This window comes from Leptotrichia wadei (genome assembly GCF_007990445.1).
Classification (GTDB): Bacteria; Fusobacteriota; Fusobacteriia; order Fusobacteriales; family Leptotrichiaceae; genus Leptotrichia; species Leptotrichia wadei_A.
The window spans coordinates 288,358-749,730 of record NZ_AP019841.1 but is presented as its reverse complement, the minus strand read 5'-3'; the positions used below and the strand labels follow the sequence as shown (position 1 = coordinate 749,730).

The following is a 461,373-nucleotide window of genomic DNA, read 5'->3' as shown; positions in this document are numbered from 1 at the left end:
TATTTTGCTGAATATTGACCAAATACGTATTCGAGCGATTCTATAGCGCTTTTATTAGGAATAGGATACGAATAAATATAATAAACTATATCTTGTATCCGCAAAATCTCATTATTTTCCTCCCTTCCCCTTAAAGTATCAAATCCATGCTGCCTTATCACATTCCCAATCTTGTCATTATCCTTTGTCGCTTCATCATACATCTTCAAAATGACATTTATATCTTCCTTATTTTCTTCCAAAACTTTTTTCCCTGTCTTAGTTTCCAAATATTTTACATAATCCTTATTATAAATATTCTCATCTTGAAATTTAGCTTGCAGCCTTTTCAAAATCGCCTCATCAGGATTTACAAATGCCAATTCAGGAGCTTTCCCATTTTCAGCTCTATCCCTTTTATACTCTTCACTATCCCAGACTTCCTCAAACTTCTGACCATTAAATGAAAATACACCTTCCTTATTGCTTTCATCGTTGCCAGTCTTATTAGTATTTGATGTTGAAGCCCCTTTTTGTGTTTGCAAAGAGTTACTTGAAACATTAGATTTAGGTTTTGACTGAACTGCAGCCTGTTTATTTATATTTTTATTATCAGTTTGTGTATGATTTTTTTCTACAACTTTGTGATCCACTTCACAATTATCTTTAAATCCAATAATTGCTGATAAATCATGCCCTGCTAAATTTACAGCATAAAGCAACGATGGCATTGCATTTCCATCTACTGGTATTCCCCAGACACCTTTAAAATTATTTCCTAAAGCATTAGACATTGCACCTTGACCACATAAATGTGAAGCTGCCAGCATTCCAGACGATGTAAGCAAAAAACTTTTCCCCCTCAAGTCTTCTGCTTTGTATCCTTGATTTCTCTTTTTCATTATTATTGTTTTTACTTTATTTTCAGAAGCTCTAACTTTTCCTGGCGCTATATAAACTGCATTTTTAGGAACAGATACATTTTTGCAAATTTTATCCTTATGTTTTTTCAAGGTTGCCCATCTCATTTTCACCGAACGCATTATTACTTCATCTTGTGCCGCTGGATTATTTAAAAAACTTTGTTTTCCTTTTAATTTCCATTTTGTGGCACCTTCACCAATAAATCTAGCATTTGTCCAAGTTGAACCCTTCGGAAGCCATCCCATGTCCATCAAAACATCCGTTCCAATCTGATATTTTCCAATATAATATTTTTGATCTGCTAAATTGTATTTTCCGCCACTTTCTAATTTAGCCAACTTTTCAAAAAACTCAACTGCACTATCTCCAATATCTACCCCGTTAAATTTTCTATTTACCACAATTAACTCCCTCCTTTAAATTTTGAAATTTTTACAAAATTATTTATTTTATCTTAACTGACTCTTATGTATATACCCCTTCATATAATATCCTCCATCTTTATTATAAAAATACACATATTTCCAATCTTTCTCATCTGAAATTTCTTCAACTTCAACATTATTCGCTAATTTATGAATTATTGAACTGTCCAGGTCATTGCTTTCTCTTACATTGACAGTATTTTCCTTTGAAGATGTTACAAAAACTTTACCCGTTCCCTTAGACGATGTTAATCCAAAATCCCTAAATTCTTCTCGCCACATCTGTCCACTTTTCATATCAGTTATTGCATAATTTGTTCCCCCGCTTGCTGCAACTACCGATAAAAACAGATTATTTCCATCAATACTTTCCAATTGAGAATCTAAATTTACGATATCTTTTGCAATTACTTTTCCATTTTTCACAAAGACAGTTTCACTATTTGACTGCCCCGCATAGGCAAAAGGATAAGTAAGAGTGTATATTGAATAAACATTATTTGTAAAAAAAGCTGCTCTCTCCACTTTATCATCAGCTTCTTCAGAGTTTTTATCATACTCATCAACTATTTTATAAACTTCCTTAGGCAATTTATTCAATGCAACTTCTTTTGTGGAAAGTTCCCTTACGATTTTCACGGTTTCAAAACCGTTTATTTTATCTTCAAACTCTGAAAAATTTGGATATTTTACTTCATTTTCACGTTTTTTAGCAAGTTCTGGATATCTTTGCTCAATAAATATTTTTTCAGGAATCATAAAATTACGATAATTTTCATAAACATAGTCTACAATTTCTTTTGGAACTTCCCGTAATTCCAATCTTTTCAGTTTTTTCAAATTAGAAATCTCATCAACTCCATTTTTCAATGGATTAAAACTGACATCCAGATGTTCCAGTTTTGCCAATTTGCCAATTCCGCTAAGATTGCTTATTTTATTATTATGAAGCCATAATTCCTTTAAATTGGGTAAATTTAGCAGCGGTTTTATATCTTTTACCTGATTAAAATTTATTTTTAAAACTTCCAGATTTTTTAAATTTTCCAGCGGTTTCACATCCTTTATCTGATTCCATCGCAAATCCAGCTCCTTCACATTTTTGTAATCCGCTATGCATTTTATCTCCTCCAATCCCAAATTTTTCAATTCAATTTTTTCAGCATTAACATTAAATTTTCTTAATTCTGTGCAACTTTTGTAATCCAAAGATTTTACTTCTGCCATTTCTGATTTTTTTTCTGATTTTTTACGGACTTCTCTTAACTCCTGCCCATTACTATTATTGCACGAAATAAATAACAGTAAAATCAACATACTGAATACCCTTACCATACTTCTACCTCCAACTTTTATTTATCAATTTATTAATTTAATATAAAAGAATTTATGTGTTTAAATTATATTGTTTATTAATTTTATTTTAATTAATATAATGATACCTTATATTTTTTACTTTGTCAACATCAAAATAAATTTTTAAAAAAAATTTATTTATTTTTAGGAAAAACTCTTGTAATTGGATAAAAAAAGTGATATTATAAATTAAAGTAAGAGTTTAAAACTTCAGGGCAGGGCGAGATTCCCGACCGGTGGTAAAGTCCACGAGTTGTTTTTATTTATAAAAATGACACGAACTGGTGCAATTCCAGTACCGATAGTTATAGTCTAGATGGTAGAAGTGAGTAATTAATTTTTAATATAAATTTATTAGATAGTTTTATTGTACACAGTTTCAATATTTACATAAAGTATAAAGTTATAATAATTATAAATTAAAATTGCCTACCTTTAATTATAAAGCCCTGAATCAAGTATTCGAGGCTTTTTTATTAATAATAGAATTGTTTGGAAATTATATTTTCATTCTAAATTTAAAATAAAAAATAAATTATCGAATATAGAAATATCTAATAAAAAAAACAGAGAGGATGATATAAAATGAGAACTTTTGAAGGAAAATTTGATGGAAGAAATGTAAAAATAGGAATTGTAGCTGGGAGATTTAATGAATTTATTACTTCAAAATTAGTTGGAGGCGCTTTAGATGTATTAAAAAGAAATGATGTTTCTGAAGAAAATATTGATATTGCCTGGGTTCCAGGGGCATTTGAGATACCTTTAATTACAAAAAAATTGGCAAATACAGGAAAATATGATGCAATAATTGCTCTAGGAGCTGTAATAAAAGGTTCAACACCACATTTTGACTATGTTTGTGCAGAAGTTTCAAAAGGAGTGGCTCAAATTTCGTTGCAAACTGACTTGCCTGTAATTTTTGGAGTTTTAACTACAAATAACATTGAGGAAGCTATTGAAAGAGCAGGGACAAAGGCTGGAAACAAAGGATCAGATGCGGCATTTTCTGCAATTGAAATGATTAATTTAATTAAAGAAATTGAAAAATAAAAAACATTAGATTATCAAACACATCTAATAATTTTATTTATAAAAAGGAAAATTAAAATTATGTCTACAAATAAAAATAATGAAATTGATGAAAAATATATGCAAACGGCAATCGAATTGGCAAAAAAAGGAGCTGGAGCGGTAAATCCTAATCCAATGGTCGGAGCGGTTGTTGTTCAAGATGGAAAAGTTATTGGAACTGGCTATCATAAATATTTTGGAGGGCCTCATGCTGAAGTTTACGCTTTGGAAGAAGCTGCTCAAAATTCAAACGATTTGTCAAATGCAACGATTTATGTCACATTGGAACCGTGTTCGCATTATGGAAAAACACCGCCTTGTTCTGAAAAAATTGTGAAAATGGGACTAAAAAGATGTGTTATTGGCTCATCTGACCCAAATCCGAAAGTGGCTGGAAAAGGTGTGCAAATATTAAGAAATGCTGGGATTGAAGTGCGTGAAAATGTTTTGAAAAGTGAATGCGATAAAATTAATCAAGTATTTTTTAAATATATTATGACAAAAATTCCGTATTTGTTTTTAAAATGTGCGATAACTTTAGATGGGAAAATTGCTACAAAGACAGGAAATTCCAAATGGATTACAAATGAAACTGCTCGTGAAAAAGTTCAGTTTTATCGAAATAAATTTATGGGAATTATGGTTGGAATAAATACGGTTTTAGCTGACAATCCAAGTCTTACTGCAAGAGTTGGAAACGGTATAAATCCATATAGAATCATTATTGACCCACATTTTAAAACTGGAAAGAATCACAATATTATTAAAGAAAATAGCGATGAAAAGACAATAATTGTCACATCAAAAAATAATGAAAATTCTGAAAAGCAGCTGGATTTTTCTAAAAATAATAAAGTTAAATTTGTATTTTTAAATGGCACAAAATTTAGCTTTAAAGAAATTCTTCGTAAAATTGGAGAAATTGGAATTGATTCAATTTTGCTGGAAGGTGGACAATCACTTATTTCACAGGCATTTGAAGAAAATGTAATTGACGCTGGAGAAATTTTTATTGCCAATAAAATTTTGGGCGATGAAAAAGGAAAGTCTTTTATTGCGGGATTTGATAGGGAAAAAATGGATGAAGCTGTAATTTTGAAAAATGTGAAATATAATGTTTATGGCGAAAATGTGGGAATAGAATTTTTGCAAAAAAATTATAATTAATTTAAATAAAAAATTAAAAATCAGGAGAAAGTCATGTTTACTGGTTTAGTTGAAGAAACTGGAAAAATTATTAATCTTGCAAAAAAAAATGCAAGTATTGAAATTACAATAAGAGGAAAAAAGGTTGTAGAAAAGGCACAAATTGGGGATAGTATCGCTGTAAACGGAGTTTGCTTGACTGTTACAAAATTAAAGGGAAGTGACTTTACGGCAGATGTGATGTTTGAAACTATTGAGAGAAGTGGCTTGAAACGGGCTAAAGCGGGGGATATTGTCAATCTTGAAAAGTCGCTTACGCTTGCAACTTTTTTAGGCGGACATCTTGTTATGGGAGATGTTGACTGCGAGGCTAAAATTTTGTCAATTACGGATAAGGGAATTGCGAAAGTTTATGAGTTTCAGCTGGATGAAAATCATAGAAATAATATGAAATATATCGTTGAAAAAGGGCGTATAACCATTGATGGGGCGAGTCTTACGGTAATTGATGTAAATGATGAAAATGGAATTTTCTCGGTTTCACTTATTCCGCACACGATTGAAAATATTACGATTGGAATGAAGAAAACTGGGGATTTTGTGAATATTGAAACAGATTTATTTGGAAAATATGTAGAAAAAATATTGAAATTTGATAATTTTGATAATTTAAAAAATAAAGAAAAAAAATCAAAATTGACAATGGAATTTTTACAAAAAAATGGATTTTAATAAAAAAAGGAAAAAAAGAAAGAAAAGAAAGAAAAGAAAGAAGTGGTTTAAATGGCAGAAAATAAAGCAAAATTTGATACTGTCGAAGCTGCGATTGAAGACTTGAAAAAAGGTATTCCAGTTGTGGTTGTTGACGATGAAGATAGGGAAAATGAAGGGGATTTGATAATTCCAGCACAGGTTGCAACTTACGAATGGATGAACTTTATTATAAATGAAGCAAGAGGACTTATGTGTGTTCCTGTTTCCCACGAAGTAGCTAAAAGACTTATGTTGGATCCAATGACTCATCACAATACCGATCATCACGGGACAGCTTTTACAATTTCAGTAGATGCGGCTGAAGGGACAACAACTGGAATTTCAGTAGCTGACAGATTAAAAACTGTTTTGGATTTGGCAAATCCGAATAAAAAGCCAGAAGATTTTTTAAGACCTGGACACATGTTTCCTTTGATTGCTAAGGAAAATGGGGTTTTGGAGAGAAGAGGACATACGGAAGCAGCAGTTGACCTGGCTAGACTTGCTGGATTTGAGCCAGTTGCAGTTATTATGGAAATGTTGAATCATGATGGAACAATGGCTAGAAGAGACGATTTGTTCACATTTTGTCAAAAACATAATTTGAAAATTATTACAGTTGATGATTTGATTGTTTATATAAAAAAAAACGAAAAATTAGTTAAAAATGAAGCAACTGTTGATATTCCGACACAATTTGGAAATTTTACTTTTGCAGGTTATAGTGATAAAATCGAACATAAGGAATATATCGCAGTTATGAAGGGCGAAATAAAAAATAAAGAAAATGTCACAGTCAGACTTCACTCTGAATGTCTGACAGGCGATGTCTTCGGTTCAAAACGATGCGATTGCCAAGAACAGCTTCATAGAGCTTTGCACGAGCTGGAAGAAAGCGGGGAAGGGCTTCTGATTTATTTACGTCAGGAAGGGCGTGGAATTGGAATTCTGAATAAACTAAAGGCTTACAAATTTCAAGACGAAGGATATGATACTGTGGAAGCCAATCATAAACTAGGATTTTCAGATGACTTGAGGGATTATGCCGTAGCTGCACAGATTATAAAGGATTTAGGAATTAAATCTATTATTTTAAAAACTAATAATCCCAAAAAAATCGAAGGATTGGAAAAATATGGAATTAAAATTGCTGGACGCAAGGAAATTGAAATTGCCGCCAACGATGTGGATAAAAATTATTTAAAGGTAAAAAAGGAAAAAATGGGACATTTATTAAAACAGGATTTATAAAAATTTTAAATTTATATTATCCAAAAAGAAAACTTAACTTTAGAATCAACTTAATAAAATTCAAAAATCAGGAAATTATATAAAATATCAAATCTGAATAATTTTCTGATTTTTTATTTCAAAACTTCTATTGACTTTATTAAAAAATATGTTATAACAATATTAATAAATAAAAATAAACTTTCAGGAGATGATTTTTTATGGTAAAAATTATTAATTCACCCTCAAAATATATTCAAGGAAAAAATGAAATTACTAATTTAGCAACTTATTACAAATTACGTGGTAATAGTGGCGCATATCTGCTAGTAGACAAATTTATTTTTGATAATTTTAAAGATAAAATTGTTGAAAGTTTTAAAAACGAAGGTATAAATTATCATATTGAAGTTTTTGGCGGAGAATGTTCAAAAATTGAAATTAACCGAAATATTGATATTTTAAAAGAAAAAAAATGTGATGCAGTATTTGGAATTGGTGGAGGAAAAACTCTTGATGCAGCAAAAGCAATATCATATTATGAAAATATTCCTGTATTTATCGTACCTACAATTGCTTCAACTGATGCACCATGCAGCGCATTGTCAGTAATTTATACTCCAAGCGGAGAGTTTGAAGAATATTTATTCTTAAAGGCAAATCCTGACATGGTAATAATGGATACAAATATAATCGTAAATGCGCCTGTAAGACTTCTTGTGGCTGGAATTGGTGATGCACTTGCCACTTATTATGAAGCTAAAGCCTGTGTCGATGCAAATGCCACTTCAATTGCTGGCGGAGGAATTACAAAAGCCGCTATTGCAATCGCAGAACTATGTAAAGATACATTGTTTGAAGATGGTTTAAAAGCTAAAATTTCAGTAGAAAATAAAGTAATCACAAAGGCTTTGGAAAACATAATTGAAGCAAATACTTATTTAAGTGGAATTGGATTTGAAAGTGGAGGACTTGCTGCAGCTCATGCTATTCACAATGGACTTACAATTTTGGAAGAAGGACACCACATGTATCATGGAGAAAAAGTAGCATTTGGAACAATTACACAGCTAGTTTTAGAAAACAGATGTTTATGTGAAATCAAAAAAGTTATTGACTTCTGCAAAATTTTAGGACTTCCAACAACATTGGCTGAACTAGGAATGGGAAATGTTTCAAAAGAAAGATTATATGAAGTGGCAAAAGCAAGTACAGCCGAAGGTGAAACAATCCATAATATGCCATTTAAAGTTACTGCAGATGATGTTTTTGCAGCAATATTAGTAGCGGATGAACTTGGTAAAAACTAATTTTTAATAATTTGATCTAAAGTTTTAGATAATTTGGAGTACTCATAGCGTACTCCTTATTTTTTTTATTAACTTTTCTTCATCGGAAATAAATCTATAGTAAAATCACCTTAAAACTGGACTCAAAAGTTATGACTATTTTACTCAAATCCTAAATTTATATAATTTTTAGTAGTTTAATTTTAAATAGGGTTTCACTGTAACAGAAAATACTAACTTTATTATTTTAATGTATCAATATAATTAATAAATAAAAAAACTTGGATTTCATAAATTTATTATTACTTTCCAAGTTTTATATTATTGTTTAACCAACATTTATTCAGCTTCAGTGTATTCTTTAGCCACTTCTTCAACTTTATATTCTTCTACAATTTTATTTATTAAATTGTTTCTTTCTTCAATTGCTCTATTATTTAACAAACTATTAGCAATTTGCTGATAAGCGCTGTTTGGAGTCACATTTCCAAGTTTTGCTTTTTCTTTTTCATAAATTTCAGCAACTTCTTCTTGAGTAACTTTCACATTTTTTCTAACTTCTAAATCTAAGTAATAGTTGATATATACGTTATCTCTTATAACTTCCAAATCTTTTTTGTTTTGTTCTTGATCTTCAAATTTTTCATCAGCCATTTTTTTAGAAATTATTTTACCAACAAGTAAAGTTTTTAATACTTCAGAATCACCTTTTGAAAATAAAATTTCCTTTTTAGAAATTTCTAATTTATCTTCCATTTCTTCTACTAATTTGTTCAATTCTTCTGCTTCTAAGACAGCAACTTGCTGATTTAACAAGTCTCTTTGGATAATTTCCCTAGCTTGAGAAAAAGGAATATTTTGTGCATCAAAGTTTGCCTTATTATCTGTATATAATTTTGTAACATCATTTTCATTTACAGATATTTTATCTTCAATAAGTTTTGCAATAAAGAATTTATGTTTTTCATTTGTGAATAAATATTCAAATTCTTCTTTTTCTTCATCAGAAAATTTATATTCTTTTACTACTTTTAATATAGCTTTACTAGTTAAAACTCTTTTTATCCCTTCGTTATCCAATCCTTCTCTTTCTTCATCAGTTAAAGTTAATTTAATATCTTCAGCTTTTTTCTTTGCCATTTTTTCTCCTTTAATTTTAATAAATTTTACTTTAGTATTTTCAACTTTTACTATTTTACACTATTTTTTAAAAAATTTCAAGGAATATTTTTAGATTTAATTTGATTTTAATTAGAAATTATAAGTAATAGCATATTATTTACTTAACATTCTACTCAAAAATTCCTTAGTTCTTTCATGTTTTGGATTTCCAAAAATATTTTCAGGCTTGTCATCTTCCACAATTACACCTTGATCCATAAACACGACTCTACTTGAAACATCATGTGCAAAATCCATTTCATGTGTCACGACAATCATTGTAAGTCCGCTTTTTGCCAAATCCTTCATTACCTTTAAAACTTCCCCAACCATTTCAGGATCTAAAGCACTCGTAGGCTCATCAAATAACAGAACTTCAGGCTGCATTGCCAGCGCTCTTGCTATTGCCACCCTTTGCTTTTGTCCACCTGAAATTTGATTTGGCTTTGCATGAATAAAACGTTCCATTCCCACTTTTGCCAAAAATTCCTTTGCAATTTTTTCAGCTTCTTCCCGTGATTTTTTCAAAACTTTCATTTGTCCAATTACACAGTTTTCCAAAACGCTTAAATTATTAAATAAGTTAAACTGCTGAAACACCATTCCTACTTTTTCACGCAATGTTACAAGCGATATATCTCCTGCCATCGCATCTTTTCCATGGATTAAAACTTGTCCGCTTGTAGGCTTTTCAAGTAAGTTTATACATCGTAAAAGAGTAGACTTTCCACTTCCAGATGAACCAATTATACTTACAACTTCCTTTTCGTGAACATCAAAATTTACATCCTTTAATACTGTTCTTTTTCCAAAATCTTTTCTAATATTTTTTATTTCAATAACTTTTTTCCCCATTATTTTTCCTCCCCATTAACATCATCTAAAAATTCAAAGTTTTGAGGTCCATCAATTCTCTTTTCAATTTGTTTTAAAATTAATGATAACGTAAATGTCAAGAAGAAATAAATTACACTTGTTATAATAAATACTTCATAATAACGTGAATAAGTTCCTGCAACAGAATTTGAAATGAAGAATAACTCTGTAACACTTATTACATTTAACACAGATGTATCTTTTATATTGACAATAAGTTCATTTCCTATCATTGGCAAAATATTTCTAAACATTTGCGGAAAAATAATACTTTTCATTAATTGAAAATTTGTCATTCCAATCGCCTTTGCCGCTTCAAACTGTCCTGTATCAATCGAGTCAATTCCACCACGGATAATTTCACTCATATATGCTCCCGTATTTATTGATACAATAAATAAAGCCGCTATCAATGGAGATAAATTTAAATTAAATACTTGAGAAAGTCCATAATAAATTACCATTGACTGAACTATCATCGGAGTTCCTCTAAATACTGCAATGTAAACTGAAAAAAGCCAGTTTAGGGCTTTTAATCCACCTTTTTTATATTTTTTAGCCTGCCCATCAATTTCTGCTTCTGAATATCTAAATAATGCAACTACTAATCCAATGAAAAATCCTACAATTGTACCAGTAACTGAAATAAATAGTGTTACAACTGTACCTTTTAAAAATGTCTTCCAGTTATTTTGAATAAAAAATGCAACCCATCCAAAAAATGAACGAGATGTTTCATTTGGCTGATTTTGTATGGCTTTTTCCATAATTTGCTGTCGCACTTTAGGAGTCAAGTCTTCATCTAGAATTTTATTAACTTTCTCTTCCAGTTCTGTATTTCCCAGTTTCATTCCAACTGCAACATTTACTTCTTCAGTATCGTATTTAAATCCATCTTTTTTATCGAATGAAATGAACTTTAAATTGGGATTTGAAAATTGAGCTGCCATCGCTCCTGGCCGTTCAGATATATAACCATCTATTTTCCCAGAATTTAGGGCTACTATCATCGCAGGAAAACTTTCCATCGCAGTTTGCTTTTTCACACCCTTTATTTGATCAATAACATCATAATGAAGTGTATTTAACTGCCCTGTAATCTTTGCTCCCGCAAAATCATTAATTGTTTTAGCGTTAGCATATTTTCCATTTTTTTTCACAACAACTACTAAATCTGATTCATAATATGGTTTTGAAAATTTTAAACTTTGCCGTCTTTCAGGCGTTGCCGACATTCCTGCTATAACCAAATCAACTTTTCCAGAAGTCAAAGCAGGCCCAAGCAATGCATCCCATTTTGTTTTTACAACTACTAATTTTTTATTTAACTTTTTAGCAATAACTTTGGCTATTTCAACATCATATCCGCCACAATAACCTCCATCTACTTTCACTGCACCATTTTTACTATCGTTTTGAAACCAGTTGAAAGGAGCATATCCACACTCCATTCCAACCTTTATATCATCACTATATCCTGCTATGAAAGTTGCCATAAAAACTAGTAATACTAATATTTTATTTTTTATCGTACTAACTTTCATTTTCTATTATAGTGCTCCTTCTTTTATTAAAGTTTCAGCAATTTGAATTGTATTTGTAGCTGCACCTTTTCTGATGTTGTCTGCCACAACCCATAAATTTAGAGCATTATCAGCTGAAAAGTCTTTTCTAATTCTTCCAACATAAACTTCATCAGTATCTTGTGCATTTATAGGCATTGGATAAACATTATTCTTACCATCGTTTTGCACAATAACTCCTTCTTTTTCTTCAAATGCACGAATTACATCTTCCAATTCAAAAGGTTTTTCCAATTCCACATTTACAGATACTGCATGTCCAAATCTAATTGGAACTCTTACACAAGTTGCAGTTACTTTTAAATCTGGCAAGTTTAATATTTTTCTAGTTTCATTAATCATTTTTTCTTCTTCTTTTGTATATCCATTATCTAAAAATACATCAATATGAGGCAATGCATTAAATGCAATTTGATGTGGATACCCTTTTGATGGTTCTCCTTTTAAATTAGCTTCTAAGTCGTTAAGTCCCTTTTGCCCAGAACCTGCAACAGCCTGATAAGTAGAATAAATTACTCTTTTCAATCCGTATTTTTCTTGCAATACCTTTAATACAGGCATTACTTGAATTGTAGAGCAATTTGGATTTGCAATAATTCCAGGATGATTTTTCAATGCTTCTGGATTAGCTTCAGGAACTACCAATGGAATATTTTTATCCATTCTCCAAGCACTGCTGTTATCTATAACAACTGCACCTTTAGCTTTAAATTTTGGAGCATATTCAAGTGATACCCCTCCTCCAGCTGAAAATAAAGCTACATCAATATCATTAGCTATAGTTTCATCCTTTAATTCCATAACAGTATATTCTGTACCATTAAATTCAATCTTTTTACCTGCTGAATTAGCTGAAGCATAAAGATACAATTTTTCCACTGGAAAATTTCTTTCCTTTAATACTTTTAAAAATGTTCTTCCAACAAGTCCTGTAGCTCCTATAATCGCCACTTTGTAATTTTTCATTATTTGTCCTCCTAAAATTTTTTTCAATTAAGGTTTTACCCTCTAATATTCAATTTCAAATGTTATGGGTATATTATACTCTAAAACTTTTAAAATTACAAGTTTCAATCGGGATTTTCTAAGCCATTCTAACTCTTACGCCATATTTAAAATATTTATTCCAGTAAGTATTCTCCAATGTTGAAATCACAACTCCTTTAGATGAAGATGCATTAATAAAAAGAGAATCCCCCAAATAAACTGCCGTATGGTTGTTTGTATCTTCCGGCTTAAAAAATACAATATCTCCTGGTTTTAAATTTTCCCTAGGAATATGAGCCCCTACTTTAATTTGCTGTACTGTCTGTCTTGGTAGCTCGTATCCATATACTTCCCGATAAACTCTACGTGTCAGTGCTGAACAGTCCATTCCGCTTGGTGAATCTCCTCCAAGTTCATATTTTGTACCTTTCCAATGACTATATGACTTTAATAGGTCATTTTGCAATTTTACAGTCTTTTTCTGGCTAACTGTGCCATGCTTTAATATTTCCTGCTGCTTTCTCTTTAGTTCAGATAATTTTTGCAGCACTAACTGGGAATTTGGCATTGAACGATCGACCAGACTATTTTCATCAAATAATTTTGTAATCTTAATATTATCTATATCTTCATTTAACTGATTCTTTTCAGATGCTCTTGAAACTTCAGATTCATCATTACTGCTGCTATGATGACTATGATTTTTCTCTATTCTATTGGCATGCGAATCCTTTATATCCTCCTGCCTATTATCTCTTTCTCTTGCTATTTCAACAACAATATCATCATCTTTATCATTCCCGTCACTATTAGATAAAAGATCATTGTTATTTTTCCCTGCTTTAGAGCTATTTTCGCTATTTGTCTGCAATCCTGTACATCCCACTGTCAGCAGCATGCAAGCCATTGTCAAAGTTGATTTTTTTGCCATTTTACTTTTTTCTCCCTTCATTTTAAAATATTAATTTTTAATTTAATTTTTTTATCATTTAACAAAGAATTTTTATTTCTTTGCCTACTCCTTTATTGAAAATAAAATACTTCTGAATCTCATTTCTTTTAATTTAATTTAATTTAAACATCCCTATTTTTATGATTTCTTATTTTTACAATTTCCCCTTTAAAAATAAATAATTTAATTCTAAAATTAGATTGTTCTCATTACAAATCTGAAGATAATATTAAATTTACAGGTCCATCATTTTCAGAGATAGTTCTCATATATTGCCCAAATTCCCCTGTTTCAAATCTAATATTCGTATCCTTCAATTTTTGTAAAAAAAGGTTATAGATCTCTTGAGCTTCGTTAGCTTTTGCAGAATCTGTGTAGCTTGGTCTTCTTCCTTTTTTGGTATTTCCATAAATTGTAAAATTGCTTACAATTAATAATTCTCCTTTTATATCTTTTACCGACAAATTTAATTTCCCATTTTCATCATCAAAAATTCTAAGATTAATTAATTTGTCAATACAAAAGTCAATATCCTTCTCACAATCTCCATTGGCAACTCCAACATAAGCAACTATTCCCTTTTGAATTTCTCCTTTAAATTCATTATTTACAAATATTTTTGCAAAATTCACTCTTTGAATTATTATTTTCATTTTTTCCCTTATTCTCTAATTTTAATAATATCTTTTTTCTACTTCAATAGTAGTATCAAATCCATGTCCTGGATAAACTTTAATATCTGGATTCAAAGCAAACAATTTTTTCAACGATTTTCCCATTTGGATCGGATCACTCGTTGGTAAATCCACTCTTCCATAAGTCCCAGCAAACAATGTATCTCCAGAAAATAATACTTTATTTTTTTTATCATAATAGCAAATATCCCCTCTGCTATGCCCTGGAGTTTCAATTATTTCAAAGTAAACTTCCACATCATCAGCATTTCCAGAAATTTTCCCATTTTCACCAATTTTATCATTTTCCTTTAAAGTTATAATTTGGACATCTTCCTTATTTAGTTCAAAATCCCCTTCTCTCCAAGCAAAAAGCGACAATTCAGGATTAAATAAAAATTCATACCCGCCTTCACTCACATAAACAGGTACTTTTTTATATTCTAACATAGATGGTATTCCCAAAATATGATCCCAATGCCCATGCGTCAAAAGAACTCCCAGTAAATTCAACTCATTTTTCTCAATATAATCAACAACTTCTGTCATTTTCTCTTGTCCAGGATCCATAACATAGCAGTTTTTCCCATAAGAAATAATGTAACAGTTACTTTGAACTGCATTGTCGTTCAAAAATCTTTTTAATTCCATTTTTCCTCCTTTTATTTATATAACTATTTATTATTTTTATTTTGATACATGCACATCCATTTGTGGATATGGTATTTCAATTCCTGCCTTATCAAATTCAGTTTTTATTTTTTCATTCAACTTCATCTTTAAATTCAAATAATTTTCTGAACGTGTGTAAACATAAACATAAAATATTATCGCAGACTCTGCCAGCTGACCAACTCCTATAATAGATGGCTTTGAAGCCAGAATCATTTTTTCATCATCATTGATAACTTTTGAAATACTTGATGTATCTTCTGTATTTTTATCATTTTCATAAATTTCCTCTTCAGATTTTTGGGTTGCCTCATCTTCAGCTTCCTTCATTTTTTTTCTAGAAAAAATTGTTGCAAATAAATTAATTTTACTTTTTTCACGTTTTTCTAAAATTGTATTTTGAAGTTTTATAAGCAAATTATTTTTAATCTGTGTTTCCTCGACTTCATTCATTGTTTCCTCTTTAACAATTCTCTCTAAAACACTTTTTACCTCCTGAATATTGCTATTATATGAAACTCCAACTTCCAAATCAAGTCTACGTTCTCCATTTTGCTTAATATTTCTTATTTCAGTATTAGTAACTATTCCATTTGGAATTATTACAACCTCATTTTGCGGATTTAACATTTTTGTATAAAATAATTCTATTTTCTTTACAGTCCCAATATAATTATTGTATTCTATCGTATCTCCAACACTGAACGGCTTAAACGTAAGAATTATAAGCCCTCCGCAAAAATTTCCCAAAGTTTCCTTAAAGGCGATCCCTAAAACGATCCCAGCCGCTCCTAAAAATGTCGTAATCGAAGTTGTATTAATCCCAAGGATTCCTACTGAAGAATAAATTAGGATAAAATAATATAAAATCGAATAAATTGAAAGCAAAAATGAAGCCACACTTTTATCGACATTTGATTTATCAAGTATAATTTTCAATATTTTTTCAATTCTATTCTTAAATATTTTCCCAATTTTTACGATTAAATAAATTATAAATAATTTAAAAAGATTAGTTTTTAAAAATCTAATTATAGTATCCAGCTCTAAAAATTTTTCCAATCCTTTCACTATTTATTTTCCTCCTCTCAATTAAAATTTTTTGTTTTTAAAATTTATGATTACTTATTTAAACAGAAAGTTATATAAATAACTATGCAAAAAAAGTGATAAGTATATTTCGCCTATCACTAATTTGCACCAATTTTATCTTTTTGAAAAATAACCTAAAAACTCAAATTTTCTTATGCTTTCAGGCAAATATTCAGAAGCTTCCACTTCTTTTCTCTCTCCATCTGGCATTGTTCTATAAATGGCAGTTTTTGATAATTTTTCAATTATTTCTTTTTCTGTCTTTGGTTCTGATAAAATATCTGCAACTATTACATCAACATCATTTAAGTCATTAATAATTTCATTTCTCGAATTTGCTATTCCTACTACTCCAGCACCTTCTCCAATAATCAAAGTTCTTATGTAATTTCTGAATTTTTCAGGAATATAAACTTTATTTTCTTCATAAGGAACTATCTCATTTTCAGAACAGTAAAATTTGATTTTACCATTAATCATGCTGTTCAAAATAAATTTTCTCAAATTAGAAAGCACTTCATTTTTCTTTTCCTCATTTTTATCTTTAGCAATATTTTTTTCCCAATATGTTATGGCATCCTTAACAACAAAACTTTTATTCGGTGTTTCTGCCAGATGAAGCATAATTTCCTTAACATTATCTTCATTCAACGTTTTCAGTTCTTCCTTCGTATATCTCAATGATAACAGGAATGAATCCAATACTTCATTAGGAAAGCTTTCGCTAAAATTAAGTTTTTTAGCTTGACTATTTTTACAAACTAGCGATCTTCTAAATTTAGTGTCAAGTATATAATCAAGACATTGTTCCTTTATTACATGATCTCCTTGTGACAACTGCTGCAACTTATCCACAGTATCCTTATTATAAGTGCTGATAATGGATAATCTCAAGGCAACATCTGATATATATTCTAAATTTCCCTTTTTTATTAAGTCTACAAATTCATTTAAATATAACGGATTATTAAGATCTTCACAATATTCGTGAGCCACATAATAATCTTGCATACCTACAACTTCTTCTATCTGCTTAATAAAATCTCCTTTTTTCTTAGAAATATCCTCGTATATTTTCATTTGTTCTGCAACAATTGAAATAAAAGCTTTTCCACGCTGATTTTTATCCCCTAATGAAATTTCTGGGAAATATTTATTTGCATAAATCATCATTTCACGTATTTTATCAGGTTCCTTCCATCCTGGATAAGTATTATATGAAATATAGGCAATTCCTTCCTCAGTCAAATTTTCATTGCAAATTTTAATAATTTTATCCTGCACTTCTTTTGGAACCCAAGAAAATACACCATGAACAATAATATAATCAAATTTTCCAAAATCTTCATTTATATCCAAAATATTTTTTTCAATTAATTTTATATTTTTTAAACCTATTTTTTTAATAACTTCATTTCCTTTTTTAACTTGTTCAGCCGTCAAATCAATTCCAACAAATTCAGCTTCAGGATTATAAAGTGCCTGTGTAATAATATTCCCTCCAAATGATGATCCTAATTCCAGCACTTTAGCCTTTCTTGAATCTTTCGGAGTCAGTCCATATAATCTTCCATGTGCCTCCAGTAATGCCGGTATAGTATAATTAAATGGATTTGACTTGTAAAGCAGTTCACTGTATGTATTTTTATTTTCCATAACCTTTTATAAAAATTTGGATTTATTTTTCCAAATTTTCTTATCTTCTCACTCCTTTCAATACTTTAATCTTATGCTATTTAATTTTTTCAATTTCTATATATTTAATATTCATATTATGTTTACTCAAAAACATTTGTTCAAATTCAGTTTTAATATTTTCACTTGCCTTTTCTGAATTATGCAAATCATTTGTATGGTAAATAATTTCATAATTATCAAGTTTCTTTACCAATTCCAAAACATCTTCATAATATTGATCATGATCAGTTTTAAAAAATAATTTCCCATTTGTTCTTAAAATAATATCTAATTTAGAAAACAGAGCATTGCTTATAACTCTTTTTTTCTCCTCACCTTCCCAAGGATCAGGAAAATTAATATACACTCCTGAAATTTCATCTTTTCCCAAAAAATCCAGTATTGTTTCCGCTCTTTTTCTTACAAATAAAATATTATCTAAGTTTCTTTTTTTAGATTTTTTTGCTCCCAAGACAAGTCTTTTAAATCGTAATTCCAATGCGATATAATTTCTATCTTTAAATTTCTCTGCATTTTGAACCGTAAAATTTCCGCTTCCACAACCTATTTCCAAATAAATGTCATTTTTATTTCCAAAAAATTCATTCCATTTTCCACGATATTCATCAACACTTTCATTATTATACATCAAATGCTCAGGAAATTCAAGCATTTCATACATATATTTATTATAATTTTTTTTAGGCTTTTCAAAGAAATATTTCCAAATTTCTTTTTCATTTATAATTCTGCTTTTTTCCGCATTTGCTACTTTAAATTCATCATTAACTTTCTTTATTTTAGCCCTTCTTTCCTGCTCGGCTTCAGTAATTTCAATTTTCTGCCCATTTTTCCCAATAATTTCAATCTTATCCTTATTTTTATTTTCCATTTTTTATTTGTTTTCCTTTTCTTTTTTTTAATTATTTTCAAAAATTTTAATATAAAATTTCATCCAGTATTTTATTTATTTCATTATTTTTCTCAAAAAACTCCCTCGTATCAACATTTTCAAATTTTTTCAAATACTCGACAATCTCATCTTCATTTTCCACAATTTCAATAAATCCAAGTTCTTTAGCATCCTTCACAATTTCTTCAATATTTTGAAAATACTTCCCAATAATTGGCTTTTTCCCATAATAAAGCGGCTCTAAAATCGAATGTCCGCCAATATCTACAAGTGTTCCGCCAACAAATGCAAAATCCGACATCTGATAAAAATCAGTCAAAATTCCCATTTTATCAACTATAACTATTTTTTTATATTTCCCAGTTTCACTATTTTTTTTATTCTTTTCAATTTTGGTAAACAAAGAATAATCATTTCTCGAAAATTTTTCCAAAATCATCTTTTCAATTTCATAAACCCGTTTCAAATGCCGTGGCACAATAATCAGCTGATATTCATTATTTATATTTATTTTTTCAAAAACATCCAGCCAAATTTTTTCCTCATCTGGACGTGTACTTCCACATACAATTGCTTTTTTATTTCTATCTACAACTGTATCATAGTATTCTTTTTTTTGATCTTCTGAAATTTTATTATATTTAATTGAATATTTCAAATTTTTATAAACCTTAATTTTATCCCTTTTAATTCCAAGTTTTTCATATCTTTCCCTGTCAGAAACACTCTGCACCATTATTTTTTTTGCACGATTTACAGTTTTTTTGACGATCCAGCCAAATTTTAGATATGACTTTAATTTTTTTTCAGTAAGTCTCCCATTGACAATAAATAATTCTCCATTTTTAGCGGCAAAATAATATAAATTCGGCCAAATTTCGGTTTCTATAATCAATGTTTTTTTTATTTTATATTTTTTATAAATTTTACGAATTGCAAGAAAATCATCAAGTGGAAAATAAAATATTTTTACATTCCTATTTTCAGAATATTCTTTACTAACTGCCTCAAATCCAGTATTTGTCATAACAGAAAGAATAACCTTCTCTTTTTTTCCAGTCTTTTTTCCCTCTAATATTTCTGAAATAAGTTCCTTTGTCAAATTAAATTCTCCAACTGATGAAAAGTGAATAAAAATTGCCTCCTCACCACTATTTAAAAAATCATCATTCTCTATTTTCTGAAATAATCGTGATTTAAAAAATTTTAGTAATTTGCCATTAAATATTGCTAAAATCATTATTACAAAATACAGTAAATTTCTTAATAAATTATATAAAATCATATTCCACCTATCTTTTAACTTTCTTCTACTTATCTTTAAGCAAAAAGACTATCTCCCAATGATTTTCCATTTAGAAATAGCCTTTTATCAGTTTACCCGAAACTCTCACGACTGCAGTCATAAGTATTCTTGTGCTAATTTAAAGATTATTTTCCTTCAGCTACGTTATCAGCTAATTTTTTACCAACTTTAAATTTAACAACTTTTTTTGCAGGTATTTGAATTTCTTCTTTAGTTTGTGGATTAATTCCAGTTCTTGCCGCTCTTTCTTTCACTTCAAATGTTCCCCATCCAACAAATTGAACTGAATCTCCATTTAATAATACTTCTTCCACAGTATCTAAAAATTGGTTTACCAATTCTTCTGCTCTTTTTTTAGTTTCTCCTGTAGCTTTTGCATAAGCATCTACAAATTCTTTTTTTGACATATTAATCAAACCTCCGCTTTATTTTTTAATTATTAAATTACTAGATTATTATACACTATTTTCAGTATTTGTCTAGTATTTTTTCAAATTTTTTTGATTTTTTCCCTTTTTTATTATATTCTCTATATTTTATAATTCAAAAAAAATAAAATCTAAAATAATTATTAGTATTTTTAAAAAAATTTATAAGTCTAAACTAATTTAAAATTCTGTCAAAAAAAGTAAAAGATCTCTAAACTTCTAATAAAAAATCTTAATTCCTTAATAAAAATTTCGTAATAAATTTTCTAAAATAATATTATACTAAACCCCATTTAAAAATAGAAGTTATATTTTATACTATTTACTAACAGTAGAATTTATAGCCATCCCATTGTTTAAATGTAAATAACGTTAAATATTTGAATTTACCATTCTCAAAATCTCATTTTTCACTTCTTCAATACTTTTAGAAGTAGTATCAACTTCAACTGCATCCTTTGCCTTTTTTAATGGACTTTCCTTCCGTGTCGAGTCAATCTTGTCTCTTTTCAAAATATTCTCATAAATTTCTTCAATCTCAACATTTTCACCTTTTTCAATAAGTTCCCTATAACGTCTTTTAGCCCTTTCCTTAGCATCAGCAACCAAAAAAATTTTCAAATCCGCATTTGGAAAAACAACCGTTCCAATATCACGTCCATCCAAAATGACATTTTTAGATTCTGAAAATTTTCTCTGCAAATCTACCATTTTTTCCCGAACCTCACGAATTGCCGCAACATCTGATACATTCTCTGAAACAACAGGCTTTCTAATCTCTTCACTTACATCAACATCATCAAGATAAAATCCATTCTCTCTAATATCAATATTAAGATTATCAAGCAGTTTTTTTATTTTCTCCAATTCATTCAATCCATCATTCCCCAATATTCCCTCATTTAAAGCCTTTAACGTAACAAGCCTGTACATAGCTCCAGTATCAAGATAAACAAGCCCCATATCCTTTGCAACCAGCTTTGCAATAGTGCTTTTACCGCTTCCTGCTGGACCATCAATAGCGATTATCATAATTTTCCTACTTTCTTATTTCACATACTATTTATTTGCTAAATATATTCAATTTTTTTTATTTTATCAAGGAATCAAAATTCCTTATTTATAATATTGCAACTTAAATCCATATAACTAAACAAATTTATTCTGTTCTCTATATAATGAAAATTTTTTTACCAAACTTAAATATCAAAATTATTTTATTAATCTAAATAGCACTTAGTTATTCTTTAAAAACAGTTAATTTTCATATTTAAAAACAAGTGACACCCAATTATTTTTCTCTTTCCTGTCAATCTGCTTCAAATTATAATTTTTAGCCTTCTTTAAAAATGCCTCTTCCTTTTCATTCAAAATTCCAGAAAAAATAACTGTTGCATCCTTTTCCAAAATCTTTTCTATATCTTCAAGCAGTTTTTCCAAAACATCCACCAGAATATTCGAGACAACCAAATCATATTTTTCATTTACATCATCCACAAGATTTCCAATTATTACTTGAAAATTCTCGTTTATTCCATTTTTAGAAAAATTTTCCAGCACAACATCATTTACTTTCTCATCAATGTCAATTCCAACAACCTTTTCTACACCTAATTTCTTCCCAATCAGCATCAAAATCCCGGAACCACATCCAATATCAAGCAGTTTTTTCTTATTTTGGGCATATTTTTCCAAAAATTCCACACAAAGCGAAGTTGTTTCATGTGTTCCAGTCCCAAAGGCAAGTCCAGGGTCAATTTCAACTACAATTTCGTTATCAGATGGCTCATATTCATCCCAGCTAGGCTTTATCACAATATTGTCAGTTATATTTACAGTATGGAAATACTTTTTCCATTCATCTTGCCAGTCTTCATCGTTACATTTGGCTGTAAAAATTTCATACATAAATTCATTTTCATTTTCCGTAAATTCTTTTAAATTATTAAAAATAATATTTAACTTTGTATTTGCAAATCTATTATCCACAACATATCCAATAATGCTCCAAACATCATTTTTACTAGAAAAATTTGCATTATAGTCAAGTTCATTTTCTGAAAAGTAATCAATTACTTCAACTTGATTAATTCCAATTTCATTAAACATATTTACTAATTTTGCTTTAGTTTCTTCTAAATTATCTGAAAAATAATCTACTCTTACTTTTATCCACTTCATTCTTAAATTTTCCCCTATTTTTTATATTTCATCATATCCCATGTTTACACGTTTTATAGAAACTGCTTTTCCTGTCTTTTCATTTACTTCCAGTTCAATTCCATTAATTCTTAAATTTTCTTCGCATACAGAATATCTTGTCGGCATTCCATCTTTAAATCTTTGAATACTTTCCCTCCTATTCATTCCCAAAATACCGTCATGTCCTCCAGTCATTCCAATATCTGAAATATAAGCTGTTCCTCCAGGCAATATTCTTTCATCAGCCGTTTGAGTATGCGTATGAGTTCCATAAACTGCCGATACTCTTCCAGTTAAATTCCATCCCATAGCCTGCTTTTCTGAAGTAGCTTCTCCGTGAAAATCAAGTATAATAATATCTGTTTCTTCCTTTATTTTAGGCAAAACCTCCTCAACTGCCAAAAACGGACAAGCAATTGGCGGCATGAACACTTTGCATTGTGCATTTATAACTGCCACTTTTACCCCATTTTTCTCTACAATTGTGTATCCGTTTCCAGGTGCTTCCTTTGTAAAATTAATAGGTCTAATCAAATTTTTCTGCTCATTAATATAAGAATAAATTTCTCTCTTATCCCAGCTATGATTTCCCAAAGTTATGACATTTACGCCTCTTTCAAACATTTCCTTCGCAATTTTCACATTTATTCCAAATCCGCCAGCAGAATTTTCTCCATTTACAATAATAAAATCATAATTTTGCCGTCTTTTTTCCAAATATTTAAACAGCGTATTTCTGCCAGGTCTTCCAACAACATCCCCAATTATTAAAAATTTCATCTAAAATCATTCCTTTACATCTTCATTTTTTTGATTCCTTGCCAAATAACAAATTTACATAGCTATCAAGCAGTTTCAATATTTACACTAATCTAAACCAAAAAAGATTTTTAAGATTAGTTTAAAAATAATTTTACTTTATAATATTTATTATACTACATATCCTTATTTTTTTATAGTTTTTCTTAATTTATTTTTCCATAAATTTTGCTCTCTATTAATTTAAACAACTTAATTTACGGCAATAAGCAATCTTATGAAAATAAATAAAAAATATTTGTTAAATAGTTATAACAAAAAAGAGCCTCCAAAATAAAATTATCTCTTTTTAGTTTACATAAAATTTAAACACACTCTAAAAAGATATTTTTAATGGATTAGCTCTATTTTTAATCTATATTTATTATTTCTTTATTGTTATTTTGCATATTCCACAGCTCTGGTTTCCCTAATAACTGTAACTTTTATTTGCCCTGGATACTGCATTTTTTCTTCAATTTCTTTAGCTACATCTCTAGCTAATATTGTAGCCTTGTCATCATCAATATTATCTGGATGAACAATTAACCTTAGTTCTCTTCCCGCTTGAATTGCATACGAACTTTCAATTCCTTCATGGCTGTTGGCAATTTCTTCCAGTTGTTCCAAACGTTTTAAGTAATTTGATAATGTTTCACGTCTTGCTCCTGGTCTTGAAGCCGAAATCGAATCTGCAGCCTGCACTATTACTGCTTCAATACTTAACTGCTCAACTTCATTATGATGTGCTTCCACCGCATTTATCACAATTTCATTTTCTTTAGAAAATTTTCTCAAAAACTCTCCACCATTTAAAGCATGTGAACCTTCCTGTTCATGTGAAAAAGCCTTCCCTATATCGTGCAGTAATGCCGCTCTTTTGGCTATATCCACATTTGCTCCAATTTCTGCCGCTAATGTCGCTGCTATATGTGCAACTTCAATTGAATGCTGCAAAATATTTTGCCCAAAAGATGTTCTGAATTTTAAACGTCCAAATACTTTTAGGACTTCACGTGGCAATGTTGGAATTCCAACTTCAAGAATTGCCTGTTCTGCTGCGTCCATTATGCTTTCATCCACTTCATGCTGTGCCTTTGCCACAACTTCTTCTATTTTTGTCGGATGAATACGTCCATCTGAAATTAATTTTTCAAGTGCAATTTTAGCCACTTCTCTTCTCACGCCGTCAAACGAAGATAATACAACCGCTTCAGGAGTATCGTCAATTATCAGGTCAACTCCAGTCGCCGCTTCAATAGCTCTTATATTTCTTCCTTCACGTCCAATAATTCTACCTTTCATTTCTTCACTTGGCAGCTGAATAACTGAAATTGTTGAATCTACAACATAATCAGCAGAAGCTTTTCCAATTGCAGTAGAAATAATTCTCTTGGCAATTCTGTCCTTCTCCCTGTCTAAATTATACTCATAATCCCTAATTAACACAGCCTTATCGTGATCCAGCTCATTTTCCAGTCTAGTCAAAATGATTTTTCTGGCATCCTCCTGTGTCAATTCTGAAATTCTTTCCAGTTCCTTTTCCTCACTTGCAATCATTTCTTCCAGTTCTTTTTCTCTTCGGAATAATTTTTCACGATGTTTATCGCTTTTAGCTTCCTTTTCTTCCAAACGTTCCATTTTTGTTTCCAACGTTTCCTCTTTTTTGGCAATTCTTTCTTCCTTAATGGCAAGCTCTGATTTCATTTTTTTTATTTCATCGTCTGCTATTTTTTTCTCATTTAACAATTCTTCTTTGACTTTTAATGTTTCTTCTTTCCTAAACGATTCAATTTCTCTTTCAACTTCTTTTTTTGATGTCTCAAGTCTTCTTTTAGCATCAACGATTTTTAGTTCCAGTTCATTCAAATCTCCATATTTCTTTTTAAAAATTGAACTTCCAAAAAAATAAGCTATAAAAAAAGTTAAAAAAGAAAAAATAACAATCAACAAAATTGCTATTGATATGCTCATTTTTCTCCCTTCCTATTTTTTTTCAGCTACATTTGAAATCTTCCACACATTGTCATCTGTCTTTTTCCAAGTTAATTTGTAATAATTGCTCGCTGTGGCAAAATTAATTACCATCACACTATTTGCCTTATTTTTTGATACGACATTCACATCGGAAAAAACAAATGTCAATCCTGAAAGATCGTATTCTTGTATTTTTTTTACAATAATATTATTTTTAAATGTAGGTAAAAAAACTTCTTTTAATTTATCATATTCATTTAAGCTGGCAGCATTTTTTAAACCTTCAGTAACTTTTCCTATCTCTGCACTGATTTCACTTGCCTCAACTTGAGATATGCTATTTACTGCAGGACTTAAAGTTGTACAGCTTGTTAGAATTAACAAAATAAATAGACATAAATATTTTTTCATATTTTCCTCCAAAAACTTCGTCATTTAATTTTATCATAATTTTTTCACATATTCAAGTTAGAAAGATAAATTTTTACTTTTTTCCTCGACTTATTTTCTTCTTATCTATTTCTTTCTTAATTTATTTTTTTTCTTATTTCTCCATCTATTATGCTGCCACATATACTGCTCAGGGTACTCCCTTATAATTTCTTCAAATTCATTATAAATTTTCTGCATATTAAACTGCATTGTTTCCTTCAATTTCTTTTGCTTTTCAATTTGAATAAGTTTTTTATTTACAACCCGCACAACATCGCCATCAAATATCGCATAAGCCAAAACTATCGGTATTTTATGCTTCATCGAAAGCAGTACAGGCCCTGCAACCCCTGTCGTTTCACGTCCAAAAAACGTTACATTCACATCTTTCCCATAATGATCCGAAGCAAGTGCAATAATAGATTTTTCGTTTATCGCCGCACTAAGCGCCTCATTATTATGCAAAGGCAATGAATTCAATCCCCCTTCTTCACGCCATTTTGTCATCAGATCATTAATTTTTTTATTTTTCTGATTTCTAAAAACTGCATAAAATTTTCTAATATCACGCATTTTACTCCCCGCTTCAAATCCTCCCAAATGAAGCGACACAATTAAAACCGCCTTTTCATTATTTTCACAAGCCTTCTTCATTAATTCTTCATTTTCTACAACAGTATTCCCATCTTTCGTAATTTCCTCCAGAAAAATCGAAGTCATTATCATTTTTCCCATTGTCTTATATGATTCTTTTGCAATTTTCACAACTTCCTTTTCATCTTTTTCAGGAAAAGCATTTTTTATATTATTTATCGTAAGTAACCGTCTTTTTTTTATAAGATGGTATGCAAGAATTCCAAAACCTTCAAAAATTTTATATCTAATTTTAAGAGAAAAAAATGACAGTACCTTTTTTAGAAAAATCACAAAAATTCCAGCTATTTTTTCGCTTACTTTATATTTCATCTATTTATCTTAACTCCTTTAAAATTTTTAAAAAAAGAGCATACATAAATACGCTCTTTCATCTTAATTACTATTTTCTGATTCCTAATTTTTCGATTAATGATCTATAATCATCAACGTTTCTATTTTTAATATAGTTTAATAATCTTCTTCTTTTACCAACCATTTTCAATAATCCTACTCTTGAGTGAACATCTTTAGGATGTGTTTTCAAGTGAGCAGTCAAATGACTGATTCTGTCTGTAAGAAGTGCAACTTGAACTTCTGCAGATCCTGTATCTTGAGCATTTTTTCCGAATGCTTCAATAATTTCTTTTTTTGGTTTTAATGCCATTTTATTTCCTCCTAATATTTATTATTTAAACCAAGAATATAGCGGCAAACTTATATTCATAGTATAAATTCAAGTGTAATTCTATCATATATTTTTAGATTTGTAAAGATTTTTATTTTAAATTATTTTTGCAAAATCTCTGTCACCAAAACTTCCTATTTTAAACAAAATAAACTAAAATAAAATTATTTCCCGAAAGAAGCTGTCAATGAATCAAAATCAACTGGCAATTCAAGTTTTTCCTCAACTTTTCCGTTATTTATCTTTAAGTTAAATGGAAATCCATCAACTGCAAATCCACGAGTAACTGTACCATTTTCATCATAATAAGCAGGGAAAGTGTATTCGTTATCCTTTACATAAGTTTGTGTTTTTCCAAGATTAGTATTATTATTTGTAAATACTACAATCACATTTACCTTGTCTTTATTTGCATTATAAAATTTTTGAACTTCAGGAAGTTCTTCCCTGCAGTGCGGACACCATTCAGCCGCTACAATAAACAAAGTCTTTTTCCCATTTTTCATAATTTTACCAAGATCAGCACTTTTTCCGTTAAGATCCTTCAATTCAAAGTTAGGAACTTTTCCTTTTCCATCCACATCAACACTAAATTCCTTAGTTCCACACGATACTACAAATAATAAGAGCATCGACATCATTAAAATTATCTTTTTCATTTTAAAGTTTTCTCCTTTTCATAAATTTTATTATTATAATAATTTAGTAATTATACATCATATCTATTAGAATTTTCCATGAAAATATTTATTTTTGTACATAAAAATTTTAGTATTGCTGACAAACATTATTGTTCAGTTATATAAGCGCTAAAGACATCTCCAATATCGTATCCATTTTCTTTAGCAACTTTGAAATAAAATTTTGCCTTATCTTTATTTTTTTTGGTATAATAATAAACTCCTAAATTGTAAAATGCAGTTGTATTCAGCTTTGCAGCCGCTTCCAGATTCAAAATTCTAACCATTTTATCATTTTCAGGATAATACAGGCTCAAATCTACCATCGAATAGTCATCTCCGCTATTTGCAAGTCTTTCAAGTATTTTTTTAGCTTCCTTGTTTCGTTTTGCTGGCTCATTGTCATTGCTGTCTGCAGGATTTTTTTCTTTTTCCTCATCTTCAAGAATATAGGCAAGTTTGTATCCAGCTGAAACCGAACCTAGCATATATGCCCTGTTATAAATATTTTTAGCCTTTTTCATTTCTTTCTGAGTTTCATACAGACGTCCAAGATAATTCATTGCATCAATATCATCTTTATCTGCAGCCTTTTGATAAAACTCTTCAGCTTTTGAATAATCCTTCAAGTTTTCATAGATAAATCCTTTATATCCCAAAATAAGAACTTCATCAGAATTTGTATCATCTAATATTTTCAATGCCAAATTATAGTTCTTTTGATCCTTTACAAGCCGTGAAGCCAGCTCAAATGCCGCCAAATAATATTTATTCTGTGCAAATATCTGATTATAAATTTGCACCGCTTCTTCTTCCTTGTCATCATTTTCCAGTAATTTTGCTTTTGCATAAAGTGCAGGAGAATAATTTTCAGACAGAAAATCCTTTAAAATATCGTAAGCCTTTTCTGGATTTGAAACTTTTTCCAAAACCAAAGTTCCAAGCTCTTTTTTTTCCTCCATTGTAATTGTTCCATCATTTAATTTCTGATTAAGCTCTTCTATCCGTTTATAAAATTTCATTAATTTCTTATTATATTCGTAAGAATAAAGCGAATAAATTTCTCCGGCATCTCTGCCCTTCTTCAAGTATTCCTGTGCCTTTGTAAACTGCAGCTTGTTTTCATATATATTTCCAATCACGTAATATGCCTTTACATTCCCCTGCTTTGCTGAACTTTCCAAAAGATCTAGAATTTGAAGTTCATCTCCATTAGTTTGCTGTAACAAAAGAGCCTGATAGTATTCGGCAAGTCCTTTACTTTTTTTCATATATTTATTAAAAAACATGCTTCCATTTTCAGCAAGATAGGTATAGGCAAGTCCATAAACATCTTCATTCCCGGCCTTTGCCGATTCATTGATATTTTTCATTATATATTCATAGTCTTTCTTTTCCAAAATGCCAATAAGCCCTCTTTCAAGCGCATCATAACCAGCATTATTCTTTGAGCAAGATACTAAAAATAATAACACAAATAATATATATATACATTTTTTCATATTTTTATCACATTTCCTATTCGTTAAAAAATTACCCCCGCTTTTTTTCTCTTTTACTCAACACATATATTCGATAACCTGAGTTTTTTTATCTATATAAGGAATCAAGACCCTTTGCTTCAGAATATTCATTTTATTAAATTCTAGTTTATACAGTTATCGAAACAGTTTAATAAAAAGGTAACAAATTACCCTATTAAATATAAATTCATAATAAACTCTGCCTAAAATAAATCATAATTTAAAATTATTTATTTTACAGTTGTTCCAACCTTTACTTCATCATTTATAATTATTAGTTTAGTTTTTTTCTTTTCTGTCGTTGTTAAAAGCATTCCTTGTGAAAGTTCCCCTTTTAATTCAACTGGTTTTAAATTTAGCACAGCCTGCACTTTTTTACCAGTTAATTCCTGCTCATTTGGATACCATTTTGCAATTCCTGAAATAATCTGCCTTTTTTCTTTTCCTGTATTTACAATGAATTTTAACAATTTATCAGCATTTTCAACTTTTTGCACTTTTTCAATCTGAACAACTTTTATTTCAATTTTATTAAAGTCATCTATCGTAATTGGATTTTCAATTTTTAAATTCTCATTGTATTCTTTTTCAGGCTCCTCTTCCAGTTCAATTCTAGGAAATAACGGAACTGCTGCGCCTAATTTATTCCCAACAGGATAGCTTTTCCATTCTCTCACATCATCCAGAAGCAATTTAGTAACATCCTTGTCCAGTCCTAGCTGATCTATCATTTTTTGTCCAGTTTCAGGCATAAATGGCGAAATTACTACAGCAATCTTATAAAGTGAATCCACTAAATTATACATAACTGTCGACAATCTGTCCTTTTGATTTTCATCTTTTGAAAGTTTCCAAGGTTCACATTCATCAATATATTTGTTCATTCTTGAAATAAATTTCCAAATATCCTTTAATCCTTCAGAAAATTGATAATTATTTATATGCTTATCCAAGTCCGCCAATGTATTTTCCCAAAATTCCTTAATTTCAGCATCAAAACTTTCTTCAGTTTCATTTAATACAACTTCCGAATTAAAATATTTCTTTTGCATTCCAATTGTTCTATTAAGCAAATTTCCCAAATCATTTGCAAGGTCTGCATTTATTCTCTGAATCATCGCCTTTTTAGAATAATCTGCATCCTGTCCAAAAGTCGCCTCCCTCATCAAATAATATCTAAAGGCGTCAAGTCCATATTTTTCCACTTCTTCTTCAGGATTAACGACATTTCCAAGCGACTTAGACATCTTTTCACCTTCAACAGTCCACCATCCATGCGCTGCAACCGTATCAGGCAATTTTATTCCAGCTGACATAAGCATAGCAGGCCAAATAATAGCGTGAAATCTCAAAATATCCTTTCCAACAACGTGATTTACCGTACCATTTGTCCAGACATTTGCAAATTCTTCAGGATCTTTAGCAAATCCCGCTCCAGTCAAATAATTTGTCAAGGCATCAAACCAGACATAAATTACGTGTCCTTCTTCCAGCTCCAAAGGTATTCCCCAATCAAAAGTCGTTCTTGAAATTGATAAATCCTGCAATCCTTGTTTTATAAATGCAACCACTTCATTTTTTTTACCTTCCGGCTTGATAAATTCAGGATTTTCCTCAATATATTTTAATAATGCATCTTCATATTTTGACAATCTGAAAAAGTATGAAATTTCCTTTACGTCAATAACTTCTTTTCCCATATATTTCCCATCAACTAACTGATTTTCAGGAACAAATGTTTCTTCTGAAACACAATATTTACCCCAGTATTCACCTTTATAAATATCGCCATTTTCATTAACTCTTTTCACAATTTCCCTAACGCTGTTAATATGTCTTTCTTGAGTGGTTCTCATAAAATCAGTGTTTGAAATATTTAATTTTTCCCATAAAGTTGTAAAATTTAATGACATTTTGTTAACCCATTGTTGAGGTGTATATCCGTTTTTTTCTGCTGCTTCTTGAATTTTTTGCCCGTGCTCATCCACTCCAGTCAAAAACTTAACGTCATATCCTGTTAATCTTTTATATCTCGCTACCATATCACAAATTATTGTTGTGTAAGCTGTTCCCACGTGCGGTGCCGCATTAGGATAATAAATTGGTGTTGTTATATAAAATGATTTTGACATATTTTAATTCCTCCTTATAATTTATATAAATATTTATATTTCTTTATCTTCCAAAACTTTCTTCGTTAAATTCAATCTTTTTATTTTCGTTATATTTTTTGTTATAAATCTCAAATGCCTTGTATCCAGCTTCATGTATTCTCTTTTTTACCAATTCTATTGATTCCTCCATAGAACTTTCCCGAGTCAAGTAAAACGGCTCTGCAACATAATGAACACACCTTGAAAATGGCATTGGTATTTCAAGTTTATCCCACATATTCTTAAAAATCCACTTCTTACTGCAATAGGAACTGACTGGCACAATTGGCATTCCTGTCTTTTTCGCTATAAAGATTGCACCAGACTTCGGCTCAAAAACAGGTCCTCCCGGGCCATCTATTGCAATACCAAGAGTATATTTATTTTTAGCATATTTCATAGCTTCTTTTAAACTTTTTATATTATCTTTGTTTGAAGATCCTCGAATTAGCTTATTTCCTTCCCTTTTAAGCAATTCTGCCAATATCTCCCCATCCTTTGAGGCGCTTACGATGGAAGCTTTTTTTTTAATAATTCGTGTAGCATTACAAACTGTAAAAATTTTTCTATGCCAAAAAACAATGATATTTGGATCATTCATTTCCACTCCATCTGCGAAAAAATATTCTTTTCTTGTCATAAAACTAAGCATTCTGTATACAAAATGAAGGAATGCTCCTAAAAATTTGTATTTATTCATTTTTTCTCCTATTTATTTCATCATTTTTTAGATTTACATCTGAAAATATTTTACTACTTCTAATATTTTATTTTTTATGATTTCATTCGTTTCATTTTTTCTATAATCTTCATCAAGTCTTGTACAAAGCATAGTTGCATATCCAAATAAAAAATACCATAATTTATCTACGACATCTCTAGCTTCTTCCATTTCCAATGAAGGAAAACTTTCATGCAAGTTTTCTTTTGTCAAAAGTTCATTAAGCGTCATTTCATAAAGTTTTTCAAATCTTTCAGTAGTATCAAGGAAAATTGTTCTAAACAATTCTTTTTCCTCTCTAGCGAAAATTACAAATCCAATAGCTCCACTTAAAATTTTTCTTTCTGAATAATTCCCATAAAGATATTTTTTTAATTTTTCCTTGCATACATTTATAATTTCTTCCTTTAATTCATCTATCGTCCTAAAATTAAAATAAATCGGCGCCGTGGAACATTTTAAATAATTTGCAATTTTTCTGACACTCACATTTTGAAAGCCTTCTTTTTTCATCAATTCGTATCCAGCCTCAACCACTATTTCCTTTGTAAATTTAAGCCTAGGCATTGTCTTCTCCTCTTTAGATATTTATTTTATTTTTTCATAAATGCAAAATTTCCAGCCATCATAATTTTCTTCTGTCAAAGTCACCCATTTTCCCCAATCTATTTCTGGAAAATAAGCATCCGCCTCACTATCGGAAAAATCAATATGGCTCATATAAATTCTTTTTATAATCCCAAGTTCAAGCGACTTTTTATAAATCTCGCCTCCCCCAATAATAAAAACTTCCTCTGGCAAATCTTTATATTTTTCAGCAACCTTCTGAAAATCATCAAAAAATTCCAGCTTTGTAGTTTCGTTTTCATATTTTTTTCTGTCTTTATTTATTTTTTTTTCTGTTTCTAAAAAATTTCTCGATAAAACAATATTCACACGATTAGGCAAAGGCCTACCTATGCTCTCATAGGTATTTCTCCCCATAATAACCGTTTTCCCAGTAGTTATCCTTTTAAAATTCTTCAAATCTTCAGGAATATGCCACAAAAGCTGATTATTTTTCCCAATTTCATTATTTTTCCCAACAGCAACTATTAAACTGAACATCATAGCTCCTTTTTTTATTTTTATTTTCTTAAATTATTAAACCGCAACTTCAAATTTAATAGCCGGATAGCTTTCATAATCTTCCAGCATAATATCTTCAAATGTCAATTCATTAAATGGCTTATCCGCAATCTTGATTTTGGCAAGTTTTAGCGGTTTTCTTGTCAGCTGCTCCTTCAATCCTTCGATATGATTTTCATAAATATGAGCATCTATTATTGTATGAGCAAATTCTCCAGCTTCATAGCCGCACTCTTTTGCAATCATCATTGTAAGTAACGAATAGCAAGCCAGATTAAATGGTATCCCAAGTGCAATATCTCCACTTCTCTGAGTCAAATGGCAATTCAATTTATTTCCTAAAACATTGAATGCAAAAGTATAATGACACGGCGGTAATTTACTAATTGTCGCATTTCCTGGATTCCAGGCCAAAACTATCATTCTTCTCCCATTTTTATGATTAGGATTTGTTTTTAACTCCTTCAAAGTATCAATAATATACTGAATTTGATCGAATACTAACTGTCCATTTTCTTCTCTTGTTGTCCAGGGATTATTTTCATCTGCAAAAACTTCCCCATCCAAAGCAATTTCTGGAACAGGATATCTTCTCCAGAATCTTCCATAAGCCGTTTCCAGCCTTCCTTCCTCATCCGCCCAGGCATCCCATATCTTTGTCTTTTTACGTAAATTCTTAATATGCTCTTCCCCAGACAAATACCAGAACAGTTCATGCAGCATCGAATTAAAATACATTTTTTTAGTTGTCAGAAGTGGATATCCTTCACTCAAGTCAACCTTATACGAATAGGCAAAAGTTGAAATCGTATCAACTCCTGTTCTATTTTCCTTTTTTACTCCATTGTCAAGCACATGCTTGACCATATCCAAATATTGTTTCATTTTCCCTCCACTTTTCCCAAAAACTTTTAATTTTTAAATATAAATACTCCTGCTACGCTATTTAACTTTACTAATATTCAAAATTATTTTGTCTTAAAGCCTCAAACAGCACAATTGCCACCGCATTTGACAAATTCAGTGATCTCCCAAGCGGCAGCATTGGAATCGTAATATTATTTTCCTTATATTTATTCAATATTTCTTCAGGAATTCCACGAGATTCAGGCCCAAACATTATATAGTCATCATGATTAAATTTTACATCTGTATATCTTTGATCCGTTTTTGTCGTTGCAAAATAAATTTTTGCATTTTCGTTATTTTCAATATTTTCCTTCCAAAAGTGTTCCAAGTTTTCCCATACAAAAAGCTGTACGTTTTTCCAGTAATCTAGCCCTGCACGTCTTATTTTCTTGTCATCCAGTTCAAAACCTAGAGGTTTTATTAAATGCAGCCTTGTATTTGTTAAAACACAGGTTCTTCCGATATTTCCTGTGTTTACATGTATTTCTGGATTTAATAGAACTATGTTCATTTTTATCTACCATTCTTTCTATCTAAATTTTTAATATATAATCTTATTTTATTAATTTTTTGTAATCTTCCAGTTTTATTCGATTGGAAGTAATTTTACTCAATTTTTTTGTAATATTATCTCCCCTGTCAAACCCGCCAAATCCTATTTTAGAATTTATGTGAGTAATTGCGATGGCAAGGGCATCTGCAGCATCATCAGGCTTTGGAATCTCATCTAACTTTAATATTAACTTTACCATTTCCTGAATTTGCTTTTTATCAGCTCTTCCATAACTTGCAATTCCCATTTTTACTTGAAGCGGAGTGTAACTGTATAAATTCAGCTTATTTTTTTGCCCTGCTAAAGTTATTACTCCACGAGCCTGTCCTACTTTTATTACTGTTTTTTGATTCTTAAAGAAAAATAAGTCTTCAATAGCCATATCTGCTGGCTTCCATAGCTTTATAATGTTTTCCAGCCCATCATAAATTTTTTCCAGCCTGATTGGCATATCTTCATCCTTATCTGTAAAAATACAGCCATAGTCAAGCGGATTATACTTGCCATTTTCATAATCTACAATAGCATATCCCACTATCGCTGTTCCAGGATCTATCCCTAAAATTCTCATATTTTCTTTTATTTTTCCTCTACTTCCTTATTTTTTTATTATATCACACCTAAAGACTGTATGCAAGGTATCCGTATATGCTATCCAAAATATTTTTCTATATAATTTTGAATATAGTCAATATAACTTTCCAAGTCAATATCCTCATAATTTTCAAATTCGCTTACGCTTGTTTCAACATTCCTCACTTTATACAAGTTGTCGTTAATATCTCCAAAACCATATTTTTCATAATATTTTTCATCTTTACGGATAACAGCCTTATATAATCCTGTTCTTGAAAAATATAGCCGATATTTCCTAAATTTATCCAGCACTTCACTGCTTTCAAATTTCATTTTTCCATTTTCATCACAGGCATAAATATCTTCATAAACAGAAGCATACATAAAAAATATGTCAGGATTTTCTGAAAAAACTTCTCTTACCGCCGTTCCTATTTCCTTTTTTTCCCAAAAATATAATTTTAAAATTTCTGAAATCCATCTATGATTTCTTGGCATAATTAGCTTGCTGTAATGATATTCATTAATTCCTCTGACTTTGTCACCTATTTTATATAAAATTGAACATTTATTTTTCAAAAATTTATCAATATCTTCTATTGAGAAAATATCCTGATACTGATGATTTATTTTATTTCTTATTTTACTTAAAAGTTCATCGGTTACATTTGTTATAAAAATATCATTTTCTGATGCCCCAACCATTTCAATGCCTTCCCTTGCAAAGACTCTTTTTATTCTTTTCACAATACTTATTCTGTATCTGTTTAAAACATCCTTTACAAATGATGACTTTAAAAGCAGATCCCTTGGTATTTTGTTTACTATGCTTCTATCTTTTTCAAGAAAAATTTTGTTTTCAAGAAGCCATTTATACAGATGATCTTTTTTTATTGACAATTTATACACTTTTTTCTGAAGATAATTATCATAATCATCCATTTTTATTCTTTTTGAATAATTTATTTTAGCCTGGCTGGTGTTATCAGAATTTTGTTTAAGAAGCATAGTCACAAGTTTGTCATTACTATAATTTAAGTATTTTATCTTTCCCTTAAGTTTCATATTGTTGCTGTAATTGCCATTTGTAAGTATATTTAACAGATTTTCCTTTTCATCCCAGTTACTTTCTTCTGAAATTATAAAATTATACATTTTTTCAGTTGCTAAAACATCCTGAAGGCAGTAGTCAATTACCTTGTCAACAGTTTTATCATATATATTTTTTTTAATTACATAATTAAAGTTGGCAAAATCCTGCTCTTCAATATTATCTCCACAATTAAACTCAAACCCTTTTACCCCAAGATTCAAGTTATATTCATAAGCCAGATCATACGAATTAAATTCGTGATTCTCGCTTTTATATCCATTTTTTGGAATATTTCTTATTATTTTTATTTCGCTGTTTAATTTATTCCTATTTACATTTGAATTTCTGTATTTTAAAAGATCATTAATCACAATGTCATCAAAACTATGCCCCGCATAGGAAATTAGCACATTTTTTGAAATGACTCCATACAGAAGTTTCTTTTGACGGTTAAAATTATCCGAATCAATAATTAATATTTTATCATCATTCAACTTTTTTAACACAATACAAAAGTAATTTGGAAAAACTTCGATATCAAATACATATTTATTTGACTTCTTCATATATTATTATCACCACTTTTCAATTCTGAAAGTTACAAAAAGTATTTATCTCTCTTTAAATAAATTCTATCTCCCTTAATATTTACAATTTTCACAATTCCACGAAATTCCCGTTCATTTGTGTCTCTATTTCTCACATAAATCTTAAATTTCTGATTTTCCTTGATTTTTTTTCTCATATTAACTTCTTTACTTATATTTTCAAATTTTTTAAATGTGTCGATAACTGTCATTCCATTTTTCAATTTTCCATATTTCTCATTGGAAACATTTATCCCAAAATAGTCAAGCACATATTCTATTTCTACAAAACACACTATTTCCCGAATCTTTTCAGCCCTAATCACAGCATCACTTTTTGTAGCCCAAAACGATTCATTTTCCCTTTTAGCCTCCACCAATTCCTTCAATTTATCAATTTCAGCTTCAGCCTTTTCCAAATCAATCGCATCTTCAATTTCAAATCTTCCAATTTTAGTTCTCACAAGCCTTGTCATCGTAGCAAAAACTCCCAATTTTTCCCCAATATCGTAAACTAGAGAACGGATATAAGTTCCACTGCTGACTTTTGCATAAAATGAAATTTTGATATTTTCATTGACTTTTGAATTTTTATCTGGCCTAGAGATTTTGATTTTTCTAATTTCTGAAATTTCCACATTTCTTTCAGCTCTTTCAACTTCTACACCTTTTCTAGCTAAATCATAAAGTTTTTTCCCATCTACCTTTATTGCAGAATACATTGGCGGAATCTGCTTTATTTTTCCTTTAAAACTATTTACAGCTTTTATTATTTGGGCATTGCCTATATTTATTTCAGCCTCATATCTTTCAATAACCGTCCCTTCCAGATCATAAGTATCAGTTTTGTATCCAAGTTCCATTTCAACATAATATTCCTTTTCCTTTTTCATCAGGTCATCAGAAAATTTTGTAGCATCATTAACCATAACAATCATAAGCCCTTCAGCCATTGGATCCAGCGTCCCTGCATGCCCGACTTTTTTAGCCTTTATTTTTCTTTTCAGCTCATTAATTGCCGCAAACGAGCTTATCCCTTTACTTTTATTCAATAGAATAAGTCCATCTTTCGTGAAATTTTTTTCCATTCGTCTTCCTTCCCACAATTATTATAATTTTTTTACATTATTGGTGAAATTAACTTGAATACAGAATTTCTCAGCCGTTTTCTAAAAGTCACCTTCTTCAATCTTGCCTCATCAAATCTTTCACACACTTCCAAATCTTTCAAAAACTGTGTCTTTAAATCTTTACTAATTTCTACACTATAAAATACCGAATTTACTTCATAATTTATTTCAAAACTTCTCATATCAAAGTTACACGTTCCCATCGTAGATATTTTTTCATCCACTATTATATTTTTACTGTGCAAAAATCCTGCCTTATATCTAAAAATCTCAATTCCAGCCTCTATCAATTCTGCAAAATAAGTTTCTGCAATCCAATATGGCATCTTTTTATCAGGTACTCCTGTAATCATTATTTTTATTTTTACTCCCGAAAGGGCTGCCATTTTCAGCTGGGAAACCAAATCTGTATCAGGCACAAAATAAGGGCTTTGAATCAAAACTTCATTTTTTGCAGTTGCAATCATTTTAGAATACAAATATTTTAAAGTCGTCCACTCTGTGTCAGGCCCGCTTGAAGAAACCTGCATTAAATATTCCAGCTTTTCCTGTTTGTCAATCGGCTTCTGCTCTTCCAATTCGTGAACCGCTTCCCCCTTTACATCTTCACCAAAACTGTATTTACCTCCACTATTTAGCCAATCTGTTACAAAAATCGCAAGATACTGCCCTATTATTTCCCCAGTAATTCTAATATTCGTATCCCTCCAGCTTTCAAATCGCTTTCCGCCGTCTATATATTCCTGACCCACATTCATTCCGCCAGTATGAACTATTTTATTGTCAATTAAGGCTATTTTACGATGATTTCTATAATTCATCTTGGAAATAAAAAATTTTACATCCAAAAACCATCTTATTTCAATTCCGGCATTTCTAAGCTCCCTTTTATACTTTTTCGGTAATTTCCATGTCCCTACCCCATCAAAAAGCAGTTTTATCTTGACACCTTCCTTTGCCTTTTTTATAAGTGCATTTTTTATTCTTTCTCCTAATTCATCAGCCTTCCATATAAAATATTCCATATAAATCGTATTTTTCGCATTTCCAATATCCTCCAAAATAGAGTCAAAAGCCTCTTTACCGCCGTAAAACAGCTTATAGGAATCATTATTAGTCAAAAAGGTCCCTTCAGCCCTGTAAAGCATTTTCACAATTTCCCTTTGCTGAGCAGGAAGTCCAATATTTGTTATCATCGTATCAATTTGACCTTGAATTTTTTTCTTTATTTCAGATTCAGACATTTTATCAGCATTTCCATCTATATTTTTTAGCCGATTATAATAAAAAAAGTCCCGTGACCTGAAAATATCCGATACATCCCGCTGCATAAAGTTAAAAAGTCTTGAAAACAGTTTTTTTTCTTCACCCTTCATTCTCTTTGAAATTATCTTATTCTTTCTCCAGTTAATTCCAAACAGGAGATACAATATTGCCCCACCAAGCGGAAATGTAAAAATTGTAAAAATCCAAGAGAGCATCGCATTTGGTGATCTATCAGACAGCAGTATTGATACAGCTAAAATAATAATTATCAAATAATGTATTCTCTCAAACGGAATTACCCAAGTTGAAATGATTATAGCCAATTCGTGCATTATAATTTCCTCTCTTAATTATTGAATTTATTTTTCTACTTATACTCTATAATTTTATCACTTTTAACAAAGATTTTCAATCATTCTATTTCAATGAATAAAAAAATTTAATACTAAATAATGTTAAACTTTATTTAAAAATGGAAATTATATTATTCGATAACTAAAAATCTTGATCTCTTGCAAAGAAATTCATAACCAGCCTGCTGTTTTAATGGAAAATAGTATAATATTGAATTTTATAAAAAAGCAAAATAAAAAAGTACAACCAACAAATTCAATGATTTCACTCACTAAATCCGCCAGCTGCACTTTCTAAAACTCAGTTAAAATTAAAATTCCTTTATTCTACTTTTTATTTTAAGAGTTATCTTTTTGTACAAGATTTTTCAATACCATTAGGTCCTCTATAAATGGCATCTTTTCCACCTTTAAAAAATTCAATATTTCCATTTTTAGAAACATATCTTGATCCACTACCTGATACTGCAATATTTAAGTTATAAACTTTTCCTGCTTTAGTTGTTAATCTTGCAGTTTTTGTTGTTGGATAAGCAACTGTTATTTTTTCAGAACCGCAAGTATATGATTCTGAAGCAACTTTTTTAGCTACTGTTTTTTTAGCAACTGCTTTTTTTCTAGTCTTAGTTGCAGCAGCAAAGCTCATTCCTCCAATTAATGTCATTACAGATAATACTAACATAGATTTTTTTAATAATTTCATCTTTACCATCTCTTTTCTTCAAAATTTTGTAAATTTATTTAAATTTACTGTAATATAATATACCACTTTAAACTGTTAAAATCCTTATAAATTTCCATTAATTTATAATAGAATTATGGTAAAATTACATTATTTTAATAATTTTCAGGAAATAAAACTCTTTCTACGCCTTCAATTATAATATGTAAAATCATCATGTGAACTTCCTGAATCCTGTCTGATGTTTTACCAGGAATTATAAATTCATAATCACATTCTCCCTTTAATTTCCCACCATCTTTTCCAAGCAATGCCACAGTTTTAAGATTTTTTTTCTTTGCCATTTTTACAGCCTCAATCACATTTTTAGAATTTCCCGAAGTCGATATTCCAAAGAAAAAATCCCCTTCCTGCCCAAATGCCTCTACACCTTTTGCAAAGATAAAATCAAATCCATAGTCATTCCCAACACAAGTAATATGTGAAGAATCACTTATACTTATTGATGGCAGCGCTCTTCTGTCCTTTCTAAATCTTCCTGTAAATTCTTCTGCAAAGTGCATCGCATCACAGTTGCTTCCACCATTTCCAGCAATTAGCGACTTTTTCCCATTTTTATAAGCCAATGCCAATTCCTGTGAAATTTTTTCTGTTTTTTCAATATTTTCGTCATTTTCTACAAATGCCTTTACAGTTTCAAAAGCAGTCAAATACGAATTTCTAATATTTTCCTTTAACATAATTTCCCTCCATATAAAAAATATTTATTTAATAGATATGTTCGATAACCTAAACTTTTTTATCTATAACAAGGGGTCAAGACCCCTTGCTTCAAGATATTTATTTTATTAAATTCTAAGTTTGTATAGTTATCGAACAGGTCTAATATAAATTATTATTTATTTTTTATCGAAAATAAAGCAGGCGTAATTTTATAATTTTTTACAAATTTTAAAAACTTTGAAATTCCCGGCTTTTCTCCATTTTCACGAATATAGGCAATTTGAAATTTATCTTCTGATTTTTCAAAATTATGAATAACTTTCAAAGCGCCCTTTTCAATTTCCTCATAAACACTATAATATGGCAAAACAGCAAAACCAAGCCCACTTTTTATAAAATTTTTCATAGTTTCAATACTTCCGTTTATTACAATACGGTTTTCCAAATTAAATCCAATTATTTTTTCAAATAAGTCAAGATATTTACTTGTCAAAAGCGTATCCCGCTTTAACAGCTGCATTCCCTTCAATTCCCTGTAATCTGATATTTCTCTTCCAGCCACAACAACAAATGGGTATTCTTCCGTTTCAATCACTTTTATTTCCTTATCCTCAATAAAATATTCCTCCATTAGGGCAATATCAACTGTTCCTTCCTTTAAATGCCTCACAAGTGATTCCCGATTCTTAATATACAAATCAAATTCAATTTCGGGGTTATTTTTCTTAAATTCCACCATGATCCTCGGCAATACAGGCTCACCAATATTATGAGTCGCCCCTATGCAAATCTTCCCCTTGCCATAATGCGAGATTTTCTCCATTTCCTTTTCTACCCGTAAAATCTTATCAAAAACATCCTTTGACATTCGATAAAGTTCTTTTCCTGCAAAAGTTAGCCTAAAATTTTTAGAATTTCTTTCAATAAGCTGGATTCCCAATTTTGTTTCCAGTTTTTTTATTTGTATTGACACCGCAGATTGACTTATAAATAAATTTTTTGCAGCTTTAGTAAAACTTTTTTCCTTGCATGCCTCAAAGAAAATTTTTAAATGATGTACATCCACACTTATTTCTCTCCAATCATATATTTTTTATATCATACTCAAACCTTAAAATCAAACTTGCTAAAATCACATAATTTCATCAGTTATAATTTTTAAGTTAGTTTTAAAATTATTTTATCATATTATAACATTTTTATATTGTATATGTAAATAGTGAACATTTTTACTTATAAAGTTTAGAACTCCCGTTATTTTTTCAATAAATAAAATAAAAAAATTCTGTAAAACAATTGACTAACAGAAAAATATATGATTAAATCTATATATATTTTTACAACTTGGAGGAAAACTATGAAAAAACCTATTATTGGAATCTCAAGTAATATACTTGGACTGGAAAAAGGGCTATTTGCTGGATATAAACGATCTTATGTGGATGTTTCCTATATTAATGCCGTGATAAATGCTGGTGGAGTGCCACATATTCTACCTTTGAATGAGCACGAAGACATCATTGAGGAATTTGTAAAAAGTGTGGATGGAATAATTTTAACTGGAGGAAATGATGTTTTTCCGCTTCTTTATGGGGAAGAACCAAAAGAAAAGCTGGGAGAAATATTTCCTGAGCGTGATAAATTTGACTCACTTCTTATCCGTTATGCAATTACCTATGAGAAGCCAATCTTCGGAATTTGCCGTGGAATGCAGATAATTAATGTTGAATGTGGCGGATCACTTTATCAGGATCTTTCCTATGATGAAAATGTTAAAATAAAGCATTTCCAGAAGGCTAGGGCTCATACTCCAACCCATTCTATTTCCGTAGCGACAAACTGCTTTTTAAGCGACATTTATCCTGAAGGGATTGGATTTATAAATAGTTACCATCATCAAACGATAAATCAGCTGGCACCTGGATTTTCTGTAATAGCAAAAAGTACAGATGATGTAATCGAGGCAATTGAAAATATTTCAAATGAAACTTTTATCATTGGAGTTCAATGGCATCCAGAAATGATGGCTATTAATGATGAACTGGCACAAAAACTATTTAAAAAATTTGTAAATGAAGTAAGTTTAAGAAAAAAAGATTAATTTACGATTTTTTTATAAAATTAAGAAAAGACTGCTTTACAAAATTGTTTTTATAAAACAGTCCTTTTTTTATTATCATATTAATTTAAATTAAATATATGATTTTAAATTCTATTATTCAGGCTAATAATATTAGTTTTTATTTTTTCTCAAATATTCATGAATAGCCTTAGCAGCATTTCTACCTTCACTAATTGCCCAGACAACAAGCGATTGCCCTCGTCTTACATCTCCTGCGGCAAAATATTTTGGAGCAGAAGTTTTAAAGTCGATGACATTTGCACTTACATTTCCACGCCCATCTAATTCAACTTTTGAGTTTTCCAAAAGTCCTTCAAAATATGGATGTAAAAATCCGATTGCTAAAAAGACAAAGTCAACTTTTATTATTTCTTCAGAACCTTCAACTTCTCTAAATCCAAGTCTTCCATCTTCATTTACAAAACTTTCAACTTTTGCAATTTTTACTCCACAAAGATTTCCATTTTCATCTTTAATAAATTTTTTTGTTGTAACATTCCATTCTCTTGGGTCATTTCCATAAACTTCAGTTGCTTCCTTGTGAGAAGTCGAAGTTTTTAGATACATTGGAAATTGTGGCCAAGGGTTTTTTGATGTACGAGTTTCAGACGGTCTGTTTAAAATTTCAATTTGTTTTACACTTGCAGCACCCTGTCTTACAGAAGTCCCAACACAGTCAGAACCAGTATCTCCACCACCAATTACAAGCACATGTTTACCTTTTACATTGATTTCTTCGTCATATAAAGGAACATTGCTAACTTTTCTATTTTGTTGAGTTAAGAATTCCATAGCCAAATGAACACCTTTAGCTTCTCTTCCTTTTATTTTTAAATCTCTACCTTGTTTAGAACCACAAGCCATAACAATAATATCATATTTGCTTTCTAATTCTTCAGTAGAAATATCTTTTCCAGCTTCAACATTGTAAATAAATTTAACACCTTCATCTTCCATTAATTTAACTCTTCTATCGATGATTTTTTTATCCAATTTGAAATCAGGAATTCCTAAAGCAAGAAGTCCACCTGGTTTTTCATCTCTTTCATAAACTGTTACATTATAACCGTATCTATTTAAAGTTTGAGCAGCAGCAAGTCCAGATGGTCCACTTCCAATTACTGCAATTTTTTTATCAAATCTTTTTTTAGGAGTTTTTGGTTTTACCCATCCATTTTCCCAACCTTTTTCAATAAGAGCAAGTTCAATATTTTTAGTAGTTACAGGTTTATCATTTTTTCCTAAAGTACAGCTTCCTTCACAGAGTGCTGGACAAATTCGCCCAGTAAATTCAGGAAATGGATTTGTTGACAAAAGCAAGTCCAAAGCCTTTTTCCATTCACCGTTATAAACTAAATCTTGCCATTCAGGACAGTGGTTGTCGACAGGACAGGCCCAGTGGCAAAAAGGTACTCCGCAGTCCATACATCTAGCCGCTTGTGTTTTTATATATTCATCGTTTAAAGGGACATCAATTTCATTAAAATCTTTAATTCTGTCAGAAATTTCCCTAATTTTTTTTTCTTCTCTTTCAATTTCTAAAAATCCACCTAGTTTTCCCATTTCTAAGCCTCACCTCTCTCAAATATTTCTTTAAATTCAGGTGCAATAACAACTTTAAAGTTTTGTTTTTCAGTTTTCCAATTGTTTAAAATTTCTTTTGCAACGACACTTCCTGTATAATTAAAGTGTTTTTCCACATAAGTTTTTATCTCATTTTCATAAACTTCGTTAAGTTCATCAAATTCAACCATTTCTTTATTCAAGTTTTGCTCAAAAGTATTGTTTTTATCATAAACATAAGCAATTCCACCACTCATACCAGCAGCGAAGTTTTTACCAGTTTCTCCTAAAATAACAGCACGTCCACCAGTCATGTATTCACAACCGTGATCTCCAACACCTTCTACAACAGCAACCGCTCCAGAGTTTCTAACACAGAATCTTTCTCCAGCAACTCCATTTAAATAAGCTTCTCCTCTGATTGCACCGTATAAAATGGCATTTCCTCCAATTATATTTTCATCTGCTTCGTATTTAGAAACTTCAGGTTTTTTAATAATAATTTTTGCACCGAATAATCCTTTTCCAATATAATCGTTTGATTGTCCAGTCAAATTATATGTAATTCCTTTTGCTCCAAACACACCAAAACTTTGTCCACCGATTCCTTCCAAGTTTAGTGTAATTGTATCATCTTCAAGTTTATATCCACCAAATGTTCTAGCAACTTCTCCACTTAACATCGCTCCAAAACTTCTATCAAAGTTTTCAATTTTTTCATTAATTACAGTTTTTTGAACATTATTTTTATCGCTTTCAAAAGTTGCTTTAGCAAGTTTAATTAATTTTCTATCGATGATATTTTCCATTTTGAAGTCTTGATTTTGAGTTTTTACATTTGGACTGTCGCTATTCTTGTTAGTGTAAAGAATTTTTCCTAAGTCTACATTTTTAACTTTTTCTAATTTTGAAGTTTTAGAAACTTCCAAGAATTCATCAGCTTTTCCAATTAATTCATCAAGTTTTGTAACTCCAAGTTCAGCCATAATTTCTCTTGCTTCTTGTGAGATAAATCTAAAGTATCTAATAATATTTTCATATTGTCCAGTAAATTTCTTACGAAGTTCTTCAGATTGAGTTGCAACTCCAACTGGACACATATTTGTATGACATTTTCTCATCATAATACATCCTAAAATTACAAGCGGCATTGTCGCAAATCCAAATTCTTCAGCTCCTAAAATCGCTCCAATTACTAAATCTCTACCTGTTTTTAATTTTCCATCAACTTGAAGAGTAACTCTACTTCTCAATTTGTGTTCTTTTAAAATTTGGTGAGCTTCAGAAAGTCCTAATTCCCAAGGCAATCCAGCATGTTTAATTGAAGATAGTGGTGATGCTCCAGTTCCTCCGTCATGTCCAGAAATTAAGATCATTTCAGATTTTGCTTTAGCAACTCCAGAAGCAACGACTCCAACTCCAGCTTCAGATACTAATTTAACACTAATTCTAGCTTTTTCATTTACATTTTTTAAATCAAAAATTAGCTGTGCCAAATCTTCGATTGAGTAAATATCGTGGTGTGGTGGTGGAGAAATTAAGCTAATTCCAGGCGTTGTATGACGAGTAGCACCAATTTCCTTATTAACTTTAAATCCAGGTAATTGTCCACCTTCTCCAGGTTTTGCCCCTTGAGCCATCTTAATTTGTAACTCATCGGCATTTACCAAATAATCAGTTGTAACTCCAAATCTTCCAGATGCAATTTGTTTTGTGGCACTTCTTCTGTTGTCTAAAAATCTTTCAGGATTTTCTCCACCTTCTCCAGAATTAGAACGACCACCAATCGTATTTAGTGCTCTTGCAATCGCTTCGTGAGCTTCTTTTGAAATTGAACCGAATGACATAGCTCCAGTAACAAATCTTCTCATAATTGCTTCAACAGGCTCAACTTCATCAATTGAAACAGGTTTTCTGTCAGAATGGAATTTTAGCATTCCTCTTATTGTAAGCAAATGCTGACTTTGGTCATTTACAATTTTCGCAAATTCCTTATAAGTGTTGTAATCATCTCTATTTGCGGCATCTTGAACTTTTGCAATCGCATCAGGAGTTAAGATTCTATTTGTTCCTTCCTTCATCCAAGAATATTCTCCATCCACATAAAGTGTTTCAGCACCAAGATTAATTGAATCAATTGCATCGTCAAAGTTATTTAGCACTTCATCTTCCAACGTTTTAATTGTAAGCCCTTCGATTCTTGAAACAGTTCCTGTGAAATATTTTTTAACTAATTCAGTTGATAATCCAACAGCTTCAAAAATTTGTGCTCCTCTGTAACTGTCAACAGTTGAAATTCCCATTTTTGACATAGTTTTCAAAATTGATTTTTTCTGAGCTTTCAAATAGTTGTATTGCAAATCTTTTATTTCAGATTCATCAGCATTCAAGTAAAGTTTATTTTTTACCATATATTCGATTGAATCAAGTGCCAAGTAAGGGTTAATTGCAGTTGCACCGTATCCGATCAGCAATGCAAAATGCATAATTTCTCTAGCTTCCCCAGTTTCCACTAAAATATCAATTTCATTTCTTTTTTTATTTCTAATTAAATAGTGATGAAGTCCAGCAACAGCAAGCAAAGCTGGAATTGCCACATTTTCAGTATCAGCATTTCTGTCAGATAAAATAATAGATTTTACTCCGCTATCAATTGCATCTTCAGCAAGCTTAAATATTTTATCCAGTCTTTCTTCCAAGTTTTCAGTTGGTTTGAAAGTTATATCTAAAATAGCAGGTTTTTTCCCATTTCTTTCATAATTTTTCAAAAATTCCATAGTCTTGTTGTCCATAATTGGAGAATCCAAAACTACAGTTTCTCCAGCTTCAGGAATTTCTTCTAAAATATTTGCTTTTCTATAAAGCTGTGTTCTAAGCGACATAACAAAATTTTCTCTAATTGGGTCAATTGGAGGATTTGTTACTTGTGCAAACAATTGTTTAAAGTAGCTGTAAAGCAATTTTGGCTTTTCGGCAAAAATAGCAAGTGCTGCGTCATTTCCCATTGAACCAAGAGGTTCTTGTCCAGTTATAGCCATTCTTGAAATCAAGATGTGTAAATCTTCTCTTGAATAACTAAATAATTTTAATTTGTTGTAAATGTCATCTAAATCGCTAGTTCTATTGTAATCAAAATTAGCTTCTTTCATTAAATCGTTTACATTTTTCTTATCTTTAATTAATTTTTTGAAGTCAGTTCCGTTCAAGACTTTTTCAGTAACTTCATCATCGTTATACAATTTTTTCTTTTCTAGATCAATTACAAAAACTTTTCCAGGTTTAACTCTTCCACTTTGAACAATATTTTCAGGTTTTATTGGCAAAGTTCCAACTTCAGAACCGACAAGCATCTGATTATCATCAGTCAAAATATATCTAAGCGGTCTAAGTCCATTTCTATCAAGTTTTGCAACCAAATATCTGGAATCAGTCATAATCATAGCCGCAGGTCCATCCCAAGCTTCCATTAATCCTGAATAATAGTCATAAAATGCTTTTAAATCTTCAGATTTAGTATGATCCTTTTCCCAAGCTGCAGGAACTAAAATTGAAATCGCTTCCATCAAAGTTTTTCCAGAAAATACAAGTAGTTCAATAACTGCATCAAGATTAGCCGAATCTGACCATTCTTCATCATTTATTGGGAATAATTCTTTAATATCTTCGTAATTAGGCGAAGCTAGTGCAATTTCTCTGGCTTTCATCCAGTTTACATTTCCTTTTACAGTATTAATTTCCCCATTGTGTGCCAAAAATCTGAATGGGTGAGCAAGTTTCCAAGATGGGAAAGTGTTCGTACTAAATCTTTGGTGAACTAGGCAATAAGAACTTACAAGTTTGTCTGATTGCAAGTCGATATAGAAGTTCTCGATTTGATCAGGTTTTACTAAACCTTTATAAACTATTGATTTTGAAGATAATTTTGTTATGTAAAATTTATCTTCAGTGTCGCAGTTTGCTTTTTTTACGGCATTTTCAATTTTTCTTCTCAAAATATAAAGATTTTTTTCAAAATCTTCTTTTGATGAATTTACTCTTTTTATGAAAAGTTGCCAGACAGATGGCATTGTAGATTGTGCTTGAACTCCAACGGCATCTTTTTTTATAGGAACTTCTCTCCAAGTTAGGATTTCATCTTTTGAATTTTTTACAGTTTCTTCGACAATTTCCTTTATTTTTTCAAATTCTTCTTTTACAGTTGGGAAAAATATGTTAGCAACTCCATAATCTCCAAATTCTGGAAGATTTGGAACTATTTCTGCAAAAAATTTGTGTGGCACTTCAAATAAAAGTCCAGCTCCATCTCCAGTTTCACTGTCATATCCTTCAGCTCCACGGTGTTCCAATCCAGCTAAAATTCTTATTCCATCTTTTACAACTTGATTAGTTTTTTTATTGTCAATATTTGCGATAAATCCCATACCGCAGTTGTCTTTTTCAAAATACGGCTCATAAAGTGAATTTTTAGAAAGCTCATATTTTTGTGATTTTACATTTTGAATGTTATTATCCAAAGTCTGTACCTCCAATGTTTTAGATTTTCTCATAAAATATTTTATTATATTAAGTAATTTAATAATTGAATATCAATATATTAATATACTAGTTAAAAAATATATATTAACATAAGAATAAGAAATATTAAGTAATATTAATAAAATATTTTAACCTTATTATATACTATGAACCAATTATACATTTCACAAAATCATTTTGCAAACATAAAAAAAAATTTGATAACCAAAATATCCGTTTAAAAAAAATGGATAAAAACACGATAAACACTAAACTTAAAAAGATTTTTTAAAATATAATATTATCAAAATTTTTATTTGACTTATAATTTTACACATTGTATAATAAGCCTATGAAAAGTTTTGGAAGAGTTTTGAAAAAGTGTAGTTTATTACCACATTTTCAATCTTTAAAAAATGTAAAATTTAGAAAATTAGAAAAGAGGTAAATTTATGGAAAATGCTATGAAAAGTTTTGGAGAAAATGTCTTTAGAGACAGCAACCTTAAAAAAAGAGTTTCTAAAGAAGTTTTCAAAGAATTTAAAGCATCGCAATTAGGAAAAACAGAATTATCAAAAGAAGCAGCAGAAGTAATTGCAAATGCAATAAAAGACTGGGCAACTAAAAGAGGAGCAACTCACTACTGCCACTGGTTTCAACCGCTAACAGATTTAACAGCTGAAAAACACGATTCATTCTTGGAACCAACTGAAAGTGAAGAATTAATTTACAAATTTTCAGGAAGCAATTTGATAAAAGGTGAGCCTGATGCTTCATCATTTCCAAATGGAGGACTTCGTAGCACATTTGAAGCAAGAGGATACACAATTTGGGATACAAGTTCATATCCATTTATAAGAAAAAATAAAAATGGAGTTACATTATATATTCCAACTGCATTTATTTCATTTACAGGAGAAGCATTGGATAAAAAAGTTCCTTTACTTAGAACAATGAAATATATAAGCGAACAATCGCTAAGAGTATTAAGAGCATTGGGAAATACAACTTCAAAACATGTATTTAACACACTTGGAGTTGAACAGGAATATTTCTTGGTTAAAAAAGAATTGTTTGAAGCAAGAGATGATTTACTTCTTACAGGAAGAACATTATTTGGAGCTCCAGCACCAAAAGGTCAAGAATTGAACGACCACTACTTTGGAAAAATTAAAGATAAAGTTATTAACTTTATGAGTGATGTCGATGTTGAATTATGGAAATTAGGAATTCCATCAAAAACTAGACATAATGAAGTTGCACCAAACCAATTTGAAGTTGCACCATTATTCTCAGTTGCAAACTTGGCTTCAGACCAAAATCAAATTATAATGGAAACAATTGAAAAAACTGCACTAAAACACGGATTAGTTGCATTACTTCATGAAAAACCTTTTGATGGGGTAAACGGTTCAGGAAAACATAACAACTGGTCACTTGGAACTGATGATGGAGATAACTTATTCAGTCCAGGAAAAGACCCTAAAACAAATACAAACTTCTTAATCTTTACATCTGCAGTAATTGAAGCTGTTGACAGATATTATCCAATGTTGAGATATTCAACTGCAACTGCTACAAATGACCACAGATTAGGAGGACACGAAGCACCACCAGCAATTATCTCAATCTTCCTAGGTGAAGAATTGACAACAATTTTAGACAATATTGCCAACAAAAAAGATGCACCTGTGTCAGAAGCTTCAGAAGTAAACTTGTCAGTTGATGTACTTCCAACATTCAGCATGGATGCAGGAGATAGAAACAGAACTTCACCTTTCGCATTCACAGGAAACAAATTTGAATTTAGAATGCCAGGTTCAAGTTCAACTCCAGCAACAACAGCAGCAGTAATCAATGCAGCAGTTGGAAAAGTATTATCTGAATATGCTGACAAATTGGAAAAAGCGACTGAAAAAACTTTACCAAAAGTAATAAATGAAATCATCGCAAATGCTTACAAAAAACACCACAGAATTATTTTCAACGGTAATGGATACAGCGAAGAATGGGTTAAAGAAGCAAAAAGAAGAGGACTTACAAACGAAGTTTCTGCAAACACAGCACTTAGAAAAATGGTTGAGCCAGAAATTTTGGAATTAGTAGATGGAATTGGAATGCTGTCAGAACAAGAATCATTAGCAAGATACAATGCTTATGCTGAAAGATATGTAAAACAAATTAGCATTGAATCAAGAACATTAATTGATATCGTAAACAAAAACATCTTGCCATCAGCTCTAAAATTTGCAAACTTATTGGCAGACCACATTGAAAAAAATTCAAAATACGGAAAAGCCTTCATAAAAGAACAGGAAGAATTGCTAAAAGATGTTTTATCAAATGTGACAGCATTGAGAAAAGAAACAAAATCACTTGAAAAAGAAATTGCAAGAGTTTCAAACGAAGAAGATTTACCTAAACAAACTGATTTAGCAAAAGAAAAGTTAGTATCAGGACTTGAAGCATTGAGAGTTCCTTGCGATAATTTGGAAAAAATTATTGATAAAGACTTATGGAAATTCCCAACATATACTGATTTATTATTTAAATTATAATGAGATAAATATAACTATAAAACTCAAAGCGGTTTAAAAAATTAGACTATTTCGTATTGAAATAGTCTTTTTTTACATACAAAAAAAACTGGGGAAAAAACCCAGTTTCATAATTATTTTTTATTCTTTTTTCTTTTTTATCTTTCATTAACAAAGAATTTCTTCCACTTTTTTACTCAGCTCTTCTACATATTTATCCACAGTTTCCTGACTTTCAGCCTCAACCATTACTCTTATTAAAGATTCTGTTCCAGAAGCTCTTACAAGGATTCTTCCCTTTCCAGCGATTTCTTTCTCTTTTGCCTTGATAAAGTCAATTAATTCCTTATTTGTTTCCCAAGTTGCCTTTTTCTCCTTTGCAACTGTAATATTTTTAGAATCTTGTGGCCATAATTTAATATCTTTTACAAGTTCATGCAAAGTTTTTCCGCTTTCTAAAATAGCCGCAACTAGCTGAATTGATGACAATACTCCGTCTCCAGTTGTATTGTAGTCAAGCATTAAAATATGCCCAGACTGTTCTCCACCAATGTTTAATCCATATTCCTTCATTTTTTCAAGAACATATCTATCTCCAACATTTGCACGAATTAATCCAATTCCCTTTTCATCCAGATATTTTTCAAATCCCATATTACTTAGAACTGTAGTTACAACTTTATTATCGTTTAAAAGTCCTCTGCTTTGCATATATTCTGCGATAATTGCAATAATCAGATCTCCGTTTATAATTGCTCCTGTATTGTCAACAGCGATTAATCTGTCGGCATCTCCATCGTAGGCAAGTCCCAAATCAGCCTTGTAAACTTTAACTACTTCCTGAAGCAGTTCTGGATGTGTTGATCCACAATTTACATTGATGTTTTTTCCATTTGGAATATTATTAATTACAATAACATCTGCACCTAGATTTTGAAATACTTTTGAAGCCACTCTATATGCCGCACCGTTTGCAGTGTCAATTACAATTCTTAATTTTGAAAAATTAGTTTTTACTGTAGAAGTTAAATAATCTAAATAGATTTTCATATCATCTTCCACATATTTAAATGTTCCAAGGTCATCTCCTGCAACTTGATGTTTTTCAAGAAGTTCATCCTTTTTACCCATCAACTCTTCCAATTTTTCCTCAACTGCATCAGGCAATTTATAACCATTTTGACTAAATATTTTTATTCCATTGTCCTTTACAGGATTGTGTGAAGCTGAAATCATAATTCCCGCATCAGCCTTTAATTTTCTAGTCAAGTAACAAACTCCAGGAGTAGGCAGCACTCCAACAAAGTCAATATTTACACCCATAGAATTTAATCCCGCTGTAAGTGCTGAACGAATCATATACCCTGAAATTCTTGTATCTGTTCCAAGAATAACTTTTGGCTTTCCAGCTTTTTTTCTATGTTTTTTTAAATAATACCCAAGAGCAAGCCCCAAACTTGTAACTAAATCAATTGTCAAGTCCTTATTAGCTTCTCCTCTCATTCCATCAGTTCCAAAATATTTTCTAGCCATTATTTTCCCTCTCTATTTTTTATTTTCTATTTTTAAATTTAAAAATAAATTTGCTAATTTTTATCTAGTAAAATTTATTACTGAACAAATAAATTATAATTTTATTTTTTCTTACTTTTCTTATTTTTCTTTTTTAAAAATCCAAAAACACTTTTTTTCTTTTCGATTTTTTCTTTATTTATATTTTTATTAATTTCTTTCTGTGAATTTACAACCGCATCTCCAATAGGTAAAACAATTGAAATTTCTGTTCCTTCATTCATTTTAGAATCAACTTCGATTTTTCCATTATGAATTTCTACGATTCGTTTAACTATCGCAAGTCCAAGTCCAGTTCCACCCGTCGCCTTTGTTCTCGACAAATCCACTCTGTAAAATCTGTCAAAAATTCTCTTTGCATCCTCATCAGAAATTCCAACTCCCTCATCTCGAATTGAAATTCGCCCAAATCCATCTTTTATAAAAGATTTTATATAAATATTTGTATTTGGCTCTGAATATTTTGCAGCATTTTCAATTAAGGCTCTAATTGCCTGCTGCAGTAATGTTTCATCACCTTTAATTTTATAGTCTTCCCCCATTTCCAGATGGAATTTATGAGTTTTTGTAGAAACTACTGTATCAGAATGAATTTGATGTACCATTTCATTTGCATCAATATCTACAAATTTTGTATTAATTTTTGTAATTTCACCTTTAGCCAAAAACAGCAATTTCTGTATTAAATTACGCATATTATCAGTTTCACTGATTATTGAATCAATTGACTCTACAAATATATCAATATCTGTAGTTCCACGCTTACGTATAATTTCCGCATAACCTTTTATTATAGCAAGCGGTGTCCGCAATTCATGCGAAGCATCTGATACAAATTTTTTCTGATTTTCAAATGACGTTTCCAGCCTGTCTAACATCTCATTTATAATAAGTGTCAGATTTTGCAATTCATCTTCCTCTTTTGGTATTTCTATTCTCTTGCTCAAGTCATCTGTTGAAATGCTTTTAGCAGTTTTTATTACATTATTAATTGGTTTTAAGATTCTTCGGCTCATTATTTTTGAAACAATGATTGTTATGACAACTCCAATTATTGTAAATAAAATAACAAGATATTCCAGTCTTTTATAAATTTTATTTTCATTTGTAACATTTTTCAAAGTATAAATATTAAATTTATAATTTTTTATTACACGGCTAACTTTAAATACAAAATATTTATTTTTTTCAATATTTATTGTCTTTCCACTTGAAACATTATCTTTCAAATTATAACTTTCAAGCAGCTCAACCATGCTTTCATTAGTCATCGAAGCCTCTTCAGTATCTGTATCTCCAATTGTATTAATCGGTATTACTGAATCCTTGTTTTGCTTTATTTCCAAAACATACAAATAATTGTCTTCTCCTGGATTAAACGGCTTTACGTGAATTACCTTCTTTCCTTCCACAACTTCAGGATTGAAATCAAGCGTAAGCACATTTGTCTTATCTGAAAAAATTCCAACCTTGTCCAAAAAACTGTTTATTTCCTTCAATTTGTCACTAGCCGAAACTTCCAGCACTTTATTTGACTGCTTTTGCAACGAATAAACTAAAATAATATTGGAAACTAATATTAATACCAAAAATAGAAGAGCGTAATTTGCCGAAATACGATCTTCTAATTTCAAATTTTTCATTTTTTACTCCTTATTTAAAAATAAATCCAATTCCTCTTACAGTTTGGATGAATTTTCTTTCATAAGGCTTGTCAATTTTATCTCTTAAATATTTAATATACAAATCAAGGATATTATCGTTTCCAATATAGTCAAATCCCCAAACTTCTTCTAAAATTTTATCTCTAGATAAAACAATTCCTTTATTTAATACTAAAAAGTCAAGCAATTCAAATTCTCTTTTTGAAAGTTGAATAAGAGTTTTTCCATAATCTCTAAATACTTCATAAGTAGAATAGTTTATTGTTAAATCTTCAAATTCAAATATTCCCTTGTGAACAACAGATTTTTTAGTTCTTCTAAGAAGCGCTTTTATTCTAGCAAGCAATTCTTCATTTGAAAATGGTTTTGTCATATAGTCATCTGCCCCATAATCAAATCCAACTACCTTATCACTAATTTCATCCTTAGCTGTAAGCATAATAATAGGTACTTGCGAAGTTTCCCTTATTCTTTTGCAAACTTCCATTCCACTCATTTTAGGAAGCATTACATCCAGAAGGATAATGTCATACGAACCATATTTAGCCATATTAAGCCCTTCTTTACCATCGTATGCAAAAAACACGTCAAATCCTTCAAATTTTAATTCAATTTCAAGAAGTCTTGAAATTTTAGGATCATCTTCAATTACTAATATTTTCTCTCTCATAGTTATCTCCACTTCTGTTCTAATATTTTTTCTCACTTTATTATCTTCTACCTTTTAAAATATCCATTTATTATAAAAACTAATTTTAAAATTTCGATACAAAGTAAAGGTTTATAATCTTACAAGTCATTATAACTCATTTTTTTTGATTTGTATAGTATTTTATCTTTTTTTTTCAACAATTTTCAATAAACAAAAGATTTATTTAAGATTAAAAATCAACGCTTTTTATCCATATTGCTTTTTTTATGTTAAAATTATAATTAATTTTTTATTTAATATAATTAAAACTCTGATGTATCCATATCGCTATCCGATTGCCCTTCAGGCAATTTTATTCTAATAAGATCCATTGGCCCCATTTCCACATCTGTTTCAATAATAGCGATTGTATTTGGGTTTACATATTCTTGATACTCTTCATTTTTTGTATTGAAAAAGTTTTCCACTTTAAATTTAATTGCATCTCCAATTGGACGAACCAATTCCAAAGTTTCAGTTGCATAAACTTTATTTCTTATTTGAATTTTGTATTTATTTGTATCAACTTTTTCAAGCACATTTGCAACAAGTCTATAAGTCTGGCTATAAGAAAGTCCAGTTTCATAATTTTGATCCTTTTCAGAAGTAGGCCCCAAATAAAACCCATTTGAATATTGTCTATGACTGATCGTTTTAAGTTCAGCCAGCCAATCAGGGTCATATTTATAATTTCCAGAATAATAATTGTCTAATGCTCTCTTATATTGTTTTACAACAGTCGAGTTATAATAAATGCTCTTCATTCTTCCTTCAATTTTTAACGAATCCACTCCAGTTTCAATTATTTTATCAATAAACTCTATCGAACACAAGTCCTTAGCATTAAACATATATGTTCCTTCTTCATTTTCCACAATATCATGAGCTCCAGTTTCCTCATGCCCCTCTGCAATAACCTTATAGTTCCAACGGCAATCCTGTGCACAAATTCCACGGTTCGCATCACGATTTGTAAAATAGTTGCTCAATAAGCATCTTCCAGAATATGCCATGCACATTGCCCCGTGAATAAACACTTCTATTTCCACATCAGGCACTTTTTCACGTATAGTCTTAATTTCTTTAAGTGACATTTCCCTAGCCAGAATAACTCTTTTTGCTCCCATATCCTTCCAAGTTTTTACACTCATCCAGTTTGTATTGTTCGCCTGCGTACTTACATGAATCTTCATATTTGGAGCATGCTCCCTAACCATCTGAAAAACTCCCAGATCAGCGACAATCACTGCATCCACGCCAAATTCATCCAGTTTTTTTATGAATCTCGGCATATATTCAATTTCCGTATTATGTGCAAAGATATTTAAAGTTACATATATTTTTTTCCCTAAACTATGAACATAATCCACAGCTTCCTTTAATTCCTTATTTTTAAAATTTGAAGACATTCCCCTTAAATTAAATGCGCTTCCTCCAACAAAACACGCATCAGCTCCAAAATGAAAGGCTGTCTTTAACTTTTCCATATTTCCAGCTGGTGCTAATAATTCTACTCTTTTTTTTGTTTCCATTCTCTAATTTTTTCTCCTTAATTCTTTTCTTCTCATATCCATTTGTAAAAATATAAAAATTTCAATAACCGCAATATTTTTAAATTTTTAGTTTTATTGTTTAATTCCTTGACAAAAGATATTGACCCTTTGTAATCATAATAAATACTGCTGTTATCTAATCTTTATCACCTTTATTTTTTATAATTGCCTATCTTTTCTATTTAGTTAGATTTCTTAATTTTTTTATTTAACATGGGTTCAAGACCCTCTGCTTCAGAACATTTGTTTTATTAAATTTTAAATAAATACAGTTTTCAAGCAAATCTGATTTATTCTGCAGACGGTGCAAATTCATCATCCACAACATTTACAAATTGCTGATAATTAGGAAAAAATCCCAATTCTATCGTACCAGTCGGTCCACTTCTGTGCTTTCCGATTATCAGTTCAACTTTTTCCATTTCCTGTTTTTCTCCAGTTTTTGGCAAGTCCTGTGATTTTTTAACATATTTATCTGGAACATCCACATTATTCACTTCTGTAGCAGTATCTTTGTTATAATAGCTTTCACGATATAGAAACATTACCATATCCGCATCCTGCTCAATTGCTCCCGATTCCCGCAAATCTGATAAAATTGGTCTTTTGTCAACTCTCTGCTCCACTCCACGGGATAACTGTGAAAGTGTCACAATTGGTATATTCAGCTCTTTTGCAAGTATTTTTAGTGAACGTGAAATTTCAGATATTTCCTGCTCACGACTCTTTCTTGAATTTGCTGAAGGGCTTATTAACTGCAAATAGTCAATTAGCCTGAACCTCCCACGACTAAAGTCGCAGGGTTCTAAAATCTTTAAAAATATTCAAAAATTTTCTAAAAAGTTTGATAGCTTTACACTATCCTTATTCTTTTAGGTGTGTTCAGCTCACCTCTATTGTATAGGACACTTAAGTCCACAACTTTACTTTTCCTTAATATGTTTAATGCTCCATTACAATCTGCATTTATGAGTTTACCTTTGCTTGTTTGATATAGTCCTCTTTTTATTCTTTTTCCACTGAATACATATTCTTGCGGATTTTCTTTATCATATATTGGAATTTCATCTCCATCAAAGAAACTTGCTTTTGATGTATAACTCTCTTCTTGTAGCTTAAATTCTATTCCATATAGCTTACATAGATATATTAATTTATCTCTTAATTTTCCATATGGTATGTTTACAAAGTTTTGATTATTTATACTTCCAATATTTGAATTCCTTTGAAAATCTTCATTATATCCTAGAACTATTTTTCCTATATCATTATTAAGACAATAATTTATAATTATTCTTGCTGCTTTTGAAAGGTAATCTTCTATACGATTATTTCTCTTTCTAGCTATTCTCTTTTGCCTTAATGTTATATGCTCTATCTTTTGCTTATCTTTTATGCTTTGTAATTTTGCATTTGTCTTATTATAGTATTGATTAATAGATTTTAATTTCCTACCATCTATTATGAATGATGCTCCATTATTAGTTACACAAGTACAAAGATTGTCTATACCTAAATCAATTCCTAGTCCATTTTCTTTATTTAATTCCCTTTGAACTTCTTCTACCTCATAAGTATATTGAATTTCAAAGTACCTAGAATGTTGTTTAGGTATTATTCTAATCTCTTTTATCTTCTTGCCTTTTAATACTGGTGGTAGTTTTATTGCGATTTCCTTATGTGTCTTTCTAAATGAATTTGAATAAGGAACTATCAGAATATCATCTTTTAATCTTACAAAACCTATAACAAGAGTTGTAAAACCATCTTTAGCAAGATATTTAGGTAATTTTATTTTTTTATTATCATATTGACCATTTTTAGCAAGTTTCAAAAGTCCAAAAAATGATTTAAAACTTCCGTCTACTTCTTTTAGAATTTGTTGAGCCATATTAGAATTTAATTTTTTATAGTTCTCACTATTTTTAAGCATTTTATAGTTTTCGTTATAACTTAAATACTTTTTATTTTTAAAATAGTATTGTCTAATATTATATATAGCTTCATTAGTTAAGTTCTTGGCTATATGAGATAAATGTTTTAAATTCCTAAACTCTTTTTTACTAAGATGTTTTACCTGTTGTTTTAATGTTAAATACATATATAATCACCTCCTTTTCATCAGAGATATTATACCATGTATTCTACATTTTATCTGTTTATTTTTAAATATTTTTAAAGTTTTTAAAACCCCACAACAGTGGGAAGCGTCGTTCACATAAATACGCTACCATTTATGCAGTTCTCTTATGAACTTCTTGTTATCTCTAACAAGCACAGACTATATCTTATCCATATCCTATTTCAAGGACTTAGGCGAAACCACTTCCAATACCAATCGCTTGTATTGTACTCCCCTCACGAGGGATAGTCGTTGAACTTTCCTTTTCAGGCTTAGCTGCTGATTGTCTATTATCATAATGTTTAGGATTTAACCTTGCACCATCTAGTATATTTTTTCTGCTTTCGCCACCATCACACTTATACCATATTCTCACTTAAGCATTATGTTGTGGTTATACTAGCTTTAAGAGTTCCTAGCAATTCAGTTTCTTTGTTGCACGGTTTTGCTCCGTGTCTACATACAAGTTTCCCTATATGCTTACTAAAATTTTCGTGCAATTCACCTCACGACTAAAGTTGCGAGTGTTCTTGCACTATTTAATAAAATCCAGCTTCCCTTCAGCCTTTAACCGTCTTGCATTAGCCTTTATTTCCAGCATTGTTACACTTGCAGAATCTGAAATATAAATTGGCATCTCAGAAAGCCGCCCAAGCCCATCTCCCAAAGTTACAAGCTCTTCCGAAGTCAAAGTTCCATCCTTTATTCCCTTTAACCTAACTCTCGACTCACTTGCCACAAGCCTGTCAAACAGCTGCTCATTTCCCATTTCTAAACTGTATATAAGCACTCCTTTACCTTGCCTTGCAACATTTATTGCGAGATTCAATGCAAATGCAGTTTTTCCCATTGCAGGACGTGCCGCAAGAATTATTAAGTCAGACCCGTGAAACCCGCTTGTTATACTGTCATATCTGCTAAATCCTGAAGAAATGCCAGTTATTTTTCCTTTAGCTTCCGAACCATCATCTAGCCGTTTTACTTTAGATTGAACCAATTCAGATAATTTTACAATTTCTTTTTTCTGCTTAGATTCTGCAATTTTAAAAATCATGCTTTCTGATTTATCAAGCATCGCATCTGTTTCCTCATACCCACGTGTAGCCATTCTTACAATTTTTTCCCCAATGGCTATTAATTGGCGCTGAACAGACTTATCCTTTATAATTTGGGCATAATTAACAGCATTTGCAGCAGTTGGCACAACTTCAGTCAAATCATAAATAACTTCTTCATCTCCAACTTCATCCATTAATTCCTTTTTTTTCAAAGCCTCAATTATCAAAAGCACATCAATTATTTTTCCAGAATTATAGGCATTAATCATTTCAGAAAAAATCAATTTATAATTACTTTTGTAAAAATCTTCAGCTGTTATAATATCAACAACATCTCCCATAACATTAGGATTTATAAAGACAGACCCAAGAAGTGCCTCTTCAGCCTCTATGCTATATGGCTCGCTATTTTTCCCATCTTCGTCATATAACCCCATTTTTCAATTTTCTCACTTTCCAGTTTTAAATTTTATGCAAAAATTCTGCTATTTAGCCTCAACTCTAACTTTTAAGTTAGCCTTTACTTCCGAATGAAGTTTCAATTCCACATTATGCACTCCAATTTCCTTCACTTTAGAATCTGCAGAAACTTTCTTCTTATCAATATCAATATTTAACTGATCCTTTACAGCCTGCACAATTTCCTTTGCGTTAATTGAACCAAACACCTTATTATTTTCCCCAGCCTTCACTTTTAGCACAATTTCCTTTGTCGCCAAGACTTCCTTCAATTCTTTAGCATTTTTCACATCCCTATCATGATGTTTTTGGATTTTTTCATTTCTTGCCTTTAATTTATTAATATTTTCAGGCGTTGCAAGTATCGCTTTATTTTGATTTAATAAAAAGTTATTTGCATATCCATCCTTTACTTCCACAATTTCATCTTTTTTCCCTACACCTTTTATATTTTCCTTCAAAATTACTTTAATTTTCATATCTACCATACCTTTCTTTTTTATTAATAAACCAATTGTCAATAAATTTATTTAATATATTTATTTTTTTTCTAAAATTTCCCCATCAAAAAACTTCACTGCATCCTTCAAAAACTTATCTTCTCCATTTTTAGCATCATCGCTTTCAAAAAAAGTTTTTATTTCAATATCCGAATTACAGATTTGATTAATAACTTTTTCAACCTTCACTTTCTTTTCAGGTATCATAAGCTGTTCGCTATGAAATTTATGATTACTTGGAAACCTTATAAAAAGCAATCCTTCTTCCACCCTGTCCGGCTTGCTTTTCACCGATAATGCTCCTAGCATTACACTTTCTCTCTTTATTTCAGATAAAATTTTTCTCCAGTTTTTAGAAAAAATTGAAATATCATAATTTTTTGCAGCTTTTTCTATCTTTTCTAAATTTTCTACTTTTTTTACTTCTTCTGTTTCAGCTATTTTTTCTGTAACATCTGAATTTATAATTTTGGAATTTTCTGAAATTTGACTCATAACTTTTTCATAAATGTGATCCGAAACATCTTTAATATAATTTTTGTCAACAACCGCTTTATTTGAAGCAAAATCATCAGTTTCCAAAATTTTATTTTTATTTGAATTTTTCTTCTGATTTTTATAAAGTTCATAAACAAGCACATATCCAAGCAGCCTTTTATCCTCTTCATACTTAAATTCATTCAAAGTAAAAAAAATCGCACTTATTGTATCCAGCAAAAAATCCACCGATAAATCCGTCTGCTTTTTAAACTGCTCCTTCAAATAATAGGAAAAATCCTTTAAAAAAGTTTCAATTACAAGCCCATCTTCCCAAATCTTGTCAATAAAATCAACAAGTCTTTCCTTGTCACTTTTTTTTATTAAATTCAGGAATTCCTCCAAAATCACATCAGGCACTACTCCCAGAGCCTTCTGAGTTTTTTCAAGATTAATTTCCTCATTATTAAAATTTGACACAACCTGCTCAAAAATAGAAAAACTATCCCTTGCACTTCCTTCAGACTTACGATAAATCAAATCCAGACTCGCATCATCAATTTTAATGTTCTCCTTTTGTGCCACATTTTGAAGCAGTTTTTTTATATCCTTCTTATCAATTGGCAAAAAGTCATACCGCTGACATCTGGAGATAACCGTATCTGGAATCTTATCAATTTCTGTTGTTGCAAGAATAAATATAACATGTGCCGGCGGTTCTTCCAGTGTTTTTAAAAGCGCATTAAATGCCTCCTTTGTAAGCATATGAACTTCATCAATTATATATATTTTTTTTCTTCCCTTGACAGGCTGATAATTTATCTTTTCCTTTAATTCACGAATCTCATCAATCCCACGATTAGAAGCTGCATCAATTTCAATCATATCCATTGAAATCCCAGAAGAAATTTCACGGCAATTCTCACATTTCCCACAAGGATTATCCGTCACATCTTCACTATTCAAGCAATTCACACCTTTAGCAATAAGCCTAGCAATAGTAGTTTTCCCAACACCACGTGGCCCTGTAAATAAATACGCATGTGACAGCTTGTTCTCCCTAAGGGAATTTTTAATAGCCCTCAACACAAATTCCTGCCCCGCAATTTCATCAAAATTCTGCGGCCGATACTTTCTATATAACGTAATATTCAATATTCTCTCCCTTTTTTATAAATACATTGACTAAAATTCCAATTACCAGACATCATTAATAATCAGCATAACAAAACATAAGTTTGAATACATTTGATATTATAACATTTTTACTATAATTTGTGAACTGCTGTAAAACTTTTTTCAACATACAAAAAAATACACCTAAATAATATGCTTTGGTGTACTTTTATTATATTCTATAATTGATATGCAAATCTAAAAAATTTTACTTTAAATTTAATTAATAATAAAAAATAATAATAATTAATGCAAAAACAAAATATTTATTAATTTTTCAATATAAGGAATTTTAAATTCCTTTTCCAAAATTGATGAAACAGCTGCGACAATTTGCATTATAACCAATACGACAAAAATTACAAAATACAGAATATTTCCAACAATTATAACAAAATTCAGCACTCCTGAAACAATTAACAAAACTGATATAGCCAAAGTCTGTTTTGCATACGATCTCACAAAACTATTTTTATCCTCCAAAATCAAAGCAAAAATCGGAACTATCAGCCCTCCAATTATTGTAAAAAAACTCAAATTTACAAGAAAAGCGGCAGCATTAGCCCTCAGCCCTGCAATTGACTTCTGTTCACTAATTCTATTATTATCCATAAACTCCTCCCAATATATTTTCTATTTTTATTACTATTAAATTACTTCCAGATTTATTTTTTTTAGTATATCATATATAATTATTTATTTCAAATTTTTTATTTTTAAGGACAGAGTAAAAAATATAGGGGCAGCCAAAATAACATAATAAAAATTTTGGGCTGTCTTTTTTAAATCATTCTGCTTTGTGATATTTCCTTCAGAACTTCCCTTATCAGACTTTCTCCTCCTCTTAAATATGGAATATTTGTCCCTTTTCCTGCTTCGCTAATAATATCTGGCAAACAACTTGTTTCTATTACTTTTTCCATTGAGCCCACTCTTGTCCCATTAAAATACAGTTTGTGAGCCTTGTCCCTGTCCTTGCCGTAGTTTGCAAAGAAAGTGTGGTATATTGCTCTTCTCTTTATCTTTTTTCTTGAAAAGGCTTTTGGTCTGCTTGAAAGGAATCTTGAGCATTCATGGGATACAAGAGGTTCTGTCCTTGACCCTATGTAATCTTTTTCTGTATAGATTCTTCTTATCTTTTCATACTGGTTAAGCAGCATCTTCATTTGATCTTTTCTTCTCTGGCTTATATTTTCTTTTCCTTAAAAGTTTCATAAAAGTTTTCAAGTTCTGTAAAATTATCTTTCTCAAGCCATTTGTAAAGGTTTTTTGATATTTCCTTATCCCTTTTGGAAATCTCGCCTATGGCTTTTACCAGATGAAACTTGTCATAAATATGTACCGGCTTGTAAATTCTAAGCTCTCCTACGAAGCTGTCTATCCATTTTCCGCCATCAGAGTTCACAATCAGTTTTTTCTTATCCATACTGTATCTTTTTTCAAGATAGTTAAGCACATACTCCGACACTTCCTCAAGCGATACAGATGTAGGGAACATTACTGTATGCTTGTCAATGAGCTTGTTCCTGTCCTTGCAGACTTTCTCAATTCCACGATGTATAGCAACCATCCTCATATATGTATTTCTGCTTCTTCTGCATTTCATATGGTCTTCATCAATTTCCATATACACTGGCGAATCATCATCCTTTTCAAACCTTCCAATATCAAGTTTTGGCATTTCAAAAGAATTGACAAGATTATACACGGTAGCTTTTGAAACAGCATAAGTCTTTGCAACAAATGAAGCTGCAGTATGCTGATATTCAAAAAGTATGGTAAAAATCAGCTCCTCAGAAAGCCGTCTGTACCGTTTAAGTCCAATTTTTCATCAATGTAGTAGTAAACGCCTGTTTTCTTATCTACATATTTTCGACGTTCAAAAGTTACATATCCAAAAGCAGTAGTGACAGTTCTTTTGACAAACCCTTTACTTTTAAATCTATTCTTTCTTTCATTGGAATAAAAAAGTTGTCATCAACTTTTTTAACATAAACTCTAAACAGTATTTCAAAAGCCTTTATGATAAATAGTTTAAATTGTTGCTCAAACGAAAGTTTGAAGGAAAAAATATTTTTAAAAAAAGTCTTTACAATTGAATAAAAATCTGATATTCTAATCATAGAGGAAACCACCTTTCAATAGGATTGAGGGATTATATTGTAACTGGTTTCCTCTTTTTTGTTAATTAAAAATTTGATTAAATTTATTTGCCCCTATATTTTTTACTCTGTCTATTTTTAATGAAAAAAAAGGTCTATTAAAAGAACTCTTACTTTATTCTCCCAAAGTCGCCACCATCACAGCCTTTATCGTATGCATACGATTTTCCGCTTCATCAAACACAACAGAATTTTTACTTCTGAAAACTTCGTCAGTAACTTCCATTTCTTTCAAACCATATTCTTTTTCAATATTTTTCGCAACTTTCGTATTTAAATCATGAAATGCTGGTAAACAGTGCATAAATAAGTAATCGTTTGCACAATGCTTTACTAAATCAGCATTTACTTGGTATGGAAGCAATTTATCGATTCTTTCTTTCCAAATTTCTTTTGGTTCTCCCATCGACACCCAAACATCAGTATAAACGACATCGGCATCTTTCACTCCTTCGATTTTATCTTCTGTCAACAAAATTTTTCCACCAGTTTTTTCGGCAATTTTTTTAGCTTCTTCAACTAATTTTTCTTCAGGAAAATATTCTTTCGGACAAACAATTCTAAAATCCATTCCAAATTTGGCAGCACCGATCATTAAGGAATTTGCCATATTATTTTTTCCATCGCCTAAAAATGCAAATTTTATTCCTTTCAATTTACCTTTTTTCTCTGTAATTGTCAAAAAATCCGCTAAAATCTGTGTCGGATGAAACTCAGTTGTAAGTCCATTCCAAACAGGCACTCCCGAATGTTCAGCCAAAGTTTCGACCAATTCTTGACCGTATCCTCGATATTCGATTCCATCATAAAATCTTCCCAAAACTTTCGCAGTATCTTCCATAGACTCCTTATCACCAATTTGTGATGCAGAAGGCCCAATGTAAGTGACATTTGCCCCTTGGTCATAAGCTCCCACTTCAAACGCACATCTCGTTCTAGTAGAAGTTTTCTCAAAAATCAAAGCAATATTTTTTCCAACCATCGTTTTCTTCTCAGTCCCATTTTTCTTATCTATTTTCAATTTTTTCGCCAAATCTAGTAAATACTGCAATTCCTCCGTCGTAAAATCTAATAATTTTAAAAATGATTTTCCTTTTAACATAATTTCTCCTTAATTTTTATTTTTTATCATATTGTAGCAAGAGATTCTGTCCCTTGCTATTATTTAATTTTTCCAATTTTTATTTGTAACTCGATATTAATTTTTTATTCTATAATATTCTTTCAATATTTCTTTCTCAATTTCCTTCAATTTTTGTCCATTCTCAACAATTTTTTTATTCTCACCAATATACCGAATTAATTTTTCATTTTCATCAAAATAATATCGTTGTTCAAAAAATTTTGACTTTCTTTTATCAAAAACTTCTCCATTTTTTAGCTTATTTTCTTTATACCATTTAGAATCCACATAATATGGCACATTATATTTTTCAGCTTTATCAAAAATAAAATAAACTTTTCCATTTTTTAAATAATATTCTGTCAAACTATTCCAACTTTCTCCAAAATGTTCAACCACAATTTTTTTAACAATTCCATTTTGCGAAAAATATTTCACAACGCCACCATCTGTACTTTGCTCTGAATCTTCAACTTCCTTAATAACATAATTTTTCACAGCATTAGTACTTGCAAAATCTTTCCTAATCTGAGCAATTTTTCCTTCAATATTCGACGCACCAAAATTCATCAAACTTACCAAAAGAAAAAGTATCACAATTTTTCTAAAGGTTTTCATAAAAATCTCCCTTTAACTCTCAATTTTTTCGTTCTTTCAGTATAATTTTACCTTAATAATTTTTAATTTACAATTATAATTTGCAATTACTAAAAAGAAATTTTTTCAAAAACTTTTTCCAAAATTGAAACAGCTTTGTTAATTTCATCGTTTATTACGTTAAATGGTGGAAAAAATCTCACAACATTATTTCCAGCTCCAACTAGTAACAATCCATTTTCTAGTGCTTTTAAAACAACGTCTTTTGCCAAAACTTTTTTCTCATCAAATTTTATTCCCAAAAGAAGTCCTTTTCCACGAATTTCTTCGATAAAATCAAATTTTCCCTTTAATTTTTCCAATTTTTCCACAGAATACTGACCTTTTTCCACAACATTTTTTTCAATTAATTTGTTGTCAATTAATTCATGTAAAACAGCATTTGCAACGGCACAAACCAAAGGATTTCCTCCGTAAGTTGAACCGTGGTCGCCAGGAACTAGCACGTCATTTGCTTTTCCTTTTGTCAAACAAGCTCCGATTGGAACTCCGCCACCAAGTGATTTTGCAATTGTAACTATATCTGGAACTAAATCAAAATTTTCATAGGCAAATAATTTTCCAGTTCTTCCCATTCCGCATTGAATTTCGTCAAAAATCACAAGTGTATTATATTTTTCACTCAATTCTTTTATAGCTTCCATAAATTCAGAAGTAGCACTTTCAAGTCCGCTTTCTCCCTGAATTGGCTCCAAAATAATAGCAGCAGTTTTTTCACTTACTTTTACTTTTAAATCTTCGACATCGTTAAAATTACATTCTGTAACATTTTTCATCAATGGCTCAAACGGTTTTTGATATTTTGGCTGACCAGTGACTGCCAACGCTCCAGTACTTCTTCCATGAAAGGAATTTTTCATATAAATTATTTCTGTTTTATCAGCAATTTTATTTCCATTTTCATCGTATGACAAATTATTCCCATATTTTCGAGCAATTTTTAAAGCTAACTCAATCGCTTCAGTTCCACTGTTTGTAAAAAAAACGCTTTCCATTTTACTATTTTCCGTAAGTTTATTAGCCAAATCCAATTGTGGTTGACTGTAATACAAATTAGAAATATGCACCAATTTCTGACTTTGCTCCGTTAAAGCCTTTGTAATCACAGGACTTGCGTGTCCCAAGCAATTTACTGAAATTCCCGACACAAAATCTAAATATTCATTTCCTTCATTATCGTAAATATATGTTCCTTTTCCTTTTTCAAAAATTTTATTATAACGGCTATATACATTTAATAACATTAAATCACTTCTTTCTTAATTTTTTTAGAAAATATTCGACAATCTTCTAGTTTTTAATTTCAAAATTTTTATAAAATATTTTTACTTTTAAGATATTTTCTTTTTTCAAATAATTTTAATCCTCTAAATTTGCATCTTTCTTAATTAATGTTCCAGCCCCTTCGACTGTAAACAACTCAAGAATTACAGAATGTTCCAATTTACCATTTAGAATAACAACATTTTCCACACCATTTTCAATTGCATTCAAGCAAGTCGTAACTTTTGGCAACATTCCGCCGCTAATAATTCCTCGCTCGATTAAATCGTTCACTTTTTCCACATCGATTTCATCAATAAGCGTCTGTTTATTGTTATAGTCAAGCAAAATTCCATCAACATCTGTCAAAAATATCAGTCTGTCAGCCTGTAATTTTCCAGCAATTGCACCTGCCACATAATCTGCATTAATATTGTATGTCTGACCATTTTTGTCAACTCCAATTGAAGAAATCACAGGAATCGTATCATTCGACTCCAATAATTTTATAACTTCCGTATTAATTTCCTTAATCTCTCCGACAAATCCAATATCAACCTTTTCTCCATCAACTTCAACAAACTTCTTCTCAACAAAAACCATATTTCCATCTTTTCCACTAAGACCAACAGCTTTTCCGCCATATTTATTGATGTCTGACACAATTCCTTTATTAACTTTTCCAGAAAGAACCATTTCCACGATTTCCATCGTTTCTTCATCAGTCACACGATTTCCTGCAATAAATTTGCTTTCTTTTCCAATTTTTTGAAGCATCTCGTTTATTTCAGGCCCTCCACCATGCACAATCACAGGATTTATTCCAACATATTTCATAAGAACCACATCTTGAATGAACTGTTCCCGAGCAACAGGATTAACCATCGCACTTCCGCCATATTTAATAACAATCGTTTTATTATGATATTTTTTTATAAAAGGCAACGCCTTTACTAAAATTTTCGCTTTATCTAAATTTGAAATCATATTTTCCCTTTCTTTTATTAAAATTTTTCTTATTTTTTTAGTTTTTTAAAAATTTAATTTTATAAATAATTCTTTTAAAAAATTATCTTGAAAAATTTACTAACAAAAAATTCTTAAAATCATAAATTTATTTTAAAAATTATTAAGTATGATACTCCGCATTAATTTTCACATAATCATAACTCAAGTCACATCCCCAAGCAGTCGCTTCAAACTCTCCATCATTTAATTCAATAATTATTTCAACGGTTTCAGCCTTTAAAATTTTCTCAGCTTTTGGAATATCAAAATCCTGTGCCATCCCATTTTTCGCAACTTGAACCATATCATTTCCAGCTTTTAAGAAAATATTAACTTTATCAATCATCAAATCAGCTTCTGAATATCCAACCGCACACAAAATTCTTCCCCAATTTGGGTCGCCACCAAAAACTGCCGCTTTAAAAAGACTTGAAGTGATAACTGATTTTGAAACTTTTTTTGCATCTTTTAGCGTTTTAGCTCCATTTGTTGTAACTTGAATCAATTTTGTTGCACCTTCTCCATCTTTCGCAATTAATTTAGCCAATTCTTCATTCACTTTATATAACGCCTTTTTAAACTCTTCATATCCAGCTGAATTTTCATCAACAATTTTTTCATTCCCTGCAAGTCCATTCGCCAAAACGCAAGCCATATCGTTTGTGCTTGTATCTCCGTCAACTGAAATCATATTGAAAGTGTTGTCAGCAATTTCAGAAAACATTTTTTGCAACAAAGATTTTTCAATATTTACATCAGTTACAGTAAATGAAAGCATTGTCGCCATATTTGGATGAATCATTCCAGAACCTTTACATATTCCAGCTACTTTTACCTTTTTCCCAGTAATCTCAATTTCTAAGCAAATCTGCTTAACAAAGGTGTCAGTAGTCATAATCGCAGTAGCCGCATCAATTCCGCCATCTTCTGACAAATTTTCCACTACTTGATTAATTCCGTTTTCAATTTTTTCCATATCAAGTTGAACTCCGATAATTCCAGTGGACTGAACTAAAACTTCCTCAGCACTCAATCCTAATTTATTTGCAACGATCTCGGTCATTTTTTTCGCATTCGCAAGTCCAGTATCCCCCGTACAAGAATTTGCATTTCCACTATTTACAATAATCGCTTGTGTATTATTATTTTTTACATGCTCAATATCCAAAATAATTGGTGCAGCCTTTGCCAAATTTTTTGTAAAAACCGCAGCTGAAACCGCCTTTTCCTCACTATAAATCAAAGCCATATCTTTTTTTCCACTTTTTTTCAATTTTGCTGATATTCCAGTCACTTTAATTCCTTTAACATCAGTAATTGTTCCATTTTCTATTATTTTCATATAACTTTTGTATGATAAATAATTTTTAATAATTTTATAAAAATTATGAATCACACGCTCCTTTCTTTTTTATCTGTAAAATTCTATTAATAAAATCTTATTAACAAAATATTTTTATAAATACATCGATAAAAATTCTAATCCTTCATTTTCATCAAATCCAAATAAAATGTTCATACTCTGAACCGCCTGTCCACCAGCACCTTTTATCAAATTATCAATCGCCGACACGACAACGATGTTCCCAAATTCCTTGTCATATCGAACCCCAATTTCACAAATATTACTATTTTTCACATTTTTTATCTCTGGCAAATTTTCAGTAACTCTCACAAAATACTCATTTTTATAAAATTCATTATAAATTTCATAAATTTTTTCTTCTGTCAAACTTTCCTTAAATTCATCCTTCACATCCAAATAAATTGTCGAAAGAATCCCTCTATTTATCGGCAATAAATGCGGAGTAAATACTAAATTAATATTCCCATTCGATAATTTATCCATTTCTTGCTTTATTTCAGGTGTGTGTCTATGTTTCAAAATATTATAAGCCTTAAAATTCTCATTAACTTCAGCATAAATTAAATCCAATTTAGCACTTCTTCCAGCCCCTGAAACTCCCGATTTTGAATCAACAATAATTTTTTTCGTATCAACAAGCCCATTTTTTAGTAACGGTGCCACGCCTAAAATAGCAGAAGTGGGATAACATCCAGGTGAAGCCACGACCTTCGTATTTTTAATTTCTTCTTTGTGAATTTCTGGAAGTCCATAAACTGCATTTTTATTGATTTCTGGATAATTATGTTTCACTTTGTACCATTTTTCATAAATTTCTGAATCATCCAATCTAAAATCCGCTCCCAAATCAAAGACTTTCACATCATTTTCAAGTGCCTTTTTTGTTATTTTTTCAGATAATCCATGTGGCAATGCCAAAAATAATGCATCAATATTTTTAAAATTTTCTTCAGCTTCTTCCAAAGAAATTAATTCTTTCTTAAAATATTTTTTATAATTTTCATACACATTTCCCATATCTTCCCCAGTATTTGAATGTGATGAAATAAATTCAAGTTCCACTTCCTTATGATTATTTAATATCCAAACCAACTGCTGTCCAGCATATCCTGTTGCTCCAATAATACCAGCTTTTATCATATAAAATCATCTCCTTAAAATATCTTTTAAAAATAAAAGAGCCTTCCTAAAAGGCTCTAAATAAATTATATTTGTATACAAAAACAAAGAGCCAACAACCCAAAAGTCATTGGCAAAAATTATTTTTATTAAAATAGAAATTCATTATAAAAATGATTATATACCTAAGACAAGGGCTTATAATTAAATTGTGCAGCTATTCTATTATCCCTTATCCTTCTTATCATTTTCATAATACTTCCTCCTGATTATTTTTTATTTATCTTTTGATAAATTTATTATAGCAAAAAAATTATAAAAAATCAATATGTTAAATATATAAGTTTTTTATAGTTTCATTAATAAAATTAATGATTTGATTTTTATGAATGATTATGAACAATATCAAAGTCAATTAATATTGGCAGATGATCTGAAAGTTGAGTTTGTATCACTTCATAACTATTAACTTTTATTTCCTTTGAGCAAAGTATAAAATCAAGCTCCCGCTTCGGATTCCAGCTCGGAAAAGTTGGATCCTTTCTTGTATTTATATTTTTCAAGTCAGAAGCCTGTAAAAACATCTCAATTTCCTCCTCACCCCAAAAGACATTAAAATCACCAGCTACAATAACTGGCTTTTTGCAATTTTTTACAAGATCATAAAGCTGTACAATCTGCTTTTGCCGTGTTTTTCCACCTAGTGCCAAATGTACAAGAAACACAATCACATCCTCTGTTTCCACTTCAATAATCAATTTTTTCATTCCAATATCCAAATAATGAAATTCCTCCCTTAAAATTGGATTTTTGGAAAGTAAGGCATTTCCCTGTTTTCTAACCATTGGAAATTTCATATACTGTGAATCTTCCTCATATTTATACTGATAAACATTATTATTTCTCGTAATTCTCCCAAGAAGCGTAGCCTGATTTCTGCTATACATCCGAAATGATCCAAGATCTACTTCCACAAGCCCCACAAGATCAGGCTTATACCTATTAATAAATTTCCCAATCCGATAAATATGCTTTACAGAATGTCCCAAATATCCCCGTATATGCTTAAATGGCTGATTCAAATACTTTCCAGTTCCATATCGAATATTATACAAAAGAAATTTCATCTTCTCTCACTTCTCTTTCCTGCCTCTTCATAAAATTCTATGTTTCAGCTGTTTTAACATCAAATAAAATATATTCAACAACTTAATATTTTCATTTTTTACAAGAAACCTTAATTTCTCAAACAATAAATCTAATCATATTTACAGTTGCCAAACAGGTCAAGCAAAACTTATTTTTTTACTATCCCAACTCCATCTCCAAACGGCAGCAGCACAAAATTATATTCTTCATTTAACTTTTCTATAAATTCTTTTAACCTTTTTACAATAGTCTTATATCTTTTTGGAATTTCTTCTTTTTTTACTGCTACAAGTCCACGAAACATCAGATTATCAATAAAAATAATTCCATTTTCATTGAGAAGTTCATAACTCATCTCAAAAAACTTCAAATATTGCCCCTTCGATGCATCAATAAAAATAAAATCATATTTTATACCCTTATCAAGCCTTGGAATTTCCTTCAAAGCATCACCCAAAATCATTCTATTCTTCTCAAACAATCCCAATTTCTTAAAATTTTCCACAGCTTTTCCATAACGTTTTTCATCAATTTCCATCGTTGTCAAAAAACCGCCATTTTCATTAGCAACCCGTGCCAAAAATAGCCCAGAATATCCTGTTGCCGTTCCAATTTCCAAAATATTCCCAGCCTTCATATTTTTAGCCGTAAAAATCATATAATTCAGCACTTCATCTGTAATAATCGGCACATTTTCCGCCAGACTTTCATCCTTCACATTTTGTATAATTTCATTTTGAATTTTAAACAAATTTTGTGCATATTTTGATGATTCTATAAAATTTTCTATCCTGAACCTCCCACGACTAAAGTCGCAGGGTTCTAAAATCTTTAAAAACATTTAAAAATTTTCTAAGAAGTTTGATAGCTTTACACTACCCTTATTCTTTTAGGCGTGTTCAGCTCACCTCTATTGTATAGGACGCTTAAATCCACAACTTTACTTTTTCTTAATATGTTTAATGCTCCGTTACAATCTGCATTTATGAGTTTACCTGTGCTTGTTTGATATAGTCCTCTTTTTATTCTTTTTCCACTAAATATATATTCTTGCAAATTTTCTTCATCATATATTGGAATTTCATCTCCATCAAAGAAACTTGCTTTTGATGTATAACTTTCTTCTTGCAGCTTAAATTCTATTCCATATAGTTTACATAGATATATTAGTTTATCTCTTAATTTTCAATATGGTATATTTACAAAGTTTTGATTATTTATATTTCCTATATTTGAATTTCTTTGAAAATCTTCATTATATCCTAAAACTAGTTTTCCTATATCGTTATCAAGACAATAATTTATTATCATTCTTGCTGCTTTCGAAAGATAATCTTCTATACGATTATTTCTCTTTCTAGCTATTCTCTTTTGCCTTAATGTTGTTCGAGAAGTGTTTTGCTTATCTTTTATACTTTGTAATTTTGCATTCATCTTATTATAGTATTGATTAATAGATTTCAATTTTCTACCATCTATTATGAATGAAGCTCCATTATTAGTTACACAAGTACAAAGATTATCTATACCTAAATCAATTCCTAGTGCATTTTCTTTATTTAATTCCCTTTGAACTTCTTCTACCTCATAAATATATTGAATTTCAAAGTACCTAGAATGTTGTTTTGGTATTATTCTAATCTCTTTTATCTTCTTGACTTTTAATACTGGTGGCAGCTTAATTTTAACTTCCTGATGAGTTTTCTTAAACGAATTTGAATAAGGAACTATCAGCATATTATCTTTTAATCTAACAAAACCTATAACAAGAGTTGTAAAACCATCTTTATCAAGATAATTAGGTAATTTTATTTTACCCTTATATTGTCCATTCTTAGCAAGTTTTAAAAGTCCAAAAAATGATTTGAAACTTCCGTCTACTTCTTTCAGAATTTGTTGAGCCATATTAGAATTTAACTTCTTGTAGTTCTCACTATTTTTAAGCATTTTATAGTTTTCATTATAACTTAAATACTTTTTATTTTTAAAATAGTATTGCCTAATATTGTATATAGCCTGATTCTTTAAATTCTTAGCTATATGGCACAAATATTTTAAATTCCTAAACTCTTTTTTACTAAGATGTTTTACCTGTTGTTTTAATGTTAAATACATAGATATCACCTCCCTTTCATCAGAGATATTATACCATGTATTCTACATTTTATCTGTCAAAAAAAGTAATATTTTTAAATATTTTTAAAGTTTTTAAAACCCCACAACAGTGGGAAGCGTCGTTCACATAAGTACGCTACTACTTATGCAGTTCTCATGGCATATATACTCCTTAATAAATTAAGGAGATTAGCCTTGAACCTCTTGTTATCTCTAACAAGCACAGACTATATCTTATCCATATCCTATTTCAAGGACTTAGGCGAAACCACTTCCAATACCAATCGCTTGTATTGTACTCCCCTCACGAGGGATAGTCGTTGAACTTTCCTTTTCAGGCTTAGCTGCTGATTGTCTATTATCATAATGTTTAGAATTTAACCTTGCATCATCTAGTATATTTTTTCTGCTTTCGCTACCTTCACACTTATACCATATTTGAACGAAGGTATTATGTTGTGGTTATACTAGCTTTAAGAGTTCCCAGCAATTCAGTTTCTTTGTTGCACGGTTTTGCTCCGTGTCTACATACAAGTTTCCCTATATGCTTACTAAAATTTTCGTGCAATTTATCTCACGACTAAAGTTGCGAGTGTTTTTGCACTATTTAATAAATTATCCTTTTTCTTTTAATTTTAGTCGTTTTTTTATTTTTATTATCACTACTATTTTAAAATTTTAAAAATTAAATTTTTCAATTTTAATATTTACAGCATTTCTCCCATTTTAAAAATAGGTAGCATAACTGAAAATACAATCATTCCAATAATTACTCCAATAAAAATAATCGAAATCGGTTCAAACATTTTCAAAAGCCATTTTATCTTTTCACTAACTTTTTCATAATAAATTTCATTCAAATTAAAAAATGATATTTTCATTTCTCCAGTTTTCTCTCCAATTGTCAGAAAACTTACATATTCATTATCAAAAAAAGTTGTATTTTTAAACGATTTTTGAATACTTTCACCCTTTTCTATCTTCAAAATAATTTTTTTCAATTCCTCATTTAAAACATAACTTTTAGAATTTGTACACATTTTTAAAGATTGAATTAATGGAACATTGGCATCTGTAAGTGAATACATATTTCTTGTAAAATTTAATATACAAATATTTTTATACATTTTTCCAATAATTTTTATTCTTAAAATTTTTTTCTCAAAAATTTTCTCATTTTGTTTTTTCCATTTTTTAAAACCAAAAAATAAAAAAACTATGGCAATCAAAAAAATAATCCCATATTTATCAGCTATTTTACTGAAATTTATAACAATTTGTGTAACTTTCGGCAATTCCTGCCCAATATCTGAATAAATCAAGACAAATTTAGGCACAACAAATTTTAACAGTATAAATACAATAACCAATGCTGTAATTATAACTGTTACTGGATAAATGCTCAAGCTTTTTATATCCTTTTTTATTTTCTGATTAAATTCATACTTTTCATACAAATTCTTAAAAACTATTTCCAAGTTTCCTGTCTCTTCCCCAATTTTAACCATTTCCATAAATTCCCTATTTGCAGTAATCTTAGAAAAAGCCCTGTGAAGCGAAACTCCCTTTTCAATTTGCTGTTTTGTACGAATTATCCTGATTTTCAAATCTCCATCATAATTCTGTGCAACAATCCCAAGTGTATCAATTAGTGAAATCTTTCCATTCAACAGATAATACACACTTTTAGTAAAGGACAGCAAGTCTTTTTCACTTATTTTGCTTTCCTTATTCTTTATAATATTCTTCATTTTAATTAATCCCCCCTCTGATTAATTATAATTCAATTATTATTTTTTGCTGTTTTCCAATGCAACTTTTCCTAATGCAATCGAACCAACGAATCCCGCTTCATCTCCAAGCCCTGGATAAACAATAAAATCATCAATTTTTTCCAAAATTTCTTCTTTTTGAACATAGCTGTTTAAAAATTCTGAAACATATTTTCTAATTAATGGGAACAGCTGTTTTTGTTTCATAACTCCTCCACCCATAATTACCTTTTGTGGTGATAAAATCAGAATATAATTTACCACAGCCTGAGCCAAATAATATGCCTCCATATCCCAAACTTCATCTCTATCAGCAAGTTCAAAACCCTTTTTACCCCATCTGTCTTCTATCGCAGGACCTGCTGCCATTCCTTCCATACAGTCTTTATGGAAAGGACATCTTCCTTCAAATTTATCATCCTTATGTCTTTTCAAAAATATATGTCCCATTTCAGGATGAGTCAATCCTTGAAGCATTTTCCCATCAACAACCGCTCCAGCTCCAATTCCAGTTCCTACTGTAATATACATAACATTTTTAAGATTTTCTCCAGCACCCCACCAGCTTTCTGCAAGAGCCGCACCATTTACATCTGTATCAAATTCCATCGGAACATCATAATATTTTTTCAATTCTCCGATCAAATTATAATCACTCCAGTAAGGTTTTGGAGTTTTTGTAATATACCCATAAGTTTTAGAACCTTTTACAGGATCAATTGGTCCAAAACTTCCAACTCCCATTACATCAAATTCCTTATCTTTAAAATATTCAATGACTTGAGCCATAGTTTCTTCAGGTGTTGTAGTTGGAATGCTTACTCTGTCAATAATTTTCCCATCTTCAGTCCCCAATCCACATATAAATTTTGTTCCTCCAGCTTCAACTGCTGCAATAACTGCCATAATTTCACTTCCTTTTCTCTTTTTTATATTTTTTATCTATTTGTATTTTTTATTTTAATAATAATAAACAATTTTTATATTTTTTTCAAAATATTGTCATTGTCCTTGTAAAATTCCAATATTTCATCTTGTGTTGCAGTAGCTGTTCCTATTTTTGCCACTACAATTCCAGATGCCATATTTGCAATTACCCCAGCCTCATATAAATCCGCTCCAGCACATATTGAAAGTAAGAATGTCGATATAAAGGTATCTCCAGCTCCTGTTACATCATAAACTTCTCGTGCTACAGTTGGTATTCTCTTATGTTTAGTCTTAAATAACGAAACTCCCTCTTCACTTCGAGTAAGCACAACGCTGTCTAATTTAAGTTCATCTTTTAACTGTGCCATTTTTTCAGCAATTTGCTCTTCACTTGTAAACTTTTTCATTCCAAAATAATCTAAAATTTCTTTTCTATTTGGAGTCATTGAAGTTGCTCCAACATAATTTTTAAAATTTTGCGGTTTTGGATCAACCATTATCCTTTTATTATGTTTTTTAGCTATTTCAATTACTTTTTTAGATAAATGCTTCGTAAGCAATCCTTTATTATAATCTGAAAGCAATACCGCATCAATATTTTCGATATTTTTTTCAAAATTTTCCAAAAGCTGATTTTGAATTTCTTCTGAAATATCAGTATCTTTTTCCCAATCTAATCTAAGCAACTGCTGTCCTTGAGATAAAACTCTACTTTTAATGATTGTTGGACGTGTTCCATCCTTCACAATTCCATCAGAATTTACATCTTTATTCTCAAGCTCCTTAACAAACTTTTCTCCGTTCGCATCATTTCCAATAACTCCATAAACAAAAACTTTCCCTTCAAGCGAAGTTAAATTATTTGCCACATTCGAAGCTCCTCCTAATACAAATCTTTCCTTTTCTATATTTACAATCGGAACAGGCGCTTCTGGTGAAATTCTATTTACTTTTCCAATCAAATACTCATCTAGCATCATATCGCCAATAACAGCTATTTTAACACTGCTAAACTTTTTTATTATCTCTTCAATCCTTTGAATTGAAATCATCTTTTTCCTTTCCCTAACTAAAATTTTTTATTTTAAAATTATTTTTAATTCTGACCTTTACTTAATATTATACTACATTTTTTTGAAATTTCCAGTATAATTTGTAAATTTTTTATAGGGATTAAAAAAATCTAAAAAATTATTTTATCCATTAAGTTTTATCCTGTATAATTGCTTCAATTTCAATATAAATATCCCTTACTTCCCTATTATTTCTGCGATATTTAAACAATGGACCAATTATAGGAATTTTTGACAAAAATGGAACTCTTCTTATCGTTTCCTTGCTTACATCCTGCTTTAATCCTCCAATAAAAGTTGAACTGCCATTATTCAGTGTAATCGTTGTCTTAGTCTGATTTTTCTGCTTAGCGCCAGAAGAAGCATTATAACTCGAAGTCAATCTAAAATTGCTTATTTCCGTATCAATTTTAAGCAAAATTTTCTTCACTCCATTAATTCTCCTAATTTCAGGATTTATTTTAAAAACAATCCCTGCTTCAGAAAAAATCGGCTCTACATATTCAGTATCATTCTTCGTAGTTTTCTTTTCTCCAACAAGGACTTCTTCTGTAACCTTCAATTCTCCCTCTTCGTTTTCCATAATCATAAGTGTTGGCATAGCCTCAATCCTTATATCCCCATTTTCCTTCAGTAAATTAAAATCTATTCCTAAAAATTTCCCGCCTTTAGAAAAAATTGATGCCATCGAAACCTCTCCATTCAAAAATTTTGCCACCAAATTATCTTTATTCGCACCCGCATTATCACTATTTATGCTCCAATCAATTCCAAGCCTTTCAAATAAATTAGAACTTGTATCAATTATAGTTCCTTTTATTATAACCTGCTCCTTTTCCTTATCTAGCGACTTTATAATCTTTTTCATCTCCTCAATTTTATTCTCATCCCCACTAAAAATAACCTTATTGTCAATTCCAATCACTTCAAATCCAAAGAATCCATTAAGCGCCTCAGTAATATCTTTCCCGTTTCTATATTCTAAATCAACTTCCCCAGTTTTCTTTTTTATTTCCTTTACAGTCTGCTGTACCTGATTTTGGCTTTGATTCTGACTATTCCCTTTATTTTTATCTTCTTCCTTTTTATTAACAGAATTATTATTTTTATGCCCATCCTGACTATTTTTACTACCTTGCTTACTATTATTTTTGGCTTTATTCCCATCATTTATCTTTTTTTTATTATCAGTCTGCACTTTCTTTGGAACTTCATAAATAAATATTTTTTTAGCATTTTCCACATCGCTTTTATTAACATAGTCAGCCACTTTTGCCCCAAAAATATTATTTCCTGAAAAATAAAAAAACAGAATTAAAGCGGTCATAAACTTAAATTTCTTCTTTTCCATCAAAATTGCAATCCCCCCTTTTTTCAATTTTGATCCCTTTATTCTTTATAATTTTTTAACAATAAATCGTTCCTTTTCATTAATTCAACTTCTACATTTTTTGCAAAAGATTGCCATTAAATATTAATTTTACTTCTATCTTCAACTTTCTCTATAAATCCCAGCGAGATTTTGAACCCATCACTAGTAAGTTCCATAAACATTTTAGATGTATCAATATATTTTCTGCTTTTATTCACAAAATAAACAAATTTCCCGAAATCATTCAAACTTCCATATACTGTAAAATGAATATATTTAAGCCTATATCCATTTCTTTCCCATACATTCTCAGACTTTGAAATTTCCTTCATTTTCAGTCCGCTATCATGTGAAAATACATAAATCATCTTCTTAAATTCCGATTCATTTTTTATGGATAAAAACGATAATTTCTCTGTAATTGCCATTATCTCGTTATATTCTCCCATAATTTTACTTCTTTCGGCATTTTTGCTTTCCACCACATTCACAATTTTACTTTCCAGATTCCTTTTATTTTCAATTAAAATTTTTCTATTATTCAAAATTTCCTTATACTTCCCATACTTTTTATTAATACTTACCAGCATAAAAACAATTCCAACTACAAATATTATCATCTTAAAATTTAATTTTATCATTTTTCTCTTCCTATTATTTTTTAATTTTGAAATGGCTCAATCACATATTCAAAAACCGTTGCCGTGTCATTATCCTTCAAATATCCCAATTCAGAATTTGGATACCTTCTTAAAATATTATTCTCAAGTCTCTCAAAATTGTTAAAATTTTCCATTTCTCCCTGCACAATCCATTTTGCCTTTTCATAATTAATTTTCGTATAATCAATCCCATTTTTGCTATTTTCAACTAAAAATTTTATTACTGAATAATACTCCCGCCTTTTTATCCCGCCATCAATCTCACGAAGAGTCGCAAGTTCCTTTGAATAATCAGGAATTTCCTCAGCCTTTCTTTTCAAGTAATCCTTCTCCAGCGACTTTATCTCCTTCTGGATAACTTCATTTTCCACAGTTTTTTTCTGAAGCGGAATCGAATTATAAATCAAGAAGTATGCAAATATAAGAATTCCAGCAATAACAACATCCAAAACTTTTATATTTTTTACACTTTCCTTATCAAAAATAGCCATTCTCTTTATAAAATCAAGACTATTTGAAAGTTCTTCTCCTGCAAATATAACTTTTACATCATTTTCTTCATCTCCAACAACTACCATATCTCCAAAATCAAAATTTTCAACATCGTCCACATCTTCAATTTTCAGTTCAATTTTTTCAACCTCAACAATTTTCTCATCCTCAATTAAAATCCTAAGACTATTTTCTTCTCCCAACTGCAAAATTTCAATCTTACTATTTTCATTTTCTAAAGATTCCTCATTTACATCAATTTCCTCTATCTCGCCAAAATTTCTATTGCCATCCGTATTTTCAATAATTTCTATTTCTTGTGTTTCATCAGCATCTTCATTTCCAAAAATTTCCATTTTTTGAATCTCTTCAGTATTTTCATGAACATCCTGAAAATTTTCTTCATTTTCAAAAGAAACTTTTTCATTCTCAAAATCATTATTCTGACTTACTTCAAAATTTCCATCCTTATAATAATTATAAACAGCCTCAAAATCCACTTTCAATTCTGAAATTACTGCAGAATACTTTTTCAAGCAGTTTTTTATCCTAACAATTTCCCTTTTATCCAAATAAATATCTAAAAACTGATTTTCCAAATGATTTATAACCATTTTCCTTTTTACAAAATTAATTTTTTTCTTTAAAATTTCCGAAATACTTTCTAATTTTACAGTTTTTTTTCCTGAATCTTCAATATAATTTTCCCTTTTACCAGTTTCTTCCACATTTCCATCAAAATTATCAAACAAAAAATACGAATAATGCAAAATTACAGCTAGTTTTACATTTTTTTCAACGTTATTTTCCTCAAAAAACGACTCCAAAGCCATTTCCAATTCCTGATTTTCAAAAAAATATATTTCATCATTAAAAAATATATAAATTTTATTTTTATTTCTTATATATATTTTTATTTTTTCTTCCATCACTCCCCCTTTACTAGTTTAATCATTTATAAAAATTCTGATTCCAGAACTCTCATCTCCACTTCCAGCGGGCTCACTCTCTTAAACCCAACTTTTTCACAAAATAAAATCTCTTCGCCTAAAATTTTCCTTCCAAAAATAACTTTCAGCTCACTATAAACCTTATTTTCCTCAAGCGGCAACAAATATTCATTATCATTTTCATCACTTATAGACTTAATCCTGTAATTTCCAATACTTTCAATATCTTTTCCCAAAAATATCAAGTTTTTCAATTCAATATTTTGTCCATCTTTTTTCAAAACACTATCAAAATACCGCTCCTTCTTCTCCAGCAAAATTGAATTTCCATCAAAATTAATCCCACTCTCCAAAATTCTTTCCACATTCTGATTTTCCTTCTGAACTAAAAACTTTTTCTCTACCCTGCTTTCCTTACGACTTTTCAAAAATACCATATCCTTCTTCTGCTGCACATAATAGACAAAATTAATTGAAAATGCCGAAATTATTGATAAAATTACCAAAACATAAACTAAACTTGCCCCTTTATTTCTTTTTTTATTTAAGTTTAATTTTCCCCTATCTAATTTTCTATTTCTCATCCCGTTAAAATATCTATTTTTCATTATCCAAAACCTCAATTTATACTAAATTTTTACAACTCTGACATCTTCTTTATTATTTTCCTTTAATCGAATAATCAGCAATTTTCCCACCTTTTCAAACTTTGCTTCATCAAATTTCCCTACTTCCACCTTACTTCCAAACTTTCCATTATTTTCAGCATCTGAAACAAAAAGTTTTCCTTTATCATATTCAATCTTATAAAAAATTTCATTCAATTTAAAAATTATGAAATTTTCCCTGACAAAAATATTATTATTTTCTCCTTCATAAGAAAACTTCTGAATATCTCTATTTCTTATATCCAAAACAATTTTATCCATCGAAAAATACATTTTCTCATACATTTTCTGGCTGTCCTTCTTAGCCTTTTCCATAATAACCATCCGCTTCAGAAATACAGAAATCACAAATACAAGCACAGAAAATATAAACATGCTTATTAATATTTCCACCAGCAAATAGCCATTTTTTTTATTTTTTATTTTCCCAATCATTATCCTCCTTATATTTTATAATTGACTATTTTTATCAAAATCAGGAAAGTAATAATCCTTTATTTTATCAACATTTATTTCAAAAATATATTCCCTTTCCCCAGTTTCATTTACAAAATACCCATCTGTCCTCTTTATTTCCACATTTATCTTATCCTCTTGAATTTTTCCCTTTTTATCCTTCCTTTGTTCAAAATTTTTTAAAATCTGATACTTTTTTTCAACTGCAAATCTATTATAAAAATCATCTACTTTTGAAATCTCATATTTTCCGCTAAAATTCAATATTTCCTCATATTTTTTCCCCTTTATTATTTCAATCATATTTTCTATGCTTACATTTTTTTTATTCAAATCATCCACCTTCACATCTGTCTGAAACGTTTTCAAAAATAAATTTGAAACTGGAATAATTGCAACTGTAACAAAAAACATTGAAATAAGACTCTCAATTAACGTTTCTCCCTTATTTTTCTTCATATTTTCACCAGCTTTTACTTATTAAAAATTCTAAAAATAATATAACTTATAACAATAAATGGTGCAAATGGAATATACTCATACTTTTTCCATTTTTTCAAAAATAAAAATAAAAAAGCAATAATCCCTGAAAAAATATACAAAATCATATAAAAATTTAACACTTTTTCTATTTCAAAATATCCCAGAAGCCCCCCAATCCCCATCATCAGCTTTACATCTCCAAAGCCGATTAACATTTTTCCAAAATAATCCTCTAAAATATAAAGTACAATCATCGGCATTGAATAGGCACAAATTCCCAAATAATACTTTTCCAAATTGTCATTTTGAACTGCTGTTATTAGTCCTAAAATAAGTAAAATAACGGCACTTTCTTCAGGAATTATTCTTTTTTTTACATCAACCCAAATTATTCTGCAAAAAATACAATATTTTACAACTTCAATTACGCTATTTACTATTTCCCAATTCATCACTTCCTAATTTCTTCCCCCGCAAATGCCTTACTTCCCGCAGCAACCTTAGCAAAAACCTCTCCATCCTGATAAACTACATTTCCTTCAATATTTCCAATTTTAAATTTTCCATTGCTATCCAGCCCAATCCCAAGTTTATTTAGATTTCCATGCTCTGTCAAAATATCCTGCAAGTTTTTAGGTGAATCTCCTCCATGATCAATACTCCAAGAAGTTGTCGTATTATTAAGCTCTGCAACCGCCCCGATCACCTTGCTTCTATTAGCTTTATTCAAATACTTCCCAACCTGTGGCACTGCAATCGCCGATATTATCGTAATGATCGCCACTACTAAAATCACTTCCACAAGTGTAAACCCTTTTTCTCTTTCCTTTAATTTTCTACTTGCCTCCCTTCTTTTCATCTTTTCAATTTTACTTTTTTCCTTTTTTATAACTTCACTCATAATTAATCTCCTTTTAATTAATTTTTATTTAATAAATTTATACTATATTTTTTAATAAAAGTCAATATTAAAATTAAAATATTTTTTAAATAAATCTTTTTTTTATAAATTTTAGTTTTTTTATATAAAAAATATGAACTTAATTTCCTTATAAATAAAAAAAACTGAACTCAGAAATTCACTTCTAAGCCAGTCTTTTTCATACTTTTTGTATTTTTAAGATTTTCATTTTTTTATATTTACAAAACAAAGTTTTTCTAAAAGAAAAAGTATTTATTAGTCAACTAAATTTGATAAATTTTCAACATTTTCAATATTAATAACTTCAATTTCTTTATTAATTTTCTTAATCAATCCTGCCAATACTTTTCCAGGTCCGATTTCATAAATTTTTGTAACTCCATTTTCAGCCAGTTTATTTATTGTGTCAACCCATTTTACTGGGCCAAATGTTTGGTTGTATAATTCGTTCTTAATATCTTCAGCTGAAGTTAAAATATTTGCTGTAGTATTTGCAATAATTGGAGTTGTTGGATCGTTCCAAGTATAATTTTCAAATTCCTTTTTCAAAATTTCGGCAACAGGTTTCATTAATGATGAATGGAAAGGCCCTGAAACCGCTAGCAGCAATGCTCTTCTTGCACCTTTTTCCTTAAATAAGTCGAGATTTTTTTCAATTACTTCTTTTTCTCCAGCGATAACAGTCTGCTTTGGTTCGTTATAATTTACTGCTTCCACAGTTCCATCAATTTCATTACAGATATTTTCAACATCTGTTGCACTAAGTCCCAATATTGCAGCCATTCCACCACTAATATTAGCATTGCTCATGATTTCCCCTCTTTTTGAAATTAATTTTAATGTATCAATTTCATTCAAAACTCCAGCAGCATATAATGAACTGTATTCTCCTAAACTGTGTCCAGCTACAAAATCTGCATTTATTCCCTTTTCCTTTAATAATTTCGTTAAGACAACTGAAAATAGCGCAATTGCAGGCTGTGCATATTTTGTATTTTTTATTTCTTCATCTGTCCCTTCAAAAATAACCTTTTTCACATCTTCATTATTTTCAAAAATCTTATCAATTATTTTTTTATCTTCATCATTTACTTCATCATATAACTTTTTACCCATTCCAGCATACTGTGTCCCTTGTCCTGGAAATACAAAAGCAATTTTTGCCATATAGACTCTCCTCTTAATTTTCTAGTTTTTAATACTCAAAATTTTTAATTGAAAAAACTATTTTTTTTCTTCTTCTGCTTCAACTACTTCTTCCTTTGATTCTTTAGCATTTTTATTACTGAACTTAGTCAGCTGATTCTTGTCAACAAGTTCTTTTACACCAAATCCAATAACAACTAATCCTAAAATCAATGGAACCATAAATAGCGGCAAATTTTCCCATACATAGTTAGTGATGTACAAATATACACCTACACAAAGAAAAATCCATCCATGTTTCTTCTTTTTAACCAAGAAATAAGCCCCCACAAGAATCATTACTACCTGATAATTTACAATGTACTTCATAATATCTTCGGGTATAAACTTAAATAAACTTAAAACTACAATTACTAATCCCCAAAATATTTTTGAATTCATAACTTTTCCTCCTTAATATTTAAAAATTTTTATTTTTTACATTCAGAAATTTCTATTTAAGTTACCATTTATAATTTCAGAATAATAAATTACTCGAATTTTATTACTTTATTTTTATAAAAATTTAAAATTTTTTTAACTTATAATATTTTATTATATTTCTAAATTTATAAAGTAAACCTAATAAATCTAGTTTTAAATATTCTCTATTACATTATACTCTGAAATTTTTAAAATTACAAGTTTTAACAATTTTTTTTAATCATATATTTATAAATTATTATTTTGAAATTTCAACCATAATCGAACCATAAGTCAGTCCTCCACCAAATCCAGTAGCAACAAACTTATTTCCTTTTTTAAGTTTTCCTTCCTTTATCGCCTCATCAAGAGCTATCGGAATTGATCCCGCCGAAGTATTTCCATATTTATTCAAATTTACAAAAAACTTATCTAGCGGCTGCTTAAATCGTTTTGCAATCGACTCAATAATTCTAATATTTGCTTGATGCGGAATAAATAAATCAACATCATCTGCAGTAATTTTAGCCTGTTCCAGCACATTTTCAACTGTTTCTGGAAATACTCTTACTGCAAATTTAAATATCTCTCTTCCATTCATTTTCAAGTAAATATCCTTGTTTTCAATTTTTTCCTTTGATACAGGCTCTTTAGTTCCACCAGCAGGCACTAAAAGTTCACTTGCTCCAGAACCGTCAGCCACAAGATGGCTTGCCAAATATCCTCCATTTTCCACTTCTCCAAGCACAACAGCTCCTGCACCATCTCCAAACAGGATGCAAGTTCCCCTGTCTGTCCAGTCAACTACTCTTGACATTGTTTCTGCCCCAATAACAAGCACTTTTTTATAAAGTCCAGCCGCAATAAAGCTATGTCCAGCTGAATAGGCATAAACAAATCCTGTACAAGCTGCACCTAAATCAAATGCCGCCGCATTTATTCCCAATTTATCCTGAACTAATGCCGCAGTTGATGGTGTCCCATAATCTGGAGTCATTGTTGCAACAATAACTAAGTCAATCTCATTTTTATCTATTCCCGCATCTTCAATTGCCTTTTCAGCAGCTCTAAATGCCAAATCAGATGTAGCTTCATTTTCATCTGCAATTCTTCTTTCCTTGATACCAGTTCTAACTGTTATCCATTCATCATTTGTATCCACAATCCTTGCCAAATCATCATTTGTCATTATCTTTTCAGGCACATAAGATCCTGTTCCTAAAATCCCAACTTTCATATCTCACCTCAGATTTATTTTTATTTTTCCCATTTATATTTTTCAAATTTAAAATTATTCTACTAAAGTCTATCACAAAAAACTTAAAAATACAACTGCAAAACGAAAAAATTATCAAATTAAAAAATCAAAAAAAAAAGCAAGACATAAATCCTGCTTTGAAAAACTATTCAGCTTCCGTAGCTTCATTAGCTATTACTTGTCTACCTCTGTAAACTCCTGTTTCCAAGTTTAATCTGTGTGGTCTTCTAATTGATCCGTCAGCTTCTACAATAATATTTGGAGCTTTAATTGAATCATGTGATCTTCTCATATTTCTTTTTGCTTTAGAAGTTCTTTTCTTAGGTACTGCCATTATTTATCGACTCCTTTCAAATTTTATATTATTAATACTTCAATCTAACATTGTAAAAAGAATTATAAAACTTATAATTTTTTACACTTATACAAACTATTATAATAAATCTAAAGCTATTTGTCAAGGCTTTAATCTATTTTTTCCATTTATTCACAAGATTTTTTATTATTTTTCTAACTTTTATTGAATTTCTATTATTTTACTTTTTTCAAAAATTTATTTTTGATTTTCTTTAGATATTGCATTAACTTTCTCTTGCTTATTTTTTTCAATAATAATTTCATATTTTTTCTCAGTATTAAACTCAAGATTTTTTATTTTTTCAGCGATTTCATCTGTCATTGTTTCATTTCCAATAACTAAAACAACAAAGTTTTCATTATTATTTGTATCTATCAGTTTCCCAATTTTAACTCCACTAATGCTATTTGAAAAATTTTTATACAAAACGTTTTCAACAGTTTTTAAATCACTTTCCAAAATTGCCTGATCTTCATTTTTACTTGGTAATGCAACGCTTTCTGTATTTTCTTTTGTTTTTTCTTCATTTAAATATTTTGATAAGTCCTGTGCTGTCAAATATTTTTCATTTGATAACTGCTGTATTTTTAATTTGTAGTTTTTCAATTTATATTTTTCCAGTTTTTTTTCTAATTTTTCAATATCCTGTTTTTTAAAAGCCTCTCCTACAATTTTTAAAGTAACAGTTTTATCTTTTTTATTAATAGAATTATCAAAAACATAATGATTATTTAATTCCTTTGAAATAAATTTTTTTAATGAATTTTCAGTTGCTATATCCTGAACCAAAGTTGCCGCTGTATATATACTTGGAACAATTAAAATTAAACTTCCTATATAAAATATTATTTGCTTTTTTATTGAAATTTTATGTCCTGCTTCAAAAATATTTCCAGAATATATTATCAAACCAACTAATGTTGCCATCATTATAAAAAATACATTTATTATAAATAAATATCCTGCTCCAAGAAAAACTTTGGGATTCCCATGAGCAATTCCAAATCCTACTACACATAAAGGCGGCATTAATGCAGTTGCAATTGCTACTCCAGGAACAACATTTCCGCCATCTTCCTCCGTTTTTCCAATTACTCCTGCAATTCCACCAAAAATTGCAATTAATACATCCCATAAAGTTGGAGAAGTTCGAGCTAATATTTGCGGAGTTGCTTCATTTATAGGGCTTACTAAAAAATAAAAAGTGGAACTTATCACACTTATTAATATAAAAATTCCCAGCCTAAAAAGCGACATATAGACTCTTTTTAAATTTCCATTTGACAGCCCCAATCCTATTGATTGAATTGGCGACATTAATGGTGAAATCAGCATAGCTCCAATAATTACAGCAACAGAATTTGTATTTAAACCTATCGAAGCAATAATCATTGCACAAATAAGAATAAACATCGTTTCCTTTGTAAAATCAGAATCTTCAATAATATTTCGTTTTAAAATTTTATATTTCTCATGTTTTATTTTTTCTATCATTTTACTATATCTCCTTTATATTTTTATATTATAGTCATTTGTAAAAGTCTAAAAATACGATAAGTACAGTTTTTTTATTCCAACAAACTTAATCATCTTCATACATAGGTTCAATATGAATCAAAAGCCTTTTTATATTTTTATATTTATGTTTAACTTTTTTGGAAATTTTATTTGTAATATCATGCGCTTCTTCAATTGTTTTATTTTTATCCATCCTCACATCAGCAAATATATAAATATCTTTTCCAGAAGTAGTCATTCTAAAGTCATGTGCATTTTCAATTTCTTTAAACTGCAATATTTCAGAACGTATTTTTTCGATTAATTCATCATCTTGTGAATCCAGCAATATTAATGAATTTTCCTTTATTAGCTCATAACCGCTTTTTATAATATAGATTGACACGATAAATCCTACAATTGTGTCAAATACAGGATGAATCCTTGATAAAAACAGTCCGGCTAAAACAGAAACAGAAATTACAATATCTGAATTATAATCTGTAAGCAACGAATTTATTAATGAATTATTATATTTTTTTACCCTTTTTTTCATAAAAGACAATTGAAATATTTTTATTAATATCGCTAAAATTGTTACAATTATTGGAATAACTGTAATCTTCAAATTACTTTCACTGCTAAGAGATGTCAATTTTGAAAAATTATCCTTTATCAGCTCAAAAGCTGTTATCATTATAAATGTCCCAATTATCACACTAAAAACTGACTCTATCTTTCCATGCCCAAAAGGATGCTCTTTATCTTCAGGATTGCTTCCAACTTTTAATCCTACAATAACTAAAATATTTGTAATCAAATCTGAAAATGAATTTAACCCGTCTGAAAGTAGCGACATGCTGAAAAAAATCTTTCCAGCTGCAATTTTTAAAAAAGCTAAAATAATATTTACACAAATTGCAAATTTTGAAATAAAAAGCATATTTTCTTCCTGCTTTTTTCCTTCTCTTAAATTATTCAAGATATATCCGTCTTGTGTTCTTATAAACCGCTGTTTTTCAAGAAAATTATTCATTTTTTTATGATTAGTTACGATTAGTGAATCAAAATTTCTATTTGTAAGCCAATTAATCATATGTTTCAAAAAAAACGTCCCATATCCATTATTTCTCAATTTCGGTAAAATAAATATTTTTTTCAGTTCCGCAATATTACCTAAACTAAGAACTGCATAACCGTATAAATCTTCATTATTGCATAAAAAAAATATATCTTCCTTTTTCTTATTAAAAGAAAATTTTGGATCTGCCTCCAATATGTCTATTAAAATATTACCAATATTCCCTTTTTTATCCCACTCGACTACTTTCATTGAAACCTCCGTCTGTAGTTAAAAAAAAATAAAAAGTCATACGTCAAACTCTCGAAAACGTTCTACCATCCGTTTCTTAAGTCAAAAGCTCAAAAACAGCTACCCCATAAACCTAAAGAAATTAACTTAGTGCTGCTTCGTTCCCGACCTGACACGTTTCGCTAACTCTCTACAATATGGGACTATTTTCTCAACACTCTTGAAATAAGACGTTGACACTAAAACTTCCCTCAAATTTGACATCACCTCTACTAAAGCGGGTTGTAGATACAGGGCACCGCTAACTCCCCGGCTAGTATGACTTAACTAGTATATCACTTTTTCTCAGAATTGTCAACATTATAAGAAATTATTTTTTTTATTTTATTAAATAAATTATTTCTCAAAACTCAAAAGCTCCATCAATTCCTTCTCATCCATCTCAAAAATTTCTTTTGAATCCTTATTATTTCCGCTATCTTTCCCTAAGATATTTTCACTCAAAGCCCGCTTATTCTCCTGAATTTTTATTATTTTTTCCTCAATTGTTCCTTCAGTTATAAGCTTAATAACTTGAACACTCTTTTTCTGACCAATTCTGTGGGCTCTATCGCTTGCCTGATTTTCCACAGCAAAATTCCACCACGGATCATAGTGGATTACGACATCTGCTCCAGTTAGATTTAATCCTGTTCCTCCAGCCTTCAGGGAAATTAAAACAACTTGCCCTTCACCTGAATTGAATTTTTTAGAAATTTCCATTCGTTCTTTGGACTTTACACTTCCATCAATGTAAAAATATTCTACGTTTTCCTCTTCCAATTCCTCCTTTATTTCCTCCAATGTTCCTAAAAATTGTGAAAAAATAATCATTCTATGACCATTTTCTAAAATATCTGGTATCATTTCCCTCAATAATTCAATTTTAGCAACTTCGCCAGTATAATTCTCATCAAATAATTGTGGAGAATTGCAAATTTGCCGTAATTTTGTCAAAATTGCCAAAACTTTTAGATTGTTATTTTCCTCCTTGTCAAATCCCCTAAGCTCCTTCTTCGCCCTTTTAACATAAGCCATATACAGCTTTTTCTGCTCTTTGCTCAATTCTACAATCATATTATTTTCAACTTTTTCAGGCAATTCTGTCAGCACTTCACTTTTTGTTCTTCGCAGAATAAATGGAGAAACGATATTTTTCAAATTAAATATTTTTTTTGAATCTGGATTATTTAATGAATTTTTATATTTTTTTCTAAATTTTGTTATGTTATCAAGATAACCAGGCAAAATAAAGTCAAAAATCGACCAAAGTTCCATAATGCTGTTTTCAATTGGAGTCCCTGTCAAAGCAAAGTTTACAGTGCTTTTTAACTTACTTGTCGCTTTTTTTACAAGAGAAGATACATTTTTTATATTTTGCGCTTCATCCAATATTGCCACATCAAATTTCTTATCGTTATAATTTTTCACATCATTTCTAAAAGTTTGATAAGTCGTTATCAAAATCCCTCTTTCTGTTTTTTCAATCAATTCTTTCCTTGTTTCAGCATTTCCTTCTACAAGAATCGGCTTTATATCCGAAAATTTATAAAACTCCTCCTTCCAGTTATGTAAAAGCGAAGTCGGAACAATAATTATTCCAAGCAAATCCTCATTTTCCAGCTGAATTTCCGAAATAAGTGAAATCGCCTGCAAAGTTTTCCCAAGTCCCATATCATCCGCCAAAATTCCGCCAAATCCAATATCATACATATTTTTAAGCCAATTAAACCCAATTTGCTGATATGGAAATAATTTTACCTTTATGTTTGATGGCTCTTTATTTTCACGTTTTTTTATTTTCTGAAAAAGCTGCTTAAATTCCTCAATTTCATTCAATTCCTTGTTAATACTGCTAGAAACCTGTGCCAGCTGCAATGCCTTTATTTTAGAAATTTTATTTTCACCAATTCTCAAATCATTCATTGCATCAACGATTCCAACCATTTCTTCAGTGCTCCTATTGGCAATTTTCACAAGTTCACCGCTTGACAATGTCACAAATTTCTCTTCATTTCTTACCGATTCCAGAACTGTTTCAACATCTCTTTCATCAATTCCCTCAATATTGAAATTTACACTAAAAAGTTCATTTCCAATAGCTCTTATATTAACATCCACACCAATTTTACGAACTTTTTTTATTTTATCACTCACATTAATATTCACCTTTTCTGAATATTTTCCATCAATAATATCAGCCATTGCTAAAAATTCATTTCTATCAATCACTAGTACAATGTCATCCGACTTTAACTGCTTTGCCCTAAATCCAACATACATTCTATACTCTAACTCAATAATCTGAGCATCAGCATATTTTTGAAAATCTTCAGAAATTTCCCTTTGAAGTTTTTTATTTTTTTTAGGAATAAAATAGCCATCATCTGTCCTAATACTTTCCTCAAGGCAGGAAATCGTTACTTGAAGTTTATTTTTCCCATTGCCTTCCTCTACAAAAATATTTACCGTTCCATAATTTTCCGTAACCTTAGCAATTGGAATTTCATATTTTGATAGCACTTCCTTTATTTCATCAAACAGCTTTCCTGATATTTCATTCAGATATTCTGTCCCTTTTCTAGTTCCATCTGTAAGAGTATTCATTATTTCCCACTCTGCATCACTCATTTTATGAAATTTTTCAATATTTGACACACCATTTTTTAAAGTAAAATAACGACTTGTTGGTGATAAAACTGTAAAATTTCTTATAATTATTTTTTTATTTCCATTCTCATCTTTTTGAAATGCAAATATTGGCTCGTATTCTCCAGTCACATAAATTGTCTTGCTGCCAGATCTTATTGTCTTTTTATTTTCTATGGCTGAAAATATCTGTTCTGCCAGCATTGGATTCATTATTTCACCTTGTGGCTTTCCATAATAATAATAATTATTATTATTAAAGTTCATTCCAAACTCATTTTTTTTCTTAAAATAGTTGCTGAGGTTTTTTATCACTTTTTTATCTATTTCATTAAAATAATGCAAATCTGGATTATAAATATTTTTTTGAGTAATTTCATAAAACTGCTCATTTTCTACTGAATAAACAAAAGATTCTAAATCCTTTATATAATTTAAACTTTTTTCTCCCGCCTTTACTCTCAACGTTGATACTGTAGATGATAATTGCTCTATTTCAAGTGCCAGCTTATACTCGTTTTTTTCTGAATATGAAATCTTAGTTTTATCAATTCTTTTTTTTAATTTTTCCAGTTTTTCCCTAAACTCTTTAATTTCTTTTCCTTCAATCTTCTCATAAGTATTTTCTTCTTTTTTTCCTAAAATTTTTTCATCTTCTCTAAGAATTTCATCATACACTTCATCTTCTGCAATTTTTATACGATTACTGCTACTTTTATCTTCTTTTTCTCTTTTAAATTCCCTATTTTCCTTAAAATAAATATTTCCAGCCTTAACTTCAGCATCCGCAGCCATCCCAGTCGCAATAATATGTTTGCAAGGCTTTTTTGTCTCTTTAAAGTTAGGACAGTCACAACTATATATAATTCTGTTATCTGGCTTTCCATCTTCATAAAAATAAGTTATATTAACATTGTAGGCATTTCTATAATTTCCATCAACTTGTGATTCCACCACTATTTTATCATCTTTTTTCATAAACAACATTAATTTTACTTTTTGCTTATTAAAATACTCAACTCCCCTATTCACAATAGACAAAGCAGTTAATTTTCTCAATCTGTCAAATATTCCTTCCAACTTTTACTTTCCTTTCAAAAAATATTCTCAATTCACACTAAATATTATCTTACCAAAGAATTTTCATTTTTTCAACAAAAAAAACGGCAAAACTGAAACTTTGCCGTAATGTGAACTACTCCCGCTTTTAGAAGCGGGAGCTTCTTGGGAAGTATCTGCTTTTGCTAGCCAAATATATTTACCAAGCTCTTCGGGTAGTTCCTACCCTGTCTTTTTTTATTTTTCTAATATTTCAACATCAATTTCCCAATGTTTTTTATATTCAGTGCTGCATTATAATCTCTATTAATCTCAATCCCACAGCACTCACATTTATAGCTTCTTTCTGATAACTTCAGTTCCTCTTTAACATTTCCACATTTACTGCAAGTTTTCGACGACGGAAACCACTTATCTATTTTTAAAAATTGTTTTCCTAAAAACATCAATTTGTACTCAAGCATCCTCAAAAACATTCCCCATCCATTATCTCCTACACTTTTCCCAAAATTTAATGCCTGGCTCATCCCTTTCATATTCAAATCCTCAACAACCACAGCATTATACACTTCAGACAATTTTTTCGATAATTTATGTAAAAAATCTCTTCGACAATTCTTGATAAACTCATGTAATTTCGATATTTTTACTTTTTGTCTATACCAATTTTTAGAAAATTTCACTTTTCTCGATAATGATTTCTGTAATTTTTTCAATTCTTCTTCCAACATCCTAAAATATTTTGGATAATCAGCCCTTTGGTTTTCAGAACTGATAAATAGTTCAGACATTGAAAAATCAAGTCCAATTACTTTATCATTACTTGGGTTTTTTTGAATTTCTTTTTCAAATTCTGTCAAGATAGAAACATAATAATTTCCATTACTATTTATTAGTGTTACCGACTTTATTCTATAATCCTTTGGTATTTCTCTATGATATTTTAATTTTATTCTTTTCAATTTTGGCAAAACCAAATACTTGTTTTCCTCAATTCGTATCGAATTGTTCACACAATTTGTCGTGTAACTTTTAACATTAGACTTGTTCGGAAACTTCTAAAATTTAATAAAATGAATATTCTGAAACAAGGGGTCAAGACCCCTTGTGGAAATAAAAAATTTAGGTTGTCGAACAGGTCTATTATTCTTTTTAGATTTGAACTTTGGAAACTTCGCTCTTTTCTGAAAAAATTCGTAAATGATCGTCTTACATTCAATTGAGCATTTGAAAGTGCCAGGCTGTCCACTTCTTTCAAAAATTGGTTTTCACTTTTCAAACTAGCAGGTGTAATTATTTTATTTTTCCCAGTTTCTTTATAAAATTTATTTGCAGTGTACAAAATCGTATTGTAAACAAAACGAACACATCCAAAAGTCTTATTTATCAACAGTTCTTGATCTTTATTTGGATAAATTCTGTATTTGAATGCTAAGTTATATTTCATAAAATTACACCTCCTTTTGATTTTGAATATTATTTTTAATTATTTCTCTTCGATATTTTATACAAAAATTGTATCATAGGCATATCCTTTTTTCAATTTTTTTTACAAAAAAAGCAATTCATCTCCCACTTATAGAAAGCCTACGACTTCTTGCTATCTTTTTGTTAAAATATTTATTAAGTTTGAACAAATAGTTTTCCATCTTTTATAAACATATTTTTTACTTTAACTTTTTTGTCATCATCATAAGTATAAACTTCATTAGTTTCCAAATAATTTGAAATAAGCGCTTTTAATGATTTTGCCATAACCGAATCATCTATTTTATTACCCTTTTCATCAGTAACTTTAGTAACATCCAAATCCACTAAATATACCTTATTTGTTTTTGGATCAAATTTCACTTGACTATTCAAAAATACTTTCCCCTTCGCTTTTCCCGCCAAAAGTGAAACATCATAATCAGCTGTAAAGTAAAGTCTATCTCCCGCAAAACTCATCACAGGACTTTTAAGTCCAACTTTCCCCAGCAGAAAATTCTTTTCAATTGGAAATTTCTTGTTCAATTCCTTTGTAATCATAGAATCTGGCACTCTTAATGTCTTATTTGCCAAAAGATCGCAAGAAATTATTCCGAATACCGTTATAATCATAACTAATGCCATTTTAAAAAATAAATTTCTTTTTTTCATAACCAATTCCATTCTCCTTTTCTTTTTTATAATCTAGTCTTAAAAATAGTATTTTTAAACTTTTATGACTAAAACTATTCTAGTTAATCATACAAAATATTATTTATTATTTCATATTTTTCAAATTAGTTTTACCTTTTAACTCCAAAATTTTATTTTATTCACTGACTATTTGATAAAATTTACTCTTATCACTTGCTACAAAATTCCATCAAGAATCTTTTTTCAAATACTTCTTTAAAAATTTCCCAGTCCAAGACCCTTCATTCTCTGCAATTTCTTCAGGCGTCCCTTCTGCAATAATCTGTCCACCTTTATAACCACCTTCAGGCCCTATATCAAGAATGTGATCCGCAACTTTAATTACATCTAAATTATGCTCAATTACTAAGACTGTATTCCCTTTATCAACCAATCTGTTTAACACTTCTAATAATTTTCTGATATCTTCAAAGTGAAGTCCTGTCGTAGGTTCGTCCAAAATGTAAATAGTTTTTCCTCTTGACATTTTTGATAATTCAGTTGCAAGTTTTATACGTTGAGCTTCTCCACCTGAAAGAGTTGTCGCAGGTTGTCCTAATTGAATGTAATTCATTCCTACATCCATCAATGTTTGCAGTTTTCTCTCAAGTGACGGAATATTTTTGAAAAATTCGTATGCTTCTTCAACTGTCATTTCTAGCACATCTGCGATACTTTTTCCTTTGTACTGAACTTCTAATGTTTCTCGATTGTATCGTTTTCCTTTACAAACTTCACATTCCACATAGACATCTGGCAAGAAATTCATTTCAATTTTGTTAATTCCAGCACCGCTACACGCTTCACATCGTCCACCTTTTACATTAAATGAAAATCTTCCTTTCGTATATCCACGCACTTTCGCATCATTTGTCTGTGCAAATAAATCACGAATATCATCAAAAATTTTCGTATATGTCGCAGTATTTGATCTCGGTGTTCTCCCAATCGGCGACTGGTCAATATCAATCACTTTTTCCAAGTTTTCAAGCCCATCTATTCCACCATTTTCAAGCGGATATAATTTCCCTTTATTTAGCCTGTTGTGAAGCTCTGGAAACAATGTCTGATTAATCAATGTCGACTTACCACTTCCCGAAACACCCGTTACAACCGTCAAAACTTCAAGTGGAATATGTGCCGTTACATTTTTCAAATTATTTCCTTTTGCATTTTTCAAAACAATTTCTTTAGTCGCTTTTCTTCTTTTTTCAGGCACTTCAATTTTAATTTTTCCGTTCAAATATTGTGCTGTCAATGATTTTTTGTTTCTCATAACTTGTTTTGGCGTTCCTTGTGCTACAACCTTTCCTCCATTAATTCCAGCACCTGGACCTATGTCAATTAAATAATCCGCTTCTCTCATCGTATCCTCATCATGCTCTACAACTATCAAGCTATTCCCAATATCACGCAAATCCTTCAAAGTCGCAAGTAACTTGTCATTATCCCTTTGATGAAGTCCAATACTCGGCTCATCAAGCACATAAATCACACCAGTAAGCCTACTTCCAATTTGAGTCGCAAGTCTAATTCTTTGAGATTCCCCACCAGACAGCGTTTTCGTCATTCTAGCAAGACTCAAGTAATCAAGCCCAACATTTATCATAAATTTTAGCCGTTCTTTTATTTCCTTCAAAATTTCAGCTGCAATCTGCATTTGTTTTTCCGTAAGCTGAATTTTTTCATAAAAATCAAGTGCATCAACAACGCTCACTTCAGTCAGGTCAATAATACTCTTATCATTCACCGTTATCGCCAATACAACATCTTTAAGCCTTTTCCCGTGACAAGTTTTACAAGTTCTCTCTGTCATATATTTTGCTTCCATCTCTTCTCTTGCTGATTCAGAAGCAGTTTCCTTGTATCTTCGTTCAATTCCATGCACAATCCCTTCAAATCCTCGTTTTCCATTATAGCTAAAACTGTCTCCGCTCCAAGAAAAGTTAAATTGCTTATCACTTCCATAAAAAATCACATCTTTTTCTTTTCGAGTCAATTTAGAAACCTTTTTATCCAAGTCGATTTTATGTGCCTTTGCCATCGCTATGAATAAATCCCAGTTCCATCCCTTTTTAGTCGTCGCTCCTGGAAAAATTATCCCACCTTCATTAATTGACAAATTCTCATCAACAATCAATTTATTCTCATCAACTTCCAATCTCGAACCAAGCCCATTACAAACTTCACAAGCCCCATAAGGTGCGTTAAATGAAAAAAGTCTTGGCACAACATCTGGAAACACAACATCTGGATGGTCTGGACAAGAAAAATTCTCACTAAATTTGTTATCTTCTCCATTAATATTCACAATTATTTTCCCATCAGAAAGCTCACTCGCAGTTTCAATTGCTTCTGTCAATCGACTCAAAAACTCCTTATTATCCGCCTTAAACACAACTCTATCAACAACAACCTCGATATGATGCCTTTTATTCTTATCCAAAACAATTTCATCACTCAAGTCAAGAATATCGCCATTCACTCGAACTCTTTGAAACCCTCTTTTCTGCAAATTCAAAAACAAATTTTTATGAGTCCCCTTTTTATCAATCACAACTGGTGACAAAATTATCATTTTATCCTTTTCTTTTCTAGAACTCATCAAATTATCGACAATTTCCTGAATTGACTGTTTTTCCACTTTTCTATGACAAATCGGACAATGCGCTTCCCCAATATGTGCCCACAAAAGCCGCATATAGTCATAAATTTCAGTAGTTGTACCAACAGTCGAACGAGGATTTTTCGACACACTTTTCTGTTCAATCGAAATCGCAGGAGAAAGCCCTTCAATACTATCTAATTCCGGTTTCTTCATCTGCCCAATAAACATTCTCGCATAAGCCGACAAGCTTTCTACATACCTTCTTTGCCCCTCTGAATAAATCGTATCAAACGCAAGTGAAGACTTCCCACTCCCAGAAACCCCAGTAATTACAACCAGTTCATTCTTTGGAATCTCAATATCAATATTTTGTAAATTATGCTCTCTAGCTCCAGTAATCTTTATTTTGTTGTCTTTCATTTTCTTCAATGTTCCTCTCTAATTTTTCTCCTCAATTAACTTAAATCCCTCTAAATCAGCTTTTTTAAATTCTTCAATCAATTTTTTTCCATATATCCAAACCTTTTGTTGCCAAGGATGTCCTAAATATCCAAAATTAAAATTAACATCGATAAAAAAATAATAATCCCCATTTGGAAAATATGTTGGAAAATATGCAGTATACCCGCCACCCCAGTAGCGTTCATCTTTAACTTCTATAATTTTAGGCTCATCTTTAATACGAGGATTATATCTAAAGCAAGAATGATGCCAATCCAATGCATACAATTCCTCATTTTCCTTAGTACATTTCAAAAAAATTTCCGTTATTTTATCACGAATTTCTTTTTTAAATCCCCAATCTACAAATCCTTCAATTTTCTCTAGATTTTCATAATGATAACTAATATCATAAACCATATATGGTTCTTTAAATTCAAATGCTATTTCTTTTTTATCAACACTAGGATTAAAATTAAATCTACCATAAACTATATCCCAAACTTTATCATATTCTTCATCATCTAATATTACCATTTTTTCATACTCCCGTCCATAAAAATTTTTACATAAAAAAAGGTAATGAAGCCTCTTTTATCTTATAATAATTTATAAAAGTTAATTTTTTTGTTGCTTCTTCCTCATCTTTGAAAATCATTCCTCTTTTTTTTAACAACTCTATCTGTTCTTTAATACTCAAATATTCCTTTTCCATAAATATCTCCAAATAATTTAAAAGCCCTACAAGAATCAATTAATGATTTGTAGGGGACTTGATATGTCTAATTATACTTCCTTTTTTTACCTTTGTCAAATGAAAGATTAGTAAACTAGACAATTATATGAATAAAATTTAAAAAAACAATAATTTCTTCTTCAACCTATGTATCTCTCATTTTTTTCTATAGTTCTTTCACGATAGGAACCCAGAGCTCCATTTTATATGTTTCACTGTACATATCCCCTTCTGAGTAGACTTCAAAATCAGGTTTTCCTGAATGCCTGTATCCCTGTTCAGGAAAAAACACTTCAAAAAGATACTTCCAGCCCGCATGAATTGAATCAGGTATTTTTCCTGTAAGTTCCACAACTGCATATTCAGCCGCAGCCACTTCCACAATTTCAAGACCCATTTCCTCTGCCTTTTCTATATCCCTTACATCATAACATGCCATATAGTTGATTTTTTTCGTATTTTTCATATCATGACATATTCCATAGCTTTGACCGTTTCCAAGATTTTCCAGTTTCTCTGGGGAATATTTTGAAAACAGCTCCTTCCAAACTTCCGGACAGGATGACGGCTCTATATTCTTAGCATTTATTCCTGCAACTTTAAATGCTTCCTTTTTCTGAATGGTAATATTCATATTATTTCCTCCTTTGACTGTTAACATGAGCCTTACTCGTGAAACTGCACGGAAAGGCTTTCCTTTTCTTACTTCTGAAGGAGTATACCCATGAAAATTCTTAAAAGCCAGTCCAAATGAATCAGGTGAATCATAGCCGTATTCAAATGCAATTTCTATTATTTTCTCATCTGTTTCACGAATCTTCTTTGCAGCTTCAGTCAGCTTCCTTGCCCTTATATACTCGGATAAAGTTGTTTCAGTCAGAATTGAAAATATCCTGCGGAACATAGCATATGAGTACCCTGACAGTTCTAAAATCCTCTTTTCATCAATTTTATCTTTCATGACACTTTCAATATAATCAATGGTTTTATTAAATCCTTCAATCATTCTCATTTACTTTTTCTCCTTTCAATTCTATTATAACAGTTCCGAAGTCTTATTTCCCTATAAAGGCTGTACAAAATTTATAGGTTTTATTCAATCTTTAATATTTTACCATATTTTTTGTGATATAATTATAAAAAAGAACAGGAGCTGAGAAAAATGAAAATATACAGTTATGAAACTCTTGATTCAACTAATGAATTTATGAAAAATAATGTTTCAAAATTTGAAGAATATGATGTAGTTACAGCTGAAAATCAGACTCTCGGTAAGGCAAGACGGGGAAATACATGGGTTTCACAAAAGGGAATGGCTCTTTTTACGTTTCTCGTGAAAAAAGATGAAAATAGCGGCATTGACGATTCTGAATATTTAAAATTGCCTTTAATTACAGGACTTTCCGTCATAAAGGGGCTTAGAAAAATAGAAAATCTTGACTATATGTTTAAATGGACTAATGATGTTTATCTTTATGGAAAAAAAATAACAGGTATTCTCGTGGAAAGAGTTGAAAATAACTTTTTTGTCGGAATTGGAATAAATATAAATAATTCACTGCCTGCCGAACTTTCAGAAACAGCAGCTTCCATTTCTGAAATAACTGGAAAACACTATGATATTAAAGAAATTATTACTTCAATTATTGAAGAGTTTAAAATTCTATTTGAAACATTTCTAAATGGAAAATGGGAGGAAATCCTTCTTGAAATTAATGAACTTAGCTACCTGAAAGAGAAAAAGGTTCATCTCAAAATAAACAGGGCTTATTTTTCAGGAATCGTAAAAAATATAAATCATAATGGAGAACTTGAAATACTCATTGATGACAAAATACATACTTTTTCTGTGGGAGAAGTTTTTGAAGAAAAAATGAGAGTTATCAGATAATTGCTAAAATTAGAGATATAAAAGGGGCTGTCTCAAAATGGTTAAAATTTTGAGTTCAGCTTCTATTTTTTTGTATAATATATTTATGACCAACAAATATATCATACAAAATAAACTGAAGTATATCTTCAGTAATAACAACATTTTACTAAATTCTATTGATTTGTGCAAGAAAAATAATATTGAGAAAAAACATCTTAAATACATTATACAATCTATCGATAAGTTCCTCGCTTGCAGGGATATGTCTAAGGGTTTCATTAAATTTAAATGCCCTCTCTGTCCCATTATCCACAAGTTCCCTCTTACTTGTAAGTCCAAACTTTGTCCTTCATGCGGTTTCAAATATGCCAGAATCTGGTCCCAGAATACTATGAAACACATCCTGAACATTGAACATCGCCATGTACTCTTTACTATACCTAAAGAATGCAGACAATTTTTCTTCTATGACAGAAAACTCCTCTCAAAGCTTTCTGAGGCCGTTAACGAAATCTTTAAGTTCTGCTTCCATAACATCAGTAAGAAAAATCTGAGAAAAAATAAAATCTCAAAATTTTCCAAAAAATATTTCACTGACTCCGACATCGTACACTATGGGCTGATTTCTATTATACATACCTTCGGAAGGGATCTTAAATGGAATCCGCACATCCATGCCATTGTTTCCCTGGGTGGATTCACTAAAAATTTTGACTTCAGGAAAATGAGACATTTTAATGTGGATACTATTGCCGGTCAATGGAAGTACCATGTCCTCAAAATTATTCAGAATGGAGAATATCATGACAGTAAAATTAAGAAGAAGGCCTTGGACACTGTTTCCAAACTTTACAAAGAAAACAAAAGATTCTTCTTTAATGTCGGTGACGGTGACATCAACAGTACAGAGGGTATTATCAGATATCTCGGAAGATATCTCGCACGTTCACCTGTTGCCGAATACAAGATTACCGAAATTGATGATGGTAAAGTTACCTTCTTTTTCAATGATTTGGCTAGCAATAAAAAGAAAACTTACATTACTATGCCTGCTGAAAAATTTATCTCACAGATTCTCATTCATCTGCCTCCTAAAAACTTTAAAATGGTAAACAGGTACGGTTTCTATTCAAGACATATTTCTGATGAACTTAAAAAGGCTATGGAGCCTTTTAGGAAAAATATTTCCGTATCAAAATATTCATTTTATCAGAGGCAGATGTACATAACTTTTGGAATGAATCCTTTTTACTGTCCAGAATGCAAAGTTAAGATGATTGTATGGGAATTCTACCATTATCTATATCCTCCACTTAAAAAGTATTATTAATATTTTTTCAATCCAACCTGGTTGGATATTTTGTAATACAATTTTTTTAATAACTATAAATAGAGGAGGCGATTGCCTCCTCTAAAAGTCATTCAATAGATTCATAAGTATCTCTTTTTGATTATTAAAAATAAATTTACTTTACTTATAAACAAAAAAGCCTGTTCCATAAATTATTCAACAATCTATGAAACAGATTTTTTCAATTATTATTTTAATCTAAATATTTTTTATATTCATTTGTTAATTCCAATATTCTTTGTTGTATTAAATTAATCCGTTCTCTTGTTACAGATTTTTCTCTAACGCATAGGTTATACCAATTTCTATACATTCCATAATTCGTCATTTCTTCATCTGAATATTTTATCCACATTTCTTGAGAATTAATTAACTTTTGCTTTAATTTGGAATAACGCTTTCTATTTTTATCAAATTTCTGAATTAGTTTATTATATATTTCATCCATTTTTCTTTGTTCATTTTCTAGTATTTTTAAATGTTCGTTATCATTTTCTCCACACGCACTAAAAAATTTGACTGTTTTTATTTCTAAATCCTTTGAAAAAGAAACTAAAGAAAATACCACAAATATAAAAATTATTTTTCTCATAATTTCTCCTTATCGAGTTTTATTTTTCATACGGAAGTCCAGACGCTTTCGGCGCTTTCGATTTTCCTACAAATCCAACTAATGCCAACAATGTCAAAATATACGGTATCATTGTCAAAAATTGCTGAGATATTGGAAGTCCTATTGTTTTGGAAACATCGGCAAATGCTTGTCCGAAAGCGAATAACAGGCTTGCTAAGATTGCTCCTAGCGGATTCCATTTTCCAAAGATCATTGCAGCCATTGCGATATATCCACGTCCTGCTGACATGTTATTTGAAAAGGCTGGGAGTAGGACTGCTGTAAGGTAAGCTCCTCCTAGTCCTCCCAATGCTCCTGATATAAGTACGCTTATATATCTTGTTTTGTAAACGCTTATTCCTACCGTGTCGGCTGCTAGCGGATGTTCTCCAACTGAACGGATTCTTAAACCTAAAACTGTTTTATATAAGAAGAAATACATTGCGATTGCGATTCCGTAGATTACGATTATCATTAATGGACGGTTTGCCAATGACTTTGCTAATGGAGTATTTCCAGCTGTTTTATAAATGGCTTTTATTAGGTATGATGTTGTTGCTGCTGCGAATAGATTAATTGCAACTCCGCTTATAATTTGATTTCCTTTCAGGTTAATACTGATTACTGCGTGAATTAGTGAAATTAAGATTCCTACTATTACTCCAAAAATTATCCCCAAATATGGATTTCCTGTGGCAATATTGACAACTGCCGTTGCAAACGCTGAACTTAGCATAATTCCTTCTAGTCCAATATTAATGACTCCACTTTTTTCAGAAATACACGCTCCTACGGCTGTTATAAGAATTGGAGGTGCTATTACTATTGTTTGCTGTATTAAATCGAATATTTGCTTTATAATCATTTTAATTTTCCTTTCTGACTTAATATTTTTTATTTGATAACCAATTTACACTGCTTTCTTTTTATTAAGCACAAATTTAAATAAATTTTCTGATGCTACAAAAATGATGATTAATGCTTGTATAATAAATACAATTTCCTTATCAATCTGATATCTTTGCTGCAACATTTGTCCCCCAACTTCAAGTGCCGCATAAAATATTGCCGCAACTAATATTCCAAATGGATTATTTTTTCCAAGAAGTGCTACCGCAAGTCCTGTAAATCCGTAATCTCCCATTATAAGTTCAGTGTATGAATATTCTGAAGCTCCTCCTAAAACACGTTCAGCTCCACCAAGTCCAGCACAAGCTCCAGCGATTCCCATCGCTAAAAACATGATATATTTTGGATTAATTCCCGCATTTTCAGCAACTGTATCACTTTGTCCGACTGCTTTTATTTCATATCCTTTTTTGAAATATTTAAAAAAGAAAAATATCCCTATTGTCAAAAGAATTGCGATTATAAAACCAAAATTTAAGTTTTGTCTTGTAATATTTGCAAAAAGTAACGGTAATCTTGCCCCTTCAAAAACACGGGGAGATTGTGTATTTTGTGAAGTTGGATCCTTTAAAGGCCCATTTAATAGGAAATTTTGTAATTCTAGCATAATATAATTTAACATAATTGTACTGATTACTTCACTTACTCCAAATTTTGCCCGCAAAAATCCTGCTATTCCAGCCCACAAAAATCCAGCAATTACAGCCACAATTATTACAACAAGCACATTTCCAAAAACATAATTTTTAAATGTAATTGCCCAAAAAGTTGCCGCTAATCCTCCAGCAATCATCTGTCCTTGCATTCCTATATTAAATAATCCCGCTTTAAAGGCTACCATTGTTGCAAGTGCAGAAAATATTAACGGAGTTGCGATAAATAATGTATTTGCAAGTCCACTAAATAATGGAGATCTTGGATAAGGCTGATAAAAAGCCGCCCGCATCATATCAATGTAGGCTGTAAACGGATTTACACCCTTTGTCATCATTATTACTCCACCAATAATTAATGCGATTAATACTGCAATTATAGATGGTAGAAAATCCTTTATCTTATTTTTAATCATCTATTTTCCCTCCTGCCATTAATATTCCTAATTTTTCTGTTGTTGCATCTTTTCTATCCAAAATTCCTACAATTTCTCCTGAATACATCACTGCAATTCTATCACTTAATGCCATTATTTCCGATAACTCAGCCGAAACAAGCATTATAGCCTTTTTCTCAGTTTTTTCATTTAAAATTGTATTATGAATCATCTCAATCGCACCAATATCGACTCCCCTTGTAGGCTGTGCCGCAATAATAAATTTATTTTCACGTTCCAGCTCCCTTGCTACTACGACTTTCTGCTGATTTCCACCAGACAGCCCGCCAAACTTGATTTTCCCATCTGTTGGCCTAATATCATATTTTTCTATATATTCATTAGTTTTTTTCTCAATTTCACTATAATCCAGCAATGCTCCCTTAGAATACTGATCCTGAAGTCCCAAGGCCATATTTTCTTCCACTGTAAAATCATCAATAGTTGCCCTTTTGTGTCTGTCTTCAGGTATGTGGGAAAGCCCCTTTTCCTTAATAAGTTTTGGCGTCTTGTTTTCCAGCTCATCATTATCTATAAAATATGTTCCGCTATCAACTTTTGCAAGTCCTGCCAAAGCCTCAATAAGTTCAGTCTGTCCATTTCCCTGTACTCCAGCTATTCCCAGCACTTCACCTTCACGGATTTCAAACGAAACACCCTTAACTTTCTCAATTCCTCCTCTTTTCACAGTCAAATTCTCAACTTTCACAACCACATTTCCCAATTTCACATCAGGTCTCTTAACTTCAAACAGCACAACACGCCCAACCATAAGATTGGCAATCTTTTCCTTCGTAGCTTCCTTAGTTTTCAATTCTCCAACATCGCTTCCACGTCGAATAACCGTAATATTGTCAGATAAATCAAGCACTTCCTGCAATTTATGCGAAATAAAAATAATTGTTTTCCCTTCCTTTATAAGATTTCTCATAATCTCATAAAGCTCCTTCACTTCCTGCGGAGTCAGCACTGCACTTGGCTCATCAAATACCAGAAGTTCCGCCCCTTTAAACAACACTTTCAAAATCTCAATTCTTTGATGAATCCCGACAGATAAATCTGACACTTTCGCATCTGGATCAATATTCAGACCATACTTTTCAGAAACTTCCCTGACCTGCTTTCTAGCAGTATTCAAGTCAAAAAATATTCCACCTTTTTTAGGCTCAAATCCTAAAACCATATTTTCAGCAACTGTCAACGTGTCAACCAGCATAAAATGCTGATAAACCATTCCAATTCCTAAATTTGCCGCAGTTGTAGGACTGTCAATGTCAATTTTCTCCCCCTTGTAAAAAATCTCACCAGAAGTCGGAGAATATAGCCCGTTCAAAATCTTCATAAGCGTGGATTTCCCAGCCCCATTTTCCCCAACAATTGCATGAATCTCCCCCTTTTTAACCTTCAGCGTAATATCATCATTTGCAACAATCTTCCCGCCTAAAAATTCCTTCCGTATATTTTTCATCTCCAAAATATATTCGCTCATCTTTCCTCCTGCTTCTTAAATTAATTTTATTTAAATTTCAAATCATTCATTTAAAAAATTTTTTATTTATATTTTTAGTTATTATTTTCGTGAATAATTTAGGATTTTACATTGAACAAATTTACTATTTACATCAAAACTGAACCTCCCACAACTAAAGCCTCAGGATTCTTGCACTATTTAATAAAATTTTAAAAAAAGTCTGATACATAATAATTTGAACTTGTTTTTAATAAATCAAGAACAGCTATCGGCTTTCTAACTACATTTATCTTATAATCATTGTAGTAGTATTTTGGTTTTTTCCCTCCTACAAACACTACTGTATTATTTTCATTATAAGTATACCCATGATATTCGCTATTTTCAAGCAGTAATGGCGTTCTTTTTAATTTTAACTGATTTTTTGCAAGTTTTTCGATAATTTCACTTGGAAAACCTGTTAAATAAACATTTCTTTGAAGTTCTGGCAATATTGCCTGATCTTCTAATTTGTCAGAAATTAAAATATCCTTATCAAATTTGTATACTGAATCATCTTTAAATTTATTTAATCCTGAGTTTTCATAGGTTTCCTTTATAAAAAATTCAACGTTTGATTTCTCAAAGTTTTCTACAACTTCTTTGCGGTTATTTTTTAATTCTTCAATTAAAAATTCCTTATCCAATTCTGAATAAACATTTGATGGATTAAAATCAGTTTTATTCAAAAGTTCATAGAGAACATAAATTTGTCTATTCAAATATTCCTGATCTGTTCCTACATATTCGGTTAAATTAACTCCATTAGACATTGCAGTTATTTGCTGTCTATAATATTCATCCAGTGAAGATGCTGGCAATTCCAGTATTTTTTCCTCTTCTGATAACTGATCAACTTTTATATCCTGCATTTCCTGATAAAATCTTTCTTCCAAAAGCAATGAATACTTTTTCCCCTTTCTTATATCCTTCAAAAAAGCATTAAATTCGTTATAAAATCTATTTTTTCCAAATAGATCTGTCGGATACGTAATTTCAAATAATTTAATTTCGTAACGTCCTGGAATAACCTTTCGCATTTTTTCCTTCCCATCAATCATTACTTTTACCTGATTAAATCGCGGCTTTTCCTCTTCCCTCCATTTTATCTCCTTTTTTATTTTATCAAAAAGAGCAAAACTCGTCATACTGCATCCAAGCAACATTAATATTATTAATTTTTTCAAGTTTTTCCTCCTAATACCTTTATAAATTTTTCTTTATAGAAATAGCAATATTTTCTGGCACAATTTCCATCAGTTCCTCTAATGTTGCATTTCGTATATTTTTTATCAATCCAAATTTTTTTATCAATTCCTTTTTCCTTTTCGGTCCAATTCCAGAAATGTCATCCAACGCACTTTTGACATTTCTCTTACTTCTCAATTTTCTATGATGTGTAATTCCAAATCTATGGGCTTCATCCCGCAATCTTTGCAAAATCTTTAACGTTTCATCTGTTTTTTCAAATAAATACGGCTCACTTTCATAACTTTTAAAAATTTCCTCTTCCCTTTTGGCAATTCCAATCACATCAGTATGCTCCATTTTTCCAAGTTTTTCCAGTACATCCACAGCCACTCCAAGCTGCCCTTTTCCACCATCAATTAAAATCAGATTGGGCATTTTCTCATTTTCTATTTTAGAATATCTTCGTGTCAATGCTTCCCTCATCATCAAAAAATCATCTGGCGTATCTTTTACAGTAATTTTAAAATGCCTATATTCCTTAGGCGTCGTTTCCCCATCAATAGCCACAGTCATTGCCGCAACCGCATCTTTCCCTTGAATATTTGAAATATCAAAGCAGTCAATTCTGTAAGGAAAACTTTTTAACCGTAATTCTTTTTTTAAATTATGAAGCCCTTCCTGAACCATACGCCGTTTTCTGTAATATTTATCAACTTCTTCCCGTAAGTTCAAATATCCCATTTCCAAAAGCTGCAATCTTCGGCTATTAATCTTTGGAAAATGAAGTTTTACTTCCTTATGTTTTTCAATTTTTGCCCATTCCTTTATCAAAAATTCGCTTTGCACAAATCGTTCATCACAAATAATATGCTTTGGAATATTCCTTTTTTCATAATATGAAGTAATCAGCCGCTCAAAAAGGCTTTCTTCCTGGCTTCTTTCCATTGAAATTATTATATGATTTTTATTAATAACTTTCCCTTCCCGAATGTTCAGCACACATAAAAACACATTTTCTCTTTTTTCCTCAAATACAAACACATCCTCGTCAATTTCCTTGCTATATTCGATAATTTGTGTTTCCAGCATTCTTTTTAACACAGCCAATTTTTCACGCTCGTTAATCGCACGCTCAAATTCCATTTCATCACTAAACTGTTTCATCCTATTTTCCAGCATTTCAAGAACTTTATCAGAATGTCCCTTCAAAAAGTTTTTGAAATTGCTTACATTCGTACTGTATTCATCTTCAATATCTTTGTATTTACAAGGTGCGGGGCAAGTTTTCATATAATACTTCAAGCACGGCTTTGTAATTTTATCCATATTTCGGTTGCAATCTCGAACTGGAAATATCTTAATAAGCGATTTCATTGCAAAAAATATTCCCATTGGATAAGGCCCAAAATATTCGGCATTCTCATTTAATTTTTTCGTACTTCTCACAATTTCCACCTTTGGAAATTTTTCCTTTGTAAACTTTATATATGGATAAGTCTTTTCATCCTTTAACAAAATATTATATTTTGGCTTATTCTTTTTTATCAGGTTATTTTCCAGAATAAGCGCCTCAACTTCCGATTTACAGATAAAAAACTCAATATCCCTAATATTTTTCACCAATTCCAGCGTTTTCTGATTATGCGAATTTATATTTGTAAAATAAGACTTCACCCTATTTTGAAGATTTTTTGCTTTTCCCACATAAATAATCTTCCCTCGCTCATTTTTCATCAGGTAAACTCCTGGATTTGTGGGAATATCCTTATATTTAACTGGCGATTTTATTTCTTTTTCTATTTTTTCTGTCTTTATTTCTTCTCCCATTTTTGTATCTTTTTATTCTTTCCTTTAAATTGTATAAATGTAAGTAAAACTAAATTTCCTTTTTATCTCCCACTTCCCTATGAAATTTTCCAATATGATAATCCATCTTTTTTGAAAGGTCATCGTAAAGTTTATTCACAAATGTGGCTGAACGATGCTGTCCGCCTGAACATCCAATTCCTATACGTAAATGTGATTTTCCTTCCTTTTCATATTTTGGAATTAAGTACAAAAGCATATCTAAAAGCATTTTATAAAATTCCTGACTTTCTGGAAGTCCCATTACATAATCCTGCACTTCCTTATGATTTCCAGTTTTTCTTTTTAAATTCTCAATGTAATAGGGATTTGGCAAAAATCTCAAATCGAACATCAGGTGAAGATCCAGCGGAATTCCATACTTAAATCCAAAGGAAGTTAAATTGACGCTTATTTTTTTTCTTTGTCCTGAAAATTCCTTTTCCAAAACTTCCTGCAATTTTTTTACTGTCAATGTGCTTGTATCAATTACCAAATCAGCTTTTACCATAAAATCCTTTATAATTTTACGTTCCGCCTTTATATTAGCAAGTAAAGTGTCATACATATTCAACGGGTGCTTTCTTCTGGAAAGCTCATATCTGCTAAGCAAAACATCTGTTCTTGCATCCAGATAAATCATAGTATGAGATATTTCCTCTTTGTCCAATATTTCCAGCTGTTTTGTCAACTGTTCAATAAATTCCTGATTTCTAACGTCTATTGCTATTGCCACCTGGTTTCTTTTTCCACTGCTAATAAATATTTCATTCAAATACTGAAACAAATTAATAGGAAAATTATCAATACAAAAATATTCCCTATCCTCAAAAAATTTCATCGCCTCAGATTTCCCAGCTCCACTCATTCCAGTTATTATAACTAATTCTTTTTTCATCTTATCCATAAAAAATTCCTCTTTAAAAAATAAATTTACTTCTCTAATTTCCCTTGAAATTATTATAGCATATCTCCAGATAAATATAAATAATTTTTGATAGACAAAATTTTTATATTTTTTTCATCATAAGCCTGTTTCGACAATTTATTTTTTTTATTTTATAAGTTAAAAATTTATTCTGCAGGACCAAATTAAAAATTTAAATATTGACAATTTTAAAAATTTATATTAAAATAAATTGTAATGATTACAAAATTAAATAAATTTGTATAAATAAAAATAAAATTTGGAGGTATAAAAAATGGATTTTAGCTTAAATCTTGGGGCTTTAGATGAAGGGAAACTGGCAAAAATTGATGAAAATAAACTTTATGATGTAACTGTAGTGGGTTCTGGACCTGCAGCTGTCTCAGCGGCAATCTATGCAGCTAGAAAAGGGCTTAATGTGGCGATGATTGGTGTGAAAATCGGAGGACAAGTTCTTGATACAAATGAAATTGAAAATATTATTGGAACTATTTCGACTACTGGAGCTAAATTTGCCCAAACTTTGGAAAAACATCTGAAGGAATACGAAGTTGCATTTAAAGAAGGACATTTGGTAAAAGAAATAAAGGAAGATGGAAAAGATAAAATTTTAGTAACTGATGATGGAAAAAGTTATAAATCGAAAACTGTTATTATAGCAACTGGAGCAAAACCAAGAAGTCTTAATATTCCAGGAGAAGCCGAATATGTTGGGAAAGGGGTACATTACTGCTCAACTTGTGACGGGCCTTTCTACAAAGGACTGGATGTTGCTGTAATTGGTGGTGGAAATTCAGGTGTTGAAGCGGCTCTTGACCTATCTGGAATTGCAAAATCAGTTACATTAATCGAATTTATGCCTGAATTAAAGGCTGATAAAGTTTTACAGGAAAAATTGGCTGAGCAATCAAACATAAAAGTAATTTTAAATTCTGCAACTACTAAAGTAAACGGAAATGAATTTGTAGAAAATATCATCTACAAAAACAGAGAAACTGAAGAAGAAAAAACATTAAATGTGGAAGGAATGTTTGTAGAAGTGGGATTATCACCTAGAAGTGAAGTCGTAAAAGATTTAGTTGAAACAAACAAAATTGGAGAAATCGTAATCAACCCTGAAAACAACTCAACTTCCGCAGCTGGAATCTTCGCAGCAGGAGATGTTACAAATATCAAGCAAAAACAAATAATCATTGCAATGGGAGAAGGAGCAAAGGCGGCGCTTAGCGCATTTGACTATTTAATTACAAAATATTAATTTTATTGCATTTACTTTAATTAGCTACTAACAAGGGGTCAAGACCTCTTGCTAAAAAAATTTATAATAAATTCATAGTTTAGTATATGGTGAGGCTGTCTCATAATTCAAAAATAATTTTACTAACATAAATATTATATATTTTAAAAATCAATAGATATTATTTTTATTGATTCCATAAATATAGATTTATGATTTAGGAATTTTATTTATTTTGTGAAACAGCCCCATTTTTTTATCGTATTTATAAAAGATATAAAAAGTTGACATCTACCTTATAATTGAGTAAAATACTATTAATTTAAGAATTTTTTATTTGAAATAGGAAATTTTGAATTTTTGCTAAATAAATACTGTTTAATGCTATTTCCCATTTAAACAGCAAATAGCTATGAATTTCTTTGCAAGGGGTAAAGATCTCTTGCTTAAATTTTTTAAACAGGATTTAAATTCTAAAAAGGAGGAAAATAGTGAAAACCTTAATAAGATTAATACAGTTTGTATTAAGTGAAATTGCTGAATTATGCAGTTTAATTTCATTGACAATAATGGCTATAGGATTTTACACGATATTGCCAATTTTAGTATTTTTTGCTCTTCTTGCTTTTATTTTTGCTGGAAACTGGAGCTGGCTCTTAGGTGTTCTTATTTACGTTCTAATTGCTTGTGCAGTTTTTCTGATTTTTAAAGCCATTCCAGAATTTTTGAATTTTATTTTAGGAATTCTTCTGAATGAAAGAGGAGAAAATAAAAAAATTTACAAAAAATATGAGCAATGGTTTGAAAGCGCAAGGGATCAAGAATACGAAAGAAGAAGAAAAGCTCAGGAAGAATATCAGAAGCAGCAGGACAGGGAAAAACAGTACTGGAAAGAAAAATCCCAAGAATACTCATACTATAGACATCAACAGGAATACTCAAGGGAGCAGTATGAAAGGAAAAATAACGGCTATTCAAATTTTGATTACCAAAGCACAAATGATGGAGGAATTATCCAGAAATTTGAAGAATATCTAGATATTTTGAAAATTGATAAAAATGGAGAAATAAATGAAGACATAATAAAAAAGGCATATAAAAAGGAAATAATTAAAGTGCATCCAGATAGAAATTCAGATCCAGATGCTAATGCTAAAACTCAAAAATTAAATGATATAAAGGAATTTTTAGATAACCAGCTGGAATATTATCTAATGCAAAGGAGAAAAGGACAATGATTATAAAAAATTACAAATATATAAAATTAGCTTATACAGCAAGAGTTCTAATTTTTTTAGCCTGTATATTAACACTAATTCTTTTAAAACTCGGAATATTTGTTATTGGTATCTGTTTTGTAATTTCATCTTTTATAGTTTTTGGCACTGATGCCTGTGAAAATATAGTTAGCAAGGAACTTAACCGAAGAATGTCAAAACTTCCAGTTCCAAAAAACCACATTTTCAAATGGAAGAGAAGCAGCAATATCGGTTACGCTTTTACAGATTCATCCAAAGGAACAATCTGGATTTGCAGCACGCAGACAAAATTTGAACTACATATATATCTTATATCAGAATTTGACATAACAGAATCTTTTGGAAAAATTCAATTTAGAAAGCATCCAGATACACTCAAAGAAAATGAACTTAGAGAATTTACAATATTTAACAGCCTTTAAATTTTGAAATTCACAATTATCCACTATTTAAATGGAAAACAGCATGACCCTTGCTAAAAAATTTATTTTCAAAAAAAAGAAGTTATCTAAATTCAAAGTAACTTCTTCTTTTTTATTCAATACTAAATCCAGAAATTATATTTTATTTATTTCCTGACAAGGAGCCTCGACCTCTTGCATAGTAGAAATTATAACAACTCTATTATTTTAATGGGAAATAGTATAAACTAGTTCATAAGCCCAAAAGTTAAGATTTTGAAAAATTCTTCATTTTCATCGCTCATTTCCCAATCTTTTCCATTTTTTACATACTTAACATCCAAAGTTTTTTCTGTATATTTCAAATCCTTGCTATTAAATTTTTCATTAAAAAATTCTTTTCCAAGTTCTGATATTTGATTTTGCAGTTCTTCGTTATTTTTTGGCATAGCCTTTGAAAGTTTTTCAGACATTCTATTTTGAAGTTCTGACATATAAGGTGTTAAATCAGGAGATTTTACAGTAACATTAATTGTAGCTGTATCCCCTTTTGCCTCAACTTTGTTAATTTTGTAGGTTATTTTTTTCATTCCTTCGCCATACATTTTACTAAATTGATCTAAAATAACCGTTACATCTCCACTTGCCTTGCCAAATTTTGATAAATTTCCCGACTGTATTACTTTCATTTGTCTCTCAAATTCCTTTTGCGCCGGATGAGTTCCACAACTTACTACAAATAGAAGCATGCTTAATAAAATTAATATTTTAGCCTTCATAAAATTATTTTCCTTCCTAAAAGTTTATTATATTATACCATAAATATATAAAGATATTTCCAGTATTTCATTAGATTTACATTACTTATAAACTGCTCTCATTTATCTTTTGTTAAAGTTTTAAGAACATCGCTGCAAAATTAAAATAAATTACAAGTGTCACAGCATCTGAAATTGTTGTTATCAAAGGGGTTGCCATAACTGCTGGATCGGCCTTCACAATTTTTGCTCCAAGCGGAAGCAGTGCTCCAACCAGTTTTGATACAATTACTGTAAATACAAGCGTCAATGAAACGACAAAAGCAATTACAAAATTAGTTTTTTCAAGCGTTATAAGTCTTATAAAATTTAACAGCGCCAAAACTATTGAAACCATTATTCCAATTGAAAATTCTTTTTTTATTACTTTAAAGGCATCTTTTGGAGAAATTTCCCCAAGTGCAAGTGAACGGATTACAACCGTTGAAGATTGTGAACCAACATTTCCTCCGCTTGACATAAGCATTGGAATAAATGCCGTTAAAATTATTGACTTTGCCAGAACTTTTTCATAACCTTGTATTATATTTCCAGAAATTGTGTCGGAAATCATAAGAACTGCAAGCCACCCAATTCTTTGCTTTGCCATCGTAAAGATGCTTGTTTTTAAATAGGAATCATCGGTAGGTGAAGTAATTCCAGCCATTTTGTGAAAATCTTCCGTAACTTCCTGATCCACAACATCCAAAACATCATCCACCGTAATTATTCCCAAAAGCCTATTTTCATGGTCAACAACTGGCATAACGATAAAATCGTACTTTTTAAATAAATCTGCAACTTTTTCCTGATCATCATGTGTATTTACACTTACAAAATTTGTATTCATAATATCTTCAATTACAGCACTGTCCTTTTTAGAAATCAATTCCTTTAGTGAAAGCACGCCTTCCAATTTTCCGTTTTTGTCCGTAACATAGCAAGTATAAATATTTTCCTTGTCTTTCCCAGTTTTTTTCAGCTGTCCTATCGCCTCTTGAACTGTCATATTTTTCTGAAAATCCACATATTCAGTCGTCATAATGCTTCCAGCTGAATTATCTGGATATTTTAGAAGCTGGTTTATCAAATGTCTATCTTTTCTATCCGTATTTTTCAAGATTTTTTTTACAATATCCGACGGCATTTCCTCGATAATGTCAACAATATCGTCAAAATACAGTTCATCAAATATTTCCCGTGTTTCAACATCAGTTGAAGCGTGAATAATCATTTCCTGATGTTCACTATCCAAATATGAAAACACATCCGCCGCTTTATCTTTTTTTAAAAGTCTAAAAATCATTATTACAAGCTCTGGCAGTTTAAATAAATTTATCACATCAGAAATTTCAACTGCATTTAATTTATCTAATTCTTTTTTTATTTCAAAATATTTTTTTTCTTTCAAAAGATCTTCAATTATTCTTTTTATTTTTTTCATTTTTTTCTCACCTCATTTTTCTTATATTAGTTGCCATATAACTTCGATTAGACAATCAATTTTTATATTCTTAAATTTTATAAAAATATTTACTTTATAACATTACTTAAAAACATAGTTGCAAATCTAAAGTAAATAGTAAGAGTAAGCGCATCTAAAATCGTTGTTATTAAAGGCCCTGCCATTATTGCCGGATCCATTTTAAAAGTTTTAGCGATAACTGGTAAAAAAGCACCTATTATTTTAGAAATTATAACTACAAAAATTAAAGTTACTGAAACTGTCATTGCAACATTTAAAGGTGTTTTTGTCAAAGTTATAATTCTTAAAAAATTTATTGCCGCCAAAACAACAGCTACTATAAATGAAATAAGAAATTCTTTTTTTAATATTTTAAAAGTATCTTTTGTATCAACTTCCCCCAATGCCAAAGCACGGACTACAATTGTCGAAGACTGTGCGCCTGCATTTCCTCCAGTGTCCATCAGCATTGGAATAAATGAAGAAAGTATAACTACAGACTGCAGCACATCTTCATATTTGCTTATAATTCTTCCAGTAAATGTAGCAGAAATCATAAGCACAATAAGCCAGCTAATTCTTTGTCTTGCCATTGTAAAGGCGCTTGTTTTTAAATAAGACTCCTCCACAGGCGAAATCCCAGCCATTCTATGAAAATCCTCTGTCGCTTCCTGTTCCACAACATCCATTACATCATCAATCGTAATGATTCCTAAAAGTCTATTTTCATCATCAGTCACAGGAAGTACGATAAGATTATATTTTTTTATTATTTCCGCAACCTTTTCCTGATCATCATTTACATGAACACTTATTACATTTTTATTCATAAGATTTTGAATTGGCTCATCATCCTCGCTCGTAATAAGCTCTTTTAGGGAAATTACTCCTTCCAGCCTCCTACCTTCATCAATCACATAGCAGGTATAGACATTTGCCATATCTTCCATAACATCCCTAATTTTAAAAATTGCAGAAGAAGCTGTCATATCCTTTTTTAAGTCCATATATTCAGTTGTCATGATACTTCCAGCTGAATTATCTGGATATTTTAACAAAAGATTTATTGTGTGTCTGTCTTTTGCATCGGTATTCTTTAATATTTTTTTTACTACATTTGACGGCATTTCTTCGATAATATCGACAATATCGTCAAAATACAGCTCATCAAATATATTTTTAGTTTCCACATCTGTCATTGTCTTAATAATCATTTCCTGATGTTCGCTGTCCAGATATGAAAATACATCGGCTGCCCTATTTTTGGAAAGTAGCCGAAAAATCATTATTAGTTCAGAAGACTCAAACTGATTCAGCAGTTCTGAAACTTCCACAATGTTTAAATCATTTAAATATTTTCTAATTTCAAAATATTTTTTTTCATCTATAAGTTTTTGAATAATGTTGTTTTCCATCATTATCTCCTTTCTTTTTTGCATTCTCAAATTTTTTAAATTTTTATGCAAATAAAAATCAGGAGAATAACAGCAACGAAGATACTCCCTTTATCCGTATTTGCATAAATTTGTAAATTTTAATTTATTCAGATTTTTAAATCTCTCTTCCGGGACTTCCTCGTTCAAAACATCCACCTCCACAAAACAATAAATTAGCATAAATTCCAAATATTTATATCCGTTATTTTTACTATATCTAAAATCAAAACAAAAATTAAGATAAATAACTAATAAAACTTATGCTCACAGAAATTCTACCAAACAAACTACCTATTGTCAATAAATTTTAAAAAATTTGAAAAATCTTTTTAATAACATTTTATTAAAATAAATTTTTTATCTAAATAATAAGCAAGACAAACTATTTTATTGAAAAATAATTTGACTTTTTAAATTTTTTAGGGTATAAATATATCATATGATTAAATATTCATATAACTAAATTTAAAAATTTAGGAACTTAGAAATAAAAATAAGTAAAAAGGAAGGGAAATTAAATGAAAGCAGTAGTAGTTAATAAAGAAGGAACTGGAGTAGAAGTTGTAGAAAAAGAATTAAGAGGACTAAAAGCCGGAGAAGCATTAGTTGATGTGGAATATTGCGGTGTTTGCCATACTGACCTGCATGTGGCTCATGGTGACTTTGGGAAAGTTCCGGGAAGAGTTTTAGGGCATGAAGGAATTGGGATTGTAAGAGAAGTTGCTGAAGGTGTGACATCATTAAAACCTGGAGATAGAGTTAGTATTGCCTGGTTCTTTGAAGGATGTGGAAGATGTGAATACTGTATTAATGGACAGGAAACATTATGTAGAGATGTAATAAATGCTGGATATTCTGCAGATGGTGGAATGGCTGAACAATGTATCGTTACGGCTGATTATGCGGTAAAAGTGCCTGAAGGACTGGATCCGGTTCAAGCCAGCAGCATCACTTGTGCAGGAGTTACAACTTATAAAGCTATAAAAGTTGGAAAACCTCAACCAGGACAATGGGTAGTAATTTACGGTGTAGGAGGATTAGGAAACTTGGCAGTTCAATATGCTAAAAAAGTGTTTAACACTCACGTAATTGCTGTTGATATTAATGATGATAAATTGGCACTTGCTAAAGAAGTTGGAGCAGATTATGTTATAAATGGTAAAAAAGAAGATCCAGTTGCAAAAATTAAAGAATTAAGCGGAATTGGAGCTCATATTGCTGTAGTTACTGCTGTATCAAAAGTTGCATTTAACCAAGCTGTTGATTCAGTAAGAGCTGCAGGAAAAGTTGTAGCTGTTGGATTACCATCAGAAACTATGGACTTGCCAATCGTAAAAACTGTATTGGACGGTATTGAAGTAATTGGATCGCTTGTTGGAACAAGAGAAGACTTGAGAGAAGCATTCCAATTTGGAGCTGAAGGATTGGTTGTGCCAGTAGTTCAAACTAGAACTATTGAAGAAGCTCCTGAAATCTTTAAGGAAATGGAAGAAGGAACAATTCAAGGACGTATGGTAATTGATATGCATTCTCATTCTTGCTGTTGCGGACATAAACATTAATTTACTTAAACTTAATTTATAATTTTAACTTATTTATATAAATAAAAAAATGTAATTAACTCAAATTGTTAGTTACATTTTTTCTTATTTTTTACTTTTTAATTTTTATCATTTTAATAAGATACTAATTTATCATTTATCAAAACTCTTGGATTTTTTGAACTAAACAAAGGATAGCCTCTATCATTTAATTTTGCATCATAAACTGCTATTTTTTGAACATTAATTTCATTTTTTAAAATATATTTTGCCAATTTATTGTCTATATAAATTTTCCTTTTAGAAACTTCCTTTTTATATTCATTTTCCGTCTTTTCATAACACTTTTCCACTCCTGAACTAATTTCATATACAGGAAAATCAGCATATCCATAAAAAGTCCTAAATCCTATTATTGATAAAAAATCTTTTGGATTTATTGTACATTCATAATAAAAAATTTTACTTGATGAATTTTCAAATTTTCTATAGTCACTTTGAGAATTTTCTCTTTCATCTTTCATTTTTTCAACTAGTCTATATTCTCTATTATCCTTTGGATTATAAATTTTACCATCTACAATATTTTTATCCTCTGAACTTGAATTTGAATAATTATCACCACCTATAAGAGCATCTCTTAATTTTGACCAAAAATCTGCTTTCATTGTTGATGTTACCATTATAAATGACAATAGGATCAATGTTAAAACTCTTTTCTTTTTCATAAAAATCATCTCCTAAAACTTATTTTTAATTTTTGAACTAAACTTTTATTTGAAAATATTTTACCAATGATAATTGAACATATATAATTTAAAATTCATAAAAAATTTGTAAATTTATTATTTAAAAAAGTCTATCAAAAATTAACTCTCATACCAGCTGTAAACACATTATTTTTAGCCTTTTTATCAATTTTTCCATCATAATTCAAATACCAGGCAAATTTTGAACTAACTTCATTTAAAACTCCAGCTCCTACCCATGTTTGGTTCTTTGAAAGTCCTATTCCCTTTACTTTAAATTTTGCATCTGGTAGTCCTGAATATGATGCTTTAAAATTCAAATCTTCATTATTAAATGCCCTTTGATGTGTTATATATCCTTGTAATGTAGTTTTTGAACCATTTTCAAAATTAAATTTCTGACTAACTCTAACTCCAGCAAGTCCACTTGTTTGTTTGTAAGTCTTTTTATCCGCCTTTAATCCAAATTGGCTATTTTCCTCATGAAATGCTCCTCTTTGAACTGTATCGTGCGAGATTCCAGCAAATGGTGTCAATACAAAATCACCTTTTTTCACATCATACCCTGTTTCTAAATATCCTGAAATTACTTTATCATTATGCTCAATTTTTCCTCGTGAAATATCATTTTCAGATAAAATAATATCCCTTTTAACTTCACTATTTACAAATCCAAGTCCAACTCTTCCTTGCAAATACATCAGATTATCTTTATTTCCAACTCTTCCATACACTGAAATTCCAAAATTATCCGCATCTGATTTTCCACCATGTCTATCAAATTTCACATTCCCTTTTGAATAAGCTAAAGCCGTTCCTAAAATCAAATTTTCTCCAAATTGCTTATCAATTCCAACCTGTCCTCCATAAACTTTAGTTTTTCCTTCAGCATACCCATTTTGTTTTAATTTCCCATTAGCTCCAATGGAAGAAATCCATAATCCAAATTTATCACTAGCATTATCAAGCGTTCCGAGCATTACAAGTCTATTTGATAAATCCTTATTTATTGTTTGCGATTGTTGAAATGTTAAAGCTTGAGCTGAAGCATAAATTTGTCCTGATAAACTATCTAATATACTTGAACTCAAAGATAGGGAATTTTTTTGAAGTTTTGCCGCACCTAAAGCAAAATTAGAAACATTTGCATTTCCTTCAGCTATTTTTTTATCTAATTCTTTAAAGGAAACCTCTACATTTTTAGCAGTATTCTTCTGCATTTCATCGCTATTTTTCAAACTATTTACATAATCTTCCACATTTTTTCTACTAATTGTAGCTTCAATTGAATTTCCTTTATTTTCCACTTTTCCATTAATCAATCCATCAGTTTCCACTTTTGCAAATTGTCCTTCTATTCCTTTTTCAGCTTCAATAACTGCCGATGTTGTTGGCATTGCAGTAACGTATCCATTACTCAAAAGTTTTACTGTGCTTCCCAAAGTTTGATTTCTTTCTCTTCCATCAATTTTTATTGTTCCTTTTACTATTAATTTTGATCCAATTTCTGCTTCTGTCACTGAACCATATTTCGCTGTATAATTTCCAGTTATAATCGCTCCTGTTCCAATATTCTTTAATGTTCCTTTATTTACAACATCAACTGCCTTATTAACAGTTATCTCCTCCGTATGATAATTTTTAGAAATTTCTCCTATCACAGTTTCAGGATTTGTAATCAATGTTCCATTTGTTTCTATTTCAATATTTTTGGGAGTAAATTTTTTCTTAACATCGAGTATTCCATCTTTTATTATTGTTTCATATTCAGAAGTATTGTCTCCTTTCAAAACTAGTGTTCCACCATCTACTTTTATTTTATAAAAAGAATTTTTTCCTTCTAAAACTAATGTCCCTTTTCCGTTTTTTTCTAAATCTGTATACGAGCCATAAATATTATTTCTAAAAACCCAAGTTTTTGTATCTGGAACATGAAACTTGCTTAACCTGTAATTCAAGTTTCTTGGTCCATTTAAAGCAGTAGTAGCATTTAAAAGTCCATATCCAAATACATCATCCACTCCTGCTGCTCCGATATCAGTAGCTGTTGAAAGAATTATGTCTCTAATCATATCCATTTTCATTCCAGGAAATTTTTCACGTACCTGATCTACCGCTTTTGCAACATTTTCCGCTGCTTTTGCTGATGTTCCATCTTCACTTACCGCAGTTATAGTCCATTTACTAGCTACCCCTGCATTTGACAATGGCTCTAAATCCTTCCATTCCAATCCTGCAGTTCCAGATTTATTCACAAGTGCAACTACATTTACCCAAGATTTTTCCAAAGTTTTTTCAAAATAAGGAAGTCCTCCTTCAAGTGATGGATTTTTATTTCCTCTGATATCCCCCGCTGGCCAAATATCTGAACCTCCCACAACTAAAGTTGCAGGGTTCTAAAATCTTTAAAATTATTTAAAAATTTTCTAAGAAGTTTGATAGCTTTACACTACCCTTATTCTTTTAGGTGTGTTCAGCTCACCTCTATTGTATAGGATACTTAAATCCACAACTTTACTTTTCCTTAATATGTTTAATGCTCCATTACAATCTGCATTTATAAGTTTTCCTGTGCTTGTTTGATATAGTCCTCTTTTTATCCTTTTTCCACTGAATATATATTCTTTTTGATTTTCTTTATCATATATTGGAATCTCATCTCCATCAAAGAAACTTGCTTTTGATGTATAACTCTCTTCTTGTAGTTTGAATTCTATTCCATATAGTTTACATAGATATATTAATTTATCTCTTAATTTTCCATATGGTATGTTTACAAAGTTTTGATTATTTATACTTCCAATATTTGATTTTCTTTGAAAATCTTCATTATATCCTAGAACTATTTTTCCTATATCATTATTAAGACAATAATTTATAATTATTCTTGCTGCTTTTGAAAGGTAATCTTCTATACGATTATTTCTCTTTCTAGCTATTCTCTTTTGCCTTAATGTTATATGCTCAATCTTTTGCTTATCTTTTATGCTTTGTAATTTTGCATTTGTCTTATTATAGTATTGATTTATTGATTTTAATTTTCTACCATCTATTATGAATGAAACTCCAGTATTTGTAACACAAGTACAAAGATTATCTATACCTAAATCAATTCCTAGTACATTTTCTTTATCTAATTCCCTTTGAACTTCTTTTACTTCGTAAGTATATTGAATTTCAAAGTACCTAGAATGTTGTTTTTGTATTATTCTAATCTCTTTTATCTTCTTGCCTTTTAATACTGGTGGTAGTTTTATTGTGATTTCCTTATGTGTCTTTCTAAATGCATTTGAATAAGGAACTATCAGAATATCATCTTTTAATCTAACAAAACCTATAACAAGAGTAGTAAATCCATCTTTAGCAAGATATTTAGGTAATTTTATATCTTTAAAATTATATTGACCATTCCTAGCAAGTTTTAAAAGTCCAAAAAATGATTTAAAACTTCCGTCTACTTCTTTTAAAATTTGTTGAGCCATATTAGAATTTAATTTTTTATAATTATCACTATTTTTAAGCATTTTATAGTTTTCGTTATAACTTAAATACTTTTTCTTATTAAAATAATACTGTCTAATATTATATATAGCTTCATTAGTTAAGTTCTTGGCTATATGAGATAAACATTTTAAATTCCTAAACTCATTTTTACTAAGATGTTTTACTTGTTGTTTTAGAGTTAAATACATATATAATCACCTCCTTTTCATCAGAGATATTATACCATGTATTCTACATTTTATCTGTCAAAAAAGTAATATTTTTTATTTATTTTTAAATATTTTTAAAGTTTTTAAAACCCCACAACAGTGGGAAGCGTCGTTCACATAAATACGCTACCATTTATGTAGTTCTCTTATGAACTTCTTGTTATCTCTAACAAGCACAGACTATATCTTATCCATATCCTATTTCAAGGACTTAGGCGAAACCACTTCCAATACCAATCGCTTGTATTGTACTCCCCTCACGAGGGATAGTCGTTGAACTTTCCTTTTCAGGCTTAGCTGCTGATTGTCTATTATCATAATGTTTAGGATTTAACCTTGCATCATCTAGTATATTTTTTCTGCTTTCGCCACCATCACACTTATACCATGTTTTCACTTAGATATTATGTTGTGGTTATACCAGCTTTAAGAGTTCCCAGCAGTTCAGTTTCTTTGTTGCACGGTTTTGCTCCGTGTCTACATACAAGTTTCCCTATATGCTTACTAAAATTTTCGTGCAATTCATTTTACGACTAAAGTCGTGAGTGTTCTTGCACTATTTAATAAATTATCTCCACCTGAAGCTGAATTTACCCTTGCAATATACTCGTCCATTAAATCTCCGCCAATTGCTGCTCGATAACTATTTGAAGCAGTTAAATCTGAACTAAAATCTGTAACTTGCTGTGTAGTTCCTGTACTGTGCAAAAATATTTTTTCATTCATTGGAGTCCCTGAAGATGTCTGGTAATCTTGTTTTTTTATTGGTGTTCCAGCTATATTTGGAATTTTAACTATATCACTTGTTGCCGTTGTAAGTATTATACCATTTGGATATTGTGATGAATATCCTCCATTTCGGATCACAATTTCACCGTTATAATAAACATCTGAGGCACTTGGCCCTTTTGGATTTGGATCTGCTGGCTTTGGTGTTGGTGTTGGTGTTTTTTCTGTATCCTTATTACCACCACTGCTTCCACAACTTATTAAAGATAAAAGCAAGGCATAAATAAATATCTTTTTGATTTTACTTTTCATATATACCACTCCCATTATAATCTGATTTGAATCTTGACTTGATTTAATTTAATTATAATATATTAACATTAAAGAAAAATGAGAAAATAAATTTAATAGTCTAAATTATTTGACTTTTTAAATTTCAAATGTTATAAATATATAGTGGCAAATAATATAGTAGAACCATATTAGATTTGTTTTGAAATTATATTAGAATTATAATAAAATAAATATTATGAAGCAAGAAATCTTGAATCTTTGATAAAATAAAAAAATTCGAGTTATTAAGCATATCTATTAAATGGTTTGAAAAATAGTTTTAAAATATATTTAAATTTAGGAGGAGAAAAAGATGATTTACACATTGACATTGAATCCAGCATTGGATTATGACATGTATCTGAAGGATGATTTAAAAGCAGAACATTTGAATCTTGCCCACGAAGTAAATTATAGAGCTGGTGGAAAAGGGATTAATGTTTCTAAAGTATTGAAAAATCTGGATGTGGAATCTACAGCAATTGGATTTGTTGCTGGATTTGTTGGAGATTTTATTGTTAAAGATTTAAAAAAAGATAACATAAAATCTGAATTTGTGGAACTTGAAGGAAATACTAGAATTAATGTAAAGGTTAATGGGAATGACAAGGAAACTGAACTTACCGGAGTTTCACCAGAAATTACAGCAGAAAAATTGCAGGAACTAACTAACAAAATTTCTGATTTAAAAGATGGAGATATACTTGTTTTATCTGGAAGCATCCCATCTTCAATCAGCAGCAAAATTTATAAGCAATTATCTGAAAATGTAAAAGCAAATGTTGAAATTGTGCTTGATACAAGAGGAAATTTATTGCAAGACAATATTCACAATAATCTTTTTGTTAAGCCGAATATTCATGAACTAAGAGAAATGTTTAACGAAAAACTGGAAACAAAGGCTGAAATCGTAGAAAAATGTAAATTCTTTTTAGACAGAGGAGTTAAAAATGTCATTTTATCTAGAGGCGGCGAAGGCGCATTGCTTGTAAACAAGGACTTTGTGCTGGAAGCATCTGTTCCAAAAGGGCAATTAATCAACTCAATTGGTGCTGGAGATTCTATGGTTGCAGGATTTACTGCAGGATTTGTAAAGGGGCTTTCTCCAGAAGATTCATTTAGATTAGCAGTCGCTTCAGGAAGTGCTACAGCTTATTCTTATGGACTTGCAGAAAAGGATTTAGTAAATAAATTGTATGATGAAATTGAAATTTCAAAGGAAACTTTTTAAAGAGTAAAAATCAAACTTGACAATTGAGTAAAATAGTAATGATTTTTGTATTTAATTTTAAAGTTGCTTTACTACGGCTGAAAATAAAAATTATTTAAAGAAATAAAATGAAAAATAATAAATTAAGGATGGTGTACAAATGAAAATATCTGACTTACTGATTAAAGATAGAATTAGTCTAGATGTGAAATCTACAACTAAAGTAGATATAATTAAAGAACTTGCCAGACTGCACGAAAAAACAGGTGTCCTGAATGATTATGACGGATATGTAGAGGCATTGATGGCTAGAGAAGCTCAAAGCTCAACTGGAATTGGTGAAGGAATCGCAATTCCACATGCTAAGACAAAATATGTAAAAAAACCTGCACTTGCAATGGGTAGAAAACCAGAAGGAATTGATTACGATTCATTGGATGGAGAACCTGCAACATTGTTCTTTATGATTGCCGCTCCAGATGGCGCAAATAACACTCATATTGAAACACTTGCAAGATTATCACAATTATTATTGGATGATGATTTCAAGGAAGCTCTTGAAAATGCAAAGACAGCTGATGAAGTACTGGAAATCATTAATAAAGCTGAAGCAGAAAAATTTGCAGAAGAAGAAAAGAAAGATGCTGTAACTGCACAAGCTCCAACTGATGAAAATGCTCCTTACATAATCGCAGCAACAGCCTGCCCAACAGGAATTGCCCATACTTATATGGCGGCAGAAGCACTAAAAAAAGCGGCTGATGAAATGGGAATAAATATAAAAGTTGAAACAAACGGTGCAGATGGTAGAAAAAATGTCTTGACTGATGAAGATATTAAAAAAGCTACCGGTGTAATTTTGGCAATTAACAGAAATATCGAAGTTGACAGATTTGATGGAAAACCGTTAATTCAAGTGGAAGCAAAAGAAGGAATTAACAATGCAAAAGCATTAATTCAACAGGTTTTAGATGGAAAAGCTCCTATTTTCCATGCAAGCGGTTCAAAAACTGCAGATTCTTCTGAATCATCTTCATCTGAGAAAAAAGGACTTTACAAACACTTATTAAGTGGAGTTTCATATATGCTTCCGTTAGTAATAAGTGGTGGAATTTTGATAGCATTGGCATTTTTAGTTGATACATTGTCTGGTAATGGTGGAGCTGGAGCAGAATACGGTTCTAAAGCACCGCTAGCTAAAATGTTAAAAGATATTGGCGGACAGGCATTTGGATTGTTTGTTCCAGTATTAGCTGGATATATTGCTTACAGTATTAGTGAAAGAGCGGCATTAGCGGCAGGACTAGTTGCAGGAGCTATTGCAACAGCTGGTGGTTCTGGATTTATTGGTGCATTGCTTGGTGGATTTTTAGCTGGATATGTTGTACAAGGTTTAGTAAAAGCATTATCAGGTATGCCAAGATCTTTAAGCGGATTGAAAATGATATTATTGTATCCAGTTTTATCAGTATTAATCACAGGTGTAGCAATGGTACTTGTTATAAATCCGTTTGCAGCAATAATTAACAATGGTTTAAATGCTTGGTTAAATGGAATGTCTGGTTCAAGCGCTGTTCTATTAGGTGCAGTTCTTGGTGGAATGATGGCTATTGATATGGGAGGCCCTGTAAATAAGGCAGCTTATGTATTTGGTTCTGGAACATTGGCAGCTACAATGACATCTGGTGGAAGTTTACCAATGGCAGCAGTTATGGCTGGTGGAATGGTTCCTCCAATCGCAATCGCATTAGCATCAACATTATTTAAAAATAAATTTACTGCACAAGAAAGAGAAGCAGGACTTACAAACTACATTATGGGATTCTCATTCATCACAGAAGGTGCAATCCCTTATGCAGCAGCAGATCCAACAAGAGTAATACCAGCAAGTGTCGTAGGTTCAGCAATCGCAGGAGCATTAACAGGACTATTTAATATAAAAATACCTGCTCCACATGGTGGAATCCTAGTAATGGCATTAAGCAACAACTTCTTCCTATATTTAATAGCAGTTATAATTGGAAGTATTGTTTCGGCTATTGTTTTAGGAGCATTAAAACCTGCCATAAAAGAAGGATAAAATTTTAAATATATTTTAATTTAAGAACAAAATAAAAAACCGTCTTGTTTGATTAATTCATTTAAAACGGTTTTTTTTATTTACTATGAAACTTAATATTAAATATATTTTTTTAATATTTCTATTAACTCTTCTCTGCTAATTTTCCCTTCTACTAATTCAACTATATATGTTTCCATGTCAGTTATATATAAATCTATTTTTTCTCTATAACCATTGATTGAAAGAAAATATGCTCCACACATTAATGCAGTTCTTTTGTTTCCATCATTGAAAAAATGATTTTTAGATATGCTAAAAATTATATATGATAATTTTTCTAAAAATGTCGGATAATATAAATCATTCTGCACAAAATCACATACTTGACTAATTCCGCCTTCATCTTTAAAACCAAGCAATCCACCACTTTTTTTTAAGACTTTTTCATGAATCAAAGCTACGTTTTCAATATCAAAATATCTAATCATCATTTATCACGTAACCTTCTCAAAACATCTATATGTTCATCCATTTTTTTATCCAAAAATTCCATATTATCAGCTAATATTTTTTTATTTTTTCTATTTTCTTCAATTTCAATATAATTTTTTAGCATTTTAGTTACTATATTGGCTTCATCGCCTCCACTTTCTTTTAATACTTTCTGAAAATTATTAATTAAATTACTGTCTAATTCTACTGAATAAATCATACTATCAACTCCCTTTCCTTCTTTTATGAATAAATCCTTTACAAATGAATTATATCATATTTTTTATTTAAAGGAAATAATAAACTCACTAAAAATTTTCTTAATTATTTAACTTTCAAAAACTTCAATCTCAAAGCATTTCCCAAAACCGACACCGAACTAAATGACATTGCAAAAGCTGCAATCATCGGGTCTAACTTCGGTCCATTGAAAAATGCATAAAATATTCCAGCTGCAAAAGGGATTCCAAGTACGTTGTAAAAGAATGCCCAGAATAAATTTTCCTTTATATTTGTAATTGTTGCCTTGCTTAATGCAATCGCTCCTGCCACATCCCGCAAATCGTTTCTAATTAAAACAATATCAGCTGATTCTATAGCCACATCTGTTCCATTTCCTATCGCAATTCCTACATTTGCTTGGGCTAACGCTGGCGAATCGTTGATTCCATCTCCGACCATTGCGACAAATTCATCTTTTTCCTGAAGTTCCTTTATTTTTTGAGATTTTTGATAAGGCAGAACTTCTGAAATTACATCATCAATTCCCACTTGCTTTGCGATAAATTCTGCAGTTTTTTCATTATCTCCTGTAAGCATTATTGTTTTAATTCCCATTTTTTTCAATTTTTCAATGGCTTCTCTGCTTGTTTCCTTAATGACATCGGCAACTGCAACAATTCCTGCCAATTCATTGTCAATCGAAATATACATTGGAGTTTTTCCTTCATTTGACAAAATATTATAGTCCTTTTGAGAAATTTCCACATTAATTTTTTTATTTTCCATTAATTTTTTATTTCCAATTTGAATTTCCTTGCCTTCAAAAGTCGCACGAATCCCATAACCTGGCATTGCCCTAAATTTTTCATAAGGCTTAATTTCGATATTTTTCCCCTTTGCTTCATTTACAATCGCTTCTGCCAGCGGATGTTCAGAATCATTTTCCACACTTGCGGCAATTTTTAAAAGTTCATCTTCCTTATAATTTCCATAAGCAATCAAATCAGTTAATACAGGCTTTCCTTTAGTAATTGTTCCTGTTTTATCAAATACAATTGTTTTAATTTTATATGTTGTTTCAAGAGCTTCTCCACTTTTAATAAGAATCCCGTTTTCAGCACCTTTTCCAGTTCCAACCATTATTGATGTCGGAGTCGCAAGTCCCAATGCACACGGACATGCAATTACAAGCACGGCGATAAAAAACGACAATGCAGTAACTAATCCGCTTCCGCTCACAAACCAGGCAACTCCTGTAATTATCGCAATCCCAATAACAATCGGCACAAAATATGCCGCCACAACATCAGCCATTCGTGAAATCGGAGCTTTCGATCCTTGCGCTTCCTCAACTAGCTTTATAATCTGTGACAAAACTGTATTTTTCCCAATTTCAGTTGCTTCAAATCTAATACTCCCATTTTTATTAATACTTCCTCCAACAACCTTATCCCCAACTTTTTTACTGACTGGCAAACTTTCCCCAGTCAACATTGATTCATCCACAGAAGTTGCACCTTCCACAATTTTCCCATCAACCGCAATTTTTTCCCCAGGCTTTACAATTACAATATCTCCAACCTTCAGATTTTCAATTAAAATCTCCTTTTCCACACCATTTTCAATAATTTTAGCTTTTTTAGGCTGAAGTCCGATAAGTTTTTTTATTGCCGATGAAGTTTGCCCTTTTGTCTTTGCCTCCAATAATTTCCCAAACAAAATTAACGTAATAATTACACCAGCCGATTCATAATACAAATCCATGTGCGCTTCAGGATCCACAGTAACAATTCTATATGTCGCATAAATTCCATAAAGTATCGCCGCTGTCGCCCCAATTGCAATTAACGAATCCATTGTCGGTGATTTTCTTACCAAATTTTTAAAACCATGCGAAAAGAAATCTCTCCCAGCATAAATGATTGGCAAAGTCAGCACAAACTGCGCTAACGCAAAATTAAGCGCATTTACCTTAGGATTCAAAAATTCAGGAAGTGCCGCCCCAAGCATATGCCCCATCGAAATATACAAAAGCGGAATAACAAATACAATCGCCAAAATCAGTCTCTTTTTCAAACTCGCTATCTTTTCCTGATAAAGCTCAACTTTCCTGTCCTCAGTCATATTTTCAACTAGCCCATACCCAGCCGATTCCACTATTTTCCTAATCTTATCAAAATCATACTTTCCTTCATCATACTCAACATTCAATTTTTCAGTTGCAATATTAACCGAAGCATTAATATCCTCATTCTTGTTAAGTGCCTTTTCCACAGCATTAGCACAAGCCGCACAGCTCATCCCAGTTACTGTATAAATTTTTTCTGCCATATTTTTTCCTCCTCTTAAACTTTACTGTCAAAAATATTACTGTTTTTTAATTTTTAATAATTTACTTTTACAATTACTTATTACAAATATTATTATTTAAATTTTTCAATTACTCAAAAAATTTATAAATTTAACAAATTAGTTTTTTTTTATATTTTCAAACATGCCTATGCCCATTATGCCCACAATTACACTGCCCTTTCACGCAGTCACACAAAACCTCCTTCACAGCTGTCTTCCTCTTTTCCTCCACAGCCTTCAAAATCAGTTCCAAGTCATCAAAACTAAGCTCACTGTTCTCAATAACCTTCCCGATCATTTCCCCAACCTTCGTTTTACAAATCTTACTAAAAGTCCCCAATATATAACTATTAGCCACTTCCTTTTCTGTAAAATCCGTCGAATAAATATACCTATTCCCAACTTCCCTCTTTTTCAAAACCCCCTTTTCCAGCAGCCTATTCAACAAAGTCTTTATCGTAGCCTGCTTCCATCTCATCTTCTCACAAAGCACCTTCGCCACAAACCTGCTCGTCACTTCATCATTTGCCCAAACAACACGCATCACTTCCCATTCTGCATCAGTTATATGCCACTTCTGCTCAATTCCGCTACTCTCTTTCATAATCACCACCTCATCTAAAATGTTTACATTTGTAATCTTATATACTATTAGTTTACAACAGTAATCGTTTTTTGTCAAGTATTTTTTTCTAAATTAAGAATGGCAAACATCAAATCCTTAATTTTTTTAGTCCTTTTTTTGTTATTAATAATTTTTTACCACTTCACTAAAAATTATTTAAAAATAATCATCAAATATATTTAATATTTATTATAAATATTGTTTAAATCGAGTTATAAATTGTTTTACTAAACTTATTATTTTAAACAAAGCATTAAATTTTGTTTTAAAATAGTCCTCTATGGCCCCCCCTTAAGGACTCCCCCTCATCCGCCCCCATTCCTACCAGGATTTGCTGGACTTTGTTGAGGGTGTTTGAAAGGTTTTTTGAAAAATAAGGCTATTCTGATACTTTTTAGGCATCTTGAAGGATGTCTAAATCTAAAAATAGGCGCTATGAAGGCTGGAAACCGTGAAAATTAAGAACCTAGGGCAAGAAATTTTGCTTCGCTGGCAAAGGTAAAGTAACCTTTGTCAAGGTGACTAATTGGAACTTGGCTTTTATGGGCGGCTGTAAATTTACAAATTTTAGGAGGAAAAAATGAGTAATAATCTGCGACAGATTGCAAAGGACTTGCGATCGTTTGTAAAAAGATGTAAAGATGTACATTATTCTGACAGCCTGCTTATCTCTTTCTTGATAACAGGACTTTTAACAATTGCGCCAAAGCTTCATGCTGACGTGGCAAGCGAACAGCAGGAAATCACTGCACAGACTTATGACGCAATAACTGATCTGCGGCAATCATTCATGCGTGCAAGAAAAGAAAACGAAAAATCACTAAAAGGAGCCCAAAGCGAACTTGTTCAGCTTCTAAAACAAGGGGATCAGGTAATAAAGAGCCCATGGGCATCATTCCAGTTCGGAACAGGATTTACTAACAACGACTGGGGAACAACTTACAGAGGTAGAGGTGGAAAATACCTTGAATACTATAGAAGAGACAATGACTTGACTAAATATGTGTTTGACAAGGATAAACACTTGTATGGGGCAACTAACTTGAACATACCTCGTAACCAAGAGCCAAACTCATTGACAATCAATCCGGCTAATGTGCATGAGCCTTATAAGCCTTATGTGCCTGAAAGATTGGATAATATTAATGTTCCTAAAGATCCTTCGTTTAATCCAAGTATAGTAAGTCCTAATCCAATAAATCCAAACTTTGTAGTAAACAAAGAAACTTTTGAACCTATTTCTGTTGAAATGGATAGATCTGGTGCTACACATGATATACATCGTGCTAATAACTGGATAAATTATAGCAATGCTGGAATTCGTGCCACATCAAATACTGAAGTAACTAATGCGACTTTTAGTCCTAATACACTTTATAATTCTAGATGGTGGTGGGGTACTGGTACTCATACAACAGCAACTCCTGGTAATGTAACTGGTGGAACTATTAATATGGGAACTACTTACCATGGTGGATATTATGATGGTTCTAATTGGATTGATAATGATTGGTGGGGAAATGGTTATATTAGTTATAGTGATCTTACTATTGGAGGTAGCAGTTATTGGGGTAGAGATGAAAATACCAGTGCTTATGTTTCTCCATGGGGTGCTATTAGAACAGTAAATAGTGATGATACAGCAAGAGAGTACTATATTTCGAAATACATGGAAATACACAATGTTGATTATAATACTGCTGCTACTGCTGTACCTGCTTCCAGTATTTCTCATACATACTCTGGTGGTGTACATAATGGTTATTCTACTATCGTAAGTGGCTTGGGAACTGTATCTCTTAGTACACCTTATTTAACAAACCAAATTGCAGCGCGTAATTCTGTTACAGTTGGAATTAAGGATGCTCCATCAGTAAAAAATGTTACTTTTAAGATAACTGATACACCAAAAGATCATGGCTATACTGGTTTAGCAGTTACTTCAGGAAATGGAGTCGCTCAAGGAAATCATTATGTTATTTCTCCTAGTACAAACAAATCTGGTGTATCTGGAAGTAATGGTATTTTAGTAACTGGTGGTACTTTGGATAATGAGACCGATGGTCTGAATGCTAATAGTAGAAGTACTATAAGTGTATCTGGATTAAATAATGATGGTGTTTTGGTAACTAATACTGGTAACTTTAACGATTATGAAACACAATATACTGTAGCAGGAGACGGTGCATCAGATACAGGAAATAATGGAATATCTGCAACTGGTGGTAAAACAAAATTATATGCTGATTATTTTAATATAAGTGGGACTCATAATAACGGTATAGCTAGTTCTGTCACTGGTAATAGTAATTTCATTGTTAAAGGAGCTTCCATTGATGTAGATGGAATCAGTAATAACGGTATAATTGTTGCTGGTGGTGGAGGTATTAAATTAGAGCATGATCCTTATAATCCTGTTGCTTTTGGTGGCGGAGTTTGGCGTTGGAATAATATAAATGTAAAAGGAAGTAATAATAATGGGTTATATGTTGCTAATGGTACATCTGATATTTATGCAACTAATATAACAGTAGTTGGTGGTGTCGATATAACAAAAGATAATAAGACTATCATTACTTATAATAATGGTATATTGGTAGGTTCTGAATATGGAGAATCAGCTTTTGTTGATATAGGAGTATCATCAATAGATGCAAAAAAGACCAATGGAAAAGGTGCAGGTATATATTTATATGCTGGAGATATAAATTTCAATACTCTGCAAAATGGTCAAACTGTTAATATTTCTGGTGATGGTTCAGATACTTTATTGGTTGTAGATGCAGCTGGTGGTAAAGCGACTACTGGAACGCCTGGAACAGCTTCTAATACTGTTACTTTTAATAATAATTCCGCTTATGCGAATATTGCTGGAACACGTTTTGATACTACAGGTGGTGGCAATACTGGTATTTTGATACAAGGTGGACATGCTGTTTATACATATAATTCTAATACTGAAGGTTCTAATACGACTATTACTGGTATTTGGGATATGAATATGACTGATGGCGATAATAACGTTGCTATTAAAAATAACGCCTATGCCCGTACTTTAAAAATTGAAAATAATATAAATCCAACTAGTCCGGCTGCTGCAACAAGTGTTACTTCATTTAATAATGCAGGACATATTCAAATGAGCGGTACTAATAATATTGCATTCTTGAATTTAGGATATGTTTCTAATAAAGGTGGTTCAAGTTTAAAATTAGATGATGTTGCTTTGAATGGTGATAAATCTTCTGGTGCTGTTTTCTATACAGATAAAAATAAAGGGCAAGTTGATAAATCTACAGTTGATACAGGAGTATTCTACGGTACTGTGAAACTTCAAGGTGCAGTTGGAACAAATTCAACAAGTGCTGGAAGTGTAGGTATTTATGCTAATACTGGTCAAAATGCTCATTATGACGGAACTGTTTATGGAGGACTTCAAAATAAAGCTGGAACTACTCCTATACCTGTAGATGATGCTGCTAATTTAAAAGTTTCTGAACTGAACTTTGGATTAGGTAAATATGCAAATAACAGTATTTTGGTATATGCTTCTAATGGTACAGGAATAGATGTGGGAGAAAATAATGGAACAGCTTATCAATCTAATAAATATGTAGATCCTGGAACAACTGCACTAACAAATGTTGCTGGTGGATTGACCAATGATGTTATTACTGATGGTGTAACTACTGATACTCAAGTTTTATGGGGATATGTCAAGAAAAATGGAGAAACTTCTAGTAATTCAATTATAGGTTATGCTACTGGAGATATATCTCAAATTGCTCATAGATATTATAATATAGGTGGAGTTTATGGTTCGCACATAACTTTTAAAAAAGACATTAACATGGTTTCTAAAAATGGTACAGCTTTAAGAACTGATAAAGGTGCTGTTATTGATGCAGAAGCTGTAAGAGCAGGAGGATATAAATCTATTCTTGCGTATGCAAATGGAATTGGTTCAGGAAATGGAACTCCTTCAACAGTAAACATAAATGGTAATGTTACTGCTGCTGACTATAATACTTTAGGATATTATTATGACTCAACTAATACAAATAATGCATATAATAACTATGGTGCTGTCGCTTTAGATGGAGGAAAAGTAAACATTTCTGGTACAGCTGTATCTACAACACCAATAGAAGAAGAAAGTCAAGGTAACGGTGGAACAGCAATAAGAGAAACTGGTACAACAAAAAATAAATTTTCAGAGTTGAAATTTAATACAAACTCTTTAATTTATGGTATGGCTGCTTATGCTAATGGAAATGGTTCTGAAGTTACATTTAATTCAGGTGTATCAGTAATTGATGGAGAAAATGGTGCATTATATGCAACAAATAAAGGTAAAATAAACTTCCGAGGTGATATAATTAACCAAAATAATTTACCTGAAACTATTACTACTGGTACTCCAACTGGTATAACTAGCATGACTGGTGCTTCTCATACAAGAATGGGTAAAAACAATGTAACTGGAAGCAATGATAATGATCATAGAAATACAACACCATTCTATGTTTATAGAAATAATGGTTCAGATGATGCAAGTATAATTTTCAATGGAGATACAAAAATTGATATGTACGATGGTATTCTGTTAACAGGAAATACTTATGATCCAAATCCTTCAGTGTTAGGAGCTGGAAATAGTATAAATAGAGAATGGGATTATGCTAAAGAAGCATGGAAAACTAGTACAGATGCAAATGAACAAAGTATTTATGCACATGCTAAATATAAAAATACTGATAAAGTAAAAGTTAAAATTATGGAAGGCGATGTAAATATAGGTCTTGTTAATCAATATAAAGATGCATTGAAATGGAATCAAAATACTATTTATAACAATGATATTTTAACTGGTATAGGAACATATGCTGGAGGAATGACTATTTCAACTGTTAATGATTTAAAAGCAGCAAACATCAGTCTTATTAATGATAAATTAGACATTGATACAGATGTAAATGTAGAAGATGTTGTTAATACTAAAACTCCTGCTGGAACTGAAGATGGATTTAATAGCCTGAAAATGGAAAGTACAATGGTTACTGTTAATGCAAGTAAAACTATAAAAGGAGATGCTGCAAACAGAGATTTAACTGATGCAACAGGTGGTACTAATTATCAAGTTAGAAATGCTGGACTTTCTATGGCAAACACACTTTACAGATGGGATGATGTGCAATCTAAAGATAATCCTCTTTGGAGAAAGACTAAGAATACTGAATCAGGATTTATAAATAAAGGAACTGTTAATATAACTGGTGGTCAAAAAGATAATGCTGTAACTGCATTAAATGTATCTTATGGAACTATTCAAAATGAAAAAGAGATAAAAGTGGATCATGGTAATGGTATGGTTGGTACTGACAACAGTATCTTAACAGTTACAAAAGATGGTGAAATTACAGTTTCTGGTAAGTACACAAATCCAGGTAATTTAACATCAAATTCTACAAATTCAAAAAATAGCACTGAGACTACTCCTAGTGGAGCAAACTACGGTATAGTTGGAATTTCAAGATATGATACTAGAGGTCATTATGAAAATAGTTATAATATAGATGGACAAACTGTTCAAACTGATGCAATTGCTATCACATCTGATGGTAAGATTAAAGTTGATGGTGGAGAATCTGTTAATGGTGCTGTAACTGCAACTGGTATTTTTGCTAAAAATGTTAATGCTAGCCAAGGTAATGTAACTATTAATTATGCTGATGATCAAATTAAGACAGCTGGAATAGAAGTACAAGCTAATGGATCACCTTCAAGTAGTAGAGGAGTAGGTATTGCATTAGTTAATGCTAATCCAAATGGTAATGGTGGAATAATCAAATTAAAAGGATTTGATGGAAACCTTGGTTCGGAATTAAGTATCGACAATAATATTGTTACTAAAGAAAATGGTATTGGTGTTTATGCTGAAAATGCAATAGTTCAATTAAATTCTGACAAGTTTACAGTTACAACTAAAGATGATGGTGTTGGACTTTGGGTAACTGATAATTCTGAAGTTGCAAAAGGTGCTAATCACACTAAGACATTCCAATACAATTATTTTGGTAAAAATGATAAAAATGGATTTGCAATGGCATTTGGTGGAAGAAATACAGGAATTACACATGCATCAAATGACTTAGATATTAAATTCTCAAATCATGCTGATACAGGTGTAACATTGCAAGCAGAAAAAGCAGGTACTACAACAGGTACTACAAAAGGAATCGCAGGTATCTTAGTAAATACTAATGATGGTGCAGATACTGTAACTAACAGAGGTAACATTGAAGAAGATTCATCATCTAAGACTAATGTAAGAGCTTACGGTGCAGTAGTTAATAAAGGAACATTTGTAAACTATGGTAAGATTAAACTTAACGATTCATTAGATCATCAAGCAAGCCAAATTACTTCTGAAGATATGAAGAAAGTTAATGTAGGAATCTTTGCAAACTCTACTAACAAACTTGATACAACTATCACAAACCGTGGAGATATTACAATTGGAGATTCTACAAATAATAAGAATATCGGAAGCTGGGCTATTTACGGATATAATGTAAATACTGACTCTAAGGAAGATGGAAGCAAGTCTAAGATTACAATTAACAGAAACAACTATGGTATTTACTCTGGAGATGGAAATGTTAATATTAAGAATACTAAATTGTTAGTTGGTAATGACACAGTTTTAGGACATGTTCAAACTACAGCAGGAGTTTCAACAGCGCCAGGGGCTTACCCTATTGATAGACAAAATGGACAATATTCAAATGCAAACGACTTGTTATCTAGTTTAGACAAGCCAAGAGAACTTGACTCTGCAATTGGGGTATATATTGATAAAGGAAGCATTGCAAGAGATATTAATGTAAGTGCTGACATGGATATTGACAGATTCTCTTTTGGTATCGTTATGGCTGAAAAGAATGGAGGACCTACAACAAATGTAACAATAGGATCTCCAACAGATGCTCCAACAATTGTGCTGGCTTCTAACAAGAATACAGGAGGACAAGTTAAGTCAACAGCACCATCTAACCCTAAAGTTCCAGAAGAAACTAAGGAACAAGGAAACTCAGTATACTACTATTCAGCAGATACTGAATCAAGAGGTAAGTCTTATGCCAACGTGTCAATGAACGGAGACTACAACACAGCTTACTATACTAAAGGTTCAATGGATAACTACGGAACAATTGACTTGAGATCTAAATACGATGTTGACAACAACAACGTGGCAAGAGGATACGGAAACGTAGGTATTTTCTCAGCAAATACAAGTGCACCATCAACAAACTACGGAACAATTACTACAGGTATGTCTGATACTGTAAATATGCAATATTCAGCAGCGATGGCGGCAGGTAGAAACCACTACAAGACAGATGGAAACTTTGACAAGACAACAGAAGAAGGATACATTGTAAATAAAGGAGACATTATCGTTAAGGAAAAAGAAGGTATCGGTATGTTCGCAACTGGTGCTGGATCTAGGGCAATTAACTACGGTAATATCCGTCTTGAAGGAGAAAGCGCAATTGGTATGTACCTAGACCGTGGAGCGATCGGGGAAAACTATGGAAACATCGAAGGTAATGCCCAAAGCTTGAAAGGGGTAGTAGCAATTAATGGAGGTTACATTAAGAACTACGGACATATTAATGTAACAGGATCAGGATCTTACGGAATCGTAACTGATGGATCAAGATTTATTGTAGATGCAAACGGAAATCCAACAGAAGTTCTTCAGTCAACAGATTCAAGATACACTTCAACATCTGCAGTAACAGCAGGACAAACTAACGGAAAAGGTGGAACAGACCTTTACGGAGGAACAGAAAGCTCAATTGAAGAAGGAACAAGCGGAAATCCTAAGACAACAGGAGTTGGAACAACAATAACAGCTCCAGACATCGTGCCTATAACTAAGGTAAGCGTTGACGGAATCGACACACCGATCTTCAATGTTGAAAGTGATGCGGCAAACCCTGGAGACTGGGCTAAGACTGTAACAGTAAGCAGCAGCATCCAAACTGGAGGAACAAGAATAATTGACCTTTCAGCTAAGAACGAATGGGGTAACCCAGTATGGGAACATGCATACAAAGACCCATTATCAGAAGTAACATCAATCGGAATGTATGTTGATACATCAGGAGTTAGATACACTAACCCAATTGACGGAATCCAAAACTTGCCTAAATTAGGAAAAGTTGACTTGTACTTCGGACCAGAAGCGACAATGTATACAAACTCTAAAGCAATTAGAATTGGAGACAAGGTTGATGCAAATGGAACTGTAACTAAGAGCAACATCTTGAAGCCATTTAACGATGCATTGTCAAGATTGCCAGGAGGAGCAAAGGTAAACGTTCTTTCAGGAAGCTTGACTTGGCAAGTATTAGCAAAACTTGACTCTAACAACCAATTGTCAGAAATTTACATGAGTAAAGTTCCTTATCATTCATTCGCTTATGACAATGATAAGTCTCTAGTAAACTTCACAAACAACTTGGATAACATTTATGAAATCGCTAAGCCGCAAAGTGCTGAAAAAGTTATCTTCAACAAGTTGAACAGCTTAGGTAACGGAGAAGGGCATATCTTGGCTCAAGCGTTTGACCAAATGAGAGGTCACATTTATGGTGGAGTTCAACAAAGAATTAAATCTACATCGGATATCTTGACTGGAGAAATGAACGGATTAAGAAGCGACAGAAATGTTTCTAAGGATTCTAACAAGTTCAAGGCATTTGGACAAAGAAACGAGTTCAAGACAGATACAGCAGGAATGCCTGACTGGTACAGCAATGCCGGAGGATTTGCATTCGTTCATGAAGATGAAACTGTAAGACTTGGACAATCATCAGGATGGTCAGCAGGTGTAGTAAACAACTACTTCACATTCAAGGATTTATCTAAATCTTATGAAAACCAAGCAATGGCTAAAGTTGGAGTGTTCAAGACAATCCCTCTTGATGCGAACGGAACATTTGTTCTTAGCCTAGGTGGAGACGGATTCTTTGGAAGAAATGACATGAAACGTAGATTCTGGGTAGTAGATCAAGAATTCAGAGCGAAAGCAAGCTACTATTCTTATGGTGCAGGACTTAACGCAGGACTTGAAAAGGCATTTGTAATAAATGACGGATTCAGCATAGTTCCAAATGTAGGAATCAGAGCTGAATACGGAAGATTCTCATCAATCCATGAAAATGGAGACATGGCATTGAACGTTAAGAGCGACGACTACGTATCAGTTAAGCCAAGCGCAGGAATCGACTTCAGATACAGCCAGGAAGTATTCAAGAACTCAAACTTGACAGCAAGCTTAGGATTTGCGTATGAAAACGAAATCGGAAAACTTTACGATGTTGAAAACGAAGCAAGAATCGTAGGAGCATGGACAGACTACTTCGGAATCAGAGGAGACAAGGAAGACAAGAGAGGAAACTTCAAGTCAGACTTGAAACTAGGATTAGACAACGGAAGATTCGGATTCAACGTAAACACAGGATACGACTCAAAAGGACACAACTTCAGAGCAGGATTAGGATTGAAAGTATTATACTAATAAATTCTAGGAATGCTGGAAATAGCTTAAACAAAACGGGGGAGGGCTGCCAGAGATGGCGGCTCTTCTTTTTGTTTATTGAACTTAGTAAAAAAATTTTTAATAAAAGCAATATTTAATGGAAAATTTTGAAAAATATGGTAAAATAGTAATAGAAATTAAAAATTATTTATTTTAGGAGGAAGAAAAGATGAAAAAAATTATGAGAGGTGTACTGTTATTCGGTATGTTAGGAGGGATGCTTTTGTCTTGCGGGAATAAAAAAGGTAATGATTCTCAAGAGCAAAAAAAGGATTCCAAAGTTAGTGAAAAGGTTTATAAAATTGGGCTGTCGCAAATTGTGGATCATCCAGCATTGAATGCGGCAAAGCAAGGATTTAAGGATGCGCTGGCGAAGGCTGGAGTGAAGGCTGATTATGATGACAAAATTGCAAATAATGATATGAGTAACCAGACTTTGATTATGCAGCAGTTTGCAGCGGATAAAAAGGATCTAGTTTTTGCGATTACTACTCCAACGGCACAGGCGGCTAAAAATCAGGTTGGGAGTGAAATACCAGTTGTATTTGGGTCAGTTACAGATCCTAAAAGTGCAGGACTTGAAGGGATTTCTAATGTTACAGGGACAAGCGGGGCGGCACCAGTTACTGAAAATTTGAAATTAATGAGAGAGTTGTTACCAGGAGCTAAGAAAATAGGGATAATTTATAATTCATCTGAACAAAATTCGGTTTCTGAAGTAAATAATTTGAAAAAGTTAGCGGGGCAATATGGATTTACAGTAGTTGAAAAGGCTGTTACAAATGGTACAGAAATGGTTGCGGCTGCAAATCTTATTGCAAAAGATATTGATATTTACTATGCTATTCAAGATAATACGGTGGCTTCATATTTTGCAGCAATACTTGATGTGTTTAATAAATCAAAAATACCAGTTTTAGCTACAAATAACGTATATTCAAATGCAGGAGGGCTAATTTCCCAAGGAACTACCGACTATAACATTGGTTACCGTTCTGGAGAAATTGCGGCTGAAATTTTATTAAAAGGTAAAAAACCAAGTGAAATCCCAATAGAAACTGTTAAAAATTTACAAATTGAAATTAATAAGCAAAATATGCAATTATTGGGGATAAAAATACCAGACAGCATTTTAAAAAAGGCTAAAATGGTGGAAACTAAAAAATAATTTTAAAAATAACTTGATAGTTCTATTTCAAATAGGGTCAAAGACTTCTTTAAATATTAGATAAGTTTAACAAAAAAACTGGAATTGTTTAAATTTAAATAACTCCAGTTTTTATTTTATGTTAAATTTTATTTATTGAAAAATGTTTTTTATTTACCCAGACAATGAATTTTATATCCTGCTAAGTAAATCTATTCTAATATTTAGTTTTTATTTTCTTGTTTTTTTCTTTCGTTAGCATTCAAATATTTTTTTCTAAGTCTGATAAAGTTAGGTGTGATTTCCACCAATTCATCATTTTCAATATATTCAAGTGCCAGTTCCAATGTAAATTCCTTTGGAGGCGCTAATTTCACGGCATCATCACTTCCAGCAGCCCTCATATTTGTAAGTTTTTTACCTTTACATACGTTTACAACCAAGTCATTTTCTCTTGAATGTTCTCCAACTATCATTCCTTCGTAAACTTCAACTCCTGGCCCGATAAATAGGATTCCACGTGGCTGCAAGTTGTTTAATGAGTAACTTAGACTTGTTCCAAGCTCCATTGCGATTAAAACACCTCTTCTTCTTCCTGTAACTTCTCCTTTAAAAGGTTCATATTCATAGAAAGAATGATTTAAAATTCCTGTTCCTCTAGTTTCTGTCAAAAATTCATTTCTAAATCCGATTAATCCACGTGATGGAACTTTGAACTCAAGTCTTGTGTAGCCGTCGCTTCCTTGATTCATATTTACCATTTCACCTTTTCTAAGTCCTAATTTTTCAATTACAACTCCTACAAATTCATCGGCAACATCAATAATTGCAAGTTCGATTGGCTCCATTTTCTGTCCATTTTTTTCCTTAAAGATAACCTCAGGCTTTGAAACTGCCACTTCGTAGCCTTCCCTTCTCATATTTTCAAGCAAAATAGATAATTGAAGTTCTCCTCTTCCTTTTACAATAAAGGCATCTGGCGAGTCTGTCATTTCAAGTCTCATACTTACGTTATGATTTACTTCCTTTTGCAATCTTTCCAAAATATTTCTAGAAGTTACAAATTTCCCGTCTTGTCCAGCAAATGGCGAATCATTTACAACAAAAGTCATCGCAAGCGTTGGCTCGTCAATGTCAATTAGCGGCAATGGTTTTGGATTTTCCTTGCTTGCCACAGTTTCTCCTATGTCAATTTTTTCAATTCCTGCAATTGTTACAATGTCTCCTGCAAACGCTTCTTCCATTTCAACTTTTTTAAGTCCATCATATCCATAAATTCTAGTAATTTTTCCATTTACCAAGTCGCCGTTTCTCTTGATTAACGTAACTTCCTGATTTTTTTCAATTTTTCCATTATATATTCTTCCAGTTCCTAGTTTTCCTACATATTCATCATATTCTGTATTTGTAATAAGCATTTGCAAAGGTTCATTCACATCACCTTCAGGATCATCAACGTGCTTCATAATTTCATCATAAAGCGGTTTCATATCCTTATCTTCATCTTCCAATTCCAATTTAGCATACCCATTTTTAGCCGATGCATAAACTACTGGAAAATCAAGCTGAACATCATTTGCTCCCAAATCCACAAACAAATCAAATACAGAATCCACAACAGCATCAGGATCTGAATTTGGCCTGTCAATCTTATTAACAACCACAATTGGACGAAGTCCATGTTCTAATGCCTGTTTTAACACATATTTAGTCTGTGGCATAACTCCTTCAAAAGCATCCACCAAAAGCAATACAGAATCCACCATTTTCAAGATTCTTTGAACTTCTCCACCAAAATCCGCATGCCCTGGAGTATCTACAATATTTATCTTATATCCGTCATAATGAAATGAAGCATTTTTAGAAAAGATCGTAATCCCTCTTTCCTTCTCCAAATCATCGCTATCCATAATTCTTTCATCTACTTTTTCATGTTCCCCAAATGTCCCCGCCTGTTTCAATAAAGCATCGACAAGAGTTGTCTTCCCGTGATCTACGTGCGCAATAATTGCAATATTTTTAATTTTGTTCATCCTTTATTTTAACAATTCCTTGTTAATATTTCCTCCTTAAATTTTAAAATTACTATCCCCCCTAAGGGTTGAGGAGCAGAGGTGAAATTCATTCTCTATCTATTCAAGCTGTAATAAGCAATTACAAACAGAATAAATATCGCAATGAAATCTGCCATCTCACTACCTCCTTTGTAGAATTTTTTGTGAATTGTGCTAAAACTCACCTAAGTATTATAACAAAAAAGACTGGAAAAATCCAGCCTAATTTGTAGCACATTTTTTTTATTATTCTACAAAGTTTCCCTTAAAGGTCTTTTACGTATTTATTATAACATATTTTACAAAAATGTCAATTACTGAAATTTTATTTTTTATTTTTATGGAAAAAACTTTTTAAAACTGTTATAATTAGAAAAAGGTAATAATAAATTATAGATTATTAAATGAATCTATGAAAAAAATATTAAAGGAGAATTTATTTTGAGCAAAAAAATTATTTTTATATTTGTATTTTTATTATTGGGAACTTTTTCCTGTACTCCGCTTTCAGAGGGTCTTTCAATGAAAAGTCAGGTTTATAATGCGGATAATGTGGATTTTTACTATGATTTGACTTATAAGAAAGATGGGGAAACGCATTATGAAAGACAGATCTGGGATCAAGCTTATAAGATTTTGGATGAGGCGCAGGATTTTTTCCTGATGGATATTTTTGTGTTTAATGATTTTGTTGGGAAAGGAGTGGAAGAAAAGTTGCATCCGTTGCCGCTTGCAGAAGAATTTGCAGAAAAGATACTGGAAAAGCGGAAAAAAGATCCGAATGTGGAAATTTACCTGATACTTGATGAAAGCAATACGTTTTACGGGGCTTATGACAATAAGATGCATAAAAAACTGGAGCAGGCTGGAGTAAAAATTGGGTATGTTGATTTGATGAAGCTGAGAGATCCGATGCTTGTTTATTCTGTGCCATGGCGGCTATTTATACAGCCTTTTGGAAATCCAAAAAATCGTGGGAAAATAAAAAATCCGATTTACGAAGGAACGGATAAAGTTACAATTCGTAGCCTTTTAAGAGCATTAAATGCGAAAGCAGACCATAGAAAGCTGATTATGAATGAAAATACTGCCTTGCTGACATCAGCAAATCCACATGCTGAAGGTTCAAAACATTCAAACGTAGCATTCAAATTTTCAGCGCCGATATTAAAAGAAATTTACAATGCTGAAAAGCCAGTTGCAAAAATTACTAAGAAAGATGGAAGTTTAAAAAGAACATTGCCAAACAAGGATTTCAGCAAAATTCCATTTTCATCAAATGACAAGCTGAAAATACAATATTTTACAAACGATGCGACAGCTAAGGATATTTCAGAAGAACTAAAAAACACCCAGTTTGGGGATAAAGTCATCATTGCCCAGTTTTTCCTTGCAGACAGGGGAATAATAAATGACATTAGAAAGGCTGCAAAACGTGGAGTAAAATTTGAGATAATACTAAATAATGCAGAAGCAGGACTGCCAAACAAAGCAGCGGCTGGAGAATTGATGAAATATGCAAGAAAACATGGCTATGACATCAATGTTAAATTTTACAACAAAGGCGAAGAAATGTACCATGTAAAAATGATGTCAATTCTGAAAAAGGATTATCTGATAACTTACGGCGGATCCACAAACTTTACGAGAAGAAATATGAGAAACTATAATTTAGAGAATGAGCTGAAAATAATGTCAGCCTACGACCAGAAAGTTTCCAAAGATATTTTAGACTATTACGACAGATTATGGACAAACAGGGATGGCGATTTTACGTTACCTTATGATGAAGGAAAAAATGAAAAATCTATGAATGATATGCTGTTTAGATTTATGGAAGTGAATGGATTTGGAGCTTTTTAAAAAAATTTTTAAATATAATGAAAGAAGTGCGATTCCTATGGAAAACAGAGTTAAGGTTGAAAGAATAGATGAAAATAATTACGATAGAATATTTGCAATTTCTGATCTTCATGGTCAATATGACTTATTTTTAAGATTGCTTGAAAAAATCGAGTTAAAAAGAGAAGATTTACTTTTAATTTTGGGAGATATTTGTGATAGAGGGAAAAAATCTTATGAAATTTATATGAAATGTATGAAAATGATAAAACTTGGATATAATCTGAAGTTTATTTTGGGAAATCATGAAGATATGCTTCTGGAGGATTTTGAAAATGATTATCCATTGAATTATGAAACAGAGTATTCGATTTATAAAAATTCTAAATATTTTGAAAAGAAAAATATAGAGAAATGGCATAAGGAAAATTTTCCTGCTGAAGTAAAATGGCTGATAAAATGGTTAAAGGATTGTCCGCTCATAGTTTGTGGGAATGAGAATATTTTTGTTCATGCGGGGCTGAATTTAAGCAAGGATTTGGAAAATCAGGAAAGAGAAAATGTGCTTTGGACACGGGAAGAATTTTGGATGGATAAGAAAAATACTCTTGAAGAGTATAAAAATAAAAATATATATTTTGGACATACACCAAATCTGGATGGTAAAATATCTAAAAAGTCTGGCAAAATTTATGACATTGACTGCGGTGCATTTTTCACACATTCATTGGGATGTATGGAAGTAAAAAACAAAAAATCAAAGGGCAAAAGGGAAATTTACGTACATTGTTAAAATTCTATTTTGATTAACTATTTATTTTAAAAGGAGATAAAATGAAGAAAATTCCTGTTGGTATTGAAGATTTTAAAGAAATTATAAATAATAATTGCTATTATATTGATAAAACTAAATTTATTGCTAACATTTTAGATGATGGTTCTAAAGTAAAACTTTTCATATAAATTGAAAAAAAATAACAAGAGCAGTTTACTCGCTGCTCTTTTTTGATTTCCTTGCAAAAAAAGAAGAGCCGCCATCTCTGGCAGCCCTCCCCCGTTTTGTTTAAGCTATTTCCAGCATTCCTAGAATTTATTAGTATAATACTTTCAATCCTAATCCTGCTCTGAAGTTGTGTCCTTTTGAGTCGTATCCTGTGTTTACGTTGAATCCGAATCTTCCGTTGTCTAATCCTAGTTTCAAGTCTGACTTGAAGTTTCCTCTCTTGTCTTCCTTGTCTCCTCTGATTCCGAAGTAGTCTGTCCATGCTCCTACGATTCTTGCTTCGTTTTCAACATCGTAAAGTTTTCCGATTTCGTTTTCATACGCAAATCCTAAGCTTGCTGTCAAGTTTGAGTTCTTGAATACTTCCTGGCTGTATCTGAAGTCGATTCCTGCGCTTGGCTTAACTGACACGTAGTCATCGCTCTTAACGTTCAATGCCATGTCTCCATTTTCATGGATTGATGAGAATCTTCCGTATTCAGCTCTGATTCCTACATTTGGAACTATGCTGAATCCGTCATTTATTACAAATGCCTTTTCAAGTCCTGCGTTAAGTCCTGCACCATAAGAATAGTAGCTTGCTTTCGCTCTGAATTCTTGATCTACTACCCAGAATCTACGTTTCATGTCATTTCTTCCAAAGAATCCGTCTCCACCTAGGCTAAGAACAAATGTTCCGTTCGCATCAAGAGGGATTGTCTTGAACACTCCAACTTTAGCCATTGCTTGGTTTTCATAAGATTTAGATAAATCCTTGAATGTGAAGTAGTTGTTTACTACACCTGCTGACCATCCTGATGATTGTCCAAGTCTTACAGTTTCATCTTCATGAACGAATGCAAATCCTCCGGCATTGCTGTACCAGTCAGGCATTCCTGCTGTATCTGTCTTGAACTCGTTTCTTTGTCCAAATGCCTTGAACTTGTTAGAATCCTTAGAAACATTTCTGTCGCTTCTTAATCCGTTCATTTCTCCAGTCAAGATATCCGATGTAGATTTAATTCTTTGTTGAACTCCACCATAAATGTGACCTCTCATTTGGTCAAACGCTTGAGCCAAGATATGCCCTTCTCCGTTACCTAAGCTGTTCAACTTGTTGAAGATAACTTTTTCAGCACTTTGCGGCTTAGCGATTTCATAAATGTTATCCAAGTTGTTTGTGAAGTTTACTAGAGACTTATCATTGTCATAAGCGAATGAATGATAAGGAACTTTACTCATGTAAATTTCTGACAATTGGTTGTTAGAGTCAAGTTTTGCTAATACTTGCCAAGTCAAGCTTCCTGAAAGAACGTTTACCTTTGCTCCTCCTGGCAATCTTGACAATGCATCGTTAAATGGCTTCAAGATGTTGCTCTTAGTTACAGTTCCATTTGCATCAACCTTGTCTCCAATTCTAATTGCTTTAGAGTTTGTATACATTGTCGCTTCTGGTCCGAAGTACAAGTCAACTTTTCCTAATTTAGGCAAGTTTTGGATTCCGTCAATTGGGTTAGTGTATCTAACTCCTGATGTATCAACATACATTCCGATTGATGTTACTTCTGATAATGGGTCTTTGTATGCATGTTCCCATACTGGGTTACCCCATTCGTTCTTAGCTGAAAGGTCAATTATTCTTGTTCCTCCAGTTTGGATGCTGCTGCTTACTGTTACAGTCTTAGCCCAGTCTCCAGGGTTTGCCGCATCACTTTCAACATTGAAGATCGGTGTGTCGATTCCGTCAACGCTTACCTTAGTTATAGGCACGATGTCTGGAGCTGTTATTGTTGTTCCAACTCCTGTTGTCTTAGGATTTCTGCTTGTTCCTTCTTCAATTGAGCTTTCTGTTCCTCCGTAAAGGTCTGTTCCACCTTTTCCGTTAGTTTGTCCTGCTGTTACTGCAGATGTTGAAGTGTATCTTGAATCTGTTGACTGAAGAACTTCTGTTGGATTTCCGTTTGCATCTACAATAAATCTTGATCCATCAGTTACGATTCCGTAAGATCCTGATCCTGTTACATTAATATGTCCGTAGTTCTTAATGTAACCTCCATTAATTGCTACTACCCCTTTCAAGCTTTGGGCATTACCTTCGATGTTTCCATAGTTTTCCCCGATCGCTCCACGGTCTAGGTACATACCAATTGCGCTTTCTCCTTCAAGACGGATATTACCGTAGTTAATTGCCCTAGATCCAGCACCAGTTGCGAACATACCGATACCTTCTTTTTCCTTAACGATAATGTCTCCTTTATTTACAATGTATCCTTCTTCTGTTGTCTTGTCAAAGTTTCCATCTGTCTTGTAGTGGTTTCTACCTGCCGCCATCGCTGCTGAATATTGCATATTTACAGTATCAGACATACCTGTAGTAATTGTTCCGTAGTTTGTTGATGGTGCACTTGTATTTGCTGAGAAAATACCTACGTTTCCGTATCCTCTTGCCACGTTGTTGTTGTCAACATCGTATTTAGATCTCAAGTCAATTGTTCCGTAGTTATCCATTGAACCTTTAGTATAGTAAGCTGTGTTGTAGTCTCCGTTCATTGACACGTTGGCATAAGACTTACCTCTTGATTCAGTATCTGCTGAATAGTAGTATACTGAGTTTCCTTGTTCCTTAGTTTCTTCTGGAACTTTAGGGTTAGATGGTGCTGTTGACTTAACTTGTCCTCCTGTATTCTTGTTAGAAGCCAGCACAATTGTTGGAGCATCTGTTGGAGATCCTATTGTTACATTTGTTGTAGGTCCTCCATTCTTTTCAGCCATAACGATACCAAAAGAGAATCTGTCAATATCCATGTCAGCACTTACATTAATATCTCTTGCAATGCTTCCTTTATCAATATATACCCCAATTGCAGAGTCAAGTTCTCTTGGCTTGTCTAAACTAGATAACAAGTCGTTTGCATTTGAATATTGTCCATTTTGTCTATCAATAGGGTAAGCCCCTGGCGCTGTTGAAACTCCTGCTGTAGTTTGAACATGTCCTAAAACTGTGTCATTACCAACTAACAATTTAGTATTCTTAATATTAACATTTCCGTCTCCAGAGTAAATACCGTAGTTATTTCTGTTAATTGTAATCTTAGACTTGCTTCCATCTTCTTTTGCACCAGTGTTTACATTATATCCGTAAATAGCCCAGCTTCCAATATTGTTACTATGTGTAGAATCTCCAATTGTAATATCTCCGTGGTTTTCAATTGTAGTTTGAAGACCGTTAGTAGAATTTGCAAAAATTCCTACATTGGCTTTCTTAATATCTTCAGAAGTAATAGCATTTGCATTTTCTTTCAATGAATCATTAAGTTTAATCTTACCATAGTTTATGAATGTTCCTTTGTTTACTACTGCACCATAAGCTCTTACATTAGTTTCAGATGATGAATCTTCTTCAATGTTACCTCTGTTAGTTACAGTATCTGCACCATCATTAGTATTTACTAAGATACCTGCGATTCCTTTTGTAGTACCTGTTGTAGTACCTGCTTTTTCTGCTTGCAATGTTACACCTGTATCAGCTTTATTTGTAAATTTAATATCTAAGTCATTTGAAGCTGTTGTTTTTTGTATGTTTCTTCCACCAAATGCCATTGCGAATCCATTTTTATCATTAGCACCATTGTAATTGTATTGGAAAGTTTTTTGGTGGTTTGCACCTGGAGCAACATGAGAGTCATCCATTGCCCATAGTCCTACTCCATTGTCAGCTGTTTCTACCGTAAACTTATCAGAAAGTAAGTTTATTTCAGCACTTTCAGCATAGATACCTACACCATTTTTACCTGTGAAAATATCATTTTTATCTAAGTTAATATCAAGTGTAGTAGGGGCAAAATTAGTTGCTTTAATTCCCCATCCAGCAAAGGCTCCATCACTTGCACCTGTAAGATTGATTACTCCTCCAGCATTAGCAGATCCATTAGCATAATTTGTATTGCTGTTTACTAATGCGATACCTACTCCTCTCGCATCAGGAGCTGTTACATCTGAGTTTGAAACATCAATACCAGTTGTTCCTGCTTTAGTATTTATATAATCAATTGTTACACCACTTGCCAATCCATCATTTTTATTTTCAGCATAAATACCAGTTGCTTTTTCTCCTGCAACATAGATTTTTGCATCTTCATGTCTAATTGCAACAGAATTATCGACACCAGTGAAGTTATCTTCATCAGCATAGTTATATCCAACATATCCATCAGAAATACCTACAATACCATAATTTTCTCCACTGATAGTAGAATCAGTTGGTCTATTTGCATTATCTCCAAGTGTTGGTGCATTAGAAGAAGGTTTTACATATTTACCTGTTACAATAATTTCAGAATTTTTAAGGTTTTTAAGAATACTTCCATCAGTTCCAACAATGGCATTACCATGATCTACTTTTACAGTAGCAACTTTGTTTCCATCACCATTTATGATAGTTCCAAAGTTTACAAGAAGTCCTGTTATCGGTGCTGATGTTGGAGTAGTATCTTTAGAACCTCCCCAGAAATTTACTGTTCCTAAGTTAGTAAATCCTGATTCACCTTTTCTTGTTTTTCTCCATTTTTCATCAGTAAAACTTTTAACATTATTCCATCTGTTTAGAGAGTTACTCATTGCAAGTCCAACATTTTTAACTTGATAGTTTCTACCACCTTTAGAATCTTGTAAATCTCTCTCATGAGCATCTCCTGATACGTTTATACCATTATTTATTGTCAAGTATGTGCTTTCCATCTTAATATCATTGAAAGTATCATTCTTAGTTCCAGCAGGAGCAGCTTTTGTTTTTTCAACATCTTCAATATTAATATCCTGACCAATTTTTATTTGACTATTAATTAAAGTAACATCTACTAAATGATGATTAGCTGCTGTACCGTTTATAATTTTCATTCCTCCAGCATAAGCCCCTATTCCACTTAAGAAGTTTTCACTTCCTGATACTACACCTGTTCCACTACCTCCAGCTTTATCACTAGTCCAATTAAGTATATCAGAACTTTGATTAATTACACCAATAGTGACATCATCATCAAGAATTCTAGTTGTTACAAAGTCCATGTTTTTATATTTTGCGTTTGTATAAATATTTTGTTCTTCAGCTGAACCTGTTTTCCAAGTAGATTTAGCATAATCCCATTCTCTTGCAGTTGAATCATAACCAGATCTAATACTATTTCCATAAGTATTTCCTGTTAATAGTATTCCATCATACATATCTATATTTGTTTTATCAGCAGCTGTTGTGAATGTAATATTTGACTGATCAGTTGTATTAATTCTTTTTACATAAAATGGTGAAACATTTGAATGAGTATTTGTTGTACTTGTTGTTTTTGCTTTTCTAGTTCCTGTATTAACTTTACCATTTGTATCTGCACTAATTGTACCACTACTATTGTTATTTTGGTTTACAATATTACCTTCAAATTCTATTGCACCATTATTCTCAGCATATAATGCTCCTTGTTCATTATCAATAATAGTTACATCTTTCATTTTTACAGTAGAAACATTATCATTAGCGTCTTTTCCTTTGGCAACAGCTCCTATACCATAAATTAACGATCCTTCGTTTGCTCCAATTGCAGTGGCTCCATCTTCATTGAATTGAGTGCTTGCATTACTTCCAGCAATTTCAATATATCCACCATTTATAGCATAAGCTCCTATATTTTGATAGGCATTTGCATATGTTGGATTACTTCCTTTTACACCTAAATTATCAGCTGCAATAACTTTTCCTTCTATCTTGATTTTAGTGATATCCGAAGCTCCTAACTTACTATTACCTGCTCCATCAGCATAAGCAACAACTGCGTTTGAACCTGCTGCTCTAATAGCTTTAGCAGTAATTTGTCCTCTATCTTTTGCAACAAGTGTAAATCCATCTTTAGACATCATATCAATTTGACTCTTAAAGTCTATTTTACTTGCAACATTAGGATGTTGTCCACTACCTATAAAACTTGAACTTATATCAGAAGTTTCTCCAGCTGCATATCCCATTACAAGCCCTTTACTTACATCACTTTCTTGAATTTCATCATATTTTCGAAGTCCTGTAGCAAGTCCGCTTACAGAATGAAATGCATCTGTAATAATGTTACCATTTGAAACTTTATTTTCCGCTTCTACATGTGAACCATTTATAGAGTAAATCATAACACCGTTATTAGCATTATTTCTAAACGCAACATTTAAATCTGTAATTTTTATATTATTAAAGTTTCCTGATTTACCATCAATAATATCTCCCATTCCAACCTCTGAAGCCTGTCCATTTGCAGCATAAATAGCTACTGCTCTTGTAGTATTTCCAACTCCGTTATTTCCTCCAAATGATCCTTGCAGTTTAATTTCTCCGTTAAATATACCAGTCTTACCTATTCCAGAGCCTTGTGGATTTGCTGAATTTGGACCTTGCAATCCAACCATAATAGCATTATCTCCTTGCATTGTAACATCAGACAGTACAAGTTTAGAACCATCACCAACTACAGCTCCATATCCATTATATACAATATTATTATTTCCTCTGGTAAAAATACGTCCGAGATCTTGAACTCCCCATTGTGCAACGTTATCTTTACCTAAAGCACTAGCAGAGGCTGAATCTCCATTTGAAAGTACTAAATTATTAGTAGCTGCATTCATATTATATACAACATTGTTATTTCCTTTAAATCTTACATCTACAGGACCCGAAATTGTTACTGTACCTTGAATTGCTCCAATTGACGAAGGTTGATCACTTTCTCCTTCTTGGAAATTGAAAGCTATATTATTATCAGTAGGCGCTACATATCCTGGTGCACTTACAGCAGCATTTACATCTGAATTAGTCCCATCATTAGTATCAAAGTTACCTATTGAACTTGATTCACTGAATGTAAGAGCTATTTTGTCAGAAGCACCTCTCATATTAGTATTTATAACATAAGCCGAATCTCCACCATTATATAATGAAACATCGACACCCTTTATTGTAACAGCTGGAGCAGTCCCATTAGGTAAAACTTTTAAGAATGAACCACCTGGATGAGTACGTCCTATAGCAGCATTAAGATACTGAACAGTAGTTCCTTCATTTGTTAAAATTAATTGCTGTCTATAATCACCTGCCCCCTGTTCTACATTCCATCCAGCTTGCCAGGCATTGAATGCTTCACTATAAGCAGCTGTAAAAGTACTCCAAGCACCTGTACCACTTCCTGTATATCCAACTGCATTGTATACCATAGTGTCTATACCAGTAACATTAGCATCATAAGAAATACTACTACTACCACCAATGTTTGATATATTACCACCTTTTTGAACCAGTAAAGCCTCAAAATATGCCTGTCTTGCGGCTCCTTCTGAAACATATGTAGAAGTACTCAGTGGATGAGTCCAATTATTTGCAGGATGCAGATGATATGCTACTGCACCAGCAGCACTTGCAGTACTTCTAGCAGTAGTTAAATCATTATAAGATAATCCAGAACGTCCTATTTTTTGGTTTGGATTAGTAGTTGAATAATAAGTCCACATATAATTACGTAATTGTGTATCTGAATATTTCAAAGGTGGGGTAGTACCTGTATGAACAAACAATCCTCCCCAATGAGTACTATGTGAAGTAGTCGTAATTTCATCATATCCAGAAAGAGTATTATAAACTCCTGGTGTATAATACTGGTTAGCTGCAGGAAGTACACTAGTCGCAGAAAGAGGTAATGTAGCATTGCTAGGGGTAACTCCTCCTTGAAGATTCCAATATTGTACTTGTGAAGTCCAAGAACTTGATGGATTCCACCAATAATCTTTATTATACTCATGATTGTAAGTTGTACTACTAGTATTACCATTTTCCATTGTAGCACGACTACCAGAAGTCCCTCCTATTGCTGTTGCACTCATTGTACTTAAAGGATTGTTTCTTGTCCCTCTAGTCCAACCATTATATGAACGCATTGTATCATTTGTGAAATTAAATGTTGGGTCATTTGACCAAGATGCTCTTCTTGCAATTGGTGCTCCAACATTTGGAGAAGAACCTGTATTGACTCCATTATGTGTATAAGCATTTGGTAATACTACATTGTTACTTGTATAAATAACTGGATTATAACTTACCGGATTTGGCATATTAATATTATCCAATCTTTCAGGCACATAAGGCTTATAAGGCTCATGCACATTAGCCGGATTGATTGTCAATGAGTTTGGCTCTTGGTTACGAGGTATGTTCAAGTTAGTTGCCCCATACAAATGTTTATCCTTATCAAACACATATTTAGTCAAGTCATTGTCTCTTCTATAGTATTCAAGGTATTTTCCACCTCTACCTCTATAAGTTGTTCCCCAGTCATTGTTTGTATATCCTGTTCCAAACTGGAATGATGCCCATGGGCTTTTTATTACTTGATCCCCTTGTTTCAAAAGCTGAACAAGTTCGCTTTGGGCTCCTTTTAGTGATTTTTCGTTTTCTTTTCTTGCACGCATGAATGATTGCCGCAGATCAGTTATTGCGTCATAAGTCTGTGCAGTGATTTCCTGCTGTTCGCTTGCCACGTCAGCATGAAGCTTTGGCGCAATTGTTAAAAGTCCTGTTATCAAGAAAGAGATAAGCAGGCTGTCAGAATAATGTACATCTTTACATCTTTTTACAAACGATCGCAAGTCCTTTGCAATCTGTCGCAGATTATTACTCATTTTTTCCTCCTAAAATTTGTAAATTTACAGCCGTCCATAAAAGCCAAGTTCCAATTAGTCACCCTGACAAAGGTTGCTTCCCCTTGCCGACAAAGCAAGATTTCTTGCCCTAGGTTCTTAATTTTCACGATTTCCAGCCTTCACAGCCGCCTATTTTTAGATTTAGACATCCTTCAAGATGCCTAAAAAGTATCAGAATAGCCTTATTTTTCAAAAAACCTTTCAAACACCCTCAACAAAGTCCAGCAAATCCTGGTGGGAATGGGGATGGATGAGGGAGAGTCCTTAAGGGGGGGCCATAGAGGACTTTCGTAGTGATAATTATTAACCCACCATTAAAGCAAAAATGATGGATTTAGTGATTTGATAGTGATTTCAAAGTGAAAATCTCCCTATACTTCCCTAAATTCTCCAACCTTAAACAGTAAATCCTAATAAGATGCCAAGCCAAATATCCAGTTCCTCTACCAAAAGCCGTCAGCCGCTTCCAGTTTCCAGCCATCTATTTTCCTGATCCTTATAAATTCCTGTCCAAGCCCTTATCCATACCAATTCCGTCCCAAAACCTGCCCGAACTCCGTATTCAACGCATGAAATCAATATTAAACACAACAGATTTAATAGCTCAACTTTACAAAACTTATTTTCTCTCAACCTTTACCTTTTTTTCTATATTATAAATTATTAAACCCATATCTTTTTAAAAGACTATTGATATATTCTTAGTATACCCTATCAAAAAAGATAAGTCAAGTTTTTTTCAACATTTCGCCCCCTTTTTAACCGTTTTTTAAAAATTTCCTAATCATTTTTCCCTTTAACATCCCCCATATTTTCCCTATATTTCCCTTATATTTCTAAAAATTTCCCTCCAAAAAATTTTTTATTTTTATTAATAATCTTTGTATCTACAATTATTCAAAAAAATTTCATTTGACATTTTCTCAAAATATAATATAATAAAAGCACCTTAAAACCCTAAGGGTAACTTATAAAACAAAATAAAAATTATTGACAAATTAGGCTAGTTTTTTCTAGCTTTTTTTGTTAGAATTAACTTTTATAATCAAATAAAAATGTCGTGATTTTTTTGGAATAAAAACGATGTTTGAGCATAGCGAGTTTCGTTTTTATTTCAAAAAAATGCTTAGACAAGCCAGGGATGCAAGGGGGATGGCGACTGTTCCCCCTTGCACTTTTAAAATAAAATAATATATAAAGAAAAGTTTTAACTTCTATTCACAAAAATAACCAAAAAACACTCCTTAACAAAGTCACAAAATCTCCTATTGTGAACTACTCCCGCTTTTAGAAGCGGGAGCTTCTTGGGAAGTATCTGCTTTTGTTAGCCAAATATATTTACCAAGCTCTTCGGGTAGTTCCTACCCTGTCTTCTTTTATTTTCCTAATATTCCAACATCAATTTTCCAATGTTTTTTATATTCAATGCCGCATTGTAATCCCTATCAATTTCAATCCCGCAGCACTCACATTTATAACTTCTTTCTGATAATTTCAGTTCCTCTTTAATATTTCCACATCTACTACAAGTTTTCGATGACGGAAACCACTTATCTATCTTCAAAAATTGTTTCCCTAAAAACATCAGTTTATACTCAAGCATCCTCAAAAACATTCCCCATCCATTATCTCCTACACTTTTACCAAAATTTAATGCCTGGCTCATGCCTTTCATATTCAAATCCTCGACAATCACAGCATTATACGCTTCAGACAAATTTTTCGACAATTTATGCAAAAAATCCCTTCGGCAATTTTTGATATACTCATGTAATCTTGATATTTTCGCTTTTTGCTTATACCAATTTTTAGAAAATTTCACTTTTCTCGATAATGATTTCTGTAATTTTTTCAATTCTTCTTCCAACATCCTAAAGTATTTTGGATAATCAGCCCTTTGGTTTTCAGAGCTGACAAATAATTCAGACATTGAAAAATCAAGTCCAATTACTTTATCATTACTTGGGATTTTTTGAATTTCTTTTTCAAATTCTGTTAAGATGGAAACATAGTAATTTCCATTACTGTTTGTCAATGTTACTGACTTTATCTTGTAATCCTTCGGTATTTCTCTATGATATTTTAATTTTATTCTTTTCAATTTTGGCAAGACCAAATATTTATTCTCCTCAATTCGTATCGAATTGTTCACACAATTTGTCGTGTAACTTTTAACATTATTCTTTTTAGATTTGAACCTTGGAAATTTTGCCCTCTTTTGAAAGAAATTCATAAACGATCGTTTTACATTCAATTGAGCATTTGAAAGTGCTAGACTGTCGACTTCTTTTAGAAATTGATTTTCACTTTTCAAACTGGCAGGTGTAACTATTTTATTTTTTCCAGTTTCTTCATAAATCTTATTAGCAGTATACAAAATCGTATTATAAACAAAACGAACACATCCAAAAGTCTTATTTATCAATAATTCTTGATCTTTATTTGGATAAATTCTGTATTTGAATGCTAAATTATATTTCATAAAATTACACCTCCTTTTGATTTTGAATATATTTTTTAATTATTTTTTTAGAAACTTTATTATTAATGATTTTTCTTTGATATTTTATATAAAAATTGTATCATGGATATGTCCTTTTTTCAATTTTTTTTACAAAAAAAGCAATTCATCTCCCACTTGTAGAAGTCGGAGACTTCTTGCTATCTTTTTGTTAAAAATTGGAACTAAAAAACTGGAAAAATCCAGTTTTTTTTGTTAAAATTAATTTTTATTCAAAAAAATCACAGATTTTATACCTGTGACTAATAATCATTATTCATTTCTTTTAGATCGAATATAAAATCCAAAACCTGTACTGCCAAGAAATCCTACAAATATTTTTAAAATATCAATTAAAATTTCTTTATTACCTGTAAGTAAACATAATGCAACTAATATCAAAAAGAAAAACATTCCTAAAATAGAAACAATAAAGATCTTTTTATCCCTATCTTTTGTAATTTCAGCAGAATTTTTTATTATCTGACATTATTTAGTACCTCTCTAAAAGTATTTTGAAATTTATTTTTAGATCTATGTTCATATCTATTCAAAACTTTCAAAGTAGAAGTTTCGACATCAACAACGACTTTAAATATAGAAAACCCAATCTTCTTATTTAATTTTCTCGTCAATTCATTAACTCTAATATATTCATCTAAAAAAGACTTTGTATATAATCGTACTTTCCTTTCATAAATCACCATTTTTCTCCTCCCTTCATCTACAAAATAATTATATCAAAAAAAAATAAAAAAAACAATTATTAAACTGGTTTTTTCCAGCTTTTTTCAACAATACAAATCACAATTTACCGTCGGAGCATTTTTATGTGCTGGCAAAACTGTCTGAGCGTAAGCGAGTTTTTTGCCAGTACATAAAAATGTCGTAGACTAGCCAGGGTGCAGGGGCATGGCGATGATGCCCCTGCTTAAAAAATTCATTTGACATTTCCATAAAATATGATATAATAAAACTACCTTAAAACCCTAAGGGTAACTATCATAAATATAAAAATGTTGACAAACTAAGCTGGATTTTTCTAGCTTTTTTTGTTATAATAATTTTGAGTTCAACAACTCATTACATTTATGATAGGAGGTTCAGAGCCGTGTCAAATGAGGATCTTATCAGACTTATCATTGTTCTATACATCGTTTATAGAATAACTAAATAGTCTGACAAAACCGAATTTCACCTCTACCTCTGCCCTTTATAATTTACCGTCGGAGCATTTTTATGTGCTGACAAAACTGTCTGAGCGTAAGCGAGTTTTTTAGTACGTAAAAATATCGTAGACTAGCCGGGGATGCAAGGGGGATGGCGACTGTTCCCCCTTGCACTTCTAAAATAAAATAATATATAAAGAAAAGTTTTAACTTCTATTCACAAAAATAACTTAAAATCTTAGAATTAGTAAAACTTTTTAATCTGGTAATTGACGTCTTTATGTTAAAATAAGTTAAATATAAAATCAGAAAATTTACTTCCAAAACAACTTATCAAATAAAGTCTTCCTTTTAGGCATCCCCTCAATCTTAACCCCCTTCTTTATCCAATACTTTTTACAAGCAATATCATACAAAGGCTCATCCGCCAAGCTATCCGAATAAAACTTCAAAATCTCATATTCAAACCCATTTTCCTTCGCCCATTCATCCAGCTTCTTAACTTTCTCCTCCCCCTTATTATTCTCCCCATCAATTTTCGCAACAAAAGTTTCCCTGCCATCTTTTCCATCATTCACAAAATTAGTCCCAAAAACCTTATCATACCCAAGCGACAGCAAAAAATTCTCAATCAAAAACAAAGGGCTAGCCGAAGACACAATAACCATCTCGCACTCCTTCTTATTTTTTTCCAATTCCTCCCTTGTCCAAGAATAAATTTTATGCCTCTTAGTCTCCCAAAACCCAGCCACCAGTTCCTCAACCTCTTCCTTAGAATGTCTCTCCAAAAACTCAAAATATCTCTCTTTCAAAGCCCTCAAGTCAATTATTTTCAGCAAATAAAAAATCAAATCCTTAGAATATTTCATCATAAACAAAATCGACCTAACAGGATACTTTTTCAAATAAAACACCGAAAAATTAACCCCCGTCTCCCCATCATAAAGTGTTTTATCAAAATCGTAAACAATAATTTTCTTCTTCCCAACTTCTTCTTTTCTCATCTAATAAACTCTCCTCCCATTTCCCAATAACAAATCTAACTTTAAAAAAATTTATTTGACATTTTCATAAAATATGGTATAATAAAACACCTTAAAACCCTAAGGGGAACTTAATTGTATAGTATAAAAAATGTTGACAAATTAGGCTAGATTTTTCTAGTCTTTTTTGTTATAATAAAACTAACTTGTTCGTTAGATAAAATTTACTAATAAATTAAACTGGAAAAATCCAGTTTTTTTTGTTTCAACGAATTAATCTTTATAATTAAATAAAAATGTCGTGATTTTTTTGGAATAAAAACGATGTTTGAGCGTAGCGAGTTTCGTTTTTATTTCAAAAAAATGCTTAGACAAGCCGGGGATGCAAGGGGGATGGCGACTGTTCCCCCTTGCACTTTTTAAAATAAAATAATATATAAAAAAATGAATTAACTTTTATTCACAAGAATTATCTAAAATTTAAATCTAGAAATTTAAAAAATCCTCTTTTTGCTGCATAAAAAATTCCAATGTTTTCCCATACAAAATATATTTAACATTCCGTAACTCCCTAATATTCCGAGCATTCAAAGCACACATTATCATCCTGCACTCATTCTTCCAGCTCTCTAAAATTTCAATCACTTTCTCAACCTCATACTTCACAGCCAATTCTAAAATTATCTTTGAAATTCCTACTGCTCTTGCCCCCAAAACTAATGATTTTACAATGTCTAACGGATTTCTAACTCCTCCACTTGCAATAATTTCCACTTTATCCACATAATCTTTCAGATTCAAAAGGCAGGAAACCGTAGTCTGCCCCCAATTATCCAAATAATGGAGCCCATTTTCCCGTCTCATATTTTCAATAAATGCAAAGCTAGTTCCCCCACGACCACTAATATCAAAAGTCTTTATTCCAAGTTCAAGCCCCTTTTTCACCGTATTCTCAGTCATCCCAAACCCAACTTCCTTCAAAACAATCGGAACTTCAATATTTCTCGCAAATTCTCTCAAATTATTCTCCCATTCCCTAAAATTCCTGCTTCCTTCAGACATAATAAGTTCCTGCATAAGATTAACATGAACTTGTAAAAACAGCGGATCCAAAGCCTCAACAGCCTTAATCCCAGCCGTAAAATTCTTATCAATCCCAATATTCGTAGCAAGTTTCAATCCAGGATTTTCCCTTTTCACAATTTTAAACGAATCATCCCCAACATTTTTCAAAGCTGCACTATAAGATCCAGTTACGAATAACAACCCACATTCACTCGCAACTCTCGCCAACTTCTGATTAATCTTTTTCGCATTCTCACTTCCACCCGTAATTGCATTAATAAAAAACGGCACTTCAAATTCACACCCTGCAAATTGAGTTTTCAGCTCAATTTCTTCAAGATTATATTTTGGAATAGAACAATGAATAAGCTCAACCTCATCAAAGCTATTATACTCACTCCTATGCTCCAACGCATACCTAATATGCTCATCTTTCCTATTTTTCAATTTTTTCTCCTCTTTTTATTTATTTAAATCATTTATAAAAGTTTAAAATCCAACAAAAACTATGTTTTTTATGACTAATTTCTCTGTTTTTCTACATCTAATTCCTTCTTTTCCCCACTCTCTGACAAGGGATCTTTACCTCTTGTGACAATATACACAAACTTTAGTATTTAATAAAATAAATATCTTGAAGCAAGGGGTCTTGACCCCTTGTATAAATAAAAAAACTTAGATTATTGAAACATATCTATTTATAATTTTTCAGAATACAACAATTCAATCCCCAGTTTTTTCCATTTTTCTACAACTATTTTAGTATCCCTTTCATCAAAAGAAAATGCAATTCCACAATCTCCACCACCTGCTCCACTGCTTTTTGCACAAATATCCAAATTTTTTGTGGCATTCACCAATTCTTTTAGTTTTTTACTATAAATATTTTCATCCAAATTTTCAAGCAATTTCCCATTTTCATCAATACATTCTTTAATTGCCAACTTATCCCTATTTTTTATAGCTTCCCTAAGTTTTTTCACAATTTCTTCCACATCCTTCAAAAAATTTTCACTTTCACAAATAGAACTTTTCACAATGTTTATCAAATCCTTTGAAATAGCAGGCTCCTTTGTCCATCCAGCCAAAAATTCACAGCTTAAGCTATTTTTATCCTTTCGATTAGGTTCTTTTTCATTAAAATAAAGTTCAGAAATTTCATAATTCCAGTCAGTTTCTAATACATCTTCCAAAGTTTCCTTTTCTATTAATTCTCTAATTCTCTTTCTGTCAAAAGATCTGTAAAAAATAAGATTTTCATAAGAAATGCAGGCAATATCGCCCATAGAGCCATTATCTCCACGTTTTAGCAAGACATAAGAAGACAATTTAAAAAGCATTTCCTTAGAAATTTCCAAGTTATATAAGCTCAAAATGGACTTTATTGTCAAAATTACAACACTCCCGCTTGAGCCAATTCCAAATTTTTTCCCATCTCTTTCCATTTTCCCAGTAATTTTCATCTCAAAAGGCTTGATTTCCAAATTTTTTAACTTTAAATATTCGCTCATAACAGATATTGCTTCACAAATAAGCAAATAATTTTTATCAAAATTTTGCAAAATATTTTCATTATTAAAAGTATCTTTTTCAAGAGTCAATTTATAGTCAAACATATCTGAAAAAACCGTATATTCATCCGTATCTGAAAAACTTATTCTTGATTCCATAAATATATTTACATTTTTTATAATCGCACTCTGCCCAGCCGTCAAAATTGAATATTCTCCGGCGATATAGAGCTTTCCACAAGTTTTATTAGTTATTATTTTATTTTCCAGCATTTTTTTCTCTTTCAATTTTTTTATTTTTTTTTAGTTAATAGAAAATTTATCATTTATTTGTAAATTATACCATAAAAAAATAGGATTTTAAACTGTTTGACAATAGAAATATAATATGATACCATTAATTAATAAAATTTAAAAAGGAAGTGGTTTTAATGAACGAATTAATAAAACAATTACAAAATAGACGTTCTGTAAGGGAATTTACAGGCGAAAAATTAAAGGAAGAAGATCTTCAGACAATTCTTGAAACTGCCCAAAGAGCTGCAAATTCAATTAATGGTCAGCAAACTTCATTAATTGTCATAAGAGATAAGGAAAAATTAGCAAAAATCGCAGAATTATGCGGCGGACAAAAACATATCGCCCAAGCCGAAGCATTCATTTTTGTACTAATCGACTTCCACCGTGGAGTTTATGCTTCAAATTCACTTGGAAAAAGAAACATCGCTCCAAAATCAGCCGATGGAATCCTAGTCGGAGCAGTAGATGCCGGAATTATGGTAAATGCCCTGCAAACTGCAGCTTTTGCCCTTGGTTACGGAAGCACTGTAATAGGAGCAATTAGAAAAGAAACAAAAGAATTCATAAAAATGCTAGGACTTCCAAAATACGTCTTCCCAATTATAGGAACAACAATCGGAGTCCCTGCCGAAAGAAACCTGACAAGAGTAAAACCAAGAGTCCCACTAGATACATTCGTATTTGAAGACACTTATAATGCTAAAAAAGTAGAAGAAGGCGTAGAATTCCACGAAAAAGACACCATAAAATGGCGTGAAGAAAACAACACCCCACAACTGCCATCATACAAAGAAATGCTAGTAAGAATCTACGAAAACTTCTACAACAAGTCAAAACAGGACTTAGAAGACCAAGGATTTAAATTTACTGATGACTTGGAAGAACAATAATTTAAAATTATTTTTTTGATTAAAATAATCATTATTGGAAATTAAAAATGTCGTGATTTTTTGGAAATGAAAATTTCTGTTTGAGCGAAGCGAGTTTAATTTTCATTTTCAAAAAATGCTTAGACGAGCGGGGTTTGCAAAGGGGATGGCGACTGTTCCCCTTTGCATTTTTAAAAATAAAAAAATATAGAAAGTATAGGAATAACATATATTCATAAAAATAATTTAAAAAATAATAGATTATTCAATGAAAACTTTAATAACAATAAAAATAATATCTTGTATAATATATTAAAAAAATTTTGGAGGAAAAAGATGATAAAATTTACAAAAGCAAGAAAAATATTAATGGGATTAATGGTATTGGGACAATTAACAGCAGTTCCTGCTATTGCGAATGCCGCTCCAACCGCAAAAGAAGCCACAGAAATCAAAAAATATGATTCATTAGATACTGCAGCAAAAGATTACGCAAAAGCTCTACAAGAAATTTCAAATTACGGTTCACGTGAAATGTTAAAATCAATTAACCCAGATGTTGACAAATATGTTGCAAAAATAAATGACCCAACATTAAAAAAACAATGGGAAGATTCAAATACAATGCTTATTGAACAATTTGAAGTATCAGTTTATAAAGTAAATGAAAATGGAAATGATGGCGAAGTTGTATTTTTGATTAAAGGATACGATGAAAAGGCATTAGATAAATATTTAGGAGATAATGCAAGCCAATATGCAAAAGTTGACAGCGGAAAAGATGAAATCGAAGTTGACATTGAAAAATATATAAAACTTCAATATAATTATTTAAAAAATACAAAAAAAATCAATTTAGCAACATCTACTGTTAAATTTGCCAAAGGAAGCGACAATAAATGGCAAGTTACTAAATAAATTTTTCTTTGTAATTTAGCAGCAAAAATTTTTGACTTGTTATTTATAACCAAAACTATTTAAAATTAAACTATTAAAAACTATGTAAATTTAAGAGCTGAATAGTAGTCATAGTTTTTGAATTTAGTTTTAAGGCAGTTTTACTGTAAATATGGAATTTAAAATAAATATCCAAATAAAAAAGCTAGAGAAATCTAGCTTAATTTTTTTTACAATAACAAAATATAGTTTAATTCTATTCAAGACTAAACTGTTAATAATTCTTTTTCCTTTTTATTCAAGGCATCATCAACTTGTGCGATAAATTTATCTGTTGTTTTTTGAACTTTTTCTTCATTTGATTTCAATTCATCTTCTGTAATTTCACTGTCTTTTTCAAGTTTTCTTAATTTATTGTTGATGTCTTTTCTTACGTTTCTAATTGCAACTTTTCCTTCTTCAGCTTCTTTTTTTACCATTTTTACATATTCTTTTCTACGGTCTTCTGTAAGTTCTGGCACAAGAAGTCTAATAACCTTTCCATCATTTGAAGGATTAAATCCTAAGTTTGCCTGTAAAATTGTTTTTTCAATCACTGGAATTAACGATTTATCCCAAGGATCAATTACTAATAATCTAGCTTCTGGAGCTGAAACTGTTCCAACTTGGTTAAGCGGAGTTGGCGAACCATAAGCTTCCACAGTTACTCCGTCAAGCATAGAAACGCTCGCACGTCCTGCTCTTACATGTGAAAATTTTTCTTTTGTATTTTCCACAGATTTTGCCATTTTTTCTTCAGCTTCTTTTAAAATTGCGTCTAACATTCTTACCACCTTTTTATTTTTATTTTTTCAATTTTTTACCTAATATTTTTTATTTTTTTACAGTTGTTCCTATATCTTCACCTTGAGCCATTTTTAGTATATTTCCTTCTTCCAAAGCGTTAAATACTACAATTGGCATTTGGTTTTCCCGGCATAGTGAAAGTGCCGCTGTATCCATTACTCCTAAATTTTTTGAAATTGCTTCATCAAAAGTTACAGTGTCATATCTAACAGCATCACTAAATTTCATTGGATCCTTATCGTAAATTCCATCAACTTTTGTACCTTTTGCAAGCACATCCGCTTGAATTTCCACAGCTCTTAAAGCTCCCGAAGAATCTGTTGTAAAGTAAGGATTACTTGTTCCACCTGCAAAAATAACAACTCTTCCCTTTTCCAAATGTCTTATAGCTTTACGTCTTATGTAAAGTTCTGCCACTTGCGGCATTTGAAGCGCAGTCATCACACGTGTCGGAACTCCCAGACTTTCGATTGAATTTTGTAATGCCAGCCCATTCATAACAGTTGCAAGCATTCCCATTGTGTCGCCAGTAACTCTGTCGAACCCTTTTTCCATCCCGCTTATTCCACGAAAAATATTTCCACCGCCAATAACAATAGCAATTTGTACACCTTTTTCATGAACATCCTTTATTTGTTTTGCAAAACTTTCAAGCACTTCATTTGAAAATCCAAATTCCTTATCCCCTGCAAGTGCTTCTCCACTTAATTTTAATAATATTCTTTTATATTTAAACATTTAGGAGCCTCCATAGATTTTATTATTTTAAATAATATTTTTATACTAAATCCCATTAAAAATAGAAGTCCTGTTATATTATTGCTAACAAGGAGTCTTAATCCCTTGCAAAAAACTTCATAACTGGTCAACTATTTAAATAAAAATAATTATTTAAAAATTTGCGAAAAAATAAGGGGATTTAATTCCCCTTATAGTAAAAATTAATTTCCAGAAATTTGTGCAGCTACTTCAGCAGCGAAATCTACTTCTTCTTTTTCGATTCCTTCTCCAACTTTAAATCTGTCAAATGAATTTATTGTGCTAGGGGCAATAAATTTTCCAATAGTAACGCTGTCATCTCTAACATATTTTTGTTGTACTAAACAGTTTTCTTCGTAGAATTTTCTCATTTTTCCTTCTAATATTTTTTCAATAATATTAGCAGGTTTTCCTTCTGCAGTCAATTGATGTCTTGCAATTTCTTTTTCTCTTTCCAAGTCATCAGCTGTAACTTCTGATTTATCCAAGTATTTTGGATCCATTGCAGCAATGTGCATTGCAACGCCTCTTGCTTTTTCAATATTTTCAGGAGTAGCTTCTCCATTAACATCTAATAATACACCAATTTTTCCACCCAAGTGAATATAAGTTTCAATGAATCCATCAGTAGAAATTACTTTTAATCTTCTGATATTCATATTTTCACCAATTTTAGCAATTAATTCAGTTAAGTGAGTTTCAACTGTTTTTCCTTCAAATTCAATTGCCTTCAATTCATCTTCACTTGTCAAGTCATGATTTAAAGTCAAATCTACTAATTTTTCCCCAAATGATTTAAATTCATCATTTTTAGCAACGAAGTCTGTTTCAGAGTTGAATTCCAAGATAGCACCTTTTTTTCTATCTTCAGAAACTGCTGCAAATACCAATCCTTCTGCTGCAACTCTTCCAGATTTTTTAGCCGCTTTAGCAATCCCTTTTTCTCTTAACCAGTCAATTGCTTTTTCAATATCTCCACCGTTTTCTTGTAAAGCTTTTTTACAGTCAAGCATTCCTGCTCCTGTTCTTTCTCTTAATTCTTTAATAAGTGCTGTTGTAATTGCCACTTTATTTTCCTCCTACTATTTTTATTTATTTTTTATTTCATCCAATAAATGATTTACTATTTTAATATTATCAGCATCATTATCTTTTTTAGCTGTCTCTAATACCTTTTTAGCCCATCTTTCTGCTTCCTTAGGATTTCCAGCGTGATAATATCCAAGTGCTAAAAGGTATTGTGCCTGCATCATTCCTTTTTGAGCAAGTGGTAAAAATAATTTTTCTAATTCTGCATATTTTTTTTGAGCAATATATGCATTACTTAAAAACATTAGATTATCTAAATTTTCCTTATCCTTGTTCTTTTCGCCTTTATTACCATGTGAACTACTCACGACTAAAAGTCGAAAGCTTCATAAGATAACTGAAAAAGTAAGTTATCTTCTAAGAAGTTTGATTTTAAAATCCTTATTCTTTTTGGCTAGTCCACAATAGCCGCTACTAGATAAGACATTATGTCTACACTGCTACTTTTTATCTATATATTATATTTTAAACTCAAATATATTACACTCAAAATTATTAATATTGCAAATTTTAAAGCAACGTTTTCAATGTTGGTGTTATTCATCTCATGGCTAAAGCCACGAGTGTTCTAACACACTTAATAAAAGTGCTAAAGAATATTTTGCTGTGTCATCATCCCCCAGCTTTATAGCCTTTAAAAAATTTGCTTCTGCTTCCTTAAAATTATCCGACATATATGCCGTACCCAAAGCTTCGTAAGCATAGGCATCATTCGGATATTTTTCAGTATATTTTTTCAATAGTGTAATCAAATTTTTTTTATTATTTCTGTTTTGCTCCCATTTATCCTTAAATTCCTTTTTTCCCTTTGAAAATAACTTTTCATACTTGGAATTCAATTCATAATGATACCATACATAATCTATATCATGCTCCATCGGAGACTTTCCTTTATTTATAGCTAAGACACTTAAACTCGCTATTAAAAATAATCCCGCTAAAACTTTTTTCATAATTTCTCACCATTCCTTTTTATTTTTATTTTGACCATAGAAACACGAGGTTATTTTTTGAATAATTTAAAATTACTATTTTTGCAACAACAGGGGAATGGCTTTATTCCCCTATCATTTTTATTTGATTTTCTTGATTATATTTTTAGATTATGCTTCTGGAGTTTCTTCAACAACTTCTTCTACTGTTTCTTCAACGATTTCTTCGCTTGCAGGAACTTCCACTTCTGCTCCTTCAGCAACATTTTCAATTCCACCATTTCCTTCAATTGCAGCATTTGCAATAACTTGCGCAAATAATTTTACTGATCTTATAGCATCATCATTTGCAGGAATTTTGTAAGTTACTAAATCAGGATCTACATTTGTATCGATTAATGCGATTACAGGAATTCCTAATTTTTTAGCTTCTTCCAATGCCAAGAATTCTTTTTTGATGTCAACTACGAATAATGCAGCTGGTAAAGTGTTCATTTCTTTAATTCCACCGATGTTTTTAGAAAGTTTTGCCATTTCTTTTCTTAATAACCCAGCTTCTTTTTTAGTGTAAGCTGTGTCTAAAGTTCCGTCAGCATCCATTTCTTCTAATTCTTTTAATCTTTTTACTCTTTTTTTGATAGTTTCCAAGTTAGTTAATAATCCACCTAGCCATCTGTGGTTTACATAAAATCCTCCAGCTCTTTCTGCTTCTTCTTTAATGGCTTCTTGAGCTTGTTTTTTAGTTCCAACGAATAATACTTTTCCACCTTCTTCAGAAATTTGTCTAACAAATTCATAAGCCGCTTCAGTTGCTCCTAAAGTTTGGTGTAAATCCAAAATATGGATTCCGTTTCTTTCTGTAAAGATATATGGTTTCATTTTAGGATTCCATCTTTTTGCCTGATGTCCAAAATGTGCTCCCACTTCTAATAATTGTTTCATTGTAATAACTGCCATTACGTTTTTCCTCCTAAATTTTTTTTGGTTTTTCTCCCACTTCTCTTCAAAAGACAGATTGTAATTTTCGCTTTTTTATTCAAACTTTTATAATTTTTAAATATTCTGAAAAATTGCAACACCCTATCTCTAAATAATACAAAGTGTGATTTATATTTAATAATCATCGTATTTTACCATTTTTTTATCACTTTTGTCAATACTTTAAAAATTTTCTCACGGCAAACGCATGAATATTTTAAACTATTTCTTTGTATTTAACCAATTTTTTTTACATTAACATTTCTATATATCAAAAAATAATTTTAAATATCTCCTTACATCTAGCGATATAATATATCTTTTTATCCTTCTACTAAATTTCTTTCTGAACGGCAGTTCTTCCAGTATTGATATTGCTAATTTTCTTAGAATATTTAAATTTCTAGCCGCATTTTTGTTTAATGTCTTATTTGCATCTTCTCTAAATGTTACATCCAATACCCAATGATAACTTTCTATTGCCCAATGTCCTCTTACTGCTCTTACAAATTCTTCCACTCCCCCTGTTATATTCGTTATGTAATACCTTTTCTGTTCTTGCTTTTTTCCATTTTCTTCTGTTGTTAATATTGATGCACCTATCCCCTTTACTTCTTTCCATTCCTTGTTTCTTTTGATAAACCATTCTATTTCTTCAGTATAGTAATATTCTCTCGTTTCCAGCCGTCCTCTTTGCTTTTCTGTTTTCCTACTGTACATTCCTTCGCCCTTTAATTTTTTCCTGAATCCCTTGTCAGCAAAGTAATCTTCTATATCTTCCTTTAAAGCCTTCTGATTCCCTTTTACCTGAAGACAGAAATATCCCTTCTTCTTTCTTATCTTTTTTATGATTTCTTTCTGGGTTCCTATCGCATCTATTGTAACTATACATTCCTTTACTGAAATTTTATCAAGCAGCCTTAATATTGCTTCTATTTCATTCCCTTTTCCTTCAGCCGCCACTTGTGAATAGCAGATCCCATCTTCTTTGGAATATGCGGATACTATGTCTAATGGCTTATTATTTTTGTTCTTCATCCCATTTAAAAATTTTCCATCAATATTTAATATTTTTCTTATTTTTTTATCTTCTCCGGAAATTTTTAGATCCATCCATTTTCTCAAGAGAACTTCTGTCACTTCAGGCTCTATTGTAGCCATAACTCTTTGAATCGTATCATGCGAAGGTATGCCGTTCGGTAGTTCCAGATATCTTTTTAATGCCTTGAAATACATCTTTCCAAATTCTTCAATCTCTTCCCAGTATTCAATATTTGCAAGCATGGCAAAGAGAGTAATCACAACAATATCATTCAATTTATGCTTTATTTTAGAAATTTGTCGCTTATCCTCTATTTGGGTAATGTATATTAACAATTCTTTTAGATTTGGTTTATCTTCTGACATTTTTACCAGCTTCTTTCCTACGATATGTCAATAATATTATACCTCTTTTTTAAATCTTTTTCATGCGTTTGTCGTGAAATTTTCTATCAATTTCACCTGATCATCCAGCAAAACAGTTTTCATTTTTTCATTTCTTTGCTGTCTCAATTCATTATATTTCGCCACAAATTCATTCTCTGTCAATCTTTGATCCCTCAATTTGCCAACTGCTCGTTTAAAATCTCTTTCATATTTTAAAACACGTGATTTCTGAACATTTGTCAAATTAAGACTATCAACAAGATTTTTAACCTTGTCATTTTTCTCATTAAACATTTCCTTTTGGGAATTTATATAAGAATTGTAGGCTTCCAGCTGCTCATTAGACAAAACTCTCGCAATCGCTCTATATCTATCCTCTTCGATTTTCCCAATTTTATCCTTTTTCACATCAAACTGCACCAGATTTTTTTCCACTCCCTCAGCTTTTTTCTGATATTCATCAAAGATTTTTGACAATTTTTTCTGCTGATTTTTAGTGGCATTTACAGCTTTAAACAAGTCCTCTTTGGAAACTTTCACAGTATAAACCTTTTGATAGTAATCCTCATAAGAATAAGATAAACTACTTATTCCCAACACCAATATAGATAAAAGTGCTAATTTCTTTACTTTTTTCATCTTCTTATTTTTCCTTTGCTTTTCAACATATTTTCCATTATTTTTTAACAAGGGGTCAAAGCCCCTTGCTGTATAATATTCTAAAAGCAAGCTGTTCCTGAAAAAAACTTCTTGCTATATTTTAAATTATTAATTATTTGAATTATTATAATTAGGTGCTTCCTTCGTAATTATAACATCGTGCGGGTGGCTTTCCTTAAGTCCGGCTCCTGTTATTTTTACAAATTTTCCATTTTCTTTCAATTCTTTAATTGTAGGTGTTCCGCAATATCCCATTCCAGAACGAAGTCCACCGCAAATTTGATAAACTGTGTCCTTTAATGCACCTTTATGTGGAACCATTGATTCGATTCCTTCTGGAACTAATTTTTCAGTTGCCGCTTCAAGCTGAAAATATCTGTCACTGCTTCCTCTCTTCATTGCCGCAAGTGATCCCATTCCAGCATAAGTTTTAAATTTTCTACCGTTATAAAGAATTTCTTCTCCAGGCGCCTCATCAGTTCCTGCAAGCATTCCTCCAAGCATTACACAGTCTGCTCCAGCTGCAATCGCTTTTACAACATCTCCAGACAATTTAATTCCACCGTCAGCAATAACTCCAATTCCTTTATCCTTACAAACTTCTGCAATATTCATAACAGCTGTTATTTGTGGTACTCCAACTCCTGATATAACTCTTGTTGTACAGATAGATCCAGGCCCAACTCCGACTTTTACTGCATTTACCCCAGCTTCAATCAAATCAAGCGCAGCTTCTGGAGTTACAATATTTCCACCAATAATGTCCAAATCAGGAAAAGCTTCCCTGATTTCCTTTATTTTATTAATAACTCCAATTGAATGTCCGTGAGCCGAATCAATCGCAATAATGTCAACTCCAGCTTCAACCAGCGCAGTTACTCTTCTCAAAGTATCAGTTCCAATTCCAACTCCTGCTCCAACTCTAAGTCTTCCTTCCTTATCCTTAGCAGCATTAGGGTAATTAATAACATTGTCAATATCTTTAATTGTAATCAGACCTTTTAATTTAGTGCCTTCCACAATCGGCAATTTTTCAATTCTATTTTCCAAAAGAATAGATTTTGCCCCTTCAAGAGTCGTTCCAACAGGCGCAGTTACCAAATTATCCTTTGTCATAATATCCACAACTTTCAATGACAAATCTTCTCTATATTTCAAGTCACGATTCGTAATAATTCCCTTCAAATTACCTTCATCATCAACCACAGGCAATCCAGAAACCTTATAATTTTTCATCAGATCATGAGCATCCTTTAAAATAGCGTCTTCCTTCAATGTAATCGGATTTGTAATCATTCCGCTTTCATATCTTTTTACCTTAGATACTTCATCAGCCTGTCTTTCAATAGTCATATTCTTATGAATAAACCCAATTCCACCTTCTCTTGCCAGCGCAATCGCAAGTTTTGATTCTGTAACCGTATCCATCGCAGCACTCAAAATCGGAATATTTAACACCAGATTCTTAGTTAAATTAGTTTTTAGCGACACTTCATGCGGCACAACACTAGATGCTTGCGGAATTAGCAACACATCATCAAAAGTCAATCCTTCAGAAATTACAACTTTATCTTTTTGACTCATTTTAAAATTCCTCCTAATTCTATTATTTTTAAATTTTGCTTATTTTTTTCTATCTTACAAAATTTCCCTAATTAAACTACTTCACATCAATTTTTTAATTATATTATTTTATCACAAAATATACTATAATTTCAATACTTTTCTAGAAAGATTTTTTTGTAATTAATTTCTCATTTTAAATATACTCAAATTCATTTAAATAATACCTCGTTATAAATTTGGCATTTCAGGCAAAACTTGTCCGCCATCTACAACTATTGTCTGCCCTGTAATAAATCCAGCTTCACGGCTTGCCAGAAAAACAGCTGTATATCCAATATCTTCAGGCTTTCCTAAAGTATAAAGCGGTATCATCTCTTTCATTTTCTTGATATATTTCTCTCCAGCCTGCATCAGTCCATCTGTCAAGACATTTCCAGGCTGAATTGCATTAACTGTAATTCCATATTTTGCATATTCCAAAGCAGCAGTTCTCATAAATCCCAGCTGAGCTGATTTACTTGCTCCATAGTGCGCCCATCCTGAATATCCTGTAATAGCGCCTGTGATTGAAGAAGTAAGTATCACTCTTCCGTAACTTTGCTTTTTCATATATTTCAATGCTACCTGTGCCACCAAAAAAGTTCCTTTCGCATTTACATTCTGAACCTTGTCCCAGTCTTCCTCTGTCATATCTTCAATAGCCACTTGCGGAAAAATCCCGGCATTTGAGCAAAGAATACTCAATTTTCCATATTTTTCACAAATGCTTTGAACAACATACTGCACTTGATCTTTATCTGTAACATCAAGATAACAAAAATCCCCATCCAGCTCATTTGCTGTCATCTTCCCATTTTCCTTATCGATATCTCCGCTCTAGCCTGTTTCAATGCTTTCGCAATTCCTTTTCCAATTCCTTTTGCTCCTCCTGTAACAAGAGCAACTTCACCTGCTAAATCAAACATTTCATCTCATATCCTTTCCTGTTAAATTTCTTTATTCTTTAAACTTAACTCCAAAACTTTTTCTTTCGCAACTTTAATAAAATAAATTTCACTTTCCTTTTCAGCCACTTCCTTATAAAATTCCATTGCTTTTTCAAAATCTCCAATTTCTTCATATGTTATTGCTAAAGCATTCTCCACTTGCAGTTTATACAATCTATTTTTCTGTTCTGGTAATATTTTTTCAAGTTCAACAACCTTTTGTTTGGGATTATCTCCATAATCTAAAAAAATTTCTAATAAGTTTTTGTTAGATTCTTTCTTAATATTCTCATCAAGTATTTTTCTAGCTTCTTCTTTTTTTCCATTGTAATATTTGTATTCTGCTAAATTCATATAATAACAATATCTCACTATTGGCAATGTAAACCTGCTTATTCTCACTTCATTCAAATATCTCAATGCTTCTTCCTCTTTATTTAATAACCTATAATAAGCTGACAAATTAATTCTGTGAATATCTTTCATAATATTAATTTTTTTCATCTTATATAGTTTTTTCTCCATCACAATACTTTTTGAAAGATTCAATTTATACACATAATATTGCGATCTCAATAAAATTATCAAATAAATTATCAAATAAAAAAACACCACTACATTTATTATTAAAATTATAAAAACTCCTAAAATAAATTTTTCTTCAAAAATTTCCAAAAGTTTATTCGTAACTATTAAATAAATACACAAAAAAATTAATTCATATATATACGTTTTTGCTAGTGCTTTCCTCATTCATTATTTCCCTTCCCCATTCAATTTCACAATTTCCACAATTACATCAGTTGCCAAAATCATACTTTCAAGTGCAACAAACTCATATTTTCCATGAAAATTTTCTCCACCTGCAAAAATATTTGGTGTAGGAAGTCCCATAAATGAAATTTTAGAACCGTCTGTTCCACCACGAATTGGCTCAATTACTGGTTTTATTCCCAAATTTTCCATTGCTTTTTTAGCGATTTCCACTACATTCATATGGTCTTTAATTATTTCACCCATGTTGTAATATTGGTCTTTTATCTCAACACTTACCAATTCTTTTCCATATTTTTCATTAATTTTTTTCGCAACATTTGCTGCAAATTCTTTCTTTGCTTCAAATTTTTCTCTATCGTGATCCCTCAAAATATACGACAATTCTGCTTCTTCACAATTCGAATTAATTTTATCAAGGAAATAGAAACCTTCATATCCTTCTGTTTTTTCAGGAACTTCATCAGCTGGAAAACTATTCACAATCTCTGCTGCAATCAAACTTGCATTTATTAATTTTCCCTTCGCAGTTCCAGGATGTACGCTCTTACCTTTTATCTTGAAAACCGCTCCTGCTGCATTAAAACTCTCATATTCAAGCTCTCCAACAGGTCCTCCATCCATTGTATATGCAAAATCAGCACCAAATTCTTCCACATTAAAATTATCTGCACCACGACCAATTTCCTCATCAGGTCCAAATGCCACTTTCACAGTCCCATGCTTAATTTCTGGATGCTCAATCAAATACTTCATCGCTTCAACAATTTCCACAATTCCAGCTTTATCGTCAGCTCCCAAAAGCGTAGTCCCGTCAGTAGTAATCACCGTTTTTCCCACATAATTTTTCAAATTAGGAAACTCCTCAACTGACAACACAATATCTTTCGCCTCGTTCAACACGATATCTTTCCCATCATAATTTTCCACAATTTTCGGATTAACATTAGTCGCATTAAAATCTGCAGTATCCATATGTGCAATAAATCCAATCACAGGCACATCTTTATCAACATTCCCAGGCAATGTCGCATTCACAAAACAAGCATCATTCACATACACATTTTCCATCCCAATCTCTTCCAATTCCTTCACAAGAATCTTCGCAAACTCAAGTTGTGTCGGTGTCGATGGAATAGTTTCACTTTTCTCATCCGATCTAGTCTCAAATTTTACATATCTCAAAAATCTATCTTTTAATGTTTCATACATTCTTATCAATCCTCTTTTCTTTCCGATATTTTCCTCTTTATATTTTTATTATATCACATTTATTTCATTCAAAAAATAGAAAATTTTCGTTTGACAATTTTAAAGTATTACAATCTTTAACATTATAATAACAATATCCTATTTTCTAAAATAATAAGGCTTTTCCTAGTTTTAACAATATCTAGCAAGAAGTCTCCCTCTTCTACAAGAGGGAGATGAATTGCAGAACATAACTTGAAATAATAATTATTATATGGTATAATACTCGTACATCAGGGCAGGGACTGCCCAAAGAGCTTGGTAAATATATTTGGCTAACAGAAGCAGATACTTCCCAAGAAGCTCACACTTCTAAAAGTGGGAGTAGTTCACTCCTATCAGTTTTGTTTTTTCTTCTTTACAAGAAAAAGCAGATCAAAAAAACTTTTTAAAAAAAATAAAAACAGTAAAAAGATTTAATTCCAAATCAGCCTACTGTTTTTTTTATTCCTCCAAATTTTGTTAAAACATCATCCTGTATTGTCTTAGCCCATCTCGCCATCTGCCTCAACGTTATTTTCTCAACAATTCCATTCTCAGCATTTTTTTGGCTTCCAATAATCACAACTTCATCATTCATTTTTACATTTTCTATATTAGTCAAGTCAACAAAAATCATATCCATGCAAATTTCCCCAATAATCTTGGCTTTTTGACCATTTACTAAAATATATGCTTTATTTGAATTTTCAATCTGCTTTTGAAGTCCGTGGGCATAGCCTATTGCGACAATTCCTATTTTAGAATCATGCTTCACAATTCCTTTACTTCCATAGGAAACCTTGTCATTTTTCTTGACATTTCTAATATTTATGATTTTTGACTTTACTGTTATTACATCCAAAAGGCCCACATCAGTTGACAAAGGCTCCATTCCATAAAGTGCCATTCCAATTCTTGCAAAGTCATAGTTGTATTTTTTGCCATATTTGAAAAGAAGCGGGCTTGCTTGAAGATGGCTGTATTTGTACCTTACATTATTTTGAGAAAATATTTTCAGGATTTTTTCATATTTTTCAACTTGCTTTTCTGTTTCAGCCTGATTTTCTGCATCGGAAATATGCGAAAAAATTGAGATTATCTCTAATCTATTTTTTGATTTATTATTCAAATTGTATTTTTTTACTATTTTAACCAATTCCAAAATCTCATTTTTATCAAATCCAAGCCGATTCATTCCACTGTTTACTTTTATATGAATTTTCAATGTCATATTTTCAAAAAATTCATCTAAGATTTTTAAATAATCAAGTAGCTGCGAAAAGTTAAAAACTGTTAATTCAATGTTATTTCTTATTGCATCTCCTACATTTTCAGGCTTTACATAATTAAGAGCCATAACTTTTATTTTGCCATTCTGATTCTTTAATTTTAAATTTTCCAGCAGTTTCTGGATTTTTACCGCCTCTTCAATATATGCCACTGCAAAATAATCACATTTATTCTCCATAAGTATTGGCAGGATGTTCTCAATTCCTAGCCCGTAGGCGTTATCTTTGATTACACAAATAAGATTTTTATTAATGGAACGGACTATTTTCAGATTTTTTTCCAAATTTGATTTATTTATTTCCAGATTTACCAACATTATATTTCTATTCCCTTTAAACTGTAAAGATTACTGGAGCAACGATTCCTAAAACTATAACTAATCTTAAAAGCAAGATTTTACGATAAAGTTTTTGATATTTTATTTCAGGAATTCCTTTATCCTTTAGGAAAAATCCTATTGCTGTGATTTTATTAGATGTATCGCTTCTGCTATATCGGTTTACATAAGGTTCAAATAAAATTTCCTGTCCGTCTACTGTAAAATGTATTCTTGGTGTTCCCACATATTTATCCATATACCCCGAAACATTTTTTTTATTTAAATTCTTCTTGTTTAGCGAAAGTTCTCCCTTTTCCAGTTTTAGCCTGTCGATTCGCAAAAAAATAAACAAAATCCAGACAACAATGGCAACAACTGGCAAAAATGCCGCAATAACCTGCATATGATAAGTTTTCTCTATAATCGAAAATACTGCTCCATACACAACTGACAATATCGCCATTAATATCAGAATTTTACCCACTCCCTTGTGAATCAGTCCATTCAGTTCAATTTTTTCATCAGTAAGTTCCATAACAAGCTCCTTTCCAGCTTTTTTCTAAATAATTTAAAAATCAAATAAAATTTTATCTTAATTTATAATACTCTTGAAAATACTATTTTTCTTCAAGAAGTCCTGAATCAATCAGTTTTCTAAATGCCCTAGCCCTATGACTAACCTTTTTTCTTTCCTCATCATCAGCTTCTCCAAATGATTTTTTCAGCTCATACGAATAAAATAACGGATTATACCCAAATCCATTGCTTCCTCTCAGCTCAAATAAAATTTCTCCATTTACTTCGCCACGAAACGAATGAATTTCTCCGTTTGGAAAAGCAATACTCACAACAGATACAAAATGCGCTTGCCTATCCTCTTTCTTTACATCCTTCATCACTTCAAGCAACTTTTCATTTCTCTCTCTATCGCTCGCATTTTCCCCAGCAAACCGTGCCGAATACACTCCAGGCCCTCCATCCAAACAATCCACACAAAGTCCCGAATCATCAGAAATCGTCACAATTCCAGTATAACCAGCTATTTCCTTAGCCTTCTTCATAGAATTTTCCTCAAAAGTATCTCCATCTTCCACAACATCAGGAATATCCATCCCATCCAGAATAGTCACAACTTCCAAATCCATTCCCTCAGTCAATTTTTCAAAATCTTTTATTTTCCCTTTATTTTTAGTTGCCAAAAACACCTTCATAATTTCACCTTCCTTCCTTTAAACTTCAATTACACTTTTTTTCTTAAAGATTTTTTTCTTTCGCATAATTATCCTTTATAATTTTATTTACAACATTATGCACATCTTTTTTTTCTTCCCTTGACATATTTTTCAAGTCAACTGGTTTATCCACAATAATTTTTATATTTTTATTTGGTGTTATTTTCAAACTTTTACGGCTTTGCACCTCATAAGTCCCCACTATTGCAATCGGCAAAATCCTAGCATTCGTATCAGTCGCAAGTTTAAAACTTCCCTTTTTAAATTCTCCAATTGTTCCATCCTTGCTTCTGCTTCCTTCAGGGAAAATCACATAGGAATGTCCTTTTTTTATTTTGCTTATCGCATCCTTCATATCCTTCATCCCTTGCCTAGCATTTTTCCTGTCCAGAAAAATACAGTCAAACGAACGCATCCATCGCCCAATAGCAGGCCATTTTTTCATTTCCTTCTTAGCAATAAACGAAAAGTCAAGCGGCAAATACCCAAGCAATGCTGGAATGTCAACATTACTCTGATGATTTGAAATTAATATGACAGCTTCATTATTTTCTCGTATTTTCCTTACTTCCTCTTCACTTCCATTTTTATAAATAACATTTACTTTACTTCCAGAACCCCATATTAAATTCTTCCCCCAATTTTTCGCTACCCTGCACACATATCTGTATCTTTTTTCACCCCTATTAAATATTAGATACCAAATATGAAAAATACTTCCATAAATAAAAGTACCTACAAGTACAAGATGATAAAATATGGTTCTCATATAATTTTCCTCCTTTACTATTATTTTTTTGTATAACTGCAATTCATTATTCATAATTTCCCTTATATTCCTTCAATTTCTTAAAAATCTTGTCAAGAGAAAATCCCTGCCTTGCCAAATACTGTATAAGTTTCTGCTCTTCCTTTATTTTTTTTTCATCCCGCTCATTATTTACATTAACTTTTTTACCTTTTTTTTCAATCAATTTTTCTAATTTTACATCTTCAACATTTTCTTCCTTTTCCTCATCCAAAGTCAAATATGCCTTTTCAACCAAATCTTTATTGATTCCCTTTTGAAAAAGATTATAGGAAATACGGTTTTTCCCATACGTTCTACTTTCAATATACGACATTGCATAATCCAAGTCATTTAAATACCCAAACTCCTCCAGTTTTTCTATTGCCCGTAAAATAGCTGCCTTATTTCTATATTTTTCCTCTAATTTTAGCCGCACTTCCTTTTTTGTCCTTTCCTTTAATGAAATTAGAAAAATCCCCTTTTCAAGAGAGGCTTCATAAGAAACCTCATCATAAAACCTCTCAATATCATCATTTACCTTCAAATCATATCTTTGCCTTATAAGCGGGCTTACATCCATAATTTCCCCAGTATCAAGATATATTTTATTCCGATAAATTCTATTAATTTTCATTGCCTTCCATTTCACCATTTTCATCATTTTGAATTTGGTCATTTTCTATATTTTCAGGGTTTTCCTGTTCATTCTCTTTGTTTTTAGGACGAATGGCTTCCAGCACATCTCTTTCCAGTCTTTCGTAAAGCTCCTTATTTTCCTTTAGCATATTTTCCACATTTACACGACCTTGTCCTAATCTCTCTTCTCCATAACTGAACCAAGCACCAGCCTTTGAAGCGATTCCTAAATTTATCGCTGCATCCAGCACTTCTCCAATTCTAGAAATTCCCTGTCCATACATAACATTAAATCTAGCTTCTTTAAATGGCGGAGCAACTTTATTTTTAGTAACTTTTACCAGAACTTCATTTCCAATAACATCGTCCCCTTGCTTCACAGAACCCACTCTTTTTACTTCCATTCTAACTGTTGAGAAGAATTTTAATGCACGTCCTCCTGAAGTTGTTGTCTGTGGACCTGGAGTAAATGAAAATCCTCCAATTTTTTCTCTTATTTGGTTAATAAAAATCATAACCGTATCAGATTTTGCAATGCTTCCTGTCAATTTTCTAAGTGCTTTTGACATAAGTCTTGCCTGAAGTCCCATTTGCTGATCTCCCATTTCCCCTTCAATTTCAGCTTTCGGAACAAGCGCCGCAACCGAATCCACAACAATTACATCCATCGCACCACTTCTGACAAGCATATCTGAAATTTCAAGCGCCTGCTCCCCAGTATCAGGCTGTGAAATTAAAAGTTCATCAATATTCACTCCAAGAGCCTTTGCATAAACTGGATCAAGAGCATGTTCCGCATCAATAAATGCCACAGTTCCTCCAGCCTTTTGAGCTTCTGCAATAATATGAAGCGCAAGAGTAGTTTTCCCCGAAGACTCTGCTCCATAAATCTCAATAATTCTCCCTCTTGGAACTCCACCAACCCCAAGTGCTATATCCAAATTCAAGCTTCCTGTAGAAATAGCCCTAATATTCATTTTTTGATTTTCACCAAGTTTCATTATAGCACCTTCACCATAATCTTTCTCGATTTGCTTCAGTGCCAAATTAAGCATTTTCTCTCTTTCACTTAATTTTTTATCATCTTTTTCTTCTGCTTTTTTTCTAGCCATCATACCCTCTCCTTATTTTAACATTTTTACTTCGAGTATTATTATACCATAATTTAATTGCTTTTTATATGTTTTTGTTATTTAAAAAATATTTATTTTATTAAATTCCAATTTTCAAAAAACTATATACTCTTCAATATTATTTCCAGCATCTCATTATTTATATCCTCTATTCCCCTCAATTCATTCTCATTAACACAAGAAATTACATTCCATCCATATTTTACCGAAAGATCCTTTGCCACCTCATAAGCATTTTTCAAATAATTTTTATCCCTCTCATGAATATCCTTTTCCTTCTTCCCAGTTATCTTATTTTCCCTGTCTTCCATAAGCTTCTGACTAATTTCAAAAGGAATATCCAAAAAAAATACAACATCTGGCTTCGGTATCCCAATTTTCCCCCACTCTAAATCTGTAAGCCAATCTAAATATTTTTCTCTTTCTGCTTTATCCTGAATTTTTGGAACTTGATGAATCATATTTGAAATTGTATATCTGTCACTAATCACAATCCCTCCATCCTCATAAAACTTTTCCCATTCAGTCTTAAACGAAGCAAACCTGTCAATCGAATAAAGCACCGAAGCCGCATAGGCATTAACACTTTCCACAGTTTCCCCAAATTCACCTGCAAGATACATTTTTACAGGCTCTGAAGCTCTACTCTCATAATTTGGAAAAGATATTTTTTTTACTTTCCCTTCTCCCTTTATTTCCTTCAATTTTTTACACAGCAATTCTGTCTGCGTCTGCTTCCCGCTTCCATCTGTTCCCTCTACAATTATTAATTTTCCCATCTTATCAATTTCCTTTATCTTTTTCTAGCAAATATAAAAAATAAGAAAAAAGCTCTCATAAATTCAAGAGCCTTCAACTTCTCAAATTTTATTTATTTGAGCTCATTTTTAAAGTGATTTTGCTATATTTACCATATATTTATTTTACCATAAATGACTTTAAAAGACAATGCAATTGAAAATTTTTATAACAAAAAATCACAGTTAATCTCTCAACCATGATTTTTTTATTATATTTTCTACTCCAGCAATCCTTCCATTATTTCATTATGAAATTGCTCTACTTTTTCTACTATTCTTAAAAATAATTCTTCATAATCTGATTTTAAATCACCTATTATAATGCTTGAATCTATTTGTTGTATCGGTATTGAAACCATTCTGTGAGTTCTAATATAAGATATTCTTGTCAGATTTATTTTAGAAAACTTTGCAGGATCTATTTCAATATCGTATGTTGGATTCACGTTTATTCTATTCGGAATTGTTGAAATAGGCAAAACTACATAATCATCATTTTCAGGATTCTTTAACTTGGATTGTATAATTTCTTTAAACAAAAACTAATCATTTAATTTTTATCTTCCTATAAATATAAGTCTTGGATTATTTTCATCAAATAAACTTACCCCATCAACTTCCTCTAATTGCCAATCATCTCCATCAATTCCACTACCTTCTGTTTTTACTACTTTTTTCTTTCCATTTTCACAATATGTAGCTGTGTTATTTTTAAAATTAACTATTATTTTATTTGAAGTGCAAGAATTTGAAGATTTATTTCTTGAACTTTTTCCTTTTCCATAACCTAAACTACATACACCTAAAATTAATAATAGTACTGCATATTTTTTCATAATATTTCTCCTTTCAAATTTTATTTATTTTTAATAATTATATCCCACCCGTGTTAGTTTTTTGTTAGTCTAAAATTAATTTTTAAAAAATTAATTAATAAAAAATCACAACTAATCAAAATTGTGATTTTTTCTGTTTACTTTTAATATTCTATTTTTAATTCTTGTTTTAAAGCATTTTGTAATATTTGAGAAAAATTCAGATTTTGATTTTTTGCCATTTCGTTTAGCCAACTAGGTATAGATACATTTTTTCTAACTACTGTATTTTTACACTCACTCACGTATTTCAACATATCCAAAGCAACTAACGTCTTAAAACTTTCACCTTCCACATAAAATTCCTTTTCATCTTCAGAAATCTCAATAGAAACATCATTTAATTTACTCGGAACTGTCAATTTTCTATTATTCACAAAGTCATCATACAACCAAGTACCAATATAATCTTCAGCCATTTCCATTGCTTCTTCTAATGACTTCCCTTCTGTTGCCCCATAATCAAAATCTGGAAATACTACAACATATCCTCCTTCTACTGATTTATGAAATATTGCTGGGTATACTACCATATTTATTCACTCTCCTTTTATGAGGTACAAACTAGACTTATTTAAGTCCAGCCTGTTTTAAAATTCTATGCTCCAAACCTTTACCAAGTTCTTGTTTATGATCAGGAACAATAGTTGATTTGCCCGTACTCTGATTATAAAATTTCTTATGAGAACCTTTGCCGCCTGCAATTTGCACAAATCCGTTCTTTTTAAGCAATTTTATCATTTCCGTTGACGTCATCGGCATTTTATCACCTCACTATTATTATACACAAAATTATGTATAAAATCAACAAATTTCTTATACAAAATTTTAATTTTATCTCCAAATTATCCTCAATACAAAAAAAAGACCTAATCAAAAAGGTCTTTTAATTTTTTTAAAAAATACTCACAGACTCACTAAATATCCAATTTAATTCTTTCAATTTGAGCCCCGACAGTATTTAATTTTAATTCCAATTTATCATATCCTCTGTCAATATGGTAAACTCTATTTACAACCGTCACGCCATCCGCTGCAAGTCCTGCAAGTACCAATGCCGCTCCAGCTCTTAAATCTGATGACATTACTTCTGCGCCTGTTAAAGGCAATCCTCCATTTATAAAGGCTACTCCATGTCTTATTGTAATATCTGCTCCCATTCTATTAAATTCAGGCACATGCATAAATCTGTTTTCAAATACAGTTTCCTCCATTGAACTTCCACCATTTACAAGCACTTGTAACAACATCATTTGAGGCTGCATATCTGTTGGAAATCCTGGATGTGGCAATGTCTTTATTTTTGACGGTTTTAGATCTCTTGCTTTTCCTATTACGCTCAAAAGTTCCCCATCTTGCTTAAATTTTACTCCCATTGCTTCTAGTTCAGATTTAAATACTCCAAGATCTTCAAGTCTTGCATTTTGTATTTTCAAATCTCCTTCTGTAACTAATGAAGCAATTACATAGGTTCCAGCTTCAATTCTATCTGGCATAATTGAATATTCCACAGCATGAAGTTCTTCAACTCCTTCAATTTCAATATTTGGAGTTCCAAGTCCTGTAATTTTTGCTCCCATTTTATTCAAAAAGTTTCCTAAATCAACAATTTCAGGCTCTCTTGCCGCATTTGAAATAACAGTTTTTCCAGGTGTTTTTACTGCCGCCATCATTATATTTTGAGTAGCTCCTACGCTTGGAAATCCTAAAGGAATTTCAGCACCTCTCAATTTATCCGCTTTTGCATGTACATATCCATGAACTCTTGTAATATCCGCTCCTAACAGCTCAAATCCCTTTAAGTGCAAATCTACAGGTCTTGAACCAATCGCACACCCTCCAGGAAGCGACACAACCGCTTCATCTAAATTTGCAATCATAGGTCCCATTACAAGAAATGAAGCTCTCATTTGTTTTACAATTTCATAACTTGCTTCAGTTCTTTTAAATCCGTTATTTATTATTTTATAAGTATTCTCATCTAACTTTTCTGTTTCCATTCCCAAATCTTCAAGCAGTCTCATTGTTACTCTAATATCCCTCAAATTCGGCACATTTCTTAAAATATATTCTCCCTTTGCAACAAGCGTCGCTATAATTATTGGAAGTGCGGCATTTTTAGCGCCACTTACTTTAATTACCCCATTTAATGGAGTTTTTCCTTTTATTCTAAATCCATCAACCACGTTTTTTTCCTCCTAATTTTTGACATATCGGACATTTTGAACCAAATAATTTGTCCATAAAAGTCAATTCCTTATAATTTTTTGCATATTCAGGCATTTCTTCTTTTATTATATTTAAATGAAAATCACAAATTGGACTTTCCATAGCTTCATAATATATATCTGGCAAATGTTTCAAATGACACATTTCCAGTTTTGAAGTTACAACAATTTCATCTCCAGCTTCATGCTCAATAGCATCCTTTGCCACGACGACAAGTGCAATATCTCCAGAACAAACTAGACTATCTATCATTTTATATGGTATTTTTTTCTTTTTAGCTATTTCAATATATTTTTTTATATCTTCAAACTCAGCATGACGTGAAATAACCATTTTTGCCACATCTTTATTTTCCAAAGCCTCTTCTATTTCATAATAAATCCCCTTTTCCTTTATTTCCTCAAAAGTAAGAGCCTTTATAATTCTTTCCTTATATTCTCCAAGAAATAAACTTTTTTCAACTTGCGCATTAACTGCTCTATCTGTAACATCTTCTACACTTTTCATAACATCTGTTCCATTATTTCTATTAACACTATTAGTTTTCATTTTTTATTTCTCCAATTCATCTAAAACATTAATTTACAATATTTTTTCATTATACTACTTTTTTATACATTTCTCAACTGTTTTTTAAACTTTTATTTATTTTTAATAATCTTTATTTTAAGCATCCTTTCAGCAGTAACTTTTAAAAAAGCAGCATTGACAGCACAAAAACAACTTTAAATATTAAAAATATATTCACAAATCTTATTATTTTAGGAATCTCTTCCCTTCCTTCATCTTTTCTTATTGAAAAAATCAAAAGCGAAAATAATACAATATATGCAATCGCACCTAGCAACGAAATATTTCCTGTGAATAAATAGATAACTTCCAGAAAAAGAAAGGCATATACTTTAAAAGTTGTTCTCTTACTTGTAAAAAATATATTTATCAGATTGTAGTTAGCATACATATATAGCAGAATCAGCATAATGATTCCCAGATATTCTGTTATTATTCCTATTTCTGTCAATATGAAAAATACAAAATATGCTATAACCGTAGCCATAAGTATTTTCAATTTTTCATCCTTCTGCTTTCTTAATTCACTTTTTTCCTTCATTTCTCTAGTCATCTCCCAGTTTTATATTATTATATATCTTTTTTAATTTGGATTTTTCAACATGTGTACAAGTTTCCATTGTCGTAATGCTTGCATAGCCAAATATCTCCTGAACTATCCGTGTATCAGCATTATCTCCAAGCAAAATCTCAGCAAGCGAATATCTAAAAATATGCGGATAAACATTTTTTTCAATTCCAGCATTCTTTGCAATATTTTTTAAATCCTTCCAGAATTTTTCCCTTCGTGCATTTGGAAAAATCTTAAAACTGTCATTTGCATTTTTTAATTTTGGTCTATAAACATCCAAATAGTTTTTTATTTCATTTTCAAGGCTGTCATAAATCGGCACTATTCGGTATTTTGAATCTTTCCCAAGCACTTTAATAAATTCATAACTCTTATTTTCCAGATCTTTTATTTCCAAATTTAAAATTTCCGATATTCTAGCACCTGTAGCAATCAAAAATTTAATAATAAGCCTATTTTGCATTCCCTCAGGCATATTCGGACAACTATCAACAATTTTTTTTATCTCTTCCAATGTCAATATTTCAGGCGATCTATACTCCCGCTTTAAAGATCTAACCATCCCTGCCGGATCTTTTTCCACTGCCCTGTTCAAATAACAGAACTTATAAAAAGCCTTTATTGCCGAAACCTTGCTTAACACTGAATTTTTTTTCAGTTTTCCACTTATATATTCAATATAGCCAAAAACATCCTGCTCTTCAATTTCATTATAATTTTTCTCAGAAAACAGGAAAAACTGTACCAGATCACGATTATATCCATTAGCCGTGCTTCGAGAACTTCCCTTTTCATATTCTAAAAAATCAAGAAATTTTCTAATTTGCATTTTATTTTCAAGAGATATGTCTTCTTTTACTTTCTTTTTCCGCTTTTCCTTATTTTCCACTTTCAGATTATCTATACCAATACTTTCTTGTCCCATAGTCCCATTATCTCCTTGGCGTGATTAATAGATGCCTCTGTAATATTGTCTCCTGAAATGATTCTTGCAATTTCCCTTATTCTTTCTTCAGTGTTCAATTCGTGAACTTTCGTTTCTGTAAAGTTATTTTCTATTTCCTTCTTAATGAAAAACTGCTGCTGTGCCTTTCCTGCAATTTGCGGAGAATGTGTTACACATATAATTTGAGTATTTTTTGAAAGTTCTCTTAATTTTTCTGCCACTCTTCTCACAGTTTCACCCGAAATTCCAGTATCAATTTCATCAAAAATAAGCACAGAAATATTATCAACTGCTGAAAATACAGTTTTTAAAGCCAGCATTATACGTGAAATTTCTCCTCCTGAAGCTATTTTAGCAAGTGGCTTAAATGTTTCCCCCACATTTGCTGCAATCATAAATTCTGCATTATCCATCCCGTATATTGTTATTTCCTGAGTTTTTGTAATTTCCACTTTAAATTTTGCATTTTCCATATTCAGGTCATCCAGCTGAACATCAACTGTATTCTGTAAATTTTCTGCAATTTTTTCACGAATTTCACTAAGCCTTTCACTGTCTTGAAAATATTGACCTACAAGCTCACTTTTTTCTTTTTTCAAGTTTTCCAGCTCTTCACTTTCAAAATTAACCAATGACAGATCCTTTTCAATCTTGTCCCTATATTCAAGTATTTCAGTAATTGTTGAGCCATATTTTAATTTCAGCTTATTTATATTGTCAATTCTTTCAACAATTTTTTCCAGCTTTTTATCATCAATTTCAACATCTCCAACAAAATTATCCACAGAATACGATATTTCCTCAACTTCATACAAAACAGACTCAATTTTATCATAAAGCTCGCTATACGATTCTGACAAATCTGAAAGCTGCTCCAAATTTCTCTTAGCCCTTCCAAGTGCCGTTAAGATTGAAAATTCCCCTTCCTTCAGAAATTGAGATGTTTCCTCCAGCTTTTCACTGATTTTTCCAGCATTAAATAATATCTTGTATTCCTCTTCCAACTCATTATCTTCATTTTCCTTCAATTCAAGGCTATTGATTTCATTAAGCTGAAATTCCAGAATATCCTTTTTTTCTGCAATTTTTGATTTTTCCTCTTCAATATTTCCTATTTGCAAATTTAATTTTTTTATTTTATTTACACTTTCACGTATCTTTTTAGAAAGCATTTTCCCTTCATCATCTAAGAATCTATCCAAAAGATGTAAATGATAATCACTGTTCAAAAGAAATTGATGCTCATGCTGCCCAACTAAATCAATAATATTCACCATAAGTTCCTTTAATCTCGATAAAGTCATCCGTGAGCCATTTACTGTAATCTTAGATTTCGCATTCCTGTCAAAATACCGTGTTATAATTAGCTCATCATCTTCGATTTCAAATCCAAGCTCATCCAGTCTTTTCTTCTGATTTTCATTCAGCTCAAAAACCCCTTCTGCAAAAAGGCCTTGTGCGCCGTTTCTAATCATATCAGTATGACTTCTTTCACCAATTAACAGCGATATTCCATTTAGGATAATTGACTTTCCAGCTCCAGTTTCTCCAGTCAATGCAATAAACTTGTCATTAAATTCCAAATCCAGATTTTTTATTATCGCTAAATTATTTAATCTTAATTCCCTTAGCATTTCTTCCCTTTCACCATTTTATTTTGACAATAGGTTAAGATCCCATTGTTTCATCAATATCTGTTTTTTTCATAATTTTAAAATATATATAATTTACGAATCAGTCTAATAAAAAAACAAAATAATATATTTTTAATTATATACTCGAACTCACTCAAAATTAAACTAGTAAAAATCATATAAATTTAGAACTTAAGTAAAATAGTCATAATTTTTAAGTTCGATTTTAAATCATTTTTACTATAAAACAGAATCGCCCCATTTTAATTTTTGCCGTAAAATACTGTAATAATCGCTATTCATAGGTTTTATTATTTTAACTTTCTTGTCTGATATTCTCGCAGATACTAAATCACCTTTTTGAATTTGAAACCATTGATTCCCGTCAATATTCAAATGAACTGCATCATCTCTGGAAGTCGCTTTAAAACTAAGCACTTCACATCCGTTTACAATTATTGGCCGTGCTGTCAGACTTTGCGGAGCAAGTGGCGTGATTGTCAAAGCATTTAGTCCTGGATGGACGATTGAACCTCCAGCTGAAAGTGAATAGGCAGTAGAACCTGTAGGAGTCGCAACTATTATTCCATCAGCTCTATATTTATTTACAAAAATATCATTTGAATAAACTTCGACCTGTATCAGATGAGCCTCATGTCCGCCTTTTGTAATTACAAGTTCATTTAATCCATAAAAAATATTATCCTCATATCTGACTTCAAGAAATGATCTTTCTTCCAACTTGTAATTCCCATTTTCATAATCCTGCAGTATTTTCACAGCATCCTGTGGCTTAATCTCGGCAAGATACCCAAGAGATCCCATATTTATCGCAAGCACAGGAATATTCCCCCTGATGGCCTCCTTTGCCGAAATAAGCATCGTTCCATCTCCCCCAAGTGAAATTATAAGATCAGCCTGTTCCACTCCAAAAACTTCCTGAATATTTTTTTCCTTCAGATAATTATAAAAACTCTTCAGCAATTCTTCATTTCCATATCCACTTTTTATAATTCTTACTTTTTCTACTTTGTTTTTTTTATTTACATTACCGTTTTCCAATTTTTCCATAACAAATACCTCTTAAAAATAAAATTTCAAAATATTTTTTTCCTTTGTAAAGTATTGTATCATTTTTAAAAAGTTTTTTCCATAAATTTTGCAAATATTTTTTGAAAATCCCTTTGCCATATCATTAAATCCATTTAAAAACGATACAGCTTTAGAATTTAATAAAATAAATGTTCTGAAGCGATGGCTCTTGACTTCTTGCAAAATAAAAAACTAAGTTGCCGAACACATCCAACAAAATAAAATATTTTAACAATTTTCTAATAAATTCAAGATTTGTATAAAAAAACTTCCTAATAACTTATATTTTCCAAATAATAAATAACAAGGGAATAAAATCCCTTGTTAAAAAACATTTGCCTTACCAATAATTTAATATTAAATCCCATTAAAAAAATCCACAATTTAAACTGGAAATAGCGAAAACTTTTAGGCAAATCTATCAGTCAAAATAATAATATTCGCCTTTTTTATAGTTTCTATCTGAAGATTTATAAAAATAAAGTTTCCCTATAAGAAAAGCATTTTTCCCATTTTTCATTTCATTCAGCATTCTTTGAGAAATATCTTTCCCCATAATATGGATAGTCTTTCTTTCAGTTCCTTTTGGAATTTTGGGATTATCCCATTCTATTTTTTTATTGGAATATGCATCAATGCAAGTTGCATAAATATTTACATGGTCAAGTCCAGAACTTTTGTAGAAAGCTCTATATGTCGACACAAAACATTGCCGATTTGAAAGATATTCCATTTTCCCGTTTCTCATATCGCTTTCCACAGTTTCAGGCAATTCTTCAAATGGCACTTTTTTTGCAAATACCATACTTTCAGAAAAGACATTAAATGAAATTAAAAAGACAAAACAAACAAATAAAAATTTAAAAATCTTTTTCATAACTACTCTCCTTTTTTAGCCTTCACCCTCATAACTAATTTTTTATACAATAAATTATTTCTTTCTTTTAAACCATTCAAACACTTTTTTCAGCGATAATACAGGTTTATTTCTCACAATTTTTTCATTTCCCAGAAAATCCCGCATAGTTTTCAGCGTTTTCCCAGCATTTTTCACAACAAAATTATACGATCCTGCACTTTTAGTGTCAATAAAAAATCCACGAATATACTTATCTTTAAAGAACAACTGCGCCCTTACTCTCACAATTTCCTCCCACGGAATCTGAACATAATCCTCAGGATTTCTAGAATTGTAAAATTCAAAGGCTTTATCACCTACAAGCACATCGCCATTTTTATTTCCAATCATTCCAGTCAGGGAATTTGCCTTTGTCATAAATAATACTTTTGTATTTAATGAAATAGCCAATTTTATTCCTCATTTCTTTATAGTTTTTATTTTTATTCCAAATTATTAAAAAAGTTGGATTTTTAGTTCCAACTTTTTTCTTATACGTAAACTTTCAATGTGAACTACTCACAACTAAAAGTCGAGAACTTCATAAGATAACTGAAAAAGCAAGTTATCTTCTAAGAAGTTTGATTTTAAAATCCTTATTCTTTTTGGCTAGTCCACAATAGCCGCTACTAGATAAGACATTATGTCTACACCGCTACTTTTTATCTGTATATTTATATTTTAAACCCAAATATATTATACTCTAAAATTAGTAATATTGTAAATTTTAAAGCAACATTTTCAATGTTGGTGTTATTCATCTCATGGCTAAAACAACGAGTGTTCTAACACACTTAATAAAATCAAATTTTTAATAATCTTTATTAGAATATTCCAACTACATGTCCTACAATTCCAACTAGGAATAATCCAAAGATAATTAAGATTGGACTGACTTTTTTCTTAAGTAGCCACATACATAGGAAAGTCAATAATAATGCTGCTAATCCTGGCACTAATTTATCTAGGTTATCCTGCAAAGTTGTTATTTGTGTATCTGAAAGCGATAATTTATTTCCAAAATCTGCAAGAATCTTTTGTAATTGAGGACCAGTTACTGAACCATTTGGAAATTTTATATAGGCTCCGTCAGCTAGTGGAACTCGTGATATAACTCTTGGGAATTTAATTGTAATCCAACGTTGAACTAAGATACCCATAATAAACATACCTAAGATAGACGCACCTTTAGTTATAGTTTGAAGCAATCCACCTGATAAATCCTTTGTAATTTCTGAACCTTTTTGGTAACCAAATTCTTGAGTATACCATAAGAAAGAAATACGAATTACATTCCATATAATGAAAAAGAATAATGGTGCGATAACTGAACCGCTTGTTGCAAGTGAAGCTGCAATTGCTCCTAAAATTGGACGTACTGTGAACCAGAATACTGGATCTCCTATTCCTGCAAGTGGTCCCATCATTCCAACTTTTACCCCTTGAATAGCTGCATCATCAATTGAAGCTCCATTAGCTCTTTCTTCTTCCAAGGCAAGAGTTACTCCTAAAATCGGTGCTGCAATATATGGGTGAGTATTAAAAAATTCCAAGTGTCTTTTTAAAGCTGCTGCTGCGTCATCTTTATTTGGATATAATTTTTTCAATGCTGGGATTAATGAATAAGCCCAACCACCATTCTGCATACGTTCATAATTCCAAGAACCTTGTAAAAATTGAGAACGAAGCATTACGCTACGACGGTCAGCTTTTGATAGTTTTATTTTATTTTCTGCCATTTCTTATTCCTCCTTAGATTAATAGTCATTTAAGATGTCGCCTAGTGGATCTCCTGAAGCTGATGAACCTCCATCTCCTCCACCATTGTTACCACCGCCACCATTACTTGTAACATTTAAGTAAATGATAGCTGCACAGACACCTATAATTCCTGTAGCAATTAGTGTAAGTTCATTTAATGGCGCAATTGCAAATCCTAAGAAGAAGAAAGGCCATACTTCTTTATTTGCCATAAGGTTGATAACCATTGCATAACCTACTGCTACTACAAATCCACCACCAATAGTCATTCCATCAGTAAACCATTTTGGCAATGAATTAAGAGCTTGCTGAATAACGTGAGAAGGTATAAATAACAACAATAAGGCAGGGATAGCAATACGTAAACCTTGACATGCAAGTGCAACCATGTGCCATAATTCTACACCTTTAAAATTACCTTTTTCAGCTTCTCTATCTGCTTGGTGAACAATAACTACTGATAAAGTACGAACAACCATAGTCAAAACTAATCCTGCTGTGGCAAGCGCAATCGCTGTACCAATTGCCACATTCTGACCTGCAGCATCAAATTTTCCTGCTTTAACAAAAATAATTGCTGAAGCTACTGAAGCAAGTGCGGCATCTGGAGCAACTGCTGCCCCTACATTTGCCCAACCTAGAGCCATTAACTGCAATGCTCCACCTAACATAATACATTCTTTCATGTGTCCTGTCGCAAGACCAACTAATGAACATGCAATAATTGGCTGATGGAATTGGAATTGGTCAAGGATACCTTCCATTCCTGCCAAAAATGCGATAATTAATATTAAAATAATTGCTAAAATATTAAAATCCATAACATCCTCCTAAAATTAAAGTTTTAATCCTTCATTTGCTTTTTCTGAAATTAATTTGAACAAGTCTGCCCGTTTATCTGCGGCAACTTTTCTAACATCAAATTTTACACCTAGATCTCTAAGTTTCTTATAGGTATCAACATCATTCTGATCCATTGAAAGTACATTATTAACCATAACTTTTCCAACAGAGTGAGCCATTGATCCTACATTCAGTTCTTTAATGTCAACACCTCTTTCAATTACATAAAGTGCATCTTGAGGATTTTCAAACAGCAATAACGCTTTTGTATTTCCAAATCTTGAATCTTTTGAAACTTCCACCAATTTATCAAGCGGAATAACGTGCGCACGTACACCTGGAGGCGCCGCCTGTTCAATTAATTTTTTACGTAATTCATCCTTTGAAACCGTATCTGAAACAACAATTATTCTGTTTGGATTTGTTGCCTTTGTCCAGCTTGTTGCAACTTGCCCGTGCAGCAAACGTGTGTCAATACGTGCCAGTACGAATTTGATTTTCCCATCTCCGATAACTGTTCCTGGTGGAATTGCACCTTTTGGCATATCATCTTGCGCTGCAGCTTTTGGAGCTTCTTCTTTTGGCTGAAGATCTTCAGGACGTACCCTAACTTGATCTTTTCCTTCTGGAACAATTGCTTCTGCCACTTCATGAGCTGTTTCCATATCTTCTCTTTCTGACAAAGCGGCTAAAAGCATTGGCAAATTAAGCCCTGCAACAATAGCTCTCTTTTCAGGATCCTCTTCAAAAAAACGGTTAGATTGATTAAATGGACTTCCTCCCCATAAATCAACTAAAAATAGAACTTCTTCTGTTCCTAGTTTTGCAATGGCATCTTGAATTTTTTTATATAAGTCATCTGGACCTTCACTTGGCATAAAAACAACTGATTCAAGCAACTCAGCTTCACCCAGAATCATTGAAGCCGACTGTTTTATACCAGCAGCAAATTCACCGTGACTTGCAACGATAATTCCTACCATTTTAAACCTCCTTCTACAAAATATATTTTTGCATTCACATAAAAAGTTTTTTAATAATTTTATAATTTCTAAAATTTTCTAAAAACTAAAAAGTGAATAGCCTTATATTTTAAGTGTACCACATTTTTTTGCATTTTCAAGTATTTTAAAAAAATTTTATAAAATAAATTAATAAATGTTAAATTTCAATATTTTTTTTAGTAAATCATAATACTAAATCTTATCAAGAAATAAGTCAATACTCTATTTATCCAATAATAGCAAATTTTTTTCCTGGATATGAAATAAAAATCTATAATAAATTCACTATCTAAAAAAATAATATAAATTTATTCAAAACAGAAATTTTTTAGAAATAATATTAATATTCTGACATATTGAAAGATTTTTTTTTAAATGATATAATTTAATAACTAAAAATAAAAGAGCAGGAGATTAATTATGAATATTTTATTAATTGCCATAGGCAGTTTGATAGTATTAGCAATAATAGCAGCGGTAATCTATAACAGGTATGTTAAACTGAAAAATTTGAATGAGGAAGGTTTTCATGAGATAGGTATTTGCTTACAGAAAAGGCTGGATCTGATACCTGGTCTTATTAATGTTGTAAAAGGGTATGCATTACATGAAAAGGAAACATTAGAAAATGTTATTAAACTTAGAAGCCAAATGGAAATAATTGATAAAAAAAATATTGACAATATTGAAAAAATAAAAAAAATTGAGAATGAGACAGAAAAAACATTAAAATCAATAATGATATTACAGGAAAATTATCCAGATTTAAAGGCTAATGAAAATTTTTTGAAATTGCAGACTCAATTGATGCAAATAGAAACTGAAATCCAAAGATCGAGAAGGTACTATAATGGAACAGCTAGAGATAGAAATACTTTTGTAGAAACTTTTCCAAATAATTTTATTGGAAAAATTTTGGGGTTTAAAAAGTCAAAATTTCTCGAAATAACAGATAAAGCAGAAAAAACTCCAGAAATTAAATTTTAATGTTTACAATAAAGGATTTACTATGATTATTATTATTATAATTGAAATTATTTTAGTTATACTTATTGGTATATATTCTGTTTCAACGTGGTATTTTTTTGGAAAAGATCCAAAAAGGAAAACTATTATTCCTGAATTTTCTGAACCAGAAAATATTTCGTCAATGTTTGTTGCATATATCAATGGAGAGAGAGATTCAAAAGAAATATTGAAAATAGGACTGTTATCGTTATTATTGAAAAATTATATTTTTTTAGATGATAAAAATAATGAAGGAAATAAAATATATGTTTTGAACCAGAAAAATAAGGATAATCTGAAACTGCGAAGCGAAACTTTATTTGAGGAAGAAAATAATTTGCTGGATATTCTTTCTGAAAATAATCTATTTGAAAATAAACTTGAAATTATCGGATATAAAAATCGTATTATACATTTTTTTGAAAAGAAATATAATAGAATGATTTATAAAAATAATTATCTATATTTTATTCCATTTATTTTAGGAACTGCAATTTCCATAGCTTTTACATTATCAGAGCTAATGCATATAAATATAGCAAATTCAATTATTATTACGACTTTTATATTTATATGGCTAAAATATGTATTTGGAATGTCAGGGAGAATATTAAAATTTTTGTATATCACGGTAACTGTAGGTGGAATTATTGGTATTATATTGTATACAGATATATTTTATGGATTAATTTTATTAATTTTAGGAGCAATGTTTTTTATTTATAGGAAAGTTATAGGGAAATACACGTTTTCAGGTAAGCGAAAGCTGGAGTACATTGAAGGACTAAAAATGTATTTTAAAACTGCTGAAAAAAATAAAATGAATGAATTTGAAACAGAAGAAGAAAAACTTAATTACTTCAATCAAATATTTCCTTATATTGTTGCACTTAAAGTGGAAAATGAAAAAATAGGAATTTTTAAGGATTCTTTGGATTTTTTAAATATAATGGGAAGTTATGCTGAGGCTAAATATTATGTTAATGAATATGTAGATACGAAATTTCCAATTTTTAGAAAAAAACGTATTTTTTGGTAAGGCAAGTAAATAATTAGAAAATTAAAATATATTTTAAAATTATAATTACAATTGCAAACTTTTATAAATCATAAAAAAATAAAAAGGAGAAAAAATTTAACAATGAAAATAGTATATTTAGATAATGCGGCGACTACTAAAATGTCTGATAAAGTTATAAATGAAATGACAAAATCATTTAGTGAAAATTATGGAAATCCATCATCTGTACATGCTTTGGGGCAACGTGCAAAGTCAGCTGTGGAAAAAGCAAGACATATAGTTTCTCAAAATTTGGAAGTGGAAACGACTGAGATTGTGTTTACTTCTGGCGGGGCTGAAGGGAACAATCTTGCTATTCGTGGATTTTTGAAGGCAAATGAAGATAAGGGGAAGCATATTGTAACTTCTAAAATAGAACATTCGACAATTTTAAAGGACTTTGAACAGCTGGAAAAGGAAGGATATGAAGTTTCTTATATTGGAACTGATGAAAATGGAGTTGTCAATATTGAAGAATTAAAGCAAGAATTAAGGGAAGATACGGCTATTGTTTCGATAATGTTTGTAAATAATGAAACTGGGGTTATTCAGCCGATTAAGGAAATAGGAGAGATTTTAGCGGAAAAAAATATATTTTTTCATACGGATGCGGTTCAAGCAATGGGAAAAATAAAAATTTTGCCAAAAGATTTGAAAATAGGGGCTTTGACAGGAACTGCACATAAATTTTACGGGCCTAAGGGGACAGGATTTGTGTTTGTTGATAAAAAGTATTCGATTGAAAAGGAAATCTGGGGCGGTTCACAGGAAAGAAACCGAAGGGCTGGAACGGAAAATGTTCATGGAATTTTGGGACTTGGAGTTGCACTTGAAGAAGTATATGAAAATTTGAAGGAAATAGAAGAAAAAGAAGAAAAATTACAAAATTATTTAGAAACAAAATTAAAAAGTGAAATTGGGAAACTTGGAAAAAAAATAAAAATAAATGGAGAAAAAGCAAATAGAATAAAAACTACAACAAATGTCTACATAGAAGGAACAGATATTCAAATGCTTCTGGTAGCGCTTGATTTGAGGGGAATTTGCGTAAGCGGCGGATCTGCATGCATGTCAGGGTCGTTGGAAAGTTCGCATGTTTTGAAGGCTATGGGACTTACTGATGAGGAGTTGAAAGGTTCGTTTAGAATTAGTATTGGAAAGGATACGACTATTGAGGAAATAGATTATTTTGTAGAAAATTTAGCGGAAATAGTTTAAAGAAAGGAAGTTAAAATGGATAATATAAAAGCAATATTTATGGACTTAGATGGAACTGTGCTGACAAGCGGGCATAAAGTTTCAAAAAATTTGATTAAGAAACTGAGGGAACTGGAAGGGAAGGGAGTGAAAACATTTGTTGCAACTGGGAGAACATTTTCTTCATCAAAGCCTTTTGTGGAAATGCTGGGAATTAAAAATCCAGTAATTAATTATAATGGGGGAAGGGTTGTAAATCCCTTGAATAGTGAGGTTATTTTTGAAAAGCCTGTTGAGGCACAGGATGTGGGGGAGCTTATCAAAGTTTCAAGAGAAAAGGGAATACATCTGAATTTATATATGGATGACAAGCTGTATATTGAACATGAAACTGAAGAAGGGGAAAAATATTCAGAAAGTGTAGAAATTCCATATTATGTGAGAAATTTTGATGAATTCATCGGCAAATCTTCTACAAAGGCATTATTTATCGCAGAAAATTCGATTTTACTAGAATTAAAAAAGGAATTGGAAGAAAAATTGCCACATCTTAATTTTGTATTTTCAAAGCCGCATTATTTAGAATGTTTGAACAAGGAAGTAAATAAAGGGCTGGCAATAAAGGAACTGCTGAAAAAATATGGGATTTCTCCAGAAGAAACAATGGCATTTGGAGATCAGTGGAATGACCTGGAAATGCTGAAATTTGTGAAATATGGGTATCTTATGGGAAATGCAGAAGAAGAATTGAAAGAGAAATTTTCAGATGACAGAATTACTTTGTCAAATGATGAAGATGGAATTTATGAAGTGATAAAGGGACTTTGATATATTAAAACGGAAGGTTTAAAAATGGAAATATTTTTTTAATAAGTTAAAAAAGAAATTAGGTAGAAATTATGGGAAATAAATTTGTACATTTAAAATTGCATACGGAGTATTCATTGCTTGAAGGCGTTGGAAAAATTGATGAATATGTCAAAAGAGCTGGCGAACTTGGGATTAACGCTTTTGCGATTACGGATACTTCGATGTTTGGGGCAATTGAATTTTTTAAGAAATGTAAAAATGCCGGGATAAAGCCGATTATTGGACTTGAGATTTTTCTAGATGGACTGGAGAAAGTTGGAGAATATTCGCTGACTTTGCTTGCTAAAAACCAGAATGGATATAAGAATTTGTCTAAGCTGTCTTCGCTTTCATATAGCAGATTTACACGGAAGCGGAATAAAATTAAGTATGATGAATTGAAAAAATATTCGGATGACTTGTATATTTTGTCAGGTGGAGTAAATAGTGAAGCTGTAAAGGGAATTTTGGATTTGGAAAACACTCAGGTTAGAAAAGTTATTGAAAAATTGAGCAAAGATTTTGGGGATAATTTTTTTATTGAAGTGCCTGCTGCGGGAAGGCTGGAAAAGGCTAGGAGAATGTTATTTGACATTGTACGTAAAAATCAATCTGAAAATTTTGTCATTACTAACGATATTTATTATCCGAATAAAGAGGATGCTGTTTTGCAGAAAATTGTGGAATCAATAAAGGAAGGAAGTAAAATTGAAGGGGGGAAATCGGAAAATAATGAAATTTTGTATGATGATCTGTATTTAAAGTCTGGGGATGAAATAAAAAAAAAATTTGAAAATAAAGAATATAGCGAGTTTTATGAAACTGGGATAGGAAATATTGAAAAAATTGTGGAAAACTGCAATGTTGATTTTGAATTTCATCATTTTAAGTTTCCAAAATATTCATTGCCTGAAAATGTGAGTGAAAGGGAGTTTTTACGAAACCTTGTATTTGAGGGGATTTTTCAGAAGTATTTGAAGAAATCTATTTCAAACGCTGAGAAATTGCGATTAGATAAAGAATTTGAAGTAATAAAAAAAGAATTTGTTAAAGATGAAATTGCTGGGCAGAAATTAAAAGAAATAAAAATTCGGGAAGAACTGTTAAAAAATAATTTAGAGAATGTTTTGGAGCGGGCAGAATATGAATTGGAAATTATTGATAAAATGGGATATAACGGGTATTTTATCATTGTCTGGGATTTTATAAAATTTTCACGGGAAAATGGAATTTATGTGGGGCCTGGACGGGGTTCTGCGGCTGGGAGCATTGTTTCCTATGCCTTAAATATTACAGAAATCGATCCGCTTAAATATAATCTGATTTTTGAACGGTTTTTGAATCCAGAGCGTATTTCAATGCCTGATATTGATATAGATTTTGACCAGGAACAGCGGGAAATTGTCATAGATTATGTTGTAAATAAATACGGGACAGAATATGTGGCACATATAATTACTTTTGGAACGTTGAAGGCTAGGCTTGCTATTCGTGATGTTGGGCGTGTGTTAAACGTTTCACTTGCAAAGGTTGACAAAATTGCTAAAATGATACCCTTTAATACAGAACTTAAAGAGGCTTTGAATAATATTCCTGAATTTAAAAAAATGTATGAAACTGATGAGGAAATAAAAAAAGTGATTGACTATTCGCTCAAATTGGAAGGAAAAGTGCGGCATGCCTCTGTCCATGCGGCTGGAGTCGTTATTTCCAAAGATGTGCTAAGCGATGAGATTCCGACTTATTCTGATGGAAAAACGAAGATTGTTTCGACGCAGTATCAGATGAAGGAACTGGAAGAGCTGGGAATTTTAAAAATGGATTTTCTTGGCTTGAAAAATCTCACAATTTTGCGAAAAACTGTGGAAAATATTGAGAAAAGAAGAAAAACAAAAATTGTATTAAATGATATTCCTCTAAATGATGAAAAAACGTATGAATTGCTTACAAAGGCTGATACAATGGGAGTTTTTCAATGTGAGTCAGCTGGAATCAGAAGCCTTATGAAAAAAATGAAAATTGAAAAATTTGAGGACATAATCGCATTACTTGCACTGTATCGTCCAGGGCCTTTGCGAAGTGGAATGGTGGATGATTTTATAAATGTGAAAAATAACAGGACTGAGATAAAATATATTGATGATTCGCTAAAATACATACTTGAGGAAACTTACGGAATAATTTTGTATCAGGAGCAGGTTATGAAAATTGTGAGTAAAATGGCAAATTATTCACTTGGGGAAGCTGATGAGCTACGGCGTGCGATTGGAAAGAAAAATCCTGAACTAATGAAGAAAAATCGTGAAAAATTTGTAACGAATGCTCAAAAAAACGGAGTTTTATCGAAAAAAGCAAACGAAATTTATGATTTAGTGGAAAAATTTGGTGGATATGGATTTAACAAGTCACATTCGGCGGCTTACGCCTTGATCGTTTACTGGACAGCATATTTTAAGGCAAATTATCCATTAGAATTTTTTGCTGCGATAATGACAACCGAAGTGCATAATCTGGATAGATTTGTTATTTTTGTGAACGAAGCGAAGGAAAAAGGGATTAATATATTTTTGCCAGATGTGAATTTGTCTGATTATGATTTTGAAATTGAAGAAAATCAGGCGGATAAAGAAAATTTTGGAAAGACTGGAATAAGATTTGGACTTTTTGCGATAAAGGGCGTGGGAGCAGCTTTAATTAATGAAATAAAAAAAGAACGAAAAAATGGAAAGTTTGTTTCCTACAAAGATTTTGGATATCGGATGAAGCAAAATGGAATTACAAAAAAACAGCTGGAATCACTAATTTTGTCGGGAGCATTGGATGGACTTGATGGAAACAGGTTTGAAAAATACAAGTCCATTGACAAAGTTCTAGAATACAGTCAGAAAAAATACGAATCTGAAGAAGATTTACAATTAATTTTATTCGGAGGGAAAAAGGAAATATCAGTTGACTTCCAGATGGAAAAAAGCGATGAGTTTCCTCAAAAAGTCTTGCTTCAAAATGAAAAGGAATATTTGGGAATCTACGTTTCAAGCCATCCTTTAAATGAGAAAAAAAATCTGATAAATATAATTTTCCACAATAAAATATCAGAAATTTCCCAAAAAGAGCTAAAAAAAGTACGAATTATCGGAATAGTAAAAAACGTAAAAAAATTTACAACACGAGCTGGAAAAGAGCCAATGGTAAAATTTGAAATGGAAGATTTTCAAAAAAGTATTGAAGTAATCTGTTTTCCAAGAGAATACATAACTTTTGGCTATAAAATCACGGAAGGGCAGATTATGGTACTGGAAGGAATTGTAAATACCGAGCAAAATAGAAATACAGTTATTTTAAACAACATTTGCAACATTGAAAATCTGGAAGAAAATAAAAATCTAAAATTATACATTTTAATTGACGAAGAAGTGAAAGAAACAAATCAAAAATTGAAAGAGATTATTTTAAAAAATAAAGGCGATAATCAAGTATTTTTGGCATTTAAAACGAATGGAAAAAAGGAAGTTGTGAGATTGTCTAAAAAGTATAATGTGAATCTGTCGCTCAAGTTTATTAGAAAAATTGGGAAATTAGTGGGGGTTGAGAGGATAAAGTTGAAATGATAAAAAAATTAAAGGAGTTGAGATATGTTTTTTTTAAATAATAAAAAATTAAAAAAATCTTTTAAAGTAACATTCATAATGATGATATTTTTTACAATAAACATTGTAACATTTTCTGCAAAATCAGAATTTTTGGCAATTGGGAATTTAAAAATTGTAAGACAGGAGCCGCTAATTATAAAAAGGGAAGATTTGAATATTACGATTGAGAAAAATAAAACAATAAAGGTTGAAAGTGTTTATACATTTGAGAATATTGGGAATTATAATGTGAAATCGACGTTTATGTTTTGGCTGGATACGAATATTGAGAAGAGCTTAAAAGAGGATTTTAGCAATAAAAATACGAATAATCGGGGAAAATTTGTAAAAAATATAAAGTTTTTGACAGATTATAAAAAGGCACAAAATTTGAGGGCAGTTATAAAATTTGATGAAAATATTTATGAAAGTCAAGTTACAGATAGTATCCAGCGTGAATGGTTTGCCATTTCAAAGGTTATTCCGTCGATGGAAGAAGGGAAAATCGCTGTTTATTATGATTTGGTAAATACAAAATTTTCAAGAAATAAGGATTTTGTGTACAGTTTTGAGCTAGTTGACAATTTTTTTAATAAAAATAAGGCGGAAATATTGTATGTAAATGTTTATAATAAATCAGATTTAAAAATTGACAGTATAAATTTTAAAGACTATGAATTTAAGAATATTAGTAAAAATAGTGCAAAAGAGCATTATGAATTGCTTGAGGGTGGAGTAAACTTGGATGGAAAAATTTTAATAAAATTTAAGTAGGGTAAATATTGGTAATTTTGCCTGAAATGTAGTAAAATATACACAGATTAATTCAAATATAGAGAGAATCACAAAAATTGAAATGAGGGAAAAATGAGAATTATAGCAGGAACGTTGAAAAATAGGAGAATAAAGTCGAGGGAGGGGAGAGAAACCAGGCCAACACTGGAAAGGATAAAGGAGGCAATTTTCAGCATAATTGGAGAAAAAGTTGTGGATGCAAAGTTTCTGGACTTGTATTCAGGAACTGGGAATGTTTCATTTGAAGCACTTAGCCGTGGGGCAAAAAGGGCGATTATGATTGAAGAGGATAAGGAGGCACTTAGAGTAATTATTGAAAATGTGAATCATCTTGGCGTGGAAGAAAAATGCCGTGCTTATAAAAATGATGTTTTTCGAGCGATAGAAATTTTGGCAAGAAAAAGTGAAGCATTTGATATAATCTTTTTAGATCCGCCTTACAAGGAAAATATTTCAACAAAAACGATTGAAAAAATTTCAGAAGAAAATCTTTTGGAACGAGATGGAATTATAATTTCAGAACACAGCACGTATGAGAAAATGGCGGATAACATTGGTAATTTTGTGAAATACGATGAGAGGGATTACAATAAGAAGGTGGTTAGTTTTTATAGGTTTGAAGATTGAAAAAATAAAAAATAAGGAGAAATAAAAATGGCAGTAAAAAAACAAAGTTATGAAGAAAATATTACACAAATTGATGAAATTTTGGAAAAATTGGAAAGTGAGGAATTGTCGCTAGATGATTCAATTTCTGAATATGAAAAGGCGATTAAGCTTATTAAAGATTCTGAAAAATTGCTTGAAGCTGGGGAAGGGAAAGTTATGAAGGTGCTTGAAAAAAATGGAAAAGTGGAAATGGAAGAGTTTGAATAAAAATTAAAGATAGATTTTTGAAGGTATAGAAGCAGAATATTTAAAATTTTTGAGTTCAGTTTTTAAATAAATTTTATTTAAAATAAAAATTTGAGTGACGGGGGATAAAATGTTACGGGAATATTTGGAAGAGAAAAAGAAGGTTGTGGAGAATAGCCTGAGGGAATTACTTGGGAATTATAGGGGTAAATATCCTGAAAAATTGGCAGAGGCAATGGAATATGCGGTTATGAACGGAGGAAAGCGAATACGTCCTATTTTGATGTATATGATTTGTGATTTGTTTGAAAAAAATAATTGTAAAAGTTATGATAAAATTAAGGAAATTGCCGCTGCACTCGAGTTTATTCATTGCTATTCACTTGTTCACGATGATTTGCCAGCGATGGACAATGATGATTACAGACGTGGTAAATTTACAGTTCATAAAAAATACAATGAAGCAATCGGGGTTCTTGTGGGAGATGCTCTTTTGACGGAAGCCTTTGGAATAATTGCTAATTCTAAAAGTTTAGGGGATAAAAATAAAATTGAGATTATTTCAAGATTATCTGAATATGCAGGATTTTTTGGAATGGTCGGCGGGCAGTTTGTGGATATGGAGTCTGAAAATAAGAAAGTGGAAATTGACACATTAAAATATATTCACGCTCATAAGACTGGGAAATTACTGACTGCTGCGATTGAATTGCCGATGATTGCTTTGGATGTTGAAAGTGAAAAGCGTGAAAAAATGGTGGAATATTCAAAGTTGTTGGGAATTGCATTTCAGATTAAGGATGATATTTTAGATATTGAAGGGGATTTTGAGGAAATTGGTAAAAAATCGAATGATGTGGAAAATGAAAAAACTACTTATCCTAGCATTTTTGGATTGGATGAAAGTAAAAGGCTACTTCAGGAATATTTGGAAAAAGCAAGAAAAATTATTTCTGATGACTTTAATGGAAATCAGCTGTTTTTGGAATTGACAGATTATTTTGGAAATAGAAAAAAATAAATGGTTAAACAAATTGAAAATTATAATTTAAACGGGAGAAAAAATGTTTATCGAGAAGAAAAATTACTTTTATATTGAAGAATTTGAAAAATATGGAATAACAGCAGTTTATACCAAAAAAATTGCTGGAAATATGTCTGATTATTGTCCAATTGAAAATCAGGAAGAAGGAATACAGAAAAAAAATCGGAAAAAATTATTAAAGGAATTAGATTTGTCAAATAAACAGGAAGTTATGGCTTTTCAGACTCATTCTAACAATGTAAAAATTATTGATGAAAATACAGAAAAGTATTATTATGAAAAGCAAGATAATATTGACGGATTTTTGACAAAAAGGAAGGATATTGCGATTTTTACATTTTATGCAGATTGTCTGCCAATTTTTGTTTATGATAAGGAAAATCAAGTTATTGGGGTCTGGCATTCGGGATGGCCTGGAACGTTTAAAGAAATGATGAAATCTGGACTTCTGGAAATGGGAAAAAATTATGGAACAAAAGTTGAAAATGTGATAATGGCGTTAGGAATTGGAATTGGTCAGAAGGACTACGAAGTTGGAAATGAATTTCATGATAAGTTTGTGGAAAAATTTTGGAAAAATGATAAGGAAATTGTAGAAAAATCATTCTGGCTTAATGAAAAAACAGGAAAGTATCATTTTGACAATACAAAATTTAATGAACTTATGGCACTCAAACTTGGGATAAAACAGGAAAATTTGATTGTAGCAGATGAAAGTACATTTGATGAAAAATTTCATTCTTATAGAAGGGAAGGAAAAAACGCTGGAAGGGCTACAGCTATGATTAGTTTTAAATAAAAAAAGGGAGGGGACAAATTTATGAAAAAATTTTTATTTTTAGTATTTTTAATGATAGAAACAATAGGATTTTCAGTTAATTGCAATTGGTATACAGGGAATACAGAATCTGCAAGCAAAATGGTAGAACTGGTTAAAAATACAAAATTAACAGATAAAATTTATTGTGATGTAGAAAAAAATAAAATGGTATATGAAACAGAGGATAAAAATAATGATAGTTTTATGGAAGTAGGGTTAATTTATAACAAAGGAAGCAAAAAGGGGCTTACCTATATTGAAATTGCTAATTATTTGGATGAATTTGAAAAGGATGTAATTAAATTATATCCCTGGAAAAATTTGACAGAGTTAGAATATAGTAATTCTCCAGAATATTATAAATACAGAATGTATATTTACAGTCCTGAAAATAAGGATGAATTTATGATTTATATGATTCTTTATGATACAATAAATGGTGTATGGAAGCGTTTTTATAGTAAAGATTTTTGGAATAAAAATGATGAGAATGCTATTGAAATGATAGAAATTATGGAAAAAGCGGGAGCAAGGGCAACAGATGATATAGTTTATTAAAAAAGTGATTTTTAAGTAAAATAGTTTATAGAAGAGTTACACAATAATGAATAATAGGAGATAAATAATGAATTTTCTAGTAAAAATATGGATTTCATTCATTTTAGACTTAATTTTTGGAGATCCAGAGAAAATTATACATCCAGTTCAGATTATTGGAAAAATGATTACATTTCTGGAAAAAAGATTATATGGAAAAAAAGGAAGTTTTACTGGTGGAGCAATTTTAAATATTTTAGTAGTTGCAAGTACGTTTTTTGCTATGTATTTTCTAGTAAAATTAACAAAAATTAACAAAGTATTTGAAATAATTGAAATTTATTTGATGTATACGGTGTTTTCTGTAAAATCATTGGCTCGTGAAGGGAAAAGAGTTTATGGGATTGTAAAACTTGGAAATCTAAAAGTGGCAAGAGAAAAGTTATCTTACCTTGTTTCAAGAGATACTGAAAAAATGGATAAATTAATGATTATTAGAAGTACGATGGAAACTATTTCGGAAAATATGGTGGATGGAGTGATTACACCGATGTTTTATATGTTTTTAGGCGGACTCCCGCTAGCAATGACTTATAAGGCAATAAATACTCTTGATTCAATGGTTGGATATAAAAATGAAAGATATGCGAAGTTTGGCATGTTTTCAGCAAAATTAGATGATGTGGCAAATTTTATTCCTGCCAGAATTTCTGGAATTCTCATAACAACGGCAAGTTATATTTTAAGATATAATTATAAAAATGCCTGGAAAATATTCAAAAGAGATAGAAAAAATCACGCAAGTCCAAATTCTGCTCATCCAGAAAGCGCTGTAGCTGGAGCACTGGGAGTTCAGTTTGGTGGAAAAGTTTCATATTTTGGAAAAGAAGTAAAAAAGCCGACAATTGGAGATAAATTAAAAGAATTTAGATTAGATGATATAAAAAAAAATATATTATTAATGTATATGACAAGTTTTGTCTCAATCTGCTGTTTTTCTACAATTTATTTAGTTTATTTAATGTTATAAATTTTAAATTACATTTAAGTTTTGTGTACACAAGGGGTTAAGACCCCTTGCTAAATCAAAAACTATTTATAAATAAACAACAAGATTTCCCTTAATAATTTACAAGCTAATGCTGTAGATTGCCCAGATTGATCATATACAGGCGACAATTCATTCATATCAAGTCCAACAATATTTAACTGAGAAATTTTTTCTATTGCCTTATGAAGTTCCACAAAAGTGACTCCTCCCGCTTCAGGCGTTCCAGTTCCTGGAAACTCAGATGGATCAAGCACATCTAGATCCAATGTAAAGTATACTGGTTTCCCTTTCAATTTTTCCACAACTTCATCAAGTCCGTCAAAATTAAATTTTGTCGTGTGAAGATGTTCCTTTGCAAACTTCCATTCATCTCTTTCTCCACTTCTTATTCCAAATTGAAAAATCTTACCATCTCCAACAATATCCCAGCATCTTCTAATTACAGAAGCATGCGAATAATACTGCCCTAAATATTCATCTCGCAAGTCAGTATGCGCATCAAACTGTATAATATGCAAATCTGGATATTTCTCAGCAACTGCCTTCACAGAGCCCAATGTTACTGAATGTTCTCCACCAATCATAAACGGAATTTTCCCATCCTTCAAAATTTTTGCCGTTTCATCTTGAATATCATGTAGCGTACTTTCCGAATTTCCAAACGAAAGCTCCAAATCTCCCCCATCAAAAACATTTATATCTTCCAAATCCTTATCCTGATAAGGACTATAAGTTTCTATCCCAAAACTCTCATTTCTCATAACCGCCGAAGCAAACCTAGTCCCTGGCCTAAATGAAGTTGTGCTGTCAAACGGTGCTCCAAAAATAACTATTTTACTCTCCTTATACTCATTATCGCAGCCTCTGAACCTCCCATGACTAAAGTCGCAGGGTTCTAAAATCTTTAAAAATATTTAAAAATTTTCTAAGAAGTTTGATAGCTTTACACTACCCTTATTCTTTTAGGTGTGTTCAGCTCACCTCTATTGTATAGGATACTTAAATCCACAACTTTACTTTTTCTTAATATATTTAATGCTCCGTTACAATCTGCATTTAATTGATAGCCTTTTCTTGTTTGATATAGCCCTCTTTTTATTCTTTTTCCACTGAATATATATTCTTGCGGATTTTCTTTATCATATATCTGGATTTCATCTCCATCAAAGAAACTTGCTTTTGATGTATAACTCTCTTCTTGTAGCTTTAATTCTATTCCATATAGTTTACATAGATATATTAATTTATCTCTTAATTTTCCATATGGTATATTCACAAAATTTTGATTATTTATACTTCCTATATTTGAATTTCTTTGAAAATCCTCATTATATCCCAGAACTATTTTTCCTATATCATTATTAAGACAATAATTTACAATTATTCTTGCTGCTTTTGAAAGATAATCATTTATACGATTATTTCTCTTTCTAGTTATTCTCTTTTGCCTTAATGTTGTTCGGGAGGTCTTTTGCTTATCTTTAATGCTTTGCAATTTTGCATTTATCTTATTATAGTATTGATTTATTGATTTTAATTTTCTACCATCTATTATGAATGAAGCTCCAGCATTTGTAACACAAGTACAAAGATTGTCTATACCTAAATCAATTCCTAGTGCATTTTCTTTATTTAATTCCCTTTGAACTTCTTCTACTTCATATGTATATTGAACTTCAAAGTACCTAGAATGTTGTTTTGGTATTATTCTAATCTCTTTTATTTTCTTGTCTTTTAATACTGGTGGTAGCTTAATTTTAACTTCCTGATGAGTTTTCTTAAACAAATTTGAATAAGGAACTATCAGCATACCATCTTTTAATCTAACAAATCCTATAACAAGAGTTGTAAATCCATCTTTAGCAAGATAATTAGGTAATTTTATTTTACCATTATATTGACCATTCTTAACAAGTTTTAAAAGTCCAAAAAATGATTTGAAACTTCCATCTACTTCTTTTAGAATTTGTTGAGCCATATTAGAATTTAACTTCTTATAGTTCTTACTATTTTTAAGCATTTTATAGTTTTCATTATAACTTAAATACTTTTTCTTATTAAAATAGTATTGTCTAATATTATATATAGCTTCATTAGTTAAGTTCTTGGCTATATGAGATAAATATTTTAAATTTCTAAACTCTTTTTTACTAAGATGTTTTACTTGTTGTTTTAATGTTAAATACATATATAATCACCTCCTTTTTATCAGAGATATTATACCATATATTCTACATGTTATCTATTAAAAAGTAATATTTTTTATTTATTTTTAAATATTTTTAAAGTTTTTAAAACCCCACAACAGTGGGAAGTGTCGTTCACATAAGTGCGCTACTACTTATGTAGTTCTCAAAGATTTTATATCTTATGAACTTCTTGTTATCTCTAACAAGCACAGACTATATCTTATCCATAGTGTATCTCAACACCTTAGGCGAAACCACTTCCAATACCTATCGCTTGTATTGTACTCCCCTCACGAGGGATAGTCGTTGAACTTTCCTTTTCAGGCTTAGCTGCTGATTGTCTATTATTATAATGTTTAGGATTTAACCTTGCACCATCTAGTATATTTTTTCTGCTTTCGCCACCATCACACTTATACCGTATTCTCACTTAGGTATTATGTTGTGGTCATACTAGCTTTAAGAGTTCCCAGCAATTCAGTTTCTTTGTTGCACGGTTTTGCTCCGTGTCTACATACAAGTTTCCCTATATGCTTACTAAAATTTTCGTGCAATTCATCTCATGACTAAAGTCGCGAGTGTTCTTGCACTATTTAATAAACGTATGTATATTCTTACTTTTCATAATCAATTCTCCTTCTTATTTTTTTTGCTTTTTGCCAAGAAATCTTGACCCGTTAAATTTTTATATTTTTTTCTTTTTTGATTCTAATCATTTATCAATTCTTTCACATAATTTGGCAACGCAAACGCTCCTTTATGCAATTCCGTATTATAATATCTAGTTTTTATCCCAAACTTATTCCATTCATCATCCTTCAAGTCTTTTACAGGATTATATTTTTTTGAAGCAAATCCAAATAGCCAATGTCCTGATGGATATGTCGGTATATGCAGCTGATAAACTGTTGCAAACGGAAAAACTGCCCTTAACTGTTTATTTGCTCTTGCTGTTGCTTTAGCATCCGCCTCATAATAGGGACTTTCGTGCTGATTCACAAGAATTCCGTCATCTTTTAGCGCATTAAAGCAGTTTCCATAAAATTCCCTCGTAAACAAATCTTCTCCAGGCCCAAACGGATCAGTTGAATCCACAATTACAATATCATATTCATCTGTCTTGGAACGTACAAATTTCAATCCATCCTCGTAATAAATACAAACTCTTTCATCATCCAGCTTATTCGCTGTCTTAGACAAATATTTACGGCAAACATCAACAACCATCTTGTCAATTTCCACCATATCAATTCGCTCAATATGTTCATATTTTACAAGTTCACGGACAGTCCCGCCATCTCCAGCGCCAATTACCAATATTTTCTTAGCTTTAGGATTTACTGCCATCGGAACATGTGTTATCATCTCATGGTAAATAAACTCATCCTTTTCTGTCAGCATCATAAATCCATCCAGCGTCAAAAACCGCCCAAATTCCTGCGATTCAAAAATATCAATCCGCTGAAAATCACTTTTCACACTGACTAACTGCTTATCAACCTTTATAGAAAACCGAACATTTTTTGTATGCTCTTCTGTATACCATAATTCCATCTGCTACACTCCTTTCAATTTATATTACCTACTTTTTATAATTTTATTCTATTTTTTATACTAAATTAAACATTTTTCAAATAATTTTCCTTAGTTTTAACTCTATTTAGCCATCCAGTTAAAAAATCACTTTGAGTTGGATTACTTTTGGCAAGGGACTTATAGTATTCACGTTGTAAATTATGATAAACCGTTAAAAATTTAGCTGGATTAACTTCATTTAAATATTTTAACGTCATAGGCCCAACTGCTCCATCTACACTAATTACATTTTTACCATAAACCTTGTTCACAGCCTCCTGAGCCTTTTTAATTCCATATCTCCCAGCATTTACTGAAAAATCAAATATACTAAGCGCTATTTTATCATTTTTTATCTTATCTAATTTTTTTGCCTTATAATATTTTTCCTCATAAATTTTTTCAGCCATTGCCTTCGTAAAATCCTTCATACTTCCCTTATAACCACATTCTCTAGCCTTCTCTTTAGTAATTCCATATTTTGTTTCTCCGCCTTTATCATTTCTGTCATTAGAATAACTGCCTTCAACTAGTAAAATGTAATTAAAAAATTTCAAAAATCTGCTATCAGCCATTTTTATTTCCTTCTTTCATCAATTTCTCTATCTTAATACTAAACCCTATTTAAAAACAGGAGTTTTATTTTATATCATTTAATAAAAAAAGATCTTAATTCATAATTAGCCTGCTGTTTAACAGGAAATAATATTAGAATAGAATTAGAATTCTCACTCCAAAACAACATTTATCTTTTCAACATGCATATCTTCAGTTCCCGTAAGCAAACATCCCTTTTCCTTCGCATATTCAATATAATTTATAATTTCCTCCGTAATTCTCTCTCCTGGCGCTAAAATCGGTATACCAGGCGGATAAGCCATAACAAATTCACCACTTATTTTCCCAGCACTGTCTTTTATAGGAATCATTTCCTTTTCTGAGTAAAAGGCTTTTTGTGGCGGAAGCACAACATCAGGATTTATATATTCATGATCGAACATTCCCGTTGAATCTTTTGAGTAAAGTCTCTTAATTTCGGCAAGTGATGAAATTAGCCGTTCTATTTCCAATCCTCTATCTCCAGCTGAAATTATTGCCAAAATATTTCCCAAATCTCCAAATTCAATTTGAATTTCATAATCATCCCGCAGAATATCATATACTTCAATTCCAGCTAGCCCTATATCCTTTGTATATACAGACAATTTTGTCGTATCAAAGTCATAAACCGAATCTCCGTCAATTAATTCCTTCCCATAGGCATAATATCCGCCCAGTTTATTAATTTCACTTCTAGCATATTCTGCAAATCTAACTGTCTTTTCAAAAAGTTCTCTTCCGTTTATTGCCAAATTTTTTCTTGCTACATCAAGCGAAGTCATAAGCAAATATGAAGCGCTTGTAGTTTGAGTTAAATTTATAACTTGCCGCACATAATCGGCATTTATTCGCTCACCACTTAATAAAATTGAACTTTGCGTTAAAGAACCACCTGTCTTATGCATACTAATCGCTGCCATATCTGCACCAGCCGCCATTCCTGAAATGGGCAAGTTTTCATCAAAGGAAAAATGTGCTCCGTGTGCTTCATCAACCAGCACAAGCATATTATTCTCATGCGCTAATTTCACAATAGATTTTAAATCCGAGCAAATTCCATAATAAGTTGGATTATTTACCAAAATTGCCTTAGCATCAGGATTTGCACTAATTGCCTTTTTTACATCGTTAATCGACATTCCAAGCGATATTCCCAATTTTTTATTAAGTCCAGGATTAATATAAACTGGAATTGCTCCACAGATTACCATCGCATTAATAGCGCTTCTATGAACATTTCTCGGAATAATAATTTTATCCCCGGCCTTACAAGTCGCCATAATCATAGCCTGTACCGCTCCAGTAGTTCCGCTCACCATAAAATAAGCCTCTTTCGCCCCAAAAGCCTCCGCCGCTATTTCCTGCGCCTCTTTAATAACCGAAGTCGGATGGCATAAATTATCCAGCGGCTTCATCGAATTAACATCCATCTGCATCGCTTCCAGCCCAATAAAATCTCTAAATTCCTTATTTCCACGTCCTCCTTTATGTCCTGGCACATCAAATCTCACAACCCTGTTGGAAAGATGATTTTTCAATGCATCAAAAAGAACAGTCTTATTCTGTCTGTCTTTATCAATATTTTTGCCCATTTTTCAACTCCTTCCATATTTTTTTTTATTAAAACTATTTAAAATGATCAAATATAAAAAATATATTTTTTGAATACATGATTCAAGTATAAAATAATTTTAATAAATATTCATTCCGCTATAAATTTCAATCATTTCCTTTCTAAGTCTATCTGTAATTTCCAGTCTTTTTTTCGGTGCAATTTCATAAACATCCTGATTAAAAAGATAGTTTTGCAATTCGATTTCCTTTATAAGCATTTTTGTATGAAAAATGTTTGACTGATAAACATTTACATCAATTGCATCGTAAATTTTTAACTTTTCAGGCTCAATATAATCCTGAATAGAAGTTATATTATGATCTGTAAAAAATTTCTTTCCTGAAATATCCCTTGTAAAACCTCGTATTCTGTAATCAATTGTGATTATATCAGAATCAAAGCTGTCTATTAGATAATTTAGCGTATTTAATGGTGAAATTTCTCCGCAAGTTGCAATGTCAATATCTACCCTAAAAGTGGAAATTGAATTATCTGGATGGTATTCTGGAAAAGTATGCACTGTTATATGGCTTTTATCCAAATGAGCATGAACTGTATCTGTATCCTGGCTTGCATTTTCTCCTTCTTCTTTACTATTTTTATTTTTCTCAATTTTTTCAGTTTCCCTATCTTTCCCAATTTCCTCAAAGAATGGTTTTCCTCTATTACAAGACTTGTCAATATTTTCAGGATTTATTCTTTCCTCTGCAATTAAAACATTTACAGATGCCCCTTGCGGCTCATAATCCTGCTTTGAAATGTTTAGAACCTGCGCTCCTATCATTTCTGCCACACGAATAAGTATTTTTGTAAGCCTCTCTGAATTATACTGTTCATCAATATATGCAATATAATCCTTTTGCTCTCTTTCTGTTTCGGCATAACAAATATCATAAATATTAAAACTTAACGTTTTCGTTAAATTATTAAATCCATACAGCTTAATTTTATTTCTTTCCAACTCATTCATCACTTCCTCTCTTATTCTCTCATGAATTTCCTTTGCAACGATACAAGAAAATTAGTTATAATGTCAAAAATCCATATATTCCCCTATATTTTGCTTACAATTTGTAATATATTTTTCCGCCAAATTATAACATTTATACACAATTTTTACAATGAAAATTATAAAATGATTTTCCTCTTACAACTAAAAAAAATCACAGCTAAATTAATAACTGTGAATTTAGATTTTAAGACAACTTATTTTTTATATCTATTAACTTTATAAAACCATCCTATACTTAACTATTCTATTCTCGCATCCCATTACATAAATCTCATTTTCAATCACGCAAATTTTTACAATTCTTTCCTTTAATATTTTTTCCTGCATTAAAATATTAAATTTTACATCTGTAATTATTAATTCTCCATTTTCAAGTCCGATAAAATATTTCCCTTCAAACTCTTCAATGTATGTTATTTTTCTATCTGAAATTTTTATCGAATTATAAAGTTCCTGATCCAGAATATTCCATATTTCAACCTCGCCATCTTCTGTTCCTGCAAAGTATTGGAGTCCAACTATTTTTGAATAGGCATGATTATTTTCTGTTTTTACTTCAAATATTTTTTTTAATCTGTTTTCAAAAATACTTATTGTATTTATTTGCTTATGATCTTCCCTAAATTTTATTATAACATTTTCTCCACTTGTGAATATTTTATAACTCCCATTTTTTCTACATTTTGAAAGTTTTGTGAAAATTAATTCTCTTGTATCGACATCATAGGAAAAAAGAATATTATCTTTAATATAGACAATCCTTCCGCTTGTTATAAAATTCATAACTTGAATTATATCTCCCATGTCAAATACAAGTTCTACTATTCTTTTTTTATTTCCATCACATTTATATACTTTCCCGCTTGGAGTAGAAACAAAAAATATACTGGAAACAAATAATTGATTTTTTTCCTTTATATATTTTATAATTTCACAATTTTTTACTTTCCCTCCACTTTCCTTTTCAAATTTTCCCTTGTTAAAGTATATTAATTTTTCTCCCGTTGTTATAATTCTCTTATTTACAGGTTCAACGCCAAAATCATTTATTTTGGTCTTATAGTTTATGTTTTCTTCTAAAATTAATTTCATAGATCCCCTTAATTAATACACTATATCTTCTGTTGGAAGATAACCGGCATTTTTCAAAACCCGTTGCATATTTTCACTTGTTTTTGAAAAAATTTCATTGTTATAATAAATTTTCCAATCTCCATCAGGCTTTGCTGTATCATAAATATATTTAAACAGCATATAGGTATCTCCCCTCTTGGCATCATAAACATATAGTCTGTAAGTATAATATCTTGGTTTGTTTTTTTTATCCTTTTCTGGTATATTTGTTGGAAGCAATTTTAAAATATCAGACTGAAAATCAGCCAATATATTAAAAATATTTTCATAAGTCAATTCTTTTTTTTCTCTTAAATTATAAAGCAGTCCAATTTCTATATTTCCTATTCCAACATAATATGTCATATAATCATTTTCAACATCACAATAAATATCTCCCTTTAATTGTGAATGATTTATCAAATCAATTTCTTTAGATACGTAGATATTTGGATTCTTAATCCATTTACATAAACTTTTACTTTTGCTTGCATTTGTATTTGAAAATGAAATTCCTGACACTAATAAAGCAAGCAATACTATTAATTTTTTCACTTTTCCTCCTAAAACTGCAATTATTATACTAAAATTTTTTTAAATTAAACTCAAAGATTATAATTATTCTATTCAAACTTTATTTTTTATTCTAACTAATTTAAATATAAATATTAAATATTTGAACATATCTCAAGTATCAAGTATATATTAAAAGTTTATCATATTTCTTTGTTAATTTCAAGATTAATAATTATGAACGATAAAATCGAGTTTAATTAATACTTTAATCACTAAAAAAGAAAATCAAATTAATGATTTTCTAAATTTTAAATTAAATATGAATTATATTAAGTATACTCATAAGAATTGGTACAACTAATATAAATAAAATCGTACTTGTAGTTACTACATTTGTAGAATATCCAATATCTCCGTCAGTTTCATTTACCAAAATAGGCAATGCTGCAAATACTGGCGCTGCCGACTGAATTACAAAGGTTTTTATTTCCAGGTCATTCAAATGCACATAATGTCCTGCAATTTTCAAAAGCACAATCATGACAATTGAAGAAAATACAAATCTCCCAAGCAAAGCCAAATTTGTATCCAAATCAAATCTAATACTATGAAGCCCTGCATCCGCCAATACAATCCCAATATACAGCAAAGCAAGCGGTGTCACAATACTTCCAAGATACTTAGTAGTTTCCACAATCGGCGTCATAACTTTTATTCCCGAAAGAAGCACAACGAATGCGATAACAAAAGCAATAAGCGGTGGTGACAATAACTTTTTCAGGTTAAATCCGCCTTTCCCATCTCCACTTCCTGCATCCATTGGATCATTTGCCAAAAGCATATATCCCAAAGTCCATATTGACACTGTATTAGTAATGTAATACATCAAATAATACTTTGAAGCCGCTTCCCCAAAAAGAGCCATATTCAAAGGAAGTCCAATAAATATCGTATTTGCATTGACTACAGCATTATAAAATACTCCACGTCTTCCATCTCGCATTTTCACTATCTTTATAACTACAAAGGCTGCAACATATCCAATAATCACTGAAGCAAATGTAAAAATTAAACGGTTTGACACTTCCTTCAGGGCATCCATATTTAAATATTTTAAAACTGAATAAAATATTGAACAAGGCAAGGCCACATTTGTTATAAGTTTTGACACATTTTCACTAAATGTATGATGAAACCAGTGTCTTTTTTTCAAAATATATCCAATTGCAATCATAACAATGATGGGAAAAATACTTCCCAGCGATTTCAAAAAAATCATTTTTTAATTCCTTTCTTTATTATTAAATTTATTAAAAAAGCCAAATTTACAAACTAAACAAGGCAAGAACTTAAATTACTTCTTGCTTCAAATGTGCTACGAAGTCCTCCATTTGGAAATGATGAAGCATATCAGGATCTTCCTTTATCAAATTGCTTCCTGAAAATTTATAAATAAGCTCTTCATTTTCCATAAATCCTTACCTCTTTCTTTTTTGCATCTTTCTTATGGATCAGTTTTTTCACTCTCCACTTTTATAAATATAAGTTTATTATACAATGCTAGAAAATATAAGTCAAATAAAAATTTCTTTATCCTTTTTTTCCTTTTTAAAAATAATAAAATAATACAATTTTTCACAACCGAAATCACAAGTATCTTTGAGCTAACTAATAAAAAACATACTTACAAAAAAGTACGTTATTCATATTAGATAAAATAAATGTTAAAATAACAATTAAGAAACATATAAAAATCAGGAGAAGATAAAATGAAAGACTTAACAAAAGGAAACGAATTAAAAACAATAATTTATTTTTCTTTGCCAATTTTAATAGGAAATTTATTTCAGCAGATTTACAATATTTCAGACACAATCATTGTGGGAAATTTTTTAGGAAAGGAAAGCCTTGCGGCTGTAGGCTCAAGTTATCAAATTAATGTACTTATAATAACTGTTTCTATAGGTATTTCATTAGGGACAAGCATTCTAATTTCCCAATATTTTGGTGCAAAAGATATGGAAAATTTGAAAATCACGGCAAATACAGGATTTATTTTTTCCATAGTTTTATCTCTTATTGTTACAACATTAGGTTTTTTACTGTCAAATAATATTTTAATTTTAATTAATGTTCCGCAAAAATTGTCACTGGAGGCAAATATCTATTTAAAAATTATTTTTATTGGAGTTGTCCCAACTTTTGGTTATAATTCCCTCACAAATACACTAAAAGGCATAGGTGATTCAAAAACACCGACTTACATCTTAATTACTTCCGTAATTTTAAATATTATCTTAGATATATTTTTTGTAGCAGTACTAAACTCTGGAGTTGCTGGAGCTGCAATTGCAACTGTTATTTCACAGTTTATTTCCTTTTTTCTTTGTTTATTTTACATAAAATTTAAATATCCAAATTTAATTTTTAAAAAATATTATTTCAACTTAAATTTTAATATTTTAAAAGAAATACTGATTATTGGAATGCCAGCAATGTTACAGCAAGTTTTAATCAGCCTAGGATTTATTGTCATTCAAATTCTTGTAAATGGATTTGGAACAGACTGTATTGCAGCTTTTATTTCTGCTTCCCGAATTGATTCCTTCGCAGAATTGCCATCCATAAATTTAGGACAGGCGTTGATGACTTTTACAGCTCAAAATTATGGAGCCAAAAAAATAGATAGAATAATTAAAGGTGGAAAAGATAGCCTACTTTTAGGAATCTCATTTTCCATCATAATCTCAATTATTATTTTTATTTTTCCAGCATTCTTTATTTCAATATTTAACCGAAATCCCGAAGTGATTTTTATAGGAAATCAATATTTACGTATAATTTCAGCATTTTACGTAATTTTCTGCACAATGCAAATACTAAATGGATTGCTACTAGGCTACGGAAAATCCTTAGTTCCACTAATAGCCTCTATTACTTCATTTTGTATGTTTCAAGTGCCTCTAGCCATTTTACTTTCCAAAACATCGTTAGACTATAACGGAATTTGGATTGCCGCACCGATAGGCTGGACAGGAGGACTGCTAATTCGAGTGTGGTATTTTATAAAAATTTCTAAAAAAATATAGAAAAAATAAAAAAATTATAGTAAAATCAAGATTATTTGGTGTTTTTTAAAATTTCAAATAATTTCATTGAAAGGAAAATTTATATGGAAGAAAAAATTTACACTTGTCCACTGGAATTAACTCAAAAAATATTATCAAAAAAATGGACAGTCATCATATTATGGCTTTTAAGACACGGAAAAGTCAGAACAAAAGATTTCAAAAATCAAATAAAAGGCAGTAACGAAAAAATGATTATCGAGCACCTGAACTATTTAATTGAAGAAAAACTCATCGAAAAAAGGGAATATGATGTTTACCCAAAAAAGACAGAATATGTTCTTACAGAAAAAGGAAAAGATTTGCTGCCTATTTTGGAACTTATGCAAAGTTATGGAGAAAAATATTATGTTTAAGAATTTCTATTTTTATTTAAAAATAAGGGGTTTTAAACTGACCCCTTGCTAAATTTACATAAAATTCCTATTCTTACTTTTCCCAATTAATTTTAAATTGTTCCTGCGTAGTGATTCCATCTTTCTGTTATTTCATTAGATTTAAAACTAGCAGCTTTATATTTATTATTATTAGTATTCCATTTCGTTCCTCTATAATTACATCCTGCATTCATTTCCAAATCATCATCATTCCCATTATAAAGATCAAAAATTTGTCTAATCTGACTGATTTCTTTTAAGTAATATTTATATGCATCATCAACTTCTGTATAAGTTACCTCTCTAAAACTTTTATCAGTTCCTGGCATTATCCCTCTATCGACTTTCTCTATTTCATTAACCAAACTGCAATAATCTTTATAAGCATTATTCACTTCAGGATTACTATAAAAATTCACTCCATCTACATAAAGTTTATCTAACCATGGAGTGGTAGTATCTTCAAAAGTTGAAGTTTTTGAATCATCCTTTAAATATGTATATCCATTTATTGTTTCATGATCACCATAAATTTTTCCTGATAAATTTTTCACTGTCAAAGACACCATAACTGCCATTATTATAAAAAGTATTACTCCAATAACTATTAATATAACATTAATCCCGCTATTGCTATTAGTAGCAGCATTTCCATTTTGACTATTATAATAATTATTACCAGTATTATTTCTATTTTGACCATTACCACTATAATTATTACCAGAACTTCCCCCAGCCTTTTCACTCATTCTTTTCCTTATCATCTCTATCCGTGGATTTTCTGACCAATAGTTCTTTGCTTCATCCAAATATTTTACAGCCTCATTAAATCTAAAGTTTTCTATAGCATTTAAAGCCCTGTCACAAGCAGCTTCACTTAATCTTTTCGTATCATTATTATCATTTTCATACGCTTTTTGTGATCCATTTGAACTGTTTGTAATATTATAAGATATTTTATTTGCTTCACAAAATCCTATAAATACATTTTTAGCTTCCTTTTCACTGCTCAGTATATTTTTTATATTATTAAAATTGTCACTCTTCTCAGTTGAAATTTGCTTATCAGTTATTTCATAAATAGACTTTATTTCTTCCAATTCTTTTTTTACTTCTATATATTTCAAATATTTAAGATATTCATCATATTCATTCCTTTTAGCACCGTTTCCAAATATCTTCTCACATTCAGTAAATAACTTTTTCTTAGCCGAAGTTTCATTATCAGATTTTATTAATTTTTTTCTTTTTTCTTTAATAGCCTCAATAATTCCTCTTGCATCCAATCTTCCAGCATTTATATTTTCAGAATCAAGAAACTCGTACAAATTCTTCTTATCCAATATTTTCAAATTTTGCTCAACTGTTAAAAATTCATATTTTCTATTAATACATTCACAATAATTTTTGTATATTTTTTCATCATACAATTCTATCTTGCCATTTTCTTCGATTCGTTTTTTAATCAAATCTTCTTTTCTTTTAATCCTAGCTGCTATCTCTTGTATTTTTTCTGATGTAATTATGCTTCCCTCAAAAAATCTCAAAAATTTATCTATTGGCTCAAACAGCTTATTTTGTGCATCTTTAATCAATTCTTTTCTCTTTGCGCTATTAAGCATCTCGCTTTCTATAACACCATGTTTTAAAAGTTCACCATAATTTTTATATTTTGTACCATTTAACGGATCAGTTTCTTTTCTTAACCATTCCTTCCTTTTTTCCTCTATTCTAGCTTTTATTTTCTCCTCATTTTCTTCAGCAGCTGGATAATATTCCAGTCCCAGTATTTCATACCAGTTGTATTCAATTTCATTTCTGTCTGCCATCTCTTTTTCTCCTTTAATTTATTACTAAATATTTATCCAAAATATTTTTTCTAATTAAAGTATAATCAAATTTCTTTAAATCAAATAAAATTATGAACACTTTCATTTAATATTGATTCCTATAATTATTATAATAATCATCTATTTCCTTTCTTTCAAATTCTCTTGCCTTGTACTTGGAATTTGCCGTATTCCAACGAGTTCCTTTATAAAAGCATCCAGATTCCGGCTCTATTACACTATCATTCCCATTACTTAACAAGAAAACGACCTGTCTCATTTGTGCTATTTTCTGTAAATATTCCTTGTATGCATCGTCAACTTCTGTGTATGTAGCCTGTCTAAATGGAGTATTTGTTCCTGGAACAATTCCATCATCTACTTTTACAATTTCATTTACTGCATTGCAATATTCTGTCTTAATATTTTCATAAGCAGATGAGTTATCACTTACACCTATCATTCCTTCTTCATATCCAAGATCTCTTTTTGAAAATGTTGAACCTTTTCCATCATCCTTTAAATAAGTATATCCATTTCTTGTTTCGTGATCAGGATCTACAGGCTGTATATTATTACTATTATTTTCGTAAGTTGTTCCTGAAGTTGAACCAGTCCCATCTGAAAAATTATTTGCATCCCGAGTTGTTCTTTCAGATGAACGATTATTATTAGAATAGTTTGGTAATAAATTTTTCGCTGTTAAAAATATCATAACTGCCATTATTATAAAAAGTATTACTCCAATAACAATTAATGTGATATTAGTCCCACTTCTATTTTGGTTGTTATTACTGTAATAATTATCAGGACTTGACCCCGCTTTTTCATTCATTCTTTTTCTTATCATCTCTATCCGTGGATTTCCTGGCCAATAATTTCTTGCCTCATTCAAACATTTTACAGCTTCATTAAATCTAAAATTCTCTATGGCATTCAAAGCCCTTTCACAAGCAGCTTCACTTAATTTTTTTAATTCATTATTGTCATTTTTATATGTATTTTGCGGTCTATTTGTATCTTTTGAACTATTTGAGATATTATAAGGTATCTTATTTGCTTCACAAAATCCTATAAATATATTTTTAGCTTCCTTTTCACTATTCAATATATTTTTTATATTATTAAAATTATCATTTTCCTTATTCGATACTTGTTTATCAGTAACTTCATAGATAGTTTTTATTTCTTCCAGTTCCTTTTTTACGTTTATATATTTTAAATATTTCAAATATTCATCGTATTCTTTCCTTTTTGCTACATCTCCAAATATCTTTTCACATTCAGTAAATAATTTTTTCTTGGCAGAAGTTTCATTATCAGATTTAATCAAATCTTTTCTCTTTTCTTTGATATTTTCAATAACTCTTCTTGCATCTAATCTATTCACATTTATATTTTCAGAATCTAAAAACTCATACAAATCTTTCTTATCCAATATTTTTAAATTTTGCTCAACTGTTAAAAATTCATATTTTCTGTTAATATATTCGCAATAGTTTTTATAAATTTTTTCATCATACAATTCTATTTTACCATTTTCTTCAATTCGCTTTTTAATCAAATCTTCTTTTCTTTTAGTCTTTTCAGCTATCTCTTTTATCTTTTTCGACGTAATTATACTTCCTTCAAAATACTTCAAAAATTTATCTATTGGCTCAAACAGCTTATTTTGCGCATCTCTAATCAATTCTTTTCTTTTTGCACTATTAAGCATCTCGCTTTCTATAATACCATGTTTTAAAAGTTCACCATAATTTTTATATTTTGTACCATTTAACGGATCTGTTTCTTTTCTTAGCCATTCTTTTCTTTTTTCTTCTATTTTAGCCTTTATTTTCTCCTCATTCTCTTCAGGAACCGGATAATACTCCAAGCCAAGTATTTCATACCAGTTATATTCAATTCTATTTCTATCTGCCATTTCTTTTCTCCCATGATTTCTTGAAAATATTTTTCCCAATTAAAATATACTCAAACTTCTCTAAATTACATTTATAATTTTTCAAAAAATATAAAACAGAATTAATAAAAGAAATTTGAGTAATTTTAATTACGTTTAGTTGTAACTTATAAATTTAACTTATTCAAAAACTATATATTTAAAGTTTATCAAAAAATTTTCTAAAGCAAGGGAGTATTGAACTTTTATAAAAAGATTCTGATTATTAAATATTTTTTTTAATAATATTCAAAAACTACTTCTATTTTCAGAAACAAAAGACCCTTTACCAAATTTTTTAAAATTATAAAATTATTGAATAAGCCATTAATTAACTGGAACTTATAGAACTACTATTCCTTGTGAACGTCGTTTTATTTTTTCCAATTCTTCTTCTGACATTACACCTTTTGTTTCCATTCTTACATTTACTTCTCTATTTCCAGTTTTGTCTACTCCCTTAACATCCAAGATTCCTTCTTTATTTAATTTCAGAGTAACTTCAACCGGTGCCCCTTGTGAAAGTCCTGCCGGAAGTTCTAATACTGCTTCCCCAATTTTTAAATCATCATCAACATTAAAATATTCATCCATGTAATCATTTTCATAAATCTCTATATTTGCTGTACTCTGATTATTGACATTAGTTCCAAAAATTTGAGAAACAGTTACAAATCCATTATTCATAGGCTCATTTTTTACTATCATATTGTAACATTTTTCTTCATTGTTATGAATTATCTTTATTGCAAAACTTTTCGTTGTAGCTATTACAATTTGTCTAGCAGCTCCACCAATACTCATCATTTCAGGCGATACTGACAAATCTTCCTTATAATCACTTGCACTTAATTCCTTTTCATCTCCATTAACTGATACTTTCACTTCCTCATCAGAATTAAAATCATGACCTGCAAGACTCTTTTGATTATTTACGTAAACATTTACAGCATGAATAGCGGCTCCTTTGGCAACAGCTTCATCTGGCTCAAGAATTTTTATTTCAGATTCTTTAAAGTTTTCTGTCAACATGCTTTTTACTTGCGGCATTCTTGTAGAACCACCAACTAAAAGTATTTCATCAATTTTTTGGTATCCTTTATTTTTAGCCACCTCAATAGCTTCCTTCGTTTTATTTAAAGTTTCATAAAGCAATGTAGAAGTTATTTCATCAAATTTTTCTCTTGTTACAGAAATTTTTGATCTTTTCCCATTTACTTCCAGCATATCACTAGCTTGATTTTTTGAAGTCAGCTGTTTTTTCATCTTTTCAGCCTTTAATCTCAAATCTTGTATTGCATATTCATCAAATTCAACTTCAGCTCCAACATTTTCTGTAAATTGATTAGCCAAATATCTTATTAAAACTTCATCCCAGTTTCTTCCACCTAAGTCATGATCACCATCTGAACAGATAACTTCAATCTTATCAGAACTTATTCTCATAATCGTTACATCAAATGTTCCTCCACCAAGGTCATATATTAAAATTGTTTTTTCATTTTGCTCCTTTGCACATCCATAGTACAAAGCTGCCGCTGTAGGTTCGCTTATAATTTCCAATACATTTAGTCCGGCTATTATTCCTGCATTTTTAGTTGCTGTACGTTCTGCTGTTCCAAAATAAGCTGGACAAGTTATTACCACATCTTTAACTTCAACTCCTAACTGTTCTGAGGCATCTTTAGCCAATTTTCTCAAAATATATGATGATATCTCCTCTGGTGTCTTATCTTCATAATTATATCTAATTGCAAAGTCCGTTTTTCCCATCAATGTTTTTACCAACATGGAAGTTGTGTCTGGATTTAAAACGGCTTCAGCCTTTGCATCATTTCCAACAATTACATTATCCCCTTCAAATGCAACTACAGATGGTGTAATATTTTCACCTTCATTATTTTTAATTACTTCCGCTCTTGCAGTATCATCCACACGAGCTATACACGAATAAGTTGTTCCCAAATCAATTCCGAATACATATTTTGACATTTTATTCTCCCTTCAAATCTTCTTCTGGTTTTTTATAAATATTTACTTCAACTTTTTCTGGCGAAATAATTTTATCCTTATATTTATAACCGCTGCTCAAAACATTTTCTATTTTTCCATGCAGCTGTTCATAAGGTGTTTCAATTTTCTTTATTATTTTTTGTTTTTTTACATCCACATAACTGTCATTTTCTATATTAGTTTCATAAATCTCTATATCATTGTTTTCCAAGATAATTTCCACTTCTTCAATATAACTTTGAAGTATTTCTGATTTTTCCTCTTCTGACATCACACCAAAACTCTTCAAATTTTTCTTCATACTTTCTCTCAAACTTACCAAACTCATCACAACAGGTTTTATGAGCTGAAAATACATATCATTTTTATATTCCTGAAGTTCCTTGTAAAGTCTATCTGTCGTCTTTTTTTCAAATTCAATACTTTGAATCTTTTTCAAAAATAAATCATTTAGCACTTCAACTTTTCCATCAATATCTTCAATGTTTCTCAAAATCTTTTCTAATTTATTTTCATCATTTTTACTATCATCGTTCTTATCTGCTTCTTCTTGTTCAGCAGTTTCTGATTCTAATTCTTCTCCGTTTTCTTCCTTTTCGACTTTTTCTTCTACAGGTTTATCCACTTCATCACTTTTAATTTCTTCCGCCTGTCCAGGTTCATTTTCCAGTTTCATTTCTTCTTCTGAATTGTCTGTTTTTTCTAACTCATCCTTTTCTTCAGATTCTCTTTTCCCCTCCGATTTACCTTTTTCATCTGAATTCCAAAAAAATTTCATCTCTATCACTCCATTAATTCAATCTATCGTATTTTTCTGCCAATTCTATTGCCCTAGCCTTTATCGTATCAATTTCCCTGTTCTCAATTTCTATATTTGCCGAACAGTCATCAGATGCCTCGCTTCTTATTCCATCTATTGTTCTTTCCCGTTCCTTTATCCAAGCTATTTCTTCATTTTTAAGGGATTTCTTTTGTGAATCTGGATAGCTTGCCATTAACATTTTATATATTTGATTTAATTCATTATCCCATTTATTATGTAAAGATACACGATAGCCTACATATTCATCACAAGAAGAAGTATTATCAGGCGTATAACTATTTAATTCATTTTCAACTGATGCCATTCTATTTATCATTGCTTTTTCATACATAGTTTTCGGTCTACTTTGAGTATTGTTATATGAGTCCTTTTTTTGACTGTTAGCAACTTCTGGTTTTACCGACTTTATTGAAATCATATTTGGATCTTGCACTATATTTGGCTTTTGTTCCCTTTCTTTTTCCAATCTCGCCATTTTACTTTGAGTAGAAAAAATATAGAATCCGATACTAAAAATTGTCCCTGTTATTAAAACAATTAAAACTGCTATCAGAATATTTCTCACCCTATTATTATTCCCCTGTTCCATTTCAGATGTCCTTTCCTATTTAATTTTTTTATTTTATATTTTCTTAAAAAAAGTTATATTAACATATATCTGCCATTTATTATTCTTAAAAAATACTTAGTAATATTGTACCCAAACTTTTCATAATTTTTATTTTGGATTTACCAATAATTAACTTTATTTATTTTATTTTTTTAAAAAAAATTAATAATAATATTAATTTAAAATGACAAAAATTATATTCTAATTACTTTATAACAATATAAAAATACATAAAAATGAAAACTATGTTTGATATTTGAAAAATTTTTTACCAAAATAACACATAATAATTTCTTTATTGATTAAGAAGCAATATTAATCAAAAAAATAAAAAATAAACTAAAATTTATATAATAACGTGCTCTTACAGCACCTTCAAAAAATTCTGAGTTCTCTCATTTTTGGGATTCAAAAACACTTCTTCAGGTTTTCCCTGCTCCACAATTTCACCATCAGCCATAAAAATGACTCTGTCACAAACTTCCCTTGCAAATCCCATTTCATGCGTCACAACAATCATTGTCATTCCTTCTTTAGCCAAATCCTTCATAACTTTCAAAACTTCTCCAACCATTTCAGGATCTAACGCACTTGTCGGCTCATCAAACAGTAATGCTTCCGGTTTCATAGCGAGAGCTCTTGCAATTGCCACTCTTTGTTTTTGCCCACCAGACAAACTTGATGGATAAACATCGGCTTTATCTAAAAGTCCAACTTTTTCAAGCAGTTCTTTTCCCAATTTTATAGCTTCTAACTTTGTCACTTTTTTTAGCGTTACTGGAGCTAGAGTTATGTTCTGCAAAACTGTTAAATGTGGAAATAAATTAAAATTTTGAAAAACCATTCCAACTTTTTCACGAAATTTGTCAATGTTCAAATTTTTATCCGCAAGGTCAAATTCGTCCACGCAAATATGTCCGCCAGATAATTCTTCAAGCCCATTTATACATCTTAAAAATGTACTTTTCCCCGAACCTGACGGTCCAATCACACTTATCGCTTCCCCTTTTTCTACATAAAGGCTTATATCTTTTAAAACAACATTATCTCCATACTGTTTTTTCAAATTTTCTACTTTAATCATACTTTTAACTTATCCTCCACTTTCTTGAACAATTTAGACAATAATTTAATTACTATATAGTAAATTGCCGCAACTATAAGCATCGTTTCAAATGTTTTAAAATTAGTTTTATAAGCAACTTGCCCTTCTTTCATCAAATCTGCCACTCCAATTACAACTAATAAGGAAGTATCTTTTAATGAACTTATAAACTGATTTAAAATGGCAGGAATCATATTTTTAATAGCCTGTGGCAAAATTACTTTGGTCATCGACTTGTTAAAAGAAAGCCCCAAACTTCTAGCCGCTTCCATTTGTCCTTTGTCAATCGCCTGTATTCCGCCTCTAAAAATTTCAGCTAAAAATGCTCCAGCATTTAATGCAATTATAATTATTCCAGAAACTTCAGGAGACAGCATTCCTGGCTCACTGCTCAAATGAAATGTGAATTTTAAAAGTTTTGGAAGTAATGGCACAACTCCAAAATAAAAGAATATTGTCTGAACCATAAGTGGCGTTCCTCTTATTAAATCAATATATTCTTTTCCTAAAAATTGCAAAACTTTTATCATTTTTGAGTGAAAACCTTTTTTATCTGTCGGCACAAAATTTAAATATCCTATCCCTAAACCAATCAATGTTGCAAAAAATAATGAAACAACTGTGATATAAATAGTAACTGCAAGTCCTCTTAAAAACTTTAGTCCGTAACCAGTCAAAATTCCCCTGTAAGAATCAATAACTTCAGCAATTCCGCCTTTTTCAGCAGTTTTGCCACCTTTAGTGTATCTATCCACAATTTTTTGATATTCGCCATTTTGTCTTAAAGTCTTTAAACCTTTGTTAAACTCTTCCAGCAACTCTTTGTGAGTCCCCTTTTTTACCATAAATCCATTTCCAACATTTGTCAACTTTCCAGTTCCAACTTTTAACTGCGTATCTGGATCTTGATTCAAAGTATATAAAACTACTGGTAAATCTTCAAATCCCGCATCAGCCTGTTTATTTTCAACCGCCTTTAACATTGAAACTGTATCATCATAAATTCTTACTTCAGATTTCCCTTTCAAATTTTCTTGAACATATCTTTCTCCTGCAGTTCCACTTTTAACCGCAAGTCTTTTTCCAACCAAATCTTTTCCAGTTTTTATCGTATTATTATCTTTATGAACTATCGCAACAATTCCTGTATCGTAATATGGATCAGAAAAATCTACAACCTTTTTTCTCTCCTCAGTAATATTCGCTCCCGCAATCGCACCATCAATTTGTCCAGATTCCATCGCAGGAATAATTCCTCCAAAATCCATCGGCTGAATTTCCACTTCAAATCCTTGAGTTTTTGCCACCGCCTTCATCAAATCAACATCAATTCCCTTATCCACATTATTCTCCTTAAAAGAAAACGGCGGATAAATCAAATCTACTGCAATAATATATTTTTTACCTGTCTTTGCATTTGGATTTTTTGCATCTTTTTTTCCACAAGCTGTAAAAAATATTAAAATTGTCAATACTAGCGACACTAAAACTAATATCCTTTTTTTCATTCTTCCTCCTAGAATTTCAAATTAAAATTTCTTCTAAAAATAATCAAAACTTTTTCAATGCATAAATTTTACTACAAAAAAAATATATTGTCAAAGAAAATAAAATTATATATTTTTATACTAGATATGTTCGATAACCTAAGTTTTTTTATCTATACAAGGGGTCAAGACCCCTTGCTTCAAAATATTTATTTTATTAAATTCTAAGTTTGTATAGTTATCGAACAGGTCTACTAAATCATATAAAAAATAGAACTTATATCCAATTTATTAATAACAGGAAAATTTTAAGCTACTATTAAATAGGAATTTACAATATTTCTATTATTTAAACAAAAAAATCTGCTTTTCCTAATTTAGAAATTCTAAAAAATAAAAGCAGATTTATCTAATATTAATCTATATTTAAAAATAAAAAATTAATTTTATCAATATCAAGGAAAATAAAATTTTCCGCTAAACATTATTTATTTAAGTATAATTTGAGATTTAACTAATCATCAAATTATTTTGGAGATACTAAAATCTTAACTTGGCTTTTTTCTTTAACTAATGCTTCAAACCCTTCATTTACAATATCTTCCAATTTAATTCTCTTTGTCACTAATAAATCTTTTGAGAAATATCCTTGTTTCATTAATTCCAATGTTTTAGGAAATACATCACGATATGCGATAACTCCTTTTATTGTTCTTTCTTGAATTACCACTTCATTAGGCTGAATTGATGCTTCTGTTTCCCAGATGCTTACAACCATTAACTCTCCATCTTTTTCCGCAGCTTCAAGTGACTGCTGCAATACAGCAGGAACTCCTGTCACTTCATAAGAAACATTTACTCCTCCATTTGTTCTTTCTTTTATAAATTCAACTGAATTTACTTTTGCAGGATCTACAATAATTGCTCCCAGTTTTTTAGCGATTTCCTGTCTTTCAGGTGAAACTTCCACAGCATAAATTTCTGTTGCTCCAGAAGCTCTTAAAGCATCAATAATAAGAAGACCAATTGGTCCGCATCCAAATACTGCTGCTGTATCTCCTGTGTTAAATTTACTTTGTCTGACAGCATAAACTGCCACTGCCGCAGGTTCAGTTAATGCTCCTTGTTCATAATCAATTTCATCTGGCAATTTATGAGCCTGATCCTCATTTACAACTACAAATTCAGAAAAACCTCCTCCTCCACCTGCAAGTCCAACAAAATTCAAGTTTGGATCCAAATTATATTTCCCAATTAATCCATTTTTTGCCAAAATAGGCTCAACTGTAACTCTATCTCCAACTTTGAATTTAGTAACTCCGCTTCCGATCTCTATAATTTCTCCACAAAATTCATGTCCCATTGTAATTGGCGCTTTTTCTCCCGTATAAGGATGCGGTTCATTTGCAGGAATAAAAATCGGTCCCCCTAGATATTCATGTAAATCACTTCCACAAATTCCTGCATATTTTACTGCAATTTTTACTTGTTTTTCCTTTCTTATTTCTGGAATTTCAACTTCTTCTACTCTTACATCTTTTCTATTATGCCATCTCGCCGCTTTCATTGTTGCCAACTTATTCCCTCCTATGCTTAAGTTATTTGTAAAAGTCTAAAATCTCCAATAATTACAATACTTTTACACTTGTAATTCTTACTATTTTTCTCTGACATTTTTGATATAAAATTTTAATATTTCAGGTTAAAATACTGTATTTTTTGAGTTTTTATATTATTACTTTTACAATCACCTATTATACTATTTTAGACTTTAATAGTATACCCTATTTTTTTTCAAAATCAATATGTACTTACAATTTTTTTCATCTAAATATTTTAATAACAAAGTAATTTAAATAAAATATTATTTTATATCATTTTCTAATAAGAGGTCTTGATCCCTTGCTAAACAGCATGTAATTTATAATAAATCTGCTATTTAAATGGGAAATAGTATCAAACTCTATTACAAAAAAAATGAAGAGTTTTAAAAACGCCTCCAAAATGTCTCCAAAGGTATTTTTAAATCTCTTCAAACTATGTAAATACTGTATTATTTTTATAAAATGGCGCACCTGACAGGAGTTGAACCCATAGCCTTCTGATCCGTAGTCAGACGCTCTATCCAATTGAGCTACAGATGCATATTTATTTTCCAATTCCGTTAGTGAACTACTCCCACTTTTAGAAGCGGGAGCTTCTTGGGAAGTATCTGCTTTTGTTAGCCAAATATATTTACCAAGCTCTTCGGGTAGTTCCTACCCTGATGTATTTAGTGTAATACATTTTGCTATAAATATCAATCAAAAATGCAATTTATCTCCCATTTATAGAAAGCCTACGACTTCTTACTATCTTTTTGTTAAAAAAAAATGGCGGAGAAGGAGGGATTTGAACCCTCGATCCAAGTTTTAGCCCGGATACTCCCTTAGCAGGGGAGCGCATTCGGCCTCTCTGCCACTTCTCCAAAATTATTTAAATGGCGGGTGAACTGGGATTCGAACCCAGACATCTTGCGATTTCGCCGGTTTTCAAGACCGGTCCCTTAGCCGTTCGGACATCCACCCGTAAACTACTTAACTAGTATAACATACATTGTTATTATTTGTCAATAACTTTTTTAAATTTTTCTAAAAGTTATATAAAAAAGCGTATATAATTAAGATCAAATCTAGAATAGAATAATTATTTTACTTAACAAGGGGCATCAAAACCCCTTGCTTTACACAATATATTAAATTATACTTCCTATTTAAATATGCTCGTTTTTCAGGCATTCCAATATAAATTAACTTTATCTATTTCAATTTCCAAGTTGTTGGCGAAAATAATATTAACATTGGAAAAATTTCTAATCTTCCTGCCAACATTCCAAAACTTAAAATCACTTTTGAAAAATTGCTTAATTCGGCAAAGCTAAATGCTGGTCCAACTTTTCCCAATCCAGGCCCAATATTGTTAAATGTAGCGGCTACAGCACTAAAAGCTGTCATAAAGTCATCTGTAGAATAGGAAACCATTAGCAATATTCCTCCAAAGACTAACGAATAAACTAAAAAGTATACTGCAATGCTCTTTTGCATTTTCATATTTACAGGCTTGTCATCATATTTTATTGTAACTACACGATTTGGGCTTATCATTTGAATTATTTCTGCAAAATAGATTTTTACCATTAAAACGACTCTTGATATTTTTAATCCTCCAGCCGTAGATCCCGCACATGCTCCAAAAAACATTAAAATTAACAGTATAACTTGCGAAAATAATGGCCATTTTCCAAAATCAGCTGTGGAATATCCTGTTGTCGTAATAACCGATGAAACCGAGAAAAATACATCTCTTATACAATGTAAAATCGAATCATAACTTTTGCAGATATTTAGAACTATTAGGACAATCGCTCCAAATACAATTAACAAATAATATTTTAATTCTTCATTTTTAAATACATCTTTTATCTTTCCAATTAAAATAAAATAATAAATGTTAAAGTTTACTCCAAACACTATCATTCCAATTCCAAGCACCACTTCAATGTAAGGGCTATTATACGGTAAAATGCTTCCATTTCTTGCTCCAAATCCACCTGTTCCAGCTGTACCAAATGCCAGAAGTGAAGATTCAAATAAATCAAGTCCTCCAAACATTAGTAAAATTATTAAAACAATTGTCATAACAATGTAAATTTTGTAAAGCATTCTGGCAGTTGTTGACAATTTTGAAACTAATTTTCCAAATGTCGGTCCAGGAACTTCAGCCTTCATTACGTGAACCGATGTTGCAGAACTTGGAAAAATTGCAAGTGCCAATACCAGAACTCCCATTCCACCCACAAAATGGGTAAAACTTCGCCAAAATAAATTAGAATGGCTGATTTTGCTAAGATCTGTTATTATACTTGATCCAGTTGTCGTAAATCCACTTACAATTTCAAAAAAAGCATCAACAAACGACGGTATTTCCTTTGTAAATACAAACGGTAATGCTCCAAATATAGACATCAGAATCCAAGACAAGGACACTATTATGTACCCTTCTCTTCCTTGAATCCTCTGATCTTCAGGAAGTTTTGCCGAAAGTGCAAATCCAATTGCCAAGAGAAGACCTATTACAGATCCGTAAGCAACTTTATATTTTGCACTTTCATTATATAAAAAACTTATAATCAAAGGCAAAACCATTAATCCAGCCTCAAGTATAAGTATTTTTCCGATTATAAAACTTATCATTTTTTTATTCATTTTTACTCCTTAAACCCAATATGTATATCAAAAGTTTATACAGCAGTATTTTTTAGCTTAATTCTAAAATTTTTAATAAAAAATTTTAGCTGTCATTTTATTTTTAGGGCTTTCACTTTTATATTAACACATATTTAAATTTTATTCTAAAATATCATCAAAATCTTCGATCGAAGATGCTGTTGTAACGACCATCACACTATCGTTAATTTTTATTGCATCATTTCCTCCAGGAAAAATCATTTTTCCATCTCTTAATATGCTCGCAATTAATGTACCTTTTTTTATTTTTAAATCTTTCAACGAGATATCAATAGCACGGCTGTTTTTATTAATTTCAAAAGTAATAAATTCTACTTGACTTTCTAACCTATATAGAAAGCTCATTGTAGAGCCTCGCATATTAGTTTTTGATCTTACAACGCTTATTATCATATCGGAAATAACTTTTTTAGGTACAACTGTAGATGTTCTTGTATTTTTTTCAAGTATTGAAAGCATTAGAGTCCTGTTCATTTTTGTGATTAATTTAGAATTTGTTATGGAATTTACAAACATTGTAATAACTGTATTCTCTTCGTCACTATCTGTAAGAATTACAGTTGAATCATAATTATTTATCCCTTCCTGCATCAGAAATTCCTGATCAGCTTCATCTCCTCTTATTACAATTGCCTTTGGATACGACTCACTTAATTTTTCTGCACGTTCCTTATTATTTTCTATAACTTTTACTTTAATTTTGTTTTCCAGCAGCTTTCCTATTAAATAATGGGAAATTGTTCCTCCACCAACAAGCAGTGCAGAATCAATTTTTAAATTGCTTTTTTCAATTTTATCGTAAAATTTATGTACTGCTTCCTTTGATCCTGCAATATGGACAATATCCCCTTCTAAGATAGTAAAATCTCCACTTGGAATAAATACATCTTCACCTCTTCTTACAGTACAAATAATCACTTTATCCTTTGAACTGAATTCGAGTTCTTTTAACTGCATTCCATTTAAAAAATTATCTTTTTGAACTCTTATTGAAATAAATCCAGCTCTTTGACCAAAAAAGTTTTCTACACTTAAAGCGACTGGAAACATTAATTTATTTGCAATACTTTTAGCAGTTTCCTGTTCAGGATTTATCATAAGCGAAATTCCAAGCCCTTCCCTTACAAACTGCATATTTGAACTATATTCAGGATTTCTCACTCTTGCTATTGTAAATTTTGTTCCAAGTTTTTTTGCTATAATAGAAGAAATTATATTTAACTCATCTGATTCTGTTGCCGCAATAAAAATATCAGCCGTATCTGTCCCCGCTTCCAACAAAGTTTCATAAGAAGCCCCATTTCCAACAAGTCCTGTTATATCATAAGTTTCCACAAGTCTATTTAATATTTTCTCTACCTTCTCAATTAGAATAACATCATTTCCTTCTTCCGAAAGTTCACTGCAAAGCGACTCTCCAACAACACCAGCTCCCGCTATAACTATTTTCATATTTTTTTCTCTTTCTTTATAAAATTTTTATTTATTTTTTTATATAATATATTTGATAAATTATTTTTTATTTTATTACCTTCATTTTAAAAAATCTTGAATATATTTTGCAACTTCCTTTGCATAATAAGTAATAATCACATCTGCTCCTGCCCGTTTCATAGCATACATTTGCTCTATCACAATTTTCATTTCATCAATCCAGCCATTTTGAGCCGCAGCCTTTACCATCGAATATTCCCCAGAAACACTGTAAGCCACAATTGGAACTTCAAAAGTATCACTTACTTTTTTTATTACATCAAGATATGCCATCGCAGGCTTTACAATTATAATATCCGCTCCTTGCCGTAAATCTTCGGCAACTTCATCTATTGCATCCTTTGAATATTGAAAGTTCATCTGATAGGACTTTCTATCGCCAAATTGTGGCGCCGAATCTGCCGCATCTCTGAAAGGTCCATAAAATGCAGATGAATATTTTACAGAATATGCCATTATTGGAATATTTTCAAAATGATTTTGAGCCAAAACTTCTGAAATTTTTTCCACACGTCCATCCATCATATCCGATGGAGCCACAATGTCAACTCCTGCCCTCGCATAAGAAAGTGCCGTTTTTCCCAAAACTTCCAAAGTTTCATCATTTTTAACACAGCCGTTTTCATCAAGTATCCCGCAATGTCCGTGATCCGTGTATTCACAACAGCAAATATCGCAAATCACAAGAAAATTATCATAATTTTTCTTAATAAATCTAACTGCATTTTGAATAATTCCATTTTCATTATATGCTTCCGTAGCACAAGCATCCTTTTTTTCAGGAATACCAAAAAGCAAAATCGAATTTATTCCTAATTTTACAAGTTCATCCAATTCTTCCGAAAGTCTATCAATTGAATATCTAAAAATTCCAGGCATCGATGGAATTTCACTTTTAATATTTTCACCTTCCTCAACAAAAATCGGATAAATCAAATCATCCTTTGAAATATAGACATCCTTTACAAGATTTCTAATAACTTCATTTTTTCTCAGTTTTCTATGTCTTTTAAACATTTTTACTTCACCTTTTTTCATTTCCTCTATTTATAATTTAAAATCAGATTATTCAACAATCTATTTTTTTATTTTTCAATTCTATCCAAAATCTTTTGAATCTCGCTTTTCATAGCACGTGAACGTCTGCAATTTTTCCCGCTCGTAGAAACTGCAATTTGAAACTCATCATTTTTTACAATTCCTCCAAACATCACATTCATCTTAGTTTTTGAAGATACATTATTAATCAATATCCCTTTAGAATCACAAATTTCAGCCACATTTTCATTCAATTCCTCATTATCCGTAGCTGCAATAACTAAAAAATACTCTTTTACAAGTTTTTCAATCTCATCTTTATCATTTTCAATTTTTCTATTATTCTCTATTCTCAAGTTTTCCAGTTCCAGCAACTTCTCTTCTGCAATATTTTCCGCAATAACCGTAATATCAGCCTCATATTCCAGAATTTTGCTAATCTTTTTAAATGCAACTTTTCCGCCGCCAATAACTAAAACTTTTTTATTTTTCAAGTTTACAAATAATGGAAACCACATATTTTAATGCTCCTTCTGTTTTTTATTTGATGACAATAGAATAACATATTCTAAAAAGAAAAACAAGCGATTTAAAGCATAATATTTTTTTTCACTATTTTTTTACAAAAGAAACAAAAATAACGTGATTTTTTTATATAAAAATGATAAAATAAATCTGTTTGATAACTACGGAAATAAATAAAAAATATTAAGTTCCCAAATACATTTAATACTATTTAACACGAGCTCAAAACCTCCTGTCAGAAAATAAATAAAAAAATCCAAAAAATAAAAATGGAGATATTATGAAGTACATAAAAAATTTTTTTGAACAATTTATCATTCTCATTCAATTTATGACACGAATCCCAATACCGCTAAAAATCAACTACAGCGAAAAAAAACTTGGAAAATCAGTAAAATTTTTCCCTTTAGTTGGCTTAATTATCGGCTTAATTTTATATTTTACAAATTTTTTAATTACAGTTTATTTAAAAAATATTTTTTATAATAAAACAATAACTGCCATATTTTTAATAATTTTAGAAATTCTGATTGTAGGAATAATCCATATTGATGGGCTTGCCGATACTTTTGATGGACTATTCAGCTATGCAAAAAAAGAAAAAATGCTAGAAATTATGAAAGACTCAAGAATCGGAACAAATGGAGCAGTTGTTTTAATTTTATATTTTATCACAAAAACTGTTCTAATCTCCGAAATAATCACAACAAACCCAAAATATCTCATAATCTTTCCAATTATTGCCAGACTTTCAACCCCAGTAAACGCTGGACTTTCTAACTATGCCAGAAAATCTGGAATGAGCAATGCCATAATTTCTGAAAATGGCATCTTTGAAGCAATTTTTTCACTTGCTCTATCAATTATTCTGGTTTTTTACATAATTGGCATAAAAGGAATTGTTGCTATATCCATTGCATTTATATTTATAATTATTTTTATGTTAAATGTACGAAAAAAAATTGATGGAATAACTGGCGACACAATGGGAGCTTGTCTTGAACTTACTTCAATTCTAGTTTTATTTTTAGGAATTATTTTGAGATAAGATTTAAATAATAGATAACCATACAAACTTAGGATTTAATAAATATCCTAAAGTAATGGAACGACCCCTTGTAGAAATAAAAAAACTTAGGTTATCGAATAAAAAATAAAGAAAGGAAAAATAAAATGACAGAAATTTTATTTATACGCCACGGCGAAACAGATTATAATAAAAAAAATTTATATTACGGACATTTGAATCCAGGTTTGAATGAAACTGGAATTAATCAATTAAAAAGTACAAAAAAGAAACTTGAAGAAATGAATGAAAAAATCGACATAGTTTTTTCAAGCGACTTGAAAAGATGTAGACAAAGCCTTGAATTACTTGAACTTGATGAAAATATTGAAAAATATTTTTTAGAAGAGTTAAGAGAACTTAATTTTGGAGATATTGAAGGAAAAAGTTATGATAAAATTAGAAAAGAATTTCCGCATTATATTGATGAAATGAAAAATAATTGGAAATATTTTAGGACTGAAGGTGGAGAAAGCCTGGATGACTTACAAAAACGGGTTGTGAAAAAAATTGATGAAATAAAAGAAAAATATCAAAATAGAAAAATTCTTATTGTAGCTCATGCTGGTGTCATTCAGACTGCAATTAGTTATTATTTATTTAATAATTTAGATGGATATTGGAAATTTAAGCTGGATAATGGGAGTATTACGAAGATGGTTGTGACAGATGATGGATTTATTTATTTTGATTACATAAATCATAAATCACAATAGTGAACTACTTTCTGATAATTCCAGTTTCTCTTTAACATTTCCACATTTACTACAAGTTTTCGACGATGGAAACCACTTATCTATCTTCAAAAATTGCTTTCCTAAAAACATCAGTTTATACTCATACTAAACCCCATTTGAATAACGAATATGTTGTAAATCTTTTTAGCAGATTAAACCTGATATTTATTTTCAAATAATTAAAATAAATTTGTTATGAATATTATTTAACAAGGGGCCTTAACCCCTTGCCAGAAAGTAAACAAAATATCTTCTCTATTTTCCAAACAGGATTTAACATAAATATTTTTACTGTGCCATAATTAACAAAAAAATCAATCAAATTTTAAAATTTTCACTAAAAAGTATGTTTAAATCCAATCGTTCCTTTGTATCCTGAACGATTTGAATTATTGAAAGAGTGTTCATATCTTGTATCAACGTAAAGATTACTTTTTTGTCCTAAAGGAGCTTGGGCACCTAGTCCAATTTCTCCCCAAGTTGTACCAAGTTTTTCAGTTATTTTGTCTGAGCCAATGTTTGTGTATTTGCTATCGTATTTTGTGAAGTCGTGCCACACGTTTGCGACTGCGTAATATGAGTTTGTTCTACTATTACCATTGTCACCATTATATGCTAATCTTACGCCAGCTCTTCCACGAAGTCCGTTTCTGTTATCTTGGTTGACATTTCTTAATCCATCATTAAACGATTTTGTGTTTAGATATTGGTAAATTAATTGAGCTTGTGGTTCAACTGACCAATTTCCATTTTTTGAGATATTGAAAGATTTTCCAGCTTCTCCTGAAAGTAATAATCCAAAGCCGTTTTGTTTTGCACTGTAATCATCTCTTGAATTATATTTATTTTGTAAGTAAGAAACTTGTCCTACTAAATCGTAATATGAACCTTTTGGAGTATATTTAGTTTTTGTAATTCCTAATGAAATACTTTCAGATTTTCCTTTTCCTGTATACTTGCTATCAGAAATTTTTCCATTTTCAGCACGGTATTCATCAAAAAAGTCCGTACTTGCTCTGTTATACGAAATATATCCACCTAGCAAATGATCATTTCCATTTTTATCCTTATTAATTTTAAAATCGTGTCCAATTTGTACTCCGTAAAGATTTCCTTCATACTGGAATCTGTCTGTTCCATTTTCATTTAATCCGCTTCCATAAATTCTTGTCCAAATTTGTCCTTTATCATCTGACATATTTTCTAAATCAAGAATTCTATTTTCTCCTCTTCTTTCGTGTAAAGTTCCAACAGTTGAGTATCCCATTTCCATATTAACTTTTGGCATCAATACATATGCAGAAACAGGTTGTGCCATAATGTAAATTGGACGGCTAGAACCAGAAGATCCGCCAGTTGTTCCTCCGATTATTCCAGCAGTTGCCCCAGAACTTCCAAGTGGCGAGATTGTCCAGTAATATTCCCAAATTCCATTAACTTGTCTACTAGTAAGCTGTGCTTCAGCTGCTCCAGCTGTTCTTGCAGTTCCAGTAAATGTAGTTGGTGTAGAATTTCCAGCTACTTTTACAACTGGGACACTGTTTATTCGTTGCGATAATTGCTGAACATTTCCAGGAATATAATTTTCAAATATATTTTCTTGTGGGGTATCGTCAATATAAATTGGTACTACTTTTGTTGTTCCAGTTGCATTTCCTGTGATATAGACTAAATCTGATTCTGAGTTTTCTCCATTTTCACCACCTGGTGCATTCCAAACAGTGTTCATTTCAATTCTACCATTATCTCCATGATAATTTCCTTCTATAATAAGTTTATCCTTGTTGGAATCATTTGTTAACTGAATAAGTCCACCGTTATTTAAAGTTCCATCATTATTAATTCCATCAGATGTCAATTTTATATGATAAATTGAAGTTACCCCATCACTTTCTGTAACATTACTTTCATCAAATGATAAAAAAGATTTTTTATCTATATTTAATGAATTAATTGTTGCTCTTTGTTCAGAAAGAGAACTATTTTTACTTAATCCCCAGTATGCTCCACCTACCAAATTTACATTTAAAACAGATTTTCCATGTTTTGTCATCAAACCTAATATTTGTGTCCCACCATCACCTTCAGTGCTATCATCTATTCCATTAACTGTCAATTCTGAATAAACACCATTTGCTTCATCTGCATCAACTTCAACTAGCCAACCATCAGCGGCTGAATGAATTTGTGATTTAAAACCATCAGTACCGATTAAATTAAGTTCTGCATTTTTTATACCATATCCATTCTTAGCTTCAACTTTTACAGTAGATACTGTTGAATTTGGTGCTGTTATAAAAACATCTTTTAAAGTTACTTTCTGATTTATAGCATTGGAATTTGCTCCTGTAATTGGATTTGTTACTGTATATAAAATTGCTTCTTTTGATGAACCAAAATTCATGTCAATATTACTTGATACTCCAATCTGACCAGTCGCTTTAAATTCAGTATTTGAATCTGTAACTGTTATCAAAGTTCTGGGTGTAAATAAAGGACTTGGCGTTCTTGAATCTATATCTCCTTGTCCTGTAAAAATAAATTTTTTACCTTCACTAATTCTAAAAACACCATGTGAATAATTATTATAATTAAGAACATCCCCATTTCCAGTACCAGAATTTACAATATATTCACCATTAGCATTTGGAGCTATAGGTGTTGCCACTGCAAGTCCACCTGTCATCAAAAATGTGATTAGAAGTGCTTTTGTGTACTTTTGTTTCTTTTTTAGAATTCTCTTTAAAAATCTTTCTATTTCTTTCATAATCGTCTCCTTTGTTGCTTTTTTTTTTTTTTTTTTTTTTGAAAATTTAATTAAATTATACCATTTTTTTAGTTTCTGTCAAAAAAATATAAAATTATACACGGCAAACGCATGAATATTTTAAACTATTTCTTTGTATTTAACCAATTTTTTTTACATTAACATTTCTATATATCAAAAAATAATTTTAAATATCTCCTTACATCTAGCGATATAATATATCTTTTTATCCTTCTACTAAATTTCTTTCTGAACGGCAGTTCTTCCAGTATTGATATTGCTAATTTTCTTAGAATATTTAAATTTCTAGCCGCATTTTTGTTTAATGTCTTATTTGCATCTTCTCTAAATGTTACATCCAATACCCAATGATAACTTTCTATTGCCCAATGTCCTCTTACTGCTCTTACAAATTCTTCCACTCCCCTGTTATATTCGTTATGTAATACCTTTTCTGTTCTTGCTTTTTTCCATTTTCTTCTGTTGTTAATATTGATGCACCTATCCCCTTTACTTCTTTCCATTCCTTGTTTCTTTTGATAAACCATTCTATTTCTTCAGTATAGTAATATTCTCTCGTTTCCAGCCGTCCTCTTTGCTTTTCTGTTTTCCTACTGTACATTCCTTCGCCCTTTAATTTTTTCCTGAATCCCTTGTCAGCAAAGTAATCTTCTATATCTTCCTTTAAAGCCTTCTGATTCCCTTTTACCTGAAGACAGAAATATCCCTTCTTCTTTCTTATCTTTTTATGATTTCTTTCTGGGTTCCTATCGCATCTATTGTAACTATACATTCCTTTACTGAAATTTTATCAAGCAGCCTTAATATTGCTTCTATTTCATTCCCTTTTCCTTCAGCCGCCACTTGTGAATAGCAGATCCCATCTTCTTTGGAATATGCGGATACTATGTCTAATGGCTTATTATTTTTGTTCTTCATCCCATTTAAAAATTTTCCATCAATATTTAATATTTTTCTTATTTTTTTATCTTCTCCGGAAATTTTTAGATCCATCCATTTTCTCAAGAGAACTTCTGTCACTTCAGGCTCTATTGTAGCCATAACTCTTTGAATCGTATCATGCGAAGGTATGCCGTTCGGTAGTTCCAGATATCTTTTTAATGCCTTGAAATACATCTTTCCAAATTCTTCAATCTCTTCCCAGTATTCAATATTTGCAAGCATGGCAAAGAGAGTAATCACAACAATATCATTCAATTTATGCTTTATTTTAGAAATTTGTCGCTTATCCTCTATTTGGGTAATGTATATTAACAATTCTTTTAGATTTGGTTTATCTTCTGACATTTTTACCAGCTTCTTTCCTACGATATGTCAATAATATTATACCTCTTTTTTAAATCTTTTTCATGCGTTTGTCGTGAAAATTATAAATCAACAACTCTCTGATGAAATATTACAAAAAATTTTATTATAAACATAAATTAAATTTTAATATAGCAAAATTTCTAAACATCAGGATATTTTCTCACAACTCCAGTAATATTACAAGCACCCTCAATCACAGGAAACATCATAACCGCCCCAGTTCCTTCCCCCAATTTCATATTCATAAAAAGCATCGGCTCTAAATTCAGTTCCTTCATAATATATTTCATTCCTGGCTCTTCACTTAAATGTGAAGCAATCATAAATTCTCTGGAAACTGGGCAGATTTTGTAGGCAATAAGAGCGGAAACAGCGGAAATAAAGCCGTCTATCACAACAGGAACACGATTTTTAGCACATCCTAAATAGGTTCCAGCCATTCCGGCAATATCCAATCCTCCAACTTTAGCCAGCACATTTATTGTAATTTTTTGAGATTCTTCTGTTTTAAAGTTTTCAAAATTTATTTTACTTTCAAAATCCATATTTCCTTGTTCTTTTCTAATCTTCTTTTTTCCTTCAGCATTTTTACTTTTTTCAAAAAAATTCAGCAAACCATTTACTTGAATTGCCTTTTTTACAACATTTTTTTTATGTTCCAAAGTTTTATCATCAATTCCGCTCCCGCAACCAACAATCTCATCTATCGGCAAATCCGTAAGAACCTTCAAAACCGCACTGCTAGTTGTAGTGTTCCCAATCCCCATTTCTCCAGTTGCAAACAAATTATATCCATCCTTCACAAATTCATCAACCATCTCAATCCCAGTTTCTATCGCTTTCACAGCCTGCTCATAAGTCATTGCAACTTCTTTAGCAATATTATTAGTGCCAGACTTTATAATTTTTTTTTCAATAATTCCTGAAAGATTTATCTCATTTTTAATATCTGAACTTTCATCAATTCCCAAATCTACCACTTTTACATCAGCATTGTAAACCATCCCAAGAGCATTAATCGAAGATTTTCCATTTAACATCGCTTCCACAACATATTGCGTTATTACTCTTTTAGATTTACTTACCTTTTCCTGTTCCACTCCATTATCAGCCGCCATAACAAGCACCATCTTTTTATCAGGCTTATAATTTTTGTCAATTCCTTCCAGCCGAATTGCCAATTCTTCCAGCTTTCCCAGTCCTTTTGGAGTTTTTAACAAAGAATTTAGTTCTTTTCCCTTTTCTTCCATTCTATTTTTATCTAGCGGTTTTATTTTTTTTATTGTATCAAATAATAATTTCCCCATTTATTATTCCTCTATTCGCAATTTTATTATTTAGAAATGCTAATAATAAGTATTTTTCAACAAAGTATCAAACCCTCTTGCCATAAAATATATTTTCTATTTTTCAAATTATAAGTTTATGTAATTTTTAATAATTGAATTTTAAATACGTTTGGGTATAGTTCCAGACTTTTTAGCAATTTTTTCAAAAGTTTTTTCCACACCAGCCAATATTTTCTCCATATCCTCATCATTATGAATATAAGAAACAAAATGCGCTTCATATTTTGAAGGCGGCACAATTACGCCATTTTCTAACATTGTGTTAAAATATATGCTGTAAAACTCACTATTTGTATTCATTGCATCTTCCAAAGTTTTTACTTTTTCCTTTGCAAAAAATATTGTGAAAAGGCTTCCAAAATAATTTACAGTTGCTGAAATGTCATATTTTTTTATTAATTCATTAATTTTATTTGCAAGATTTTCTGTTTTTTTATTTATATTTTCATAAATTTCAGGATTTTCCTTCAAAATTGAAATAGTTTCTATTCCAGCTGCAACTGAAATTGGATTTCCAGAAAGCGTTCCAGCGTGATAAACATTTCCGACAGGCGAAATTAAGTCCATAATTTCCCTTTTTCCTCCAAAGCCGCCAACTGGATAGCCACCGCCAATAATTTTCCCTAAAATAGTCAAATCAGGTGTAATTCCAAATATTTTCTGAGCTCCTCCCAACGAAACTCTAAATCCTGAAATTACCTCATCAAAAATCAGCACAATATTTTCCTTTTGTGTAATTTCACGCACTTTTTCCAAATATTCCTTTTCTGTTTCAATAAGTCCCATATTTGCAGGAATCGGCTCAATAATCACACATGCAATATCCTTATTATTTTCCAAAGTTTTCTTTAACTTTTCAAAATCCCCAAAAGGCAATGTTATTGTATCCTTCACAACTCCTTCAGTAATTCCGTTACTATCCTGATGCTCAAAAGTCAAAAGCCCTGATCCAGCCTTAACTAACAGCGAATCCGAGTGTCCGTGATAACATCCTTCAAACTTTATAATCTTATTTTTACCAGTAAATGCACGAGCAAGTCTCACACTAGCCATAGCCGCTTCTGTCCCTGAAGTAGTCAATCTCAACTTTTCAATCGAAAGAAAACAGCTTTTCACAAGCTCTGCCAATTCCACTTCCTTTTTCGTAGGCAGCCCAAACGAAGTCCCATTTTCAAGCTCTCTTTTCACAACTTCCAAAACTTGCGGATAATTATGTCCCAAAATCATCGGTCCCCAAGATCCAATCATATCCACATATTCATTCCCATCTTCATCATAAAGTTTACTTCCATTTCCACTTTTAATAAAAATCGGATACTCCTTATCAACAGACTGAAATGCCCTAACTGGACTATTTACTCCACCAGGTATTGATTCCTTTGCTTTCTTGTAAATTTTTTTTGAATTATCTGTATTCATTTTCATTTTCCTCTTTTCTTTATTTCATTTTTGCTTTATTTTACTTAATTTAGACAAAATTACTTTTGAATATATTTTATCATATTTATTTTATTTTGGAAATATTATACTATTTTGGACAGACTAAAAATATTTTACTTCGTTCTATCTTTTATTTAAATAATTCATTTTTAAAACAAAAAAAATAACTACATAAAGTAGTTATCAATATAATTATAATTATTATTGGTAATTTATTAATGGAGGCGACAACCAGATTCGAACTGGTGTACAAGGTTTTGCAGACCTCTGCCTAAGCCACTCGACCATGTCGCCACTTGACTTTTATAAGTTTATCATACTTTTAGATTTTTGTCAAATATTTTTTATTTCTCGATGGAGTGAACTACTCCCACTTGTAAAAGCCGGATACTTCTTGCTATCTTTTTGTTAAAATATTTAACAAAAAACAATTTTTCATATTTTTTAAATTTATTCTCAAATTATATTATATTATTTTTGGTTTTCAATGCTTTGAAAAATTTTATTTTCTAAGTTTCTAATATAAATATAATGGTAACCAAAGTAAAAAAAAAAAAAAAACAGGATATAATAATTGAAAAAAGATATTTTAAACAATCTTTTGGGCGATAAAAAGTTAGATTTTTACATTATAGAAAGGTTAATTTATTTTGATTTTGGATTGATTGAACGAAAGTCTGCTTTAACTTTTTTTAATATTATCGAAAGGAGATGATAAAAAATATTTTATGAAATGTATTTTTTTTAATATTGAAACAATAGTTAAAAAAACTGTTTTCTTATTTATTGCAATTTCAACGACACTTTTTTGCCAGATTACTGATCCCAGCTACAAATGGTATCCTGTTACAGAACTGATTGAAAAAGCGAATAAACTTAAGACTGGAGATATTCTAGTCCTGTCTAAGCAGCACACTATTCTGCAGTCTCAGGGGCATGTCGCTGTTATTAATGAGAATATGAAGATTGTGGAGTTCCCATCCTTTTCAATCGGGTATGCTGAAAGTCCTATCTTTGCCTGGTATGATGAAAAAAGGAAGGTTTCTGTGTTCAGATTGAAAAATATTGATGATAATTTTAAGAATGCTCTGTTCAAGGAAATTGACAAGACTACGACCAAAACTTACGGGCTTACCTTTAACAAGAACTTTGACAAGCGGCTTTACTGTTCGCAGTTTGTCTATCTTGTATTTAAAAGAGCAGGAATTGATGTTGGAAGGGATGTTGACCTGGATTCAAACGGGGGCAAGGTTGTCCTGCCTTTTGACATTATGAGGTCGCCGCTTCTGGAAAATGTTGACCTGGATGAATAGTCTTACTTTTTGTTTTAATCAGAAACGATAAATATTGAATAACAGCAAGGAGAGATTTATGAAAAAAATTATTTTACTTGGAATTATTGTCCTTTCTATTTCAGCATTTGCCGGTCACTTGGAGGATGGCAGCTTCTACTTTGAGAACGGGGAACTGGAAAAGGCTGAAAAAGAGTATTTGAAGGCTGCTGAAAATGGCAATGCCAAAGCCTTGTACCAGCTGGGATGTTTGTATTTTGAGCAAGGCAGGCTTGACAAGGCTGAAAAAATGTTTTTAGATGCCATTAGCAGGGGCGATAGCAGCTCTCTGTATCAATTGGCGCAGCTTTACTACTTTCAAGATAAACTTGACAAGGCTGAAACATTCTTCTTAAAAGCCGTAGACCGCAATATCCCTGAAGCTATGAATGAGCTTGGCCTTCTGTATTATGACAAGAAGGAATTTGACAAGGCAAAAAAATATTTCAAGATGGGAGCGGATGCCGGGGATGAATATGCTATACAAAATTACAGGAAAATGCTGGAACAGGAATTGAAGCATCAGGATTAAAGAAAATAAAAAACAAATAAAAAGAAAAAAAGAAAGGAATGATTGATATGAAAAAATTATTTATTATTATCGCTTTATTGGCAGGCCTTCAATCTTGTATGGAGGTACAAAGATTAGATGGGTGGAAACCTGAAGGGGAATTGCATGATGAATGGATAGAAAAAGGCTACCCTGACCGACCTGTTACTTGTGTAACCAATAAAGTTGGTGCAAGATGGTGTAGATGGGGTACTAATTAAAGAGTATTTTGCTCTCAATTCAAAGGGGGGAATTTTGATAAGGATTGTTATAAAAATTTTAGTTTATTCTGGAAGGAGACAGGAATATGTTTGAAATAAAAAAAGAAAAAAATAATAAGGAAGAAACGGTATGGTCTGTGGGTAATATATCTTTTCTTAGCAGAGATGCCGCAAGTGAGTATGCTAGTTTTTTAAAAAATTTAGTAGAGGAATCAAAAAATCGAATAGAACTTGATAAACTTAAGGAAAAATTAATAGAGAAAAAAAACGAAACAGAAAATGAAGAACTCAAAGAAAAATTGAAAGAAATATTGAAAGAGAAAGATAAAGAGAAGTTGAAGAAAATCAGAGATTTATTAGAAAAAGAAAGAAAAAAACGAGATCCTATTCGATAATTTCTTACATAAAAACATAGCAGTAATTACTCTATGAAATTAAAAAATTTTAAATTTTTAAAAATATCTAATAGAAAAAGTTGTACCATAAAATTAATTTATGAAACAGCTTTTTTTATTTTGCCAGACTTTAAAATTACAAATTTTTAGCAAAAATAAATTCCTAATTTTTTACATTGTCCTTGCTCCTTAAATATTTTGACACATCTTTATTTCTCCTCCACCAACAATCTCATTTTCCAAATAAAATACAATATGCTGCCCTTCAGAATTTTCATGAGTTTTTTCATCAAATTCAAAAATTAGTTTATTTTTATTTTTTTCATTTTCTAAAATTTTTAATTTCCCAGCCAATCCTTTTGAAGAAAATCTTGGACGTGCAGTTAATTGTTTCCCAGTTATATTTTTCAAATCACAATGAAATTTATAATTTATCACTTCAATTTCCTTTACCAGCAATTCTTCAAAATCCCCTACGACAACTTCATTTGTTTCAGGTCTAAGTTCCAGCACAAAAAATGGCTTCCCCAAATTAAGCCCCAGTCCACGCCGTTGTCCAACCGTGTAAAACTGGTAACCTATATGCTCTCCAATGACTTTCCCGTTTTTATCTACAAAGTTCCCCTTTTTCACGTCATCTCCAAGCACTTTTTTCAAGAATGGAATATATCCGTTTGGAGCAAAGCAGATTCCTTGGCTATCTGGCTTATTATGTGTATGAATTCCATTTTGTCTGGCAATCTCACGAACTTCTGACTTTTTGTATTCTGAAAGCGGAAATAAAAATCGCTCCACTACTTCCTTATCCAGCCGATAAAGCATGTAAGTCTGATCTTTTCTGTTATTTTTATCCCATAAAAGCATGTTATTTTGGCTAACTTTTGAATAATGCCCTGTTGAAATATGCTTTATTCCCATTTTATCAGCAAATTCCACAAGTTTTCTTATTTTCACCTTTTCATCGCAAATCACACAAGGCGACGGCGTTTTTCCTGCATTATACATTTCCACAAAATATTCCATCACATCTTTTTTAAACTCTTCCACAACATTTAAGACATAATGCGGAATTCCTAAAGTGTAGCAAGTATATCTCGCATCATTTATATCATCCAGGGAACAGCATGTTTTTCCTGGATTTTCCGAAAGTTCATCAGGCAAATGCTTTAACGTGACTCCGATTACTTCATATCCCTGCCGCTTTAACAAAAGAGCGGCAACGGAACTATCTATTCCACCGCTCATTCCAACAACGACTTTTTTGTCATCTAATTTTTTATCCATTTTTTATTTTTATTTCTCCTATTTTTTACAACTTAACTTTTTTCCACATAAATTTCCCAACTGGAATTGCAAATATTAAAAATAATTTATTTTTGCTTTCTTGAAATATTTTTCTAAATTTATAACCAGCCACTTTGCAAAATTTGTAATAAACAGCATTATTTAAAATTTTCTGCTTAAAAGTCAACTTTTGAGAATTTATTTCATTGTGATAAAGTGCCTGCCCTTTCGGATTTTTCAAAAGTAAATTATTATATTTCGCAGTCAGCCCATCTTCCTGATATTCCTTTATCTCAATTTTCTCATTTACGTAAACCATTTTATATTTCTCGCAAATTCTATTATAAACAACAGCTTCCGTACTGAACCTCCCACGACTAAAGTCGCAGGGTTCTAAAATCTTTAAAAACATTTAAAAATTTTCTAAGAAGTTTGATAGCTTTACACTACCCTTATTCTTTTAGGTGTGTTCAGCTCACCTCTATTGTATAGGACACTTAAGTCCACAACTTTACTTTTTCTTAATATATTTAATGCTCCATTACAATCTGCATTTATGAGTTTACCTGTGCTTGTTTGATATAGTCCTCTTTTTATTCTTTTTCCACTGAATATATATTTTTGCGAATTTTCTTTATCATATATTGGAATTTCATCTCTATCAAAGAAACTTGCTTTTGATGTATAACTCTCTTCTTGCAGTTTAAATTCTATTCCATATAGTTTACATAGATATATTAATTTATCTCTTAATTTCCCATATGGTATATTTACAAAGTTCTGATTATTTATACTTCCAATATTTGAATTTCTTTGAAAATCTTCATTATATCCTACAACTAGTTTTCCTATATCATTATTAAGACAATAATTTACAATTATTCTTGCTGCTTTTGAAAGATAATCATTTATACGATTATTTCTCTTTCTGGCTATTCTCTTTTGCCTTAATGTTATATGCTCTATCTTTTGCTTATCTTTAATGCTTTGCAATTTTGCATTTATCTTGTTATAGTATTGATTTATTGATTTTAATTTTCTACCATCTATTATGAATGAAGTTCCAGTATTTGTAACACAAGTACAAAGATTATTTATACCTAAATCAATTCCTAGTGCATTGTTTTTATTTAATTCCCTTTGAACTTCTTCCACTTCATAAGTATATTGAATTTCAAAGTACCTAGAATGTTGTTTTGGTATTATTCTAATCTCTTTTATTTTCTTGTTTTTTAATACTGGTGGTAGCTTTATTGCGATTTCCTTATGTATCTTTCTAAATGAATTTGAATAAGGAACTATCAGAATATCATCTTTTAATCTTACAAAACCTATAACAAGAGTTGTAAAACCATCTTTAGCAAGATATTTAGGTAATTTTATATCTTTAAAATTATATTGACCATTCTTAGCAAGTTTTAAAAGTCCAAAAAATGATTTGAAACTTCCATCTACTTCTTTTAGAATTTGTTGAGCCATATTAGAATTTAATTTCTTGTAATTTTCACTATTTTTAAGCATTTTATAGTTTTCATTATAACTTAAATACTTTTTATTTTGAAAATAGTGTTGTCTAACATTATATATAGCTTCATTAGTTAAGTTCTTGGCTATATGAGATAAATATTTTAAATTCCTAAACTCCTTTTTACTAAGATGTTTTACTTGTTGTTTTAATGTTAAATACATATATAATCACCTCCTTTTCATCAGAGATATTATACCATATATTCTACATTTTATCTGTCAAAAAAGTAATATTTTTTATTTATTTTTAAATATTTTTAAAGTTTTTAAAACCCCACAACAGTGGGAAGTCGTTCACATAAGTGCGCTACTACTTATGCAGTTCTCTTATGAACTTCTTGTTATCTCTAACAAGCACAGACTATATCTTATCCATAGCACATAATGTACCTTAGGCGAAACCACTTCCAATACCTATCGCTTGTATTGTACTCCCCTCACGAGGGATAGTCGTTGAACTTTCCTTTTCAGGCTTAGTTGCTGATTGTCTATTATCATAATGTTTAGGATTTAACCTTACACCATCTAGTATATTTTTTCTGCTTTCGCCACCATCACACTTATACCATGTTTTCACTTAGATATTATGTTGTGGTTATACTAGCTTTAAGAGTTCCCAGCAATTCAGTTTCTTTGTTGCACGGTTTTGCTCCGTGTCTACATACAAGTTTCCCTATATGCTTACTAAAATTTTTGTGCAATTCATCTCACGACTAAAGTCGCGAGTGTTCTTGCACTATTTAATAAACTTCTCATCTTCAAAAACTGGAAATTTATATTTTTTTATAATTTCAGTTCTGAACATAAGCCCCTTATCGCCTTTAACTCCATATTTATTATAAATTTCAAATTGTGTCGAGATCATTTCCTTTTCTGGAAAACTAGAGCCGATAATTTCTCCATTTGGATAAGTCGACAAATATCCCATTCCAGCAATATCGGAATTCTTCTCATATTTTTTCCAATATTTCAAAATAGTTTCAAGCCCATTTTCCACATATTCATCATCTGAATCAAGACAAATAAAAAGTTCCCCATTCGCCTTTTCTGTCGCAAAGTTATAAGCCCTCTGCTTACCGCCATTTTCCTTAAAATAATATTTTATTTCCAACTTTTTTTCACTCAAAAACTCTTCCACTTTCTCTTTAGTCCCATCAGTAGAGCCATCATCCACAATAAGCCATTCAAAGTCTTTAAAAGTCTGCTTTTGAAGCGATTTATACAATTTTTCAAGCAGTTCCTTTCGATTAAAAGTCGGTGTAAAAACTGTAAATTTCATTTTCTAATTCCCCTTATTTTCCAAAAATTTAAAATTTATCGTTTCATAATTTTTCTTTTTATTCCATTCACAAGATTTGTAATTTTAGCCAAAACTTCCTTATTTACAAGTAATTTCGTAACTATTGCCAAATATACTATTTTAAAGCCAAATTTTACTATTGAAAGCTGATCATTTGACAAGTAAAATATAATAGGATTTACAATAATTATAAAATACAGAAATAATTTTTTGTAATTAAATGAAATCTTGTATTTTTTTCTTATAATCATCATTTCCATTATCGCCCTGAACAAAAAGGCAAGCAATGTAGTCCATGCCGCAATAATCGGACCAATTTCAGGAAACTTCGGTATAAATATTATATTTCCAGCTAAATTAAATATCATTGCAAACATTGTAAAATAAAAAATGTATATGCTATCTTCGTGAAAATGGAAAAAATAATCTAGGCAAAATAATGCCTGTATTACAATTCCAGCCAAAATTAATGGCATATAATTAATTGCCTGATAATAACTTTTTGGAAATATTAATTTTATTCCCTCTGGAGCAAATAACTGGGCAATTACACAGGCAAAGGAAATAATCGCAATAAAATTTTCTACGCTTCTCGTTATTGTTGGATTTGTCTTATCCTCTTTCATCGCCTCATAAAACTCCGGCGTCCAGCTATTCACAAAAGAGCCTGTAACAACCGACAAAACCCTTCCTCCAGTAAAGGCAAGCGTATATCCCCCAACTACTGCAAGAGAAACAAATTTTGCCAAAACAAGCCTGTCACTTAAATTTACAACTTGGTCTGTAAGTTCAATAAAAATAAGTGGTAATCCATTCCGCAGCGAATATTTCACATAATCAAAATTCAGCTTAAATCTAAATTTTCCAAAATAATCTTTAAAATAAAATAAAAAGACTACAAGCAATGCAACTAAATTTGCAAACTGATTTCCAAAAACTCCCCATTTCAAATATTTTATAAAATAAATTGCCAGAATATAAGTTGTAAAAAGACTTATAACACTCCCTATCGCCACTTTCATATACATTCTCTTCATTCTAAACAAAGTTGTTGAAAGATTATTAAAAGCATTCGCTGTGGCAATTAAAATACTGACAATTATTAAGGGATAGTAGCTTACTTTGCTTAAATCCACAATGTATGAAAACAGTTTTTGAGCCATTGGCGTAAATAAAAAAATATACGTTAAAATATTAAAAACAACTATTATCAAAGTTGAAGAAAACATATAGCTTCCAAACTCATCTTCACTTTCCTTCAAATCCACATATTTTTTCATCTGAGCATTATATAGCCCTAATCCCAAAATCACTGTAAACAACGAAGTAATCGGAGCTAATGTTCCTACAATCCCAAATTCCTCCTGTGTCAGCAATCTCGTTATTATCGGCAAAAAAACAAACGAACCCATTTTCGTAACTAAATTCATAAGGGAATAAACCATTGTACCCTTTAATAAATTTTTATTATCCATCTTTCCCCATTTCCATTTTTTATACTAAATTCTATTTAAAAAATAAATTATCAGATACATTTTATACTAATTTACCTTTAAAATCAAATAAAATATTTATTTTTTCCAGTTAATTTAAAAAGGAATGTCAAAAAACACTCCTTAAATTTATTATTTTTTACATTAAAACTATAGCCAGTCAGTTCTATAAACTCTATAATCCACTTCTGGGAAAATATTATCTCTGCTTTCAATTTCTCTTAACCAGCTTTCATCCAAGTTGCCATTCTTGTAATCTTCATAAATTTTGAATAATCTATGAATGTGGTCACTTATTTTCTTGTGAGCATAACCAACCATTGTTCCAGTATACATTATAAATTCCCAGCAAGAAGTTTGTGCCATTAACAATTCCCTTGCAGCTTGGTTTAATGCTCTGTATTCCAATTCGTTGTAAGGTTCTCTTCCATTTGCCAGTTCTATCATCTTTTGTGCAGCTTTATGTAAATGTCTGTACGCATAGTCATTTGAACCATCTATCCAAACATCGTAATAACCGTTTGCTCCCCAGCTTGACATACTTACGTCAACTATTTGGTTTGTAGGGTATTTTTGTAAATATTTGTATGGTGTTATTGTAGAAAAATCAGATTCAGCTATTGCTCTGAATACCCATTCTAGGAATATAGGCCCTTCGTACCACCAGTGTCCATATAATTCAGCATCATAAGGTGACACTACGATAGGTTTTCTATATTTCATTTTTGAAGCAAGATATTCAATCTGTTTTGAACGATTGAATACAAAGTTATAAGCATGTTCTTTTGCTCTATCTGCTGCTGCCTGCGGATTATAAACTGCTTTATAAGTTCCTTTCTTATCTGTTATTGCATGATATTTTATTCCTATGTTTCTTCTTACTCCATCACTGTGCAAGTAAGGTTTTACAAGTTCATAATCTAGTTCATATCCTGCATCCTTATGGAATTCACGGTAAAGTCCATCTCCTGGATATCCTGATTCAGAACTCCAAACTTGTTCTGATGATTCCAAATCTCTGGCAAATGCAGCTACATAATTCTTAGTGTAAACTGGTGAATAAATACCATAAACTGGACGTGGATCACTATGCATAATTCCATGCGCATCAACTAGGAAGTATCTTATTCCGTGTTTTTCCAAGAACTTATCTTGTCCTGGATAATAGGCACATTCAGCTAGCCAAATTCCCTTCGGATCTCTTCCAAAATTTTTAATATAATCTTTTTTTGCCATAAGCACTTGAGCGTTTACTGCTTCAGGATAGTCTTTCATAACTGGCAAAAATCCATGTGTTGCTGTAACTGGAATGATTTCTAAGTTACCCTGATCTTGAAATTTTCTAAATGCCCCCACTAAATCTTTGTTGTACTTTTCTTCAAATACTTGTCTTGCTCTAGTATTGAACCATAAATTATGTTTTGCAACATTTAGCATGTCAGGATATGGACTTAGTCTTTCCACTTCATTTTCACAGAATTCAACTAATTTATTCATATGACGAAGATATCTTTCACGCAATAAACCATCATTTAGCATATTTACAAGCGTTCCAGACATTGTAATAGTTATATTCCAAGGAATGTTATCTCTCGTTAAATTTTCAAACATTTCAAGTAAAGGGATATACGTTTCCGTAATCGCTTCATATAACCAATCTTCTTCTAAAAATTCTTTATACTCTGGATGTCTTACATACGGCAAGTGTGCATGTAAAACAAGACTAAAATATCCATTCATAATTTTTCCTCCATACCTTTCTAAATTTTTTTTATATACTATAACTATACCATATTTTTGTAAAAATTCAAAACATTTTTATAAAAAATTTATTAAAAATTTAAATTTCCTTTTTTTATTAGAACATGACATTTCATATTTTAACCTTGCAATAAAATTTTCTAATATCAATCTATTTTATTTCAATAACATAATTTTAAAAATTACAAAAAACCTGCCAGCTAAATTAAACTGGCAGGCAAAAGGTGAGGACAATAAGACAAGAATTCAACTGCTATTTTTGACTGCTAAAAATCAAAAACAATACGATTACAACTGCTAAAACAGTCAAATCCCAATTTGCCATTATTACCACCTCCTGTTCAAGAAAGTGTAATCAAGGTTGCGTTCCTTGACAGACAATTATATCACAAAAAAAAGCCCTATTCAATAAAGAATAAAGCCTTTTTCTCGCATTTTTAATTTTACACTAACCTGAACAGGTTTTTTATTCGAAGTTATTATATCATTTTTTCCAAAAAAATTCAATCCCAAAATTCCCACTTTTACATTCATCAATCTATTTTTCTTAAATCACACATTAATAAACTCGATTTTCATATTTGTCCTTACACTAAACATTTCCATCACCTCTTCAATAACATCTTCTACCTTCTTCTATCCTAGATTTATTTATGTCATCTCAATAACTCTTACTAAACAATTCACAACTTACTGTAGACAATTGTAAATATCAAAATTAAAAATAATTTTTTTTATAAAATACACTCCTATACAATATTTTATTTATTATATTATACCTTTATGATTTCCAAATTTCAATTAATTGTTTTATTTTTTGGATTAGAGTTCTCTTATATTGCGAATTTTTTTAGCAAAAAATTTTTAATTTTCGGCTAATAAACTCAATTTTTACATCCATATTTTCTCCTTCTTCTCCATCAATGCTTACGTTAATTTCTTCGAAAACTTTTTTTATTTCGCATTTTTTGGCTTGTAAAGTTCGGATATAATCGTTATTTGTCAAATTACTGTTCATTAAGTCGATTAGAATTTTTGGAATATCCATCGGATTATCAATGTTTTTTACGATTAAAATATCCATAAATCCGTCATTCATACTGGCTTCATCAATTACATTTTCAAATCCGCCAACACTTTTTCCATTCAGAATTGCATATAAAATAGCCTTTTCCTTAATTGTTTTATTCCCATCCAGCACAATATCCAAGTCAAAAGTCTTTATATTTGTAAGTTCTCCAAGCCCATTCATGTAATAGGCAATTTTTCCAAACGTTTTTTTCAATGTCTTGTCCGTATTGTAGGAAATTTTAGTAAACAGTCCGCCAGCATACGATGACAAGAATACCGTTTTTCCATTAATTAACCCAAAATCAATATTTTTGGCACTTTTATCTGTAATTTTCTCTATCCAGTTTTCAATATTTTCTTCAAATTTCAATGCTTTTGCAAAATCGTTTGATGTTCCCGTTGGAAATATTGCAACTTCTGGAAATTCAATATTTTTAGAGTAAAGTTCGCTTAAACAACGGCTTAATGTTCCATCTCCACCTGATAAAATCAAAATATCATATTTTTCATTTTTTAAAATTTCTGTAAATAGGTCATAATCCTTATTTATACTATAAAGTGTCAATGTAATCCCTTTTTCCAGCAGTTTTGTCGTGATTAAATCAAAATTGCTTAAAATTATATTGGCATTTCCAGATTTTGGATTGTAAACCAAAATAGCCTCTTTTAATTTTTTCATACATTTTCTCCTTATTTTCATAAAATCTCATTAACTGAATAATCAGAAAAAATTTTTTCTCCATCTTCCAATAATTTTTTCAACTTAATTTTTTTCTCAATCGGCAAATATTCCAAAAAAATATTTTTTGCATTTTTTCTTTCCTTTTTTGTAGAATCCTGTAAAAATACTACATTTTCAGGCACTTCAATTTGAATATTCAGCTCTTTAATATTACTTTCATCGAAATTTTCAGTTTTTATCATAAAATTTTCAGAATTTACTATTACACAAAATCTTTTTCCAAATTCTTGATTTTCTTTTTCATCTTCAATTTCATTTTCACCTAAATTTTCCTGATCTTCACTTTGATTTTCTGCCTGACTATTTTTTAATTCAATTCCTTCGATTTTCTTATATTCCAGCTGTTTCAACTCTTCCTTAGTTTCAAAACTTTCGCTATTTTCATTAACTTCAGAACTTTGAACATTTTCATCAATCTCATAATTAATTTCATTTTGCAGGCTAAAATCCGACTTTATAATATTTTCCAGCTCTTGTGTATCTTTATAATTGTAAAACAATGTAAATGGATAATCATTTTCCGAATATTCTTCATTTATGTCAAAATACGATTTTATAAAATTATTAAAAGCTGGCTTCTTTTCTGAACTTATTACAATCTGACTTTTTTTATTAGTTGTTTTTTTATAATAAATCCCAATTGTAAGCAAAAAGTTCTCAAAGTTCGACATTTTATATTTATACTTTTCATCTTCATTAAATATATTTTTTACAATCAAGTTTTTATTTTGTCTGAAAAATTGGGAAAGTAAATTTTTAGTTTGAGTATTATATTCCATTTTTCCAATCAGAAATTCCTTTATTTTCCTAAAAATTCCAACCTGTGTATGATCGTAGCATTTAAAGCTGTAATCCCTTTTTATCAAAATATTTACAATGCTATGACTGGCAGCCTGCTTCACATCTTCAATTTTCACAGTAAAATTCCAATTATAATACTGATTCAATAGTATTAACAGATTTGAAACACTGTAATCAAGCCGTCCAATAAATTTTCTCCCCTGAAAAAGTGAAACTTGATCAAATTCCATTTTCATCGTAATTTTCTTTTCTAAATCCAGCTCAATATTTGTATAAAAAATTGACTTCATTGGAAAAGATGTATTAAAAAGAGAATGATAATAGGAAAAAGTATCATCTTTTAACTGTGACACCTTTACATCCTCAATATACACCTTTGTATAATATCTATCTTGAAACATTTCTGTCTTTAACTTGTAAACAATATCATAAAACAGATTTTCATTCAGTTTCTTAAAATATTCTCCAGAATTGAACCAGACAGCATTTCTGCTAAAAAATCCTTTCTGCTTTATGTCAAACATTATATGATTCTTATTTTCTCCAATGAACTTTATATTTTCAAAAAGTACATTATTTGTCCTAAAAGTTGGCATTGGATTTCCGAAGCCAAACGGCTTTAAAAGTTCTATCACTTGAAAAAATTCATAAGAAACCTTTTGAATCGGAATTTGCTTGTCAATTTCTATTATTTTCACAAAATCCTCTTCCTTCAGTTTTGTCTTTGCAAATTTATTAATTTTTTCCTTAAATAATTCCAAATTTTTTATTCCAATCGTAAATCCAGCCGCTCCAGAATGTCCTCCAAACTTCAAAAAAAGTTCAGGCATCGACTGCAACGCCTCCAAAATATTAAAATTCCCGATACTTCGGCAAGATCCAACTGCTATCCCTTCATCTTCCTTCACTTCAATAATAATCGCAGGCTTGTAATATTTATCCACAATTTTGGAAGCCGCTATACCAATTACTCCGTGGTGATATTCAGGTGAATAGTCTACAATTACATAATCTTCCTTCAAATCGTTTTCTTCAATATGCTTTTCCACTTTCTCCACAATTTCATTCTGCAGTTCTTTCCGCTCAAAATTCTTATTGATAAGTTCCTTTACGATTATCTCAATTTCCCTGTCATTATCAGAAATTAGCAGTTTTACAACCATTTTTGCATCTTTTAACCTTCCAGCCGCATTAAAGACAGGCGCTATGATAAAGCCCACATCATACGAATTGTATTCAGTTTTCTCATTAAAATCCGAATTTTGGGTACTAAACAGCTTGTAGAGCAAAAATCTAAGCCCCTTATTTTTAGAACGGCTAAGCTGCTCCAGACCAAATTTTGTCAAAATCCTGTTTTCCTCCACCAGCGGCACAATGTCTGCAACTGTTCCAATCGCCACCAAATCAAGATATTTATATGCTTTTGCCTTTTTCCCGATTCTTTCATAAAGACAAAGAATTACCATGAAAATAGTCCCAACTCCCGCCAGAAACTCAAATGAAAATTCATTTTCAAAACGTTTTGGATTAACAACTGCAACAGCAGCCGGAACTTTTCCGCCATGCAAATTATGATGATCTGTAATAATTATCGGCAAATCTATAGAATTTGCAAATTCCACTTCCGGAAATGCCGTAATCCCGCAATCTACAGTAATTACTAAATCTGCCCCCGAATCTTTTATTTTCTTCAAAGCCTCGTTATTCAGACCATATCCTTCATCCCGAATCGGAATATAATAATTCACATTTTCAGCCCCAAGCTCCTTTAGTGCCATATACAAAATCGAAGTTGAAGTAATCCCATCTACATCATAATCCCCAAATATCCAGATATTTTTCTGCTCCTCTATTGCTCTTTCAATTTCCAAAACCGTCTTTTCCATATCCTGCAGCCCATAAGGATCTTGAATATTCTCCATTTTAGGATTTAAAAACTCAATCACTTCCTTCTCAGTTGTTATGCCCCGTGAATAAAGTATTTTCAAAATATCATTATCAATCAGGGAACTCAAATTTGAATTTTCCATAATTTGTTTTTTATTTCCGCTTTTTTTTATCCTTTTTGTTTTATCATCAAAATTTTGTTTATTGTCCCTTTCAATATATTCCCTTTCCTGTCGTGGATTAGGAATAATTTTTTCAGCCCATTTAGTTCTTCTCATAATTTTTCCCCTCTTATTTTAAACTTTATTTTTATAATTACAACTTTCCCTGTGAACTACTCCCACTTTTAGAAGCGGGAACTTCTTGGGAAGTACCTGCTTTTGCTAGCCAAATATATTTACCAAGCTCTTCGGACAGTCCCTGCCCTGTTTTTTTATTTTCCTAATATTCCAACATCAATTTTCCAATGTTTTTTATATTCAGTGCCGCATTGTAATCTCTATCAATTTCAATCCCACAGCACTCACATTTATAACTTCTTTCTGATAATTTCAGTTCCTCTTTAATATTTCCACATCTACTACAAGTTTTCGATGATGGAAACCACTTATCTATCTTCAAAAATTGCTTTCCTAAAAACATCAGTTTATACTCAAGCATTCTCAAAAACATTCCCCATCCATTATCTCCTACACTTTTTCCAAAATTTAATGTTTGACTCATCCCTTTCATATTCAAATCCTCAACAACCACAGCATTGTATTCTTCAGACAATTTTTTCGATAATTTATGCAAAAAATCCCTTCGACAATTTTTGATATACTCATGCAATCTTGATATTTTCATTTTTTGTTTATACCAATTTTTAGAAAATTTCACTTTTCTTGATAACGATTTCTGTAATTTTTTCAATTTTTTCTCCAACATCCTAAAGTATTTTGGATAATCAGCCCTTTGGTTTTCAGAGCTAACAAATAATTCAGACATTGAAAAATCAAGTCCAATCACTTTATCATTACTTGGCATTTTTTGAATTTCTTTTTCAAATTCTGTCAAAACAGAAACATAGTAATTTCCATTACTATTTGTCAATGTTACCGACTTTATTCTATAATCCTTCGGTATTTCTCTATGATATTTCAATTTAATTTTTTTTAATTTTGGCAAAACTAAATATTTATTTTCCTCAATTCGTATCGAATTGTTCACACAATTTGTCGTGTAACTTTTAACATTATTCTTTTTAGATTTGAACCTTGGAAACTTCGCTCTCTTTTGAAAGAAATTCGTAAACGGCTGTACTTTTCTTTATCTGCATTCCCCTTAAATTCATCAAGGTATACAGTTTCATAGTCCAGTTTTTTTATTTTGACATCTTTTATTTCAGGTCTGAATGTGGTAAAATTATTTTTCGTAAATACAAATTCCTTTCTTATGTCTTTTTGGCAAAAACATAATACTATGAATTTGTTATTTATGCTATTTTTCTATTTCTTTTTCAACCCCATATATATTATAGAACCAGTTTTATTTTTAATATATTGAAAATAATAATAAAAAACTTTTATTTTATCTAAAATTATAAGTTTCAATGAAAGTTCTATGTAATTTTTTTATTTAATTATTTTACTTCGATAAATTGGGATTTGTTATTTAGTTTATAATCGTATTATTTTATTAGCTATATCTTCTACAAACCTCTTATCATGCTCCACAAATATTAGTGTAGGCTTTGCTTCTTTTATAATTTCCTCAATCTGTATTCTCGATATTACATCTATATAATTCAGCGGTTCGTCCCAAACAAATAAATGAGCTGGTTTTGACAAACTTGCAGCAATTAAAACTTTCTTTTTTTGTCCATCGCTATAGTTCTTCATATCCATTTCAAATAATTCTCTTGCAAAATCTAATTTCCTAAGAATTGTTTTGCACAATGTTTCATCAACACCTTGCTTATGAATATACTCATTTAGGCTTCCTGTTAAATTAGATGTGTCTTGAGGAATATACGATATTTTTAAATTACTTGCTAATTTTACATCACCTGTATACTCATGATTTAGACCTAATAAAATTTTAATCAAGGTTGATTTTCCACTACCATTACATCCATATATGGCTACTATATCACCTTGTTTTATCTCAAAGCTTACATTACTTAATATCTGTCTTTCTCCATAGTATAATGATAAATCGCAAACTGATATTAGAGGATTTTTGTGATGATGTAATGAATGCAATAATAGACTTTCCTTTATTTCAATATCTTTTAGTAAATTTTGTTTTTCTTCTATTGCCTTATTTTGTCTATTCTCCAAATTCTTAGATTTTTTCATCATCTTGGCTGACTGATGACCTATACGTCCTTTGTCTGGTTTTACACCTGATACTTTTACACCATTTTTAGTATTTTCAATTTTATCAGACCAAATTTGACTTTGTCTTGCAGCTTCTTTTAATCGTTTAATATCTTTTTTTAATTTCTCGTTTTTACTGATTTCAAATTGGTCTTTCATCAATTTATTTTCATACCATGATGTAAAATTTCCTGATTGGACATCAATAGAATTCCTGTTAATAGAAATTACATGATTGATACACCCATCTAAAAAATCTCTATCATGAGATATAAGCAAAAAACCTTTTTTATTTTTCAGATATTCACTTACAACTTTTCTTCCGTCCATATCTAAATGGTTTGTTGGTTCATCAATAAGTAAAAATCCATCTTCCTTTGTAAATAAAATCGCCAAAAGAATTTTTGTTTGCTCTCCTTTAGAGAGCATTTCAAACTCTCTATAAATAAGATTTTCATCTATATTTAGCAAGTTAAGTTCTCTAAATAGTTTCCATTCTTCCTCATCTGATATTAGTTCTTTATATAACTCAATTCCTAATTTTGAAGCATCACTTATATTGGGTGGGAATTTAATAAAGTCAACGCTTTTGCTGATTTTCCCTTTATAAACTTCTTTGTTTAAAAGTAGCTTAAACAGTGTTGATTTTCCAATTCCGTTTCTTCCTATTAACCCTGTTTTCCAGTTCGTATCAAATGAAAATGATACATTATCAAATATAGGTTTTACATAGCCATAATATGAGAAAGTGAGGTTTTCAATTTTAATTGTTGACACAAAAACACCCCCTCAAATTCATAATTTATCTTTTTCTTATTCGTTCATCATATCACTTTTCTAATTCTTATGTCAATCAGAAGAATTAGTTAATCTAAATTCATCAAAGTATACAGTTTCATAGTCCAGCTCCTTATGAGGAACTTCAATGTCATGAAATATCCTCATGACAGTTGATATGCTTGTATTTTCTTCCCTTCCTATTTGAGTGAATGACTTCATCTCAGAAAGTTTTTTTCTTATCTCATCCTTGACTTCGTTTGAGATGCTGCAGTTCCTGTCCACAATACCTATTGAGGAAGTTGTCCTTTTTTGCATATAGGACAGACATACCTCTGTTTTTCTATATGGAGGATAACTTTCCTGTTTCCATAACTGAGGCTTCTTATTGAAAGCCTACGACTTCTTGCTATTTTTTTGTTAAATATTCAAATTAATAAATTATTTACCTGAATACTTAATAATTTTACCACATTTTTTTATCAAAATAAATGCTGCTCATCTTAAATATTTTACCCAAATAATAAAATCCCCTAAAATAAAGGGGATTTTTATATTAAAAATTTTAAATTTTATTTTAATCAAAATTATATACTTATTCTTCTATTGAATAATCCATTGCCGCCATACGTTTATAATAATTCCAGTTATCCTTAGCATTTTTCAAATTTGTTTCCAGCAATTCTTTTGCCTTTTCAGGAAATTCTGCAGCCAAAGTTGCATATCTTCTTTCTCCTAGTAAAAATTCTTCATATTTTTCCCAAGCTGGATTTCTTGTATCCAATTGCAATGGATTTTTACCTTTTTCTGCTAATCTTGGATCAAATCTGAAAATTGGCCAATATCCTACTTCTGTTGCCAGTTTTTCTTCTGTCTGGAATTTACCCATACCAGCTTTTATACCATGTTCAATACAAGGTGAATAAGCTATTATTATTGATGGTCCTGGATATGCTTCGGCTTCCCTTATCGCTTTTAATGTTTGGTTCTGATTTGCTCCCATTGACACCTTAGCAACGTAAATATTTCCATAAGTCATTAATATTGCAGCTAAATCTTTTTTCTTGGCTGGTTTTCCTGAAGCTGCAAATTTTGCAACTGCTCCAGTTCTTGAAGATTTTGATGATTGCCCTCCTGTATTTGAGTAAACTTCTGTATCAAGTACAAGTATGTTTACATCATCTCCTGAAGCTAGAACATGGTCAAGTCCGCCAAATCCTATGTCATAGGCCCATCCATCTCCACCAAACATCCAGATAGATTTTTTGATTAAGTATTGTTTTAATTCTAATATTTCAGAAATATTATTTTTTACTTTTTCATTTGTGTTTTCAGAATTTTCTTTTTCTAATGCTGCTACTAATTCATCACGAATTTCTGTAGTTTTATCTCCATCATCAAAGTTTTCTTCAAATGAAATAAATAATTCTGCAAGTTTAGGTGAAACATATTCTTTTATTTCTCCCATTCTCTTCAAAATTCTGTGTCGAATTGTATTTATAGCCTGAAACATTCCGTATCCATATTCAGCATTGTCTTCAAATAGTGAAGATGCCCATGCAGGTCCGCAACCATTTTGAGCAGTTGTATATGGTGTTGAAGGAGTAGAAGCGCCATAAATTGAAGAACATCCAGTTGCATTTGCAACCATCATTCTTTCTCCAAATAACTGTGTCACCAACTTGATATACGGTGTTTCTCCACAACCAGCACAAGCTCCGGAAAATTCAAATAGCGGTTTTGCAAACTGTGAACCTTTTACTGTATTTTTTCCTAAAATTTTATCTTTATAAAAAACATTGTTAAATAAATAATCTGTATATTCAATTTCATTTTTCTCAATTTGAGATTGAGTAGATTTCATGACAATCGCTTTTCCACGTGGTGCAGGACACACATCCACACAGGCACTGCATCCTGTACAGTCCAAAGGCGATACTTGAATTTTATAGTTCAACTCATTCATTCCACGTCCCAAAGCCTTTATTGTTGGCATTCCTTCAGGAGCTTTTGCCATTTCTTCTTCATCTAATAAAAATGGTCGTATTACAGCGTGCGGACAAACGTAGGCACATTGATTACATTGTATACACATATCTGGTTGCCATTCTGGTACTTCTGACGCTACTCCTCTTTTTTCGTAATTTGCAGTTCCTGGTTGGAAAGTTCCGTCTACCATTCCTGTTTCTATAATTGATGAAACTGGTAATTCGTTACCTTTCATATGGTTAATTGGGTCTACTATTTTCTTGATAAATTCAGGTTTTGCTGCTTCGATAATTTGTTCGTTTACTTCAAGATCTGCCCATTCTGGTAATACTTCTACTTGCTCTAAACCATCAATTCCTCTGTCAATAGCATTCCAGTTTTTTTGAACTACATCTTTTCCTTTTCTTCCATAACTTTTTTCTGCATATTCTTTCATATACTCTTTTGCTTCTTCGTGCGGAATTACTTCTGAAAGATAGAAAAATGCCGATTGCATAATTGTATTTGTTCTGTTTCCTAATCCAATTTCTTTAGCTAATTTTGTAGCATTTATAATAAAAAATTTAATTTTTTTTCTAGCTAACTCTCGTTTAATTTCATTTGGTATGCTTGGAATTAATCTTTCTTTATCCCAAATTGTGTTTAATAGGAATGTTCCTCCTTCTTTTAATCCAGAAATCATATCATATTTTCCAAGGTATGCAGGTGCTGAACAAGCTACAAAACCTGGTCTTGTAACTAAGTAAGTTGAATGAATTGGATCTTTACTGAATCTCAAATGTGATCTTGTCACTCCTCCTGCTTTTTTAGAATCGTACGCAAAATAACCTTGTGCATACAAGTCTGTCTTATCTCCAATAATTTTTATTGAATTTTTATTAGCTCCTACAGTTCCATCTGAACCAAGTCCGTAAAATAAGCACTCTTTCACATCTTCGTTTCCTGTGAAAACTTCTTCTTCAAGTGCAAGTGATGTAAATGTAACGTCATCAACAATTCCTATTGTAAAATTATTTTTAGGCTCTTTTTGTGCAATATTTTTGAATACTGCTACAATTTGTTCAGGTGTTGTATCTTTTGATGACAATCCGTATCTTCCACCTACAATTTCAGGTGCATTTTCTTTTCCGTAATAAAGTGCTTTTACGTCCATGTATAATGGCTCTCCTAATGCTCCTGGCTCTTTTGTTCTGTCAAGTACGGCAATTTTTTTCACGCTTTTTGGCATTGCATCGAAGAAATATTTGCTTGAAAAAGGTCTGTATAAGTGAACATTTAGCACTCCTACATTTTCTCCTTTTTTATTTAAATAATCTACGACTTCTTTGATTGTTTCATTTACAGAACCCATTGCAACAATAACTCTTTCGGCGTTTTCGGCTCCGTAATAAACAAATGGTGCGTAATATCTTCCTGTTTTTTCGCTAATTTTTTTCATGTAATCGTTTACGATATCAGGTACAGCTTCATAAAATTTATTTTGAGCTTCTCTTGCTTGGAAATAAATATCATCATTTTGTGCTGTTCCTCTTGTTACTGGTTTTTCTGGATTCAATGCTCTTTCTCTAAATTCTCTAACTGCTTTTTTATCAAGTAAACTTTCAAGAAAATCGTAATCCATAACTTCCACTTTATTTATTTCGTGTGATGTTCTGAAACCATCAAAAAAGTGCATAACAGGGACTCTTGATTTAATTGCTGCTAAATGTGCGATTCCTGCTAAGTCCATTACTTCTTGAACCGAGCTTGTTGCAAGCATTGTCCAACCTGTCATTCTTGCTGAATAAATATCTTGATGATCTCCAAATATTGATAATGCCTGTGTTGAAATAGCCCTTGCTGCTACATGCATTACTCCTGGTAGCAATTCTCCTGCTATTTTGTACATATTAGGTATTTTCAATAGTAATCCTTGAGATGCAGTAAATGTCGTAGTTAAAGCTCCAGCTTGTAACGAACCGTGTACAATTCCTGCTGCTCCGGCTTCTGACTGCATTTCTACAACTTTCACTTGTGTTCCGAATAAGTTTTCCTTCCCGTATGATGCCCATTGGTCTACATGCTCTGACATAGTTGATGACGGAGTGATTGGATAAATTCCAGCAACTTCCGTAAATGCATAAGCTATGTGAGCTGCAGCTTGGTTACCATCCATTGTTTTCATATTTTTTGTCATTTTTCCCTCCAAAATTAAGAAATTTTATAACTATTTTACTTTAATAGTAACGCCGTTTTGAAATCAAACTTAAAAGCTACGGCTATTTATTCAAATTTCTATTTTTCATTTGATTAATTTTTTAGAAATTTGAATTTGTTATAAAATTACAATTACATATACAATTATATATTTTCTAGTTCAAATTTGCAATTATTTTTTTATTAAATCCCTTTTTTAGCAGATTTATGTTCAACAATATTTTTAATAATCAAAATTATTATCGAAATAAGTACTAAAAGTGAAGATACTGCAAAAGCTGCTGTTATTGACTCTGATGAACCTGATAAATAAAGTGCGTCTATTTCTAGTGGCAATGTGAAAGTTCCTCCTCTTGCTTTTGAAAGTGCATTTACTGCACCAAATTCTCCTAATGCTCTTGCTGTACAAAGAATTATTCCATAAAGTAATCCCCATTTTATATGTGGTAATGTTATTTTTCTAAAAATTGTGAATCCATCTGCTCCCATTAGTGCCGCTGCCTCTTCCTCATCTTTTCCTTGCGCATTCAAGATTGGAACTATTTCCCTTGAAATAAATGGAAATGTCACAAAAACAGTTGCTAAAATTACTCCTGGAATTGCGAACACTATTTTTATATCTAATACAAAAAATTTATTCAATGCCGTAATATAAGGTGCTGCCCAACTCATTCTTCCAAAGGTCATAATGAAGGCAAGACCTGCGATTACTGGTGAAATTGAGAAGGGGATATCTATTAGCGTGGCTAAAATATGTTTCCCACGAAAAGAAAATTTTGTGAGAAGCCATGCTGCTGTTATTCCGAAAAAAGTATTTATAATTAGTGCTGAAATTGTTGCAATTATTGTCACTTTCAAGGCTGAAAGAACGTATTTGTCAGTTAGGCTTTTTATGTAAAATGCCCAGCCTTTTTGAAGTGAATTTATGATAATTGCTATTAGTGGCAATACTAGCATAATTCCAACAAATAGTACACTTATTGTTATTAATACATATTTTATCGTGTTATTTTTTTTATCCATTGCTTTCCCCTTCCCTAAATATTGTTTGTTCGCTTAAATTGGTTCATTTGAACTAAGTTTATTAAAAATAAAAGTATGAATGAAAATATTAGCATTACTAAAGCTATAACAGTTGCTGAAGGATAGTCAACATAATTTAATTTTTGCATAATTACGTAGGAAATAACTTGTGTATGCTCTTTTAGGCTGTTTCCTGAAATATAAATTACGCTTCCATATTCTCCAATTCCTCTCGAAAATGCAAGTCCAAATCCTGTCAAAAGTGCAGGTTTTATCTCTGGAAAAATTACTTTCCAAAAAGTTGTTTTTCTATCTGCACCTAATATGTACGCCGCTTCTTCGTACTGATTATCTAATTTTTCTAATATCGGCTGAACTGCCCTTACCACGAAAGGAATTCCAACGAAAATTAATGCAATTATTATTCCAATGTGAGTGTATGAAATTTTTATTCCAAATTTTGCAAAGTATCTTCCAACAATTCCAGTATCAGAATACATTTTTGAAAGCGTAATTCCTGCAACCGCAGTAGGCAAGGCAAAAGGCAATTCCAACATTCCATCTAAAAACCTTTTTCCAAAAAAATCGTATTTTACAAGTACCCACGCCAAAATTACTCCGAAAATACAATTTATAATGGCGGCAATGAATGAACAACCGACACTTGTAAAAAGTGCACTTAAAACTGCCTTTTCTGTTATAAGCTGCCAAAATTCAGAAGGTGACAATCGAAACGAATAGACTAATATTGAGGCTAGCGGTATCAATATTAAAATTGACAACATTGCCAGTGATATTCCAAATGTCAGTCCAAAACCTGGAATTATAGTTTTTTCTTTTCTTTTTAAAGCTAATATTTTCATTTTTCACTCCTTTCAATTAAAACCTTTTTATTTTTAATTTTCCTGAACCTCCCACGACTAAAGTCACAGGGTTCTAAAATCTTTAAAAACATTTAAAAATTTTCTAAGAAGTTTGATAGTCCTATGCTATCCTTATTCTTTTAGGCGTGTCCAGTTCACCTCTATTGTATAGGATGCTTAAATCCACAACTTTACTTTTTCTTAAAATATTTAATGCTCCATTACAATCTGCATTTAATTGATAACCTTTACTTGTTTGATATAGTCCTCTTTTTATTCTTTTTCCACTGAATATATATTCTTGTATATTTTCTTTATCGTATACTGGAATTATATCTCCATCAAAGAAACTTGCTTTCGATGTATAACTCTCTTCTTGCAGTTTAAATTCTATTCCATATAGTTTACATAGATATATTAATTTATCTCTTAATTTTCCATATGGTATATTTACAAAGTTCTGATTATTTATGCTTCCTATATTTGATTTTCTTTGAAAATCCTCATTATATCCTAGAACTAGTTTTCCTATATCATTATTAAGACAATAATTTACAATTATTCTTGCCACTTTTGAAAGATAATCATTTATACGATTATTTCTCTTTCTAGCTATTCTCTTTTGCCTTAATGTTGTGCGGGAGGTCTTTTGCTTATCTTTTATACTCTGTAATTTTGCATTTACCTTATTATAGTATTGATTTATTGATTTTAATTTTCTACCATCTATTATGAATGATGCTCCATTATTGGTTACACAAGTACAAAGATTATTTATCCCTAAATCAATTCCTAGTGCATTTTCTTTATTTAATTCCCTTTGAACTTCTTCTACCTCATAAATGTATTGAATTTCAAAGTACCTAGAATGTTGTTTAGGTATTATTCTAATCTCTTTTATCTTCTTGTCTTTTAATACTGGTGGTAGTTTAATTTTAATCTCCTGATGAGTTTTCTTAAACAAATTTGAATAAGGAACTATCAGAATACCATCTTTTAATCTTACAAAACCTATAACAAGAGTTGTAAATCCATCTTTAGCAAGATATTTAGGTAATTTTATTTTTTTATTATCATATTGACCATTTTTAGCAAGTTTTAAAAGTCCAAAAAATGATTTGAAACTTCCGTCTACTTCTTTTAGAATTTGTTGTGCCATATTAGAATTTAACTTCTTATAGTTTTCACTATTTTTAAGCATTTTATAGTTTTCACTATAACTTAAATACTTTTTCTTATTAAAATAATACTGTCTAATATTATATATAGCTTCATTAGTTAAGTTCTTGGCTATATGAGATAAATGTTTTAAATTCCTAAACTCCTTTTTACTAAGATGTTTTACCTGTTGTTTCAATGTTAAATACATATATAATCACCTCCTTTTCATCAGAGATATTATACCATGTATTCTACATTTTATCTGTCAAAAAAGTAATATTTTTTATTTATTTTTAAAGTTTTTAAAACCCCACAACAGTGGGAAGTGTCGTTCACATAAGTTCGCTACTACTTATGCAGTTCTCATGGCATATATACTCCTTAACAAATTAAGGAGATTAGCCTTGAACTTCTTGTTATCTCTAACAAGCACAGACTATATCTTATCCATATCCTATTTCAAGGACTTAGGCGAAACCACTTCCAATACCTATCGCTTGTATTGTACTCCCCTCACGAGGGATAGTCGTTGAACTTTCCTTTTCAGGATTAGCTGCTGATTGTCTATTATCATAATGTTTAGGATTTAACCTTAATTTTCGTACAATTCATCTCATGACTAAAGTTGCAAGTGTTCTTGCACTATTTAATAAATTTTATCAAATAAAGCACCTTCATTGAAAAATTTCTCATATGCTTTTTTCCATCCACCAAAATTATCTATTTTCGTCAATTTCATCTTTAAATCAAATTTATTTCCATATTTTTTTAAAACTTTTTGGTCATAAGGTCTATAACCGCTTTCAGCGATTATTTCTTGTGCCTTTTCAGAATATAGATATTTCAAGTATTCTGTGCTTATTTGATACGTTCCATCATTTTTTGCGATTTTATCGACTACTGCGACTGTCGGCTGAGCTAAAATACTCACACTTGGATAAACAATTTGATATTTGTCAGGATATTCCTTAACCGTTGCAATCGCCTCATTTTCCCATGCAATTAACACATCTCCCTGATTATTTTCCACAAAAGTTGTAGTCGCTGCCCTTGCTCCTGAATCCATTACAGCCACATTATCATAAATGCTCTTTACAAAATTTTTTATTTTATTTTCATCTTTTCCATATTTTTCAAGTCCATACGACCATGCTGCCAAAAAATTCCAGCAAGCTCCACCACTACTTTTTGGATCAGGTGTTATTACTTTTACTCCTTTTTTTACTAAATCGTTCCAATCCTTGATATTTTGTGGATTTTCTTTTCTTACAAGAAAAACGATTGTCGAGGTATACGGAGAAGAACTGCCTGGAAATTTATCTACCCAGCCTTTTTCTAGCAAATCTACTTTCTCAAGAAGTGCTACATCATTTTCCAAAGCTAATGTCACAACATCTGCATCAAGACCTTCAATTACTGAACGTGCTTGCGATCCTGACCCTCCGTGTGACTGGATAATATTCACATCCTTTCCATACTTTTCCTTGTAATATGCCTTAAACAGCCCATTATATCTCTCGTACAATTCACGGGTAGGATCATAGGAAACATTCACAATTTCCATTTTTTGCTTATTCTTCCCAATTTTACTGTTTTGTCGCATAATTCCCACAAAATAAAGTAAAATTATAATTGCAACAAATATCAATGGCACTTTCAGTTTTTTTAGCATATTTCCCTTTTCCTTTCCCTTTTTATTTAATAATTTTTTAAATCACGTAAAAACTATCTCCACTTACTATTCTTCTATAAGTCTCAAATTTTGCCCATTTTTTGTGAATTTCTACTTTATTTTTATTTTGATTATGGTCTGCAAGATAATTTTTCATATCTTCTCTAGTTTTTATCTGCAATCCAAATCCTGCTTCATCTAACACTGGAAGCCCTGTAAAGTGGTAATCTTCCAATTTCACAATATCAAAAATCTTACGATCTCTAACTAAAACTGCCGCTTCGCTTTCAAGTGAAATAATGTCAAAATATTGCGGATACTCGAAGCTATCTCCCATTTGAGGCACAATATCGCCTACATGATACGTTTTTTCTCCTGTTTCTTCTTTAGACATTCTCGCATTTTCAAAATCAAAATACAATTCTTCAAAAATATATCCACCAATTTTTATATCATTTTTTTCAAAATATGGTTTTTCCCCAGTCGTATCAATATTTTCCACTACTCCCGCAGCAGCCGTTTGATGAGAAAGTCTATCAATTAATATCAATTCTCCCAAAGTCTTATTTTTCTTAAACAAATCAACAATAACTTTATCTGAAAATTCAATTTTACAAAGAGCAATTTCATTTTTTGTAATACTTTGTGTTTTAATTTTTTCTCCAGTATTAACGTCAATTTTATAAACAATTTCCTTCAATATTGCAGGAAGTTTCTTCGTTCCAAGTTTTGCCAAATATTCTTTTCCTACAATTAACTTATCATCATCCATCCACAATAATGCAGCTTCAACCGATTTTGAAACTGTAAGATTTTTGTTTTTAGTAATAACAGAACCACGGCTCACGTCTACTTCTTTATCCAACTGAATTGTAACAGCTTGTCCTGAAAATGCCTCTTCCACACTTCTATCCCCATTCAAAATTGTTTTCACAGTCGCAGTCTCATTACTTGGCAACACAACAATTTCTTCTCCAACTTTTATAAAACCACTTTCAATTTGTCCTTGAAATCCTCTAAATTCATGATTTGGACGGCAAACTCTTTGAATTGGTACATAAAAATCAGAATTTTTAGTATCTTCTGTCACATCAACTGTTTCTAAATATTCTATAATGCTTTCTTCCTTATACCAAGGCATATTTTCCGATTTTTTAGTAACATTATCTCCTTCAGTTGCACTCACAGGAATTATTTTTATATTTTCTAATTCCAATTCTTTTGCCAATTCCTTCACTTCAGCGACAATTTTATTAAATTTCTCTTCGCTATAATTTGCTAAATCCATTTTATTTACTGCAAAAACGAAATGACGTATTCCGACCATTGAACAAATTCTTGCGTGTCTTCTAGTTTGAACAAGTACACCTTTTGTAACGTCCAAAAGCAAAATCGCAACTTCGGCAAATGAAGCTCCAACCGCCATATTTCTTGTATATTCTTCATGACCTGGCGTATCAGCCACAATAAAGCTACGTTTATTTGTGGTAAAATAACGATAAGCCACATCAATCGTGATTCCTTGCTCTCTTTCAGCCATCAATCCATCTAAAAGTAGCGAATAATCAATCGCTCCTCCACGTGATCCAACTTTACTATCTAAAATCAATGCTTCCTCTTGATCTGCATAAAGCAATTTCGAGTTATAAAGAATATTTCCAATCAATGTTGATTTTCCATCATCCACACTTCCACAAGTAATAAATTTTAATAATCTCACCATTAAAAATACCCCTCTCTTTTTCTTTTTTCCATGCTTGCTGCCCCACTATCTCTATCAATTACTCTACTTGTACGCTCAGATTCAACTGAACTCAATGTTTCATCAATTATTTCCTCCAAAGTTACAGCATCTGATTCCACAGCACCAGACAACGGATAATCTCCTAGCGTTCTAAAACGAACCATTTTAATTTCAGACTCTTCGCCTTCTTCCAATCGCATTCTCTCATCATCAACCATGATTAAATTTCCATCTCTTTCTACAACAGGACGTTCTGCTGCCGAATAAAGCGACACAATTGGTATATTCTCCCTTTGAATATATTCCCAAATATCTTTTTCAGTCCAATTAGAAATTGGGAAAACTCTAATACTTTCACCTTTACTAATCTCTGTATTGTAAAGTTTCCACATTTCTGGACGTTGATTTTTAGGATCCCATGCTTGTGCTGCATTTCTAAATGAGAAAATTCTTTCTTTAGCACGACTTTTTTCTTCATCTCTACGACCTCCACCAAATGCTGCCGTAAATCCATATTTATTAAGTGCCTGTTTCAACGCTTGTGTTTTCATAATATCAGTAAACGAAGATCCATGATCAAACGGATTAATATTTTTTTCAACTCCTTCAGGATTGATGTATTCAATCATTTCAATTCCAAGTTCTTTCGCCCTTTTATCACGAAAATTAATCATTTCCTTAAATTTCCAACCAGTATTTACATGTAGAAAAGGAAAAGGCGGTTTTTCAGGATAAAATGCCTTCATAGCCAAATGTAACATAACCGAGCTATCCTTCCCTATCGAATACAACATAACAGGATTTTCGCATTCAGCTGCAACTTCCCGAATAATGTATATCGCCTCTGCTTCCAATTCATCTAAGTGAGATAATTCATTCATATTATAAATCACCCTTTCTTTTTTTATTTTTTTAAACTTATGAATAAAAAAATTTAATATATTTTATTTTCTATATTATTGCACATCATATTTGTATAGTCAAGTGTATATACAATTTAATTTTACTTTGTAAATAGAATATTTTTTATATTAAAGTAATTTATTTTAAAAAAACTCACTACTCAGATTTAGAATAGTGAGAAAAAATACTGCTACATAGCATTATTTTGTATCAAAAAGAATAATACTATAATCAGTATTGTTATTTTTATATACCGTAGCATTTTTGCACCTCCTTTTTACGGAGATACTTAAAATAAGAGATCAAACTTATTTTTAAGCCACTTACATTATATAATAAAATTAATCTGAATTCTATAAAAACTCAAAAAATTATTTTTTTTATTAAAATTATTATTGTTTTTTTCTCTAAAATGTTGTATAATTAGTTTAAGAAAATACGTAGCATTTTTGAAAAAGATCAATTTAGGCTATCTCATAATTGAGGTAGCCATTTTTATTATTCATTATATTTATCAATATTTATTAGCATCTTTTCTATTTATATCAATTTCTTCTACAGTTCCATCTCTTTTTTCAATAATCCATTTTAGAATATCGCCTTCCTCTTTAGTCGTCATCGTACTTCCATTTCCACCAATATCTGCTCCGAGGAAAAATGAAATCGCCTGAACTGGACATTCCTTCACGCAGGAAACACATCCCCAGCAATCTTTTGGATATTGCATAACTGCCTTTTTGACCTTCATATCTTCAACTTTTTGCATCTCGATTAAAGTACCTGGACACACTTGCGTACATTTCGTACACCCAATACATTTATATGGATCAATTACTATGCTCATACTTGTCCTCCTTCACAATTTCCCTCGTAAATACTTCCAGCTCTCCATCAACCAATCTCGAATTTACATATTTAAAATAATTTTCATCGGTTTCAGGATAATCTAAATTTTCATTAAATGAATGCCATCTAGTTTCTTTTCTAAAGAAAAGATGTCCAATTAACGATTTACAAACCGTCAATCGCTCCTTCAATTCATAAACAAACATCAAATCATGCATATTATCTGCCGAAAGCTCATCAGAAAGCTCTATCAACTGATCAATTTTCTGCTTTGCCAGTTTCAATTGTTTCTCGTTAAACTGATAATTTGTCGATATTCCACCTGCATACTCATCCATAATTTTCTGCATTCCCTCTTCCATATCTTCAGTTGAAAATCTTCTAGCCTTCGTATTTCTAATTTTTTCATATTGTCCAATAATTTGTTTTTTTTGATTATCCAAAAAGTTTTCCACATTCTCATCAAGTTTTCCACAATTTTTTTCATCATTCAATTTTGAAATTATATCAAGTGCAGCAATTTCTCCTTCTGCCAACGCTCCTGTAACATATTTTTGTGGACAGCCTCCAGCTACATCACCTGCTGCATAAAGTCCTTTAATCGTTGTTTCTCTATTCGTATTTACCCAAAAGCCACTTGCAGTATGCCCTCCAACAATGTAAGGCTCCGTACCTTCGATTTCCACATCTTGCTCATTTGGATTTTTTCCACTTTCAATCCACTTCAATGTCTGACTTGGTGCCATATTCAAATATGCTTTTAACAAACTATCGCTTTCCTCTTCACTAATTCCACTCGTTTTCAAATAACAAGGCCCATTTCCAAGTTGATTTTCTCGCACAGTTCCATAAACACGCTCACTCGTTGTAAGTCCATATTTATCCTCATACACAAATCCTTTCGAATTTATCTGTTTTGCTCCGACTCCCTGAGCAATCGTCCCAACTGGTGCAATTGTATCCTTACATCTCAAAGCAATAAATCTCATTTCAAAAGTTGTCATCTCAGCTCCTGCCAAAATTCCCATCGCATATCCTGCTCCAGTGTTAAATGGCGGATACCACATTTTATGTCGTGAAAATCCAGGATTATTAGGCTTATAAAGTCCAGCCGCTCCTCCTGTCGAGATTATAACTTTTTTTGCCCTAATCACAAACGCTTCCTCTTTTTTTATAGAAAATCCAACAGCTCCATAAACTTTTCCATCTTTCACAAGCAAGTCCGTAATATTAAGCGTGTTCAAAACTCTCACATTTTTTGTCTTTTTCACCGCATCAGCAAGTATCGGCTTAAAATTTTCTCCATTTATTTTTATATTTCTGTTCCCACGTGCAACATATTCTCCATTTTCATCCTTCAAAATTACAAGTCCTAATTTTTCTACTTCAGCCGTAATTTCGTTAAATCTATTCGCTGCAGTAATTAGCAAGTCATTACGTACAATTCCATTCGCATCTTTTGTTGCATAATCCACATAATCTTGTGGCACACGCCCTTTTACATTGTAGGCATTTATCGCATTAATTCCAGCCGCAAGACATCCACTTCTTTTAATATTCGCCTTTTCAGCCACAATTACCGATAAATTGGAATTTTTTCCAAGTGTAATCGCCGCATAGCATCCAGCAGTTCCCCCACCAATAATCAATACATCCGTTTCTAATTCCTTTATTTTAAGTTTTTTTCTTTCCTTATTATTTTTATCATCCTTATTCTCTGCCATAAAATTACCTCTTTTATTAATTTTAATGATATTAACTACTCCATTCAATACTATTAAACTATATTATTTTTCTTTTTTTATTTATCAATATTTTATTTTAAAATCTTTTTAATCAAATTAATTTTCATAATTAAAAATGTCGTGATTTTTTTGAAATAAAAATTACTAAACACATTTATGTGTTTCTTTCGCCATAATCTTTATAATAAATTTATTTTGTAAAGTTTTATCAATTTTTATTTGCGAAAGTGAGCGAAGCAAGTTTAATTTTTGTTTTCAAAAAATGCTTAGACAAGCCGGGTTTGCAAGAGGGATGGCGACTGTTCCCCTTTGCTTTATAAAAAAGAAAAAACATAAAAATTACAGAAAAAATCTCTATTAATCATAATTTCTTTGAAAAAATTTATATAAAAATATTTTTAGATATTTAAAAAATCTTTTTTTATTTTTTTTAAATAACAACATCATTTTGATTTCTTGTATTTGCATTTTCCACAATTTCCACTTCCTCATTTTTCCCAAAAACATAGGCACGATATATGTAAATATTGACTTCTTCTCCTACAGATACCGTATCTTCTTCTATTTTTCGGTTTCCTTTTATCAAAATTCCGTTTATTCTTACACCAATTTCTACTTCTTTTCCACGAAATAAAGTGTATTCAACAATTCCAGTTTCTGTTGAGGCTGAGTATCTAAATTTTTCATTTGATTTTATAATACTTACATTTTCAGGGCGAATTATTGCTTTCTGACTATTTTCCAAATTTTCAAAGCCTTTAAATTTGTTTATATTTTCCAGTTCTATTGGATTTCCCATGAATTTTGCTACAAATGCAGTTTTAGGATTGGCATAGATTTCCTTTGGACTCCCAATTTGCTCGATTTTTCCCTTATTTGTTACAATAATCTCATCTGCCACTTCAATTGCTTCTTCCTGATCATGAGTCACAAAAATGCTTGTAATTCCCACTTTATCAATCGTTTCACGCAACCAGTTCCTAAGATCCTGCCTAACTTTCGCATCAATCGCCGCAAAAGGTTCATCAAGCAACAATATTTCAGGATTTGGAGCTAATGCCCTCGCAAAAGCCACTCTTTGTCGCTGTCCTCCCGAAAGCTGATTTGGATACCGTTTCCCAAGCCCTTTAATATTCACAAGTTCCATCAATTTTTCCACTCGCTCTTTAATAACCGACTTTTTCTCCTTCGCAATTTTCAATCCAAAAGCAATATTATCAAAAACCGTCATATAACGAAACAATGCATAATTTTGAAAAACGAAACCGATCCCTCTTTTACTAGGCGAAACATCATTCACGACTTTCCCGTCTATCACAATTTCCCCAGAATCAGGTGTTTCCAATCCAGCAATCATTCGCAAAATCGTAGATTTCCCACTTCCTGAAGGTCCTAATAATGCCACTAATTTCCCTTTTTTTATTCCTAAATTGATGTCATTTGACGCTTTATAGTCGTTATACATTTTGTTTATATTTTTTAATTCAACATACATAGATTCTCTCCTATAGATTCTCTCTTGCTTTTTTATTTTACCAAGCCTTTTCGGCATCAATTTTACGAAATTCATTAAAATCAACATTTTCTACTTCAATTTCTTTGTAATCTTCAATTAATCCAAGAAATCTATCTTCATTTGCAAATTTTTCAAATTCAATATTTTCATTTTTTATAATATTTGCAATATCTTCAAGAAAATATGGTATTTTGCTTGCTTTTATTTCTCCCACAATTTCATTTAGTTTTACAGTTTTACCTGTAAATTCTCCTCTTGCAAAAATTGCAAAATATTCTCCATCCTTTTTACGTCTTCCGCTAAATCCAAGACGTGCAATTTGAGGTGTTGCACATGAATTTGGACATCCAGCAATTCTTATTTGCGGCAAATAATTTGTAAGCTCTCTTTTTTCATCATTGTCAAAAAATTCAAAAATATAGTCTAAAATTGGCGGAGTATCTAAAATTCCAACATTACAAGTTGTACTTCCGATACAAGAATATGAACTGTAAAATTCATTTTCTCCGTAATATTTGCTCATAATTTCTTTTAATTTTAAAACATCTTCTTTTTTAAGTCCACGAACCAAAATACTTTGAAAACTTGTAAGTTTCAATTCAACTTTGTAATCCAAATTTTTTACAAATTCAATTAATTTTTCTCCATCTTCCTTATAAATATTTCCTCTCGCAGGTCTTAAATAATATCCATATTCTCCCTTATACTTTCCAGCCACAATATTTCTGTCGCTTTTTATAAATTCATCATTTTTAATGCTTTCATCTGTATTTTCTTCGCTAGAAAATAATTCTATTTTTTTCAATTTCTTTTCTTTATCTAAAATTTCTCTTTCATCAAGCAATTTTCTCGTATAAATCTTAAGGCTGTCCCCTTTTTCTGCATAAAAATTAGAAATATATTCGTTACACAATTCCAAAAATTTTTCTTCTCCCAAATTTAATAAAACATAACGAAGTCTTGCTCTTGCACGAATTTTACGATTTCCATGATCGTTAAACACACTTCTTATTGCATGTATGTAATACAAAAACTCATCTTCTTCAATAAATTCCCTTAAAACAATGGCATTAGTTGAAATCGGTCCAATTCCTCCGCCAACATACACACGAAATCCTTTTTTCCCATCTTGAATTACCGCTTGAAATCCAATGTCGTTTATTTTTACATAAAGCGAATTTTCTTCCTTATTTGAAAAAGCAATTTTATATTTTCTTGGCAAATGCATAAATGTTCGGCCGTCTAAAATATAATCTGTCGTAATTTTTGCATAAGGTGAAACATCAAAGACTTCTTCTTCAAATCCTGTTGTTTCCGGTGTAATTACCGCCCTAGTCGAATCTCCGCAAGTCGCTTTTGTAAAAAAGCCTCTTTTTGAAATAGTTTCCAGTAAATCTGGCAAATTTTCCCTTTTTATTCCATGCAGCTGAAAATCCTGCCTAGTTGTAAGATGAAGCCTCTTATCAGAGTATTTTTGCACAGTATCCAGCAAATACTCAAAATCTTCAATCTCAATTTTACTTTCAAAAAAACGAGGTCTTATCATAAATGTCCCTTTTTTTCTTCCCTCAGTATAAAGCGCAAATGAAGTTCTAACCGCATTCCATTCCTTTTCCTTTTCAGGATCAGTCAACGCTTCCCTTGTCAGATTTATAATAAAATCCAGCTCCTTTTTTTCTCTTTCTGCTTCATAATTTTCAATTTTCTCAAAATTATCCAGTTTCATCCTTCCACCATTCCTCTCTTTTTCTGCTCTTATCTTTTCTCTCCAATAAAATTTATTTTAAAAATTCTTGCTAAAATTCTAATATCCGATCTTAAAATTAACCTTTATTTATTTAATTATCAATATATTTGTATCTACAATTATATTTTAACATTTTTATAAAAAAACTTCCACAAATAATATTATTTTGATAACCAAAATTTTTGTTTTGTTAAATTCTAAACACATATAAAAGTATATTAATCAAATTAAAAAAATAATTATAGTTGTAAAAATCAAAAAAAAATGCTAAAATACGAAAAATGCAATGATTAAAAGTCAAAATATATAAAAATGGAGGAGTATAATGACAGAATTAGAAAAATCAAAGGCAATTATTCAATATATTGCTGATGCGAAAAAAACTACGCCTGTGGAACTTTATACAGATGAAGATATAAAAAATGCTTATTCTTGTAAAGTTATTGGAAAAGATGGATTAAAAGTAGTTTTTGGAGATTGGGAAGAAATTGATAAGATTATTAAAGAAAACAATCTTACTAATTATTATCTAAAAAATGACAGAAGAAATTCTGGTGTGCCTATGCTTGACATTAAAAATATTAATGCAAGAATTGAGCCTGGAGTATTTATCCGTGATAAAGTAAGCATCGGAGACAGAGCCGTTATTATGATGGGAGCTGTTATAAATATCGGTGCTGAAATTGGTGAAGGAACAATGATTGATATGAACGTTGTTCTTGGCGGACGTGCAAAAGTCGGGAAAAACTGCCATATAGGTGCGGGTGCAGTGCTTGCGGGAGTTATTGAGCCGCCTTCAGCTGATCCAGTAGTTATTGAGGATGATGTAGTTGTAGGAGCAAATGCAGTTGTGCTGGAAGGTGTAAGAGTTGGAAAGGGATCTGTCGTTGCGGCAGGAGCAATCGTAACCGAAAACGTGCCTGAAGGCGTAGTTGTAGCTGGAACGCCTGCCAGAATTATAAAAGGTGTAGATGCAAAAACTGCTTCAAAAACAGAATTAGTTGATGCCTTAAGAAATATTTAATATAAATAGAAAATAATCATAAAAATGCTTTTTGTAGAGTTTATTAAATTTTTTTATATTTTTTTATAAGCAAAATCAAATAAGCAAATGATATAATAAATGAAGAAGTTGCAAAAATTTTAAATATTATATAAATTTTTAATTTTTGTAAATTGTCAAATTAATTAGGAGGAAAAATGAAAAAACTATTACTAATAGGAGCCATTTTGGTCACAGGAGCCATCTCATTTGCTGATGGAAAAACAGATTATGAAAAAGCAGTGAAATTAGCTGGAGAAAATAAAATAACAGATGCTGTAAAAGTGCTAGAAGGTGTTGCAAAAGGAACAGACGCTTCTTATGCACAAAAAGCAAATCTTGAATTAGGAGCATATTACTTAAAAGATAATAAAGTAGATCAAGCAAAACCTTATTTACAAGCAGCTTGGGGAAATGGATCATCTACAACTCCAGAAGCTGTTGAAGCCGCAAGATTACTTTACCTTGTAGGAATCCAACAAAAAAACAAGGCTGAGGCTGAAAAATATATTATCTGGACAGATGAAAAATCTGGTGGAAACAATGCTGATGTAGTATCAAGCTTAATTATTTTCTACTTTGATAATAACGAACAATCAAAAGGAACTGCAAGATATAACAAAGCTGTACAATCTGCAAATAAAGATTTCGTAGCTGAAGTTAATTACAACATTGGGCAATATTATTTAACAAAAAATAATACTGCACAAGCCAAGTCTTACTTGCAAAAAGCATATACAGGAGCTTCAGACCGTGTAAACGGAGCAGGAATTTTACTAGCTGAACTTGCAATGAATGAAAAAAATCCAGCACAAGCTGAAAAATATTTATTAGAAATGAATACAGCCGCAAAAGGTAAAAACGGTCAAATCCTTGAAATATTAGGAACTTATTATTTACAACAAAACAACCCAGCAAAAGCTGAAGAATTTTTAACAAAAACAATAGCTGTTGAACCTAAAAATTCAGCTGCGAAAATATTGCTTTTAGGAATTTACGAAGTACAAAACAATACAGCAAAAGTAAATTCAATTTATAGCCAATTAAAATCAGCTTCACCAAAAGTAACAAATAGACAAATTGGAACTTACTTTGGAAGCGTTGGTGCAGGATCATTAGCTGAAAAATATTTGCAAAAGGCAATAAACGAAGACAAAGATAATAATGCAAAAGTTGTTTTAGGTCAAGTTTATGCTGGATTAGGTAAAAAAGCCGAAGCAATCAAAATTTTACAAGAAGCTGTAAATAACAAAGTAAATGGAGCAGCAGAAGTTTTAAAACAAGTTCAAGCAATGAAATAATAAACAATTGAAATAATGAATTGTAAAGGCAATGTATCTCTAACTTTTATCAGTTAAGATAAATTGCCTGTTTTTTTAAATAATCTAAGAAATTAAAATTTAAAGGATGTGAGAACAATTAAAGCAAATAAATTATTATTAATAGCAGTATTCGCCATAGCCAGCCTTACATTAAATGCCGCTACATACAAATCATCAAAATCTTCAGAAACAAGCACAAGAATAAGAAATTCCGCAAGTTACCAAAACAGCAAAAATACCACAGAAAATGAAATTATTATTCCAGAAGGCCTAAAACCTGGCGACACAATCGGTTTAATCGCACCTGCAAACTACACTAACGAAAACAGCAATGCAGAAGTGGAATATTTAAAAAGCAGAGGATTTAATGTTGTCTATGGTCAATCATTTTATTCAAAATGGTATGGATTTGGAGGAACTGACAATGTGAGAGCAAAGGATATAAACGATATGTTTGCTAACCCTAATATCAAGGCTATTTTCGCTGTACGTGGAGGATATGGCGGAATCAGAATCGTAGATAAATTAAATTACGATACGATTAAAAAAAATCCTAAAATCATCTCAGGATTTAGCGATAACACAACATTACTTTTGGCAATTAATGAAAAAACAGGACTTGTAACATTTCAAGGACCTATGGCTGATAACTTAAAAAACATTCCTCCTGTTACAGAAAATGCTTTTAACAAAGCGTTTATGAGCAATGAATCATACAACTTGCTAGATTTTGATGATACATATTCAATCATGAAAAATGGACGTGGAAGCGGAAAAATTACTGGTGGAAATTTATCCTTAGTAGTTGCAACGCTTGGAACGGATCACGAAATTAATACAGATGGAAAAATACTTTTTCTGGAAGAAACAAATGAAGCAAGCTACCGTATAGATAGAATGTTACAGCAGCTTAGACTCGCTGGAAAATTTGACAAATTACAAGGAATCATACTTGGCGACTTTAAAAACCCAAAACAGGCTGATCCTACAGACATGACAATTGACGAAGTATTCTATGACAATTTTGGAAAATTAAATATCCCAATCATAAAAAACTTCAAGTCTGGACATGTAAGACCATTTATAGCCATCCCAATAGGAGCAAAAGCTAAAATGGATACTTATAATCGACAAATTATTATAGAAAAAGCTACAAAATAAAATACAATCTTTATTTTTTAAATAAGGTTAAGTATAAATTAATACAGTTCCCAATCAAGCATATAAAAAAGAGGCTGTTCAAAATGATTAAAATTTTGTGTTCAGCTTCTTTTTTTATCAAAAAAATTGAGAATTTAATATCGAATATTTAAATTATATGCAATATTGAAAACTAGTGCCTTACTTAATTGTTCAAAATTTTAAATACACCCCAATTCTTACATTTTTTCTAATAAATAATCATAAATTTCTTGTATTTCTTTTGAATGTTCATCACTTTCATAAAAACTTGCTAAGGCATAATAATTTTCTGAAAGTTTTTTTAATTTTAAAATTAATCCTTCTTTGTCTTTTAATGTCTGTACACCCTTATTAACATTTATAATTTTATAATCTTTTCTATCAGTTCCATTAAATATTTTTTCTATGTCTCTTTTATCATAACTTTGAGAGGCTCTTAAATCCTCTATTACAAAAAAGCCTATTTTCTTTTTTTCATCATATAGATAATAACCATCTTTTATTTTTTTTAATATAAAATTTTTAGGAAGATTAACATTAAAAGTTTCATTGATTCCAGCTTTTACCACTACAATTTCTCTTTTCTTTAATGACTCAAAATAATTTTTAAATTCTAGAAAATTTTCTTCTGCAAAGATTTCTACTCCCTCGATTCCATTTTTTTTTGGTGATGGAGTACAACCAATTTCTTCACATATTCCCCAACCTACCAATGTAGTTAGACAAGAATTCAATCCAAATATTAGTATTACAAATAACAAAATATATTTTAATTTTCTCATTTTATTTTCCAACCCTTTCTCTCAGATTTTTTAAAACATCTTCTAAATTGTTGTTATTATTTTGTTGCAAATTATTTTTTATTTCAAGATTTTGAGTTTCTGTTTCATTTGTTTTCAATGAAGAATTTCAAAGCCATATTTTCCACCTGTTCTAATTCATCTAACTTATTTTTATATTCAAAATCTCCATCAAAATATATTCTATGCCTACTAAATTCTTTATTCAATATTCTTCATATTTGAAATTTTGACTCCTGTTAATATTAATTTATTCCCAACATCCTTTCTTATATTGTTTTTCTAAATTAATAAAGTCTGTTTTTGCTCAGTTCTTTTCTATTCAAGCTCTGAATATTAATAATTTATTCGATTTATTAACTGAAAAATATTCGCAAAAAATAAGATACAAAAAATCATTATATGTCAAAATTATTTTTTTTTGATTAGAAATTAATTAATAATACCATAAATTAATTAAAAAGTCAAGTTTATATACAAAAATATAAAAAAATACACTATCATAATTAAAGTAAATTATTTTTAGTGTATTTTTATATATATTTTCTATGTAAATTATCGCAAAAGACCAATCAAGTCTGTAAGCAAGAATGGAATATAAACTTCTCCATCAGCAAAGTTAGAAGCTTCCCCTTTATTGAAAATCAAGACAAGAGCATCGTTTTCCAAATAGAAACTTTGTTGTCTGTCAATATCATCAAGTTTATCAATTTGTGGAAGTCCAAACTGTTTAAATCTTGAATTTACAACATCTGTCAGTTCACTATTAAATCCATCTACAAATAAATCTTTAAGTTGCAATTGTTTACCACTTTTTAAGTTATAAGATATTGCATTATGAAGAACTGTCTTTTGTCCTGTATCGTTATCTGTTAAGTTAATTGTAAACAAAACGCTTAAAAATAAACTATTTTCCGCTGTAACTTCATAAGAAGTACTATATGATACATGCTTTGTGGATTTATATCTTGAAATAAAGTTTTCCATAATTGCATTCATATTCTTAACAATATCAGAATTTGCGCCACCTATAAACGATGGATAAGAAATTTTTGAGTTCTTCGTAATTTTTGTTCTAGGACTGACCTTTATACTGCTGCTTGATGTTGGAGAATACCCTTGAAATGTAAAAGTCGTATCAATCTTTTCCTTTTCCTTTGCAAATGACACATTAAATACAAGCAATGCCATAAAAAATAATGTTAATTTTTTCATTTTTATAATCACCTCAAAATTTTTTTCTAATTATTAAAACCTGTCTTATTATATCACAAGCAAGAAAATATTTCAAATTTTTTAATTTTTCTGCCACTATTTTTTTCAATATAACTGATAAAAAATTTATGTTTCTTCAAATTCTTTCTGAGTAAATAAAATAAAAGAATAAATTGACAAATATAACAAAAAAATGGTAATATAAATTCAGGTTTTGGAGTTAATCGCTTGAGAATTTTTAGAACAAAAATTTTTAAGAGGAAAGTCTGGACTTTGCAGGGCAAGAGAGGCAGCTAACGGCTGCTGGGAGAAATCCTAAGGAAAGTGCCACAGAAAAGAAACCGCCTGATTTTTTTCAGGTAAGGGTGAAAAGGTAGTGTAAGAGACTACCAGTGATTTAAGAGATTAAATCAGCTAGGTAAACCCCTCTCAAAGCAAGGGCAAGCAGAAAGCTGTTAAGAGACGGCCCGTCTTGGCTTGATTGGTAGCTCGCTAAAATCCATAAGCAATTATTGATTTAGATAAATGATTAACTAATACAGAATCCGGCTTATACCAAAGCCTATAAGACTCAGAAATTTTTCTGGGTTTTTTTATTTTTTTTTGATATTTTAAAAAAAAATTTTTTGTAAAGATACTTATTAAGTTATATTTTAAGCCTTTTGTCTACATTTACGTAAATGTCTTGACAAATTAAAAAAATAGTTATATAATAGGATCAACATAGTAAAACAACTTTAAAATTGGATACAAAAATTATGAATGGATACTCAAGCTATAGGTTCATTAATTTTAGTTTTCCAATTTTGAAGCAGTTTAAATGATATAAAAAAATATTATAAAATAAAAATAAAATTTAAAAGGAGACAATTTAAGACAGTGAGTTATAAATTTACAGATTTTTTAAATAAAAAAAATGAAAAGCAATTAAGCGAAATGACAAATCAAGAAATTTACTATAAGTTGCTTGAATATATTAAAGAAAGAGCAGATGAAAAAACTAAAAATGAATCTAAAAAGAAAATATACTATATTTCTGCAGAATTTCTAATTGGAAAATTATTATCAAACAACTTGATTAACTTGGGAATTTATAAAGAAGTTAGAGATGAATTGAAGGCTGCAGGAAAAAATTTAAGCCACGTGGAAGAAGTTGAAACAGAACCTTCATTGGGAAATGGTGGACTTGGAAGACTTGCTTCTTGTTTCGTTGATTCAATGTCAACTTTGGGAATTAATGGAGAAGGAGTTGGACTTAACTATCATTGCGGATTATTCAAGCAAGTTTTTAGAAATAATGAGCAAAAGGCTGAAGCAAACTACTGGATTGAAGATGAAAGCTGGTTAAGAGATACAAATATCGGATATGATGTTAAATTCAAAAATTTCACTTTACATTCAAAATTAAAAAGAATTGACATTTTAGGATATGAAAGAGATACAAAAAATTACTTAAATTTATTTGACATTGAAAGTATTGACTATAATTTAATAAAAGATGGTATTTCATTCGATGAAGAAAATATTGAAAAAAATCTAACATTATTCCTATACCCTGATGACAGTACAAAAAAAGGGGAATTGCTACGTATCTATCAACAATATTTCATGGTATCAAATGCAGCAAGATTGATTATTGCTGAAGCAACTGAAAAAGGAAGCAATATTCATGATTTAGCAGATTATGCTTTTGTTCAAATTAATGATACACATCCAAGTATGGTAATTCCTGAATTAATTCGTATCATGACTGAAGAACATAATATTTCTTTTGATGAGGCAGTGGAAATTGTAACAAAAATGACTGGATACACAAATCATACAATTTTGGCAGAAGCATTGGAAAAATGGCCTTTAGATTATTTGGAAGAAGTTGTGCCAAATATTGTTGAAATTATAAAAAAACTGGATAAAATTATAAAAGATAAATATTCAAATAAAAAGGTACAAATTATAGATGATCAAAATAGAGTTCACATGGCAAATATGGATATTCACTTTTCTTCAAGTGTAAATGGAGTTGCTTATTTGCATACTGAAATATTGAAAAATAGTGAACTTAAGGATTTCTATGAAATTTATCCTGAAAAATTCAATAATAAAACAAATGGAATTACATTTAGAAGATGGCTTGAAAGCTGTAATGAAGACTTGGCTGATTACTTCAAAGAATTAATTGGTACAGATTATTTAAAAGATGCTGAACAATTAAAGGAACTTTTGAAATTTGTAGATGACAAAAATGTATATGAAAAATTAGCGCAAATTAAACACGAAAATAAAATTAAATTGAAAAAATACTTAAAACATACACAAGGAATCATTATAGATGAAAATAGTATCATTGATACTCAAATTAAAAGATTCCACGAATATAAACGTCAACAAATGAACGCTTTATATGTAATTAAAAAATATTTAGATATTAAAAATGGAAAATTGCCTGAAACAAAAATAACAGTATTATTTGGTGGAAAAGCTGCACCAGCCTACATTATTGCCCAAGACATAATCCACTTGATACTTTGTCTATCAGAAATTATAAACAACGATCCAGAAGTAAACAAATACTTAAATGTTTACCTAGTTGAAAACTATAATGTAGGATTAGCTGAAAAAATTATTCCAGCAACTGATATTTCAGAACAAATCTCTCTTGCTTCAAAAGAAGCCAGCGGAACTGGAAATATGAAATTCATGCTAAATGGAGCATTGACACTTGGAACAATGGATGGAGCAAATGTGGAAATTCATGACCTTGTAGGCGATGAAAATATTTATATTTTTGGAAAACAAAGTGATGAAATAATAAAATTATATGAAACTTCAGGTTATGTTTCAAAAGATTACTATGAACAAGAAGGAATTAAAGAAGTAGTTGATTTCATAACTTCAGATGAATTAATTAAAGTTGGAAATAAAGAAAGATTGGAAAGACTTCAAAATGAATTAATAAATAAAGACTGGTTTATGACTTTAATTGACTTTGCAGATTACTGCAATACAAAGGAAAGAATGTTTAAAGATTATGAAAACAAAGACTTGTGGTACAAAAAAGTAATAAACAATATGGCAAAAGCAGGGTTCTTCTCATCAGATAGAACAATTGCACAATATGAAGATGAAATTTGGAAAACTAAATAATTAATTTAAGTAGAGAGGCTATCTTTAAATGGTAACTTTATTAAAGGTTAGCCTCTTCTTTTTTATCTTTAGTTTTTCTAAAATAATAATTAATGAAATCTAAATTTTTTTAAATATTTGACAAAAGTAAAATTATATTTTATAATAACTTATAATTTAAAATATAAAAAGGGAGAAATTTTATGAAAAAAATTTTATTTATGCTAGTTGTATTAATTTTTGGTTCTGGAATTATTGTTGCTGGCGAAGTTCCAGAAGATATTGTATTTGTAGGAGATTCAATAATGGATAGCAGTAAGCAGTATATTGCTCCTAATTTTAAAAATCCATATTTTGACACAAAAATTTCACGTCAATTTTCAACACTTCCAGGAATTGTTACAAAATTAGTTGAAAATGGAAAGTTGAAAACTACGTTAGTTGTTCACCTTGGAACAAATGGAAAATTTACAGATAAAGATTTTGACTATGTTATGAAAATGGCAAATGGGAAAGATGTATTCTTTATGAATACTGCACATAAAGATCCATGGGAACAGGAAGTAAACAAAAAACTTAAGGAAAAAGTTGCTCAATATCCAAATGCCTATCTTATAGACTGGTATTCTTACGCAAAAGGTAAAAATCAATATTTTTACAAGGACAGAACTCATCCAAATGATAAAGGACAAAGATATTATGCAGACTTTTTAACAAATGAAATTAAAAAACATTATCTTGAAGAAAATAAAGAAGAAGAAAATAAGGATACAAAAAATAATGATTCTTTGAAAAATAATCCTTCAAATCCACAAAATAATGATGGAAATAGTGAAAAAATAATAGACTTGAGAAATTTAACAAAAGATACAATAAAAAACTATTAATTTCATAATTCCAAAATATTCATAATTTAATTACAAAATTTCAAAAACTGCTTTAATTTCAAACTTAAATAGTTGAGCTATCACAAAAATAGATTTAACAATTTCTAATGTTTGTTTTAAGGTAGTTTTTTTCAATATTAATTTTTTTTAGCACTAAAAATTTTAATATTATATAAATCAAATAAATTATATTTAAAGAAAGAAAAAAAGAAAGGAATTTTTTTATTTATGAAAAAACAAAGAATACAAAGTCTTGACATATTAAGGGCAGTTGCACTTGTTCTTATTTGTGTCTATCACTGGTTTTCCTACAAGGGAACTTATATTGGAGTTGTTATATTTTTTGCATTAAGCGGATATTTGGTAACTGGCGGTCTGCTTTCAAGAGATTTTTCAATATTTTCTGTAATTAATCGAAGATTAAAAAAGATTTACCCAAGCCTTTTAATTGTTATCTTAATTTCAACTATAGCATTATATTTCGTAAATAATGGACTTGAAGATAAGTATAAATACAGCGCATTATTTTCAATATTAGGACTAAATAATATTTATCAAATTTTTTCAAAAATGTCCTATTTTGATAGCTTTGGAATTATTTTACCGCTTACTCATGTTTGGGCATTATCCTTTTTGACTCAAATGTATGTATTTTTTCCAATTTTAATTCAAGGATTGAAAAAACTTAAATTAAAAAATAACATAATCGGTATTGTTCTTTTGGTAATTGGGACAGCTTCAGGTTTAATGATGGCTTATGTATTTTATGTAACTTCAAATTCTCCAGAAGGAGCAGATTTTTCAAGAATATATTATGGAACCGACACTCGTGCATTTGCATTTTTCATTCCTGCTGGAATAGCTTGTTTTTATGCAAATAGGGAAATCACAAATAAAATCGAGAAGAAAATTGTATTTATTTTAGGAATACTTGGTTTAGCATCTCTTATTTTCTTTTCTTTTGGAATAGATTACAGAAATGCCTATAACTATTACGGATTGATGTTTTTAGCCAGTATTTTAATTGGATTTACAATCTTGCTATTTTCAAAGCCAGAATTACAGAAATTCAGTCTTTCAAAACATCCAAAAATTTTTAATCCAATTATAAGATTAGGACAGCATCAGTATCAGTACTATTTATGGCAATACCCTATCATGATATTTACACGTGAATATTTTAAATGGGCAAAACTTTCAAATATGCAGAAATTTTTCATTCAAGTTGTTATTCTAATTGTAATTTCAGAACTATGCTATATTCTGCTTGAAAAAAATAGCAAGAAATATGAGAAAGCTATAAATTATGCGAGCTATCCAGTTTTAGCTGTTATTCTTGCAATTTTAGTATATTCTCCAGTTTATGAAAATAAAGATCTGGAAGAAATGAAGGAAGTGCAAAAAACTTTGGAGACTCCAGCCGTGGAAGAAAATAAAAAGGAAACTCCAGCAAATACTGCTTCTGCAGCAGCACAAAATTCCCAAAATGAAGAACTGACAATAGATAAATTGCTGGCGGCTTTAAATACACCTTCAAAAAGTATTGAAGCGGAATCTAAAATTCAAGATGAAATTTTGAAAAAATATCCAAACGATGAAAGGGAAATATTGTTTATTGGAGATTCGGTACTTCATATGACAAAATTTGATTTGAAGAAAAAATATCCAAATGCCATTATAGAAACAAAAGTCGGTCGCCAATTTTATGAATTGCCAAACATGTTAAAGAATTTTGCTCAAAATGGAAAATTGAAAAAAATAGTCGTTATTGCTCTTGGTACAAATGGTACAATTTTTGAAAAGGATATGAAATCTGTTTTACAAACGTTGCAAGGTCATGACGTTTACTTTATAAACACAGTTATGCCTGACCCATGGCAAGATAGCGTTAATGCAGAAATTAAAAAAGTAAGTTCTGAAAATCCAAATATAAAAGTAATCGACTGGTATTCATATTCAAAAGGAAAACAGCAATATTTTTACAAGGATGGAACACATCCAAAACCTCACGCAGCCAAGAGATATGTAAATCTTTTATATTCTGTTTTAAGTAAAGATATTATAAATTCTAATAAATCAAATTCAGGTAATTCAGGTAATTCAAGTAATTCAAGTAATAGCAATTAATACTTAAAATTCATAACAAATCCATTATTCTAATGGAAAATAGATAAAATCAAAAAAAGCAAAAGTCGGGATTTCCCGACTTATTATTTTATACTCTTATTTTATTCCTTTGAAAAAATTTTTATAGCATTTTCAAGATCCAGATGACAATATCCATTAGGATTCTTATCTAAATAATTTTGATGGTATTCTTCAGCCAGGATATAATGTTTTAACGGCCTAACTTCTACTTGAATTTCTCTTGAATATCTGTTCTGCTCATTTTCTACCCTTGTCCTTATTGTATTTAATTCATCTTTATCCACATAATAAATTCCAGTTCTATATTGTCGACCTTCATCAAGTCCCTGTCTATTAATACTTGTCGGGTCAATTATTGAGAAATAATAGTTGAGAAGCTGATTTAGAGATACTTGATCTGCATCGTACGTTATATGCACAGTTTCAACGTGATCAGTCATTTTTAGAATATCATAATTAGTATCTAGAGTTTGTCCGTTTGCATAGCCAACTGATGTTTTAATAACACCTGGAGCCATTTTAAAAAACTTTTCCACACCCCAGAAACAACCTCCAGCCAAATAAATTTCCTTAATGTTTGCCATAAATTACATACACCTCCTTTACTTTATAAGTGGCAACAACTATAAAATTGTCCATATATTTACTTTTTCGTTTCTATTCCATCATAACAATCGGTTTTTTTATAATTTTCATGTATTGTCATAATTGTATGTTGTAATTATACAGGCTAATAAATAGAAATTACTTAATTATTCCTTTGTAGTTACTTATTAAGGTGTAGGTGTATGTAATTATTAATAAAATTATTTTATTTTAATTTTTTATTTTCATTTGAAATTGCATCTTTTAACTGATTTAACGCTTTTTCTAAAACTGCTCTAGGACAAGCTGTATTTAATCTCATAAATCCTTCTAATCCCCTTTGATATACTCGCCCTTCATTTAATCCCAATTTTGCCTTTGTCAGCATAAATTTTTCAAGCTGTTCCTGATTAAATCCAAACTTTTCACATAATTTTCTGCAGTCTAGCCATACTAAATATGTTGCTTGCGGAATATTTGGCGTAATTTCTGGAATATATTCCTTAAAGAAATTATTTAAAAATAAAATATTATTTTCCAAATATTTCTTTAATTGCTTTAAATATTCCTCTCCACCATCAGAATAGGCCGCAATTGTAGCAACTAAATTAAACGGATTATTTCTATGAACTTCCAAATCCTTCCAAAATCTGTCAAATTTGGCTTTTACTTCCAAATTATTGAAAATTATTGTGGCACTTTGAAGACCAGCAAGGTTAAAGGCTTTTCCTGTCGAAGTACAAGTTATCGTATTTTGTCTAATTTCTTCAGAGACACTTGCCATTGGAATATGCTTGTTATCCCACAATGTCAAGTCAGCATGAATTTCATCTGAAATTACAGGAACTTTATATTTTATGCACAAATTCCCAATTGCCTCTAATTCTTCATGTGTCCACACATGTCCTAAAGGATTGTGAGGATTACAGAAAATAAATAATTTTGGATTTTCTTTTAATTTATTTTCCAAATCTTCCAAATCAAGCGAGTATTCTCCATTTTTTTCAATAAATTTATTTTCGATAATAATTCTTGCATTATCTTCACTAATATCATAAAATTCTGAATAAACAGGCGTCTGTATTAAAATTTTGTCACCCTTTTCAGAAAAAAGCTGTATTAATGATCCTAATGTCGGAACAACTCCAATACTAAAACTAAGCAGTTCTTTTATTGGTTCCCATCCAAATCTTCTCTTTTGCCAATTTATAAATGACTCAAAATATTCGTCAGGACGGTAAACATATCCAAAAATTCCGTGCTGAGCTTTTTTTTCAAGAGCATCGATTATGGGCTGCGCTGTCTTAAAGTCCATATCTGCAATCCAAAGCGGAATTACATCATCTACTCCAAATTTTCTCATAAGTTCATTGTATTTTACAGAATGATTGCTCTTTCTGTCAATAATTTCATCAAAATTGTATTTCATAAAATCACATCCTTTTATTTATTTATAGTTTTTAATTATTTTTATTGACAATCCTCAAATTAAATTATAAAATATATACAAAATACTGTAAAGAGGTAAATTTAATGACTAAAAAATATAGCAAAAATTTTATAATACAGCAAAGTGCAAAGCTTTTTTATTACAAAGGCTACAAAAACACGGAATTAACCGATATTTTTAAGGCTTGTGAAATGCCTAATGATATTTTCTATAAATTTTTTTCCAGCAAGGAAGAACTTCTTATTGCTGTTATAAAATATCATACTGAAAATCTTATAAATTTTTTCAACAATAATGTAGATGACTTGTCAATTCAAAAATTTCACTATTTTTTTGAAAAATATTTTGAAAACATTGAAAATAACAAATTTCACGGAGGAAGTCCGCTTGGAAATCTAGCTCTTGAACTATCTGATATTAACAAAAATATCCGTGAGGAGCTTGTAAAATCATACAAAAAAATCGAACTTAGATTTTCATTTTTTATAACAACATTAAAATATGCTTTTCCTGAAAAATATGATAAGATTGTCCCTGAAACAATAGCAAGAATTTTAATTGCTTTATTAGAAGGTACTATTCTTATGTTAAAAACAGAAAAGGAAAGTTCTGCAATTAATGACTTCTTTGTAATTTTTGACTCGATTTTCATAATTAATGAGGCTGATGAAAATAAAGAAGCCAAAAAGGAGAAAAAAAAGAAATCTCAAAATCAAAACCCTTATGTTCAAAATAACGAAGAAAATACCGATAATATTTCTCAAAATATTCTAAAAAATATATCACAAAAATCTAATAATGCTGATCAGGAAATTGGAAAAATTGAAAATTCTAACATAGAAGAAAATAATTATTTTAATGATGACATCTACTATGATGTTGATTCAGACAGCTTAATTAATGTCTTCAATAATTTAGAATCTTCAAAAAAAAATGAAGATAATAATGAAAATAATAACAAATAAAAATTTAAAGAAAATATAAATTTCTTCTTTTATAAGGTTTAGTAAAAAGTTTTAACTTCATATAAATAAAAAATGGAGCTCATTAATAAATAAGACCTGTTCAATAACTTCATTTTTTGTTTCCACAGGGGGTCTTGCCCCCTTTCTTTAGAATACTTGCTTTAATAAAAATATTATTTATATTCAAATCTTTCACTAGAGACGATTTTACCGTCTTCTGTTACAAATACCTGATAATATGCCTGTTTACCATATAAAATTACCTTCCAGTTTCTAAATCCCTTTTTATAAAGCCCAACATTTTCTGATTTTACATCTTCACTAAATTTTTTCTTTATTTCAGCAATACTATTATTTACAACTACATCCCTTGAAACGACTGCTGAATCTGGAACTGTTCTTTTACCAACCGATGAACAGCTTATCAATATTCCAAACCATAAAACCATTGCTATTCTTTTTATTTTATTTTTCACTATTTATCCACAACCTCTATTTTAATTTCAAACTGTAATTGCTTTTTTTCCTTATCCAAATATTTATATTCTATTTTTTTCAAAACAGCATCTGGATTATTTTCCAAAATTTCATTAATATTTTGATTAGCCTTCTCAATTTCTTGAAAATTCGCTGCGAGCTGATTATTTGAGAAGCCTTTTATTTTTAAATAATTAAACATATTAAAATCAACCATTAAACTCTCCTTTCCTCAAATCCTCAAATTAAAATTTTTTATTTAAATTTATTTTTCTAATTCCTTATATGTTTTTTCTAAAATTTCCTCAAAAGATAAATCTGTCTTAAATCCAGCGGCTTTTATATGTCCTCCGCCACCAAAAATTGAAGCTATTTTATTTACATCATATTTATCATTTGCACGAAAACTTCCCTTTAGAGAACCATCAATATTTTCCCTTACAAACAGAGAAATTTCCATTCCTTCAATTCTCAAAAGCATTTCTGCCGTACCATCTGTATCATCCTTTTCAATTCCCAGTTCCTTCATTTTTTCCTGTGTCAAATAATAACTGGCAAACTTATATTTTTCATTAATTTTTTTATTTTTATAAACTTCACCAATTAATTCAACCTTTTTTTCACTAACTTCAAAAATAATATTGGCAATTTTGTGATTATTCACACCTGCTCCAATTAATTTTGAACAAACAAGAAAAGTATGTTCTGTAACATTGTCATGCCTAAAGTTTCCAGTATCGTTAATTATTCCAAGATACATATACTCAGCAATTTTTTTTGTCAATCCAATATCAAAAATTTCTAAAAATTGATACAAAAGCTCACTTGTGCTGCAAATATCCTCCACATAGTTAAAATCAGCATGTTCAGTATTGCTTACATGATGATCAATATTGATTGACTTTTTACTTAATTTCTTTATTTCTACAGACTTTCCATATCTTTCCTCATTTGCACAATCTAAACTTATAAACAAATCAAATTTTTTACTATTTTGAGCATCTTTATTAAATTCATCACAAAATTTTTCATAATTCCAAATTAACTTTGTATCTTCAAAATGTCGCATATATTTAGGAAGTTTGTCATCAATAATAATTTTTACATCCTTTTCAATATTATTTTTTTGGCAATATTCATTTATCATAAAATAAAATGCCAAAATTGAACCGAGCGCATCTCCGTCAGGATTAACATGTGCCGTCAAAATGATACTTTTAGCAATCTTTACTTCTTCTACAATCTCTTTTGGTATAATGTTTCCTTTATAATTTTTATTCATAAATTTATTTTATTCCATTCTTTAAGTTTATTTTTATTTTCAAAAACTTTTATTCTTCCTATTTTCCAACTGAACGGATCATATAACCGCCACCTGCTCTTTTTGCTTGATTTTCCATAGCTTTTAATGTATTAGGATTATCTGTCATATTTGACATTACTACATAAGCTGTTTTACCGTTTACAGTCGTTTTTTTATAATAAAAGTTTCCACCAAGCCTTTTTGCTATTCCTCTTGCTGAAGCTTCTGTTGTTACTGAAGCCACTTGAATGTACTTTTTAGGCCCTTGATGTTTTTTTGCATTTTCTCTAGCTCTTTTTGCCGCTTCCTCTTTGGCTTTTTTAGCTGCCTCTTCTTTTGCACGTTGTCTTGCCGCTTCTGCTCTTGCCTGTGCCGCCGCCTGTTCCTTTCTTGCCGCTTCTATTTGCTGCTGTTTTTTTATTTCGGCTTGTCTGGCTGCAAGTTTTGCCTCTTCCTGACGTTTTTGCTCAGCCGCTTTTTGTTGAGCCGCTTTTTGCATTTCCAACTTTTGCGCTTCTAATTTTGCCTGCTCTTCCTTTTTTTTAGCTTCATCTGCTGCTTTTGCATCAGCCTTCTGTTTATTAGAATTTGCAGAATTCTTTTGTAAATCTACAGTTTCTGCCGGTTTAGCCTGCTCCATCTCCTTTGCAACTGTTTCATTGTTATTTTCCACAACTTGCTTTGGCAAAGTCAGGTTATTTTTATAATCCTTTGAATTATAAAAATTCTTATTTCTTACTTTCATATCCTTTGTAATGCTCTCAGTCGTATTTACCTTTGACTTTTTATATCCCGTAACAAGCACCGCTCCATAAACCACAATTGCAACAATTCCCACAGCTCTCATAACTTTAAACGGATTTAATCGAAAACTCATATTTTTCTCCCTTCATTTCCTTATTTTTATTTACTTTTTACAAAAAATCTTAACTTTTATTATACAAACAAATTTTTTGCAAGCATTAAATAACTTTTTTTACAACTTCCTATTTTAAAACATTCTATTTTTTATATTATAAAGTAATCTCTTTTAATATTCTGGTAGAATTTTTTGCTGCCAATTTTACAAAAGTCTCATATTCCATATCAGACTCATCTGTGATTGAATCAGAAATTGAACGAATTATTAAAAATTTCACGCCTAATCTTGTGCAGACTTGAGCCACAGCACCACTTTCCATATCCACGCAAAGCGCTTCAAAATCCTTCCCAAGCCGAATCTTCACATCCTTTTTACTTACAAACTGATCTCCTGTCAAAATTCTTCCAAAAAATATGCAATGATCAAAATCATTTACATTTCCAGCCTTTTCAACCAATTCCTTATCCGATTCAAAAGCCCATTCCTTCATTTGCGGAATCTGTCCCATTTTATATCCAAATGCTGTAGCATCAACATCGTGCTGAACAATGTCACGCCCTATAACAACATCCCCAACTTTCAATCTTTCATCCAATGACCCAGCCACTCCAGAAAAGATCACTTCACTCACTTTAAATTTTTCAATTAATAAAGTCGCTGTAATCGCAGCATTTACCTTCCCAATTCCAGATTGTACAAAAACAACATCCCTATCGTTAAATTTCCCAGTAAAAAAAGATATTCCGCTTATCACAGTTTCCTTAATTTCCTTAATTTCCTTTTTTATCGCTTCAGCCTCTTCAACCACTGCCCCAATAATTCCTATCATTTATTCCCTCCTATTTTATTTTTCTTCAACATTATTAATATTGTCATTATCTTCATCATTGCCTTCGATAATCATATTTGTATTTCCCTCATAAATATACGTATCCTTCAATTTACAAGTTTTTGTTTCATTCGTATTAAGAATCGCCTGAAATTCCCATTTTTCATTTTTTGCAAGTGAACTGATATTATCTACAGCATCTCCTACTTTCGCTCCATTTTTATCAAAACATGGAATTTCAATGGTCAAATTTTTTTTAGTCACTCCATTATGTGTCAAAATTCCTGTAACAATGGTCTTTCCACCAGTTATTTCCACTTCTGCATCTGAAAATTTATATTTTGTATTTTTAGCTTTAATTTCTCCATTACTTCCGCCAATAATACCTCCAATTAATTTCCCAGTTGTTCCAATAACTGCTCCTGTAACTCCACCAGCAGCCTTTATAGTTCCTCCTACTACACTTCCAACTCCACTAATAATTCCACAAGATGAAGTTCCCAACATTATTCCAAACAATAAAATCCTTCTTTTCACTTTTTTTTTCCTTTTTATAAAATTCGATACTTGACTTCTTGTCATCTTTTTGTTAAAAAATGTCATTCGTATAATATTAGAATAACATATTCCCACTAAAAAAACAAGGCAAATCATCTAATTTTTGCCTAAAAGAATACTAGAATCCTTGCCCATATTTATTTAAATTATTGTTCTTAAAATTTCAAACTTCCCAACAGTTTTTGTCTTAATTCCAACAGGAATTAAAATTGTTTCACCCTTTTTAACCGAAAGTTCTTCATTTTCTCCCCACACAATTTTCCCTTCTCCTTCAAGGAACGAGTAAATTGTCATACTTTCATTATTTACATCTTCAAAAGAACCATTAAATCTTATTTTATCAATCGAATAATATTCTTTTTCTATAATATTCTTTTTCAAAATATCTTTCCCATTTTCAGATTTATCAAAATCAGTATTCTTAATTTCCACTTCCTTTCCAAAATCAATTACATCAGCTGAATCCTGCAAATGCAGCTCCCTTTTCTTCCCGTTTTTATCAATTCTGTCAAAATCATAAATTCTATAAGTGACATCTGAATTTTGCTGAATTTCCGCAAAAATTACGCTCCCTTTTAGTGAAGCATGAACTGTTCCTGGCGTAATATCAATAAAATCACCCTTTTTTACAGATTTTTCTTCAAATAATCCATCAAAATCATTTTTTTTCACTTTTTCCAAAAATTTTTCCTTCGTAACTCCAGGCTTTATTCCTAAAATTAAAGTAGCATCATCACTTGCCTCCATTATATACCAAGATTCACTTTTCCCAAATTCATTATGTTTTTTTAAGGCAACTTCATCACTTGGATGCACTTGAATTGAAAGTCTGTCATTTACATCAAGATATTTTATAAGTAACGGAAATTTATTTGGATATTTTTCATAAACCTTTTTTCCTGTAAGTTCCCCCTTATACTCCTTGTAAATATCATCCAGCCTTTGCCCAGCTAAAGCACCATTTTCCACAATACCCATTCCATGCGGATGTGCCGACACTTCCCAAGATTCACCAATTTTCTTGCCTTCAGGCAGTTTCATTCCTAATTTTGTTTCAAATTCACGTCCACCCCACACTTTTTCCACAAAAAATTTTTTAAATTTCATTGGATATAACATAAAAATATTCTCCTTTTTCATAATTTTTGTATCTTTTTATTTTATAATAACATTTTAAAATAAATTTTACAATGATGTAATTAAAGTTTTACAAAAAAAACTGCAAATAATATCTGTAAGGAAAAAAGATTTTTTTATTTTTGGTGTGTTATCCTCGACTTAAAAAATAATAGACAACTGTAATTTGAATTATGATATAAAAAATCGTTAATATAAAAACTGCCCTGTATTTTAAGGCAGTTTAACCGATTTTTCTATCTACAAATATCTGTTTTTTTACAATTTAATTATACTATAAAAAAATCTTTACCTATTAATTTGAGAAAATTTTTAATAATTTTCCACAAATTCTGTAACATTTAAAACTTTCCCATCCAATTCCATTTCCCTAGCCAAATCACTAATATACGGCTGTTTCACCATACTTTTTTCCAAAGTGTCAAATTGCCAGAAAATATCACGTTTATCTCCATCAGCGATAACTTCTCCATTTGTCATTACGATTACCCTGTCAAAATTTTTTACTACAAATTCCATATCGTGAGTTATTGTAATAATTGTTTTTCCCTGTTTCTGAAGTTCATCAATTAAGTTATGCAAAACTTTCATTCCTTTAAAATCCTGTCCTGCTGTCGGCTCATCCATTACAATGACATCTGATCCCATTGCAATTACTGCGGCTATTGTAACAAATTTTCTCAGTGAATATGGCAAGTTATATGGATTTTCCCTTTGATATTTTTCAAGTTCTGTTAATTTTATGGCATTTTCTACCATTTTTTTTATTTCATCAGGAGAATATTTTAATTTTTTTGCTCCAAAGGCTATTTCATCATAGACATTATTGTGAAATATTTGATCCATTGGATTTTGAAAAACATATCCGACTTTTCGGCTCATTTTAGCAACTGTGTAATCTTTTGTGTTCCAGTCATCTGCAATCACATCTCCGCTTACTGGCTTTAAAAGTCCATTTAACATTTTTACCAATGTCGTTTTCCCAGCTCCATTTTGCCCAATAATTGCAACTTTTTCGCCTTTTTTAACTTCAAGTGAAACATTATTAAGTACATTTTCAGTTCCATTTGGATATTTAAAACTTAAATTTTTTACAGTAATAAAACTCATAATTAGCTCCTTCTTCAAGTTTGTCAAATTTAACAAGGGGTCGAAACCCCTTGCTTTAGAATATTTTTTCGTAAATTTTCAAAATATTTATCAATTTTTTTACTTTTTTAACAACTCTATTACTTTTTCTTTAGTTATTGGAATTTCTTCAAATTTAGCTTTTCCCACCTTTTCAAGTTCATAAGCAAGCATCGAATACTGTGTCATCCCAATTTCTTTTTCCAGCAAAATTTTATTATTTAAAACTTCATTCGCTTTTCCGCTCAAAATTATTTCTCCTTCATCAAGAACAAGAATATTTTCGGCATATTCTGCAATAAGTTCAAGTTTATGCTCAACCAGAATTATTGTCTTTCCTTCATTTGCCATTAAATTTATAATTTTGAAAATATCTTCCGTTCCTTTTGGGTCAAGCTGTGAAGTTGGCTCATCAATAACGAGAATATCGGGGTTCATTGCGATGATTGAGGCAAGGGCGACTCTTTGCTTTTGCCCACCAGATAAATTGTATGGATTTTTATCACGAAGTTTTTCGATTTCAAGAAGCTTTAATATTTTTTCCACTTCTGAAATTATTGTTTCACGTTCTATTCCTAGATTTTCCAATCCGTAAGCTATTTCTTCAAAAACTGTATTTTTAACACCGCTAATTTGAGTAAATGGATTTTGAAAAACGAATCCGATCCTTTGGACGATTTCCTTTTGGCTATAATCTTTTAATTCCTTGCCTTCTAAAGTTATTTTCCCTGTTAGTTCGCCTTTGTAAAAATCAGGCACAAATCTTCTTAAAATATTGCAAAATGTTGTTTTTCCACTTCCATTTTTTCCAATTACAGCCCAAAATTCGCCTTTTTTTATTTCGATATTTATATTTTGCAAAGTATTTTTTTCTTCCAATGGATACTTATAGTTTACATTTTCTAATTTAAGATAGCCCATAAAACCCTCCAAACAATACTCAAAACTATAAAAATAGCCAGTATAACTTTCATTATTTTATCATTTTTTGTTTCTTCAATATCGTATAATATTGTTCTTTTTTCTCCAACAGAAAATCCACGTGCTTCTAATGTAATTGCCCGTTCTTCTGTATTCGCAATGGAAGAAAGTACAAGTGGAATAAATATAGGAATTAACGCTTTTGCCCTGACAAAGACATTTCCTTCAGTTTCAATTCCCCTTGCCTTTTGTGAATCCATAATAACATCTGCCTGCTTTTTCATTTCTGGTATTGTTTGCAAAGTAAGCATTAAAATAAATGCAGCTTTCGGATTTAATCCCTTTTTTTCAAGTGCAAGAGTAAAGTCCTTTACTGGGGTTATTAAAGTCAGCATTGTTAAAGCACTTACAATCGCCGTTAACTTAGATGTCAGACTTATAGCCTTCATTACTCCTTCCTTGTAAACCGAAATAAATCCAAACTTTAACCAAACTTCACCTGCTGGTATAAAAAGGCTTTGAATAATAAATATCGCTGTAAAAAGCCAGAATAAACTTAAAAATATTCTTTTGCTGTAAATTTTTAATTTATTTTCAAAAGAAACTATAATTCCACAAATTATTATCATTGAGTAATCATAGATGTGACTTGGAATAATAAATGCTGATATTATCAATGCCAAAGCCAAATATAGCTTTGTCAGCGGGTAAAGTTTTTTAAAAAAATCTTTTTTCATAACTTATTTGTTTTCCTTATTTTTTTTATTATTTTTATATTCTATACTTTTTGATTATTTATATAATTTTCTCCATATTTGAATTTTATCAAATATCTAGGCGACATTGCCTTAATTATTGCCATTGCAACTATTGCTGTTATAATTTTGTCGGTTGTTTCTGTAATAAAATTCGTACTAAAAACGGCTGTCCAAATATTTTGACCTGTTGCCAGGAAAAATGCAGTTACTCCAAATGTGGAATTTCCAGTATTTCCACCATAAACCATTACTATTATCGGTGCAGATACAACTATCGCAATAAATACAAGACAAAATGCACAGACTAATGTTTTTATTACAATATTTTTCATTCTAAATCTTGCTAAAAATCCCATAGTAAGCGCCATAATTACCGCCACTGGTATAAATGCGAAATATTCAGGAGAAAAACTTCCCGTAATTAAACTTGTAATAACAGCTGTTACAACTCCTACCCAAGGCCCTGCTATAAGGCTGATAAACACTGTTCCAATTGAATCAAGAAATATTGGCACTTGCAGTAATTTAACAAGCCCAAATCCTGTAAAATTAATAGCTACCGCTACTGGTATCAACAAACTTGACATTAAAGAAAAATCATTTTTTAAACTTTTCATTTTTTTGCCTCCTTAAAAATTTATTTACATATATTTTAAAACATATTTGTTAATATTTCAACCTTTAAGAAGAATTTTTGTTACTTTTTTAACAATCATTTTAATTTTTTATTAAATTTAAAAATACATTTTTTTAAACAAAGCTGGACAAACTTCCTTCATGCTGCTTGGAAATTGTGTACACCAGTGAAATGTTATTTTTGGATATTTTTTATTTATATAGCCTATTTTTCTTTTGTATTCATTTAATTTTTTATTATAATTATCAATAAAATCATCCCTAAAAATAGTTTTATCATTAATTTTATAACTTTCTTTATTTAAAATTTCATGTGAATCGTTTTTTCTGGCAAAGGCATAAGCTGAAATAAAAGCAAAATTTTCATTTTCAAAATAGTTTGTCATTAACTTTGTTTCAAATGATACATTTATATATTCTGACAAATTATCCTGATTCTTCATAATTGAATAAAATATCTTTTCCCCTTGTGAAATAAGCCAAAGTCTGAAAAAATCAAAGCTCCAGCTCGCAGTATCACCATTTACAAGATACGAAGCGCACCATAACTTTTCGTTATAGCTCTCCTGCATCAACTCAACAGTAATTATTTCAAAATCAAAAATTTCTTCATCTGTTTTTTTAGATAGAATATCTATCAAATAATCTGTAAATTCATTATTATTTTTAGCCTTTTCATGTGAAATAAAAATATATTTCCAAAAGTCCTCCCTTTTCATTTTAAGTTTCGTTTCATCAGTTTTTTTTATTTTTATAGGCATTTTTTATCACACTCCCCTTTTTAAATACTTTTATCTGGATTTTGAGTAACAAATGCAATAAATATGGCTATAATTCTATTACTTTGTCTATTTCTAAAAAATAATCCTCCATCTGAATACTTGGCATCATTTTTTTTGAATTTACCTGTACTCCCCTGATTTAAGTGAATATCATGCAGCCCTTTACCATTAGCATAAAGCCTTCCAAATGCAAATACCTCATAATTATCATTATTTTTAGACTTTTCAACATATTTTTCAATAATCTCCGTCAAATACACGTGTTTCTCATCAAATCCCTTCATCTGAATCATTTCATTATGCGGAAACAATTTCATTCTTACATAATCCAAACATAAATCTTTATCACATTCTGTAATTCCAGATTCCTGTAACAGCATCTTAGAAATCACACTTTCTTCACAAAAATAATTTTTCCTGTAGTATACCCTCAAATTTGAAGAAATAATCTCATTTTTCTTCTCATAAATACTCCCGATATTAACTGCCAAATCATACTTTTTCCCATTTTTATCCACAGCCACAATATGATAATGAGCCCTCTTGTCAAAATCATACCACTTATCCACAACTTTTCCTCTGAACATAGCATATTTTTCCATATTTTCCTCTTTTTTTAATTATAATCTGTTCTTTCTAGCTACTAAAATTTATGACCACTAAGCAAGATTTAAGATTAAACTTTTATTATCAAAGTACATTTTCCCTATTATAAGTATAACATATTTTTTCAAAAATAAAAGAGAGATAATATTTTTATTAATTTTTTTTAATTTATTTAAAAATAAGGGGCATTAACCCCCTATTAAACAATATTATTTAAAATTTTCTATTCCACAAATTTGTTAAAAAATCTGCCTAATAATTTATTTTTTTACTATTTTACGAAAAAAATATTACAAAAACAATTTTTTAAACTTCGCAATCTCATAAAAAGATCCGCAAACCACAATCACCTTATACGAATTATCCTTTTTCAAAACCATTTCCTTTGCCTGATTATAAGCCTGTAAAATTTCATCTTCAAAAATAATATTTTTTGTAGAAATACTTGAATTTTCCAGATTTTTCTTTATTTCTTCAGCAGATAGCCCATAGGTAACTTCTTTTAGGGAAGTTATGAAAATTTTATAATTTTTTTCCAAGATTCTTTTAAAAATATTTGCAATATCCTTTGTTCCGAGTACTGAAAGAACAAAAATCACTTCATCATCTTTAAAAAGTTCGTTCAAATTTTCTGTCAAGACCTTTACAGAATCATCATTATGAGCAACATCTAAAATTGTTGCAGGATTTTTTGAAAAAATCTCAAACCGTCCAGCCAATGAAATTTCATCAAGCCCCTTTTGAATAACTTTGTCACTAATTCCATAAATTTTTGCAATCTCATAGGCAATTAAAAAATTATTTGCTTGAAATTTTCCAAAAAGTGGCAGAACAAATGTTTTTTCTAAATTATTTTTATTATTATTAATTTTTTCAATGTTTTCAGACTTTTCAATATTTCCAGATTCTTTAGAATTTTCATTTTCAACAATTTTCACAATTGTATTATAATTTTGATTATCCAATTCAGCTTGAAAACCTTTATATTTTTCCAAAACATTTACCGAATTATCTGTTTCCCTTTTCACAGCCTCTTCCAGTTCAGCCAAATTCTGAGCATAAATACAAAGCTGCCTATTTTTTATAATCCCAGCTTTTCTATCTGCAATTTTTTCAAGTGAATTTCCCAAAAGAGCGACATGGTCAAAACTCACATTTGTTATAGCCGCTATTGTTGACTTTACAATATTTGTGGCATCGTATCTTCCGCCTAGCCCAGTTTCCAGAAATATGAAATCAGGATTTTTTTCTTTAAAATAAAGTAAGGCTACGAAAGTTGCTATTTCAAAAAAATTTATCTGCAATCCATTTTCTTCCAGAACATTCATAACAGCTTCACAATATTTCACAACATCCTCATCTGAAATCATCTCTTTATTTACCAAAATTCTTTCATTAAATCGTAAAATATGCGGTGAAGTAAATTTAGCAACCGAATATCCGGCTGCAAAAAAAATGTTTTCTAAAAATGTCGCTGTTGAGCCCTTTCCATTTGTCCCTGCAATATGAACAATTTTCTTATTTTCACAAGGTTTTCCTAGTAATTCATAAATTTTTTTCAGTTTTTCGTTATTCTGATTTAAAGATTCCTTTGTTATTCTCTTATTAATTGTTCTCATATTAAAAATTTTTTCTAAAATTTCATCTATTTTTGTTTTATCGTTTTTCATTTTTTTATTTATTTTTTGCCAAGAAGTAAGATTCTTTGTGTTATCAACCTTTCTTTAATTTTTTTTATTATACTTCAAATTTGGAAGTTTGTAAAGTATGCTTGAACCTATTCAAAATTAATACTAAACCCCTTTTAAAAACAGGAACAAATTTTTATAATATTTATTTCATAATCATTCTCAACTAATTACTATGTTTTTTTTATTTTTGTAGGATTGCTCATTTCCGCAAATTCTACAACCTATGGCTAGTCTACATCATTTTTCTATAAATAAAAAATAGCACAATTCATTCTATGCTTTTAATCATGAATTTTTGTGCTATTTTTATAAAAATTTACGCTAAAATCTTTATTAATCTTAACAGGCAAGGAGAAACCTCCCCCTTGCCATAAAATCCTAATATTGTTCTGTTTTTAAAGCAATCCAGAATTAGTAAATAGCCCTGAATCCGATTCCTCCTCTAACATTGTTTCCTTTAGTGTCATATCCGGCATTTACCGTAACACCAAATCTTGTGTTGTCTACACCTATGTTAAGATCGAATTTGCCGTTTCCTCTTCTGTCTTCCTTCTCACTTCTCAAGTTATACCAGTCAGCTGTTGTATATCTTACTCTTGCCTGGTTCAATTTATTCAGCTTGCCAATTTCATTTTCATAGGCCACTGTCAATCCTACTGATAACTGAGTTCTTACTGCCAATGGCTGAATATATTTGAATTCCAGTCCTGCTTCAGGTTTTACTGAGAAATAGTCGTTCCCTTTAACTTCTAGCCGCATTTGTCCAGAGTTTTCCTTTATGTCGTTAAATCTTCCGTATTCCATCTTTAATGCCCCGTAAGGACGCAAATGTGTTCTTTCGCTCATTCTTATGTCGTATCCCAATTCATTTTTCAAGGCCGCTCCATAAGAGCTGTATGTAGACTTCGCCTCAAATGTGTCATCTACAACCCAGTATTTACGGTGCATATTGTTAATTCCTCCAAAGATGTCTCCTGCAACTGTCCATTGTAGTGCTCCGTTGTAGTCTTTTCTTGGCGACATTGTCTTAAAGATTCCAAGTTTTACCATTGTCTGGTCTTCTCTTGATTTTCCTAGATCCTTGAACTTGAATCTGTTTGTAACTGCTCCTGCATACCATCCGCTTGATTTACCCATCTGAACTTTTTCATCTTCGTGAACATAGGCAACTCCCCAGGCATTGCTGTCATAGTCAATTACTCCGGCTGTGTTTGTCTTGTACTCATCCTTCATTCCAAACACTTTTATCTTGTTGTTTTGCTTAGATGGATTTCTCCAGTCCTTCCATAGATATTTAAATTCCTTGTCCAGCGCATTTCCAGTTGCATTTATTCTTTGCTGAGTGTTCGAGTATTCGTAACCTTTCATTTCATTTACAGCCTGTGCAAATATGTGCGGTTCACCTTTTCCTAGGTCATTCAGCTTATTGAAAATTTGTTTTTCTCTTGAATGGATATCTTCAACTCCGTATCTTTGTTCAAGACCATCAAGGAAATGTTCTGTGTCAACATCGTTTTTGCTTGCAAAATCCGTATACGGTATTTTTACCATATATACTGTTTTTATCGGAGCAGCTATGTTTCCAGATTCCACCGGCTGTGCTATCCAAGTCAGGCTTGCTGAATTTACATTTAATGTAACCCCTGTCGATACAACGCTCGCCAATGCATCATTATACGGCTTCAAAATATTATCTCCAATTTGAATCGCTTTTGCATTCAGGTATTTAGTAACTTCCGTACCCATTATCAGGTCAACATCTGTCAGTCCAGATAAATTATTCAACCCTTGAATAGGATTTGTGTAATTTATTCCTGATGTGTCAACATACATTCCGATAGTTGATATTTCCCCATTTGAATGTGTGTGATTATGATCCATCTTTTCTGTTTCCAGATTCAGTCTTGTTACTCCTGACAAGTCAGTTATCAATACTTCTGGAGCTTCTGGCGAAGGTATGTTTGTATCAACTTTTACTGGCGCCACATCTACACCGTCTATTGAAATTGAAACTGGGCTAGGCAGTGATGCAGGCGGAACTTTTACAATCGCTTTCCCTGTCACTTTCTGGTCAGTTGCTGTTCCTTCCACATAAGGTCTTGTTGAAGTGTTTCCAGTTCCATGCGCTTCATAAGGCACATAATTCGGATCTGTCACATCTCCTCTGAATGCATACACACCAATATTTTTGTTTCCAACAATATTTATTGTTCCGTAGTTTTTAATTACTCCTCCATTCGCTACAACTACTCCCTTTATTCCTGCTCCATTTGCAGTAGGCGTTGTCTGAATAGTTCCATAATTTTCCCCAGTCGCAAATCTGTCAATATACATTCCAGTCGTATTATTTCCGCTCAGGTTAATAGTCCCTCTATTAATTGCCTTTGAGCTAGATCCCACAGCATACATTCCAACACTGTTATCATCTGAAACATTAATTGTTCCATGATTTTCTATTGTTCCTTCATTTGTTGCGACTTTTGTAGTTTCATTGTAATATCCAGTCGCCATTCCGATTCCATACTGCTTGCTAGTCACATTACTTGGACCTACTGTAATTACTCCGAAGTTCTTGCTGTTTCCTTGCGTAGAGTAAACCCCAATATTTCCAACACCTGCTCTCAAGTCAATATTTCCATAGTTTTCAGCATCTTGTGAAGAATAAATTCCATATCCATTATTCTTATCCATTACAATATCTGATTTATTAACAATCTTTCCTCCCAGGCTTTGTGGCGCTCCAGAGTAAACATACACTGATTTTTCCCCAACGTGAACAGGATTTGCTGTCGGATTTATTGTCAAGTCTGTCTTAGCCTTTGAAGCCGTTATCAAGTATCCAAACGAATCTGTATCTCCAACCTTCATGTCAACAGATGATGTAACTGTTGTCGCTTGCGGATTCTTGCTGTCATCTGCAATATATACCCCAACAGAGTTATTATTTGCCACATCAATCTTTCCACCTGAAAGGTTTACACTTGGACCTGTCGAATAAACTCCAACCCCGTCATCAGCCACATTAATCTCACCATCTGTCATATTGACATCTTTTCCGTAAATTCCATAAGAAGATTTTCCAACATTAATCTTTCCAGTATTTGCAATAGTTGAAACCTGATCATCAATATACATTCCAATAGATTCATTTCCAGCAGAAGTCGCCGCAACATTAATTTCTCCATTATTTATCAAATCAGAATCATTCGTTCCATACATTCCTGCCGACTTAGTACCATTAACATTAATCTTACCGCTGCTAGCATTTGTAATTATACCGTTATTCGCTCCCATTCCAACTGAACTGTCGTTTCCATTAATCGTGATTTCACCTTTATTTACTCCACGTGTTTCATTTTTAGTTTTTATGTCAGAAGCATTTGTTACAACATAATTTCCAGAACTGTTTTTATCAGTACTGTTATTCTTCACAAACATTCCAACAGCGCCATCATTATCCATCGTAATCTTACCAGTCGCACCATTTTCAACATCAACAACTCCAAATGGATGATGTCCAGAATGTGTAGTCACATTGTCGTAATACGTTTCAGTTTTTGGATCTATTGCAAGCCCTGTTTTTGAGTCAATTCTATAAGAAAGCCCTAAAATACCAATTGATTTTTTACCTCCAGCATTTACCTTTCCATCATTAACTATCTTCGTGCTATTTGTTCCAAATATTCCAATAGCCTTGTCATTTGGATTATTTACTGTCCCTTTTTCAACATTTACAGTTCCTGCAGCATTATTATTAATATATCCGTAATCTACATACAGACCAATTCCACCTCTATCAGATCCAACCGTTTTATCAGCCGATACCGTACCGCTATTATTAATTCCTGTCGTATCATTATCCTTTGTCTGTGCACTTGCCGTTACTGCAAGACCAACAGGAGTTTTAAGATTAACATCTATCGCCTTCATTTGCATATCATCCAGTTCAGCCTTAACAGAACCTGCTGCCGTTACATCAATCTTAGAATTTTGATATAAGAATCTTTTTGTAAATACTTCACTATCTGTATCAGTACCTGAATTATCAGCCTTGTCAACAGCTGAATTTATATTAATATCAGCATTATCTACAACTGCATATTTATAATGACTCTTTCCATTTGAACTTGTAATAGTTCCAACTCCGCTTCCAAGTAATTGATCTACCAATCTATTAGGAGCACCATTATTTTCAACATCTACAGAAACTCGACCTGATAATTTTCTTAAATCTGATACTATCACATCATCATCAAGTATATCAATTCCCATCCCAGTAACATTAATCATATTAGGTTGATCTTGATAATGCACATACCCAACAGCTTTTCCATCTAACACTAATTTCGCATTATTCATATTAATAGCACCAGAAATTTTACTTGTAGAATCGGTATAAAGTGCATATCCTTCACCTTTATACTCAACAGTCGCACCTTTCAAGTCAATCTCTGCATTACCTAATGATGCTATATTAGTTGCTCCATTAGTAACTTTTATCCAGTTATTTTGTGCATTTATTTTAGCGTTATTATCAGCAAATAATCCAAATCCTACATTTTTCTTAGTATTATCATCAACTCCACCTACTATCGAAATATTAGCAACCGACTGAGGATTGGCTTTATTAATAGTTATTGTAGCACTCTTATTAGCATAAGCAGCTCCAACATTATCCTTAGATGAACCATCTGCTCTTAAACGAGTTGTATCATTTTTGAAAACTGAATTTGTGATTTTTAATCCTGCACTTATAGGAGTACTAATTACTGTATTTCCAACAGCAGGATCATTTACAGTAATTTGGGCTCCCTCATCAGCAACAAGTGTTATTGAGTTTGTAGCTTTATCAGAATCAACAGCATTTACTGTAACAGAATTAGGATTATTATTACTATCTTTTCCAATAGCAGTTATGGCTCTATTTCCTCTGTCACTTCCACCAGTTACTGAAGTTGGTGTTACTGTTGCTGTTCCTTTAATCATTACAACATCTCCAGTTACTGTTCCATCTGTCTCATGGCTTGGAGTTCCACCAGTTCCAATAGATCCACCAACTAAAATACCAGTATTATCAATACTATTTGCACCACTTAACTCAACACTTCCTGCTCCAAGTTTATAGTCAGCATCATTTCCAGTAAGCACTCCGATATTATTTTTGGTATTTCCAAAAATTCTAATTTGATGTCCGAATTTGTTTATTCCTGTTGTTCCACTAACACTTGTATCACTGAAATCTATATTGTAGTTTGAGAAAATACCATAACTGTTCTCAATTTGTGGAATCTCAACAGGATTTCCGCTAGAATCGGTTACAACATTTCCAGCACTATCAACTTCAACGTTATTCAATATAAATTCATGTGGAGTTCCTTCTGTTAAACCTGGAGTTATAGTTGTAGTATTTGTAACTGTACTAGTTGTAACTTGATTGCTAGATGTATATTTTTGATTTCCAGTATCAGAACTATCTCCTATATCAACAGCAAAGTTTCCATAAACCACTGACTTATTTTGGCTGCTAGCTTTTTTGATAGAGGTATTTTTTCCAACATCACTAGCAATAAAGAAAGGACTAGTACCAGTAGTAGGGGGTTTATCAGCTGTATCATTTGCATCATCAATCTTTTCAATATACAAACCTATACTGTTATCTCCGTATAATGTCATTGGAGAAAAATTACCAGCAGATGCTTGTGTATCAGAGAAATCTAAATTTAATTGTTTAACATAATTTGGTGTTTTAATGTAAACTCCAACCCCTTTATTACCATACATCTTTATACCATTTTCTTTTCTATTAACTATAGTAATGTCTCTTCTTGCAGTAGTATTCTGTGTTCTTTCAAAAGGATCAGGATTAATAAAAAATACTGCAGAATTTCTATTATACACATTTATTTTTCCTGAATTATATAATAATTGCGGAATTCCATTAGCTGGATTTGTTCCATTACCTACCCAATATACTTCAGGCGACACTACAAATACAGCCGCATCTGAATTAAGTTCATCTTTTTCAAATGAATAATATCCATTTGTACCTGTCGGATGAACATTACTTCCTAAAACGTACATAGGATGTATAGTTATATTTCCTGTATTTATAACTGTTGCCATCCATTTCCCATTTGGCATATTATTTGAATGATCATAACTGTTAGAAAAAGCTACTTTTTCTCCCTCAATAACAGTTGTTCCACTATTTATAAAAGTTTGTGATTTTTCAAGTCCTTTTGCAAGAGCAATATCTTTAAAATCATCATAAGCTCTTGTAACATCTGTTGCAACACCTGAAACTTCAGCATTGCCAAGTGCGGTCATTAAATTGTTTCTTTGTGTTAAAATATCTGCTGCACCATGTGTATCTAAATGAACTAGTTCTCTTATTGGTGTATTATATGTCTTACCTATATTAGATCTATGTATTTCAGGATTTGATTCAGTTTTAAAATTTCTTGCATATAATATATTTCCATTGTTAAGCATAGTTGCTGACTGATTTCCATTATTACCTATATTATTAGCCATTCTTATAAATCCTGATTTAGCCCCGGTAATTGTTTGAGATCTATTAAGATGTCTCACCACTGTATTAGGTGCTATTACAACTGCTCGTTCTGATGCTGTAGGATATCCAGGCACATTTGCATCAGGAATTGATGCTGGAAAACCGTATGATCCCGAAGCCCACGCTCGATCAAGAGGTTTGGATGTATTCATATAATAATCCGTTCCTTGTGTCCCTGAAATCACTATTGGACTTGTTCCTCCATCTACTTTATTTATTAAATCAGGATTATTAGACTGCATATGTTGAGAAAAAGCATTTTGTATACTGTAATCTGAATAAGCATATTCCCATACACCAAAATAACGATATGCATCTCCAAAAGGATAATTTTGATAAGCACTATTTCCGTTATCTATCCTACTTGTAACAAAATTACCTCCAAGTATTGCAACAGATTCAATTACACCTCCACCTGTTTCATCTATTATGCTTCCTGATGGACCATAGATTTCCATTACTCCATTTTTAAGTTTTTTCAATCCTTTATTTGCATCAAAAAAACGTTCTCCACCATTTTGAAGCGATTCTCCAGCCAGACTAAAAGTAGGTGCATTAACACTTACTGTTGTATCTATATTTGGTTTTTCTGGCGGATTAACCGTTCTTGGAGTAAACGAAGGCAACTCACTTATATCCACAGCCATTGATACATTAGCATGCTTTACTTTTGGTATCAACGGATTAAGTGTTGCTGATACTGGGATTGAGGCATTTGGCTCTTGCTTTAATCCTAGTTCTGTCGTGTTTCCGTAAAGAGTGTGAGGATATGCTTCGTATTTGGTTTTGCTCATTGTTTTGTCACGTTCGTATTTGTAGTCAGCAGTTTTGTCTCCACGACCTTTGTATGAACCTTGCCAGCTGTTGTAGAAACCGTTTATTCCGTATTGCCAGCTGCTCCATGGGCTTTTTACAACGTGATCTCCTTGTTCCATTAACTTAACTAATTCCAAGTTTGTCTTTCTAAGCAACTTATCATTTTCATGCCGTGCAAACCTGAAATCACTCTTCAAGTTCGTTATCGACGTGTTGATTGCCTTTGTTTGCGCCTGGATTTCATTTTCAGCCGAAAAAAGATTAAACGAAACTCCTGTCAGTTCGATTAATCCAGTTAATAAAAAAGTTATAAGGGCTGATTCTGTATATTTAAAGTCCTTCACTCTTTTTGCAAAAGACTTCAAATCCTTCTTTAAAACTGTTAAATTATTCGTCATAATTCTAACTCCTTTTATTCTAAACTTTGCCTAATGTTAAGCACAAAAAAATAATTTCTATACCAAGTGAAACTTAGCATATCCATTATTTAAATGAAAATAGTATTTCATTTGAAATCTATTCGTGAACTACTCCCGCTTTTAGAAGCGGGAGCTTCTTGGGAAGTATCTGCTTTTGTTAGCCAAATATATTTACCAAGCTCTTCGGACAGTCCCTGCCCTGTTTTTTTTATTTTTCTAATATTCCAACATCAATTTCCCAATGTTTTTTATATTCAGTGCCGCATTGTAATCTCTATCAATTTCAATTCCACAGCACTCACATTTATAACTTCTTTCTGATAATTTCAGTTCCTCTTTAATATTTCCGCATTTACTGCAAGTTTTCGATGACGGAAACCACTTATCTATCTTCAAAAATTGTTTCCCTAAAAACATTAACTTATACTCAAGCATTCTCAAAAACATTCCCCATCCATTATCTCCTATACTTTTCCCAAAATTTAATGCCTGGCTCATCCCTTTCATATTCAAATTCTCAACAACCACAGCATTGTATTCTTCAGACAATTTTTTCGATAATTTATGCAAAAAATCTCTTCGACAATTTTTAATATACTCATGTAATTTTGATATTTTCGCTTTTTGCTTATACCAATTTTTAGAAAATTTTACTTTCCTTGATAATGATTTCTGTAATTTCTTTAATTTTTCTTCTAACATCCTAAAATATCTTAGATAATCAGCCCTTTGGTTTTCAGAACTGACAAATAATTCAGACATTGAAAAATCAAGTCCAATTACTTTATCATAACTTGGCATTTTTTGAATTTCTTTTTCAAATTCCGTCAAGACAGAAACATAGTAATTTCCATTACTGTTTGTCAATGTTACTGACTTTATCTTGTAATCCTTCGGTATTTCTCTATGATATTTTAATTTGACTTTTTTCAATTTTTTTTACAAAAAAAGCAATTCATCTCCCACTTGTAGAAGTCGGAGACTTCTTGCTATCTTTTTGTTAAAATAAAATTAAATTTAAAATAACTATAAATATTAATTCTCCTTAAAAAAATTTGCCCTAAAAATTAGGACAAATATTTTGAAATGCAATATTCAAACCTCAAATGAAAATTACATCTCAATTGTACTAACAAAAGACCAAAATCTCTTGCTAGTACAACAAAAAATGGAAAATAAATTATGAATCAAGAATTTTCAGAACTATTTTTTCTTAGTTTCTTGAAATTTAGCCCAAACTCCTGCTTTTGTTAAGATACTTTTAACAGTTTCAGTTGGTTGAGCACCGTTTGATAAGTATTTCAAGATTTCTTCCTCTTTCAATACTACTTGTTTGTCATCTTCAACAAGCGGGTTAAAAGTTCCAAGGTAAGCAACAGCTTTCCCATCTCTTCTAGATAAAGCCTCCATAGCTACTATTCTATAAAAAGGAACTTTTTTTCTTCCTAATCTTGTCAATCTTAATTTTAACATTAAATGTTACCTCCATACTATTCAATAATTTTAAAACTTATTATTTTAAATGCAATATGATTATACAAAAATTTTGATAAATTGTCAAGTTTTTTTTCTTTACACTTTTTCAAAAAAAACTATTGATAATTTCTGAAAATATGATATAATAAAAAAATTTTAAAACAAGGGGATTTACCCCTTGCTAAAAAATATTTCATAATCAATCCCTATTCTACAATAACTTCCACAACTTCATCCACCGTAAATTTAGAAAAATATTCCCCAATATCAACCGTTTCCAATTTTTCCTTAACATCTTCCCTCGTATATTTCACATCTTTCAAAAGATTTTCGATTTCACTCAAATCTTCATTTTTCCCGAAGAAATCCCCATAAAATTTAATATTTTTAATTCTAGAATTTTCAACTGTGGCAAAGATCTGGATTTTTCCATTTTTAAATCTTTTTCCTCTAGTTATATTAAATTCTGGAGACTCTCCATAATTCCATTCCCAGCTTCTTTTAATTTCAGCTCTTTTAGCAATATAATCCAACTCTTCCTTACTGAAAACATATTCTTTCATATCTGGATACTGTTTTTTCATATATTCCATAATTTTATCACCAAATTCTTCAACTGTAATTGGAGTTTTCAAATGAGGCAATATATTTGTAACTCTACTTCTAACAGATTTTACACCTTTTGACTCAATTTTATCTTTGGAAACTTTCAAAGCATCTCCCAAAGCACTAAAATCAACATTAAATAAAAGACAACCGTGATGCATCACTCTATCTTTTATGTAAGCCTGTGCATTTCCACAAAATTTTTGTCCATCAATTTCCAAGTCATTTCTTCCAGTAAACTCAGCTTTTACGCCTAATTCTGCCAATGTTTCAATTATTGGTTTTGAAAATTCTTTAAAATTGAATCCTTCCTGATTTTTATCTCTATTAGAAATAATCGTATAATTCAAATTATTCAAATCGTGATAAACTGCTCCTCCACCAGAAATTCTACGAATTACATGAATCCCTTTTTCTCTCGTATATTCCGTATTAATCTCCTCAATCGTATTCTGATACTTCCCAACAATTATCGAAGGCTCATTTATCCACAATAAAAATATTTCATCTTCATCTCTTAAATTTTTGAAGCAATATTCTTCCAAAGCAATATTAAATGCGGTATCATGAGTTTTACTAATATAATAAATCATAGTAACTAGTCCTCTTTCATTCTATTTTTTCTTTTTAGGTAAATGAACAGCTTCTCCTAAAACATCTGCACATGCTTCAAACAATGCTTCTGAATAAGTAGGATGTCCGTGTATCGTTTTGATTACTTCATCAACTGTAATTTCCATTTTCATTAATGTCGCAGCTTCGTTAATAATTTCAGCAGCTGAAGGCCCTACAATATGAACTCCTAAAATTTCTCCATATTTTTTATCAGCAATAACTTTTACAAATCCAGCAGATTCCCCTGATGCCAACGCTCTTCCATTTCCTACAAATGCGAATTTCCCTACACTTATATCATATTTTTCTTTAGCTTGTTCTTCTGTCAATCCAACCATTGCTACTTCTGGCACAGTGTAAATCGCTGATGGAATTGTATAAATTGAAGCTGAAGAATTTGTTTCTAATCTTGTTGCTCTGTGGTTTCCTTGAATTGCATTTTCTGCTGCAATTTCTCCCATTCTAAATGCCGCATGAGCCAACATTCTAGTTCCATTAATATCTCCAGGCGCATAAATACCTTTAACGCTAGTTTCCATATATTTATCCACTTTAACTTTACCATTTTCCAATTCTAAGTCAATTTCTCCAATTCCTTCTAAATCAGGCACTCTTCCAATTGACAACAATGCTTTTTCAGCCACAATATCATCTTTTCCATCAACTTTAATTGTTAATGTATCTCCATTATCAACTATTTCCTTAATTGCAGTTGAAGTTAAGATTTTCATTCCTTTTTTCTCTAATTCTTTTCTCAATGTTTCAGAAGATTCCCTATCCACACCAGGAATAATTCTATCCATCATTTCCACAACAGTTACTTCTGAACCAAATGAATTAAACACTTGCCCCAACTCAATTCCAACTACTCCTCCACCAATTACAGCTAATGATTTAGGAATTTGTTGAATATCTAAAATATCATCACTTGTCAATACTTTTGGACTGTCAATTCCTGGAATATTGATTCTTCCTACTTTTGAACCACCTGCTAAAATGATTTTATCAGTTCTCAATACTGTTTCACCTTTATCATTTGTAACAACAACATCTTTATCAACATTTATTTTTCCAATACCGTTATAGATTTTAACATCATTACTCTTCAATAATCCTTGAACTCCGTTTGTCAATGTTTTTACGATATCATTTTTCAATTTAACAACTTTTGGCATATCAATTGTGAATTTATCATTTTCCAAGATAATTCCTCTTTTTCCTGCCATTTCAATTCCTTCGATAATTTCAGCATTTTTCAAGAATGTTTTCGTAGGAATACATCCTTTATTCAAACAAGTTCCTCCAAAATGAACTTTTTCCACAATCGCTACTTTTCCACCTAATTGTGCTGCTTTAATTGCCGCTACATATCCTGCAGGTCCTCCACCGATTACAACCACATCAAATTCATCGTCACCTTTTGGTGCTTTTGGTTCATTTGAAGCTGAAACTGCTGGTTGAGCTGCTGTCACTGGTTCTGCTGCTTTTGGTTCTGGTGCCGCTTGAGGTGCTGCTCCTGTTGGTGCTTCTTCTCCTTCAGCTCCAATATACCCAATAACTTCCGTAACTGGCACAGTTTCTCCATCTTGTTTTAACACTTTAATTAAGTATCCTGAAGCCTCTGCCTCCAATTCCATACTTGTTTTATCAGTCATTATTTCAAGTAAGATTTCTCCCTCTTCTACTTTTTCCCCTTCTTTTTTGTTCCATTTCACGATTTGCCCTTCTGTCATATCTATTCCAGCTTTAGGCATAATTACTTCTACTGCCATTTATTTCACTTCCTTTATTTTATTTAATGGTATTTATAGTATTTCAAATTTTCTAAATTAACATTGCTAATGGATTTTCCAATAATTTCTTCAAATCTTGCATAAATTTAGCTCCAGCAAGTCCATCCACAACTCTATGGTCAATTGTTAAACACATTGTCATTATTGGTCTAATTACAATCTCTCCATCTACAACTACTGGTTTTTCAACTGTCGCAGCAACTCCTAAAATTGCCGAATTTGGTTGATTTATAATAGGATTAAAACTTTGCGTTCCAAACATTCCCAAATTACTAATTGTAAACGTACTTCCACTTTGTTCAGAAGGACTCAATTTCATTGCCAACGCCTTTTTAATAATATCTTTAGACGCAACTACCAATTCACTTAATGACATTTTATCAGCACCTTTGATTACAGGCACCAAAAGCCCATCGTCCATTCCAACAGCAATTGATAAATTTACATAATTATGCAATGTAATTTGTGTTCCATCTGCAGACAATTCAGAATTTACATATTTGTGTTTCATCAATGTTTTAACTACAGCAAATGAAATTAAATCTGTTACAGTTATCTTTTTACCTGTATTTTCCATAATTGTATCCATAACTTTTTTTCTCAATGAAATCAATTCTGTCATATCAACTTCATAATTTAATGTAAATGTAGGTGCCGTAAAGTAACTGTCTGACATTCTTTTCGCTATTACTTTTCTCATTGGTGACATTGGAATAACTTCAATATCAGCTTCTTCCACTTGTTCTTTTTCAGCCAATATTGCTTTTTCATGTCTTGCCAATTCTTCAGTTTCTTTCGGTTTAGCAATGATATTCAAAATATCTTCTTTCATTATTTTCCCGTTATGTCCGCTACCTTCTACTGTACTCAAATCAATGTTGTATTCTTGTGCTATTTTACTAGCCAACGGAGTAATTCTCACTTTTTTCTCAAAATTAAATTCTTCCACATCTTCTTTATGAATTCTACCTTTAGCTCCACTGCCTCTAACATTTAACAAATCTATTCCCATCATTTTAGCTAAATCTCTCGCAGCAGGTGTAGCTCTCAATTTGCTATTTTCCATCTTATTTTTCACCTTCTACTATTGTTTATTTTTTACTTTTCTAATTGCCTCAACAATTTTTTCAACACTCGGAACCATCGCTGTTTCTAAAGTATGATTATATGGCATAGGCACGTCTTCTCCAGCCAATCTCACAATTGGATGATCCAAATAATCAAATGCATCACTTTCTGAAATAATCGCTGAAATTTCCCCAATAAATCCACTTGTTTTATGAGCATCATTCACTAAAATAACTCTTCCTGTTTTCTTAACTGAATCCAAAATTATCTCTTTATCTAATGGTATCAATGTTCTAGGATCTACCACTTCTACGCTAATTCCTTCTCCAGCCACTATTTCTGCTGCCTTCAATACTCTTTCAAGCATTCTTCCGTAACTTACTATTGTAATATCCGTACCTTCTCTTTTTATTTCTCCCTTTCCTAAAGGAATAACAAATTCAGGATCTGTTGGAACTTCACCTTTCATATTATATTGCGCTTTATATTCCAAGAAAATTACTGGATTATTATCTCTAATAGCTGCTTTCAACAACCCTTTCACATCTGCAGGTGTTCCAGGTGCAACTACTTTCACTCCAGGAATATGCGTAAACCAAGCCTCCAATGATTGCGAATGTTGTGCCGCTGAACCTACTCCACTTCCTGCTGCACATCTAAATGTTACTGGTACTCTTCCTTTTCCACCAAACATATATCTAGTTTTAGCCGCCTGATTTACAATATTATCCATCATATACACGATAAAATCCATAAATGTTACGTCTACAATTGGTCTTAAACCAGTCATTGCCGCTCCAATAGCTGCTCCTGAAATTGCTGATTCTGAAATAGGCATATCCTTAATTCTCTCTTCTCCAAATTCTTCCAACATTCCTACCGAAGTCCCAAAATCTCCTCCGAATATTCCAACATCTTCTCCCATAAGAAATACATTTTCATCTCTTCTCATTTCTTCTGACATTGCTGTAATTATTGCCTCTTTTACAGACATTAATTTTGTCTCCATATTTATTTTTTCCTCCCAGTTTTTATCTCTTCTTTTTTCAAACACTATTTTCCTAATTTAACTCTCTTAGAATTTTTTCGAAATTTATATTTTTTAAATCAATATCTTTTTACTAAATTCCCAAAAATTCTTTTAGTAACAAACACTTTAATTAATCTGCAAAAATATCCTCAAATGCTGATTCAAGAGTTGGTTCTGGACTGTTTTTCGCAAAATCAACTGCTTCTTCAATTTTTTGTTTCGAATTTTCTTCCAATTTAGTTAATTCTTCCTCAGTAGCAATTCCTTCTTCAATCAATCTATTTTTAAACTTAATAATAGGATCTTTTGCCTTCCAAGAATCCACTTCTTCTTTTGTTCTATATTTCCCAGGATCTGAACTCGAGTGCCCAAACCATCTATATGTCACACTTTCAATTAAAACAGGACCTTTTCCTGCTCTTACATCATCCACTGCTTTTCTAAATGTTTCATAAACTGCCAAAACATCATTTCCATCTTCAATGAAATATCCAGGCATTCCATAAGCTACCGCTCTTTGATAAATATGCTCTACATTTGTAACTTTTTTAATATCTGTACTTATTCCATATCCATTATTAATTGAATAAAAAATAATTGGTACATTCCAAACTGATGCCAAGTTCATTGCTTCATGAAAACTTCCTTCATTTGTGGCTCCATCTCCAAAACAACACAGTACGATTTTTCCAGTATTTTTAACTTTTTGAGTATAAGCTGCTCCTACTGCCATTCCGTGTCCTCCACCAACAATTCCGTTAGCTCCTAAATTTCCACTTTCTAAATCGGCAATATGCATTGAACCACCTTTACCTTTACAAGTTCCTGTAGCTTTCCCCATAATCTCAGCCATCATTCCATTCAAGTCAATTCCTTTCGCAATAACTTGCCCATGTCCTCTATGATTAGACGTTATAAAATCATCAGGATTTAACGCCGCAATCGCTCCAACATTTGCCGCTTCTTCTCCAACTGACAAATGTGTCATTCCTGGAACCATCCCTCTTTTTACAAGTTGATTCACCTTCAAATCAAAGTTTCTAATATCTAACATTGATTCATACATACTTAATAATTTATCTTTAGATATATTTTCCATTTTTTCCTCCATTCTTGATATTTTAACTTTTAAGTTTTTCTATAATTCTAAATATATACATATTTAGTATAAAGCTATTAATATTTTGTTATTCAAAATTCTTTATTTAATTTTATCATAATTTTATAATCATTACAATATATATTTATAACTAATTCAAATATTAATACTAAAAAACAATATTTTATACTAAATCCCATTTAGAAAAAGATTATTTCTTTAAAAAATAACTTAAATAGGCTCAATTTAAAAAAATTTGACAATAGATAATAATTTTGATAACATCTATAGGTAGAATAAAAAATTGAGAAAGAAGGAGAGTATATGTCAAAAACTATAATTCCAAAAAATTATGATCCAAAATATGGAATCATGGAAACAGAAATTGCAATAAAAGCTGCAAAAGACTGTTTTGAGAGAGAACTTGCAAAAGCATTAGACTTAACAAGAATTTCAGCACCTATGTTTGTTAGAAAGTCTGTTGGGATTAATGATAATTTGAATGGCGTTGAACGTCCTGTGGCTTTTGAAATGAAGGAAATGCCAGATGTAACATTGGAAATTGTACATTCACTTGCAAAATGGAAAAGAATTGCATTGAAGCAATATGGTGTTGAAGAAGGAAAGGGTATTTATACAGATATGAATGCCATTAGAAGAGATGAAGATTTAGATAATATGCATTCAATTTACGTTGACCAATGGGACTGGGAAAAAGTTATTTCAAAAGAAGATAGAAATATTGACTTTTTAAAAGCAACTGTTAAAAAAATATATCAAGCCTTTTTAAATACAGAAAAAGAATTGACTGAAAAATTTGAAAAATTTGAAAAATTCTTGCCAAAAGAAGTTACTTTTATTACTTCTCAAGAATTAGAAGATTTATATCCTGAATTAACTCCAAATGAAAGAGAAGACAAATTTGCAAAAGAACACAAGGCAATCTTCATTATGCAAATCGGAAAAGTGTTAAATTCTGGAAAAAGACACGATGGACGTGCCCCAGATTACGATGACTGGGAACTAAACGGAGATCTAATTATGTGGAATCCAGTTTTAGACAGATCATTAGAATTATCTTCAATGGGAATCCGTGTTGATAAAGCCGCATTAGAACGTCAATTAAAAGAATTAAACCTGGAAGAAAGAAAAAATCTTGATTTCCACAAAATGCTTCTAAACGATGAATTACCATTAACAATTGGTGGAGGAATCGGGCAATCAAGAATCTGCATGTTTTTATTGCAAAAAGCCCACATTGGAGAAGTTCAAGCTTCAGTATGGACACCAGAAATCGTAAAAACATGTAAGGAAAATGGAATTAACCTTTTATGGTACTAATATAAAAAACAAAAAAATAACATAATAAAAAGTGAAAAACTAAAATTAATTAGTAATTCACTTTTTTTATTATTTCCTGCTATTCCTCATTAAAATTTATTATATTTATAATTTTTATGGAAAAACCTGCAGGTTATAATTTCCTGCAGATCTTGGAGGCAAAAAATGGCAATTTGTCATCTATTTGTTAAAGATTATATACAAAATTATAACCATAACAATGAAAGTAACAACATCACCATTCATCATTACTATTCACCTCCCTCCATTTCAAGGTTGGGTAGCGAACCCAGAAATATTATAACATAAAAAAATACCCCCTTCAACTAAGAAGAAGATATTTTTTCCGCTATTTTTTACCTTAAAATGGAGTATATCCATTACCTTTATGGGTTAATTATAGCATAAATTTTCTACTTTTTCAATCATACTAATTTTATTTTTTTATAAATTTATGATATATCCAATCAACTATAATGGCAATCGCATTATCTCCAGAAACATTAGCCGCTGTTCCAAAGCTATCCTGTGTTATGTAAAGTGCGATTAAGAGTGAAGCCATTGGGCTGCTTGAGGCAATTCCAACCATTCCTAAAAATGGAAGTGCAGACATTATTGCTCCTCCAGGCGCTCCAGGCGCAGCTACCATTGCTACTCCAAGTACCATTATAAACGGAAAAATTGTTGAAATTCCGTAGGACATGCTGTACATCATAAGTACAGTAACAACACAGCTTGTAATTGTAATAATACTTCCAGCCAAATGAATTGTGGCACATAAAGGAACTACAAATTCACGGATTTCAGGCGATGTTCCATTTCTTTTGGCACATTCAATATTTATTGGGATTGTAGCGGCTGAAGATTGTGTCCCAAGAGCTGTAAAATATCCAGGAATCTGATTTTTCATACAGACAAATGGATTTTTTCCTGAAAGCCCGCCAGCAAATATGAATAAACCTGCAGTATATAAAATATGCAAAATTATTACACAAATAAATACCTTTAAAAATATTGAAAGCGTTGCAAAAATTTGTCCACTGTAAGTCATATTCATAAATGTTCCAAAAATATAGACAGGAAGCAACGGAATAATTGATGTGCTTAACAATTTTGTAATTATCTTTGAAAATTCTCGAAAAAGGTTATATGTAATTTGCCCTTCTCCATTATTTCTAAGCCAGCTAATCGAAAGTCCCATTATGAATGCAAAAATAATTGCTGAAGTTACATCAAACATTGGTGCAACTGGAATGTCAAAATAAGCTGTCAAAAGATTCTTTTCAGGATGTTCCACCGTTGTAAACGAAGCAAAGTTAAGAATTTTCGGGAAAATACTAATTGCCATAAGATACGAAAGCGTACCTGCAACAATTGTAGAAAGATAAGCCAGTAAAGTTGTAATTCCAAGCAATTTTCCCGCTCCATGACGTAAATCTGAAATTCCAGTTACAACAAATCCAATAATCATAAATGGAATAATAAACGACAAATATTTACTAAACAACGACGAAAACGTGACAAAAATCCTTATAATCGGACTTGGCAAAACTAATCCAAGTAAAATACCAAGCACAATCGAAATAATCAAACGTGGCACAAGCCCTATTTTTTTCATAAAATTTTTTCTCTCCTTATAAATTTCTACATAGCAAAACCATTCCCGCAACCCAGCCTCAATATTATTAATTAACATATGGTAGTAACAATTACAATAATTCGTACAGATGTAACAATACTGGGATTAATCATAACTTTTGTAACTTCCCCGCATTACTCATTCTTGTAGGATATTTTTCCCCTAATATCCAAAGGTTTATGTTCACCTTAAAAATATCTACACCAAAAATCTTTTTATTTTTATAAATTACAATATTAAATACACTATTTTTTATTCTTCAACTAAGTCAATAGTCCAGTTTGCCTGTTGCAACTTTGTATCAGTTTCCCGAATTTCCTTAGACAATTTATCCAGCTTTTTCTGCTGTTCAGGAACATTAACCGTACTGAAAACCTTTATTTCCGCTGTAGAATACAAATTCACCTTTTGACTTGCAATTTCAATAAATTCACGCAAAATTCCTGCTTTTTGTGAAAGCGTATCTTTTTTTGCAATTAACTCCACCAATGAAATTCCATCAATTTTTGAAAGTGTATTTGTTCTATTTATTTTTACTATTAAATCATTTAACTGCGAAATCAAATTTTCTAATTCAGTTAATAAAAGTTCAGGATTTTCAGCAGGTTCTTCATTTTCCTGAACTTTGGCATTATTATTAAGTCTTGTTTTCAGCTGTGCAATTCTCTTTTGAATATCAGCACGTAAAATAAGAGCTTCAGCAATTTTCATTTATTTATCCTCCAATTTTTTGTTTTTACATATTTAAAGTATAATAGAAAAAACAGAAAATGTAAAGAATATTTTTCTCTTCTAAAATTATTTTTTTATGAATCATATTGCTTTTTACAGTAAATATATGTAAAATATATTAATATTGCAATTTTATTTATCAGGTAACAAAAAACTTGATCCTTTGCCAAGAAATTGCTAAATTGCTTATTTGTAATGACTACTAATAAACTATGAAAGGATTTAATAAATGAAAAAAAATATACTATTAATTTTATTTGCTATTTTGGCTTTTGCACTTGCATTAATTATTACAAGCCCTTTTTTCAAAAACTTTAGAAACAGATTTATTAATGCCGAAAAAATATTAGGAATCAAAAAAAATATTTCTAAAAATAATGGAAATGATAAAACAAATGAAAAATCAGAATTTACAATAATTGGAGTTGGAGATATAATGCTTGGCTCAAATTATCCATCTGATTTACTTCCAAAAAATGATGAAAATATTTTGAAAAATACTCAAGATGTGCTTCAAAATGCAGATATTACCGTGGGAAATCTGGAAGGAACGTTATTTGATAATGGCGGTACTCCGAAAAGCTGTGATAATCCAAATGTATGTTATGCTTTTCGCATGCCATCAAAATATGGAAAATATTTAAAGCAAGCTGGATTTGATTATTTGAGTGTTGCTAATAATCATAGCAATGATTTTGGAGAAACTGGAATTAGGGAAACTATTAAAAATCTTGATAATTTAAATATAAAATATTCTGGAATTAAAGATATTGCTGAAAGTTCAATTTTAGAAAAAGATGGTAAAAAATTTGGATTTATTTCCTTTGCTCCAAATTCAGCCACTGTAAAATTGAATGACTACAATTATGCAAGAAAACTTATTTCTGAATTAAAGTCAAAAGTTGATATTGTAATTGTCATGTTTCACGGCGGTGCTGAAGGTGCTGGAGCAGAACATATTACTCGAAATCACGAAATTTTTCATGGGGAAGATCGGGGAAATGTATATGAATTTGCCCATTTTGCGATAGATAATGGAGCAGATATTGTTTTTGGACAAGGACCGCACGTTACAAGAGCAGCCGAGCTTTACAAAAATAAATTTATTTCCTACAGTGGCGGAAATTTTGCAACTTTTGGAAAGATAAATATTTCAGGCTCTATGGGCCTTGCTCCAATTTTTAAAATTAAAATAGACAGCAACGGGAATTTTATCTCTGGAGAGATTATTCCTGTAAGACAAACTTACGGAAGTTTAGGCCCTTTCATAGACTCAGAAAAATTAGTTATCAAAAAAATAATTTCCTTAAATAAATCTGATTTTCCAAACGGAAATGGACTTTCTATAACTGATGATGGAAAAATGACCAAAATTGGCAATTCAAATTAAAAAACTTTATTTTATTTATTTACTGGCAAGGGGTTTTTACCCCTTGTGAAAAATCTTTTATTTTTACTAAATACCATTTGAATAATGAATACGTTATAAATCTTTTTACTAGATTAAACCCAATATTTACTTTCAAATAATTTAAAAAATTTCAATCTATTATTTTTGCTTCAATCTAATAATCTCCCTCTCATTTTCATCCATTTTATTTCCTATTTTTTCATTTTCATTCTCTAATTTTTCTATTCTTTTTTTCTTTTCAATTTCTTCATCTTGAATATTTCTTCTTTCCACAATTACATTATTTGTAATTTTATCATCAGGATTTTCCACAATTTCCATCCCTTCCTCAATATTCATCCCAAAAATCTCAATCTTTTCTCCATTATCCACCCCAACAAAAACTTCCCTTTCCCTAACCAAATTATTTTTATCAATCAAATAAATATAACTTTTCTGATTTTTAAAAATAATCGCTTTTTTAGAAACAGTTAAAACATTCTCTTTCTTTCTATAAATAACACGAATATCCACCTGCTCATTTAAAAATAAATCCTTAAAGGAAATCGGCAAAAACTCAAGCACATTCATATTTACAACTTTATTAATCTTAAATAATTCCGCTTCAATAACTTTTCTTTCAGAAAATAAATCTAAATTCCCTTTATTATCTCTATTTTGAAAACCTTCTTTGCCTTTATCATTTTTAATTTCAACTAATTCCTCAAGCGTTTTCTCTTCCCCAGCTTTTTTATTTTTTCTCCTAAAAAGGCTTACTTCAGCCATATTTCCAATACCCAAATTTTTAATTTTTTCATCTGTCATACTTTCACTTACTATTTTCAGATCATTCTTTTTCGCCAAAACAACTATAGGCTCATTTTTATTTACAATTCCACCTTTTACAGCATTAATTTTTACAATATATCCATCAAACGGACTTCTCACAGTTCTCTGAACTAACACAGCATTTTTCATTTCATCTTTTACTTCCAGCTCCAATCCATCTATTTCCCCTTTTACTTCTTGAATTTTCTGATTCACATCCGCCCCTAATTCCTGCTGTTTTTCAAGGTTCCTCAACTGTGCATTTTTTACGACTAGCAATGCTCTTTTTTCACTAATATCACTTTTCTGATAGTCGCTAAATTTTACTATTATATCGCCCTTTTTCACAAAATCTCCAGCTTTAAAATAAACATTATCAACTGATAAATTTACATCTAATCCAATTTTAGTAACATTATTTGCAACAACAGTTCCTTTCATATCTACAAAAAGTTCAAGATTTTCACGTTTTATTTTACTAATAATATATTTTCTATTAATTTTAGGTGTACAAAATTTTATCATAAAAAGGATAATAAAAATAAAAATCGTCGGCATTAACCAAATTAGTTCATCTTTTTTTTTCAATATTTTTCCCCTTTTTTAGTGATTTCCATCAAAATAGGAATTTTCACTTAAATTATCTTCATAAGGAAAATATTGCTTACGTCCAAGATAAAGCTGATCTGACTTTCTTTGGATTGGCACGACAAAAAATCCCCAGTTATTTAAATCAGTGTAAACGAAAAATCTAACTGTATCATTTTGAATTGTATCAGTATCATTTTGAGAAATAATATTTACAAATTCTGGCAAGATTTCCTGTGCATCCATTTCCTCATAGTCATCTTCATTTTTATAAATCATCTCTTTTTTGAGTTCCCCTTCAGCATTATAGACATAAATTTTGAGTTCTTCAGCTGAACTTTTTTTGTCAATTTGCCCAACCAAGATATCAGCCTTTCGTGAAGTCTGTATCATTTCAACTTTTTTCCCATCGTATTTTTCCACCCACACAGAATACGGCACAAGCGGCACTTCATTCACAATTTCCACATCTATATGCCCAAACCGCTTATAATCCAAATATTTTATAGCACCATCCAGACAGTTCAACTTCAGCTCATAATCATCACGATGGCTAAGTTCCTTGTATTCTATCATTTTTCCAGGCACAAATTCCTTCAGAACTTCCTGAAATGTACTAATTTTAGTCGATTGTCCGCTCAACTTTATCAACGAATACTCAAAAAGCAGCCCTTCCTTGTAATAAGTGTTCAAAAATTTTCTAAGCATTCCGTAAATATCGGCTTTTACAATTTTTTCTATTTCCTTTATTGTAAAAATATGTCTTGGATAATCTGTTACTGTGTTAAATATTTCATTTTCATAAGTGTGAATTTTCCAGCTTTTTAACTGCGTTATATGAATGTCATTCCTTTTTTCATAATTTCTAGGCGCATCAAAACGTGTCCGCAGTCTTCCATCAGATGTAAAAAATTCTTTTTTTAAATTTTCAGCAGCTTCCCAAAGCATATAAAAATTATTTCGTATTTTTTGATATTCTTCGCTCATTTTATTTTCAAATTGTGAATATTTTGTCGGTATTATTTTCTCATATTTTTCATATTCCAAATTCATATTTTCAAAAATTTTATCAACACCGCTGTCATCAATCACTTTATAAATCATATCATTATCATATTTTATCAAATCATTAACAGAAACAGTCCTATTCTCAGAATACTTTGCTCCCAGCACAATCTTCAAAAACTGCATAATCCTATAAGTCAAGTCATTTCCCCCAAAATTTTCATCTCCATTTTCAAAACTTGTCCTTATATCCAGATAATATGAAATCCTGTCCTTATTAATCACATATTTACAAGCTGCCAAATCAGTAGTTCCACCACCACAATCAATAATTAAAGCACTATATTCTTCATTTTCCTTATATCTCCCCTTCCTTATCTGTATCTCAATCGTATTATAAAGCACAGCAATAGCTTCATCCATAGCATTTTCACGAATAATTTCATATTCATAATTTTTTTCATAAGAACTTTTATTAAAATTATTTTCAACCATAAAAATTTCCTGAAACATTGTCAAAAACTGCTCTTTCAATTTTACAGGGCTGGAAGCATGAATTTTTTTAAATTTACATTTAAACATATATTCTGCACGATTTACAACATATTTCAAATAAGCCTTTATTATTTCCTTTCTTTTTACATACAAAATATTCCCAAACTCATCATTAATTTTTTCCATCTTATTATGCTCATGCACCCACCTTTTCAAACTATAAAAAATCGATCCATTAACAATATAATCATTTTTTTCCAATTTTCTTACCACATCATATCCAAACGAATACTTAATATTATTACTATCGCTACAATCTTCAACATAAACCAATGTTGGAAAAATCTCACGGTAATGCCTTTCCCCATCATCAAATTTCGCATAGTTTATCGCATCAATGACAATATTCCCATTCAAAATATCATTAGTCGGCAAATCCTTCACATAATTTCTATCCAGATATGCTCCCAGAGCTGTATTTACAGTCCCAAAATCAATACAAAGCGGAGTATTCGTAGTTTCCAGATTTTTTACAACAAAATTTTCAATTTCAACTTTATAATAATCCATCTGATACGGATAAAGCGGATATGGCTCATCTTCCTTCCAATTATAAAATTCATGAATAAATTTTAAGTCATTTTCTTTAAAAAATAAAAACGAAAACTTATTATTTCTCAATATCTCAACTCTAAAAAATTCTTTTTTACTAATCAAAAAATATTTATTCCTGCTCTTCAAATCCTTTTCCAGCTGAAAAATTCCACAAAGATAATTATTTGCATTTATAAGAAAGACATTTGCACTGCTCACATTTTCAGGAATCTCAATCTTATAATTGTCCTCCCTCATCAAATCAAGCTCCTTATACAAAATAATTTTGTGCGGTACTCGTATTTTATTCTCATGATGAATCCTCTCCCCAAGTTTACTGTCAAAAAGCAGCTGAACATTTACAAGCCCATTTTTTTTATACTTGTCAATACAATAATTAGCCTTCACTCCCCGATATTTCATCAAAAGTGTAATAAGCTCCTCTCTCGTAGGCGTTTCTAAATGCACATCCACCAGCTTTTCCTCAATCGCAATCTGATACATCTCATAATAGGATTTTCTCCGCAATTCTTCCTCATAAAACAATTTCATCTCTATATTTTCCCCTTTATTTATTGAATTTGTAAAAATCTAAACTTTTTATATAATTCTAACAAAAAATCTCTATGCCGATAAATTCATACATTTACATAAAATTATATACTTTTTTATACGAACTATATTCTAATACTAAATCTAATTTAAAAAATAGAAGATATATTTTATTTATTGTAAAGGTGATAAGTCCCTTCGCTAAATAGAATTTAATAATTCTAACTTTTCAATCATTTCCCTGACACTTCCAAATCTTTTTTTCCTTTCAAATTCCAATCCTTTTTTTATTATTTTTTCCACTTCCTTAAACTTCCCAATTTTCTCAAACCCTAAAATCACTTCTCTTGCAAATTCCAATTCTGGCTTATAAAACCTCTTAACTGCCCCACTAATTTTCTTCCCACAAAGCATAAAATACAAAAGTGCCGAAAGCGAATAAACATCAGCTCTTTCATCAATCTGAACCTTTTCTGAATAAACTTCAATCGGCGAATACCCTTCTGAAACCTCAATAAAATCAACCTTTTCCCCTTTTCTCAAACTTGATCCAAAGTCAATAATTCTAATATTCCCCCTAATATCAACCAAAATATTTGATGGCTTTAAATCACAATGAATAATCCCCTTTTTATGGATTTTACAAACAGCCCTTGCAACTTTAAGAAATATTTTCAAAATATAATTTATATTTATTTTTTCATCTTGAACCTTATTTTCCAAAATATACTCTTTCAAAGTAATCCCAAAATATTCCATAACAATATAATTTGTTCCATTTTCACTAAAAAAATCCAGAATTTTAATAACACCATTTTTAATAAGATTATTTTGAAATTTTCCCCTATTTCCCTTAGACTTCTTTCTAAATTTCTCCAAAATACATTTTTCCTTCCAAAAACATCTCTTTAATCTCTCAAAATCTTTCCTATATTTTTCCGTAAAAACTTCCTTCCCATCTCTCATAACAATTTTTTCAGGATAACACTCCTTAATAACAACTTTTTCCCCTAAATTATTTTCAGCCAAATAAATATTAGAAAAATCACTCTTAGCCATATAACTCACAATCTTATATTTCCCATTCAACATCGTTCTCTTTAATAAAAAATCCATCTCACTTTTCCCTTTTATACTTTCTTCAAATTATTTCCATTCCTATCACGCCCCAAAATTTTCCAGTTCCTCTCAATTTCCTTATCAAGTTGTGAAAGTTTGTTATTTTTTAAATTTTGATCTTTTTTAAAACTTTTATTATTTACGTTAAAATTTTTTTTATTTTGATTTTTTTCATTTCCAGCAACTTTTTCCCATCTTTTCTGACTTTTTTCCTTCTTACCCATTTTCACTTTGCTTACTTTATTTTTTTTAATTTTTCTTTTTCCATCATTTTCTTCAATATTTTGAACTACTTCTAAATTTCCCGCATTTTTATTTTTCCCCTCCACACTTTTAATTCCATCTCCTGCTTTTTTCTCTCCTTCATCTCCATCTTTTTCCTCAGCACTCTCAACATTTTCCAGCCCAATTTTATCTTTTCTCATTATTTTATTTTTTTCAATTTCCATTTTTTCAATCAAATTATTTTCCATCAATTTCGCCTTTTCCCCAATTTTTCCAGCTACCACACTTTCCAAATTTTTTTCCTTCCTAATTTTCAGATTCCCCCTTTGAATATTTTTCCCCACGGAAATAAACAAAAATAAAAATATTATCATTAAAAACGTATGCTTTACAGCTATTTCCCTTTTCTTATTTTCTCTGTCAACTTCCCTTTCCAATTCTTCATCACTATCTTCCATTTCAACATTTTCCACAAAAATCGACAAAAATGGTATGACTTTTTTTAATTTCACTTCAGCAGCCTTTATTTTCCTGCTTAAATTTTTCTCAATATTCTCCTTACTTTTCAAATCAACAAAAACTTCCTCAATCTCATTCTCATCAACATTTTTCCAAAATTCAGGACTTCCAGCCAGCAAATAATCATTTTTTCGTAACTTTACTCTCTTAATTTCCTCTCCACATATTTTATCCACAATCCTATTTTCCCGATACAAAGCAAGCTCCGTTTTCCCCATATTTCCCGCAATCATGTCATCTTTGTCAATAATAACAACAATTTGCGAATAAAAATTTTTAGAATCAAAATCTTTTTCATTATTTTTTTCAACTTTAAAAAACTTACTTTTCTCAAAAATTACTTTATCTTTAGAAGATTGAATAATTTTTTTCATATTTTCCGTTGAAAAACCACCATTTTCCAAATATTTTTCAATAACTTTATGAACTCCAGCCTTTGCCAAATTCTTCCTTTTTACATTCTTTTTATTTTTTTTACTCTCAATACCGCTACTTCCTATTTTTCCCTCAATTTCCACATTTTCTCGTCTCTGAATTTTTTCCTCAAAATTAGCAATGCACCAGATTCCCCTGTTCCCATTCGGAATATATGCCGAATACGTATTTTTTTCAGCAATTTGTGCATATTCCTTAAAAAAGAAAGTTTTTAATTTTATGCTTTTTACCATTTTCCCCTCCTATCCTGTATCATTTTCCATTTAAATAGTGAACTGTCATAATTTTTTAATTAATGCTATTGTTATTCGATTTTTAATCTTAGCTTTCGCCTAAAAAATCTTCCAGAACTGCCACCATTTCTTATTTGCTTTTTTCACAGCCCTTTTCAGTTCTTTCCCTATTTTTTCCAGTTCATCTTGCTTTATTCCAACTTTTTCCAGTTTTTCCTTTGCCTGCGTAAGCTTTTCCATAGCATCCTTCCATTTTTTATTTTTAAGATCCTCTTCTCCCTTTTTCTTCAGCAAATATCCTTCACTTTTTTCAATTTTTTTATTTAAACCTTCAATCTTAGCCACTTGATTTCCAAAATTACCATCAGTATTTACTTCTTCCAAAATTTTCTTCGTTTCCTCGTATTTTGAAATACTTTCCTCAAATTTTTCATCTAATTCCAGCTGATCCGCCTGCATTTCCAGATTTAAGGCATTTTCCATTTTTCTTGATATTTCTTCCCGCTTTTGCCTTTCTATCTCCATTTGTTCCTGCTGTGCCTTTATTTCTGCTTCTCTTGCCTGTAATTGCTGCTGCAGCTGAATCTCCTGCTGTCTTAGCCTTTCTGAATATTCTGTTTCTTGAGATTTTAATTTTTCCGAATATTCCAGTTCCTTTTCCTTCAGTTTTTCAGCATTCTGGCTTTCAAATTTAATAAATTCCTGTGCCTGGCTTATATATTTTCCAACAGCATTTACATTATTTGCATCTTTCATTTTTTGATAAATATTTTTAGCCTGTGTCAAAATTCCTATTGCCTGTGCTGGATTATTAGCCGTAATTTGCGAAAGCCCCTCTTGAACAAGATTATTAGCAGTTTGTAAATCAGCATTCTGCTGAGAATTAAGCTCCTGTATCTTATTGTCAATCTCTCCCACTTTCACAGTATCTCCAAGTATCTGGTACATCTGCCGTGCCTGATAATATGCCTCCCTAGAAGAATTAATGTTGCTCTGTGCCAATGAATCCCCTTTATTTTCTGCAAGCATTGCCCCATTATATGCCGTTTTTTCCTTGTCCGCTATTTCCTCTATCTTTTTCTCAATTTGTGAAACATAATCCGCCTTTCCATTTGCCAAATACATATCTGCCGCATTTTTGTAACTGACTTTCGCCAAATTGTAACTTCCTTCATTAACCGCATTATCCCCAGCCATTTCCAAAGCCTTCGCCTCCTTCAGGTTCACACCCGAATTAATCCGTGAATCCAATGTTGCTAAAATTTCTTCTGTATTCAACTCATCACGTTTATAAGTATTGTCATTCAGATTATATTTAGCCTGCTGATACTTCTCATTTGCCTCATCATAATTTCCATTGTTAAACAGATCATTTCCTTCATTAATATCTGAAAATGCCTCCTTAATCTTTTCAGTTTCTCCAATTTTTTTATTTATTTCATCAATCTTTTTATTCGCATCGTTCCTTTTTTTCTCTGCATTTGTAAAAAATCCAATCACACCTCTGCTTTTTGGCTTTAATTTCTCATATTCCCCAATTTCCAATTTTAAATTATCAATCGAATTATTAAAATTCTTTTTCAAAATTTCCTCATCCGCCAGCTTTTCATACTGTGTCGCCGCCTGTAAAATCCCATTTCGCCTTTTCACATTCCAAATTACAATAAATAAAATAATCACAACAACAATCATTATTATCAAAATTATTTTTTTTATCAATTTGCTTCTATCCTTTTCCATCGGCTCTGGACTTGCCACCGCCTGCACTTCCACCTGTGCAATCGTATAATTTTCAATATTGTCCCTAAGCGAAGCGAGTATTCTCTTTTCCAATGAATTCAGCCATTGCTTTTTATCCTCAAATCTAGACAAATCATTTTCCATATCATGTTCATCAATATTTTCCCAAAATCCCACGGTTGTCAAGCAAAAAATATCTTTTTCCATAAGCTCTACAGGGCTTTTTATAATATTCGGCTTAATTTTTCCAAAATCCCCAATTGCCTGCAGTAAATCATTTCTCTGCCTATGAAATTTCATATCCGATACATTTAACGCTTCTTCATCCACCAAAAGCTGCGCTATCGTATCATCTTTACTTTGAGAAACAATATATCCGCCTCTAATATGATAAAATCTAGTATTTCCAACATTTCCATATAAAATTGAATTATAATTGCTTATAACGATTAAAAGAGAAGTGTGCATAAGAGAATATTTTTTAGCTTCTTCCTGTTTTTCCTTAACCTTCAAATTGGCATAATCCATCATTTCCTTAATAACGTCATAATTAAATCGTGGACGTAGCATAAAATATTCAATTACAGATTCTACAGCAATCCTTGCCGCAACTTTTGCCCCATCTTCCTCATCAAATCCATCAGCTGCAGCCCAAATCGCATAATTATCCAGCAAAATATATCCAAAATAATCACTATTTTCAGCCTTCGTTCCAGCCTCGCTCAAAAATTCCGTAATAAATTTTGCCTCATCCTTCCTCATTTTTCCACTTCTCCCCTTAATTTCATTAACTTATAAATTTTCTTCATAATCTTCAATTTTTACTTCCAAATCCCCATTTTTACTATTTCTATTCACAAAATTCATATTTCCAGCTGTTTTTTCATCAGCCAAATTTTCATATCTTTTTCTCAAATTTTCATCCCTGGCTTTTTCCTTCTCCCAATCAAAATAATCTCCACACAAATTTACAAATACAAATTTGCTCTCCCCCATTTCCACAACCGAATAAGCCCTCAATTCCACCGTATTATAAACAGCTTCTCCATTTAAATAAATCAATCCATTGGAATCTCCAGGAGTTAGCATAAATTTCCGCTGCTTCGGATTATAACTTATCGAACAATGATTTTTCCTTGAAATCATAGTATCCCCTGAAATCTGGATGTCCATATTTTCCCCACGTCCAATAAAGTTCCGTTCACTCACAATTCTATAATCCTTCCCCTTATCATGCCCTTCAATACACGTAAGCCATCCCACAACAGGATCCACCGTGCTGTCCTTTGACCAGTAGGCAGTAGTTCTATCCTCATCTTCCATTTGTTCAACTAAATTAATTTTATCATCTTGAACTTCTGTTTCCAATCCTTCCGATTTACAGTAGGGACACGAACTATATCTGGAAACATCGTATATATGCCCATTTTTACATCTATCTAATTTCATTTTAAAATAATCCTCCATTTTTTATCTTATCTATTTATGAAAACCTGCAATGCTAAACTTCATGAAAAAACATAAATTTTATTCTTACTCTCTAATAAAAATTTTAATCCCTGGCTTTTTGAAATTTCCACTTTTATTATTGCCTTTTTTTATTTTAATAATATTTTTGTAGTTGCCAAGTAAATTATATCGCCTGACTCCACTTTTACAGGTATATTTTTTTTTAATTTTATTTTCCGCTTATCCAGATTTCTTTCAATTCCGCTCCCATTTTGCGAACCCAAATCCTCATAATACCAAATCCCATTGACTCGATTTAAAATTCCATGAGCCCTGCTAACTAAATTAGAATAAATTCCATCACTTACATCAATATCAACCCTATTTCTAGGTGTCTGTTTTCCAATCAAAAGAGAAGTCGCTCTTCCAACTTTCCAAATTTTCATATCATAATCTTCAGAATCCTTCAAAAATATATGCTCAATCTGACTTTTCTCCAAATCCTCTATTTCCTTCACTTTTTCCAAAAAAACATTATGTTCCCTTTCCCTGTCATTTTTTATATTCCTAATTTCCTCTTGAACTTCCACCTTTTCAAAAAATCTTTCCACAATAAGCAAATAAAGTGTAACTCCAATATAAATAAAAATCGAAAAATAAAGACTTTTTGCAGAATATCCTGAAAAATGTACAAAAATAAACGTAAATATCAAAACCATCATTATTAAAATATTTTTCACATTAAAAAATTTATAACTTTTCTGATTTCTAGCATTTAACTTTCGTTTTTCATATTTTTTAATCCCTCTGTCAACTCCCAAACTGCTTCTTTCACTTCTACTTTTTCCACTTTCCCTCATTCGTGCAATACTTCTAAGCCTTTCCAGCCGATAAATACTGCCTCGTCCAAACGGCCGTCTAAAAATACTTCTAAAATTTGACAAAAATCTTCTAATTCCCCATAACATTTCCTTTTTTCCTTCCCTCAATTTATCTTTTTTATAGTAAAACTGCCTTAAAACTGAACTCAAAAACTATGACTATTTTACTTAAAACATAAATTTATATAATTTTTAATAATATTAAACTCAAAATTTCTTATAAAAATTTATAAAGTTACCCCAAATTATCATTATTTTTTTTCTTTACATCAAAAAACTGATCAAATCTACTTTTAATATTCTCTTTTTCAGACCTTGCCCTTTTCTCTCCCTTTTTATCCATCCTAAAACTATTTTCAAACATCCCTCTCATTTCCTTAGCACTTTTAAAAAAATCCCTTCCAAAAGTAAAGTCATTTTGAGAAAATTCATCCTTGACATTTTCCTTTCTATTCTTATTTCTTCTTTGACTCTGAACATTTTTTCTTTTATAGTCATACTCTTCCCTTTTCTTTTCATCCCCAAGAACCTCATAAGCCTCAGTTACCTCCCGAAATTTTTTAGTAGCATTTTCATCCCCCGAATTCCTGTCTGGATGATATTTCATCGCCAATTTCCTATATTTTTTCTTTATTTCTGAAATATCAGCATTTTCAGATACACCTAGCACTTCATAATAATTCATTTTTCTTCCTTTTTTATTAATTAATATTTAATATTAATTAAATAATACTATATTTTTATATTTTTGTCAATATATTTTTAATTTAATTTTAAAATAAATAATTTGAAATTTCACAAAAAAGTCATAAATTTTACATATTTTTGTCAAAATTAAATGATATTATATATTTGTTCAAGAAGAGATATGAACAAAACAAAAAAATAAAGATAAATCTGAATGGAGATGATTAATATGAATATGAAAAATACTTTTAAAAAAATGGTTGCAATTTTGGGAATTACAGGAATATCAATTGTATCTTTCGCCATGCCGCCCAAGCCCAAAAATCCAAAGCAAAAAGCGATGATCGTTCAACCAAAAAGAAAAATAACTAATAAAAAACCAGAAAAGAAACGAACTGCAAATTTTCAAGAAAAAAGAAATAATAAAAAGACTATGGTAAAAAGACATGGTAAATAATTAATAATAAATCTATTCCTTGATTTTAAATGATAAGATTAGAAAGATTTTTTTAGCAAAAAAATATGTACCTAAAAACTTAATTTTAAAGTAAAAAGTTTAAAGGTACATTTTTTATATATCATATTTATTTGTAAAACCAAAAGGACTAACATTTTTGCAAAACTATTTTTTATTTTGAATCTTTTGCAAAACTATTTTTATAGCCTCGCTAATATCCTTTAATTGAGCCAATTCACTATCTTTTATCCATTTGGAAATATCAGTATTTGTATATCCTAAAGATTCCAAGGCTAATTTTAGATCTTCCTTCATTAGTGAAATTTTAGGATCAAAGGATTCTGAAGTTATCAGTTTTCCGTTCGATAGATTGCTAGTTTCTTCAAGCATTTCCGATATATCTATTTTTTTCACTTTATCCTTCAGATCCAGTATTATTTTTTGAGCCTTTTTTATTCCAAGCCCTGGAACTCTTGTAAAAATTTTAGACTCATCTTCCGTAACAATTTCAATAATTTCCCTCATATTAAAAGTTGATAATATCGCAATTGCAAGTTTTGGCCCTACTCCGCTTATGCTTATCAAAGCCTTAAAAAGTTCCCTTTCATTTTGTGTTTTAAACCCATAAAGCGAAATATCATCTTCCTTCACATTCGTAAAAATATATAATTTTTCATCATTCCCAATATTTCCTATTTTTTCAAATGTTTTCAACGATATATGAATTTTATATGCCAATCCATTTATTTCTAATGCAACATAATCTATTTTTTTTATTGCTAATTTTCCTGAAATATATTCAAACATTTACACCTTTTCTCCATTTTTTATATTCTCTATTTAATAAAAATAAGACTCGTTTATTTATTCTGACTTCTCGACAAATAACATCTATAATTTTACCAATTCAACTTTTGGAATATCTTCCTCCAAAAACATAATTCCAATTTCCTTAAATTTTTCCTGCCCATCTGTCACATAATATTTTACTTCTTCATCTTTTTTCGCATCATTTTTTAAAAATTCATTTTGCTCCAAAATTTCCTTCAAATCCAAAGCTGTTTCTTTTGCTGGATCTACAATTTTTATATCTGGATAAATTTTACTTATGGCATCTTTTAACAAAGGATAATGAGTACATCCCAATATCAAAGTATCTACTTTCCCCTTAAAATCATCAAGATACGTTTTTATTATTTGATTTACCAGCTTACCGCTTAAAATCCCCTCTTCCACCGCCGGAACAAAAAGCGGGCAAGCCTTTTGAAGCACCTCCACTTTTTTATTAAAAAGTTTTATTTCCTCTTCATATTTTCCAGACTGTATAGTCGCCTTCGTTCCAATTACACCGATTTTACCATTTTTTGTCGCTTCTATCGCCGTTCTCGCCCCAGCTTCAATTACTCCAATAATCGGAATTTTAAAAGTTTCCTTCAATTCCTTTAATGCAAGTGCAGTGGCTGTATTACAAGCTACTACAATAGCGCTCACATTTTTTTCCAGCAAAAATTCAACGATTTCCTTTGAATATCTTATAATCAGTTCTTTTGTCTTTTCACCATACGGAACTCTTGCCGTATCTCCAAGATAATATATTTTTTCATCTGGCAAAACTTTTCTAATTTCCTTTAATACAGTAAGCCCTCCAATTCCTGAATCAAATACTCCAATAGACATTTTTTTTCCTTTCCGTTATCCATTTATTTTAATAAAATAAAATTGAGCCGTTATAAAAACAGCTCTTTTTATTATTTCATAATTAACTCTCCACTATAAGTCAATGTTCCATCAGTTGCAATATAAGTTCCTACAATTTTACCCCTGCTATTTTTATTCACTCCTGAATTTAAGTTTACTGTATAAGTCAAATTTGGTCGTTGAGTTGCAGTTATTTCCACATCTTTTGTAGGATATAAATTATATTTATTTTCACCTATTTTTGCTACTGCTACTATATCATTTCTACTTATAATTTTCATTTTCCTTGCTGGATTATTATTTTTACCAAAAATTGAATTAAAGAACTGCTCTATTTTATTGCCCTTCTGATCAGTGTTATTTTCAGCATTACTGTTATTATTGGACTCATTATCATTATTGAAACTATCACTATTGCTATTTTGGCTATTGTTATGATTACGTCTATTTTTACTGCTGCTATTGCTGTTATTATTACTTCCATTATTATTGCCTGTATAAGCATAGCTGTTTCCGCTATTTTTCTTTGCATATCCATCTATATAATAATCATTTATTTCTCTTGCCCCAATTGCATTTCTATCCTTCGCATGATTTGAACCTAAAATGACAGCTATCATTCTATCATCGCCCCTATTTGCCGTCAATACAATATTTGAACCTGCAGCATCGTGATAACCTGTCTTTAATCCGTCTACTCCTTGCACATTTCCCAAAAGAGTATTTGTAGAAGTCACTTTTGTATTTCCATTGTCAATGTAATCTACTTTATTTTTTGAAAAATTTAAATAATCGCTATAATCTTTTAACGTTATTTGAGCTAATTTATACAAATCACGTGCATTTCCCTGATCCATGCAAGAACCTGTATAACTAGGCGGCAATCCGTTTGGAGAACAATATCTAAGCGAATCTAAGCCATAACTTCTTGCCTTTTCATTCATTGAACGTACAAAACTCGGCACATCTCCTCCCACATATTCAGCAAGTGCATAAGCAGCATTATTTGATGACTTTATAATTGTAGCCTTTAACAAATCCCTTACTGTATACTGTTTTCCAGCAGTCAATTTTACCCCATAAGGAACTGAAGCCGCTTTTGATGAAACTGTTACCTTATCATCGTATGAAATTTGCCCTGATTTTATTTTATCTAATGTCAATATTGATGTCATAATTTTTGTAACTGATGCCAAAGGTCGAACTGCCAAACTGTTGTCTTCCTTTATAATATTTCCATTTACATCTCCAATTAACAATGCCTTGTAATCATGATAATTCTCGCCATCAGCAAATGAAAACGCCGACATAGCCAAAAATGCCATAGACAACACCATTTTTTTACTTTTAATGCCAATTTTTACTTTTTTTCTCATTTCCTTTTCTTTCCTCTTTTCATATCTGATAATTTTTCTAAAGAACATTATATCATAATTTTTTTATAACATCAAACTTATTTTTCAATTTATTTTGCCATTAAAACATACTCAGCAAAACTAATAACAGCTAAGTAAAATTAGGATTGTACTAAACTCATTTAAAAATAGAAGTTCTATTTTGTATGTTCTTTATTCTTTTCAAGGAAATTTATAGATAAGTTCACTACTTAAATAGGAAACAGTATAAAAAAAGAAAAAAATCGGGAAAAAAATCCCGACTTAAAAATACATTATTTTTATTTATTTTAAAATTCCTGATAAATAAACAAGGAAAAATATTGTGAATCCTGCTAAATATACAATTCCCGCAACTGACAAAAACCATAGCCAGACAGGTAATTTACTGTTATCTTTAACAAGTGAGAAATTAAGGTAAGAATAAACGGGAGCTGAAACAAATGAAAATATCATCGCAAAATTCATCATTGCAGCCACATTTCCAGCAAAGAAAAATACTATAATCATTGCTAAAATTACAGTTACGATCATCCAAGTATTGAAATGTGCAGTTGTTATTTCCTTTTGCTTACGAATCAAACGTAAAGTTTCAGCATTTGCACGTGAATAACCATCCACAACTGTAATTGTCGTACCAAAAATACACATAAATGCGATAAATGCAATAAGAAGTCCAGACCAGTTTCCAATTACACTTGAGTACATTTTTATAAATTGAGTAATATAAGCTGCACTTGCTCCTTTAATCGCAGTTCCTGTACCATACTGAATCAATGCTCCAAGCGCTAAAAACACAAAGGCTAATATTGTTGTAACAAAATAACCTACATTAAAGTCAAGCATTGCAATTTTACGTGGCACTTTCATTTCATGCTGCTTTTCAACAGTCCACATCGAATTAATTGCCGAAATCTCAATTGGTGCAGGCATCCACCCCATCAATGATATGATAAATGGCAATGCCTTTAATTTCCACGGAGATGGTGCTACAAAATTCGGTGCCATAGGGTGATGCTTAAATAATGCTATAATAACAGCAACAACTGTCGCTATTGTCAATGAAACAACAATAAATTTCGATGAACTGTCTAAAAGCTTATAACCTCCAAATATCATCATTGCAAGCGATCCCACAAGAACAATTGTAGTAAGCATATTAATCATTGAAGCCATCGCTGCAGGTGTAAGACTAGGTAAAATTGTCAATTTCAAGATATTTGCCAAAATTGCCGCTGTCAAAATACCTACTGCTGCAATATTAATAATTGCTGAAAATATATTCATAATGAAAAATACCCATAAATAAATCTTTCCTTTTTCCTCATAACCTTCAATTAACGATTTCTTTCTTTCTAAAGTATATTGAGTTCCAAAACGGAAAAACGGATATTTAAAAACATTTACTAAAATTACAATAATTGCCAGTTGCCATCCGTATAATGCACCCGCTTGCGTAGATGCCACAATATGAGATCCCCCAATAGCCGCCGAAGCCATAAGAATACCAGGCCCAAAGGCTTTAAACTTGCTATACCATCCTGCTTTCGTCTTTGCTATATTTGTCATAAAATATACCTTCCTTTTCTATTATTTGTTTCAAAAACTACAGTAAATTCCTCCAAAATTATAATCCTCAAACTTTAAATTTACATAATTCTTATTAATTCAGTTAATCTCACTTACAGAAATCGTAGACTTTCCTGTTAAATTATGTAAAAATTTTCTAAATTTTCCCAAGTTTAAGTATATTTTGATTACCAAATTTTTGAAATTATATAGGTATTATAGCACTTTGTCTTAAATATTCAAAATTTTTTTGGCTAATTTTAGTATATTTTTAGATTTATTTCTATTTTTTTTAAAGTAATTTTATCCTAATTTAAATACTTCATCTTCAAAATGACGTATCATTCCTCCTTTAAAAAATTTTCCCATTTCCTGCTCCATCATATCTACAAACAGATATTCACTTTCAAAATGCCCAATATCAACTAAAATATGCCCTTCCTCCAAAGCATCCAGAGCCTCGTGGTATCTCAAATCCCCAGTTAAAAATACATCTATCTTATTTGCCACTTCGTACATAAACGAACTTCCGCCACCTGTAACAAGCCCAATCTTTCTCACATAAGAATTTTTATTCCCAACATATCTCACATAGCTTATCCCAAGCGAATCCTTTATTCTTTCTATTAAATCCCCAAGTTTCATTTTTTCATTTAATATTTTAATTCTGGCAAGTCCGCTACGAACATGTTCCATTTTATTTTTTATTGGATTATAATCTTCAAATTCATGCTCATTAAAAATTACTTTTTCACCATCCAAATTCAATTTATCCATTATAAAATCATTTAGTCCATTTATTGCAAAATCTGAATTTGTATGAATTGAATAAACTGCTATTTTATTTTCTATCAGTTTTAAAATTTTTCTCCCATGCACAGTTTCATTTGTAATTTTCTTCAATCCTGAAAAAATAACTGGATGATGTGAAATTATTAAATCCACATTATTATCCACAGCCTTCTGCACAGCCTTCTCTGTCACATCCAAGCAAAATAATACTTTATTTATTTCTCTAGTGTTATCCCCCACAAGAAGCCCGACATTATCCCATTCTTCCGCTATTTTTGGACTGAAAATTGTCTGCAGTTCTCCCATTATTTGCCATAATTTCATAATTTTTATTTCCTTTCACAGTTTTTTCTATTTTATAATTTTCCTATCTTCTCAACCTTTTTGCATCAAGTATTTTCATTTTATACTCGAATCCATTCAAAATTAAACTATTAAAAATCATATAAACTTAAAACAATCATAGTTTTTGAGTTCGTTTTCAAATAAGTTTCGCTATATTTTCACAAGCAAACAAATCTCCTTGTTTCAGAATCCCAATTCCTAAAAATTCTATTAATTTACCGTATAATTTGCCTCTTCGCTATTTTCCACAAAATCATTTCTCATCATATCAATTGAAAGCTTATTAAGCGCCTTCTCCTTTAAAATTTTCACATTATGTTTTGCAATATTCAATGATCTCGCAATTTCCTTTTCTGTATAAACTTTATCATCAAGCCCGTAAGTCATGACTAAAATTTGCTCATCCAAATAATTTAATTTTTTCGGAATATTTTCTAAAATATACATTTGTGTAATTTTATCAGCTTTTTCAAATACTTGCGTATTTTCCATCAATTCTTCAGGCTCAACTTCATCAAACAGCATTTCCAGCTGCTCGATATATTCTGTTGAGACATTCATCTGCCTGCTTATTTCCTCCATTGAAAGTCCCATGCTTTTATCCACTTTTACTTTCAAATACAAAATATATGATAATTCTGAAGATTTAATATCTTTTAATAAATTCTTCTGAAATTCCAAAATATATTTTACAGCAAAATTTTTTATAAAAAATTCAGGCTCCTTTGTAATTTCCATAATTTGATTATAGTAATTCAGCCCCGACATAATTCCTAGCGTAGCCTCCTGAACCGTATCTAAAAATGAAAATCCATATTTTGAATAAAGCAGACTTTCCTTTACAGCGATTTTCAAATACTTGTCAATTAATTCTTCATTTTCCCTTTCACTCTCGCTCTTTTTCTCAGATTCCTCATATTTTTCCTTTATATTTTCCAAATATGACTTTATAATGTCTTTTTCCGCAATAAAAACATTTTCATCCTCCAGTACAATAAAATCACTTCCATCAGTCGAATTTCTAACTTCAGGAATATTTTCCAGATGAATAAATTTTAGAAACTCAAAAAACTCATCATCACTCATTGTGTAATTTTCAATGATTTTCTCGAAACTAAAACTTCCCTTCTTTTTAATATCTTCAAAAATTTTTTTTAACATTCATTTCTCCCCTTATTTGTTATTTTATTTATGACATACAGCTCCAGAAATTACATTTATTTAACCCATTTAAATATTTTTATATTATTTATCCTAAATATATCTAAAAGGAGCTAAATAATAACTTTAGCTCCTATAATCTTCCAATTTTTTTCTTCTGCTCGGATGTCTTAATTTTCTTAATGCCTTTACCTCAATCTGTCTGATACGTTCTCTCGTTACATTAAAGATTTTTCCAACTTCCTCCAAAGTCTTTTGAGAACCATCATCCAGCCCATATCTATATCTAAGTACCATCTCTTCACGATCATTCAATGTTTTCAGCACCTCATCAAGCTGTTCCTTTAAAAGGACTCTAGTTGTTGCATCATAAGGATTTGCAAATTTGTCATCTTCTACAAAATCCCCAAGTTCACTATCCTCTTCACTTCCAACTGGAGTTTCCAGCGAGATTGGATCTTGATTCATTTCAAGAATACTTTTTACCTTTTCTACAGGCAGCTCAAGTTTTTTAGCCAGTTCTTCTGCAGTTGGTTCCTTTCCAGTTTCCTGAAGAATTATTCTGCTTTCCTTTTTAATTTTATTAATCGTTTCAATCATATGAACAGGTATTCTTATTGTTCTTCCCTGATCTGCAATCGCACGTGTTATAGCCTGTCTAATCCACCAAGTTGCATAAGTTGAAAATTTGAACCCTTTTTCGTATTCAAATTTTTCCACAGCTTTCATAAGCCCCATATTCCCTTCCTGAATTAAATCCAACATTTTCAGTCCACGATTAGTATGTTTTTTTGCAATGCTGACAACAAGTCTTAAATTTGATTCAATTAATTTCTGCTTGGCTTCCTCTTCTCCATTTAAAACTCTTTGAGCATAATCAATTTCCTCTTCATAGCTAAGTAAAGGAATTTGCCCAATTTCTCTTAAATACATTTTTATTGGCTCATCCACATCCATACTTTCAGCCATTTTCAATAGATCTGTCTGCAATAATTTATCCACTTCCGAATCGTCGATTTCACTCTCTACAAATTCATCATGCGAATCCTCAAAATCTGATAATTCCATTTTCTCAATATCTTCCAAAGATTCAGGAACTTTTAACAAATCTTCCTTTTCCTTTATAGTATCTACGATTTGAACACCGTCATCAGTCAGCTTTTTTATTAACTGATCAATTTTTTCAGTTGAAAATCCAATAGACAAAACAGAATTTATTTCTTCGTAACTTACAACTTTTTGCTCTCGTGCCTGTTTTATAAAATTTGCGAGACTATTTTTTAAATTTTGTTTTTTATCAGACATAACCCAGTCTCCTTATCAATATAAATTCATCATATAATTTCTTTATTTCCTCAATTTTATTAACATTTTTCATTTTTAACAACAATTTTTTTAATTCAATTTTTTTTATTTTATTATTTTCTTCTTCTGATTTTTTACTTTCCTCTCTTATTTCCCGCTCAAACCATCCAGAATAGACTTCCATAAAATATCTATCTTTAAAATAGCTGTCCTTATACTTAATATCCTTATCTGCCCGTAATTTTAACTGTGTTACAGCTTCCCTGCTTTCTTCGCTAATATCATTTTTATCAAGCTGTACTATATCAAAGTTTACAAGTTTCAGCTTTTTAATCAGCTCATTAAACAAAGAATGGCTAAATTCCTTATTTAACAATTCTTCGCATCTTTTCCTTTCAGAATCGTAAAATTCCAGAATGTACATAAGCGTCTGCTCTTCCAATGCAATATTCAAGTCTTCCTTTAACTTTTTATACTGGACTTTCTGGTTTCCACGATCTTTTCTTTTTTTTCTTTTTGAAGTTTCAACTGATATATTTTTTAGCGATTCTTCCAATACAAAGTCATTAATTCCAAAATTAACTGACAATCGCTGTAAATATAAATTTTTACTAAGATTATTCGTGATATTTGAAAAAAATGGCTTTAACCTTTCAATAAACTTTTTCTCGCCATTTATATTATTCAGATCCAAATCCTTTGAAGCTTCCCTTGTCAAAAAGTCAAAAATTTCTTCTGATTTTTTTACAACTTCTATAAAAGCCCTTTTCCCATTTTTTCTCAAAAACTCATCAGGATCCTTCTCACTCCCGTCCATAACCAGACATTTCACATCAAAATCATATTTTTTCAAAATATATCCAGCTTTTACAATAGCATTTTTTCCCGCTTCATCATTATCATACGAAATCAGCACCTTATCTGTATATCTCTTCAAAAGTTCCGCCTGTTCTTCGGTAAATGCCGTTCCAAGACTTGCTACTGCATTTTCAAACCCATGTTTCTGGGCTGTCAGCACGTCAAGATAACCTTCCATCAGCATTGCAAAACCTTTTTTCCTAATATTTTCCCCTCGGTACTTTATTCCAAAAAGTTCATTTCCTTTTTTAAAAATAGGCGAATCTGGAGAATTAAGATATTTAGGCAAGTTAGTATTTTTCTCAATTATACGACCTCCAAATCCAACAATTTGGGCATCCGCATTGTAAATTGGAAAAATTACCCTATTTCTGAAACTGTCATAGATTTCTCCATTTTCATTTCTTTTGGCAAGTCCCAGTTCCATTATTTTTTCTTCTGGAAAATCTTTTTCTAGTAAATATTGAAATAAATCATCTCGTGAACTTGAAGCAAATCCAATTCCAAACTTTTTTATTTCCTCTAGCGAAAAATCCCTCTCCTTCATATATTCCAATGCTTCATCATACTTCTCAATATTTTCCCTAAAAAATATCTGAGCTTCCTTTATTATTTCAAAATATTCCCTGTTTACAGCCTTTTTCTTCTCAGTTTCCCGATTAACTGCCTCATATCCCCTATTTTTTCTAAGCGGAATATTATACTTTTGTGACAATTCCTCCACCGCTTGAATAAATCCAATGTCATTAATTTTCATATAAAACGAAATTACATTTCCACCAATTTGAGTACTAAAATCTTTAAAAATATTTTTTACTGGACTGACTGTGAAGGAAGGAGTCTTTTCCTCCTTAAACGGAGATAACCCTTTATAATCTGAACCTGCCTTTTTCAAATTAACATATTCACCAATCACTTGAACGATGTCCAGATTGTCAATTAACTTTTGTATTTCTTTTTTACTGTAAAACATTATATTCTATTCCTCCGCAAAACAGTCACTAAAAAATACCTACACTATTAGTATAGTGTATTTTTTTAAATAGTCAATACTTTCCAAATAAATTTTTTAATTTTCTTCGTTTTCTTCATTCTTTTCTCTAATAACTACTACTTCATCTTCCATAATGTCCTTAAAAACTTCATCCATTATTTCTGATTTTGGTTTTCCTTTAGCAAATTCTTTTTTTGCAATTTTTCCTGAAATAATTGCAAGTTCGTATTTATTAGGTACTTTAGTCAATAATTCATCTATTGTTATTTTTTCCTTTTTCATAATTTCTCCTATTATTTTAGAATTTATATTAACTTTACAAATTAATAATATTTATTAATTCCCTGCAAGATTCTTCAATATCATTATTTATTATTGTATAATCGTATTTTTTTTCATACTCCAGCTCTTTCAATGCATTTTTCAAACGTGTCTGAATGACTTCCTCTGTGTCAGTATTTCTATTGCGAAGCCTTTTTTCAAGTGTTTCCATATCCTTTGTACGAAAAAACACCAAAACAGCATCTTTTTTCTTTTCCTTCGCAATTAATGCACCTTGAACATCAATTTCCAAAATTACATTTAATCCTTTATTCAAGTTGCTTTCCACAACTTCCTTTAATGTTCCATAATAATTGCCGTGAACATTTGCATATTCATAAAATTCATCATTTTTTATTTTTTGTTCAAAAGTTTCCTTAGTTAAGAAGAAGTAATCTTTTCCATCGATTTCTCCATTTCTTGGCTTGCGAGTTGTAGCTGATATTGATAATGGGATATTTAATCTATCTTTTACTAATTTTGTGACTGTTGATTTTCCTGAGCCTGAAGGCCCTGAAACGATAAATAGTTTTCCTTTCATTAAGAACCCACCTTTATTTTTAAGTGAATAAGGGGAAATTCAGATTTCTGAACCTCCCACGACTAAAGTTGCGAGTGTTCTTGCACTATTTCATAAATTCCCCCTATTCATCCAATTTATTTTCCTATTTTCTAATTCTTAAACTATTTTCCATTTAATAGCAGATTTTTTTAACAATAGTCAATAAACTCTTACTAACCTCTACTTTATAATGGAATTTAGTATTAAGCATTTTTCATTTTCAAATAAGCAACTGACAAATTATTTTAATTTACAAAAGATTTTGCCAGTCACCTAATTTAATTCTTATTAAACTTCTGTTTCTTCTGAATTTTCCACAGTTTCTACTGATTCATCCGATAAATCTGAAACTGTTTCAATTTCTTCATTTATTCCATCCGCATCAGTTTCTGCCTCTGTTTCAATTTCTTCGGCAATGTCACTTTTCAAAGTTGCATCCAGATATTTGTAATCTTTGAAACCAGTACCTCCTGGTATTTTCTTACCAATAATTACATTTTCCTTAAGCCCTTCAAGTCTGTCTGTTTTTCCTTCAACTGCAGCATTTGCAAGAACTTTTGTTGTTTCTTGGAATGATGACGCAGAAATGAAACTTTCCGTGTTTACTGCCGCTTTTGTAATACCTTGTATTACAGGTTCGTAAGTTGCAGGACGTTTTCCATTTGCAATAAGTTTTTCATTTTCACGTTCCACAATTTTCTTATCAATTAATTCATCTTCAAGGAATAGTGAATCTCCAGCTTCCTTAATCTTAATTTTTTGGAACATTTGTTTTACGATTATTTCAATATGCTTGTCATTAACCGCAACTCCTTGTTCACGATAAACTTGCTGTACTGATTCCAAGATAAATTGCTGTGCTTCCACAAGCCCTTTAATTTTCAAAATATCGTGAGGCGAAACTGGTCCATCTGTAATTTTAGCACCTTTTTCAATCAGCATTTCATTAGTTACAACCAAATGTTCCCCCACAGGAACTGTATATTCTTGAATTAATTCCCCAGTTTCAGGATCTTCAATCAATATTAATCTCATACCCTTTTTCTTCTTATCCGAGAATACAACACGCCCTGCAAATTCTGACAAGATAGCTTTTCCTTTAGGATTTCTTGCTTCAAACAATTCTTGCACACGAGGAAGACCTCCAGTGATATCTTTATTTCCTTCTCCTGTTTTCAAGATTTTTGTAATAGTTTGACCTTTTTTAACATGATCTCCTTCATTTACCATTAAATATGCTCCATAAGGAACTGCATATTCCACTCTTCTGTCATCTTTTGTGTAAATTATGATTCTAGGGTTTACATCGCTGCTTTCCACAGGTTTTATAGCTACTTTTTCAGTAACTCCATATTTTACGTCAATGTTCTCTCTTACATAAATATCTCTAAATTCTACTTTACCTTCTTCAGATGTAATAATTGGCGTTTGATAAGGATCAAATTCAACTAGGATTTGTCCTTTTTTAACTTCATCTCCATCTTTTACATGTAAAATTGAACCAGATTGAATTTCATATCTATGTTTTCCTATTATTAAACGTCCATTTTGAGAAACAACGATTTCTTTTCCTTCTTTATCTAAAAGTGTAGAAATACCTCTAAACTTAACTTTTCCAGCAATATCCGACTTATAATCAGATTGAACTGAAGCTGCTGTGGCAACTCCTCCAGTATGGAAAGTACGCATTGTAAGCTGTGTACCAGGTTCTCCAATTGATTGAGCCGCAATAACTCCAACTGCTTCCCCTTTCAAGATTTCCTTATGGTTAGAAAGATCCAATCCATAACATTTCTTACAAACTCCCTTTTCCAATTTACAAGTCAAAGGTGTTCTAATTTCCACTTCACGAATATCTAATTCTTCAATCTTTTTAATCAATTCATCATCAATCAAAGTATTTCTAGTCGCAATAACTTCTCCATTATGAACTAAATCTGTCGCCAAATTTCTTCCATAAATTCTTTCACTTAATTTTTCGATAACTTCCCCAGCATCCATCAAGTCCGTTACGACAATTCCATGTTCACATCCGCAGTCATCATGATTTACAATAACTTCGTGCGAAATATCAACAAGCCTTCTTGTCAAATATCCTGAATCCGCCGTTCTTAGTGCTGTATCGGCAAGCCCTTTTCTCGCTCCATGTGATGACATAAAGAATTCCAAGATGTTAAGACCTTCCCTAAAGTTGGCTTTAATCGGCATTTCAATGATTCTACCTTGCGTATCCGCCATAAGTCCACGCATTCCACCAAGCTGACGCATTTGCGCAATTGACCCTCTGGCTCCTGAATTTGCCATCATGTAAACTGGATTAAATTCATCAAGGTTATCCATCATATCTTTTGTTACTTTTTCAGTAGCTTCTGACCAAATACCCACTGTTTTTCTGTATCTTTCTTCATTGATAATTTCTCCAGCTTTATATTGCTTCTCAACTTCTGCCACACTTTTTTCAGCATTTTCAAGTATTTCCTTCTTAGTTTCAGGAATCTTCAAATCTTCAATTCCAACTGTAATTCCAGCAAGTGTACCGTAATGGTATCCAAACTCTTTAATATCATCCAGTAATTTTGAAGTTTTTTCAAATCCATATCTCTTATAAAGTTCAGCGATCAGATTTTTCAATTCTTTTTTACCAAACGTAATTCCATAATTTCTAACTTCTTTTGGCAAGATCAAGTTAAACATCAATCTTCCTGGCGTCGTTTCAATTAAATTACCATCTACTCTAACTTTTACTATAGCATGAACAGACACTTTTCCATTTTGATAAGCAGTAATTAATTGATTTCTGCTAGAAAATAGCTTCCCTTCTCCCATTGAACCTTTTTTCTCTTTTGTCATATAATAACATCCCATTACCATATCTTGTGACGGAACTGCTATTGGTCCACCATTTGATGTAGCTATAATGTTATTTGTTGCAAGCATAAGTAATTTTGCTTCCATCTGCGCTTCCTGTGACAATACCAGATGAACCGCCATTTGGTCACCATCAAAATCCGCATTAAATGCAGAACATACAAGCGGATGCAGTCTAATAGCTTTTCCTTCTATCAAAATTGGCTCAAATGCTTGAATTGAAAGTCTATGTAATGTCGGAGCACGATTTAAAAGTACTGGGTGATTTTTAATAATTTCTTCAATCAATTCCCATACATTTTCATCTTCTTCTTCAACCATTTTCTTAGCAACTTTAATATTTGAAGCCAATTCCCTTTTTACAAGCTCTCTCATCAAGAATGGCTTATACAGTTCAAGCGCCATCTTTTTAGGCAATCCACATTGATTCATTTTCAAGCTTGGTCCAACGACAATAACCGATCTTCCTGAATAATCCACACGTTTTCCCAATAGATTTTGTCTAAAACGTCCTTGTTTCCCCTTTAACATATCAGAAAGTGATTTCAATTCCCTGTTGCTTTGATTAACAACTGGTTTTCCACGTCTACCATTATCAATTAACGCATCCACAGCTTCTTGCAACATTCTCTTTTCATTTTTTATTACAATTTCAGGAGCTTTAATTGACATCAATTTTTTTAGCCTGATATTTCTATTAATTACTCTTCTATACAAATCATTCAAGTCAGAAGTAGCAAATCTTCCACCATCTAACTGAACCATCGGTCTTAAATCAGCTGGAATAACTGGCAACACAGTTAAAATCATCCATTCAGGTCTATTTCCAGCTTCTATTAAATCTCTTACTACTTTTAATCTTTTTATAACTTTTCTTCTTTTTTGTGTAGAATGTTCCACATCCATCTCATTTTGAAGTTTACTTTCCAATTCATGCAAATCAATTTCCTCAAGTAAGGTTAAAACTCCTTCAGCACCCATTTTTGCTGTAAACTCACCTTTAAATTGACTTTCATGCAATTTATATTCTCTTTCTGTCAAAATTTGACCTTTTTCAAGCCCAGTTTCTCCAGGATCAGTTACAATATATCTTGAAAAATACAAAACTGACTCCAATTCCTTCGTACTAATCCCCAACAAAAGACTCATTTTGTTAGGCGTACCTTTAGAATACCAGATATGTGCAATCGGCGTAGCAAGTTTAATATGTCCCATTCTTTCACGTCTAACCTTTGAAGTTGTCACTTCAACACCACATTTTTCACATACCATGCCTTTGTAACGCATTCTCTTATACTTCCCGCAGGCACACTCATAATCCTTAGATGGCCCAAATATTCTCTCACAGAATAATCCGTCCATTTCAGGCTTTAATGTTCTATAATTTATTGTTTCGGCTTTCGTAATTTCACCATAAGACCATTCCAAAATCTTTTCTGGCGATGCCAATTTTATTTGAATACTGTCAAAATCTCTTATACTCATTTAATAAGACTCCTCAATTCTTTATTCCACTTTTTTTGAAAAGTAAAGTGGGAAAACTTTTTCTATATTTGTTTTTTTAAACTAAAATTTATATGCAAAATTTCAGTTCCCAAAAATATTTTTTACTAAGCATCTACATTCTTATCTAATTCAATTTGTTCCCCATCCTTATCATAAAGGGCTACATCTAGTCCAAGTGACTGGAATTCCTTAATTAATACTCTAAATGATTCTGGAGCATCTGCTTCTGGCATTTCTTGTCCTTTTACGATGGCTTCATAAGTTTTTGTTCTTCCACTGATGTCATCTGATTTAACTGTAAGCATTTCTTGTAAAATATTTGATGCACCGTAGGCTTCCAATGCCCAGACTTCCATTTCTCCAAGTCTTTGTCCACCAAATTGGGCTTTTCCTCCAAGTGGCTGTTGAGTAACAAGTGAATATGGTCCGATTGCTCTGGCGTGCATTTTGTCTTCTACCAAGTGGTGAAGTTTTAGCATATACATACGACCAACTGTTACTGGGTTGTCAAATGGCTGTCCAGTTCTTCCGTCTATTAGTTTTACTTTACCAGTTCTGCTGTATCCAGCTTCTTCCAAGTAATTTTTTACATCGTCTTCACTTGCACCATCAAATACTGGTGTTGCGATATATTTATCAATATCTCCAATTGCAAGTCCCAAGTGAACTTCCAGCACCTGTCCAATATTCATACGAGATGGCACTCCAAGTGGGTTAAGACAAACATCAATTGGTGTACCGTCTTCCAAGTGTGGCATATCTTCAATTGGCAATACTCTTGAAATTACCCCTTTATTTCCATGACGTCCAGACATTTTATCCCCAACCATTATTTTTCTTTTTTCAGCAATGTAAATTCTAATTAATTTATTTACTCCAGCCTTCAAGTCATCTCCGTTTTCTTTAGACAGCTCAAGCACATCTACAACAGTCCCTTTTACTCCATGAGGAAGTCTTAATGAAGTATCTCTTACATCTTTTGCCTTTTCCCCAAAGATTGCACGTAATAGTTTTTCTTCTGCTGGCGGCTCAGTTTCCCCTTTAGGAGTTACTTTTCCGACAAGAATATCATCAGGAGTTACGTGTGCTCCGATTCTTATAATTCCATTTTCATCAAGGTTTCTCAAGGCTTCTTCAGAAACATTAGGAATTTCCCTTGTAATTTCCTCATCACCTAATTTTGTAGTTCTCGCTTCAATGTCAAATTCTTCAATATGAATTGAAGTAAATACATCATCTTTTCTAAGTCTTTCTGAAATAAGGATTCCATCTTCAAAATTATATCCTTCCCAAGGCATAAATGCTAGCAGGATATTTTTACCTAATGCTAAATCCCCGCCTGCAGTAGATGGTCCATCTGCAATAATATCTCCCTTTTGAACTTTATCTCCCAAATCAATAATCGGTTTTTGATGTAAACACATTGACTGGTTAGATTTTTCAAAGTTTAGTAATCTATGAGAATATTCTTTTCCATCTTCATCAGTTACAACAATCTTTCTTGCATCTACAAAAGTTACAGTTCCAGCTGCCTTTGAAGTAATAACTGCCCCTGAATCCACGGCAACTTTTCTTTCAAGTCCAGTTCCAACATAAGGTGCTTCTGTTTTTAATAAAGGTACTGCTTGACGTTGCATATTTGATCCCATTAACGCACGATTGGCATCATCGTGTTCCAAAAATGGTATTAATCCCGCTGAAACAGACACTAATTGTTTTGGCGACACGTCTAGAATATCAACTTTTGACTTGTCAATATGCACAATTTCATCCCCATAACGGCAAACAACTTCATCAGTCAAGAAATTTCCATCCTTGTCAATTGGCGTATCTGCTTGAGCGATAAATAATCCTTCTTCTTCATCAGCTGCTAAATATCTAATATCATTAAAATCGGCTTTTCCATCGTTTATTTTTACAAACGGAGTTTCAATAAATCCATATTTATTAACTTTTCCATAAGTTGAAAGTGAAGCGATAAGTCCGATATTCGGTCCTTCTGGAGTTTCTATTGGACAGATTCTTCCATAATGCGAATTATGAACGTCCCGAACTTCAAATCCCGCTCTATCTCTCGAAAGTCCTCCAGGTCCTAACGCTGAAATTCTTCTCTTATGAGTCAATTCAGATAACGGATTTGACTGATCCATAAATTGTGACAATTGTCCACTTCCAAAAAACTCAAGAATTAGTGCATTTAGAGGTTTTGTATTTAACAAACTTTGTGGAGTCAATGTTGTAATATCTTGAATTGTCATTTTTTCTCTGACCATTTTAGACATTTTCAGCATTCCACCTTTTATTTGGATAGAAAGCAATTCTCCAACACCTCTTACACGTCTATTTGACAAATTATCAATGTCATCTGTAAATCCTTCTCCGCTTACAAGATTTTTCACATATTCAATAGTTTGCAAAACATCTTCCTTTGTCAATACAATTACATCTGCTGGAACATCCAACTTTAATCTTTTATTAACTTTATATCTTCCAACATCTGCCAAATCATATCTTTGTGGATTAAAGAACATCTGCTTAACAAGCGATCTGGCACTGTCAACAGTTACTAAATCCCCTGGACGTAATTTTCTAAACACTTCGATAACCGCTTCATCACTATTTTTAGTGCTATCATGTACCAAAGCATTTGCAATTATTCTATCTTCAGGTTTTACTTCCCAAATACTTAATTTTTCTACCTTTGCATCTATTATTTTTTGAATAACAGGTATGTCGATGATTTCTTCGGCTTCAGCGACAAATTCCCCAGTTTCTTCATCCAAAATATCTTCTCTTACAAAACTTCCCTCCAGTTTTGAACGTAAAACTTCTTCAAGTTCAGTATCTTTATATTTTGAATAAAGTTCTGATAATTCCACTTCCTTTAGCTCAAAAAAATTATTCATAATTTCTTCGTTAGTATGGAAAAAATCAACTGCTTTAAGGAAAACAGGCAATAAAACTTTCTTTCTTCTATCAATTTTTACATTTAAAATATCATTCTTGTCAGTTTCAAATTCAAGCCATGTTCCTTTATAAGGGATAATTTTCCCGATAAACACATCTTTTCCTGTTTGAATATTCAATTCCTTGTTAAAAGTGATCCCTGGTGATCTGTGTAATTGGGAAATAACAACTCTTTCTGCACCATTTACAATAAACGTTGCTTTATCAGTCATAAGCGGTATATCTCCAAAATGAACTAATGTTTCCTGAATTTCTCCTGTTCTCTTGTTAGTTAATTTCAATCTAACTTTTAATTGACCAGAATACGTTTTACCTCTTTTTTTACATTCCAATTCATCATTTAAAGGCTCATCATTATCATGAATTTCATACCATAAGTATTCTAATTTCAATAACCCATTGCTGGATTCAATTGGAAAAATTTCATTAAAGATCGCTTCAAAACCTTTATTTTCTCTCTTTTGAGGTGGCACTTTCGTCTGCAAAAAATCTTCATAAGAATTTAACTGAAATTCTAAAAAGTGCGGCATTTCCCCTCTATCTACTATTTTTCCGAAACTATATCTTTCAATAAGTTTGTTCATTTAAAAAATTCCTCCCTAATAAAGAACACATTCTTCATCAATTCAAATCAAAAATTAAACTTTTATAAACTTCTAAATTTAAACCTCATCTAAAAATGTTCTCATAATTTCGATTTGTTATTTTATATCACGTGAGTTGTTCCCATAAAAATGGCAACCTTCTGGAAACTGCAAAATTCTGCATTCCAAATAAATCTAATACAATATAACTTTTTTACCTATAAAATTACATCAATTATATTATAAAAAACTAAAAAATAGACTAAAAATACTTCTGTTTTAAACATTTGAACCTCTATATTTAGTCTTAAAGTTATTATACCAAAACTACTTTTTCCAATTTAACTATTTAAAAATAATCAAATTTACCTAAAAAACAATCTATTTTTTTCAATGTCCATATTCTTTTACAAGCAGCTTTGCCATATTACATATATGAATTTGTTTTGACCTATTTTTATCTCTAAAAATTAATACAAAAAAGAATAAATTGTCTATTCAACCTTAAAGTTTTATAGTGGAAAAAGACACTCTCTGTAATGTCTAAGAGTGTCTTAACTATTAATTTGATTTTGACTATTTAACTTCTACAGTTGCTCCTGCAGCTTCTAATTTACCTTTAATTTCTTCAGCTTCTTCTTTAGAAACTCCTTCTTTAACTGCTTTTCCGCCAGCTTCAACTAATTCTTTAGCTTCTTTAAGTCCTAATCCAGTAATTCCTCTTACTTCTTTAATTACTGCTAATTTAGTTCCTCCTGCAGATACTAATACTACATCAAATTCAGTTTTTTCTTCAGCTGCTGCTCCTGCTGCTGCTCCTCCTGCAACTGCTACTGGTTGAGCTGATACTCCAAATGTTTCTTCAATAGCTTCAACTACTTCTTTTAATTCTAATACAGACATAGCTTTTAAATCTTCTATAAATTGTTCTTTATTAAATGCCATTATTTTATTTCCTCCTAATTTTCTTCTTTAATTTGTTTATTTTTTATTATTTTAGTTTATTAATATTTTCATTCAATTATTCAGCTGCTGCTCCAGTTTCCTTTTGTTCTGCAACATTTGTCAATGCCACAGCCAACATTCTAACTGGCGACAACAATCCGTAAGCAATTTGACCAAGTAATTCATCTCTAGATGGTAATTTAGCCAATGCTTCAACAGTAGATACTTCAACTCTTCCAGTTTCTAGCAATCCACCTTTAATTGTTAATTTATCTTTTAATTTTTTCCCAAAATCAAAAACTAATTTAGATGGTGCAACTCCATCTTCATATCCTACTGCGAATGATGTAGTTCCTTCCAATAAATCATCAACATCTGTGTCAAATCCTGCTTCTTTCAACGCTATTTTAAACAATCTGTTTTTAGCAACAAAGTATTCTACTCCTGCTTCTCTAGCATTTTTACGAAGTTCAGTATCTTCATTAACACTAATCCCTTTATAATCAACAAATACTACCGCTTTAGCATCTTTTAATTTTTCAACTAGACTTTTTACAACTTCTAATTTTTCTTGTGCTGGCAATTCATTTCACCTCCTTATAATAAAAACCTCTGAAACAAAAACAATAAGCCCAGAGGTATCATATTATAAAAATATCTATTATTTAATTTTAATATCTATTTGTAATAATATTTACCTCGGTAGGGTTTAAAGAATCAAAATTCTACCTACTGTCTTTGGTTATATTTACTTTGTATGATTTATATGATTATAAACCAATATGTATTATTATACAATAACTTTTACAAAATTGCAAGTATATTTTAAAAATTTATTATTAATTTTTTATATTTTTTAAATTACCGAACAGAAAAAATCCATCCGGTAATTTATATATTATATAAGATTATTTACTATTTAGCAACAAATGCTCCAGCCAATAATGGATCAACTTTAATTCCAGGTCCCATAGTTAATGAGATTGCAACTGTTCTTAAATATTGTCCTTTTGAAGTAGCTGGTTTTAATTTGATAATTTGATCTAATGCTACTTTGAAGTTTTCTACGATAGCTTCCTTTGTAAAATCAACTTTACCGATTGGTAAGTGAATTGATCCTAATTTATCAACTTTAAATGCAACTTTTCCTTTTTTAAATTCTTGAACTGTTTGTTCAATATTTGTTGTAACTGTTCCTGATTTAGGGTTAGGCATAAGTCCTTTAGTTCCTAAGATTCTTCCTAATCTTCCTAATTTAGGCATCATGTCAGGTGTAGCAATTACTAAGTCAAAATCAAGCCATCCACCTTGGATTTTGTTAATATATTCATCATCTCCAGCAAAATCTGCTCCTGCTGCCAATGCCTTATCAATATTTTCTCCACTTGTGATAGCCAAGATTCTTACTGTCTTACCTGTTCCGTTTGGTAATGAAACTGTACCTCTTACTTGCTGATCAGCGTGTCTTGGATCTACTCCCAATCTAATTGCTAATTCTACTGTTTCCACAAATTTTGCACTTTTAGTTTCAAAAACTAAATCCAATGCTTCTTCTGGTGTGTAAACTTTCATTTTATCTACTTTTTGAGAAATGTTATCGTATCTTTTTCCTCTTTTTGCCATTTATTATTTCCTCCTCTGTGGTCATTGGTTTTATAACCTTCCACTTGTTCTAATAATCGTTTAATTCTTTATTTCTTATCTCTATTTTAATATTAATTATTCAGAAATTTTAATTCCCATACTTCTTGCAGTTCCTGCAATAATGTTCATAGCCGCTTCAACACTTCCAGCATTTAAATCTGGCATTTTAGTTTCTGCAATTTCTTGTAATTGAGCTTTAGTTATAGTTCCAGCAACTTCTTTTAATGAATTTCCAGCACCTTTTTTAACTTTAGCCGCTTTTTTCAATAAGTCTGATGCAGGCGGTGTTTTTAATACAAATGTAAAACTTCTATCTGCATATACAGTAATTTCTACTGGAATTACAAATCCCATTTTATCTTGTGTTTGAGCGTTGAATGATTTACAGAATTCTGCAATATTTACCCCGTGTTGTCCTAATGCAGGCCCTACTGGTGGTGCAGGATTTGCTTTCCCCGCTTCTAATTGTAATTTAATCTTTCCGATTACTTCTTTAGCCATTTTTCCTCCTCTGTGGTAATTGAATTTTTAAAATCTCCCACTTTTTCTTTCAAATTAAAATTTCGCTAATTGTTATTCTTTAATAATACTTCTCTTTAAAATAATATTTTTTTCTGTTTTTAAATTTTAATAATCTATTTTTTCTATTTCAGTATGCTCTACTTCCACAGGAGTCAAACGCCCCAGCACTTCAAGCATTACTTTTATTTTACCATGTTCATGGTCAATTTCTGAAATTTCTCCCTGTTGTCCATCAAATGAACCACCTTTAACAGTAACAACTTCACCAACTTTAAAATTAATATCAAGTCTTGGAGCTTTTTCCTCCCCATCAATATCAATTCCAATTTTAGAAAGTAAATCTGCGGCTTCTTCATCAGACAACGGTATTGGATCACTTCCAACTCCGACAAATCCAGTAACTCCATTAGTATTTCTTATTACATACCAGGCATCACTGTCAACACGATATCCCAGTCCTAATTCATTTTCTTCCCTAACAGAAAGCATTTCTATCATTACGTAGCTTGGAAAAAGTTTTCTTGGAACTTTTACCATTTTTCCACGTTTTTCCTCCAGCACCTCTTCTTCAGGCACTAAAATTCTAAAAACCCTATCTGTCAAGTCAAGCGACTCTATTCTTTTTTCCAAGTCAGCAGCCACTTTTTTTTCGTAACCAGAATAAGTGTGAATTATATACCATTTTTTTTCGTATGCAACTTCATCTTCAACTTTTTCATTTGCTTCAGTCACTTTACGCGCCTCCTAAAATATTTCTTAGAATATCACTTATTTTTGCCAGCACAAAATTAAACGCTGTATCAAAAAGAAGTGTATATATAGCTATAAAAGCTGTCATCAAGATCACGATTACAGTAACGTGATAAATTTCAATTTTATCCGGCCAATATATTTTTTTATATTCTTCACGTAAATTCCCAATAGCATCCTTTAAATTAAATTTGCTCATAATTATCTCCTAGAATCATCCAAGAATTTTAAAAAACTAAATTCTCCTGCTTTAATAAAGAAATTTAACCTAAAAAATAAATAGTCCTTAAAACCATATACAACTAAGTTTCTTTATTAAAAAAAATTCTCATAAAATAAAATGGCAGGCCAGGCAGGAATCGAACCCGCAACTTTCGGTTTTGGAGACCGACGCTCTACCAATTGAACTACTGACCTATCTATTTTTATGAGATTATTTAACTTCTCTGTAAAGAGAATGTCTTTTAAGCACTGGATTGTATTTTCTCATTTCTAATCTTTCAGGATGAGTTTTTTTGTTTTTAGTTGTAACATAATGTCTCAACTTAGTTTCAGTGCACTCTAAAATAACTTGTACTCTCATTGTTTCTATCCCTCCCAATAAAATATTGGTATTACCAGAATAAACTAGCTTATTTATAATACCATACTCTATAGTTTTTGTCAACACCATTTTCTTTGTTTTTTTTAAATTTTTTCCATTTTTTTGTAAATCTGCTAAACAACTGTGTAATTTCAAATGAAATTAATGTTTTAAAAATAACTCCAGCACCTTTAAAATACAAAATGTAATTCCACTGGCAATAACTGGTCCAGCCGCAATTCCCTTAAAAAATACAACTCCCATTATTGTCCCAATTACAAGGGCAACTGTAATTTCAGGCTGCCCTGAAAGAAGTCCGACTCCTTTGGAAGAAAGGATTGAAACTGTAATTCCGCTTATAATTGCAACCCATCCAACTGGGGATTTAAAGGCGGAAAGCAGATGGGAAAAGCCAATTTCTCCAGTTGCAATAGGGATTAAAATTGCAATTGTAATTATTAGCACTCCCCAGTTTATCCCTTCCTTTCTAAATTGAGTCATTATTCCTTCAATATTGACTCCTTTTATTTTAAAATATTCAGTAATATTAAACAGACATTTCAGAATCAGCACAAAAATTGTCGCAAAAACAATAGATTTATTATTAGTTATCGCTCCTACCAGTAAAATAATTCCTAAAAAAATAAAACTTTCCAAAATTTCTCTCCTTTAAAATTCATATTCTCCATTCCAAGTAATAAATAATTTCACAAGTTCTTCTGCAACTTTTTTATTTCTTTTTTCAATATCTTCAAAAGTCCAGTCATTTTTATCATCTGGAATTAACTCCCTAACATATTTAATTTTAGATTTTTTATAGCTTGTCTTTTTCTTTTCAAAAAAGTTTTCTGTAGCTTTAATTGTCAATCTTCTTTCAAAAGGAATTTTATTTCCTATATAATTTATATGCGTTTTAACTTCTTTATTCTCCACGCTTTCTGTAAACCGGTCACTCCATTTTTGGGGTAATATATACTCAACTTCCCATTTTTCAGGCAACAGTTCATCTTGATTATTATAGACAACCATTTTTAAAATCATACGCACAAGATTTTTATTGGGCGTTTTAACTCTTTCCTGTAATATCGTGATTGGAATATTTTTAAACGCAACTTTTGGAGAAATATTATCAACTATATCAACATTTAATTTGAGAATATCCGCTTTTACTGCTGAAACACTTGGTGTTACAAGATAATTGGCAGTCAATTCTAAAAACAGCTTTCTTAAAAATTTTAAAAAATATACTTCAAAATTTTCCTTCTCACCGTGTGACAAATAATATACAACAACTGGATATTTCCAAGATTCATTTGGATATGCCGACAAAGTATCCAAGATTTTAATAATATTTACATTTTCAGTCCAAGGCTTGTCGTCAATAGATTCATGCCTGTTCATTACAACCCACAAATCCAGAATTTGATCCAGATGTTTTAGTAAATTTGACTTATACAGCCTTGTAAATCCATTTTTAGAATAAAAACGTCTAAGTCCAAGTGTCGTTGTTGCAATATCCTTTTCCAATGCCCTCAAATAGAACATATAGTAATAGAACAGCTGTTTTACATTTTCTCTGGCGTAAGTTGCCCGTTCACTCAGGTTTTTCCATTGCTTAATGAACATTTTCTTATATTCTTTTTTTATTCTGTTATACATTTTTGCCTTAAATATATCCGCTTCAGACAAAGGCAGACCCCTGTCATTCAAAGTGGAGAACACGCTTAGGGCATCATCCTGAGAATCTGTCTTTATTGGAAAAACTACTACTTTATTTAAAGTGTAATAAATAAATTCCAGCATTAGAGTCGGACTTAATTCACTAAGTTTGTCAAATAGTCTCTGGAATAAAATATAATTTTTAGAATAATTGTCTTTTCTCTTATGATCGGCAATTCCTGTTTCTAAAATATCCTGCAAAATTTTATTCCCTTCATTATCTATAACTCTTGATGTAATCAGCACACTTTTATAGTCAACTTCTCCAGTCAGTTTTTCCTGTTTCCAAAGTGCAGGCTGAATTTGCCTTATAAAATTTTCCTGTTCAATGGTTTTTTCCTCATAAGAAATCAATTTTGTATAAATGGCACGAAGAAGCAAAAATAAGGAAGTTATTCTCTGCTGTCCATCAATAATTTCCTGTTCCCCCTCTTCATTTTCATAAGAAACAATGCTTCCTAAAAAATATGTCCCTTCTACTTCACTATTTTTTTTCGACTCACTTTCTGTAAACTCCAAAAGATCATAAAATAACGTCTTAGTTTCATTTTCAGTCCAGGAATATGGTCTTTGATATTCAGGTATTAAAAACATCTGTTCTTTTCCGCTTTCCAGCAGCCGCTTTATACTTTGCTTATTAACTTGTATTGTTGCAACCATAAAACCTCCTATAATTTCTCTTTATTTTAATTTTACATAAAAGTTTATACAATTTACTTTTACAATTTTTCGTTTCTTTATCTCACATTTTTTATCTATAGTAACCCTAATATTCCAAAATATATTATACTCTAAAATTTTCAAGATTGCAATTTTTTGACGGCATTTCAAAAATTATTTATTTTCTATAAAATTATTAATATTTTTTTATTCTTTTATTTATTTTTACTGTTATTCTATCTATTTTTAAAATACTTTGATTAACAAAATAAAAATATTTAATTGTAAAAATTACAAAAACATTATATAATTAAAATAACATGTGTTGTATAACTAAATTTTCTTGTATCAAAATAACCAAATATAGGCGATTGCAGAAATAAAAGCGGTAACGATTGAATAACAGCAGTATTTATATCACAAGGAGGCGAGATTCCTTATCAAGGAATGGAGAATAACAAGAAAATCAAGCATAAAAATACTATGTTTATCAGATTTTTAAACTTTTACAAATGACTAAAATAAATAATAAAGGAGGTTTTATGTTTGAAAAATTTCGGCTAAAAAAACTCTCAAAGGTTGTACAGTCGGTTATATCAAATCTTTTTGAGCAAATAGCAAAAAAAGATTACTTTGGTACTTTTTCTAAAATAAATTTTTTAAATATTGAAAACGTTGCTTTATTATATAAAAAAAATAAAAATATTGTTATTAGCAAAAGCGATGTATTTCTAAAGGCTTTGGATAAATACATTTCCAATTCAGGCATTGACTTATCCTTTTTGGAAAATGTCGATTTAAAAAAGCTCGTTGAAAAATTTGAGAGGCTTTGTGCCAATGGATATAAAAATTTTATTGAAAATGATATTAGAGATAAAATAATTGAAAGAATAAAAAAAATATTAGAGATTTTACAAAAACTATATTTATTTTTTTATATTCTTTTAAATTATACTTCAATAAGTTCAAACACAAAAATTTGCAGAGCTCCTCCATACGATTTTTATTAAAAACAGCTACTAATAAAAATAAAAAAAAACTGGAGGGAATCAAAGTGAATAAAATATCAGAAATAAAAAAAGAAAATTCTGTAAATTTAAATGAAGAAAAAATAAATGAAAATAAAAAAATCGAATTAAAGGGAATTAAAATAGGAAAATATTATATTGAAAAACCAATTGTTCAAGGTGGAATGGGAGTTGGAATCAGCTGGGACAGACTTGCTGGAAATGTAGCAAAAAATGGATGTCTTGGAACAATAAGCGCCATCTGCACTGGATATTACCAAAATATGAAATTTGTGAAAAAGGCTGTAAAAGGACGTCCTCTTGGAACAGAAAATGCCTACAATCGTGAAGCGCTTTTTGAAATATTTAAAAATGCAAGAAAAATTTGCGGAGACAGACCGCTTGCCTGCAACATTCTTCATGCGATAAATGATTATGCAAGAGTTGTAAATGATGCGCTTGAGGCTGGAGCAAATATTATTGTTACAGGAGCTGGACTTCCGCTGGAACTTCCAAAGCTTGTAAAAGATTATCCAGATGTGGAAATTGTTCCGATAGTTTCATCAGCCAGAGCATTGAAAATAATTTGTAAAAAATGGAAGGCTGCTGGAAAAATGCCAGGGGCAGTAATTGTAGAAGGTCCAAAAAGCGGAGGACACCAAGGTGCAAAATATGAAGAGCTATTCGCTCCTGAACATCAGCTGGAAGCAATCTTGCCTCCAATAAAGGAAGAACGTGATAAATGGGGAGATTTTCCTATTATTGCAGCAGGTGGAATATGGGACAATAATGATATAAAAAATATTATGGCTCTTGGAGCAGATGCCGTTCAAATGGGAACAAGATTTATCGGTACTTACGAATGTGATGCAAGCGATGTTCTAAAACAGGTATTGCTTGAGGCAAAGGAAGAAGACATTGTAATCGTAAGTTCTCCAGTTGGTTATCCTGGACGTGCAGTAAAAACAAATTTAATCAAAACATTAGAACCTGGTGAGAAAAAAATTCAATGTATAAGCAACTGCGTATTTCCTTGTGAACGTGGAAAAGGAGCAAACAGAGTGGGATACTGTATTGCCGACAGTTTAGGAGATGCTTATCTAGGTAGACTTCAAAGCGGATTATTTTTCTCAGGAGCTAATGGATGGAGATTAAAGGAGCTTGTGCATGTAAAAGATCTGATAGATGAACTTATGACAGGAAATAATTAAAATTTCAATAATCAGTTCAAGAACGAGGGGCAAAAACCCCTTGTTTTCTGATTATAGGCTAATCTAATTTTTTTACTGCCTTCAGAAAAGATTTTTGCCCGACTAAAATAAGACTGAACTAAAAAATTATAACTATTCTGCTTAAACTCAGTCAGCTCCCTAGGTCTTGAGTATAAAAAAAAATTAAAATTAACAAATAAAAATGGAGATAGAAATGCTTAGAAGAATAAGTTTTAAACGAATAACAAATATACTTTTCAGCAAAGATATTGATGAAAATGAAAAAGAAGCAAAAAAAAATATGAAAAAAGAACGCCAGCCAATGAAACCTCTCACAAAGAATACTGAAATAAAGGAAATTAAGGATTCAAGCCTTTTTTATATACCTCTTTCACAGCATATAGGAAGCCTGTCAATTCCAATAGTAGAAATTGGAGACTATGTAAAAAAATATGAAAAAATCGGAGATGCTTCAGGAAGTATTTCAGCCAATATTCATTCACCAATTTCTGGAGATGTTGTCGACGTTGTCGATCATTTCATCGCAAATGGAAAAAAGATAAAAACAATTATTATTGCAAATGATTTTCAGAACAAGGAAGCGGATTTGACAAAAAGAGAACTTCGTGACTTGAAATCAATAAAAAAAGATGAAATTTTTAAAATAATCAAGGAGGCAGGAATAGTTGGACTTGGAGGAGTGCAGTTCCCTACACATGTAAAATATGATATAAAATTCAGAAAAGTAGAAACTTTTATAATAAATGGCGCTGAATGTGAACCTTATTTAACTTCTGACTATTCTGTCATGAAAAACTTTACAAAAGAGATTTTACGTGGCTTAAAGGTTATACAGAAATTATTAAATCCAAAGGAGATTGTCATTGGAATTGAAGAAGAGAATAAAGAATTAATTGAAATATTTGAAAAAGTACAGGATGAAGAAGAATTTAAAATAAAAATAGAACTGCTTCCTGTAATTTATCCTCAAGGAAGTGAACTGCAATTAATAAACACAATTACTGGAAAAGAAGTTAAAAAAGGGAAACTTCCGCTTGAAAAGGGAGTAATTGTAAGCAATGTAAGTACAGTCAAAGCTATTTATGATGCTTTTTTTGAAGGAAAGCCGTTAACTGAAAGAATTGTGACAATTTCTGGAGAAAAAGCTAAAAATATTGGAAACTACAGATTAAAATTTGGAACTCCAGTTTACCATATTGTGCGGGAATTAAAAATTACTAACGAAGACAAGGTAATTTTTGGCGGACCAATGATGGGAACAGAAATTTTTGATTCTAGAGTGCCGACAGTAAAGGGAACTTCTGGAATATTATTTTTAGACACGGAAGAAATTGAGCGTAAAAGCTGCATTTCTTGCGGATATTGTGTAGAAGCCTGCCCAATGAACCTAATGCCTTTTGAATTTGCAGATTACTATAAAAATGGAAAATATGAAAAAATGGCAACAGCTAATATTCAAAACTGTATTGAATGTGGGGCTTGTGAATTTGTATGCCCTTCAAGAGTTCCTTTGATGGAAAGCATAAAAACTGGAAAATTAATCTTGTCGGAATTGGAGGTAAAAAATAATGAAAAATAACGAAAAATCGTTAATGGAAGAAATATTAGGCAGAAAAAAAGATAACAGTAAAAATGAACTTTTAGACAATGATGACACGCTTTTAAATTCTACAGTTCACAGCCTTCCAAAAACTGAAAAATTACAAAATAATTACTCTCAAAATTCTGAAACAAATAAAAATAATAATAAAGTAAAAAATTTGAATAATACTGGAAAACTTGAAAAAGTAAAAAAAATAAAAGAAAAAGAAATAAAAAAAGATAAGATTAATATAAAAAAAATATTTTCTAAAAAAGAAGTTCCAGAAAGTGATAAAGAAATTAAAAGAAAAAAAATAATAAAAAGTTTTTTTAAAAAAAGAAAATTAAAAAAACTATCTTTTACTCCATATATAAGAACTGAAATTGAAGTAAGAGACATTATGAAAGATGTAATTATATCATTATTTCCGGCTATCATCGCCTCAGCTTTAGTTTACGGAACGAGAGCGCTTCTTTTAATAGCATTTTCCGTTTTATCCGCTGTTGTAACTGAAAAACTTTTTTCAAAATATTTCCTGAATGACAATAATTCTGTTCATGACTTATCAGCAGTTATAACAGGTATCCTTCTGGCTATGACACTTGCCCCGTTGACTCCATTGCCTATCGTTATTTTTGGAGCCTGCATGGCAGTCATTTTTGGAAAATTGATTTATGGAGGAATCGGAAAAAACATTTTTAATCCTGCTGTAATAGGTTGGGAATTTATGACTGTATTTTTTTCATCTGCAATGTCTTCTGGAACAATCTGGTTCAGTCAAGAATTATTGCAGTCATCTGGAATAAAATTTTTTACAGGATTTAATAATTCTATGTTTTCAAACTATCTAGACGGATTACTATTAACACCCTCAGGATCTGTTGGATCTTATTCGGCATTCGCCTTAATTTTAGGAGGATTATATCTGCTGCTAAAAAATCGTATTTCATGGCATATTCCAGTAAGCCTGTTTGTAACATTTTTTCTAGTTACAATATTTCTAAAAAGCAATGTTTCAACTGGCGGATTATTATTAACAGGAATCTTTATGGCAACAGATATGCCAACAAGCCCATCATCTGCACCAGGAAAAATATACTACGGAATAATGTTAGGACTTGTAATTGGGCTTTTATCAATACTTGGAATAAAAAATGAAATATTATCTTATGTTCTGTTAATATTAAATCCTTTTGCACGAATTATAAACAAAGTTTTTCGACCTGCAGTATTTGGTTACGCTGTAAAGGAAGAAATGTTAAAAAACTCTGGAAAAATGATTTTACTTACTCTTGGAATTTTTGCTTTTGCAATTATTTTTGCTGGAATCCATAAGATAGGAGCTATGCCGTATCTAGTATATCTTTATATTCTGATATCTACATTAAATTTAATTTCAAGTAAAAATAAAATAATTCATAAAAATCTAAAAAATGCAATATAAACTCCAGTATTTACTTCTAAAAATATTGCAATCCTTTTAAACGAGCAATTTAGATTAACTGATATAAATATTGAAAATTATTTAAAAATATCTTTTAACTAAAAATTTTGATAAAAATAAAAAAAATGGCTGCCTCATAAAATTAATTTATGAAATACAGCCTTTTTTAATGCTCCTATTTTTTTATCAATGTAACACTAACTTCAGAATCCTCCAAAGCAGCACCATTAATAAAATTTACTCCATCAAAATGCAAAATATCTCCTGGAACTAAAATATGTTTTTCAGTTTCATGTGAACTACTCCCGCTTTTAGAAGCGGGAGCTTCTTGGGAAGTATCTGCTTTTGCTAGCCAAATATATTTACCAAGCTCTTCGGGCAGTCCCTGCCCTGTTTTTTTTATTTTCCTAATATTCCAACATCAATTTTCCAATGTTTTTTATATTCACTGCAGCATTGTAATCTCTATCAATTTCAATCCCACAGCACTCACATTTATAACTTCTTTCTGATAATTTCAGTTCCTCTTTAACGTTTCCACATTTACTGCAAGTTTTCGATGACGGAAACCATTTACTTATCTTCAAAAATTGTTTCCCTAAAAGCATCAGTTTATACTCAAGCATTCTCAAAAACATTCCCCATCCATTATCTCCTACACTTTTACCAAAATTTAATGACTGGCTCATCCCTTTCATATTCAAATCCTCAACAACCACAGCATTATACATTTCAGATAATTTTTTTGATAATTTATGTAAAAAATCTCTTCGGCAATTTTTGATATACTCATGCAATTTTGATATTTTCGCTTTTTGCTTATACCAATTTTTAGAAAATTTTACTTTTCTCAATAATGATTTTTGTAATTTCTTCAATTTTTTCTCCAACATCCTAAAATATCTTGAATAATCAGCCCTTTGGTTTTCAGAACTGACAAATAATTCAGACATTGAAAAATCAAGTCCAATTACTTTATCATTACTTGGGATTTTTTGGATTTCTTTCTTAAATTCTGTCAAAACAGAAACATAGTAATTTCCATTACTGTTTGTTAGTGTTACTGACTTTATCTTGTAATCCTTCGGTATTTCTCTATGATATTTCAATTTTACTCTTTTCAATTTTGGCAAAACCAAATATTTGTTTTCTTCAATTCGTATCGAATCATTCACACAATTTGTCGTATAACTTTTAACATTATTTTTTTTAGATTTGAACTTTGGAAACTTCGCTCTCTTTTGAAAGAAATTCGTAAACGATCGTTTTACATTCAATTGAGCATTTGAAAGTGCCAAACTGTCTACTTCTTTCAAAAATTGGTTTTCACTTTTCAAACTAGCAGGTGTAATTATTTTATTTTTTCCAGTTTCTTTATAAAATTTATTCGCAGTGTACAAAATCGTATTATAAACAAAACGAACACATCCAAAAGTCTTATTTATCAATAATTCCTGCTCTTTATTTGGATAAATCCTGTATTTGAATGCTAAATTATATTTCATGAAATTACACCTCCTCTTGATTTTGAATATTTTTTTAATTATTTCTCTTCGATATTTTATACAAAAATTGTATCATGGATATACCCTTTTTTCAATTTTTTTACAAAAAAAGCAATTCATCTCCCACTTATAGAAAGCCTACGACTTCTTGCTATCTTTTTGTTAAATAGAAATCCAGCTTCATTTTTTACATTCCCAAGCATTTTTATTCACCTTCTATTTTCTATTTATTTATTTTTTTCGTTTTATACAAATCTTCCAATAATTCATCATTATTTTTATATTTTTTTATAAGTTCAATTAAATTTCTTGTTCCTTCAACTTCAGACATTTCACTTAATTCTCTTCGCAATTTCCATATTTTTTCCAAATTCTTCCTTGGAATTAAAAGCTCCTCACGTCTTGTTCCACTTTTTAACACATCAATCGCTGGAAATATTCTCAACTGCTCAAGTGTTCTGCTTAAAATGATTTCCATATTTCCTGTCCCTTTAAATTCCTCAAAAATCACTTCATCCATTCTGCTTCCAGTTTCAACAAGAGCCGTTGCAATAATTGTTAAACTTCCACCATTTTTTATATTTCTTGCAGCTCCTAAAAATCTCTTTGGATAATAAAGCGCATTTGGGTCAATTCCACCTGAAATTAACTTCCCGCTTGATGGAATAGTAATGTTATACGAACGTGCAAGCCTTGTCAAGCTGTCCATAAGAATTAAAATATCTTTTCCACGTTCCACTTGTCTTTTTGCCATCTGAAGCACATTTTCCGTAACTTCCGTATGAACTCTTGGATCTTCATCAAAAGTCGCCGAATAAACTTCCGCATCCTTCACATTTTCCTTAATATCCGTAACTTCCTCAGGCCGTTCATCAATTAGCAGTATCCAGACATCAATTTCTGGATTATATTTTATAACATCATTTGCAAGTGTTGAAAGAAGCACAGTTTTCCCAGCCTTTGGCGGAGCAACTATAAGCCCTCTCTGCCCTTTCCCAATAGGCGAAACAAGGTCTATAATTCTAGATGAAATTTCTCCACCTCCCAAATTTAACTTTTCATCTGGATAAGATGGCACTAAATCATCAAAATACGGACGTTCCAGCGATTTTTCAGGCAAATCCCCATTTACAAGCAAAACCTTCAAAATCCCATAATTTTTCTCTGTTCCAATCGGAATTCTTAATTCCCCAAATACAATATCTTCATTTCTTAAAAAAAATCTCTTTATTTGAGAAATCGACACATATACATCAGGTCCAATTGACGTATTTCTCAAAAATCCATAATTTCCATCACCTATTACATCCAGTTTCCCAAATCCATAGGTTTTCCCTCTTTCCTCACCTTTTTTAATTAAAATAGCATTTATAAGTTCAAGTTTTGACATTCCTGAAAAACCTTCAATTTTATATTCTTTTGCCATTCTTTTCAATTTAGTTACATTTTCAGAAAGAATATCCTTTATCATTTTTTCTTCATAATTTGAATTTTCAAAGGCAGTTTTTTTACTTGAATCTTCTTCATCATGTTTTTGCTTTTTTTCTTCAGCTAATTCTGTATTTGCCAATGATTTATCTACCTCAGCTTTTCTTGGCCGTCCTCTTCTAGGTTTTACCGTTTCTGCCTGTTCTTCCAGTAACTTTTCAGCCTCAATTTCCTTTTCTTTTTTTATCATCTATTCCTCCACCAGCTCTCCATATAATGTCCATGTTTTAGCATCATAAATTCTTGTATTTACAAATTTTCCCTTCAAATCCTTTCTATCGCTTTTAAATAAAACTATTTTATGCGTAGAACTTCTTCCAGTCAACATTTCAGGATTCTTTTTACTAGGTCCTTCAACTAAAACTTTTACAATTTTCCCTAAATATTTTTGACTTTCTTCCTTTGCCTTCATATTTTGCAGTCTCATAAGCTGCTGCAATCTTTCATTTTTAGTATGCTCATCGACCTGCCCTTCCATTGTAGCTGCAGGAGTCCCGCTTCTCTTGGAATACATAAACATAAATGCATTTTCAAATCCAACTTCATTTACAACATCCATCGTATCTTGAAAGTCTTCATCTGTTTCTCCTGGAAATCCTACAATAATATCAGTTGTAAGCCCAATATCAGGCACTTTTTCCTTAATTTTCCTAGCAAGCGCAATAAATTCCTCCTTTGTATATCCTCTATTCATTGCATTCAAAATTTTTGTAGATCCTGATTGTAATGGCAGATGTAACATTCTAGCTATTTTAGGATTTCTTGCAATCGTATCGATTACTTCATCGCTAAAGTCCTTTGGATGTGGTGACACATATTTTATCCAGAAATCTCCTTCCACATTTGCACTTTGCTCCAAAAGTTCAGCAAAATTATCTTGCCCGTTTGCAAAATCACTTCCGTATGAATTTACATTTTGCCCCAAAAACAATATTTCCTTATATCCTTTTTTAGTATACTGCTCAACATCCCTCACAACTTCATTAAGTGGCACAGAACGCTCCATTCCACGCACATAAGGCACAATACAGAAAGTACAGTAATTATTGCATCCATAAGTTATCGAAATGGAAGCTACAATATCATCTCCAAAGTCCGCATCTACTCTAGTCGGTAATTCATCTTCATCCTCCACCATAACAATATGCGTTTCTTCCCCAGATTCAATTCTTTCCAGAAGATCAGGAATTCTCCCAATATTCTGATTTCCAAGCACCAAGTCAACATAAGGCGTCTTTTTAATAAACTCATCTCTCACTTCTTGAGCTAAACACCCCGTAACTCCAATAATCATTTTCCCATCTTTTTCTTCCTTAATTCTCTTCAAATCTCCAAGTTTTCCATACACCTTAACAGCAGCGCCTTCTCTAACCGTACAAGTATTCAAAAACACCAAATCCGTATTTTCAATATCTTCAGTCATACTGTATCCCATTGTCTGCAACATCTGTTTCATTTTTGCACTTTCATTTACGTTCATCTGACAACCATAAGTTATTATTGTCGCTCTTTTTTCCACTTTTTCCCTCCAAATTTCAGTTCTTTTCTAGTTTTTATGATTTTTCTGAATAGCTTTTGAATTGCCGCAAATATGATATATCTTTCCGCTCAAACAGCTTTCCAATAACTATCCAAGCCAAAATCTACATTTTCAAGACTATTTTCTCTTGTCATAATGGTATCATTTTTATTTTAGAATTTCAAGAAATTTTTATTATTAGTTTCCCTTAATATCCCAAATAATAAAGAAGTTTACAAATTATTTTAGTAAAAATGCTTTTAAAATTTAATTTATACTAAATCCCATTTAAAAAATAGAAATTATATTTTATTTATTTCCTGACAAGAGGTCTTGATCCCTTGCATAGTAGATATAACAAATTTATTATTTTATCGAGAAATAGCATTAGAAATAAAATTTCGACACATTTTCTAATAATTCACTATTTAATATTCTCTTTTTTTATATAATAATAAATAAAAAACACTCTAAAAGTGTAGAGTGCAATTCATTATGAAAAAATTTAATTATATTATTGGTGCCCGAGGCCGGAGTCGAACCGGCACGATATAAAATCGACGGATTTTGAGTCCGTTGCGTCTACCAATTTCACCACTCGGGCTAATTTTCAAATTACTCAATTATTATAATATATTTTTTCAATTTTGTCAACTTATTTTAAAACTTTTTTTGATATTTTTACTAAATTTGAAATCTTTTTGATTTTATTTAATGCTAAAATCACGTGAACTACTCCCGCTTTTAGAAGCGGGAACTTCTTGGGAAGTATCTGATTTTGTTAGCCAAATATATTTACCAAGCTCTTCGGACAGTCCCTGCCTTGTTTTTTTATTTCCTAATATTTCAACATTTCTTTTCCAATGTTTTTTATATTCAGTGCCGCATTGTAATCTCTATCAATCTCAATTCCACAGCACTCACATTTATAACTTCTTTCTGATAATTTCAATTTTTCTTTAACGTTTCCACATTTATTACAAGTTTTCGACGATGGAAACCACTTATCTATCTTCAAAAATTGCTTTCCTAAAAACATCAGTTTATACTTAAGCATCCTCAAAAACATTACCCATCCATTGTCTCCTACACTTTTCCCAAAATTTAATGCCTGACTCATCCCTTTCATATTCAAATTCTCAACAACCACAGCATTGTATTCTTCAGACAATTTTTTCGATAATTTATGCAAAAAATCTCTTCGACAATTTTTAATATACTCATGCAATTTTGATATTTTCGCTTTTTGCTTATACCAATTTTTAGAAAATTTAACTTTTCTTGATAATGATTTTTGTAATTTTTTCAATTTTTTCTCCAACATCCTAAAATATCTTGGATAATCAGCTCTTTGGTTTTCAGAACTGACAAATAATTCAGACATTGAAAAATCAAGTCCAATTACTTTATCGCTACTTGGTATTTTTTGAATTTCTTTTTCAAATTCCGTCAAAACAGAAACATAGTAATTTCCATTACTGTTTGTCAATGTTACCGACTTTATTCTATAATCCTTTGGTATTTCTCTATGATATTTCAATTTTACTTTTTTCAATTTCGGCAAAATCAAATATTTGTTTTCCTCAATTCGTATCGAATTATTCACACAATTTGTCGTGTAACTTTTAACATTATTCTTTTTAGATTTGAATCTTGGAAATTTTGCTCTCTTTTGAAAGAAATTCGTAAATGATCGTTTTACATTTAATTGAGCATTTGAAAGTGCAAGACTGTCCACTTCTTTCAAAAATTGATTTTCACTCTTCAAACTGGCAGGTGTAATTATTTTATTTTTTCCAGTTTCTTCATAAAATTTATTTGCAGCATATAAAATCGTATTGTAAACAAAACGAACACATCCAAAAGTCTTATTTATCAATAATTCCTGCTCCTTATTTGGATAAATTCTGTATTTGAATGCTAAATTATATTTCATAAAATTACACCTCCTTTTGATTTTGAATATATTTTTTAATTATCTCTAACGGTGCACCTCCGACACTTACAACTAAGTAACTTCTACTCCAAAAATATTCTTTCCACAATCTTCCCCTTATTTCAGGAAAGTCTTTTTTTATCAACCTGCTGGAAGCACTTTTGTAAGTATTTACAAACTTAGAAAGTTCAGTATTAGGCATAGCATTAATCAACATATGAATATGATCAACATCATGTTCCCATTCTTTAAGAACAATGTTATACTTCGGACATATTTTTTCAAAAATCTCTTTCAATCTATTAGAAATTTCATCATTAATGACTTCTCTTCGACATTTTATACAAAAAATCATATGATAATTTATATCAAATACTGAATGATAATTACTATTATATGACATTATTATTACCTACTTTTATATTATTTTACTGAATAAATTATATCATAAATATATCCTTTTTTCAATTTTTTTTACAAAAAAAAGCGATTCATCTCCCGCTTATAGAAGCCGGAGACTTCTTGCTATCTTTTGTTAAAATGGCTAAAATATAATTTTTATTTTTTAAATGTAAATAGCATAGCAAAACTTATCTAAGATCAAATTCAAAAACTATAACTATTTTACTCAAATCCTAGATTTATATAATTTTCATCGGTTCAATTTTAGATAAGTTCAATTATACAAACTATTTTTTTTAATAGATCTGTTCGACAACTTAATTTTTTTATTTAACAAGGAATCAATACACCTTGCTTCAGAATATTTATTTTATTAAATTCTAAATAAACATAGTTTCCGAACAAGTCTAATATATAAAAAGAGACGGAATAATTTTTCCATCCCTTTTATATATGAATCTATTTAAATAAACTATTTAACTTCTAAACCAACGTTTAATCCTGCTCTTAATTCGTTGTATTCTCTTGTGTATTTATCAGTACTTGAGTAACGTCCGTCATCGTATACACCTTTAACAGTTTCTTTATTAACAACTCTGTATTTAACTTCAGGGTTTAATGTTAATGTTCCTACTGATAAATCAATTCCTGTTTTATATCCTAATCCAGTCCATACTGAGAAATTGTTTTTAAATCCGTGTCTAGCAGTTTGTTTTTCCCATTCATTTTCTGTATTAATTAATCCGTAGAATCCTGCTAATTCAGGTGTTTTATAAGTTGCTCCAGTTACATAGTCTAAATATACAGTAGATTTAGCATCTTTTCCAGTTTCAACTAATTTACCTTTTGCATCTCTTAAGTGGTTATTCAATGTAACATAATAGTTTAAATTTCCTGCTCTATTATCGAAAACTTTACCATTAGTTGCTAAGTCAAAGTTACCTCCAACACCGCTTGTTTTACCATTTATAAAGTCGCTTCCTGACCATGCGTTATCTCCGTCTTTTTCTCCTGATTGATCGAAGTATACAAATTGAGCTTTTCCATCAAAGTGATGACCGAAGAAATCAATTCCAAATTCTGGTCCTACATAAATTTCATTTGATGTTCCTCTGTGTCCTGCATATCTACCATTTCCATTAGTAGATTTGTATTTCCATCCTAAATCCCATTTAGCAGTCCAAGAACCTAATTTAACATCTTTGTATAATGCAATGTCATTTTCCCAAGTTTGAGATTTGTCATAAACTCCATTTGTTACTAATTTTTTGTTTTGGTAATCAAAATCATTTTTTACTCTATCTTGATCATTTTGGAATTCAAATCTTAATCCTAAATTTCCTTCATCTACTAAATTCAAATCTCCACCAAGAACATTTCTCCATCTAGTTTTTTCTTTGTTTTGTCCTTTGAATCCTGCGATTCCTAATCCATTTCCTGTATTTGTTTTTTTGTCTGTATAACTTTGTCTAAGTTCGCTAGAGAAATGAATTTCTTTTACTGTATCTTGATCAGCCATTGCTAAACTAGATACGCTTAAAACTAATGCTAATACTCCTAATAATTTTTTCATTGTTTTTTTCCTCCTAAAAATAATTTAACAAATATATCTTAACAATTCACAGTTAATTTTATCATAATAATATGAATTTGTAAAGTTTTTTTAAAAAAAAGTATTTTAATTAATAAATTCAAGATAAAACTAAATATTTATATCATAATAACCATACTTCTAAATTAACAAAAATGTTATATCTTCCATTGAAAATGAAGAAAAGAGACTTGATAACAAATATAATTTTAAATATTTATTATAAAAAATACTGTTTTCAAAAATATACTTTACATTTAAGATATACGAATCTTTAATATTAAAATTTATAAAAATATAAACTGCAATATCTCTATAAATCTCATAATTTAGTATACTTTATAATACTAAAAAAGACAATAGCACTATAAATAAATCCAAAAAAATTTTTAATAATTTAATTAAGTGCTATCATTTATTATACTTTGATTATAAATATCTTATTTTATTAAAAATTTCATCAAACAATATAAAATACTTATTTCAACCTATGAACTGCTCCCGCTTTTAGAAGTGGGAGCTTCTTGGGAAGTATCTGCTTCTGTTAGCCAAATATATTTACCAAGCTCTTCGGGCAGTCCCTGCCCTGATATGCGAGTATTATACCATATAATAATTATTATTTCAAGTTATGTTCTGCAATTCATCTCCCTCTTGTAGAAGAGAGAGACTTCTTGCTAGATATTGTTAAAAAAGTTTTACAGAAAACTATTTAGTAATAGTTGCAACTACTCCTGAAGCTACTGTTCTTCCACCTTCTCTAATCGCAAATCTTAATCCTTCTTCCATTGCAATTGGGTGAATCAATTCTACTGTCATTTCTATGTTATCTCCAGGCATTACCATTTCTACACCTTCTGGCAAGTTTACTTCTCCTGTAATATCAGTTGTTCTGAAATAGAATTGTGGTTTGTATCCTGTAAAGAATGGAGTATGTCTTCCTCCTTCATCTTTTGTCAATACATATACTTCTGATTTAAATCCTGTATGTGGAGTGATTGTTCCTGGTTTTGCCAACACTTGTCCTCTTTCCACTTCTTCTTTCTTAGTTCCTCTTAATAATGCTCCTATATTATCTCCAGCTTGTCCTGAATCTAATAATTTTCTGAACATTTCTACTCCTGTTACTGTTGTTTTTGAAGTTGGTTTAATTCCTACGATTTCTACTTCTTCTCCAACTTTTACTACTCCTCTTTCTACTCTTCCTGTTACTACTGTTCCTCTTCCTGTAATCGTGAATACATCTTCAATTGGCATAAGGAATGGTTGGTCAATTGGTCTTTCTGGTGTTGGAATATATTCATCTACTGCATCCATCAATTCTACAATTGCATCTATCCATTTTTGTTCTCCATTTAATGCTCCTAATGAAGATCCTTTGATTACTGGTACGTCATCTCCTGGGAATCCGTATTCGTTTAATAATTCTCTTACTTCCATTTCTACTAATTCTAATAATTCTTCGTCGTCTACCATATCTACTTTATTCAAGTATACTACGATGTAAGGTACTCCTACTTGTCTTGCTAGCAAGATGTGTTCTCTTGTTTGAGGCATTGGACCATCTGCTGCTGATACTACTAAGATAGCTCCATCCATTTGAGCTGCTCCTGTAATCATATTTTTTACATAGTCAGCATGTCCTGGACAGTCTACGTGAGCGTAGTGTCTTTTTTCTGTTTCATACTCAATGTGAGCTGTGTTAATTGTAATTCCTCTTTCTCTTTCTTCAGGAGCTTGGTCAATGTTTTCAAAATCAACTTTTTCAGCTAACCCTTTTTCAGCTAATACTTTTGAAATTGCTGCTGTTGTTGTTGTTTTACCGTGGTCAACGTGACCGATTGTTCCTATGTTTACGTGTGGTTTACTTCTCTCGAATTTAGCTTTTGCCATTTTAATTTTTCCTCCATTTTATTTTATTTTTTGTTTTTTAATTAATGTATTTTTATCATTTTAATTATAGCATATTTAAAAAATAATTGCAACTATGAAAAAATAGTTCCTTTTCTTGAATTTTTTTTATAAAAATTATATAATATACCTAATCTCTTTAATATTAAACTTAACTATTAGTAAAATTCAAAAAAGTTAGTTTTAAAGTGATTTTACTAAAAATCTAGAACCTAAGGGAGTACAACAATGAAAATACACTTTATATTACACGAAACATTTGAAGTTCCAGGAGCTTATCTTGCCTGGGCAGCGCTTTCTGGACACGATGTCACAATGACAAAAGTCTATCAAGATGAAAAATTACCTGAGAATGTGGATTCACTTGATTTTTTAATAGTAATGGGAGGTCCTCAAAGTCCAATTGGAGATAATAGCGAGTTTCCTTATTTTGACCCAAAGGCTGAAATTGATTTGATTAAGAAAGCTATAAAAGCTGATAAATACATAGTTGGAGCATGTCTTGGAGCTCAGCTTCTAGGAGAAGCCTACGGTGGAACTACAGAAAAAAGTCCTTCTTGCGAAATTGGAAATTTTCCGATTGAATTAACTGAAGATGGACTAGAAGATAAAAATATTAAGCATTTTGGAAAACAAGCGATAACAGGACATTGGCACAGCGATATGCCAGGACTTCCTGATACAGCAAAAGTTTTAGCAAAAAGTAAAGGATGTCCACGACAAATTATAAAATATAGCGAAAAGCACTACGGCTTTCAATGCCATCCTGAATTTACAAAAAAAGTGGCAGAATTATTAATTGATTCAGATAAAGATCTTGAAAAGAAAAGCCAAACTTTATCATTTGTCCAATCACCTCAAACAATCCGTAATAACGATTATAATGAGATGAATAATCTTCTTTATGAATTTTTGGATAATTTTACAAATAAATAAAGTAAATGTGTGGAAAAACAGCTAAATTAAATGTGGAATACTTTTTAAACCTTGTTTTTAAAATATTTCAAGGTATAATTGTAGCAAAAGTAATCTAAGAACAAAAAATTTAGGAGGTTTTATTATGAAAAAGATATTTTTTTAATTTTTTTAATGTTTTGCCTGAACACTTTTTCCAATGTAAATTAGAGAGTGTAAAAATTTTTGTGTAAATAGAACAGCAAAGTACTGAATTTACTGGATTCATCTGTTAGTTTACACAAAATTTTGGACATTCTCGTAAATTACAACGTTTTTGTAATTATGGATAATAATGCAACCAGAAATGTGGAAAATATCTCAAAGGGACTTAAAGAGGCAGGAATTGAAAGCCTTTATTCAAAAGGATATGCAGTCCATCTGACACTTTATCTTACAGAATACAAACCTGAAGCATTAAAAACAATAAAGAATACTGTCAATAAAATCGCAAATCAGACAAAGCCTTTTGATATAGAATTTTACAGATTAAGAAAAACTGGCGGAAACTGGTTTATGCTTGATGCTCAAAACAATGAAGCTATACAGCAGCTTGCAGATGAAATAACAGTCAGCTTGAACAAGTATCGTGCAAAGGACGCACAAGTTCCCGACTGGGCAAAATCTATTCCTGAAAAAGTAAAATCTTTCAATTTGTACGGCTCTCCAAACGTATTTACAAGTTTTGATCCGCACATAACTTTACTTACTCCAGAAGATTCAGCTAAAATAGACGCATTTACTTCAAAATACGACTTCAATCCTTTTAAATCTAAAGTCATTGGTATTGGAATTGCTCAAGTAGATGATTTGGGACAAGCTAAAAATATAATTTATTCAGTAAAATTTAAAAAATAGAAAAGGAGAAATTGTATGAAAAGACTTGGAAACTATGAGGAAATACTGAATAAAATAAAAGAGGAAAAGTATTTCTTATTATATGTTTCAATGAATAACTGCAGTATCTGTCATGCTGATATGCCAAAAGTTGAAAAAATTGCAAATGAAAAAAATTTTCCATCCTATCATATTGAAGCCCCTGAAATTCCTGAAGCTGTTGGGCAATTAAGTCTATTTTCAGTCCCAGTAGTTATTCTATTTTATGAAGGCAGAGAGATACACAGACAAGCTAAAATTATTGATTTTGACGAATTAAATTATAGAATTGAACAAATAAGTGAAAATAAATAAATACCAAAAGGGAACTGATTCTAATAAAACTAGAACCAATTCCCTTAATTTTATTTGCCTAGCAATTTTAACCCATAAGACTTAAAAATTTCTTCAGTTTTTTCAACTAATTCTCTCGTTGGTGTCGGTGTATCTTTTAATTTATATTCTTTTCCAACCTTTTCCCATTTATACTGCCCCATTTGGTGAAATGGCAAAATGTCTACTCTTTCCACATTTTTCAACTGTGAAGTAAACTTAGCCCAGTCGTGTAAATCTTTTTCATCATCAGAATATCCTGGAACTAACACATATCTTAACCAAACAGGTTTATTGATTTCATCTAAATATTTTGCAAATTTTAACGTATTGTCAAGTTCAACCGAAGTCAATATTTTATATTTTTCAGGATTTATGTGCTTAATATCGAGAAGCACCATATCCACAAGCTCCAACACTTTTTTCGCCTTTTCATTAAAAATATATCCAGATGTATCAAGTGCCGTATGAATCTTATTTTCACGGCAAAGTTTAAACAATTCCATCAGAAATTCAGGCTGCATCAAAGGTTCTCCACCAGACACAGTAACTCCGCCAGTTTTTATAAATCCCTTCACTTTTAAAATTTCCTTCATAACTTCCTGTGCTGTCATTACCATTTTTTTATCCTTAATTTCCCAAGTATCTACATTATGACAATATAAACATCTAAGAGGACATCCCTGTAAAAACAGCACAAATCTAATTCCTGGTCCATCTTTTGTCCCAAAAGATTCAAATGAATGTATGTATCCTTTTACTTCCATATTAATTTTCTCTCTTTCTCTCTTACTTTTTTAATATAAATTCAATATAAAATTTATACTATTATTTCCCGCTAGAGTAATGAATTTATTATAAATTCTATTTAACAAGGGGTCTTAACCTCTTGCCAGAAAATAAATAAAACATATTTTCTATTTTTTTAATAGGATATATATTCAAATAATAGAAAATAATGCCGCATAACTCATATTTTTATGAAACTATGCGACATTTTTCATATTTTAACAATTTATTGAATTTGTTTAACAGCTAAATTTAAATTTTAAATTTTTAAACTTTCAAAAATTACATTTTGTTTGAAATTGTTCTGTTAATTACATCTAATTGTTGTTCTCTAGTCAATTTAACGAAGTTTACTGCATATCCAGAAACTCTGATTGTTAATTGTGGATAATTTTCAGGATGTTCCATTGCATCTTCTAGTAAATCTCTTCCGAATACATTTACATTTAAGTGGTGTCCTGTTTGGTTGAAGTATCCATCCATTAATCCAACTAGGTTAGTTTGTTTTTCATCTGCATTTTTACCTAATGTTTCTGGTGTAATTGCGAATGTATAAGAAATTCCATCGTTTGCATCTTCAAATGGGATTTTAGCTACTGAAGCAAGTGAAGCAACAGCTCCTCTTGTATCTCTTCCGTGCATAGGGTTTGCTCCTGGACCAAATGGTGCTCCAGCTCTTCTTCCATCAGGTGTATTTCCTGTTTTCTTACCATATACAACGTTTGAAGTAATAGTTAATACTGATTGTGTAGGGATTGCATCTCTATACATCTTGTGAGTTCTCAATTTATTCATAAATCTTCTTGTAATATCTACTGCAAATTGGTCAGTTGCATCATCATTATTTCCGAATGGAACATAATCTTTTTCATTGATGTAGTCAACTGCATCTCCTTCTTCATCTCTTACAACTTTTACTTTACCATATTTAATAGCTGCAAGTGAATCCGCAATAATTGAAAGTCCAGCAATTCCAAATGCTTCTGTTCTTCTGATGTTGATGTCGTGTAATGACATTTCCAATGCTTCATAAGAATATTTATCGTGCATGTAGTGAATGATATTTAGTGCTTTAACATAAGTTGAAGCTAACCAGTCTAATACTTTGTCTAATTTTTCCCAAACTTCATCAAATTCCAAGTATTCACCTTTGATTGGTTCAAATTGTCCAACTGGTGTAACTTGAATCTTAGATTTTTCATCTTTACCACCGTTAATTGCATATAACAATGCTTTTGGCAAGTTTACTCTTGCTCCAAAGAATTGCATTTGATGTCCAATTGTCATTGGAGATACGCAACATGCGATTCCATAGTCATTCCCAAATTGTGGTCTCATAATGTCGTCATTTTCATATTGTACTGATGAAGTATCAATTGACACTTTAGCACAGAATTTTTTCCAGTTTTCAGGTAATTTTTCACTCCATAAAACTGTTAAGTTTGGTTCAGGCGAAGTTCCCATGTTGTACAATGTATGTAATATTCTGAATGAATTTTTTGTAACCATTGATCTTCCGTCTAATCCCATTCCTCCAATTGATTCAGTTACCCAAACTGGATCTCCTGAGAACAATGCATCATATTCAGGTGTTCTTAAGAATCTAATTATTCTTAATTTCATAACGAAGTGATCCATTATTTCTTGAGCTTCTTTTTCAGTCAAAGTTCCTTCCTGCAAATCTCTTTCCAAGAAAATATCTAGGAATGTAGAAGTTCTACCAATACTCATTGCAGCTCCATTTTGATCTTTAGTTGCTGCCAAGTATGCAAAATATAGCCATTGTACTGCTTCTCTACCATTAGTAGCTGGTCCTGAAATATCAAATCCGTAAGCTGCTGCCATTCTCTTTAATGCTTTTAATGCTTTAACTTGTTCAAAAACTTCTTCTCTAAGTCTAATTACATCTTCAGTCATTTCAGCTGGATCCAAATTTTTGTATTGTTCTTCTCTGTCAGCTATCAATCTGTCAACTCCGTAAAGAGCAACTCTTCTGTAATCTCCGATAATTCTTCCACGACCATAAGCATCTGGAAGTCCTGTAATAATTCCTGTATGTCTTGCTTTTCTTATTTGTTCAGTATAAGCTGAGAAAACTCCGTCATTGTGAGTTTTTCTGTATTTAGTAAAAATTTCTTCAGTTTCTGGATCTAATTTATAACCAAAAGCTTCCAAGCTGTTTTTTACCATTCTTAATCCACCATTTGGGAAGATTGCTCTTTTTAGTGGAGCATCAGTTTGAAGTCCTACAATTTTTTCCAAATCTTTATCAATATATCCAGCTCCATAAGCATCTATTTGAGAAGGTATTTTAGTTTCAGCGTCATAAATACCTTTTTCTCTTTCTACTTTAAATTTTTCAGAAAGCTCTTTCCACAATTTAGTAGTTGCTTCAGTCGGTCCTTCCAAAAAGCTGTCATCACCTAAATATTCTGTATAATTTAATCTGATAAATTCTGTAACATCAATATTGTCTTTCCAATTTCCTTCTTTAAATCCTCTCCATGCGTCCATTATTTAACAACACATCCTTTCAATCTTTAATATTTGTTATAGTTTATTTGTAATCATTATAATATTGAACTTAACTCTACAGTTATTATACCCTAAAAATTTCATAAAAGCAAATATATTTTTAAAATTTTTAAAAAAATTTTTTTATAAAAAAAGCCGTCCAAATGCCGTAAATAGTGAAAAAAATAACTTATAGAGTTTAAGCACATAAATGACCATTCCATAACAAAATTTATTTATGGATTATCTTTCTATCTTTTTTAAATTCCAAATACTGAAACATCATTCTACGTAAATATATCATCTGTTTCAAAATATTTGTTCTGCTTTGTAAAGTTCCCTTTTCTTTTCCCAGTACAAAATTAAAAATTGGAATATCTGAAAAATTTCTTATCGTATTTAAAAATTTTGAATTGGAAATTATAAGCACTTGTTCGTAACCAGTATTATTTCTTGTGATAACTTTCTTAAAATTATTTAAATGTTCCACCTTAACCACCTCTAAAAAATTAAAAAATTTCATTACTTTATTAAATGACTTTAAAATCTGATTCTCTTCCACATCAACTAAAACTAATGTCCTTATTTTAACGGTTTCATCCAAATGAATATATTTTTTCAAAAGTTTTTTATTTAATAAATCCTTATTTTCAAAATTTACAGATGTTTCAGCAATACTGTAAACTTCTACTCCTTCTTCCTTGCCCTTTCTAGTTTCTACCTTTTTTATTCCAAATGTTTCTTGATTTTTCTCAATCATTATGGCTTTATTAATTTCACTTAATATTTTTTCAGGTTTTCTTTTTTTTCTATGCAGTTTTTTATAAAACAAAGTCATAAATTTACAATCTATTTTCAATTTTTCCCTTTTAGAAATTTTATCCATCATTATAAAAAACTCTTTATTTTCATCAGTTTTCTTCAGCCTATATTTGAATTTTATATCTGTACTTTTCATATTTAAAATAAAATATGTTAATATTGAATATTTTTCGTACATTGAAATTATATCTGTAAACTGGTCAATATACAAAAAAAGAAGTCTTTTTATATATTTAATATTTTTTATTTCCAAAATTTCCTGCAATATTTTAAAATAGAAGTTTTCTTGATATGTACTTTTTCCAATATAAATCTTTTCCATTCTTCTCATCAGTATTTCCCTCAAATAGTTCTCCCTTAACTCTTTAAGGTCATAATTCTTGTTTTTAAATAATTTTTCTATATTTGCTGTTCTTATGTATTCTAAATGCTTTATATTATAAGTTTTTAATATCTGCTTTAGATCGTTTTGAATATTTTTAGTATTTTGTTCATTTCTCCTGATTTGTTTATTGAATTTGTAAATATTCAGCTTTTCCTTCCCAAGCAGCAAGATAAGTGTGATAAGTTCCCGCCTGAATGACATTCTCATATTTATATCCCTGTCATTTATCTTAAATAGGCTTTCATAATATTTTCCAAAATAATATAAATAATTTTTACTTTTATGTATTATCCCATTATCATTTTTACATAAAAATTCATTTATATGTTTAATCATACGATCTATTATTTTAAATCCATATTTTTCTTCTAATTTTTTTCTATTAACAATTTTAAAATTTAAAATATCTTTTAATATGTCACTTTCATTAAAATCAAGCCCCATTAATTATTTACTCCTCATAATTCTTATTAACCTTGTAATATCAATAATTACTAATATTTTCATAATAACAATTATGAGTTTATTTTTTTAGATGACATTTTTTACTTTCTTATTTTAACAAATTCTCCCTTAAATACTTGGTTTCAACCTATTTATTAAAATTAATTTAAAATTAAAGTGAATAAAAATATTTATAAAATTATGCTATTTAATTACTATTTTTTATAGAAAATATCATTATAAGCATTTTCAAAATTTATAATTTTTTTGTCTTTTTTTTCTAAAAGAATCTAAAATATCATAAGAAAACGAATTAAAAAAAATATTTATTTTATTAAGAACCCTTTATTTTCAAGGATTTTTTACTAATATATAAATTATTAAATAAAAAAAACATCAACAATTTGTTATTTTAAAATTTTATTTTTTGACAGTGAAACTTAAAATCAAACTCGAAAAGTCATAAATATTTTTGCTTTTGCTAATTTTCATAAACAAAACATATTTTCTTCACTTTCAAATTTATAATTTATAAATATATTATTTAAAAAATCTTGACTGTGAAATAAAAAATTTGTAATTGCAAAAAAAATAATATTGTATTATAATAGATGTGTATACATACAAAATAAGTTTAAAATTAAACTCTAAGATTTTAAGATTATGAATATCTGATTTTAAGTTTGATTTGCCTATTTCTAGGTCAGTTTAGTTTTAAATAAATCTCATTAACAAGTAAATCTAACATTTTATTAGAAAGGGAAATAATGGAAAAACAATATTTTGAAAGTTTTGATAATAAAAAAATACCTTATTTATTTTTTAAGTCAAAAAGAGAAAAATATAAAAATAATATTGTAATCTTTCATGGAATGACTGAGCCTGTTGGAAGATATGCTGAATTTGGGGAGTTTTTGGCTTCTAACGGGTATAATGTGTTTGTTATGGAAATTCGTGGGCATGGAGAACTGAAGGATGAAGAGATTGGAGATTTTGGAAAAAATGGAATAAAGGCTGTTTTTAAAGATATTGGCATCTTTTTGGACAAAATTGGATCAAATCCTGATAATACTACGATTTTTGGACATAGCATGGGGTCTTTGATTGGAATGCGATGGGGAATTGAAAATAGTTACAAATATTTTATTTTGTCGGGTTTTCCATTGAAAAAACAGATGGAAGCTGCAGGGGGAAGTTTTGCAACTATTCTGGAAAGAGTTATTTTCAGGAAATTTTCTGCATTTAATAAAATTTTCAGGAAATGGAATGTGGCTTTTGAGCCGAATAAAACTAAATTTGACTGGCTGACTCGAGATGAAAATGAAAGTAAAAAATACGAAGAAAGTGAACTTTGCGGTTATCCTGTCACACCAAAGTTTTTTTCTGGAATTTTTTCCACAATGGGATTTATTAACAGAAATTATAAAAAATTAGATGATTCTGCAAAAATATTGGCTGTTTACGGAACTGATGACAAGGCGATTGACACTTATCATATAAATAAGATTTTCAGTAATTTGAGAAAGAAAAAAAGAAGAATTAATGTTCTTGAAAACAGGGATGGGCGGCATGAATCCCTAAATGAAATAAACAAATACGAGATTTATGATGAAATATTGAAATGGCTGAATGTAAATTTCTGATTTATTAAATATTATTTATTTTTTTTGCAAAACTAAAAAATAAAGCCAAATTAGGTAAAAAATATAGTAAAAATGTAAAAAAATAAATATTTATAGTAAAAATTTCAAAAAATTTCAAAAAATAATAAATTTTTATTGAAAAATATGATATAATTAAGAAAGTTAATTTTAATAGGAGGAAAAATGGGTGTATTTGATTTTGTAAAAATATTTAGAGTAAATAAAAGTATTTCGATAGATTTAGGAACTGCAAATATATTGATTTACGATAAGCAAAGAAAAAAAATAGTATTAAACGAGCCATCTGTTGTTGCACGTGATAGAAAAACAGGAAGATTAATTGCAGTTGGAAAAGAAGCTAGAGAAATGCTTGGGAAGACTCCTGACAGTATTCAAGCTATTAAACCTTTGCAAGATGGAGTTATCGCAGATATTGACTCAACAAAGGAAATGATTACATACTTTATTCACAAAATTTATGGAAATTCGCTGTTCAAGCCTGAAGTAATGATTTGTGTGCCGATTGAAGTAACAAGTGTTGAAAGAAAAGCATTGTTTGATGCAGTAAAGGGCGCTAAAAAGACATACATTATTGAAGAAGGAAGAGCCGCTATTATTGGTTCAGGAGTGGATATTTCACAACCTGAAGGAAGCATGGTAATTGATATAGGTGGAGGTTCTACTGATATTGCAATTCTTTCGCTAGATGAAATTATTGCAAGTAAATCAATTAGAATTGCTGGAAACAGATTTGATGAAGATATTGTAAGATATGTAAAAAGAAAATATAATTTATTAATTGGAGATAGAACTGCTGAAAAAATAAAAAAAGAATTAGGTTCAGCATTAAAAGTTCAATCGCCTGAAGTTATGGAAATAAAAGGTAGAGATTTGGAAACTGGAATTCCTAATACTGTGGAAGTCAATGCAAATGAAATTTACGAAGCAATCGAAGATTCTCTATTCCAAATTGTAAACTCTACAAAAGAAGTTCTTGAAAAATGTCCGCCTGAATTGGCAGCAGATATTTTGGATAACGGAATTGTAATGACTGGTGGAGGTTCTCTAATCAGAAACTTTATTGACATGATGGAAAAAGAAGTTGGAATCAAAGTATTCTTGTCTCCAAATCCATTGGATTCAGTAGTTTTAGGTGGAGGAGCCGCATTTGACAACAAGAAACTGTTAAGAACTCTTCAAATGAAAGAAAATTAATATTTGTTGTTAATTTTAAAAAAGAAAAAAAGAAAATGAGAAAAAATGGAATTACAGAAAATAACTGAAAAATTTAAAAATGAGGCAAATCAGGATAAAGTGAGCGCAAGTTATCTCTTTTACGGCGATAAGAGAGTTGACTTGCTTTCTTATGCACTAATGTTTTCAAAAATGATTATGACAAAAAATATCCAAAATGATGCTGAAAAAGAAAAAATAGAACGGCTTATCGACATTTCTCAGCATCCTGACATTGAAATAATAAATAAAAACAATGAAAACATAAAAATTGATGAAGTGCGGGAAATCATCTATTCTTCAATAGAATCCTCATTTAATTCACCAAAAAAAATATTTATTCTGTGCGGAATTGAAAATTTGAGAAAAGAATCTTCAAATGCGCTTTTAAAAATTTTGGAAGAACCTCCAAAAAACGTATATTTTATACTTTTATCACGAACATTAAATATAATTCCTACAATAAAATCCCGTACAATTAAATTCCATCTCTCTGGAATGAATAACGAGGAACTGGGAGTTAGCAAGGAAATTTACTATTTCTTTGATGGAAATGAAAATGATATTCTGGAATTTAAAAGGCAAAATCTTTCGCTTGATGACATTAAATTCCAAATTAACACAGTTGAAGATATTTTGCAAATTGTTACGGAAATGAAAAATTATGTGAGCGGGGAATTTGCTGTTAAAAATAGTTTGGATTTGACAATAAAATATAATAAAAGCATTGAACTGATAGCACGGCGGATACGTTTTTGGGAGCTTGAAAATGTTTATTTTTTTATAAATGAAATTGAAAATGAACTAAAGAAAGAAAAGGAATTTTTGATAGGTTTTCTTTCTAAAATTATTATAAATGCAAAAAATTCTGTGGAAACGGAAGATTTGAAAAATCTGATAAATTTAAAAAATAGCATTAGGAATAATGTAAATATAAAAAGTGTACTTTTTAATTTTTTTGATATTTTGCAAAATTTTTAAAAAAAAATACTAATGAAAGATAAAATGGGAAATAAACTGTATTGTTAGAATATCTCCCATTTTTTATAATAGACTTGTTCGAAAACTGTATTTATTTAAAATTTAATAAAATAAACATTCTGAAGCAAGGGGTCTTAATCCCTTGTTAAATAAAAAAATTAGGTTAGCAAACAGATCTAATATTTAAATAGTGAAAATCAGTTAAAAGAATTTTTAAAAAGATAAATTTAAAATAAAAAAATAAGAGCATTCAATTATTAGAAAAGAACGCTCTTTTTTATTATTTATTTAGAAGCATGCAAAGGATCGGCTTTTCTAACTTTATCGCCATGAATTTGCTTTAATATCAAAAAGGCATTTTTAACATCTTCTGGAATATCAATGTGAGCTATATAGCCAGCTCCTTTAGGACCATATCCATCTTCATCATTTGTAAGCCTTGGAATTTCACCCATTAACAAAGTTATATATCTATCAATATCCCACATTCCAAATATGTCGTTTTCAAAACATAATTTTTTATCTTTAACACTGACTTTAGCTGAATAGGTTGCAAAATTAATGATTTTTATATTTTCTGAAAGGTATTTTTTTAAAGTTACTTCCATTCGTAGCTGCATTGTTGCATCTTGGGAAATTATTATGTTTTTAAAAGTTATATTTTTTTCTTTTAGTAATTTTAGTAAGTTTGTAATGTTGTTTCCACAGTTTGTGGAATGAATTTCGAGCAAATCAGGCTGTAAATTATACTTGTATTTTAAATAATTTCTAAAAATTTCAGCTTCAGAAATTTCTAATAAAATGGACTTTTTATCAGAATCTGGATATAATTTATAAAACTGTTCTTCTAATGAAACTGTCGTATGTCCTCTTCCTCCAACAATAACATATTTTTTAGCAACATCATTTTTCATAGCATTTGCCAAAACATCCCCACCAGCCAAAATAGAACCGCCAAAAAGCACCATCACATCCGCTTTTTCAACTCCATATTTTTTCATCAGTTCAAAAGTTGTTAATTCATCAATATCTCTCTTTCCACAAAAATTCCCTAACACATTAATACAATTTGCAATTTCATATTTACTAATTTTCTTATCCATTACAATTTTGCCCTTTCTTTTCTACTTTTAAACCAAATTAATTAAACTATTATAAAGTTATTTGGTAATTCTTCTTCGTTTACATTTTCAGAATTATTACATATTATTGCGTCAAAGTCGGACGTGTTGACAAATGTGTAAAAACCTCGTATTGACAATTTTGAGTCGTCTAGCAGCAAATATTTTTTTACAGCCAGCCCCATTGCTTTTTCCTTTATAAGCATTGTTTCCATCTCAGTTGTATAAACAACCTGTCTTTCAATATCCAGTCCTGCACAGCCTAAAATCGCATAATCAAAATTGAAATTTGACAAATTATTTAAGGCAATTGATCCAACAGACATATCATACTCCTCTATATATTTTCCACCTATCACAAACAATTCAGAATCGCTGTCATTAAAGGCTTTGACAACAAGCATACTGTTTGTTACGATTTTTACGTTTTTTCCCTTCAGATATTTTACTATGGGAACTACTGTAGTTCCGCCGTCAAGAAAAATACAGTCGCCATTTTTTATAAATGATGCCACTTTTTTGCACACTTCATCTTTTTTTTCATAATTTTCTGTGCGATCTTTCATATCCTTTTCATCCTGATTGGACATAACCGTTTTTTGATTTATGCTTTTTGCACCGCCGTGGACTCTAATAATTTTCCCCTGTTTTTCCAGAAATTCTGTATCCCTACGAATAGTAGTTTCCGTAACATTCAAAATCTGAGCCAGCTCTTTTGTATTTGCAATACCCTTTTCATTTACTATTTGTACAATTTTTTCAAATCTTTCGCTTGCAAGCATTTAATTTTTCACACTCCTAATTTTTCTTTTTTGTATTTAATTTTATGAAAATTAATGTTTAAATTATATTTTTTATCTTATTTTTTTAATATAACATAATTTTTTTCAAAAATCAAACAAAAAATTAAATAAAAGGATATTTTTTTATTACGCATAATTAGCAGTATACAATGGCATTTCATTCTTTTCAAATAATATTTTAGTTTTTATTTTTTCTCTTTTAAACATTTCTGAAATTTCTTTCACTGTATCAACTCCTTTTATATTTTCAATAACTGGAGAAATGTAATTTGCTCCTGCTCGTGCTGCAAGTAATGCCTGTGCTGAATAAGAGATTGATGTTATATTTACTTTTATTCCTTCCCCCGAAAGTATTTTACATGCCTTTAAGCCTTGAATAGACATTGGTATTTCAACTATTTTGTCTGAATTAATGTTTGCTAATTTTCGTCCTTTTTTTACCATTTTTTCCCAAGTATCATTAGTTTTTATATTTTTTCCGATTAATTGATTTACAAAGAATTTCATAATTTTATCCTCCATTTTTATATTTGTATTTATATGTTTGTTTTTTATCAAATAATATTAATATTCGCCTGTACTATTATCATTTTCACCCTTCAAATTCAAAACAACTGGAACAGATTTATAACCAATCCCCATTCTATCTATTCCCATATCTATCAATTCAAGGAAATGCTCTCTTGTCCGTATTGCACCACTTCCTTTTACTTTACATTTATTTCCAACTTCTTCTTGCATTATTTTTATAACTTTAGGAATCGCCCCTTTATTTTCGTATCCAGTCAAAAAACCTGTACTCGTCTTTACAAAATCAGCTCCCGCTTCAATACAGCATTTGCAAGTTTTTCTAATTTGCTCCTCATTTAAGGCATCCGTTTCAAAAATAATTTTTATTTCCTTGTCAAACTTGTGTGCCGCTTTAACACATGCTTTTATATCTTTCATAACTTCCTCATATTTTCCACTTCTTATTAGCCCAAAATTTGCAACTATGTCGATTTCCTTAACCGTATAATATTTCGCAACTGCCTCAATTTGCTTAACTCGTGATTCAGTAGAACTTGTTCCAAATGGAAAATCCGTTACAGGACACAACATTGTATTGCTTCCTTTTACATATGGCTCGCATAATTCAATATACGCTGGATTAATACAAATCGTAGCACACTCCAATTTCACCCCATCTTTTGTCAATTCAACAATTTCTTTTTCTGTAAATTCAGGCTTTAAAACTGAATAATCAATATATGCCGCTAATTCCTTTAAATTCATTTCATTTGCTTTTTTAGTCAATTTTTTCATAATATTTTCCGATAACACTTTCCAATTTTGTTTTATTATGTGTGTTATCTTTCCTCCCAGAAACATAATAACACAATACCGAACATTTGTCAACAATATTTTTTCGTTTTTGTTTGAATTTTTATAAAAATAGTAAATATTAACAATAAAAAGAATAAAAAACGTAAATTTTAGTACATTTTACAAAAAAATCGGAACAATCTTTAAAGATTCATCCCGACTTATTAATTTAATTTTTGTTATTTACTAATTTTTTTAACTTTTCTTTTGCTCCACAAATTGATAAAATTAACTATTCCCAGTTTATATTGAAAATATATTTTATATAATTTCCAGCATTTTCTGAAAGTTCCTCATCACTTATATTATCAGTATCAAAAAGAAAATAATGAGAAATTAGATTTGCCTTGACATATTCAACAGTTGCTTTAAAATGTATCAAAATTTCATCCATTGAAAATTTCACAGAGCCAGTTTTTGAATAGTCACTTTCAAATCCTCCAATAGAAATTGCAACTCCTATATTTTTTCCTTTTAGGTTATATTCATTTCCATAGGCCCAATTATATGAAAGTACATCATCAAGCCATTTTTTCAATAAAGGAGTGTATGTGTACCAGTAAAGCGGAAATTGAATAATTATGTTATCATGGGATAATAATAATTCGTGCTCTCTTTCAATATCAATATCCCAATTTGGGTAATTTTTGTAAAGTTCATTTACTGTAATTTTGTCAGGATATTTTTCCAGTTCTTCCTTCCATCTTTTGTTAATTCTCGAATTTTCCATATCTGGATGTGCTAAAATAACTAAAGTTTTCATAATTTAATCATCCTCTCTTTTTTAGAGCTCTACATTTTAATTTTTTTATTTCACAAGAAGTCAAAATTCCTTACTTCATAACATTTATTTTATTAAATTCCAGGTTTGTATGATTATCAAACAGATCTCTATCTTAAATAGCAATTTTAAAAATTATTTTTTTCTGAAAACATAAAATAAAATTCATAATTTATATCTGTCATTTTTCCATCTGTAATTTCTTCATAAATATTTTGCAATGAAATCTTATAATTTATATCCCCTGCTGTTCCAACATATTCAAAGTCTTTTGGCAAAACCTTATATTCTTCATCAGAACCTACTGAATTTTCAAGTTTGAGAGTCTTTAATTTTGCCAACACCTGTTTTATTAGATCTTCACAATTAAATTTAGCTAACTCTTTCCCGTTCTTGTCACTTACTGTAATTATTTTGTTTAAAATGGCAACTTTATATTCACTAGATTTATATGTCAGGTCTGTAGATTCTCCCCATTTTTTTTGATAATGGATAACATTGTCATAACCTTTTGCATCTAAAATATCTGAAGCATTTTCTTCTGTCTTTAAGTCATAGTTTACTGCTTTTCTATTATCGTAACTTTCACCATCTTCACCATCTTCTTCACCATAATAATTTCTCCAAGAATCCTTAATTCCCAAATCTCTTTCCAAATCATCTGAAATTTCATAAACTTTTCCGCTGGAATTTTTCAACCCAAGACTTTTAACCGATGATTTTCCCCTAGAATAAATATAGTCAATTACTGTATAAATCTGATTTCCTTGTCTATTAGTCAAATTTTGGGTAATTTTGGAAATTTTCCCATTTTTTAAAGCCCCATATTTTACAAGCATTCTTTTTAATCTCTGGCTTTGACTGTAAACACTCACTCTTTCAGCGTTAAATGGAGTATAAACAGCAATTACAAGGCACAAAATCAGGCTTATTAGAATCTTTGCAACTTTTGAGTTTCTTATGAATGAAATCATGCAGAAAAATAGCCAGAATATTAAAAGCAGCACATAATATCGGTTTTCTGTAATTCCATATTGATAAATTCTTTGAAAAATTGCAAGTAATGAAGCAAATATCAAAGGTATTGAAAAATACGGAAAATATTTTTTAAAATTACCTAGAAATTTATCACTTTTAATAAGTGGAGTTATTAGAATAATGATAAACAGGCTAAATGCCGTATACCAAAGCACAAGGTGGGAAATTAAGCCTTTTGGCAATTTCATAGATATAATTACATTTATAAAATAAATATACAAAATTCCTGTATAAATAGTAATTAGCGGAACAATTACAAATTTTACAAGCATTTTTAAAATATAAGGAAAATCATAACTTTCCAAATCATCGTCTGGCTTTTTTAGCAATGACAAAAATAAGGAAATCCCCAAAACATCAAATACAAATACCCACGAATACAAATAAAATCTTAAAATAAACCATCCAAACATATCAAATCCAAATAATGCGGCAACTGTAGTCAAAATTATCACAATTCCAATCCAAAGCACTGTTGCAAAAATACACGATACAACAAAATTCACAAACACAGATTGCAGATATTTTTCTTTATTTCCCTTTTTTAAAATTGGAATCAATAAAAAGAGTAATATTGAAATTGGAAACAGCATCCAAAATCCAATTTTATAATTATACACAATAAAACAAACAAAATAAAATATTGCAATAATGACAACAGTCAAAACTGTATAAATGCTTCTAAAAGACCATTTTTTCTTCTCCCCAAAATACTCTTCCCTGACAACTTCAAACATCGCAGTCATAAAAATCCCAAGTATACAGCAGTTCCTTACTTCTTCCAAAATAGCAACAGAAAATCGTTTAACATCTAAATCTTCAATTTCTGTAATCAAAACTACCAAAATAAAACTTATTAAAGCAAAAATAATCGTTACTCGAAACCTTTCAAATCCTCCCTTGAAATATTCAAATAACTTTTTAGTTTTTTCCATAAATTTTCCCATAGATAATCACCTCTTATCATATATTTTAATTCTCTTAATTTTATGATACCACATATTATTTAAAAACAAATGAGAAACTTGATTTATTTTTTAGTTTTCACCTTAAAGGAACTTATTAATAAAAAAATTTATAAAAGTGATTTAATAATTTTAAGAATAATAAAATAAATTTTTATTTTCATCTATCAAATAATAAATCAATGTGATATAATTTATCATAAAATACAAGTTTCATTATTTAAGTGGCAGATTTTGAAAAAATCATTAAATAATATAATCAAAAGGGGGATTATTATGAAAATAAAATATGTCATCATTTTTGTAATGCTGTTAATTGCGGGGAATTTTTTAAGACTTTTAATTGAGGATAAAAATACTCCTGAAATTGAAATTAATAGGGAAAAAAATTATAAAAAGGATAAGGCTAAGAAAGATACTGATTTGACAAAAAGCAATGTGAAATTTGATATTAACAGTATTGAGTATAAAGATTTGCTAAAACTGGGGATTAATAAGAATAAGGCTGAAAAATTTGTGAAATATCGGGATGAAGTTGGGGTTATTAAAGATGTTAATGAAGTAAAGAATATTTCTGGATTTGGAAAGTCAGGGCTGGAAATTGCTCAGAAATTTTTGTTTGTAGACAATGAAAAGATACAAAATTCTAAACAGAATTATGGACATGAAATAACGAAATATAATATTAATAAATTAAATGAGAAGGAATTAAAAAAAATAGGATTTACAAATAAGGAAATAAAAAAATTGATTCCTGAAATTGAGAAAAATAATATAAGATCAAATGTAGAATTGGAAAAGATTATCGGGAAAGAACGTTATGCAGAAATTGAAGATAAAATAAAATTTATAGAATAAAAAATAATATCATTTTATTTATTAGAATTGTTTTGAAATCATGCGCAATTTGGAATTTAATAAAATAAATATTCTGAAAAAAAATTAAGTTATTGAACAGATCTATTTGATAATATAGCTTAATTCCTTCTTAAATCAAAACTTTTGTTTATTAAAAATCTTTTATAAAATCTGCCACTTAGAGAATTTTACTCGTATTATTCTATAAAATAATTAGAAATTTTAAATTGCATGTTTCTAAAAATTAAATGATAACAGTTTATGATAATCAAGGGAATGAAAACCTTTGTAAAAAAGCAGTAAAAAGAAAGGAGTTTGATTATTTTTTTAAAAATAAAATAAAAAAATGAGTTTATTATCAGATATTGCAGTGCCAATTGCAAAGTTGGTAAATATGAAAAAATATAAGGAAAAGGATTTTTTAAATCCGAGAAGAGATACAGATTTTTTGAATAAAAACAATTTTGACAAGTCACTTACCACTGATGAGCAGTTTATTGATGAATATCAAATTTTAACAGTTTCTAGTCAAGAAAGTTGTAACAGACATGTTATTTTCTTGCATGGCGGGGCTTATGTCATGCGTGCTGTTCGAGGGCATAAAAATATTATTGAAAAATTAGTGAAAAAGTATCATTTGAAAGTTACATTTATTGACTATCCGCTTGCTCCTGAAAATACTGTGGAAAAGGCACATAAAGTTGTAATGGAGGCTTATAGAAAAGTAACAAAAAAATATAAAAATGATGAGTTTTATTTATTTGGAGATTCTTCTGGCGGGGGACTGGCACTTGCATTTTTGCAAAGGCTAAAGGAAGAAAAACAGCTGCCTTTTCCAAAAAAAACGGTATTAATGTCGCCTTGGGCTGATGTTTCAATGACAAATGAGGAAATAGAAGAGTTTGCAGAAAAAGATCCACTTTTGCCTTTAAATGGGCTGATTATAACTGGAAAGCAGTTTGCTGGGGAACTGGATGTGAAAGATCCGCTGATTTCGCCAATTTATGGAAATATGGATAATCTTGGGGAAATATTTCTCATTTTTGGAACAAATGAAATTTTGTATCCTGATTGCTTAAAATTAAGCGATATGCTGGAAATTGCAGTTGGAACAAGCGTAGAAATAAAAATTGGGGAAAATTTGTGTCATGACTGGATTTTAGCGCCTCTTAAAGAATCGGATGAAACTATTGATGAGATTGGGAAATTTTTTCTGAAATAATCAAGGCTGTTTATACAAATTTTCTATATTTATAGGATTTTATGATAAAATAGAAAATTTTTTACTTAATTAAACATTCTGCCAAATTAATATTCATTATTTAAATGGAAAGTAATAGGCTTGTTTGGAAACTGTATGTATTTTAGAATTTAATAAAGAAGCACCTTGTAAAATAAAAAATTAAGTTATTGAACAGATCCGATATTAAAATTATCAAAGAAGAATAAAAGAAGGAATTTTAACTATGTCTGAAAAAATTAAAAAAAAGAATGATAAAAATAAAATTAATGAAAGAATTGACTGGAAAAAGCATGAGGAAATTCTTGAGATTTACAAAAAAATAAAAGCAGGGATTGAAAAGGCTATAAAAGGTTATAAAAAGGCTTGGAAAGGCACAGAAAAGGAAGTTTTTGCAGAAATGGCATTTTGTATTTTGACACCTCAGTCGAAGGCTAAGAATGCTTGGCTAGCTATTACAAATTTAGTGGAAAACGGGCTGCTGTATAATGGAAAGGCAGAAGAAATGGTTGAATTTTTAAATATTGTCAGATTTAAAAATAATAAGTCCAGATATTTGGTGGAATTGCGAAAATTAATGACAAGGAACGGAGAATTACAGCCAAAGAAGATTTTGTCCGAAATTGGAGATACTTTTGAAAAAAGAAAATGGATTTTGAAAAATGTTAAGGGAATGGGATTAAAGGAGGCAAATCACGTACTGCGAAATCTTGGATTTGGAGAAAATATTGCAATTTTGGATAGGCATATTCTAAGAAATCTAAAGGCCCTTAATGTAATTGAGGAAATTCCCAAGTCGATAACTGAAAAAAAATATTATGAAATAGAAGAAAAAATGAGAGAATATTCAGATTTTTCAAAAATAAAAATGGATGAACTAGATTTGGTTTTATGGTATAAGGAAGCTGGAGAGATTTTTAAATAATTCCCAAAGTTACGTAGTGTTTTTTTCAAAAAAATATGGTAAAATATTATAGAGAGTTCATTATAAATATTGAATATATAACTAAAAATCCAATTCTTTATTTTAAAATCAGATCAATATTAAAAACAGCGAAAGGAGAGCGATTACTATGACCTCTAACTTAAAACAATTAAAAGAAGATATTAAAAAGCATAACTTTGCTAAAAGTTCAATTATCCTCGGATTAGCAGCATTGCTAGTAAGCTGTGGCGGAGGTGGCGGAGGAGGTGGCGGAGCCGGAAATTCAGGCGGAACTTCAGCTGCAACTCCAACACCTGCTAATCCAGCACCAGTAACAACAAAGCCTACTGTAACAACAGCAACTTCCGAAATAGGATGGAATTCTTCCACTGTTTCCTATGACAAAAACAACCCGCATAACAATTCAAATACAACACTTACAGGCAATGATGTAAAAATTGGAATCATTGATGTTGGATTTGAAAACTCATCATTTAATTCTGATCTTACAGAAAAATTTGGAAGCCGTTTAACAAAACTTACAGTCTCAGGATTTACATCAGAAGCTACTGCAAGTGATGATCATGGAATTGTTGTTGCTGATCTTGCGGCAGGATCTTCAAATGGAATTGCAAAAGGTGCCAGTGTCTATGTAATTGATGCAGCAAAAAGAAATACCGACAAGAATGCCACTTATCCAAGCGTAAAACTGGAAATGTATCAAAAATTAAGAGATAACGGCGTAACTATTTATAACCAGTCATTCGGAATTGACGGAGAAGTGACTGACTTTAATGCTGACAATACTTCAAGCCATTATTACGGATTTCAAATTGGAAGCTCTATGCTTGATTTTTATAGAAATGAAGTAAATAACGGCTCATTATTTGTATGGTCTGCCGGAAATGATTCTTCTGACAAGCAGCCTACACTTGAAGGAGGATTGCCACATTTTGAAAGCGGACTTCAAAAAGGATGGATAAATGTAGTTGCATTGACTTCAAAAGATGAATCTAAACTGGGAGATACAAGCTGGAGCAATTTAACTCCTCTATCACCTGCAGGAGTTGCTAAAAACTGGACTGTAACTGCTGTTGGAGACCAGATATTTACAATAAAAGGACAAAATTATATTGGTGGAGGTTCTTCCTTTGCAGCGCCAATTGTAACTGGAACAGCAGCTTTAATTAAGCAAAAGTATCCTTGGATGGATGCTGATTTAATTAGACAGACAATTTTATCAACTGCAACAGATATAGGAACTCCTGGTGTTGATGATGTTTATGGATGGGGACTTTTAAATATCGACAAGGCATTAAAAGGGCCTGCCTTATTTAGCAAGCAGCTTGCGCTTGCAGATAATGTAACCATTAATATTCCAAGCGGAAGTTATATTTTCTCAAATGACATTTCAGGAGATGCAGGGGTAATTAAAAACGGTTCTGGAGATTTAATCTTATCTGGAAATTCTACATTTACAGGGCCTACAACGGTAAATGGCGGAAGATTGCAAGTAAACGGCGTTTATTCTTCTTCAATTAACGTAAAAAAACAAGCCATTCTTTCTACAAATAATGCTGTAATTAAAAATGATGTTATAAATAACGGTACTGTAGAAAATACTGGTTCTACTGAAGTTGCTGGAAATTATTCATCATTGGAAAACTCTAGAGTTGTGACAGATTTAAATTCTAATATACATGTAAAAGGGAAAGTTAGCCTGAACAACTCAAAACTTGAAGTAAAACCTGAAGAAAATGGAGAAAGAAAATATATAACATCTAATGGAACTGCACAAGATGTCATTACATCAGATGACAAGATTGAAGGAAACTTTAATAGCGTAAATACTGATGAAATGTTAAATGCTAAATTAAATCAGACTGAAAATTCTGTTTCTGCAAAAGTAAGCAGAAAAAACATACTGGATTATGTGGAAAAAATTTCAGAATCTGATGAAATGCAAAAAAATACTGCACAAAATCTGGAAACTGCCTTTCAAAAATTAGATCAGGATATTGAAAATGGAACAGCTGGAAATGTTGCACAGTTTGAAAGAAAAGCCGCTAAATTGCAAGCCCTTACTTCTTCAAACAGAGCAGCTGTTTTGGACAGTTTGTCTGGACAAATTTATGCTTCGGCACAAGCATTGACATTCCAGCATTCGCAAACTGTAAACAAGGATTTGTCTAACAGATTGGTTATGCTGGGAACTCTTGACAATGTTGGAGACAAATTTGGATTGTGGATTACTGGATTAGGCGCTAACGGTAAATTAAAACAAGATGGATATGGAAAGGGAGATACTAAAGTATACGGTGGACAAGTCGGAATTGATAAGCAATTTGGAGAAAACTTGATTTTAGGTACTGCTTTATCCTATTCAAAAGCTGATGTTAAATTTGACAGATATGGCGGAAAATCTGATGCTAACAACTTTGGAATTTCATTGTATGGAAGATTAGGAAATAAAGATGTTCCTGTTTATCTGCAAGGACGTCTGGGAGTCGGATTTATTGACAGTGATGTTGAAAGAGACATTATTTTAAGCAGCAACGACTATACTAGAGCTAAAATTAATCATAATGACAAGGTTTATTCTGGATATTTAGAAACAGGATACGATGTTAAAAATGCTAACGGAGACTTTGTCGTGACACCGTTTGTGGGATTAACTCACGATACAGTTGTAAGAGGATCATTCTCTGAAGAAAAAAGCCAATTTGGATTGACTGCTGATAAGAAGAATTATAATCAGACAGCCGCATTAGTTGGGCTTAGAGCTGGAAAAGCTGTAAACTGGAAAGGTGGAAGCAAGACTACATTCCAAGGTTACGTAACACATCAAAGAGCCTTTAATAAGCAGGATTTAAGTTTTGATGCAAGATATACTGGACTTCCAGGAGCAACATTCAAGGTAAAAGGTATTGGACTTGCTAAGAACAAGACTTGGGCTGGAGTTGGAGCATTAACAGAAGTAAATAAAGACTTTGGATGGTATGTAAATTATGATGGTTCTGTTGACGGCGGAAAAGGTAAAGGAAACAATAATGTGTTTACAACAGGAGTCAGATTTAATTTTTAATCTAAATTTTAGATTTGTTGACTTTTTAAATAACAAGTGTTATAATACTATAAAATAATAAAACTGGAGGTTTTTTTTATGAAACAGAATACATTAATTAGCAACATTGTAAAAATTGAAGCAAAAGAAAAGGAAACTTTTAAAAACATTCTTTTAGTGCTGGGCGGAGTGGCATTTTTATCAATAATGTCTCAAGTTTTAATTCCGCTTCCTTACACTCCTGTACCAATTTCACTTGGAACATTTGGAGTAACACTAATGGCACTATTATACGGAAGAAAATTGGGAACTGCAACTATACTTTCCTATGTTGCGGCAGGTAGCTTAGGCGCTCCAATTTTTGCTGGAGGTAAAGCTGGTTCATTATTCTCACCAACTGGCGGATATATTTTAGGATATATTGCAGCTACAATAATTTTAGGATATTTAGCAGATAGAGGTGTTACAAAGTCTTATGTTAAAACAATTCTTTCACTAATACTTTCAAGTGCCATTATTTTAACATTAGGTTCATTAGTATTGTCATTATTTGTACCTGGAAAAAACGCGTTTATGATTGGTGTATTGCCTTTCCTTCCTGGAGATGCATTAAAATCAACTACTGTAACACTTTTACTTCCGACATTGTGGAAATTTATTCCAAAAAATGACAAATAAATATCTAATAGAAAGAATTAATTTATTATACATCTATCTAAAAAGAAATTGCCTGAAAAAGTAAAACAAATTGTATATAAAATACTGAATATGAACTTTACTGTGATTCTCACTCAATTTGTAATTGTTTCAGCTATACAGCCATTAGCTTATGTATTACTGGACTTTGGATTTACTGGATTATTTCATATATTATAGGAACAGTAAAATTTTTGAAAAATGAAGATTATTCATATAAATTTTCAGCAAATATTTTGAAACCATAAAAATTGATATATTAATTATCGTATAAATTCCCGTTTTAAAAAAAATTTTTTAAACGGGAGTTTTTTTGTAACATAAGTTACAGTATTATTTGAAAAAATATTATAGAATATAAGTGGAGAGAAATCAACAGTTTTATACTATTTCCTATTCTTATTTTAGGATTTTAGTATAAAATTGATTTATTATTTGCTTTTTTGGAAAATATCATTATAACTTTTGATTTAAAATGCATTTTATAATAGTCAGATAAAAGATCTGATGTTATTAGATGCATTTTTTATTTTATCTCAATTTTATTATTTTAATGTTAAAAATATTCATATTAAAAAAATATCTTGACAACCAAAGTATATAATGTTAATATATTATTGTTATTAGGTCTTCCTAATTTTAAAATTAGGTTTAGCTAAACCTGAAAGGAGTTGAGATGAGCAGAAGTATAGAAGACTATTTAAAGGGAATATATACTTTGAAAAAAAAGAAGGAATATTCCAATAAAAAACTTGCAGAATATTTAAATATCTCTCCAGCTTCAGTTAGTGAAATGATAAAAAAGTTGGCAAACGATGATTATTTAACTATCGACAAAAAAACAGTAAAACTTACTGAAAAAGGGAACAGCTTTGCACTTGACATTATACGTAAACATAGGGTTTGGGAAGTTTTTTTGTTTGAAAAGCTGGGATATGAAAAGAAAGAAGTGCATAAAGAAGCAGAAATTTTGGAACATGTAACTAGCAATAAACTTCTTCAAAAGCTGGAAAAATTCCTGTTTTATCCTAAGGAATGTCCGCACGGAAGCCCGATTTTCTATGATTTGGAAAACTTAGATGAGGAAAATATTATAAAATTATCTGAAGCTGAGGAAGATGATGAAATTGTTATATTAAGTGTGGAAGATAATATAGAATTATATGATTATCTAAGGGATTTAGATATAAATTTAAAGGAAAAATATATTGTAGAAAGAAAAGATCCGTTTAATGGACCGATATATTTGAAAAGTGAGCAAAATAATGGAAAAATAGTGGCTTTTAATGCAGCAGATATGATTGAGGTTTATAAAAAAAATAAAGATTTGGAGGAGACAGATAATGAGTAAAAACAACGTATTAACAAAATTAAACTTAGTAATCGCAGTATGTGTAGCAATGATGCTACTAATATCTTGTGGAAAAGGTGGAGCTTCATCAGGAAAAAAAATAAAAGTTACGACAACAACGACAATGCTTACTGACCTTGTAAAAACAATTGGTGGAGATAAAGTCGAAGTTACAGGACTTATGGGAGAAGGAGTAGATCCGCATTTGTATAGTGCTAGTGCAGGAGATATTGAAAAACTTGGAAATGCAGACATTATAGTGTATGGTGGATTACATCTGGAAGGTAAAATGACAGAAATTTTTGAAAAATTAACTTCTCAAAACAAAAATATACTAAATGTTGGGGACAAACTAGATAAAAGTAAAATTCATTTAGTTGACCAAAATACTCCTGATCCGCATGTATGGTTCAATACAGAATTATGGGAAAAAGAAGCTGAGGCAGTCGAAGCTGAATTAAGTAAATTTGATCCTAAAAATAGTGACTACTACAAAGAAAACTTGAAAAAATATAAAGCTGAACTAAATGAACTTACAACTTATGTAAAAACAAGAATAAGTGAAATTCCTGAAAAAAGCAGAGTTCTTGTAACAGCTCACGATGCATTTAACTACTTTGGAGAACAATTTGGACTAGAAGTAAAAGCAATACAAGGTGTTTCTACAGATTCTGAAACTGGTACAAAAAATATAAGCGACTTAGCCAATTTCATTGTTCAAAGAAATATAAAAGCAATATTTGTAGAATCTTCTGTTCCGAAAAAAAGTATAGAAGCATTGCAGGAAGCTGTAAAAGCTAGAGGAAAAGAAGTTAAAATAGGTGGAGAATTGTATTCAGATTCGCTAGGAGATAAAGCACATAACTCTGAAACTTATATTAAAACAGTTAAAGCAAACGCCGATACCATTGTAAATGCTTTAAAATAAAAATTAAACTCGCTTTTCTCAGACCATAATTTTTATTTTCAAAAAATGCTTAGACAAGCGGGGATGCAAGGGTATGGCGATTGATACCCTTGCAATAATTAAAAAAATAACATAAAAAATTAAAGGAAAATATTTATTAATAACAATTTATTTTATAAAAATACAAAATGATTATTAAAAATTAAGACAAAATGAGACATTAAATAAAAAATAAATTTGCAGAAATAGAACAGTTTTACAATTTAGGAGAAGGAGGAAAGATGAATCAAAATGTTTCTGATGATATTATTATAAGGGTTGAGGATTTAACGGTAGCTTATGAAGATAAGCCTGTTTTGTGGGATGTTGAGCTTGACATTAAAAAGGGAGTCCTTATGGCTATAGTGGGACCAAATGGGGCTGGGAAATCTACTTTAATTAAAGCAATGCTTGATTTACTAAAGCCTGTTACTGGAGAAGTAAGATTTTATAATGAAAAATATAGCAAAGTGCGGGATAAGATAGCTTATGTACCACAAAGAGGAAGTGTTGACTGGGATTTTCCCACTACTGTATTTGATGTTGTGGAAATGGGGCGTTATGGAAAAGTCGGGTGGTTAAAGAAAGTTAGAAAAATTGATAAAGAAAAAACGAAAGAAGCGATTCACAAAGTTGAAATGGATGAATTTTCAGATAGGCAAATAAGCCAGTTGTCTGGTGGTCAGCAGCAAAGAGTGTTTTTGGCACGGGCATTAGTGCAGGATGCTGAAATATATTTTATGGATGAGCCGTTTCAAGGTGTCGACAGTAAAACGGAAAAATCTATTGTAAATATTTTAAAAAAATTGCGAGATGAGAAAAAAACTGTAATTGTTGTTCATCATGATTTGCAGACAGTAAAGGATTATTTTGATTATGTGACATTTATAAATGTGTCTGTTATAGCTTCTGGACCTGTGGAAGAAATTTTTACTCCTGAAAATATTGAAAAAACATATAAGAGTAAAAAAGCAACTCAAAATAATGAAAATCTGTCTGAAATTGAAAAGGAGCGATAAAATGAATATATTAAATCTTCTTATAACAGATCATACATTCAGAACAGTTGCACTTGGTTGTCTATTGCTTGGAATGGTTTCAGGAATACTTGGATGTTTTGCCGTTTTACGAAAGCAAAGTTTATTGGGAGATGCAGTTTCTCATGCTTCACTTCCCGGAGTTTGCTTAGCTTTTTTATTTACAAACGTGAAAAATACAGAAGTTTTGCTGCTTGGTGCCTTAATAACAGGAATTGTATGTATTGGTTTAATCCAATTAATTCAAAATTATACAAAAATAAAATTTGATAGTGCTTTAGCATTGATTTTATCAGTATTTTTTGGGTTAGGGTTAGTTTTACTTTCTTATTTGAATAAATTGCCGGGTGCAAATAAATCGGGATTAAATAAATTTATTTTTGGGCAAGCATCGACATTTATTAAAAGAGATGTAAATATTATCTTCATTACAGGGATTATTCTTTTAATTATAATTATTCTTTTCTGGAAGGAATTTAAAATTGTTTCGTTTGACTCTGATTTTGCTAAAACATTGGGATTTCCAAGCAAGAAAATCGAAATATTAATTTCCATATTGATTGTAACAACCGTAATAATTGGTATTCAAGCGGCAGGAGTAATTTTAATAAGTGCGATGCTTATTTCTCCAGCAGTTGCAGCACGGCAATGGACAGACAAACTTTCGATTATGGTAATTTTGGCGGCATTTTTTGGAGGAATATCAGGTCTGCTTGGAACTTTGATTAGTATAAGTGAAAGTAATTTGCCTACCGGGCCTGTTATTGTCATAATTATAAGTATAATTGTAATTATTAGTATTCTTTTTTCAAATAAAAGAGGGATTGTATTTAAAATTATAAGAAATCAGAAAAGAAAAAAAGAATTTAAGAAAAAACTTGAAAATAAAAAATCTGAATTAAATAGTTTAAAAATGAATAATTTGGAAAGGGGGAAATAAATTATGAATTTTTCATTGGAAATACAATTAATTGCGATAATGGTGGCAAGTGCCTGCTCGATTTTAGGAACATTTCTGGTTTTAAAAAGTATGGCAATGGTTTCGGATGCGATTACGCACACTATCTTACTTGGAATTGTAGTTGCATTTTTTGCAGTTCATGACTTAAATTCTCCCTTGTTAATCGTTGGTGCGGGAATAGTTGGAGTTTTAACCGTTTACCTTGTGGAACTTCTTAATTCAACAAGACTTGTCAAGGAAGATTCTGCAATTGGAGTGGTTTTTCCGCTGTTATTCAGTATTGCGGTAATTTTAATTTCAAGATATGCTGGAAATGTACATTTGGATGTTGATTCAGTATTACTGGGAGAACTGGCATTTGCACCATTTAATCGGATACAGATATTTGGATTTAGCATTGCTAAAGGATTAGTTGCAACTTTTATCGTATTTTTAATAAATTTATCTTTTGTTGTTATTTTTTTCAAGGAATTAAAAATTTCGGTATTTGACAAGGCTCTTGCAATAACGCTTGGAATGAAGCCGATATTAATTCACTATATGCTGATGTCGCTTGTATCAATGACAGCAGTATCCTCATTTGAGGCAGTAGGTTCAATACTGGTGGTTGCATTTATGATTGGGCCTCCAATTACAGCGTATTTATTAACAGATAAGCTAAAAGTAATGATAGGATTAAGCCTCGTTCTGGGAGCTGTAGCAAGTATCATTGGATTTCATTTTGCAAGATTTTTTGATATTTCAATAGCGGGAAGTATCGCAGTAATAATAGGAGTAATTTTTCTTTTAACATTAATTTTTTCTCCTAAAAAAGGTCTAATTTTTACAATTAATCGTAAAAGAAGCCAAAAAATGATTTTTTCAGTTAGAATTCTTTTAATCCATTTGTCTAACCATGCTAATACTAAACATGAAAAAGATGAATGTGGAACTGAAACGATTGATAACCATCTTCGTTGGAATAAAAGCTTTTTAGATAAAGTTATTGAAAAGGCAAAAAAGGAAAAATATATTTATGTGGATAATGATGTTTTCAAGGTTTCTGAAAAAGGAGAAAAATATTTACTAAATATCTAATATTATATCCATTCAAACAGAAAATTTATTATAAATTCTTATTTAACAAAGGGACAAAATCTCTTATTACTAAATTTCTATTTTTTTAATTAATAAATCTAAAATAAATCAACTATTATGGATTGTTTTTTATAAATTATATGAAACAATCCTTTTTATATTACTTTTCTCCAATACAAGGCTCCATTCGTTTAAAATTTTTCTAATTTACTTTGTCTACCTCTAAAATATATCGAATACTAACTTAGTTAGAAGAACAAAAAACTGTATTTTATTTATTTTATAATAAGAAATCTAAATTTTTTATTTAAAAAATTCATACAAAATCTAACATTTAAATAAGAAATATTATAAATAGTAAGCTCATAACAAATTCAAAAATTTATGATATATATAATTAAAATAAGATAAATAAATTTTTTTTATCCTAATTAATAGTATAAAAAATCTAAAAATTCGAAAAAATAGGGAACTATGAAATTATATATTTTTTTTATGAAACTTGAAAAACACAAAATATTGTGTTATCATTATGTTATGAAAACAATATATAGTGTTTCAGGTAAAAAAGGCCTGAATGAATTAGATATGTTTAGAGGGATAAGGGAAGTTGATGGTTTGCAGAAAAGTGGAAAAGTATGAAAGTAAAAATAAGGGAGGAATAAAAATGCAACCACAATTAACAGAAAATTTAAAAAATATAATAGCAGGAATAGTGAATGTCGAAAGCAACGATACGTGCAATGAAAATGCCAATATGTCTTCAATGACACCAGCAGGGCAAATGATGAAGTTTGCAAGTGAAGTATCAAAAATTTATGCTTTGGAAAATTTAGTTTCACCAAGATTTAAGGAAGCTCACGAAAAAGGGCTTATTCATATTCACGATTTGGATTTTTATTCCAGCAAAACTACAACTTGTCTGCAATATGACTTGGCAGACATGTTTGAGAATGGTTTTTATACTAAGCACGGATATATTCGGGAAGCACAGAGTATTTCCACTTATGCGACACTTGCTACCATTATTTTTCAGACAAACCAGAATGAACAGCATGGCGGACAGGCAATACCAGCATTTGACTTCTATATGGCAAAAGGTGTGTTAAAATCGTTTAGACGTCATTTGAAAAGAAGAATTTTGAGCTTTGTAGAAATAAAAAATGGAGTGGAAATTATACAAGAATATGAAAAAAATGCAAAAGAATTTTTGAAAAAAAATGTTTCTTCAATTAAATGCAATGAAAATGAAATCAAATTACTGGAAGAATACTTTAAAATAAATAGAGATGATTTAATTAAATTGCTAGTTGAGGCTTATGATGATACTCAAAATGAAACTTATCAGGCAATGGAAGGATTTTTACATAATTTGAACACAATGCACTCTCGTGGTGGAAATCAAGTTGTCTTTTCTTCAATAAATTATGGAACTGACACTTCAGAAGAAGGTAGAATGGTTATCCGTGAATTATTAAAGGCGACATCAAGCGGACTCGGTAAAAATGAAACTCCAATTTTTCCAATACAAATTTTTAAGGTAAAGGAAGGGCTTAATTATTCTGAAAATGACTACGATTTAGCTAGAAGCGACTTTGATGGAATTTTAGAAACTGTAAAAAAACAAAAAATTTCTTATGATGATAATTTACAAAATAAAAAATCACTTTTTGAAACACCAAATTTCGATTTGCTATTATTATCTTGTGAAACTTCAAGCAGAAGATTATTTCCAAACTTTGTATTTTTAGATTCAGAATTTAACAAACACGAAAAATGGAGAATGGATGATCCTGAAAGATATAAATATGAAATTGCAACAATGGGCTGCCGAACACGTGTATTTGAAAATGTAAATGGTGAAAAAACTAGCCTTGGACGTGGGAACTTGTCTTTTACAAGTATTAATTTCCCCAGAATTGCGATTTTGACTAGAAAAAATGTAGAAAAAGAGATTGCAGAAATGGAAAAAGATGGAAAATTTGCGAATGAAGAAGAAAAAAATAATAAAAAAATTGAACTTTTGACAGGAAAATTTCAAAGAAGAGTGCTGGAAGCAACATATTTAGTTGGAGATCAGCTTTATGAGCGTTATAATTTTCAAAAAACAGCTTTGGCAAAACAATTCCCATTTATGAGAAGCAATAATTTATGGAAAGGGCTTGGGGGAAAAGATGGAAATGATGAAGTTGGAGATACAATAAATACAGGTTCTCTTTCAATTGGTTTTGTTGGAGGGGCAAATGCGATGTATGCTTTATTTGATGCAGAACACGGAACAAGTGAAGTTGCTTATAAGGTGCTTTATGATACGATTGAAAAAATGGGTGCAGTTGCAGATGAATTTAGAGATAAGTATCATTTGAATTATTCAATTTTGGCAACTCCGGCAGAAAGTTTGGCAGGAAGATTTTTACGTATTGACAGGGATGAATTTGGTGTAATCAAGAATGTGACAGATAGAGATTATTATGTAAATTCATTTCACATTGATGTAAAAAAGGAAATTAGCCTTTTTGATAAAATTAGAAAGGAAGCTCCATTTCATAAATTGACAAGAGGTGGACATATTACCTATGTGGAATTAGATGGGGAAGCACGAAAAAATATAGGTGTCATGTTAAAAATCGTAAAGGTTATGAAGGATTCTGGAATTGGTTACGGTTCAATAAACCATCCAGTTGACAGATGCAGAGATTGTGGAACAGAAGCAATAATTTATGATAAATGCCCAATTTGCGGAAGTCATAATATTTCTAGAATTAGAAGAATAACAGGCTATCTGACAGGAGATTTAGACAGCTGGAACAGCGCTAAGCAAGCTGAAGAACATGACAGGGTAAAACATGGTATAAAATAAATATATTATATAATAGCGAGGTAATTTAAAGTGAATAAACTAAAGACAGAAAAAGAAAAAATTTTAGAAAAAAAATTTTCAAAAACTCCAAAAAATGATTTTACATTGAAAATCTTAACAACTTACAAGGAAACAATCGTTGACGGTGTTGGTCTTCGTTATTCACTTTACTTTTCTGGCTGTTCTCATGCCTGCCCAGGATGCCATAACGAGTATTCATGGAATCCAAATCATGGAAATACTTTAACTTATGAAATTTTAGAAAAAATTGCCAAGGAAATAAATGAAAATACTCTTCTTGATGGAATTACAATAACTGGTGGCGATCCTCTCTTTAATCCAATAGATATGTTAAAAGTTCTGAAATTTTTGAAGGAAAATACAGGAAAGAATATATGGCTTTATACAGGTTATACGATTGAACAGATTCGCTGTGATGAATTGCGGAAAAAATGCCTTGAATATGTGGATGTGCTAGTTGATGGACGGTTTGTAAAGGAACTTTATGACCCAAAAATAAAATTTAGGGGAAGCAGTAATCAGAGAATTATAAAAAAGGAAGATTTTTTTATTAAATAGATTTATTTATTAATTTTATAAATATAAATTTTGAATTGATGAATAAATCTATTTTTTTAATATAAAATTTCATAAAAAAACAATGCACTTAACATTTACATATCAAAAGAAAAATTAATGTAAAAATATATAGAAAAAACTTAAAAATAATGATAAAATATTTATGTAGAATTATGTTTTATAAAAAAAATTTAATATATAGAGGTGAAAAGTGAAGGAAAAAATTATTATTATCGATTTTGGTTCGCAATATAGCCAGCTAATTGCCAGAAGAATTAGGGAAATGGAAGTTTATTGCGAAATTGTGCCTTTAATTGATATTGAGAAAATAAAAAGCGGGAAAGAAAAGGTAAAAGGGATTATATTTTCTGGAGGGCCTGCTTCAGTTTATGAAAAAGATGCTCCAACTGTAAATCCTGAAGTATTTAACCTAAATCTTCCTATTCTGGGAATCTGTTACGGAATGCAGCTAATTACGCATTTAAATGGCGGAAAAGTTGAAAAAGCTGATTCGAGGGAATTTGGAAAAGCTGTCTTGGAAGTAGGAAATAATGATAATCCATTATTTACAGGAGTTAAAAAATCTTCTAACATCTGGATGAGCCACAATGACCACATCACAGAATTGCCAAAAGATTTTGAAGTAATTGCAAAAACTGATTCATCAATTGCTGCAATTACAAATAACAATGGAATTTACGCATTGCAATTCCATCCAGAAGTAGTTCATTCTGAATGTGGAACTCAAATTTTGAAAAATTTTGTATTTAACATTTGTAAATGTGAAAAAAATTGGAAAATTTCAAGTTTTATTGCTGAAAAGACAAAATTTATAAAGGAAACTGTTGGAGATGAGCACGTGCTTCTTGCACTTTCTGGAGGAGTAGATTCATCAGTTGCCGCAGTTCTTATTAACAATGCAATTGGACATCAGCTTACTTGCATGTTTGTAGATACTGGACTTTTGAGAAAAGATGAAGGAAAAAAAGTATTAGAATACTACAAGGAACATTTTGACTTGAATATTGTATTTGTTGATGCAAAAGACAGATTTCTAAACAAATTAAAAGGTGTAGATGAACCTGAAGCTAAAAGAAAAATCATTGGAAATGAATTTATTGAAGTGTTTAACGAAGAAATCAGAAAACTTAAAGGTCAAGAAGGTGCAAAATTTTTGGCACAGGGAACAATTTATCCAGATGTTATTGAATCTCAGTCTATAAAAGGACCTTCCCACACAATAAAATCTCACCACAATGTTGGAGGATTGCCAGAAGACTTGCAATTTGAGTTATTGGAACCTTTGAAGGAATTATTTAAGGATGAAGTTAGAAAAGTAGGACACGAACTTGGACTTCCTGACACAATTATAAAAAGACATCCATTCCCAGGTCCAGGACTTGGAATCCGTGTAATTGGAGAAGTAACGCCTGACAAAGTAAAAATTCTTCAGGAAGCTGATGACATTTTCATTACTGAATTGATGGAAAAAGGGCTTTATGATAAAGTAGATCAAGCATTTGTAACATTGTTACCTGTAAAAACTGTCGGGGTAATGGGAGATCAAAGAACTTATGAATTTGTAGCCGCTATTCGTTCAGTAAATACAATTGACTTTATGACAGCCACTTGGTCAAAATTGCCTTATGAATTTTTGGAAGAAGTGTCAAACAAGATTATAAACAAAGTAAATGGAATCAATAGAATTGTGTATGATATTTCTTCTAAGCCACCTGGAACAATTGAATGGGAATAATCAATAAAATTAATTTTAATGCGTTGTTTATTTACTTTGACAACATCAATAAAATATAAAAGTACTAAAAAGGTACTAAAATTCAAAAAGAGGCATATTTCAGCCTCTTTTACTTTATCCTGTATTTTCTATTAAAAGTATAACATTATTTTCTTATTTGTCAATTTTTATTTTATCATATTTAGTTGCTATTTTTCTCCATTTCTCTATAATCACTTAAAGTATTTGCCATCACAGTTTGTACAATCTCATTATCTTTAGATAGTATTGTTTCTATTAAATCACTTCTATATTTATTTAAAATATTTAACATTTCAGCACTTCCTGTCATTTTTAATCCTGTTTCCAGTACGCCTAGTTCCCAGTCTATATATTTTTTAACATCATTTCCAAATTCTTTTTTTACTTCACTTACTAAAAAATGTCTGTAGTTCTTTTTCATAAAATTATTATTTTGTTTTATTTTCCTCATTTTTTCTCCTATTTTTCTTTAAATATTTTTCTATTAGATCAGCAACAAGTTCGTTTTTAGTTATTCCCTGTTCCTGTACTTTACTTTCCGATTCATTCCATTTTCCATTGAAAGCGATATAGATTTTGAAGTATATTTTATTTTGCTGGTTTTTCTTTTTCCGTATTTTAATCCTTTCTTGAGATTATTATACAGTATATTTTGTATTTTACCAACAACTTTTTTACAAAAAAAGATAGCCATTTCTGGCTACCCCAATAACTTACAAAAATAATTTCACAAGTTTTTTCTTGTTTTTCTTTACAGTTTCATCACTTTCTTCAAACACTCCGAATCTGTCGAATCCAACAGTTGTTATTAAAGCGACAAAGTTTGTACTTATCAGAAGTATTAAATCTTCCGTTTTCGATTTTCTTTCTATACTGTCGAAAATCTCTATGTTGCTCTCTTTTTTTAATCTGCTTCTTAATAAATTCAGATTTTGTTGTCTTTGATAGCTTCTCAACTTTAGCGTAATTGCTGAATTTAAAAATATCAGTGCAAACATTACGATTGCAAACTTCCTACTTCTGTGATATATTTTCATCTTTATCATCTCTCTTCTTGACAAATCCGAACTTTTCCAGCAGAAGTTCCAAAAATCCTGTGCTTATACCATATCTTTTCTGATTTACCGTTTCCAGCAAAGCCTCACCGAAAAATCCAAAAACCGGACTTAAAGGATATAAAAAACTAGCTGAGAAGTGACCTATTACCTTATTTAAAGATAACGAAATAGCCATCGTCATCCCAGCCACCGCTATTCTTTTAAAAAATGGCTTAACTGGCTGATTGTCTATCATCTTCTGTGCCACTACTCCAAACAGCACTCCTGAAAAGAACAGTATAAGGAAAAGTCCGTGATTGTCTATTATTACCTTCAAATCCTCTATCATTAATTATGCCTCCAAAAATTATTTCCTGTCAAAGTAATAGATGAACCCCGCCCTTGCCATTACTTCCCTATCTCCTCTAAAGTTCTCCCTATAACTAATATCGGCATACACATTGCTTCTGCTATAATCACGCCTGTAATCAATTATATTAAAGTTCATTCTATTATCAGTGATAGCAGATAACTTTTTGTTCTCCACTAACTTTCCTACAACTTTATCAACTATTTTATTCCCGGCAGTGGAAGTTATTTTTCCATTGTCGGCTTTGCTAAACCCTCCTGCTTGTCCTCATTCAGCTTTCTTTCAATCTCTCTAGCAATAGCATTTTCATCTATCAATCTGTCTATTGTAGGTCTTTGTTTTTCAGGAAACATTTTTAGAACTCTATTTTGAACAGTTAGAACAGCCTGAACTAGTCTTTCCCGATTTGGCTTTATGCCTTTTAGCATATCACCATAAGCTATTCCTTGAGGAATAAACTTAAGTACATATTTAGATATTTTTCTTTTAAGCAAATATTTATGCCCATTAATTATAATTAAAGATAATCCTTTTGCTATTAGTCCAGCTAATGCTACCGCCAATAAATTTGTTAAATTTGCTCCAAATTGATTTAATACATTTGTTAGTATGTTCATTTTACATCACTCCTTCAAAATATTCTTTTATAGATTTTTTTATCGCTTCCACATATTCCCGTTTTTTCTCTTTTCCGAGCTTCAAATCGCTATCGTTATCGATGAAAAACGGTTCAATAATGTTACAAGGGGCATTTGTCCTATAAAGCAAGTAACTTCCCCTTGTTTCCATATCTTTGAATTTAATAGGATTCCGTTTCTTAATTTCATTTGTAACTCTTGGTTTCGCTCCTCTGTTGTGGATTCCAAAAGTCTCAGAAATATTTTTACTTAATATCTCTGCCAATTTTTTAGATTTTTCGCTTGAATACCAGTAAAGTGCCTCTGTTCCTGAAGCAATTCCATTAAATGAATTACAGTGCAGCGATAAAATCAAGTCTGATTTATAACCATTGACTATCCCAATATTTTCAACTTTGTTATATCCCCTGTTATATTTTACGATTTCATACTCATTTTTTAATGCCCCCATAAGCATATCAGCAAGTTCGGTATTGTAAGCAAGCTCAGTCTCTTTTGTATGAGGGTTAATTGCTCCGCAATCGTTTCCGCCATGCCCAATTATTACACAAATTTTTTTCATCTTACACCATCTCCTTCAAGTATTTTTCTTTTCTATCAACACGATTCAACCATCCAGTCAAAAAAACTTTCTGAGTTGAATTATATTCAACTATAGAATGATAAAATTTTCTCTGTATGCTATGGTAATCTCTCAGAAATTCTGCTGATTTTCCTTGTTCTTCCACTTCATTCAAGGCTTTTATAGTCTTGCTTCCAAAAATACCATCCACAACTAGATTATAGCCAAAATATCTGTTTAACGTTACCTGTGCCTTTTTAGTTGCCCATTTTCCTGAGTTAAAACTCCAGTCACATATTGACAATGCGACCTTATCGTTTTTTATTTCATTCAAACGATTTTTCAGGTAATAGTCTTTTTCCAATATTTTCTTTGCAAACTCTTTCGTCAAATCTTTCATAGAACCACGATAACCATTTCTTTTTGCTTCATCTTTAGTAACTCCCCATGTTGTTTCGCCACCCTTATCATTCTTGTCGTTGGTATAGCCACCCTCGACAGCTAACGTGAAGCTGAAAATCTTTTCAAATCTATCCATCTATGCCACTTCCTTTTCAACTTTTTTTATGTCCTTTGTTAATTTTGCTATTTCAGTTTTCAATAAATCCATTTCAGATTTTATTTCTGTTATCATTTCCTCCGTTTCAGTTATGTCAAAACCTAAATTTTCAAATTCTGTTTTTTCTTCTTCTTTTTCTTCTAGCTCTTTCTTGTATTTAACAAATTCTTGCTGTTTTTGATATCTCAACTCCTTTAAATATTTTAGCTTTTCTGCTTTATCTTCCACCCAAGTATTAATGTTCTTATCCCAATTACTATATTTATTTGGTTTTTCAATAGTTTTTATTTCTTCATTTTCCAAATATTGCCCATCTAAAAGAGTTATAAAACCAGCGTTTATTTTTTCAGAAGTTTTCATTTCTCTAATAACTCCGTTATCAATTATTGCATTATTGATTTCAATATAAGAAATATAAGTTTCCCCCTCGACATATTCGCTACAATATTTCAATTTATCCGTTTCAAATTCTTCCTGTGATGGTGCTAAATATATTCCGATTAAATTCCCATTTTTATCATATAAATATACTCTAAATTCTTCCATTGTTTTTTTCTCCCATCTTTTGTTTTAAAATCCAATTTTTTTTCTCATTTCAAGTAATTTCGTCTTTTTTTCTGCTGCAGTAGTTTTTCTTATATAATATTTTTTTGTAACATCTACTCCTGAATGATTTGCAAATTCACTCGCTAAATCAATCCCTCCGACTTCTGCTAGTAGATTAATACTTGTTTTTCGTAAACTATGAGGATACAAATTATCTATCCCAACAAGCTTTCCAATTTTTCTTACTCTGTCTCTTATAGTGCTTTTACTCATTTGTTTAAATATTCCTCTATATTTAGTAATAAATAAATATTCAGCACTGTTTTTTCTGCATTTTAACCACTCCTTTATAAGCTCTATTGTTTCCTCAAATATTACAAATTCAACTATTTTCTGTTCTTTTTCCACAATTCCGCTTATTATCCCGTTTTCCAAGTCAATATTTTCTAACTTTATTGACTGTAATGCACTTATTCTGCATGCTGTGTCAATAATAAGATTGAATATTATCTGATCTTGCAAATCATATTTTTCAGATAACTTCATTTTCACTTGTATTTCCACTATTTCTTTACTGTTTAAATAATAGCTTTTCCTCCTCTTTTCCACATCTGTAACTTTTAATCTATCTAGTTTATCCCGGAACGGATGCACCTCCACTAAATCTCTTTTAACAGCCCATATATAAAAGCTACTTATTGCCGTTATTTTGTTGTTGATAGTCCTTGCATTGTTCCCTTTTACTTCTCTGCAATGTCTTATGTATCGTTCTAAAATCCCAATCATATTTTTTGCATTTTTTCTATTCAAGAGATAATAATTATTTTCATATTGTTGCAAATATTTAATAAATTGCTTCATACTGTTTTTATAAGTCCTGTACGTTGTGTTTTTTACACTTTCATTTCTCACTATGCAACTGTTCAGGTATTCCTTGTAAATTCCCCAATTTTTGTTCATTTGAATTACTCCTATACTTTTTTTTAAGTATAGCTTTTTTGAGTAAATTGGAAAATTTATCCAGTTTTAAAAGTGAAAAAGTAACACTAAACAGTACAAACGGTATCCAAAATCAAGCTTTTAATTTAACGATAGTAGGAAATTTGAGAATTATTGATTTTGGAAATTTATCAATTAAAAATGAATACGAAACAAAATTTATTCTGCCAGATTGGTTTTGCAAAAATATGAAAAACGTCAGTGGCTCCTGTGCTAACGGAACAGGTGGAGCAGGTGGCGAAGTTGCAGAAATTTTTTTAGAAGCCACAACTAAGAGCTTAAAATTTTTTCCTGCCTTACGTCCAGGTTTTAATGGAAATTTACAGATTTCAGGGCAAATTATTGCTTTTGTTGCTGATTAATTAACAATATAACTAACCGAAAAAATAATACTAGCCGAATTAACTGTTGCACCTTTCCATTTTCCAATTCCGCTAGGTTCGATGTAAACTGTTCCGTTAGAAGTATTGTATTGTGAAGCATTAACTGAAAGGAAAGTTTTTGGCTTAAAACCTTCTGGAATTTGAAAAATAACAGTATTATCATTAATATTTTTTAAGGCATTACCACTATCAAAAATGATAGTTACTATATTACCACATTTTTCCACAATATTACATGTAGTTCTGCCTTGTCCTATCGCTTCGGCATGCACATAAAGTTTCGCTTGCTGAACTTTGTATAAATTTTCCACTTTGTTCGAAAGTCCAACATTCGTAATATCCACAAATTTAGTAATATCGAAACTTGTACTTGTGTGACTCTGTATGCACTTGTATATTTTCCCGTCAGTCAAATCATTTATATACCATTTCCCAGCTTCTTTATTTTCAACTTTACTTACATATCCACCTAATGTTTGTCCTATTGCTTGTTTCCAAGTTTCCGCATCTATTGCATTTCCTGCTTCTGTTCCAAATTTTACAATACCCTCTTTTTCTTCCGTGGCGTTTGAAGTCTGATTATCGAAATGTTCCAAAAGTTCATACACTTTCATAAAATTCCTTGAAACTTTTCTTAAATCAGCGACTGTATCTAATTGAAACAGTTCAAATAATTCATTTTGAGTAGTTGCAGGTATAAAGGTATTTTCATTTATATTTTTTATTAAATCTAGTGTTGTTTGTTTCATTTTTTCTCCCTTCATTTAATATACAATTTTTATGTCGTACCAGATTGGTATAACTTCATAAATCAATTCCAGCCAGTAATTTAAATATTCTTTATCTACAGTACTAGAACGAAAATCTACAGTGTACTGAAAATTATTTTTATCATTCATTATTGTTACATTGTCGTTATAGATAAAATATAGTTTCATTGTATCTTTGAAATTCTGTAAAGTGGTTACGCGCCTTAAAATACGTTTGGAAATGATTCTGTTTATTTTAAAAATTGTTGATAAATTTTTACTTGATATTAATTTATAATGTTCTTCAAACTCTTCTAAGACTTCATTTCTTGCCGTTATAAATCTTCTGTTTTTTACTAATGTTCCAATTATAAATTCCAGTGATTTTAATTCAAGATCCGCAAAATGAAATACATCTTGTATAAGATTTGAATTTCTGAATATTCCCGGAAGGGAATTTATCATACTGTTGTAGTAATCATTTTTAGCAAGATTGTATATAACATCAGCATAATCATTGTCGTATGAAAAAATTAACGGGAACTTTTTTTCAGTAATTTTTTGTGTAAAGTTTACATAATCATCCAATCCAATGAAAAATGAAAAATCACTCACTTTATAATTTAATAATTCTGATACTGTCATTTCAGATAATTTATTTGTATGTTTCACAAAATTTGCTACTTTAGGATTGCTTTTGATTAAAGCAAAATCATTATTTCTACCATCATTTACGAAATCTTTTACATAGAAATTTGATAATTCGCTTATATTAAAATTATCTTTTATATATTCAACTGACTTCTGGTGTACATTTTTTACCATTAATTTCTAAATCCTATCACATAAAAGTTTTTTGCTATTTCATACTGCATTAAAGCGTAAATTATTACCTCATCTCTTGCGTCAAAAGTAGCAAAATTTATTAAATTTCCACCAGTCAATGAATCATATATTCCAATTCCTATAATACGCCCCCAATCTTCCCTTGCTTCAGGAAATTTCACAGAAGCCACGTTGCTTGTTTCGTTTGATGAAGTTGAAGCAAAGTTTATAGTTCTTCTGGCATACGAAGCTGAAACAAGCTCTGTAGCATTTTCTTTTCCATTTTCTCCCGTTGTAACTGCTGTCAAAAGCCCAGCATAATATGTTTTGCCTTCAAACAGTGTATTCAATATTTTAGCTTTTGCCCCTAATGTGAATCCGCTCATTTTTTCCTCCTAAAATTAATCTAAAGTTTTCAGCGTTATATTTAAAACACTTATTAAATCTTCATCTTCCAATATAATATCCTCTTTAGTGTTATTAATATCTATATTTGAAATTTTCTTAAATGCTTTTATTTCTAACAACTTATCAATTACTTCCGCATAATAAATTCTATTCTCTTCAAATAATTTATCTAAAAACACTTGATTTAAAGTACTTTTTGTAAGTTCAATTGCACTTTGCTCATTGTATTCCTTGTTTAATATAGCTTCAAATGTAAGACTTATACTTTTCTCTTTGATAGTTTTTACCGTAAATTTGGCATCCGTTATAATTTCATTATCCAAATACGCTTTTATCGCATTCAGCTCTTCATCTTTTAGTTTTATATCTGATTTGCCGATTCCAATAATCTTAGCTGTCCCCTTGCCATTCCATCTCGGAATTATTCTTAATTTTTTGATATTTTCAAAATTGGCTAATATCATTTCTCTTATCATATTTGCATTATAATTCACACTTGGACTAGATAATATCTTTCTCCTGCGTTCTCGCAACTCCTCATCAGTTTCTTGATTTGATCCGTTTGAAATATTATTAAGATTTTCAACCTTTTCAAGTCCTGCATAATTTCCCAAAAATTTATTTATTTCTCCTATTCCGCAATTTCCTACTTCTCCGGCTATATTTGCAACTACATTAACATCACTATAGCCAATTGTTCCTGTTGATTTATATGCCACTATTTTGGTTTCTATGATAGTGTATGTACAGTTATTGCTCCCAACCACCATTCCGTTTTCAATTGATGTCCCGCTTATTCCGTGAACTCTAACAGTTCCAGTTGCAGCAGTTGCTTTTTTTCTAAAAATATAATCTTCGCTACAAATACTATCAAGATATATACCTTCAGCAGTTGAAATGCCATAACTTTTTGACATTTCCTCATATAGCTTCTGTTGTACAATCAGTTCCGTTGAAAACGCCCTTACAATATCCGCTGAAAAACTTCCAACAACATCACTATACTTGCTCATAAAACTTCCGTTAAAAATATTATTGACAAGTTCGTTTATATCTTCCTCGTAAACATCTATATCTTCCCTTGTAACCATAAATACCCCCTTTCGCTATAAAAGATTGTCAAATTCAAAAGTTTCACTGATATTTAGAGTTTCTTCTTCATCTTTTAAAATTACATCAAACTCAAATGTCAGTCTATCCTCTTTAAAATCTGAATAATAATTATTAATAGATTTTATATACTCGTGTTCTTTAAGTGCAGTTAGTATTTCACGTTTTATTTCACTTTGTGCATAATCCTGATAAAGCGGATTTATTCCACGATACTTATTTATTCCAATACCAAAAGGAAAAACATCCTTGTAGTAAACTCTCCAAGCATTTTTAGTAACAATTAAGCACTTTATAATCCACTGCTTTACAATTTCTTTCTTTGTTATTAAAAGAACAGGAGTACCTTTTTCATAAACAAAATCGCCTTTTTTAAAATCCCATTTCAAATCAAAATAAATGTTAGAATTATCATACTCAATATTTTTATTTCTAGAATATGTATCAAGTGCTGTAATTGCTGAATTAGGTAACATTTCTACTCACCTGCCTTATAATAATAAGCTTTGTCTACCAAATAAAACTTTTTCTGATTCTTAAATTCGTTTAATATGACTTCATCGCCAACCTTTAATTCGTCAGTCCATTTATTCGTTCCGCTGGCTTTATATGTCCCTTTCGCCTTTATTTTGTTATGAATATTTCCGCCAGAATCTTGATTTTCACTATCAGTTACATCTATTTCAATATCTCCCTTAACTTCAAATTCTCTAGTATATCCAGCCACTTTCTCCCAAGCTACAACAATTCTGTCTGCTTTTAATATTATTCTTTCATCAATTTGAACTTCCAAGTTTGGAGGTGCTTTTACAATTTTTCCTAAGAAAGGACCATTCCAGTCAGGATTGTCAAAGTTCTTCCTTAAAATTTTAGCTAAATTATCGAATGCCTTGCTAGGCTCAGAATATTTTGCCTCATCAGGTTGCAATACTTTGTCTTTCATGCTTATTCCTCACTTTCTAACTCTTTTACCAGCTCCAAAGTTAAACTCATAAAATAAATATTTATCCCATAAAAGCTGTACTTTTGGCTAAAATTATGATTAACGCTTTTAACTTCAAATATTCCAGCAATTCCTGTACTGTTTTTAGGAATACTTACTAAATCCCCAGCATGTAAAATAGGTATTCCTGGAACGGTTAAAGTAAAAGTCTTCTCAAGTTTATTTTTCTCCTTTAAGACATTTGACGCTTTTATCGGTTTTTTCTCTTTTTTCTTTTTTTTAGATGTTTTAGAATTTTCAGTCTTTTTGCCTTTGTTATTTTTTGGATCTTTGTCATCTTTTTTACTTTTTCTGTTACGTTTTGAATTTCTAGTTTTTCCAGCCATTATTTTTTGCCTTTCTTAGCTGTATTTTTGTTGCGTTTTGAATTTTTTGTTTTTTTACCTTTATTATTTTTATCTTCTTTCTTACCTTTTCCATCTTTTTTATTATTCTTATCCTTGCTTCTACCTTTTTTAGCTGATTTATCTTGATTATTTTTCTCCTGTTTGACAACATACTGCAATAATCCATATTTTTTAATATTTTCGTTATCTTTCGCTGTATCAACCTTATTCATTTTTTCATCATCACCATCAACTACAATTATGCTATTTTTCATATTTTCAAAACTTGATGTATAGCTTGCGTCTTTAATAAAGTTAAAAATATTTACATATCCATTTCCAACATATACTTGATATTCTTTGGGCTGTGTTTCTCCATCCAAGTATTTATCACTATTTCTTTTGACAAAATGAAAAGCATTGTCCTTAAAATAAAAATGCCAGTTTTCACCTTTATCCTCTTTTATTGTTTCTATAATTTTTTTTATTATATCTGCAATAGTTTCCTTATAATAATACTCATCTATTTTCACATCACAGTTTTCTATAGTTCCAACAGGCATATCAAACTCTTTGAGCATTTTTGTTACACATTCTCCTGCTGGAAGTTTATCAAATTGAAATATTTCAGAAATACGTGATATATAAAAACTTGGATCGTATGCTGTAAATTTAGGACCTTTATTATTAACACTAATTTTAGGGATAATACCTTGAAATATTAATGTATCAGCGTTATCATAGAGTTCTACAAAATAAGCCCCCTTATCCAAGTCAATCGTATGATATTGCATATTTTCTCTGTAATTGTAAGCCAGTTCAAATTCCATTTGAGCCGTTATATTTTCAATACTGCTTGAAAGTTGTATATTATCTTTTACAATACTTGTTAAATCATATCTTTTCTCATCAGGATCTGTTACGATTATTTTCATACTCTATCCACTCACCTTATAAAACAATTTTTCTTCTGGATTATCGGCTTCTGTAATATCACTAAACTCTGGATATTCCTCAAATTCAATTTCAAAGTTCAATGTTCCTGTAACGTCAAAATTGGCTTCAAATTTATTTACAGTTGCCAAAAAATTTAAGTCCACAGGATTTAAGATTGATGTTAATGTTCCTTTACCCAATTTTCCAACTAAAATTAATCGTATAGGCTTATCTGACATCTCTAGTGATTTAAACAGTGAAAAAGTAGTAAAGGGATCTAACAAATGGTGTGTTGCAAAATTATATTTCTGTTCTGGAATAATAGAAGAAAAAGCCAAAGACTGCAATTTATTCCTATTTTTCAGCTTTAAAATGCCATTTACTGTATCAATGCTTTCCCAGCCACCAATACTTTTAAATTTTAATTCACTCGGCGGAACAGGGAATAAATAAAACTCTTTTAGTTCTGTCATTTTATCATTTATTTGAGAAAAAATAGGATTTTGTCCGCTTACGCTGTTCATCTTATCTGATAGCATCTTTTTGGCTTTTTCGATAAAATTGTTATCTCCTAATTTTTGATTTAAAAAATCAACTGTATTAAAGGAATTGCTTCCTAAAAAATTCAAATCCTTATAATTTACACTCTCATCAAATTTTATATACACTTTATAATTTAGTAATCCCATAACCTATCCTTTCTGCAAACTTGCCGCAATTTTATTCGCTATTGCATCTCCACTTGGAGCAGCAGGTACATTCACATTAATTTTTATAGCATGGATTGCTCCCACAACTTCTCCTAATTTTCCAACAATAGCACTTTTAGTTGCCGCCATTTCTGCTTTCAGCGCACTCATTTCTGCTTTCAATTCACCAAGCAAACTGTTTCTAGTAGCATCTTGTGGATTACCTTTAATGTCACTGCTAACTTGTTGAACTGCTTGTTGAACATTGCTAAACGCTGATGGATCAATTTTCATTTGGGTATTTGACAGACTAGCTGGATCAATAGGAACTTTTGCCGTTGGATCTAATTTTATAGTTTGGGGCTGTGCAGGTGTTGCTACTTGAGGTACTTGTTGCATACTCATACCTGCAAGTTGTCCGTTTGCCCCCATTTGAGCCATTTGGGTGTTAATTTGAGCATTTATGTCAACTTGTTTTTCAGTTGGTTTCGCAGCTTCATTGTTCAATTCTTCCATTCCTTTTTTTACTTCATTTATTGCTTCAGTAGCTTGTTTTGCGTCATCTTTTCCAAATAATTTTTTAAAGAATCCGCCAACTTTCGAAATAATTTTTCCAAAAAATAAAAATGTATCTATAATTCCCTTTACCGCACCACCAAGCACTCCTCCGATTATTTGTGCTAAACCTGTTAAAAGCGGCATTATAAATTGCAGTGCACCACCTACAACACTTGCTATTGTACTAAAAGCCCCTGAAATTGTACTTGCAAAATTCTGACCCTGTGAGCCAGCAAGTCCAGCGGCACTCATAAAACTACCTAACAAGTTAATGATAATCCCAAAAACAGCATTAAATATCGCTCCTGTAATTGATATTGAAGCACCAATAAAAGAAAATACAGCTGTCAATACGTTGCCAATTCCTTGAAACATTGCACTAAACTGACTTCCGTTTGACTGTATAGTCTGAAAAAATCCACTGATACTACTAGCCCAGCCACTTATAAGAGGCAAAAAAGATTGCCCTATGCTTGCAAAAGCTGAGCCTATTGCTGGAAAAGCTCCTTCAATCCCTTGAACCATTTGAGAAGCCATTGGAGTTATTGCTTGCCCTGCTTCTATCATACCTCTAGCCATTGAAGCCTTCATTCTTTCCATCGATGGACCTATGCCTTGATTCATCTGTTTAAATGCCTGTTCAGTAGCACCATCGGAATTTTGCATTTCTTTCATATTTTCTGCAAAAGCTCCTGCGTTTTTCCCAGTAACAGACAATGCAAAAGACCCAGCTTCTACGCTTCCAAAAAATTCGTTAATATTTTTACCACTTTTTTGTGCATGCTGATCTAACGCTTGCATTGCAGTCTGTAAATTTCCACCTTGTGCTATAAAATCTTTAAATGATTTTCCTGTTGCTTTTTTGAATTCCTGTGAAGCCTTAGATGAACTTTTAGAAAATTCACTGAATGCCGCTTTCATCTGTGTCATTGTTTCACTTGTTGGCGTCCCTTTTGCTGTCATAGTTGCCACTACTGCTGTCAAATCACTAAATTGAACACCTAAGCTACTGGCAATTGGTGATACTTGAGCTATACTTCCAGCCATTTCACCAAAAGTAGTTTTACCCTTTCGCACAGCTGTAAACATTAAATCACTTGCTTTTTTGGCACTTATATTTTTAGCACCAAAGGCATTTACAACCGAGCTTATTCCATCTACAGCGATTGCCGTATCATTCAATCCAGATGCTATTGTTGCTTGTTGTGCAACATTCAAAAAACCTCTTACGTCATTAGTGGAGACTCCAGCAGAAAGAGCCTGATACATTGACTCTGATATATTTTCAGCTGCTTTCCCATACTTTTCGGATAAATCCAGTACATCTTTACCTAATTTGTCTTTAGTTTGTTGCGAAGCATTAGGCAACATTGTATAAACCATATTCATCCCTTTTTGGAATTCCCCTGAAGCCTTTAATGCTTTTACACCAAATCCTGCTGTAGCGGCAGTAAGTGCTCCTATAGCAAGAATCGCTGCCCCAACAGGACCAGTTGCAAGTCCTGCTAATCCTTTTAATGCTGTACTCATTGCACCTATTCCGCCGCCACTGGCACCCGCTTCAGCTGAAGCCTTTGCAATTTCTTTCATTTTCCCTGTGAATTTGCCTATATTACCGCCTATACTTTCAGTTAAAAAAGAAAAAGCCTTTTTACCAGCCTCTCCCACTTTTTTCAACGGACTAATCAATCCACTAAATTTACTCCCGATTTTACTTATAGTATCTGGTATTTTATTACCTAAAGATTTTGATAGTGTTTCTCCCACATCTCTTCCAAGCGTGTTCAATTTCTCAAAGGCTTCTGCTGTTTTATCACTACTCTTACCTAAATCCTCAGCACCATCTGCCGCCTTTTTAGAACTTTCAGATAATTTATCAGCACTTTCAGAAGCCTTGGTGTTACTGTCGCCTAATTTTTCTACATCATCCCCAGCTTCATTTGCAGCGTTCGCAACTTCACTTAAGCTATTTTCTAGTTCATCATTTCCGCTAGTTGCTTCCTTAACAGCATTCGCTACACTTTCCAAGCTATTTTGCAAAGTTTCGTTACCACTTGTATCTTGTTGTGCTCCCTGTGCTAGTTTTCCAAAACTTTCGGATAACGAATTAAAATGAGATATAGCACTTTCTATTCCATCTACATTTACCTGTATTGCTATAACATTATCCGCCATATCCCATCACTCCCAACCTTGCATATTTGTTAAATTCCTCACGTTTCTGTTCCTGCGCAATTTCATAAGCGACTACATAATAATGCCACATATTTTCATTCTCTATATCTGAAAAATCCTTTGGTGTCCAGCCTTTTTGCATATAATAAATTATCGCATTAAGTTCAACATCCATCTTATTTTCATCTATTTTTTTTTTAGCTCAACAATATTAGGATTTTTATTATCATTAAACATTGCAGTTTGCTTGTTCACAACTAACGTGAATATTTCTAAAATTTCTTCATTATCAAAGAAATCTTTAAATACAGCTATTCGACTTTGAGCATTTAATTCCGCCATTAGTTCTCCTGCAAACTCTGTAAAGTTTGGCTCAATAAAAGTATCAAAAAGATATTCGCATATAGCAGAGTTTGACTTAGTGACTTTTTCAATAAATATCTGTTGCATTTCTTTTTTACTGGCATTAAAATCAATGCCTATTTTAGAGCAAAAACTTACAAATCCCTGAAAATCAGGAACTTTTAACTTAAATTTAGTATCTTTATAACTTTTTAAAGTAAATTCTATTATTGATTTTTTTTCTCTGTATTTACTTGCTTCTTCACGTTTTTTCAACAATTCTTTTAAATCCATAACTTACTCCTTTCTTTCTAAATTAACTCAACAGCTTTAAGATTTATTGGAAGATATCCAATTTTTAGCTCTTCATTCATTTCTTCTCCACGCTTAGCTTCCAAAGAAAATCCGTCCTTATTCCAGCAATCAGTAATTCTTATAGCTTCCGCTCCTGCTACATCAGGATCATCTATTTGGAAATACAATTCAAAATATACCTCATTTCCTTTAGCTAATTTCGTAAACTTTTTAAACCAGTTTGAATTCAACTTGTATCTTTTAATAGTGCCTTCTCCACTAGCTCCAACAATTTTTTCTCCTTTTTGTCCTCCAGGAAGCCATACTTCTTTCCTTTCTATTTTTGTTTCTATTTTCACCTCAGATACTTCTGCAAATACCTGTCCATCAATCATAAGAGTACCATGTGAGCCAGAAATTACCTGATTTGCCTTAAATATATCCATTCTTTATCATTCCTTTCCTAACTTTGAATTATCGCTTTTCCATAAAAATCTTCCATACAATCAAGCGGCATTAATTCATCACATCTTGCATAAACAACATCAACCGTATTAATTCTACGCAATCTTGCTTCACTCATTTTATCCACTTCATCTCTTGATATACCTTTTTCTGTCATTAAATAAAGTTTGTGCTGTTCTATATCAATATCAAAAGTATTTGAATAATCTGGATCAAGTATTCCCTGGTTCATAAGGCTTTGAGTATAAGCATTAACCGCATTCAAAAAAGCCATTTTATTTAAATAACCATTTAATCTCGCACCTTTATAGTCATTCCAAGATTTTTTCAAGTCTTCAGTAATTATAAATAAACTTCTTACAACTTTAACTTTACTAAATCTACGCTGTTTTTTTGTGTCAGGTGTTATAAATGAAGTAACTCCACGATTAATTACATAGTAGCTAATACCGCTGTCGTCACGTTGAACGCTAACCGCAATTTTACCTTTTTTTGTAATTTTACCTGGTTCTGCTGGAATATCACATTTATCCAAGAATCCCATTTTCATATTTGTAATACTTCTTGAAATAGGACATCCTGCCTCTAGACTTGCTATAGCCAACGCAAATTCCTTATCACTGTATTCATGCCCATTTACAACTGCTCCTGTTATTCCATTATTTATAATAGCGTGATGATCTGGCACTTTATCGCTTGCTACAAACGTAAAAAAATGTGCCTGATTAAAGTCTAAAGCCAATTTACCAAGTTCTGTATTATGCCGACTTTTTGCATAGCTAATTAAATCATCTGTCTCACTTTCGGTAGCTTTTGGTATAACAATGCTGTCAACATCATTTTCTAAATCACTTAATATGTCAGTTATTTTTACGCTATCTCTAGCGTCTTCTTTCACTCTACGAACTATAACCTTATATGGACTTCCTACAAATGCCAAATCTTTCAAAAGATTGTAATTGTCATTATCCCAGTCTGTCTGCAATACGTCTCCTCTGCTGGCATAGACGTGTTTTTCTGTGTCTTTCGTGCTATCGAACAGTACCACACCAACAACGCCCTGTTCACTTCTTGCTATTGCTGTTCCTGCTCTTTCTTCAATTTCCAAAACAAATTTTGGACTTCCATTCATTTCCAATCCTCTCCTTTGTCAAAAAGACTGAAATTATCCAGTCTTATGTTATTATTTCCCGTTATTCAGATATATATGCTCAATAGGTTTGTATTTCTCTTTATTGTCAATTACATACTTTATTGGAAAAGATGTATCAAATACCCCCGTTATTAGGCATACCCTTAATGTTTCTTTTTTCTCTTTCGCTCTCAGTTCTCCAAACTGCATTTCCATTTTAGGTGCAAAAAATATTTTTTTATTCTCATCTAAATCCTGTATTTTTCTTTGAATATCCAATGCCTGTAAAATAAAACTTCCTAAATTATCTTGTATTTTAGGCTTTATGATATAAAAATTCAGTGTAACATTATAATGTTTTGAATTGCTAATTGTGATATTGGATATTTCACATATAACAGAATTTATTAAAAAATCTTCAGCTTCTAAATCGTCTGTTATATAAAATTGATAATCAGGATAATCTTTTTTTAGTTCTTTCTCAAATTTTTGAAATACTGTATCAAACATCTTATCAACTCCTAAAACTTATAAATTCTACCGTATCTATTATCATTCAAAAGACTTGAGCCACCGTTTTCAGAACTTCCTTTTAAACTTTCCAGCAATTTATAAAGCGTATCTCTTTTATCTTCTGAAATTTTCTCTTTTTCCAGACTTTCGTATATTTTCCAAGCTACATAAAGCTCCTGCAATATTCTTTTTGTGTCAGAATCTAAAAAACTATACTTTTCTCCGCCTATAAATACCATTACAAAAGTTTTACAATCTGGTATAAGCTGGTTATCAATATAATCAATAAATTCTTGTGCCGTTCTTTTGGAATATCTGCAAATTTCAATTGCTATCACTTTTGGAATATATGGCACTTTTTCAAATAGTTTTTCATCCAGCTTTGTATCAGAAGTAACTCCATTTTCAGAAGCTACTCCCACTTTTTCCAACATTTCTACCACCTACTATTTTGAATTAGGCACAATAGCAATACTATCTGTATTAGAAATTTCGTATCTTACAATAAAATCTTTAATAGCAACTACTGGTGCAAATGCTGATTTACAAAACATTTTAGCTCTTGCAGTCTCTTTATTAGCAGCTGTTTCATCTAGTATTTCCTGCCCAACAAATACAAAAGGCTTTCCTGTTGCATCTACTGCTTCAAGTGCTGCATATACAGGAACTAAGGCATTATCATTTGACAAATAAATCATATTGTCAGTTGCTATATCTTCACCATTAAAGTCTTGAGCTGTTCTCAATTTAGAAATTCTTTGTCCTAATAAATCTAAATAAACTTGTTTTTCGTCAGCAGACAGCCCGATTGAATTTGAATAAGCTTTTGCAATCTCAATAAATTCATTATTTTTAATTAATTTATCAAATAAAGTTCTCCCCAACTCAATTCTGTCTGGCATTACTCCATTTTTTCTTTCGTAATCATCAATTATATCAAAGAAAAAAGTAACCCAGTTATCAATTTTTTTAGCATCTTTTGCAATCGCTCTATCAAATTTAAAATCAATTTCAGTTTGTGAGTTTGCTTGAATATACTTTCCTTGTAAGAAGGCGTTTGCAGCCATTTTTTCCTTAGTTTTTAAAATTGCATTTTTTAATTTTAAAAGTAATCTATCCTCTTGATATTTTTGAGGATCAATCATTTGTCCGTTAATAAATGTTGCAGTTCCATTATTCATAATAGGTTTTAATTCATAAGAAGCAGCTACAATATCAGGCGTAATTGCCATACTTTCCATTCCGTTTACCTTTATGAAAGGAATTTCACTGCCTCTTTCAATAATACTTGCTTCTACTAAATAATCATTTAAATCTTTCAAAAGAATAGTTTCATTATCACTCATATATTCTGGGTTCGCATTTCCAAATCTATCCAAGTAGTGCGTTTGCACTTTCGGCTGCACTACGGCAAATAATGCCATTAATTTTAATTGAATATCACTTAACATCTTTTATCATCTCCTATTTATTATTTTTTTATGTTATCAAATCTAACGTTAATACCATATTTATCCAAATTATCTAGTGCTGCATAATCAGTTTCAGTTACTCCAATCACAAGAGTTCCGTCAATATCACTAGCCCTTACAACTTGTATCTTTAAATCCTCACTTGTTGCATCTACATCTTCATCTACACCAACATAGAAAGTTTTTGGCAGTTTACCTCCAGGCGTACCGGATTGATACTTCTTATATTTTCCAGTAGCTGTATCATAAATTAATGCTTGCCCATACTTTATAACTTCGCCTTGTGCCAATGTTACCATTTTTCTTGGCATAAATTCATTCAACACAACGTCTTTCTTTTCATCTTTACCTAAAAATTTAACTCTATTTCTCATTATTATTACTCCTTTACTTTAAATTATTTTAAGCCATTTCTAGCTTTATATCCTGCTATTTCATCAGCTATCATTTGCTGCTGTCTTGAGATATTATCATCACCGCTGCTAAATTCTAATGGTTTATGTCCGCCATAACTTGGTAAATTTTCAAATAACTTAAATAAAATATCACTTGATTTTACTGTTTGGCTATTACCATTTTCAGAAAATTCAATAACTCCGTTATTACTAGCCAAAGACTGTTTAACAAACTCCTCAATTCCTAACTTTTTCAAAGCAGGTGTTATTTTGTTAGAATTTTTTGACATAAATTCTTTTATTTCCTGTTCTCTTGCAAATTCTTTTTTAACTTCCTCTCTAATTTCATCTTCTGTTTTTTCAGACTCTTTATCTTTAGGAATTTCAATTTTTTGTAATTCCTCTTTTGATAATGTTTTTAGCACTTCATTGACTGCCTTTATCTTATCTTCGCCGCTTGATTCCAATAATTTTTTCAATATTTCATCAAAATTCATTTCACCATTTCCTCCATCATTATTTTTATCATTACTAAATTCAATTATACTTTTCTGATTTATCCAATCCATTTCAAAGCCTTGTGAAAACTCACCGTTTGCAAAACTTCCGCTATTACTTACAGCAGGTTCTACTCCTACAGGCAACGCTCCTACACGTGTTATTTCTCCATTTTCTATTTCCACAGATAACCTATCTACTTTTCGGTTTCTAAACTCTCCTCTATTAAATATCTCGACATCATTGGCGATTATTTCATCATCTTTTACAGAAATATTTTTAAACTTCCCAATAACAGGTATTTCATTCCTGAGCATTCCTAATTTTGTAAATTCGCTTGTATGAAACGGAATCACATCCAATTCCTTTTTATTATTTATAAGATTAGATAATTGCTCATTACTCCATTTCCCTTTTGTTCCATAATCCCCAGCTTTAAATAATACAAATGGCATTTTATTCCTCCTCTCTTTTAAAATTTCTATATAATAAAAAGTTCGGCTATTAACCGAACTTTAAATTTATATACATAATTACAAAAATAATTTCTTATTAACGAAATAATCATTAAGAATTTTTACTAAGTCCTCTCTATTTTTATCACTTACACCACTAAACTGACGCTTAGGAATAGTAACAGACTTAGCAAAATAATCTGTTCCGCCAACTTTAAAATGCAAAACTTTAGCACTTTTAGGTGTTATCACTCCACCATTATCCTGTATTTTTGCATACTTGGCATTAGTAAATACTGAAACCGTATTCCCTTTTATTTCAGCCACTCCCAATGAACCTTTAAGCATTCCAGTATCACTAAGTGGCTTACCTTTTCTCAATTTCAAAGGAGCCCAAGCATTGCCTTGATAATCTGTTCCAGTATCAAATCTTTTCCGCATTTCGTTTTCCATATAGAACGCCACTTCATCAAGCATTTCTTCTTTATTAATACTCCTCAATTTTCCCTTAAAACTTGTACTTACACTATCAAGATTGGTTGTTATGCTAATTCTCATAATAATTCCTTTCATAAAAAAATCACAGAAATTTTATCTCCTGTGATTAATTTTTATCATTATTCGTATGTGCACTCTTTCTCTTCTTCCTCTGTTAAAAATCCCTCACCACTAAACTCAAATACTTCAGCAATTATTGCTTCCGCTTTCTCTTTTGGTGTCATTTTATCAAATCTCGCATTTCTTTCTTCCTGAGTTTCTTCTGGCTCAAAACCTCGCTCTTCAGCTCTCTTTAAAGCCTCTTCCAAATCCTTTATAAATTTTTCTTTTGCCATTCTTTCCACGACCTTTCTATAAATCTACCTACTTTTCTTGAAATTTCTCGTGGTTTTGGATTATTTTTATATTCACTCCATGCTTCAGCTATAAACTCCTCAACTTTTACAGTCGCATATTTGGAAAGATTTTTTGATATTACTGTTTTATTGGTTTCAAAATATTCTTTTACATCTTTGGATTTAGAAATACCCAGTAATTTATCAATTTGATGCCCAAACTCATGATCAAAAATAGATTTCATCGTATCACAGCCAACAGGTTTCCATCCGTTAGTTACTTGTCTTTTTCTTTCAGCAATAACATTATCATAATTATTATAATAGTTTGAGTTCAATGATATTCCAGCATACTTGTTTACTATTTTTATAATTTCGTTCTCATCTGGATTGTTTCCTAATCTAGTAACATGAAAAGATTCCGCTGTTCGATTACTTTTTATATTCAATTTGCCTAAAACATAATCAAGCAATTCTTTAGTTCCTTTTGCCAATTTATTATTCTTAGCATAATTTTTTAATTCTGCTTTCAATAATTCATTTCTCTTTTGCATACTTCCAACGAATTTAATTTGCTCTGCAACTTCTGGATATTTATTTTTCATAGCTGCAAGCCCACGATTCCACTCATTAGCACAACGTACATCAATACCTGTATAATCAGCTTTAACTCCTAATACTTTTTCAGCATAATTATTTGCTTCTTTTACTGTTTTTATTGTATCAATTATACTACTGTTGCCATCTTTTTTCAATGGTTTAGTAAGTACAAAATCAGGAATATCATATTTATCGGCAAATGTATCTACTTTTTGTTTATAATTCTTTTCAAGCGTTGCTATGTACTCATCATTTCCAATATTACCAGCAAAACTTCCTACATCTTGGTCAATATCTCCGTTACCTACAACTTCATCAGGATTTACCTCATCCGCTGTCAAAGATACTGTGTAGCACCTACAGTTAAATCCGTTTGGTGGAAAATATTTATCAGCTTCAGGTGTTCCTATCTTAAATATTTTTCCATTCAGCTCCCTTGTATGTTCCTGTTCTCTGCCGTCCAATGTTCCACAATATTGATAATATGGATAACGTTCCTTGTATTTATCCATTTTCATATATATTCCCACATTGTAAGCGTGATTCATGTTAGTTCTGAATACTGTTTTCAAATATCCCTCATTTAATGTTAACCCACTCTGAGATAAAATGTTATCCACGTCTTTTTTCCACTCTTTAAACGTTCCACCATTTTCAAGAGTATTTGACATTTGTTTAAAAATCTTTTCAGTAACATTTACATCTGTGACTTTTTTAATCCAAAAGTATTTTTGTCGTGCATACTCCATTTCGTTCTCGATATCATTATACAAAGCAGGATGTTTTTTCAAGAAATTATCAAGTGCTGCATTTCTTGTTGTAGTTCTAGTATTTGAAAATTCCACAATTTTATTATCAATCATAACAGCGTTATCAAATCCTTGCAGCATTGATATTAACAACATATCTTCTAGTGTATTATCATAATCAAACTCCAAATCATATAAATCAGAAATATCATTTGCCTTTTCTATCTTTTCACGAATAGCTTTTAATACATTTTTTTGCCATTTCTTAAAATTGTTATCAATAAATTTATCAAATCGTGCTTGATTCTTTTCTATCAGTTCACGCTTTTTATTTATTTTATTGATATTTAGTTTTTTTTTAGGCTTGGAAAATTCTAAATTGCCACTTTCTTTTTCAACTTCTATTAAATCAGCTTCCTTGACACCTAATATCTCAGCTATTTTGGTTTTTGTAAAGGCATAACCACTTTCAGATATTTTCACTATATAATTTACTTTTTCTGATATAGTTTTCGTTCTTTTATCTTCCAGTTCAAGAGTTTCTGTTTCATTTATTTCCTCCACAAATTTAAAGTAAAAGTTCCCTGAATCATATCCATAAAGCCGTGCATCTATCTCTATTAACTTTTGAATCCAGTCCCTAATTTTTTTAACTTTGGATTCTATCTTATAATTCTGTTGCTCCTTATGAACTTCACCCAATGCTCTGTTTCCACTATTTCCATCCACTCCAACAACAAGCGTACTTCCAAGTAAATATCTTTGCACCGATTTCGCTTTTTCGTTTAACAGTTCCTGGTAAATTTCAGGCTTCAAATCGTCCAGTTTTATGAATTTTATAAAATCGTCCAATGATTTTTCTCCAGCACTTGGAACAGCCAGCACATCCTTACCTTTTGCAGCCTTTAAATCCTTAGCCTGTGCTTCCACATCTTTTTGTCTTGCCTTAACAACTTCTGGTGGATCTGTTTCCGCGGATGGCTCATAAGCAAATACTGTAATTATATCTCCATATTTTTCAATAATTGCATTTAATTTCGATTCCAGCCTTTCTTTAGCTGTAAATACAGGAACAAGTGGCAACAAATCCGTGCTCCCTTGCAAATTATCTAACCGCTCTTCATTAACGCAAACTAAAAAACGGCTAGGTTCACTCGCAATTGCAATTTCGCTATCACGAGTTTTAACAACCCAACCACTATCTTTATCATACTTTATGTATTTGTTTGGCAACAATATTAAATCTTTAATTATCGTATTACCTGAACTATCCTTATCGTATATTATTTCAAATATTGACTTCTTATATATTTCGGCTCTCAAAATATTTTCCAATAACTTTGATATATTAAGATTATTCAAACGTCGTTGAATGTTCTCAGCAACTTCCACATATTCTGGTACATCTGTTTCAATTTTCCATTCTTTAGATGTAACTGTCTGTGTCATAAGCTGTAATGCCTGAGCAATATCCATATCCTTTAACATCTGTTCCAATAATTTATCATCAATGTTCTGTTCTCCACTTGATATTGAACCTAATGATATTATTTCTTTTACTAATGCACTTACTACATTTTCCCTGATACTCACGTTTCCTCCTTTCTACACGCTTATAAATTTTCTAATATACCTTTTTGAATTTTGTATTAAATCATTTATAACAATTCCAGCATAACTGCATACATCAACAGCGTCATCGTGTACAGCATTCGGAAATTTTAACAACTGTTCTTCAAGTTCTAATAATTTTTCCAACTTTTTGTTAAAAAATACTTTGCCATTTTCAAACATAACTGAAATGTTTAATGCTCTAGTCATTTTGTCTGTATCTGCCTTTAATTCTTTTAATGGCATACCTTCACGTTTTGCCTGTTGCATTATTCCTATACCGCTGCTCTTACTCTCTATTGATTGGAATCGTAAATTATATTTATGCCTATACTGCTTAATTACATTCCATTGGTCTGGTACTTCTAATCTTTCAAGCATTAAATCAACTAAATATAAATTCCATTCCCTATCACAAATAAAGGTTGCTATTGCCGTAAAATCATTGTTTTTATGTGTACTCATTGCTGTATCTATCGTTTGAAAATAAAAACAGTCTTTGATATTAACATTTTTATTATCAGCTATAATAAAATCATTTTTTACATCAAAATATTTGAAATATTGACGCTTAAATAATCCACCATCCTCAACTTGTGGCTTTTGCTGATACAATGCTGAAAATTCACGACTTCCTATTGCCTTTTTTATATTTTCCAGTTCATCAATTCCATATCGTTCTTCCCACAATGGCTCACCTACTTTTCTTCCGAGAATATCATTTTCTTCTGCTATGGCTGGCAACACAATACTTTCAAAAGTTTCCCCAGTACCATTTTCCATTTCCTTGACTATTCTGCCAACCAAATCATCTTCATGCCATCTAGTCTGAATTATTATTATTCCACCTCCAGGTGCTAACCTTGTACGAATAGTTGATTGATACCAAGCCCAAACTTTATCACGCTGTAATCTGCTATTTGCGTCTTCCCTGTTTTTAAACGGATCATCTATTATTGCAATATGTGCTCCTTTACCTGTTGCACTTCCACCCACTCCTGTACTTACAACTGCTCCTCTATGTTCCAAAATTCCCCAGTTATCCCCAGCACTTTTATCTCTATCTATAATAGAGTTAAAAATCCCTGTCCCGCTTTTACTGTGTTCTCTATAAGTATCTCTAGCTATTTTCCCAAAGTCCCTTGCTAAATCCATTGAGTAACTTGCGATTATAATTTCAAAATCAGGATTATTTCCAATTACCCAAGCTGGATATTTCTTTGTCATAGTTTCAGATTTTGAATGTCGTGGCGGCATACTAACAAATAATCGTGGACTTTTGCCATCCTTGACATCTTCTACAAATTGCTGTGCTTTATCCGTCAAAAATTGTATGTGCCTTGCATTCTTATATCTTCCGTTTCCGTCGAAAATAAGAAAATCCAATAAATTTCTACGAGATAATTCCTTAACAGCTTCCAGCCTTATCATTTCCATTTTATCCATTCTTACCACCAGCTAATGTTCTTAACTCCTCAGTAGTAAGCCCTGAAAGCGGATTGGTATTCACTTGCCCAGACAATTGCATTTTTTCAATATATTCACCATCCATTTTATTTAAAATATCTAATGCCTTTAATCTATCCTGTACCTTTTCATTTCCATTTTTAATAACTTCTGTTAAAAACTCTCGTCTCTCAATCGCTGTCATTATTCTGCTTGTTTTTGTTTTTTCCTGTAATTCTTTTATGTATTTTGATAACGTAGTATTTTGTAGTAATTTTGGTGCATTTTGTCTTGCATACTTTTCTTTATACCCAGCCTTTATTGCGGATTCAGTAGCATTTCCACTAGCTACATAAAACTCGCAAAAAGACTTCTGCCTTGCATTTAATTTCAATGCTACCACCTCCTTCTGTAAAAAAAAAGACAGCCTTTAAACTGCCTTATGCTTATATAAAATCAAGGATTCAATAACAAGTACTCAACTCATACTCTTACATCTTCACATATTATAACATATTAAAAATTATATACAATATCAAAAAAGTATCATTTTTCAATTTAATATATTTTTTATTACATCATCTGAAAATATAACTAATTGCAACTGTCTAATCATTTTATTTTTATATCTTTTCGCAGTTATAACGCTTATATTTAATTTCTCAGATATATGCTCAAATGTTAATTCATCGAAATACTTCATTTCTATTATATCGTAATACTTATTATTCCTGATTGTATCTAATGCTCTTTCAACCATATTAACCACATTTTCTATTCTTGCAATCTCTTCCTCTAATTTCTCTATTTTGTTTTCAACCTTTTCCAGTTCGGATAAATATACTTTACTAGCCTGCACATTAACTTCTGTTTTCTTTTTCTGAATTGATATTCCCTCTTTCTTCAAATCCTCTATAAGCATATTTTTAGAATCAATAGCACCTTTCAGTAACGATAATTCGGATAATAATTTTTCGGTCTTTTGAAATGGTGTTAGTTGTTTTTCTGTTTTTATTTCCTTGTCAGTTTTCATTCTTTCTATTATTTTATCTGCTATTCTGTCTATATCTTTTTCGTTCATTTAGTTTTGTTTTCCTTTCCATTTTAAGTTAATAATAAAAAGACCAAAAATGGTCTTTCGTTATATATTTATTCTTTTTAAATTACTTCTGTTGGAATACCTACAATTTTTTCTTCAGATATTGCTTTCATAATTCCTCTAAAAATTATTTCTGTGTCAGATTTAATTATTATTCTCAACGGAAATCCAGGAGTTAATGGTCTATGTAATGATATAATTACGCCGTTTACTGTTTCTTTCGCAAGATTTCTTTCTATTTCTAGCCCTTTTAAAAAACCATTTCCAAACATTGCTTCCTTAGGACATTCTACTTTTAATTCTTCTTCTTCATTTAATGTCAAAATAATATATTTACCAATTGGTTCCATATATGTAGTTGCAAAAATTTCAATTTCAATTTCATTCTTATTTAATACCTTGATTTTTGAATTTACATTTTCGTATGTTCGTTTTTCCCCATGATAAGTATTATTCCCGTCAATCACATCAATCATCTGTCTCAATACAGTTTCAAATCCATTTGAAAAAACATCTAAATATAATATCTGTTTTAATATTGCTGGCATTTCGCTTTGATCCAATCTGACTGGAATAAATTTTATGTCATCACTTAATGAAGTAATTAAAGCATTTTGCCATTCAAGTTTAACCATATCACTTTTCAAACTATTATCAGACACAAAAAAGAAAAAATAATTAATTGATGATAATCCTTTATTCATTTTATCAATTATACCGTCTCCAGGTTGGATAGACCAGCTATCATAAAACACATTATCTTTTCCATATACATCAGAAAGACGGTTTGCAAAAGGTTCAATAATTTTCTTATCTTTATGATTATGACTTATAAATATCATATTATCACCTCATAAAAATTTAGATTTTCAATTAAAATTCTACTATCCATAAATTCCTCCTAAGATTTTTATAATAATATTATACCTCAAAACCAAAAATATTCAACTGTCATTGTCCTAATTTTTAAATTTATTTTCTAAAATTCACATTTCTTCAACTTGTGATTCTCTTCTATGTCCTCATACTTCATTATTGGCGATACCTCATATATAATGCCATTTTCAAATTTCAGATATATCTTTTTACTTGTTTTAGATTTTAACTTTTTTATAACTTTATATTGCCTGCACTCTTGTTGAAACTTTTCATAATATGTACTGCAACTTATAGTTGTTGTTAAAAGTCCTGCTAATAATAATTTTTTCATTTTAATCCCCTTTCTCAAATTATTTTAAATCCATTTCGATACCCACATACCAAATGCAAAACTCACAACTAATTTAGCTAGATCTAAAAAATCTTTAGTTTGTTCAATTTGCACAACACCTATAAATGTAATTATAAAGCAAAACACTATCCTCATTATTTTTTTTGACATTTTCAAATCCTCCTATTTCTTTTTATACTTGTCTTTATTCAATATTTTTTCAAAACTTGCTTTATTTTCATCTTCCCTGTTCCATAAACTCCAATTTAATTTTCTCCAGTTTTTTAAATTAAACTGCATTCTATCCTTATTTTTCATACTTTCTCCTGTTTCCGTTTTTTTTCTAACACCAATAAATTTATCCTGGATCTATTATTTTCAATAAAAACTCATACAATCCGTAAGCCATAAGTATCCCAAAACCTAAACTTGCTAACATTCCGAGCAGATTATAATTCTTCATTCTTTCTACTGCATTTTCAAATATTGACCAAATAAATGTAATCCAAAATAAAATTGGTACTAATAATAATAACAATATTGCTATTTTCATTTCTCCTCCTAACCTTTCTCTAATAAAACGACTTTTCACGACTGTCATTTTTCCTTATAAATACTACATTTCGAGCTGTTATTACAGCCAAAACGACTTTCTGCGACTGAACTTTAAAATACAAGTCCAGGAATTTCCCCAGTCCTATTTATTTCGTCCAGCACATCTACACACTCCTGCTTTAACTGTTCCACGTGTTCCTTTACAACAACTTTCTTTATTTCTTTAACCTGCTTTTTGTAGTATTCTTCTGCTTTGTTGTCGGTCATTCCATAGTTCTTTAAAAGTTTCAAAATACCTTCTTTTAATTCTGCCATTTTATTTCTCCTTAAACGCCTTAAAATGATTTTTGTAAATCTTTTTCAACTCTTTCACAAGTTCCACATTTAACCACACCCCTTCAATATAATATTTGTTCTTAAATGTTTCCTTGCCTGTTGCGTGAAATTCCTGATGATGTTTAGCACACAAACTCATAAATGGTGTTTTTAACCCATCGCAATTTTCGTATCCGCCTATGTTTGCTACCGAGTTCCAATGATGCAGTTCTATTGTGCTGCACTCATTATGCCCTTTTCCGCAGATACAGCAAACTCTTTTTCTCAAGCAAGCAATCACATATCTTTGTGTTATATTGTCAATTTCCAATATATGTTTATATCTTTTATCGTGCCTGCCTAGAATATATAAATTTATTCCAAGTTCCAATGCCTGCTCTATGATGAAAGAAATGAATTCGTTTGCCGTTTCCATATCACATTTTGCTGTGGAAAAGTCCAGTCTATCTGTCGCTATTGCAAACTGCTCTTTCATCAGTTCCTTAATCTCTATTAAAGTATATCCAATCTCGTCTCCAAACTGCTTTAATAACACGTGTATAAGTCCATTTTGTGCTTGTGATAATTTCTTCACAGGAATAACCTTGATTGGATAATGATTTAAGCGTTCCTCTAATTTCTCTTTTATTTCTGGATAAACTTTTTCCACAGGCAATGTTATTATTATTTCCTGATTCGAGATTTCAGCATTTGCCATTTCTTTTTAGCCTTTCTTTTCTTTTTAAATTTAATATTCTTAAACAGATTAGCGTTCAACTTCATAAAGTTGAAATCGCTATCGTTTATTTCAATTCCACTTAATAATCTGATTTTTATTCTTTCCAATGCATTCTCATCCATTTTCCCTCCATAAAAAAATCACAGCTAAATTAATAACTGTGAATTTATTTTTTATTTTTAAAATTTTTCTGCTAACCGATTTTCTATTTCATATCTTAAAGGTCGTTCAGAAACTTTTTTTACAAATCCTTTTTCTTCTAATTTTTTTGTATATTTGTTTATCGTTTGTTGGGTTTTGTTCAAGTTTGGTATTTTTGCTATATCTTTATTTTTTATTTTTTCGAATCCGTTGAATAGATAATCTTGAATATAGATATACAGTATTTGTATTTCTATTTCTTTCAAATCTTTTCTTTCTTCTTCTATCTCTTTACAAATTTTATTCATGTACTCTGCTTTTTCAATTGTTTTTTCTACTAACTCCAAAATTGAATTTTGCCCTTCGATTATATTTTCCAAAATATTTTCAACAAAAAAAGTTATCTCTCCTAAATTATATTTACTTTCGACTTCTTTAAATGATTTATAATACTTCATTTTGTTTTGTGCAATTATATATGAAATTGATAAAGCTGTGTACTTTCCTACGTATTTAGCTAAATTCATTGATAATAAGTATCTTCCAAAACGGCCATTCCCATCATAGAACGGATGAATATATTCAACAAAAAAATGTATTATTGAAATTTTTATTAATGATGGAATTTCTTCATTATTTAAAAACTTTATTACTTTTTCGACTTCTTTTTGTATATTTTCTTCTCCCAAAATTCCACGATGAATAACTTCCATTGTGTCATTTTTTACATCAACACCGTCTTTTCTAAAAATTTCTCCATCTAATTTATAGTTATCGTTATCTAAAAAGTCGATAAATAACTTATCGTATATTTTTCTGAAGTCTTCCTTATTTTCAATTTTTTCTTCTTTATTTTTTAAGATATTTTCATATTTTTTAACAATTCCTACCAATTTTTCTTTTTTATTATATTTTTTTTCATTCTTTTTATTTTGCAATTCTGAATAAATAGCTTTCTTGCTAGAATGAATCCCCTCAACTTTATTTGTATAAAGAATTTCATTTACAAACAACTTATTTACCGTATAATCCGCCATTAAAGTCGTCAATTTCTGAAATTTTAATTCTATCTTTTTACTTTTTTTACCTATTTCTTCCTGTAATTTAAAGTGTTTTGGTAAAACTTTAAAAAATAATGGCACTTGCTGTTTTTTGTATTCAGAATAAATCATTAAATCTGTAACAATAGTTGAACTGCTTTTTGTTCTTTTTTCATATTCTTTATCAATATTTTTCCCTTTATAATATATTTTTTCTAAATTTTCATACTTCTTATTCATTTTTCTCACTCCTATTGTATAAATAGTATCATTTTTATATTATAAAGTAAAGTTTTTTTTATCATATTTTTCACAGTCATTATTTAATTGTCATTGTCCTTCATTTTTCTAACTTACTTTTGTATATCCTAATTTTTTCAGTATATTTGATATTTTCTCAATCCCTTTTTGATATACAACTGTTTTAAAATTAATTTCAACATCTCCTGTCTTTTGGTTGTTCCATTTGCTTTCTATCATTTTGAACCAGCCAGCGTCTATATATTTTTGATACGGTCTGTTATCGTTTTGTAAAATACTTTCATTTCTCAAAATTTCAAATAAGTTGTTTCTGCCTACACCTTTAAAATTTAATACATTTGCTACTGTTTTCATATCTGCTGTTGTATCACTTCCTGCCACTGCATCGTAAAACTCTATTTTTGGTTGTTGCTTTGCAATTGTATTTTCCAACTCTTTTCTTTTTTCCATTTCTTTTTTAAGTTTCATAAAAGCCTGAATAGCTAAATCAGGATTATTCAAAAGTTCTTCTGTTGCATACATTTTTGTTTTTCTTATTGCTGGTAAAATTTCATCAGCAACTTTATCCTGAAAATCTCTAGCAAGTTGATTATTTGCTTTCATACATAATTTATAAAAGATATTTTCAGGTATAAATTCAGGTAATTTTTCACTTCCTTTTCCATCGCAACTTTCTGCGATGACTTTAAATTCTTTCAAATAATCTCTAACAGTTCTCCATCTAACTGTTATATTTCCACTTTTAGAATTTTCAACAAATCCTAATCCTCTTGCAACATCTTCTAAATTTAAAAATATTGTTCCATTTTCTCCAACATACCCTCTTACTTTTTCTATTGTTATCAATTCATTCATTAATATTCCTCCTTAGTTCTCTCCCTCATATTTTTAAGCCATTTCTCGTGATGAACTTGTAAAAACTCATCTTCTGTTGCTCCTACATATTCAGCTATGATTAGCATTGCTGCTATTATTTTATTTTCTTTTTCCCCTGAAAATTTTGACAAAAATATTAAAGCTACTTCTAGATTTTCGATATACCTTTTGTGATACTTGACACTTTCGTTTCCTGGATTCCTAAATATACTTTGATTGATAAAACTCAAGTAAAAATGAAGACAATCCGATAGCTCTTCCAAAACTTTTCTTTTATTTATTTTTTCTGTGTTATTTTTCCAATAATTCCATTCACTTTTGAGTTCTTGAGTTAGTTCTCCTAATTCAGCAATAAAAGCGACAAACGTTCTTATTTGTGTTCTTTCCCTTAAAGTTTTCTTTTCATCAAATTTCTTATCCAACATCGCTTGTCTTTTTAGTAGTTCATCCATATCAAACTTTTTCAATGCTTCCATCTATTTCAACTCCTCAATAAAAATCTGTATTTCATCTCTTAACATCCCAATTTCTTTTATCCCTCGTAAATCATAGATTTGGCAGTCATCTTTAAAAATTATCCCTTTCATGCTGTCAATTAATAGCTTGAATCCGTTATCAACATCTATTTTTTTACGATTTTCTTTATACTGGAAAATTATTTTTACTTTCAAATCTTTTTCCAGCAACTTATCTTCTGTGTGCTGTTCCTTTAAAAATTCAGAACAGTACTCTTTAAATTTTCTTCCGTTGTCACTTAATATCATTTTGTTTCTAGCGATTTTGTAGGCAGAGTTCCAACTCAAAGCCTTTAATGGTATTGTAAATTTATACATCGTTTACTCCTTTTTGCCGTTTGATACTAATTTTCTTTCAGAAATATTTTTTAGTGCTTCCCCAACAATATCGTACACATCTTTATCTTCGACATCATTCTTTTCGATAATTTCTTCCATTTTTCTTCTGAACTCTGTAAAAGTTATGCTATATTTTTCAATATATTCTTTAAAATTGTAATCCGATACTACCGATATATTCCAAAAAGTTCTCAGATTTTCTTTAGTTTCCCTTTTTATCGTAATTGTATCTCCGTGTTCGGAAACAATAATCTGAATAAATTTTTCTGTTATCTTTTGCTCCTTTATTATTCCTGTTGTGATATTTCTGTCACTTAACATTGATTGTTTTACTATTTTAAATATTTTTTCGTTTATCATTTTTTTTATTTCCTCCTGATTTTATATACTTTGTTTATTTTTTTTCATCTTAATTTTCAAAATCTTATCAATCCGTTCAATCTCTTTCCTGTTTTCATCAATCTGTGTTCCATTTACTTTTATTTCTTCTGCTATTTCTGTCATTTTCCTGTTTAGTATCTTATTCACTTCTCTTAAACTGTCGTTCTCGACGCTTAGCCTGTCTTTTTCTCTTTTTAAATTTTGCATTTATCCTCCTAATACAATTCCTCAAAATCTTTTTTATATAAATCTTTTCTTCGGCTTTCCCAGTTAAAAATATAAGTTTTGCATTTGCTTCGGATTCTGTCCAATAATTTATCGCTGCCGTTTATGTTGAAAAAGCTTGATAATTGCTTAGCATCTAAATTTGTGTTTATTATTAGCGGCTTATTGTTCTCATAAATAAAATTCAGGATCATAAACATTTTTTCTTTTCCCCAGTCACTTAAAAATTCATTTCCCAGGTCATCAAAAATTATTAATTCTGCTTTTGACAATCTGCTGAATAAAAAATCATCATTCTCATTTTCAAAACTTTTATAGCTTTTTCTGATTTCTTCTAGCAAATCGGATAAAGTTGTCTTGTAAACAAGATATTTTTGATTCAAAACATTCATTATGCAAGTTGTATAATAAGTTTTGCCAGTTCCAGGATTACCGCTCATTAATATTCCAAGCCCTTTTTGTTTGATTATTTCAAAGTTTTTGCAATATTTCTCAAACGACTTTTTATATTCAGTTTCCTCAGATGTTTTAACTTCTGCATTTTCAAATCTTTTATGCCAATCCTGTTCCGTTAATTTTGATAAACCCATATATTTTTCAATTTCTTGCTCTTTAAAAATACTAGCTGATACACTTGGAGCACTAATTCCAGTCATCGAATCCCTTTGAGTAGTCTGGCTTATAATCATTGTGCTTGTCAAACCCCTTTTTCTCAGTATTTCTTGTATAGCTTCTCTTATTTCCTGTGTTTCCATTTTTATTTCCTCCTTGCTTTTTATCTATCGGAAAAATATCTTTCCAGCTGTTTATAGTTGATTTATTTAATATTTCTATTGCCAACTGCTCATTATCCCCTGCCAATTTATATAATTTCATAAGAATTAAATCCTCTGCTGGTTTTGATAAAGGTTCTTTTTTATCAACTCTCATAATTTTAAAATCTGAAAATGCTTTTTCAAATTCACTGCCCTTATATAAATATATATTATTAATTTTATTATTAATACTTGTATTATTCTCCTCAATGTTTTCATTGATAGGGGTATCAACCTTTTCATTGATAGGCTCTAAATCTTTTTGTTGATAGGTATCAACTTTTTCATTGATAGGAATATCAATTTTTTGATTTATATAAATACGTCTTTCAATAATCTCTTTAGTACCTTTTTTGTAAATCAAAACCGTCTTTATATAACCTTGTTTTTCTAAATTATTAATCCAAGTTCCAACAGTATTTTTATGTACTTCGTATAATCTAGAAAAATAAGAATTTGTTGCATAACAATATCCGTCTTTATTTGTCAAAGAAGAAATTTCTGTATATAAAATCTTTTCCATAGGTTTTAAATTCTTATCATACCTTACGTTAGCTGGCAATATACCAAAATAGTTAGGTTTTTCCATTTTCATCACGTTCCTTTATTTTTTATTTTGATTTTTCTATAATTTGTGATATAATACAATCACTCTGGGGTAACCCCTAAGGGAACTTATTCAAGATATTAAATAAAACGATGGCAAATTGGGCTGGATTTTTCCAGTCTTTTTTGTTATAATTATTCTATGCGAGTTTCATCGGCTCGCAATATTTTGAATAAGGAGGTAGTGAGATGGTAGATTTCATTGCGATATTTATTCTTTTTGTAATTATTTATTACTGCTTGAATAGATAGGACATGAATTTCACCTCTACTCCTCTACCCTTAGGGGTTTTTGCACTTCATTTGAAGTGCTTTTTTTGTTACTTAAATTTTTCCAATTTCAATCTTTTCTGATCTCGAATTATGAAATATCCTTGACTGTTAAGATATATTTCGTTTATCGTAGTCCTTTTTGTTCCTGAATCAAACAGTAATACACTTGCTTCAGTTACTTTGCCGTGCCTTTTGCTAATCCTCTTAATTTTTTCCCTATTCCCTGTCTCCTCTAAGATATACAAATTTTCATATCTTAGGCACTTTTCTAAAAATTCTTTAAACATTTTTTTCCTCCTTGAAAAACACAAAATATTGTGATATTCTAACTATGTTAGCATTAATTAGAAAAGAGTGCTAACAAAGTATAATAAATTAAATTTGAAATTATATATTTTCAGTTTTACTTGCCGGTATCTTCTAAAATATATAATTCAGAAAGGAGGAGGTTATTTTGAAATATTTACTTTTTGATTTAAAACACTTATCTCAAGGTAATATTGTAGAAGTCAGACTAACCGGAACGGAATGCGATGTTATGCTTGTCAATTACACCAATCTGTCAAATTATAAAAATGGAAGAAGAGTAAAATATTATGGTGGACATTATAAACAGTCTCCAGTTAAAATTCCTATTCCACATTATGATCATTGGTATGTAATAGTAGCAAACGGCAATGTAAAAGCTAGTGTTTCTGTAATAAAATTTTGATAATTTACGGGGAAATTATTCCCCGTTTACCTTGTATCCTTTTTCTAATCTGTCCATAACTTCTAATTTTTCATTGACCATAATATAACCTATGTTGTTTCCTCGTGGATCAACTACAAAGACACAAACTCCTTTTGATGTTTTGTCATTTTCTATTTTATCTTTCACTTTTAGACATTTACTTAGTTTATCCATTTCTCCCACCTCCCTTATTTCTTTTTTGCCCCCTTTTGAGTTATAATAATATCGCCAAATAAAATCAAATTCTCATGAAAGGAGGTGTTATTATGCTTATTCCTAAAAATTTGTTTGCTTCTATGGAAGCTGCTCAAAGATTGATGAATAATCCTAATATTCAAAGAATCCAATTAGCAATGAATAATGTTCAAAAATTACAAGAAGCTATTAATAATTCAGCATTCCAAAGTGTTAATTTAATCAATCAACAAATGAGTTTTGCTAATTTGACTAATCTAGACATCTTGGCAAAACAAATTAATTTTCCTGATATTCACAGACAATTTGAATCCATAAGTTCAAATCTTAAAATTTTATCTGAAGTTTATCTAAAAAATCATAATTACTGGAATAATGTTATAAATTCCGCTATTGACGCTTACAATTCTACTCAAGAAGAGGAATTTGAAGTTGTTATCGAAAATTTTCCGGTTATTTTTTTGAAACCTCGATTAAATGAATATATCAGGATATTTCAAAACTTGGAAATTCCTGAAAATATTTCTGTTTATTTAGGATTTGCAAGTTATATTTTTCTTTGGCTTGCACCATATACGACATTTGTTACTGCTTTGGAGCCTGTTTTATTAGAAGTTCTCAAATGGATTGTTGAAGTTTTAAAATCTTTTGGTGTTATAGTTTTGGAATATAAAACTCCAAAGAAATTTGCTGAACTTACTTTTGCTATTGGAACTCCTGCTTTTATTTCTTTTATTTTTAAAAAACTTTCTAAAAAGTAACGTACAAAATTGATTTAATCAATAAATATAATATTGCAAAAGGTAGTGAATACATCACTATCTTTTTAATTTTTTCCTGAAAAAAATGGTAAATTATCATAGAAATTATCAATGCTATTATATCTTTCATTTCTCTCCCTTCTTAACTCTTATTTTCTTCTCAATCCGCTAAACCTCCTTTACTTCTTAGATTTATAAATTTATATTAAGAATTTTAAAATAAAATACAATATAATTCCTAAAATGATTAATATACTCGCTATCACTATTTTGTAAATATTTACAAAGAAAAACCTCTTAAATCTTACAGGTATATGAAACAGCAGTATATTAATCCAAAATTCAGCCACTATGGATATAATCTTTATCCATAGTTTTTTTATTTTCATCTCACACCTCCTTTCTTTTGAATTGTAATTTAATCATTATTAAAATAATTACATCTTTAAACGAAAGGAGTAATTATTATGGAAAATAATGATAAAAAATTAAAAGAAATCGCTGAATTGATTAACTTGATTATTATTTTAAAAAAATCAAGTAATTAAATCGTTTACTTTTAACAACGAATTAATCAAAAAAATTTAATTTTCTAAAAATTTGCTGGATTTGTTTTTTCCTATCCCATTTAAAAAAATTATAAATTGCATTTCTTGAACACCCAATTTTTTTAGAAAATTCATCTATTGTCAATTTATTCTTTTCTATCAAATATTTAAATCTAGCAAATTCAGGGTGTTCATTTGATTTTTTATATTTTCTAGCCATATTATCACCTCGTTAAAACTATATCACATCTGTTGTTAAATGTCAACGAATATAAAAAATTTATTTTAACAAAAAAAAGAGCCTTTTTTAAAAGCTCTTAAAAAATTTACTATCTCTTTTTTTTGAATATTAAATATAATATATAAAATGGAAAAAATGCAATTATAAAAGTAATTATAATTATAAAAGCAAAAATATTAATTCCGTTGTTTTCTCCATATTCCAAATAGCTATTTAAATTATGTTTTTCTGATTTTTCCAAAAAAGTCGGTAATGATTCAGGATATTTTATAATAATACTTTCTGAATTTTCTTTTATTTTTTTAGTAAGATTATTCAATTTTCGTTCAGTATGATTTATAGTTAAAATTTCTGATTTTATATTATTTTGATTCAATAACATAATCTTCTCAATTTGATGTTCTTTTATTGTATCATTTGGTCCTTTTACTTCAATAAATTTCAATTCGTTTTCATTAAAAATCATCAAATCAGGAAACCCAGAACGATTTTGAGCAATATTATTCATATAAAATAAAAGCACTCTTACTATATCTTCGATATTGTAATACTTAAATATAAGTTTTAAATCTTCTATTTTAAATCTGTCTATATCTCGCTCCAACATTCTGAAAATTCTATTATTATTTTTGAAACTTTGTTTTTTTGCTAAATTATAATTTTCTTCTAGAATTTTTTCAGCATCATTTTCTAAAATTTGTTGCATTTTGTAAGCTATTATTTCTTCTCTATTTTTTAAGAAAACATCTGTAAATAAATCAAATGGCATATCTTGTTTTATCCGTATTTTTTCTAATTCAAATGATTTTTTTATATATTTTGGAAATTTATCAGATTGATATTTCAAATCAATAATATCCCATATTTCCTGCCAAAATAAAAAAGAAAAAATGTGAGCCCAATAAAAATTCTGAGTAAATATCCCGTTATATCCTTTTTCCCTATAATGTTCTAATGCTATCTCTTCGATAAACTTATACTCTTTATTATTAAATGTATATAATCTATTAGATTTTTCTAATTCTAAATCAATATTTTCTATTCTTAAACTTATATCTCCTGTTATTTTAAGCCACCTCTTTCTTTATAATTCATCTATTTTTTCTTTTGTTTTTTGTATCAATGCTTCCGCTTCCTTGTAGTCGCCATTTTTTAATTTTATATATTCAATTTTTTCTACCATTTCATTTAAAATATTCTTTTGACTTTTAACATCTAATAATTTTAACAAATTTAACATCTCGTCATCAATTTTATAATCTTCTATTTCATCGGACATTTCGCCTTCGTTATCCATATATCCAATTATTTTATATAACTTACTCAAATCTATTTTATAAAAGGCTGATAATGCCTTCAAATAAAAAGGATTAGGCTTTTTCTTTTGTCCATTTTCAAGCATAAATATTTCCTTCTTATTCAAATTTGTATATGCTGCTACTTGTCCATACGAATAATCTTTACTCTCTCTAACTTTTTTTAAATAATCTCCTAATTCTTTTAATTGTTCATCTTTTATTCTAAAATCTGACATAAGTATCATCCCTTTTTTCTATAATTATACAATATTTTTGTTGTCATTTGATAATTTTTTCAAAAAAGTGTTGACATTTAACAACAAATGATATATAATATCTATGTAAATGAAATTTTACAAAAAATTTTTACTTATTTCGTTGTCAAATGTAAACGAGAAATAATAGGAGTTGATAAAAATGAGCTACAGTGAAGCATTAAAATTTGCAGAACAAGCAGAAAGAGCAAGAGACTTGGCTTGGAATCGTTTATGTGAAGAAGAAGACAAAGCGATAGAAGAATACAACGATTTCTGCAATCATTTAGAAAATGAATTTAAAGAATTTAAATCAAAATATGAAAATCAATTGCGATATATTTCGTTAGAAGAACTGCACGATTTCATAGTTTGCAGATATGAGGAAAAAGATTTTAATTTTGAACCGTTCGAAAGCCTTGTATTAGACTATATCGAAGACGCAAAGGCTTGGGAAGACTGGGAAAAGAAAAATCCTAATTACACAGATAATCAAGAAAAAGAGTTTGATAAGGAATGCGATATGATACGTGATGAAATGGCTGCTATTTTGTATAAAAATAATTTGATTTAGGAGAAATGTAATGGACAAGATGTGTGAACTTGCAAAAGCCCTAAGTGACTTAAAACTCACAAGGCAGGATGTAAGAAAAGGGCTAAGTGGGTTTGAGGTTTTAACAATTTCTAAAAGATGTAAGACAACAGTAAATGAAACTTGTAAACTTATAGATCATCTTTTGGAAAAAAACACAAATTTAAAATTTTTAAAAAATAAAGGAGATAACAACAATGAAATTTGAAGTATTGGAAATTGTAAATAGCAACAATGAGAAAGTAAAAAAAGAAAAAGAAGCTAAGAAATTGAAAAACAGAATCAAGAGATTATTAAAACTGAAGTGTAGGATTTGCACACTTCGCTAGGATTAATATATATTATTTTAGATAAAGAAAAAGGAGTGATCGGATGACAAATACAATGAAATGGATAATTCTAATTATAGCAACTGCCCTAATTCAGATTGGAGTGCTCAGAGTTAAAGGGCATTGGATATTTGGTGGTAATGTGGCATTTCCGTTTTTAATAGCAATACTGTTATGGTATATGCCAAAAAGAGCAAAAGAATTTATGGGGTCTTGTAAATAGGGGCAATTTAAGAGAACAGGAGGATGTGTTTTGGGAGTACTAAAAAAAGCAAAAAAGAAAAAAATTAGAAAGGAAATTATAGAGAAAGCTGTCACTACAAAGGAAATTTTTAAAGATGAAAACAGGAAATCAAAAATAATGATTATGATGTCTCTGTCGAACTTATGCAAAAGTTACAGAAATTATTTCAAGATTCCAAAAATAACTGACGAAAATCTTGAGAACGGCGATACTAAAATAGAAAAAATAACAGAGGATCAAACACTTTGGTGTACTTTTGAACTTGAAGATATTGTCCAAAGGAGCTTCAGAGCTTTGACAAGACTGATTAATGAATTTGAATTTGAAGATTTACATAATCCTGAGCAGACTGTTATCAAAGATTTTAAGAACGAATTTATCATTGTACATTTCAGAAAGATGTACGAGCAAGAACTTGAGAAAATAAAATCTAAGTTTAAGATATATTCAAAAACTAGATACAATACTACTGAAACTGCTTTACATCAAATGTTTATAATCTTTGCTTATTACAAGATCTTTAAAAGAGAAGCCGAACAAAGAAAGTTTAGCAAGAAAACTGGAATGTACTTAAAAACATTAATCACAAAAACAAATAAAAAATTCTCTGAAATTGAAGAAGTGATTAAAGAAGGCGAAAAAGAAAATTTTGAAAAAGATATGCTGGAACTTCTAAAGTTTGAGGAAGCGGGATTCAAGATAAAATGGACTGGTTATAGCAGGAAACAGGCATTGAAACTTAGGAGCAGGGCATAGATAAAAGAAATGGAGAAGAAAGTGAACTATAAAGCAATAAATTATAAAAACGAAGAAGAATGGCACAATATAAGGCAAAAGCACATTGGTGGAAGCGATGTAAGTGTTATAATGGGCTACAATGAATATAAAAATCTTGTAACTTTATGGGAAGAAAAAACAGGCAGGCGTGAACAGGAAGATCTGAGCGATAACAAGGCAATACAACGTGGAAAATTAAGTGAAAATCTACTTATAGAACACTTTAAAATCAACAACCCTAATTATACTGTGGATAAACTCGAAAAAACGCTTGAGAGCCTTAAATTTGGTTTTATGAGTGCCAATCTTGACGGAACATTGAAAAATGAACAAGGAGAAATGGGAGTTCTAGAAATTAAGACGGCAACATGCCATTCGTATCAAATTTACAAGGAGAAATGGCAAAATGATATTCCAATTGAATATTATTTACAAATTCAACATTATCTATACGTAACTGGTTGGAAATATGCAATATTATATGCTGATATAAAATTAGCTTTTGCAAATAATAAACATGAAATCAAACAATATTTTATTGAACGTGATGAGGAAGATATAAAAGAAATTATAAAAAAAGAGATATGGTTCAATTCATTTATACTTAATGATATCGAGCCACCATCAAAAAGAAGATTAGTAATATAGGAGGAAAAATGGGAACACAGGAATTACAGGTAATTGAGTTTGAAGTGACAGAACTAGTGCCAGCTAAAGTTTCAAGTAATATTAATGACTTGAAAAACTTTATGAAAATTGTTAAGCAGAAATACGAAGGCTGGATCGTTACTGAAGATGATATTGATATAGCTAAATCAGAAAGAACTAAATTAAATAAACTTGAGAAGAAAATAAGTGATGAGAGAAAGAAAATACAGAAAAAGGCAAATGCTGATATCGAAATACTCATTGATACTCTTAAAACTTATGAAAAAGAAGTAAAGGGGATATCAAACTTTATTGGCGAACAACTTAAAGGATATGATGAAAAAATAAGAGAAAAAAAGAAAGTTGAAGTACAGAAGAAAATAAATAACATCTTCACAAGAAACCCAGGATTAAAAATTTTCCTGGAATGGAATGACAAATGGCTAGATAAATCATTTACTTTCAAGAAAATTGAGAACGAAGTACAAAAACAATATGATGAGCTTGAGAAAAAACAAGACTTCATAAATTCACAAATTGCAAAGGCAAATTCAGAAATTGAATTTATGATAACTTTTGAATCAATGAAATTTTTAATGACTGAGGATTATAACCTTATTACTGAAAAAATTGAAAGCAAGAAGAACGAAATCAAGCAGACAGAAGAAAATTTGAGACAGAAAGCCGAAGAAGAAAAACAAAGAGAACTGGCTGAACTTAAAGTAAAAAAAGAACGTGAAAAAGAGGAAGCAATCAAGGCTACACAACAACAAAACGATGAAGTAAAGAAAACTCAAAAAACAGCCGTAAACGGTAAATATTATGATATTACATTAAGATTTCCAAAAGCTCCAAGCCAATTTCTGAAAGACTTTAAAAAATTGGTGAATAGTTACGGATTGGAATATATAAAAATAGAAAGCAAACAAATTTAGGAGGATATAAAAATGGGAAGACTAGGAAATGAAAAACACAAAAATGATGATAAGGTAATGAATTTTAAAGTAGGAAATGACAATGTGCAATTAAGCATAAATCTTGTTAAAAGATATTTGTCAGGAGATAATCCAAATGTTACAGAATCTGAAATAATGTACTTTATGAAACTTTGTAAAGCAAGAGGACTTAATCCTTATATAAGGGATGCCTATTTAATAAAATATGGAAACCAACCAGCTGCAATTATAGTGGCAAAAGATGCTGTTGAAAAAAGGGCAATACAAAACCCAAAATATGACGGTAAAGAAGTAGGGATATATGTAGAAAATAAAGAAACTGGGGAATTGATAAAACGTGAAGGCTCTATACTTAGAAAAAATAAAGAAGAGTTAGTTGGGGCTTGGTGTACAGTTTACAGAAAAGATTGGAAATATCCAATTACAAAAGAAGTTAATTTTGACGAATACATACAAAAGAAAAAGGATGGAACACCTAACACAAACTGGGAAAATCGCCCAGTTACAATGATAACAAAAGTAGCTATTGTGCAAGCATTACGTGAAGCGTTTATTGAAGAATTAAGCGGAATGTATGAAGCAGAAGAAATGGGTGTAAATGAAAGCGAACTAGACAATACGCCTGTTCAAGTAACTGAATCTTACTCTAACGATAATATAGAAGATGCTGTTGAAGTTATATCAGAAAATGAAGATGATGGAAATCCATTTTAATATAAACAAAGAGGGTTAATTGAGAGAAATGGAGGAATGATGAAAAAATGGTTTTATGAATGTGATGATATTATGAAAATAATTGGTGTTAAAGAAGGTAAGGCATATAAGATTATAAGAAAATTGAATGAAGAATTGAGAGAAAAAGGATTTTTAACGCAGCAAGGTAAAGTAAATGCTAAATACTTCAATGAACGTTACAATATAGGACAGTGATTTTTATGCCAGCATATAAGGATGAAAAAAGCAAAAAATGGTATGTTTCTTTTTATGTAAAAGAAAACGGAATTTCTAAAAAAGTTAAAAAAATGGGATTTAATAAAAAGCAAGAAGCAATGGAGTATGAAAGAAATTACATAAACTCTTTTGTATCTGATACTGAAATAATATTTGAAAATTTGTGTAAATCTTATATGAATGATTTAAAAAATAGGCTAAAATTACATACAATTGAAACAAAAAAATATCTTATCAATAAAAAGATATTACCATTTTTTCAAAAATATAAAATAAAAGAAATAACACCTTTATTAGTTAGAAAATGGCAAAATGAATTAATGGAAAAAAATTATGCTCAAACTTATCTAAGAACTATTAATAATCAACTTGTTGCTATATTGAATTATGCTGTCAAATTTTATAATTTGAAAAAAAATCCTTGTTTAGCCGCAGGAACTATAGGGAAAAAGAATGCTGATGAAATGAATGTATGGACAATAGAGGAGTTTAATCAATTTATAAAGGCAATTGAACATAAAAAAGAGTCTGTAGTTGGATTCAATATATTATTTTATACTGGTATCAGGATAGGTGAACTTTTAGCATTAACAATATCAGATATAGATTTTGAAAAGCATAAGATAAGGATAAATAAAAGTTTTCAGAGAATAAATAGAATGGATATTATAACATCTCCGAAAACTCCTAAATCTAAAAGAATTATTGACTGTCCTAAATTTGTTACTGATATGATACAGAATTTTATCCAAATGTTGTATAAACCTACTCCAAAAACTAGATTATTTGAGGGATTTACAAAGCATAAATTTGAAAATGATATAAATTTCTATGCACGGAAAGCTAATTTAAAAAAAATTAGAGTTCACGATTTACGACATTCTCATGCAACTTTCTTATTATCAAAAGGTGTTAATATAGTATCACTTTCAAGAAGACTAGGACACGAAAAAGTATCAACTACTTTAGACATATATTCACATGTCTTAAAAGAAGACAATGATTTAATAAAAGACATACTAAATAACTTATAAAGAACAGTACTAAAAAGGTACTGTTTTTTTATAAAAATATTTAAAATTTGAAATTTTTTACTTTTTTTGGTAAAATAAAAGTAAATAAAAATAAGTATTTAAACTAGAAAAAGAATTAAAGTTGTAGAGTGGGAATAATTTTATATGCAAATAAAATTTTAATTTAATTTTTATTTTTTGTTATATAAAAAATGAGAACATATATGATATAATGATTATAAACAATAAAAAGGAGATAGAAAAATGAAAAATTTAAAATTAACAGTAAGTGCAATGATGGTTATTATGTCTATTTCTGGAATGTCAGCAAGTTTTAGATTCTTTAAAAAGAAAAATAATGATAATAATAAGCCAGCGGCAACAGTTCCAGCACCTGCAAAGGTAACAGCAGCGAATCCAGCTTCACAATTCTGCGTTGACAAAGGTGGAAAATCTATTATTGTAAAAAGCGGTAAAGGTGATTATGGAGTTTGCATGTTAAAAGACGGTACAGCTATGGAAGAATGGGAATACTACAGACAAAATCATACTGCAAGAGATGCTGAAGCGGCAGTAATTGGAATGCCTAATCCAGCTTCTAAATTCTGTGTTGATAAAGGTGGAAAATCTGTTACTGAAAAAGATAAAAATGGAAATGAAAGAGGAGTATGCAGATTTAATAACGGAACAAAAGTTGATGAATGGGATTATTACAGAGAAAATAATTAATTAATTTAAATTTTTAACAAAAAGATGGCAAGTTTTTTAATTTGCCATTTTTTTATAAAATAAACAAGGGGATTTTAACCCCTTGCTAAAAAATATTTAATACATTATAATTTTATTATCTTTCGTTTCGTTTTTTCAATGCCGCTTTTATCCATCCTGTAAATAATGGATGAGGACGGTTTGGACGGCTCTTAAATTCTGGATGATATTGTGAAGCTATAAAATATGGATGATCTTTTATTTCAATTACTTCTACGTAATTTCCATCTGGAGATAATCCCACAATGTCCATTCCTGCCTTTTCAAATTCTTCTCTGTAGGCATTGTTAAATTCATATCTATGTCTATGTCTTTCTGCAATTTCAGTTTTTCCATAAACTTTTGCAGTTAAGCTGTCTTCTTTTAATACACATGGATATGCTCCTAGACGCATTGTTCCTCCCATATCCTTAAGCCCTTTTTGCTCTTCCATAAGGCTGATAA

412 protein-coding genes, 6 tRNA genes, 2 other RNA genes, 6 pseudogenes, 1 riboswitch and 1 other annotated feature (2 of these 428 cut by a window edge) are annotated in these 461,373 nt (G+C 30.7%); of the genes and pseudogenes, 90 read left to right on the top strand and 336 right to left on the bottom strand.

Annotation, left to right across the window (positions count from 1 at the left end):
- On the bottom strand, positions 1–1,304 hold the 5' end (the start) of the coding sequence (locus FVE74_RS03605) for a PAAR-like protein (RefSeq protein WP_147003265.1). 2,632 nt of this gene lie to the left of the window's left edge; the window shows 1,304 of its 3,936 coding nt (coding positions 1–1,304); it begins with the start codon at positions 1,302–1,304; the stop codon falls past the left edge of the window.
- 48 nt (positions 1,305–1,352) lie between these two features.
- The gene (locus tag FVE74_RS03600) at positions 1,353–2,663 is read right to left on the bottom strand and encodes a leucine-rich repeat domain-containing protein (RefSeq protein WP_147003264.1); all 1,311 of its coding nucleotides are present in this window, start codon (positions 2,661–2,663) and stop codon (positions 1,353–1,355) included.
- 223 nt (positions 2,664–2,886) lie between these two features.
- A riboswitch (FMN riboswitch) is annotated at positions 2,887–3,016 on the top strand.
- A 253-nt stretch (positions 3,017–3,269) separates the two neighbouring features.
- Here FVE74_RS03600 and ribE point away from each other — a divergent pair.
- The 5 genes from ribE (at position 3,270) to FVE74_RS03575 (ending at position 8,197) form a co-directional block, all read left to right on the top strand.
- Complete coding sequence (gene ribE, locus FVE74_RS03595; protein WP_147003263.1) at positions 3,270–3,737, top strand: 6,7-dimethyl-8-ribityllumazine synthase; 468 nt, start codon at positions 3,270–3,272, stop codon at positions 3,735–3,737.
- A 60-nt stretch (positions 3,738–3,797) separates the two neighbouring features.
- Positions 3,798–4,925, top strand: a complete 1,128-nt coding sequence (gene ribD / locus FVE74_RS03590; RefSeq protein ID WP_147003262.1) for a bifunctional diaminohydroxyphosphoribosylaminopyrimidine deaminase/5-amino-6-(5-phosphoribosylamino)uracil reductase RibD — start codon at positions 3,798–3,800, stop codon at positions 4,923–4,925.
- A gap of 33 nt (positions 4,926–4,958) precedes the next feature.
- A complete protein-coding gene (locus tag FVE74_RS03585) occupies positions 4,959–5,636 on the top strand; it encodes a riboflavin synthase (protein ID WP_147003261.1) in 678 nt (225 codons plus the stop codon).
- 51 nt (positions 5,637–5,687) lie between these two features.
- Positions 5,688–6,908 (top strand): bifunctional 3,4-dihydroxy-2-butanone-4-phosphate synthase/GTP cyclohydrolase II, encoded by a 1,221-nt coding sequence (locus tag FVE74_RS03580; protein ID WP_147003260.1) that lies wholly within the window; start codon positions 5,688–5,690, stop codon positions 6,906–6,908.
- 200 nt (positions 6,909–7,108) lie between these two features.
- Positions 7,109–8,197, top strand: a complete 1,089-nt coding sequence (locus tag FVE74_RS03575) for a glycerol dehydrogenase (protein WP_147003259.1) — start codon at positions 7,109–7,111, stop codon at positions 8,195–8,197.
- A 318-nt stretch (positions 8,198–8,515) separates the two neighbouring features.
- On the opposite strand, the gene FVE74_RS03570 is transcribed toward FVE74_RS03575, so the two are convergent.
- From FVE74_RS03570 to FVE74_RS03405, 34 genes are all read right to left on the bottom strand, one after another.
- A complete protein-coding gene (locus FVE74_RS03570) occupies positions 8,516–9,316 on the bottom strand; it encodes a viral A-type inclusion protein (protein ID WP_147003258.1) in 801 nt (266 codons plus the stop codon).
- A gap of 135 nt (positions 9,317–9,451) precedes the next feature.
- Positions 9,452–10,192 carry an amino acid ABC transporter ATP-binding protein gene (locus FVE74_RS03565; RefSeq protein ID WP_147003257.1) on the bottom strand — a complete coding sequence of 247 codons (741 nt, stop codon included), beginning with the start codon at positions 10,190–10,192 and terminating at the stop codon, positions 9,452–9,454.
- Positions 10,192–11,757: an ABC transporter permease subunit gene (locus tag FVE74_RS03560; protein WP_147003256.1), complete on the bottom strand. Its 1,566-nt coding sequence runs from the start codon at positions 11,755–11,757 to the stop codon at positions 10,192–10,194. Before FVE74_RS03560 ends, FVE74_RS03565 begins: the two co-directional genes overlap by 1 nt.
- 6 nt (positions 11,758–11,763) lie before the next feature.
- Positions 11,764–12,762 carry an aspartate-semialdehyde dehydrogenase gene (locus FVE74_RS03555; protein ID WP_147003255.1) on the bottom strand — a complete coding sequence of 333 codons (999 nt, stop codon included), beginning with the start codon at positions 12,760–12,762 and terminating at the stop codon, positions 11,764–11,766.
- Positions 12,763–12,880: 118 nt separating this feature from the next.
- Entirely contained in the window at positions 12,881–13,714 is an 834-nt protein-coding gene (locus FVE74_RS03550) for a C40 family peptidase (protein WP_147003254.1), read from the bottom strand.
- Positions 13,715–13,944: 230 nt separating this feature from the next.
- Complete coding sequence (gene dtd, locus FVE74_RS03545; RefSeq protein ID WP_147003253.1) at positions 13,945–14,388, bottom strand: D-aminoacyl-tRNA deacylase; 444 nt, start codon at positions 14,386–14,388, stop codon at positions 13,945–13,947.
- Positions 14,389–14,409: 21 nt separating this feature from the next.
- On the bottom strand, positions 14,410–15,060 hold the full coding sequence (locus tag FVE74_RS03540; protein ID WP_147003252.1) for an MBL fold metallo-hydrolase: 651 nt from the start codon (positions 15,058–15,060) through the stop codon (positions 14,410–14,412).
- A 36-nt stretch (positions 15,061–15,096) separates the two neighbouring features.
- Positions 15,097–16,152: a mechanosensitive ion channel family protein gene (locus FVE74_RS03535; RefSeq protein ID WP_147003251.1), complete on the bottom strand. Its 1,056-nt coding sequence runs from the start codon at positions 16,150–16,152 to the stop codon at positions 15,097–15,099.
- A 135-nt stretch (positions 16,153–16,287) separates the two neighbouring features.
- A complete protein-coding gene (locus tag FVE74_RS03530) occupies positions 16,288–17,829 on the bottom strand; it encodes a methyltransferase regulatory domain-containing protein (protein ID WP_147003250.1) in 1,542 nt (513 codons plus the stop codon).
- A gap of 76 nt (positions 17,830–17,905) precedes the next feature.
- The gene (gene trmB / locus FVE74_RS03525; RefSeq protein WP_147003249.1) at positions 17,906–18,742 is read right to left on the bottom strand and encodes a tRNA (guanosine(46)-N7)-methyltransferase TrmB; all 837 of its coding nucleotides are present in this window, start codon (positions 18,740–18,742) and stop codon (positions 17,906–17,908) included.
- Between the two features lie 46 nt (positions 18,743–18,788).
- The gene (locus FVE74_RS03520; protein WP_147003248.1) at positions 18,789–20,048 is read right to left on the bottom strand and encodes a 3-deoxy-D-manno-octulosonic acid transferase; all 1,260 of its coding nucleotides are present in this window, start codon (positions 20,046–20,048) and stop codon (positions 18,789–18,791) included.
- A gap of 146 nt (positions 20,049–20,194) precedes the next feature.
- The gene (locus FVE74_RS03515; protein WP_147003247.1) at positions 20,195–20,476 is read right to left on the bottom strand and encodes an HU family DNA-binding protein; all 282 of its coding nucleotides are present in this window, start codon (positions 20,474–20,476) and stop codon (positions 20,195–20,197) included.
- Between the two features lie 393 nt (positions 20,477–20,869).
- Positions 20,870–21,529 (bottom strand): (d)CMP kinase, encoded by a 660-nt coding sequence (gene cmk, locus FVE74_RS03510; RefSeq protein WP_147003246.1) that lies wholly within the window; start codon positions 21,527–21,529, stop codon positions 20,870–20,872.
- A 225-nt stretch (positions 21,530–21,754) separates the two neighbouring features.
- Entirely contained in the window at positions 21,755–22,678 is a 924-nt protein-coding gene (gene prmA, locus FVE74_RS03505; RefSeq protein ID WP_147003245.1) for a 50S ribosomal protein L11 methyltransferase, read from the bottom strand.
- A gap of 21 nt (positions 22,679–22,699) precedes the next feature.
- Positions 22,700–23,479, bottom strand: coding sequence for a TIGR00282 family metallophosphoesterase (locus FVE74_RS03500; protein WP_147003244.1), 780 nt, complete (start codon positions 23,477–23,479; stop codon positions 22,700–22,702).
- Between the two features lie 417 nt (positions 23,480–23,896).
- Positions 23,897–25,471: a ribonuclease Y gene (gene rny / locus FVE74_RS03495; protein ID WP_147003243.1), complete on the bottom strand. Its 1,575-nt coding sequence runs from the start codon at positions 25,469–25,471 to the stop codon at positions 23,897–23,899.
- A gap of 12 nt (positions 25,472–25,483) precedes the next feature.
- Positions 25,484–25,885, bottom strand: coding sequence for a hypothetical protein (locus FVE74_RS03490; RefSeq protein WP_147003242.1), 402 nt, complete (start codon positions 25,883–25,885; stop codon positions 25,484–25,486).
- Positions 25,886–25,990: 105 nt separating this feature from the next.
- Positions 25,991–26,872, bottom strand: a complete 882-nt coding sequence (locus FVE74_RS03485) for a lysophospholipid acyltransferase family protein (RefSeq protein WP_147003241.1) — start codon at positions 26,870–26,872, stop codon at positions 25,991–25,993.
- A 70-nt stretch (positions 26,873–26,942) separates the two neighbouring features.
- Positions 26,943–27,206 carry a 30S ribosomal protein S15 gene (gene rpsO, locus FVE74_RS03480; RefSeq protein WP_010129505.1) on the bottom strand — a complete coding sequence of 88 codons (264 nt, stop codon included), beginning with the start codon at positions 27,204–27,206 and terminating at the stop codon, positions 26,943–26,945.
- Positions 27,207–27,391: 185 nt separating this feature from the next.
- Positions 27,392–27,886: a TlpA family protein disulfide reductase gene (locus FVE74_RS03475; RefSeq protein WP_147003240.1), complete on the bottom strand. Its 495-nt coding sequence runs from the start codon at positions 27,884–27,886 to the stop codon at positions 27,392–27,394.
- 128 nt (positions 27,887–28,014) lie between these two features.
- A complete protein-coding gene (locus FVE74_RS03470; RefSeq protein ID WP_147003239.1) occupies positions 28,015–29,409 on the bottom strand; it encodes an SLEI family protein in 1,395 nt (464 codons plus the stop codon).
- Positions 29,410–29,660: 251 nt separating this feature from the next.
- Positions 29,661–31,562, bottom strand: coding sequence for a methionine--tRNA ligase (gene metG / locus FVE74_RS03465; RefSeq protein WP_147003238.1), 1,902 nt, complete (start codon positions 31,560–31,562; stop codon positions 29,661–29,663).
- A gap of 43 nt (positions 31,563–31,605) precedes the next feature.
- Positions 31,606–32,283, bottom strand: coding sequence for a lysophospholipid acyltransferase family protein (locus tag FVE74_RS03460; protein ID WP_147003237.1), 678 nt, complete (start codon positions 32,281–32,283; stop codon positions 31,606–31,608).
- 33 nt (positions 32,284–32,316) lie between these two features.
- Positions 32,317–32,871, bottom strand: a complete 555-nt coding sequence (locus tag FVE74_RS03455) for a TetR/AcrR family transcriptional regulator (RefSeq protein ID WP_147003236.1) — start codon at positions 32,869–32,871, stop codon at positions 32,317–32,319.
- 21 nt (positions 32,872–32,892) lie between these two features.
- A complete protein-coding gene (locus tag FVE74_RS03450) occupies positions 32,893–33,411 on the bottom strand; it encodes a dihydrofolate reductase (protein WP_147003235.1) in 519 nt (172 codons plus the stop codon).
- A gap of 36 nt (positions 33,412–33,447) precedes the next feature.
- On the bottom strand, positions 33,448–34,317 hold the full coding sequence (gene thyA, locus FVE74_RS03445) for a thymidylate synthase (protein WP_147003234.1): 870 nt from the start codon (positions 34,315–34,317) through the stop codon (positions 33,448–33,450).
- Between the two features lie 70 nt (positions 34,318–34,387).
- Positions 34,388–34,852 (bottom strand): tRNA (cytidine(34)-2'-O)-methyltransferase, encoded by a 465-nt coding sequence (locus FVE74_RS03440; protein WP_147003233.1) that lies wholly within the window; start codon positions 34,850–34,852, stop codon positions 34,388–34,390.
- 43 nt (positions 34,853–34,895) lie between these two features.
- The gene (ruvC, locus tag FVE74_RS03435) at positions 34,896–35,465 is read right to left on the bottom strand and encodes a crossover junction endodeoxyribonuclease RuvC (protein WP_147003232.1); all 570 of its coding nucleotides are present in this window, start codon (positions 35,463–35,465) and stop codon (positions 34,896–34,898) included.
- Between the two features lie 80 nt (positions 35,466–35,545).
- Entirely contained in the window at positions 35,546–37,129 is a 1,584-nt protein-coding gene (locus FVE74_RS03430) for a hypothetical protein (protein ID WP_147003231.1), read from the bottom strand.
- A gap of 32 nt (positions 37,130–37,161) precedes the next feature.
- On the bottom strand, positions 37,162–38,238 hold the full coding sequence (gene truB / locus FVE74_RS03425) for a tRNA pseudouridine(55) synthase TruB (RefSeq protein WP_147003230.1): 1,077 nt from the start codon (positions 38,236–38,238) through the stop codon (positions 37,162–37,164).
- Positions 38,239–38,270: 32 nt separating this feature from the next.
- Positions 38,271–39,878 (bottom strand): cardiolipin synthase, encoded by a 1,608-nt coding sequence (gene cls, locus FVE74_RS03420; protein ID WP_147003229.1) that lies wholly within the window; start codon positions 39,876–39,878, stop codon positions 38,271–38,273.
- Positions 39,879–40,245: 367 nt separating this feature from the next.
- Entirely contained in the window at positions 40,246–40,602 is a 357-nt protein-coding gene (locus tag FVE74_RS03415) for an MliC family protein (protein ID WP_147003228.1), read from the bottom strand.
- Between the two features lie 134 nt (positions 40,603–40,736).
- Positions 40,737–41,321, bottom strand: coding sequence for a D-sedoheptulose 7-phosphate isomerase (gene gmhA / locus FVE74_RS03410; RefSeq protein ID WP_147003227.1), 585 nt, complete (start codon positions 41,319–41,321; stop codon positions 40,737–40,739).
- Positions 41,322–41,476: 155 nt separating this feature from the next.
- Complete coding sequence (locus FVE74_RS03405) at positions 41,477–42,370, bottom strand: LysR family transcriptional regulator (protein ID WP_147003226.1); 894 nt, start codon at positions 42,368–42,370, stop codon at positions 41,477–41,479.
- Between the two features lie 291 nt (positions 42,371–42,661).
- On the opposite strand from FVE74_RS03405, the gene FVE74_RS03400 reads away from it, so the two are divergent.
- Positions 42,662–43,405: a gamma-glutamyl-gamma-aminobutyrate hydrolase family protein gene (locus FVE74_RS03400; RefSeq protein WP_147003225.1), complete on the top strand. Its 744-nt coding sequence runs from the start codon at positions 42,662–42,664 to the stop codon at positions 43,403–43,405.
- 132 nt (positions 43,406–43,537) lie between these two features.
- On the opposite strand, the gene FVE74_RS03395 is transcribed toward FVE74_RS03400, so the two are convergent.
- Positions 43,538–44,989, bottom strand: coding sequence for a glutamate synthase subunit beta (locus tag FVE74_RS03395; RefSeq protein WP_147003224.1), 1,452 nt, complete (start codon positions 44,987–44,989; stop codon positions 43,538–43,540).
- Positions 44,990–44,991: 2 nt separating this feature from the next.
- Positions 44,992–49,503, bottom strand: a complete 4,512-nt coding sequence (gene gltB, locus FVE74_RS03390; RefSeq protein ID WP_147003223.1) for a glutamate synthase large subunit — start codon at positions 49,501–49,503, stop codon at positions 44,992–44,994.
- 453 nt (positions 49,504–49,956) lie between these two features.
- Here gltB and FVE74_RS03385 point away from each other — a divergent pair, with 453 nt between their 5' ends.
- Positions 49,957–52,062, top strand: coding sequence for a glutamine synthetase III (locus FVE74_RS03385; RefSeq protein ID WP_147003222.1), 2,106 nt, complete (start codon positions 49,957–49,959; stop codon positions 52,060–52,062).
- Between the two features lie 147 nt (positions 52,063–52,209).
- On the opposite strand, the gene glmM is transcribed toward FVE74_RS03385, so the two are convergent.
- From glmM to FVE74_RS03140, 47 genes and pseudogenes are all read right to left on the bottom strand, one after another.
- The gene (gene glmM, locus FVE74_RS03380) at positions 52,210–53,574 is read right to left on the bottom strand and encodes a phosphoglucosamine mutase (RefSeq protein WP_147003221.1); all 1,365 of its coding nucleotides are present in this window, start codon (positions 53,572–53,574) and stop codon (positions 52,210–52,212) included.
- A 101-nt stretch (positions 53,575–53,675) separates the two neighbouring features.
- A complete protein-coding gene (locus FVE74_RS03375; RefSeq protein ID WP_147003220.1) occupies positions 53,676–55,256 on the bottom strand; it encodes a sensor histidine kinase in 1,581 nt (526 codons plus the stop codon).
- 10 nt (positions 55,257–55,266) lie between these two features.
- The gene (locus FVE74_RS03370; RefSeq protein WP_147003219.1) at positions 55,267–55,947 is read right to left on the bottom strand and encodes a response regulator transcription factor; all 681 of its coding nucleotides are present in this window, start codon (positions 55,945–55,947) and stop codon (positions 55,267–55,269) included.
- 284 nt (positions 55,948–56,231) lie between these two features.
- Positions 56,232–57,500 carry a peptidase U32 family protein gene (locus tag FVE74_RS03365; protein ID WP_147003218.1) on the bottom strand — a complete coding sequence of 423 codons (1,269 nt, stop codon included), beginning with the start codon at positions 57,498–57,500 and terminating at the stop codon, positions 56,232–56,234.
- A gap of 311 nt (positions 57,501–57,811) precedes the next feature.
- Positions 57,812–58,294: pseudogene (locus FVE74_RS03360) on the bottom strand (DnaB-like helicase C-terminal domain-containing protein); the annotation flags it as partial.
- An 80-nt stretch (positions 58,295–58,374) separates the two neighbouring features.
- The gene (locus FVE74_RS03355) at positions 58,375–59,622 is read right to left on the bottom strand and encodes an RNA-guided endonuclease InsQ/TnpB family protein (RefSeq protein WP_147003217.1); all 1,248 of its coding nucleotides are present in this window, start codon (positions 59,620–59,622) and stop codon (positions 58,375–58,377) included.
- A 211-nt stretch (positions 59,623–59,833) separates the two neighbouring features.
- Complete coding sequence (locus FVE74_RS03350; RefSeq protein ID WP_005899771.1) at positions 59,834–60,019, bottom strand: hypothetical protein; 186 nt, start codon at positions 60,017–60,019, stop codon at positions 59,834–59,836.
- Positions 60,020–60,178: 159 nt separating this feature from the next.
- Entirely contained in the window at positions 60,179–61,138 is a 960-nt protein-coding gene (locus FVE74_RS03340; RefSeq protein WP_232054043.1) for a replicative DNA helicase, read from the bottom strand.
- Between the two features lie 48 nt (positions 61,139–61,186).
- Positions 61,187–61,639 (bottom strand): 50S ribosomal protein L9, encoded by a 453-nt coding sequence (rplI, locus tag FVE74_RS03335; RefSeq protein WP_147003216.1) that lies wholly within the window; start codon positions 61,637–61,639, stop codon positions 61,187–61,189.
- Positions 61,640–61,699: 60 nt separating this feature from the next.
- Positions 61,700–63,292: a DNA polymerase III subunit gamma/tau gene (dnaX, locus tag FVE74_RS03330; protein WP_147003215.1), complete on the bottom strand. Its 1,593-nt coding sequence runs from the start codon at positions 63,290–63,292 to the stop codon at positions 61,700–61,702.
- A gap of 267 nt (positions 63,293–63,559) precedes the next feature.
- Positions 63,560–63,925 (bottom strand): DUF4870 domain-containing protein, encoded by a 366-nt coding sequence (locus tag FVE74_RS03325; RefSeq protein WP_147003214.1) that lies wholly within the window; start codon positions 63,923–63,925, stop codon positions 63,560–63,562.
- Positions 63,926–64,095: 170 nt separating this feature from the next.
- A pseudogene (locus FVE74_RS12115) lies at positions 64,096–65,436 on the bottom strand (ISLre2 family transposase).
- A gap of 154 nt (positions 65,437–65,590) precedes the next feature.
- Entirely contained in the window at positions 65,591–66,577 is a 987-nt protein-coding gene (argF, locus tag FVE74_RS03315) for an ornithine carbamoyltransferase (protein WP_147003213.1), read from the bottom strand.
- A 96-nt stretch (positions 66,578–66,673) separates the two neighbouring features.
- Positions 66,674–67,216, bottom strand: a complete 543-nt coding sequence (locus FVE74_RS03310; RefSeq protein ID WP_147003212.1) for a hypothetical protein — start codon at positions 67,214–67,216, stop codon at positions 66,674–66,676.
- Positions 67,217–67,305: 89 nt separating this feature from the next.
- Positions 67,306–68,499 (bottom strand): aspartate aminotransferase family protein, encoded by a 1,194-nt coding sequence (locus tag FVE74_RS03305; RefSeq protein WP_147003211.1) that lies wholly within the window; start codon positions 68,497–68,499, stop codon positions 67,306–67,308.
- Positions 68,500–68,614: 115 nt separating this feature from the next.
- Positions 68,615–69,505 (bottom strand): acetylglutamate kinase, encoded by an 891-nt coding sequence (argB, locus tag FVE74_RS03300; protein ID WP_147003210.1) that lies wholly within the window; start codon positions 69,503–69,505, stop codon positions 68,615–68,617.
- Positions 69,506–69,647: 142 nt separating this feature from the next.
- Positions 69,648–70,868 (bottom strand): bifunctional glutamate N-acetyltransferase/amino-acid acetyltransferase ArgJ, encoded by a 1,221-nt coding sequence (gene argJ / locus FVE74_RS03295; protein ID WP_147003209.1) that lies wholly within the window; start codon positions 70,866–70,868, stop codon positions 69,648–69,650.
- Between the two features lie 114 nt (positions 70,869–70,982).
- Positions 70,983–72,032, bottom strand: a complete 1,050-nt coding sequence (argC, locus tag FVE74_RS03290) for an N-acetyl-gamma-glutamyl-phosphate reductase (protein ID WP_147003208.1) — start codon at positions 72,030–72,032, stop codon at positions 70,983–70,985.
- Positions 72,033–72,394: 362 nt separating this feature from the next.
- On the bottom strand, positions 72,395–73,138 hold the full coding sequence (locus FVE74_RS03285) for an endonuclease/exonuclease/phosphatase family protein (RefSeq protein ID WP_147003207.1): 744 nt from the start codon (positions 73,136–73,138) through the stop codon (positions 72,395–72,397).
- A gap of 170 nt (positions 73,139–73,308) precedes the next feature.
- The gene (locus FVE74_RS03280) at positions 73,309–74,001 is read right to left on the bottom strand and encodes an O-methyltransferase (RefSeq protein WP_147003206.1); all 693 of its coding nucleotides are present in this window, start codon (positions 73,999–74,001) and stop codon (positions 73,309–73,311) included.
- Positions 74,002–74,030: 29 nt separating this feature from the next.
- Positions 74,031–75,275 (bottom strand): annotated as a pseudogene (locus FVE74_RS03275) (RNA-guided endonuclease InsQ/TnpB family protein).
- Positions 75,276–75,982: 707 nt separating this feature from the next.
- Complete coding sequence (locus FVE74_RS03260; protein WP_147003205.1) at positions 75,983–77,026, bottom strand: type II secretion system F family protein; 1,044 nt, start codon at positions 77,024–77,026, stop codon at positions 75,983–75,985.
- 39 nt (positions 77,027–77,065) lie between these two features.
- Complete coding sequence (locus FVE74_RS03255; protein WP_147003204.1) at positions 77,066–77,953, bottom strand: ROK family protein; 888 nt, start codon at positions 77,951–77,953, stop codon at positions 77,066–77,068.
- Between the two features lie 74 nt (positions 77,954–78,027).
- A complete protein-coding gene (gene rfaE1 / locus FVE74_RS03250) occupies positions 78,028–79,029 on the bottom strand; it encodes a D-glycero-beta-D-manno-heptose-7-phosphate kinase (protein WP_147003203.1) in 1,002 nt (333 codons plus the stop codon).
- A gap of 151 nt (positions 79,030–79,180) precedes the next feature.
- A complete protein-coding gene (locus FVE74_RS03245) occupies positions 79,181–80,401 on the bottom strand; it encodes a type II secretion system protein GspD (RefSeq protein WP_232054036.1) in 1,221 nt (406 codons plus the stop codon).
- Between the two features lie 116 nt (positions 80,402–80,517).
- Positions 80,518–81,063: a hypothetical protein gene (locus FVE74_RS03240; RefSeq protein ID WP_147003201.1), complete on the bottom strand. Its 546-nt coding sequence runs from the start codon at positions 81,061–81,063 to the stop codon at positions 80,518–80,520.
- Between the two features lie 20 nt (positions 81,064–81,083).
- A complete protein-coding gene (locus tag FVE74_RS03235; protein ID WP_147003200.1) occupies positions 81,084–82,505 on the bottom strand; it encodes a hypothetical protein in 1,422 nt (473 codons plus the stop codon).
- A gap of 26 nt (positions 82,506–82,531) precedes the next feature.
- Positions 82,532–83,134 carry a hypothetical protein gene (locus FVE74_RS03230; RefSeq protein WP_147003199.1) on the bottom strand — a complete coding sequence of 201 codons (603 nt, stop codon included), beginning with the start codon at positions 83,132–83,134 and terminating at the stop codon, positions 82,532–82,534.
- Between the two features lie 21 nt (positions 83,135–83,155).
- Positions 83,156–83,629, bottom strand: a complete 474-nt coding sequence (locus FVE74_RS03225) for a prepilin-type N-terminal cleavage/methylation domain-containing protein (protein ID WP_147003198.1) — start codon at positions 83,627–83,629, stop codon at positions 83,156–83,158.
- Between the two features lie 15 nt (positions 83,630–83,644).
- A complete protein-coding gene (locus FVE74_RS03220; protein ID WP_147003197.1) occupies positions 83,645–84,109 on the bottom strand; it encodes a type IV pilus modification PilV family protein in 465 nt (154 codons plus the stop codon).
- A gap of 14 nt (positions 84,110–84,123) precedes the next feature.
- On the bottom strand, positions 84,124–84,585 hold the full coding sequence (locus FVE74_RS03215) for an A24 family peptidase (protein WP_147003196.1): 462 nt from the start codon (positions 84,583–84,585) through the stop codon (positions 84,124–84,126).
- Positions 84,585–85,034, bottom strand: coding sequence for a prepilin-type N-terminal cleavage/methylation domain-containing protein (locus tag FVE74_RS03210; RefSeq protein ID WP_147003195.1), 450 nt, complete (start codon positions 85,032–85,034; stop codon positions 84,585–84,587). Before FVE74_RS03210 ends, FVE74_RS03215 begins: the two co-directional genes overlap by 1 nt.
- A 276-nt stretch (positions 85,035–85,310) precedes the next feature.
- On the bottom strand, positions 85,311–86,222 hold the full coding sequence (gene fabD, locus FVE74_RS03205) for an ACP S-malonyltransferase (RefSeq protein ID WP_147003194.1): 912 nt from the start codon (positions 86,220–86,222) through the stop codon (positions 85,311–85,313).
- Between the two features lie 57 nt (positions 86,223–86,279).
- Positions 86,280–86,642 (bottom strand): hypothetical protein, encoded by a 363-nt coding sequence (locus tag FVE74_RS03200; RefSeq protein ID WP_147003193.1) that lies wholly within the window; start codon positions 86,640–86,642, stop codon positions 86,280–86,282.
- A 280-nt stretch (positions 86,643–86,922) separates the two neighbouring features.
- A complete protein-coding gene (locus FVE74_RS03195; RefSeq protein ID WP_147003192.1) occupies positions 86,923–87,900 on the bottom strand; it encodes a beta-ketoacyl-ACP synthase III in 978 nt (325 codons plus the stop codon).
- A 166-nt stretch (positions 87,901–88,066) separates the two neighbouring features.
- The gene (gene rpmF, locus FVE74_RS03190) at positions 88,067–88,255 is read right to left on the bottom strand and encodes a 50S ribosomal protein L32 (RefSeq protein WP_018451473.1); all 189 of its coding nucleotides are present in this window, start codon (positions 88,253–88,255) and stop codon (positions 88,067–88,069) included.
- A gap of 219 nt (positions 88,256–88,474) precedes the next feature.
- Entirely contained in the window at positions 88,475–89,773 is a 1,299-nt protein-coding gene (locus FVE74_RS03185; protein WP_147003191.1) for a TIGR00341 family protein, read from the bottom strand.
- An 88-nt stretch (positions 89,774–89,861) separates the two neighbouring features.
- Positions 89,862–91,109, bottom strand: coding sequence for a GNAT family N-acetyltransferase (locus FVE74_RS03180; RefSeq protein ID WP_147003190.1), 1,248 nt, complete (start codon positions 91,107–91,109; stop codon positions 89,862–89,864).
- Between the two features lie 36 nt (positions 91,110–91,145).
- An RNA gene (gene ffs / locus FVE74_RS03175) (signal recognition particle sRNA large type) lies at positions 91,146–91,410 on the bottom strand.
- A gap of 74 nt (positions 91,411–91,484) precedes the next feature.
- Positions 91,485–94,856 carry a DEAD/DEAH box helicase gene (locus FVE74_RS03170; protein WP_147003189.1) on the bottom strand — a complete coding sequence of 1,124 codons (3,372 nt, stop codon included), beginning with the start codon at positions 94,854–94,856 and terminating at the stop codon, positions 91,485–91,487.
- 224 nt (positions 94,857–95,080) lie between these two features.
- Positions 95,081–95,848 (bottom strand): RNA-guided endonuclease InsQ/TnpB family protein, encoded by a 768-nt coding sequence (locus FVE74_RS03165; protein ID WP_232054034.1) that lies wholly within the window; start codon positions 95,846–95,848, stop codon positions 95,081–95,083.
- Complete coding sequence (locus FVE74_RS03160) at positions 95,845–96,282, bottom strand: helix-turn-helix domain-containing protein (protein WP_232054033.1); 438 nt, start codon at positions 96,280–96,282, stop codon at positions 95,845–95,847. Before FVE74_RS03160 ends, FVE74_RS03165 begins: the two co-directional genes overlap by 4 nt.
- 176 nt (positions 96,283–96,458) lie before the next feature.
- Positions 96,459–96,974, bottom strand: a complete 516-nt coding sequence (locus tag FVE74_RS03155; RefSeq protein WP_147003188.1) for a DUF1439 domain-containing protein — start codon at positions 96,972–96,974, stop codon at positions 96,459–96,461.
- A gap of 211 nt (positions 96,975–97,185) precedes the next feature.
- Positions 97,186–100,023, bottom strand: a complete 2,838-nt coding sequence (gene uvrA, locus FVE74_RS03150) for an excinuclease ABC subunit UvrA (protein ID WP_147003187.1) — start codon at positions 100,021–100,023, stop codon at positions 97,186–97,188.
- Positions 100,024–100,041: 18 nt separating this feature from the next.
- Positions 100,042–100,581 (bottom strand): DUF2716 domain-containing protein, encoded by a 540-nt coding sequence (locus FVE74_RS03145; protein WP_147003186.1) that lies wholly within the window; start codon positions 100,579–100,581, stop codon positions 100,042–100,044.
- Positions 100,582–100,609: 28 nt separating this feature from the next.
- Positions 100,610–100,759, bottom strand: a complete 150-nt coding sequence (locus tag FVE74_RS11475) for a hypothetical protein (protein WP_172617431.1) — start codon at positions 100,757–100,759, stop codon at positions 100,610–100,612.
- 187 nt (positions 100,760–100,946) lie between these two features.
- On the bottom strand, positions 100,947–101,792 hold the full coding sequence (locus FVE74_RS03140) for an AraC family transcriptional regulator (RefSeq protein ID WP_147003185.1): 846 nt from the start codon (positions 101,790–101,792) through the stop codon (positions 100,947–100,949).
- Positions 101,793–101,942: 150 nt separating this feature from the next.
- Here FVE74_RS03140 and FVE74_RS03135 point away from each other — a divergent pair, with 150 nt between their 5' ends.
- Entirely contained in the window at positions 101,943–102,671 is a 729-nt protein-coding gene (locus FVE74_RS03135) for a biotin--[acetyl-CoA-carboxylase] ligase (protein WP_147003184.1), read from the top strand.
- Between the two features lie 37 nt (positions 102,672–102,708).
- Positions 102,709–103,983, top strand: a complete 1,275-nt coding sequence (locus tag FVE74_RS03130; protein ID WP_332094860.1) for an IS91 family transposase — start codon at positions 102,709–102,711, stop codon at positions 103,981–103,983.
- Positions 103,984–104,197: 214 nt separating this feature from the next.
- Here FVE74_RS03130 and FVE74_RS03125 read toward each other — a convergent pair whose 3' ends face one another.
- From FVE74_RS03125 to rapZ, 7 genes are all read right to left on the bottom strand, one after another.
- Positions 104,198–104,596 (bottom strand): lysozyme inhibitor LprI family protein, encoded by a 399-nt coding sequence (locus tag FVE74_RS03125; RefSeq protein WP_147003183.1) that lies wholly within the window; start codon positions 104,594–104,596, stop codon positions 104,198–104,200.
- Between the two features lie 19 nt (positions 104,597–104,615).
- Positions 104,616–105,482 carry an ABC transporter permease gene (locus tag FVE74_RS03120; protein WP_018499838.1) on the bottom strand — a complete coding sequence of 289 codons (867 nt, stop codon included), beginning with the start codon at positions 105,480–105,482 and terminating at the stop codon, positions 104,616–104,618.
- A 45-nt stretch (positions 105,483–105,527) separates the two neighbouring features.
- Positions 105,528–106,595 carry an ABC transporter permease gene (locus FVE74_RS03115; RefSeq protein ID WP_147003182.1) on the bottom strand — a complete coding sequence of 356 codons (1,068 nt, stop codon included), beginning with the start codon at positions 106,593–106,595 and terminating at the stop codon, positions 105,528–105,530.
- The gene (locus FVE74_RS03110) at positions 106,588–108,105 is read right to left on the bottom strand and encodes an ABC transporter ATP-binding protein (RefSeq protein ID WP_147003181.1); all 1,518 of its coding nucleotides are present in this window, start codon (positions 108,103–108,105) and stop codon (positions 106,588–106,590) included. Before FVE74_RS03110 ends, FVE74_RS03115 begins: the two co-directional genes overlap by 8 nt.
- 191 nt (positions 108,106–108,296) lie before the next feature.
- On the bottom strand, positions 108,297–109,313 hold the full coding sequence (locus tag FVE74_RS03105) for a hypothetical protein (protein WP_147003180.1): 1,017 nt from the start codon (positions 109,311–109,313) through the stop codon (positions 108,297–108,299).
- A gap of 19 nt (positions 109,314–109,332) precedes the next feature.
- On the bottom strand, positions 109,333–111,144 hold the full coding sequence (gene uvrC, locus FVE74_RS03100; RefSeq protein WP_172617430.1) for an excinuclease ABC subunit UvrC: 1,812 nt from the start codon (positions 111,142–111,144) through the stop codon (positions 109,333–109,335).
- 49 nt (positions 111,145–111,193) lie between these two features.
- On the bottom strand, positions 111,194–112,069 hold the full coding sequence (gene rapZ, locus FVE74_RS03095; RefSeq protein ID WP_147003179.1) for an RNase adapter RapZ: 876 nt from the start codon (positions 112,067–112,069) through the stop codon (positions 111,194–111,196).
- Positions 112,070–112,364: 295 nt separating this feature from the next.
- Here rapZ and FVE74_RS03090 point away from each other — a divergent pair, with 295 nt between their 5' ends.
- From FVE74_RS03090 to FVE74_RS03080, 3 genes are all read left to right on the top strand, one after another.
- Positions 112,365–113,348 (top strand): FAD-dependent oxidoreductase, encoded by a 984-nt coding sequence (locus FVE74_RS03090; RefSeq protein ID WP_147003178.1) that lies wholly within the window; start codon positions 112,365–112,367, stop codon positions 113,346–113,348.
- Between the two features lie 470 nt (positions 113,349–113,818).
- A complete protein-coding gene (locus FVE74_RS03085) occupies positions 113,819–114,565 on the top strand; it encodes a DnaJ domain-containing protein (protein WP_147003177.1) in 747 nt (248 codons plus the stop codon).
- Entirely contained in the window at positions 114,562–115,008 is a 447-nt protein-coding gene (locus FVE74_RS03080; protein ID WP_147003176.1) for a hypothetical protein, read from the top strand. The genes FVE74_RS03085 and FVE74_RS03080 overlap by 4 nt, the downstream gene beginning before the upstream one ends.
- A gap of 227 nt (positions 115,009–115,235) precedes the next feature.
- Here the strand turns inward: FVE74_RS03080 and FVE74_RS03075 are convergent, their stop codons facing one another.
- The 3 genes from FVE74_RS03075 to mgtE (FVE74_RS03065) all read right to left on the bottom strand — a co-directional run bounded on the left by FVE74_RS03075 (position 115,236) and on the right by mgtE (FVE74_RS03065) (position 118,664).
- Entirely contained in the window at positions 115,236–115,766 is a 531-nt protein-coding gene (locus FVE74_RS03075) for a DUF5105 domain-containing protein (protein WP_060917626.1), read from the bottom strand.
- 112 nt (positions 115,767–115,878) lie between these two features.
- The gene (mgtE, locus tag FVE74_RS03070) at positions 115,879–117,228 is read right to left on the bottom strand and encodes a magnesium transporter (protein ID WP_147003175.1); all 1,350 of its coding nucleotides are present in this window, start codon (positions 117,226–117,228) and stop codon (positions 115,879–115,881) included.
- Positions 117,229–117,317: 89 nt separating this feature from the next.
- Entirely contained in the window at positions 117,318–118,664 is a 1,347-nt protein-coding gene (mgtE, locus tag FVE74_RS03065; protein ID WP_147003174.1) for a magnesium transporter, read from the bottom strand.
- Between the two features lie 539 nt (positions 118,665–119,203).
- On the opposite strand from mgtE (FVE74_RS03065), the gene adhP reads away from it, so the two are divergent.
- A complete protein-coding gene (gene adhP / locus FVE74_RS03060; RefSeq protein ID WP_147003173.1) occupies positions 119,204–120,247 on the top strand; it encodes an alcohol dehydrogenase AdhP in 1,044 nt (347 codons plus the stop codon).
- A 113-nt stretch (positions 120,248–120,360) separates the two neighbouring features.
- Here adhP and FVE74_RS03055 read toward each other — a convergent pair whose 3' ends face one another.
- The 5 genes from FVE74_RS03055 to FVE74_RS03030 form a co-directional block, all read right to left on the bottom strand.
- Positions 120,361–120,954 carry a hypothetical protein gene (locus FVE74_RS03055; protein ID WP_147003172.1) on the bottom strand — a complete coding sequence of 198 codons (594 nt, stop codon included), beginning with the start codon at positions 120,952–120,954 and terminating at the stop codon, positions 120,361–120,363.
- Positions 120,955–121,088: 134 nt separating this feature from the next.
- Positions 121,089–123,353 carry an autotransporter domain-containing protein gene (locus tag FVE74_RS03050; protein ID WP_232054026.1) on the bottom strand — a complete coding sequence of 755 codons (2,265 nt, stop codon included), beginning with the start codon at positions 123,351–123,353 and terminating at the stop codon, positions 121,089–121,091.
- 66 nt (positions 123,354–123,419) lie between these two features.
- Complete coding sequence (locus FVE74_RS03045; protein ID WP_147003171.1) at positions 123,420–124,667, bottom strand: RNA-guided endonuclease InsQ/TnpB family protein; 1,248 nt, start codon at positions 124,665–124,667, stop codon at positions 123,420–123,422.
- 232 nt (positions 124,668–124,899) lie between these two features.
- Positions 124,900–125,085, bottom strand: coding sequence for a hypothetical protein (locus tag FVE74_RS03040; RefSeq protein ID WP_147003170.1), 186 nt, complete (start codon positions 125,083–125,085; stop codon positions 124,900–124,902).
- A gap of 125 nt (positions 125,086–125,210) precedes the next feature.
- Entirely contained in the window at positions 125,211–125,729 is a 519-nt protein-coding gene (locus tag FVE74_RS03030) for a hypothetical protein (protein WP_232054025.1), read from the bottom strand.
- A 334-nt stretch (positions 125,730–126,063) separates the two neighbouring features.
- On the opposite strand from FVE74_RS03030, the gene pfkB reads away from it, so the two are divergent.
- Together pfkB and FVE74_RS03020 are read left to right on the top strand one after the other, a co-directional pair.
- The gene (pfkB, locus tag FVE74_RS03025; protein ID WP_147003169.1) at positions 126,064–126,981 is read left to right on the top strand and encodes a 1-phosphofructokinase; all 918 of its coding nucleotides are present in this window, start codon (positions 126,064–126,066) and stop codon (positions 126,979–126,981) included.
- 139 nt (positions 126,982–127,120) lie between these two features.
- Positions 127,121–129,040 carry a PTS fructose transporter subunit IIABC gene (locus tag FVE74_RS03020; protein ID WP_147003168.1) on the top strand — a complete coding sequence of 640 codons (1,920 nt, stop codon included), beginning with the start codon at positions 127,121–127,123 and terminating at the stop codon, positions 129,038–129,040.
- Between the two features lie 98 nt (positions 129,041–129,138).
- On the opposite strand, the gene FVE74_RS03015 is transcribed toward FVE74_RS03020, so the two are convergent.
- The 4 genes from FVE74_RS03015 to FVE74_RS03000 form a co-directional block, all read right to left on the bottom strand.
- Entirely contained in the window at positions 129,139–129,513 is a 375-nt protein-coding gene (locus FVE74_RS03015; RefSeq protein ID WP_147003167.1) for a type II toxin-antitoxin system death-on-curing family toxin, read from the bottom strand.
- Positions 129,510–129,734, bottom strand: coding sequence for a hypothetical protein (locus FVE74_RS03010; protein ID WP_021745898.1), 225 nt, complete (start codon positions 129,732–129,734; stop codon positions 129,510–129,512). The genes FVE74_RS03015 and FVE74_RS03010 overlap by 4 nt, the downstream gene beginning before the upstream one ends.
- A gap of 104 nt (positions 129,735–129,838) precedes the next feature.
- Positions 129,839–132,067: a heavy metal translocating P-type ATPase gene (locus FVE74_RS03005; protein WP_147003166.1), complete on the bottom strand. Its 2,229-nt coding sequence runs from the start codon at positions 132,065–132,067 to the stop codon at positions 129,839–129,841.
- A 157-nt stretch (positions 132,068–132,224) separates the two neighbouring features.
- Positions 132,225–132,692, bottom strand: a complete 468-nt coding sequence (locus FVE74_RS03000; RefSeq protein WP_147003165.1) for a CopY/TcrY family copper transport repressor — start codon at positions 132,690–132,692, stop codon at positions 132,225–132,227.
- Between the two features lie 601 nt (positions 132,693–133,293).
- Here FVE74_RS03000 and FVE74_RS02995 point away from each other — a divergent pair.
- Together FVE74_RS02995 and FVE74_RS02990 are read left to right on the top strand one after the other, a co-directional pair.
- Positions 133,294–142,305: an autotransporter-associated N-terminal domain-containing protein gene (locus tag FVE74_RS02995; protein WP_147003164.1), complete on the top strand. Its 9,012-nt coding sequence runs from the start codon at positions 133,294–133,296 to the stop codon at positions 142,303–142,305.
- A 190-nt stretch (positions 142,306–142,495) separates the two neighbouring features.
- The gene (locus FVE74_RS02990) at positions 142,496–143,494 is read left to right on the top strand and encodes an ABC transporter substrate-binding protein (protein ID WP_147003163.1); all 999 of its coding nucleotides are present in this window, start codon (positions 142,496–142,498) and stop codon (positions 143,492–143,494) included.
- A gap of 203 nt (positions 143,495–143,697) precedes the next feature.
- Here FVE74_RS02990 and typA read toward each other — a convergent pair whose 3' ends face one another.
- On the bottom strand, positions 143,698–145,506 hold the full coding sequence (typA, locus tag FVE74_RS02985; protein WP_147003162.1) for a translational GTPase TypA: 1,809 nt from the start codon (positions 145,504–145,506) through the stop codon (positions 143,698–143,700).
- Positions 145,507–146,049: 543 nt separating this feature from the next.
- On the opposite strand from typA, the gene FVE74_RS02980 reads away from it, so the two are divergent.
- From FVE74_RS02980 to FVE74_RS02970, 3 genes are read left to right on the top strand one after another with little or no spacing between them, the layout of a single operon-like run.
- The gene (locus tag FVE74_RS02980; RefSeq protein ID WP_232054024.1) at positions 146,050–147,390 is read left to right on the top strand and encodes a phospholipase D-like domain-containing protein; all 1,341 of its coding nucleotides are present in this window, start codon (positions 146,050–146,052) and stop codon (positions 147,388–147,390) included.
- Complete coding sequence (locus FVE74_RS02975; RefSeq protein WP_232054023.1) at positions 147,371–148,162, top strand: metallophosphoesterase family protein; 792 nt, start codon at positions 147,371–147,373, stop codon at positions 148,160–148,162. The genes FVE74_RS02980 and FVE74_RS02975 overlap by 20 nt, the downstream gene beginning before the upstream one ends.
- A gap of 41 nt (positions 148,163–148,203) precedes the next feature.
- Positions 148,204–148,332 (top strand): AAA family ATPase, encoded by a 129-nt coding sequence (locus tag FVE74_RS02970; RefSeq protein WP_232054021.1) that lies wholly within the window; start codon positions 148,204–148,206, stop codon positions 148,330–148,332.
- A 130-nt stretch (positions 148,333–148,462) separates the two neighbouring features.
- On the opposite strand, the gene FVE74_RS02965 is transcribed toward FVE74_RS02970, so the two are convergent.
- The 7 genes from FVE74_RS02965 to FVE74_RS02940 form a co-directional block, all read right to left on the bottom strand.
- Complete coding sequence (locus FVE74_RS02965; RefSeq protein WP_147003160.1) at positions 148,463–157,054, bottom strand: autotransporter-associated N-terminal domain-containing protein; 8,592 nt, start codon at positions 157,052–157,054, stop codon at positions 148,463–148,465.
- 477 nt (positions 157,055–157,531) lie between these two features.
- Entirely contained in the window at positions 157,532–157,654 is a 123-nt protein-coding gene (locus FVE74_RS12110; RefSeq protein ID WP_255460306.1) for a hypothetical protein, read from the bottom strand.
- Between the two features lie 805 nt (positions 157,655–158,459).
- Complete coding sequence (locus FVE74_RS02960; RefSeq protein WP_147003159.1) at positions 158,460–159,557, bottom strand: RNA-guided endonuclease TnpB family protein; 1,098 nt, start codon at positions 159,555–159,557, stop codon at positions 158,460–158,462.
- A gap of 497 nt (positions 159,558–160,054) precedes the next feature.
- Positions 160,055–160,282: a hypothetical protein gene (locus FVE74_RS02955; protein ID WP_147003158.1), complete on the bottom strand. Its 228-nt coding sequence runs from the start codon at positions 160,280–160,282 to the stop codon at positions 160,055–160,057.
- A gap of 776 nt (positions 160,283–161,058) precedes the next feature.
- Positions 161,059–161,748 carry an HAD family hydrolase gene (locus FVE74_RS02950; protein ID WP_147003157.1) on the bottom strand — a complete coding sequence of 230 codons (690 nt, stop codon included), beginning with the start codon at positions 161,746–161,748 and terminating at the stop codon, positions 161,059–161,061.
- A gap of 465 nt (positions 161,749–162,213) precedes the next feature.
- Entirely contained in the window at positions 162,214–163,239 is a 1,026-nt protein-coding gene (gene fni / locus FVE74_RS02945; RefSeq protein ID WP_147003156.1) for a type 2 isopentenyl-diphosphate Delta-isomerase, read from the bottom strand.
- A gap of 251 nt (positions 163,240–163,490) precedes the next feature.
- On the bottom strand, positions 163,491–164,576 hold the full coding sequence (locus FVE74_RS02940; RefSeq protein WP_147003155.1) for a phosphomevalonate kinase: 1,086 nt from the start codon (positions 164,574–164,576) through the stop codon (positions 163,491–163,493).
- Between the two features lie 158 nt (positions 164,577–164,734).
- Here FVE74_RS02940 and FVE74_RS02935 point away from each other — a divergent pair, with 158 nt between their 5' ends.
- Both FVE74_RS02935 and FVE74_RS02930 read left to right on the top strand, forming a co-directional pair.
- A complete protein-coding gene (locus tag FVE74_RS02935) occupies positions 164,735–165,493 on the top strand; it encodes a nitroreductase family protein (RefSeq protein ID WP_147003154.1) in 759 nt (252 codons plus the stop codon).
- Between the two features lie 315 nt (positions 165,494–165,808).
- Entirely contained in the window at positions 165,809–166,390 is a 582-nt protein-coding gene (locus FVE74_RS02930; RefSeq protein ID WP_147003153.1) for a hypothetical protein, read from the top strand.
- A gap of 245 nt (positions 166,391–166,635) precedes the next feature.
- On the opposite strand, the gene frr is transcribed toward FVE74_RS02930, so the two are convergent.
- From frr to FVE74_RS02755, 35 genes are all read right to left on the bottom strand, one after another.
- The gene (gene frr / locus FVE74_RS02925) at positions 166,636–167,193 is read right to left on the bottom strand and encodes a ribosome recycling factor (RefSeq protein WP_147003152.1); all 558 of its coding nucleotides are present in this window, start codon (positions 167,191–167,193) and stop codon (positions 166,636–166,638) included.
- Positions 167,194–167,242: 49 nt separating this feature from the next.
- A complete protein-coding gene (gene pyrH, locus FVE74_RS02920) occupies positions 167,243–167,953 on the bottom strand; it encodes a UMP kinase (protein WP_147003151.1) in 711 nt (236 codons plus the stop codon).
- A gap of 203 nt (positions 167,954–168,156) precedes the next feature.
- Positions 168,157–169,041, bottom strand: coding sequence for a translation elongation factor Ts (tsf, locus tag FVE74_RS02915; protein ID WP_147003150.1), 885 nt, complete (start codon positions 169,039–169,041; stop codon positions 168,157–168,159).
- Between the two features lie 21 nt (positions 169,042–169,062).
- A complete protein-coding gene (locus FVE74_RS02910) occupies positions 169,063–169,308 on the bottom strand; it encodes a hypothetical protein (RefSeq protein WP_232054018.1) in 246 nt (81 codons plus the stop codon).
- A 306-nt stretch (positions 169,309–169,614) separates the two neighbouring features.
- Entirely contained in the window at positions 169,615–170,016 is a 402-nt protein-coding gene (locus FVE74_RS02905) for a hypothetical protein (protein ID WP_232054017.1), read from the bottom strand.
- 150 nt (positions 170,017–170,166) lie between these two features.
- Positions 170,167–170,952 carry a 30S ribosomal protein S2 gene (gene rpsB, locus FVE74_RS02900; RefSeq protein WP_147003149.1) on the bottom strand — a complete coding sequence of 262 codons (786 nt, stop codon included), beginning with the start codon at positions 170,950–170,952 and terminating at the stop codon, positions 170,167–170,169.
- 285 nt (positions 170,953–171,237) lie between these two features.
- Positions 171,238–172,380, bottom strand: a complete 1,143-nt coding sequence (locus tag FVE74_RS02895; protein WP_147003148.1) for an ISAs1 family transposase — start codon at positions 172,378–172,380, stop codon at positions 171,238–171,240.
- A gap of 60 nt (positions 172,381–172,440) precedes the next feature.
- A complete protein-coding gene (locus FVE74_RS02890) occupies positions 172,441–173,091 on the bottom strand; it encodes a viral A-type inclusion protein (protein WP_232054016.1) in 651 nt (216 codons plus the stop codon).
- A 78-nt stretch (positions 173,092–173,169) separates the two neighbouring features.
- Positions 173,170–174,645: an IMP dehydrogenase gene (guaB, locus tag FVE74_RS02885; RefSeq protein ID WP_147003146.1), complete on the bottom strand. Its 1,476-nt coding sequence runs from the start codon at positions 174,643–174,645 to the stop codon at positions 173,170–173,172.
- Between the two features lie 210 nt (positions 174,646–174,855).
- A complete protein-coding gene (locus FVE74_RS02880; protein ID WP_232054014.1) occupies positions 174,856–175,473 on the bottom strand; it encodes an SDR family oxidoreductase in 618 nt (205 codons plus the stop codon).
- On the bottom strand, positions 175,470–175,592 hold the full coding sequence (locus FVE74_RS12105) for a hypothetical protein (RefSeq protein ID WP_269473156.1): 123 nt from the start codon (positions 175,590–175,592) through the stop codon (positions 175,470–175,472). Before FVE74_RS12105 ends, FVE74_RS02880 begins: the two co-directional genes overlap by 4 nt.
- A 21-nt stretch (positions 175,593–175,613) precedes the next feature.
- Positions 175,614–176,117, bottom strand: a complete 504-nt coding sequence (locus tag FVE74_RS02875; RefSeq protein ID WP_232054013.1) for a tetratricopeptide repeat protein — start codon at positions 176,115–176,117, stop codon at positions 175,614–175,616.
- A 252-nt stretch (positions 176,118–176,369) separates the two neighbouring features.
- Entirely contained in the window at positions 176,370–177,599 is a 1,230-nt protein-coding gene (gene pepT, locus FVE74_RS02870; RefSeq protein WP_147003144.1) for a peptidase T, read from the bottom strand.
- Positions 177,600–178,065: 466 nt separating this feature from the next.
- Positions 178,066–179,226, bottom strand: coding sequence for an alanine racemase (gene alr / locus FVE74_RS02865; protein WP_147003143.1), 1,161 nt, complete (start codon positions 179,224–179,226; stop codon positions 178,066–178,068).
- 16 nt (positions 179,227–179,242) lie between these two features.
- Positions 179,243–179,764, bottom strand: a complete 522-nt coding sequence (locus tag FVE74_RS02860; protein ID WP_147003142.1) for a hypothetical protein — start codon at positions 179,762–179,764, stop codon at positions 179,243–179,245.
- Between the two features lie 82 nt (positions 179,765–179,846).
- Positions 179,847–180,440: an XTP/dITP diphosphatase gene (locus tag FVE74_RS02855; protein WP_147003141.1), complete on the bottom strand. Its 594-nt coding sequence runs from the start codon at positions 180,438–180,440 to the stop codon at positions 179,847–179,849.
- A 43-nt stretch (positions 180,441–180,483) separates the two neighbouring features.
- A complete protein-coding gene (locus FVE74_RS02850; RefSeq protein WP_147003140.1) occupies positions 180,484–181,230 on the bottom strand; it encodes a lysophospholipid acyltransferase family protein in 747 nt (248 codons plus the stop codon).
- Positions 181,231–181,276: 46 nt separating this feature from the next.
- Positions 181,277–181,885: a regulatory protein RecX gene (locus FVE74_RS02845; protein WP_147003139.1), complete on the bottom strand. Its 609-nt coding sequence runs from the start codon at positions 181,883–181,885 to the stop codon at positions 181,277–181,279.
- Positions 181,875–182,999 carry a recombinase RecA gene (gene recA / locus FVE74_RS02840; protein WP_147003138.1) on the bottom strand — a complete coding sequence of 375 codons (1,125 nt, stop codon included), beginning with the start codon at positions 182,997–182,999 and terminating at the stop codon, positions 181,875–181,877. Before recA ends, FVE74_RS02845 begins: the two co-directional genes overlap by 11 nt.
- Positions 183,000–183,121: 122 nt before the next feature.
- On the bottom strand, positions 183,122–183,799 hold the full coding sequence (locus FVE74_RS02835; RefSeq protein WP_147003137.1) for a dTMP kinase: 678 nt from the start codon (positions 183,797–183,799) through the stop codon (positions 183,122–183,124).
- Between the two features lie 239 nt (positions 183,800–184,038).
- Complete coding sequence (locus tag FVE74_RS02830) at positions 184,039–184,359, bottom strand: hypothetical protein (protein WP_147003136.1); 321 nt, start codon at positions 184,357–184,359, stop codon at positions 184,039–184,041.
- Positions 184,360–184,377: 18 nt separating this feature from the next.
- Complete coding sequence (locus tag FVE74_RS02825) at positions 184,378–184,656, bottom strand: hypothetical protein (RefSeq protein ID WP_147003135.1); 279 nt, start codon at positions 184,654–184,656, stop codon at positions 184,378–184,380.
- 143 nt (positions 184,657–184,799) lie between these two features.
- Complete coding sequence (locus tag FVE74_RS02820) at positions 184,800–185,228, bottom strand: type II toxin-antitoxin system HicB family antitoxin (RefSeq protein ID WP_147003134.1); 429 nt, start codon at positions 185,226–185,228, stop codon at positions 184,800–184,802.
- Positions 185,229–185,265: 37 nt separating this feature from the next.
- Positions 185,266–185,451, bottom strand: coding sequence for a type II toxin-antitoxin system HicA family toxin (locus FVE74_RS02815; RefSeq protein WP_232054011.1), 186 nt, complete (start codon positions 185,449–185,451; stop codon positions 185,266–185,268).
- Positions 185,452–185,612: 161 nt separating this feature from the next.
- The gene (gene murA / locus FVE74_RS02810) at positions 185,613–186,881 is read right to left on the bottom strand and encodes a UDP-N-acetylglucosamine 1-carboxyvinyltransferase (protein ID WP_147003132.1); all 1,269 of its coding nucleotides are present in this window, start codon (positions 186,879–186,881) and stop codon (positions 185,613–185,615) included.
- The gene (locus FVE74_RS02805) at positions 186,874–187,473 is read right to left on the bottom strand and encodes a DUF1694 domain-containing protein (RefSeq protein ID WP_147003131.1); all 600 of its coding nucleotides are present in this window, start codon (positions 187,471–187,473) and stop codon (positions 186,874–186,876) included. The genes murA and FVE74_RS02805 overlap by 8 nt, the downstream gene beginning before the upstream one ends.
- Before the next feature lie 142 nt (positions 187,474–187,615).
- Entirely contained in the window at positions 187,616–188,035 is a 420-nt protein-coding gene (locus FVE74_RS02800; RefSeq protein WP_147003130.1) for a phospholipid phosphatase, read from the bottom strand.
- Positions 188,036–188,039: 4 nt separating this feature from the next.
- Positions 188,040–188,990: a tyrosine-type recombinase/integrase gene (locus tag FVE74_RS02795; protein ID WP_147003129.1), complete on the bottom strand. Its 951-nt coding sequence runs from the start codon at positions 188,988–188,990 to the stop codon at positions 188,040–188,042.
- Positions 188,966–190,645, bottom strand: coding sequence for a DNA repair protein RecN (recN, locus tag FVE74_RS02790; RefSeq protein WP_147003128.1), 1,680 nt, complete (start codon positions 190,643–190,645; stop codon positions 188,966–188,968). The genes FVE74_RS02795 and recN overlap by 25 nt, the downstream gene beginning before the upstream one ends.
- Positions 190,646–190,885: 240 nt before the next feature.
- On the bottom strand, positions 190,886–191,716 hold the full coding sequence (locus FVE74_RS02785; protein ID WP_147003127.1) for an NAD(+)/NADH kinase: 831 nt from the start codon (positions 191,714–191,716) through the stop codon (positions 190,886–190,888).
- A 442-nt stretch (positions 191,717–192,158) separates the two neighbouring features.
- Positions 192,159–192,614: a hypothetical protein gene (locus tag FVE74_RS02780; protein ID WP_147003126.1), complete on the bottom strand. Its 456-nt coding sequence runs from the start codon at positions 192,612–192,614 to the stop codon at positions 192,159–192,161.
- A 54-nt stretch (positions 192,615–192,668) separates the two neighbouring features.
- Positions 192,669–193,046 (bottom strand): DUF956 family protein, encoded by a 378-nt coding sequence (locus FVE74_RS02775; RefSeq protein WP_147003125.1) that lies wholly within the window; start codon positions 193,044–193,046, stop codon positions 192,669–192,671.
- A 413-nt stretch (positions 193,047–193,459) separates the two neighbouring features.
- Entirely contained in the window at positions 193,460–194,374 is a 915-nt protein-coding gene (locus tag FVE74_RS02765) for a PTS system mannose/fructose/sorbose family transporter subunit IID (RefSeq protein WP_147003124.1), read from the bottom strand.
- A gap of 18 nt (positions 194,375–194,392) precedes the next feature.
- A complete protein-coding gene (locus FVE74_RS02760; RefSeq protein WP_147003123.1) occupies positions 194,393–195,217 on the bottom strand; it encodes a PTS mannose/fructose/sorbose transporter subunit IIC in 825 nt (274 codons plus the stop codon).
- A gap of 15 nt (positions 195,218–195,232) precedes the next feature.
- Positions 195,233–196,222 (bottom strand): PTS sugar transporter subunit IIB, encoded by a 990-nt coding sequence (locus FVE74_RS02755; protein WP_147003122.1) that lies wholly within the window; start codon positions 196,220–196,222, stop codon positions 195,233–195,235.
- 441 nt (positions 196,223–196,663) lie between these two features.
- On the opposite strand from FVE74_RS02755, the gene FVE74_RS02750 reads away from it, so the two are divergent.
- The 12 genes from FVE74_RS02750 to cbiB all read left to right on the top strand — a co-directional run bounded on the left by FVE74_RS02750 (position 196,664) and on the right by cbiB (position 209,068).
- Complete coding sequence (locus tag FVE74_RS02750; RefSeq protein WP_147003121.1) at positions 196,664–197,230, top strand: LemA family protein; 567 nt, start codon at positions 196,664–196,666, stop codon at positions 197,228–197,230.
- 22 nt (positions 197,231–197,252) lie between these two features.
- Entirely contained in the window at positions 197,253–198,290 is a 1,038-nt protein-coding gene (locus tag FVE74_RS02745; protein WP_147003120.1) for a DUF2207 family protein, read from the top strand.
- A gap of 102 nt (positions 198,291–198,392) precedes the next feature.
- Entirely contained in the window at positions 198,393–199,529 is a 1,137-nt protein-coding gene (locus FVE74_RS02740; RefSeq protein ID WP_147003119.1) for a cysteine desulfurase family protein, read from the top strand.
- A 15-nt stretch (positions 199,530–199,544) separates the two neighbouring features.
- Positions 199,545–200,336 carry a Cof-type HAD-IIB family hydrolase gene (locus tag FVE74_RS02735; protein WP_147003118.1) on the top strand — a complete coding sequence of 264 codons (792 nt, stop codon included), beginning with the start codon at positions 199,545–199,547 and terminating at the stop codon, positions 200,334–200,336.
- Positions 200,337–200,407: 71 nt separating this feature from the next.
- Positions 200,408–203,965, top strand: coding sequence for a DNA polymerase III subunit alpha (gene dnaE / locus FVE74_RS02730; protein ID WP_147003117.1), 3,558 nt, complete (start codon positions 200,408–200,410; stop codon positions 203,963–203,965).
- Positions 203,966–203,989: 24 nt separating this feature from the next.
- On the top strand, positions 203,990–204,760 hold the full coding sequence (locus FVE74_RS02725) for a hypothetical protein (protein WP_147003116.1): 771 nt from the start codon (positions 203,990–203,992) through the stop codon (positions 204,758–204,760).
- A gap of 93 nt (positions 204,761–204,853) precedes the next feature.
- Positions 204,854–205,408, top strand: coding sequence for a 16S rRNA (guanine(966)-N(2))-methyltransferase RsmD (gene rsmD, locus FVE74_RS02720; RefSeq protein WP_147003115.1), 555 nt, complete (start codon positions 204,854–204,856; stop codon positions 205,406–205,408).
- Positions 205,409–205,435: 27 nt separating this feature from the next.
- A complete protein-coding gene (xseB, locus tag FVE74_RS02715; protein ID WP_060918438.1) occupies positions 205,436–205,657 on the top strand; it encodes an exodeoxyribonuclease VII small subunit in 222 nt (73 codons plus the stop codon).
- A 109-nt stretch (positions 205,658–205,766) separates the two neighbouring features.
- Entirely contained in the window at positions 205,767–206,657 is an 891-nt protein-coding gene (locus FVE74_RS02710; RefSeq protein WP_147003114.1) for a polyprenyl synthetase family protein, read from the top strand.
- A gap of 43 nt (positions 206,658–206,700) precedes the next feature.
- Positions 206,701–207,480 carry a polyphenol oxidase family protein gene (locus tag FVE74_RS02705; RefSeq protein ID WP_147003113.1) on the top strand — a complete coding sequence of 260 codons (780 nt, stop codon included), beginning with the start codon at positions 206,701–206,703 and terminating at the stop codon, positions 207,478–207,480.
- Positions 207,481–207,501: 21 nt separating this feature from the next.
- Complete coding sequence (locus FVE74_RS02700; RefSeq protein WP_147003112.1) at positions 207,502–208,059, top strand: hypothetical protein; 558 nt, start codon at positions 207,502–207,504, stop codon at positions 208,057–208,059.
- A 67-nt stretch (positions 208,060–208,126) separates the two neighbouring features.
- On the top strand, positions 208,127–209,068 hold the full coding sequence (gene cbiB, locus FVE74_RS02695) for an adenosylcobinamide-phosphate synthase CbiB (protein WP_147003111.1): 942 nt from the start codon (positions 208,127–208,129) through the stop codon (positions 209,066–209,068).
- A gap of 62 nt (positions 209,069–209,130) precedes the next feature.
- Here cbiB and speB read toward each other — a convergent pair whose 3' ends face one another.
- The 11 genes and pseudogenes from speB to FVE74_RS11850 all read right to left on the bottom strand — a co-directional run.
- Positions 209,131–209,991, bottom strand: a complete 861-nt coding sequence (speB, locus tag FVE74_RS02690; protein WP_147003109.1) for an agmatinase — start codon at positions 209,989–209,991, stop codon at positions 209,131–209,133.
- Positions 209,992–210,032: 41 nt separating this feature from the next.
- Positions 210,033–211,277 (bottom strand): RNA-guided endonuclease InsQ/TnpB family protein, encoded by a 1,245-nt coding sequence (locus FVE74_RS02685; protein ID WP_147003107.1) that lies wholly within the window; start codon positions 211,275–211,277, stop codon positions 210,033–210,035.
- A gap of 245 nt (positions 211,278–211,522) precedes the next feature.
- Positions 211,523–211,708, bottom strand: a complete 186-nt coding sequence (locus FVE74_RS02680) for a hypothetical protein (RefSeq protein ID WP_147003105.1) — start codon at positions 211,706–211,708, stop codon at positions 211,523–211,525.
- Between the two features lie 278 nt (positions 211,709–211,986).
- On the bottom strand, positions 211,987–212,832 hold the full coding sequence (gene speE / locus FVE74_RS02670) for a polyamine aminopropyltransferase (RefSeq protein ID WP_147003103.1): 846 nt from the start codon (positions 212,830–212,832) through the stop codon (positions 211,987–211,989).
- 65 nt (positions 212,833–212,897) lie between these two features.
- Positions 212,898–213,428, bottom strand: coding sequence for a glycoside hydrolase family 108 protein (locus tag FVE74_RS02665; protein ID WP_147003101.1), 531 nt, complete (start codon positions 213,426–213,428; stop codon positions 212,898–212,900).
- Positions 213,429–213,581: 153 nt separating this feature from the next.
- Entirely contained in the window at positions 213,582–215,045 is a 1,464-nt protein-coding gene (locus FVE74_RS02660) for an aminotransferase class I/II-fold pyridoxal phosphate-dependent enzyme (protein ID WP_147003099.1), read from the bottom strand.
- A 99-nt stretch (positions 215,046–215,144) separates the two neighbouring features.
- On the bottom strand, positions 215,145–216,038 hold the full coding sequence (gene speD, locus FVE74_RS02655; protein ID WP_147003097.1) for an adenosylmethionine decarboxylase: 894 nt from the start codon (positions 216,036–216,038) through the stop codon (positions 215,145–215,147).
- 258 nt (positions 216,039–216,296) lie between these two features.
- Complete coding sequence (locus FVE74_RS02650; protein WP_147003094.1) at positions 216,297–217,172, bottom strand: hypothetical protein; 876 nt, start codon at positions 217,170–217,172, stop codon at positions 216,297–216,299.
- 12 nt (positions 217,173–217,184) lie between these two features.
- Entirely contained in the window at positions 217,185–217,748 is a 564-nt protein-coding gene (locus FVE74_RS02645; protein ID WP_147003092.1) for a hypothetical protein, read from the bottom strand.
- Between the two features lie 274 nt (positions 217,749–218,022).
- Complete coding sequence (locus FVE74_RS02640; protein ID WP_147003090.1) at positions 218,023–218,988, bottom strand: AEC family transporter; 966 nt, start codon at positions 218,986–218,988, stop codon at positions 218,023–218,025.
- Positions 218,989–219,041: 53 nt separating this feature from the next.
- Positions 219,042–219,095 (bottom strand): annotated as a pseudogene (locus tag FVE74_RS11850) (hypothetical protein); the annotation flags it as partial.
- Positions 219,096–219,478: 383 nt separating this feature from the next.
- Here FVE74_RS11850 and FVE74_RS02630 point away from each other — a divergent pair.
- Together FVE74_RS02630 and FVE74_RS02625 are read left to right on the top strand one after the other, a co-directional pair.
- Complete coding sequence (locus FVE74_RS02630) at positions 219,479–220,798, top strand: MATE family efflux transporter (RefSeq protein ID WP_147003088.1); 1,320 nt, start codon at positions 219,479–219,481, stop codon at positions 220,796–220,798.
- Between the two features lie 83 nt (positions 220,799–220,881).
- Positions 220,882–221,193: a winged helix-turn-helix transcriptional regulator gene (locus tag FVE74_RS02625; RefSeq protein WP_018498149.1), complete on the top strand. Its 312-nt coding sequence runs from the start codon at positions 220,882–220,884 to the stop codon at positions 221,191–221,193.
- A 92-nt stretch (positions 221,194–221,285) separates the two neighbouring features.
- Here the strand turns inward: FVE74_RS02625 and FVE74_RS02620 are convergent, their stop codons facing one another.
- The 15 genes from FVE74_RS02620 to FVE74_RS02550 all read right to left on the bottom strand — a co-directional run bounded on the left by FVE74_RS02620 (position 221,286) and on the right by FVE74_RS02550 (position 238,359).
- Positions 221,286–223,043: a hypothetical protein gene (locus FVE74_RS02620; RefSeq protein WP_147003086.1), complete on the bottom strand. Its 1,758-nt coding sequence runs from the start codon at positions 223,041–223,043 to the stop codon at positions 221,286–221,288.
- Positions 223,044–223,149: 106 nt separating this feature from the next.
- On the bottom strand, positions 223,150–224,967 hold the full coding sequence (locus FVE74_RS02615) for a hypothetical protein (RefSeq protein WP_147003083.1): 1,818 nt from the start codon (positions 224,965–224,967) through the stop codon (positions 223,150–223,152).
- A 360-nt stretch (positions 224,968–225,327) separates the two neighbouring features.
- A complete protein-coding gene (locus tag FVE74_RS02610) occupies positions 225,328–226,977 on the bottom strand; it encodes an Hsp70 family protein (protein ID WP_147003081.1) in 1,650 nt (549 codons plus the stop codon).
- Position 226,978: 1 nt separating this feature from the next.
- Entirely contained in the window at positions 226,979–227,776 is a 798-nt protein-coding gene (locus FVE74_RS02605) for a hypothetical protein (protein ID WP_147003079.1), read from the bottom strand.
- Positions 227,777–227,789: 13 nt separating this feature from the next.
- Positions 227,790–228,410 carry a lysozyme inhibitor LprI family protein gene (locus FVE74_RS02600; RefSeq protein WP_147003077.1) on the bottom strand — a complete coding sequence of 207 codons (621 nt, stop codon included), beginning with the start codon at positions 228,408–228,410 and terminating at the stop codon, positions 227,790–227,792.
- A 385-nt stretch (positions 228,411–228,795) separates the two neighbouring features.
- Entirely contained in the window at positions 228,796–229,515 is a 720-nt protein-coding gene (locus tag FVE74_RS02595; protein ID WP_147003075.1) for an amino acid ABC transporter ATP-binding protein, read from the bottom strand.
- Positions 229,512–231,044, bottom strand: coding sequence for an ABC transporter substrate-binding protein/permease (locus FVE74_RS11845; RefSeq protein ID WP_147003073.1), 1,533 nt, complete (start codon positions 231,042–231,044; stop codon positions 229,512–229,514). Before FVE74_RS11845 ends, FVE74_RS02595 begins: the two co-directional genes overlap by 4 nt.
- Before the next feature lie 505 nt (positions 231,045–231,549).
- Positions 231,550–232,590, bottom strand: coding sequence for a 2,3-butanediol dehydrogenase (locus FVE74_RS02585; protein WP_026231251.1), 1,041 nt, complete (start codon positions 232,588–232,590; stop codon positions 231,550–231,552).
- A gap of 500 nt (positions 232,591–233,090) precedes the next feature.
- Positions 233,091–233,167: transfer RNA gene (locus FVE74_RS02580), tRNA-Arg, on the bottom strand.
- 229 nt (positions 233,168–233,396) lie between these two features.
- Positions 233,397–233,490, bottom strand: a tRNA-Ser gene (locus tag FVE74_RS02575).
- Between the two features lie 13 nt (positions 233,491–233,503).
- Positions 233,504–233,590: transfer RNA gene (locus FVE74_RS02570), tRNA-Ser, on the bottom strand.
- 231 nt (positions 233,591–233,821) lie between these two features.
- The gene (locus FVE74_RS02565; RefSeq protein ID WP_147003071.1) at positions 233,822–235,267 is read right to left on the bottom strand and encodes a TrkH family potassium uptake protein; all 1,446 of its coding nucleotides are present in this window, start codon (positions 235,265–235,267) and stop codon (positions 233,822–233,824) included.
- Positions 235,268–235,408: 141 nt separating this feature from the next.
- A complete protein-coding gene (gene trkA, locus FVE74_RS02560; RefSeq protein ID WP_147003069.1) occupies positions 235,409–236,761 on the bottom strand; it encodes a Trk system potassium transporter TrkA in 1,353 nt (450 codons plus the stop codon).
- Between the two features lie 81 nt (positions 236,762–236,842).
- A complete protein-coding gene (hemB, locus tag FVE74_RS02555; RefSeq protein WP_147004548.1) occupies positions 236,843–237,820 on the bottom strand; it encodes a porphobilinogen synthase in 978 nt (325 codons plus the stop codon).
- Positions 237,821–237,888: 68 nt separating this feature from the next.
- Positions 237,889–238,359, bottom strand: a complete 471-nt coding sequence (locus tag FVE74_RS02550) for a precorrin-2 dehydrogenase/sirohydrochlorin ferrochelatase family protein (RefSeq protein WP_147003067.1) — start codon at positions 238,357–238,359, stop codon at positions 237,889–237,891.
- A 287-nt stretch (positions 238,360–238,646) separates the two neighbouring features.
- Between FVE74_RS02550 and cobS the strand changes: the two genes are divergently transcribed.
- Both cobS and FVE74_RS02540 read left to right on the top strand, forming a co-directional pair.
- Positions 238,647–239,414 carry an adenosylcobinamide-GDP ribazoletransferase gene (cobS, locus tag FVE74_RS02545; protein ID WP_147003065.1) on the top strand — a complete coding sequence of 256 codons (768 nt, stop codon included), beginning with the start codon at positions 238,647–238,649 and terminating at the stop codon, positions 239,412–239,414.
- Between the two features lie 125 nt (positions 239,415–239,539).
- Complete coding sequence (locus tag FVE74_RS02540) at positions 239,540–240,148, top strand: histidine phosphatase family protein (RefSeq protein ID WP_147003063.1); 609 nt, start codon at positions 239,540–239,542, stop codon at positions 240,146–240,148.
- Here the strand turns inward: FVE74_RS02540 and FVE74_RS02535 are convergent.
- From FVE74_RS02535 to FVE74_RS02500, 7 genes and pseudogenes are all read right to left on the bottom strand, one after another.
- Positions 240,140–240,259, bottom strand: a complete 120-nt coding sequence (locus FVE74_RS02535; RefSeq protein WP_269473155.1) for a zinc ribbon domain-containing protein — start codon at positions 240,257–240,259, stop codon at positions 240,140–240,142. The genes FVE74_RS02540 and FVE74_RS02535 overlap by 9 nt on opposite strands.
- Positions 240,260–240,506: 247 nt before the next feature.
- Positions 240,507–242,936 (bottom strand): autotransporter outer membrane beta-barrel domain-containing protein, encoded by a 2,430-nt coding sequence (locus FVE74_RS02530; RefSeq protein WP_147003061.1) that lies wholly within the window; start codon positions 242,934–242,936, stop codon positions 240,507–240,509.
- A gap of 167 nt (positions 242,937–243,103) precedes the next feature.
- Positions 243,104–243,358: a hypothetical protein gene (locus FVE74_RS02525; protein ID WP_332094859.1), complete on the bottom strand. Its 255-nt coding sequence runs from the start codon at positions 243,356–243,358 to the stop codon at positions 243,104–243,106.
- A pseudogene (locus tag FVE74_RS12275) lies at positions 243,343–244,244 on the bottom strand (ISAs1 family transposase). The gene FVE74_RS02525 and the pseudogene FVE74_RS12275 overlap by 16 nt, the downstream one beginning before the upstream one ends.
- Positions 244,245–244,405: 161 nt before the next feature.
- On the bottom strand, positions 244,406–245,572 hold the full coding sequence (locus FVE74_RS02510) for a nicotinate-nucleotide--dimethylbenzimidazole phosphoribosyltransferase (RefSeq protein WP_147003054.1): 1,167 nt from the start codon (positions 245,570–245,572) through the stop codon (positions 244,406–244,408).
- 141 nt (positions 245,573–245,713) lie between these two features.
- On the bottom strand, positions 245,714–247,033 hold the full coding sequence (gene hemL / locus FVE74_RS02505; RefSeq protein WP_147003051.1) for a glutamate-1-semialdehyde 2,1-aminomutase: 1,320 nt from the start codon (positions 247,031–247,033) through the stop codon (positions 245,714–245,716).
- A gap of 240 nt (positions 247,034–247,273) precedes the next feature.
- A tRNA-Cys gene (locus FVE74_RS02500) sits at positions 247,274–247,348 on the bottom strand.
- Positions 247,349–247,782: 434 nt separating this feature from the next.
- On the opposite strand from FVE74_RS02500, the gene FVE74_RS12100 reads away from it, so the two are divergent.
- From FVE74_RS12100 to FVE74_RS02485, 4 genes are all read left to right on the top strand, one after another.
- Complete coding sequence (locus FVE74_RS12100; RefSeq protein WP_147003050.1) at positions 247,783–248,367, top strand: YiiX/YebB-like N1pC/P60 family cysteine hydrolase; 585 nt, start codon at positions 247,783–247,785, stop codon at positions 248,365–248,367.
- A 34-nt stretch (positions 248,368–248,401) separates the two neighbouring features.
- Entirely contained in the window at positions 248,402–248,917 is a 516-nt protein-coding gene (locus FVE74_RS02490) for a tetratricopeptide repeat protein (RefSeq protein WP_147003049.1), read from the top strand.
- 98 nt (positions 248,918–249,015) lie between these two features.
- A complete protein-coding gene (locus FVE74_RS11470; protein ID WP_172617428.1) occupies positions 249,016–249,156 on the top strand; it encodes a hypothetical protein in 141 nt (46 codons plus the stop codon).
- A gap of 86 nt (positions 249,157–249,242) precedes the next feature.
- Positions 249,243–249,551: a hypothetical protein gene (locus tag FVE74_RS02485; protein ID WP_147003048.1), complete on the top strand. Its 309-nt coding sequence runs from the start codon at positions 249,243–249,245 to the stop codon at positions 249,549–249,551.
- 189 nt (positions 249,552–249,740) lie between these two features.
- On the opposite strand, the gene mnmA is transcribed toward FVE74_RS02485, so the two are convergent.
- The 24 genes and pseudogenes from mnmA to FVE74_RS02360 all read right to left on the bottom strand — a co-directional run bounded on the left by mnmA (position 249,741) and on the right by FVE74_RS02360 (position 281,938).
- Positions 249,741–250,835, bottom strand: coding sequence for a tRNA 2-thiouridine(34) synthase MnmA (gene mnmA, locus FVE74_RS02480; RefSeq protein ID WP_147003047.1), 1,095 nt, complete (start codon positions 250,833–250,835; stop codon positions 249,741–249,743).
- Positions 250,836–250,860: 25 nt separating this feature from the next.
- Complete coding sequence (locus tag FVE74_RS02475) at positions 250,861–251,247, bottom strand: hypothetical protein (RefSeq protein ID WP_232054008.1); 387 nt, start codon at positions 251,245–251,247, stop codon at positions 250,861–250,863.
- Between the two features lie 29 nt (positions 251,248–251,276).
- On the bottom strand, positions 251,277–252,524 hold the full coding sequence (locus FVE74_RS02470) for an RNA-guided endonuclease InsQ/TnpB family protein (protein WP_147003046.1): 1,248 nt from the start codon (positions 252,522–252,524) through the stop codon (positions 251,277–251,279).
- A gap of 229 nt (positions 252,525–252,753) precedes the next feature.
- Positions 252,754–252,939: a hypothetical protein gene (locus tag FVE74_RS02465; RefSeq protein WP_147003045.1), complete on the bottom strand. Its 186-nt coding sequence runs from the start codon at positions 252,937–252,939 to the stop codon at positions 252,754–252,756.
- A 159-nt stretch (positions 252,940–253,098) separates the two neighbouring features.
- On the bottom strand, positions 253,099–253,641 hold the full coding sequence (locus tag FVE74_RS02455; protein WP_232054006.1) for a glycosyltransferase family 2 protein: 543 nt from the start codon (positions 253,639–253,641) through the stop codon (positions 253,099–253,101).
- A 35-nt stretch (positions 253,642–253,676) separates the two neighbouring features.
- Positions 253,677–255,137 carry an oligosaccharide flippase family protein gene (locus FVE74_RS02450; protein ID WP_147003044.1) on the bottom strand — a complete coding sequence of 487 codons (1,461 nt, stop codon included), beginning with the start codon at positions 255,135–255,137 and terminating at the stop codon, positions 253,677–253,679.
- Positions 255,138–255,305: 168 nt separating this feature from the next.
- Positions 255,306–256,895 (bottom strand): glycoside hydrolase family 57 protein, encoded by a 1,590-nt coding sequence (locus tag FVE74_RS02445; protein WP_147003043.1) that lies wholly within the window; start codon positions 256,893–256,895, stop codon positions 255,306–255,308.
- A gap of 871 nt (positions 256,896–257,766) precedes the next feature.
- Positions 257,767–258,666 (bottom strand): diacylglycerol/lipid kinase family protein, encoded by a 900-nt coding sequence (locus FVE74_RS02440; RefSeq protein WP_147003042.1) that lies wholly within the window; start codon positions 258,664–258,666, stop codon positions 257,767–257,769.
- Positions 258,667–258,683: 17 nt separating this feature from the next.
- Complete coding sequence (recJ, locus tag FVE74_RS02435; RefSeq protein ID WP_147003041.1) at positions 258,684–261,695, bottom strand: single-stranded-DNA-specific exonuclease RecJ; 3,012 nt, start codon at positions 261,693–261,695, stop codon at positions 258,684–258,686.
- A 163-nt stretch (positions 261,696–261,858) separates the two neighbouring features.
- Positions 261,859–262,698, bottom strand: a pseudogene (locus FVE74_RS02430) (RNA-guided endonuclease InsQ/TnpB family protein); the annotation flags it as partial.
- A gap of 377 nt (positions 262,699–263,075) precedes the next feature.
- Positions 263,076–264,554, bottom strand: a complete 1,479-nt coding sequence (lsa(C), locus tag FVE74_RS02425) for an ABC-F type ribosomal protection protein Lsa(C) (protein WP_147003040.1) — start codon at positions 264,552–264,554, stop codon at positions 263,076–263,078.
- A gap of 72 nt (positions 264,555–264,626) precedes the next feature.
- Entirely contained in the window at positions 264,627–264,872 is a 246-nt protein-coding gene (locus FVE74_RS02420) for a transposase family protein (protein ID WP_147003039.1), read from the bottom strand.
- A complete protein-coding gene (locus FVE74_RS12270) occupies positions 264,845–264,943 on the bottom strand; it encodes a hypothetical protein (RefSeq protein WP_370464642.1) in 99 nt (32 codons plus the stop codon). Before FVE74_RS12270 ends, FVE74_RS02420 begins: the two co-directional genes overlap by 28 nt.
- Positions 264,944–265,149: 206 nt before the next feature.
- Positions 265,150–268,719 (bottom strand): pyruvate:ferredoxin (flavodoxin) oxidoreductase, encoded by a 3,570-nt coding sequence (nifJ, locus tag FVE74_RS02410; protein WP_147003038.1) that lies wholly within the window; start codon positions 268,717–268,719, stop codon positions 265,150–265,152.
- 203 nt (positions 268,720–268,922) lie between these two features.
- Positions 268,923–269,762: a sulfate ABC transporter permease gene (locus FVE74_RS02405; RefSeq protein ID WP_147003037.1), complete on the bottom strand. Its 840-nt coding sequence runs from the start codon at positions 269,760–269,762 to the stop codon at positions 268,923–268,925.
- 14 nt (positions 269,763–269,776) lie between these two features.
- Positions 269,777–270,625, bottom strand: coding sequence for a sulfate ABC transporter permease subunit CysT (gene cysT / locus FVE74_RS02400; protein ID WP_147003036.1), 849 nt, complete (start codon positions 270,623–270,625; stop codon positions 269,777–269,779).
- A 121-nt stretch (positions 270,626–270,746) separates the two neighbouring features.
- Positions 270,747–271,994: an RNA-guided endonuclease InsQ/TnpB family protein gene (locus FVE74_RS02395; protein WP_147003035.1), complete on the bottom strand. Its 1,248-nt coding sequence runs from the start codon at positions 271,992–271,994 to the stop codon at positions 270,747–270,749.
- 438 nt (positions 271,995–272,432) lie between these two features.
- Positions 272,433–273,458, bottom strand: coding sequence for a sulfate ABC transporter substrate-binding protein (locus tag FVE74_RS02390; protein ID WP_147003034.1), 1,026 nt, complete (start codon positions 273,456–273,458; stop codon positions 272,433–272,435).
- 37 nt (positions 273,459–273,495) lie between these two features.
- The gene (locus tag FVE74_RS02385) at positions 273,496–275,181 is read right to left on the bottom strand and encodes a sulfate adenylyltransferase subunit 1 (RefSeq protein ID WP_147003033.1); all 1,686 of its coding nucleotides are present in this window, start codon (positions 275,179–275,181) and stop codon (positions 273,496–273,498) included.
- On the bottom strand, positions 275,181–276,083 hold the full coding sequence (gene cysD, locus FVE74_RS02380) for a sulfate adenylyltransferase subunit CysD (RefSeq protein ID WP_147003032.1): 903 nt from the start codon (positions 276,081–276,083) through the stop codon (positions 275,181–275,183). Before cysD ends, FVE74_RS02385 begins: the two co-directional genes overlap by 1 nt.
- 536 nt (positions 276,084–276,619) lie before the next feature.
- A complete protein-coding gene (locus FVE74_RS02375) occupies positions 276,620–276,949 on the bottom strand; it encodes a 4Fe-4S dicluster domain-containing protein (RefSeq protein WP_147003031.1) in 330 nt (109 codons plus the stop codon).
- The gene (locus tag FVE74_RS02370) at positions 276,933–278,675 is read right to left on the bottom strand and encodes an adenylyl-sulfate reductase subunit alpha (RefSeq protein WP_147003030.1); all 1,743 of its coding nucleotides are present in this window, start codon (positions 278,673–278,675) and stop codon (positions 276,933–276,935) included. Before FVE74_RS02370 ends, FVE74_RS02375 begins: the two co-directional genes overlap by 17 nt.
- Positions 278,676–279,126: 451 nt before the next feature.
- Complete coding sequence (locus FVE74_RS02365) at positions 279,127–280,191, bottom strand: sulfate/molybdate ABC transporter ATP-binding protein (protein WP_147003029.1); 1,065 nt, start codon at positions 280,189–280,191, stop codon at positions 279,127–279,129.
- Between the two features lie 37 nt (positions 280,192–280,228).
- On the bottom strand, positions 280,229–281,938 hold the full coding sequence (locus FVE74_RS02360; RefSeq protein ID WP_147003028.1) for a nitrite/sulfite reductase: 1,710 nt from the start codon (positions 281,936–281,938) through the stop codon (positions 280,229–280,231).
- 346 nt (positions 281,939–282,284) lie between these two features.
- Between FVE74_RS02360 and dapD the strand changes: the two genes are divergently transcribed.
- The 3 genes from dapD (at position 282,285) to FVE74_RS02345 (ending at position 285,484) form a co-directional block, all read left to right on the top strand.
- Entirely contained in the window at positions 282,285–282,983 is a 699-nt protein-coding gene (dapD, locus tag FVE74_RS02355; RefSeq protein ID WP_147003027.1) for a 2,3,4,5-tetrahydropyridine-2,6-dicarboxylate N-acetyltransferase, read from the top strand.
- Positions 282,984–283,159: 176 nt separating this feature from the next.
- Positions 283,160–284,302, top strand: a complete 1,143-nt coding sequence (locus FVE74_RS02350) for a tetratricopeptide repeat protein (protein WP_147003026.1) — start codon at positions 283,160–283,162, stop codon at positions 284,300–284,302.
- Between the two features lie 108 nt (positions 284,303–284,410).
- Positions 284,411–285,484, top strand: a complete 1,074-nt coding sequence (locus FVE74_RS02345) for a S66 peptidase family protein (protein WP_147003025.1) — start codon at positions 284,411–284,413, stop codon at positions 285,482–285,484.
- Between the two features lie 218 nt (positions 285,485–285,702).
- Here the strand turns inward: FVE74_RS02345 and FVE74_RS02340 are convergent, their stop codons facing one another.
- Both FVE74_RS02340 and FVE74_RS02335 read right to left on the bottom strand, forming a co-directional pair.
- Entirely contained in the window at positions 285,703–286,287 is a 585-nt protein-coding gene (locus FVE74_RS02340; RefSeq protein WP_147003024.1) for a hypothetical protein, read from the bottom strand.
- Positions 286,288–286,860: 573 nt separating this feature from the next.
- Positions 286,861–287,520: an RsiV family protein gene (locus FVE74_RS02335; protein WP_147003023.1), complete on the bottom strand. Its 660-nt coding sequence runs from the start codon at positions 287,518–287,520 to the stop codon at positions 286,861–286,863.
- Positions 287,521–287,728: 208 nt separating this feature from the next.
- Here FVE74_RS02335 and rnpB point away from each other — a divergent pair.
- The 4 genes from rnpB (at position 287,729) to FVE74_RS02315 (ending at position 293,657) form a co-directional block, all read left to right on the top strand.
- An RNA gene (gene rnpB / locus FVE74_RS02330) (RNase P RNA component class A) lies at positions 287,729–288,089 on the top strand.
- A 310-nt stretch (positions 288,090–288,399) separates the two neighbouring features.
- Complete coding sequence (gene glgP, locus FVE74_RS02325; protein WP_147003022.1) at positions 288,400–290,664, top strand: glycogen/starch/alpha-glucan family phosphorylase; 2,265 nt, start codon at positions 288,400–288,402, stop codon at positions 290,662–290,664.
- 182 nt (positions 290,665–290,846) lie between these two features.
- Positions 290,847–291,530, top strand: a complete 684-nt coding sequence (locus tag FVE74_RS02320; protein ID WP_147003021.1) for an acetylase — start codon at positions 290,847–290,849, stop codon at positions 291,528–291,530.
- 228 nt (positions 291,531–291,758) lie between these two features.
- Positions 291,759–293,657, top strand: a complete 1,899-nt coding sequence (locus FVE74_RS02315) for an acyltransferase family protein (RefSeq protein ID WP_147003020.1) — start codon at positions 291,759–291,761, stop codon at positions 293,655–293,657.
- Between the two features lie 101 nt (positions 293,658–293,758).
- Here the strand turns inward: FVE74_RS02315 and msrA are convergent, their stop codons facing one another.
- The gene (gene msrA / locus FVE74_RS02310) at positions 293,759–294,262 is read right to left on the bottom strand and encodes a peptide-methionine (S)-S-oxide reductase MsrA (RefSeq protein WP_147003019.1); all 504 of its coding nucleotides are present in this window, start codon (positions 294,260–294,262) and stop codon (positions 293,759–293,761) included.
- A gap of 227 nt (positions 294,263–294,489) precedes the next feature.
- Complete coding sequence (locus tag FVE74_RS02305; RefSeq protein WP_147003018.1) at positions 294,490–295,692, bottom strand: MalY/PatB family protein; 1,203 nt, start codon at positions 295,690–295,692, stop codon at positions 294,490–294,492.
- Between the two features lie 104 nt (positions 295,693–295,796).
- Here FVE74_RS02305 and FVE74_RS02300 point away from each other — a divergent pair, with 104 nt between their 5' ends.
- Complete coding sequence (locus tag FVE74_RS02300) at positions 295,797–296,678, top strand: TetR/AcrR family transcriptional regulator (RefSeq protein WP_147003017.1); 882 nt, start codon at positions 295,797–295,799, stop codon at positions 296,676–296,678.
- Positions 296,679–296,851: 173 nt separating this feature from the next.
- Here the strand turns inward: FVE74_RS02300 and FVE74_RS02295 are convergent, their stop codons facing one another.
- The 22 genes from FVE74_RS02295 to FVE74_RS02185 form a co-directional block, all read right to left on the bottom strand.
- A complete protein-coding gene (locus FVE74_RS02295; RefSeq protein WP_147003016.1) occupies positions 296,852–297,154 on the bottom strand; it encodes a hypothetical protein in 303 nt (100 codons plus the stop codon).
- Positions 297,154–297,372: a hypothetical protein gene (locus FVE74_RS02290; RefSeq protein WP_147003015.1), complete on the bottom strand. Its 219-nt coding sequence runs from the start codon at positions 297,370–297,372 to the stop codon at positions 297,154–297,156. Before FVE74_RS02290 ends, FVE74_RS02295 begins: the two co-directional genes overlap by 1 nt.
- A gap of 48 nt (positions 297,373–297,420) precedes the next feature.
- Positions 297,421–298,437: a DHH family phosphoesterase gene (locus FVE74_RS02285; protein ID WP_147003014.1), complete on the bottom strand. Its 1,017-nt coding sequence runs from the start codon at positions 298,435–298,437 to the stop codon at positions 297,421–297,423.
- A 58-nt stretch (positions 298,438–298,495) separates the two neighbouring features.
- Complete coding sequence (locus FVE74_RS02280; protein ID WP_147003013.1) at positions 298,496–299,335, bottom strand: sporulation protein; 840 nt, start codon at positions 299,333–299,335, stop codon at positions 298,496–298,498.
- A gap of 136 nt (positions 299,336–299,471) precedes the next feature.
- A complete protein-coding gene (locus tag FVE74_RS02275; protein ID WP_147003012.1) occupies positions 299,472–300,149 on the bottom strand; it encodes a 5'-methylthioadenosine/adenosylhomocysteine nucleosidase in 678 nt (225 codons plus the stop codon).
- Positions 300,150–300,164: 15 nt separating this feature from the next.
- A complete protein-coding gene (locus FVE74_RS02270) occupies positions 300,165–300,686 on the bottom strand; it encodes an FxLYD domain-containing protein (RefSeq protein ID WP_147003011.1) in 522 nt (173 codons plus the stop codon).
- A gap of 162 nt (positions 300,687–300,848) precedes the next feature.
- Positions 300,849–301,826, bottom strand: a complete 978-nt coding sequence (locus FVE74_RS02265) for a type I phosphomannose isomerase catalytic subunit (RefSeq protein WP_147003010.1) — start codon at positions 301,824–301,826, stop codon at positions 300,849–300,851.
- A 330-nt stretch (positions 301,827–302,156) separates the two neighbouring features.
- A complete protein-coding gene (locus tag FVE74_RS02260) occupies positions 302,157–302,954 on the bottom strand; it encodes an energy-coupling factor ABC transporter ATP-binding protein (RefSeq protein WP_147003009.1) in 798 nt (265 codons plus the stop codon).
- Between the two features lie 99 nt (positions 302,955–303,053).
- Complete coding sequence (locus tag FVE74_RS02255) at positions 303,054–303,893, bottom strand: energy-coupling factor ABC transporter ATP-binding protein (RefSeq protein ID WP_147003008.1); 840 nt, start codon at positions 303,891–303,893, stop codon at positions 303,054–303,056.
- On the bottom strand, positions 303,875–304,630 hold the full coding sequence (locus tag FVE74_RS02250) for an energy-coupling factor transporter transmembrane component T (protein ID WP_147003007.1): 756 nt from the start codon (positions 304,628–304,630) through the stop codon (positions 303,875–303,877). The genes FVE74_RS02255 and FVE74_RS02250 overlap by 19 nt, the downstream gene beginning before the upstream one ends.
- A 41-nt stretch (positions 304,631–304,671) precedes the next feature.
- The gene (locus FVE74_RS02245; RefSeq protein ID WP_147003006.1) at positions 304,672–305,268 is read right to left on the bottom strand and encodes an ECF transporter S component; all 597 of its coding nucleotides are present in this window, start codon (positions 305,266–305,268) and stop codon (positions 304,672–304,674) included.
- Between the two features lie 117 nt (positions 305,269–305,385).
- Positions 305,386–306,048, bottom strand: a complete 663-nt coding sequence (locus tag FVE74_RS02240; protein WP_147003005.1) for a DUF4240 domain-containing protein — start codon at positions 306,046–306,048, stop codon at positions 305,386–305,388.
- Between the two features lie 20 nt (positions 306,049–306,068).
- Positions 306,069–306,671 carry a DUF2278 family protein gene (locus FVE74_RS02235; protein WP_147003004.1) on the bottom strand — a complete coding sequence of 201 codons (603 nt, stop codon included), beginning with the start codon at positions 306,669–306,671 and terminating at the stop codon, positions 306,069–306,071.
- 294 nt (positions 306,672–306,965) lie between these two features.
- A complete protein-coding gene (locus FVE74_RS02230) occupies positions 306,966–308,345 on the bottom strand; it encodes a bifunctional folylpolyglutamate synthase/dihydrofolate synthase (protein WP_147003003.1) in 1,380 nt (459 codons plus the stop codon).
- A gap of 432 nt (positions 308,346–308,777) precedes the next feature.
- Positions 308,778–316,154, bottom strand: a complete 7,377-nt coding sequence (locus tag FVE74_RS02225) for an autotransporter-associated N-terminal domain-containing protein (RefSeq protein ID WP_232054004.1) — start codon at positions 316,152–316,154, stop codon at positions 308,778–308,780.
- A 237-nt stretch (positions 316,155–316,391) separates the two neighbouring features.
- Entirely contained in the window at positions 316,392–317,108 is a 717-nt protein-coding gene (locus FVE74_RS02215; RefSeq protein ID WP_232053998.1) for an RNA-guided endonuclease InsQ/TnpB family protein, read from the bottom strand.
- Positions 317,109–317,378: 270 nt separating this feature from the next.
- Positions 317,379–317,648 carry a 30S ribosomal protein S16 gene (rpsP, locus tag FVE74_RS02210; protein WP_018450552.1) on the bottom strand — a complete coding sequence of 90 codons (270 nt, stop codon included), beginning with the start codon at positions 317,646–317,648 and terminating at the stop codon, positions 317,379–317,381.
- Positions 317,649–317,857: 209 nt separating this feature from the next.
- Entirely contained in the window at positions 317,858–318,850 is a 993-nt protein-coding gene (locus tag FVE74_RS02205; RefSeq protein ID WP_147003002.1) for a lipoate--protein ligase, read from the bottom strand.
- A 21-nt stretch (positions 318,851–318,871) separates the two neighbouring features.
- The gene (lpdA, locus tag FVE74_RS02200; RefSeq protein ID WP_147003001.1) at positions 318,872–320,644 is read right to left on the bottom strand and encodes a dihydrolipoyl dehydrogenase; all 1,773 of its coding nucleotides are present in this window, start codon (positions 320,642–320,644) and stop codon (positions 318,872–318,874) included.
- Between the two features lie 52 nt (positions 320,645–320,696).
- Complete coding sequence (locus FVE74_RS02195; protein WP_036060044.1) at positions 320,697–321,731, bottom strand: dihydrolipoamide acetyltransferase; 1,035 nt, start codon at positions 321,729–321,731, stop codon at positions 320,697–320,699.
- Between the two features lie 18 nt (positions 321,732–321,749).
- Positions 321,750–322,742 (bottom strand): alpha-ketoacid dehydrogenase subunit beta, encoded by a 993-nt coding sequence (locus FVE74_RS02190; protein ID WP_147003000.1) that lies wholly within the window; start codon positions 322,740–322,742, stop codon positions 321,750–321,752.
- Between the two features lie 151 nt (positions 322,743–322,893).
- Complete coding sequence (locus FVE74_RS02185; protein WP_147002999.1) at positions 322,894–323,862, bottom strand: thiamine pyrophosphate-dependent dehydrogenase E1 component subunit alpha; 969 nt, start codon at positions 323,860–323,862, stop codon at positions 322,894–322,896.
- A gap of 324 nt (positions 323,863–324,186) precedes the next feature.
- Here FVE74_RS02185 and asnA point away from each other — a divergent pair, with 324 nt between their 5' ends.
- A complete protein-coding gene (gene asnA / locus FVE74_RS02180) occupies positions 324,187–325,203 on the top strand; it encodes an aspartate--ammonia ligase (protein ID WP_147002998.1) in 1,017 nt (338 codons plus the stop codon).
- Between the two features lie 436 nt (positions 325,204–325,639).
- Here asnA and FVE74_RS02175 read toward each other — a convergent pair whose 3' ends face one another.
- Together FVE74_RS02175 and FVE74_RS02170 are read right to left on the bottom strand one after the other, a co-directional pair.
- Positions 325,640–326,821: a dicarboxylate/amino acid:cation symporter gene (locus tag FVE74_RS02175; protein WP_147002997.1), complete on the bottom strand. Its 1,182-nt coding sequence runs from the start codon at positions 326,819–326,821 to the stop codon at positions 325,640–325,642.
- Positions 326,822–327,094: 273 nt separating this feature from the next.
- Complete coding sequence (locus FVE74_RS02170) at positions 327,095–327,553, bottom strand: DIP1984 family protein (RefSeq protein WP_147002996.1); 459 nt, start codon at positions 327,551–327,553, stop codon at positions 327,095–327,097.
- Between the two features lie 250 nt (positions 327,554–327,803).
- Here FVE74_RS02170 and FVE74_RS02165 point away from each other — a divergent pair, with 250 nt between their 5' ends.
- Positions 327,804–328,964, top strand: a complete 1,161-nt coding sequence (locus FVE74_RS02165) for a CapA family protein (protein WP_147002995.1) — start codon at positions 327,804–327,806, stop codon at positions 328,962–328,964.
- Between the two features lie 159 nt (positions 328,965–329,123).
- On the opposite strand, the gene FVE74_RS02160 is transcribed toward FVE74_RS02165, so the two are convergent.
- The 8 genes from FVE74_RS02160 to FVE74_RS12095 form a co-directional block, all read right to left on the bottom strand.
- Positions 329,124–330,380, bottom strand: coding sequence for an efflux RND transporter periplasmic adaptor subunit (locus tag FVE74_RS02160; protein ID WP_147002994.1), 1,257 nt, complete (start codon positions 330,378–330,380; stop codon positions 329,124–329,126).
- 15 nt (positions 330,381–330,395) lie between these two features.
- Entirely contained in the window at positions 330,396–333,026 is a 2,631-nt protein-coding gene (locus FVE74_RS02155; RefSeq protein ID WP_147002993.1) for a molecular chaperone, read from the bottom strand.
- A gap of 201 nt (positions 333,027–333,227) precedes the next feature.
- Positions 333,228–334,142 carry a serine/threonine-protein kinase gene (locus FVE74_RS02150; protein ID WP_147002992.1) on the bottom strand — a complete coding sequence of 305 codons (915 nt, stop codon included), beginning with the start codon at positions 334,140–334,142 and terminating at the stop codon, positions 333,228–333,230.
- Positions 334,143–334,156: 14 nt separating this feature from the next.
- Complete coding sequence (locus tag FVE74_RS02145; protein ID WP_147002991.1) at positions 334,157–335,557, bottom strand: hypothetical protein; 1,401 nt, start codon at positions 335,555–335,557, stop codon at positions 334,157–334,159.
- 99 nt (positions 335,558–335,656) lie between these two features.
- Positions 335,657–338,059, bottom strand: a complete 2,403-nt coding sequence (locus FVE74_RS02140; RefSeq protein ID WP_147002990.1) for a PP2C family protein-serine/threonine phosphatase — start codon at positions 338,057–338,059, stop codon at positions 335,657–335,659.
- Positions 338,060–338,089: 30 nt separating this feature from the next.
- On the bottom strand, positions 338,090–338,746 hold the full coding sequence (locus FVE74_RS02135) for an FHA domain-containing protein (protein WP_147002989.1): 657 nt from the start codon (positions 338,744–338,746) through the stop codon (positions 338,090–338,092).
- Between the two features lie 149 nt (positions 338,747–338,895).
- Positions 338,896–339,714, bottom strand: a complete 819-nt coding sequence (locus FVE74_RS02130) for an FHA domain-containing protein (protein WP_147002988.1) — start codon at positions 339,712–339,714, stop codon at positions 338,896–338,898.
- A 148-nt stretch (positions 339,715–339,862) separates the two neighbouring features.
- Positions 339,863–340,312, bottom strand: a complete 450-nt coding sequence (locus FVE74_RS12095; RefSeq protein WP_147002987.1) for a DnaJ domain-containing protein — start codon at positions 340,310–340,312, stop codon at positions 339,863–339,865.
- A gap of 231 nt (positions 340,313–340,543) precedes the next feature.
- On the opposite strand from FVE74_RS12095, the gene FVE74_RS02120 reads away from it, so the two are divergent.
- Complete coding sequence (locus FVE74_RS02120) at positions 340,544–340,771, top strand: hypothetical protein (RefSeq protein ID WP_147002986.1); 228 nt, start codon at positions 340,544–340,546, stop codon at positions 340,769–340,771.
- 165 nt (positions 340,772–340,936) lie between these two features.
- On the opposite strand, the gene ruvA is transcribed toward FVE74_RS02120, so the two are convergent.
- The 22 genes from ruvA to FVE74_RS02010 form a co-directional block, all read right to left on the bottom strand.
- Positions 340,937–341,578 carry a Holliday junction branch migration protein RuvA gene (gene ruvA / locus FVE74_RS02115; RefSeq protein WP_147002985.1) on the bottom strand — a complete coding sequence of 214 codons (642 nt, stop codon included), beginning with the start codon at positions 341,576–341,578 and terminating at the stop codon, positions 340,937–340,939.
- Between the two features lie 84 nt (positions 341,579–341,662).
- A complete protein-coding gene (gene murI, locus FVE74_RS02110) occupies positions 341,663–342,448 on the bottom strand; it encodes a glutamate racemase (RefSeq protein WP_147002984.1) in 786 nt (261 codons plus the stop codon).
- Positions 342,449–342,519: 71 nt separating this feature from the next.
- Complete coding sequence (locus FVE74_RS02105; RefSeq protein ID WP_147002983.1) at positions 342,520–343,845, bottom strand: D-alanyl-D-alanine carboxypeptidase family protein; 1,326 nt, start codon at positions 343,843–343,845, stop codon at positions 342,520–342,522.
- Between the two features lie 303 nt (positions 343,846–344,148).
- Positions 344,149–345,432: an NRAMP family divalent metal transporter gene (locus FVE74_RS02100; protein WP_147002982.1), complete on the bottom strand. Its 1,284-nt coding sequence runs from the start codon at positions 345,430–345,432 to the stop codon at positions 344,149–344,151.
- A 303-nt stretch (positions 345,433–345,735) separates the two neighbouring features.
- Positions 345,736–346,548: a Nif3-like dinuclear metal center hexameric protein gene (locus FVE74_RS02095; RefSeq protein ID WP_147002981.1), complete on the bottom strand. Its 813-nt coding sequence runs from the start codon at positions 346,546–346,548 to the stop codon at positions 345,736–345,738.
- Between the two features lie 231 nt (positions 346,549–346,779).
- Complete coding sequence (locus FVE74_RS02090) at positions 346,780–347,730, bottom strand: RNA polymerase subunit sigma (RefSeq protein ID WP_147002980.1); 951 nt, start codon at positions 347,728–347,730, stop codon at positions 346,780–346,782.
- 126 nt (positions 347,731–347,856) lie between these two features.
- Positions 347,857–349,035, bottom strand: coding sequence for an RNA polymerase sigma factor RpoD (gene rpoD, locus FVE74_RS02085; RefSeq protein WP_147002979.1), 1,179 nt, complete (start codon positions 349,033–349,035; stop codon positions 347,857–347,859).
- Positions 349,028–350,866: a DNA primase gene (gene dnaG / locus FVE74_RS02080; protein ID WP_147002978.1), complete on the bottom strand. Its 1,839-nt coding sequence runs from the start codon at positions 350,864–350,866 to the stop codon at positions 349,028–349,030. Before dnaG ends, rpoD begins: the two co-directional genes overlap by 8 nt.
- A gap of 96 nt (positions 350,867–350,962) precedes the next feature.
- Positions 350,963–351,169, bottom strand: coding sequence for a DNA-directed RNA polymerase subunit omega (locus FVE74_RS02075; protein ID WP_147002977.1), 207 nt, complete (start codon positions 351,167–351,169; stop codon positions 350,963–350,965).
- A gap of 34 nt (positions 351,170–351,203) precedes the next feature.
- Positions 351,204–351,749 (bottom strand): guanylate kinase, encoded by a 546-nt coding sequence (gmk, locus tag FVE74_RS02070; RefSeq protein WP_147002976.1) that lies wholly within the window; start codon positions 351,747–351,749, stop codon positions 351,204–351,206.
- A gap of 309 nt (positions 351,750–352,058) precedes the next feature.
- Positions 352,059–356,123, bottom strand: coding sequence for a DNA-directed RNA polymerase subunit beta' (gene rpoC / locus FVE74_RS02065; RefSeq protein ID WP_147002975.1), 4,065 nt, complete (start codon positions 356,121–356,123; stop codon positions 352,059–352,061).
- Positions 356,124–356,248: 125 nt separating this feature from the next.
- Complete coding sequence (gene rpoB / locus FVE74_RS02060) at positions 356,249–359,695, bottom strand: DNA-directed RNA polymerase subunit beta (RefSeq protein ID WP_147002974.1); 3,447 nt, start codon at positions 359,693–359,695, stop codon at positions 356,249–356,251.
- A gap of 576 nt (positions 359,696–360,271) precedes the next feature.
- Positions 360,272–360,640, bottom strand: a complete 369-nt coding sequence (gene rplL / locus FVE74_RS02055) for a 50S ribosomal protein L7/L12 (protein WP_147002973.1) — start codon at positions 360,638–360,640, stop codon at positions 360,272–360,274.
- A gap of 76 nt (positions 360,641–360,716) precedes the next feature.
- On the bottom strand, positions 360,717–361,223 hold the full coding sequence (gene rplJ, locus FVE74_RS02050) for a 50S ribosomal protein L10 (RefSeq protein WP_147002972.1): 507 nt from the start codon (positions 361,221–361,223) through the stop codon (positions 360,717–360,719).
- Positions 361,224–361,234: 11 nt separating this feature from the next.
- Positions 361,235–361,400: a sequence feature (ribosomal protein L10 leader region), on the bottom strand.
- Between the two features lie 155 nt (positions 361,401–361,555).
- Positions 361,556–362,263, bottom strand: coding sequence for a 50S ribosomal protein L1 (gene rplA / locus FVE74_RS02045; RefSeq protein WP_147002971.1), 708 nt, complete (start codon positions 362,261–362,263; stop codon positions 361,556–361,558).
- Between the two features lie 96 nt (positions 362,264–362,359).
- Positions 362,360–362,785 carry a 50S ribosomal protein L11 gene (rplK, locus tag FVE74_RS02040; RefSeq protein WP_018498762.1) on the bottom strand — a complete coding sequence of 142 codons (426 nt, stop codon included), beginning with the start codon at positions 362,783–362,785 and terminating at the stop codon, positions 362,360–362,362.
- 126 nt (positions 362,786–362,911) lie between these two features.
- Entirely contained in the window at positions 362,912–363,538 is a 627-nt protein-coding gene (nusG, locus tag FVE74_RS02035; protein WP_147002970.1) for a transcription termination/antitermination protein NusG, read from the bottom strand.
- A gap of 1 nt (position 363,539) precedes the next feature.
- Positions 363,540–363,755, bottom strand: coding sequence for a preprotein translocase subunit SecE (secE, locus tag FVE74_RS02030; protein WP_010128900.1), 216 nt, complete (start codon positions 363,753–363,755; stop codon positions 363,540–363,542).
- Between the two features lie 142 nt (positions 363,756–363,897).
- Positions 363,898–363,973: transfer RNA gene (locus tag FVE74_RS02025), tRNA-Trp, on the bottom strand.
- Positions 363,974–363,989: 16 nt separating this feature from the next.
- Positions 363,990–364,139: a 50S ribosomal protein L33 gene (rpmG, locus tag FVE74_RS02020; RefSeq protein WP_006807173.1), complete on the bottom strand. Its 150-nt coding sequence runs from the start codon at positions 364,137–364,139 to the stop codon at positions 363,990–363,992.
- 162 nt (positions 364,140–364,301) lie between these two features.
- A complete protein-coding gene (locus FVE74_RS02015; protein WP_010128732.1) occupies positions 364,302–364,796 on the bottom strand; it encodes a DUF441 domain-containing protein in 495 nt (164 codons plus the stop codon).
- 12 nt (positions 364,797–364,808) lie between these two features.
- Positions 364,809–366,518 (bottom strand): DUF262 domain-containing protein, encoded by a 1,710-nt coding sequence (locus FVE74_RS02010; protein WP_147002969.1) that lies wholly within the window; start codon positions 366,516–366,518, stop codon positions 364,809–364,811.
- A 542-nt stretch (positions 366,519–367,060) separates the two neighbouring features.
- Here FVE74_RS02010 and FVE74_RS02005 point away from each other — a divergent pair.
- From FVE74_RS02005 to FVE74_RS01990, 4 genes are all read left to right on the top strand, one after another.
- Positions 367,061–367,528, top strand: a complete 468-nt coding sequence (locus FVE74_RS02005) for a hypothetical protein (RefSeq protein ID WP_147002968.1) — start codon at positions 367,061–367,063, stop codon at positions 367,526–367,528.
- A gap of 182 nt (positions 367,529–367,710) precedes the next feature.
- The gene (locus tag FVE74_RS02000) at positions 367,711–368,736 is read left to right on the top strand and encodes a nitronate monooxygenase (RefSeq protein WP_232054099.1); all 1,026 of its coding nucleotides are present in this window, start codon (positions 367,711–367,713) and stop codon (positions 368,734–368,736) included.
- Between the two features lie 214 nt (positions 368,737–368,950).
- Positions 368,951–370,336: an electron transport complex subunit RsxC gene (gene rsxC, locus FVE74_RS01995; RefSeq protein WP_147002967.1), complete on the top strand. Its 1,386-nt coding sequence runs from the start codon at positions 368,951–368,953 to the stop codon at positions 370,334–370,336.
- Positions 370,326–371,783: an RnfABCDGE type electron transport complex subunit D gene (locus FVE74_RS01990; RefSeq protein ID WP_147002966.1), complete on the top strand. Its 1,458-nt coding sequence runs from the start codon at positions 370,326–370,328 to the stop codon at positions 371,781–371,783. Before rsxC ends, FVE74_RS01990 begins: the two co-directional genes overlap by 11 nt.
- A gap of 407 nt (positions 371,784–372,190) precedes the next feature.
- Here FVE74_RS01990 and FVE74_RS01980 read toward each other — a convergent pair whose 3' ends face one another.
- The 8 genes from FVE74_RS01980 to tuf form a co-directional block, all read right to left on the bottom strand.
- Complete coding sequence (locus FVE74_RS01980) at positions 372,191–373,288, bottom strand: RNA-guided endonuclease TnpB family protein (protein WP_147002965.1); 1,098 nt, start codon at positions 373,286–373,288, stop codon at positions 372,191–372,193.
- 223 nt (positions 373,289–373,511) lie between these two features.
- Positions 373,512–374,759, bottom strand: coding sequence for a transcription termination factor Rho (gene rho, locus FVE74_RS01975; protein WP_218975017.1), 1,248 nt, complete (start codon positions 374,757–374,759; stop codon positions 373,512–373,514).
- Between the two features lie 207 nt (positions 374,760–374,966).
- The gene (gene miaB, locus FVE74_RS01970) at positions 374,967–376,295 is read right to left on the bottom strand and encodes a tRNA (N6-isopentenyl adenosine(37)-C2)-methylthiotransferase MiaB (RefSeq protein WP_147002964.1); all 1,329 of its coding nucleotides are present in this window, start codon (positions 376,293–376,295) and stop codon (positions 374,967–374,969) included.
- 518 nt (positions 376,296–376,813) lie between these two features.
- Positions 376,814–376,899, bottom strand: a tRNA-Leu gene (locus FVE74_RS01965).
- Positions 376,900–377,133: 234 nt separating this feature from the next.
- Positions 377,134–378,231 (bottom strand): RNA-guided endonuclease TnpB family protein, encoded by a 1,098-nt coding sequence (locus tag FVE74_RS01960; RefSeq protein WP_147002963.1) that lies wholly within the window; start codon positions 378,229–378,231, stop codon positions 377,134–377,136.
- A gap of 4 nt (positions 378,232–378,235) precedes the next feature.
- Positions 378,236–378,634, bottom strand: a complete 399-nt coding sequence (tnpA, locus tag FVE74_RS01955) for an IS200/IS605 family transposase (protein WP_147002962.1) — start codon at positions 378,632–378,634, stop codon at positions 378,236–378,238.
- 471 nt (positions 378,635–379,105) lie between these two features.
- On the bottom strand, positions 379,106–380,206 hold the full coding sequence (locus FVE74_RS01950; protein ID WP_147002961.1) for a hypothetical protein: 1,101 nt from the start codon (positions 380,204–380,206) through the stop codon (positions 379,106–379,108).
- Positions 380,207–380,932: 726 nt separating this feature from the next.
- Positions 380,933–382,117 carry an elongation factor Tu gene (gene tuf, locus FVE74_RS01945; protein WP_147002960.1) on the bottom strand — a complete coding sequence of 395 codons (1,185 nt, stop codon included), beginning with the start codon at positions 382,115–382,117 and terminating at the stop codon, positions 380,933–380,935.
- Positions 382,118–382,363: 246 nt separating this feature from the next.
- On the opposite strand from tuf, the gene FVE74_RS01940 reads away from it, so the two are divergent.
- From FVE74_RS01940 to FVE74_RS01930, 3 genes are all read left to right on the top strand, one after another.
- Positions 382,364–383,071 (top strand): type 1 glutamine amidotransferase, encoded by a 708-nt coding sequence (locus tag FVE74_RS01940; RefSeq protein ID WP_147002959.1) that lies wholly within the window; start codon positions 382,364–382,366, stop codon positions 383,069–383,071.
- Positions 383,072–383,374: 303 nt separating this feature from the next.
- A complete protein-coding gene (locus tag FVE74_RS01935) occupies positions 383,375–383,947 on the top strand; it encodes a 2'-5' RNA ligase family protein (protein WP_232053995.1) in 573 nt (190 codons plus the stop codon).
- 15 nt (positions 383,948–383,962) lie between these two features.
- Positions 383,963–384,280 carry a thioredoxin family protein gene (locus tag FVE74_RS01930; RefSeq protein WP_147002957.1) on the top strand — a complete coding sequence of 106 codons (318 nt, stop codon included), beginning with the start codon at positions 383,963–383,965 and terminating at the stop codon, positions 384,278–384,280.
- 50 nt (positions 384,281–384,330) lie between these two features.
- Here the strand turns inward: FVE74_RS01930 and pflA are convergent, their stop codons facing one another.
- The 3 genes from pflA to FVE74_RS01915 form a co-directional block, all read right to left on the bottom strand.
- Positions 384,331–385,065, bottom strand: coding sequence for a pyruvate formate-lyase-activating protein (gene pflA / locus FVE74_RS01925; protein WP_147002956.1), 735 nt, complete (start codon positions 385,063–385,065; stop codon positions 384,331–384,333).
- A 304-nt stretch (positions 385,066–385,369) separates the two neighbouring features.
- Positions 385,370–387,601: a formate C-acetyltransferase gene (gene pflB / locus FVE74_RS01920; protein WP_147002955.1), complete on the bottom strand. Its 2,232-nt coding sequence runs from the start codon at positions 387,599–387,601 to the stop codon at positions 385,370–385,372.
- A 232-nt stretch (positions 387,602–387,833) separates the two neighbouring features.
- Positions 387,834–389,252 carry a hypothetical protein gene (locus FVE74_RS01915; protein WP_147002954.1) on the bottom strand — a complete coding sequence of 473 codons (1,419 nt, stop codon included), beginning with the start codon at positions 389,250–389,252 and terminating at the stop codon, positions 387,834–387,836.
- 767 nt (positions 389,253–390,019) lie between these two features.
- On the opposite strand from FVE74_RS01915, the gene FVE74_RS01910 reads away from it, so the two are divergent.
- The 3 genes from FVE74_RS01910 to FVE74_RS01900 all read left to right on the top strand — a co-directional run bounded on the left by FVE74_RS01910 (position 390,020) and on the right by FVE74_RS01900 (position 393,109).
- Positions 390,020–390,895 (top strand): alpha/beta fold hydrolase, encoded by an 876-nt coding sequence (locus tag FVE74_RS01910; protein ID WP_147002953.1) that lies wholly within the window; start codon positions 390,020–390,022, stop codon positions 390,893–390,895.
- Between the two features lie 183 nt (positions 390,896–391,078).
- Entirely contained in the window at positions 391,079–392,110 is a 1,032-nt protein-coding gene (locus tag FVE74_RS01905) for a rod shape-determining protein (RefSeq protein WP_147002952.1), read from the top strand.
- A gap of 45 nt (positions 392,111–392,155) precedes the next feature.
- Positions 392,156–393,109, top strand: coding sequence for an ATPase (locus tag FVE74_RS01900; RefSeq protein WP_147002951.1), 954 nt, complete (start codon positions 392,156–392,158; stop codon positions 393,107–393,109).
- A 284-nt stretch (positions 393,110–393,393) separates the two neighbouring features.
- On the opposite strand, the gene FVE74_RS01895 is transcribed toward FVE74_RS01900, so the two are convergent.
- From FVE74_RS01895 to FVE74_RS01870, 6 genes are all read right to left on the bottom strand, one after another.
- The gene (locus tag FVE74_RS01895) at positions 393,394–394,212 is read right to left on the bottom strand and encodes a YdcF family protein (RefSeq protein WP_147002950.1); all 819 of its coding nucleotides are present in this window, start codon (positions 394,210–394,212) and stop codon (positions 393,394–393,396) included.
- Positions 394,213–394,253: 41 nt separating this feature from the next.
- Positions 394,254–395,012, bottom strand: coding sequence for a DeoR/GlpR family DNA-binding transcription regulator (locus tag FVE74_RS01890; RefSeq protein WP_147002949.1), 759 nt, complete (start codon positions 395,010–395,012; stop codon positions 394,254–394,256).
- A 147-nt stretch (positions 395,013–395,159) separates the two neighbouring features.
- Complete coding sequence (locus FVE74_RS01885; RefSeq protein WP_172617427.1) at positions 395,160–395,540, bottom strand: transaldolase family protein; 381 nt, start codon at positions 395,538–395,540, stop codon at positions 395,160–395,162.
- A gap of 57 nt (positions 395,541–395,597) precedes the next feature.
- Complete coding sequence (deoC, locus tag FVE74_RS01880) at positions 395,598–396,338, bottom strand: deoxyribose-phosphate aldolase (RefSeq protein ID WP_147002947.1); 741 nt, start codon at positions 396,336–396,338, stop codon at positions 395,598–395,600.
- Positions 396,339–396,630: 292 nt separating this feature from the next.
- The gene (locus tag FVE74_RS01875) at positions 396,631–397,161 is read right to left on the bottom strand and encodes an NAD(P)H-dependent oxidoreductase (RefSeq protein WP_147002946.1); all 531 of its coding nucleotides are present in this window, start codon (positions 397,159–397,161) and stop codon (positions 396,631–396,633) included.
- A gap of 146 nt (positions 397,162–397,307) precedes the next feature.
- A complete protein-coding gene (locus FVE74_RS01870; protein ID WP_147002945.1) occupies positions 397,308–399,164 on the bottom strand; it encodes a DUF4153 domain-containing protein in 1,857 nt (618 codons plus the stop codon).
- A 294-nt stretch (positions 399,165–399,458) separates the two neighbouring features.
- On the opposite strand from FVE74_RS01870, the gene FVE74_RS01865 reads away from it, so the two are divergent.
- From FVE74_RS01865 to guaA, 13 genes are all read left to right on the top strand, one after another.
- Positions 399,459–400,040: a helix-hairpin-helix domain-containing protein gene (locus FVE74_RS01865; protein ID WP_147002944.1), complete on the top strand. Its 582-nt coding sequence runs from the start codon at positions 399,459–399,461 to the stop codon at positions 400,038–400,040.
- Between the two features lie 346 nt (positions 400,041–400,386).
- The gene (locus FVE74_RS01860; RefSeq protein ID WP_147002943.1) at positions 400,387–401,262 is read left to right on the top strand and encodes an alpha/beta hydrolase fold domain-containing protein; all 876 of its coding nucleotides are present in this window, start codon (positions 400,387–400,389) and stop codon (positions 401,260–401,262) included.
- Positions 401,263–401,506: 244 nt separating this feature from the next.
- Entirely contained in the window at positions 401,507–402,205 is a 699-nt protein-coding gene (locus tag FVE74_RS01855; protein WP_147002942.1) for an N-glycosylase/DNA lyase, read from the top strand.
- 148 nt (positions 402,206–402,353) lie between these two features.
- A complete protein-coding gene (locus FVE74_RS01850) occupies positions 402,354–405,290 on the top strand; it encodes an autotransporter outer membrane beta-barrel domain-containing protein (protein WP_147002941.1) in 2,937 nt (978 codons plus the stop codon).
- Between the two features lie 78 nt (positions 405,291–405,368).
- Positions 405,369–405,947 (top strand): biotin transporter BioY, encoded by a 579-nt coding sequence (locus tag FVE74_RS01845; RefSeq protein WP_147002940.1) that lies wholly within the window; start codon positions 405,369–405,371, stop codon positions 405,945–405,947.
- A 694-nt stretch (positions 405,948–406,641) separates the two neighbouring features.
- Positions 406,642–407,316 (top strand): metal-dependent transcriptional regulator, encoded by a 675-nt coding sequence (locus FVE74_RS01840; protein WP_146961721.1) that lies wholly within the window; start codon positions 406,642–406,644, stop codon positions 407,314–407,316.
- Positions 407,309–408,244, top strand: coding sequence for a metal ABC transporter solute-binding protein, Zn/Mn family (locus tag FVE74_RS01835; RefSeq protein WP_018450443.1), 936 nt, complete (start codon positions 407,309–407,311; stop codon positions 408,242–408,244). Before FVE74_RS01840 ends, FVE74_RS01835 begins: the two co-directional genes overlap by 8 nt.
- A gap of 260 nt (positions 408,245–408,504) precedes the next feature.
- Positions 408,505–409,281, top strand: coding sequence for a metal ABC transporter ATP-binding protein (locus tag FVE74_RS01830; RefSeq protein WP_060917827.1), 777 nt, complete (start codon positions 408,505–408,507; stop codon positions 409,279–409,281).
- Position 409,282: 1 nt separating this feature from the next.
- On the top strand, positions 409,283–410,239 hold the full coding sequence (locus FVE74_RS01825) for a metal ABC transporter permease (RefSeq protein WP_018450445.1): 957 nt from the start codon (positions 409,283–409,285) through the stop codon (positions 410,237–410,239).
- A 3-nt stretch (positions 410,240–410,242) separates the two neighbouring features.
- Complete coding sequence (locus tag FVE74_RS01820; protein ID WP_018450446.1) at positions 410,243–411,337, top strand: metal ABC transporter permease; 1,095 nt, start codon at positions 410,243–410,245, stop codon at positions 411,335–411,337.
- 613 nt (positions 411,338–411,950) lie between these two features.
- On the top strand, positions 411,951–414,197 hold the full coding sequence (locus tag FVE74_RS01815; protein ID WP_147002939.1) for an anaerobic ribonucleoside triphosphate reductase: 2,247 nt from the start codon (positions 411,951–411,953) through the stop codon (positions 414,195–414,197).
- A gap of 30 nt (positions 414,198–414,227) precedes the next feature.
- Positions 414,228–414,776, top strand: coding sequence for an anaerobic ribonucleoside-triphosphate reductase activating protein (nrdG, locus tag FVE74_RS01810; protein WP_147002938.1), 549 nt, complete (start codon positions 414,228–414,230; stop codon positions 414,774–414,776).
- Between the two features lie 211 nt (positions 414,777–414,987).
- Positions 414,988–416,532: a glutamine-hydrolyzing GMP synthase gene (gene guaA, locus FVE74_RS01805; RefSeq protein WP_147002937.1), complete on the top strand. Its 1,545-nt coding sequence runs from the start codon at positions 414,988–414,990 to the stop codon at positions 416,530–416,532.
- A 181-nt stretch (positions 416,533–416,713) separates the two neighbouring features.
- Here guaA and FVE74_RS01800 read toward each other — a convergent pair whose 3' ends face one another.
- The 10 genes from FVE74_RS01800 to FVE74_RS01755 are packed head-to-tail and all read right to left on the bottom strand — an operon-like array spanning position 416,714 to position 421,225.
- Positions 416,714–417,004, bottom strand: a complete 291-nt coding sequence (locus FVE74_RS01800) for a hypothetical protein (RefSeq protein WP_147002936.1) — start codon at positions 417,002–417,004, stop codon at positions 416,714–416,716.
- A 60-nt stretch (positions 417,005–417,064) separates the two neighbouring features.
- Positions 417,065–417,247 carry a hypothetical protein gene (locus tag FVE74_RS01795; protein WP_147002935.1) on the bottom strand — a complete coding sequence of 61 codons (183 nt, stop codon included), beginning with the start codon at positions 417,245–417,247 and terminating at the stop codon, positions 417,065–417,067.
- A 19-nt stretch (positions 417,248–417,266) separates the two neighbouring features.
- A complete protein-coding gene (locus tag FVE74_RS01790; protein ID WP_147002934.1) occupies positions 417,267–417,590 on the bottom strand; it encodes a hypothetical protein in 324 nt (107 codons plus the stop codon).
- Positions 417,568–417,939, bottom strand: coding sequence for a hypothetical protein (locus tag FVE74_RS01785; RefSeq protein ID WP_147002933.1), 372 nt, complete (start codon positions 417,937–417,939; stop codon positions 417,568–417,570). Before FVE74_RS01785 ends, FVE74_RS01790 begins: the two co-directional genes overlap by 23 nt.
- 18 nt (positions 417,940–417,957) lie before the next feature.
- Entirely contained in the window at positions 417,958–418,137 is a 180-nt protein-coding gene (locus FVE74_RS01780; RefSeq protein WP_147002932.1) for a hypothetical protein, read from the bottom strand.
- A 47-nt stretch (positions 418,138–418,184) separates the two neighbouring features.
- Complete coding sequence (locus tag FVE74_RS01775; RefSeq protein ID WP_146961735.1) at positions 418,185–418,577, bottom strand: hypothetical protein; 393 nt, start codon at positions 418,575–418,577, stop codon at positions 418,185–418,187.
- 1 nt (position 418,578) lies between these two features.
- Positions 418,579–419,160 carry an N-acetylmuramoyl-L-alanine amidase gene (locus FVE74_RS01770; RefSeq protein WP_146961737.1) on the bottom strand — a complete coding sequence of 194 codons (582 nt, stop codon included), beginning with the start codon at positions 419,158–419,160 and terminating at the stop codon, positions 418,579–418,581.
- Position 419,161: 1 nt separating this feature from the next.
- Positions 419,162–419,698 carry a glycoside hydrolase family 108 protein gene (locus tag FVE74_RS01765; RefSeq protein ID WP_147002931.1) on the bottom strand — a complete coding sequence of 179 codons (537 nt, stop codon included), beginning with the start codon at positions 419,696–419,698 and terminating at the stop codon, positions 419,162–419,164.
- Positions 419,699–420,265, bottom strand: coding sequence for a hypothetical protein (locus FVE74_RS01760; protein ID WP_147002930.1), 567 nt, complete (start codon positions 420,263–420,265; stop codon positions 419,699–419,701).
- Between the two features lie 24 nt (positions 420,266–420,289).
- Positions 420,290–421,225: a tyrosine-type recombinase/integrase gene (locus tag FVE74_RS01755; RefSeq protein ID WP_147002929.1), complete on the bottom strand. Its 936-nt coding sequence runs from the start codon at positions 421,223–421,225 to the stop codon at positions 420,290–420,292.
- Between the two features lie 38 nt (positions 421,226–421,263).
- Between FVE74_RS01755 and FVE74_RS01750 the strand changes: the two genes are divergently transcribed.
- Positions 421,264–421,626, top strand: a complete 363-nt coding sequence (locus FVE74_RS01750; RefSeq protein ID WP_147002928.1) for a hypothetical protein — start codon at positions 421,264–421,266, stop codon at positions 421,624–421,626.
- On the opposite strand, the gene FVE74_RS01745 is transcribed toward FVE74_RS01750, so the two are convergent.
- The 42 genes from FVE74_RS01745 to FVE74_RS01555 form a co-directional block, all read right to left on the bottom strand.
- Positions 421,623–422,396 (bottom strand): hypothetical protein, encoded by a 774-nt coding sequence (locus FVE74_RS01745; RefSeq protein ID WP_147002927.1) that lies wholly within the window; start codon positions 422,394–422,396, stop codon positions 421,623–421,625. The genes FVE74_RS01750 and FVE74_RS01745 overlap by 4 nt on opposite strands.
- Before the next feature lie 15 nt (positions 422,397–422,411).
- On the bottom strand, positions 422,412–423,221 hold the full coding sequence (locus tag FVE74_RS01740) for a DUF2313 domain-containing protein (protein ID WP_147002926.1): 810 nt from the start codon (positions 423,219–423,221) through the stop codon (positions 422,412–422,414).
- On the bottom strand, positions 423,221–423,607 hold the full coding sequence (locus tag FVE74_RS01735) for a phage tail fiber protein (RefSeq protein WP_147002925.1): 387 nt from the start codon (positions 423,605–423,607) through the stop codon (positions 423,221–423,223). The genes FVE74_RS01740 and FVE74_RS01735 overlap by 1 nt, the downstream gene beginning before the upstream one ends.
- A 15-nt stretch (positions 423,608–423,622) precedes the next feature.
- The gene (locus tag FVE74_RS01730) at positions 423,623–424,720 is read right to left on the bottom strand and encodes a baseplate J/gp47 family protein (RefSeq protein ID WP_147002924.1); all 1,098 of its coding nucleotides are present in this window, start codon (positions 424,718–424,720) and stop codon (positions 423,623–423,625) included.
- A gap of 15 nt (positions 424,721–424,735) precedes the next feature.
- The gene (locus FVE74_RS01725) at positions 424,736–425,215 is read right to left on the bottom strand and encodes a DUF2634 domain-containing protein (RefSeq protein WP_147002923.1); all 480 of its coding nucleotides are present in this window, start codon (positions 425,213–425,215) and stop codon (positions 424,736–424,738) included.
- Between the two features lie 2 nt (positions 425,216–425,217).
- On the bottom strand, positions 425,218–425,682 hold the full coding sequence (locus tag FVE74_RS01720) for a DUF2577 family protein (RefSeq protein ID WP_147002922.1): 465 nt from the start codon (positions 425,680–425,682) through the stop codon (positions 425,218–425,220).
- A gap of 2 nt (positions 425,683–425,684) precedes the next feature.
- Entirely contained in the window at positions 425,685–426,068 is a 384-nt protein-coding gene (locus FVE74_RS01715; RefSeq protein WP_147002921.1) for an XkdQ/YqbQ family protein, read from the bottom strand.
- Positions 426,068–427,003, bottom strand: coding sequence for an XkdQ/YqbQ family protein (locus FVE74_RS01710; protein WP_147002920.1), 936 nt, complete (start codon positions 427,001–427,003; stop codon positions 426,068–426,070). The genes FVE74_RS01715 and FVE74_RS01710 overlap by 1 nt, the downstream gene beginning before the upstream one ends.
- Positions 427,004–427,006: 3 nt before the next feature.
- The gene (locus tag FVE74_RS01705) at positions 427,007–427,693 is read right to left on the bottom strand and encodes a hypothetical protein (protein ID WP_147002919.1); all 687 of its coding nucleotides are present in this window, start codon (positions 427,691–427,693) and stop codon (positions 427,007–427,009) included.
- A 3-nt stretch (positions 427,694–427,696) separates the two neighbouring features.
- Positions 427,697–430,426 (bottom strand): phage tail tape measure protein, encoded by a 2,730-nt coding sequence (locus tag FVE74_RS01700; protein ID WP_147002918.1) that lies wholly within the window; start codon positions 430,424–430,426, stop codon positions 427,697–427,699.
- Positions 430,416–430,601: a hypothetical protein gene (locus tag FVE74_RS01695; RefSeq protein WP_147002917.1), complete on the bottom strand. Its 186-nt coding sequence runs from the start codon at positions 430,599–430,601 to the stop codon at positions 430,416–430,418. The genes FVE74_RS01700 and FVE74_RS01695 overlap by 11 nt, the downstream gene beginning before the upstream one ends.
- A gap of 11 nt (positions 430,602–430,612) precedes the next feature.
- Positions 430,613–431,062 carry a hypothetical protein gene (locus FVE74_RS01690; RefSeq protein WP_147002916.1) on the bottom strand — a complete coding sequence of 150 codons (450 nt, stop codon included), beginning with the start codon at positions 431,060–431,062 and terminating at the stop codon, positions 430,613–430,615.
- Between the two features lie 17 nt (positions 431,063–431,079).
- A complete protein-coding gene (locus FVE74_RS01685) occupies positions 431,080–431,508 on the bottom strand; it encodes a phage tail tube protein (RefSeq protein ID WP_147002915.1) in 429 nt (142 codons plus the stop codon).
- A 17-nt stretch (positions 431,509–431,525) separates the two neighbouring features.
- Positions 431,526–432,659, bottom strand: coding sequence for a phage tail sheath C-terminal domain-containing protein (locus FVE74_RS01680; protein ID WP_147002914.1), 1,134 nt, complete (start codon positions 432,657–432,659; stop codon positions 431,526–431,528).
- Positions 432,660–432,710: 51 nt separating this feature from the next.
- Positions 432,711–433,169, bottom strand: coding sequence for a hypothetical protein (locus FVE74_RS01675; protein ID WP_147002913.1), 459 nt, complete (start codon positions 433,167–433,169; stop codon positions 432,711–432,713).
- Positions 433,170–433,180: 11 nt separating this feature from the next.
- A complete protein-coding gene (locus tag FVE74_RS01670; RefSeq protein ID WP_147002912.1) occupies positions 433,181–433,606 on the bottom strand; it encodes a hypothetical protein in 426 nt (141 codons plus the stop codon).
- A gap of 12 nt (positions 433,607–433,618) precedes the next feature.
- Positions 433,619–434,623: a major capsid protein gene (locus FVE74_RS01665; protein ID WP_147002911.1), complete on the bottom strand. Its 1,005-nt coding sequence runs from the start codon at positions 434,621–434,623 to the stop codon at positions 433,619–433,621.
- Positions 434,624–434,643: 20 nt separating this feature from the next.
- Complete coding sequence (locus tag FVE74_RS01660) at positions 434,644–435,018, bottom strand: hypothetical protein (protein ID WP_147002910.1); 375 nt, start codon at positions 435,016–435,018, stop codon at positions 434,644–434,646.
- 23 nt (positions 435,019–435,041) lie between these two features.
- Positions 435,042–435,992 carry a hypothetical protein gene (locus tag FVE74_RS01655; RefSeq protein ID WP_147002909.1) on the bottom strand — a complete coding sequence of 317 codons (951 nt, stop codon included), beginning with the start codon at positions 435,990–435,992 and terminating at the stop codon, positions 435,042–435,044.
- A gap of 78 nt (positions 435,993–436,070) precedes the next feature.
- Positions 436,071–436,550, bottom strand: a complete 480-nt coding sequence (locus FVE74_RS01650; RefSeq protein ID WP_172617426.1) for a phage virion morphogenesis protein — start codon at positions 436,548–436,550, stop codon at positions 436,071–436,073.
- Between the two features lie 59 nt (positions 436,551–436,609).
- The gene (locus FVE74_RS01645) at positions 436,610–436,825 is read right to left on the bottom strand and encodes a hypothetical protein (RefSeq protein ID WP_147002907.1); all 216 of its coding nucleotides are present in this window, start codon (positions 436,823–436,825) and stop codon (positions 436,610–436,612) included.
- Positions 436,804–439,767, bottom strand: a complete 2,964-nt coding sequence (locus tag FVE74_RS01640) for a phage portal protein family protein (RefSeq protein ID WP_147002906.1) — start codon at positions 439,765–439,767, stop codon at positions 436,804–436,806. Before FVE74_RS01640 ends, FVE74_RS01645 begins: the two co-directional genes overlap by 22 nt.
- A 12-nt stretch (positions 439,768–439,779) precedes the next feature.
- Positions 439,780–441,231, bottom strand: a complete 1,452-nt coding sequence (terL, locus tag FVE74_RS01635) for a phage terminase large subunit (RefSeq protein WP_147002905.1) — start codon at positions 441,229–441,231, stop codon at positions 439,780–439,782.
- Complete coding sequence (locus FVE74_RS01630) at positions 441,224–441,625, bottom strand: terminase small subunit (RefSeq protein WP_147002904.1); 402 nt, start codon at positions 441,623–441,625, stop codon at positions 441,224–441,226. The genes terL and FVE74_RS01630 overlap by 8 nt, the downstream gene beginning before the upstream one ends.
- Before the next feature lie 159 nt (positions 441,626–441,784).
- On the bottom strand, positions 441,785–442,312 hold the full coding sequence (locus FVE74_RS01625) for a sigma-70 family RNA polymerase sigma factor (RefSeq protein WP_147002903.1): 528 nt from the start codon (positions 442,310–442,312) through the stop codon (positions 441,785–441,787).
- A gap of 77 nt (positions 442,313–442,389) precedes the next feature.
- Positions 442,390–443,172 carry a toll/interleukin-1 receptor domain-containing protein gene (locus FVE74_RS01620; protein ID WP_147002902.1) on the bottom strand — a complete coding sequence of 261 codons (783 nt, stop codon included), beginning with the start codon at positions 443,170–443,172 and terminating at the stop codon, positions 442,390–442,392.
- A 137-nt stretch (positions 443,173–443,309) separates the two neighbouring features.
- Positions 443,310–443,540 carry a hypothetical protein gene (locus FVE74_RS01615; protein ID WP_147002901.1) on the bottom strand — a complete coding sequence of 77 codons (231 nt, stop codon included), beginning with the start codon at positions 443,538–443,540 and terminating at the stop codon, positions 443,310–443,312.
- 24 nt (positions 443,541–443,564) lie between these two features.
- Positions 443,565–443,711: a hypothetical protein gene (locus tag FVE74_RS11465; RefSeq protein WP_018450301.1), complete on the bottom strand. Its 147-nt coding sequence runs from the start codon at positions 443,709–443,711 to the stop codon at positions 443,565–443,567.
- A gap of 12 nt (positions 443,712–443,723) precedes the next feature.
- Positions 443,724–443,858, bottom strand: a complete 135-nt coding sequence (locus tag FVE74_RS12090; RefSeq protein ID WP_269473154.1) for a hypothetical protein — start codon at positions 443,856–443,858, stop codon at positions 443,724–443,726.
- 40 nt (positions 443,859–443,898) lie between these two features.
- On the bottom strand, positions 443,899–444,093 hold the full coding sequence (locus FVE74_RS01610) for a hypothetical protein (protein ID WP_147002900.1): 195 nt from the start codon (positions 444,091–444,093) through the stop codon (positions 443,899–443,901).
- Between the two features lie 113 nt (positions 444,094–444,206).
- On the bottom strand, positions 444,207–444,410 hold the full coding sequence (locus tag FVE74_RS01605) for a hypothetical protein (protein ID WP_147002899.1): 204 nt from the start codon (positions 444,408–444,410) through the stop codon (positions 444,207–444,209).
- Position 444,411: 1 nt separating this feature from the next.
- A complete protein-coding gene (locus FVE74_RS01600) occupies positions 444,412–445,128 on the bottom strand; it encodes a putative HNHc nuclease (RefSeq protein WP_147002898.1) in 717 nt (238 codons plus the stop codon).
- Positions 445,095–445,271: a hypothetical protein gene (locus FVE74_RS11460; protein ID WP_172617425.1), complete on the bottom strand. Its 177-nt coding sequence runs from the start codon at positions 445,269–445,271 to the stop codon at positions 445,095–445,097. The genes FVE74_RS01600 and FVE74_RS11460 overlap by 34 nt, the downstream gene beginning before the upstream one ends.
- Before the next feature lie 57 nt (positions 445,272–445,328).
- Complete coding sequence (locus tag FVE74_RS01595) at positions 445,329–446,570, bottom strand: Fic family protein (RefSeq protein ID WP_147002897.1); 1,242 nt, start codon at positions 446,568–446,570, stop codon at positions 445,329–445,331.
- A gap of 108 nt (positions 446,571–446,678) precedes the next feature.
- The gene (locus FVE74_RS01590; protein ID WP_147002896.1) at positions 446,679–447,446 is read right to left on the bottom strand and encodes a phage antirepressor KilAC domain-containing protein; all 768 of its coding nucleotides are present in this window, start codon (positions 447,444–447,446) and stop codon (positions 446,679–446,681) included.
- On the bottom strand, positions 447,446–447,943 hold the full coding sequence (locus tag FVE74_RS01585; RefSeq protein WP_147002895.1) for a dUTP diphosphatase: 498 nt from the start codon (positions 447,941–447,943) through the stop codon (positions 447,446–447,448). The genes FVE74_RS01590 and FVE74_RS01585 overlap by 1 nt, the downstream gene beginning before the upstream one ends.
- Entirely contained in the window at positions 447,944–448,300 is a 357-nt protein-coding gene (locus tag FVE74_RS01580) for a RusA family crossover junction endodeoxyribonuclease (RefSeq protein ID WP_147002894.1), read from the bottom strand. It lies immediately after the preceding gene.
- Between the two features lie 3 nt (positions 448,301–448,303).
- Positions 448,304–448,681, bottom strand: a complete 378-nt coding sequence (locus tag FVE74_RS01575; RefSeq protein WP_147002893.1) for a hypothetical protein — start codon at positions 448,679–448,681, stop codon at positions 448,304–448,306.
- Between the two features lie 21 nt (positions 448,682–448,702).
- Entirely contained in the window at positions 448,703–448,909 is a 207-nt protein-coding gene (locus FVE74_RS01570; RefSeq protein WP_147002892.1) for a hypothetical protein, read from the bottom strand.
- Positions 448,910–448,917: 8 nt separating this feature from the next.
- On the bottom strand, positions 448,918–449,682 hold the full coding sequence (locus FVE74_RS01565; protein ID WP_232053990.1) for an ATP-binding protein: 765 nt from the start codon (positions 449,680–449,682) through the stop codon (positions 448,918–448,920).
- Positions 449,570–450,331: a helix-turn-helix domain-containing protein gene (locus tag FVE74_RS01560; protein WP_147002891.1), complete on the bottom strand. Its 762-nt coding sequence runs from the start codon at positions 450,329–450,331 to the stop codon at positions 449,570–449,572. The genes FVE74_RS01565 and FVE74_RS01560 overlap by 113 nt, the downstream gene beginning before the upstream one ends.
- Before the next feature lie 337 nt (positions 450,332–450,668).
- The gene (locus FVE74_RS01555) at positions 450,669–450,908 is read right to left on the bottom strand and encodes a hypothetical protein (RefSeq protein WP_147002890.1); all 240 of its coding nucleotides are present in this window, start codon (positions 450,906–450,908) and stop codon (positions 450,669–450,671) included.
- Between the two features lie 167 nt (positions 450,909–451,075).
- Between FVE74_RS01555 and FVE74_RS01550 the strand changes: the two genes are divergently transcribed.
- On the top strand, positions 451,076–451,333 hold the full coding sequence (locus FVE74_RS01550; protein ID WP_172617424.1) for a DUF1883 domain-containing protein: 258 nt from the start codon (positions 451,076–451,078) through the stop codon (positions 451,331–451,333).
- A 15-nt stretch (positions 451,334–451,348) separates the two neighbouring features.
- Here FVE74_RS01550 and FVE74_RS01545 read toward each other — a convergent pair whose 3' ends face one another.
- Entirely contained in the window at positions 451,349–451,528 is a 180-nt protein-coding gene (locus FVE74_RS01545; RefSeq protein ID WP_147002888.1) for a hypothetical protein, read from the bottom strand.
- 92 nt (positions 451,529–451,620) lie between these two features.
- On the opposite strand from FVE74_RS01545, the gene FVE74_RS01540 reads away from it, so the two are divergent.
- A complete protein-coding gene (locus FVE74_RS01540; protein WP_147002887.1) occupies positions 451,621–452,310 on the top strand; it encodes a hypothetical protein in 690 nt (229 codons plus the stop codon).
- A gap of 570 nt (positions 452,311–452,880) precedes the next feature.
- On the opposite strand, the gene FVE74_RS01535 is transcribed toward FVE74_RS01540, so the two are convergent.
- From FVE74_RS01535 to FVE74_RS01525, 3 genes are all read right to left on the bottom strand, one after another.
- Entirely contained in the window at positions 452,881–453,078 is a 198-nt protein-coding gene (locus tag FVE74_RS01535) for a helix-turn-helix domain-containing protein (RefSeq protein ID WP_147002886.1), read from the bottom strand.
- Between the two features lie 109 nt (positions 453,079–453,187).
- A complete protein-coding gene (locus FVE74_RS01530) occupies positions 453,188–453,946 on the bottom strand; it encodes a VRR-NUC domain-containing protein (RefSeq protein WP_147002885.1) in 759 nt (252 codons plus the stop codon).
- Positions 453,947–454,183: 237 nt separating this feature from the next.
- Positions 454,184–454,633 (bottom strand): helix-turn-helix domain-containing protein, encoded by a 450-nt coding sequence (locus tag FVE74_RS01525; RefSeq protein ID WP_172617423.1) that lies wholly within the window; start codon positions 454,631–454,633, stop codon positions 454,184–454,186.
- 181 nt (positions 454,634–454,814) lie between these two features.
- Between FVE74_RS01525 and FVE74_RS01520 the strand changes: the two genes are divergently transcribed.
- From FVE74_RS01520 to FVE74_RS01475, 11 genes are all read left to right on the top strand, one after another.
- The gene (locus FVE74_RS01520) at positions 454,815–455,225 is read left to right on the top strand and encodes a hypothetical protein (RefSeq protein ID WP_147002883.1); all 411 of its coding nucleotides are present in this window, start codon (positions 454,815–454,817) and stop codon (positions 455,223–455,225) included.
- Positions 455,226–455,235: 10 nt separating this feature from the next.
- The gene (locus tag FVE74_RS01515) at positions 455,236–455,451 is read left to right on the top strand and encodes a hypothetical protein (protein WP_147002882.1); all 216 of its coding nucleotides are present in this window, start codon (positions 455,236–455,238) and stop codon (positions 455,449–455,451) included.
- Positions 455,441–455,572, top strand: a complete 132-nt coding sequence (locus FVE74_RS12085) for a hypothetical protein (RefSeq protein ID WP_269473153.1) — start codon at positions 455,441–455,443, stop codon at positions 455,570–455,572. The genes FVE74_RS01515 and FVE74_RS12085 overlap by 11 nt, the downstream gene beginning before the upstream one ends.
- A gap of 43 nt (positions 455,573–455,615) precedes the next feature.
- A complete protein-coding gene (locus FVE74_RS01510; RefSeq protein ID WP_147002881.1) occupies positions 455,616–455,795 on the top strand; it encodes a hypothetical protein in 180 nt (59 codons plus the stop codon).
- Positions 455,796–455,825: 30 nt separating this feature from the next.
- A complete protein-coding gene (locus tag FVE74_RS01505; RefSeq protein WP_147002880.1) occupies positions 455,826–456,572 on the top strand; it encodes a hypothetical protein in 747 nt (248 codons plus the stop codon).
- A gap of 9 nt (positions 456,573–456,581) precedes the next feature.
- The gene (locus tag FVE74_RS01500; RefSeq protein WP_147002879.1) at positions 456,582–457,241 is read left to right on the top strand and encodes a YqaJ viral recombinase family protein; all 660 of its coding nucleotides are present in this window, start codon (positions 456,582–456,584) and stop codon (positions 457,239–457,241) included.
- An 8-nt stretch (positions 457,242–457,249) separates the two neighbouring features.
- Positions 457,250–458,176 (top strand): DUF1351 domain-containing protein, encoded by a 927-nt coding sequence (locus FVE74_RS01495; protein ID WP_147002878.1) that lies wholly within the window; start codon positions 457,250–457,252, stop codon positions 458,174–458,176.
- 12 nt (positions 458,177–458,188) lie between these two features.
- Positions 458,189–458,911, top strand: a complete 723-nt coding sequence (gene bet / locus FVE74_RS01490) for a phage recombination protein Bet (RefSeq protein ID WP_147002877.1) — start codon at positions 458,189–458,191, stop codon at positions 458,909–458,911.
- A 39-nt stretch (positions 458,912–458,950) separates the two neighbouring features.
- Positions 458,951–459,127, top strand: coding sequence for a transcriptional regulator (locus tag FVE74_RS01485; RefSeq protein ID WP_146964860.1), 177 nt, complete (start codon positions 458,951–458,953; stop codon positions 459,125–459,127).
- Positions 459,128–459,132: 5 nt separating this feature from the next.
- On the top strand, positions 459,133–460,182 hold the full coding sequence (locus tag FVE74_RS01480; protein WP_147002876.1) for a tyrosine-type recombinase/integrase: 1,050 nt from the start codon (positions 459,133–459,135) through the stop codon (positions 460,180–460,182).
- Positions 460,183–460,425: 243 nt separating this feature from the next.
- The gene (locus tag FVE74_RS01475) at positions 460,426–460,890 is read left to right on the top strand and encodes a DUF333 domain-containing protein (RefSeq protein ID WP_147002875.1); all 465 of its coding nucleotides are present in this window, start codon (positions 460,426–460,428) and stop codon (positions 460,888–460,890) included.
- A gap of 115 nt (positions 460,891–461,005) precedes the next feature.
- Here FVE74_RS01475 and FVE74_RS01470 read toward each other — a convergent pair whose 3' ends face one another.
- Positions 461,006–461,373, bottom strand: partial view of a CTP synthase gene (locus FVE74_RS01470; protein WP_147002874.1) — the end only. It continues 1,246 nt past the right edge of the window; the window shows 368 of its 1,614 coding nt (coding positions 1,247–1,614); its start codon lies beyond the right edge, outside the window; its stop codon occupies positions 461,006–461,008.

Coding starts and splice junctions, on each gene's coding strand:
- FVE74_RS03600 (WP_147003264.1), bottom strand. CDS start 2,663: ATGGTAAGGGTATTCAGTATGTTGATTTTACTGTTATTTATTTCGTGC.
- ribE (WP_147003263.1), top strand. CDS start 3,270: ATGAGAACTTTTGAAGGAAAATTTGATGGAAGAAATGTAAAAATAGGA.
- ribD (WP_147003262.1), top strand. CDS start 3,798: ATGTCTACAAATAAAAATAATGAAATTGATGAAAAATATATGCAAACG.
- FVE74_RS03585 (WP_147003261.1), top strand. CDS start 4,959: ATGTTTACTGGTTTAGTTGAAGAAACTGGAAAAATTATTAATCTTGCA.
- FVE74_RS03580 (WP_147003260.1), top strand. CDS start 5,688: ATGGCAGAAAATAAAGCAAAATTTGATACTGTCGAAGCTGCGATTGAA.
- FVE74_RS03575 (WP_147003259.1), top strand. CDS start 7,109: ATGGTAAAAATTATTAATTCACCCTCAAAATATATTCAAGGAAAAAAT.
- FVE74_RS03570 (WP_147003258.1), bottom strand. CDS start 9,316: ATGGCAAAGAAAAAAGCTGAAGATATTAAATTAACTTTAACTGATGAA.
- FVE74_RS03565 (WP_147003257.1), bottom strand. CDS start 10,192: ATGGGGAAAAAAGTTATTGAAATAAAAAATATTAGAAAAGATTTTGGA.
- FVE74_RS03560 (WP_147003256.1), bottom strand. CDS start 11,757: ATGAAAGTTAGTACGATAAAAAATAAAATATTAGTATTACTAGTTTTT.
- FVE74_RS03555 (WP_147003255.1), bottom strand. CDS start 12,762: ATGAAAAATTACAAAGTGGCGATTATAGGAGCTACAGGACTTGTTGGA.
- FVE74_RS03550 (WP_147003254.1), bottom strand. CDS start 13,714: ATGGCAAAAAAATCAACTTTGACAATGGCTTGCATGCTGCTGACAGTG.
- dtd (WP_147003253.1), bottom strand. CDS start 14,388: ATGAAAATAATAATTCAAAGAGTGAATTTTGCAAAAATATTTGTAAAT.
- FVE74_RS03540 (WP_147003252.1), bottom strand. CDS start 15,060: ATGGAATTAAAAAGATTTTTGAACGACAATGCAGTTCAAAGTAACTGT.
- FVE74_RS03530 (WP_147003250.1), bottom strand. CDS start 17,829: ATGGAAAATAAAAATACATACAGTGAACTGCTTTACAAGTCAAATCCA.
- trmB (WP_147003249.1), bottom strand. CDS start 18,742: ATGGAAAATAAAAATAAGGATAAGATTGAAATTATTGGGAAAAATGGG.
- FVE74_RS03520 (WP_147003248.1), bottom strand. CDS start 20,048: ATGATTTTATATAATTTATTAAGAAATTTACTGTATTTTGTAATAATG.
- FVE74_RS03515 (WP_147003247.1), bottom strand. CDS start 20,476: ATGTCAAAAAAAGAATTTGTAGATGCTTATGCAAAAGCTACAGGAGAA.
- cmk (WP_147003246.1), bottom strand. CDS start 21,529: ATGATAATCGCTATTGATGGTCCAGCAGGAAGCGGTAAAAGCACTATT.
- prmA (WP_147003245.1), bottom strand. CDS start 22,678: ATGAAGTGGATAAAAGTAAGAGTAGATTATTTTTCAGATAATTTAGAA.
- FVE74_RS03500 (WP_147003244.1), bottom strand. CDS start 23,479: ATGAAATTTTTAATAATTGGGGATGTTGTTGGAAGACCTGGCAGAAAT.
- rny (WP_147003243.1), bottom strand. CDS start 25,471: ATGAGCATATCAATAGCAATTTTGTTGATTGTTATTTTTTCTTTTTTA.
- FVE74_RS03490 (WP_147003242.1), bottom strand. CDS start 25,885: ATGAAAAAATATTTATGTCTATTTATTTTGTTAATTCTAACAAGCTGT.
- FVE74_RS03485 (WP_147003241.1), bottom strand. CDS start 26,872: ATGAAATATAAAGTAAGCGAAAAAATAGCTGGAATTTTTGTGATTTTT.
- rpsO (WP_010129505.1), bottom strand. CDS start 27,206: ATGGCATTAAAACCAAAAAAAGAAATTATTGAAGCATTCGGAAAAAAT.
- FVE74_RS03475 (WP_147003240.1), bottom strand. CDS start 27,886: ATGAAAAAGATAATTTTAATGATGTCGATGCTCTTATTATTTGTAGTA.
- FVE74_RS03470 (WP_147003239.1), bottom strand. CDS start 29,409: ATGAAAAAATGTATATATATATTATTTGTGTTATTATTTTTAGTATCT.
- metG (WP_147003238.1), bottom strand. CDS start 31,562: ATGTCAAAATCATTTTATATAACAACACCAATTTATTATCCTAATGCG.
- FVE74_RS03460 (WP_147003237.1), bottom strand. CDS start 32,283: ATGAATAAATACAAATTTTTAGGAGCATTCCTTCATTTTGTATACAGA.
- FVE74_RS03455 (WP_147003236.1), bottom strand. CDS start 32,871: ATGCCTAGGCTTAAATTTACAAAGGAAATAGTGGTTGAGGCTGGATAC.
- FVE74_RS03450 (WP_147003235.1), bottom strand. CDS start 33,411: ATGTTCAGTTTAATAGTTGCTGTTGGGAAAAATAATGAAATTGGGAAA.
- thyA (WP_147003234.1), bottom strand. CDS start 34,317: ATGAAACAATATTTGGATATGGTCAAGCATGTGCTTGACAATGGAGTA.
- FVE74_RS03440 (WP_147003233.1), bottom strand. CDS start 34,852: ATGAACATAGTTCTATTAAATCCAGAAATACATGTAAACACAGGAAAT.
- ruvC (WP_147003232.1), bottom strand. CDS start 35,465: ATGAGAATTTTAGGGATAGATCCTGGAACAGCGATAGTGGGATATGCT.
- FVE74_RS03430 (WP_147003231.1), bottom strand. CDS start 37,129: ATGAAGAAGTCAAATAAATATGTATTTGATATCGAAGTTTTTCCAAAT.
- truB (WP_147003230.1), bottom strand. CDS start 38,238: ATGGAAAAAAATTTCACGAAAGATGGACTTATTCTATTGAATAAAAGT.
- cls (WP_147003229.1), bottom strand. CDS start 39,878: ATGCACGAATTGGCTATAATCATTTCAACTTGGGTAATTCCGTTTGAG.
- FVE74_RS03415 (WP_147003228.1), bottom strand. CDS start 40,602: ATGAAATTATTAAAAAAATCTATGTTAGTATTATCTGTAATGACATTA.
- gmhA (WP_147003227.1), bottom strand. CDS start 41,321: ATGTTAAAGGAAAATATTAGAAATTCGTATTTGACTGCTTTTGAAACT.
- FVE74_RS03400 (WP_147003225.1), top strand. CDS start 42,662: ATGAAAAAACCTATTATTGGAATCTCAAGTAATATACTTGGACTGGAA.
- FVE74_RS03395 (WP_147003224.1), bottom strand. CDS start 44,989: ATGGGAAAACTAGGTGGATTTTTAGAAATTGAAAGAGAAGAAAAAAAA.
- FVE74_RS03385 (WP_147003222.1), top strand. CDS start 49,957: ATGGAAAATGCTATGAAAAGTTTTGGAGAAAATGTCTTTAGAGACAGC.
- glmM (WP_147003221.1), bottom strand. CDS start 53,574: ATGGCTAGAAAATATTTTGGAACTGATGGAATGAGAGGAGAAGCTAAT.
- FVE74_RS03375 (WP_147003220.1), bottom strand. CDS start 55,256: ATGAAAAATTTGAAATTAGAAGATCGTATTTCGGCAAATTACGCTCTT.
- FVE74_RS03370 (WP_147003219.1), bottom strand. CDS start 55,947: ATGAGAGAGAAAATATTAGTAATTGAAGATGATCCTAAAATTTCAAGA.
- FVE74_RS03365 (WP_147003218.1), bottom strand. CDS start 57,500: ATGGAAACAAAAAAAAGAGTAGAATTATTAGCACCAGCTGGAAATATG.
- FVE74_RS03355 (WP_147003217.1), bottom strand. CDS start 59,622: ATGTATTTAACATTAAAACAACAGGTAAAACATCTTAGTAAAAAAGAG.
- FVE74_RS03340 (WP_232054043.1), bottom strand. CDS start 61,138: ATGGGGTTATATGACGAAGATGGGAAAAATAGCGAGCCATATAGCATA.
- rplI (WP_147003216.1), bottom strand. CDS start 61,639: ATGAAAATTAAAGTAATTTTGAAGGAAAATATAAAAGGTGTAGGGAAA.
- FVE74_RS03325 (WP_147003214.1), bottom strand. CDS start 63,925: ATGGATAATAATAGAATTAGTGAACAGAAGTCAATTGCAGGGCTGAGG.
- argF (WP_147003213.1), bottom strand. CDS start 66,577: ATGTTAAAAGGAAAATCATTTTTAAAATTATTAGATTTTACGACGGAG.
- FVE74_RS03310 (WP_147003212.1), bottom strand. CDS start 67,216: ATGAAAACCTTTAGAAAAATTGTGATACTTTTTCTTTTGGTAAGTTTG.
- FVE74_RS03305 (WP_147003211.1), bottom strand. CDS start 68,499: ATGTTATTAAATGTATATAGCCGTTATAATAAAATTTTTGAAAAAGGA.
- argB (WP_147003210.1), bottom strand. CDS start 69,505: ATGATTTCAAATTTAGATAAAGCGAAAATTTTAGTAAAGGCGTTGCCT.
- argJ (WP_147003209.1), bottom strand. CDS start 70,868: ATGAAAATAATAGAAAATGGAACAATTACTGATGTTAAAGGAATTAAA.
- argC (WP_147003208.1), bottom strand. CDS start 72,032: ATGATAAAAGCTGGTATTATTGGAGCAACAGGATATGCTGGACAGCAG.
- FVE74_RS03285 (WP_147003207.1), bottom strand. CDS start 73,138: ATGAAATTTCTTTTGTATAATATTCGATATGGAACTGGAAAGTATTTG.
- FVE74_RS03280 (WP_147003206.1), bottom strand. CDS start 74,001: ATGTTTTTAAAGATTTTAGAACCCTGCGACTTTAGTCGTGGGAGGTTC.
- FVE74_RS03260 (WP_147003205.1), bottom strand. CDS start 77,026: ATGAAGAATATTATAAAGAATAAGGAAAGCAAAATAAGTGAAAAAGAC.
- FVE74_RS03255 (WP_147003204.1), bottom strand. CDS start 77,953: ATGGCAGTTATTGCAGCAGTTGAAGCTGGAGGAACAAAATTTATATGT.
- rfaE1 (WP_147003203.1), bottom strand. CDS start 79,029: ATGATTTCAATTCAAAGGATTGAAGAGATAATAAAAAAGTTTAGCAGT.
- FVE74_RS03245 (WP_232054036.1), bottom strand. CDS start 80,401: ATGGAAAAGAAGAAATTTAAGTTTATGACCGCTTTAATTCTGTTTTTT.
- FVE74_RS03240 (WP_147003201.1), bottom strand. CDS start 81,063: ATGATAAAATTAAATTTTAAGATGATAATATTTGTAGTTGGAATTGTT.
- FVE74_RS03235 (WP_147003200.1), bottom strand. CDS start 82,505: ATGGAAGAAAAAATAAAAATATATATAAGAAATAAAAATAAAATTTAT.
- FVE74_RS03230 (WP_147003199.1), bottom strand. CDS start 83,134: ATGAAAAATAGATATTTTAACGGGATGAGAAATAGAAAATTAGATAGG.
- FVE74_RS03225 (WP_147003198.1), bottom strand. CDS start 83,629: ATGATTGGGAAAATAAAAAATAAAAAAAATGGCTATTTGCTGGTGGAA.
- FVE74_RS03220 (WP_147003197.1), bottom strand. CDS start 84,109: ATGAAGAAAAATAAGGGAGAAACGTTAATTGAGAGTCTTATTTCAATG.
- FVE74_RS03215 (WP_147003196.1), bottom strand. CDS start 84,585: ATGAATTGGGAAATAGTAAATAGCGTAATTGAAGTTGTAAAATATTGT.
- FVE74_RS03210 (WP_147003195.1), bottom strand. CDS start 85,034: ATGAGTGAAGTTATAAAAAAGGAAAAAAGTAAAATTGAAAAGATGAAA.
- fabD (WP_147003194.1), bottom strand. CDS start 86,222: ATGGCAAAAATTGCTTTTGTATTTCCAGGACAAGGGACACAGTATGCT.
- FVE74_RS03200 (WP_147003193.1), bottom strand. CDS start 86,642: ATGAATTCAAAAATATTTTGGGGATTAGTAATTGTAGTTTTAAGTTTA.
- FVE74_RS03195 (WP_147003192.1), bottom strand. CDS start 87,900: ATGAAAGTTGGGATTTTAGGAACAGGATCTTATGTGCCTGAAAAGATA.
- rpmF (WP_018451473.1), bottom strand. CDS start 88,255: ATGGCAGTACCTAAGAAAAGAACTTCTAAAGCAAAAAGAAATATGAGA.
- FVE74_RS03185 (WP_147003191.1), bottom strand. CDS start 89,773: ATGATAGAAAAAATAAAACATGAGAAATATAAAATTTTAAAACGAAAT.
- FVE74_RS03180 (WP_147003190.1), bottom strand. CDS start 91,109: ATGAAAGTAGTCGAGTGGGATAAAAAAGGGAATATTGGTAATATTTTA.
- FVE74_RS03160 (WP_232054033.1), bottom strand. CDS start 96,282: ATGAAATATAACTTAGCATTCAAATACAGAATTTATCCAAATAAAGAT.
- FVE74_RS03155 (WP_147003188.1), bottom strand. CDS start 96,974: ATGAAAAAAAGAAATTTATTTTTTAAAATGGCATTAGTTATGATTATA.
- uvrA (WP_147003187.1), bottom strand. CDS start 100,023: ATGAAAGACAACAAAATAAAGATTACTGGAGCTAGAGAGCATAATTTA.
- FVE74_RS03145 (WP_147003186.1), bottom strand. CDS start 100,581: ATGGTAATATTAGATGATGAAGAATATGATAAAGTTTGGGATATAGTT.
- FVE74_RS11475 (WP_172617431.1), bottom strand. CDS start 100,759: ATGGAAAAGGAATATTTGAGTATTAAAGAACAGATAGAGTTGTTAAAA.
- FVE74_RS03140 (WP_147003185.1), bottom strand. CDS start 101,792: ATGAGAATGATTGAAGGATTTAATAAAACCATTGATTATATTGAAAGT.
- FVE74_RS03135 (WP_147003184.1), top strand. CDS start 101,943: ATGAAAATATACAGTTATGAAACTCTTGATTCAACTAATGAATTTATG.
- FVE74_RS03130 (WP_332094860.1), top strand. CDS start 102,709: ATGGTTAAAATTTTGAGTTCAGCTTCTATTTTTTTGTATAATATATTT.
- FVE74_RS03125 (WP_147003183.1), bottom strand. CDS start 104,596: ATGAGAAAAATAATTTTTATATTTGTGGTATTTTCTTTAGTTTCTTTT.
- FVE74_RS03120 (WP_018499838.1), bottom strand. CDS start 105,482: ATGATTATAAAGCAAATATTCGATTTAATACAGCAAACAATAGTAATA.
- FVE74_RS03115 (WP_147003182.1), bottom strand. CDS start 106,595: ATGATTAAAAATAAGATAAAGGATTTTCTACCATCTATAATTGCAGTA.
- FVE74_RS03110 (WP_147003181.1), bottom strand. CDS start 108,105: ATGAGCGAATATATTTTGGAGATGAAAAATATACGGAAGGAATTTTTA.
- uvrC (WP_172617430.1), bottom strand. CDS start 111,144: ATGGGAGAAGAAATAAAGACAGAAAAAATAGAAAAAGAAATAAAATCG.
- rapZ (WP_147003179.1), bottom strand. CDS start 112,069: ATGGATAAGATGAAAAAAGAATTAGTTATAATAACTGGAATGAGTGGA.
- FVE74_RS03090 (WP_147003178.1), top strand. CDS start 112,365: ATGGATTTTAGCTTAAATCTTGGGGCTTTAGATGAAGGGAAACTGGCA.
- FVE74_RS03080 (WP_147003176.1), top strand. CDS start 114,562: ATGATTATAAAAAATTACAAATATATAAAATTAGCTTATACAGCAAGA.
- FVE74_RS03075 (WP_060917626.1), bottom strand. CDS start 115,766: ATGAAGGCTAAAATATTAATTTTATTAAGCATGCTTCTATTTGTAGTA.
- mgtE (WP_147003175.1), bottom strand. CDS start 117,228: ATGAAAAAAATAAAAAGAATAATTGAAGATCTTTTGAAAGAAAAAAAA.
- mgtE (WP_147003174.1), bottom strand. CDS start 118,664: ATGGAAAACAACATTATTCAAAAACTTATAGATGAAAAAAAATATTTT.
- adhP (WP_147003173.1), top strand. CDS start 119,204: ATGAAAGCAGTAGTAGTTAATAAAGAAGGAACTGGAGTAGAAGTTGTA.
- FVE74_RS03055 (WP_147003172.1), bottom strand. CDS start 120,954: ATGAAAAAGAAAAGAGTTTTAACATTGATCCTATTGTCATTTATAATG.
- FVE74_RS03045 (WP_147003171.1), bottom strand. CDS start 124,667: ATGTATTTAACTCTAAAACAACAAGTAAAACATCTTAGTAAAAATGAG.
- FVE74_RS03030 (WP_232054025.1), bottom strand. CDS start 125,729: ATGAAAAGTAAAATCAAAAAGATATTTATTTATGCCTTGCTTTTATCT.
- pfkB (WP_147003169.1), top strand. CDS start 126,064: ATGATTTACACATTGACATTGAATCCAGCATTGGATTATGACATGTAT.
- FVE74_RS03020 (WP_147003168.1), top strand. CDS start 127,121: ATGAAAATATCTGACTTACTGATTAAAGATAGAATTAGTCTAGATGTG.
- FVE74_RS03015 (WP_147003167.1), bottom strand. CDS start 129,513: ATGATGATTAGATATTTTGATATTGAAAACGTAGCTTTGATTCATGAA.
- FVE74_RS03010 (WP_021745898.1), bottom strand. CDS start 129,734: ATGATTTATTCAGTAGAATTAGACAGTAATTTAATTAATAATTTTCAG.
- FVE74_RS03005 (WP_147003166.1), bottom strand. CDS start 132,067: ATGGCAGAAAAAATTTATACAGTAACTGGGATGAGCTGTGCGGCTTGT.
- FVE74_RS03000 (WP_147003165.1), bottom strand. CDS start 132,692: ATGAAAGAGAGTAGCGGAATTGAGCAGAAGTGGCATATAACTGATGCA.
- FVE74_RS02995 (WP_147003164.1), top strand. CDS start 133,294: ATGAGTAATAATCTGCGACAGATTGCAAAGGACTTGCGATCGTTTGTA.
- FVE74_RS02990 (WP_147003163.1), top strand. CDS start 142,496: ATGAAAAAAATTATGAGAGGTGTACTGTTATTCGGTATGTTAGGAGGG.
- typA (WP_147003162.1), bottom strand. CDS start 145,506: ATGAACAAAATTAAAAATATTGCAATTATTGCGCACGTAGATCACGGG.
- FVE74_RS02980 (WP_232054024.1), top strand. CDS start 146,050: ATGAAAAGTCAGGTTTATAATGCGGATAATGTGGATTTTTACTATGAT.
- FVE74_RS02975 (WP_232054023.1), top strand. CDS start 147,371: ATGGATTTGGAGCTTTTTAAAAAAATTTTTAAATATAATGAAAGAAGT.
- FVE74_RS02970 (WP_232054021.1), top strand. CDS start 148,204: ATGAAGAAAATTCCTGTTGGTATTGAAGATTTTAAAGAAATTATAAAT.
- FVE74_RS02965 (WP_147003160.1), bottom strand. CDS start 157,054: ATGAGTAATAATCTGCGACAGATTGCAAAGGACTTGCGATCGTTTGTA.
- FVE74_RS02960 (WP_147003159.1), bottom strand. CDS start 159,557: ATGAAATATAATTTAGCATTCAAATACAGAATTTATCCAAATAAAGAT.
- FVE74_RS02955 (WP_147003158.1), bottom strand. CDS start 160,282: ATGGTGATTTATGAAAGGAAAGTACGATTATATACAAAGTCTTTTTTA.
- FVE74_RS02950 (WP_147003157.1), bottom strand. CDS start 161,748: ATGAGAAAAGAAGAAGTTGGGAAGAAGAAAATTATTGTTTACGATTTT.
- FVE74_RS02940 (WP_147003155.1), bottom strand. CDS start 164,576: ATGCTGGAAAATAAAATAATAACTAATAAAACTTGTGGAAAGCTCTAT.
- FVE74_RS02935 (WP_147003154.1), top strand. CDS start 164,735: ATGAACGAATTAATAAAACAATTACAAAATAGACGTTCTGTAAGGGAA.
- FVE74_RS02930 (WP_147003153.1), top strand. CDS start 165,809: ATGATAAAATTTACAAAAGCAAGAAAAATATTAATGGGATTAATGGTA.
- frr (WP_147003152.1), bottom strand. CDS start 167,193: ATGTTAGACGCAATTTTAAAAGAAGCTGAAGAAAAAATGGCAAAATCT.
- pyrH (WP_147003151.1), bottom strand. CDS start 167,953: ATGTTTAAATATAAAAGAATATTATTAAAATTAAGTGGAGAAGCACTT.
- FVE74_RS02910 (WP_232054018.1), bottom strand. CDS start 169,308: ATGTTTTTAAGTAATGCATATATTGCTCAAAAAAAATATGCAGAATTA.
- FVE74_RS02905 (WP_232054017.1), bottom strand. CDS start 170,016: ATGAAAAAAGTTTTAGCGGGATTATTTTTAATAGCGAGTTTAAGTGTC.
- rpsB (WP_147003149.1), bottom strand. CDS start 170,952: ATGGCAGTTATTACAATGAAACAATTATTAGAAGTGGGAGCACATTTT.
- FVE74_RS02895 (WP_147003148.1), bottom strand. CDS start 172,380: ATGTCAGAAGATAAACCAAATCTAAAAGAATTGTTAATATACATTACC.
- guaB (WP_147003146.1), bottom strand. CDS start 174,645: ATGAGTCAAAAAGATAAAGTTGTAATTTCTGAAGGATTGACTTTTGAT.
- FVE74_RS02880 (WP_232054014.1), bottom strand. CDS start 175,473: ATGACAGCAAATGAGCTGGATGGGGATTTTTGTTATCTTGATGTTACA.
- FVE74_RS12105 (WP_269473156.1), bottom strand. CDS start 175,592: ATGTTTGATTTAGCAGGTGAAGTTGCTCTTGTTACAGGAGGAGCAAAA.
- FVE74_RS02875 (WP_232054013.1), bottom strand. CDS start 176,117: ATGAAAAAAATTAATATTATGAAAGATATTCACAGAATTAATTTGTCA.
- pepT (WP_147003144.1), bottom strand. CDS start 177,599: ATGTATGAAACATTAAAAGATAGATTTTTGAGATATGTAAAATTTGAG.
- alr (WP_147003143.1), bottom strand. CDS start 179,226: ATGTTGGTAAATCTGGAAATAAATAAATCAAATTTGGAAAAAAATCTG.
- FVE74_RS02860 (WP_147003142.1), bottom strand. CDS start 179,764: ATGGAACTTACTGATGAAAAAATTGAACTGAATGGACTGATTCACAAG.
- FVE74_RS02855 (WP_147003141.1), bottom strand. CDS start 180,440: ATGAAGGTGTTTTTGGCAACTAAAAATAAAGGGAAAATAAAAGATTTT.
- FVE74_RS02850 (WP_147003140.1), bottom strand. CDS start 181,230: ATGAGAACCATATTTTATCATCTTGTACTTGTAGGTACTTTTATTTAT.
- FVE74_RS02845 (WP_147003139.1), bottom strand. CDS start 181,885: ATGAAAATTAATAGAATTTATCGGAATAAAATATATCTTGATACTGGG.
- recA (WP_147003138.1), bottom strand. CDS start 182,999: ATGGCTAGAAAAAAAGCAGAAGAAAAAGATGATAAAAAATTAAGTGAA.
- FVE74_RS02835 (WP_147003137.1), bottom strand. CDS start 183,799: ATGGGAAAATTAATAATTGTAGAGGGAACAGATGGAAGCGGGAAGCAG.
- FVE74_RS02825 (WP_147003135.1), bottom strand. CDS start 184,656: ATGAAAAAATATGCAGTACTATTATTAATTTTAGGTGTATGTAGTTTA.
- FVE74_RS02820 (WP_147003134.1), bottom strand. CDS start 185,228: ATGGTAGTATACCCAGCAATATTTCATAAATCAGTAGAAGGAGGATAT.
- FVE74_RS02815 (WP_232054011.1), bottom strand. CDS start 185,451: ATGACGTCAACGGAAATGATAAAATTGCTTAAAAAGAACGGATTTGTG.
- FVE74_RS02805 (WP_147003131.1), bottom strand. CDS start 187,473: ATGAAAACTAATAGTGTTAATAGAAATAATGGAACAGATGTTATGAAA.
- FVE74_RS02800 (WP_147003130.1), bottom strand. CDS start 188,035: ATGAAGGAAAAAAGTGAATTAAGAAAGCAGAAGGATGAAAAATTGAAA.
- FVE74_RS02795 (WP_147003129.1), bottom strand. CDS start 188,990: ATGGGACAAGAAAGTATTGGTATAGATAATCTGAAAGTGGAAAATAAG.
- recN (WP_147003128.1), bottom strand. CDS start 190,645: ATGCTAAGGGAATTAAGATTAAATAATTTAGCGATAATAAAAAATCTG.
- FVE74_RS02785 (WP_147003127.1), bottom strand. CDS start 191,716: ATGGAAAAATTGGAAAACGGTAATGTAAATAAAAAAAACAAAGTAGAA.
- FVE74_RS02780 (WP_147003126.1), bottom strand. CDS start 192,614: ATGAAAAAGATTTTTAAATTTTTATTTGTTTGTTTTGTCTTTTTAATT.
- FVE74_RS02765 (WP_147003124.1), bottom strand. CDS start 194,374: ATGGCAGAAAATAAAATAAAACTATCAAAAGCTGACCGTCGTAGCGTA.
- FVE74_RS02760 (WP_147003123.1), bottom strand. CDS start 195,217: ATGGATTTTAATATTTTAGCAATTATTTTAATATTAATTATCGCATTT.
- FVE74_RS02755 (WP_147003122.1), bottom strand. CDS start 196,222: ATGGTAGGAATTATCGTTGCAAGTCACGGTGAATTTGCTGCTGGTATA.
- FVE74_RS02750 (WP_147003121.1), top strand. CDS start 196,664: ATGAATATTTTATTAATTGCCATAGGCAGTTTGATAGTATTAGCAATA.
- FVE74_RS02745 (WP_147003120.1), top strand. CDS start 197,253: ATGATTATTATTATTATAATTGAAATTATTTTAGTTATACTTATTGGT.
- FVE74_RS02740 (WP_147003119.1), top strand. CDS start 198,393: ATGAAAATAGTATATTTAGATAATGCGGCGACTACTAAAATGTCTGAT.
- FVE74_RS02735 (WP_147003118.1), top strand. CDS start 199,545: ATGGATAATATAAAAGCAATATTTATGGACTTAGATGGAACTGTGCTG.
- dnaE (WP_147003117.1), top strand. CDS start 200,408: ATGGGAAATAAATTTGTACATTTAAAATTGCATACGGAGTATTCATTG.
- FVE74_RS02725 (WP_147003116.1), top strand. CDS start 203,990: ATGTTTTTTTTAAATAATAAAAAATTAAAAAAATCTTTTAAAGTAACA.
- rsmD (WP_147003115.1), top strand. CDS start 204,854: ATGAGAATTATAGCAGGAACGTTGAAAAATAGGAGAATAAAGTCGAGG.
- xseB (WP_060918438.1), top strand. CDS start 205,436: ATGGCAGTAAAAAAACAAAGTTATGAAGAAAATATTACACAAATTGAT.
- FVE74_RS02710 (WP_147003114.1), top strand. CDS start 205,767: ATGTTACGGGAATATTTGGAAGAGAAAAAGAAGGTTGTGGAGAATAGC.
- FVE74_RS02705 (WP_147003113.1), top strand. CDS start 206,701: ATGTTTATCGAGAAGAAAAATTACTTTTATATTGAAGAATTTGAAAAA.
- FVE74_RS02700 (WP_147003112.1), top strand. CDS start 207,502: ATGAAAAAATTTTTATTTTTAGTATTTTTAATGATAGAAACAATAGGA.
- cbiB (WP_147003111.1), top strand. CDS start 208,127: ATGAATTTTCTAGTAAAAATATGGATTTCATTCATTTTAGACTTAATT.
- FVE74_RS02685 (WP_147003107.1), bottom strand. CDS start 211,277: ATGTATTTAACATTAAAACAACAAGTAAAACATCTTAGTAAAAAAGAG.
- speE (WP_147003103.1), bottom strand. CDS start 212,832: ATGGAATTATGGTATACAGAAGAGCATACAAAAAATGTTCGGTTTTCT.
- FVE74_RS02665 (WP_147003101.1), bottom strand. CDS start 213,428: ATGGCTGATAGCAGATTTTTGAAATTTTTTAATTACATTTTACTAGTT.
- FVE74_RS02660 (WP_147003099.1), bottom strand. CDS start 215,045: ATGGGCAAAAATATTGATAAAGACAGACAGAATAAGACTGTTCTTTTT.
- speD (WP_147003097.1), bottom strand. CDS start 216,038: ATGAATGAGTTGGAAAGAAATAAAATTAAGCTGTATGGATTTAATAAT.
- FVE74_RS02650 (WP_147003094.1), bottom strand. CDS start 217,172: ATGAAATTAATTTTAGAAGAAAACATAAACTATAAGACCAAAATAAAT.
- FVE74_RS02640 (WP_147003090.1), bottom strand. CDS start 218,988: ATGATTTTTTTGAAATCGCTGGGAAGTATTTTTCCCATCATTGTTATG.
- FVE74_RS02630 (WP_147003088.1), top strand. CDS start 219,479: ATGAAAGACTTAACAAAAGGAAACGAATTAAAAACAATAATTTATTTT.
- FVE74_RS02625 (WP_018498149.1), top strand. CDS start 220,882: ATGGAAGAAAAAATTTACACTTGTCCACTGGAATTAACTCAAAAAATA.
- FVE74_RS02620 (WP_147003086.1), bottom strand. CDS start 223,043: ATGGCAGACAGAAATGAAATTGAATACAACTGGTATGAAATACTGGGA.
- FVE74_RS02615 (WP_147003083.1), bottom strand. CDS start 224,967: ATGGCAGATAGAAATAGAATTGAATATAACTGGTATGAAATACTTGGC.
- FVE74_RS02610 (WP_147003081.1), bottom strand. CDS start 226,977: ATGTCAAAATATGTATTCGGAATTGATTTGGGAACAACTTATTCGTGT.
- FVE74_RS02605 (WP_147003079.1), bottom strand. CDS start 227,776: ATGAAATTTTTTTGGAATTCAGATGAAAAAGGTAAATCGGAGGGGAAA.
- FVE74_RS02600 (WP_147003077.1), bottom strand. CDS start 228,410: ATGGAACAGGGGAATAATAATAGGGTGAGAAATATTCTGATAGCAGTT.
- FVE74_RS02595 (WP_147003075.1), bottom strand. CDS start 229,515: ATGATTAAAGTAGAAAATTTGAAAAAACAGTATGGAGATAATGTTGTT.
- FVE74_RS11845 (WP_147003073.1), bottom strand. CDS start 231,044: ATGAAAAAAAGGATATTAGTTTTAGTGTCGCTAGTATTGACAATTTTA.
- FVE74_RS02585 (WP_026231251.1), bottom strand. CDS start 232,590: ATGAAAGCGGCGAGATGGCATAATAGAAAAGATGTAAGAGTAGAAGAA.
- FVE74_RS02565 (WP_147003071.1), bottom strand. CDS start 235,267: ATGAATAAAAAAATGATAAGTTTTATAATCGGAAAAATACTTATACTT.
- trkA (WP_147003069.1), bottom strand. CDS start 236,761: ATGAAAATAGTTATAGCGGGAGCTGGTGTTGTTGGAGAGTCGCTTTGC.
- hemB (WP_147004548.1), bottom strand. CDS start 237,820: ATGTTTAAAAGACATAGAAAACTGAGAAAAAATGAAGTTATTAGAAAT.
- FVE74_RS02550 (WP_147003067.1), bottom strand. CDS start 238,359: ATGTGGTTTCCATTATTTGTAAACTTGAAAAATAAAAAAGTTTTAGTT.
- cobS (WP_147003065.1), top strand. CDS start 238,647: ATGAAGTACATAAAAAATTTTTTTGAACAATTTATCATTCTCATTCAA.
- FVE74_RS02540 (WP_147003063.1), top strand. CDS start 239,540: ATGACAGAAATTTTATTTATACGCCACGGCGAAACAGATTATAATAAA.
- FVE74_RS02535 (WP_269473155.1), bottom strand. CDS start 240,259: ATGTTTTTAGGAAAGCAATTTTTGAAGATAGATAAGTGGTTTCCATCG.
- FVE74_RS02530 (WP_147003061.1), bottom strand. CDS start 242,936: ATGAAAGAAATAGAAAGATTTTTAAAGAGAATTCTAAAAAAGAAACAA.
- FVE74_RS02510 (WP_147003054.1), bottom strand. CDS start 245,572: ATGGGGAAATTATTATTTGATACAATAAAAAAAATAAAACCGCTAGAT.
- hemL (WP_147003051.1), bottom strand. CDS start 247,033: ATGAATACAGATAATTCAAAAAAAATTTACAAGAAAGCAAAGGAATCA.
- FVE74_RS12100 (WP_147003050.1), top strand. CDS start 247,783: ATGAAATGTATTTTTTTTAATATTGAAACAATAGTTAAAAAAACTGTT.
- FVE74_RS11470 (WP_172617428.1), top strand. CDS start 249,016: ATGGAGGTACAAAGATTAGATGGGTGGAAACCTGAAGGGGAATTGCAT.
- FVE74_RS02485 (WP_147003048.1), top strand. CDS start 249,243: ATGTTTGAAATAAAAAAAGAAAAAAATAATAAGGAAGAAACGGTATGG.
- mnmA (WP_147003047.1), bottom strand. CDS start 250,835: ATGGATAAAAAATTAGATGACAAAAAAGTCGTTGTTGGAATGAGCGGT.
- FVE74_RS02475 (WP_232054008.1), bottom strand. CDS start 251,247: ATGTTTTTAAAGATTTTAGAACCCTGCGACTTTAGTCGTGGGAGGTTC.
- FVE74_RS02470 (WP_147003046.1), bottom strand. CDS start 252,524: ATGTATTTAACATTAAAACAACAAGTAAAACATCTTAGTAAAAAGGAG.
- FVE74_RS02455 (WP_232054006.1), bottom strand. CDS start 253,641: ATGAAATTTACAGTTTTTACACCGACTTTTAATCGAAAGGAACTGCTT.
- FVE74_RS02450 (WP_147003044.1), bottom strand. CDS start 255,137: ATGGATAATAAAAATTTATTAAAGGGTACAATGGTTTATTCCCTTATG.
- FVE74_RS02445 (WP_147003043.1), bottom strand. CDS start 256,895: ATGAATGGATATTTTAGTCTTGTTTTACATGCACACTTGCCGTATGTA.
- FVE74_RS02440 (WP_147003042.1), bottom strand. CDS start 258,666: ATGAAAAAATTAAAAGAGGCTATTTTGGTTTACAATCCAAAATCTGGA.
- recJ (WP_147003041.1), bottom strand. CDS start 261,695: ATGAGAAGAACTAAATGGGCTGAAAAAATTATTCCTAATCCACGACAG.
- FVE74_RS02420 (WP_147003039.1), bottom strand. CDS start 264,872: ATGCAAAAAAGGACAACTTCCTCAATAGGTATTGTGGACAGGAACTGC.
- nifJ (WP_147003038.1), bottom strand. CDS start 268,719: ATGACAAAAAATATGAAAACAATGGATGGTAACCAAGCTGCAGCTCAC.
- FVE74_RS02405 (WP_147003037.1), bottom strand. CDS start 269,762: ATGGATAAAAAAAATAACACGATAAAATATGTATTAATAACAATAAGT.
- cysT (WP_147003036.1), bottom strand. CDS start 270,625: ATGAAAATATTAGCTTTAAAAAGAAAAGAAAAAACTATAATTCCAGGT.
- FVE74_RS02395 (WP_147003035.1), bottom strand. CDS start 271,994: ATGTATTTAACATTGAAACAACAGGTAAAACATCTTAGTAAAAAGGAG.
- FVE74_RS02390 (WP_147003034.1), bottom strand. CDS start 273,458: ATGCTAAAAAAACTGAAAGTGCCATTGATATTTGTTGCAATTATAATT.
- FVE74_RS02385 (WP_147003033.1), bottom strand. CDS start 275,181: ATGGTGAGATTATTAAAATTTATTACTTGTGGAAGTGTGGATGATGGA.
- cysD (WP_147003032.1), bottom strand. CDS start 276,083: ATGAATGAATTATCTCACTTAGATGAATTGGAAGCAGAGGCGATATAC.
- FVE74_RS02375 (WP_147003031.1), bottom strand. CDS start 276,949: ATGAGCATAGTAATTGATCCATATAAATGTATTGGGTGTACGAAATGT.
- FVE74_RS02370 (WP_147003030.1), bottom strand. CDS start 278,675: ATGGCAGAGAATAAGGATGATAAAAATAATAAGGAAAGAAAAAAACTT.
- FVE74_RS02365 (WP_147003029.1), bottom strand. CDS start 280,191: ATGTATGTTGAATTAAAAAATATAAACAAAATGTATAACGACTATAAA.
- FVE74_RS02360 (WP_147003028.1), bottom strand. CDS start 281,938: ATGAAACTGGATAATTTTGAGAAAATTGAAAATTATGAAGCAGAAAGA.
- dapD (WP_147003027.1), top strand. CDS start 282,285: ATGACAGAATTAGAAAAATCAAAGGCAATTATTCAATATATTGCTGAT.
- FVE74_RS02350 (WP_147003026.1), top strand. CDS start 283,160: ATGAAAAAACTATTACTAATAGGAGCCATTTTGGTCACAGGAGCCATC.
- FVE74_RS02340 (WP_147003024.1), bottom strand. CDS start 286,287: ATGAGAAAATTAAAATATATTTTGTTATTTGTAATACTAATATTTGGA.
- FVE74_RS02335 (WP_147003023.1), bottom strand. CDS start 287,520: ATGAAAAAATTAACATTATTTTTTATGGCATTGCTTGTATTTAATGTG.
- FVE74_RS02320 (WP_147003021.1), top strand. CDS start 290,847: ATGAAAAAAATTTTATTTATGCTAGTTGTATTAATTTTTGGTTCTGGA.
- FVE74_RS02315 (WP_147003020.1), top strand. CDS start 291,759: ATGAAAAAACAAAGAATACAAAGTCTTGACATATTAAGGGCAGTTGCA.
- msrA (WP_147003019.1), bottom strand. CDS start 294,262: ATGGCAAACATTAAGGAAATTTATTTGGCTGGAGGTTGTTTCTGGGGT.
- FVE74_RS02305 (WP_147003018.1), bottom strand. CDS start 295,692: ATGAAATACAATTTTGATGAAATTATTGACAGAAAGAGCAATCATTCT.
- FVE74_RS02300 (WP_147003017.1), top strand. CDS start 295,797: ATGACTAAAAAATATAGCAAAAATTTTATAATACAGCAAAGTGCAAAG.
- FVE74_RS02290 (WP_147003015.1), bottom strand. CDS start 297,372: ATGGTTGATTTTAATATGTTTAATTATTTAAAAATAAAAGGCTTCTCA.
- FVE74_RS02285 (WP_147003014.1), bottom strand. CDS start 298,437: ATGAATAAAAATTATAAAGGAAACATTATACCAAAAGAGATTGTAGAA.
- FVE74_RS02280 (WP_147003013.1), bottom strand. CDS start 299,335: ATGAGTTTTCGATTAAATCCGTTTAAAGTTATGAGAGCTGTGGGAATT.
- FVE74_RS02275 (WP_147003012.1), bottom strand. CDS start 300,149: ATGATAGGAATTATTGGGGCAGTGGTTGAAGAGGCTGAAGCGATAAAA.
- FVE74_RS02265 (WP_147003010.1), bottom strand. CDS start 301,826: ATGTTATATCCAATGAAATTTAAAAAATTTTTTGTGGAAAAAGTGTGG.
- FVE74_RS02260 (WP_147003009.1), bottom strand. CDS start 302,954: ATGAGTTTTATTACTGTAAAAAATTTAAGTTTTAAATATCCAAATGGA.
- FVE74_RS02255 (WP_147003008.1), bottom strand. CDS start 303,893: ATGGGCTATCTTAAATTAGAAAATGTAAACTATAAGTATCCATTGGAA.
- FVE74_RS02250 (WP_147003007.1), bottom strand. CDS start 304,630: ATGAAAAAAGATTTTTTTAAAAAACTTTACCCGCTGACAAAGCTATAT.
- FVE74_RS02245 (WP_147003006.1), bottom strand. CDS start 305,268: ATGAAAAGTTTAAAAAATGATTTTTCTTTAATGTCAAGTTTGTTGATA.
- FVE74_RS02240 (WP_147003005.1), bottom strand. CDS start 306,048: ATGCCTATAAAAATAAAAAAAACTGATGAAACGAAACTTAAAATGAAA.
- FVE74_RS02235 (WP_147003004.1), bottom strand. CDS start 306,671: ATGGAAAAATATGCTATGTTCAGAGGAAAAGTTGTGGATAAGTGGTAT.
- FVE74_RS02230 (WP_147003003.1), bottom strand. CDS start 308,345: ATGAAAAACGATAAAACAAAAATAGATGAAATTTTAGAAAAAATTTTT.
- FVE74_RS02225 (WP_232054004.1), bottom strand. CDS start 316,154: ATGACGAATAATTTAACAGTTTTAAAGAAGGATTTGAAGTCTTTTGCA.
- rpsP (WP_018450552.1), bottom strand. CDS start 317,648: ATGTTAAAATTAAGATTGACAAGATTAGGAAGAAAAAAAGTTCCTTTT.
- FVE74_RS02205 (WP_147003002.1), bottom strand. CDS start 318,850: ATGATTTATTATATTAGTAAAACTCATGATACCGCATTTAATATTGCT.
- lpdA (WP_147003001.1), bottom strand. CDS start 320,644: ATGGCAGTAGAAGTAATTATGCCTAAAGCTGGAATAGATATGACAGAA.
- FVE74_RS02195 (WP_036060044.1), bottom strand. CDS start 321,731: ATGGAAAATAGCAAATTGAGAGCTACACCTGCTGCGAGAGATTTAGCT.
- FVE74_RS02190 (WP_147003000.1), bottom strand. CDS start 322,742: ATGGAGACAAAATTAATGTCTGTAAAAGAGGCAATAATTACAGCAATG.
- FVE74_RS02185 (WP_147002999.1), bottom strand. CDS start 323,862: ATGGAAAATATATCTAAAGATAAATTATTAAGTATGTATGAATCAATG.
- asnA (WP_147002998.1), top strand. CDS start 324,187: ATGTCAAAAACTATAATTCCAAAAAATTATGATCCAAAATATGGAATC.
- FVE74_RS02175 (WP_147002997.1), bottom strand. CDS start 326,821: ATGAAAAAAATAGGGCTTGTGCCACGTTTGATTATTTCGATTGTGCTT.
- FVE74_RS02170 (WP_147002996.1), bottom strand. CDS start 327,553: ATGAAAATTGCTGAAGCTCTTATTTTACGTGCTGATATTCAAAAGAGA.
- FVE74_RS02165 (WP_147002995.1), top strand. CDS start 327,804: ATGAAAAAAAATATACTATTAATTTTATTTGCTATTTTGGCTTTTGCA.
- FVE74_RS02155 (WP_147002993.1), bottom strand. CDS start 333,026: ATGAAATTGTTTTATGAGGAAGAATTGCGGAGAAAATCCTATTATGAG.
- FVE74_RS02150 (WP_147002992.1), bottom strand. CDS start 334,142: ATGGATTTTTTATTAAAGAGAACGATGTTGAATGGGAAATATAAGATT.
- FVE74_RS02145 (WP_147002991.1), bottom strand. CDS start 335,557: ATGGTAAAAAGCATAAAATTAAAAACTTTCTTTTTTAAGGAATATGCA.
- FVE74_RS02140 (WP_147002990.1), bottom strand. CDS start 338,059: ATGAGGAAGGATGAGGCAAAATTTATTACGGAATTTTTGAGCGAGGCT.
- FVE74_RS02135 (WP_147002989.1), bottom strand. CDS start 338,746: ATGAAATTAGATAGATGTAAAAATGGGCATATATACGATGTTTCCAGA.
- FVE74_RS02130 (WP_147002988.1), bottom strand. CDS start 339,714: ATGTTATGGGGAATTAGAAGATTTTTGTCAAATTTTAGAAGTATTTTT.
- FVE74_RS12095 (WP_147002987.1), bottom strand. CDS start 340,312: ATGAATTATTATGAAGTGCTAGGTGTATCTGAAAATGCTGATATTTCA.
- FVE74_RS02120 (WP_147002986.1), top strand. CDS start 340,544: ATGAATATGAAAAATACTTTTAAAAAAATGGTTGCAATTTTGGGAATT.
- ruvA (WP_147002985.1), bottom strand. CDS start 341,578: ATGTTTGAATATATTTCAGGAAAATTAGCAATAAAAAAAATAGATTAT.
- murI (WP_147002984.1), bottom strand. CDS start 342,448: ATGTCTATTGGAGTATTTGATTCAGGAATTGGAGGGCTTACTGTATTA.
- FVE74_RS02105 (WP_147002983.1), bottom strand. CDS start 343,845: ATGAGAAAAAAAGTAAAAATTGGCATTAAAAGTAAAAAAATGGTGTTG.
- FVE74_RS02100 (WP_147002982.1), bottom strand. CDS start 345,432: ATGACAAATATAGCAAAGACGAAAGCAGGATGGTATAGCAAGTTTAAA.
- FVE74_RS02095 (WP_147002981.1), bottom strand. CDS start 346,548: ATGAAATTATGGCAAATAATGGGAGAACTGCAGACAATTTTCAGTCCA.
- FVE74_RS02090 (WP_147002980.1), bottom strand. CDS start 347,730: ATGTTAAAAAAAATTTTTGAAGATATTAAAAAGAAGGGAAGTTTTAGT.
- rpoD (WP_147002979.1), bottom strand. CDS start 349,035: ATGTCTGATAAAAAACAAAATTTAAAAAATAGTCTCGCAAATTTTATA.
- dnaG (WP_147002978.1), bottom strand. CDS start 350,866: ATGTTTTACAGTAAAAAAGAAATACAAAAGTTAATTGACAATCTGGAC.
- FVE74_RS02075 (WP_147002977.1), bottom strand. CDS start 351,169: ATGAAAAAGGAAAAAATAACAATAGATGAATTATTGACTAAAGTACCT.
- gmk (WP_147002976.1), bottom strand. CDS start 351,749: ATGAAAGGAAAACTATTTATCGTTTCAGGGCCTTCAGGCTCAGGAAAA.
- rpoC (WP_147002975.1), bottom strand. CDS start 356,123: ATGAGTATAAGAGATTTTGACAGTATTCAAATAAAATTGGCATCGCCA.
- rpoB (WP_147002974.1), bottom strand. CDS start 359,695: ATGAACAAACTTATTGAAAGATATAGTTTCGGAAAAATAGTAGATAGA.
- rplL (WP_147002973.1), bottom strand. CDS start 360,640: ATGGCATTTAATAAAGAACAATTTATAGAAGATTTAAAAGCTATGTCT.
- rplA (WP_147002971.1), bottom strand. CDS start 362,263: ATGGCAAAAAGAGGAAAAAGATACGATAACATTTCTCAAAAAGTAGAT.
- rplK (WP_018498762.1), bottom strand. CDS start 362,785: ATGGCTAAAGAAGTAATCGGAAAGATTAAATTACAATTAGAAGCGGGG.
- secE (WP_010128900.1), bottom strand. CDS start 363,755: ATGAGCAAATTTAATTTAAAGGATGCTATTGGGAATTTACGTGAAGAA.
- rpmG (WP_006807173.1), bottom strand. CDS start 364,139: ATGAGAGTACAAGTTATTTTAGAGTGCACTGAAACTAAGTTGAGACAT.
- FVE74_RS02010 (WP_147002969.1), bottom strand. CDS start 366,518: ATGGTTGCAACAATACAAGTTAATAAGCAAAGTATAAAGCGGCTGCTG.
- FVE74_RS02005 (WP_147002968.1), top strand. CDS start 367,061: ATGTTTGAAAAATTTCGGCTAAAAAAACTCTCAAAGGTTGTACAGTCG.
- FVE74_RS02000 (WP_232054099.1), top strand. CDS start 367,711: ATGGGAGTTGGAATCAGCTGGGACAGACTTGCTGGAAATGTAGCAAAA.
- rsxC (WP_147002967.1), top strand. CDS start 368,951: ATGCTTAGAAGAATAAGTTTTAAACGAATAACAAATATACTTTTCAGC.
- FVE74_RS01990 (WP_147002966.1), top strand. CDS start 370,326: ATGAAAAATAACGAAAAATCGTTAATGGAAGAAATATTAGGCAGAAAA.
- FVE74_RS01980 (WP_147002965.1), bottom strand. CDS start 373,288: ATGAAATATAATTTAGCATTCAAATACAGGATTTATCCAAATAAAGAG.
- rho (WP_218975017.1), bottom strand. CDS start 374,759: ATGATAAAGGATATTCTTTCTGAAAATGTAACTAAATTGAAAAGAATG.
- FVE74_RS01960 (WP_147002963.1), bottom strand. CDS start 378,231: ATGAAATATAATTTAGCATTCAAATACAGAATTTATCCAAATAAGGAG.
- tnpA (WP_147002962.1), bottom strand. CDS start 378,634: ATGTCATATAATAGTAATTATCATTCAGTATTTGATATAAATTATCAT.
- FVE74_RS01950 (WP_147002961.1), bottom strand. CDS start 380,206: ATGAAAAAATTATTAGGAGTATTAGCATTAGTTTTAAGCGTATCTAGT.
- tuf (WP_147002960.1), bottom strand. CDS start 382,117: ATGGCAAAAGCTAAATTCGAGAGAAGTAAACCACACGTAAACATAGGA.
- FVE74_RS01940 (WP_147002959.1), top strand. CDS start 382,364: ATGAAAATACACTTTATATTACACGAAACATTTGAAGTTCCAGGAGCT.
- FVE74_RS01935 (WP_232053995.1), top strand. CDS start 383,375: ATGGATAATAATGCAACCAGAAATGTGGAAAATATCTCAAAGGGACTT.
- FVE74_RS01930 (WP_147002957.1), top strand. CDS start 383,963: ATGAAAAGACTTGGAAACTATGAGGAAATACTGAATAAAATAAAAGAG.
- pflA (WP_147002956.1), bottom strand. CDS start 385,065: ATGGAAGTAAAAGGATACATACATTCATTTGAATCTTTTGGGACAAAA.
- pflB (WP_147002955.1), bottom strand. CDS start 387,601: ATGGACGCATGGAGAGGATTTAAAGAAGGAAATTGGAAAGACAATATT.
- FVE74_RS01915 (WP_147002954.1), bottom strand. CDS start 389,252: ATGGGGCTTGATTTTAATGAAAGTGACATATTAAAAGATATTTTAAAT.
- FVE74_RS01910 (WP_147002953.1), top strand. CDS start 390,020: ATGGAAAAACAATATTTTGAAAGTTTTGATAATAAAAAAATACCTTAT.
- FVE74_RS01905 (WP_147002952.1), top strand. CDS start 391,079: ATGGGTGTATTTGATTTTGTAAAAATATTTAGAGTAAATAAAAGTATT.
- FVE74_RS01900 (WP_147002951.1), top strand. CDS start 392,156: ATGGAATTACAGAAAATAACTGAAAAATTTAAAAATGAGGCAAATCAG.
- FVE74_RS01895 (WP_147002950.1), bottom strand. CDS start 394,212: ATGGATAAGAAAATTAGTAAATATGAAATTGCAAATTGTATTAATGTG.
- FVE74_RS01890 (WP_147002949.1), bottom strand. CDS start 395,012: ATGCTTGCAAGCGAAAGATTTGAAAAAATTGTACAAATAGTAAATGAA.
- FVE74_RS01885 (WP_172617427.1), bottom strand. CDS start 395,540: ATGAAATTCTTTGTAAATCAATTAATCGGAAAAAATATAAAAACTAAT.
- deoC (WP_147002947.1), bottom strand. CDS start 396,338: ATGAAAAAATTGACTAAAAAAGCAAATGAAATGAATTTAAAGGAATTA.
- FVE74_RS01875 (WP_147002946.1), bottom strand. CDS start 397,161: ATGAAAACTTTAGTTATTTTAGCACATCCAGATATGGAAAATTCGAGA.
- FVE74_RS01870 (WP_147002945.1), bottom strand. CDS start 399,164: ATGGGAAAATTTATGGAAAAAACTAAAAAGTTATTTGAATATTTCAAG.
- FVE74_RS01865 (WP_147002944.1), top strand. CDS start 399,459: ATGAAAATAAAATATGTCATCATTTTTGTAATGCTGTTAATTGCGGGG.
- FVE74_RS01860 (WP_147002943.1), top strand. CDS start 400,387: ATGAGTTTATTATCAGATATTGCAGTGCCAATTGCAAAGTTGGTAAAT.
- FVE74_RS01855 (WP_147002942.1), top strand. CDS start 401,507: ATGTCTGAAAAAATTAAAAAAAAGAATGATAAAAATAAAATTAATGAA.
- FVE74_RS01850 (WP_147002941.1), top strand. CDS start 402,354: ATGACCTCTAACTTAAAACAATTAAAAGAAGATATTAAAAAGCATAAC.
- FVE74_RS01845 (WP_147002940.1), top strand. CDS start 405,369: ATGAAACAGAATACATTAATTAGCAACATTGTAAAAATTGAAGCAAAA.
- FVE74_RS01840 (WP_146961721.1), top strand. CDS start 406,642: ATGAGCAGAAGTATAGAAGACTATTTAAAGGGAATATATACTTTGAAA.
- FVE74_RS01835 (WP_018450443.1), top strand. CDS start 407,309: ATGAGTAAAAACAACGTATTAACAAAATTAAACTTAGTAATCGCAGTA.
- FVE74_RS01830 (WP_060917827.1), top strand. CDS start 408,505: ATGAATCAAAATGTTTCTGATGATATTATTATAAGGGTTGAGGATTTA.
- FVE74_RS01825 (WP_018450445.1), top strand. CDS start 409,283: ATGAATATATTAAATCTTCTTATAACAGATCATACATTCAGAACAGTT.
- FVE74_RS01820 (WP_018450446.1), top strand. CDS start 410,243: ATGAATTTTTCATTGGAAATACAATTAATTGCGATAATGGTGGCAAGT.
- FVE74_RS01815 (WP_147002939.1), top strand. CDS start 411,951: ATGGTTTGCAGAAAAGTGGAAAAGTATGAAAGTAAAAATAAGGGAGGA.
- FVE74_RS01800 (WP_147002936.1), bottom strand. CDS start 417,004: ATGAGGAAAATAAAACAAAATAATAATTTTATGAAAAAGAACTACAGA.
- FVE74_RS01795 (WP_147002935.1), bottom strand. CDS start 417,247: ATGGCTATCTTTTTTTGTAAAAAAGTTGTTGGTAAAATACAAAATATA.
- FVE74_RS01790 (WP_147002934.1), bottom strand. CDS start 417,590: ATGAAAATATATCACAGAAGTAGGAAGTTTGCAATCGTAATGTTTGCA.
- FVE74_RS01785 (WP_147002933.1), bottom strand. CDS start 417,939: ATGATAGAGGATTTGAAGGTAATAATAGACAATCACGGACTTTTCCTT.
- FVE74_RS01775 (WP_146961735.1), bottom strand. CDS start 418,577: ATGAACATACTAACAAATGTATTAAATCAATTTGGAGCAAATTTAACA.
- FVE74_RS01770 (WP_146961737.1), bottom strand. CDS start 419,160: ATGAAAAAAATTTGTGTAATAATTGGGCATGGCGGAAACGATTGCGGA.
- FVE74_RS01765 (WP_147002931.1), bottom strand. CDS start 419,698: ATGGATAGATTTGAAAAGATTTTCAGCTTCACGTTAGCTGTCGAGGGT.
- FVE74_RS01760 (WP_147002930.1), bottom strand. CDS start 420,265: ATGGAAGAATTTAGAGTATATTTATATGATAAAAATGGGAATTTAATC.
- FVE74_RS01755 (WP_147002929.1), bottom strand. CDS start 421,225: ATGAACAAAAATTGGGGAATTTACAAGGAATACCTGAACAGTTGCATA.
- FVE74_RS01745 (WP_147002927.1), bottom strand. CDS start 422,396: ATGAAACAAACAACACTAGATTTAATAAAAAATATAAATGAAAATACC.
- FVE74_RS01740 (WP_147002926.1), bottom strand. CDS start 423,221: ATGGTAAAAAATGTACACCAGAAGTCAGTTGAATATATAAAAGATAAT.
- FVE74_RS01735 (WP_147002925.1), bottom strand. CDS start 423,607: ATGAGCGGATTCACATTAGGGGCAAAAGCTAAAATATTGAATACACTG.
- FVE74_RS01730 (WP_147002924.1), bottom strand. CDS start 424,720: ATGGTTACAAGGGAAGATATAGATGTTTACGAGGAAGATATAAACGAA.
- FVE74_RS01725 (WP_147002923.1), bottom strand. CDS start 425,215: ATGTTACCTAATTCAGCAATTACAGCACTTGATACATATTCTAGAAAT.
- FVE74_RS01720 (WP_147002922.1), bottom strand. CDS start 425,682: ATGAAAGACAAAGTATTGCAACCTGATGAGGCAAAATATTCTGAGCCT.
- FVE74_RS01715 (WP_147002921.1), bottom strand. CDS start 426,068: ATGGCTGGAAAAACTAGAAATTCAAAACGTAACAGAAAAAGTAAAAAA.
- FVE74_RS01710 (WP_147002920.1), bottom strand. CDS start 427,003: ATGAAAATAATCGTAACAGATCCTGATGAGAAAAGATATGATTTAACA.
- FVE74_RS01705 (WP_147002919.1), bottom strand. CDS start 427,693: ATGGGATTACTAAATTATAAAGTGTATATAAAATTTGATGAGAGTGTA.
- FVE74_RS01700 (WP_147002918.1), bottom strand. CDS start 430,426: ATGGCGGATAATGTTATAGCAATACAGGTAAATGTAGATGGAATAGAA.
- FVE74_RS01695 (WP_147002917.1), bottom strand. CDS start 430,601: ATGGATGTTGAACTTAATGCGATAATTTATTATATGCAAAAAGGCTGG.
- FVE74_RS01690 (WP_147002916.1), bottom strand. CDS start 431,062: ATGGATTTAAAAGAATTGTTGAAAAAACGTGAAGAAGCAAGTAAATAC.
- FVE74_RS01685 (WP_147002915.1), bottom strand. CDS start 431,508: ATGGATATATTTAAGGCAAATCAGGTAATTTCTGGCTCACATGGTACT.
- FVE74_RS01680 (WP_147002914.1), bottom strand. CDS start 432,659: ATGAATGGAAGTCCAAAATTTGTTTTGGAAATTGAAGAAAGAGCAGGA.
- FVE74_RS01675 (WP_147002913.1), bottom strand. CDS start 433,169: ATGTTTGATACAGTATTTCAAAAATTTGAGAAAGAACTAAAAAAAGAT.
- FVE74_RS01670 (WP_147002912.1), bottom strand. CDS start 433,606: ATGTTGGAAAAAGTGGGAGTAGCTTCTGAAAATGGAGTTACTTCTGAT.
- FVE74_RS01665 (WP_147002911.1), bottom strand. CDS start 434,623: ATGTTAAGTGATATTCAATTAAAATTAATGGCATTATTTGCCGTAGTG.
- FVE74_RS01660 (WP_147002910.1), bottom strand. CDS start 435,018: ATGAGAAATAGAGTTAAATTTTTAGGTAAAGATGAAAAGAAAGACGTT.
- FVE74_RS01655 (WP_147002909.1), bottom strand. CDS start 435,992: ATGCCATTTGTATTATTTAAAGCTGGGGATTATGGAACAAAAGGGAAA.
- FVE74_RS01650 (WP_172617426.1), bottom strand. CDS start 436,550: ATGAGAATTAGCATAACAACCAATCTTGATAGTGTAAGTACAAGTTTT.
- FVE74_RS01645 (WP_147002907.1), bottom strand. CDS start 436,825: ATGGCAAAAGAAAAATTTATAAAGGATTTGGAAGAGGCTTTAAAGAGA.
- terL (WP_147002905.1), bottom strand. CDS start 441,231: ATGGATAAAATGGAAATGATAAGGCTGGAAGCTGTTAAGGAATTATCT.
- FVE74_RS01625 (WP_147002903.1), bottom strand. CDS start 442,312: ATGAACGAAAAAGATATAGACAGAATAGCAGATAAAATAATAGAAAGA.
- FVE74_RS01620 (WP_147002902.1), bottom strand. CDS start 443,172: ATGATATTTATAAGTCATAATCATAAAGATAAGAAAATTATTGAACCT.
- FVE74_RS01615 (WP_147002901.1), bottom strand. CDS start 443,540: ATGAAAAAATTATTATTAGCAGGACTTTTAACAACAACTATAAGTTGC.
- FVE74_RS11465 (WP_018450301.1), bottom strand. CDS start 443,711: ATGTCAAAAAAAATAATGAGGATAGTGTTTTGCTTTATAATTACATTT.
- FVE74_RS12090 (WP_269473154.1), bottom strand. CDS start 443,858: ATGAAAAATAAGGATAGAATGCAGTTTAATTTAAAAAACTGGAGAAAA.
- FVE74_RS01610 (WP_147002900.1), bottom strand. CDS start 444,093: ATGAAAATAGCAATATTGTTATTATTATTAGTACCAATTTTATTTTGG.
- FVE74_RS01605 (WP_147002899.1), bottom strand. CDS start 444,410: ATGGCAGAATTAAAAGAAGGTATTTTGAAACTTTTAAAGAACTATGGA.
- FVE74_RS01600 (WP_147002898.1), bottom strand. CDS start 445,128: ATGGCAAATGCTGAAATCTCGAATCAGGAAATAATAATAACATTGCCT.
- FVE74_RS11460 (WP_172617425.1), bottom strand. CDS start 445,271: ATGGATGAGAATGCATTGGAAAGAATAAAAATCAGATTATTAAGTGGA.
- FVE74_RS01595 (WP_147002897.1), bottom strand. CDS start 446,570: ATGAATAAGAAGTATGAAAATTTAGAAAAAATATATTATAAAGGGAAA.
- FVE74_RS01590 (WP_147002896.1), bottom strand. CDS start 447,446: ATGAATGAATTGATAACAATAGAAAAAGTAAGAGGGTATGTTGGAGAA.
- FVE74_RS01585 (WP_147002895.1), bottom strand. CDS start 447,943: ATGGAAGCATTGAAAAAGTTTGATATGGATGAACTACTAAAAAGACAA.
- FVE74_RS01580 (WP_147002894.1), bottom strand. CDS start 448,300: ATGTATAAATTTACAATACCATTAAAGGCTTTGAGTTGGAACTCTGCC.
- FVE74_RS01575 (WP_147002893.1), bottom strand. CDS start 448,681: ATGATAAACGAAAAAATATTTAAAATAGTAAAACAATCAATGTTAAGT.
- FVE74_RS01570 (WP_147002892.1), bottom strand. CDS start 448,909: ATGCAAAATTTAAAAAGAGAAAAAGACAGGCTAAGCGTCGAGAACGAC.
- FVE74_RS01565 (WP_232053990.1), bottom strand. CDS start 449,682: ATGGAAACACAGGAAATAAGAGAAGCTATACAAGAAATACTGAGAAAA.
- FVE74_RS01560 (WP_147002891.1), bottom strand. CDS start 450,331: ATGGAAAAACCTAACTATTTTGGTATATTGCCAGCTAACGTAAGGTAT.
- FVE74_RS01555 (WP_147002890.1), bottom strand. CDS start 450,908: ATGTTTAAAGAATTTTTAGAAAAGTGCCTAAGATATGAAAATTTGTAT.
- FVE74_RS01545 (WP_147002888.1), bottom strand. CDS start 451,528: ATGGATAAACTAAGTAAATGTCTAAAAGTGAAAGATAAAATAGAAAAT.
- FVE74_RS01540 (WP_147002887.1), top strand. CDS start 451,621: ATGCTTATTCCTAAAAATTTGTTTGCTTCTATGGAAGCTGCTCAAAGA.
- FVE74_RS01535 (WP_147002886.1), bottom strand. CDS start 453,078: ATGGCTAGAAAATATAAAAAATCAAATGAACACCCTGAATTTGCTAGA.
- FVE74_RS01525 (WP_172617423.1), bottom strand. CDS start 454,633: ATGTCAGATTTTAGAATAAAAGATGAACAATTAAAAGAATTAGGAGAT.
- FVE74_RS01520 (WP_147002883.1), top strand. CDS start 454,815: ATGAGCTACAGTGAAGCATTAAAATTTGCAGAACAAGCAGAAAGAGCA.
- FVE74_RS01515 (WP_147002882.1), top strand. CDS start 455,236: ATGGACAAGATGTGTGAACTTGCAAAAGCCCTAAGTGACTTAAAACTC.
- FVE74_RS12085 (WP_269473153.1), top strand. CDS start 455,441: ATGAAATTTGAAGTATTGGAAATTGTAAATAGCAACAATGAGAAAGTA.
- FVE74_RS01510 (WP_147002881.1), top strand. CDS start 455,616: ATGACAAATACAATGAAATGGATAATTCTAATTATAGCAACTGCCCTA.
- FVE74_RS01500 (WP_147002879.1), top strand. CDS start 456,582: ATGGAGAAGAAAGTGAACTATAAAGCAATAAATTATAAAAACGAAGAA.
- FVE74_RS01495 (WP_147002878.1), top strand. CDS start 457,250: ATGGGAACACAGGAATTACAGGTAATTGAGTTTGAAGTGACAGAACTA.
- bet (WP_147002877.1), top strand. CDS start 458,189: ATGGGAAGACTAGGAAATGAAAAACACAAAAATGATGATAAGGTAATG.
- FVE74_RS01485 (WP_146964860.1), top strand. CDS start 458,951: ATGAAAAAATGGTTTTATGAATGTGATGATATTATGAAAATAATTGGT.
- FVE74_RS01480 (WP_147002876.1), top strand. CDS start 459,133: ATGCCAGCATATAAGGATGAAAAAAGCAAAAAATGGTATGTTTCTTTT.
- FVE74_RS01475 (WP_147002875.1), top strand. CDS start 460,426: ATGAAAAATTTAAAATTAACAGTAAGTGCAATGATGGTTATTATGTCT.